The organism is Sphingobacterium sp. (genome assembly GCF_039596235.1).
Taxonomy (GTDB): domain Bacteria; phylum Bacteroidota; class Bacteroidia; order Sphingobacteriales; family Sphingobacteriaceae; genus Sphingobacterium.
This window is the reverse complement of sequence record NZ_JBCNKE010000001.1, coordinates 173,014-634,386: the sequence shown is the minus strand read 5'-3', so window position 1 is coordinate 634,386 and position 461,373 is coordinate 173,014. Positions and strand designations below refer to the sequence as shown.

General features: G+C 40.6%; 377 protein-coding genes, 2 tRNA genes and 1 riboswitch (2 of these 380 cut by a window edge). Of the genes, 150 read left to right on the top strand and 229 right to left on the bottom strand.

Annotated elements, in window-relative coordinates:
* Nucleotides 1-1,720 carry the 3' portion of a long-chain fatty acid--CoA ligase gene (locus ABDW32_RS02650; RefSeq protein WP_343559075.1) on the top strand. It extends 59 nt beyond the left edge of the window, so only the last 1,720 of its 1,779 coding nucleotides appear in the window; its start codon lies off the left edge, out of view; the stop codon is at nt 1,718-1,720.
* Nucleotides 1,721-1,772: 52 nt separating this feature from the next.
* On the top strand, nt 1,773-2,348 hold the full coding sequence (xpt, locus tag ABDW32_RS02645; RefSeq protein ID WP_343559073.1) for a xanthine phosphoribosyltransferase: 576 nt from the start codon (nt 1,773-1,775) through the stop codon (nt 2,346-2,348).
* Nucleotides 2,349-2,420: 72 nt separating this feature from the next.
* On the opposite strand, the gene ABDW32_RS02640 is transcribed toward xpt, so the two are convergent.
* Nucleotides 2,421-2,906, bottom strand: a complete 486-nt coding sequence (locus ABDW32_RS02640) for a hypothetical protein (protein WP_343559071.1) — start codon at nt 2,904-2,906, stop codon at nt 2,421-2,423.
* Nucleotides 2,907-3,072: 166 nt separating this feature from the next.
* Here ABDW32_RS02640 and mnmE point away from each other — a divergent pair, with 166 nt between their 5' ends.
* Nucleotides 3,073-4,452, top strand: a complete 1,380-nt coding sequence (gene mnmE / locus ABDW32_RS02635) for a tRNA uridine-5-carboxymethylaminomethyl(34) synthesis GTPase MnmE (protein WP_343559070.1) — start codon at nt 3,073-3,075, stop codon at nt 4,450-4,452.
* Between the two features lie 370 nt (nt 4,453-4,822).
* Here mnmE and ABDW32_RS02630 read toward each other — a convergent pair whose 3' ends face one another.
* Both ABDW32_RS02630 and ABDW32_RS02625 read right to left on the bottom strand, forming a co-directional pair.
* Entirely contained in the window at nt 4,823-5,227 is a 405-nt protein-coding gene (locus ABDW32_RS02630) for a hypothetical protein (RefSeq protein WP_343559069.1), read from the bottom strand.
* A gap of 113 nt (nt 5,228-5,340) precedes the next feature.
* Nucleotides 5,341-5,772 (bottom strand): hypothetical protein, encoded by a 432-nt coding sequence (locus ABDW32_RS02625; RefSeq protein ID WP_343559067.1) that lies wholly within the window; start codon nt 5,770-5,772, stop codon nt 5,341-5,343.
* Nucleotides 5,773-6,164: 392 nt separating this feature from the next.
* On the opposite strand from ABDW32_RS02625, the gene ABDW32_RS02620 reads away from it, so the two are divergent.
* Entirely contained in the window at nt 6,165-8,576 is a 2,412-nt protein-coding gene (locus ABDW32_RS02620) for a TonB-dependent receptor (protein ID WP_343559065.1), read from the top strand.
* Between the two features lie 36 nt (nt 8,577-8,612).
* On the opposite strand, the gene ABDW32_RS02615 is transcribed toward ABDW32_RS02620, so the two are convergent.
* Nucleotides 8,613-8,948 carry a nuclear transport factor 2 family protein gene (locus ABDW32_RS02615; protein WP_343559063.1) on the bottom strand — a complete coding sequence of 112 codons (336 nt, stop codon included), beginning with the start codon at nt 8,946-8,948 and terminating at the stop codon, nt 8,613-8,615.
* A gap of 320 nt (nt 8,949-9,268) precedes the next feature.
* On the opposite strand from ABDW32_RS02615, the gene ABDW32_RS02610 reads away from it, so the two are divergent.
* The 3 genes from ABDW32_RS02610 to ABDW32_RS02600 all read left to right on the top strand — a co-directional run bounded on the left by ABDW32_RS02610 (nt 9,269) and on the right by ABDW32_RS02600 (nt 11,266).
* A complete protein-coding gene (locus ABDW32_RS02610) occupies nt 9,269-9,526 on the top strand; it encodes a hypothetical protein (RefSeq protein ID WP_343559061.1) in 258 nt (85 codons plus the stop codon).
* A gap of 111 nt (nt 9,527-9,637) precedes the next feature.
* The gene (locus ABDW32_RS02605) at nt 9,638-9,781 is read left to right on the top strand and encodes a hypothetical protein (protein ID WP_343559059.1); all 144 of its coding nucleotides are present in this window, start codon (nt 9,638-9,640) and stop codon (nt 9,779-9,781) included.
* A 171-nt stretch (nt 9,782-9,952) separates the two neighbouring features.
* Entirely contained in the window at nt 9,953-11,266 is a 1,314-nt protein-coding gene (locus tag ABDW32_RS02600; protein WP_343559058.1) for a HAMP domain-containing sensor histidine kinase, read from the top strand.
* An 89-nt stretch (nt 11,267-11,355) separates the two neighbouring features.
* Here the strand turns inward: ABDW32_RS02600 and ABDW32_RS02595 are convergent, their stop codons facing one another.
* The 4 genes from ABDW32_RS02595 to ABDW32_RS02580 all read right to left on the bottom strand — a co-directional run bounded on the left by ABDW32_RS02595 (nt 11,356) and on the right by ABDW32_RS02580 (nt 18,415).
* Nucleotides 11,356-12,396, bottom strand: a complete 1,041-nt coding sequence (locus ABDW32_RS02595) for an endonuclease/exonuclease/phosphatase family protein (RefSeq protein ID WP_343559057.1) — start codon at nt 12,394-12,396, stop codon at nt 11,356-11,358.
* A 101-nt stretch (nt 12,397-12,497) separates the two neighbouring features.
* Nucleotides 12,498-14,027: a SusD/RagB family nutrient-binding outer membrane lipoprotein gene (locus ABDW32_RS02590; protein ID WP_343559055.1), complete on the bottom strand. Its 1,530-nt coding sequence runs from the start codon at nt 14,025-14,027 to the stop codon at nt 12,498-12,500.
* 11 nt (nt 14,028-14,038) lie between these two features.
* On the bottom strand, nt 14,039-17,341 hold the full coding sequence (locus tag ABDW32_RS02585) for a SusC/RagA family TonB-linked outer membrane protein (RefSeq protein WP_343559053.1): 3,303 nt from the start codon (nt 17,339-17,341) through the stop codon (nt 14,039-14,041).
* A 57-nt stretch (nt 17,342-17,398) separates the two neighbouring features.
* Nucleotides 17,399-18,415, bottom strand: a complete 1,017-nt coding sequence (locus ABDW32_RS02580; protein WP_343559051.1) for a FecR domain-containing protein — start codon at nt 18,413-18,415, stop codon at nt 17,399-17,401.
* A 67-nt stretch (nt 18,416-18,482) separates the two neighbouring features.
* On the opposite strand from ABDW32_RS02580, the gene ABDW32_RS02575 reads away from it, so the two are divergent.
* On the top strand, nt 18,483-19,061 hold the full coding sequence (locus ABDW32_RS02575; protein WP_343559050.1) for an RNA polymerase sigma-70 factor: 579 nt from the start codon (nt 18,483-18,485) through the stop codon (nt 19,059-19,061).
* Between the two features lie 128 nt (nt 19,062-19,189).
* On the opposite strand, the gene ABDW32_RS02570 is transcribed toward ABDW32_RS02575, so the two are convergent.
* The 6 genes from ABDW32_RS02570 to ABDW32_RS02545 form a co-directional block, all read right to left on the bottom strand.
* Nucleotides 19,190-20,059 carry a pirin family protein gene (locus tag ABDW32_RS02570; protein ID WP_343559049.1) on the bottom strand — a complete coding sequence of 290 codons (870 nt, stop codon included), beginning with the start codon at nt 20,057-20,059 and terminating at the stop codon, nt 19,190-19,192.
* Nucleotides 20,060-20,799: 740 nt separating this feature from the next.
* A complete protein-coding gene (locus ABDW32_RS02565) occupies nt 20,800-22,242 on the bottom strand; it encodes a DUF4832 domain-containing protein (protein WP_343559048.1) in 1,443 nt (480 codons plus the stop codon).
* An 86-nt stretch (nt 22,243-22,328) separates the two neighbouring features.
* Nucleotides 22,329-23,819, bottom strand: coding sequence for a RagB/SusD family nutrient uptake outer membrane protein (locus ABDW32_RS02560; protein ID WP_343559046.1), 1,491 nt, complete (start codon nt 23,817-23,819; stop codon nt 22,329-22,331).
* Nucleotides 23,820-23,833: 14 nt separating this feature from the next.
* Nucleotides 23,834-27,298, bottom strand: a complete 3,465-nt coding sequence (locus ABDW32_RS02555) for a TonB-dependent receptor (protein ID WP_343559045.1) — start codon at nt 27,296-27,298, stop codon at nt 23,834-23,836.
* A gap of 183 nt (nt 27,299-27,481) precedes the next feature.
* Nucleotides 27,482-28,618, bottom strand: a complete 1,137-nt coding sequence (locus ABDW32_RS02550) for a FecR domain-containing protein (RefSeq protein ID WP_343559043.1) — start codon at nt 28,616-28,618, stop codon at nt 27,482-27,484.
* A 63-nt stretch (nt 28,619-28,681) separates the two neighbouring features.
* Complete coding sequence (locus ABDW32_RS02545) at nt 28,682-29,254, bottom strand: RNA polymerase sigma-70 factor (protein ID WP_343559041.1); 573 nt, start codon at nt 29,252-29,254, stop codon at nt 28,682-28,684.
* 90 nt (nt 29,255-29,344) lie between these two features.
* Here ABDW32_RS02545 and ABDW32_RS02540 point away from each other — a divergent pair, with 90 nt between their 5' ends.
* Nucleotides 29,345-30,091, top strand: coding sequence for a DinB family protein (locus tag ABDW32_RS02540; protein ID WP_343559040.1), 747 nt, complete (start codon nt 29,345-29,347; stop codon nt 30,089-30,091).
* Nucleotides 30,092-30,152: 61 nt separating this feature from the next.
* Here the strand turns inward: ABDW32_RS02540 and ABDW32_RS02535 are convergent, their stop codons facing one another.
* The 4 genes from ABDW32_RS02535 to ABDW32_RS02520 form a co-directional block, all read right to left on the bottom strand.
* Nucleotides 30,153-30,746, bottom strand: a complete 594-nt coding sequence (locus ABDW32_RS02535; protein WP_343559038.1) for a YdeI/OmpD-associated family protein — start codon at nt 30,744-30,746, stop codon at nt 30,153-30,155.
* Between the two features lie 430 nt (nt 30,747-31,176).
* Nucleotides 31,177-31,386, bottom strand: coding sequence for a DUF4476 domain-containing protein (locus ABDW32_RS02530; protein WP_343559663.1), 210 nt, complete (start codon nt 31,384-31,386; stop codon nt 31,177-31,179).
* Between the two features lie 65 nt (nt 31,387-31,451).
* Nucleotides 31,452-31,784 (bottom strand): hypothetical protein, encoded by a 333-nt coding sequence (locus ABDW32_RS02525; protein ID WP_343559036.1) that lies wholly within the window; start codon nt 31,782-31,784, stop codon nt 31,452-31,454.
* A gap of 27 nt (nt 31,785-31,811) precedes the next feature.
* The gene (locus ABDW32_RS02520; protein ID WP_343559034.1) at nt 31,812-33,812 is read right to left on the bottom strand and encodes a BCCT family transporter; all 2,001 of its coding nucleotides are present in this window, start codon (nt 33,810-33,812) and stop codon (nt 31,812-31,814) included.
* Between the two features lie 392 nt (nt 33,813-34,204).
* Between ABDW32_RS02520 and ABDW32_RS02515 the strand changes: the two genes are divergently transcribed.
* A complete protein-coding gene (locus ABDW32_RS02515; protein WP_343559033.1) occupies nt 34,205-35,641 on the top strand; it encodes an alanine/glycine:cation symporter family protein in 1,437 nt (478 codons plus the stop codon).
* 83 nt (nt 35,642-35,724) lie between these two features.
* Here the strand turns inward: ABDW32_RS02515 and ABDW32_RS02510 are convergent, their stop codons facing one another.
* The 3 genes from ABDW32_RS02510 to ABDW32_RS02500 form a co-directional block, all read right to left on the bottom strand.
* Nucleotides 35,725-37,896, bottom strand: coding sequence for an alpha-galactosidase (locus tag ABDW32_RS02510; RefSeq protein WP_343559032.1), 2,172 nt, complete (start codon nt 37,894-37,896; stop codon nt 35,725-35,727).
* Between the two features lie 262 nt (nt 37,897-38,158).
* Entirely contained in the window at nt 38,159-39,007 is an 849-nt protein-coding gene (gene estT, locus ABDW32_RS02505) for a macrolide hydrolase EstT (protein ID WP_343559031.1), read from the bottom strand.
* A gap of 100 nt (nt 39,008-39,107) precedes the next feature.
* Entirely contained in the window at nt 39,108-39,908 is an 801-nt protein-coding gene (locus ABDW32_RS02500; protein WP_343559029.1) for an AraC family transcriptional regulator, read from the bottom strand.
* A gap of 351 nt (nt 39,909-40,259) precedes the next feature.
* On the opposite strand from ABDW32_RS02500, the gene ABDW32_RS02495 reads away from it, so the two are divergent.
* A complete protein-coding gene (locus ABDW32_RS02495; protein ID WP_343559028.1) occupies nt 40,260-40,550 on the top strand; it encodes a hypothetical protein in 291 nt (96 codons plus the stop codon).
* Nucleotides 40,551-40,767: 217 nt separating this feature from the next.
* On the opposite strand, the gene ABDW32_RS02490 is transcribed toward ABDW32_RS02495, so the two are convergent.
* On the bottom strand, nt 40,768-41,004 hold the full coding sequence (locus ABDW32_RS02490) for a hypothetical protein (RefSeq protein ID WP_077432901.1): 237 nt from the start codon (nt 41,002-41,004) through the stop codon (nt 40,768-40,770).
* A 326-nt stretch (nt 41,005-41,330) separates the two neighbouring features.
* On the opposite strand from ABDW32_RS02490, the gene ABDW32_RS02485 reads away from it, so the two are divergent.
* From ABDW32_RS02485 to ABDW32_RS02475, 3 genes are read left to right on the top strand one after another with little or no spacing between them, the layout of a single operon-like run.
* The gene (locus ABDW32_RS02485) at nt 41,331-42,482 is read left to right on the top strand and encodes a zinc-dependent alcohol dehydrogenase (RefSeq protein ID WP_343559025.1); all 1,152 of its coding nucleotides are present in this window, start codon (nt 41,331-41,333) and stop codon (nt 42,480-42,482) included.
* A 15-nt stretch (nt 42,483-42,497) separates the two neighbouring features.
* Nucleotides 42,498-43,022, top strand: a complete 525-nt coding sequence (locus tag ABDW32_RS02480; protein WP_343559023.1) for a hypothetical protein — start codon at nt 42,498-42,500, stop codon at nt 43,020-43,022.
* A 23-nt stretch (nt 43,023-43,045) separates the two neighbouring features.
* Nucleotides 43,046-43,402, top strand: a complete 357-nt coding sequence (locus ABDW32_RS02475) for an SPW repeat protein (protein WP_343559021.1) — start codon at nt 43,046-43,048, stop codon at nt 43,400-43,402.
* A gap of 108 nt (nt 43,403-43,510) precedes the next feature.
* On the opposite strand, the gene ABDW32_RS02470 is transcribed toward ABDW32_RS02475, so the two are convergent.
* The 6 genes from ABDW32_RS02470 to ABDW32_RS02445 form a co-directional block, all read right to left on the bottom strand.
* A complete protein-coding gene (locus tag ABDW32_RS02470; protein WP_343559020.1) occupies nt 43,511-43,684 on the bottom strand; it encodes a hypothetical protein in 174 nt (57 codons plus the stop codon).
* Nucleotides 43,671-43,913 (bottom strand): hypothetical protein, encoded by a 243-nt coding sequence (locus tag ABDW32_RS02465; RefSeq protein WP_343559018.1) that lies wholly within the window; start codon nt 43,911-43,913, stop codon nt 43,671-43,673. The genes ABDW32_RS02470 and ABDW32_RS02465 overlap by 14 nt, the downstream gene beginning before the upstream one ends.
* A gap of 266 nt (nt 43,914-44,179) precedes the next feature.
* Complete coding sequence (locus ABDW32_RS02460) at nt 44,180-44,584, bottom strand: DUF5675 family protein (protein ID WP_343559016.1); 405 nt, start codon at nt 44,582-44,584, stop codon at nt 44,180-44,182.
* A gap of 2 nt (nt 44,585-44,586) precedes the next feature.
* Nucleotides 44,587-45,228 (bottom strand): DUF6266 family protein, encoded by a 642-nt coding sequence (locus ABDW32_RS02455; protein ID WP_343559015.1) that lies wholly within the window; start codon nt 45,226-45,228, stop codon nt 44,587-44,589.
* Nucleotides 45,229-45,742: 514 nt separating this feature from the next.
* Nucleotides 45,743-46,075 (bottom strand): helix-turn-helix domain-containing protein, encoded by a 333-nt coding sequence (locus tag ABDW32_RS02450; RefSeq protein WP_343559014.1) that lies wholly within the window; start codon nt 46,073-46,075, stop codon nt 45,743-45,745.
* Between the two features lie 87 nt (nt 46,076-46,162).
* The gene (locus tag ABDW32_RS02445) at nt 46,163-47,482 is read right to left on the bottom strand and encodes a hypothetical protein (protein ID WP_343559013.1); all 1,320 of its coding nucleotides are present in this window, start codon (nt 47,480-47,482) and stop codon (nt 46,163-46,165) included.
* Between the two features lie 248 nt (nt 47,483-47,730).
* Between ABDW32_RS02445 and ABDW32_RS02440 the strand changes: the two genes are divergently transcribed.
* From ABDW32_RS02440 to ABDW32_RS02425, 4 genes are all read left to right on the top strand, one after another.
* Entirely contained in the window at nt 47,731-48,105 is a 375-nt protein-coding gene (locus tag ABDW32_RS02440; RefSeq protein ID WP_343559012.1) for a hypothetical protein, read from the top strand.
* A 258-nt stretch (nt 48,106-48,363) separates the two neighbouring features.
* Nucleotides 48,364-49,356 carry a helix-turn-helix transcriptional regulator gene (locus ABDW32_RS02435; RefSeq protein WP_343559011.1) on the top strand — a complete coding sequence of 331 codons (993 nt, stop codon included), beginning with the start codon at nt 48,364-48,366 and terminating at the stop codon, nt 49,354-49,356.
* 309 nt (nt 49,357-49,665) lie between these two features.
* Nucleotides 49,666-50,175, top strand: a complete 510-nt coding sequence (locus tag ABDW32_RS02430) for a MauE/DoxX family redox-associated membrane protein (RefSeq protein ID WP_343559009.1) — start codon at nt 49,666-49,668, stop codon at nt 50,173-50,175.
* 1 nt (nt 50,176) lies between these two features.
* A complete protein-coding gene (locus ABDW32_RS02425; protein WP_343559008.1) occupies nt 50,177-50,506 on the top strand; it encodes a hypothetical protein in 330 nt (109 codons plus the stop codon).
* A gap of 38 nt (nt 50,507-50,544) precedes the next feature.
* On the opposite strand, the gene ABDW32_RS02420 is transcribed toward ABDW32_RS02425, so the two are convergent.
* The 4 genes from ABDW32_RS02420 to ABDW32_RS02405 are packed head-to-tail and all read right to left on the bottom strand — an operon-like array spanning nt 50,545 to nt 57,045.
* Nucleotides 50,545-52,017: a redoxin domain-containing protein gene (locus tag ABDW32_RS02420; protein ID WP_343559006.1), complete on the bottom strand. Its 1,473-nt coding sequence runs from the start codon at nt 52,015-52,017 to the stop codon at nt 50,545-50,547.
* A 1-nt stretch (nt 52,018) separates the two neighbouring features.
* Nucleotides 52,019-53,374: a RagB/SusD family nutrient uptake outer membrane protein gene (locus ABDW32_RS02415; RefSeq protein WP_343559005.1), complete on the bottom strand. Its 1,356-nt coding sequence runs from the start codon at nt 53,372-53,374 to the stop codon at nt 52,019-52,021.
* A 12-nt stretch (nt 53,375-53,386) separates the two neighbouring features.
* Nucleotides 53,387-56,653: a SusC/RagA family TonB-linked outer membrane protein gene (locus ABDW32_RS02410; protein ID WP_343559004.1), complete on the bottom strand. Its 3,267-nt coding sequence runs from the start codon at nt 56,651-56,653 to the stop codon at nt 53,387-53,389.
* Between the two features lie 17 nt (nt 56,654-56,670).
* Nucleotides 56,671-57,045 carry a hypothetical protein gene (locus tag ABDW32_RS02405; protein WP_343559003.1) on the bottom strand — a complete coding sequence of 125 codons (375 nt, stop codon included), beginning with the start codon at nt 57,043-57,045 and terminating at the stop codon, nt 56,671-56,673.
* 957 nt (nt 57,046-58,002) lie between these two features.
* Here ABDW32_RS02405 and ABDW32_RS02400 point away from each other — a divergent pair.
* The 6 genes from ABDW32_RS02400 (at nt 58,003) to ABDW32_RS02375 (ending at nt 61,358) form a co-directional block, all read left to right on the top strand.
* Nucleotides 58,003-58,275: a helix-turn-helix transcriptional regulator gene (locus tag ABDW32_RS02400; protein WP_343559002.1), complete on the top strand. Its 273-nt coding sequence runs from the start codon at nt 58,003-58,005 to the stop codon at nt 58,273-58,275.
* A gap of 100 nt (nt 58,276-58,375) precedes the next feature.
* Complete coding sequence (locus ABDW32_RS02395; RefSeq protein ID WP_343559001.1) at nt 58,376-59,167, top strand: HNH endonuclease; 792 nt, start codon at nt 58,376-58,378, stop codon at nt 59,165-59,167.
* 6 nt (nt 59,168-59,173) lie between these two features.
* On the top strand, nt 59,174-59,599 hold the full coding sequence (locus tag ABDW32_RS02390; protein WP_343559000.1) for a (deoxy)nucleoside triphosphate pyrophosphohydrolase: 426 nt from the start codon (nt 59,174-59,176) through the stop codon (nt 59,597-59,599).
* A 397-nt stretch (nt 59,600-59,996) separates the two neighbouring features.
* Complete coding sequence (locus tag ABDW32_RS02385) at nt 59,997-60,350, top strand: hypothetical protein (RefSeq protein ID WP_343558999.1); 354 nt, start codon at nt 59,997-59,999, stop codon at nt 60,348-60,350.
* 261 nt (nt 60,351-60,611) lie between these two features.
* Nucleotides 60,612-61,031, top strand: a complete 420-nt coding sequence (locus ABDW32_RS02380) for a nuclear transport factor 2 family protein (protein ID WP_343558998.1) — start codon at nt 60,612-60,614, stop codon at nt 61,029-61,031.
* Nucleotides 61,032-61,064: 33 nt separating this feature from the next.
* Nucleotides 61,065-61,358 (top strand): hypothetical protein, encoded by a 294-nt coding sequence (locus ABDW32_RS02375; protein ID WP_343558997.1) that lies wholly within the window; start codon nt 61,065-61,067, stop codon nt 61,356-61,358.
* Between the two features lie 14 nt (nt 61,359-61,372).
* Here the strand turns inward: ABDW32_RS02375 and ABDW32_RS02370 are convergent, their stop codons facing one another.
* From ABDW32_RS02370 to ABDW32_RS02360, 3 genes are all read right to left on the bottom strand, one after another.
* Nucleotides 61,373-62,428 (bottom strand): XRE family transcriptional regulator, encoded by a 1,056-nt coding sequence (locus ABDW32_RS02370; protein WP_343558996.1) that lies wholly within the window; start codon nt 62,426-62,428, stop codon nt 61,373-61,375.
* 54 nt (nt 62,429-62,482) lie between these two features.
* Nucleotides 62,483-63,109, bottom strand: coding sequence for a hypothetical protein (locus ABDW32_RS02365; RefSeq protein ID WP_343558995.1), 627 nt, complete (start codon nt 63,107-63,109; stop codon nt 62,483-62,485).
* A 541-nt stretch (nt 63,110-63,650) separates the two neighbouring features.
* On the bottom strand, nt 63,651-64,223 hold the full coding sequence (locus ABDW32_RS02360) for a hypothetical protein (protein ID WP_343558994.1): 573 nt from the start codon (nt 64,221-64,223) through the stop codon (nt 63,651-63,653).
* A 1,016-nt stretch (nt 64,224-65,239) separates the two neighbouring features.
* Between ABDW32_RS02360 and ABDW32_RS02355 the strand changes: the two genes are divergently transcribed.
* From ABDW32_RS02355 to ABDW32_RS02345, 3 genes are read left to right on the top strand one after another with little or no spacing between them, the layout of a single operon-like run.
* The gene (locus ABDW32_RS02355; RefSeq protein WP_343558993.1) at nt 65,240-66,046 is read left to right on the top strand and encodes a pentapeptide repeat-containing protein; all 807 of its coding nucleotides are present in this window, start codon (nt 65,240-65,242) and stop codon (nt 66,044-66,046) included.
* Complete coding sequence (locus ABDW32_RS02350; RefSeq protein ID WP_343558992.1) at nt 66,046-66,675, top strand: nucleotidyltransferase domain-containing protein; 630 nt, start codon at nt 66,046-66,048, stop codon at nt 66,673-66,675. The genes ABDW32_RS02355 and ABDW32_RS02350 overlap by 1 nt, the downstream gene beginning before the upstream one ends.
* A complete protein-coding gene (locus tag ABDW32_RS02345; protein ID WP_343558991.1) occupies nt 66,662-66,991 on the top strand; it encodes a hypothetical protein in 330 nt (109 codons plus the stop codon). Before ABDW32_RS02350 ends, ABDW32_RS02345 begins: the two co-directional genes overlap by 14 nt.
* A gap of 21 nt (nt 66,992-67,012) precedes the next feature.
* On the opposite strand, the gene ABDW32_RS02340 is transcribed toward ABDW32_RS02345, so the two are convergent.
* The 5 genes from ABDW32_RS02340 to dinB all read right to left on the bottom strand — a co-directional run bounded on the left by ABDW32_RS02340 (nt 67,013) and on the right by dinB (nt 72,877).
* On the bottom strand, nt 67,013-67,369 hold the full coding sequence (locus ABDW32_RS02340) for a hypothetical protein (RefSeq protein WP_343558990.1): 357 nt from the start codon (nt 67,367-67,369) through the stop codon (nt 67,013-67,015).
* Nucleotides 67,370-67,380: 11 nt separating this feature from the next.
* Nucleotides 67,381-68,178, bottom strand: a complete 798-nt coding sequence (locus tag ABDW32_RS02335) for an SOS response-associated peptidase family protein (protein ID WP_343558989.1) — start codon at nt 68,176-68,178, stop codon at nt 67,381-67,383.
* Nucleotides 68,179-68,285: 107 nt separating this feature from the next.
* Nucleotides 68,286-68,759, bottom strand: coding sequence for a hypothetical protein (locus tag ABDW32_RS02330; protein WP_343558988.1), 474 nt, complete (start codon nt 68,757-68,759; stop codon nt 68,286-68,288).
* A 19-nt stretch (nt 68,760-68,778) separates the two neighbouring features.
* Nucleotides 68,779-71,715, bottom strand: a complete 2,937-nt coding sequence (gene dnaE / locus ABDW32_RS02325; RefSeq protein WP_343558987.1) for a DNA polymerase III subunit alpha — start codon at nt 71,713-71,715, stop codon at nt 68,779-68,781.
* Nucleotides 71,696-72,877: a DNA polymerase IV gene (gene dinB / locus ABDW32_RS02320; RefSeq protein ID WP_343558985.1), complete on the bottom strand. Its 1,182-nt coding sequence runs from the start codon at nt 72,875-72,877 to the stop codon at nt 71,696-71,698. Before dinB ends, dnaE begins: the two co-directional genes overlap by 20 nt.
* A 240-nt stretch (nt 72,878-73,117) precedes the next feature.
* On the opposite strand from dinB, the gene ABDW32_RS02315 reads away from it, so the two are divergent.
* Complete coding sequence (locus tag ABDW32_RS02315; protein WP_343558984.1) at nt 73,118-73,525, top strand: hypothetical protein; 408 nt, start codon at nt 73,118-73,120, stop codon at nt 73,523-73,525.
* Between the two features lie 614 nt (nt 73,526-74,139).
* Here ABDW32_RS02315 and ABDW32_RS02310 read toward each other — a convergent pair.
* From ABDW32_RS02310 to ABDW32_RS02270, 9 genes are all read right to left on the bottom strand, one after another.
* The gene (locus tag ABDW32_RS02310) at nt 74,140-74,841 is read right to left on the bottom strand and encodes a hypothetical protein (RefSeq protein ID WP_343558982.1); all 702 of its coding nucleotides are present in this window, start codon (nt 74,839-74,841) and stop codon (nt 74,140-74,142) included.
* A gap of 44 nt (nt 74,842-74,885) precedes the next feature.
* Complete coding sequence (locus tag ABDW32_RS02305; protein ID WP_343558981.1) at nt 74,886-75,584, bottom strand: hypothetical protein; 699 nt, start codon at nt 75,582-75,584, stop codon at nt 74,886-74,888.
* Nucleotides 75,585-76,140: 556 nt separating this feature from the next.
* Nucleotides 76,141-77,517 (bottom strand): DUF5077 domain-containing protein, encoded by a 1,377-nt coding sequence (locus ABDW32_RS02300; RefSeq protein ID WP_343558979.1) that lies wholly within the window; start codon nt 77,515-77,517, stop codon nt 76,141-76,143.
* 12 nt (nt 77,518-77,529) lie between these two features.
* Entirely contained in the window at nt 77,530-78,801 is a 1,272-nt protein-coding gene (locus ABDW32_RS02295; RefSeq protein WP_343558978.1) for an RICIN domain-containing protein, read from the bottom strand.
* A 31-nt stretch (nt 78,802-78,832) separates the two neighbouring features.
* Entirely contained in the window at nt 78,833-79,714 is an 882-nt protein-coding gene (locus ABDW32_RS02290) for a metallophosphoesterase (RefSeq protein WP_343558977.1), read from the bottom strand.
* Nucleotides 79,705-81,468, bottom strand: a complete 1,764-nt coding sequence (locus ABDW32_RS02285; protein ID WP_343558975.1) for a RagB/SusD family nutrient uptake outer membrane protein — start codon at nt 81,466-81,468, stop codon at nt 79,705-79,707. The genes ABDW32_RS02290 and ABDW32_RS02285 overlap by 10 nt, the downstream gene beginning before the upstream one ends.
* 72 nt (nt 81,469-81,540) lie before the next feature.
* A complete protein-coding gene (locus tag ABDW32_RS02280; RefSeq protein WP_343558974.1) occupies nt 81,541-85,005 on the bottom strand; it encodes a TonB-dependent receptor in 3,465 nt (1,154 codons plus the stop codon).
* A 115-nt stretch (nt 85,006-85,120) separates the two neighbouring features.
* Nucleotides 85,121-86,104, bottom strand: coding sequence for a FecR domain-containing protein (locus ABDW32_RS02275; RefSeq protein WP_343558973.1), 984 nt, complete (start codon nt 86,102-86,104; stop codon nt 85,121-85,123).
* 75 nt (nt 86,105-86,179) lie between these two features.
* The gene (locus ABDW32_RS02270) at nt 86,180-86,749 is read right to left on the bottom strand and encodes a sigma-70 family RNA polymerase sigma factor (RefSeq protein ID WP_343558971.1); all 570 of its coding nucleotides are present in this window, start codon (nt 86,747-86,749) and stop codon (nt 86,180-86,182) included.
* A gap of 1,171 nt (nt 86,750-87,920) precedes the next feature.
* On the opposite strand from ABDW32_RS02270, the gene ABDW32_RS02265 reads away from it, so the two are divergent.
* From ABDW32_RS02265 to ABDW32_RS02250, 4 genes are all read left to right on the top strand, one after another.
* Entirely contained in the window at nt 87,921-89,423 is a 1,503-nt protein-coding gene (locus tag ABDW32_RS02265) for a chitin binding peritrophin-A domain-containing protein (RefSeq protein WP_343558970.1), read from the top strand.
* A 9-nt stretch (nt 89,424-89,432) separates the two neighbouring features.
* On the top strand, nt 89,433-89,996 hold the full coding sequence (locus tag ABDW32_RS02260) for a hypothetical protein (protein WP_343558969.1): 564 nt from the start codon (nt 89,433-89,435) through the stop codon (nt 89,994-89,996).
* 61 nt (nt 89,997-90,057) lie between these two features.
* Entirely contained in the window at nt 90,058-90,354 is a 297-nt protein-coding gene (locus tag ABDW32_RS02255) for a hypothetical protein (RefSeq protein WP_343558967.1), read from the top strand.
* A gap of 11 nt (nt 90,355-90,365) precedes the next feature.
* The gene (locus ABDW32_RS02250) at nt 90,366-90,860 is read left to right on the top strand and encodes a GNAT family N-acetyltransferase (protein ID WP_343558965.1); all 495 of its coding nucleotides are present in this window, start codon (nt 90,366-90,368) and stop codon (nt 90,858-90,860) included.
* Between the two features lie 394 nt (nt 90,861-91,254).
* On the opposite strand, the gene ABDW32_RS02245 is transcribed toward ABDW32_RS02250, so the two are convergent.
* Both ABDW32_RS02245 and ABDW32_RS02240 read right to left on the bottom strand, forming a co-directional pair.
* The gene (locus ABDW32_RS02245; RefSeq protein ID WP_343558963.1) at nt 91,255-92,970 is read right to left on the bottom strand and encodes a hypothetical protein; all 1,716 of its coding nucleotides are present in this window, start codon (nt 92,968-92,970) and stop codon (nt 91,255-91,257) included.
* A 202-nt stretch (nt 92,971-93,172) separates the two neighbouring features.
* On the bottom strand, nt 93,173-95,086 hold the full coding sequence (locus ABDW32_RS02240; protein ID WP_343558962.1) for a right-handed parallel beta-helix repeat-containing protein: 1,914 nt from the start codon (nt 95,084-95,086) through the stop codon (nt 93,173-93,175).
* 491 nt (nt 95,087-95,577) lie between these two features.
* On the opposite strand from ABDW32_RS02240, the gene ABDW32_RS02235 reads away from it, so the two are divergent.
* From ABDW32_RS02235 to ABDW32_RS02225, 3 genes are all read left to right on the top strand, one after another.
* Nucleotides 95,578-96,882, top strand: a complete 1,305-nt coding sequence (locus ABDW32_RS02235) for a hypothetical protein (RefSeq protein WP_343558961.1) — start codon at nt 95,578-95,580, stop codon at nt 96,880-96,882.
* Between the two features lie 7 nt (nt 96,883-96,889).
* Nucleotides 96,890-97,285: a hypothetical protein gene (locus tag ABDW32_RS02230; RefSeq protein ID WP_343558959.1), complete on the top strand. Its 396-nt coding sequence runs from the start codon at nt 96,890-96,892 to the stop codon at nt 97,283-97,285.
* 193 nt (nt 97,286-97,478) lie between these two features.
* Nucleotides 97,479-97,976, top strand: a complete 498-nt coding sequence (locus ABDW32_RS02225) for a hypothetical protein (protein WP_343558957.1) — start codon at nt 97,479-97,481, stop codon at nt 97,974-97,976.
* Here ABDW32_RS02225 and ABDW32_RS02220 read toward each other — a convergent pair.
* Together ABDW32_RS02220 and ABDW32_RS02215 are read right to left on the bottom strand one after the other, a co-directional pair.
* Nucleotides 97,973-98,107 (bottom strand): hypothetical protein, encoded by a 135-nt coding sequence (locus ABDW32_RS02220; RefSeq protein ID WP_343558956.1) that lies wholly within the window; start codon nt 98,105-98,107, stop codon nt 97,973-97,975. The two genes, ABDW32_RS02225 and ABDW32_RS02220, sit on opposite strands and share 4 nt — an antisense overlap.
* A gap of 43 nt (nt 98,108-98,150) precedes the next feature.
* The gene (locus ABDW32_RS02215; RefSeq protein WP_343558955.1) at nt 98,151-98,996 is read right to left on the bottom strand and encodes a penicillin-binding transpeptidase domain-containing protein; all 846 of its coding nucleotides are present in this window, start codon (nt 98,994-98,996) and stop codon (nt 98,151-98,153) included.
* 120 nt (nt 98,997-99,116) lie between these two features.
* On the opposite strand from ABDW32_RS02215, the gene ABDW32_RS02210 reads away from it, so the two are divergent.
* The gene (locus ABDW32_RS02210) at nt 99,117-99,509 is read left to right on the top strand and encodes a (deoxy)nucleoside triphosphate pyrophosphohydrolase (RefSeq protein ID WP_343558954.1); all 393 of its coding nucleotides are present in this window, start codon (nt 99,117-99,119) and stop codon (nt 99,507-99,509) included.
* A 104-nt stretch (nt 99,510-99,613) separates the two neighbouring features.
* Here the strand turns inward: ABDW32_RS02210 and pgl are convergent, their stop codons facing one another.
* From pgl to gndA, 3 genes are read right to left on the bottom strand one after another with little or no spacing between them, the layout of a single operon-like run.
* Complete coding sequence (gene pgl, locus ABDW32_RS02205) at nt 99,614-100,324, bottom strand: 6-phosphogluconolactonase (protein ID WP_343558952.1); 711 nt, start codon at nt 100,322-100,324, stop codon at nt 99,614-99,616.
* A 17-nt stretch (nt 100,325-100,341) separates the two neighbouring features.
* Nucleotides 100,342-101,823 (bottom strand): glucose-6-phosphate dehydrogenase, encoded by a 1,482-nt coding sequence (gene zwf / locus ABDW32_RS02200; RefSeq protein ID WP_343558951.1) that lies wholly within the window; start codon nt 101,821-101,823, stop codon nt 100,342-100,344.
* An 8-nt stretch (nt 101,824-101,831) separates the two neighbouring features.
* Nucleotides 101,832-103,250 carry an NADP-dependent phosphogluconate dehydrogenase gene (gndA, locus tag ABDW32_RS02195; RefSeq protein WP_343558950.1) on the bottom strand — a complete coding sequence of 473 codons (1,419 nt, stop codon included), beginning with the start codon at nt 103,248-103,250 and terminating at the stop codon, nt 101,832-101,834.
* Between the two features lie 203 nt (nt 103,251-103,453).
* On the opposite strand from gndA, the gene ABDW32_RS02190 reads away from it, so the two are divergent.
* Entirely contained in the window at nt 103,454-104,335 is an 882-nt protein-coding gene (locus ABDW32_RS02190; RefSeq protein WP_343558949.1) for a DJ-1/PfpI family protein, read from the top strand.
* 181 nt (nt 104,336-104,516) lie between these two features.
* Here ABDW32_RS02190 and ABDW32_RS02185 read toward each other — a convergent pair whose 3' ends face one another.
* The 9 genes from ABDW32_RS02185 to ABDW32_RS02145 all read right to left on the bottom strand — a co-directional run bounded on the left by ABDW32_RS02185 (nt 104,517) and on the right by ABDW32_RS02145 (nt 115,451).
* On the bottom strand, nt 104,517-106,550 hold the full coding sequence (locus tag ABDW32_RS02185) for a beta-L-arabinofuranosidase domain-containing protein (RefSeq protein ID WP_343558948.1): 2,034 nt from the start codon (nt 106,548-106,550) through the stop codon (nt 104,517-104,519).
* Between the two features lie 59 nt (nt 106,551-106,609).
* A complete protein-coding gene (locus tag ABDW32_RS02180) occupies nt 106,610-108,238 on the bottom strand; it encodes a RagB/SusD family nutrient uptake outer membrane protein (protein WP_343558946.1) in 1,629 nt (542 codons plus the stop codon).
* An 18-nt stretch (nt 108,239-108,256) separates the two neighbouring features.
* The gene (locus ABDW32_RS02175) at nt 108,257-111,244 is read right to left on the bottom strand and encodes a SusC/RagA family TonB-linked outer membrane protein (protein WP_343558945.1); all 2,988 of its coding nucleotides are present in this window, start codon (nt 111,242-111,244) and stop codon (nt 108,257-108,259) included.
* Between the two features lie 61 nt (nt 111,245-111,305).
* On the bottom strand, nt 111,306-112,319 hold the full coding sequence (locus ABDW32_RS02170; protein WP_343558943.1) for a FecR family protein: 1,014 nt from the start codon (nt 112,317-112,319) through the stop codon (nt 111,306-111,308).
* Nucleotides 112,320-112,446: 127 nt separating this feature from the next.
* Nucleotides 112,447-112,962: a sigma-70 family RNA polymerase sigma factor gene (locus ABDW32_RS02165; RefSeq protein ID WP_343558942.1), complete on the bottom strand. Its 516-nt coding sequence runs from the start codon at nt 112,960-112,962 to the stop codon at nt 112,447-112,449.
* A gap of 816 nt (nt 112,963-113,778) precedes the next feature.
* Entirely contained in the window at nt 113,779-114,228 is a 450-nt protein-coding gene (locus ABDW32_RS02160; RefSeq protein WP_343558941.1) for a hypothetical protein, read from the bottom strand.
* Nucleotides 114,225-115,001: an exodeoxyribonuclease III gene (xth, locus tag ABDW32_RS02155; RefSeq protein ID WP_343558940.1), complete on the bottom strand. Its 777-nt coding sequence runs from the start codon at nt 114,999-115,001 to the stop codon at nt 114,225-114,227. The genes ABDW32_RS02160 and xth overlap by 4 nt, the downstream gene beginning before the upstream one ends.
* Nucleotides 115,002-115,012: 11 nt before the next feature.
* Nucleotides 115,013-115,264 carry a hypothetical protein gene (locus ABDW32_RS02150; RefSeq protein WP_343558939.1) on the bottom strand — a complete coding sequence of 84 codons (252 nt, stop codon included), beginning with the start codon at nt 115,262-115,264 and terminating at the stop codon, nt 115,013-115,015.
* A 1-nt stretch (nt 115,265) separates the two neighbouring features.
* Complete coding sequence (locus tag ABDW32_RS02145; RefSeq protein ID WP_343558938.1) at nt 115,266-115,451, bottom strand: DUF3606 domain-containing protein; 186 nt, start codon at nt 115,449-115,451, stop codon at nt 115,266-115,268.
* Nucleotides 115,452-115,577: 126 nt separating this feature from the next.
* On the opposite strand from ABDW32_RS02145, the gene ligD reads away from it, so the two are divergent.
* Entirely contained in the window at nt 115,578-117,578 is a 2,001-nt protein-coding gene (gene ligD / locus ABDW32_RS02140; RefSeq protein ID WP_343558936.1) for a DNA ligase D, read from the top strand.
* A gap of 111 nt (nt 117,579-117,689) precedes the next feature.
* Here the strand turns inward: ligD and ABDW32_RS02135 are convergent, their stop codons facing one another.
* From ABDW32_RS02135 to ABDW32_RS02105, 7 genes are all read right to left on the bottom strand, one after another.
* A complete protein-coding gene (locus ABDW32_RS02135; protein WP_343558935.1) occupies nt 117,690-119,198 on the bottom strand; it encodes a lipocalin family protein in 1,509 nt (502 codons plus the stop codon).
* A 105-nt stretch (nt 119,199-119,303) separates the two neighbouring features.
* Nucleotides 119,304-119,588, bottom strand: a complete 285-nt coding sequence (locus ABDW32_RS02130) for a hypothetical protein (protein WP_343558933.1) — start codon at nt 119,586-119,588, stop codon at nt 119,304-119,306.
* A 63-nt stretch (nt 119,589-119,651) separates the two neighbouring features.
* Nucleotides 119,652-119,939, bottom strand: a complete 288-nt coding sequence (locus tag ABDW32_RS02125) for a LytTR family DNA-binding domain-containing protein (RefSeq protein ID WP_343558931.1) — start codon at nt 119,937-119,939, stop codon at nt 119,652-119,654.
* A 120-nt stretch (nt 119,940-120,059) separates the two neighbouring features.
* Nucleotides 120,060-120,353: a response regulator gene (locus ABDW32_RS02120; RefSeq protein WP_343558929.1), complete on the bottom strand. Its 294-nt coding sequence runs from the start codon at nt 120,351-120,353 to the stop codon at nt 120,060-120,062.
* Between the two features lie 424 nt (nt 120,354-120,777).
* Nucleotides 120,778-122,427 carry a hypothetical protein gene (locus tag ABDW32_RS02115; protein ID WP_343558928.1) on the bottom strand — a complete coding sequence of 550 codons (1,650 nt, stop codon included), beginning with the start codon at nt 122,425-122,427 and terminating at the stop codon, nt 120,778-120,780.
* A gap of 13 nt (nt 122,428-122,440) precedes the next feature.
* Entirely contained in the window at nt 122,441-123,442 is a 1,002-nt protein-coding gene (locus tag ABDW32_RS02110) for a hypothetical protein (RefSeq protein WP_343558927.1), read from the bottom strand.
* Nucleotides 123,443-123,895: 453 nt separating this feature from the next.
* Entirely contained in the window at nt 123,896-124,195 is a 300-nt protein-coding gene (locus ABDW32_RS02105; RefSeq protein WP_343558926.1) for a hypothetical protein, read from the bottom strand.
* Between the two features lie 616 nt (nt 124,196-124,811).
* On the opposite strand from ABDW32_RS02105, the gene ABDW32_RS02100 reads away from it, so the two are divergent.
* Entirely contained in the window at nt 124,812-125,327 is a 516-nt protein-coding gene (locus ABDW32_RS02100; RefSeq protein WP_343558924.1) for an O-acetyl-ADP-ribose deacetylase, read from the top strand.
* A 378-nt stretch (nt 125,328-125,705) separates the two neighbouring features.
* Here ABDW32_RS02100 and ABDW32_RS02095 read toward each other — a convergent pair whose 3' ends face one another.
* From ABDW32_RS02095 to ABDW32_RS02060, 8 genes are all read right to left on the bottom strand, one after another.
* A complete protein-coding gene (locus tag ABDW32_RS02095; RefSeq protein ID WP_343558923.1) occupies nt 125,706-126,305 on the bottom strand; it encodes a hypothetical protein in 600 nt (199 codons plus the stop codon).
* 571 nt (nt 126,306-126,876) lie between these two features.
* Nucleotides 126,877-127,398 carry a hypothetical protein gene (locus ABDW32_RS02090; protein WP_343558922.1) on the bottom strand — a complete coding sequence of 174 codons (522 nt, stop codon included), beginning with the start codon at nt 127,396-127,398 and terminating at the stop codon, nt 126,877-126,879.
* Nucleotides 127,399-127,663: 265 nt separating this feature from the next.
* The gene (locus tag ABDW32_RS02085) at nt 127,664-128,722 is read right to left on the bottom strand and encodes a serine hydrolase domain-containing protein (RefSeq protein WP_343558921.1); all 1,059 of its coding nucleotides are present in this window, start codon (nt 128,720-128,722) and stop codon (nt 127,664-127,666) included.
* A gap of 132 nt (nt 128,723-128,854) precedes the next feature.
* The gene (locus ABDW32_RS02080) at nt 128,855-129,790 is read right to left on the bottom strand and encodes an alpha/beta hydrolase (RefSeq protein ID WP_343558919.1); all 936 of its coding nucleotides are present in this window, start codon (nt 129,788-129,790) and stop codon (nt 128,855-128,857) included.
* Nucleotides 129,791-129,976: 186 nt separating this feature from the next.
* Nucleotides 129,977-130,366, bottom strand: coding sequence for a RidA family protein (locus ABDW32_RS02075; protein ID WP_343558917.1), 390 nt, complete (start codon nt 130,364-130,366; stop codon nt 129,977-129,979).
* A gap of 78 nt (nt 130,367-130,444) precedes the next feature.
* Nucleotides 130,445-131,017 carry a Crp/Fnr family transcriptional regulator gene (locus ABDW32_RS02070; RefSeq protein WP_343558915.1) on the bottom strand — a complete coding sequence of 191 codons (573 nt, stop codon included), beginning with the start codon at nt 131,015-131,017 and terminating at the stop codon, nt 130,445-130,447.
* 349 nt (nt 131,018-131,366) lie between these two features.
* Complete coding sequence (locus tag ABDW32_RS02065) at nt 131,367-132,284, bottom strand: helix-turn-helix transcriptional regulator (protein WP_343558913.1); 918 nt, start codon at nt 132,282-132,284, stop codon at nt 131,367-131,369.
* Nucleotides 132,285-132,334: 50 nt separating this feature from the next.
* The gene (locus ABDW32_RS02060) at nt 132,335-133,234 is read right to left on the bottom strand and encodes an SDR family oxidoreductase (protein ID WP_343558912.1); all 900 of its coding nucleotides are present in this window, start codon (nt 133,232-133,234) and stop codon (nt 132,335-132,337) included.
* Between the two features lie 520 nt (nt 133,235-133,754).
* On the opposite strand from ABDW32_RS02060, the gene ABDW32_RS02055 reads away from it, so the two are divergent.
* Nucleotides 133,755-134,165, top strand: coding sequence for a DUF6157 family protein (locus ABDW32_RS02055; protein ID WP_343558910.1), 411 nt, complete (start codon nt 133,755-133,757; stop codon nt 134,163-134,165).
* A 143-nt stretch (nt 134,166-134,308) separates the two neighbouring features.
* Here ABDW32_RS02055 and ABDW32_RS02050 read toward each other — a convergent pair whose 3' ends face one another.
* The 3 genes from ABDW32_RS02050 to ABDW32_RS02040 form a co-directional block, all read right to left on the bottom strand.
* On the bottom strand, nt 134,309-134,950 hold the full coding sequence (locus tag ABDW32_RS02050) for a sigma-70 family RNA polymerase sigma factor (RefSeq protein ID WP_343558908.1): 642 nt from the start codon (nt 134,948-134,950) through the stop codon (nt 134,309-134,311).
* Nucleotides 134,951-135,340 carry a hypothetical protein gene (locus tag ABDW32_RS02045; protein WP_343558906.1) on the bottom strand — a complete coding sequence of 130 codons (390 nt, stop codon included), beginning with the start codon at nt 135,338-135,340 and terminating at the stop codon, nt 134,951-134,953.
* Between the two features lie 101 nt (nt 135,341-135,441).
* A complete protein-coding gene (locus ABDW32_RS02040; RefSeq protein WP_343558905.1) occupies nt 135,442-136,053 on the bottom strand; it encodes an alpha-ketoglutarate-dependent dioxygenase AlkB in 612 nt (203 codons plus the stop codon).
* A gap of 360 nt (nt 136,054-136,413) precedes the next feature.
* Between ABDW32_RS02040 and ABDW32_RS02035 the strand changes: the two genes are divergently transcribed.
* Nucleotides 136,414-137,016, top strand: a complete 603-nt coding sequence (locus ABDW32_RS02035; RefSeq protein ID WP_343558903.1) for a hypothetical protein — start codon at nt 136,414-136,416, stop codon at nt 137,014-137,016.
* A gap of 299 nt (nt 137,017-137,315) precedes the next feature.
* Here the strand turns inward: ABDW32_RS02035 and ABDW32_RS02030 are convergent, their stop codons facing one another.
* The 4 genes from ABDW32_RS02030 to ABDW32_RS02015 form a co-directional block, all read right to left on the bottom strand.
* Nucleotides 137,316-138,299: an alpha/beta hydrolase gene (locus tag ABDW32_RS02030; protein WP_343558902.1), complete on the bottom strand. Its 984-nt coding sequence runs from the start codon at nt 138,297-138,299 to the stop codon at nt 137,316-137,318.
* Between the two features lie 59 nt (nt 138,300-138,358).
* Nucleotides 138,359-139,048, bottom strand: coding sequence for a type 1 glutamine amidotransferase domain-containing protein (locus tag ABDW32_RS02025; RefSeq protein ID WP_343558901.1), 690 nt, complete (start codon nt 139,046-139,048; stop codon nt 138,359-138,361).
* Between the two features lie 113 nt (nt 139,049-139,161).
* Nucleotides 139,162-140,073: a helix-turn-helix transcriptional regulator gene (locus tag ABDW32_RS02020; RefSeq protein ID WP_343558899.1), complete on the bottom strand. Its 912-nt coding sequence runs from the start codon at nt 140,071-140,073 to the stop codon at nt 139,162-139,164.
* Nucleotides 140,074-140,104: 31 nt separating this feature from the next.
* Nucleotides 140,105-141,052, bottom strand: coding sequence for an NAD-dependent epimerase/dehydratase family protein (locus tag ABDW32_RS02015; RefSeq protein WP_343558897.1), 948 nt, complete (start codon nt 141,050-141,052; stop codon nt 140,105-140,107).
* A gap of 277 nt (nt 141,053-141,329) precedes the next feature.
* Between ABDW32_RS02015 and ABDW32_RS02010 the strand changes: the two genes are divergently transcribed.
* From ABDW32_RS02010 to ABDW32_RS02000, 3 genes are all read left to right on the top strand, one after another.
* Nucleotides 141,330-141,878 (top strand): DUF4382 domain-containing protein, encoded by a 549-nt coding sequence (locus ABDW32_RS02010; RefSeq protein ID WP_343558895.1) that lies wholly within the window; start codon nt 141,330-141,332, stop codon nt 141,876-141,878.
* 281 nt (nt 141,879-142,159) lie between these two features.
* Entirely contained in the window at nt 142,160-142,792 is a 633-nt protein-coding gene (locus tag ABDW32_RS02005) for a hypothetical protein (protein WP_343558894.1), read from the top strand.
* A 449-nt stretch (nt 142,793-143,241) separates the two neighbouring features.
* Nucleotides 143,242-144,195 carry a hypothetical protein gene (locus tag ABDW32_RS02000; protein ID WP_343558892.1) on the top strand — a complete coding sequence of 318 codons (954 nt, stop codon included), beginning with the start codon at nt 143,242-143,244 and terminating at the stop codon, nt 144,193-144,195.
* A 69-nt stretch (nt 144,196-144,264) separates the two neighbouring features.
* Here the strand turns inward: ABDW32_RS02000 and ABDW32_RS01995 are convergent, their stop codons facing one another.
* Both ABDW32_RS01995 and ABDW32_RS01990 read right to left on the bottom strand, forming a co-directional pair.
* Nucleotides 144,265-144,945: an MBL fold metallo-hydrolase gene (locus ABDW32_RS01995; RefSeq protein WP_343558891.1), complete on the bottom strand. Its 681-nt coding sequence runs from the start codon at nt 144,943-144,945 to the stop codon at nt 144,265-144,267.
* A gap of 53 nt (nt 144,946-144,998) precedes the next feature.
* On the bottom strand, nt 144,999-145,616 hold the full coding sequence (locus ABDW32_RS01990; protein ID WP_343558889.1) for a Crp/Fnr family transcriptional regulator: 618 nt from the start codon (nt 145,614-145,616) through the stop codon (nt 144,999-145,001).
* Nucleotides 145,617-145,778: 162 nt separating this feature from the next.
* Nucleotides 145,779-145,873: riboswitch (TPP riboswitch) on the bottom strand.
* Between the two features lie 579 nt (nt 145,874-146,452).
* Here ABDW32_RS01990 and ABDW32_RS01985 point away from each other — a divergent pair.
* The 3 genes from ABDW32_RS01985 (at nt 146,453) to ABDW32_RS01975 (ending at nt 153,041) form a co-directional block, all read left to right on the top strand.
* A complete protein-coding gene (locus tag ABDW32_RS01985; RefSeq protein WP_343558887.1) occupies nt 146,453-149,503 on the top strand; it encodes a SusC/RagA family TonB-linked outer membrane protein in 3,051 nt (1,016 codons plus the stop codon).
* An 11-nt stretch (nt 149,504-149,514) separates the two neighbouring features.
* Nucleotides 149,515-151,143 carry a SusD/RagB family nutrient-binding outer membrane lipoprotein gene (locus ABDW32_RS01980; RefSeq protein ID WP_343558886.1) on the top strand — a complete coding sequence of 543 codons (1,629 nt, stop codon included), beginning with the start codon at nt 149,515-149,517 and terminating at the stop codon, nt 151,141-151,143.
* 356 nt (nt 151,144-151,499) lie between these two features.
* A complete protein-coding gene (locus ABDW32_RS01975) occupies nt 151,500-153,041 on the top strand; it encodes a YdiU family protein (protein ID WP_343558884.1) in 1,542 nt (513 codons plus the stop codon).
* Between the two features lie 234 nt (nt 153,042-153,275).
* On the opposite strand, the gene ABDW32_RS01970 is transcribed toward ABDW32_RS01975, so the two are convergent.
* From ABDW32_RS01970 to ABDW32_RS01940, 7 genes are all read right to left on the bottom strand, one after another.
* Entirely contained in the window at nt 153,276-154,070 is a 795-nt protein-coding gene (locus ABDW32_RS01970; RefSeq protein ID WP_343558883.1) for a hypothetical protein, read from the bottom strand.
* 3 nt (nt 154,071-154,073) lie between these two features.
* Nucleotides 154,074-154,733: an ElyC/SanA/YdcF family protein gene (locus tag ABDW32_RS01965; RefSeq protein ID WP_343558881.1), complete on the bottom strand. Its 660-nt coding sequence runs from the start codon at nt 154,731-154,733 to the stop codon at nt 154,074-154,076.
* A gap of 66 nt (nt 154,734-154,799) precedes the next feature.
* A complete protein-coding gene (locus ABDW32_RS01960) occupies nt 154,800-155,939 on the bottom strand; it encodes a hypothetical protein (protein WP_343558880.1) in 1,140 nt (379 codons plus the stop codon).
* A gap of 626 nt (nt 155,940-156,565) precedes the next feature.
* Nucleotides 156,566-157,924, bottom strand: a complete 1,359-nt coding sequence (locus ABDW32_RS01955; RefSeq protein ID WP_343558879.1) for a hypothetical protein — start codon at nt 157,922-157,924, stop codon at nt 156,566-156,568.
* 243 nt (nt 157,925-158,167) lie between these two features.
* Nucleotides 158,168-159,574 carry a sialate O-acetylesterase gene (locus tag ABDW32_RS01950; RefSeq protein ID WP_343558878.1) on the bottom strand — a complete coding sequence of 469 codons (1,407 nt, stop codon included), beginning with the start codon at nt 159,572-159,574 and terminating at the stop codon, nt 158,168-158,170.
* Nucleotides 159,575-159,927: 353 nt separating this feature from the next.
* The gene (locus ABDW32_RS01945) at nt 159,928-160,695 is read right to left on the bottom strand and encodes a hypothetical protein (protein ID WP_343558877.1); all 768 of its coding nucleotides are present in this window, start codon (nt 160,693-160,695) and stop codon (nt 159,928-159,930) included.
* A gap of 103 nt (nt 160,696-160,798) precedes the next feature.
* Complete coding sequence (locus tag ABDW32_RS01940) at nt 160,799-161,524, bottom strand: hypothetical protein (protein ID WP_343558875.1); 726 nt, start codon at nt 161,522-161,524, stop codon at nt 160,799-160,801.
* A gap of 407 nt (nt 161,525-161,931) precedes the next feature.
* Between ABDW32_RS01940 and ABDW32_RS01935 the strand changes: the two genes are divergently transcribed.
* A complete protein-coding gene (locus ABDW32_RS01935) occupies nt 161,932-162,567 on the top strand; it encodes a carbonic anhydrase (RefSeq protein WP_343558874.1) in 636 nt (211 codons plus the stop codon).
* Nucleotides 162,568-162,727: 160 nt separating this feature from the next.
* Here ABDW32_RS01935 and ABDW32_RS01930 read toward each other — a convergent pair whose 3' ends face one another.
* Nucleotides 162,728-163,573, bottom strand: coding sequence for a DUF5694 domain-containing protein (locus ABDW32_RS01930; RefSeq protein ID WP_343558872.1), 846 nt, complete (start codon nt 163,571-163,573; stop codon nt 162,728-162,730).
* Between the two features lie 546 nt (nt 163,574-164,119).
* Here ABDW32_RS01930 and ABDW32_RS01925 point away from each other — a divergent pair.
* Entirely contained in the window at nt 164,120-164,518 is a 399-nt protein-coding gene (locus tag ABDW32_RS01925) for a DUF1801 domain-containing protein (RefSeq protein WP_343558871.1), read from the top strand.
* A gap of 99 nt (nt 164,519-164,617) precedes the next feature.
* Here ABDW32_RS01925 and ABDW32_RS01920 read toward each other — a convergent pair whose 3' ends face one another.
* The 4 genes from ABDW32_RS01920 to ABDW32_RS01905 form a co-directional block, all read right to left on the bottom strand.
* Nucleotides 164,618-166,117 carry a sigma 54-interacting transcriptional regulator gene (locus tag ABDW32_RS01920; RefSeq protein WP_343558870.1) on the bottom strand — a complete coding sequence of 500 codons (1,500 nt, stop codon included), beginning with the start codon at nt 166,115-166,117 and terminating at the stop codon, nt 164,618-164,620.
* A 29-nt stretch (nt 166,118-166,146) separates the two neighbouring features.
* Entirely contained in the window at nt 166,147-167,268 is a 1,122-nt protein-coding gene (locus tag ABDW32_RS01915; protein ID WP_343558869.1) for a hypothetical protein, read from the bottom strand.
* 128 nt (nt 167,269-167,396) lie between these two features.
* Nucleotides 167,397-167,996: an NAD(P)H-dependent oxidoreductase gene (locus ABDW32_RS01910; RefSeq protein WP_343558868.1), complete on the bottom strand. Its 600-nt coding sequence runs from the start codon at nt 167,994-167,996 to the stop codon at nt 167,397-167,399.
* A 92-nt stretch (nt 167,997-168,088) separates the two neighbouring features.
* Complete coding sequence (locus ABDW32_RS01905; RefSeq protein WP_343558866.1) at nt 168,089-168,844, bottom strand: LuxR C-terminal-related transcriptional regulator; 756 nt, start codon at nt 168,842-168,844, stop codon at nt 168,089-168,091.
* Nucleotides 168,845-168,998: 154 nt separating this feature from the next.
* Between ABDW32_RS01905 and ABDW32_RS01900 the strand changes: the two genes are divergently transcribed.
* From ABDW32_RS01900 to ABDW32_RS01875, 6 genes are all read left to right on the top strand, one after another.
* The gene (locus ABDW32_RS01900) at nt 168,999-169,715 is read left to right on the top strand and encodes a DUF3667 domain-containing protein (protein WP_343558864.1); all 717 of its coding nucleotides are present in this window, start codon (nt 168,999-169,001) and stop codon (nt 169,713-169,715) included.
* Nucleotides 169,716-169,924: 209 nt separating this feature from the next.
* Nucleotides 169,925-171,511, top strand: a complete 1,587-nt coding sequence (locus tag ABDW32_RS01895; RefSeq protein WP_343558862.1) for a discoidin domain-containing protein — start codon at nt 169,925-169,927, stop codon at nt 171,509-171,511.
* Nucleotides 171,512-172,208: 697 nt separating this feature from the next.
* Complete coding sequence (locus ABDW32_RS01890; protein WP_343558861.1) at nt 172,209-172,721, top strand: sigma-70 family RNA polymerase sigma factor; 513 nt, start codon at nt 172,209-172,211, stop codon at nt 172,719-172,721.
* Nucleotides 172,722-172,794: 73 nt separating this feature from the next.
* A complete protein-coding gene (locus ABDW32_RS01885) occupies nt 172,795-173,988 on the top strand; it encodes a FecR domain-containing protein (protein WP_343558860.1) in 1,194 nt (397 codons plus the stop codon).
* A 147-nt stretch (nt 173,989-174,135) separates the two neighbouring features.
* Nucleotides 174,136-177,393, top strand: a complete 3,258-nt coding sequence (locus ABDW32_RS01880; RefSeq protein ID WP_343558858.1) for a TonB-dependent receptor — start codon at nt 174,136-174,138, stop codon at nt 177,391-177,393.
* 10 nt (nt 177,394-177,403) lie between these two features.
* Entirely contained in the window at nt 177,404-178,999 is a 1,596-nt protein-coding gene (locus tag ABDW32_RS01875; protein ID WP_343558856.1) for a RagB/SusD family nutrient uptake outer membrane protein, read from the top strand.
* A 99-nt stretch (nt 179,000-179,098) separates the two neighbouring features.
* Here ABDW32_RS01875 and ABDW32_RS01870 read toward each other — a convergent pair whose 3' ends face one another.
* Nucleotides 179,099-180,172, bottom strand: coding sequence for a hypothetical protein (locus tag ABDW32_RS01870; RefSeq protein WP_343558855.1), 1,074 nt, complete (start codon nt 180,170-180,172; stop codon nt 179,099-179,101).
* A gap of 469 nt (nt 180,173-180,641) precedes the next feature.
* On the opposite strand from ABDW32_RS01870, the gene ABDW32_RS01865 reads away from it, so the two are divergent.
* Nucleotides 180,642-181,286 (top strand): DNA alkylation repair protein, encoded by a 645-nt coding sequence (locus ABDW32_RS01865; protein WP_343558854.1) that lies wholly within the window; start codon nt 180,642-180,644, stop codon nt 181,284-181,286.
* Between the two features lie 41 nt (nt 181,287-181,327).
* On the opposite strand, the gene ABDW32_RS01860 is transcribed toward ABDW32_RS01865, so the two are convergent.
* Nucleotides 181,328-181,861, bottom strand: a complete 534-nt coding sequence (locus tag ABDW32_RS01860) for an HD domain-containing protein (RefSeq protein WP_343558852.1) — start codon at nt 181,859-181,861, stop codon at nt 181,328-181,330.
* 240 nt (nt 181,862-182,101) lie between these two features.
* Between ABDW32_RS01860 and ABDW32_RS01855 the strand changes: the two genes are divergently transcribed.
* The 3 genes from ABDW32_RS01855 (at nt 182,102) to ABDW32_RS01845 (ending at nt 184,867) form a co-directional block, all read left to right on the top strand.
* Nucleotides 182,102-182,989, top strand: a complete 888-nt coding sequence (locus tag ABDW32_RS01855; protein WP_343558850.1) for an alpha/beta fold hydrolase — start codon at nt 182,102-182,104, stop codon at nt 182,987-182,989.
* 110 nt (nt 182,990-183,099) lie between these two features.
* Complete coding sequence (locus ABDW32_RS01850; protein WP_343558848.1) at nt 183,100-183,336, top strand: hypothetical protein; 237 nt, start codon at nt 183,100-183,102, stop codon at nt 183,334-183,336.
* A 475-nt stretch (nt 183,337-183,811) separates the two neighbouring features.
* Nucleotides 183,812-184,867 (top strand): ketoacyl-ACP synthase III, encoded by a 1,056-nt coding sequence (locus tag ABDW32_RS01845; protein ID WP_343558847.1) that lies wholly within the window; start codon nt 183,812-183,814, stop codon nt 184,865-184,867.
* A 421-nt stretch (nt 184,868-185,288) separates the two neighbouring features.
* Here ABDW32_RS01845 and ABDW32_RS01840 read toward each other — a convergent pair whose 3' ends face one another.
* The gene (locus tag ABDW32_RS01840) at nt 185,289-185,828 is read right to left on the bottom strand and encodes an SDR family oxidoreductase (protein WP_343558846.1); all 540 of its coding nucleotides are present in this window, start codon (nt 185,826-185,828) and stop codon (nt 185,289-185,291) included.
* Nucleotides 185,829-185,895: 67 nt separating this feature from the next.
* Nucleotides 185,896-186,273, bottom strand: coding sequence for a VOC family protein (locus ABDW32_RS01835; RefSeq protein WP_343558845.1), 378 nt, complete (start codon nt 186,271-186,273; stop codon nt 185,896-185,898).
* 250 nt (nt 186,274-186,523) lie between these two features.
* Between ABDW32_RS01835 and ABDW32_RS01830 the strand changes: the two genes are divergently transcribed.
* Complete coding sequence (locus tag ABDW32_RS01830; protein ID WP_343558844.1) at nt 186,524-187,786, top strand: metallophosphoesterase; 1,263 nt, start codon at nt 186,524-186,526, stop codon at nt 187,784-187,786.
* A 124-nt stretch (nt 187,787-187,910) separates the two neighbouring features.
* Here ABDW32_RS01830 and ABDW32_RS01825 read toward each other — a convergent pair whose 3' ends face one another.
* Genes ABDW32_RS01825 through eat form a run of 5 tightly spaced genes read right to left on the bottom strand, consistent with a single transcriptional unit; the run spans nt 187,911 to nt 193,861 of the window.
* A complete protein-coding gene (locus ABDW32_RS01825) occupies nt 187,911-189,287 on the bottom strand; it encodes an aldehyde dehydrogenase family protein (protein ID WP_343558842.1) in 1,377 nt (458 codons plus the stop codon).
* Nucleotides 189,265-190,041 (bottom strand): gamma-glutamyl-gamma-aminobutyrate hydrolase family protein, encoded by a 777-nt coding sequence (locus ABDW32_RS01820; protein ID WP_343558841.1) that lies wholly within the window; start codon nt 190,039-190,041, stop codon nt 189,265-189,267. Before ABDW32_RS01820 ends, ABDW32_RS01825 begins: the two co-directional genes overlap by 23 nt.
* Nucleotides 190,025-191,173 (bottom strand): iron-containing alcohol dehydrogenase, encoded by a 1,149-nt coding sequence (locus ABDW32_RS01815; RefSeq protein ID WP_343558840.1) that lies wholly within the window; start codon nt 191,171-191,173, stop codon nt 190,025-190,027. The genes ABDW32_RS01820 and ABDW32_RS01815 overlap by 17 nt, the downstream gene beginning before the upstream one ends.
* A 7-nt stretch (nt 191,174-191,180) precedes the next feature.
* On the bottom strand, nt 191,181-192,542 hold the full coding sequence (locus ABDW32_RS01810; RefSeq protein ID WP_343558838.1) for a glutamine synthetase family protein: 1,362 nt from the start codon (nt 192,540-192,542) through the stop codon (nt 191,181-191,183).
* On the bottom strand, nt 192,539-193,861 hold the full coding sequence (gene eat / locus ABDW32_RS01805; protein ID WP_343558837.1) for an ethanolamine permease: 1,323 nt from the start codon (nt 193,859-193,861) through the stop codon (nt 192,539-192,541). The genes ABDW32_RS01810 and eat overlap by 4 nt, the downstream gene beginning before the upstream one ends.
* Before the next feature lie 193 nt (nt 193,862-194,054).
* On the opposite strand from eat, the gene ABDW32_RS01800 reads away from it, so the two are divergent.
* Nucleotides 194,055-194,519, top strand: coding sequence for an Lrp/AsnC family transcriptional regulator (locus ABDW32_RS01800; protein WP_343558836.1), 465 nt, complete (start codon nt 194,055-194,057; stop codon nt 194,517-194,519).
* Between the two features lie 62 nt (nt 194,520-194,581).
* Here the strand turns inward: ABDW32_RS01800 and ABDW32_RS01795 are convergent, their stop codons facing one another.
* The 4 genes from ABDW32_RS01795 to arr all read right to left on the bottom strand — a co-directional run bounded on the left by ABDW32_RS01795 (nt 194,582) and on the right by arr (nt 197,999).
* Nucleotides 194,582-194,860 (bottom strand): Ada metal-binding domain-containing protein, encoded by a 279-nt coding sequence (locus tag ABDW32_RS01795; RefSeq protein WP_343558835.1) that lies wholly within the window; start codon nt 194,858-194,860, stop codon nt 194,582-194,584.
* 165 nt (nt 194,861-195,025) lie between these two features.
* Complete coding sequence (locus ABDW32_RS01790) at nt 195,026-195,739, bottom strand: 2OG-Fe(II) oxygenase (protein WP_343558834.1); 714 nt, start codon at nt 195,737-195,739, stop codon at nt 195,026-195,028.
* Nucleotides 195,740-196,170: 431 nt separating this feature from the next.
* On the bottom strand, nt 196,171-197,226 hold the full coding sequence (locus ABDW32_RS01785; RefSeq protein WP_343558832.1) for an NAD(P)-dependent alcohol dehydrogenase: 1,056 nt from the start codon (nt 197,224-197,226) through the stop codon (nt 196,171-196,173).
* A 323-nt stretch (nt 197,227-197,549) separates the two neighbouring features.
* Nucleotides 197,550-197,999, bottom strand: coding sequence for an NAD(+)--rifampin ADP-ribosyltransferase (gene arr, locus ABDW32_RS01780; protein WP_343559661.1), 450 nt, complete (start codon nt 197,997-197,999; stop codon nt 197,550-197,552).
* Nucleotides 198,000-198,559: 560 nt separating this feature from the next.
* Here arr and ABDW32_RS01775 point away from each other — a divergent pair.
* From ABDW32_RS01775 to ABDW32_RS01765, 3 genes are all read left to right on the top strand, one after another.
* A complete protein-coding gene (locus tag ABDW32_RS01775) occupies nt 198,560-199,129 on the top strand; it encodes a dihydrofolate reductase family protein (RefSeq protein WP_343558830.1) in 570 nt (189 codons plus the stop codon).
* An 81-nt stretch (nt 199,130-199,210) separates the two neighbouring features.
* Entirely contained in the window at nt 199,211-199,777 is a 567-nt protein-coding gene (locus ABDW32_RS01770; RefSeq protein WP_343558829.1) for a YceI family protein, read from the top strand.
* Nucleotides 199,778-199,873: 96 nt separating this feature from the next.
* Nucleotides 199,874-200,734 (top strand): AadS family aminoglycoside 6-adenylyltransferase, encoded by an 861-nt coding sequence (locus tag ABDW32_RS01765; RefSeq protein ID WP_343558828.1) that lies wholly within the window; start codon nt 199,874-199,876, stop codon nt 200,732-200,734.
* Nucleotides 200,735-200,836: 102 nt separating this feature from the next.
* Here ABDW32_RS01765 and ABDW32_RS01760 read toward each other — a convergent pair whose 3' ends face one another.
* From ABDW32_RS01760 to ABDW32_RS01750, 3 genes are all read right to left on the bottom strand, one after another.
* Nucleotides 200,837-201,637 carry a class I SAM-dependent methyltransferase gene (locus ABDW32_RS01760; RefSeq protein WP_343558827.1) on the bottom strand — a complete coding sequence of 267 codons (801 nt, stop codon included), beginning with the start codon at nt 201,635-201,637 and terminating at the stop codon, nt 200,837-200,839.
* 159 nt (nt 201,638-201,796) lie between these two features.
* On the bottom strand, nt 201,797-202,333 hold the full coding sequence (locus tag ABDW32_RS01755) for a hypothetical protein (RefSeq protein ID WP_343558825.1): 537 nt from the start codon (nt 202,331-202,333) through the stop codon (nt 201,797-201,799).
* Nucleotides 202,334-202,679: 346 nt separating this feature from the next.
* Nucleotides 202,680-203,036, bottom strand: a complete 357-nt coding sequence (locus ABDW32_RS01750) for a helix-turn-helix domain-containing protein (protein WP_343558824.1) — start codon at nt 203,034-203,036, stop codon at nt 202,680-202,682.
* Between the two features lie 141 nt (nt 203,037-203,177).
* Here ABDW32_RS01750 and ABDW32_RS01745 point away from each other — a divergent pair, with 141 nt between their 5' ends.
* Both ABDW32_RS01745 and ABDW32_RS01740 read left to right on the top strand, forming a co-directional pair.
* On the top strand, nt 203,178-204,074 hold the full coding sequence (locus ABDW32_RS01745) for an NAD(P)-binding domain-containing protein (protein WP_343558822.1): 897 nt from the start codon (nt 203,178-203,180) through the stop codon (nt 204,072-204,074).
* Nucleotides 204,075-204,163: 89 nt separating this feature from the next.
* Nucleotides 204,164-204,754 (top strand): methyltransferase domain-containing protein, encoded by a 591-nt coding sequence (locus ABDW32_RS01740; protein WP_343558820.1) that lies wholly within the window; start codon nt 204,164-204,166, stop codon nt 204,752-204,754.
* Between the two features lies 1 nt (nt 204,755).
* Here the strand turns inward: ABDW32_RS01740 and ABDW32_RS01735 are convergent, their stop codons facing one another.
* Nucleotides 204,756-206,288 (bottom strand): SulP family inorganic anion transporter, encoded by a 1,533-nt coding sequence (locus ABDW32_RS01735; RefSeq protein ID WP_343558818.1) that lies wholly within the window; start codon nt 206,286-206,288, stop codon nt 204,756-204,758.
* A gap of 167 nt (nt 206,289-206,455) precedes the next feature.
* On the opposite strand from ABDW32_RS01735, the gene ABDW32_RS01730 reads away from it, so the two are divergent.
* A complete protein-coding gene (locus ABDW32_RS01730) occupies nt 206,456-208,045 on the top strand; it encodes a DUF3943 domain-containing protein (protein ID WP_343558816.1) in 1,590 nt (529 codons plus the stop codon).
* Between the two features lie 85 nt (nt 208,046-208,130).
* On the opposite strand, the gene ABDW32_RS01725 is transcribed toward ABDW32_RS01730, so the two are convergent.
* Together ABDW32_RS01725 and fbp are read right to left on the bottom strand one after the other, a co-directional pair.
* Nucleotides 208,131-209,579 carry a L,D-transpeptidase family protein gene (locus tag ABDW32_RS01725; RefSeq protein ID WP_343558815.1) on the bottom strand — a complete coding sequence of 483 codons (1,449 nt, stop codon included), beginning with the start codon at nt 209,577-209,579 and terminating at the stop codon, nt 208,131-208,133.
* A 117-nt stretch (nt 209,580-209,696) separates the two neighbouring features.
* Nucleotides 209,697-210,704: a class 1 fructose-bisphosphatase gene (gene fbp, locus ABDW32_RS01720; protein WP_343558813.1), complete on the bottom strand. Its 1,008-nt coding sequence runs from the start codon at nt 210,702-210,704 to the stop codon at nt 209,697-209,699.
* A gap of 268 nt (nt 210,705-210,972) precedes the next feature.
* Here fbp and ABDW32_RS01715 point away from each other — a divergent pair, with 268 nt between their 5' ends.
* The 19 genes from ABDW32_RS01715 (at nt 210,973) to ABDW32_RS01625 (ending at nt 229,325) form a co-directional block, all read left to right on the top strand.
* Nucleotides 210,973-211,206, top strand: coding sequence for a hypothetical protein (locus tag ABDW32_RS01715; RefSeq protein ID WP_343558811.1), 234 nt, complete (start codon nt 210,973-210,975; stop codon nt 211,204-211,206).
* Nucleotides 211,207-211,460: 254 nt separating this feature from the next.
* Nucleotides 211,461-214,349, top strand: coding sequence for a heavy metal translocating P-type ATPase (locus tag ABDW32_RS01710; protein ID WP_343558809.1), 2,889 nt, complete (start codon nt 211,461-211,463; stop codon nt 214,347-214,349).
* An 83-nt stretch (nt 214,350-214,432) separates the two neighbouring features.
* Nucleotides 214,433-214,711, top strand: a complete 279-nt coding sequence (locus ABDW32_RS01705; protein ID WP_343558808.1) for a LapA family protein — start codon at nt 214,433-214,435, stop codon at nt 214,709-214,711.
* Between the two features lie 141 nt (nt 214,712-214,852).
* Nucleotides 214,853-214,925 (top strand) — tRNA-Lys (locus ABDW32_RS01700).
* A gap of 250 nt (nt 214,926-215,175) precedes the next feature.
* Complete coding sequence (locus ABDW32_RS01695; RefSeq protein ID WP_343558807.1) at nt 215,176-216,591, top strand: aldehyde dehydrogenase family protein; 1,416 nt, start codon at nt 215,176-215,178, stop codon at nt 216,589-216,591.
* Nucleotides 216,592-216,596: 5 nt separating this feature from the next.
* Nucleotides 216,597-217,421, top strand: a complete 825-nt coding sequence (locus ABDW32_RS01690) for an AraC family transcriptional regulator (protein ID WP_343558805.1) — start codon at nt 216,597-216,599, stop codon at nt 217,419-217,421.
* 17 nt (nt 217,422-217,438) lie between these two features.
* Nucleotides 217,439-218,236 (top strand): SDR family NAD(P)-dependent oxidoreductase, encoded by a 798-nt coding sequence (locus ABDW32_RS01685; RefSeq protein ID WP_343558803.1) that lies wholly within the window; start codon nt 217,439-217,441, stop codon nt 218,234-218,236.
* Between the two features lie 371 nt (nt 218,237-218,607).
* On the top strand, nt 218,608-219,897 hold the full coding sequence (locus tag ABDW32_RS01680) for an epoxide hydrolase family protein (RefSeq protein ID WP_343558802.1): 1,290 nt from the start codon (nt 218,608-218,610) through the stop codon (nt 219,895-219,897).
* A 365-nt stretch (nt 219,898-220,262) separates the two neighbouring features.
* Nucleotides 220,263-220,724: a protein-disulfide reductase DsbD N-terminal domain-containing protein gene (locus ABDW32_RS01675; protein ID WP_343558801.1), complete on the top strand. Its 462-nt coding sequence runs from the start codon at nt 220,263-220,265 to the stop codon at nt 220,722-220,724.
* A 57-nt stretch (nt 220,725-220,781) separates the two neighbouring features.
* The gene (locus tag ABDW32_RS01670) at nt 220,782-221,555 is read left to right on the top strand and encodes a DUF1223 domain-containing protein (RefSeq protein ID WP_343558800.1); all 774 of its coding nucleotides are present in this window, start codon (nt 220,782-220,784) and stop codon (nt 221,553-221,555) included.
* Between the two features lie 125 nt (nt 221,556-221,680).
* Complete coding sequence (locus ABDW32_RS01665; protein WP_343558799.1) at nt 221,681-222,712, top strand: heme-binding domain-containing protein; 1,032 nt, start codon at nt 221,681-221,683, stop codon at nt 222,710-222,712.
* A complete protein-coding gene (locus ABDW32_RS01660; RefSeq protein ID WP_343558798.1) occupies nt 222,678-223,112 on the top strand; it encodes a hypothetical protein in 435 nt (144 codons plus the stop codon). Before ABDW32_RS01665 ends, ABDW32_RS01660 begins: the two co-directional genes overlap by 35 nt.
* 42 nt (nt 223,113-223,154) lie before the next feature.
* A complete protein-coding gene (locus tag ABDW32_RS01655; protein ID WP_343558797.1) occupies nt 223,155-224,189 on the top strand; it encodes an alpha/beta hydrolase in 1,035 nt (344 codons plus the stop codon).
* 70 nt (nt 224,190-224,259) lie between these two features.
* Nucleotides 224,260-224,658 (top strand): DoxX family protein, encoded by a 399-nt coding sequence (locus ABDW32_RS01650; RefSeq protein WP_343558796.1) that lies wholly within the window; start codon nt 224,260-224,262, stop codon nt 224,656-224,658.
* Nucleotides 224,659-224,735: 77 nt separating this feature from the next.
* Nucleotides 224,736-225,767 carry a histidine kinase gene (locus ABDW32_RS01645; protein ID WP_343558794.1) on the top strand — a complete coding sequence of 344 codons (1,032 nt, stop codon included), beginning with the start codon at nt 224,736-224,738 and terminating at the stop codon, nt 225,765-225,767.
* Nucleotides 225,748-226,512 (top strand): LytTR family DNA-binding domain-containing protein, encoded by a 765-nt coding sequence (locus ABDW32_RS01640; RefSeq protein ID WP_343558792.1) that lies wholly within the window; start codon nt 225,748-225,750, stop codon nt 226,510-226,512. Before ABDW32_RS01645 ends, ABDW32_RS01640 begins: the two co-directional genes overlap by 20 nt.
* 691 nt (nt 226,513-227,203) lie before the next feature.
* A complete protein-coding gene (locus tag ABDW32_RS01635) occupies nt 227,204-227,620 on the top strand; it encodes an organic hydroperoxide resistance protein (protein WP_343558790.1) in 417 nt (138 codons plus the stop codon).
* Between the two features lie 6 nt (nt 227,621-227,626).
* The gene (locus ABDW32_RS01630) at nt 227,627-228,397 is read left to right on the top strand and encodes an alpha/beta hydrolase (protein ID WP_343558788.1); all 771 of its coding nucleotides are present in this window, start codon (nt 227,627-227,629) and stop codon (nt 228,395-228,397) included.
* Nucleotides 228,398-228,950: 553 nt separating this feature from the next.
* A complete protein-coding gene (locus tag ABDW32_RS01625; RefSeq protein ID WP_343558787.1) occupies nt 228,951-229,325 on the top strand; it encodes a hypothetical protein in 375 nt (124 codons plus the stop codon).
* A gap of 342 nt (nt 229,326-229,667) precedes the next feature.
* Here ABDW32_RS01625 and ABDW32_RS01620 read toward each other — a convergent pair whose 3' ends face one another.
* Entirely contained in the window at nt 229,668-230,366 is a 699-nt protein-coding gene (locus tag ABDW32_RS01620; RefSeq protein ID WP_343558786.1) for a hypothetical protein, read from the bottom strand.
* A 195-nt stretch (nt 230,367-230,561) separates the two neighbouring features.
* On the opposite strand from ABDW32_RS01620, the gene ABDW32_RS01615 reads away from it, so the two are divergent.
* The 7 genes from ABDW32_RS01615 to ABDW32_RS01585 all read left to right on the top strand — a co-directional run bounded on the left by ABDW32_RS01615 (nt 230,562) and on the right by ABDW32_RS01585 (nt 242,115).
* Nucleotides 230,562-231,734 (top strand): FecR family protein, encoded by a 1,173-nt coding sequence (locus tag ABDW32_RS01615; protein ID WP_343558785.1) that lies wholly within the window; start codon nt 230,562-230,564, stop codon nt 231,732-231,734.
* Nucleotides 231,735-231,959: 225 nt separating this feature from the next.
* On the top strand, nt 231,960-235,352 hold the full coding sequence (locus ABDW32_RS01610) for a TonB-dependent receptor (RefSeq protein ID WP_343558784.1): 3,393 nt from the start codon (nt 231,960-231,962) through the stop codon (nt 235,350-235,352).
* Nucleotides 235,353-235,371: 19 nt separating this feature from the next.
* Nucleotides 235,372-237,027: a RagB/SusD family nutrient uptake outer membrane protein gene (locus ABDW32_RS01605; RefSeq protein ID WP_343558783.1), complete on the top strand. Its 1,656-nt coding sequence runs from the start codon at nt 235,372-235,374 to the stop codon at nt 237,025-237,027.
* Nucleotides 237,028-237,081: 54 nt separating this feature from the next.
* The gene (locus ABDW32_RS01600) at nt 237,082-238,605 is read left to right on the top strand and encodes a sulfatase-like hydrolase/transferase (RefSeq protein WP_343558782.1); all 1,524 of its coding nucleotides are present in this window, start codon (nt 237,082-237,084) and stop codon (nt 238,603-238,605) included.
* Entirely contained in the window at nt 238,602-240,092 is a 1,491-nt protein-coding gene (locus ABDW32_RS01595; RefSeq protein WP_343558781.1) for an arylsulfatase, read from the top strand. The genes ABDW32_RS01600 and ABDW32_RS01595 overlap by 4 nt, the downstream gene beginning before the upstream one ends.
* A 206-nt stretch (nt 240,093-240,298) precedes the next feature.
* The gene (locus tag ABDW32_RS01590) at nt 240,299-240,892 is read left to right on the top strand and encodes a sigma-70 family RNA polymerase sigma factor (RefSeq protein ID WP_343558780.1); all 594 of its coding nucleotides are present in this window, start codon (nt 240,299-240,301) and stop codon (nt 240,890-240,892) included.
* Between the two features lie 632 nt (nt 240,893-241,524).
* On the top strand, nt 241,525-242,115 hold the full coding sequence (locus ABDW32_RS01585) for a riboflavin synthase (RefSeq protein WP_343558779.1): 591 nt from the start codon (nt 241,525-241,527) through the stop codon (nt 242,113-242,115).
* A gap of 164 nt (nt 242,116-242,279) precedes the next feature.
* On the opposite strand, the gene ABDW32_RS01580 is transcribed toward ABDW32_RS01585, so the two are convergent.
* Entirely contained in the window at nt 242,280-244,079 is a 1,800-nt protein-coding gene (locus ABDW32_RS01580; RefSeq protein ID WP_343558778.1) for a chloride channel protein, read from the bottom strand.
* Nucleotides 244,080-244,085: 6 nt separating this feature from the next.
* Nucleotides 244,086-245,024, bottom strand: coding sequence for a LysR substrate-binding domain-containing protein (locus ABDW32_RS01575; protein WP_343558777.1), 939 nt, complete (start codon nt 245,022-245,024; stop codon nt 244,086-244,088).
* Nucleotides 245,025-245,250: 226 nt separating this feature from the next.
* On the opposite strand from ABDW32_RS01575, the gene ABDW32_RS01570 reads away from it, so the two are divergent.
* Nucleotides 245,251-247,413: a S46 family peptidase gene (locus tag ABDW32_RS01570; RefSeq protein WP_343558776.1), complete on the top strand. Its 2,163-nt coding sequence runs from the start codon at nt 245,251-245,253 to the stop codon at nt 247,411-247,413.
* 91 nt (nt 247,414-247,504) lie between these two features.
* Here ABDW32_RS01570 and ABDW32_RS01565 read toward each other — a convergent pair whose 3' ends face one another.
* Both ABDW32_RS01565 and ABDW32_RS01560 read right to left on the bottom strand, forming a co-directional pair.
* On the bottom strand, nt 247,505-248,677 hold the full coding sequence (locus ABDW32_RS01565) for a MalY/PatB family protein (RefSeq protein WP_343558775.1): 1,173 nt from the start codon (nt 248,675-248,677) through the stop codon (nt 247,505-247,507).
* 8 nt (nt 248,678-248,685) lie between these two features.
* Nucleotides 248,686-248,841, bottom strand: a complete 156-nt coding sequence (locus ABDW32_RS01560) for a hypothetical protein (protein WP_343558774.1) — start codon at nt 248,839-248,841, stop codon at nt 248,686-248,688.
* Nucleotides 248,842-248,917: 76 nt separating this feature from the next.
* On the opposite strand from ABDW32_RS01560, the gene ABDW32_RS01555 reads away from it, so the two are divergent.
* Entirely contained in the window at nt 248,918-249,304 is a 387-nt protein-coding gene (locus ABDW32_RS01555) for a diacylglycerol kinase family protein (protein ID WP_343558773.1), read from the top strand.
* Here the strand turns inward: ABDW32_RS01555 and ABDW32_RS01550 are convergent.
* The 10 genes from ABDW32_RS01550 to ABDW32_RS01505 form a co-directional block, all read right to left on the bottom strand.
* Nucleotides 249,284-249,751: a hypothetical protein gene (locus ABDW32_RS01550; RefSeq protein WP_343558772.1), complete on the bottom strand. Its 468-nt coding sequence runs from the start codon at nt 249,749-249,751 to the stop codon at nt 249,284-249,286. The genes ABDW32_RS01555 and ABDW32_RS01550 overlap by 21 nt on opposite strands.
* A gap of 655 nt (nt 249,752-250,406) precedes the next feature.
* Complete coding sequence (locus tag ABDW32_RS01545; RefSeq protein WP_343558771.1) at nt 250,407-252,140, bottom strand: thiamine pyrophosphate-dependent enzyme; 1,734 nt, start codon at nt 252,138-252,140, stop codon at nt 250,407-250,409.
* Nucleotides 252,141-252,396: 256 nt separating this feature from the next.
* Nucleotides 252,397-254,178, bottom strand: coding sequence for a glycoside hydrolase domain-containing protein (locus ABDW32_RS01540; protein WP_343558770.1), 1,782 nt, complete (start codon nt 254,176-254,178; stop codon nt 252,397-252,399).
* Between the two features lie 75 nt (nt 254,179-254,253).
* Nucleotides 254,254-255,036, bottom strand: coding sequence for a M90 family metallopeptidase (locus tag ABDW32_RS01535; protein WP_343558769.1), 783 nt, complete (start codon nt 255,034-255,036; stop codon nt 254,254-254,256).
* A 1-nt stretch (nt 255,037) separates the two neighbouring features.
* Nucleotides 255,038-255,793 carry a hypothetical protein gene (locus tag ABDW32_RS01530; RefSeq protein WP_343558768.1) on the bottom strand — a complete coding sequence of 252 codons (756 nt, stop codon included), beginning with the start codon at nt 255,791-255,793 and terminating at the stop codon, nt 255,038-255,040.
* 62 nt (nt 255,794-255,855) lie between these two features.
* The gene (locus ABDW32_RS01525; RefSeq protein WP_343558767.1) at nt 255,856-257,139 is read right to left on the bottom strand and encodes a glucose-1-phosphate adenylyltransferase; all 1,284 of its coding nucleotides are present in this window, start codon (nt 257,137-257,139) and stop codon (nt 255,856-255,858) included.
* Nucleotides 257,140-257,145: 6 nt separating this feature from the next.
* On the bottom strand, nt 257,146-258,558 hold the full coding sequence (locus tag ABDW32_RS01520; protein WP_343558766.1) for a glycogen/starch synthase: 1,413 nt from the start codon (nt 258,556-258,558) through the stop codon (nt 257,146-257,148).
* Nucleotides 258,559-258,642: 84 nt separating this feature from the next.
* Nucleotides 258,643-260,601, bottom strand: coding sequence for a 1,4-alpha-glucan branching protein GlgB (gene glgB / locus ABDW32_RS01515; protein ID WP_343558765.1), 1,959 nt, complete (start codon nt 260,599-260,601; stop codon nt 258,643-258,645).
* Nucleotides 260,602-260,603: 2 nt separating this feature from the next.
* Nucleotides 260,604-263,063, bottom strand: coding sequence for a glycoside hydrolase family 31 protein (locus ABDW32_RS01510; protein WP_343558764.1), 2,460 nt, complete (start codon nt 263,061-263,063; stop codon nt 260,604-260,606).
* Between the two features lie 142 nt (nt 263,064-263,205).
* Nucleotides 263,206-263,679, bottom strand: a complete 474-nt coding sequence (locus ABDW32_RS01505) for a DNA starvation/stationary phase protection protein (RefSeq protein WP_343558763.1) — start codon at nt 263,677-263,679, stop codon at nt 263,206-263,208.
* A 149-nt stretch (nt 263,680-263,828) separates the two neighbouring features.
* On the opposite strand from ABDW32_RS01505, the gene ABDW32_RS01500 reads away from it, so the two are divergent.
* Both ABDW32_RS01500 and ABDW32_RS01495 read left to right on the top strand, forming a co-directional pair.
* Nucleotides 263,829-265,517 (top strand): RluA family pseudouridine synthase, encoded by a 1,689-nt coding sequence (locus ABDW32_RS01500; RefSeq protein WP_343558762.1) that lies wholly within the window; start codon nt 263,829-263,831, stop codon nt 265,515-265,517.
* Nucleotides 265,518-265,818: 301 nt separating this feature from the next.
* Nucleotides 265,819-268,416 carry a DUF5686 family protein gene (locus ABDW32_RS01495; protein WP_343558761.1) on the top strand — a complete coding sequence of 866 codons (2,598 nt, stop codon included), beginning with the start codon at nt 265,819-265,821 and terminating at the stop codon, nt 268,414-268,416.
* A gap of 533 nt (nt 268,417-268,949) precedes the next feature.
* Here the strand turns inward: ABDW32_RS01495 and ABDW32_RS01490 are convergent.
* Nucleotides 268,950-270,629: a cytochrome c biogenesis protein CcdA gene (locus ABDW32_RS01490; RefSeq protein WP_343558760.1), complete on the bottom strand. Its 1,680-nt coding sequence runs from the start codon at nt 270,627-270,629 to the stop codon at nt 268,950-268,952.
* A gap of 123 nt (nt 270,630-270,752) precedes the next feature.
* The gene (locus tag ABDW32_RS01485; protein WP_343558759.1) at nt 270,753-271,820 is read right to left on the bottom strand and encodes a PLP-dependent cysteine synthase family protein; all 1,068 of its coding nucleotides are present in this window, start codon (nt 271,818-271,820) and stop codon (nt 270,753-270,755) included.
* Nucleotides 271,821-271,978: 158 nt separating this feature from the next.
* Between ABDW32_RS01485 and ABDW32_RS01480 the strand changes: the two genes are divergently transcribed.
* On the top strand, nt 271,979-272,440 hold the full coding sequence (locus tag ABDW32_RS01480; RefSeq protein ID WP_104381061.1) for an Lrp/AsnC family transcriptional regulator: 462 nt from the start codon (nt 271,979-271,981) through the stop codon (nt 272,438-272,440).
* Between the two features lie 78 nt (nt 272,441-272,518).
* Here the strand turns inward: ABDW32_RS01480 and ABDW32_RS01475 are convergent, their stop codons facing one another.
* From ABDW32_RS01475 to yihA, 3 genes are all read right to left on the bottom strand, one after another.
* Complete coding sequence (locus ABDW32_RS01475) at nt 272,519-274,195, bottom strand: PNGase F N-terminal domain-containing protein (protein ID WP_343558758.1); 1,677 nt, start codon at nt 274,193-274,195, stop codon at nt 272,519-272,521.
* Nucleotides 274,196-274,275: 80 nt separating this feature from the next.
* Entirely contained in the window at nt 274,276-275,130 is an 855-nt protein-coding gene (locus ABDW32_RS01470; protein WP_343558757.1) for a UbiA-like polyprenyltransferase, read from the bottom strand.
* Nucleotides 275,131-275,233: 103 nt separating this feature from the next.
* Entirely contained in the window at nt 275,234-275,863 is a 630-nt protein-coding gene (yihA, locus tag ABDW32_RS01465; RefSeq protein ID WP_343558756.1) for a ribosome biogenesis GTP-binding protein YihA/YsxC, read from the bottom strand.
* Nucleotides 275,864-276,054: 191 nt separating this feature from the next.
* Between yihA and ABDW32_RS01460 the strand changes: the two genes are divergently transcribed.
* Both ABDW32_RS01460 and ABDW32_RS01455 read left to right on the top strand, forming a co-directional pair.
* Entirely contained in the window at nt 276,055-276,990 is a 936-nt protein-coding gene (locus ABDW32_RS01460; RefSeq protein WP_343558755.1) for an ABC transporter ATP-binding protein, read from the top strand.
* Entirely contained in the window at nt 276,983-278,308 is a 1,326-nt protein-coding gene (locus ABDW32_RS01455; protein ID WP_343558754.1) for an ABC transporter permease, read from the top strand. The genes ABDW32_RS01460 and ABDW32_RS01455 overlap by 8 nt, the downstream gene beginning before the upstream one ends.
* Before the next feature lie 165 nt (nt 278,309-278,473).
* On the opposite strand, the gene ABDW32_RS01450 is transcribed toward ABDW32_RS01455, so the two are convergent.
* Nucleotides 278,474-279,001, bottom strand: a complete 528-nt coding sequence (locus tag ABDW32_RS01450) for a hypothetical protein (protein WP_343558753.1) — start codon at nt 278,999-279,001, stop codon at nt 278,474-278,476.
* Between the two features lie 139 nt (nt 279,002-279,140).
* On the opposite strand from ABDW32_RS01450, the gene ABDW32_RS01445 reads away from it, so the two are divergent.
* A complete protein-coding gene (locus ABDW32_RS01445) occupies nt 279,141-279,794 on the top strand; it encodes an HAD-IA family hydrolase (RefSeq protein ID WP_343558752.1) in 654 nt (217 codons plus the stop codon).
* 155 nt (nt 279,795-279,949) lie between these two features.
* Here the strand turns inward: ABDW32_RS01445 and rny are convergent, their stop codons facing one another.
* The 4 genes from rny to pheT all read right to left on the bottom strand — a co-directional run bounded on the left by rny (nt 279,950) and on the right by pheT (nt 285,016).
* Nucleotides 279,950-281,503, bottom strand: a complete 1,554-nt coding sequence (gene rny / locus ABDW32_RS01440; protein WP_343558751.1) for a ribonuclease Y — start codon at nt 281,501-281,503, stop codon at nt 279,950-279,952.
* Nucleotides 281,504-281,925: 422 nt separating this feature from the next.
* Complete coding sequence (locus ABDW32_RS01435; protein ID WP_077432704.1) at nt 281,926-282,216, bottom strand: cell division protein ZapA; 291 nt, start codon at nt 282,214-282,216, stop codon at nt 281,926-281,928.
* Nucleotides 282,217-282,273: 57 nt separating this feature from the next.
* The gene (locus ABDW32_RS01430) at nt 282,274-282,579 is read right to left on the bottom strand and encodes a hypothetical protein (RefSeq protein WP_077432703.1); all 306 of its coding nucleotides are present in this window, start codon (nt 282,577-282,579) and stop codon (nt 282,274-282,276) included.
* A 40-nt stretch (nt 282,580-282,619) separates the two neighbouring features.
* Nucleotides 282,620-285,016, bottom strand: a complete 2,397-nt coding sequence (gene pheT, locus ABDW32_RS01425; RefSeq protein WP_343558750.1) for a phenylalanine--tRNA ligase subunit beta — start codon at nt 285,014-285,016, stop codon at nt 282,620-282,622.
* A gap of 321 nt (nt 285,017-285,337) precedes the next feature.
* Here pheT and purL point away from each other — a divergent pair, with 321 nt between their 5' ends.
* A complete protein-coding gene (purL, locus tag ABDW32_RS01420) occupies nt 285,338-289,012 on the top strand; it encodes a phosphoribosylformylglycinamidine synthase (RefSeq protein WP_343558749.1) in 3,675 nt (1,224 codons plus the stop codon).
* A 45-nt stretch (nt 289,013-289,057) separates the two neighbouring features.
* Here the strand turns inward: purL and ABDW32_RS01415 are convergent, their stop codons facing one another.
* Together ABDW32_RS01415 and ABDW32_RS01410 are read right to left on the bottom strand one after the other, a co-directional pair.
* The gene (locus tag ABDW32_RS01415) at nt 289,058-289,504 is read right to left on the bottom strand and encodes a DoxX family protein (RefSeq protein WP_077432700.1); all 447 of its coding nucleotides are present in this window, start codon (nt 289,502-289,504) and stop codon (nt 289,058-289,060) included.
* A 135-nt stretch (nt 289,505-289,639) separates the two neighbouring features.
* A complete protein-coding gene (locus ABDW32_RS01410; protein ID WP_343558748.1) occupies nt 289,640-290,554 on the bottom strand; it encodes an AEC family transporter in 915 nt (304 codons plus the stop codon).
* A 107-nt stretch (nt 290,555-290,661) separates the two neighbouring features.
* Between ABDW32_RS01410 and ABDW32_RS01405 the strand changes: the two genes are divergently transcribed.
* The gene (locus ABDW32_RS01405) at nt 290,662-291,492 is read left to right on the top strand and encodes an AraC family transcriptional regulator (RefSeq protein ID WP_343558747.1); all 831 of its coding nucleotides are present in this window, start codon (nt 290,662-290,664) and stop codon (nt 291,490-291,492) included.
* Between the two features lie 61 nt (nt 291,493-291,553).
* On the opposite strand, the gene ABDW32_RS01400 is transcribed toward ABDW32_RS01405, so the two are convergent.
* The 12 genes from ABDW32_RS01400 to ABDW32_RS01345 form a co-directional block, all read right to left on the bottom strand.
* Entirely contained in the window at nt 291,554-293,878 is a 2,325-nt protein-coding gene (locus ABDW32_RS01400; RefSeq protein WP_343558746.1) for a mechanosensitive ion channel domain-containing protein, read from the bottom strand.
* A 131-nt stretch (nt 293,879-294,009) separates the two neighbouring features.
* Entirely contained in the window at nt 294,010-295,413 is a 1,404-nt protein-coding gene (locus tag ABDW32_RS01395) for a radical SAM protein (protein ID WP_343558745.1), read from the bottom strand.
* 14 nt (nt 295,414-295,427) lie between these two features.
* Nucleotides 295,428-295,664, bottom strand: coding sequence for a hypothetical protein (locus ABDW32_RS01390; protein ID WP_343558744.1), 237 nt, complete (start codon nt 295,662-295,664; stop codon nt 295,428-295,430).
* Between the two features lie 3 nt (nt 295,665-295,667).
* Entirely contained in the window at nt 295,668-296,429 is a 762-nt protein-coding gene (locus ABDW32_RS01385) for a prolipoprotein diacylglyceryl transferase family protein (protein ID WP_343558743.1), read from the bottom strand.
* Nucleotides 296,430-296,525: 96 nt separating this feature from the next.
* On the bottom strand, nt 296,526-297,686 hold the full coding sequence (lysA, locus tag ABDW32_RS01380) for a diaminopimelate decarboxylase (RefSeq protein WP_343558742.1): 1,161 nt from the start codon (nt 297,684-297,686) through the stop codon (nt 296,526-296,528).
* 15 nt (nt 297,687-297,701) lie between these two features.
* Nucleotides 297,702-299,015 (bottom strand): aspartate kinase, encoded by a 1,314-nt coding sequence (locus ABDW32_RS01375; RefSeq protein WP_343558741.1) that lies wholly within the window; start codon nt 299,013-299,015, stop codon nt 297,702-297,704.
* 124 nt (nt 299,016-299,139) lie between these two features.
* Nucleotides 299,140-300,087 carry a D-2-hydroxyacid dehydrogenase gene (locus ABDW32_RS01370; RefSeq protein WP_343558740.1) on the bottom strand — a complete coding sequence of 316 codons (948 nt, stop codon included), beginning with the start codon at nt 300,085-300,087 and terminating at the stop codon, nt 299,140-299,142.
* A gap of 154 nt (nt 300,088-300,241) precedes the next feature.
* Nucleotides 300,242-301,309, bottom strand: coding sequence for a 3-phosphoserine/phosphohydroxythreonine transaminase (gene serC, locus ABDW32_RS01365; RefSeq protein ID WP_077432690.1), 1,068 nt, complete (start codon nt 301,307-301,309; stop codon nt 300,242-300,244).
* A 187-nt stretch (nt 301,310-301,496) separates the two neighbouring features.
* On the bottom strand, nt 301,497-301,754 hold the full coding sequence (locus ABDW32_RS01360) for a hypothetical protein (RefSeq protein ID WP_343558739.1): 258 nt from the start codon (nt 301,752-301,754) through the stop codon (nt 301,497-301,499).
* 56 nt (nt 301,755-301,810) lie between these two features.
* Nucleotides 301,811-303,073, bottom strand: a complete 1,263-nt coding sequence (gene icd / locus ABDW32_RS01355) for an NADP-dependent isocitrate dehydrogenase (protein WP_343558738.1) — start codon at nt 303,071-303,073, stop codon at nt 301,811-301,813.
* Between the two features lie 26 nt (nt 303,074-303,099).
* Nucleotides 303,100-305,223, bottom strand: coding sequence for a cation:proton antiporter (locus tag ABDW32_RS01350; protein WP_343558737.1), 2,124 nt, complete (start codon nt 305,221-305,223; stop codon nt 303,100-303,102).
* 115 nt (nt 305,224-305,338) lie between these two features.
* A complete protein-coding gene (locus ABDW32_RS01345) occupies nt 305,339-306,556 on the bottom strand; it encodes an FtsX-like permease family protein (protein ID WP_343558736.1) in 1,218 nt (405 codons plus the stop codon).
* A gap of 149 nt (nt 306,557-306,705) precedes the next feature.
* Between ABDW32_RS01345 and fmt the strand changes: the two genes are divergently transcribed.
* Entirely contained in the window at nt 306,706-307,623 is a 918-nt protein-coding gene (gene fmt, locus ABDW32_RS01340; RefSeq protein ID WP_343558735.1) for a methionyl-tRNA formyltransferase, read from the top strand.
* On the opposite strand, the gene ABDW32_RS01335 is transcribed toward fmt, so the two are convergent.
* Entirely contained in the window at nt 307,620-307,841 is a 222-nt protein-coding gene (locus ABDW32_RS01335) for a helix-turn-helix transcriptional regulator (RefSeq protein ID WP_120260837.1), read from the bottom strand. The two genes, fmt and ABDW32_RS01335, sit on opposite strands and share 4 nt — an antisense overlap.
* A gap of 387 nt (nt 307,842-308,228) precedes the next feature.
* Here ABDW32_RS01335 and ABDW32_RS01330 point away from each other — a divergent pair, with 387 nt between their 5' ends.
* On the top strand, nt 308,229-309,089 hold the full coding sequence (locus ABDW32_RS01330; protein ID WP_028068906.1) for an RNA polymerase sigma factor RpoD/SigA: 861 nt from the start codon (nt 308,229-308,231) through the stop codon (nt 309,087-309,089).
* Between the two features lie 126 nt (nt 309,090-309,215).
* Here ABDW32_RS01330 and ABDW32_RS01325 read toward each other — a convergent pair whose 3' ends face one another.
* Complete coding sequence (locus tag ABDW32_RS01325) at nt 309,216-312,071, bottom strand: insulinase family protein (RefSeq protein ID WP_343558734.1); 2,856 nt, start codon at nt 312,069-312,071, stop codon at nt 309,216-309,218.
* 232 nt (nt 312,072-312,303) lie between these two features.
* Between ABDW32_RS01325 and xerD the strand changes: the two genes are divergently transcribed.
* The 3 genes from xerD (at nt 312,304) to ABDW32_RS01310 (ending at nt 314,616) form a co-directional block, all read left to right on the top strand.
* Nucleotides 312,304-313,206: a site-specific tyrosine recombinase XerD gene (gene xerD, locus ABDW32_RS01320; protein WP_343558733.1), complete on the top strand. Its 903-nt coding sequence runs from the start codon at nt 312,304-312,306 to the stop codon at nt 313,204-313,206.
* A 585-nt stretch (nt 313,207-313,791) separates the two neighbouring features.
* Nucleotides 313,792-313,863: transfer RNA gene (locus ABDW32_RS01315), tRNA-Arg, on the top strand.
* Between the two features lie 450 nt (nt 313,864-314,313).
* A complete protein-coding gene (locus ABDW32_RS01310) occupies nt 314,314-314,616 on the top strand; it encodes a hypothetical protein (protein WP_343558732.1) in 303 nt (100 codons plus the stop codon).
* A gap of 218 nt (nt 314,617-314,834) precedes the next feature.
* On the opposite strand, the gene ABDW32_RS01305 is transcribed toward ABDW32_RS01310, so the two are convergent.
* The 3 genes from ABDW32_RS01305 to ABDW32_RS01295 all read right to left on the bottom strand — a co-directional run bounded on the left by ABDW32_RS01305 (nt 314,835) and on the right by ABDW32_RS01295 (nt 318,515).
* Nucleotides 314,835-316,709 (bottom strand): PAS domain S-box protein, encoded by a 1,875-nt coding sequence (locus ABDW32_RS01305; protein ID WP_343559655.1) that lies wholly within the window; start codon nt 316,707-316,709, stop codon nt 314,835-314,837.
* A gap of 449 nt (nt 316,710-317,158) precedes the next feature.
* Entirely contained in the window at nt 317,159-317,695 is a 537-nt protein-coding gene (locus ABDW32_RS01300; protein ID WP_343558731.1) for a dihydrofolate reductase family protein, read from the bottom strand.
* 64 nt (nt 317,696-317,759) lie between these two features.
* Entirely contained in the window at nt 317,760-318,515 is a 756-nt protein-coding gene (locus tag ABDW32_RS01295) for a helix-turn-helix transcriptional regulator (protein WP_343558730.1), read from the bottom strand.
* Between the two features lie 126 nt (nt 318,516-318,641).
* On the opposite strand from ABDW32_RS01295, the gene ABDW32_RS01290 reads away from it, so the two are divergent.
* Nucleotides 318,642-319,355, top strand: coding sequence for a hypothetical protein (locus tag ABDW32_RS01290; protein WP_343558729.1), 714 nt, complete (start codon nt 318,642-318,644; stop codon nt 319,353-319,355).
* 233 nt (nt 319,356-319,588) lie between these two features.
* Here ABDW32_RS01290 and ABDW32_RS01285 read toward each other — a convergent pair whose 3' ends face one another.
* The 3 genes from ABDW32_RS01285 to ABDW32_RS01275 all read right to left on the bottom strand — a co-directional run bounded on the left by ABDW32_RS01285 (nt 319,589) and on the right by ABDW32_RS01275 (nt 322,991).
* Nucleotides 319,589-320,683: an acyl-CoA dehydrogenase gene (locus tag ABDW32_RS01285; RefSeq protein WP_343558728.1), complete on the bottom strand. Its 1,095-nt coding sequence runs from the start codon at nt 320,681-320,683 to the stop codon at nt 319,589-319,591.
* Nucleotides 320,658-321,278 carry a nicotinamide riboside transporter PnuC gene (pnuC, locus tag ABDW32_RS01280; protein WP_343558727.1) on the bottom strand — a complete coding sequence of 207 codons (621 nt, stop codon included), beginning with the start codon at nt 321,276-321,278 and terminating at the stop codon, nt 320,658-320,660. Before pnuC ends, ABDW32_RS01285 begins: the two co-directional genes overlap by 26 nt.
* A 213-nt stretch (nt 321,279-321,491) precedes the next feature.
* Nucleotides 321,492-322,991 (bottom strand): malate:quinone oxidoreductase, encoded by a 1,500-nt coding sequence (locus tag ABDW32_RS01275; protein WP_343558726.1) that lies wholly within the window; start codon nt 322,989-322,991, stop codon nt 321,492-321,494.
* Nucleotides 322,992-323,305: 314 nt separating this feature from the next.
* Between ABDW32_RS01275 and fabG the strand changes: the two genes are divergently transcribed.
* Nucleotides 323,306-324,049, top strand: a complete 744-nt coding sequence (gene fabG, locus ABDW32_RS01270; protein ID WP_077432676.1) for a 3-oxoacyl-[acyl-carrier-protein] reductase — start codon at nt 323,306-323,308, stop codon at nt 324,047-324,049.
* Between the two features lie 171 nt (nt 324,050-324,220).
* Nucleotides 324,221-325,201, top strand: coding sequence for an acyl transferase (locus tag ABDW32_RS01265; protein WP_343558725.1), 981 nt, complete (start codon nt 324,221-324,223; stop codon nt 325,199-325,201).
* Nucleotides 325,202-325,283: 82 nt separating this feature from the next.
* On the opposite strand, the gene ABDW32_RS01260 is transcribed toward ABDW32_RS01265, so the two are convergent.
* Complete coding sequence (locus ABDW32_RS01260; RefSeq protein ID WP_343558724.1) at nt 325,284-326,153, bottom strand: neutral zinc metallopeptidase; 870 nt, start codon at nt 326,151-326,153, stop codon at nt 325,284-325,286.
* A gap of 172 nt (nt 326,154-326,325) precedes the next feature.
* On the opposite strand from ABDW32_RS01260, the gene ABDW32_RS01255 reads away from it, so the two are divergent.
* Entirely contained in the window at nt 326,326-326,907 is a 582-nt protein-coding gene (locus ABDW32_RS01255; RefSeq protein WP_343558723.1) for a PhnA domain-containing protein, read from the top strand.
* A gap of 87 nt (nt 326,908-326,994) precedes the next feature.
* On the opposite strand, the gene ABDW32_RS01250 is transcribed toward ABDW32_RS01255, so the two are convergent.
* Nucleotides 326,995-327,921, bottom strand: coding sequence for a polysaccharide deacetylase family protein (locus ABDW32_RS01250; RefSeq protein WP_343558722.1), 927 nt, complete (start codon nt 327,919-327,921; stop codon nt 326,995-326,997).
* A 195-nt stretch (nt 327,922-328,116) separates the two neighbouring features.
* Nucleotides 328,117-328,644 carry a hypothetical protein gene (locus ABDW32_RS01245; RefSeq protein WP_343558721.1) on the bottom strand — a complete coding sequence of 176 codons (528 nt, stop codon included), beginning with the start codon at nt 328,642-328,644 and terminating at the stop codon, nt 328,117-328,119.
* A gap of 217 nt (nt 328,645-328,861) precedes the next feature.
* Between ABDW32_RS01245 and ABDW32_RS01240 the strand changes: the two genes are divergently transcribed.
* A complete protein-coding gene (locus ABDW32_RS01240) occupies nt 328,862-329,437 on the top strand; it encodes an NAD(P)H-dependent oxidoreductase (protein ID WP_343558720.1) in 576 nt (191 codons plus the stop codon).
* A gap of 37 nt (nt 329,438-329,474) precedes the next feature.
* Here the strand turns inward: ABDW32_RS01240 and ABDW32_RS01235 are convergent, their stop codons facing one another.
* A complete protein-coding gene (locus tag ABDW32_RS01235) occupies nt 329,475-330,341 on the bottom strand; it encodes an aminotransferase class IV (protein ID WP_343558719.1) in 867 nt (288 codons plus the stop codon).
* Nucleotides 330,342-330,360: 19 nt separating this feature from the next.
* Entirely contained in the window at nt 330,361-331,407 is a 1,047-nt protein-coding gene (locus ABDW32_RS01230; protein ID WP_343558718.1) for an RluA family pseudouridine synthase, read from the bottom strand.
* 18 nt (nt 331,408-331,425) lie between these two features.
* Between ABDW32_RS01230 and ABDW32_RS01225 the strand changes: the two genes are divergently transcribed.
* The 7 genes from ABDW32_RS01225 (at nt 331,426) to ABDW32_RS01195 (ending at nt 338,000) form a co-directional block, all read left to right on the top strand.
* Entirely contained in the window at nt 331,426-332,361 is a 936-nt protein-coding gene (locus ABDW32_RS01225; RefSeq protein WP_343558717.1) for a pyridoxal-phosphate dependent enzyme, read from the top strand.
* 108 nt (nt 332,362-332,469) lie between these two features.
* Complete coding sequence (locus tag ABDW32_RS01220; protein WP_343558716.1) at nt 332,470-333,033, top strand: NAD(P)H-dependent oxidoreductase; 564 nt, start codon at nt 332,470-332,472, stop codon at nt 333,031-333,033.
* Nucleotides 333,034-333,112: 79 nt separating this feature from the next.
* Nucleotides 333,113-333,691, top strand: a complete 579-nt coding sequence (locus tag ABDW32_RS01215) for a DJ-1/PfpI family protein (RefSeq protein ID WP_343558715.1) — start codon at nt 333,113-333,115, stop codon at nt 333,689-333,691.
* Between the two features lie 10 nt (nt 333,692-333,701).
* Nucleotides 333,702-334,079, top strand: a complete 378-nt coding sequence (locus tag ABDW32_RS01210) for a hypothetical protein (RefSeq protein WP_343558714.1) — start codon at nt 333,702-333,704, stop codon at nt 334,077-334,079.
* A gap of 164 nt (nt 334,080-334,243) precedes the next feature.
* Entirely contained in the window at nt 334,244-336,313 is a 2,070-nt protein-coding gene (ppk1, locus tag ABDW32_RS01205; RefSeq protein WP_343558713.1) for a polyphosphate kinase 1, read from the top strand.
* Nucleotides 336,314-336,444: 131 nt separating this feature from the next.
* Nucleotides 336,445-337,122 carry a M15 family metallopeptidase gene (locus ABDW32_RS01200; protein WP_343558712.1) on the top strand — a complete coding sequence of 226 codons (678 nt, stop codon included), beginning with the start codon at nt 336,445-336,447 and terminating at the stop codon, nt 337,120-337,122.
* Nucleotides 337,123-337,124: 2 nt separating this feature from the next.
* The gene (locus ABDW32_RS01195) at nt 337,125-338,000 is read left to right on the top strand and encodes a helix-turn-helix domain-containing protein (RefSeq protein ID WP_343558711.1); all 876 of its coding nucleotides are present in this window, start codon (nt 337,125-337,127) and stop codon (nt 337,998-338,000) included.
* On the opposite strand, the gene ABDW32_RS01190 is transcribed toward ABDW32_RS01195, so the two are convergent.
* The 6 genes from ABDW32_RS01190 to ABDW32_RS01165 all read right to left on the bottom strand — a co-directional run bounded on the left by ABDW32_RS01190 (nt 337,997) and on the right by ABDW32_RS01165 (nt 343,780).
* Entirely contained in the window at nt 337,997-338,704 is a 708-nt protein-coding gene (locus ABDW32_RS01190; RefSeq protein WP_343558710.1) for an HAD family hydrolase, read from the bottom strand. The two genes, ABDW32_RS01195 and ABDW32_RS01190, sit on opposite strands and share 4 nt — an antisense overlap.
* 2 nt (nt 338,705-338,706) lie before the next feature.
* The gene (locus ABDW32_RS01185) at nt 338,707-339,696 is read right to left on the bottom strand and encodes a lysylphosphatidylglycerol synthase transmembrane domain-containing protein (protein WP_343558709.1); all 990 of its coding nucleotides are present in this window, start codon (nt 339,694-339,696) and stop codon (nt 338,707-338,709) included.
* Nucleotides 339,686-340,639 (bottom strand): CDP-alcohol phosphatidyltransferase family protein, encoded by a 954-nt coding sequence (locus ABDW32_RS01180; protein WP_343558708.1) that lies wholly within the window; start codon nt 340,637-340,639, stop codon nt 339,686-339,688. Before ABDW32_RS01180 ends, ABDW32_RS01185 begins: the two co-directional genes overlap by 11 nt.
* Entirely contained in the window at nt 340,620-341,504 is an 885-nt protein-coding gene (locus tag ABDW32_RS01175) for a hypothetical protein (RefSeq protein WP_343558707.1), read from the bottom strand. The genes ABDW32_RS01180 and ABDW32_RS01175 overlap by 20 nt, the downstream gene beginning before the upstream one ends.
* 13 nt (nt 341,505-341,517) lie before the next feature.
* The gene (locus tag ABDW32_RS01170) at nt 341,518-342,258 is read right to left on the bottom strand and encodes an NTP transferase domain-containing protein (protein WP_343558706.1); all 741 of its coding nucleotides are present in this window, start codon (nt 342,256-342,258) and stop codon (nt 341,518-341,520) included.
* 193 nt (nt 342,259-342,451) lie between these two features.
* Entirely contained in the window at nt 342,452-343,780 is a 1,329-nt protein-coding gene (locus tag ABDW32_RS01165; RefSeq protein ID WP_343558705.1) for an inositol-3-phosphate synthase, read from the bottom strand.
* 500 nt (nt 343,781-344,280) lie between these two features.
* Here ABDW32_RS01165 and ABDW32_RS01160 point away from each other — a divergent pair, with 500 nt between their 5' ends.
* Nucleotides 344,281-346,140 (top strand): CocE/NonD family hydrolase, encoded by a 1,860-nt coding sequence (locus ABDW32_RS01160; protein ID WP_343558704.1) that lies wholly within the window; start codon nt 344,281-344,283, stop codon nt 346,138-346,140.
* A gap of 125 nt (nt 346,141-346,265) precedes the next feature.
* Here ABDW32_RS01160 and ABDW32_RS01155 read toward each other — a convergent pair whose 3' ends face one another.
* Entirely contained in the window at nt 346,266-347,474 is a 1,209-nt protein-coding gene (locus ABDW32_RS01155; protein WP_343558703.1) for an MFS transporter, read from the bottom strand.
* Between the two features lie 161 nt (nt 347,475-347,635).
* Between ABDW32_RS01155 and ABDW32_RS01150 the strand changes: the two genes are divergently transcribed.
* The gene (locus ABDW32_RS01150; RefSeq protein WP_343558702.1) at nt 347,636-348,415 is read left to right on the top strand and encodes an AraC family transcriptional regulator; all 780 of its coding nucleotides are present in this window, start codon (nt 347,636-347,638) and stop codon (nt 348,413-348,415) included.
* Between the two features lie 420 nt (nt 348,416-348,835).
* Nucleotides 348,836-350,149, top strand: coding sequence for an NYN domain-containing protein (locus ABDW32_RS01145; RefSeq protein WP_343558701.1), 1,314 nt, complete (start codon nt 348,836-348,838; stop codon nt 350,147-350,149).
* A gap of 233 nt (nt 350,150-350,382) precedes the next feature.
* On the opposite strand, the gene ABDW32_RS01140 is transcribed toward ABDW32_RS01145, so the two are convergent.
* The gene (locus ABDW32_RS01140; RefSeq protein ID WP_343558700.1) at nt 350,383-351,108 is read right to left on the bottom strand and encodes a DUF2625 domain-containing protein; all 726 of its coding nucleotides are present in this window, start codon (nt 351,106-351,108) and stop codon (nt 350,383-350,385) included.
* A 163-nt stretch (nt 351,109-351,271) separates the two neighbouring features.
* On the opposite strand from ABDW32_RS01140, the gene ABDW32_RS01135 reads away from it, so the two are divergent.
* Nucleotides 351,272-351,808 carry a YfiT family bacillithiol transferase gene (locus ABDW32_RS01135; protein WP_343558699.1) on the top strand — a complete coding sequence of 179 codons (537 nt, stop codon included), beginning with the start codon at nt 351,272-351,274 and terminating at the stop codon, nt 351,806-351,808.
* Between the two features lie 162 nt (nt 351,809-351,970).
* Here ABDW32_RS01135 and ABDW32_RS01130 read toward each other — a convergent pair whose 3' ends face one another.
* From ABDW32_RS01130 to ABDW32_RS01120, 3 genes are read right to left on the bottom strand one after another with little or no spacing between them, the layout of a single operon-like run.
* Entirely contained in the window at nt 351,971-352,201 is a 231-nt protein-coding gene (locus ABDW32_RS01130) for a hypothetical protein (protein ID WP_343558698.1), read from the bottom strand.
* An 8-nt stretch (nt 352,202-352,209) separates the two neighbouring features.
* Nucleotides 352,210-354,783 (bottom strand): tetratricopeptide repeat protein, encoded by a 2,574-nt coding sequence (locus tag ABDW32_RS01125; protein ID WP_343558697.1) that lies wholly within the window; start codon nt 354,781-354,783, stop codon nt 352,210-352,212.
* 8 nt (nt 354,784-354,791) lie between these two features.
* Nucleotides 354,792-357,269: an SEL1-like repeat protein gene (locus ABDW32_RS01120; protein ID WP_343558696.1), complete on the bottom strand. Its 2,478-nt coding sequence runs from the start codon at nt 357,267-357,269 to the stop codon at nt 354,792-354,794.
* Nucleotides 357,270-357,448: 179 nt separating this feature from the next.
* On the opposite strand from ABDW32_RS01120, the gene ABDW32_RS01115 reads away from it, so the two are divergent.
* Nucleotides 357,449-358,009, top strand: coding sequence for a hypothetical protein (locus ABDW32_RS01115; RefSeq protein ID WP_343558695.1), 561 nt, complete (start codon nt 357,449-357,451; stop codon nt 358,007-358,009).
* Between the two features lie 57 nt (nt 358,010-358,066).
* On the opposite strand, the gene ABDW32_RS01110 is transcribed toward ABDW32_RS01115, so the two are convergent.
* From ABDW32_RS01110 to ABDW32_RS01085, 6 genes are all read right to left on the bottom strand, one after another.
* Nucleotides 358,067-358,882, bottom strand: coding sequence for a hypothetical protein (locus tag ABDW32_RS01110; RefSeq protein ID WP_343558694.1), 816 nt, complete (start codon nt 358,880-358,882; stop codon nt 358,067-358,069).
* Between the two features lie 221 nt (nt 358,883-359,103).
* Nucleotides 359,104-359,808 (bottom strand): NUDIX domain-containing protein, encoded by a 705-nt coding sequence (locus ABDW32_RS01105; protein ID WP_343558693.1) that lies wholly within the window; start codon nt 359,806-359,808, stop codon nt 359,104-359,106.
* A 4-nt stretch (nt 359,809-359,812) separates the two neighbouring features.
* Entirely contained in the window at nt 359,813-360,727 is a 915-nt protein-coding gene (locus tag ABDW32_RS01100) for a hypothetical protein (RefSeq protein ID WP_343558692.1), read from the bottom strand.
* A 155-nt stretch (nt 360,728-360,882) separates the two neighbouring features.
* Complete coding sequence (gene nadE, locus ABDW32_RS01095; protein ID WP_343558691.1) at nt 360,883-361,665, bottom strand: NAD(+) synthase; 783 nt, start codon at nt 361,663-361,665, stop codon at nt 360,883-360,885.
* Nucleotides 361,655-363,151: a nicotinate phosphoribosyltransferase gene (locus ABDW32_RS01090; RefSeq protein WP_343558690.1), complete on the bottom strand. Its 1,497-nt coding sequence runs from the start codon at nt 363,149-363,151 to the stop codon at nt 361,655-361,657. Before ABDW32_RS01090 ends, nadE begins: the two co-directional genes overlap by 11 nt.
* Nucleotides 363,152-363,155: 4 nt before the next feature.
* Nucleotides 363,156-363,965, bottom strand: coding sequence for a phosphoribosyltransferase family protein (locus tag ABDW32_RS01085; protein WP_343558689.1), 810 nt, complete (start codon nt 363,963-363,965; stop codon nt 363,156-363,158).
* A gap of 373 nt (nt 363,966-364,338) precedes the next feature.
* Between ABDW32_RS01085 and ABDW32_RS01080 the strand changes: the two genes are divergently transcribed.
* Nucleotides 364,339-364,833, top strand: a complete 495-nt coding sequence (locus ABDW32_RS01080) for a hypothetical protein (RefSeq protein ID WP_343558688.1) — start codon at nt 364,339-364,341, stop codon at nt 364,831-364,833.
* 320 nt (nt 364,834-365,153) lie between these two features.
* A complete protein-coding gene (locus tag ABDW32_RS01075) occupies nt 365,154-365,831 on the top strand; it encodes a YiiX family permuted papain-like enzyme (RefSeq protein ID WP_343558687.1) in 678 nt (225 codons plus the stop codon).
* 1 nt (nt 365,832) lies between these two features.
* On the opposite strand, the gene ABDW32_RS01070 is transcribed toward ABDW32_RS01075, so the two are convergent.
* Nucleotides 365,833-367,038 (bottom strand): amidohydrolase, encoded by a 1,206-nt coding sequence (locus ABDW32_RS01070; protein ID WP_343558686.1) that lies wholly within the window; start codon nt 367,036-367,038, stop codon nt 365,833-365,835.
* A gap of 248 nt (nt 367,039-367,286) precedes the next feature.
* Between ABDW32_RS01070 and ABDW32_RS01065 the strand changes: the two genes are divergently transcribed.
* Nucleotides 367,287-368,486, top strand: coding sequence for an MFS transporter (locus ABDW32_RS01065; protein WP_343558685.1), 1,200 nt, complete (start codon nt 367,287-367,289; stop codon nt 368,484-368,486).
* A gap of 299 nt (nt 368,487-368,785) precedes the next feature.
* On the opposite strand, the gene ABDW32_RS01060 is transcribed toward ABDW32_RS01065, so the two are convergent.
* The 10 genes from ABDW32_RS01060 to ABDW32_RS01015 all read right to left on the bottom strand — a co-directional run bounded on the left by ABDW32_RS01060 (nt 368,786) and on the right by ABDW32_RS01015 (nt 393,254).
* Nucleotides 368,786-372,961 (bottom strand): two-component regulator propeller domain-containing protein, encoded by a 4,176-nt coding sequence (locus tag ABDW32_RS01060; RefSeq protein WP_343558684.1) that lies wholly within the window; start codon nt 372,959-372,961, stop codon nt 368,786-368,788.
* A gap of 61 nt (nt 372,962-373,022) precedes the next feature.
* Complete coding sequence (locus ABDW32_RS01055; RefSeq protein ID WP_343558683.1) at nt 373,023-375,728, bottom strand: glycoside hydrolase family 88 protein; 2,706 nt, start codon at nt 375,726-375,728, stop codon at nt 373,023-373,025.
* A gap of 74 nt (nt 375,729-375,802) precedes the next feature.
* Nucleotides 375,803-376,990, bottom strand: coding sequence for an alginate lyase family protein (locus ABDW32_RS01050; RefSeq protein WP_343558682.1), 1,188 nt, complete (start codon nt 376,988-376,990; stop codon nt 375,803-375,805).
* 19 nt (nt 376,991-377,009) lie between these two features.
* Nucleotides 377,010-379,580, bottom strand: a complete 2,571-nt coding sequence (locus ABDW32_RS01045; protein ID WP_343558681.1) for a glycoside hydrolase family 95 protein — start codon at nt 379,578-379,580, stop codon at nt 377,010-377,012.
* A 4-nt stretch (nt 379,581-379,584) separates the two neighbouring features.
* Nucleotides 379,585-382,059, bottom strand: a complete 2,475-nt coding sequence (locus tag ABDW32_RS01040) for a glycoside hydrolase family 2 TIM barrel-domain containing protein (protein WP_343558680.1) — start codon at nt 382,057-382,059, stop codon at nt 379,585-379,587.
* Nucleotides 382,060-382,095: 36 nt separating this feature from the next.
* A complete protein-coding gene (locus ABDW32_RS01035; RefSeq protein WP_343558679.1) occupies nt 382,096-383,550 on the bottom strand; it encodes an alpha-L-fucosidase in 1,455 nt (484 codons plus the stop codon).
* An 18-nt stretch (nt 383,551-383,568) separates the two neighbouring features.
* Nucleotides 383,569-385,137: a RagB/SusD family nutrient uptake outer membrane protein gene (locus ABDW32_RS01030; protein WP_343558678.1), complete on the bottom strand. Its 1,569-nt coding sequence runs from the start codon at nt 385,135-385,137 to the stop codon at nt 383,569-383,571.
* Between the two features lie 11 nt (nt 385,138-385,148).
* Nucleotides 385,149-388,238: a TonB-dependent receptor gene (locus ABDW32_RS01025; RefSeq protein WP_343558677.1), complete on the bottom strand. Its 3,090-nt coding sequence runs from the start codon at nt 388,236-388,238 to the stop codon at nt 385,149-385,151.
* Nucleotides 388,239-388,525: 287 nt separating this feature from the next.
* Nucleotides 388,526-390,040, bottom strand: a complete 1,515-nt coding sequence (locus tag ABDW32_RS01020) for a RagB/SusD family nutrient uptake outer membrane protein (protein WP_343558676.1) — start codon at nt 390,038-390,040, stop codon at nt 388,526-388,528.
* A gap of 112 nt (nt 390,041-390,152) precedes the next feature.
* Complete coding sequence (locus ABDW32_RS01015; RefSeq protein WP_343558675.1) at nt 390,153-393,254, bottom strand: TonB-dependent receptor; 3,102 nt, start codon at nt 393,252-393,254, stop codon at nt 390,153-390,155.
* Nucleotides 393,255-393,575: 321 nt separating this feature from the next.
* Between ABDW32_RS01015 and ABDW32_RS01010 the strand changes: the two genes are divergently transcribed.
* The 5 genes from ABDW32_RS01010 (at nt 393,576) to bglX (ending at nt 405,250) form a co-directional block, all read left to right on the top strand.
* A complete protein-coding gene (locus tag ABDW32_RS01010) occupies nt 393,576-396,461 on the top strand; it encodes a triple tyrosine motif-containing protein (protein WP_343558674.1) in 2,886 nt (961 codons plus the stop codon).
* A 265-nt stretch (nt 396,462-396,726) separates the two neighbouring features.
* Nucleotides 396,727-399,825 carry a TonB-dependent receptor gene (locus ABDW32_RS01005; RefSeq protein ID WP_343558673.1) on the top strand — a complete coding sequence of 1,033 codons (3,099 nt, stop codon included), beginning with the start codon at nt 396,727-396,729 and terminating at the stop codon, nt 399,823-399,825.
* Between the two features lie 19 nt (nt 399,826-399,844).
* Complete coding sequence (locus ABDW32_RS01000; RefSeq protein WP_343558672.1) at nt 399,845-401,275, top strand: RagB/SusD family nutrient uptake outer membrane protein; 1,431 nt, start codon at nt 399,845-399,847, stop codon at nt 401,273-401,275.
* Between the two features lie 78 nt (nt 401,276-401,353).
* Complete coding sequence (locus ABDW32_RS00995) at nt 401,354-402,739, top strand: glucoamylase family protein (protein WP_343558671.1); 1,386 nt, start codon at nt 401,354-401,356, stop codon at nt 402,737-402,739.
* Between the two features lie 234 nt (nt 402,740-402,973).
* Entirely contained in the window at nt 402,974-405,250 is a 2,277-nt protein-coding gene (bglX, locus tag ABDW32_RS00990; RefSeq protein ID WP_343558670.1) for a beta-glucosidase BglX, read from the top strand.
* 353 nt (nt 405,251-405,603) lie between these two features.
* Here the strand turns inward: bglX and ABDW32_RS00985 are convergent, their stop codons facing one another.
* The 4 genes from ABDW32_RS00985 to ABDW32_RS00970 all read right to left on the bottom strand — a co-directional run bounded on the left by ABDW32_RS00985 (nt 405,604) and on the right by ABDW32_RS00970 (nt 413,165).
* Entirely contained in the window at nt 405,604-406,968 is a 1,365-nt protein-coding gene (locus ABDW32_RS00985; RefSeq protein WP_343558669.1) for a sulfatase-like hydrolase/transferase, read from the bottom strand.
* Nucleotides 406,969-407,010: 42 nt separating this feature from the next.
* Nucleotides 407,011-408,618 (bottom strand): RagB/SusD family nutrient uptake outer membrane protein, encoded by a 1,608-nt coding sequence (locus tag ABDW32_RS00980; RefSeq protein WP_343558668.1) that lies wholly within the window; start codon nt 408,616-408,618, stop codon nt 407,011-407,013.
* 33 nt (nt 408,619-408,651) lie between these two features.
* Nucleotides 408,652-411,747, bottom strand: coding sequence for a TonB-dependent receptor (locus ABDW32_RS00975; RefSeq protein ID WP_343558667.1), 3,096 nt, complete (start codon nt 411,745-411,747; stop codon nt 408,652-408,654).
* 431 nt (nt 411,748-412,178) lie between these two features.
* On the bottom strand, nt 412,179-413,165 hold the full coding sequence (locus tag ABDW32_RS00970; RefSeq protein ID WP_343558666.1) for a hypothetical protein: 987 nt from the start codon (nt 413,163-413,165) through the stop codon (nt 412,179-412,181).
* Nucleotides 413,166-413,303: 138 nt separating this feature from the next.
* Here ABDW32_RS00970 and ABDW32_RS00965 point away from each other — a divergent pair, with 138 nt between their 5' ends.
* Both ABDW32_RS00965 and cydB read left to right on the top strand, forming a co-directional pair.
* Complete coding sequence (locus ABDW32_RS00965; protein WP_343558665.1) at nt 413,304-414,641, top strand: cytochrome ubiquinol oxidase subunit I; 1,338 nt, start codon at nt 413,304-413,306, stop codon at nt 414,639-414,641.
* 6 nt (nt 414,642-414,647) lie between these two features.
* The gene (gene cydB, locus ABDW32_RS00960; RefSeq protein WP_077432620.1) at nt 414,648-415,724 is read left to right on the top strand and encodes a cytochrome d ubiquinol oxidase subunit II; all 1,077 of its coding nucleotides are present in this window, start codon (nt 414,648-414,650) and stop codon (nt 415,722-415,724) included.
* Nucleotides 415,725-415,741: 17 nt separating this feature from the next.
* On the opposite strand, the gene ABDW32_RS00955 is transcribed toward cydB, so the two are convergent.
* The 5 genes from ABDW32_RS00955 to ABDW32_RS00935 all read right to left on the bottom strand — a co-directional run bounded on the left by ABDW32_RS00955 (nt 415,742) and on the right by ABDW32_RS00935 (nt 420,321).
* Entirely contained in the window at nt 415,742-416,365 is a 624-nt protein-coding gene (locus ABDW32_RS00955) for a response regulator transcription factor (protein ID WP_077432619.1), read from the bottom strand.
* A gap of 14 nt (nt 416,366-416,379) precedes the next feature.
* Nucleotides 416,380-418,302, bottom strand: coding sequence for a sensor histidine kinase (locus tag ABDW32_RS00950; RefSeq protein ID WP_343558664.1), 1,923 nt, complete (start codon nt 418,300-418,302; stop codon nt 416,380-416,382).
* A gap of 277 nt (nt 418,303-418,579) precedes the next feature.
* A complete protein-coding gene (locus ABDW32_RS00945; protein WP_343558663.1) occupies nt 418,580-419,152 on the bottom strand; it encodes an NAD(P)H-dependent oxidoreductase in 573 nt (190 codons plus the stop codon).
* A 6-nt stretch (nt 419,153-419,158) separates the two neighbouring features.
* On the bottom strand, nt 419,159-419,650 hold the full coding sequence (locus tag ABDW32_RS00940; RefSeq protein ID WP_343558662.1) for a DUF2480 family protein: 492 nt from the start codon (nt 419,648-419,650) through the stop codon (nt 419,159-419,161).
* Nucleotides 419,651-419,694: 44 nt separating this feature from the next.
* Nucleotides 419,695-420,321, bottom strand: coding sequence for a superoxide dismutase (locus ABDW32_RS00935; protein ID WP_343558661.1), 627 nt, complete (start codon nt 420,319-420,321; stop codon nt 419,695-419,697).
* A 193-nt stretch (nt 420,322-420,514) separates the two neighbouring features.
* Here ABDW32_RS00935 and ABDW32_RS00930 point away from each other — a divergent pair, with 193 nt between their 5' ends.
* From ABDW32_RS00930 to fabF, 3 genes are all read left to right on the top strand, one after another.
* Nucleotides 420,515-421,141, top strand: a complete 627-nt coding sequence (locus tag ABDW32_RS00930) for a metalloregulator ArsR/SmtB family transcription factor (protein ID WP_343558660.1) — start codon at nt 420,515-420,517, stop codon at nt 421,139-421,141.
* An 81-nt stretch (nt 421,142-421,222) separates the two neighbouring features.
* Nucleotides 421,223-421,819 (top strand): TetR/AcrR family transcriptional regulator, encoded by a 597-nt coding sequence (locus ABDW32_RS00925; protein ID WP_343558659.1) that lies wholly within the window; start codon nt 421,223-421,225, stop codon nt 421,817-421,819.
* 59 nt (nt 421,820-421,878) lie between these two features.
* A complete protein-coding gene (gene fabF, locus ABDW32_RS00920; RefSeq protein ID WP_343558658.1) occupies nt 421,879-423,117 on the top strand; it encodes a beta-ketoacyl-ACP synthase II in 1,239 nt (412 codons plus the stop codon).
* A gap of 323 nt (nt 423,118-423,440) precedes the next feature.
* On the opposite strand, the gene ABDW32_RS00915 is transcribed toward fabF, so the two are convergent.
* Nucleotides 423,441-424,325 (bottom strand): AraC family transcriptional regulator, encoded by an 885-nt coding sequence (locus ABDW32_RS00915; protein ID WP_343558657.1) that lies wholly within the window; start codon nt 424,323-424,325, stop codon nt 423,441-423,443.
* Nucleotides 424,326-424,829: 504 nt separating this feature from the next.
* On the opposite strand from ABDW32_RS00915, the gene ABDW32_RS00910 reads away from it, so the two are divergent.
* The 3 genes from ABDW32_RS00910 to ABDW32_RS00900 are packed head-to-tail and all read left to right on the top strand — an operon-like array spanning nt 424,830 to nt 430,130.
* Nucleotides 424,830-426,218 (top strand): aminopeptidase P family protein, encoded by a 1,389-nt coding sequence (locus ABDW32_RS00910; RefSeq protein WP_343558656.1) that lies wholly within the window; start codon nt 424,830-424,832, stop codon nt 426,216-426,218.
* A 59-nt stretch (nt 426,219-426,277) separates the two neighbouring features.
* Nucleotides 426,278-428,452: a DPP IV N-terminal domain-containing protein gene (locus ABDW32_RS00905; protein ID WP_343558655.1), complete on the top strand. Its 2,175-nt coding sequence runs from the start codon at nt 426,278-426,280 to the stop codon at nt 428,450-428,452.
* Nucleotides 428,453-428,456: 4 nt separating this feature from the next.
* Nucleotides 428,457-430,130: a M1 family metallopeptidase gene (locus tag ABDW32_RS00900; protein ID WP_343558654.1), complete on the top strand. Its 1,674-nt coding sequence runs from the start codon at nt 428,457-428,459 to the stop codon at nt 430,128-430,130.
* Nucleotides 430,131-430,269: 139 nt separating this feature from the next.
* Here ABDW32_RS00900 and ABDW32_RS00895 read toward each other — a convergent pair whose 3' ends face one another.
* From ABDW32_RS00895 to ABDW32_RS00880, 4 genes are all read right to left on the bottom strand, one after another.
* On the bottom strand, nt 430,270-431,535 hold the full coding sequence (locus tag ABDW32_RS00895; protein ID WP_343558653.1) for an FAD-dependent oxidoreductase: 1,266 nt from the start codon (nt 431,533-431,535) through the stop codon (nt 430,270-430,272).
* Nucleotides 431,536-431,555: 20 nt separating this feature from the next.
* A complete protein-coding gene (locus tag ABDW32_RS00890; RefSeq protein ID WP_343558652.1) occupies nt 431,556-432,554 on the bottom strand; it encodes a 4-hydroxyproline epimerase in 999 nt (332 codons plus the stop codon).
* A 19-nt stretch (nt 432,555-432,573) separates the two neighbouring features.
* Nucleotides 432,574-434,031: an aldehyde dehydrogenase (NADP(+)) gene (locus tag ABDW32_RS00885; RefSeq protein WP_343558651.1), complete on the bottom strand. Its 1,458-nt coding sequence runs from the start codon at nt 434,029-434,031 to the stop codon at nt 432,574-432,576.
* Nucleotides 434,032-434,114: 83 nt separating this feature from the next.
* Complete coding sequence (locus ABDW32_RS00880; RefSeq protein WP_343558650.1) at nt 434,115-435,014, bottom strand: dihydrodipicolinate synthase family protein; 900 nt, start codon at nt 435,012-435,014, stop codon at nt 434,115-434,117.
* Between the two features lie 582 nt (nt 435,015-435,596).
* Between ABDW32_RS00880 and ABDW32_RS00875 the strand changes: the two genes are divergently transcribed.
* Both ABDW32_RS00875 and ABDW32_RS00870 read left to right on the top strand, forming a co-directional pair.
* On the top strand, nt 435,597-435,989 hold the full coding sequence (locus ABDW32_RS00875; RefSeq protein WP_343558649.1) for an AraC family transcriptional regulator: 393 nt from the start codon (nt 435,597-435,599) through the stop codon (nt 435,987-435,989).
* Between the two features lie 50 nt (nt 435,990-436,039).
* Entirely contained in the window at nt 436,040-436,795 is a 756-nt protein-coding gene (locus ABDW32_RS00870) for an SDR family oxidoreductase (protein WP_343558648.1), read from the top strand.
* 100 nt (nt 436,796-436,895) lie between these two features.
* Here the strand turns inward: ABDW32_RS00870 and ABDW32_RS00865 are convergent, their stop codons facing one another.
* Complete coding sequence (locus tag ABDW32_RS00865) at nt 436,896-437,426, bottom strand: NAD(P)H-dependent oxidoreductase (RefSeq protein ID WP_343558647.1); 531 nt, start codon at nt 437,424-437,426, stop codon at nt 436,896-436,898.
* Between the two features lie 156 nt (nt 437,427-437,582).
* Between ABDW32_RS00865 and ABDW32_RS00860 the strand changes: the two genes are divergently transcribed.
* Entirely contained in the window at nt 437,583-437,942 is a 360-nt protein-coding gene (locus ABDW32_RS00860) for a helix-turn-helix domain-containing protein (protein ID WP_343558646.1), read from the top strand.
* Between the two features lie 528 nt (nt 437,943-438,470).
* On the opposite strand, the gene ABDW32_RS00855 is transcribed toward ABDW32_RS00860, so the two are convergent.
* The 8 genes from ABDW32_RS00855 to ABDW32_RS00820 form a co-directional block, all read right to left on the bottom strand.
* On the bottom strand, nt 438,471-439,886 hold the full coding sequence (locus ABDW32_RS00855; RefSeq protein WP_343558645.1) for a Gfo/Idh/MocA family oxidoreductase: 1,416 nt from the start codon (nt 439,884-439,886) through the stop codon (nt 438,471-438,473).
* A gap of 6 nt (nt 439,887-439,892) precedes the next feature.
* Nucleotides 439,893-441,284 carry a DUF1080 domain-containing protein gene (locus ABDW32_RS00850; protein WP_343558644.1) on the bottom strand — a complete coding sequence of 464 codons (1,392 nt, stop codon included), beginning with the start codon at nt 441,282-441,284 and terminating at the stop codon, nt 439,893-439,895.
* A gap of 322 nt (nt 441,285-441,606) precedes the next feature.
* Nucleotides 441,607-442,179, bottom strand: a complete 573-nt coding sequence (locus ABDW32_RS00845) for a Crp/Fnr family transcriptional regulator (protein ID WP_343558643.1) — start codon at nt 442,177-442,179, stop codon at nt 441,607-441,609.
* A gap of 135 nt (nt 442,180-442,314) precedes the next feature.
* Entirely contained in the window at nt 442,315-442,998 is a 684-nt protein-coding gene (locus ABDW32_RS00840) for a CPBP family intramembrane glutamic endopeptidase (protein WP_343558642.1), read from the bottom strand.
* A gap of 121 nt (nt 442,999-443,119) precedes the next feature.
* Nucleotides 443,120-443,578, bottom strand: a complete 459-nt coding sequence (folK, locus tag ABDW32_RS00835) for a 2-amino-4-hydroxy-6-hydroxymethyldihydropteridine diphosphokinase (protein WP_343558641.1) — start codon at nt 443,576-443,578, stop codon at nt 443,120-443,122.
* A 409-nt stretch (nt 443,579-443,987) separates the two neighbouring features.
* Entirely contained in the window at nt 443,988-445,139 is a 1,152-nt protein-coding gene (locus tag ABDW32_RS00830; protein ID WP_343558640.1) for an AAA family ATPase, read from the bottom strand.
* A complete protein-coding gene (locus tag ABDW32_RS00825) occupies nt 445,097-445,795 on the bottom strand; it encodes an RNA ligase family protein (RefSeq protein ID WP_343558639.1) in 699 nt (232 codons plus the stop codon). Before ABDW32_RS00825 ends, ABDW32_RS00830 begins: the two co-directional genes overlap by 43 nt.
* Before the next feature lie 265 nt (nt 445,796-446,060).
* Entirely contained in the window at nt 446,061-447,236 is a 1,176-nt protein-coding gene (locus ABDW32_RS00820) for a hypothetical protein (protein WP_343558638.1), read from the bottom strand.
* A gap of 334 nt (nt 447,237-447,570) precedes the next feature.
* On the opposite strand from ABDW32_RS00820, the gene ABDW32_RS00815 reads away from it, so the two are divergent.
* Both ABDW32_RS00815 and ABDW32_RS00810 read left to right on the top strand, forming a co-directional pair.
* Nucleotides 447,571-447,969 (top strand): hypothetical protein, encoded by a 399-nt coding sequence (locus ABDW32_RS00815; protein ID WP_343558637.1) that lies wholly within the window; start codon nt 447,571-447,573, stop codon nt 447,967-447,969.
* 137 nt (nt 447,970-448,106) lie between these two features.
* A complete protein-coding gene (locus ABDW32_RS00810; protein WP_343558636.1) occupies nt 448,107-448,718 on the top strand; it encodes a hypothetical protein in 612 nt (203 codons plus the stop codon).
* A gap of 100 nt (nt 448,719-448,818) precedes the next feature.
* On the opposite strand, the gene ABDW32_RS00805 is transcribed toward ABDW32_RS00810, so the two are convergent.
* Nucleotides 448,819-449,115: a hypothetical protein gene (locus ABDW32_RS00805; protein WP_343558635.1), complete on the bottom strand. Its 297-nt coding sequence runs from the start codon at nt 449,113-449,115 to the stop codon at nt 448,819-448,821.
* A gap of 742 nt (nt 449,116-449,857) precedes the next feature.
* Between ABDW32_RS00805 and ABDW32_RS00800 the strand changes: the two genes are divergently transcribed.
* From ABDW32_RS00800 to ABDW32_RS00785, 4 genes are all read left to right on the top strand, one after another.
* A complete protein-coding gene (locus ABDW32_RS00800) occupies nt 449,858-450,793 on the top strand; it encodes a hypothetical protein (RefSeq protein WP_343558634.1) in 936 nt (311 codons plus the stop codon).
* A gap of 155 nt (nt 450,794-450,948) precedes the next feature.
* Entirely contained in the window at nt 450,949-451,347 is a 399-nt protein-coding gene (locus ABDW32_RS00795) for a hypothetical protein (RefSeq protein WP_343558633.1), read from the top strand.
* 60 nt (nt 451,348-451,407) lie between these two features.
* Nucleotides 451,408-451,944 carry a GNAT family protein gene (locus ABDW32_RS00790; RefSeq protein WP_343558632.1) on the top strand — a complete coding sequence of 179 codons (537 nt, stop codon included), beginning with the start codon at nt 451,408-451,410 and terminating at the stop codon, nt 451,942-451,944.
* A 246-nt stretch (nt 451,945-452,190) separates the two neighbouring features.
* Entirely contained in the window at nt 452,191-452,721 is a 531-nt protein-coding gene (locus ABDW32_RS00785; RefSeq protein ID WP_343558631.1) for an NADPH-dependent FMN reductase, read from the top strand.
* Nucleotides 452,722-452,877: 156 nt separating this feature from the next.
* Here ABDW32_RS00785 and ABDW32_RS00780 read toward each other — a convergent pair whose 3' ends face one another.
* The 5 genes from ABDW32_RS00780 to ABDW32_RS00760 form a co-directional block, all read right to left on the bottom strand.
* Nucleotides 452,878-454,026, bottom strand: a complete 1,149-nt coding sequence (locus ABDW32_RS00780; RefSeq protein WP_343558630.1) for a TlpA disulfide reductase family protein — start codon at nt 454,024-454,026, stop codon at nt 452,878-452,880.
* Nucleotides 454,027-454,034: 8 nt separating this feature from the next.
* A complete protein-coding gene (locus tag ABDW32_RS00775; protein WP_343558629.1) occupies nt 454,035-455,225 on the bottom strand; it encodes a thioredoxin fold domain-containing protein in 1,191 nt (396 codons plus the stop codon).
* Nucleotides 455,226-455,300: 75 nt separating this feature from the next.
* Complete coding sequence (locus ABDW32_RS00770; protein ID WP_343558628.1) at nt 455,301-456,749, bottom strand: RagB/SusD family nutrient uptake outer membrane protein; 1,449 nt, start codon at nt 456,747-456,749, stop codon at nt 455,301-455,303.
* A gap of 12 nt (nt 456,750-456,761) precedes the next feature.
* Nucleotides 456,762-460,370, bottom strand: a complete 3,609-nt coding sequence (locus tag ABDW32_RS00765) for a SusC/RagA family TonB-linked outer membrane protein (protein ID WP_343558627.1) — start codon at nt 460,368-460,370, stop codon at nt 456,762-456,764.
* 144 nt (nt 460,371-460,514) lie between these two features.
* Nucleotides 460,515-461,373, bottom strand: the 3' portion of a protein-coding gene (locus ABDW32_RS00760; RefSeq protein ID WP_343558626.1) for a FecR family protein. Its footprint extends 284 nt past the window's final position; the window shows 859 of its 1,143 coding nt (coding positions 285-1,143); its start codon lies beyond the right edge, outside the window; its stop codon occupies nt 460,515-460,517.

Here is a 461,373-nt window from a genome sequence, read left to right as displayed (position 1 = left end):
TCTCAACATGTTTGCGCATAAACTGGATGGCAAGTGGAACTATATCAAAACGGCTGATTTTCTTGAAAAGGTAGACAGTCTTTCCAAAGGGCTACTAGAGCTCGGTGTAAAGCCCAACGAAAAGGTAGGTCTTATTGCCGGCAGCAGTATGGAATGGCACATGATAGATTTTGCCATTCAACAGATCGGTGCAATTGTTGTCGCGATCTATCCCAATATTACTGACGCCGATTACCAGTATATTTTTAATGATGCTGAAATCAGAGTCTGTATTGTCAGTAATAAAGGACTATATGACCGTCTGATGAATCTGACAGAATCTATCTACAGCTTAAAATATATCTTCTGTATTTCGGAACAGGAAGGCACCAGAAGCTGGGATGAGCTGAACAACCTCGGCGTCAACTGTCCGGATGAAACATTAACCCAATTACGTGAGCAGATCCAGCCGGAAGATCTGGCCACATTAATTTATACCTCCGGCACCACCGGTAAGCCAAAGGGCGTTATGCTCTCCCATAACAATATTTTTTCAAATGTATTAGGCGCTGCAGAGATTACCCCATGTAAAGCTTATGACCGGGGACTCACTTTTCTTCCCCCCTGTCATGCTTATGAGCGAATGGTGCTGTATACCTACATGTACCTAGGCTTTACCATACATATTGCAGAGTCTTTTGATAAAATTGGCGATAACCTAAAAGAGGTAAAACCACATATCATGACCGTTGTTCCCCGTATTCTTGAGAAAGTGTATGAGAAGATCATGAAAACAGGTCATGAACTTTCCGGTGTCAAAAGAAAAGTATTTGATTGGGCCGTAAGCGTAGCTGAGGAATATGATCCCAATCCTGCCAAGCGAAGTTTCGCCTATAATATGAAGCTCAAACTTGCCAAACAGCTTGTACTCAATAAATGGTATGAAGCTTTGGGAGGCGAACTGTTGACCGTAGCCTCGGGTTCGGCCTCACTTCATAATAGACTGACACGCGCTTTTTTAGCGGCTGGAATCCCGTTATATGAAGGCTATGGCATGACTGAGGCCTCACCTTTGATCTCGGTCAACCATTACATCAAGGGAATACGCATAGGTACCGTTGGTCTTCCCGTTCGCTTTGTGGAAATCAAACTCGCCGACGACGGCGAGATATTGGTCAAAGGACCCAACGTCATGATGGGCTATTACAAGAATAAAGCGGAGACCGACAAAACGATTATTGACGGCTGGCTACATACCGGCGACATCGGTAAATGGGAAGATGAAAAATTCCTAAAAATCATCGACCGAAAAAAAGAAATGTTCAAGATTTCAGGCGGCAAGTATGTTATCCCCCAACCTATCGAGACGAAACTTGTGGAATCCAAATTTATTGAGCAGGCTATGGTCATCGGTGACGGAATGAAATTTGCGTCCGCATTTATTGTCCCTAATTATTCCCATCTATTGGATTGGGCTAAAAGCGATGCCCCAGAGCTGGCAGATATGAGCAAAGAGGACTTCTTGACCAGTCCGCCAATTATCAAAAAAGTAAACCAGGAAGTACGTCGTGCCAATCAACATTTTGGTAATTGGGAACAGATTAAGAAGCCTATTATTTTAAAAGATGAATTCACAATTGAAAATGGTGAGCTGACGCCGACACTGAAAATGAAACGTAAAGTCATTCTCGAACACCATCAGGAAGAATTCAATAATTTATATCAGATGGAGACCGATTAATCGCATCATCCTATTTGAGTATATCTCGCAAATTATTTATAACAAGTATCACATGAAATTATTAAAGGATAGAATCCTTAATGACGGTAAAAGTCTCGCTGGAGGCATACTGAAAGTAGACAGCTTTATCAATCATCAGATGGATCCTGTATTAATGAAGTCTATTGCTGTAGAATTTGTACGTCGTTTTGCCGATCTACCCATCAACAAGATCATTACGGTTGAAGCGAGCGGCATTGCGCCAGCTATCATGCTTGGTTACCTTCTAGAGCTGCCTGTTGTTTTTGTTAAAAAAGCCAAACCCAAGACCATGGGCGACATGTATATGAGTGAAGTGCATTCTTTTACCAAAAATCGGACTTATGATATCTGTGTGAGCAAAGAATTTCTCGCTGCAGATGACAAGGTACTCTTTATAGACGATTTTTTGGCGAATGGAAATGCCGCATTCGGTATATTGGACCTCATCCAGCAATCTGGCGCAGCAGTACTGGGTATGGGTTTTATTATTGAAAAATCCTTTCAGGAAGGTGGCAACAGACTGCGCGAATTACCCCATATCAGGATAGAATCTTTAGCACGGATAAAATCGTTGGAAGTTGGCAAAGTCAGTTTCGAAGAAAATTAACAGCATAAATTAAAAGCCTCAATTCCATAAAGAATGAGGCTTTTAAACTTAAACAACAAGATAAATTATATTTTAATCCCAGCGGTAGTCATCATAAAAATCTTCGGGATGTCTACTGATCGGCACATCTTTCACCACACGGATGTTAGCTGCTCCCAGGTTCACGTTTAGCATGAAAGAAGGTACACTAGCCGAAAAACTCCAGCGTCCATTTCTCATATAAACATATCCATTGCGATAAGGGTCATAAAATGTTTTATAGTCTCTGAAATAAACGTGATGTCTATTATCGTATCGGTGCGCTCTCGCCCAGGCTGGCGGGCCATGTCTGTATTGTTTGCGATAACGCTTGGCTACCTTTTCATAATATTTCCGATCTTCCTTATCTCTTTTTTCCCAGTATTTCCGTTCTTCCCGATCCCTTTTTTCCTCGTATTTCCAGTACTCTTTATCATGCTTCCATTCGCGATCATGTCCGCGATGTTGAGCTGAAGACTCTTTTGGGGAGAGTAAGGTAAGTCCCCCAATTGCCAATGCGAAGTATATTATCTTTTTCATAACCCCATCATTTAAATTATAAATCAAATACGTTTATGCTAATTTTTATAAACGTTCTTATCGGTATGACATCCGTGTTTGAACAAAGGTTTAATCCATCATCGTAAATTTAATTTGTTCGGCCATTAGGCACTTCATTCCAGCCAATTTAACGTATCTTTGCAGCATGTCCAATACAGGTTATATTACTGAAGATACAATAGTCGCATTGGCGACATCGGCTGGTACGAATGGTGCAATTGCTGTTATTCGTGTGTCAGGTCAACAGGCCATTACAATCACCAATGACATTTTCAAAGGAAAGGACCTACTCCAGCAGGCCTCACATACCATCCATTTTGGAACCATTCGCGATGGCGAGGAGATTATCGATGAAGTGCTTGTCTCCCTTTTTGTCGCGCCCAATTCGTACACGAAAGAAAATTCCGTAGAAATTTCCACACACAATTCCAAATATATTATTGAGCGTGTCATCAACTTGCTTATCAAACAAGGAGCTCGGGCTGCGCGCCCTGGTGAATTTACACTTCGTGCGTTCCTCAATGGTGGAATGGATCTTTCACAGGCCGAAGCAGTAGCAGACTTAATCGCTTCCAATTCGGCTGCCTCCCATCAAATCGCGATGCAGCAGATGCGCGGCGGATTTTCCAATCAACTTAAATCCCTCCGTGAGGACTTGATCCACTTTGCCTCACTAATTGAACTTGAACTGGATTTCTCGGAGGAAGATGTAGAATTTGCGAATAGAGACCAGCTCAAAAATCTAATCAATAAAATAAAAGTAATCGTACAAAAACTAATTCAATCCTTTGAACAGGGAAATGTATTAAAAAATGGTGTTCCTGTGGTTATTGCCGGAAAACCAAATGTCGGTAAATCAACTTTGTTGAATGCTTTCCTGAACGAGGAACGTGCCATTGTCTCAGATATCGCCGGAACAACGCGTGATACCATTGAAGATGAAATTAATATACATGGGGTAACCTTCAGGTTTATCGATACCGCAGGAATTCGGGAGACCGCAGATATTATTGAGGCCAAAGGCGTTGAACGTACACGCGAAAAAATGAAACAGGCGAGGTTGATTATTTATCTTTTTGATCCAATGCAGGATAAAATAGATGACGTCCAGTCGCAGTTGTCCGAAATTCAGAACCTGCAAATTCCATTTTTGACTATTATCAATAAAAGTGACTTATTATCTGATGAACAAAAGGCAGCATATGCAGCACTTAATCCGCTTTATATCTCAGCAAAAGAGCAGATAGGAGTCGAAGAATTAAAAGAGGAACTGATCAACAGAGTACAGCTTGGCAACCTGAACACAGATGATGTTATGGTCACCAATATCCGACATGTTGAGGCATTACAGAAGACATCCGATTCACTGGAGCGTGTATTATTTGGTATTGACAATCCCGTTACTTCGGATTTCTTGGCAATGGATATCCGTCAGGCCTTATATCATCTTGGTGAGATCACTGGAACAGTGTCCACAGATGATTTATTGGACAATATCTTCTCCAAATTCTGCATTGGTAAGTAAATATCATAATTTTTTGCAGCCCAGACAAGGTGTAGAATGTTTCCTTTTATATACAAAAAGGAAACATTCGTGACTGCTTTGACTATTTGTGCTATCAATAGCTTGTGCAAGCATTTTGTCACGCTGTAACGCTATCTCATAAGGACACCTAATATGCTGTATTCCAGCAAAGCACAATAACCCGCCAAGTTTCTTAAGTTCCTTTTCTTTAATAATATTTGTGTGTATCTGATAGATTCCCATGCGGTATCGGTATAGATTATCCTCACCGCAGCTGTTGGAATAAGGTATCGGCTTCAAATATGAAATAAGGCAAAAAATACAGGCAAATAGGATCAGCAGCGCAAATATAATTTTCAATAATTTCATATTAGGGCGTCTTTTGTAAAGAATAAGGCTTCCAGCGTATCAATACTACGAAAACAATCAATATCAATTGAAATACAATGATCAAAAGCGCGAATAGTTGTGTTTGAAAAGCCTGCTCCGAAATACGCCTTTCATTGATACGTTTCAGATCTATCTGATTTTTGATCATTTGTTTTTCGCAGGAATCAATATCAGTCCGTTGATCCACCTGCCATTTTTGCTCACTTGCCAACTGATCATTCTTATTGGACGGAATGTCCAAAGAGCTCGTCAGACCAAGGATGAGCCATCCACAGATGATAATAGTCATCGTTGCTAAACCAATAACAATGCTTTTCTTTATCATAAAACGGTACCTCCCATGATTTCGATCTATACTACCATTGTTTTCATTGTCCATAATCATTCCCCATTGCTATAAGCCAGGCTACTTGGAGGATATGCACACCAGTTTCGTCCCCTACTGCTTTTACTTGCATAACTCTCCAATATCTTCGGACATTGATATCCGCTTAGAACTCACTGTTTTCTGCTACGGGATCCCTTCTTCCTTGAAAAAGATCGTATTTGTCTGACCCAAAAATAGATCAGCCAACTAGAAAAACCGATATGGGCTATGGTCTGAAAAGCAAACCGAATCGGTCTTTTAGCCCAACTTATCCTTGTATAGCCCCCTCCGGTTCTGCTAAATCTCAACTTATATTCGCCTTTTCTCAGTCCCTCAATAGCCATACAGACCGACGTTCCCGCTAGTCCCAATAGAAATATCAGCATACCTACTTGCAATACATTATATGCTAAATTAAATACCTTTTCAAAAGGGTCTTTCCCTGAACCTTTTGCCGATATAACCTTAAGTCCAAAATATACCAACATCAACAAGACGCCAGCAATTAAACTGACAATGCCAATGCATAGTATGGCCATAAATATTTCCGCTATGATATGCATTTATCTGAGATTATTTAAAACATTCTGTCATATGATCTGTAAATAGCTAACAAACATTTGCCATCTGATTATTTTTCAACGAAAGACTTTTTCCAATATATGCTTGGATAAGCTTAATCTCAGATGAACCAAGCTAAATCAAAGATATCAAGTAATTTTAGCTTGTCGCTAGACGAATCTTAAGTGAATCCCAACGAATCATAATTCTCTGCTACGAAGACGCTATCTCGCTATTTCTACATGTATCAAATTAATGTGCAACATATGGTCAGCTATTGCGACATACACCTAACAGCGCAGACATACGATGTCTGTGGATATAAAATAAAAAAATGCGAACTCAACGGAACCCCTGCACGATCATGCTTAGCCATTCGACAAAAAGATCAATTTTGCTGACATTCATAAGCCTATTACTGAGTTTATCAGCGCCTGCGCTGCTAGCCCAACAGGCTCCGAAAAGTGAATTTACATTAGCAGGAAAGATAGCGAGCAAAGAAATTTCCACGCTGGAAATTCACTTATTCAATACGGAGAGCCGACTCGTCAAGACCGAATTCCCCAATCAGCAGGGTGAATTCCATTTTGACGCAGTTGCCAAAGGAGCCTATTACATCAAAGTTCGTCGCGGGCAAGCAGATCTCTATAATTCCGAAGTAATCCAGGTAACGCAGCAGGATATCTCCTTGCCGGAAATACAGATCAACGAACAACGGCTGGAAACTGTCGTGATCAACAGGTCACGCCCCTATATTGAACGACATGACGGCAAATTGATTTTAAATGTGGAAAGTAGCCTTCAAAATACGGGGGGATCGGCGCTGGAAGTACTTGAAAAAGCTCCCGGTGTTACCGTAGACGGGAATAACAACATTATTCTGCGGGGGAAAAGCAATATTCTTGTCCAGATTGATGGAAAAAACTCACCACTTACCGGTGAGGAGCTCGCCAATTACCTGCGCGGACTCCCTGCATCGGCCATCGATAAAATCGAACTCATCACCAACCCCTCTGCGAAATACGATGCTGCCGGAACAGCCATTATCAATATAAAGCTGAAAAAAGGGACAAATAAAGGCACTAATGGCAGCTTCTCTACCGCAGTAGGTGCTGCGAGATACCTTAAAAATAACAACAGTTTTAATATCAACCATCGTAACGATAAGCTCAACCTCTTTGCCAACTATGATTTTGCTTACCGAAAGGTATATAATGAACTTACGCTCGATCGAAGATTTTACAAGGACGGTCAGTTAGAGAAAACATTCATTCAGGATAATTTCTTTACGTTCAGCTCCCGCAACCACAACGGTAAAATTGGCTTCGATTACAACCTGACGGACAAAAACCTGATAGGTGCAGCAGTCAGCTTCACAAGCAATGTGTTTAAACCACTCGGAGATAGCAAAACAACACTGTTGGCTCCTGATCAGCAAGCGATCAACCATACCGCTACACTAAGCCAGACGGTCAATACCACAAAAAACATCTCCGCAAACCTCAACCATAAATACCTGATGGATACCCTCGGTTCCGAACTGAGCACAGATTTCGACTTCATTCGCTATACCAGCGCCTCAAATCAAAGTTTTGATACCAAAACCAGCGACAATAGCGGTGCCCCCATAGGTATACCCTATATCTTAAAGGGCAAGACTGACGGTGATTTAAACATCTTTGCATTAAAGAGCGACTGGATCAAGATCCTTCCTAAAAGCCTCAAACTGGAGGCCGGCTTTAAAACGAGCTATGTTAAATCAGATAACGATATTAAGTTTTATGACCATAGTACATCACCGGCAGTACCTGACAGCAATAAGTCCAACCATTATATCTACCAGGAGTACATCCATGCCGCCTATGGAAATGTTTCGAAAAAATGGGATAAGCTGAAAACTGTACTGGGCCTGCGCATAGAGCACACCAATGTTACCGGAACACAGCTAACCACCGACCAAATTAATAAGCGGACCTACACGCAGTTATTTCCAAGTATCGTTTTTTCTTATGAGTTGACGGCAGATCATAATCTCGAAGTTAACCTCAGCCGTCGTATCAACCGTCCCAATTACCAGCAGCTCAATCCCTTTAAGTACTATATCAATGCGACGACATACCGCGTTGGCAATCCCGATCTAAATGCGCAGACATCACAAAACTACGAGTTGACCTATAGTTTCAAAGGTAAATACATAGCAACCTTGAGTTATAGCAAAATAAGCGACAACATCACGACTGTCATCAAGCCCATTCTCGAAAATGGAGAAAATATCACTGTCCAGACCGAAGAAAACCTGAAATCAGCCGCCTACTATTCACTCAACCTGATCCTGCCGCTCAAGCCGACCAATTGGTGGGATATAAACAACAACGCCAACTTCTATTATGGCTCCTATACAGGCAATGTTTCAGGAACGCAGATTAACAATATCGGTAATTTTACCGTCGATATAAATAGCATCCATACCCTTAAACTGGGTAAAAATTTCGTCGCCGAACTGGCAGCCAGCTATAAAGCGGCAGAGGTGTATGCCTTTGCCCGTATTTCCCCTTATTGGAATCTCAATATCGGATTGCAAAAGAAATTTAAGGAAAAGAACAGCCTGAAACTCGCCCTTACCGATGCGTTCAACAGCAATAATAGAAAGGGGCTGACTGCCTATAATAATTACGAGGAAAATTTCAAGAGCAGAAGAGAGCCCCGCATCCTGACCTTGTCCTATAGCTATAATTTTGGATCCAGTAAATCAGGTCAGTCACGTAAAACGGGGGCTGCTGAAGATCTCAAACAAAGGGCCCAATAGCTTAAGCAAAGCCCAGAACGACAAACTTCTGGGCTACTATTTATCTTCTAGCAACGGCCGTGGGTCAAAGACTACCTTTATCTTCAGGATCAGCTCGTTTTCTACCTGATACCAGCCTGCACTAAAGATTTCCTTTCCGCCCATATCGATATGATAGAAGATGGCGACGTGATTGCCGTTTGTCATCACCTCTTTAATATTGTATTTAAACTTCATCTTCTTCATATCCGCAATATAATGCTCTGCAGTATGCCTGCTTCCCAGTACCCCTTCAAAGACCATGTCCTTATCCAGTAATTCATATGCAGCCGTAAAATCTTCTTTGTTCAGACTTTCCAGAAAACTGAGCACAATGTATTTTGCTGATTTCATCTTTTTGCGTTTTAATGGTTATTTATACGATTTCCTAATTTGATTGCTGTCCTGCTGAATGCTTAACAGCAATTCAGCACATCCAAATCTACTTTAGTTAAAAGAACAACAAAATGGCCTAAGCGTTTGATCGTTTTTGATTTTTTTCATTTATACTACGTTTAACTTTTCATCAAAACCCGGCCTTTTTCGCAAAGCTGACCTTTCCCATGCCGCACAATCGACTTTTAAAAAGAACTTGCCCAGGTCAGAATTTTATTTAAATTTGTCTTGAACAGAACAATTATATAACCTTTTAATAGATCCTAACCCATTAAGACATGTCTGCAAATAAAGCATTATCCGATTTAACCATCGAGGAGTTAAACAAAAAGAAAAAAAAATCCACAGCAGTCATGCTATCTTTTGGTATTGTAATGTGTGTCGCCATTGTGGTTTTGGTCTATCTGGCATTTAAAACCAAGAAATATGCACTTTCGGGTATTCCTGCCTCCTTATTTTGCCTATTTATCCCGATCTATGTGAATTACGCGCAGATCAATCAGGAGATTAAATCCCGGCAGTCCAGCAAGGGTTAATTTTAGGCAATATCTCCATTATCAAGTAGCGAAAGAGTCCTTTTGAAAACATTGCCGTCGCATAAGGGCATTTAATGATCATTTTATCATAAACGGTCGCACGTCCATAAAATGGCTGTCTTCGAGTGGATCCTGCAACAACACCCAACGACAGCATGCGAACGCCAGAGCGGTCAGCAATATGAGCCCGACCAAAAGGCAGCCGACTTACCTTCGGACATCAAAATGGTCTTCCTGAATACAGGACTGATTTAAGGCCTTTCAACCCGGGTCTTAAATCATTTGCAGACCAATAAATAAGCAGAGACAGCACCCAGCCTACTGCAAATTAAAGTATAGCGAACATTTTTTTATCTGTATCACACGACAACACCTTATTTATGTTAATTTAGCGGATTAATATTCACTAGCAGATTAAATAAAATTATGAAGTATATCCGAAGATATTGGAACATACTTACGAATATCGGTACGCGTCCGGATATTTCCTATGTCAATCTCAAAAGGATACAGATGGTCAATCTGATTGCCATACTTTGTTTATTGCCCACACTTTGCTTTTTTGTGCTTAATATCATGGACAAACGTTACCTGTTATCCACGATCAACTTATCTAACGCAATCTGTTCTATTTCGGTTCTTTTCCTGCAGTATGATGGGAAACATAATTTTGCAAAGGCCATGTTATTGGTCAGCAATTTTATCTTTTTTTTTCTGGGAGCCATATTATTTAAAAATGGAGGCGAGTACTTTCTCTTGTGTGCGCTGATTGCTTCGATGTTGCTTTATGACGATCGTCGCATCCATATTGTTTTCTGTCTTGCCACTGCTTGCTCCATCGCACTGCTCTATTTCCTTCCACCGCTTATTCCCGTGACCCAACGTGTGCCCCGGATGAGGCTGATCTTCAATATCAGCAATGCGCTTGCCTTCATTGTTATTGCTGTCAATTCTTTCCTACAGATTATTTACAACAATATGGAGAAGATCGAGGAACAGCGTCGTAAATTGGAATCGATGAACCGCGATAAGGAAAAAATATTCTCCATCGTTGCCCATGATATCAAAAGCCCCTTGGCCAGTTTAGAAGCGTTGGTCCTGCTGCTGCGTGACCAGATTCTCGACAATACGATATCCAGGGAATATATCCAACAGCTTTATCAGCAGATTGTTCTTCAAAACCAGGCGCTGGACGACTTTTTGCAATGGGGCACAAGCAGTATGCGTGGAGTTACCAGTCCTGCTGTATTGGTCCCGATCAAACCATTGATACAGGAGATCATAACCTTGTTTGCCGATCAGATCCAGGCCAAACAACTCCGGATAGAGATTGACATCCCCGAAGGCACACATATTTTTGCCAACAGGGACCACGCGTCCATTATCTTCCGCAACCTGATCAGCAACGCCATCAAATTTAGCTATGTCGCCGGAAAGATAAGTATCTATTGCAGTGAGAAGGAAAGCCATACCCACATCCATATCCAGGACGAGGGGGTGGGAATTAATCCCTCCAAATCCGCAATGTTATTTAATGTGGCCCAGCATAAATCATTCGGTACGAAAGCCGAACCCGGATCGGGTCTAGGGCTTGTCCTCTGCAAAGATCTGATCGAACGTAACAAAGGTATGGTCGATATCCAGAGTATACCCCATAAAGGCTCAATTTTTAGCGTTGGTTTGCCATCATTTCCCGCAAGAAATCAGCCTGCAAAAAAAGAAGCACAGACCGTAAGTTAAAACCAGTCTGTGCCCCTAGGTCTATGCGATGTTCGCCTTATTTTATGATCGCTTTTCCGTTTAAGCAAGGTATTCCTTGCTTTTATCGGCTAAAAGCCAAAGGTGACCAGCAGCGCCTTGTGATCTGTAGGCCATACTCCCTTTGGAAGCAGAAATTCATCTTTGCTATCTTTGTCCTGCTTTTTGGCATATTTTACTGTTTCTTCAGGGCCTACAATCGTCATCGCCTTCACTTTTAGTGCTGGTTTGCTGCGATAGTAGATATAGTCTATTCTGTCGCGATCATCCGCTGTCGGCGCCCAGGCCAGCTTATCAAGAGGAACATCCTTATTGAATGCCGGGTAAGTAAAACCCGGATGACTTACAGGGTCCGGATACATCAGACGGAAACTATCGATAAATCCTGCCTTTTCCAGCAGCACCGAACAGTCCCAGGGCACAACAGCGCCCCGATGATCGAACAGATCCTTGGTCGCTATCGTCCAGTCCAGGTGCGAAGGCTCGTTAAAATCACCCGCGATAATAAAGGACTGGGATTGCTCCTCCCCATCTACATCGCGTATAATATCGCGTATTGCTTCATCCCTTTTGCTTTTGCGATTGGCTTCCACAATGGCTGATACCGCGGTGATCGGGTTCTCTAATTTCTTCCAGGTCACGCCATCATATCCACGGGGTAAATAGCAGGCATAATTGGTATAATCCAGGTGTAAAGAATAGAAGACAAAATTGCGGTTACCGACTTTGATCTTGCTCTTCAGCACACCTCCCATTCCGCTGTCTCTGTCGTAAAGTGCGCGCTGTTCTCCTACCGGAAATTTGGAGATCAGCCCAACATCCAGTTTTTCATCACTTGACTTACCAAAATAGCTTGCACCTCTGGATTTTAACGCCGCCAATACACGCTGAATATAGTCTGTTCCCTTATAATTTCGCACCTCACTGAAAAGCACAATGTCCGCATTTTTATCAATGATTTCATCCGCGATAGCCGCAAAACCATTGGGCACAACCGTCCCTTCCTGCCAGATATTCATCTGCAGAACTTTAAGTTCAGTTTTCCCTTTCGCAGACAGCATCTGTGCGATGCTGAGCAGCAGCAACAGTAGGATAAATTTTCCTAGTTTCATCTTTATGGTATGTCTTAACTCATCAATTTAGGATACCTGCTCCAGCGGACTAAAACAGGTATCCTTTTCAAATATCCAAAGACTTTGGTATAAGTCCTATTTTATTTTTGTAACAACCATATGAGTTTGTCGACATTGTCCACACCACCCCACTGACGTTGTATAGCCGCATCTACATGCTCCCGATTCGTATCAAATTCTGAGTTTGGATACATCCAGCGCATCGGCATTTTCGTATTCGTGATATTCTGATTTGTATTTGGATTAATCGGAAATTTAGGATATCCTGTGCGTCTGTAGTCATAATAGGACTCCCACTCACGTTGCATAAAAGACAATAGGTATTTCTGATAAATAATTTTTTCCAAATCAGTTTCAAAATTTCCGCTCAAAAGGTTTGACGGATGGTTTTGCACAGCTTGGATATTGGCAGCATCAATCTTCTTATTATGGTGATAGTCGGCCATATCCGGCGTATTATCGGCTACAAAAGCCATGCTCGCACGAATACCCTCATTATAATAGCTATTGGCCGAACCTGAAATCCAGCCACGCAATGCGGCTTCGGCTAAGATAAATTGCTGTTCGGCATAACCAAGCTTAACAACAGGCTCTCCACTGGGCAATTGCGTATAACGCGCATTTATTCCTGAGAATTGACCCGAAGACCACTTTTTGCTGATCACATCAAAGGATACCGATGGGTCTACGCCTAAATAGGCATCCGGACTGTTGGCCGGTATCTGCTTATCTGTTTCGCTTTTAGCAGGTTTGGCAAAATAATACAACCTGTTATCTGCGCTCTCCTTCAATTTATCGACGATTAAGTAACTCAACATTGCATAAGGATTATGGTTAAGCCGGGTGAAATAAATGGGATAATATTCCTTTGCGTTATTGGCATAGGTACGCTGAAAGTTGTCTGAACTCGAAGTCATCAAATCTGATTTCATGTAATTTTGAAAGCGGCTGATTACTTTAAGATCATTGTCGGCCTGCTTAACAGACAAATACATCAATACTTTGAGCTGAAAAGCCCGCACAGTCTTTCGCCATTTGACCGGATCTCCTTTAAAAATAGGGTCCCCATCCAGTTTAACCCCTTTATTAAATGATTCATAAGCCCGATCGAGATCACTTAGAATTGCCAAAAGTACTTCCTTCTGCGTATCGTACTTTGGTTTCAATACCCCAGTCTCTCCCTGAAATGCCTCTGAGTAGGGTATATCTCCCAATTGCATGGTCAAATAAAATAGCTGGTAGGCTTTCGAGAAATAATACAGCCCCTCATACGCTGGTCGGGATGCCTCCGTTGTTAATTCCAACATTTTGTTACCATTGATAACGGTACTATAGCCGCTAAATTCCGATCGGCCGAAATAATTATACTGATCACCATCAGCGCTTTCGCCCCAGGCCAGGCTTTTTGACAGCAGTTGATTGCCATAAAACGGTTTCCCCATTTTACTTGAGGTTAGTTCCAGTATAATATTCGTAGCCAGCAATGGCCGAGATGCCTGAGTTGACCCATTCGGATCCGTATTGATCTCTTCGAAATTGTTGCAAGAAGCAAGTACAGTTGTGCTGACAGCGAATACAAGCACAAATAATTTATTTATTTTTTGTTTCATGATGCTGCGGATTAAAATTGAAGTTTTAGATTCATACCAATGTAGCGTATAGATGCCGAATTAAGGTTATCCAAACCTACGTCGGGATCCGAATATTTAAAGTCTTTGGTCCACATCCATAGGTTCTGGCCTATCAGCCCCACAGAGGTATTTTTTGCTTTAATTTTCTGCGACCAGGTAGCAGGCAAACGGTACTCTAAACTCAGATCCCTTAATTTGACAAAAGTCTGTGAGAACATAAACTGGGACCTTGGACTACCGATATAGGGAGCCATACGCATTTGATAATTTTCATAAGAAACTGGTACATCATTGGCCGCAAATACCCGGTCATCTCTTGTGATGTTACCATACGAATCATAGTCTACCGAGCCAGACACCACTTTTACGCCCTGTCCTACATAATTATTTTTACCATTGACTACCATATCATAGCGATATTCATTATCACTGTCAGGATGACTACCGGAATTCCACATCGCCTGGTCGGTCACACTATGTGTGATCCCGCCCACACGTCCATCAAAAGAGAGATTCAATGTAAACTGTTTGTAGGAAAAAGTATTTGACCAGCCCCAGATAAAATCAGCCTCATTGTACCCGGCAACGGTCTGGTAAGCACTGGCTCTCGGTAATCCGCCATAATGGATAATATTGCCGTTCTGATCTCTTTCCCAATCGTACACGGCCACCCAATTCCATCGTGCTCCATCTTTTACCCAAGGTTTATCTGTTGAATAATCCGGATCCACCCGATCATAAGTATACCGATCCCTCGACCAGTTGATTTTGGAATTCCAGTTGAAATTCTGATTTCTTATTACATCGGCGCCCAACATAATTTCGATCCCTTTTCTACGTAAGTCTTCTTTGATGTTAATCTGAGTCTGCGAAAAACCTGTAGCTGAACTGACTGCAGCATTACGTTGCTGATTAAATGTTAAAGCATTATAATAGGTAACATCTAGCTGTATCCTATTTTTCAAGAAATTAAGTCCCGTCCCGAGCTCCCAGGTATCAATTGTGACCGGCTTAATCGAGGCGTTCCTCAAGACCGTTGGATACGCAGCAGTCCCGAGCCCCTGCCAGACATCACTGGAAATTGCATATTGCTGATTAATGGCATAGATGTCGGGCGGAGTTTTTGTTCTGACCCATGAGCCTCTCACTTTCCAGAAACTCAACAGCGTAGGTAATTTTATTAGATCCGATAATACCGCACTAGACGATATTGAGGGATAGAAAAATGAACGGTTATTTTTATCCAGTGTAGATGTCCAATCATTCCGGCCTGTGACTTCCACAAAGATCGCGTTTCTCCAGGACGTCGTTAACCGCCCATATACTGCATTCTCTTGCCGGCGTGTTAAACTTGAACTCGTAGTAGCAGGATTTACTGAAGCCCGTAAAGAGTAAAATCCCGGAATTGTTAATCCGCCGGAAGTTGCTCCGCTTTGGCTGTCGTTATTTCGATAATTTAACCCAGTTCCTAGGAATGCTTCAAACGCAAATTGATTGATTTGCTTTTTTGCGGTAGCCATTAAATCCCCATTGACACTGTAACCACCCTGGCGGGTATTCGAGAAATACCCCAATTTGTTCCAGCCCCCAACAGCACCAATAGGATTTCGGTATTGATCAAGCTGTGAATACATATCTGACCCTAGGCGTGCATTAATCGTCAACCAGTCATTTGCTTTAAACTCCGTATTTAGATAACCATTTAAAATATTATAATCATTGGAATGTACAATCTCATTGGCAATAAAATAGGGATTATCATACCAGGAAGCATCCATCCAGTTCTGCTTTTCGTAGGGAGCTACCCAATAGTTTTTATAGTCCCTGATGTCATATTCAGTTCCCGACCAGACGGTTAGGTTGTAAAGAATCCCACCACCACCATATCCCGTGGCTCCCATATTTGGATAGTATCGCTTATTATAGTTCAGTCCGCCCTCAAATTTAAATTTACCGGCGGTCATATCACCCGATACGGCATACGTCATCTTGTTCAGCTTGTTATTTTCATACTGGCCTTTGTTATAAACGTGCGTAAATGAAGCCCTGACACCACCATTCTCTCCCCGTTGAGAAATGCTAATATTATTATTGGTGATAAAGCTCTGTTGTTGAAAGTTCTTTAGGTTGTCCTTTCCGATAGACCGCAATTCGGTATCTTCCAGCTGATAGGAATAAGGGTTATAAATCTTTGCTGTTCTTCCGATATCCAGTTTATCCCCCCAGACATAACTTCCCGGTTGATATTTCCCTCCCTGGCCCGTACTGTAAGATGTTTGGACCTCCGGTCTCCGCAGATAGCCCGCATTTAACATTGTACTGCTATTGATCTGCACGTCCATTCCTTTTCCTTTGCTCTTTTTCGTCGTGATCATGATGGCTCCACCGCCGCCTCTGCTACCATATAAAGCTGCGGCTGTTGCCCCTTTCAATACACTGATATCTTCAATATCATCCGCCGGGACATCACGTAGACTGACAAATTGCGAAGCTACCCCATCAATAACGATCAGTGGAGCACGTCCGCGCAGTTCAATTGTTGGTGTAGTATTAAATTCGGTGCTGTTTTTGATATTCAGACCCGCCACACGTCCGGTCAAAGAAGTTGCCACATCCACACCTTTCGCTGAAGAAAGTGCTGCTCCCCCAACCTTTTGAACGGCATAGCCCAATGCCTTCTGATCGCGTTTCACTCCCAAAGCGGTAACCACTACCTCATCCAACGCTTTATTTCCTGCTTTCAACTGGACACGAAGCGTATGCGAATTCGAAGGACTTAGTTCCACGCTTTCAAAACCGACTGCATTGACGAACAGATTTTCATCCGCTTGTACGCGGATTGTAAATTTCCCCTGTTGATCTGTACTTGTCTTGCGCTCCCCCTGACTGACCGTCGCACCGGAAAAAGGCTTTTGTGATTCGTCCAGTACAACGCCGCTGACTGTGATCAATTGTTGCTGCCCGTCCGATTTTGCCAGCGTTGATTTTTCTCTTACCGAAAGGATGATATTCCCTTCCATAATACGGTAGTTAATTTCTGTGCCTTTGAAAAGCCGCTCAAGCACAGCATTGATATCCTCCCCTTTGGCATTGACCGAAAAACTGCGTTTTGTGTCGATCTGATTGTTGTTGTAAAAAAACCGAAAGCCAGATTTCTTTTCAATTTCATCCAGAATAGTCTGCATGCTTTTGTTGTTAACAGACAAAGTCAGGGACTTCTGCTGTGCTTGGACCAATTGGAATGCAGAGATTCCAACCCCCAATAAGATCAGTTTTAATCTTAACTTGTTCATGATAATGGTTAATAAATTGTATAAGTAGAATTTTATTTTTCACATGATAAGAAGGACTTATTTATAGAGTTCTACGGTAATCGAACCATCGGTTTTACTACCGTCATTAACAATATTATATTGGATCTGAGAAGATATCTTGATGTGCTCCAGCACGGTGATCAGCTGTTGTGAATCAAACACACCGGTAAGCCGTTCGTCATTTAGTTTTTGTGATTTTAGATTAAACTTGACGTTGAAGCGCTTGGATATAATGGTCAGTAACTCCGTCAGGCTTGTGTTGTTGAGCACAATCCGGTTGTCTTTCCAGGAGGTCAGGGTCTTTTCGTTCAGCTCATTGGGTACAATCGACCTGTTTTTTTTGTTATAGACTACGGTTTGGCTTGGCTCTAGCAGCAAGGATTTGGGGCCAGTATCAGATTGGTAATTAAATTGTACACGCCCCTCTTCGAGCGTTGTACGCACAGTTGAGTCTGTATGGTAGGCATCCACGTTAAAGCGGGTGCCCAATACCTCAACGACTGCATTAGCGGCAGTCTGTACACTAAATTTCTTTTTCGGATTTTTTGTCACGTCAAAAAATGCTTCACCATCCAATTTGACAAGACGCTCCTTAGTGAATCGTTGTGGGTAGCTGATCACGGTATTTGCATTCAACCATACCGTTGTACTGTCCGGCAGCCGTATCGAAGCCACCATTCCCGGATTGGTGCGCATAGTGACCCAGGCTACAGACTCAGACCTGCTATACCACTGGTAAAGCTGAACCAGCAATAGCGGCAGGAACAATATCGCAGCAGCGCGCTGCAGTATATGCAGATAATTTAAGCGTCGAGCAGGTCTGAATTCGCTGATCTCTGAAGTCATTTTTTCAAAGGCCCAATCAGTATCAGTGCTTTCCAATGTGGTATAGGCATCAATTTGGTGGTAAAACTCACAAAAAGAACGCGCTTTTTCCCGGTTACTTTCCGATTCTAGCAACCAGTTTCTCAAAATTTCCTCTTCTTCCGCCGATAAATTATTATTAATAAAATTCAAAAGCAGAGTTTCTATATATTCATCATTTTTATGCATTTTTACAACGATTTTAAAGGATGACTATTTAAGGGGAGTATGTCCTAAAAATTTTTTTATTTTTTTTATGAATACGAGTTTAGGCGACGAGATCCTCGTCGAAAATCTGGTTAAAGGAGATAAATACGCGTTCGAGTCTATTTTCAAAAAGTACTATGCCCCACTATTGGCTTACGGCAAGCAATATGTAGAATTGGCTGATGCTCAAGAAAATGTACAGGACTTGATGTTATGGCTCTGGAACAACCGTGAGAATCTCTATTTTAGCACTTCCCTAAAAAACTATCTGTTTTCAGCGGTACGCAACCGTTGTCTTACAGCGATCAAAAAGGAAAAAACCAAAGCAAGTTCTTTTTATGAATTAAGTCAACTGACTGGATTCGAACAATCGGGCCAGGATCTTTATTTTGAAAAAGAACTGAAAGAGAAGATCGATAGAGCGATCAACAATCTCCCGGATTCGTTCCGAGAGGCTTTTGAATTGAATAGGTTTGAGCATCTGACCTATAAAGAAATTGCATTGAAGTTAGGTGTATCCCCCAAGACCGTTGATTACCGCATCCAGCAGGCATTAAAAATCCTGAGGAAAGACCTCAGGAATTACCTGCCGCTGTTGGCCTATTTCTATCCCATGTTACGCCTCTGATTTTCCCGATCAAAAAAATCCCCCAAGCTTTTTGAGCCCAGGGGAAGTTCCTGATAAGATTTCTAAACCGACAGTCCTCGGGAACGGTGTCCGTCGATAGCCCAAAATATCACTATGACCATGAATGATTAGTCAAGCGTACCGAATTTACCAGCCTGAAAATCTTCAAAAGCCTGATAGATCTCCTCTTGTGTATTCATCACGAAAGGACCATAACTCACGATAGGTTCGTCAATAGGTTCTCCGCTCATAAACAGCAAGACGGCTTGCTCATTGGCTTTGATCACGATCTCATCACCATCGTTTTCAAATAACACAAAACTATGTTCATTGGCCAACTGACCATTTACTTCAGCTTCTCCATTGACCACCAGCAGGCCAGCATTGTGATGTTGCGGAACATGAAATGTCGTCTGATGTCCCTTTTCCAATTTGATATCAAAGAGATTCACGGCGGTATAGGTCTCGGCCGGCCCTTTTGTATCCTGGAACACACCGGCAATGACATTGACTAGCCCAGCTCCGTCGGGCAGCTGTACTTTGCCCATTTGCTCTGCTGTGATCCCCTGATAATGCGGGGCTGTAGACTTATCTTTGGCAGGCAAATTGACCCAGAGCTGTACCATTTCAAAGGGACCACCGGCCCTGGAGAAATTCTCCTCATGATACTCTTTATGCAATATACCCGATCCAGCGGTCATCCATTGGACATCTCCGGGATTGATCACCCCGCTATTGCCCGAACTGTCGTGATGCGCCACACTACCCTTATAGGCAATTGTCACCGTTTCAAAACCTTTGTGCGGATGAACATCTACCCCACGGATATGATCCGATGGACCAAAATCAAATTCCGCATTGAAATCCAACAAGAGGAAAGGACTCATCCTTCTTTTGCTGATCCCGTTACCGGGAACCATATTGTATACACGGAATCCATCACCTACCATACCTGGTTGTGCAGGACGAGGGAAGATTTTTTCAATTGATTTTTTCATTTTAGTACTCCTATCTTTTAGATCAATACATTATCGAATATATTCTGCTTGCTTGCTTGCTTGCTTGCTTGCTTGCTTGCTTGCTTTACCGTTATCCGATTTTGCATAGTCAAATTTACATCAGAAAGGAGGCACAATCCAATAAGCTAGTTTAAGGTAAAAAGTTAATGTAGATTAAGTATTGATCACCGGCTCCCGCTAAGGTCTTTTATACCCTGCCATCACCACATCAAAAACCGGGACAAGGCCATACGAACCTTTGTTAGATCAATCAAAAAACAAGCATAACCATTGGTTATAACCACCTGTTTTTTATACTATATTTTTAATTGAAATAAAGACCACAACTAATTAACCAACAAAGTGTAACAATAAAAAAATAGACAGCAGCAAGCACCCAATTTTTACACGCTCATCCGCTATGCATAGCTGACTGCATAGGAATCTTTATTACCGATCTCAACCTGCTCGAATCCCCCCTAATTTCCTGACCATCCACGCGTTCAGTCTGATCCAGAGGCTTCAGCTATAAATAAGGACATCTGAATTCCTGCTTGTAGAATGTGTTTTGATCGTTCCATAATCCCCAATCCTTTCCATGGGAACCATCCATCAGATGTTCGTATCACATTACAACACCTCAATCCTTCCCATGGGATACCATCCATCAGATCTTCGTATCACATTATAACACCTCAATCTTTCCCATTGGATACCATCCATCAGGGCTTCGTATCACATTATAACACCTCAATCTTTCCCATTGGATACCATCCATCAGGGCTTCGTCCGGTAATAGCCAGCTTTACCCCGGCCTGTCCGGTATTACGGTCAATGACAGCCACCTCAAGCGAATAGGCACCGGGCTTGAGATCATAGGGAATAAAGATTGCATTATCATATAGGATATCACCCGGCAGCCAGGACCTTAGATCAGCATCCGTGATTTTCGTCACTGTCCCCTGTTCGTTCTTTAATCGAATGGCCAGTGCAAATTGCTTTTTATAGATCGGTGCCACACCTTTATTTTCCCACCAGGAGGTAAAATTCATTTTCTGCCCCCGTCCAATCTCTTTTGGATAGGTCATTTTTTTTAGGACATAGCGGTAGCCCATTTTATTGAGCCAGCTGTTGACATGTGGCCACCATTCCTTGGGAACAGCAGAGGATTTGGCATTGAAGCTGGAAATATGCCATTTCAATGACTGATCGATGATATAGTCAATATCCCAGCCCTCATCTTTCCATTTTTGCATTACCCAACAGACTTCGAGGCTGACGGGTGCCTTCTGCCAGGCATCCTGCATCCCAAAACCGACAATCCCCTGTGGGTAATAATCGTACATGTGAGACCAGTTATCATCAAATCCACCCAGATCCCCCAGACAGTCTATACGCCATCCCACAGGGCGCCTGGACAGCATATACTGTTGGGTTTTCCGGTCTGTCAATAGCGCGATGAGCGGAGTCTGCACAAAATTGTCGGTATAGGCATCCACGAGACTCTCCCGGGTCAGTTTCGAAAGCTCTACCGTCCCCCGGCCTTCCCCCCAGAATCCCACAATGGATAAATCGACAGCCTCCAAATCCGGGTGACCGTCGTAGCGCTGGGCAAGCTGACTGATCATCCGGCCAAAATATTTAGCATATCGGGCATCTTCGGGATCCACCCGCCAGCCTGCAGAATCAACAAACCATTCATTTTTCTTGCCGACCATGACCCGGTACCAATCGGGCACATCATTGCCTTTGCTGTCCCCTTCTCCATAGGGTGCAATACGCAACAATAAAGTCTGCCCCCGCTGATGTGCCGTCCTAAGTGCCTCGTCGATCAGCGACCAGTTAAATTGCCCTTGCCCGGGTTCTAGAAAACGCCAGTACAACCGAAAATAGGCGATGGTTGTATTGGGGTAATCTTTATTTTTGAGGCTCTTTACAGCGCCCTGATATTCGATCGGCTTGCCTTCCGTCCAGGTATTCCCGCGATTCAGGCTGTCGCCGTTAAATCGCTGAAAGGTCATAAAACCAATACCCGGATTGTCCAGTACACTATCAATTTCTTTGGGCAATACCCGGACGATCCCCTCCTTTTTGTAATCGACGATCTGCCCATAGGCTCCCAGCTGCGAAAACAACAAAGCGATCCCCAGAAAAAGTACCCGATTAAGTATTATTTTTTTCATCTTCTATTCGTTTAAAGACAACGTGCCAATATTCAGGAACTGAAATTGGCACGTTGCAAGGATAAATCCCCTAATTTCTGTGCTGATTAATTATAGCCCGGATTCTGTTTGATGACACCTTTACTTTCATTGATTGCCTGGCGTGGTATAGGCCAGAGCACAAACTCAGGTTTGGCGAATTGTGAGCCATCTGCTTTGGCGCGTTCAATATAGGTTCCCCAACGGATCAGATCTTCGCGACGAATACCACCTTCACACCAAAACTCGAACAGTCTTTCGTCCATCAGTTTTTTGCGGAACTGCTCCTTCGTGAGGTTTTGTTCCCAGCCCTTAAGACCTGCCCGTTCACGTACCGTTTTAACCAGGTCATAGGCTTCCTGGGTCGGTCCCGACACTTCATTGATGGCTTCGGCAAGGGACAGTAATACATCCGCATAGCGCCATACCACTGTGTTGACACCATGTTTCTCGCCCGTTGCATTTGGATCGATACCATATTTCATCGGAATCGCCCCAATTTCCCCTTTGGCCCTTGCGTCATAACTCTCTCCGCTGCTCGTGGTCCACTTGGTCAATAGACGCTGCTTGCGTTTATCATCCTTTTCAAATTTATCATAGGTTTTCCAAGGCATTTTATAGCCGCCCCATTGTGTGAGCGCCTTTCCACTCGGATCAGCATAATTCCCCGGCAGGGCGTGTGCCAGCCACATATTGGAACTGTTTGCATCCATACGCGTAGGTATTGCAAAGATCACTTCTTTGTTGTCCCCGTTATTTTCCATGGTAAAGATATCGGCGTAATTGGATTTGAGTGAATGCCCCAGCTTTTGCAGCTCCCGCGCATATTTGATTACATCATCCCATCTTTTTTCCTGCATATACAATTTGATTAGCCCCATCATACAGGCATCTTTGGTGAAGCGTCCATAGTCCGAAGCTGGCAATGCACTAGCCAGGGGCAAAACCTCCAGCGCTTCTTTGTAGTCCTTTTCGATCTGTGCGACCATTTCAGCTTTTGAAGGCCGCGGGATCGATGCTGTATTTGGATCACCTATTGCCGCAGCATCTACCCGGATAGGCACCGGACCATAGTAACTGTACAAAATCCAGGAATAATGGGCCCGAAGGGCTTTCACCTCGCCGATATAAGTCTGTTTTGCCTTGTCATCAAAACTCATACCCGAAAGCCGGTCTATCACGACCGTCCCATTTGAGATTGCTGGCATCAGGTTCTTATAAAATACAAATAGTGCATCCCCGGGAAATGTTTCCGATAGGTTCAGGTTGTTGAACATCGGCCAGCCCGGCCAGCCCCAGGAGCAGATCAGTTCATCCGTTGTGGCACTTGACTGCGGTACAAGCCCCCCCAAACCGACGCCCCAGATACTATAACCATCCGGATTCAATGGCGCATATACTGCCGTAACGGCCAATTTAGCGTCTTCTTTCGTTTTATAAAAATTTGACTCACTAAATTTATCATAGGTGACTTCCTCCAACGACTTTTCGCAGGATAAAAGTGTTCCGGCTACCATAAAGGCAGCCATTAGTTTTATATAATTTCTTCTCTTTATCATGATATTGGTCTACATTAAAATCCAACACTTGCACCTACCGTAAACGACTTGGTCATTGGATAAGCATATAAGTTCTGTAATTCTGGATCTACGCCTTTGTAATTTGTGATAATAAATGGATTCTGAACATTCAGGTATACCCGGACGTTTTTAACCGTCTTCTGCCGCTGCAACAGGGACATCGGCAGGCGATAGCCCAATGTGATATCGCGAACACGCAGGAAATTACCGTTTTCCAACCAAAAGTCCGAACTGCCCGCGTAGTTGCTATAGCTTCCATTTAAGCCCGTTGGCATGGTTCCGTTCATATTATCATAGGCCCAACGATCCTTTGCAATGGAAAGTACATTCCAGCCATAGGCACCTAATTTGGCATATACATCCGAATTATTGGAATAGTCGCGGTTAGTCTTTTTCTGGATTAACCCGTACATATAGACCGAGAGATCAAAGTTTTTGTAGGTAAACTGATTGTTCATCCCGAAGCTATAGTTTGGCACAGGCTGACCATTCCCAGTTGGATCGTTATTGGTATGTAATAACACCATATCAGCTGTCGAGAGCTTCCCATCCGGTTTTCCGGTCAGATTGCCATTGTCATCATAGCCATTGACATCCTTAATGATAATTTCCCCTGGCAGGATACCCGGCATCCAGCTTGGCGCCGACATATTTGCGGGATTATAGATTCCATCAGACAGGTAACCATACTGTGCATTAAAGTTTCCTTTCTCCGGCTCGTAGCGCGGTAGCGTCTGCAATGCCGCCGGTGCACGGTTGACCCAATAATTTTTATAGTGCGAGAAGTTAATTGTGGTATTCCAGTTAAAACCATCTTGCCGGACAATATTTTTGGTCTGTAGGTTTACTTCCCAACCCTGGCTTCTGGTTTTGCCCGCATTAATATAAGCTGGTCTAGTCACAGGGTTGTCCATGGGTAAGGTGATTTTACTCAACAGATCCGTAAACTGGCGGTTGAAATAATCGAAACTACCGCTTACCCGTCCATTCACAAAACCAAAGTCCAAGCCGAGGTTAAATTCAGTTTGCGTTTCCCATGTCAAGTCTGGATTCGCCAGCTGAACTGGGCCAACACCCGGTAGATTAACATTTCCAATTACATAAGGGAATTGATTTTCATAATATGCGAATGCACTGCCCCCGATTGCCGAGTTCCCCACAGCACCGTAGCCGGCACGTAGTTTTAAAAAGCTGATCGCAGGAACGGCTTTAATAAACTCTTCTTCTGACGCCACCCAAGCTGCTGATACGCCAGGGAATGTACCCCATTTTTTATTCGCCGCAAAATGGGATGCTCCATCTTTACGCACCGTTCCCGAGAGGATATACTTGCCGTCATATTCATAGACTACCCGCGCAAAATAGGATTTCCAAATCCGATTCGGTGCTTTAGAGCTGCCGACGAAAGGACGCTGTGCAGTGCCCAAACCAATGTTATAATAAAGGAAATTATCGGTCGGGAAATGATCATTACCGACATCCAGTCCATCTCTTTCCGAAATCTGATACGAATGCCCCAATAAAGCGGTCAGATGTCCCTTACCGATGTCCTTCGCATAGTTCAGGGTATATTCACGTAATTTGGATGAAGCATTCGTTTCAAACACACCGGCCTGCCCTTCGGCACGTGCACCATACAGGAATGTACGTGGATAATATAAACTCCGCTTGGCTGTACTCTTATCGTAACTGAAACTTGCCTTGGCTGTCAGCCCATCAAACACTTTCCATTCGGCATAGGCTGAAGTCAGCCAGCGATTGGTATTGGTCAGATCGGTGATCGTCAGGAAAGATAGCGGATTGGGGGTATTCTGATAGTCCGGATTGATCGGGTAATTGCCTTTTTCATCCTGAAAAGGCATTGTCGGTGGATAATAGAAAGCGGCACCGATCATGCCCGAGTTTTCATATACGCCATCACCCATGCTACCGTTATTGGCCTTTGAACCGGTACCGATCACATTGATACCAACTTTAATATTCTCGCCGATCCCCTGATCCAGGTTAAATTTGCCGGAATAACGGCTGTAGTCCGAATTGCGGAGCACCCCTTCCTGGTTTAGGTAGTTGCCAGAAATGTAGTAACTGGTCTTGTTGCTTGTTCCCGACATCGAGAGGTTATGCTGTTGCGTTTTTCCTGTGCGCATGATCGCATCAATGGCACTCGGATTGACCTGCTGCTTATCGATTTGCTCCTGAGTATATTTGGGAACAAAGGGAGAAACCGATCCGGGATCCACATTACCGTAGGGGCCGATCTTATTGTCCAGCATCCATTTTTCCCGTAGGATCTTGTTACGTTCTAACATATAATCCTTTGTTCCCAGAATATCATAGTATTTTAAGGATTTCTGAATGGCATGGCTAAAATCATACTGAATCGTCGGCAGGCCCTGTTTTCCCTTTTTTGTGGTGATCAGGACCACACCTCCTGCCGCGCGGGCGCCATAAATCGCTGTCGCACTGGCATCTTTGAGGATATCAATGTTTTCGATATCATTTGGATTGATAAAATTCAGTGGCGAACGGTTTACCCCACCCGAGCCATATCGGGTATTGGTCGTTGGCTCGCCGGCATCGTCGTTGACGATTACACCATCAACGATATACAGCGGCCCCATTGAAGCAAAGGAAGCGTTGCTCCGGATCTGCACCGAAACTCCAGCCCCGGGTTGTCCCGAAGTCTGCACCACATTTACCCCGGCTGCCCGGCCAGCCAGCCCCTGTGCAAAGTTGGTGTTCGTTGCATTGTTCACATCGCTCATTTTGACCGAAGCCACCGAACCCGTCAGGCTTTTTCGCTTTTGGGTACCATAGCCCACCACAACGACCTCATTTAAGGCATTATCTTCTTTCTTCAGGCTGATGTTCAGTGCTGATTGCGTATTGCCCGCAACTTCAACGGTAGCAAATCCAATTGAGCTGATGACCAACATTGCACCATTTTTGGCCTCAATACTGAAATTACCGCTATTATCTGTTTGCGTCACCTTATTTGTGCCTTTTACTTTGACCGTAACACCATTGAGCGGAGCTCCACTGGGATCGGTAATTTTACCTTTGATGGTTTCCAGCTGCTGATTCTGTTCAGCCTTGGCTGCGGTCTGCTTCTTACGGTTCAATACGATGGTATTGCCTTTGATTTCATAACCCACAGGCTGATCTTTTGTCAGTGCTTCCAGGCTTTCCCGTAGGCTTTTATTTTGAAGATTAATGGAAACAGGATGGGTATCCCCCAGATGGCTCTGCACCAGGACAAGTTCATAGCCGCTCTGTTTCTTGATCGCTTCAACAGCTTCCCTAAAGCTGGATTTATTTAAACTAAGTGATATCCGTTGTGCACTGGCCGTCACATCGAGCTGACTGCTGAAGAGCAGTAAAAAGGCTGGAACTACTTTTTTCACGCTCGAAGGCATAGTCCAGCGGCACAGGTTTTGTGCTTGTTGATTAAAATTCATAAATTTAAGCATGTTTGTGGTTCCGGATAATCCACGATTATCGGCGCCCAGTTATTTAATAGTACAGCGTGGAGGTGGTTGCAACACTTTCACGCCTTTTCCCCTCTTTTATGGCCTTTTCAGGAGGTATTGCCGAATGGTAATTGTTGTATCATAATTTTTATTTTAGGATTGTGTTACTTACTATTTTGTCTGTGTGACGGTTATTGTGCGTCCATTTCTGCTAAATGTCGCCAGTCCCGTCAGCTCAAGCAGTTCGAAGACTTCATCGACGGATTTGCGTCTGGAAATTGTTGCATCGACCTTATCTTTTGGTATACTGCCTTTATAGCGGATATCAAGATCATACCAACGGGAAAGCTCGTCCATGATCTCGGTGATCTGTCTGCCATCAAAGTTGAAATAGCCATTCTTCCAGGCGATTGCATCTTCGACATTTACTTTTCGTTTGCTGACGCCTGTACTTGAGGCAAGCAGCTGTTCACCTGGCAGCAATTTTATTGCATTATTGACCAGCACCGACCCTTCGAGCAGCGTAGTAGCACTGCTCGCAGCCCCTTTATCACTTTTGACATTGAAATGGGTCCCCAGCACTTTGATTTCCTGCTTGTCCGTGACCACGATAAATGGAAGCGCGGGATTTTTGGCCACTTCAAAATAACCTTCCCCTTCCAACAGGACCCGTCGCTCCTTTTGTCCCGAAAAACTAACCGGAAAGCGCAGTGAAGACGAAGCATTGAGCCACACTTTCGTACCGTCGGCCAAGGTCAATTGGTACTGATGCCCCCGTGCAGTCATTAAGGTATTGAACAGCGGACTGCTGCTATTGGCATTGCCATTGGCATTATAGACCAAAGAGCTATCACTATTTTTGGAAACCTTACTGTTTGCATTGAGGTCAATCTGACCATTCCCCTGTTTTTCCAGATTGATTTGCTCACCATTGTCCAGGATCAGAACGGCACCATCCGATATTGCCGGCGGATTGACCTGACCGACAAGCTCCGTTGTTTTCGGGTTCAGGTTATCCTTTTGATAAAACCATAGGGCGGTGGCGACCACACAGAACAAAGAAGCCGCGACTGAGGCCAGCACAGGGATCCGACGTAAAACAGCTCTTTTTCTAGGGAATGTTTTTTGGGTAATATCTTCGAGCATGCGGTCTTTAAGGACTGGATCCATATGGACTGGGTGCTCCATAGCCTGCTCTGCCTGCATGGAATCACACCAGCGATTGTATTGCTGCAGATCCTCCGCAGATGCGGTACCCTCTTCAATACGTTTCAATATAAGCAACCATGCTTTTGTTTTTTCTTCCATTGCGTTCCAGTTTTCCCTTGTGCTATATAGCTAAGAGACATAAGCTGGGGCCATGTACTAGTCTCAATGAAAAAAAAATAAAAAAAATAGCCAATAAAAGTTTTTAGAAAGGTAAACCCTTAATTTTTTGAGCGATACGGCCAGATGGTTGCGGACGGTATGTTCGGAAATTCCGAGCTGCCGGGCAATATCCTGATGGGGCAGGTAATCTTCGCGGCTCATGATAAACACCTCCTTGGCTTTCGGGGGCAATGTCCGTATAAAATCGTGGATAACGGCCTGCAATTCCTTTAAGGCCAGAAGTTCATCCGCTACAGCCTCGTCCTTCGCTGTATGCTGACTGAGGATTTCTTCGCGTCTACGACTGCTGGATATTTTACGGGTCAATTTATATTTTACAGCTGCATAGAGGTAACTTCTGAGGTGCGAAATAGTCAGTTCTTCCCGATTCTCCCACAGCCAGACAAAAGTATCCTGGATGACATCGGTACATTCCGCCTCTTCTTTAATGATGTTAAGGCCATATATAAATAGCCTATCCACATACTTGGCGTATATGGCCCTAAATGCTGAAGTATCTCCAGATTTCAGTTTTTCAACCAAGTCAAGATCTGCCCTGTCATTTTGGTTCATCATCTATCATTCATTTAGGAAGGAGCGGCGGTTAAATGCTAAAAAGCAAGCTATTTGCTGTAAAAAGCTCCTATAAAAAAAATTCGTATTACGATGTTAAGCAGAAATATCAGTAAATACAACAAGTTTTTAAACGCAATCGTTTGCTCTATTTATTCCCTGCACGCCATCCGAGGCGACAAGACTAGGCTTCGTGAAGCGGCTAAGGAACTGTCCCTCCCGCTATTTATTCTCAGAAGTTCCTTCGCAGATAATCAAAAATTCCGCTACGCAAAAACAAACAATTGCTATCCAGCAACTGTTCCTTTAGCACAAGAAGAACCAAAACTGGTAATTATGGATGATATTTTGATCAAAGACCGTATTCAGCAGTTAAAGGATGTCGAAAGCGCCGACCTGTGGATCGACGAAAATTTTGAAAAGAAACTATCGCAGGTCGATGGAACAACAGCTTTTGAACGGCCGATTGCCGAAATGCACAGTATAGCAGAGCTAACCTCACATTTGATCGAGTGGCGCAGAGAAGTGCTGAGCCGCCTAAAAGGAAACCGAAGGGGGCTTGAAATGAGCGATGCGGCAAACTGGCGAACGAATGATGACTTAAGACAACGGGGCTGGGAAAATCTATTACAGGATTTTCACGCAACACAACAAGATATAATTTCTTTTCTGGAGGGAAAAGATGATTCCTTCCTGCACACCCCCTATCCTCATGCAGACAGCTCCTTTCCACATGATTATAACTACCTGGTGACCGGTTTAATTCACCATGACATGTACCACCTCGGACAGATGGGTATCACAATTAAATTCCTCAAAATGCAGCATTTGGACATCTAGCGATCCATTATACCTATTACGCTCCTCCGCACATTGCGTGAATTTCATCGATCCTCTGCTATTAACGGAATTGCTTTGGTTTCATCTTTAGAGCAGCCTGTTCGGCAATTTCCGTTATGCGTTTATTTCGGGTTTCGGGGCGCTTGGCCATCACGATCCATTGCAATAGCATCTTTTTCACCGACCTGCTCAGCCCATCAAAATAAGCCGCAGCGCCAGGATGGCTCTTCAATGCACTGTCCAGATCTTCAGGAATAAGTAGTTCTTCCACGCTGTCGAGAATGGACCAGGAGCCGTTTTCCTGTGCGATCCGAATGACCTCCAGTCCCGCGGTCGTCATTTTTCCGCTGGCAATAAGCTTTTCTATTTTATCCTTATTGACCTTGGACCAGGTTCCGCGCGGTTTGCGCCTGCTGAATAGCTGTTTAAATGAACCCTGCTGAATTGTTTTTCTCGTACTGTCGATCCAGCCGAAACACAATGCCTCATCCACCAGTTCACTCCAGGCTACAGCTGGCTGCCCCGAACCCTTTGTGTTACAGATGATCCATACCGACTGCTCGATCAGATGATGGTCCAGCAGCCACTGCCGCCACTCCTCCGCTGTATGGATACGGATGGATCGCACTTCTTTTACCTGTTGTATGTTGCTCATTTTTGGTTCATTTGTTATTTCCAGACCTTGACGGGTTATCCTTATAATTCCATTTACGAAGCATTTTACCGCATCGTCAGCGCCGAACTTTCCAACTACTGACATATAAAATTAATAAAACATAAGACAACAGGCTGTCAGCACGAAATATTTCTACCGAATTGCGCTGTCACGACACTGATCGCTATGATTTTATTTGTACAAAAAAATGATCTACTGGATAGACAAGCAAATGCTAACGATTATTTATTTCAATATTTTTAGCTTTGAACAACTGAGCAATAAAAAACATGTGCTTCGCTGGGTGCTGTTTGGAGCCCATCCCAAAATCATCTAAAATTCGTCCGGATTCCCTGGGAGGGATTCATGCGCTTATACAATAAGAGCCCGACCATTTAAGCCGGGCTCCTGTATGCCTTTGGGACGAATTTTACTTCATTCTTTGCTGCTTTTCTATAAAATCAAGCAGCTCATTTTTGTTACTGAGAAAAGTGAAGTTTCCGCTCAATGTTGAATAATTTCTTTTGTCCGAACAATTTCCGTATGCTGCCTTGGCGACTTTCAGTTTTCCCTCATCCCATTGAAAACGTTTCATGATTTCACTGATCTGTTCGACACGGAGCGTTGTCTCAGAAAAGATGAGGTTATTTTTTAATAAATTTATTTAATCAGTCATATGCTGCATAGCGTATCCCACCAGCAGCACTATTTAAAGCTGTTATCAGTCTCCTCCAAAGGTGTATATATATTTATATTGTCCCCGTTTCTTCTTTTTAGATAATATTGAATTTTGGTCGTATCAATACTGTCGACATCTGAAGCTGTCCAGATCTTCTGCCGACCGCTCTCATCTATTGTTACGATCGTATCAATGCCATGTGCAATGATTTTCTGTAAGCCCATTGCTGTGCGCTCACCCTCACGCGTCAATAGATGAATATGACCATCTTTGTCAACAAAATGGATCTTTGGCTTTTCGCTACAGCTAGCAAATAGAAAAGAAGCCAATATCAAAAGGGCGAAATTCTTCCAATTCATAATTCCTGTATCAGTAAATAATATAAATCAACTCATTTTCTTATTCGCATTGCTGCTGATGAACATTTCATTTTTCTCTTCCGAAATAATTTCCAGAAAGCGTTCATAGTGTTTGAGCACATCACTGATCAGCTCATTTTTCGTAAAGTACTGCACGTCATATCCCTCCCGGGCATCACCAAAATACGATTTCGGGAAATAGGTCTTCTTATCCTGCAGATCCGGCAGGTTTTCCTCCTCCAGCAGGTAATCCGATACGACTTTGACCTGGTTTTTGACCCCGTATATAAAATTGTTGACTACGTCGTGGCGGATTTCTATTTCTATCCTTTTGGGGTTATCCAACCGTTTTATTTTGGCTTCAATGTCGTTCTGTTTAAATTCAGCCTGCAATTCTCCGAAGGCGCTCCCAACCGTAGTCTCGATAAACTGATCGACAGACTCCCGGCTTTTGAACGAAACAATCTGTTTTAACCTGTCTTTCCAAAACTCGCCCGACCAGGGTACCGTGCTGACTGAAAAGTCGCGTTCGTAATAACTCCGGTCGATCACCAGGGCTTTGAACAAGCTGACGCAAAAGAGCAGCATGATAACAGAGAACGGTAAAGCCGTAATAAGTGTCATGGTCTGCAAGGCCTGCAATCCACCTGTATTCAACAACATCAGCGCGAGAATGGCCAGCAGCGCACCCCAAAAGATCATCTGCCATTTTGGTGACTTTTCGGCGTTCTTGGTTGCAATACTGTTCATCACAAATATTCCTGAATCTGCTGAGGTCACAAAAAAGATGATGATGATCAAGATCACCAGGTAGCTGACCAGCTCTGACCCGGGCAGATAATCCAAAAATTTAAACATCAGTGCATCGGGATTGTCCGCCAGGAGACTCAGTGCCCCTTTGGCGATGTTAATGTCAAACCAGATGGCACTATTCCCAAACACAGACATCCATATAAAATTGAACAATGTCGGAATGATCAGTACTGCCGCGACAAACTCGCGTATGGTCCGGCCTTTGGAAATTTTTGCGATAAATAGTCCCACGTAGGGAGACCAGGAGATCCACCAGGCCCAATACAGGATTGTCCAGCTATAGAACCAGGGTAAGGTAGCTTCGTCATAGACGTGGGTGTCAAATGTCAGGCTGAAAAAATTATTGATATAGTTTCCGATCCCTTCCGTGAAACTACCGATCAGGTAAAATGTAGGGCCCAGCAGCAGCACGAACAATAACAGCACAATTACTGTAATGATGTTGATTTTGCTCAATAACTTCACCCCCTTGTCTACCCCTGAGGTTGCCGACAGGATGGAAAGCGAAGTCAGGACACCCACAATAATGATCTGGTAAGTGAAGCTACTTTCGGGAACGACACCCAAGGTCTGTAAGCCCGCATTGACCTGAACAACACCAAAGCCCAGCGTTGTCGTAATACCAAAAAACGTACTGCACAGTGCAAACACGTCAATGGCGTTCCCCCATTTTCCATTGATCCTGTTTTTCAGCAGCGGATAAAAACAGCTGCGCAGGGAAAGGGGCAGCCTGTAGCGGTAGGCAAAATACGAAAGTGCCAATCCCACCACCCCGTAGATGGCCCAGGCATGTATGCCCCAGTGGAAGAAGGTATAGAGCTGCGCATTCTTTGCCCGGTTGATATAATGATTTGAAGCGAATACTTCGGTCGAATAATGCTGCATGGGTTCGGCCACGCTGAAATACATCAATCCGATCCCCATCCCGGCAGCAAACAACATCGAGATCCAGGAAAAGAACGAATATTCGGGCTTACTATCGTTGCTCCCCAGTTTGGTATTGCCAAACTTGCTGAACATCAGATAGACCAGAAAAATAACAAACAATGTCACCCCCCATACGTAGACCCAATTGAAATTAACGAAAATAAATTCCTTAACGGTATCTAAAATATGTACGGTCAATGTCGGTAGAAATACCGATAGCAGGCAGATCCCGATGATAAAGATCAGACTGGGTATAACAATGCCTTTTTTAAAAGTCGATTTAAACAAGATAACTAAATTTTATATATATAAATAAAATAAACGGTGATTAAAAGTATAAACCTCCGTTTGTGATTTTTAACGATTTATATTGCCTCCTACGTCATTCTAAATTGTTCGTAGCACTAATATTTTATTAAAAATGTAAAGTAAGGGGCATAATATAGTCAAATATTAACCATTCTTCAAACAACAACCCTTTTCTTTACATTTTCAACAACCAAATCCCCATAATTGTTCTTGAAAACATGAAATTAAACATACGCCATTCCGGTTAAACCAACACTATAGAGACAATAGATACATACAAACGATCCTATCAATATAATCTATGTATTATTTGGGGAGGCCTGAATAGTTTTAACTATTTTTAGCTGGCCTATGGGTTTCAATTATAACTAATGGAAAATCTGATCGACAAAATTTATAACATCATCTGGAGTGATGCACTCATCTACCTCTGTCTATTGACCGGAATCTATTTTACGATTCGACTTCGGTTCCCCCAACTGACACAGCTGCGTGAAATGCTGCGTCTGCTTTTCAATGGGAGTAGTTCTGACAAAGGGATATCCTCATTTCAGGCTTTTTCGCTGGCCATCTCGGGGCGTGTAGGCACGGGCAATATTGCTGGTGTCGCCACAGCGATCGCCATGGGCGGTCCGGGAGCCATATTCTGGATGTGGATGATTGCATTTTTGGGCAGTGCCTCCGCCATTGTCGAGGCTACACTCGGACAGATGTACAAGGAAGTAAATGATGGCGAATATCGGGGCGGGCCAGCTTTCTATATCCTCAAAGGTCTGCGGTCGCCGGCTTTTGCCTGGACCTTCGCGATCGCGACCATTATCAGTACCGGATTTTTGCTGCCCGGCGTCCAGAGCAATAGCATCAGTTCGGCGATGACATCAGCCTTTGAGCTCTCGCCAAGTGTTACCGGTATGGCTATTGCCGCTTTGCTGGCCATTATTATTATCGGCGGGGTGAAGCGTATCAGCACCGTTGCCGAATATGTAGTACCGTTTATGGCAGGCGCTTACATCCTGATGGCTTTGGTAATTATTGGACTCAACTTCACACAGATCCCCGCTGTTTTTGCCCTCATTTTTAAGGCAGCATTCAATATGGAGGCTACCTTCGGCGCTGTTGCCGGGATGGCCATTTCCTGGGGAGTCAAACGGGGTATCTATAGCAATGAGGCCGGACAAGGGACGGCACCCCACGCTGCGGCCGCAGCTGAAGTGACCCACCCGCTTAAACAGGGCCTGGTACAGGGCTTTTCAGTCTACGTCGATACGATGTTTGTCTGTACTGCCACCGCACTCATGATCCTATTCACCGGACAGTATAACGTAGAAAACCCCGCAGGCGGATTTCTCGTCCAGCATCTACCAGCGACAGAAATGGGCCCAGGATTTACCCAACAGGCCGTCTCCCATCACTTCCCTTCCATTGGCAAGGCTTTTGTCGCTTTGGCCCTGGCCTTCTTTGCTTTTACAACGATTATGGCTTATTACTACATCGCCGAGACCAATATTAGCTTTGTCAGCCGCAAGAAAGTACACAAGACCGCCTTGATCTGGTTGTTGCGCATCCTTATTTTAGTTTCCGTCTATATCGGTTGTATCAGTACCGCCAAAACCGCCTGGACCCTGGGCGATATCGGTGTGGGCCTGATGGCTTGGCTCAACTTAATAGCGATTATACTCTTGCACAAAAAGGTATTAGTCTTATATGCAGATTACCGCGACCAACAGAAAGCCAAGCAGGACCCCGTATTTGACAACTCAATATATAAATTTCCCGATATGGAGCTCTGGTCCAAGAAACAAGATTGAAGCATATCAGGGAACGACAATAAGGTCGTCACTCCCTGATACAACCAACATCAAAGCAGGAATTTTTATCCCGTAGGCTTAATCTATTCCACGGTAAACCAGCGGTAACTCTCGGCCGGGATGGTCAGGGTGATCGTTGTTTTAGCGCGATGATCCAAAGACGCTGTTTTTACGGTCTTGTCGTCCCAGGTGATTTTGGCATGAGCACTTAGGCCCGTGTAGTAAAGCGGTAGTTCAATGGTCCGTGTGATGGCCGTTTTCAACGGGTTAAACAGCATACCCAATCCCTTGATCCCCTTCTCCGAGGCATTCACATGCAAGAAGCCATCCCAGTCGCGGCCATCCGCACGACGTAGGTGGATCAGGTCAGCGTTGAGGATGCTACGGTACTTTTTATACCATTGAATTACCTCAATCACCGTCTGCTTGGTCTGCTCCGTATCATAGAGGCGCGGCCCGCGGTAACAGGCCTGCACACCAGCGCCATAATATTGCATCATCAGTTGTTTGTAGTCCTCCCGATGCTCATGCAAGGGTTCCAGTACCGCTTCTTTTCCCCCACCCTGATAGGCTGTTAAGGGTACAAATCCCCAACCCATGGACGGGTTCTGTTCCCAGAGCGCATCATAGATATTCTGCCTGTTGAGGATACGCTGGTTCTCACGGGGCAATGAAAAGTTGACCTCCCGGTAGCCGATTCCGGTCTTGTTGGAACCATCCAGAAAATACCAGTCCGGGGAGTTGATATATACGCCGCGGGCATTCAGCCAATGGTAAAGTTGTTTTTGCATGTTAAACTGTACCCATTGGCTATCTTCCAGGCCATGGTGGCCAGGATGGTTTGTTGAGGCACATTGATCCCCCGGAAAGGGGCCGTCATTTTCCCAGATATCAAATCCCGTTTTTTCAAAGAAGGTCTTGATCCGTTGCGCATAACCTATCCCCCAGTTGGAACCGAAACAAGGTGCATTTTCAAAAAATGTGCCCCCCGTCTTTCCAGTTTTGGGATTGATGATATCGTCTTGTTCGCTGATCTTGCGGGAGCTGAACAGGGAATAAGCCCCTATTTTAATATTTTTGCTGTGCGCATAATCCGCCAGCTTTTTCAGCGCGGCGAGGTTCGTCGCTGTTGTATCTTCCATATTGACATGGCTGCCGAAGCTAAGGATCAGGGCTTCATAGCCTGTGGCCGCACACTGGTCTATGGCGCTGTACACCTGTTCGTCTTTTTTGCTGACCAGGTGCATAAAGATCGGATTGGCGGTAGTCCAAGGCGCAATAGTCCGATACATCTTTCGGATGGCCAGGCCACGGCGCTCCCGGTCGTAACTATCCATCAGCAGTTCCCAGGAGCGGATGGAACTGAAGTTTTCCGCAGCGGCCAGTTTGATGCCTACCCCCACTGTCGGATACACCTCCAGAATTGCCGGCGTTTTTAAGTCGTAATTCACTTGTGAGGTATAGCTAGAATCAGCTTTCCAGTGTAAGGATTGATCACTCAAATGATACCGCATCGCATTGTTGAAAGCAAAATTGCTTTCGACGTACAGGCCATGCTGTTTCTTCATCTCTTCGACCGAGCCCACTACGGCACTTTCCTCTTCGACCAAGGCCAGTTTTTCGTTGATCACCTGGTTGATCTGCAGGGTCTGCTTGCTGTTGTTCTGCACCGTTACCCATTTGCTGATCAAGGGAATACCGTCGTAAATGGCATAATGCACCTTGACCTCGACCCCATTCAATGCCACGTTGGCCGGAGCAGCATAGGTAAAGGTCAGCACCTTCCCTTTGCCCGCAGCCTTGTGTGTAGACCACCATTTATCCCCTTTCCAGGGCAATAAGGGATCCAGTTCAGCGATCTCATGTCTGACATAACTAAAATCGTTGGCATTGGCCGTAAAGCTCGGCATCCATTCCGGCCGTAGGTAAGCCCGCTCCTTCTGTCCGTCTACACCGCCGACATTATACCACTTGCCGTTGAGCTGCAACTGCGCTTCGGGCTGTACGGCACGAATCAGTTGCTGACCCGTGGTCAGGTTGGTATAATCATAGCAGAAGGCATTGGGGCTGATCCGAAAGGAACGGCGCACGAGGCCATTGTCCAGGACAATATCCTGCCCCGCAAGGGCGATACGGGATTGATACGGTGCAGCATTACTGATCAGCCAGTCCTGCGTTTTATGCTCTTTTTTCTGTGCGAATCCATGTTCCGTGGCCATCATTGCCAGTGCAAGTATAATTAGCTTGAATCTCATGTTCTGTATTTAGGTGATTGGTGCTTCCCTTTGTTTATAAACAGTTCAGTCCCTGAAATATAGGAGATTTAATCAAACTTGCGAAAATTTTAGGCAATGCAATCGATTGCTTAAAATGTTAGCAGACATGATATTCTGGCTTTCAGCTCCGCTTCCGTCCCGCGAGCAGTGTAAATTTAGTCCCGTTTACCCGTAATATAGAATACATCGCACCGGTATCCGGATTATATTTTACATCCACATTTTTCATAATTTCCTTGGACTACTTTATAAACTCACTCAATCTCTCTATGATCATATCCCAATCGTTCTCATTCAGTTCATGCCCGGTACCATCTAATTTCAAAAGTTCCGAATTTTTAATCTCCGATAATAGTTTGGCCGTATGTCCAAAATGCCATATTTTATCATCGGAACCATGGATGATCAATGTTGGTGATTTAATCTCATTTAAGCGATCATAATAGGCCTCCCCGCCTTGCAGCAGGGCATGGTTAAACATGCTCCTGTAATTTATGGATCGATGAAGATCCGCCCGGATCCTTTTTTCTTCTTTCGCATAGTTTACTGGTTTTTGGCCAGCCATCAGATGCGAACTTTCCAGCATATATTTTACTGTAGCGTTTTCATCGTCCCAATTGACAGCTGTTGCTTTGAGCTGAAAGTCAATAATCTGCTGATCCATTTCAGGAATATTGGGATCAGGTGTCCCCCATGGTCCAGTAGACATTAAAACGAGTGAACTAATCCGTTCAGGATACTTGATCGCTATAATCTGGCCGATCAAACCACCTAATGAGATTCCCATCATAGTTGCTTGTCTGATATGATATCCATCTAAAATATGAATGGCATCATCAGCAAGATCCTCTATACTGTAGGCGATGGAGCCCGGTGTTCCTGTCGTTGATTTACCGACATCTCTGTTGTCGTAGCGAATGACAAAAAATCCCTGTTGTGCTAATCTTTCACAAAACTCCTTATCCCAGTATAATAGCGACACCGTTGCCCCGGCTATTAATAAAATCGCAGGATTTTCCGGTTGTCCAAAAAACTCTGTGTAAATGGAAATTCCATTCTTGATAATTATTTTTTCAGGATGTGATTTCATACAACTATTTATTAAAATGATATTGAGTAAAAAAAGTCAGATTCTTTTTATTCCCAAAATTACCATCGGCTTAAAAACTAAAATTGTATAAATTCGACATTTATTCTTTTAAGAACAATGACAGGTCCTCTGAAAAGTATGCTATTGGCTTTTTACCCGTAAAAGCTCGAAATTCTCTGATCATATGTGATTGGTCGAAATACCCTGCCTGCAAGGCCACTTCGGTCAATGACAGATCTTTATTCATGGCGGTCTCGATACTTTTCTCAAAACGGACAATTCTTGAAAAATTTTTAGGGGAAAAACCTGTCAAAAACTTAAAGTTTCGTTCAAACTGCCGCTGAGATAGAAATTGTTGCTGGAGAACTGCTGTCATTTTCATGCTCCCCTTATGAAAAATAATATGCTGTATTGCAGCAATGGTATCATCGAGCCTTGGTGAAAATTTATTTATTCTTTGTTCTAGAAATTCCGTCATCACAGCGACCCGTTCTTGTGTATTGACACAGTTCAAAATCTTTTCTTCCAAAAAAACACCATCCTTACCCAATAATGCAGTTATTTCAATATGTTGATTCGTCATTTCGGATGTTGGAAGACCAAAGAGAAATGGTATCGCGTAAGGCTGAAAATAAATTCCAAAGATCCCTACTTTTTGTTCGGCAGACAGTTGGCAAAAGGTATCAGTTTGCGACTGAAAACCACTATTGAACAAATTGCTTATTTCATGATTGTTGGAAATTTTCATTCCCGGAACATATTGAAAGGCCAATTTCGGATATATGGACGCTACAGCTGAATGTAAGTACGAAGATGTTGCTCCAAAATCGGCCTCAAAATTCCAGAAAAAGCAGACGAGCTGCTTGATACTTTCCTTCGGGTATACTTTTTCGTACTTCATCTTGTTGTATTTAGAAAGCGAGAATTTACAAAAATCTTAAGACTTTCCGCAATATCCTTACCAACGATGACCGCTCCAGTACTTTTTTATTCCACCCGCTGCTTGGCTTTGCTCCGGTTTTTCTTAAATCCTCGATTTATCGAACAACTCCCCTGCTTTTATTATTTATCGGTCTTTTCTTAAGTCTTCCGGATTATCGCCTTCCAGGACTTCGACATCCGGATATGCTCCCTGACTACCCAAAGATCGGGTCCAGAAATTTAATTAGGATTCTAATACGGGTCAATAGACTTTTAAATTTTTCTCTAAACTATCCACGCGCTAAACTTGTTCCCTTAAAAAAGTTCAGGTATGAATACGAAAATTACATTAGTTATTGCAGCAATCGCCGGTACCGCCCTGATGGTACTCAAACATTGGAAAAAAAAGGCTACAACAGCAAAGAAAGACGGTCAGCAGCGTCGCAACAAACAAGCGCGCCCCCCGGGTTATCGCCCGCTTCCTGACCTGTCCCAGGCAGATGCGCCCAATATTGTTGCCCTGCAATATGTAGATCCCGCTTTGTCACCGAGCAGCAGTAATCACGCCGCAGATTTCAACAGAAATATTCCTTACCACCAACGGGGAACGCGACATCATTAACCTTGCGGGTCAATTTTTAGAAACTTATATTTTTAATCATTGCGCATGATACGTTAGCCTTATAGCAACCGAACTGTATCATCCGGTTCAAAAACAGGCAGCGCAGCATATTGTCAATTATTATCAGTAAGAAAATAATCAAACTGCAATCGACGGTTATACACATTAGATAGTTATATGCGTTCCACAGTTATACACATTCGACGGTGATAGGCGTCTACGTACTTTCTACCGCCGATAAAAACGCGGCCTTAAATCCCCGGATGGCAATCAGGTTCAAGATAGCGGCTTCGTCGCGTTTTAGGGTCCGTACCGTTATCGTACATAACCTGTCCTGCAAGTCAGCGGAAATATATTTCAGGTCAGCAATATGACGACTAAGATAGCTGATGAGATCGGCACGTTTGGCCAGCACCTGGGCCGAAACCGAAAAGGTCAATAAGTAATATTTCATTGTTGCACATTATTTTTGGTCCATAACCAAATTCATAACAGGGGCTGATCATCCCCATGAGCCCCTTGTTAGCTTCTGTTATTTCGTATAACAAATATAAAAACTTTTGACCATCAAACAACAATAGTCAAAAATAAAGTATAAAAAAAATGCAGCCCTCCGACAACGATGATAAATTCACTTCCTGCTACTGTTCTAAATACGCAATTTACCGTATAAGTCCCCTATCCGCAAAATAGGCAAACCAATGCTGCGGCACATTCCTTCCCTAGGTAAGTGTCCTTGAACGGGCGCTAGCTTTTTGATCGTTTAAAACTTTAGGAATTATGCTTGCAATGAATTACCGGGGGCCCTATCGCGTACGTGCCGATAAAAATGCCCCATTGCCAGAGATCCTCCATCCACAGGACGCCATTGTCCGGGTCTTGCGTTCCTGTATCTGCGGATCAGATTTGCATCTCTACCATGGGCTGGTACCCGACACCCGGGTAGGCACTACTTTTGGACACGAATTTATAGGTGAAGTGGTCGAGGTCGGCAGCGGAATAGAAAATCTACAAGTGGGCAACCGGGTGATGGTGCCTTTTAATATTGCCTGCGGCAAATGTGCCTTTTGCCGGCAGGAACTGTATGGCAACTGCCATGAGTCCAATCCGGAGGCTACAGCGGTGGGCGGTATCTTTGGCTACTCCCATACAGCGGGCGGCTATGCTGGCGGGCAGGCCGAATATGTCCGTGTCCCCTATGCGGATGTTGGTCCCGTGGTTATTCCCGATTGGATGGATCCTGACGATGCTGTCCTGTTGACAGATGTGGTACCGACGGGTTATCAGGCGGCCGAAATGGCGGGCATCCAACCCGGAGATACCGTGGTTGTTTTTGGCGCTGGCCCAATCGGTATTATGGCCGCCAAGTGCTCCTGGCTTTTTGGTGCTGGACGCGTCATTATAATCGACCAGGTTGACTATCGGCTTGAATTTGCCGAACGCTATGCGCAGTGTGAAGCGGTTAATTTCCGTTCCATTGGCGATCCCGTAGTTTTTGTAAAGACAATTACCGATTCACTGGGGGCCGATGTATGCATCGATGCCGTCGGCTGTGAAGCTGCCGGAAATACAATGAATACGCTGCTGGGAAGATATATGATGCTCCAAGGAGGATCTACTACAGCACTACATTGGGCGATTAACAGTGTAAAAAAGGGCGGCATCGTGTCGATAGTCGGTGTTTACGGCCCTATCAACAGTCTGGTGCCCATTGGCAATGTACTCAACAAAGGAATTACCATACGGGCTAACCAAGCCTCGGTGAAGCGGCTTTTGCCCAAACTGATCCAACATGTACAAGATGGGATCATCAATCCCAAGGAATTGATCACACACCGGGTTCCATTGGAAGAAGTTGGTGATGCTTATCATCTTTTCTCTTCCAAGCTCGACAATTGTATCAAAACTGTGCTTATTCCTCCTTTCGCTTAAATCCTAAAATTTTATATGATGATGACAGATCAAACTACACCCGAAGATTTTATCAACGACAGACAAGGGCGATACAGCCATATTAAGGGCTGGGGCATCGATTTTGATCCCAAGAATGATCCGACCTATCCCCTTAAAAAACGCAATAATGCCGAACATCAGGGCTATTCCTGGCAACGTCCGCCGCTACAGGAGGAGACGGTAGAGATCCTCAAGTCTGTGGAAAGGCCCAATCTGACAGCAGTCTATGGCGCCAGCAATCCACCTATTGGCCTCAGTGGAGTGTTCAGGCGAGTTGCCTTTCAGTATAGCGAATCCAGCTACGGACGCTGGCTACCCCTGGTGCTTGCCGACCGCGTCAATATGATAGAAGGCATCCTTTGCGATATTAAAAAGGGACACCTTCCGAATTTATTCAAGGAACTGGGTTTAAGGGCCGAATGGAAGCATAATAAAAAATCCTTTATCAGCAAATCGATTGTGGCCAGTGTAGTCATTGGATTGGTCGCCTACCAGTTTTGTTCCAAAAAGAAAAAATAAATGATAAACGAAAATAATAGCCTATGAGATTTCTCAGCACCAAGATGCATGGCATACTTGATTATCTAACAGCGGTCTTGCTGATTCTCTGTCCACAGCTGTTTGATCTCAGCAGCAGTAGCCCCGAAGGAGCAGTATTTGTGCTACTCGGCATATTGACCTTGGTCTACAGTGCCATTACGCAATACGAACTTGGTCTATTTCGGGTTGTGCCGATGGATGTGCATCTGGTTTTTGATATCTTTTCGGGTCTATTTCTGGCGGCATCCCCATGGCTTTTGGATTTTAGTAGATACACTTACTTACCGCATGTCATTATAGGCTTCGCGGAGGTCGCTATTGCAGCTATGTCACGGTCAAGGCCTAAGGGGCCGATTTGAGCGCGCGAGTCTGGCAAGCTGCTGCTTTGATCAATAGTCCAGCACGCTGTTGACCGCGTGCTGGACAGATTTTGGCATCCGCCGATGACATGGCAGAAACCGTCAGGATTATTTTCGGCCCCTGTTATTCCATCGTCCAATGAGCCGGCTCGTCAGGAAGCTGACAACTGTACCCAGCGCAGCCATCAGCATGGTCTGCAGCACATCGCCCAGCGATATACTTGCCCAGATGGAACAGATCGTACCACCTATGGTGGAGATGCGGATATCATTGAGTTTCATCGGCTTCGCTCCTTTCTCCGGTGTGATCCTTATCGGTCTTTCGGCCCTGATCCGGATCGTTCTGCTCTTCCGTTGGCAGATCTGCCCCTTCTTTGTCGAGGACGGTTTCCAATACGCCCAGTCCCACAGCAATATACTTTAAGATATTTACCGCCTTACCCGGCAGCTTAATAGGCGCCAGCAGGACCACCTGCAGCACCTGTCCGATCTTATTTAGGATTTTTTTCATGATGATTAATTTTTAAAGAGATAGGATGGCAAAAAGCAACTCGAAATAACGACTATGATTCGAGGACATAAATTTTCCGCTGCATTCCTTTGTGCCATCTTCTTAGCAAGCTGACGGCATAAATCAAACTCGCTGCGCTCAGACAGTGATTTATGCTTACGCCAGCTTGCGTCAGCGATCGGCAGTCGGAATGCTATGCTTTCAATTCTATGTCCTCAAATCAATGACAACAATGAAAGCGAGGATCTATTCCAGCCCTCCAATTGTTATCGAATAGTCAAATACACTTCATCTCCCATGTCCCAAAGGCTATAGACTAGCGCTTTGAGTTTCGCCAGTGCTTTGCCGCTCCCCAGACCACGGCCTTCACCCGACAGCGTCGTCACCGGTGCAATGCAGCCCTGCAGTTCGTCGAGGGCATTATTTGCGGCGTGGATCAGGATGGCTTCACGGCCCAGCACATTCGGGATGCCGATCTGTTCGCCATGCCTGGGATACTTCCGTTTGACGAGCTTATAGGTGCCGACCGGGATGCAGCTGAGGCGCGGGAGATTGTTGCGTTCCGGCAACTCGATGGTATGGCATATTTGCCTACCCTGATAATAGATTGTCCCATTGGTGCCCTCTGCTCCATATTTCCGTTGGAGCAGCAAGCTATGCCTGGCTTTCATGGTTATGAGATGACTATCGTACCCAGATGAACACTCGGCGAAGTTTTCACGCCTTCACGGTGCCCGGTGAAGATCCAGCCTTCCAATCGGTTGCCTGCATAACTCTCGGGCAGTGTAAAGGTCAGCGTTTCATCCGCTCGGCTTGCCGATTCGAGGATGGAGAAGAAATTCTTCTCGCGGTTGTACATCAGCAATACCACCGAGTCATCGAAAAATGCGTTGAAGCGATTTAATCTAGCTTCCCAGGACACCGTCACCGACCGTGGTGCTGTTTCCGTCCATGTTACCCCCATCAGCTGGCTCAAAGAACCTTTGGAGATCAGTACATCCGCATAGGAAATATCCAATGTCGGATATGTTCCCGTGATGCCGTTGTTAAGCAGAAACTGTAGCGCCTTGTTGTAACCTGTTGCCTTGCCCTGCAGCTTGTCTGAATAACCCAGATTGAGCAGGTCCTTGATCGGCGACAGGAACGCTACCCCCATTGCAAATTTCGCACGTTGGGCGATCTGCTCCGGCGAAGCCTTTTTGTTTGTGATCTTGGAAAGCGAACGGACGTAATCCACGTTTCTCCAGTGGCTGCCTATCACAGAGCCCACTTTACCTGAATAAGCTCCGTTTATACCTTTTAAAAATCTTGCCATGTCTTTACATGTTTTTGTTTAACCATTGGACCTGCATGCCGGTCCGTTTCTGTTGCTAGCGAAGGCTAAACTAGGGCAATTTTCGCCTCTGGAAGATGAATGACAGCAGATGAGCGTACATGATCGGACGAACAGTCACTGCCTGTCATTTATCGACAAAGCTTTACCAGGTCATGTAGGCGGCAAGCCGGAGCGGTCGATACCGCGACCGAATAGCGTATGGACAGGGACTGGACTGCCGTGGGATATAGCTGACTGCTTTACAGCAGGACTTTGGCGATTGTCCCTACTTTGTTCCGGACAAAGCCGAAGCTTTGCCGAAGCGCAGTCGAAGAACAGCCGACGCTTAGTCGAACAACAGTCGAAGAACTGTCGAACAAGAGCCGAAGCCGTCCCGAAGCTGTCCCGAAGCTGTCTGCCCGCTGTTCGGAAGCACAGCCGAGAAATTGCCGAACCGGCCCCGATCAGCTGCCGCAAGCATGCCGAGCAGCTACCGGAGCCAGGTCGAAGAAGCTTATATCCGACCACGGCGGAAACTCTCGCTTAACTGCTCATGCAGGTCAGATAGGTAGTAATAATGGCGGCGCCCTTTTTTGCGCGGTTTGAGTTGGCCATTACGGACAAAACGATAGTAGGTGGATTCGGAGATACCGAGTTTTTTCATGACATCCTGAATATCGAGCAGTTCGGATGCGCCCAGTCCCGAAAGGGCGAGCATATCGCCGCCCTGACCAGCACATAACTCCATATTTTTAAATTGGTTAGACTGACACATCTCAACATGCTGTTTCAGTAAATAGACAATGGTTTCAAGGTGTAAACATATTTTTTTGATTAGATTTAACATGGTTTTACGATTATGGGCCTGTCCCCTGAGTGGCAGTGCAGAGCGATCCGGATCAGAATATCCCCTTGCTGCCAACAGGCCAGGTTCCTAACTTTTGTGCCTCTCCAGATCCGTACGGAATTCCAGAAATAATCCGCTTTCGTTCAGTTCCCGGAGATTGTTGCTATCCCAAAAACAATAGAAATTCTTGCGGCACCGACGTGAGGATTCCAGTATTTCGTCAAGCTCATCCTGCGGCAGCAGCTGCTCCAGCAGCAGGCGCGTGGCGCTGTCCAGTACGATCTTTTTCCGATTTTTTTCGGCACCATATTTTTCGAGCTGCCCCATACAGTACAGCATATTGAAGTAAATCTGACCATTGATCTGCACAAACCAGGGAGAATCTTTCAGCATATCCCCTACATGGTCGGTGACGATCTGTTTTCGCCCTAATTTGTCGATTACAAAATCACAGCGGTTCTTGCGGTAGCAGAACAAAAGATCATGTAACAGCATTTCCTTTGAAGCATCCCTACTGGAACGCTGATCCAGCGCACGGATGTAGGTCAGCAGCGAGGACATACGCCGTTCTTCCCGCCAAGCGATCAGCGAGTCCCGCGCCCCCGCTTCAACGGCTTCCATATTGCGCCGCAGCGTTTCCAGGTCAGCTTTAAATTTATGCTGTTTGTCCAATAAATCATGTTGCTCCAACAGGATCCGCCGTTTTTGTTCCTCTAAATCCGACAGGGCATTTAGCAGCCCCTGCCGCTGTCCCATCAATTCCTCCATGCGCAGGTGAGATTCCTGTTCCTTCTGCATCAACAGCAAATTATCCGCATGGATATTGGCCATCTGTTGCTCCAGGGATGATTTTTTATTGTCCAGATCCCGCAGTTCCCACTGCAACAACGCATTCTTTTTGCGGAGGTAAAGTTTTCGTTGGCGCAATGCATCATTGCCCTGCTGCAACTGCGCTACTTTGGAAAAGCCAAAGAGGGCGATCTGCGGGAAGCGGTACAGCAGTGCGCAGTAGAGCACAAGCGGCAGGCAGAACACCCAAAAGTCGATCCTGAAATAGCGCACAAATAGTGCTGCCCCACCCACGCGCTGGCTCAGCATAGCATACATTAGTGCGATGTGGACGAGACAGAGCACGCCCGCCGTTAGTGTGAGGTAAGCCGAAAAGCGCAGGTAGACCGGCCAGCTTTGAAAGCCCAGCCAGGCATAGCGCACATACTGATTGATAAAAGCCAGGTAACAGAGGTAAAATAGCAGCAATACCGCAGTCAGGACCATGATCACTGGCGTATAGGGCGCCTTTAAGCGCAGCATGGGATCAGGTAGGGCACTGCCCAAATTGATCCATATGGCGTACAGCACGATACCCAAGGTATACCATAACGAGCTTTGTAATGTTTTTTCCTTCATATGACTCGGTTAAAAATAAATACTACGCGATCAATAATAAAACAGATGATTGAATTGGCTAAGCATTGTCACGAATTTTAAAACAGATAATTTACAGCAAGTTAGGCGGGCATCGGCCATCTTTTTTAGACGGATTTACATAATGTGCAGCGGATTGCACATTATGGAATTTTCCAGCCAAAATATATCCCAAATAGAGCAAGCAATATTTTTCTTTGTACCTCAATAAATTAAACGTAGCATAAATTATGAAAAGAGCCTTTAATAACCTTGGGGTTGCCGCCTTGCAATCTGAAGTTTTGAGCTGTACCGATGCTGAACGCGCACAGCATATCGCTGAGCTCCTGTCCGATTTTGGCCAATTTATGAGCAGCCGGTTTGAACTGCGTGCCGAGCAAATCGCGCTTATCGACAACATGTCGTCTGAGACCAGGAGCCTATTGACCGAGGGCATTGCCAACACCTGGAATTCCGGACAGCAGGTCAACTTTCAGAAAGACAGCCCCCAGTCCGGTGATGAGCCCAAGGATGTCATTGTGACCGATCCCAATCGCTTTTTTTATGGAGAGGCATCCGGGGAATGGCTGCCCATTTCGATCTGGATCAGATACCGTTCGGTGTAGGTATGGACAAATGGCTTCGGCCCCTGACCGAGGCTATATCCCAAAAATCATATACCATATCGCATGAACGGCTATTTTGATCCTACAGCAAAGTTGTCCGGAAAAGGTTCAGCGCCATCCTTGATTGGTTTCAAGCAACTTTTCCGGCGCAAATTTGCGCCCTTTCCGCGCAAGCGGTAGGCATCAGCAGCTTAGGGAAGTGCCATGTAGCCGTGGTGCTTCCCTTCCATTAACCAATGCTAACTAAAATGAATACGAATGGAGAACAGGTTTTGTATAACCCAATTTCTTGAATCCCGAAATGTCCAGATCCAGGTGTCCAAACATAGACCCGACTTTGTGATCTTTCCCCTTCTTGCCCGCCCCTGGGAAACGCTGGTATTGCCCGAGGCCTATCTCGCGCGGCAGACTGTCAACCTGATCGGATTCCATCTACAGGTTGTGGAAATAAATGCCAGCGAGGAAATAACAGTCCCCTATCAGATTATTGCACCGACAGGTTCCTTGTTGATTCTGCTGCGCGGGCAACTCAGCATCCACAATTTTCAGATCCAGCAGCTCACGGCGGTAGAGCAGCCCGTCCTCTGTCTTTCTTACGACCCGCCTGGCGATTACCAGCTCAACGTCAAGCCAGGGCTACTCAGTTTTCTCGTTGTATCCTTTGAGAAAGAATGGATACTGGATTCACAGCAGGTCTTTCCGGCTTTCATCGCCCTGGGAGCAGCCTGGCATATCGATTCACCCCATTGCATGCTGTTGCCAGCCATCCCTTTGACCCAAGCCATTCTTGAGATCCTTGAACAGATCAGGCTTACCAATGTACAATCGCTCAGCGATGCTGCTTTTGTGCTTGGTCAGTTTGAAAGCTGTCTGCTGATCTATCACCGCAAACTGCAGGAGAAAAAAGACCACATCCAATCCAATATATCAGCGCTGAGCAAGCTGCTGGAAGATTATCTGATCAATCATTACCTGGACCATGCCGCCTGTACCCTTGAGGTGATCAGCCAGCGTCTTGACAAAAGCATATGGACCTTAAAAGAAGTATCGCGGCTGCACTTTGGCTGCAGCATAGCGGCCCAGGTCAATAAGATGCGGATGGAACAGGCCTGTCAAATGCTACAGGATCCCGGGTTCACCGTGGGACGAATTGCCGTTGAGCTCGGTTATGCGGACACCGCGCAGTTTAGCAAAAGTTTCAAAAAGTATACCGGTATGCGTCCGGCCGATTACCGCCGATTTTTCAGCTAAGCAAAAAGCGGCACTCCTTCAGATCTTACCCTACTGCAACTGTTGTCAAAAAAGAAGTTTGTTACCGAAAATTCCTTACCCCGACAACCGATTTGACAATTATTCCTTTTTGATCTGCACTAACTTTGGAACAAAGGAATTAGAAAAATGAACTGGAAAACTAAAAAAACAGTAGGACGGGAATTTCGTTTTCCGCGCAAGTTTGCCCTCTTCCCGCGTATGCGGAGGAGATCGATGAAAACGGAAAGTGACCAGCGATAGCAGGCACTCCCACAGTAATGATTGGAGACAAATTACAATACGAAAGTGATGGACAAAAAGAGTAAAGGCGGTCAGGCACCGTCGGTAACAGACAGTAGCAAAGGTAGTTTCATCTACCGGAGTGCACAAAGGCTTGAGGTTGTGCTGCCACAGCTTATCTCCTACGGTTTTGCCTTCCTGTATATGTATACGGGATGGGACAAGCTGAACACGATGACGACTTTTGTACGCAGTATCCGGAAGATCCCCTACTTGGGAGGGGTTGCAGAGGGAATCGGCTGGGGAATTCCGCTGCTGGAACTGTTGCTGGCGCTGCTGCTGATCGTTCCGATACGAAAGGTTCAGCGGGCTGCACTGCAGGCATCGACCTTGCTGATGGGTATCTTTACACTGTACCTGATCGCTATGGTCATTTTTGTACCGGACAGACTTTGTCATTGTGGTGGCATCATCCAATCGATGGGCTGGAAAACGCATATTGCCTTTAATATCTTTTGGCTGATTGCGGGGATCTATGCCTTCAAAAAAACAAAAGTTATAAATTCAAAAATCCATTAACATGGAAAATTTAAAAAACTATGCAAAGCTGCTACTTGGAGTGGCGGTTTTGGGAACTGCGGTTTTAACGCAGTCATTTAAAAATGAAGTAACGAAAGTGGACAATATCCACCGTTACTATAGTATAACTGGGACTTCATCGCCTAATCTTAGCGATTATGTGTATTACGATGAAGTCGATGATTTGTGTAGTACGAACGGGGAAAAAGTCTGTTCCAAACAGTTCAACCTCGGTACAAATAGTCCAACAGCTGGTCAAGCGCCTCCGACTGGTTCTATTGCCGTACCTAGTTCGGAACAACCTGGTCAATTTAACGAACCAGCAAATTAGCGGAAATGGCCGGAGCATTGTCTCCGGCTTTCCGTTGATTATTTACCTAAAGTCTTTTCAATAGTTTTAATAAGGGCATCAGTATTCGAATATCCAGATCCTAGCTTTTTGCTATCCGACGTTTCGATCAGGCCTGTTCTTCCCATTAAAATCGGAAAGGGATATGCGGTTACCCTGAGACCTGTGATCAAAGGATGCCTTGTCCCTAAACCATTCGTATACAATTTGAGGCTATGTGCCGAATTATACTCTCCTGATTCAACAGATTTCCTCCATACATCCAAATCTTTGTCGATACTTATACTAATAAATACAACATCCGTATTACCCTCAAAATATTCCTCTGCTTTGGAGGCCTTATTTTTAAAATACCGCACGCAGTTATTACATCCAGTATAATAAAAGTCAAAGAAAACGACTTTTCCCAATAAATCTGTTTTACTCCATCGCTTTCCATCTAGATCAGTCAATTCAAAATCCGGGAATGGCATTCCTGCAGCAATTGCCTGCATATCTGCTAATTTAACCATTCGATCGGATGATCTTGTAATGGACAATAACCATTGCAGTACTTTGAGCCTATCCTCCTCATTTATTTTATAAAATGATTCAGCAAGATAGGCATACCCCATATGTTCGAGTGCCTGCCCCTGAAAATCGCTGTTCAACCGTCGCAGTTGAAAATCGACCTTATCTGTATTCGCAAAGATCGCTTCAAGCTTTAAGTATTTTAGATAAAAATCTATATATTCAGTTGTTAAGCAAAGTTGTTTCGGTCTGATCGCCGCTCTATAGAGTGATTTAAAATGATCAAAAACATCCTCAATTTCCTTGGTTCGCTGGTTATTATTCCTGATAAAAGTAACGGCTAGCGGGTTTAATAAAAATTGAGCATAGATTTTATAATACATTTTGGCTAATATCCATTGTTTTGCCTTCAGGTCGATCTTGCTCTTGTCAACAAGTTTTCCGACTTGAATATTTTTGTCAACCACATTGTCCAGCTGAAACCCCTGCGCATAATGACTTGTAAAATAATTGACTGCATTAGGGTAACGTTTAGCGACAATATGATTTCGGACAATTTCATCAAGTTCATATTGCAAGCTGTACAATTCGCCATTACAGCCGGAGATGGCAAGATTGTCAAATACCTGTTTTGAACCATTGTCTTTGATTAGGATACTATCTCCTCTAATGGCATACCAATTGGGGAGTAGCTCATATTTAGACCCCCGTAAATATAAATTGACGGTCAAAATGAAATGCTCCGGTACCTCAGTCAGGTCAATCTTGGCATTTCCTGCCTCTAACTGTATTATATGTCCATCGGCGAGCTCATTTTCATTCGTTAGCATATCAGCATGTTGATCCACTGGCCGCACCGTAGCTACTGCCAAGTCGAATTTGTCGAATCCATCCAACTGAACTATAAAGTTTCGCTCGCTCAGCGCAAATACACGGTATATACTGCAAAGCCAAATAATTAAATATAATAATACGGTTTTCATGTTATCTTGGGTTTTGGGATATTGGATTTACTAGCAATTCTTTTTGTGGAATTGGGAACACATATCTTGGGTCATTGGGCGGAATAATACTTTCCTGTCCATTGATAATACGCTTTATCCATACTTGTTGCTGCGTTGTTTTATTGAGCCGTTTAATATCAGGAATACGCAAACATCGAAATAAAAGGGATTTTCGTCTTTCTTGTAAGATCAGTAAGAGTGCTTTTTCCTGGTCTGCAAAATTTACAGCAGTATATTTACCTGTTTTGTAACGATTTATCAATAGTTTATTAAATAGAGGCTCTGCATCTTCCAAGTGCCCCAACCGCACCAGACATTCCATTGCGGTCAGGTAAATTTCATCCATTGCCACACCGACAAAGCAGTTGAGAGATCCGAAATACCCACCTCTAAAACGTGGTAAGCCGGAATTTACCCGAAAGAATAGCACCTTTCGCAAGTCGTCTTCAACATATGACTGATACAACGTACTATCGATCACATGACCGTTTGGCCAGAGGATCAATGGGTTGGAAATAGAAACTGAAAAAATTACTTCCTCGTTGTTCCATGAAAATGGATAAGGGTTAGTCGAATTTACCGTGTTATAATCGAGCAGCGTCTCCCTATTCGAAAGACAATACTGCGCAAACTGAAGTGCATTGCCATAATCTGACATAGCGAGGTAAACCCGTGAGAGCATACCCCATGCTGCAATACGCGATGGCCTCATTTTATTTTCGGGGACAAGCGGTAATAGCGCCGCCGCTTCTTTTAAATCCGTTATTATATGCTCATAACTTTCCTTTAAACTACTGCGTTGGAGAATTACGTTGGGATTTGATGATATTCTAAGTGGAATACCTAATGGATCGTCCGCAGTATATACTTGACAAAATTCAGAAGCCAATGCATAATGATAAAATGCACGGTAAAACAAAGCGCTCCCCTTCACATTTTTCCATCCTTCAGCAGCGGTTAATCTGTCAACTTTTTCGATTCCCTCCAACGCCACATTAATCTCAAGAAGTTTTGCATAAGCATCACGCCAACTTCCTCCACCCGAACTTCCATAAAAATCTTCTGACCCCTTTGCCCAGGAATAAATGTTACGCTCCGCCGAACTACTTATTCCATTATAAATTTCATCGGTCAGATATAGGTTGTCCGAAGCGACTTCCAAATCACCAAAGGAACTGGAGCGATTAAACTTATTTACATTATCCAACCAGCCCTGAAAGTCCTTGACGCTATTGGGGACTACAAGTGCCTGATCTGGTTTTATATCAAGCCAGTTGCTCGAACAGCCTACCAATATAAATAGCAGGACAATCGCTAAAATAAACTGTATTTTCATAGTCATTATCGTTTAATAAGTCAGGGTTGCACCTATAGTCATCTGAAAAGGCGCTGGATATGTTGAAAGGGAAGCACCATTTTCCGAAATATAATCAGAATCATAACCCCATCGATTTGCCTTCCATAACAATCCGAGGTTTTCAATCTGGCAGGATAATTTGAGTAAGGCCTTCTTACCTCCCAAGCGCGGTCGGCATCTGTAGGAAACAAATATATCCTGAAAACGGACATGCGAAGCTTTCCCCACATTGACTGTGCTGTATTGGTAGATATTGTCCCGATTATTGTTCTCGTTATAAGTAAAGCTGGGCACATCGGTTTTCAGTTCATCGCCAGGGGCTTGCCAGCGCTCTGCAAATTCAGCATGCCCGATCAATCGACCGCCAGCTAACTGTGTATAAGATATGCTAGGTTTGCGAAACACATACCCTAACTTATAGAGGATACTGGCTCCTATTTCAAAATCCCTTAGCGAGAAGCGGGAAATCCAACTTCCAAAATACTGAGCGCGGGTCATTCCTCCATAGATAAGGTTAGCCTCTTTTAAACTCGCAGGTAATGCTCCGTAGTCATTGCTGGGATTGCCATCAGCATCGAGAATACGAGGTCCGCCATCCAATGGATTTAAGCCCGCCCATTGATAACTGTATAGGCTATGTACCGGAAATCCCACACGAGGTATGTCGGTAGTAACTGTATAATTTATTATGGGTACAACTCCTTTATCATAAGCTTTCACTTTATCAGTTGTATAACTGAAATAAACATCCGAATGAATGCCATAATAACCTGAATTTAAAACTGTAGCACTTAACTTCATATCGATCCCCTTACCTGTGATCATGCTGTAATTGCCACGCATGTAGGTCAGTCCACTACTCTGAGGGAAAGGTTTATCCCCTATCATATCTTTGCCTTTTTTTAAATAATATTCTATTGTTCCTTCGAGCAATTTGCTTTTCAGACGAAAATCCAATGCAAAATTGGCCTGTGCTATACGCTCCCACCGGAGGTCAGGGTTGCCCAGATTCACCATATTGGCGTAGGATAATCCCGTGTATGGCGCATTGCTAAGATATCTCAATGTAGTCACCCCAGTTAGGTTAGCGGCAAGATTGCCACTATAACCATACGTTGCTCTCAGATCAAGCTGATCCAAGACCCCTTTTCCAAAAAAAGATTCTTTCGCAACTCTCCACTTCACTCCTGTTGACCAAAGCGGTACTAGTTTTTGGTTTGCGTTGACCCCAAAATAATTAGAACCATCTAACCGTGCGCTGAGTGATAGCACATAACGTTCAAGAAAAGCTAAAGAGCCATTGAAATAAGAGGAAATAAAACGTGATATATTACTACTCAAACCATTATAATTGGGAATAACCGCTGTCGATCCATAGGGCGAAAGCGTAAAATTTTTGGTATAGTCTACTGTCCTTGAAGTCAAGATGTCCGCATCATATCCATATAACCTAAAATAATCCGATGATGTCCGAGCCTGCGAAACTTCGGCTCCAAGTAATGTATTTAGACTAAAACTCCTTATTTGTTTATTAAAATTGAGCTGTGTCCGCACATTTGCTGATTGGAGGCGTCTTTTCGTAAAACTTCCCATACCTCCCATAGGAATATTAAAATCGACGACGTTCCCATTTTCTACCCTTGCGTATTGGTTTATCAGATGACGAATGGAGAAAGCTTCCTGTGGAGCAACCAGGCTATTATCGTTGAAACTTTGCTGCAACTGCCCACTTATTTCCGCATGAAGTCCCGCCGCTAACTGGAGGTTGAAAGTAGTATAAGCACGAGCATCATGTACCCCTGTCAAATTCTTGGTACGCCCCAGTTCCTGCAAAGGCCAATAGCTCCAGTCGAGAAAGCCTCTTTGTGGCGCCAGTTCATCCACCCATTTTGTATTGAATATGGGATAAAATGGCAGCTGTCTTCCTTCCTCATCCCATAGTTTTGCATATGGATAAGAACTTTGTGAAGCAAGTATCTCCTCGAGTGTCTTGTCAGCAGAATTTCCGGTCTTACTATAATTCAATCCTAATATCCATTTGACACGGTCTGTCAACGATATTGTATTCGATAGGTTGAGCGAGAGTCGATCAGAATGATTGTGTCTCAAACTTTGAAGATCTTTGTTATATCCAATAGACGCATAATACATTCCCTTTCCATAACCACCACTGACGCTAAAGTCATAGGTCTGAAGTAATTTATTGCGGTAGAACGCTGACGAAATATCATTCCGGATATCATTGGTACTCAGTCTCGCAGCCAACTTATCCGCTTCCAACATCTTCCCTTGATGAAGTAGCTGAACATACGGCGAAATTACCGGATAGTTCTGTGTATCTCCAAACCGTGTATTGTACCTGCCATTGTCAAACAATAACCTTTCAGCGGCTAAATACGTCTTGGCATCCATGTAATTTGGCGCATATTTGAGGTCCGGTTTCGCTGCAATGGAAAAGCGTGAACTAAAAGAGATAGTTGCAGGCTGATCAGCATTTCCCTTTTTTGTTGATATCACAATCACCCCATTACCTGAGCGCGCCCCCCAAATGCTGGCAGCAGCAGCATCTTTAAGAACATCCACGGAAAGAATGTCTTCGGGATTGAGCATATCTATATTACCGCTATAGGGAAACCCATCCACCACGACCAACGGTTGATCATTGGCAAAGATGGTGCTCTGGCCTCGTACTGAAATATCTTTATCCGAGTTAAACCGAAGCCCACTAACCACGCCTTTAAGTCTCGCTGTTACAGTTGTTGCCGTACGATTTTTAAAGTACTCCATATCTGTTTGCGAAAAACTTCCTGTCGCCCTTTCTTTGGGAATCTTCTGGTATCCTGTGGATACCACTTCGACCTCATTCAATTGATTCTCCAGTGGTATCAATTTAATCGTTAACGATACCTCTGCGGAAAACTGAACTTCCAAGGGTTCGTATCCAAGATGCGAGCATCTGAGAGTTCCCTTTTTCCTCTGGACAGGTAGTCTAAAAGAGCCATCCTCTTTGGATAAGGTTTTATTTTTACTGTCCAGAGACTGAATGGATACCCCCTGTATGGTCTTACCATCCAGCGCTGATACGACCGTACCCGGCACAGATAGCCCATCCGCCCCGCTGTCCCTGCGGGGCGTCTGAGCCGATAAACTAAACATAGAAACAAGAAGGAGTATCAGTATAAATAGTATAATCTGTATTGTAGGAATATTAACCACCTTATCCAATAAGGCAGCCAACGATTTTGAATGCCTCGTCATCTGCTTATTGATAATGATTAATCTTTTATAAGACTAAAAAAATTATGTATTCTTTTACTTACAATAAGTTCCTCCCGGCTGATCTGCGTACTCTCAGCATCGAAAATATCGATATCACTAATATTACTATGATCTGTGTGAATAATAAAATAGGCAATTAATAAGCGGTACAAATCAGCCGAAAAAACCTTCTTATGGCGGAGTACATACAGTTCGTCCATGTAATTGGAGTCAGTATGGTTTCTCAGTAGTAATTGTAAAGTATTTTGGATGTCAATCAAATTATACTTTTCCCAAAAGTCAGTAATCTTTTTAATTGGATCATATTCCGGATTATGGATTTCATAGAGTGCAAGTTCTAGAGCCAGCACATTTGAATATTTTTGGTTCATTTTTGAGGTTCATTTCTTATGACGCGAGCTTCTGCCCTGCACTTTGATTGGACATAGCTCTCCCATTTCGCGATAAATCGCAATTAAAAAGGATGTCATTGCAGTAGCATTCGAAAAAGCTCTGCTTGGCTAATATTAAAAAAATTAAACGAACCGAAAAGCGCCCAGTAATTGGTTACACGTTATCTATCAGGGGTTATTATGGCGCTTCCTATCGGAAAGAATAAAAACCCGATCCATTTAGTATAGAATACCAATACATAATTATAGTTTTTAATTTTGCTATTCAAAAATAAAACGTTACTTTTAAGGTGTATAATGTCTCGAAAGAGAAATTTTATTAATTACACAAAATTAAAGGGTGTAGTGTTATCGAATACAGATCGGGAAAACCTAGTTAAAGGGCCTTTCTAGCGTATACCTGTTCGGCACCGCATTAGCTGCAATAGCCGCTACCCCTATTTTGGTTTTATATTTTTAACCGATTATTCTGGAGGCCGGATAATCCTACTTATTGGAACTGAATTAAAAAGGCAAACGCTAACCTCCTTGAGGTAAGCCTGGTGTTTTTGGCGGTCTTTGAATCGTTTTGTCATAATCCATTTTTGGCTATAAAACGATGAAACTCAGCTATAGGAAGGTCGAATTGGTTGAATAGCCAATAGAGCGAACTTCTTTGCTTTGAACGTGGCGCCGCCAAGCAACCTACTTAAGTCGAAACTTAAGCTCCACAAAGTCTTACAAGAAGTTCGCTCTACTGAATTATGTACGAATATACAAAAACTCAATAGAATACGAACTCCGTGTCAACTCATGTGGAATTTTGGCGGCTTTCGTTCACGAGTGACAATCGTTTTTTGAAATGCTCGCATTTCAAAATTGTCGTAATTATTTAACTGATTCAAATATACAAAGTTTGACGTTAAACGCCAAACTTTTTTAAAAAATATTGACAATATGGGATTAAATAGATTAAAAGAAATTTTCAAAAAACATAAAATCCAGAACAGAATCATCGCCAAATATTTCGGCAAATCAGAAGAAACTATTTCAAAGTGGGTAAATAATAAAAGACAACCGTCTGTTGAGGAATTGAACGCTATAGCGAGGTTATTAAGAATTAATGTCAGGCTATTATTAAGTGAAACAACTTGGGAAAATGAAACCTCAGAGACTTATGATGAGGTCAAGAAAAGATTTAAAGAAGACGCTGATAAGACAAATACATAGTCTTCTTCCAAATGAACAAATTAGATTTCATGAGGAACGGTGATGGCACAATGGTGATCAATCGAGTGGTAAGTCTATTATTGAAGAAATAGTATAAACGATGAAACACGTTATCATAACTGAAAACGATATTTCCCAATGGAAAGACAATACAGGAAGAGAATATCACTTCCCAAAACGCTATTTAAAGTATTTGACAAAAGAGACTATTATCGTATATTATAAAGGTCGAATGAAAGATGCCTCATTTATTTCAAAGCGATTGACTCGTGATCCTCATTATTTTGGAATTGCAGAAATTGGGGAAGTCAAGCAAGATAAAGATTCTGAGAAAAATGATTACTATGCTGAAATTATAAATTTTAGGCCTTTCTCCTATCCTGTACTTGCTAAGCAAAATGGTCAATTTATCGAGAAGATTCCTAGTTCAAGACTAAAAAATTATTGGCGCGATGGCGTTCGACCAGTCGATGAAGAAACATTCAATAGCATAATGGCTCTTTCGGATATTAACAATTTTAACGCAACCAATGATAGTGAGCAAGAAATCTCTGAATCCTATACAAGCTTTGAAGGTAAACTCAAATTGGTTTATTCGACAACGTACGAAAGAGATGTTAAACTACGAGAAAAAGCCATTGAAACACACGGTGTAACTTGCATGGGCTGCGGCTTTAATTTCGAAAAAACCTACGGCGAATGGGGAGCCGGATTTATACATGTACATCACACCAAACCATTATCTAATGGCGAAGGACAACGTGAAGTAAATCCCCGAACAGACATGATCGTACTATGCCCCAACTGCCACTCTATGATTCACAGACGACGGAACAAGACATTGAATTTAGAAGAATTACTTCAATTATTAAAGACTAAAACTATCAATTAATTGGTCATGGCTATAACTAAAGTTGTTTGTGGTCTTATCTTTTATAATGACCAGGTATTGATTTGTAGGCGAAAACCAGAGAAATCTTTAGGTGGGTATTGGGAGTTTCCGGGTGGAAAAGTTGAGGACGGCGAAGATTATTTCGACGCGCTAGAACGTGAAATAAAAGAAGAATTGGATTTCAAGATAATTGTTGATAGCCATTTTTTTTCTATTATTCACGAGTATGAGAATACTACAATTGAATTGATTTCCTTTTTATGTAGAGGTACAAAAGGAGAGCTCAAATCTACAGATCACGACAAGATTGAATGGGTTAAATACAATGACTTGTTGGACTGGAACCTCGCTCCTGCTGATATTCCCATTGCAAAAAAATTGATTGAAGATTTTGCACGTGTTCGTGAGGAAAGGGAAAAAGAGGAAAACTAGTTAAATGCCCTATTTGACAAAGAAAAGTAAACTATTAATTATGGATAAGTGACTTGGACTCAAAATAAAAGTCAATGGCAAGGTAGTCACAAATGCCGGGTTTGACAAGGATGACTATGTATTAGTCGGGAATATAACCTTTGCGAAACGAAAGGACGGAAGTAAGGGGTTTACATTTAATGTAAGCGGCATAGACAGTGAGCAGAACGACCATGTTGATTGGTATGGAACAGATGTAAAAGAGGGAGACACAATTACATTTGAGGTGATTGAGCCCCCTTTTGACAACCCCAAAACTAGAACCAAAAGTGCGATTGATAAGAAAGCCATATTAAAAGATAAACTGGACACTTACTATCATTTGAAAGAAAAACTTAAAGACCACATAATATAAATTATGGACAATATAGGCATCAATATTAAGATAAACGGGGAACAGACTATCAGGACGGGATTTAACAAAGCCCACTACGTATTGCATGCAATGGCGGCATTTGCTCGTAGACAAGGCAGCAATGAGGAATTTGGTTTCCATGTAGGTGGTTTAGATTCCGATGCAGTCGAGGACGTTGATTGGCTAAATACGAGTCTTAATCTCGGAGACTTAGTCACTTTAGAAATTGTAAAAGGCCCATTCGATCCTTCTAAACCATATAAATTTCAAATTCCTTCGGAAGAAGAACAGCTAAAGTATGAATTAGAATTATTCTATCGATTGAAAGAAGAACTGAAAGATCATATTGAAGAGTAAGTCTTTTAAATTGATCAAAGCTGCTAATGAATAGCTATTGACTGAATGATATAACGGGTTAATATGGCACTTTGGAAAAAGTGAGAAAAGTATCAATTCCTAAGTGATTAAAAGAATTTGAAGAAAAACTAAAGAATGCTAATAAAAAAACATAATCCAAAATGGCAATCTGATGCGTTTATTCTCACATCGCAACGATATTTTCAGGTTCTAAAAAAGAAAACTCCCATAGAAATAATATATACACCAATTAGCGAATAAATGGAAAACCAAGAACCAAAACTTACAAGCGCATCGTTGTTAAATGAAAGAACGGAAAAGATTTTTCGGTATCTGAATGCCTATAATAAGATGGATGTAGAAAAAATGATAGCGGATTTTGATGATGAAATCAATTTTCAAAACATAATGAATGGAGAAAAAACGATGGAATTGCGAAACGTCGAAGAATTTAAACAACAGGCGATCGAGGCTCTCTCCTATTTCAGCGAGAGAGAACAGTCAATCGAATCTATAACCCACAGCCATATTTCGACAGAAATCTCGATCAACTACAGGGCTATCGCGGCAATGGACTTTCCTAATGGTCTAAAAAAGGGTGATGAGGTGAACTTAAGTGGGAAGTCGATTTTTGAGTTTTCGGCCGATGGGAAGATAGTTAGGTTGACGGATATAGCGTAGTGATTAAAAAGAATAAAAATACATTGTTAAGAAATGGAATTTGGTTTATCTGTTACGAATCTTAGGTTATACAGACAATTTTGTATTGCATACCCTCATCTAATATCTGCTATAAAAGATGCTCTGATTAACAGCAACTTAAAAGGAATTCAAATTGGTCAGTCAGGGACTGACCAATTACAAAGTACTGACTACAAGATAAATTCAATTCATCAGTCGACGACTGATGAATTGAAACAAGCATTAGTAAATGAAAAATGCGAAGTTAGAAAAGAACTTCGCATTTTTATAACTTATACACTTTATGGAATAGTATATTACCTTTAAAAAAGCGATATCTTTCAACCAAAGCTAATGATCTTTATCTTCTCTTCAAACCGAGGTAATAACTCATCAACAACATCATTAGGCAACGCTAAAAAGTTAATAAATTCACGTTCATTATAATTAAGCTCATTATTCATTAACTGCCTAGCTTTTTCTAGAAGTTCCGGTTTATCAATAGGCACTCTAATAGGTTCATTTCTAGTATATCCCATACGACTCAATTCTATTAAAAAATATTTGTACCTGCTCTCATCAATGCATTTCAAATCTTTTGCTCGTCTAATAATAGACGACATCGAAGTAAGCCAATAGCTCTTAAGCTCCCCTAATTCGTTAATTTTTAGATTTCTTAATGAGTTTTTTATTGATTCTTCAGGCATCAAAAATTCACTTGCAAAATTATTAGCTTCTTTTTCTTTATCTCTATATTCAGAAACAGGGAAATTATTTTCATTATGCATTACTAAATGTCCAAGTTCATGAGCTATGGTAAATCTTTTCCGATCATTAGAGAAATTCTTATTAATGATAATCACAGGAAAACCTAGATCCGATATAAATGACACACCATCAAATTTTTCTACTGCATTTAATTCGTAAATAATAATTCCATGCTTCTCTAACACAGTAAATATATCCTTAATAGGCAAGTCAGGAGAAATCCTTAAAAACCTTCTTGTATATTGAGCACATTTTACAGGAGAAAAACCGTCTTCAACGTTGAGAGGCGAAATATCAAATTCTGGCCATTCAAGGTCCTGTGACAGTTGATCTATTATATACCCAATCAATTTACATCTACTTTCAAATTCTGTAATCAATGATTTTTTTGTAGTTGATCTTTTTCGGTAATTCGCATTATCGATTTTATTACTTATTTTCTTATCAAAGAATTCTGTCGGAAAATTCAAGAACTCTACAATTTTCTTTTGAATCCCTTCAGACAATACACCAAAACCTTTTTCAAATTTCGAAAGGTTTGATTGCGACAGCCCATCAATCGAATCAGCCAAATCGGATTGATTGTAGCCTCTAAACTCGCGTGCGAATGTCAATTGTTTATAATTCATGTTTAATATGTATGTATGTTCAGCAAAATCAAAGGGATCGAGGATTAGTTTACACTATTTCGCTATCCTTCCGTTTTTTATTTTAACTTTAACTTCACCTTTTTCAATATTGGATTCAGAAAATAGATTTGGCAAATAACCAATTGTACTCGCTTCAATCGAAAAAGATATTTTATCTTCATCAATATAAACTATCTGTGGGTGTACATATTGCCCTATCTTATTTTTTTGATAACCAAAATATAAAATTGGTGCCTCATTGTAATCAGTATCAAAAAACAGATTAACATCAATGATCTGATTGTTAATTCTATTTACACTTTCAGTCATTACATTCATTGGAAGACCTTTGTTATTAAGCTTTTTGAAAAAGAAAACATAACCTTTTATTCTTAGGGTCAAACGTTTATTCCTTCCAAAAAATGCGTTTCCTGGAAAATAAAGGAACAATAATTCTGCGAAGTTTGTTTGCAATAAACTTGCTTCAAATCCCCTACATCTTGAAACTACCGGGTGTTTTCGTAATTCCGTGTTCGTCATCTCAACAGACTGTTCAAATATTTTGAACAAATCATTTAGCTCATTCTTAAGCTCTAATTTGCAGGCTTCTAAATTAGCTAATTTTCTTTTCCCTTTCATTTTACGGCTAATTTCCGTAATTTTGTCGATGTTTAAATCCATATAATAAAAATTTAAATCCTCAATCCCTAAGTCTCTGCGCCAACAGAGATTTTTTTTTGCTTCACAAATATATAAAAATACATTTATTTTGTATATAATTTTACATAAAAATTGTAGTTATATTTTTTATAGCTTGGAGATTGCTGCACACCACTATCGTACCTATTGGAAAAATAGATTTCTTAAAAAATAGCCTTCCCGCTTTCTGAAAGTCTACCAAAGCATTAAAGACAAAAATGCTCCTTCTGATTTTCTCAGGAAGGAGCAAAAAAAATTCATTTTGATTTACCTTGTCAAAGGTAATACAGAACTTTCATTTTTGTTTTTTTGGAGGAGGAGGCGGTGGATTTCTGGAAGGTTTTAATTGCCCCTTTTCTACATATGTTAGTTTACCGTTATCACTATTTTTTCCCTTGTCTGGTTTAATCGATTTATTCATATCTATTTGTTTTTAGGTGATTTAATTGGTGGAGGAGGTGGATTTCTTGATGTTGGCATTTGCCCTCCTAATGGAACCGCTCCGGTAGGGTCCTTAATGATCTTAACTGTTTTCGATATTTGTTTCTTGCTCATTATTACATTGATAAAAGTGTTTGTCCATGTGTATTTGTGCTCTTTCCTCAGCAATCTTATTAAGTCTTTTGTTCTCCTTGATCAACACTGAATTATCGAGTTCTTGTAAGGCTATATTTGATTTCCGAAAAGAAAAATATCTCTCAAAAGCTTCATCATAATTTATTCTTTGATCTTCAAACTCGCACCATAATAAATCTAAATTTTCGTAAAGAGTTACATACTTAATTCTGTATTCACTTAACTTATTTATCACATCATCTTTAATTAACAAATTTGGCAAAGCTTTATCTGCTAATTGTATTATTATGATTATTAAACACGCTATAAATGCACTATTCTTAAGTATCTCAAACTGATTTTGAACTGTAGTCAGAACAGCACCTAAAATCGAAATCGCCGCTATAGTAACATCATATATAGTTTTATTAATTTTTTTTGAAGCCAAATATAATGATAGGAACTCTTCAGATTTCTTACTGTCATACAGATCTTCCCAAATTCTATTTCTTAAGCCGATTTTATTAGATATATTTTCCATACTATTAATTTCACATTTTATATTTATGCGAATGAGGTTACGTTTAGCTAGTCTTCTCGAAAATCCTATTGAACAACTCAATATACGGATTATTTGTAGTTTTCAATAGGTCGATATAAGATTGACGTGTTAATAATCGAAATTGCAAAATAATATAACTATCCCTCCAAAAACCTTTCCTAGTAGCATCATTGTCCTTGAATGCTGTATTTTTATAACTATTACTGTTCAAAACTATCTTACTCCAATTTACTTATTATTCTCTCAGCTGCATTTTTTAACGCTTGCGAGGCACGAGATTTTTCACGAATTAGAGCAGCGAATTTATACGTTGTGATCATTAATCTCAGAAACATCATCTGTATCAGGATTATCAATAGACGCTGGATATTGGGATCAGATAACGCCAATTGCATTAGCTCTGCTTCCAAGATTCCTTCATTTTGTACTTACTCTTGATCTTAGTTCTAAAAACAAACGGATAAAAGGTAAAAGACAGTATCTTTTTTCTCCTTTTTAATTCCTTAGAAATCCAACATATGGAACAGAAGCTTTTAAGGCTTCGGCTGCCTGAAGCATATCTTTCCCCAAGTAATATTCCTAGGATCCCTCAAATTTATCCATCTTTTTTAGAGCTGTTGAAACAACGCATTTCGAATAACCTCCACGATCCTATAGCGATCTGGAAGACTTTCCAACGCTTCATAATGTTTACAATAGTAAAGTGCTGTAGCGGATACAATCTGCTGGGGTGCCGAAGAAGTACCGTTACCTCGGATACCGAAGAGATCTTTTTTCTTCCATATTGCCCAAGGAACTTTTGTGTAAATGCTGCAATCGCTTCGCGAAACAAAAATTCACGAAATATTTATAAACGAGCAGTACTTTAGAGAATTGTTAATAATTTTATGTTAAATACCTAACAACTATCTAGAATTGTTAGGTGGAAAAAACTTTAAAAAAAATTGGAATAAGGAAAAAAAATATTAAATTCAACATTTATAACCTAAATTTTCATGAAAAGTAACGGTAGGGAGCGTTTTGAAGACCAAATAATAGATAGCAACCTTGAAAATGAAAATTTTCACAATAAATTATTTATTAGAGTTGGTGCAAAAGGCCGTATTTTTAAGAATGTAGATTTTTCTCATACATATTTTGATAATTGTTATTTCAGGAATATACAATTTGACTCATGCGTTTTCCAAGGATGTAAATTCAATAACTGTAATTTTCAAAGCAGCTCTTTCTCAGGATCCAATTTTGAATATTCAACATTTGAAAAAACATTTATAGATTCTGATATTTTAAATAATAACTGTCCAAGTCATAATAATTTAAAACTAAAATTTGTAAGATCTCTTAGATTGAATTTTCAAAGTTTAGGGGATTCAGTAGCAGTCAATAAAGCCATAAAGATTGAATTGTCCGCGACAAAAGAGTATTATTACGAAGCTTGGCACTCCAATACTTCATACTACCGAAAAAAGTACACTAATTGGAAAAGAATTGATTTTTTCTTCAAATGGCTTAATTTTAGAATCCAAGATTATGTATGGGGCAACGGGGAGAGTATTTATAAACTTATTAGGACAGGTTTATTTTTATGGATCATTTTTTCTGTACTTGAAACATTAATGTATAAAAATTCAAATAGCCTATTCGAGTACTGGAAGTCTTTTCTAGAAGCACCCAGTGTATTCATGGGCATCTATAAACCAATATATTACGAAATTTGGTATTATACATTAATTACCGTTTTAAGGTTTATAGGTTTTGCATTGTTCACCTCAATATTAATTAAAAGATATAATCGTCGTTAATGGAAATATATATTTTTGGATCATTGGTTAGAGGTGATATCGATAACTATTCTGATGTTGATATACTTATTCTGAAAAGAAAAAATGAACGATTAAAAGATCTAAATATTCAGAACTATTCAATCTATAATGAAGAAAGGATTCTACAGATTTGGGAAGAGGGGAATCCATTTGCTTGGCATTTATTTTTGGAATCAAAATGTATTTTCAAAACTTCTGAATTATCATTTTTTGAAAAAATTGGAGAGCCAAAATCTTATATTGGTTATCTCCATGACTTAGAAAAATTCTATAACCTATATCTCGAATCAGTATCTTCATTAACACATAATAATCTCTGTACTGATTTTGATGCTTCAATGATTTTTTTAGCTGTAAGAAATTTTGCATCATGCTTTTCTTTAGGGAAATTGAAGGTACCAATCTTTTCAAGAGATTCTGCATTACAGATCGAAAAATTTTCATTAAATATTGATATTAATATTTATAATAATTTGAGAAAATCTCGTATTCTTGCGACCAGAGGGATTGGGCAACCTTTAGATGTTAAAGAAACTAAAGAAATAGCGAAAGTTCTCCCTCAAATTGACCAATGGTTTTTAAATTTAATTAATTATGCAAAAGGGTAAAGACGAGTTTTTAAATAGAGTTACTGTGCAAAGATCAGTACTACAATTGGTAAATAAAGAAAAGGATTTAAAATTCCCATTGGTAGGGCTTTCTAGTAAGGCCATTGAGAGATGGCAAATCGAAAATAAAATCCCAACCACATCAACACTTTTAGAGTTCATTTATTTAATATCTTCAAAACTATTTTTTTTAGCAAACAAAAGTCAAGAACAAATAAACCCTGAATATATTGAATTAAGTAAAAGTGTAGCGCACCTAGTAGCACAATTGAGAACCAAACTACAAAACCAACAGACTACTATAGTATCTAAATAAATTCTTCAACAAATATATATACTACTTCAGTGGGGACCAACCAAGGCAGGATCCCTCTGTAAGCTTAGCGATCAATCTGGAGCCTTGAAATATATTGGCCACTATTTCTTCACTAAAATCCCAAATCACTTCAACTGGCGACCATGCATTAAATGGTTCAAGATTCTCGTTAACAAATTCCGCAGCATTTAAAAAGGGTAGATTTTCCTTTTGATGCCATTCAGGTTCGCTTGGAGTTGGAGCGCTATTATATAACCATATATCTCCAACGATTTTTTTTTCTTTCCATAAGTACGCATAACATACCTTGTCGTCATCTTCGATATACACCGCGAATTCTGGTCGATCTTTTGATACATATTTTGTTAAAATTGCCATTCGCTGCGAGGTTAAAACAACGAAGTCTGCACGGTATCGCTTCCCAATGGTGGCAATCCCTCCCAGTCGAAAGCTTCATAGCGATGTTTACCATCAGGACGAGTTGGATAACCTCGCAAGGTATAAACCGGATAATGCTTTAACTTTTCATTGGGCATTTCAAACAGGAAAATCGGCGGCATATCGTCTTCTTGAATATCCTCGATCCATTGGCGCTCGAGATCCTCAGGTAAAAATAAAGGCATACGGTGCTTATTCGGCCCATCGTTATGAATATTGGCCATCACTTCATTGGCTGCCCGCGTAAGCATGCCAAAAGATCCTACGCGTTCGACTACGCCATCTTCATCCACCGTCTCATGCCACTGATACAAGCCTGGTAGATAGAACAGCTCCCTACCCTCTGCACCGATAAAATAAGGGACTTTCTTTTTCCAGCCCTTTACCGCACGATGCTCAAAGGTACCACTCACAGGGATAAGACAGCGCTGCTTGCGCAAGCGGTACCAATAGGATTTTTTATCCTCTAGGATACGCTCGCTACGTACATTGATCATATTGCGCCTGCGATCGGCCTGCAACTTGGGATCGTCAATATAGGTCGGCAATACGCCCCACTCCATCTCGGTCAAGGCCAGCTGGCTTGAATCCTTGTCCTTATACAGTATCGGATATTTGGGAAAGGTAATGGCCTGGACATTCTCCAGATAGTCATAATTGTAATCCAATTGACGACGCTCGTCCCGCAATTGCGGAAAGGTCTTTTTGATAATCTCAATATCGGTATGGAGGCTAATATCCCAGCACATAATGTTGTCCTTTGTTTGGCTTTGATACGAATATACACAATTTACACTGTAAATTGTGATCGATCTAAAGCAAGAAAATAGGGCTCTTCGGTTCGTACTGGATCGGGCTACCGAAGGATATCTATAGCAAATACTTTCTTTTGAGTCTGCCCATCGCTAATGGTAGCCACTACCCGGCCATATTCTAGCGAGAACAAGATGTCGATTGGATTCTTGCGCTGGAACCTGGTCTTGGTACGCAGGTAGTTGACAATATTTTTCTCATAGAGCTTGAGCATGCGCTTGTCCCAGTTCTCCTCCTTGATACGGTTGAGAAAGATACGGTAGCCTGATCCGGTCGTCAGCATATTTTCAATCTTATCGGCATCCTGCGGCAGCTGTAGGACTCTTCCCTCCTTCGCCCCCAGTTGATGGGCATGCTGATCGGCGCTTTCCTTATCATCGTAAGGTGTGAGCAAGAAACCTGTCTTGTCCTTGACATCAGGCCACTCAAAGCGCTGCAGCACAAAGTCGGAATAACCGGACTCGAAGAGCTCGCGAAAGGAACTTTTGGTGACTTGTTCAAAGGGATTGTACAACATAAGACTAAGATAGGATTTATTATTCACTCCGCGGATCGGGCTTTAGCGGCATCTTGGCACAGCGGATCACCTCGATCGATGGACAAGCATATTCGACGACAACTTTACCCTCGATCAGATAGATTCCCGCACCACGAAGTGGATATTTCAGCAGTGTCTGTGGAAAGTGCACCGTATCAAAGAAACGCCCCTCGGCATCGAGGAAAGTACCGAATTTCATCAGGTCGCCACGCCTGGTCTTGACAAATTTCTCGCAGACAAAATCGCCTACTAAACGTACTATTTTCCCTTCATGCAAATGGAGTTCCCGAGCTGGCATATCACCCCGGTAATCACTCTTAGCCAGATCAAACAAGGTACCGGTCACGCAAAAGCCGATCAGCTCGATCTCATCGTAGTAGTCTTCCAGGATATCCTCCTCCAAAGGTGGAAGAATAGGTCGGCGGCTCTCGGTCTCAAAGAGGGCCATACCGACAGTCGCTGGCTTATGCCTGCTCATCAGCAGATGAGCCTCCCAGAGCAAGGCCTTCTTCCCTATCCCTGTAAACCGCAGGGCGCCGACACGGATCAGGATAATGACCTGCTCGAGCCCTGCCTGCGTCCGCTTGACAAAGTCCTGCAAACTTTGATAATGACCATTCGCCTCGCGTTCTGCGATGATACGATGGGCCAGTTTCCCTTCGAAATTGAGCAGGCAGTCAAAACCCAGATAAATATCCTTTCCGCGGATGGAGGTATTAAAGACTGACTGATTCACGCAGGGCAAGCAGATATGGCCCCCCGATATCCGCGCTTCATTGACATAGACCTTACGGTTGTAAAACCCACCATAATTGTTGAGCACCGCAACCATAAACTCCAAGGGATAATAGGTCTTGAGAAAAAGGCTCTGATAACTCTCTACGGCAAAGGAAGCGGAGTGCGCCTTGTTAAAGGAATAGCCGGCAAAGCTTTCCATCTGCCGCCAGATCTCGCGGCTGACTTGCTCGTCATAGCCCTTGGCCTTGCAGTTGGCGAAAAACTTATCTTCGATCTCGATCAAATGGTCTTTGCTGCGATATTTGCCCGACATCATGCGCCTGAGCACATCGGCATCGGCCATATCGAGTCCACCATAGGCGTTGGCAATTTTCATCACATCTTCCTGATAGACCATCACACCGTAGGTCTCTTCGAGCTGCTCCTTAAACACCGGATGGGGATAAACGACCGTGCTGGGATCGTGATGCCGACGGATGTATTCGCCCATCATGCCCGAACTGGCTACGCCCGGACGGATAATGGAGGAGGCTGCCACTAGGGTCAGGTAGTCATCACAGCGCAGCTTGGTCAGCAGCTGCCGCATCGCCGGACTCTCGATATAGAAACAGCCGATGGTATTGGCCGATTTGAGCTGTGCAGCAATCTGGGGATCCTCAAAAAATCGCTTCGGATTGTCGGTATCAATGACTACACCGAGATTTTCCCGTACAATGGTACGGCAATCTTTGATATGGCCGATCCCGCGCTGCGAAAGGATATCAAATTTTTCAAAGCCGATATCTTCAGCCACATACATATCAAACTGCATGGTGGGCAATCCCTTTGGCGGATTGTCCATGGCGGAATAACAGGTCAGCGGTTCCTCGGAAATCAGTACGCCACTGGCGTGTATGGTACGCTGATTGGGAAAATCGGCCATGCGGTTGTACACGCTTAAAATGGTGTTAGTCACCTCATTCTTGTTGAGCATATGCTCGGGCTCATGCACCAGGCGGTCGATCTCGGCCTTGGGCAATCCGTATACTTTCCCCAGCTCACGCAGGATACTCCTGGAGCGAAAGGTGCTCATGGCGCCCATCAAAGCGGTATGCCCGGTCTGATAGCGGTTGAAGATAAAATCATAGATCTCGTCTCGCTCGTTCCAGCTAAAATCAATATCAAAGTCGGGTGGGCTCTTGCGCTTGGGGTTGAGGAAACGCTCAAAGGGCAGGTTGAGGGCTATGGGGTCAACATCGGTGATACCCAGGCAATAAGCAACGGCGGAATTGGCTCCAGATCCGCGGCCTACATAGTGAAAATTGCGCCCCCGGGCGTAGCGGCAGATCTCGTCCGTAATCAGGAAATAACTCGAGAAACGCAGGTTTTCGATAATCTCGAGCTCACGCTGGATGCGTTCGGTCGCAATCCGGTCATTGCGGCCATAGCGCCTGGAAAAACCGTCCATACAGTACTTATGCAGCAGCTGCTTATCATTGTAGCGATTGCCGGTAAAGGTTGCCTTGTTTTTGACGCTCGTAAAATCAAAACCAAAGGAACACTGCCCCAGGATACGGTTTGTATTGGCGAGCAGCTGCGGCAGTTCGGAAAACAGGCGCATCAATTTGACCCGGGGGATAAATACCTCATCCTCGGCAGCGACTTGATCTGGACCCAGCTGCGAGATCAGCAGGTTGTTGTCAATCGCCCGGAGCTGCCGATGCAAGGTATAGTCGGCCCTACGGAAACTCACGGTAGCCAGGATTACACAGCGATCGAGCAGCCTTCGATCCATGAGCTGGGCACGGGTACGCTCACTAGGCCGGACGCCGATGTACTCGAAATCACGCAGTGGAAAGCTATTGAGTTTACTAAAGGGGTAGATCACAAACACCTGCTCAAAGTCTGGCGATCGCTCCGGCGTGGGACGATTTTCCATATTGAGCTTGGTGCGGTATTCGTTGATCTCACGGAAGCCCTGTTCGTTTTTGGCAATGGCCACGAAACAGAGCTGATCGCCCGCCCGAAACTCCATTCCGGCGAGCAAGTTGAGCCCTGCTGCGCGGCCCAATTTAATAAAGTCCAGTGATCCGGAACTGTTATTGATATCGGTAAGCACGGCGGTGTCGTAGCCCCCAGCGAGCATGCCCGAAATAAGATCCTGCAGGCTGAGGGTACCAAAGCGCAGGCTATAGTAGCTATGTAGATTTAAGAGCATGCTCCCCTCCTTTCTCTGGCGGCGGTGCGCAGATGGCTTTCATCAGAAATTCGGCGCCATAGCGTTTCCTGATCTTGTCCATGGCCTGCATCAGGTTGACCTCCTCGGCGCTATCGTCAAAGAGATCGGTCTGATAGGAACCGTAGATCAGCCCGGAGAACTTGATTCCGATAAGGCGGATCAGCATCCTGCGGCTATAGAGTTTTTTGAACAGGGAAAGCACCACATCCGTAAGCTTTCTGTCCGAATTGGTATAAGGGATCTGCAGCTGTTGGGTATGGGTATCGAAATTGCTGTAGCGGATTTTGAGGGTAACGCAGCTCGTTAGTTTTTGATCTTTGCGCAGGTCAAAGGCCAGCGTGTCGACCATGCCGATGAGGGTACGGCGGAGCACATCCATATCAATGGTATCCTGCTGGAAGGTGTTTTCCTTGGACATGGATTTTTGTTCACGAAAAGGTACCACCAGCGAATCATCCAGCCCATTGGCTTTGCGCCAGATATTGATTCCGTTCTCCCCGAGGACTTTCTGCATGGTGAACACCTCCATCTGCTGTAAGGTACCGATTTTGGAGATTCCCATATTGCGGAGCAAGGTAAAAGACTTCTCGCCGACCATGGGGATCTTGCGGATGGATAGCGGCGCCAGGAAGCCTTTTTCGGTGCCATTTTGCACCTGCTTCTCGCCACAGGGTTTGGCTGTACCGGTGGCAATCTTGGACACGGTTTTATTGACTGATAGGCCAAAACTAATGGGGAGGCCTGTCTCTTTGATAATGCGCTGGCGGAGTTCCTGCGTCCACTTCCAACAACCAAAGAAGCGATCCATGCCCGATACATCGAGATAATGTTCGTCTATACTTGCTTTTTCGACAATGGGGGTTTCCTCTTCGATGATCTGGGTGACCATACTGGAAAACTGACTATAGCGATCGTGATCGCCCCGTACCACAACGGCCTCGGGACACATACGCAATGCCAGCCGCATCGGCATAGCGGAATGCACGCCAAACTTACGTGCTTCATACGAACAGGACGCCACTACCCCACGGTCGCTGCTGCCGCCGATGAGCACGGGTACGCCCTGGAGCTTGCTGTTCTGCAAGCGCTCCACCGATACAAAGAAGGTATCGAGATCACAATGTACTATACTCCTTTCCATGTCTTTCAATTGCCTAAAAAGCCCTGCATTGCGGCTTTTGATTTTTGGTGGTTGCTGCGTTCAAAAATACTAATATTATTAGCAAACAAACAAGAAGATATTTTGGTTTAGTTTTTATCACATTCACAGTCAGCGCTATAATTTGTGGTGGACGTCGCATTAACTTTAGCTACATTACAGAAGATTACACATTTTTAAACATAAATTATTACTTTCGTTTAAAACATAGTTGACCAAACGATGAAAAGCCTAACGAAAAATGGTCTAAAATGGTCTTATATTTTTAAGCACTGGATAGGTACTCTGCTGTTGGGTAATATACTTATGTCTATATTCCCGGTATTTAATCGGTTAAATTCTGCAGATATCGGTCTGACAATACTAATTTCAATACTTTGGCTTTGCTACAGCGCAATTTATTCTATTCCTACGTTGGTATGCTGTATATTGGCATTCAGCTGGTTTGAAGACAATACGCTCAATGTAAATTGGATCAAAATGACTTTAATACTGATTACATTGGCTGGAATTACAATGACAGTAGCGTTAACAGTTGACTCAATGGACGTGGCTATAAACTATTCGATCGCGGCAATAATTACCGGGATATTATTTAAGATTGAGAAGGTGGACAGCAAAGTAATTTAGGGCGTTGTGTGAGCTGTAAGAGATACAGCGCAATGGGGATTATTCGTTTTTTAAATGAACAGGTCATATATTTTCAAGCATTGGCTATCAACTCTATTGATAGCTGCCGTCTTTTTACCTATCTATGGAGGATATGAAAATCATGCTATCCTTGGCGAGCTTTGGTTAGTCCCATATTTTTTGATCGGCGGGACACTTTTTTCTTTACCCACATTATTCGCCAATGTGTTCGCATTGTTTTTATTGGCACGTTATAAAGTCAATATAAGATGGGTAAAACCAATTCTTATATCGCTTACAGTTATTGGTATCTGTTCAACATGCTATATATTATCTAAAACTATGGCTCTGGAATTGGTACTGCCTTACTGCGTTATCGCGGTAATTTGTGGATTGGTGTTTAAGGTTGAAAAGAAATAATATGAGTATCATCTGTCTGCCCAAGTAGGTCTTTCATATCTATTTTGAATCCAGGAATATGACAGTATAAACATTGAATATCTTTAGCTTAATTTCAAATCTGGACTCCAAAGACAAAATAACCTCCCTCAATCGACAAAGGGAGGCCATTTGGCTATTCTATTGATAATAACTATAATTTTTGAAGGAGCAATCTACTTCTTTTGCCATTGCTTAAAATAGCTAATTATATTTTGATCATTTGAAGATAAATCATGGCTAACTTTACAAAATATTTCGACCTTGCTCTGTTCATTTTTATATTTTGATAGAATTTCCAACGACATACATGTCCCTTTGAATTTAAGATCTAAATCTTCGCTTATTGGATGAATATTTATCTTATTAAACATCAGCTGATCCAACGTAATACGGTACTCGGTTTCTACACCATCCTTATTCTTTAGAAGTCTAAGTAATTTTCTAGTTTGTCCTTCCACTACTGTGTCACCAGAAACCTTAAAATCTGCTATCAAAGATGCAATAGGACTTATGTTTCTTTCAAATAGAAAGCCGTTCTTTTTGTCTGATCTAGGAATTTCTTTAATAAAATTATGCTTTGCGTCAAAAGTGTAGGCTTTATTGGTATTCACCGAAGATACAAAGTAGCCGGCAAGTGAATCTGATGAAAACGAATTTTCTGTATCGACCTCTTTTTTCTGATCATGATAAACATTCATCTTTATATGATTTTGCTTGATCAAATATGGTTCTATAATAACAGTATCAAATCCCCAAAGAAATGTATGAAATGGGGATAGATTATTTATCCGCATAGTTACGGTCAATTTATAGTCAACAACTTGTTCCGGAGCCGCTTTGATCTGAGAACTTTGGCATGCAAGAGTAAAATTCATTGTCAATATTAGGCAAATGAAAAAGTTATTAATAAAATACATGTTTAATACTCTTTAGCCGTTATCACACAATAATTTCCAGTAGTCCATGACCACCCCATTGAGACACTTCCTAATACTCTAACAATACAATTGCGAGTTTCGTAAGTTAAATTATCGGCAGTTGGATAAATATCGACCAGATTTTCACTCCAAGAAACAGGCAGAGGAATAAACCCTGTTCCTTTGATATATGATCCCAAATGTGCAATTGCGTGAATATATGTTTTGCTCCATGTACCATATTTTTTTAGAGTTATCGTTTCTTCTGAAAAAACATTCCAGAGACCTGCCCTATTGGTTAGGACTGTCCATTTCACGTTAGCATCATAGCTGGGTGTTGTAGAGGAAAGGCCATCCAACATCGCGGAAGCGTCATAGGTATAGAAATCTTTCCAATCTTCAGCACTAGGTTCTGCTTTTTTGCTTGAGAATGCCTTTTTTGGGATACTGTTATTAGGAAGATAAGCATTTATAGTGTCCTGCTTTTTATCTAATCCAAAAGAATAATACAATATTTTGGAACCTGTTTCTTTATTTTTCTGCTCAAAAAATTTTTGTATAGCCAAATTATCATCATTTATTCCAGCTGCTCTTTTGAACGTTTCGTACTCATTTAGCGGCTTCTCTTTTATAGAGGTTACATCGCTCTTGTTACAACCCAAAACAAGAGTTGTTAACACCAGAATCATTAGTTTTTTCATATAATTTATTGTTTTTGGAATTAATTTGACATTTAATTATTTATTTATCTGCTGATAAAATTAGACTGCCCAAATACGGCCATATTTGTACCCGTTCGGACTCCTTTTATCCTTTTAAGTAGGATAAGTACGTGAATACCACCAACAAATGGTAAGAATATGATAGCCAAGACATACAATAGAAAATTGAATGGTCGTAGTTTATGCCTATTCAAAATCAATAGAAACAGAAAAATTAATTTCAGTAAAAACTCTAAAAAAAATAGAAGTTGCCATAACGTTAGTCCTAATAACATAAATTTAGTTTAAATATGTAATTGATAATTGTTTTATAATAAGGTAAACGGCTATAGCACCAAGTTGTCCCTTAAATCATTAAGTTATTTTTTCTGTATTGTAAAATAGGCTTTCTTTCAAAAACAATCACAAATTCAACAAGAATGACCTCTACTGAAAATACATTCTATCTTTAGTAAAAAGTGTGGAATAAAAAAGCGCAACGTCATGAAATAATCCATGCGTTGCGCCAAATTGAACACCACTACCTACAAAATTTTTAATTCATGGGCAAATTAATAAGATCTATATTGGGAGCAGTACCAGTAGCAGGTCTTGTAAAAACAGTATTTTCCGCCACGAAATCATTAAAAAATCCACCGTTTTGCAAAAAGAACTTACCGTTCTCAACTCCACCTCTATAATCGCCGCGTTGATTATTATCACCTGCGCCGTCCACACTAAATTTACAAGAAGTTGATTCGATCCATGTACCCGTTGTTGTCCTAACCCAAAAATTTGAATAATATGCCTTTCGGCCCAGGTAGCCCATCGTATTATTGAAATTTTCAAGAAAAGAGTAAGCACCTTTTATATAGGTTGAAATAGCCGGTCTTTTAAAGGTCGCAATATATTTCCATGTTCCTAACTCTGGAACATAAAACCAAGATGAATACAGTGTACTTCCTAACCCGTCCGGTCTTATTCTTGTCAGGAACTTATACGTCGTGCCGGTTGACCAGTCGTATGTCCAATTACTTTTTCCGCCGGTCCCCTCGCCACCGAAACCACTGACAACCACATCTGTACCGCTACTCACTGCAGTGGTTTTACCGTCAGCCTCATTGCTTGGATCCCATACGGAAAATATAATTTTTCGTTGTGTAGCTGAATTGACCTGAAAGCCAAAATATCCTTGTCCAAATCCATTTGCCATGTAATAACTACCTACAGGATCCTGTCCTGCGGGAACAGTCACTTCATTATACATCCATTCATAGGAATTTCCAGTAGGAAGACTTGGCGTTAAATGTACCGAAGGGCCACGACGTGAAAAATAATAGCTTGCAGGTATGTTCGCATAGGTAAGACCGGAGGAAGCTACCGCACCACCGATAAGAATATCGGTCATATTACCGATGTAAGTAGAAGTTTTGCTTATTCCCTGTAGATCTACTTTTACATAACCAGGTGCAGGAATCTGCACTGCACCTGCATAATAGTCTTTTGCAGGCGCTCCACCTGTCATGGTCACATCGAAACTCTGTCCATTGACGGTCAAACGGACCACACTCGTGCCTGTGGTGACGTAGCCTCGTATTCCCAAATGTAAAGTACCTGATTGTGTTACCTTGAAATAGGTACTTACCACAGCCGAAAGGCTGGTCCAGTTACGCAGCCCATAATTTGAATTATCAAAAATCTCTGCCCCACCGGATCCATTGGTCACAAACGCATTCCCACCCATAGGAATCGCAAGCGTCAGATCATTGATATCTCCCTGGATCAGACCTACCCCCTTTTTGCTAATTTTTTCGGACGGATTATGCTCTACGGCAGGATCTCTTTCACATGAGAGAAGAAAAAAAACTGCAAAACTCAGAACCGTGAAAAATAGATATAAATATTTGATCTTTACCATTTCAGTTGTTGTCATGATCGCAATTTCTTATTGTTTAACCAGCCTGAATTTCTGTGCATTGCCTGTATGCGCTGAATAGATTTGTATCTGCGTATCGTTGGCGGTACTTGATCCATTTACATCAAGGTTTTTACCTATGGCAGATGCTGGCTCAAGGTTATAATTGCCGCTTCCCACATAAGTAATCTTCCACCGTTGTGCAGAAGTATTTGCAAATGTGGCCACCTGAACAGGCGTGCTGTTTGCCGATCCACCGCCCCGTACTTCCAATACTTTAGTCGTATCGGCCACATTCTTCAAGGCATAATATCCACTTCCAACACTTCTCAATTTCCAGACCTGATTGGGCGTTGTCGGATAATTATAAGTCCATAAGGTGACATCCTCACCATTAACTGGAGGGTTACCGTTGGCATCAACCAGCTTGCTCGGCTCTTTCGTTAATGCAGATACGATTTTGTAATTGGCTCCATCTGTCAAAATACCTTGTGGTGAGTAAAATGTAATCAATAATATATCAAGATGTGAATATCCTGCTAGTTTGCCTGCGAGGTCTGCTTCTCCGTAATAACGTGATAGCGCCCATGCATACATCTTCACACGTTCTGTGCCAACGGTTTTGGTCGGGAAGTAAGATTTCATCGCATTATCGACAGATGCATCGTAACTAATTCCATCCACACCATAGCTAGTCAACTTGCTGTACATAGAGTCCATGACAACCTGTTGCTGCGCAGCTGTCTTGCCACTCAAATCTGACCAGTTGCAATAGTAACTTACCTTCCAACCAAGCTGCTTAAAACCTGTCAAATGCTGCGGATACATACTTTCTATCAATACTCTGTTTTTAATGGAATACAGGCTATCCATTTTCTTCAAAGTCTTTAAAAATAATTGTTCATTTGTAGCGCTGTTCAAATCTTTACAATCCAACCAAAGCGAAGTATAGCCCGGAAGCTTTTGATTTAGGTTGGCGAAATACTCTTCCAATGTCTGTCCCGTTGCTGTTCCGGCTTCATGACCGATCAAGCAGGTTGGTTGGCCGCCTTTATTGGCAACATATATATCTACTTCAAGGCTATTAATCCCTTCGTTGATAATCTCATCAACCTTAATCAGATCATTGGCGCGATGCGCACTTACAAATGTCGGACCAGCCAATGTCGTATTGACTTTGCCTGTTTTTTTTGGCGCGTTTTCCTGAATTTGGGTAATATCTTTCTGACATCCCACAAATAGATAAGTCATACAGGCAAACATACAGACTGCTTTGCCAAACATTAATGTTGTTTTTCTCATAATTTTAGTTGTTTAAATAGTAAGTATATCGTTAAAAGTTAATTTTTCTGGCTGTCATCCGCCCTGCTCCATGAATATTCAGCTGATGGTCATTGAGCTCCAAAACACCAAAAGCATTCTGATCGGCGGTTTCGATCATGCCCTCGAGTGTAATCATCGGAATGCCTTTATAGTTTGCAAAATTACCGGGATGATGATGGCCTGAGATCACCGCCTTTACAACCGGATATTTTTCGATGAGGGCCAATATCTCCCGGTTATTCAGTGCTTCAAGCCCATTCTCGGGGCACAAGGGATGATGTGTGAAAACAATCACTTTTTTGGATGCCGACTGGGCTTTGTGAAGTTGTCTTTCCATCCATTTCAGCTGTTTCTCGCTTACGCCTCCATTCCAGGGCTGATCATTGTTTCTTTTTGCTGTCTTCAGTATATCATTGAGTTTCTTCCAAGCCTCACGTTGGCCTGATCCCGCCTTAGTGGCATATTCGGCAAGTTCATTGGTATTGAGCATGATAAACAGCCATTCACCTTTTTCTACAGTATAGTAAGGATTTGGCATGTTATATAACTCATATAAATGAGCCCCGTCATCAACATCCACATAATCATGGTTTCCCAAGATATTGTAGACCGGTCTTTTAAGCTTGTTGAGTCGTTGAAGCGCCGGCTGCAGATCTTTGGGTCCTACATCGACCAAATCGCCAAGCATGACAGTAAAATCCACCTCTTCTCTGTTGATCGCTGTGACGGCCGAATCCAATTTGTCAAGTGAATTTCGGTAAAAACGGCTCCCACGGGTATCCTTATCTGCGTACTGTGGATCGGCGATAAGACCGATCTTAATAACAGATTGAGCCTGGATCATGCTGTAAAATAGGATGAACAGCAATGGCAAAAATACTTTTATTCCCATCCTGGATTTTGTTTTAAGTTATTGTTCAATGTGATTTCATTTAGCGGTATACATTCGAGATAATCGCGGTTTTCCTTAAATCCATAGCCATTCGGCAGCTGAGTCGCAAAAGGATCCAGCAAACCGTCCGCATCAACTTTATAGTTGATTTTTGTACCCGTCCAATCCGAGGCCAAAAATGGATAACCTTTGGGGCGTTTGCCTTTCAGCAGTTTATGGGCGGCCCATCTCCGGATATCGTCATAGCGAAATCCTTCGGCTCCAAGTTCTACGGTGCGCTCGCGTCGGATTTCTCTCAACTGGTCTGATATATTATAACCATAGTCAGCATACTTGTCCTTATTTGGATCGTCGCTAATAGCAAAATCCGGCATACCTGATCTTTTGCGGAGCAGATTGATTGATTTGGTATAATCGACTGTTTCTCCGAGTTCAGCCTTCGCTTCAGCATAATTCAATAAGGCTTCGGCGTAACGAAAGATGACTGCACCGGTTTCATCACTTGAGCTCCAGGAAACACCACCACCTGCTAGAGCCGATTTTGGATCATTTCCCTTCCGGATCTGGAAACCGGTATTATTCAAGGCTTCGCCGGATTTGTCCAGAAATGGCTTTTTAAAGGTGGCTTTACCAAATCCATTATCCCACATCACAGCTCCTGGTGTCCAAATCGTCTGAGATAGGCGCGGATCACAATCGGCCCGTATTTTTTCTAAAAAAGCATTGCCTTTCACAGTCTTACCAAGGGTAAAATAATCGTATGGCTGACCATTCCGGCCAAGGTAATGCTGGACCTGCTCAAAAGTCATGGATATCCCCGCAGTGCGATCGGACACGTAGATCTGAAAAGAGTGTGACAAATCACGGTTGACCGAATATGCCTTCCAAAGGATCACCTCTTTATTGGCAAGCTGATCTTTCAGGGAAAATAGTTTGCAGTAATCGTTTTCGGGATCGTTGTTGCTATACAGCGACATGCCATATTTTGCATCCATCAGCGTTTCGGCGGCGGCAGCAGCTTGTCGGAAGTACTTATTGGGATCAGCGCCAGCTGTACCGAATGCTGTACCTTTGTGGTATTTCTGCCAGCTGCCTTCAAATAGGGCGACCCTGGATTTGAAGAGCAGGGCAGCCTGTTTAGAAAGCCGATTGTTTTTACCTTTTACTGTAGCCACAGGTTCCAAATATTCAATCGCTTTATCCAGGTGTGCCAAAATCGAGTCTACTACCGTTGTACGTGGGTCTCGTGCTTTGAATAATTCTTCAGAGTCCATCTCCAATGGATCCGTATACCAGGGAACGTCACCGTAGAGCCTGACTTTTTCGAAATAAAACCAAGCTTTAAAGAAATGGGCCTCTCCTAAAAACTGTTTATATTTTTCAAAAGGATCTTTGCATTTCGTATAATTCTTGAAAAAGATATTGACACTGCGGATATTACCCCAGGTCCAGTTTCCGCCTGATGAAACCGGCGATTCGGTACCATTCCAGACTGTACTTGGTGAACTGGAAATCTGCAGGTCGGATCCTCGCGTACCATCCCAACCGATTGATCCCAAATAACTACCTACTGTGTTAAAAGCTGGGAATACCGTATAAAATTGTATGGTATAATTTTCCAGGTCATTTGCCGTTTTCCAGTAGATTTCATTATCGATCTCTGTCAATGGTGGTTTATCCAAAAATTCTTTGGAGCAGGAACTGATAAACAGTAAAAAGACTGCTGTATATATTAAGATTATAATTTTTTTCATTGGTTATTGATTTCTTACTATAAATTTTCTGGCACTTACTAATAGCCGTTTATTATTTAATAGCAAATGTGGCTACAGTGAGATATTCATTCCGAATGCCCAAATCGCCTGTGAAAACATGCTTTTTCCATTTCCTAATTCTCCTAAAGTCGCCGTCTCAGGATCGAAACCGACAGGAAGCTTAGATAAAGTATAGATATTCTCACCGGAAAAATAGATACGTGCGCGCTTCAATCCGATTTTTTGGAGCATTAGCGGCGGAATGCTGTATCCGATCTGAAGATTTTTAAGACGTGCATAGGCACCATTCTGCAGATAGCGCGTTTGAACCTCTTTATTTTTGCTGTCCTGACCGGTGTTACTATAAGGACGGGGAAAATAAGCTTCAGTATTTATACCAAGCCCCGAATAGCGGTCACCTTCGGTATCCCTATAGTAATCCATGTGGTGCGGGAACAGGGAAGATTGATTCCAGGCTCTAAAACCCCAGAATACATTGCCATCCAACCATAGATCACGCTTTCCAGTACCTTGGATAAATACCGCTATATCGATATTTTTATAGTTGGCTGTTAAATTAAGTCCAAACTGATAGCGACGGGTTGTATTACCAATGATTTTAAGGTCTCCATGGTCATTTATGGTGTTTTTGCCCTTATTGATTACCCCATCTCCATTGAGATCACGATATTCAACATCTCCCTTTTGCCAAGTCTGGCCATTGATAAATTTCTGATAGCCAGAAGCGTTGATCTCATCAGCGCGTTCCTTTGTATTGATCAAGCCAACGGTTTCATAGCCCCAGATTTCTCCAGCATCTTTGCCCACATAGTCCGTTGTCAGGATACCCGTAGGATTGGTATACTTTGTAATTATATTTTTATAGTCAAACACATTGGCCGCTATGGAATAATTAAAATCCGAGCCGACTTTTCCATTCCAGCGTAAGCTAAAATCCCAGCCTTTGGTCTTGAGTTCAGAATTATTCTCTTTAGGAATATTTGCTCCCAATACCGCTGGAAGTGCCTGAGCTGGGCCAAGACGGTCATAGGTCAAGCGTTGGTAATATTCGAATTCGGCCTGCAGACGGTTTTGTAGAAAACCCGCTTCGACGGCCATGTTCGTTGAACGGGATGATTCCCATGTGAGAAAGCGATTGACCAAGTTGGGTGCGGTGGTGTATGCAGGGCGCATGCCATCAATAAGCCAACCTAAATTACTTTTGACGCCCAATAATGCGAGATCCTGATAGGCTTCAACGTTCTGATTTCCTAGTCGTCCCCAGGATCCTTTAAGCTTAAAGAAAGGAACATAAGCTTGAAGACCAGTCCAAAATTTCTCTTTTGAAACCACCCATCCTGCTGATAGCGAAGGGAACGAGCCCCACCTTTTACCAGGAGCAAATTTCGATGTACCATCATATCGTATATTACCCTCAAAGAGATATTTGTCCGCATAATTATAATTTAAACGAGCAAAATAGCCTAATGTAGACCAATGACTAAGGGCATCGGATATCTGCATTTCACCGGTTGCAGTTGTTAAGGAAGGCACATCTGGTGTGATAAGTTCCCTTTTTAAACCACCGAGAAGGTCATAGGAATTAATTTCATTCTGAAATCCAGCAAGTGCAATAAAATGGTGATCCGTTCCAAAATCTAAATTATAGCTTGTATAAATATTAAGGGCTTTGTAGGTGGTATTGGATTTGTCTTTACTGATATAGGAAGGAACCGTAAGCGATATTGGCACGAGCGTACCATCTACTTCATCCTCATAAGCCACCTGATTGACGCCCTCATAATTGTAGATTTTATAATCTATGGAATAATCGGCATTGATTTTCCAGTTTTTAAGGGGGCTGATCTCTGTGGCCAAACGCTGAACCAGATTATTGTCCGTCAATTTTTGATACCCCGCTTTCATCTGCGGCACCCGAGAAAGTTGCGAGTAAAAACCATTTGGCGATTTAAGAAAAACCTCGGGATGCGTCCTGAAAATTTGGTGAATTATCATTCCGTATCCCCCTTCACCATTATAGATCGGTCGGTTGCGCTGTTCATTTGTCAAGCGAGTATTCGAACTGATCTTCCACCAATCCGTAATATTGGCATCAAGCTTAGCCTGAAAATTGTAGCGTTTATACTTATCATCGACGATTCTGAAAACCCCTTTTTCGGATGCATGTCCAAGAGACAAAAAATAGGCCATGTCTTTTGATCCTCCTTTGACAGATAAATTTTCCTGCATCCGGCGTCCATTGCCATAATGGATATCTATCCAGTCATTATTGCCGTTTGAGAATTGATAGGTGGACCACTTCTTCGGATTGTTGGCATCAGGCACGGTCTCAGGTAATGAGGGATCATCGATATACGCTATGATCCTGTCGATCGTAGATTCTGAAAACAATCTGGCAACCCCCTGGTTGTCATGCATTTCATTCATGGCGCGGGCAAACGTGTAGGAATCAACCATTTTCGGTTTATTGATAATGGTTGTAGGTCCGCCATTCATCGAAAAATCAATCTGAGGTTTCTGATTAGCTTTCCCTGATTTAGTTGTTATCAGCAACACTCCATAAGGTGCACGGGCGCCATAAATTGCCGAAGCAGCTGCATCTTTTAAGATAGAAACACTTTCAACAGTGTTCGGATCGATGGTATTAATATCTCCGGCGGTGCCATCGATCAGGACATACGGACTACCTTGCCCCCGGATCTGTACCGACGGTGCAGCGCCGGGTTCAAAACCATTGTTACCATATGCGATGGTCAGACCACTGACTGTTCCATAAAGTGATTGGGAAACGTTGTTTACAGGTCGGTCCTGTAAACGTTTTCCATCGACAACTGCAACAGATCCCGTGAGATTAACTTTCTTTTGAACACCATATCCCACAACGACCACCTCATCAAGCTCGCGCGCCCGGTCAGCAGCCAGCCGAATCACAAAATCTCCGGTGAGGTCACTATTAATTAAAGTATCTATCGGTTTAAATCCCATAAAATGCACGGATAGCGTATCCGAAGGAAAAATCGAATTCAGCAGAAACATTCCTTTGTTATCAGTTTTGGATTTTGTGTTGGAGCGCTTTAAATTTAGGGTAGCTCCCGAAACCGGTGTACCGGAGGGATCGACGACTTTTCCAGAAATAGGTTTTACTTGGCGTTGTGCCTGTCGCGCTAAAACAAAACCACTATCCGTCTTTTTTACCTGAATACCATAGGGAGATAATAGTCTTCGTAAGACCTGGTCTAAAGACTCATTTTTGGTATCGAATCTCGCTATATTTATATTTTTTAGACCCAAGCTCTCTGTAAAAGAAATATCTGAGCCAGATCTCTTTTGTAGATCCAGGATAACATCCCGCAGATTTGTTTTTTGGTAGTTCTGGTTATAGATCTTGGCATTCTCCTGTGCATATATACTGTTCAATGGAAAAGTGCCGGATAATAGCAGTAGCGCCCCACCAAGACTTAAAGAAAGGTATTTGTTGCTTCTTTTTTCTTTTACTATTAGTTTTTTGTTAATCATTTGTTAATTTTGTATTGATTAAGGTTTTACGTCAATGAAACCGGGTATGGAATCGGGTGAGATAGATTCCATATAATTCTGTAAAGGGTCTTACACTATGTGAGCCCTTTTATATTTAATATAAAATGATCTCTTTTCCCTCCTGCTTATTATTAAAACTAATTTTCTTACCGGTCAATAACTGAATCTCTTCCAGCGCGGCTGTCATTGTTTTGGATTGTCGGAAATTAATATTATAACGATCCTTTAATAATTTCTCATCGGCTGTATGGAGTGAGAATCCATAGAAATTCTTAAAATTTTGGTTTAATTCTTCAAAACTTGCCTGATCCAGCTTAACATGGTCCGATAGCCATGAGTTCTCTAAAGAATATTCAGCATTGGTCAATTTAAAATTGCTAGATTTGCGATCGTAAGATATATTTTCATCAGCCAGCAATGTGCGCAGATTTTTCTCGTTGTTGTCAACCTGCACTTTACCTGTACACACCGATACCGATGTATTACTAATATCGCGATAAGCCTTAACATTAAAACTGGTACCTAACACCTTGATATGTAATCCACCGCCATGTACCGTAAAGGGTCTAGACGGGTCTCTCTTGACATCAAAGAAGGCTTCACCATAGAGTTTCACATCACGCCGACGGTCGTAATTGCCGACTGTTATGCCTGAGTTGGCATTGAGGATCACTTTCGTACCATCGTTCAGGATGACTGTCGTTCGTTCGGCAGTACCAGTGGATATCGTTCCTCTATCGAGATATACTATTTTGATTGGCTTTATCAGGCGGTCAATATGCGACGTTGAAAAATACTGATTATATAAAACGGTTGATAGCAAAAACAGCATGATGCTCGCGACAGCGATATATATAAAACGTCGTCGGTTAGCGGATCGCTTACTTGCATATTCAGAAGCAGCCCCAATAATCCGCTGCTTAAGATTTTCGCGGTCTGGAATTAATTTTATTTCTGGATCTTCGTCTTTTTGCTGCCCCAAGGATTCATACCAATATTCCACAACAAATTTCTCCGCAGCACTCGCTGTACCTTCCCGGTACTTCTTGATTAGTTTTTTTAACTGGTTTTGATCCACTGGTAATCCTTTCTAGATGTGTTCTTTCTAGTAAGACAGTTGGTGATAATCAAAAGTATGTAAGAAATTAAAAAATTATTTGACCAGCAAAAAGGAAAGCATTACTGTCAGAGAACGAGCAAATTCGGGATGACGTTCTATTAACATGGCTTTAATACGGCGATGCATTTCTGCACTGTATCCTTTGACGGTCTGTTCGGCCAATCCTAAAGCGACAGCAATCTCTTTGAGGGTAAAATCTTCGTTGCGTAGCTTAAAAATCTTTTGCATGTGATCAGGTAACTCGCTCAAAATTTCCGAAAACAAGATGTTTAGATCTTTCTCGATCAAAAGATTGACCAAGGAAAGATCTACGACTTCAAGGTTTAGTGCAAGCTTATTTTTCACGTCCTGGCTAAGCTTAGCCTTAGCAAAATAATTCATAATTTTATTCCGCAGGGAAACATAGAGGTAATTGTAGACCGGACCATGTATAACAATGGACTCTCTTTTGACCCAGAGATTAATAAAGAGATCCTGTACAAGATCTTCCGCATCCTGCAGGTTTCCAATTTTTAAGAAAGCAGTCTGTGTCAGCTTGTCGGTATGCGTATTCACCAACATTTCAAAATCTGAAATATCTTTGATCAACAATTTTGATTTCATAATTTAATAGCTGGTTTAATTGCGTATAATATTGCTGTTCTTAATCAAACATACTGGATTTTTTTTGCATTAAAAGTCAAGCTTTTAAAACAAACGTTTGCGTAAATTTTCATTTTATCACTTTCTGGATACAATACTTATCCAAGGTTGTTTTATTTGAAATTTTATTAAGTGGCGGGAAGTAATAAAATACCAATTCTTAGCTTACCGATTGGCATCTTTTATAAATAATCGCATTCAATCACTTCAAGCTGCTAACTTCCACGAAGCTGGGCACATTGGAATAATATTTAGGTAAAACTTCGTATTAAGGAATAAGAATATTAAGCCCATGATGCAGCCAAAGGAGGAAGTAGCTTCTAATATAGAATCGTTGATGATTGACGATGCAGTGAAAAAAGCAAAATCAGTGGCAGCAAAATAATATGGAATTGTTGTCGATCCAGCATAATGGAATTTATTCGTTTTTTAAAATGGACAGGTCATATATTTTTAAGCACTGGCTATCAACTATATTGGGGTACTGTCTTACTGAGTTATCGCGGTAATTTGTGGATTGGTATTTAAGGTTGAGAAGAAATAATATGAGTATCATCTGTTTGCCCAAGTAGGTCTTTCATATCTATTTTGAATCCAGGAATATGACAGTATAAACATTGCATATCTCTAGCTTAATTTCAAATCTGGACTTCAAAGACAAAATAGCCTCCCTCAATCGACAAAGGGAAGCCATTTGACTATTCTATTGATTGTTACTTTCAATAGTTATAAATCAACAATTAGTCCTTGTTAAGTAAAGATAGCCATGTCAGATGGGATATTTATTGATCATTATCGAGAAAATGTTGATCAAATCCGAACTTATAAAAAACAAGCTGTGGCATACAAGTTACGCTCGATCCATATAACCAGTTATTTTTAGTTGATTCAGAATATCGTTGACCTTAGCTTTAGTTGCATTTATGAGTATTTGTTTTTAAGTCTATCGGATCAAGTTTATTGTCCATATCGCTATTCTAGAGCGCGTAACAAAATTCTCACATCCGGGAATTTGCAGCGATTTTGATTTTTTTTCTGATTTTGATAATCGAAATTCAATAAATAATAATGATATTAGTCACGGCTTATGTATTATGAATAAAGGCCATAAACTAACCCGCATTATAATTATATGAAGAGAAAACAAAAGGTATATTGCCTGCTTCTTGCCTGTATTCTGGCTTTAGCAGCAAGTTGCCAAAAGGAGCTATCGCTCCGGAGTGAAATGCCCGAAAATGAGCTCGTAAAAAAGGCACAGGCATTTATTACACTTCAAAAAAACGCTAATTCAAACATGGATTTTAAAAGCCTTGATTTTGATTGGAAACGCAGATCAATAGCTAAAAACAAACAAGGTAATGATGTCCTGTTCATCCCCATCGCGAATCGGATGAAGAGCGGAAAGGAGTATTTGGAGTTTACCTACCTTATTGACTACAAAGGCCAAGAGATTACTTCTTTCAAGCAGTTCCTGGGTAGCTTTAATAATGAGACCCTTCAGCTAACTGTTCTTGCACTGGACGGATCACAGATCACATCAGGAACATATGACAATGATAAGGGTATGTTCAGGCCAGAGATCAAACCGGATATAATTAAAAAACGGTCAAGCACAAAGGCTAATTTCACAGAGCGGGAGCTGGTTACAACCCAGCGGCTCGCCTGCCCCGCAAACCTATATTTTAATCCCGCACTGAAAAGCTGTGACCAGAGAGCAAACATTGAGGACGACTGGGCATCACAGTATTACATGCTGTATACTTACAGTGATGGATCGTACGAACTTGGACCTGATAGCCGGGAACTGGAGGAAGTGGAAGTTCCTCCCCCAACGAACCCGAATAATCCGGGCGGCGATGGTAATACTACCCCTCCAGGTGGTAGTGGCGGCGGCGGTGGCACGCCGGTAACGCCTGGTGGTGGAAGCTCCGGCACCAATCCTACGCCGGACCCTATGGCAATCAAAAAAACACCCTGCGATGCCATGGCACTTGCTAACAGGATCAACAGTGATCTCCGTGTAAAAAGAATCGTTGATTCGATCAAGAATAAGGGTAAGGAATTTGGTGCATATATTTCATTTGCTGATCCAGAAAATGCGAATAGTATAAAGTTTGGAACCATCTATGAAGGACAACATTCAAAGATCACGATTAATCCTCGCTGGAATGCGAATGAAGGATACCATCTTGGTTTTATCCACAATCATCCGGAAGGGAATGCACCAAGCCCTTCCGATATATTTGCCATTCTTCATAACCTGGAACAGATGAAGCAGGATGTGAGTGCATCACAACTAACAAACTATATCAATAACTTCAATTCTATTGTGGTCAGTGGCGGTAATATCTATACCATATCAATAAAAAATGCGCGGTATGCTGGCTATGCTAAAACCGGATATAATAAAGAAAAGATCGCAGCCAGGCATAAGAAATTAGCAGAAAGATATGCTACCAAACAAGCTGGTCAGTCCCTAACTGCAGAACAAATACAAGAGGCGGGAGAATATGCGCTCCTCAAACTTTTTGGTGAAGAGATTAGTATAACCAAGCAACAGATCGGTGTTGATAATAGTAACAGGAATTTATCAACTTCTGGCTTTAGTATTGTAAAATCAAATCCATGTAATTAAATTTAAAAGATGATCAATAAACTATTTTTTTCGACAATACTTTTCATGTGCAGTATAGCATTGAAAGGTCAGGAGGCGACTGCTGTGGTAACGAGCAGTTATATAAAGGTAACTAACCGGATGTATGATGTAGATTCGGTAAATATGGCACGAAATAAGATCTACAAACTTTTCCGCGGTGAAGACCATCCTTATCAGTATGATGAGATAGATGATAACATAGCATTTTACAAGGTTTATGACAAAAAGACCCCTCCTGTCGAAATCGGTGTTTTGAAGGTCCGGACGGATCATTCTGATTTACGGAACAAGGTTTTTGCCACTGAGTTTAATAATTACGTAAAACTCATTACATCAGACGATCCAAGGGAGCAATTTCAGATTGAGCTTGTAACATCTGATAGTACCAATGCCGGCTATATAATTGACAATGCCGATAATTCCATCTACTTCCTAGTTATAGGTAAAACTACACCGGGTTTTTTCTGGGCCACATTAGAGGCACATTTACCAAGCGGCACTGCAAGGCAGACATTTGCCGCAGATTTTATTAAACAGATAAAGTTTAAATAAAGCTTATTGCCTCAATTCCTTATAGCGTCAGGCCAGCAAGAAAAACTTGCCGGCCTTCTTTATGCAGTTTATTGAAGACTGGTTAAGGCTGCCGCCGCACACAGCAGCTGTTGTCTTATTGAAAGCTGAAAAGGATCTTTTGTTTAAATTTGTAACGCTTCGGGAAGATGGAATCCTGCTACAGGGATCCATGCCCCTTTTGTTTGATCCCTATACTGTTCAAATCAATGAAATTGCAGAAATCTGCAAGTTTTGCTACCTTACCTGCAAGGAGATACCCGAACCTCGAACTGATCTGAATATCGTGTTGAGGGAACTGAAAGATCTGCCATCAACAGTTATCGATAAAAAACATTAAATTCATAATTTATGGAGGTTATTAAATCGGACGGAGACCATATAAAGATCATATTGAAAGAAATTTCTGTGAAAGATGCTAAGTCATTTAACCGATTGTATTTTGGAGATGAATCAGCCAATCAGGATCGGAAAACGGATGAGGAGCATATGAATCCGGTACAGTTTACAGAACATATTCTATCTCTTTGTGAGGAACTCTACAGTATACGAACTGTGGAAAATGAGAATATAGTTATTGGTGACTGCGCCTTACACCACTGGAACCAGGAAGAAAAGAAAATTGAGATTGGTGGTTCTCTGCTGCCCGAATATTGGGGAAAAGGAATAATGTCTGCAGCTTTTGAGTTGTTGATAGCATTGGCAAAAGAAAAGTACCAGGTAAATGTATTGGTAGCAAAGACGGAAATAACGAATCTTAAAGCACTGAAATTTGCTGAAAAATTGGGTTTTCAGAAGATGAGTAGTGAAGGAAATATCATTGTTCTTGAAAAACGGGTTTTATAGTATATTTATATCCAGAATAATCCTAAAAAAAGCTTTTCTAGGGTATCCCCTTTTTGATAATAACCTAATAACTGGACTGCTGCATAAGTTCCGTTTTGTAAAGCTGTAATTTCAGCCGCGGCTATGCCTCGTATAGCTGCCATTGTCTCCCTAACTAGAAATTGATTTGCTGTATTCTTTTGTTTTTATGTGTATAGCAAAGTATGGCTGGGGTCGTGGCGATCCGAGGAAATCAAGGTGTATGTAAGCGGTATCGGGGAGATACCGAAAAATGTACATTCAATAATAGATGCGGTATCTTTGTGGATACCGCATCTGCTAAAGTTGTCCTTGTCTGTTCATTTTAACACAAAAATATTGCGACAGAAATTAGCAATCCTATACGCGAGCATTTCTATGTTGCTCGATAGGAAATTCGAATTCTAAAAGTTCCGGTTGCTGTTGGTTGCGTTGACGGTTCAACTAGAAGGGTATTCAGCAAATTAGGATTAATAGTACCACCATTTTGATAAGTCTCCTTGACTGTTGCGGAACCATTAACATAGGTCAGTGTCCCTAAATCTATATTATTCACATAGGCATTGTTATTCAATGAGTTACCTATTTTTAACCTCGCTCCAGACAGATCTCCTTGTTTTTCGATGATCTGTACCGCATAGATTAAACCACCAAACTCCAACAAACTTTCTTGAATCCATGATCCAATTGAAAGGCCTTCATTCGCTCTGACAATAGGTGAGATATATTCCCTTTCTTCAAGGCTACCATAAACGCCCTTTCCTGCCATTGGCGATTTAATCGACCGGAATAGATTCCGGCCGCCCAATGCAGCGATCAATCCCTGATTGGCCATATGGTCGCCGCTAAACTTGTAGAGTGCATTTGAGGGTCCCCTAACAATTTTATTTCCATATTCCGATATATTATCCTTTGTTTCGCTTGTAGGATCATTAAACATAAAGTTTATCACTGGAACAAAGCTCTGGTTAAAATAATTATTTCTGATCTCAGTAGTCTGTACACGACCGATTAATAGAACGCTATCCTGTGCAGTGCTAGGGATTACACCCTCGGATACGGTTGTCATAAAATTATTAGACACTGTACCTGCTGCCAAACCAAATCTTGCTCCTAAAGAGAGGTGCAAGCTGGCTGTCTCGGAATAATTGTTGGATACAACATAACCATTGATACTGCCATCGTTGGGTTTGTCCGTACCGCCCAAAACAATAGCTTTGCCGTTGATTTCAAGTATATTGTTTTGAACAGATATATTTTGAGCTAGCCCAATAGCTATACCCGTGCCATATTGTCCAGCGGAAACTGTGTTTCCATGAACCTGAAATCCATTCATATTGTCCAATGCGAGCAACGCATACGAATTGTTACCAGCTGCCCCTAGCCAACAGCCCCTGACCTCTGCCCGATATGAGTAGGTCATATAGATCCCGGTAGCATCAGGTGAAGTAGAACGAATACGACAGTCTATAGCTTGAAAGTTAGTACTACCTAAAATATGTACACCATCTCCCGGGCCATTGTTAACAATAACCATCCGATCAAGAGTGACATAACTAATGCGAGGTGCAGCAAATTCAACCTTACCATTAACCAGGGTAATACCACTACCCGAGATAAAAACAGGCTCCGACATTGTGGCCACTAGTCCCTGTTGGACAGCGGAGCTATTTCTATTATGCTGATAGTCACCTCTATGGATTTGATTAGTTTTGCTTCGCAACGATCGTGTAATTTTATATTCTACAGGCGGCGTAGGATAATATACATTTAATCCGGTATCAATAGCATTTTGTATAAATTGGGTATCATCTTGCTGCCCATCTCCCTTTGCACCAAAGTAACGTATATCAACCTCAGCTCTATAGACTGATTCGAATTTCAATCCTGATGTTTCAATAATATCACCGCCATTGTCCGTTCGGGAAGAACTACTTTTATAATAAAATACTGAACTTGGTAAATCGCCTACCCGATAATACCCCAATAGCTGGATTCCCTCATAAGTTCCGTTTTGTAAAGCCGTAACCTCAGCAGCAGATAAGCCTTGCATATCCGCCATTGTTTCTTTAACTAAAAATTGATTTGCCATATTCTTGTATTTTTATGTGTATAGCAAAAGTATGGCTGTTACGGAGGCTATCCGAGGAAAACAAGGGGTATGTAAGCGGTATACGGGAGATACCGAAAAGTATTTATTGGATTGTCTGCTTTTCAAAATTATAGAACGCCCATGTCAAACAAAACATGGAATATCCTTGCGAATATTCCATTTCTCTAACGGCTCAATATCGTTAACTTGATTGTTGACCACTCGCTCGATCGGACTCTAATTTGGCATTAAGTTGGGTTTTATTGGCATTGACCAACGGAATTAAATCTGAATTAATCCAAGAGACCAAACCCGCGACATCTGTAGCTGTTGTATTCGAAAGATTCGCATTTGAGACATTTGCAACAGCGGATGACTGACTGAAAAAATAGTTATTGACTTCCTCTCTCCAAACACCCCGTAGATATTTGAATTTCAAAAAAATGTACTTACTAAACGGAAGATGAGCTAAAGCCCGTTTCGTATTTTCAGACAGATCGTATTCGGCAGAGAAAGTAACATTCATCTGCCCAGTAGGTGTAGAATTTAACAGAATCAACTCGAGTTCCGCACCGTTTTTACTATTTGTTGGCGCGGTAATATTTAATACTCCTACAGTATCTACCCTAATAAAAAAGGGATTTCGCTCGTTGGAAATATTATTAGGTGTAAATGAACTACTATTCACAATCTCATAGTCAAAATAGTTGCGATTGTTTAAATTCGGCCTAAAGTTATCTTCAACTAATACATTCCCGACAATAAATCTATTGGAAAAGGATGCATCAAATAACGGTACCTTACTTTTAGGATTTTTGATTGTACATGCCGGAAGTCCACCATAGCCGGCGACAGTATTGAATGCAAAGCCAGTAGAACTGGTGAAAACCGTAGAATCAAAGACAATAGCATCTCTAGCCACAGTTTGATTACCGGACAGGGAATTTTGGTTGACCTGTTGTGTTTCATCATTGAACGAATAAAGGGAAAAAGGTTTACTCGTACCTATCCTGACATTGTAATTGACAATACCTTTGTTATTTTGTGTTCTTGCATTGAAGACATCATCGATCCATAGATCAGTCGTACCAGTAAAATCATTAGATTCAAGAATCACATTGACTGGAGTAACGCGCTGTGTTGCCACCACTCCAGGATCGCCTGCGATACCTACACCGTTGTTTTGAAAGCGGTTGTGTACTATTGAAATATTCTCCACCTTGTCGAAACCTGTCCGTAGTTCATCTACCCCATATCTTACAGTTAAAGCTCTGGTAAGCGGATCCGTTGAATTTCCAATTGTATTATTGAATATCTCAAGATTACTGCTGTTGATCAGATAGACATCTCGCGTCTGCTGTGATTGGTTAGTATTTCCATTTCTTTGGATAAAGCTATTTTTTAACTTCATATTATTAGAAAATCCTGAAATCCCCGCAGTGTGATTATCAACGATAGTATTACCATCTATTTCTACATCATCACAATAGTATGGACGTATTCCCACAGAGAATTTCTCTACGCTTACATTTGTTATCACCAAATGGGAAGATTCGGAAAACCATAATCCCGCATACTCATTGTTGTTGGGTTTTGCAGGATCGAATCCACCATGCAATCGAATATTATCTACTACCACATCATTAACTGCTATACCGACAAAAAGAGCAATGGACTGATTGCCAGTCTTGGTTATCAATGAAGCATTACCTTGTATTTTTAACCCTGATTTTAGATTAATCGACCCAAGTACCTTATAAGTATTATTATCAATAGAAATGCATTTGATTTGAACGGTGTCAATACATTTCTGAATAAAAATCGTATTGTCCAAATTTTGCGGTGCTGCTCCAAAATATCTGATATCGACACTGCCTACGAAATTGTGCATGAGCTTAATTCCACCTACTTCAATGAGGCTTCCACCGTTATCCGAACCCGGGTCAGGAGTGGTTGGAGCAAGATAATAATTAATCGGTGCTGGTGTATCCCCTTTCTCGTAATAACCTAACAGCTGAATTCCCTCATAAGTTCCGTTTTGTAAAGCTGTAATTTCGGTAGCAGATAAGCCTCGCATAGCTGCCATCGTCTCTTTGATTAAAAATTGATTTGCCATATTCTTTTATTTAAATGATATGGGTAAAAGTATGGGGATTAAGGGGGCTATTTGAGGAAAACAAGGTGTATGTAATCGGTACACGGGAGATACCGAAAAGTATACTACTCGCTTCATCGTTCAGAGCTAGTGTGGCGGATTTTAAAAACAAGAGTTAATTAAAACAAAGAGCTTCCCGGCAAAGGGAAGAAACATAAAAAGGTTATTTTTAATAACTATCTTGCCTTACTTTATACCATCAGATGGGGTAAGATCCTCTCAGTTGTGTGCCAAAAGTTGTAACTGACATGAGGAAATGTTTGATATGTGCTCCGTCTTGACCGCCAAAAGTGAGGAAGCATCAAATATAAGCGAAACCACTGCCCATGCAGCAATTAATTTTTCTTTAGAAAAATATTTTCACATTTTTTAGAACAACTTTTAAATTCAACCGTCATTACATTATATAACAAATATTTTGTAACTTTATTAAAAACTGATTAAGTAACTTTATGAGAAGATTCCTTTTATTAATCACCACTATTATGGTGATAATTGGTTGTAAGGACCAAAACGACTCATTTATTGAAAACAATAAGGTAGACGATATTAGCTTATTACGAGCTGATTTTGAAAAGCAGACGGGTTACGACAAGTCAAAGGTGTACCTGCTAACCCCAGCATTCAGAACTAGAATTAATTGGGATAAAACAGTCGAAAAACACAAAGATACTATTTTAATTGCTGTGACAGTGTTAGATACCGTTCGCTTTCCCATCAATGGAATGCAAGTCGATTTGAAAAATCGTGTTATATTAAAAGCAGTTCGCAATAAAGACTCTAAATGGAACTATTCAGCAGTTACCTTTGTTCCAACAAATCTTTCAAAAGGTTATTCTGGACTAATTATTTCACGATCAATATCGAAGGGCATTGAAAAAATCGATTATTATAGCGAAGGTGCAATTTTAAATAATGATACCGGTATACGTAGGAAATTTGCCGTTAGGACTTCTAAAAGTAATTCAGGGTTGCGAGCCAAATGTATTTATGGATATGTCAACGGTATGTTGAATTTTGTAAGCTGTGATAACCCTCCAGATATCACTGGTGGTGGATCATCTAATAACGACACTTATGGCGATCCAGATGATTTTGAACAAATGCCAGTTTTTGATGAAGGATCTAATGAGCCTGTGGAGCAGTATATTATAACCAACAACTGTCAGAACCCGTGTTTAAAAAACACCGTTGATGCAATAATTATGAGTAATGTACAATCTGCCACCCAAGAGGCCTTATTAAGTGCATTCAAATTGAATCAAGATTTCAATTTGAGCTTTTACGAAGCTACTAATTTACCTCATTTGCGAGGCGGGACTGCGACATTAACAAGGTACTCTACTAGGCCAGATGGGACATTTTCTAATATGGATGTTAGGATAGATTTAAATGTGAATGAACTGCCAAGTGCTTCGAGAGAATATGTAGCTATGGTAGCACTACATGAAACAATCCACGCTTATCTTTATACTAAAGGTTTTTTTGATCAATACGGAAAACAGAGCGTAGAACAACACGATATGATGTGGTCAAGTTATATAAACGTTATAGCTGGTTACCTAAATAATACATATGGTATGGATATTAACGAAGCTAAAGTATTGGCTACAGATGGTTTGCAAAATACTTTTCAAAGTAAGATAGAAGATTCTATTTATAAAACCTTAAATAACACTACTGGTATTCCTTCAGATAGAAGAGCAATACTCGCGACCGCTTACAGGTCTGGAACAAAAGGTACCACTTGCAAATAAAGGCATTATGAAAAAGAATATCATAGTTTTCATGAATATAGTATTATTCAATTTTTTAGTGAGTTGCGCTACTACCGTAAATATAGGAGATGTAGGAAAATACTCATACAAGTCTAAAAATGATAAATCCCTAGAAAAAGACAAAGTTGGGATTTCAATCCAGCTTTTCGATTTCCAATCAAAAAAAGAGATTGATATTTCTGATGTAAAACCCCTTCCTGGTATACTTCGAGATAGTACATTCAATTCTAAGTTATTTCTTTTTGATAAAAATGATGTTCCTTTGCGAATTGATGTAAAGAAACGTGGCAAAGCCGCTATTCCAATCATTCCAAAGTTCGGTAGCAAAAACTTACTGATTTTCAAATTATACCTGGTCTCCTCTGAGCCGGGAATTTTATAACCCTTCTAAACACGCTCAATATGCCGAAGAAAATAAATTATCTTTGGCATTGTTGTATACACAGTTATAGCTGCATTTCCAGATCGTTAATAAGAAGTAGGAAATAAATTACCGTCTTTGAATGATAGATCTATAATCCTAGCCGACTACGAGCTTGTTACATAGGGAAAAAATGGCAATAAAAACTATAAATATGAAGAAATTTTTCTTAATTACGGGACTGTTTTTATTTATCTCTTTAACTGTTTGTGGCCAAAAGAATGATGATTTTCCGTCATTTGAAAAGCTGTATTCTAGTCTAGCTGTACATTTCAAATATCCTGAAGAACTTAAAGACCATTGCATTCCAACGATTACGTTAATGAAGCTTCAATTTGACAATGACGGCGAAATACTGGATATTGTGTTCTCTGATAGTGCGCATCCTTTATTTGTTGACTATATGCAAAAAATAAGGGATGATCTTGATTTCAAGAGTATTTATACAGATCTCAAAAATAAAGGATATACTTCCAAAACAGTGTTAATACCTTTTCAAATTGATTCGGAGAAGATAGGAGAATGTATATCGACAATTTCATCCGCTGATCTTAAAAAAGTTTACCTTTTTTCGGGAAAACCATCTTCTGGTGAGTATTTTCTTTATCCATCTATTTATTTCAGGATTGTAGTAGGAAGAACTAATATTTAGATATAATCGCCTTCAAATATGGGGGTATGACTATTCGGCCCATCATTGTGGATATTGGCCATAGCGGTATAATCGTACTCCACGACCTCATAGACGAATTTTGGCAACTTGTTCAAAGAATTGTACAACATGGTATTAGGATGCCTAAAATATTCCTTTCCATCACAATGTAATTTATTGCATTATTTTAAGATCCCGAAATACCTTTTTGGTAATTTCCTTCCTACAGCTAGAAAAATCTGATCTATTGAATTTACGGTCCTGTATAAGTCGTGTCGCGAAGAAATAGACATTTTGATCAGATTCAAGGTATCCTACCCACCATCCTGTGTTCGTATTGTGCTCCCTTGTCCATCCAGTTTTTGACCGTATTATAAAGTTTTTATCTTTCTCTGTTATCATTACCTTTTTGACAATGTCCATGTTTCGATCGGAAAAAGGTAAATTCCCATCATATAGTCGTTTCAAAAATTCAACCTGATTGATAGGAGAAATACCCATCGCTCCAAAATTCCAAAAATCTTGTCCTTTTTCAGTTAGATCGACATTTCCATAGCCGGATTCTCCTAAAAACTTTTGGTAGGTAGATCTGTCTATTTTCTTTGCAAGCTCAATAAAAGCCCAGCCTGCGGACACCTGAAAAGCTTCTTTTACTGAAATATCTCTGTAGATATCGGGACGATAGCCATATTTAATGGTATCTATTGATCCCGGCCATTTCACCACAGCATTTTCGTCTTTGATCGTATTTGTCTCTAATGCAATGAGCATATTTATGATCTTAAACGTAGATGCAGGCACCCTTTCAATCTTGCAATCCGATGTATCGGATACAAACCAGATGTCATTTCCATTATCATAAATAGCTATAGTCCCGCTTACCCCACACTCCTTAAAATACCCCTGAATATTGGGCATTACAATTTTCGTACCTTTCGAAAATATCTCTTTTATCTGTCCATTTACCCCAGAAATATAAAAGGCAGCCACAAACATCAACAGTGTAATCCTTAATATCATCTTTATAAAATAGTTATCGGAACCGAAAAATTCTTACTGTATTTAATCATTCAGTCTTCTTTTCAAGCCCATACAGGATAAGTTAATAATATTTTTCTAAATCATTACCTTTGAACCACTATGCTGCAAGTAACCTGTGCGATTATAGAACACGCCAATAAAATACTGATCTGCCAACGGTCGGCTTCAATGAAACTTCCATTGAAATGGGAGTTCCCGGGTGGCAAGATCGAAACCGGAGAATCTAAAGAAGAATGCCTACGCAGAGAAATCAAAGAGGAACTCCATATTGATATTAATATACATAGCGCACTAACGATGGTAGAGCACCACTACGCCGACTTTTCGCTGCGGCTCTACCCTTTTGTATGCAGCCTAAAATCAGGAGAAGTAAAAGCGCTGGAACATGCCCAGGCGATATGGGTAGATGCTGCTCAATTAAGAAACTACGACTGGGCAGAAGCTGACCTGCCTATTGTGGAAGAATATTTAAACAAAAAAGCTTCCCTCTAACCGGCATAGGGAAGCAATTTGATAATTTTTTTTCAAATAAAAGGCTCCCTTATTGGTTAATAAGAGAGCCTTTTTGGCTAGTCGCCCACTATCGTTAAATGGCATTAAGTTCCAGCTTCTTTATCGGTAAAAATCTGGACTCCTGCTTTCTTTTCAATTAGCTGTAGCGGATATAGTTCAGGATTATATACACCATTAAGAACTTCATTCAAAGCATTTTTCTTGGATTTACCAAATGTAACAATCAGAATATTTTCAGCTTTATTGATAATAGGTTCAGTCAAAGTAATTCTGAACATTGCCTGTGGCTTTAGGTAGTAGGCATCAACCCATTTTTCTTTTTCATGTAAAATCTTTTCACCTGGAAACAGAGAAGCTGTGTGGCCATCATCTCCCATTCCTAAAAGGATGAAATCAAAAATACCTTCATCTCCCAAAACATTTCTGATTTGAGTTTCGTATTCTTTAGCGTAATTTTCAGGCTCAATCCCCTCCTTATACATGGGGAAAATCTGATTTTTATTGACTGGAACCTTATTCAAAAGTACGTCCCAAGTCATCTTAAAATTACTTTTCTCATCTTCAAGAGGAACCCATCTTTCATCTACCCAAAAAAAATGGATTTTGTTCCAAATTATTTTATCTGCGTACGCGGGAGTAGCTAATAAGCTAAAAATGGCTTTCGGTGAAGAGCCACCACTCAACGCGACCACAAATTTATCATGCTTCTGGATTGCTTTTTTCGAAAGCTCAACAAATGTGTCTGCTGCTTTTTTATATAACGCATCCAGATTATCAAATATCGTAATATTCATTTTCTTTTCATTAGATTTTAAACCCACTGATGTCCCTGCCGCTCTACCAGTGCATCACTGTCATCAGGTCCCCAGTCTCCTGAAGCATAATTTGGGAAAGAGGGGTCTTTGGTTTTTTCCCAGGTTTCCTGAATCGTTTTTATCACATCCCAAGCTTCTTCTACCTGATCAGAGCGCATAAACAGTGTAAGGTCTCCCACAAGTGCTTCCAATAAAAGAGTTTCATAAGCCTCCGGAGTATCGGTCTGACAGGCAAAATTATCGAAAATCATCTCCACAGGTTTAAGCGCCAAAGACAAGCCTGGTTTTTTAGACATAAACTGCAACCTGATGTCCATTTGTGGCTGGATATTAATAACCAATCGGTTAGCCGACAGAAGCGAGGTGCTTTCTGAAAACATAGAACTTGGAAGGGGCTTAAACTGTATCGTTATATAAGAATGCTTTTCTTTCATCTTCTTCCCGGTACGAACATAAAAAGGAACATCCTCCCATCTTTCATTATCCAGATAAAACTTAATCGCGACAAATGTTTCGGTATTGGAATCAGGAGCAATTCCCTCTTCCTGGCGATAGCCATTTACTTTTAGCCCATTTACTTTGCCTCGTCCGTACTGTCCTCTTACCGCATAATGATCTACTTTTTCGGGAGAAATCCTACGGATGGATTTTAAAACATCAACTTTACGATCCCTGATCTCTCCCGATTCAAGTGAAGCCGGAGGTTCCATAGCGACCATACAAAGAATTTGCAAAAGATGGTTCTGAATCATATCGCGCAAAGCGCCTGTCTGCTCATAAAAACTGGCTCTTGTTTCCACTCCTACTTCTTCGGCAACTGTAATCTGCACCGATTCTATATGTCTGTGATTCCAAAGAGGTTCAAAAATTGAATTTCCGAACCTGAACGCCAAAATATTCTGAACGGTTTCTTTTCCTAAATAATGATCGATACGATAAATCTGTTCTTCTTGAAAAGTTTGTGAAAGAAGATTATTTAGCGCAATGGCAGATTCTTTATTGTGACCAAAAGGTTTTTCGATAATAATTCGGTCTGTTGCAGGATCAGATGCTATTGACGTATTTTTAAGATGATTTGAAATGACCGATACAAAGTTTGGTGCAATCGACAAATAGAAAAGTCTGTTTCCCCGCATTCCGTACACTTTATCAAAATTTTCCAGTTTCTGATATAAATTCTGATAAGAGCTTTCTTCATCAAGCTGATGCTGAAAATAGCTGATGTGAGCCTGAAAACCAGCCCAGTCTTCCTTGGTTACCGTCTTCCTGGAAAAACTCTCCAGACTTTCTTTAATATAGGCTCTGAATTTTTCATCCGTATTTTCGGCTCTTCCTAAAGCTAAAATATTAAAGCCTTTTGGCATTCTGCCATCGATATATAAATTGTAAAAGGCAGGAAAAAGCTTTCTTTTTGCCAAATCCCCTGTTGCACCAAAAATAACGATCGTTGTTGGATGCAGGACTGTATTGTCACTCATTGTTAGACTTAGTTATTTAGGTTTTGCCATGACGTATGAAAGACTCCTTCTCTGTCCGTTCTTTGGTAAGTGTGTGCACCAAAATAATCACGCTGCGCCTGAAGCAGGTTCACAGGTAAAGATGCTGTGGTATAAGCTTCGAAATACCCTAGAGCCGACTGAATTCCCAAGCTTGGAATTCCGTTTGATACAGCAAAAGCAGCTGTTTTTCTTAATGAAGAAATTTTATCTTTTACAATTTCTGAAATTTCCTGATCCAATAAAATATTAGATAAGTTCTCGTCTTTTGAATAAGCCAGATAGAATTTTTCCAATAAAACCGAACGGATGATACATCCACCCCTCCAGATTTTAACAACATCTTTTAACGGAATTTCAAACTGATATTCTTCAGAAGCTTTTACCAATAATGCCAAACCTTGAGCATAACTGATTAAAGTAGATAAATACAAAGCATCTCCCACTTCTTTGATGAACAATTCTGTATTTTCAGGAATATTTACGTCTTCTTTAGCATATAATTGAGAAGCTTTCACGCGCTCATCTTTGTAAGCAGATAAAATTCTTGATGTTACCGCAATATCGATGGTTGGAATAGATACCCCAACTTCCATAGCCTCTTGGGAGGTCCATTTTCCGGTTCCTTTTGCTCCTGCTTTATCTAAAATCCTGTCGACAAGAAAACCGTCTGTTACATCATCTTTTTGCTGGAAAATATCTCTTGTTATTTCAATAAGGAAAGAATTCATCTCGCCTTCATTCCATCTTTTGAAAACTTCATACAATTGTTTATTGTCAAGATTAGCTCCTTTTCTCAGTAAATCGTATGCTTCACTGATTAATTGCATGATGGCATATTCAATACCGTTGTGAACCATTTTAACATAATTCCCTGCAGCTCCTTTCCCCATATAAGCGGTGCAGGGCTCCCCTTTTACTTTTGCTGAAATCACTTCCAGCATAGGCTTCACCAAATTGAAAACTTCCAAATCTCCACCCGGCATAATACTCGGTCCTCTTCTTGCGCCCTGCTCGCCTCCGGAAACTCCCATTCCCATAAAATGAAGGTCTTTAGAAGCTAAATCAGCTATACGTCTCTCGGTATCTTTGAAATAAGAATTTCCCGCATCAACGACAACATCTTTTGGACTCAGAAGCGGTGTTATGCTCTCAAGAACAGCATCAACCGGTTTGCCTGCAGGAACCATCAAAATAACTTTTCGCGGACTGTCTAAACGCAACACAAATTCCTCCAGAGAAACAGTTCCAACAACCTTTGTACCTGAAGCCACTCCTTTACGAAGTTCTATTACCTTTTCTTCATCTAAATCGAATCCTACGACAGAGAAACCATTATCGGCAATATTGTAAAGCAGATTTCTTCCCATTACCCCCAGACCAATGACCCCGTAATTATACTTTTCCATTCTTACTTAAAGTTTATTTATAAATCAAAATTACTGAAATGCACGCCAGTAAAAAAATTATTGAGTGCTGCTTTCACAAATATTTTTTAGGCGAAACAGCATGGGCTTTGATATTGTTATCTCTTAAAGATTAATAAAATGTGGGAAGTTTGACATTCAAAGCTTATCAATAGCATGAATTACAAACAATAAAGAATATTACTATGTCATTATTTTCAAACGATTTGAGCAAAGAACCCGTATTTGACGGCATTGGTTACGAACCTTCTTTTTTTTCAAGAAAGGCGATGGTTACGACCAAGACAAACTACAGCAAAAAAAAGTACAGTGATGTCAACAAGGACACCCGAAAAAAGATTCTTGTGCTTTGTACAGAAGAGCGCTATATGACCATGAAAAATGGGAAGAAATTTTCAACGGGTAATCATCCGGTCGAAACACTGGTTCCCATTCTTCATTTCGAACAGGCTGGATTTGAGGTTGACTTCTACACCCCGACCGGTAATCCTGTAAAATTTGAAATGTGGGCTATGCCCTATGAAGATGAAAACATCGGTAAAATCCTCGATAAGTATAATACGCAATTTTCAAACCCGCACAACCTGCGGGATTTTATAGCTGATACGAACAAAGGATATGTTGACTACGTGGCCGTTTTTATCCCAGGCGGACATGGCGCAATGCTCGGACTACCTGAAAATAATGATGTAAAAGAACTGATCAAATGGGCAGTAGTAGAAGATAAATATCTATTGGCAATCTGCCATGGCCCGGCAGCACTCTTAAGCGCAGCAGATTGTGGCGATGCTGAGTTTCCCTTCAAGGGGTATAAGATCAATTCGTTTCCTGATGAAATGGACAAGACTTTACCAGAAAGTGGATACCAGCCGGGTGAGATGCCCTGGTTTTATGGCGAAAAACTCAAACAACTTGGGGTTGAAATTTTGAATAAAAAAATTGCCGGCGATTGTCACGTAGACAGAAAATTGATCACTGGGGATAGCCCATTAGCGGCTGATAAATTCGGAAAACTCTGCGCGGATGAACTTCTCGCCCATGAAAAATCAAAAGTGGAAAATGGATAGGCAGCGGAGGCCAAAATTGGACCAGTACAAATTATTCTATTTTGTGTCTTTTTTAGGATAGATGTTTAGCTTGATAAACCAATGCTTCAAATGAAGGAATGGCCTATACAAAAAACCATCAGATACATGAAGTATCTGATGGTATGCATATTGAACGTAAAATACCTATTCATAAGTCACTTCAACGAACTAAAGGAAATTCTGATATTCTTAAAGTCGTACAACCATATGGAATTAAACTGATTTCTTCCACATTGCCTGTACCCCTACTTATAGAAAATGGTAATGGGCCTGCCATCTCATTATACAAATTCCAGCTTACGATTTCTTTGGCTTTTGTCTTGATTTTGATGGGGGCATATTCTTTATTCCAGAAAAATTTAGACTTCTGTTTATTGTGGTCAATGATTACTTCAAAATGATCATTGATATTTTCTTTCTTAAAGTCTAAGATGCCGTAATTCCATTTTGTCGGCGAAGTAACCTCATGATAATGACTACCAAACTGTACTTTATCATTTTCAGTAAATTCCTTTTTCACCCAATTCTCCTCCATTTCCAGACCGTATACAAGTGGCCCTCGCTCCACAGCAATCGAATTTTCGAACCATCGGCTAGTTTCAATTTCCATCGGAAGCTTCAATTCCACGAGATCTCCGCTCTGCCACTTTCTATTTATTACAGCAATAGCTCCAGATTTGTGTACTTCGATTTGTTTACCGTTGACACTGAGCATAGGCTGTTTCGACCAAGATGGTATACGGATGTGAAATGGGAATTCAACCTCTCCCAATGTTTTATCCGGAAAATTCACCGAAAATTTAATAACATCATCCACAGGATAGTAAGTTTCTTGCGTAATATGTACAACATGTTGTCCTGTACCAACACTGGCGACCACTTCTGAAGGAGAGAATAGCAATGCAGCGATACCTTTATCGGCCGTTGCGTACCAAAGGTTTTGCGTAAACTTTGGCCATCCTTGGTGCATATTGGAAAAACAACATGGATATCCTGAGAGTGTACCATAGCAGATGTCGGTTCCTTCGTGATGGGCATCTTCGTAAAAATTGCGTGTATGACGGGTAATGGCAACCTGATTGGCCTGCTGAAAATACTGCTTATCCATAAAATCATCACTTATCTGTGAAGGAAGCGCATTGAATGCAATCCGTTCTATATGATCAGCAAAGCCTACATCACCTGTAATTTCCAACATCTTTTCTAACGAATACATAAGCTCAACGGCCGAGCAAAGTTCAGAACCCTGCGTAGGATTGTTACCATGTAACCCCTCATCGCCTCCAAACATTCCTTGCGGTTGTCCATTGTACTTCCTTATGTCAGCTAGCCCTCTTTTGACAGCTTGATAATACATACTGTCCGGCTTTTGCTGATAATAGATAAGTGGTTCCTTTAAACCTTGCGCCAGGTTAACACAATGAATTGAATTGAACTGACTTAGTTTATTACTGTTCAGAAACATATCAACAAAATCATAACTTTGTTGATGGAGCAGATTACCTAAATCCAGTAAAAATTGTTCACCTGTAATATTATAAAGCCAATAGACAGCTTGCAAATTATCTGCAGCCCGGTATTTTGCCCAGAAGGTCCAGTTATCAAGCGGTTTGACAGGCAGCTCTTTCAATTGGTATTTGAAGTAATTGGAAAAAAAACTAACTACCCGGCGATCTTTTGTGGCGGAATAATATTGTTGCAGAATCTTTAGTACCACCATTCTTGGCCACCAATCTGCGGCATTATCACGTTGGATTCCAGATTCATTGGGATAATCTTTGGCGGGTCCAAAGTTTCCGTCCTTTCGCTGACTTCCTAAAATTGACTCTATCCATGGCCGGACCTTATCCTTAAGCTGCTGATCATTTAAGATATAAGCTAGAGGCAGCAAGCCATCTATCCAATACGGACCTCTTTCCCACTGATCACCATCTCCACCTAACCAACCGTTTCGCTTTCCCATAACCTGTGGATATAATTCATCCATTTTTCCTGTGGCACCTGTTTTTTGCCGTTCTAGCATCTCCAATAACCAACCCTTAGGCTTGATGCTGCCAATAGGCAGTTCGATATAAGGCTTCTCTATTAAGGGAAGCCTATTGTTAAGATAGGAATTACTGCTACCTGCCTGCTGTGAAAAAACAATGGACGGAACTGCAATCAATAGTGAAAATAAAAAATATCGCGTCTTCATGATCATGTTGTTTTATCTGCAAAATGCAGATTGTTGTGTAATTAAGGAGTATGTTGTTCTTATTTATAATTTGGATTCTGCTGCAAATTTGGATTGGAATTAACCACATCCTGCGGAATAGGATAAACAGCGCGAAAATCCTCACTAGCTTGATGCGACAGCCACTCAGCCTTGGTATAATGGCCAAATCGAATCATGTCACGTCTCCTAAAAGTTTCCCCGGCCAGTTCCCAGCCAAGTTCATCGTATAATCTCCCGAATTGTAACGGATAAGCCTTAACCTGCGGAGTTAAAATATAGTTTTTCACCAAACCGTATTTATATTGCGATGGAGCAAGAAGCTGTTGGCCTGTAACAACCGCTTTGGCAGGTGTATTTTTAAAGGCCCGTTGACGTACCTGAGTGACTAATTTAGCAGCTTCATCATTGCGGCCCATACGCAATAGACACTCGGCCTTCATAAGCAATACTTGCGCGTAACGAAAGATCACATAATCATTGCTTAAGGATGAACGGGCACCATTTTTAACTTCGTATTTTAAATAACGGAGCCCTTCGGCTTCACTGGTGAAAATCCCGTCCGGCATCCGGTTGACAAATACCAAAGGTTGCCCCATTTTGTCGTATGAACCTAATAATGGCGTACCATCAGCAGCGTATTGTGGTCCGGAAAGCCAGGTGGCCGCTAATCGCTCATCATCTTTATCGTAGGTATCAATAAATTGAGGAGTTCCTTTATAGGCCCCAGCGCCCCAAGGGCTACTTTGGAGATTGTAGGTACGCTGGTTAGCACCATGTAAAGCTGCCAAATGATAATTAAAGCCTTGGGCAAAGATCTCGTCAAAAGGAATGACAAAAATATTCTCCCCAGAACGTTCATTATTAGTTTTAAACGGATCACGATAATCGGGATCCAATACGTATTTTCCAGAAGCAATAATATCATCGGCTTCTTTCGAACAGGCTTCCCACTCAGGCTTCCCGGTATAAACCTCCGCGTTGAGATATACGTTTGCCAATAAGGCCTTGGCTGCCCAACGATTAAATCTTCCATAATTCGATCCGCTTTTTTCTGTTGGTAGTGTATTAATCACTTCATTTAGTTCTTTCACAACGAAATTGAATATTTCTTTCCTAGGAGTAGTGCCCGGCATATCGCTAGAGGGTGTTATTACCAACGGAGCATCACCGAAATTATCAAGTATATACCAATAATAAAAAGCCCTCAAAGCCCTCGCTTCTGCAATCAGTTGATCTTTATTTTCGTTAGTAGCAAAAGGAAACCCATCTTTTTCAATCACAGCAATAACATTTGTGCAGAGGATAGCACCCGAATAAAATAATGTCCACATGCGCTTAACATGTGCCTGCGTTGCGTCCCATTTATGTTGGTGCATACGACGAAAATTTCCGCCATCATCCCATCCGGAACCATTGGCAGGAAAAATAGCTTCGTCAGTGGAAATTGCCTGCGCGATACTAATTCCTAACCCTGCTCCAGCGTCAGTCCATCCCTTGAGATTGGCATAGGCGGCGCCAAGTTGACGTGTGGCATCCCCGGGCGAATATTGATAACTCTCTTCGGAGATTTCGGAATAAATATTTTCCTTTAGATCGGTACAAGCCGAAAATGTTGTCAGAATGAATGTCATTGATAAGACAATACCTGAAATATATCTCAAATTCATAATAGTGGTTCTAGTTGGTTAAAAATTGAACATTGTGCCGAGTGTGAAGCTTCGTGTAGAAGGATAGCGCCCTAAAACGTCAACCCCAGGATCCAGACCATATCTATTGACTTCCGGATCGATTCCTTTATATCCAGTAATCGTCCAAAGGTTATTGGTAGAAAAATAAAAACGCATGGACTTGAAAAATTTATCTTTCACTTTGTGATTGAAGCCCAATGTCAAGTTATCTATTTTCCAGAAGTCTCCCTTCTCAACAAAATAATCCACGTATTGTAGTTCCTGTTGATCACTGAGTACTTTTCCGTATTTGGGCTGGTACGCATCAGCTAATAAATTGCCTCTGGTGAGACTGACAGGAACCTCATAAAACATCCGCGGCATATTTAGGATATCATAGGAAAATGCGCCTCTCATGGTGATATTCAGATCAAAATTTTTATATACCAATTGATTGTCCCAGCTCAATAGATGCTTAGGCAGGCCATTACCAATTTTTTGTCTGTCATCATCCGTTTGATTTAGGATCGACTTGGAATTTCCCTGTCTATCTGAGATTAGCCAGCGGCCATCATCATCGACGCCAACGGTTTTAAATCCCCAAAAATTGCCCATTTCACCACCCTCGTAGATACGGTGCGTATTCTTTTGAATAGGTTCGCCTGTCCATCCTGCATCGATGAAACCTGTATGAACCTGAAATTGGGCATTTGATAGCGAAACCAGTTTATTTTTATTCGTTGAATAGTTGATGGTCGAATTCCATGTAAAGCTTTCCTTGCGAATTGGGTTTGCAGAAATCTGAACTTCAAGCCCTTTATTTTCCATGGTACCTGCATTTGCCACCATTTTATCATATAAATACGGTGGCATAGGAACGTTATACTGCCATAACATATCTTTAGTGGTACGTTTGTAATAGTCGATACTTCCTTTAATCCTATTGTTCAATACACCATAATCCAGACCGATATTCCATTCTTCTTTCTTCTCCCAGCGGAGGTCAGGGTTGGCGTTGGATGACGGTTTGATCGTTGGAATCCAACCGCCGACTGTATAAAAGTTATCTCCAGTAGTCAATTTTCTCAATGACATATATGGATCATTGGGGACAGTCCCCGTAACCCCAAAGCCAGCACGAACTTTCAAATTGGTAAATGTATCATTGCCTTTCATGAAATATTCATTCAAAGGATTCCAGCTGACCGATACACCGGGAAAACTACCCCATTTGTGATTTTTGCCAAACTTACTGGATCCTTCATGACGAAGGCTGGCAGATATGAAATATCTATTGTCAAAATTATAATTTAGGCGGCCGAAAAATCCAATAAGAAGATTTTCATTTTTAAGCGAGTTTTCGCCAGCCTCTCCCCTGCGTAAAGCGGCACCCGCGCCCATGTTATTATAAGAATATTGGTCAGATGGAAAATCCCAGTTATTCATATAATAATCCTCATATTGGTCCTTTTGATAAGAATATCCGGCTAGAGCCGTAATATGATGGGCTCCGAAATTTTGCTGATATTGCGTTGTTAATTCCAAAAGATCCTCTGTCCTTCTTGAAGTTCCGCGAGAAGCATATCCATTTCTTTTGTTACGTATATTCGAAATATGTTTTTTCGACTCCGAATATCCTCGGGTTTCGTTGAAGACGGTACGCGAAAGCAACCCGCGAATAAAAAAAGGTTTTATTGGAGTCAATGTGACTGAACCAAAAGTACGGACCTGGCTACTCTTATTTTTTCCATCGCTTTCATATATCGCGGCCAAAGGATTCATGTAGCCATTCATAACGGGATGTTCTACCCAATTTCCATTATCGTCTTTCACACGGTCTGTTGGATTACCTATTAAAGCGTTTCTGTAGATATCGCCATTGAAACTATTCCCATCTCCCAGGGCCTGAAAATCCTGCTGCCTTCCCATAATGTTGAAGTTGAATTTCAGCAGGTTGTCAAACATCGCATGGTTTGCCTCCAACCTTGTTGTTATCAGATGGTTGTCAGAACGTTTTATAATTCCTTCAGCTGAGCGGTAATTAAAATTTGCGATATAATTTGAGGTTGATGTACCACCATATAAGTTCGCATTTGTAACTGACGTAAATGGTTTGCGCAAAACCTCATCCAACCAGTCAACTGAGTGCCCATAATCGATCGCGCCAGGTTTTTTCTGCTCGACCAATTCACGGTATTGTTCAGCGTTCATCATATTTAAGCGTCTCTGGATCGTCTGGGTACTGATGTACGACTGGATTTCAGCACCTGACTGTACCCCTCTCACTTTGTTGGTTGTCACCAAAATAACGCCATTGTTCCCACGGGTACCATAGATCGCAGCAGCAGAACCGTCCTTAAGCACGTCAATACTTTCAATATCCTCCGGGGCAACAGTATTCAGATCACCAGGAACTCCATCAATAATAACTAGTGGAGTCGAACCGGACAACAATGTTCCTACACCCCGCAGACTTACCTGTGAATTGCTCGTAGGATTTCCATTAGGAACAGTAACTCCTAGTCCAGCAACTTTACCCTGAAGGAGCTGCGCAGCATCCTGCACTGCACCTTTTATGAACGATTCCTTTTTTACACTCGAAATCGCCGAGGTTATTTCGCTACGGCGCTGAGCTCCATAACCAACAACGACAACCTCGTCCAAGGTAGCTTGCTTTGCCGAGAGCCGTATCAAAAGACTGTTGGAACGATTTGCTTTAACGATAAAACCGATAATTGAATCTGGTTGAAAGCCGACATGACGGATAAATAGATTGTATTTATCATTAGTGGATAAATTTTTGAACTCAAAAATACCCTTGTCATTTGAGGAAACAACAGTTTTGGTCTTTAGCTTGACGCTAATTGCCTCAATTGTTGCGTTACTGATCGCTTCCCCGGATGAGGAAAGCACTTTTCCCGTAGCTGCGGCATTAGTCTGCGCTACTGATCGAGAAGTCGTAAGTAGAAGAACGACAAAAAATAGATAATAGGTTTTTTTTTGCATGGAAATTCCATTAAGATTGTTTATAATCAGTTAATTAAGGTTATTTATTTAAGAAGTATTGCTATTCCAGATATATAATATCAGCGTGTCTTCGGTATGTGCATCCGTTAGTTTCGCAGAAACTTTCGAGTAAAATTTTTAAATCTTCATTGTACAGTACCGATCCCGTAAAATTTCCGTTTAGGATAGATGAACGCTTGAGGATAATCTGTACGTTATATACACGCTCAATAAGATCAACAAAATCCGCATTGTCGATCCCGTTTAATTTAATATGGTCGTTTGTCCATTCGCTGATACCTTGGGGAACACTTTTTTTAGCTAGTCTACTTTCTTCCACCCAATTTTTTTTTAATAATTCAGTTTTCTTGGCGATTAGCTCATAGGTCAATGTATGCCTATCTATTACAACTCCACCTTTTTTATCTAGAATGATTGGTTTGATATGACGTCCAACATCCTGTATCCAAACTTTTCCCTGGCTAAGATCTATTGACAAATGCCTCTTCCCCTCTTCTTGGATAGTAAATACAGTCCCTAGTACCATTGTTTCTATATTCTCATATTGTGTTTTAAAGGGATTCTCTTTATTAGGAGTTACTGAATATTTCACTTTCCCATGGAGCTGTTTAACCACTCGGTTTTTTAAAAAACTTTTTTTATAAGAAATTCTTGCCTCCGGCCAGAGTAACAATGTGGAACTATCTGGTAAGGTTATCATTTTATATGTATTGTTTAGATTACTGACAACATACTCAGTATCATCTTCAATGGGGGATGTCGGACCTTTTAAAGAGAAGTTCCAAATAAGGTATGAAAGAATTCCAATCAACAGAACTGCAGCAATAGCTTTCAAATAGGTAAAACTGATCCCGCTTTTTATAAATGGAAGACTTCGGTAAATACGTCTTTTAGTAAAACTGGATTTAGAAAGTAGCTCATATTCTTGTAAATCCTCAAAAATTTTTATACGATCTAGCTCTTGTTCATTTTTTTCAAAATAAGCCGCTACTTCCTCAGATTGCTTGAGATTGCATTTATTTGAAAGAAATTGATTTATCAGATTCTGGTCCATTTTCACGGTTTATGATCAGTAGTTTTATTATAAATACGTTTACAAATTAAATACTACGTACTCTAATTATTTTTTTTGAGAAACTTTCACTTATAAGATTCCATGACATTCAGTCCTCGTAGGAAATTTACTGAAGATGAATTAAAATAAATATGAAAGCCAATATTTTACGCAACTGTTTCAATGCTTTATATATATGCGTATCGACGGTTCTGACAGATATACCGAGCTGTGAAGCTATTTCCTTGTGACTGCAACCGTCAATATAGGCTAGATGAAATACCTTTTGTCTCACTTCTGGAAGTTTATTAATCGCATGTATCAAGGAATCTTTCAGGTCTATTGATAATTCTTCCATAGGTATAGTCTGATGATATCGTAAATTATCTATCATTTCGCGATTTCTTGCTTCTTTACGCAACCAGTCTATATAACATTGTTTTCCTTTTCTAAAAAGCTGCACTTCAATAGAAATCTCCGGATTAAAACTCTCACGATATTTCCAAAATCTTATAAATGTAAGCTGCACTAAGTCCTGAGACACTATATCCGATTGTGTTTTCTTATAGAATCCGGAATACAAAGTGTCGTAATATTCATAGAAGATAATTTTGAAATCTGTTTCGTCAATCTGTGTTATCATTTGGACTATAATAATAAACTTTGTTCCTATTGTTCCTATCCATATTAAAAATTATTAAAATTTCCAGCGGATAAAATTTTCCCTAATGTCTTTTTTTTATGAGATAGATCATCCAGATCTGTTTGTTTTCTTTAAGTCGACGCACATCAGTTTCTGATGCTTTTTTTTTTCAATAATTGGAAATATAACGGCAGATACTTTTTCTATATTCACTGGATATAATCAGTCATTCTTATTATCAATACGTTTACAATTTGAAAATTACGTACTCGCTCTAAAATTATTATTAAAATTTATTCGATAGCCCAAATCAGTACTACAAGCTAACAGCAAATAAACAAAATCAGCTGTACTAGCTTACATACAATCGATGATTTAAATTAAATTTGTTAGCGTCCAATCGAAACATATCGGTTCTTGGCGTGCAAAGCCCAGATCAGCATTCGATCATATCGTCACAATATTTTATGCTATTTATTTCAAATAAAAGGCTCCCTTATTAACCGATAAGGGAGCCTTTTGCGCTAGATGTCCGCTTGAGCCAAGTTAAACCGGCTTTGGGCTTTGCTCAAATTTAAAATTAGGTATATTTTTGCATTTCAACCTATTTTTTCGGCGGGGCACTTTTTTTCTTTACCCACATTATTCACCACTCTGTTCGCAGCGTTTTTATTGGCACGTTATAAAGTCGATATAAAATGGGCAACACCAATTCTCATATCACTTACAGTTATTGGTATCTGTTCAACATGTTATATATTATCTAAAACTGTGGCCCCGGAATTGGTACTGTCTAATCGGGTAGAAATCCTGGTTTCACTTTCTTCGCGCTACAGCTTTCTTTTTTTGCGGTTTTGGCGGGGTTTTAATTTTTTTCTGAACCGTTTCCTGCCGTTTCCGCCATGTTAGGATCTGCGGATCTTCATAAACTGGGAGACCCTTGTCGTTGAGAAGGCCCATTGATTTAGCCAGGCTGAGACTGAGCCGGGCGGATTTACGGTTCGCCTTCTTCCAGGTTTGTTGATCGTCCTTAATATCTTTTTCATATGCGCCGATGGCCTGCATAATAACAGCCAGTTCTTTTTTATAATCTTTTAGCTTTCGATAAAGGATCATTAAGCGATTGTATGCCCCGAACTGTAATGGGTCTTTGCTTATAACTTGGCTGTAGCTTTTTATGGCATCTTGCATTTTACCCTCAAGTTCCTGCAATCGTGCTTCCTTTAGCAGCTCATTTTTGGATTTCTTGCTAGCAACAATCTTCATTTTTTATCTTTCAATTTAATCCAGACCGGCGCATGATCGCTGGCTTTTTCCCAGCCCCGTACCTGTCGGTCGATCCCGCCTTCCAATAGCAACGGAGCAACGAGTGGGCTTAAAAGAATATGATCCAGTCGGAGGCCGGCATTTCGACCATAAGCATTCCTAAAGTAATCCCAAAAGGTATAGACCTGTTGATCTTTAAAAAGCGTCCGTATCGAATCGAGCCACCCTTGGCCGATAAGCTGTTTAAATGCTTTTCGGACTTCAATTCTAAAAAGGGCATCTTCTCTATATTTTTCTGGCTTGTAGGCATCCTGTTCCGTAGGGATAATATTGAAATCACCAATAAGGATAACAGGCACTTCCATTTTAATAAGCGCTTTTGACCGTTTCATTAATCGCTTTATCCAAGCCATTTTGTACTCGAATTTTGGCCCTGGATAAGGATTACCATTGGGCAAATAAAGACAGCATATTAAAAGTTGGTTGATGATAACCTCCAGGTAGCGGCTATGGCTATCCTCTTTATCGCCAGGCAACTCCCTTGTCACTTCGGCAATTTCAAATTTAGAAAGGACAGCTACACCGTTCCAGCTTTTCTGCCCATGCCACACCGCATTATAACCTGCCTCATTAATGGCTTTTAAAGGAAAGCGTTCCTGCGGGGCTTTTAGTTCCTGTAAACAGACGATATCCGGCGACTCCTCCTTTAACCAGCGAAGCAATACGTTTAGTCGCCCATTAATGCCATTGACGTTGTAGGTTGCTATTTTCATTTATCGTTATTTCAGTTGTCATCCATGTTACGGTCAACCTCTAATAAAAAAAGCAATTTGCTGATGGCAGGTTTATGCCACTGCTCCGGCAGATCACCTTTGATATAAGCCAGGTCTTCATCTAAAATCAGCTGGCAGCCGTCCATTGTAATGCGAGCATACTGGCCGCTCTCCCCCTCTTTGCCAACTTCGAAATCAAAATATTTTTCAACTCCTTCGCTATTGGTCACCGGGATTCCTGTAAATGTGGTTCTATCTGTCATATCATTTCTTATTATTTTTTAGATATTTAGAAATCTCTTCCCTGCTATTACCGACCTTCTCAATTGCCGCTTCGACTTCCTGCCGCGATACGCCAAGTTCTTTTGCGATATAATCTACTTCATACGATTCGCTAATGGCGACCTGATTGCGGTCTCTTGCATCCTTTTGATTTTTATTGTCTGACATACTAAACTGTTTTTTGAATAGAACAAGCGCCAACACATACAGTTTGCTCGTTTTGACATATTAATAAAACAGTTAATATTCGACAACGAAAGGCATGTGGTTTATGTTTACCTAAAAAGTCCTGTGATGAAAAAGATGCCTGCTCATATAAGCCCGATGCTTTGTACCCTGGTAAAAGACCCCTTGGATAGTGAGGATTATCTCTATGAAGTGAAATGGGATGGTTACCGGATCATTTCATTTGTAGAGAAAGGAAAAGTACACATGGACTCGCGCAGCGGGCTTAATTACACGGCGAAGTACCCGCCGGTAGAAAAGGCGCTAAAGAGCCTAAAACATGATGTTATTATCGATGGCGAGGTCGTTGTATTCAATCAGGAAGAGAAGCCGGATTTTGATGCCTTACAGCTTTACAACGGGCAAGACAATCCAATCCGTTATTGTGTATTTGATCTATTGTGGCTAGACGGTCAGGATTTAAGGGACTTTCCACTGACTGAACGAAAGGAATTATTAAAGATGTTGGTGAAGGATAATGACACGTTCCGGTTCAGCGAAAGTTATGACGATGGCCCAGCCCTGTACCAACAAATGCTGGATTTAAACCTGGAAGGCATTGTGGCCAAAAAGAGAGATAGCAAATATCTCGAAGGTGACCGTGGAAATGACTGGCTTAAGACACCGACACGAAAACGGCAGGAATTTGTCATCGGTGGCTGGGCGGAATCTGATAAGGCAAGGTCATTTAAAAACCTTTTGTTTGGCGCTTATGAAAACGGGAAGTTTACCTGGATCGGACGTAGTGGCGGCGGATTTAAAGATAAGGAAATGCCCGGGATCCTTAAAAAGCTGCAGGCCATAGAAATTGAGGAGTCACCCTTTGTCAATAAAGTACTCGATACAAAAGGTGCGAAGACGCACTGGGTAAAGCCTCGGCTCGTAGCTAATTTTGAATTTGCAACCTGGACTAAGACGGGAAGGATTCGGAAGCCGGCGACTTTCCTCGGATTCCGCCTGGACAAAAAGCCTGAACAAGTTATAAGAGAAGTACCAAAATCAGCGGCTCCTATCGAGGCCGAGGTAGCAAAAGAAAAATCGACTTCTGCTAAGAATTCGGATAAAAAACCAGCGCCTAAAAAATTATTGAATAAGGACAGCAATTGGCAGCGTGTCGATGAATCCTTCGAAGGATCGGAAGTAACAGACTTTCATATGGAGCATTGCACCGTTCAGCTGCATGATATTGGACGGGAATTATGGAGGGGTGTAGCCAAAGGGGATTTGATTCTATACTATAATAAAATCGCGCCCTATATTTTACCATACCTGAAAGACAGACCTCAATCCTTGAATTTAAAATTAACGGCGGCTGGCGGCCCGACAACGTTCATCAAAGACGTGGAAAACCGCCAACCTGACTGCGCAGCAGTTTTCACCGACCAGCGCCGGGTTAAGAAGCCAGGCAAAAGAGATCAGATTGATTACCTGGTATGCAATAACGTTGAAACCTTACTTACAATGATCGATTGGGGATGTGTTGACATCAACCCTTGGGCGTCCCGCATTCAGCAGCCTGAACAGCCAGATTACATTTGGCTCGACCTTGATCCGACAGTGACCAAGAAAACCGAAGATCAGGGCTTCGAGCAAGCGATACAGGTAGCTATTGCAGCAAAGAAAATTCTGGATAAACACAAGATAAAAGGCTTTGTCAAAACATCCGGTAAAACAGGTCTGCACATTTACATTCCCTGCAGTGGTTTCACTTTTCAGCAGACCCGTATCATTGCGAATTCTTTGGCAGATGAGATCCATCAGCTGGTACCCGATATCAGTACAAGAAACGAAACCATTAACCATCGAAAAGGAAAAGTTTATATTGACGCTAATCAAAACGATTATGCTGATACATTGGCTGCTCCTTATTCCGTCAGACCTTATCATAAGCCAATTGTAAGCACGCCACTGGAGTGGAAAGAAGTAAAGCCTGGGCTTGATAGGTATAGGTTTACGATGGAAGAAATACTTAGCAGACTGGAAAAGTTGGGAGATCATTTTAAACACCTACTAAATCAAAAAATTGCTCTTTCAAATTCAAAAAAAATAAAAACAATATTTAGAAATTAGGGGCTTTATATTTTATAGTAAAACCTATTTTGAGATCTCTTGGCTCGTTAGAATTGTCCGACATTTTTCAGCAGCTTCAAAATCAAGGCTTCCGATTATTTACTCGTTACATTATTTTTTTTGTTTTGTATATATCGAAAGTAGCGAAGCAATTTTAGTGTCATCCTTATCAGGATAATCATACTGCAAAGTAAGATTTGAAGCATCAAGTTTAATAATGGTTGAGTCCCATTTTGTCTGATCACTGAATCTCATTAATAATTTATTGTCCTTTATTGAATATTTAAAATCATCCGTCTCTCCATTTCCTAAATAAGTTCCAACTCCGTTAGATTTAAATATATATGACCGAAATAATTCATTTCGCTCCATTTTCTTACCATCGGTATATACATATGTTTCCCTAGTAATTTCCCATTTTCCAAGTATTAATTTTGGGTCGAATTTATTTTTAGCTGTTACCCCCTTTGTGGTTGATTCTGAATCATATGCACTATGGTTTTCTGAGCTAACTTTATTTTGCTTTGATACCCTATTATCACTTTGGTCGCTGGATATTACGAAGTTTGTTTCAGACCATGAACTGCCTTCAATTTTAGGTAATCTTATGATATGACCATTCTTCATTAATTTGGGGGGCGCTACATTATTGACTACCCAGGAATATCCTACAATATATACATCATTACCCGAAACGGCCATGGAAAGAGGTTTGTAGATCAAAGTATCTGCCTCTTTGAGATTCGCGAGTAATTGTCCGTTTTTCCAACATTTACCCACATCAGTCTCATCTGTAAATCGGTTTGCATTATTGTCGTCAACACCAGCTACGTACACATCATTGCCTGATATTGCAACGCAAGTCGCCTTGCCAAGTATAGCGGAAAGACTTTCGGTCCGTCCGTTTTTCCAGTATCCAGCCTGTCCACTTTGCGTTGTGCCTACCGCATAAGCGGTGCCCTGAAGTTGGGCAATGGCAGACACATCTTTTAAATCACTAATTGTCTCTACTATTTGGAAGTTTTTCCAATACAACACTTCATGGGCTGTATTACTCCCGATAATATATATATCATTATCAACAGCGGCTATAAAAGTTGCAAAGCTATAATCCTTTTTACTTATGGGCAGTTCCACGGCCTGTCCGTTTTTCCAGTACATCGCTAAATCATAAGGTGTTCTACGATAGTCCCTATAGTACCCAACCACATATACATCGCCATTTTTGACAATAATAGAATAAGCCTTATTGAAATCTTTTTCACCTTTTGGTAACCTCACCTCCTGCCCGTTTTTCCAATATACAGCTTGTCCGCCGATATTGCCTGCTACATAAATATCATTCCCTGAAATAGCCATGGAAACCGCTTCAGCATCAGTCTGCCCATCAGTAAGTGCTACTGGTTGGCCATTTTTCCAGTATACAGCAGTGTGCTTTTGTGTATTTTCATTGTAACATGATCCTGCTACGTAGATATCTACCTGTTTTGGGCTGCTCTTTCCATTCCCTGAATGTTGTTTTGGCGCAGAAAGCCTAGAATTTTGAGCATAGGAAATAAAACTAAATAGAAAACTAAGGAGCGCACAGCATCGTAATGCGTGTAAAATAAGGTTTTTCATGGCGTAGTTTTTATACTACTAAATTTACGGAAATTTTAAATCAATATTCCAAAAAAAATCCCGATTTAATTATATACAAATTCCGCCTCCTACATTTACAATTGACTAAGCTTCTTGCCTAATATTTTCCCACCTATTTCTTGTCATTTCAAACTTAACCTCTTTATTGCCATACATTCCATTTTTTCCAACCTGATTTCGTATAGGATTCTTCTGTTTCATCGAATAGGACAATGCTTCTCTTACTGTTACTTCGGAATTTTCAGGATTAAAGCTTAACTCATTTCGGGATTCGAAAATATCAAAATTCTGTTGTAAATCTGAAAAAATTGCACTATCCTTTATGGTTAATACAGGGGCTTTGCCACTAATTTTAGCTGAAAATTCCATTAATCCAGCAATAGCATACAGTACAAATTTAGGGACAGAACCGGATACTTTGATTTACTGCGGTCAACGTAAATTTAGTTCTTTAAAGACTGCTTCTTTATACGTCTTTCCCAAAGGAAGATCTTTTATGTTATTCCTCATGACAACTTTGTCATGGGACACCGCTTTTATGTAGTTCAGATTTACAATATAAGATTTGTGAATACGCATAAACATCTTTGCTGGAAGCACATCGATCATTTTCTTTAACGAATTTATTGTTAAATACTCCTTATCGATTGTTTGAATCTTTATATACTCCTGGTCACCTTCTACATATTGAATTTGATCGTATGGTATTAAATAATTCATATTTTTATCTTTTAACGTATAAAACGTATTTCTACCTTTGTCAATATCAAGCCTTTGTTTTGAAAAGGTTACTTTATATCGAAGTAGAGATCTCATTAAACGTTCAAACCGATAGGGTTTTCAGATAAAATCAAAGACCTCCAGATCATACATGTCTGCTGCATGTGCAGCTTTATCAGTGATAAATATAAAATGTGGTTTCTTTGATAAACCTTTCAAAAAATCTATACCATTTAACCCCGGCATATTAATATCTGATATCACTAGATCGACTTCGTTTTCTAACACATAAGCCAACGCAGACATCGCATGATTAAAACTCGCTTTCAGATTACAAAAAGGAATTTGTCCGATATGTTTCTCAATCCCTTGTTTCGCTATTGGCTCATCTTCGATTAAAATACAATCAATCATAAAATTTACGATAAATTAAAATTTCAGATCTTGCGCATTATCGAGGAAGTTGCTAAAGTGAGTAGACACAATATAAGCCCACGCGACCATGAAATAATAATTATTAAAACAATTAGTGTGAGCTCGAATATATAGAATTTAATTTTATCTCGCAATGTAAAGACTGCTCGCTTACAAATTATCGCTATATATAATATAATTATTACAATAGCCAAATTTACTTTACTTATTGGCGCAATAAGTATGAAGGAATTTGATGCTAAAAATCCAATAGTACTTAAAAAGTAGTCTTCAAAGTATCTAAGAGAACGAAGAAAAAAACTAGCAACCTAAAATAAAAATGACCGAGTAAAATTTAATTAACTCGGCCATTTCACTATAGTTATTCTTTTAATGTAATGTATAAATAAATGTGTTTAATCCATTATTTAAAAGTCACTTTTATAAGTGAATTATCATTTTTACCAAATGTAGATTGTACACTGCGGGCAAAAAAAGGATTAGTGGAATTATCGACTAGCTTCATGCTCGGAATCATCGTTCGCGTTAATGTGATTTGATTTCCGTCTTTTGTTTCCATATGTAAGCTAATTTTGACAACATAATTTTCAGATATTCCCTGATTTAACAGAACAAATGGGCCATTCGGTTTAGTTCTTGTCTTAAATACCTCGTAAGAACCCTCTCCTTCACCTCCATCTTTTATTACATTGGTATCACTCTCATACAGAGTCTCCTGGCCAGGAATTTCCCCTTGTTCAGAAGTATTTTGGATGGGAACCAAATCTTTGTAATCATTTCTCCAACCTGTCTTCCCATTTAATTTTTCATAGTAATAAAGGTCAGAAGTGACATAATAAGAAGTCAACTTATCCTTAAGTTCTTGGCTTAAAACTACATTTATACTACTTTTATCTAGATAATATCTCTTTTCCAATTCGTAATATCCATCAACCGCTGGCATGCCTCTATTAAGGCCATATTGCCCTACCACAATTTGAGGAGTTTTTTCTATAGACCATACACCTATTGGCATAATAGATATCCTTGCCCAATCTGAAGCGTTATTCCCGCCAACATTAACTAGATCTCCGTTTAATTTTATACTTCCAGTAGTAGAAAATGATAGTTCCTGAATAGAAGGACTTTGCTTGTTAAATAAACCGATGAAACTGCCAAAAAGACTATTTATACCTCCTCCTATAATTGCTTTTACTCCTTCCTGTGCAATATTACCAATAATACTGGAGCCAATTTTAATTGGCTTAAACGCGCTTGATTTTTCCCCTATATTTTCCGTAATCCATTTTTTTGCCTCTCCGCCATAGCTATCTACTGTGGAATTAAGTGCACTTCTCACCGGATTAGTGGTATTATTTTTTATAATAGTTCCGGTAGACTGCGACGAATAATCTCCTTTTACAGTTAGAGCCGAAGTTGCTGTATTAAATGAACCGATTGAAAAAACTACTCCCTGATTTACGGCGTCTGCATCGTAATTTATTTCTGTCTCAAAACAATTCCAACCGCGTTTGATGGAGTTTACAGATTCGTGTAAGACTAGGTTGGAGACTTCAATGGAAGAACGGGACTTTTTAACGCTCGTTGGAATATAAAATAACCCTGCTGAGTTAGATAGAGAGTTAAGTCCTTCAAAATTCAGTCTCCAAAAAGTACGTAAATCACTATTTGTAATATCATTTTCCATATAATAGAAAACCCGAATCACTCCAGTGTACTGGTTTCTAAAGAGCAAATAATTTAGGCCATTATCTCCTAAGCCTAAGGTAGATTTTATTAACTGCCAGTCATTTTGGGGATCTAAAAACTGAACGCAGTCCCTCGGAAAATTGCCTATCACATCTTGGGCCCAAGGTAGTTTAACCGTTAGCCCTGATGACAGCTTTGTCTCAGTCTGATTTTTCCAATCTGTAAGTAGTGGATCATTTGTTAATAATGTCGAAGTCTTTGCCTTAGATATTACTGATCGGGAATCACCTTCTAAGATTTCCGCTTTTTTCTGGCAAGAGCTAAGCAAACTTACGGCTAGTAAAGTATACGTAATACGATTCATAAAGATTTAATGATTATTTTGAAATATTTAACTGACAATTGGAAAATCCATAGCCTACATTTTGTGGACATATGGAACTTAAATCATTTCTATTAATATATTTATTCAAGAGAGATTGGGGGATGACACCCTTTAGATTATTCTTTGACAACACGAAATAGCTGCTACTAGAACCAAGTTCTTCGGGAATATCCCCGTTCAATTGGTTGGAAGCCAGATTAACATCACAATTATTTAACGCAGCTAATTCTTTTGGAATTACTCCAGATATTTTATTTACAACGAAACTTAATTCTTTTAATTTTTGCAACTTCCCCAGTTCTTTCGGCAAATTTCCCGTTAAGCCAATGTTTCTCAAATAAAATTTCTCAAGGTTTTTTAAATTACCAAACTCGGGGTGCAATGTTCCTGCTATATTTTCACTGTTGCCAACGTATAAGTAATTCAGTTTTTCGAGATTTCCCAATTCTTTTGGCAGACCACCAGTAAGACCCGGATTCTCATCAATTTCTAAACTATTCAGTTGTTTTAGATTACCAATCTCGTTTGGTAAAGGACCTGAAAGTCCGGTTGTATAAATCCTTAGTAGTTGGAGATCTTTTAACTGCCCGATTTCGGAAGGAATTACTCCCGTTAATCTTCTTCCTGTAAGTCCTAACACCTTTAATGATGCTAAATCTCCAATTTTTGGCGAGATCTTACCCTCTATTTCTGACAAATTAGAAAACCAGAGTTCGACGACACGATACTCGTTGCCTTCCTTTGCTACCTTTACTCCTCTCCATTTGCTTACTGGAGTATCTGTGTTCCACTGATATTGTTTGCTCCAATACCGCCCCCCCATTCTTTCGTAGACATCCAATAGAGCAAGACTGTCATTCTGATTGAGTTTTGGTAAACCCGGCACAGGAGTAGTTGAGTCATTTTTTGAACAAGATAAAATGGAAGTTCCTAAGAAAATTAGCGCTGCTCCGAGTTTTGAAATATTAGCAAATATACTTCGATATATTTTCATAAAAGATTAGACCTCTTTAGGTTCGTTTTTAATTAAATTGACTATAACAGTTATTACTTACCCACCAAGATAAGGACATAAGCAGAAATATAAAAAGTTATTCTATTAACGTCACATTTTTCCCTATGAAAGCAGACTATCTCCATACAAAAAAACATTTTCCCTTTAGTTTCAAGCTGTTTTATTTAAAGCATTTTCATTTATAGAAATAAGCATTCGTTATAAGAGGCTATTTGAGAAAAAGATGGTTATAAGCGAGATGAGGAAGATACCGAAAAGTATGTGTTTTCTCCATTAAAGTGGTAGGATATTAAATAGCAAAAGCAGTATTTAGAATACTGCTTTTGTTAGTATATGTGTATCATCGTAAATTTACCTGTAAAGTGTTCTGATGACGAGTTAGCCGTTTTCCTTAAGAGCTTTTTGTTTACCGGTTTTATCGACAATCTTTCCCTAATTGAAAACTAGATAATCGTCCAATGCTTCATCTTCTTCATTTAGGATCAATGTATAATAGCCGACATTTGATTCTTTCGACAACAGATTCAGCCGGACTTCGATGACATAGTTTGCACTACGCATATCGTTATATAAAAATTTTATAGAATTCAGTTCAAGCTGGGTATCAGTAGCGAAGATAGCTATTTCATTAAATAAGCAAGAATTCTCTTCTTGTTTGATACAGCTGTGATAGGAATCGATCGCCCTTTTAAAATAATTCTCCAATATTTGATTGTGTACACTTTTTATCATAGCAACTTCTAAGGCTTTACATCTTCAATGCTAATGGCTCAACTGTCGTTGCAAGACTCGATCAGCCTAAACATCCTCTAGATAATCATAATGGTAGGCCAATTGACTCGTTTTACTTTAGTACAATTCAACTTCCCGATCTTCAGTTCTGGTTGAACTTTATAGAAACGGAAAAAGTACTGGCGAAATGTAGGCTTTCGAAGAACAAGATGTTTAATAATGACAAAAACTAGCAAATGATTTTTCTATTATACTAACTTACTAAAATTTGCAGGTTTGAAAAGCAATTTTATTAAAGAAAAAGACGAAGAACTATTACACATTTTTATCCCGGAACGACATTTGTTGCAGCTTGTCGCAAATTACCGTTTATGAACAATTTTAACATAAAATTCACCCATTTTAGGTATAGAGAACACCCTGGGGATCTATTTCGCAATACCGTCATCGTTCCGCTACCTCATCCTTACAATCAACAAGAGGAATTTTGGATTTGGTTCCATTAGCTTGTGTTAAGCTGATAAGGGAAGCTTTATTGGGTAACTTTTATTAAATTTAAAATATTATTTGTCATAGGCTATGTCAATGCAAATGGCTTAACATTATTCTATACCCAATGAACAAATTAATAAACGTTATTAAAGGAGATATCACTAAGATCGAAGTCGATGCAATCGTAAACGCGGCAAACAGCTCCTTACTTGGTGGTGGCGGTGTAGATGGTGCCATTCATTGGGCAGGTGGTCCAGCCATTCTGGAAGAATGTCGAATGATAGTAGCTAGACAAGGGGGCTGCAAAACGGGTGAAGCAGTTATTACCACAGCGGGCAATCTACACGCTAAATATGTCGTCCACACCGTCGGTCCTGTTTGGAATGGCGGTCAAAAGAATGAAGAGAAGCTCCTGGCAAATTGTTACTTCAATTCCCTTCGACTGGCTGTGGATAATAACTGTACAACAATTGCTTTTCCGAATATCAGCACAGGTATATACAGGTTTCCGAAGAAATTGGCTGCCCAAATATCGATTAACGCCATAAATCAGTTTCTTGAATCAAATACAACACTCAAATTAGTTACAATAGTTTGTTTTGATGATGAAAATTTACAGCTATTAAAAAAATTAACTTAGCGATAAGCCTAGGCTTTTGATGCAGAATGAAATCCTTTATCACAAATCAAACACACAAGCCAGACCGACATCACAAAATACCCACTTATCAGTGAATTACCCCAAAAAAGAATTTTTCGCTAACATCATGACAACAAGAAAAACAGCGTAAAATAATTATCTAACATTGATATTTCATCTAACGCATCATAGTAGACATAGATATTTTTAACATGTTCTATCCGGGATACAAATCACTGACTATTTTCGTTGATGCAGTAGAACCGAGAGAATATGTTTATTTTATGAGATTGAAAAATCATCCTCCTTTCCCTTGAGTGACAACTGCTTCAACACCTACTATTTTGACATTATATCCTCGTCTCCATTTTAATCAACCTAGTCCAAATTATAAAAACATTGCCCTCCTATCGCGCCACCACCATACTCTAAAACAAGCCTTTCATTTACCATAATGTGAGTGCAACCATCATTGTAACGTGCTTTTAAACTATCGGGAATTGGTTTGTCAAAAACGTTGAACGAATACATTCCCATTCCGCTTCGCTGAAAATTTATAAAGCAAGGTTCTCCATTTGAGACGCCAATACAATTTGCTTTATCTAATTTCTCCTTAAGAGTTTTTAAAGTTTCTGTTGTCCAACCAAGTTTTTGTATTAATGTGTCGGCTTTTTCCGAATTAATTTTCACATCCCAGTTACTTTCAAAATTATCCCCTTCCCCCACGTGAAAAACATGTAAAATATTGCTGTCGTTAAATTCTATTTGAACTGATTTGTCTGGCGGAGTTATTTTATTTATATAATTTTTGACTTCATAAATCTCGGTCCTTTTTTTCTCAAAGTTTTCTTTAAGCTCTGTTACAGAATAATCTTTGTCAAAGCCTCCAAAAGCAGCCATTATCATAACGATAACACCGACAAAGATTGCAAATCCAATCCCGCATATAATTAAAAATATTTTTAGAAAAACTTTCATTTGTCTATTGTGGAGTATCTACATAAGGCCATACCTCAAATGTACGCAATTGTAGAAATATGATGCTTAATTCATAAGTTAATTTTACCCGTATTTATTTCGCCGATATCTTGTAGCTCAAACCCCGCAAAACGACGACTTTGGAACACATGCGTAGCGCCAGTCAAATGGGCATAGCCGAATGAACGTCAAACTTACGGGCTTTATAGGAACATGAAGCCGAGTATTACAAGGTTAACATAAAATGGATCTTGATTTTAAAAACTATACACCTAGGATTTTCATTGACTCATTCCTGTATAGCAATTATTTTAGGCTGGTATTTAAAGTTGAAAAGAAATGATATGAATATCATCTGTCTACTCAAGGAGGTAATAAGGAACAGGTCAAATCACAAGGAACTGAGGATAAACTTAGAGAAGAATTTGCAATCTTCAATTCATGCAATTGAGTAATTATAAAAAGCTTCTCTCTTTAAATTAGAATGAAGCTTTTTTAAATTAGCGATCTACATCCTTAACCGCAATACATTTTAAAAAACAGTCTGTCATATGTTTAGGGGCAATCATACTTAACGAATACGTATTGCGTTAAAACTTTTAAGGTTTTTATCACTTCGGGGAAATATAGTAATCATGAATAAATCATTTAGATCACCAGTAAACTTAATAGGTGAAACCGAAACTAGCATTATATTACTTTCATCAACTAAAACTTCATCGGGATTCTGTTGAACAAATCTGTCATCAATCTTAAATATTACTCGTTCAGATTTTACGTTGGTATATTTATTTTTTAATGAAGACAAACTTATTAAAATTGGTTTATATCCGGGTTTTAGTTCAACCACCAACGATTTTCTTTTAGTACTGTGCCCTATCGAATTAATACCTTCGGCTTTTAATGTTCCTATAATATCATCCAAATAATCTTTACCTTGGATTTCAATCGTAGTATGCGCTCGATCATCAAGTACTTTGTAAACTACTTTCGGAACGGTATCCGTCTTTTTATAGATCTCAAGAGATTCTTGTCCATAGGCCATACCTAAGGAAAATGTTGACATAAGAGTTAAATAGAGTATTTTTTTCATTTATTATTGGGATTGTACAGCATAGGACTAAGATAGGATTTATATCCTAATAGACCTTATCACTTTCTATAAATACACTTCCTGACAAATAGCGCTACTCAACAGTAGCCAGTGCATAATCAATACCAAGAATATTAGGACGAACTGGCAAATAATTCATGTAGATCTGTTCCTGAATTAAATTGTTCATACGGAAGGTATCCGAGGAAAATAAGATCTATGTAAGCAAAATCAGAGAGATACCGAAAAGTCTATTTACAAGAAATTAATTGTCCAGTGTAAGTTTAGCTATTTCTCTTGTGATGTCCGTAGGCGAATGACAATCACAATTGCTCAATCCTATCACATAAATATCCTTGTCAGGAATATAAACTGCCATTGATTTAAATCCAAAAACACTTCCACCGTGTTCCATAGTTGGCATTCCATTGATATTTTTTAGATGCCAACCAAAACCATAGTCTACCTCCTCCCCACTATTTAGCTTATTTTTCTGGAATGCGCTAGCCAAATCAGATGCCCCCAAAAGTACATGATTTTTAAGCGCATTTTGCCATTTTAACATATCATCCACAGTAGACATAAGCGCTCCCGAAGAATAGGGTACACTAAAATTTATTACCGTTTTATTTACATAACCTGTTTTTTTCAAATGATAGCCATAGGCCCTATTTTTTATAACGCTTCTGTCTGATGCATAATAGGAATTGGACATTCCTATTTTTTTAAAGATATTTTGCTCAATATATTCCTGGTAGGTCAAACCTGAAGTTAATTCAATGATGTATCCCAGTAAAACATAACCTGAGTTATTGTACTCAAACTTTTCTCCTGGTTTAAAATCCACAGGCTCATTTTTGAAAAAATCCACCATCATCTGTGGCGTCATCTCTTTTTGAGCGATAGTTGAGATGGTCTTCATCTTGGTAAAATCTTTTATACCGGACGTGTGGTTGAGCAAATGTCTAATGGTAATATTCTTGCCATTAGGATAATCGGGAATATATTTAGCGATTGGATCTTCGACACTCAATTTTCCCTGTTTTGATAGGAGCAATATGGCAATTGCTGTAAATTGCTTTGTCATTGAACCAATCTGAAATACATTAGCAGTAGTCATTTCTACGCCCAATTCAAGATTGGCTTTACCAAAAGCCTTTTTATAAATGGGAACTCCTTGTTTTGATACGAGAAATACTGCCCCAGGATTATCCTCCATGGAAAACGTGCTTAAAATAATACTATCAACCTTGCTCTCAAATGATTGAGCGACCGAGAATGTAGAAAATAAGATAAAAAAAAAGAAGACCAAAAGTTTCCTCATAAAATACTTTAAATTGGACAATCAATTATACAATTTATTTTGTTCACATCAAAAAACGATGGCAAGAAGAGCCTAACATGGTTCTTACTATGGCGTTGGATCCATCCCCGCATCAAGGGGCACGTTTGATGATTATTCCTTTTTATAGCTATTAAAATTGTCCTGTATAAGTTTTGCGACTAATTGCGGGTTTTGGTAGTAAATACCATGTGAATATTTTGGGAGCAGTACAAGCATGCTATTGTCACTGTCTTTTAGCAATGCCGAATAATGCTGGATCCGCAATTGATCGTATTCTTTCCACCACGCCTTAAAATTGATGCCCAGATTTAGTTTACGGTCAAGCTCCTCATCGGGCAGTTCAATATTTTTGTTGTAGGATATGATCACTGTAGCAGCAATTTCTTTTTTTAGTGGCGGCAGTGTTCTATATTCATGAAAGTATCCTTTCGCATTGGACGCAAGGGCCCTGGCTGCATAAATGTGTGCTCCCGCACTAGAATTTTCATTTTTGGACATCTGTTCCATAATAATTTTTGAGATCTGCTGATAACTCGTTTTACTCTGCGAGACTACCTTGGCATCTTCATCCTCCTGCGCTGTTAACATAAAATCCGTTGGGTCCGAAAATACGAGTCCGCATACTTCATTAGGGTACTGGGCTGCAAAGAGACGAATATAAGGACCTCCAATGGAATGCCCCACTAACAAATAAGGGGGCTGAATGGACAAGGTATGTAAAAGGCTATGTAGGCGCGCCACCACCTGACGATCCGTCACAATACGGGAGTCAGGTTCGGAACTACCAATACCGCTGCGTTCGTATTGAATACTCGCGATGTGGCTGGGCAAAAGGGGCAAAATCGGATCAAATGTACCGCCGCCCAATCCCGCTTCGAACACTAAAATAGGTTCGCCTGCTTTCCGATTGGCAAGATTGCTGGTTTTATAGGCCATTTTTTTTCCTTCAACCATGACCGTTAGGCTAGTATTAGGCTGCGCAGATACAGCTTTCGTAAAAGCTGTACCTAGGAGCAGCAACAGCATTGCTTTGAATAGATCTTTCATACAGGATTAGTATGTCAACCTAAACATCTGTTACACTGGAGTTAAGTTTTTTTTACTCGTACCCAAATGAATCGCATAACGTGATGTCCGGATATTGATCGATCGGACATTATCGAAGAGACGGTAAATGGTACTCCATGGGAAAATAAGGAAGAAATAAAAAAAGCAAATGCCCTAAATGGTTCGTTATTTAACCAGAGTTGCTTCGAGCTCTACCTTTAAAGTTTCAAAAAGAGACTTGACTTCTAAAACTGTACTAGTCTGCTGTATTTTATTTTTGCAAAGCCAGTCTTGAATCACATCAAAGTTTTCAAAAAATGCTGTAGAATCGGTCGTGTAAATATTCAAACGAACGATATGTTGAGCTTCATATCCACTTAATTGAATAACTTTTTCAAGATTTTCAATAGTTTGAAAAATCTGCGTTCTCATATCAGCATTACTGGATATTCCATCTTCACTGATGGCACACTGTCCAGATATGTATAGAGTAGCATTCGCGTTTTTAATTTCAACTGCCTGCACATAATTTCTGGCATCTTGCCAGCTCCAAGGATTGATTATTTTCTTGTCCATTTCTGTAAAATTATTATGGAGCAAAGCTCAAAATATTTTTACATTCACCCGTGTGATAAACCTCACAATTTAATAAAATTAAGAAAACAGTCGACTTAATGTCTCTCTGGACACGCCAAGGTAAGAAGCAAGCAACAATTTTGGGATCCGTTGTACCAAGGCTGGATTTCTGTCTATCAATTGCTCATATCTTTCTTTTGCTCCAGAGGTTAAAAATGATAAGATCCGCTGCTGCGAACCGATATGGCCGGCAATTGATTTGCGTAGAAAAAATCGCTCCATACTTTGCAGATGATTGCACAACCTTTCGAAATTTTCCAGGGATAAACAAAGTAATTCTGTATCTTCCAAACATTGCAAAGTAAATGAAGCTTTTCCTCTTGTGTAAAAGGCCGAAACATCTGTTTCCCACCAATCTTCCATGGCAAATGATACAATATGCTCTTTTATATTCCTATCTGTATAATACAACTTCAACAGCCCGGACAATACCAAGTAGATAAAGTCCACGTTTTCTCCTTCCTTAAAAATACATTCGGACTTTTTATACCTCTTTTGAATAAAACAATCTTTTACAAATGCAAATTCATCTTCAGTAAGAGGAACCACTTTCTCGATATGTTCCCTTAACAAATTATAAATATCTTCCATTAGGTTCTAAGTGCCAATCCTGCTGATTTTGCTTTGTTTTATTTATGTTAGTACTTATTAAATATACAGCTTTATAATAAAGCCTCCATTACATTCCTATTAAAACTGCATTTAAGGAGATTATAAATCATATCGCTTAAACTTAAATAGGCTATAATCTATAAACAATTTCTAAACCCTGAAATTGAAAGTCGGGCGGGCTGCTTTACCCTGTAAAATTAATAAGCTTGTAAAGGATAAGATTAACCCTTTCAATGAAATCAAAGAAACAATATCAAATTCACAGAGCAAACTTCTTGATTTAGTCAAGAACCTGATCAAAATATGAAATAAAAACAATGATAAGAACTCAATTGAAAGAATTCCTGAACTCTAACGGTGAAATATTAGTTTTCGCTTTAAACAGTTTATTGAATGACTGGGGGTGCTCAAAACCCAATTCATAGGCGATCTCGCTTATGGTAAGTTCAGTTGTAGAAAGTCTCTCTTTGGCTTTTTCGATTAACTTTTCGTGGATGATCTGCTGCGTGGTTTGTCCTGTCAGTGATTTGAGCAGTCCCCGCATGTATTGTGGAGACATATTCAACTTTTCGGAAAGAAGCTGCACTGTAGGTAAACCATGCGCCATGATATCTCTTCCTTCAAAATAATCAGAAAGAAAATTTTCCAGCTTCTCCAAAAACTGATGATTGACTTTCTTACGTGTTATAAACTGACGCTGATAAAAACGCTCGGAATAATTAAACAGGGTCTCCAATTGAGAAATGATAATGTTTTGGCTGAACTGGTCTATATTGCTCTGATATTCCTGCTGGATATTTTCGACAATCTGCTGCATTTTTCGTTCCTCGTCTTCTGATAGGAACAGCGCTTCATTCACCGAATAATCAAAAAATTCATATCTTTTGATCGAAGTGGAAAGCGCCGTATTCCAGAGAAAGTCCGGATGGATCATCAGCATCCATCCGGAAGGATTCTTTCCTTGTTCTTCACGTATTACGCTTAAAACCTGATGCGGGGCCATGCAGAACATCACTCCTTCATCAAAATCATAATCATTCTGTCCATACCTGTACTTGTGGTCCATGTCACGTTTTACCGAAATGGTATAAAAATCAAACAGCAGGCTCTGTTTTCCGACCTGTGTAGGCTCGGTCATATCTTCATAATTGATCACACTGATCAGCGGATGCTTCGGTCCCGGCAGTCCGCGCAGTTTGTGAAAATCGGAAATGGTCTTAATTCGGATGGGCTTATTATCGGACATGGAATGATGTACTTTTATATTTAAATTGAAAAGAACAAAAATACAGATTATCAGATTTCTGGAAAATAATACGAACCTTTTAAATCTTCCAGCAAAGTTGGATGTACCGGGTTCCAGTCCAGCGTTTTCCTTGTCCATTCACTTGAACTCGGGTTATCAAGCTTTGCAAAATGCGTAAACCAAGAAAAATGCTCCTCAGCTTGCTGGGAATTCAATGAAATCAATGGAATATTTAAACGCTCCGCAATTTCAGCGGCTACTGTCTTAAGCTCGATTCCCTCTTCAGATACTGCATGATACCTGGTTCCACTAGCAAATGGTTTTTCCAGTGCCAAACGATAAAGCCTTGCCGCATCCAGTCGGTGCACAGCTGGCCAGCGGTTATTTCCTTCGCCAATGATCGCTGAGACATCTTTTTCCCTTGCAATTTTAATAAATAGCGGAACAAAGCCGATTTTATCTCCTTCACCATGCACAGATGGGGATAATCTAATGACGGCGACGCGCACACCTTTTGCAACCTGACCGTCAGCGGCATTTTCAGTTGCAATCCTCGGATGTGGATGGTTGACGTTACGGTCCTGCTCAGTTGTGATGCCATCTTTTGAAAAAAGTGCAGTGCCAGAAGTGATCAGAAAGGGCTTGTCCGTACCGACCAAAGCATCTCCTATGGCGCCGATCACGTCCCTATCCAATTCACACATTTCCTGAAAACGGCCAAAGTCATGAACAAATCCTAAGTGTATAACGCCATCAGCGGCATTAGCCCCCGATTTCAGACGTTCAAAATCAGTAAGATCACCACGGTGGACCTTTGCTCCTGCTTCAATTAACTTCTTTGCAGATTCTTCCGACCGTGCAAGTCCGACAACTTCGTGACCAGCTCCTAATAATTCCTGTACTACAGCTGTTCCTACGAAACCTGTAGCACCTGTAACAAATACTTTCATGTCTAATATTATTTATGAAGCAAAGTTCAGAGTTCTTATACCGCTAAATGTATCCAAAAATAGCCTTGTTGTAGCCAAAACTTCAAATGTGGCTAAAAGTGATTTAGATGTTCGACCTTAAAGATCATACTGTCTATTTGATTTGGATTCCTGGCCGTAAAGCGAATTGATGTACTAAAAATATCTGTGCTTTCCCCAAACCTCTTTAATAGAAGGATATTATCCCTTAACGGGACGCCCCCCTATTATCGATCCCGACAATCCCACTATGACATAACCTCGTTTATTCCTTTATCAACAGGTCCAACCAAGAAAAAGTTCGAAGATAACGAAATGTCTCTTGCAGACTGGTAATCAACATTTAAGTATTTTTATGCTATTAAATTTTAAATCCACATTCCAAAAAAAATAATTCGGGAGAGTGGAAGGAAGTATTTGATTTCCTAATAGTAAACAATTAAAATATCTTCGTTACTAAATCGTTACTTAATTTAACAACATTAGCATAAACCATTACAAGATGAAAGTACATACAACTAACCTTTTCGACACTTTTATTGAAGTTGCTGAAGATACGAAAGCAAGCCATGGGACTCAACCTCCAGCAAAGGAAAAGAAGACGGTTGCAGAGATGCAATATGAAATGATCAGCAAAAATCCATATAAATATACTTCCGACGATGTCCTTTTTCAAGTATTTGCTGAAAGAAATGATCTCACAAAAGCTGAATATAAAGTGGCTAGGGAACAATTTTTCTCAAAAGGACAAGCTTGTTTCAGGGCTTCCCCCCTGACCAAAACCTATGGATTTGGTATTCATAATGACCATGAAGGTAAAATTGCACTTTATGGAATGGAAACTGACGAATACCAAAAATTCTTGGCGGATCCAAAAATCAAAAAAGTAAAAGCGATGAAATCTAGTAGATAAAGCCTCACCTTTGAAATTTTGCTTATAAAAACAACTGGATATTTCTCCGATCAACAAAGCCAGTAAGTCGGGGATCACATTGCAAGTAAACAAAAAGATCCCACGAACTGTGGGATCTTTATATATTGTTTTTATACTAAATTTTATATTTCCTTAATTTTATTCATCACACGTGAAACCATAGCATCACAGTAGATCAAATTAAACTCAAAAATATCCTCCTTGACATAAAACTTTTCAATTTCCTTTCGTAAATAGGCTTTAGCCCTGTTTACACGGACTTTTACATTATTTTCGCTGATTTCCAAAACCGCTGCGGTTTCCTGTACACTTAAGCCAGTAACCTCCCTAAGCGTAAAAGCTGTTCTATACTCCTCAGGAATGTTGAGCAGACTTTTTTCAATGACTGAATTTAATTCCCTATTCATCACAAGCTTGGATGTTTCCGTATTATGAAGATTTTCTATTACTTGATTGTTTTGTTCAATAGATTCCATATGCTTTGAGTACCATTTTTGTGTTTTACGATAGCATCGGTTTAACATTATTTTGGAAATCCATGTACGGAAAGAGGATCTACCTTCAAATTGTTCGAGATGTGTAAATACTTCAATATAAACTTCCTGCATTAAATCTTGCGTATCTTCATGATTGAAATTATACATCCTCCCAATCCTATACAAGTATGGATTATAACGTCTAATAATAAGCTCAAAAATAGCCGTCTCTTTATGCAGAACCTTATCTATTAATTCTTTGTCAGTATATGTCTCTTCTGTTTTCATTTACTTATTATCAACAATTGAAGCTAGTCTTGTCATTGAAAAAGCTGTAATAGCCATTACTAAGTCCCTTACCGCAACATCAACAAAATTCCAGCCAGCCAATAATGTCAACGCTATTAATGTGAGCCATGCTGAAACAATTAAACCTCCAACTTTCGGATTAACAAATACTAAAATACCAGCAATGATTTCTATAACTCCAATAATCATCATGAATGTGGTACCGGAAAAAGGTAAAATCCCGGTAATTGAAGGATTGATGTACTGTGCCCAATCACAAAGAATATTGGTGAACTTGTCGAGTCCCGCTACCACAGGAACTATGGTAAAAGTAAATTTTAAAGTATTAAAAATAGGTTGAACATTTTGTTTTAGTTGTGCAGTTTCCATTTTGTTTATTTTTAGGGTTAAACTCTTGCTTATATAATGAATAGAGTACAGCTAAACCCAAAAGGTTACAACATCATAAAGCTAAATTTACATAAAAACTACTACCTACTTTCGCCGATCAGACGAAAGGTCAGGTTGATACGTGCTTTCATCTTTTGAGCGGATTTTGCAATACGGTGTTCCCAAGTTTCCTGCAGATTGCCTTTCATCAGCAACAATGAACCGTGCTTGAGCAGCAATGAATATTTCTTGCTGTGATCATCCACTTTTCGGAAATCAAAATAACGTGCCTGCCCCAGACTTACAGATGCGATCACAGGCCTGTTGCCCAGTTCGCTCTCGCGATCGCGGTGCCAGGCGACAGAATCGTTGTTGTCGCGGTATAGATTTAACAAGACCGAATTGAATGTACATTGATACTGCTGTTCAATCCTGTGCTTCAATGTTTTTAAAGGCTCAAGCCATTGGTTTGCGGATATGGTCTTTCCGGCCAGCTGATAGCTGGTATCCTCATCGCCATACCAGGCCGTCAACCGGGGTGTCAACACCGATCTGTCGTACATTTTTCTAAATGTCTGCTGCCAGGGCACTTGGGTAAGCAGGATATCAAACAGCTGGTCGGCTTGCTGTTGCGTAAGAAAATCCGGCTCAAAATCGAGGAGCTCTTCGGGGAAATGATACCCTTCATTTTCAAATAAGCTAAGCTGATCCATATCGCGATTATTTAAATTTATATCAATGCGCCATTTCTCTCAAATGACCATCCTTGCAAAGGAAGAACAATTCTTGCCGCAGAGCGTTTACCATTTTATTGAAAAGGCGCGTACTACTCCTAATAATCCTCCATTTTTCGTGCAAACCAACGCTACGAGCTCGCGAAAGAACTTTTGGTGGCTGTTCAAATGGGTTATACAATCTAGAATTACGATACCAACTTATCCTATAAAAAGAAAATGGCCGCTTGAACAGCAATCTGTCGTGACATCGATATATTTCGGTCGGTTCTACTAGCTACACTATGGAATCTGCCGAAAAATAGTTAAATTGGATGTGATCATTTTTTATTTAAAACAATGAAAACGGCAGCATTTATTTACGTTTTATCGGATGACGAACAGCAGAACCTTCCCAATGAAGAATTCAGCAACGAGGATACGCTAAACTATTTACTGGACCATCAATTCTTATTACAAATTGACTGGAAGGGTGAATCCTATTTAAATGAAATAGGCAACTTCTTACAGCACCGGGCAATTGCTTTTAACCCAGAAGCTACATTCGATTTTACAGCAGCTTATAATATGGCCAATGATCAGGCTGTGACGCCTGGAGATTTCGTTCCCTCTCTGCTGAAAGCATTAAATGATGAGCTTAAAAAAAAGGGTTTGGAAATCGTGCAACTTGATTTAGCTAACGATAGTTATTATATCGCTGTCATTGAAAAGAGCAACAACAAGCAGATCAAAAAAGCAAGCGATGAGTTTTGGCAATTCAAACCCTGGGGAAGCCAAACCGGGGAAGTTCTTTATACTGTATACTGTAGCTGCGGAAGTATGAATGTGTGGCAGTTGAAAATGGGCGAGTTACTTACAGATGATACCTGTCAGGAATGCGGTACGGTAATTTTCGATAGCGAAGGCAATTCAATTTTCAAGGTTAGCAAAGATTATATTTAACACTTACAAAAAAAATCGAACCTCTTAAAACTCGGCCTTCGAATTAAAACTAATCCTTCCCTGGAGATCTCGAGCAGGTGCTGTATTAAAAATTGATTTGCCCTATTCTTTTTTTTATTTGTATAACAAAAGTGTGGCTGCTACGGAGCCTATCCGAGGAAAACAAGACGTATGTAGGCGGTACTCAGAAGTTACCGAAAATCGTGCTTTAGATTGCTGAAATTATTTCAAATAAGAAATGCGACATCCTATAGGAAAGTCGCATTTACAATTATTTTATTTCGATGCTGGGCAACTAACTATTTTTCAAACAACGCTTTTTTAAGTGCTAGTGCTCCCTGTTCTGATGAGAACTTTACCGCTTCAATATGATCTAGCGGATTTAAGAGTCCATAATCATGGATAAATCCGTTATAAGTCTCGATAGTTGTCGGAACGCCCGCTTCATCTAACTTTCTTGCATAGGCCAAACCCTCATCAAATAAGATATCGTTTTCGGCTAGCTGAACCAATGCTGGTGGAAGCCCTTTAAGCTTTTCTAAAGGCGCATTGAATGGAGTAGCATAATACTCTTTACGTTTTTCAGCGTCAGGGAGATAGTTATCCCACATCCATTTCATTAACGGTGCGGTAAGGAATCTTTCTTCGGCATATTTTTGCCAGGATTCACGCGAAAAATCTGCATCCGTTACGGGCCATAATAACAATTGAAATTTTATTTCAGGACCGCCTTTATCTTTTGCCATTAAACAAAGCACCGCAGTCATATTTCCGCCGACACTGTTCCCGGCAGCGGCCATATTTTTACCATCAACACCAATTTCAGCACCATTTTCCGACACCCACTTTGTAGCGGCATATATCTGATTGATTGCTACTGGATATTGTGCTTCGGGTGAAGGTGTATAATCCGTAAAAACTGCCGCAGCTCCGCTATGGACAACTAAATCCCTGACCAACCTTCTATGTGTTGGATAATCACCCAACACCCATCCGCCACCATGCGTAAACATGAAAACGGGAAGGTTTTCAGAAGTAGCATTGGCTGGTTTTACGATATGGATATTGACTGTAATACCGTCTTGCGTAATTTCTCTTTCGGATTCGATAATACCCGAATAATCTACTTCAACAGAATTTTGTGCATCAACCAGCACTTGTCTGGCTTCCTGCGGAGTCAGTGTCTCGAGTGGCTTACCGCCGCTATTATTCAGCCCTCTCAAAAATTCCCTGATACCTGAAAGGATCTGCGGATCGTTTTCAGCTTTAATGTTGTTTGCCATAATTAAAATTTAAATGATTAATGATGTATGAGTAATAACCTTATTTCGGTCATCAAAGTTTATATTTTTTCAAGTTGCTCCATAACTACTTTTGCCATTTCCTTTGAACTGAACGGATTTTGGCCTGTTATCAAATTATCATCCACAACAACATTGGAGGTCATAGGAATAAAAGCTTTTTTAAGATCTGCCCCGCGCTCTTTGATGGCCGCTTCCAGATTGAATGGTACCTCCCGTTTTCTTCTGGCAATAGTTTCCTCAAACCAGTCAAATCCGGTCATTGCTTTTCCTTTAATCAGGTATTCACCGCTACTAAGCTTAACATTTAACAATCCACCAACGCCATGACAGATTGCAGCGACTTTCTTTCCTTTTTCATACTGATTCCTAACCATTGATTGTATAGTAGAGTCATCTGGAAAATCGTACATCGTACCGTGCCCCCCAGCTAAATAGATCAGGTCATATTCTTGTTGAGTAAGCGTAGCGAGTTGCTCACTATTTGCAAGCAATAACCGAAAATCATCCGCATTCCAATAGTGTTCAGAAATTTTATCCAGCGTAAAGTGTTTTAGGCTCTCGGGGTCTACCGGAACGTTACCACCTTGAGGACTTGCAATAGTAATATCATAACCTTTCTCTTTAGCAGCGTGGTAGATATGTGTGAGCTCGCTAAGCCACAAACCGGTTTTCAGATGACCACTTGCATACATCCCAATATTGGTCACTATAATTAAGATTTTCATCATGCCCATATTTTTTTATTATGACAAAGTTGATAAGAAACCGCTGCCCAGGAGTAGCCGAATTACGGGTTGTTGTAGCCGAATCTCTGTATTTAAAATTTCTTAAATAGAACAGCCTAATTTAATGATGATCTGAATTCCAGTGGTGACAGTGATGTCCGGCTTTTAAAAAGACGGTGAAAGGATTGTGGATGTTCAAATCCAAGCCGATACGCAATCTCAGATACCGACATTGAGGTCGTAGAAAGTAATTCTTTTGCTTTTTCAATCAATCGGTTCTGGATATGCTGCTGTGTGGTTTGCCCTGTTTGCACTCGCAACATATCGCTCAGATAATTCGCACTTAGGTGCAGTTGATCAGCAATGGAATGAACGGAGGGTATCCCATTAATGGTTAATTTATCATTTTTGAAATAATCATCCAACAATAGCTCCAGCTTGGAAAGAAGGTCGCTATTCACTTTCTTTCTGGTCAAAAACTGGCGATTATAATAACGGTCACAATATTTTAATAACAGATCAAGATTTGAGACCAGCAGGTCTTGTGAAAATGTGTCCATGTTTCCTTCAATTTCACCTCCTAGGTTATCTATTATATCAAAAATTGTTTTCTCCTCCTTTTCAGAAAGATGTAAAGCTTCATTCGCGGTATAGGAAAAATAACCGTATTCTTTAATATCGGATGCCAAGCCATATCCATGCAGAAAATCCGGATGTACCACCAAAACAAAGCCCCGTACTCCATTAAGCAGTATATCATCAAACTGAAGCACCTGATGTGGGGCAATAAAATACATAATGCCCTCATTAAAATCATAATATTGCTGGCCATACCTGCATTTTCCGCCGGCACAATCTTTCTTTAAAGCAATAACATAAAAATCAGTAGTGACAGCACTCAGAATGGTCTCCGGTTCCAGTTTAACATCATCAAAATTAAAGACACTGATCAACGGGTTGGTAGGTCTTTTTAACCCCAAAAACTGATGAAGCGTACTTATCGATGATACTTTCTCTGGGGTTTTCATATGCTTATTTTCAGATTTGTACATGCCTAATTTACTTATTTATTTTGTCCCCTGAAAGCTGTTCTTCTTTAATGATATCGATTCCCTTCTCATACGAGGTGACCTGAAAATCCGGAAATTTCTTTCTGAACTTTGAATCATCAAATATATTGTCGTGCTCATACCTGGGAAGAAGCTCCAGTAATTCCTTTACACTTTTGTTGAAAAATGAGCCTATTTTAAACATGAATTTTAGCACAACGGAGTATTTCAGATCCCTGTTGTAAATTCCTGAAGCTATGCGGATAAACTCTTTATAGGTAGGATGGCTTTTATCCACCGGGAGATGCCAGGTCTGGCCAAATGCATCAGGCGTATTCCCAATCAAAGCTGTGGCGCGGCTCGCATCAGGAGTCCATATCAGGCTTCTTTTTTTGTTTACACTCAATGGGACCTTCAGCTTTTTGCCTGCTTTGATATTATTAAAAATTAAGGTATTGGTAATACTCTGTGTTTTGCCGGGGCCATAAAATTCGGGGGCACGACAGATCACGGCTTCAAGTTCACCTGCCGCCATTTCCTGCAACAGCATTTCGGCCATCTCTCTTCTGACTCTTCCCTTTCTCCCTACAGGCGCAAAAACCATTTCCTCTGTCAATACGCGATCATCCTGGGGATACATATAGGTATTGTCAAAGAACACCAGTTTTGTATGGTTAATCTTACAGGCGTCAATCACATTACGGAGGATCAGCGGAAACTGTTTCTCCCAGAGATCTGAACTGATCGGAAGACCTAATGTAAAATAAGCAATGTCACTTCCTTTGACGGCCTCGATTGCTTTTTCACGGATCGACAGATCCGCAGAAAAGACTTCGTCCGTATCATTTACTTTTTTTGCATCCCTGCTGACAATCCGTATGGATGAAGTAAAATTTCTTTTGAGTTCCCTTGCGAGCTCTTCGCCGATCTGGCCATTAGCCCCTAATATCGTTTGCATATCTTTTGCTGTTTTAAATTACTATACAAATTTCAGAAGATCTATAGCGATCTGAGTAGCTCAATTCAGGTAAGTTGTAACAGAATCTCTGTTTTTCTTTAACAGGTACGAACCCAACCCAGAATGGCTCAGCCTCCTAAGAGCGCTGTGGGGTTTGATAGTAATAGACTGGCGCAAAAAGACCCGGCAATCTTGCTCCTACATGCGACCTGTTCAAAAAAAGCAAACGATGGACGCACCTCTTGTGTTCAATTAAAAAAAAACAGTTATGACCTTTATGTGCGATACAAAAAATACACAGCTAATTGCCTGCAGGCTGCCTGCGGCGCTGTATCTGATGACCCTGGCCTTACTATTACTTTTGGGCAGCTGCCATAAGGACGATAGCCCTGCCCCCGAGCAGGCGCACCTAAACGTGAAAGTAAAAAGTGACGGTGACGAGTATGATGCAGTCTATCTCGATATCCAACAGCTCTGGACCCGCACGTCTACAGGTGGAGGAAAAATCGAGGCAAATAAAAGATTAAATATCCTAGGAGTACAAAAGGATAGCATCATCGCAGGTGGCCATGTGCCCCACGGCACCATACAGGAAGTTATGTTAAAAATATCCCCTACGGGAAATCAGATAGTCAGGAATGGTTCATCCTATCCTTTAGAGATGCCACAGGGACAATATATTGCTATCAATATCACCGGGGACAAGATGCTCAAGCCGAATGAAACGCATGCTTTGATGTTGGATATCGATCTATCAGATTTTATCGAAGAGAGGGCTAATGGAAAATTTGCAATTAACCCCAGCATAACTGCGGCACTGGATTAGCGGCGCTATTCACTCCTGGGATCGAGCTTTAAAGGCATCTTGACACAACATATAATCTCAATAGAAGAACGTCCGTATTTACAGTGACTTGCCTTCGACCAGGTAGATGCCAGCTCCTCTTATGGGATATTTTTTGAGTGCCTGTGGAAAGTGCACGGTATCAAAGAAATGTCCTACAGCATCGAGGAACTATAGCGAAACAAGGTGTATGTAAGCGGTAAGTGGAAATTTGATTTGTAAATAAAAACCTGTAATTTCATTGGAATTAACTTCTTTCTATTATGCAAACCAATAAATGGTTCGTCAAGTTTAAAAACATCCAACGAAAAAGAACATTTTTGTTAATCATACTTTTAACTATCTTTTATAACACAAGCTATGCACAAGAAGATCCGCAGCTCAGGGAAGCACTGTCGACCATGACAAAAGCATCTATATCTGGTGACGTTGAAGGTATTCTAAGCCAAACTTCACCCCGAATAATTGAAAGCATGGGCGGAATAGACCAAGCAACAAAACTGACCAAGGAACTTTATTCTTCCCTTATAAAATACGGAGTTAAGATTGATTCCACGATTAATTACGTTGATATAGATGTCTCTAAAATTGATAGCATAGCCTATTGCTTTATCCCCCAGGTATTGGTAATGTCTACGCCGGAAAAAGACAAAATGGTAATCACTTCAGCTAACTTATTAGCACTAAAAGAAGGCGAACCAAAAAAATGGACTTTTTTTAATTTCAATAAAATGGATCAGGAAAAAATTAATTTGTTTTTTCCTGAGTTTAATGGCAGGATTTCGCTTCCTCCTGGTCTAGAAAAAAAGACATTGGTGGTGCCTAAAGAAGAAGTAGCTAAAACTGTTGATCATCTATTGAAACTTATAGATGAATCTGTCAAAAAACGTAACTAGTTTTAAATCATTCGATCTTTAAAGTACTGTCTGTAATTGAGCCGCCCCTATCATTGGAGCCAATCATCGCAACCAAATATAGATCTTTTATTTATCTTTTAAAATAAAAATTATCACTGGTGTAACCATTTTGTATAGGTCTTGCCGACTGTATAAATTGAATACGATGCCTCGGCCTTTACATTGAATTAAAAATGATGACTGGTGAATTCGGGCACTGACACCGTACATCATCGCCTGGCAAGTGGGCAAATATAAAACCATCAAAAGCGAATAATAAATGGTACCAAAATATCCCGGAATTATCGTATATATTTAATTGAGATCCTATCCTTTCGATCAGATCTATATGATGTATCATTGCAATATCATTTTAACTGGATAATAAAAGAAGTGAAATGGAACATCTAACACGATAAATCGAAATATATACAAACAATGTGACCAAGATGAAAAAGATTGAAAAGAATTTTATTAATGCGATCTATCAAAATTTTGATGGGATACAGCAATCGTTAAAAGAATCATTAAATCGGGTTCGGACTGCATCAGGGAATGGTTATCGAAATTTGTTTAATTCTAATGCCTGGGGAAGACAGTATCATAAACTGTCCATCGAAGAATTGTTTTTTATGAACCTTAACAATGATGCAATACTGGCGATATTAAATGTGTCAATTTATCATGCTATCGTTCAAAACGATTATCGTCATTTGTTAAATGGCGTATTCACCTATTCGCGGTTGAGATCTCTTCAAAGGGCATATATTCCCGGACCTGGTGACTGGATCGTGGTCGAGAGTCTAATCAATAATGATATTGCACTGCGGGAAATAGAATACCCCAAGTCTTTAGACTTTAATACGAATGTATTTTATGATACAACGCTTTTATTGAGCGGGAACTTACTCAGAACAATTTTGATTAATCCCGATTTAAAAACGCTGACCCTCGAACAATATTCAAAATTTATTGGTGAAGTTTCATCAAAATTTGACAAGGCCTTTTTACACTATTTATTCGGACTGATCACAGAGGATTACACGCTATGCCAAACTAACTTCGCAGAAATGGAACAGTTGTATAGTAGATGCCAATGGCTATCCTCTGGTTGGTACCGAGATGCTAATTTGAATAAATCCGTTCCGATATTTCTTTTGGGCCTTTATCAACTTAAAAATACTGTCAATATCGCTGTTGAAATTGAATTAGAAAATGAATTTTTAAACAATACGAATCGCTTTATCCTTGACAATCCCAATTATACACCTCAAATCTTTAACTATTTTGACGGCGAACTTGGGTTCCTAAATGAGACGTTAACAAATAATTTTGTTCCGTTTTATCAGGACTACAAAATCAAATTAGATGAAATCAAAATAGTCACTCAGGGAAAGAGATGAGAAAAGCCATTCAAGGTATGGTCATCTAGCGTAAAGTTTGTCTGAAAGGCGGATGTACCTCTATTGGCATTAAAGTTTGCTGCATTTAGCCACAAATTGCTCAAACTTCCGGTTTTTATTGATCATGACCGGTCCATGGCCGAAACAGATGATAGCAGGATTCAGTTTGGCCAGCTTCTGCAGCGATTGGATATTGCGCTGCTGATCCGTGGTGAATAAACCTGGCGGAAGCCGTAGTCCGACCGCTGTTGTGAGCAGGTTCATATTGACTGCCGCATCTCCAATAATAAGTACACCATCCCGCTCTCGGAATAAAGAGATATGACCTACCGAATGTCCAGGTGTCTCAATGACCCGAAAGTTTCCGATCATGTCGTTTTCAACAATTGTCCGTTGGACTTTATGTCCCTGGCCTGCCCAATATTTTTGTTGAAACTTTGCTATCCAATGTTGCGGTCTTGGATAATCCTTAGTTACCAAACCCGTTTCGGTTCTAAAAACTTCGTACGGATGACAGAGCAAGGGTATTGCGAAATCTTCGCACAGCTGATCGCTACAGCCCTGATGATCTGGGTGCGCATGGGTAAGAATATGTTGATAAACGGGTAGTTCCTGAAGCGCTTTCTTGACTGTGGTATACGAACTCCGTATTCCGGAGTCTATTAATACACCTTCAATAATATAGCAGTTGATACTGTTTCGAGGCATCAGTGAAATCTGAACCACCTCAGGAGCGATGTGACGTAGCATATTTTTTTGTACAAATCTACATCGCTGATCCGTGCTGCATAAGGACATTTGTCCTATAATTCCTTGGATCGATGCAAGTGTCCCTTGGCCCGGGTAAGCGAACGTTGTGTGATACCCAGGTACGATGCCAGATCTTGTGTCGCGACACGCCTGATAAGCATCGGTTCGTTCATCAAGACATGGCGGTATTTATCCACAGCCGTCCGATTGTTGTAATGCAGTAGGTAAAGCTCCTTTTGGGTATACTCTCGCTCAATCACCGATCTTATAATATTGTTCCAAGCGGTAACCTGATCAAGCAGATACAGATAGTCGGGATAGCTTATCCGATAGATGATACTATCTTCGATCACCTTAATACTCCTTCTGGATTTTTCCTGCGCCACAAATTCCGGAAATGAGGTAGCAAATTCATTTTCAAACTTGAAGCAGGTTATATTTTCTTTTCCTTCTTCGTCAATCGCATATGCCTTTACAGCACCACGGACAATAAATCCAATATAACGGCAAGTATCACCCTCACGAATAAAAAACTCGCCCCTCTTCAAGCTGATAGGTTTGAAGAAATCCGCAGAAAAGTTGATCTCCTCGTCTGAAAGTGTCCCGGTCAAGGCTAGGTAATTTTCGAGTATATCAGTCATTGGACTATTTTTCCGTTCTTTTAATTTCATTTTGACCGTCTAGTCTTATTTTCACGTTTAAATGTACATATATTTCTTAATTTGGGAATAGACAGGCAATGAAATTCACATCGCACCGATTACAGAAAATTTGTTGATAGCGCGGACAGGAAAATTAAAAATTGGCATACAAAAAGGGCTTTGGTTAGCCAAAGCCCCAGGAAACATTTATTCCTTCGCCAGCATTACCTGGATCAGGTGCTATGGGTATATTCTCAGATTTTTTCAAACCACCCCTAAATGCTTCCAATAATAGGACAACAGCAAGCGGTATTTAGTTTTAGCTATATTAAATAATTTAAACTTTTTTCAACCTAGCCTTGGTGACGGCTATATTATTCTTTAAAATGGAAACGATGTAATTCCCTTTTTTTGGAATGGAAGCTCTCTCAAAGGTTTTTGGAGCTTTTTCCGAAAGTTTTCTAGTTGTATGACACAGGGTATCAATAAAGCCTCTACCCAAATCTATAGATAAAAATTGAATGAGACGACTCACAAAAGAGGCTTTAGCATATCGACTGATATACCTAAGTGCGCTCCTTGTCCTGAGACTACAGCGGTATGAAGCTGATTTCACGCAAATGTACGCTCCCCTTAAATCTATAGAAGGTCATAAGATAGTAGCTAATCATGTCAATAAATCACATATACACCTATTTATCAATAAATTATACACCATAAAAATTTTGAAAAAAAGTCTTTTTATTTCGTAACTTTTCCTTTACATTTATATCAAACAATGCCAAAGTTGATTCGGCTTGTCGGCGTTTGAATCTTCATCTACTTAGGTCAAACATTATTTTTAACCAATTTTTAATTACATGATTATGAGTAAAATTCTGTCTTTTTTACTTCTATGGCTAGTGATCATTCCACTGGCCCATGGTCAACAACGCACGCTAAAAGGAAGCCTTGTTGACCTCGCCACCAATGCACCTTTGGGAGGTGCGACGATCCGGCTAGAATCTACCTCCATCGGGACCTCGACCAATGATCAAGGGATGTTTACATTAAATGTACCGCAGGGCGCAGTCAAACTATTGGTTACACTGGTGGGTTATGAAGATGCAAGACGTACAGTAACGGTACAAGAAAACGACATCACCATCAAAATGACAAGCAAATCGTCTGCCCTGGAGACTGTCGTGGTCACTGCGCTGGGTATTCAGCGTAAAGCCAAGAGCCTCACCTACTCGACGCAGGTGGTAAAAGGTGACGAACTGACCAAAGTGAAGGATGTCAATCCCATGAATAACCTTACCGGTAAGGTCTCGGGTGTGCAGATCAACCGCAGTTCATCGGGTATGGGTGGATCTGTGAACATTGTGCTGCGCGGATTTAAATCAAACCGCAACAACCAGCCTTTGTATGTTATTGACGGTCTTCCGATCACAAATACAGACGGTAGTGGCAACTCAGGGCCCTTTGGCGGAGGTACCGATCGTGGGGATATCCTGAGCACCTTAAATGCGGATGACATCGCCGCCATCAACGTCCTGAAAGGTGCGTCGGCATCGGCACTGTACGGTAGCCAAGGTGCCAATGGTGCCATTATGATCACCACAAAAAAGGGCGCAGAAGGAAATCTGAAAATTGACCTCTCCAGCGGTTTCACGGCGGATAAAGCGTTTTACCTTCCCAAATTGCAGTACCGCTACGGACAGACCACCCCTTCGAGCGAGGAAAGCTGGGGTGAAAAAGGTAATTTTGCTGACCCTGTAAAAGATTTCTACAATACAGGAACAACCTTTATCAATACCGTGGCGCTGAGCGGCGGAACCAATCGCATACAGAATTATTTTTCCTATGCCAACACCAGTAACAAAGGTATTCTTCCAACCAATACCTTTAAACAGCATAGCGCAACTTTTCGAAATTCGATGAATTTCTTTGACAATAAACTCTTCTTTGACGGAAGTCTGATGTATTCACGTCAGAATATTCATAATCGCCCTTCCTCAGGGCTATACTTCAGTCCAATAGCGGGCTTGTACCTGTTTCCTCGGGGGCAGGATTTTGAGAAGTACAAAAATTTCGAATATTTCTCCGAAAGTCGCAACTTCTACTTACAGGATTGGTGGAATATCAATGCCGACGCCAAACTCACCGGAACGCATCATCAGCAAAATCCGTACTGGGTACTCAACCGTATTCCTACGGATCAAAAAAGAGATAATATTATCGGACAGGCTCAATTCCGTTATACCTTGACGGACTGGCTGGCTGTAAGCGCCCGCGGAACCTTGAACAAACGCTGGGATCACTGGGAACGTCGTATCTATGCCGGAACACAAGGTGTATTGTCGGGCCTACCGATCGACGGTAAATTGGGCGACAATGGCCGTTATAATGTCGACCGCAGCGAAAGCACGGCCTTATATGGTGATCTATTGTTAACGGGTAATAAACAATGGGCCGAACAGCTTGATTTAAATTTTACAGCTGGTACCTCAATCAATGATTTACGCTCAAATGGAACTGTTCTGGATCTGGCTAGACTAGCCGTAGCCAATAAGTTTCTGATGAGCAATATCTATCGTGACGCTCCTATGCAGTCTGCGACTGAAACCATTTCAAGGCGACAGATCCAGTCTCTATTTGCTTCGGCCAATCTGGGCTACCGCGAAAAAGTTTACCTGGATTTAACGGCTAGAAACGACTGGGCTTCTACGCTGGCTAATACTCCAAAAGAACATAAGGGTTATTTTTATTGGTCGGCGGGTATATCAACTGTGCTAAGTGAATTATTCAAATTGCCGAGCGCCATTACCTACAGTAAGCTCCGTTTATCCTTTGCCCAGGTGGGGAACGATGTCGCCGCTTATAGTACAATCCCTGTCAACACCTTAAATACGGGCATTCTGACCCCAAATGTATCGGGACCTTATATGGGTATACCACTGAAACCGGAGATCAGCAAAAGTATCGAGTTAGGCTATGAAGGCCGCTTTTGGAAAGACCGCATCAATCTAGATATCGCGCTTTATAGAACCAATACCAAAGATCAATATTTTGAGTATCAGGGACCTGTGGGCGTGGTTAATACAACCGTATTTTTGAATGCAGGAAATGTTGAAAATAAAGGTATTGAAGCTGCTTTGGGTGTTACTGCAATCAAAAAAGAGCAGTTCAGCTGGAACACGGGATTTAATTTTACCGCCAACCGCAACAAGATACTAAAATTAGCTCCCAATCTCGGAAATACGTACCCGTTGGGCGGAAATTTCAATGTACTTCGCCTTGGTGGTTCCTTTGGTGATTTCTGGGCGCCTATGTTTAAGCGTGATCCGAACGGGACGATTATCGTCGATGATAATGGCCGTCCACAGATCGCTCCTGCAGGTTACATCGGCAATAATACGCCCAAAGCCATCGTCGGATGGACCAATAATGTGAATTACAAAGATTTTGGCCTGAGCTTTACCATAGACGGCAGGTTCGGCGGAAAAGTAATCAGTATCACAGACGGTTACCTCAATTCCTTTGGTGTAAGCGAAGAAAGTGCGGCTGCAAGGGACCGCGGTGGTGTTGACATTGCAGCTGTTAAAATGGACGGCACACCTTGGCAGGGTCTTCTTCCGGCGCAGGCTTACTACAGTGCTGTAGGGAACCGGGACGGTATCATCGAAGGTCAGCTATACAGTGCCACCAATATCCGGATGCGTGAGATTGCGTTAAGTTACAAACTCCCCATCAAATGGCAGGGCATCAAACAGGCCTCGATTTCACTGACAGGAAGAAACTTATTTTTCTTTCGCAACGACGCTCCTTATGATCCTGAACTCAATACAACTACCGGTGTCGGCGGCCAGGGTTACGATAGCTTTGCCCTTCCAACGACCCGCAGTTATGGTTTAAATCTCAAGGTATCCTTTTAACAACGTAGATCATGGACAATACAATCAAATTTTTCGCTTATAGCAGATTGATCTGCATTTTGCTCGTTACAGTCTTGTTAACGGGCTGTACCAAAAATTTCACGGAATTAAATACGAATCCGGCAGGTGTAACGGACGAAGAAGCAAATGCTGACTATGCACTGGTCGCTTCTTTCCTCGCGCAGGCGCAACGTGATATTATCCCCGAAAACGTCGGTGAATATCAGTTGGCCAATAACCTCTGCAGTGATACGTATGCGGGCTACCTTACACCGCCTACTCCCTTCGTTGGAAACGCGAATAACGTTACCTATAGCCTTGTTCCTGGCTGGTACCAGGCCATTTTCGTTGATCGCTACATCAAAGCGATGAATCCGCTTTTTCGTGTAGAACAAGCAACACGTAAAGAAGAAAGACTTCAGGATATTTTCGCATTTGCCAAACTTCTGAAAGTATCGGCTATGCATCGCACAAGTGACAAAGTTGGTCCTATTATCTACAGTAAATATAACATGCTGAACGAAAATGGACAGATCGATTATGATTCACAGGAAAATGCATATAAAAATTTCTTTTTGGACTTAGATACCGCCGCAACTATTTTAAAAGGTATTCAGAACAATTCATTATCGGCAGCAATGGCTAAATCTGATATGGCGTATACCGCAGACAATTACAAACGTTGGCTACGCTATACAAATACGTTGCGTCTGCGTCTGGCTTTACGTATCGTCGCCATAGCACCCAATATAGCTAAAATGGAGGGCGAAAAAGCACTCAATCCGGCTAATGGCGGGCTACTGGAGATAAACGCTGACAACTGTATTATCGGACTCAGTACAGATCATCCCTTAAATACCATCACGGGTGCCTGGGGCGATACCCGCATGAGCGCGCCCATAGAGTCTATACTCGGCGGTTATGGTGATCCGCGCTTGGCAAAGTGGTTTGATCCCGCAACGGACGCCACAGTAGCCGGACAGTATAAGGGTATACGTTCAGGTATCAATATCGATGGTAAAAGCCGTTATGAAAATTACTCGAAGCTAAAAGCATTCCCGAACCGGATCCAATTAATGGTTGCTGCTGAAAGCTGGTTTTTGAAAGCGGAAGCTGCGCTACGTGGCTGGGCCAATGCAGGTACAGCAAAGACAAACTACGAAACGGGTATAGAACGTTCTTTTGAAATGTATGACCTAAGTAAAGAACTTGCAGCTTATAAAAATAACAGCACGAGCAAGCCTAAAGCTTATGTTGATCCAAAAGCGATTAAAGCCGGTGAAAATAATGTAGCTATTGGCTCTCCTTATTTGAGCACAATGACCATCCGCTGGGACGACGGAGATTCGAACGACAGAAAACTTGAACGTATCATAACACAAAAATGGATTGCCATGTTTCCAGATGGTGATGAAGCCTGGGCAGATTACCGCCGTACAGGATACCCCATCCTGTTCCCCAACGTTGTCAATTTCAGTGGAAATGCCATACCTACAATTCCGGGCATCCGACGCATGCCCTATCCACAACGGGAATATGACAGTAATAACCAGGCGGTTACTGCAGCTGTAAAATTATTGGGAGGTCCTGATAACGGTGGTACACGCTTGTGGTGGGATGTAGCGAACAAGAAGTTTTAATAAACTATTTTATTCATTTTTTTAACTGTAATAGCCGGGTAATAGCCGGCTATTATAATTTAAATTCAAGATTATTCCGAGCTCTTGAAAAAGGGGGCTATCCCTGAGAATTTCAAATTCCTTCAAGCAACGGTTTATCTCCAGAATAACCCGCATGATCACTTGTGTTATTAGTTTGGCCCTACGGTAAAATACATCAGCTTTCATCAAGACAACTTGTCAACAGCGGAATGTGGCTGACACATCCTTACACAACCTATAGCATTTATCGATGTCAATAGATTCTGTTATTAGAATATGTAAGGTCTTTCGATAATTTGGAAGGTCTTCTCTTTTATAATTAATATCTTTGAGCTATGAATATCGAACAAATCGGACAACCTTTTCTCAAAAAATTTCCCGGAGATTTTTCCGGTAATCCTGCGCAGAGAAACACGCCAAAAGTTTTATTTGCGACGGTTAAACCTACCGGATTTAAGCAGCCTCAATTAATTGCTTTTAACGCGGCGCTTTCTGAGGAAATAGGGCTTGGAAAATTTAAAGAAAAAGATCTCTATTTTCTGGTGGGATCTCAACTTCCTGATACCATGCAGACCTATGCGACAGCTTACGCCGGACATCAATTTGGTAACTGGGCAGGACAGCTGGGGGACGGAAGAGCGATTCTCGCAGGGGAAATTATCAATGCAAATGGTAAGAAAACAGAGATCCAATGGAAAGGGGCCGGTGCAACGCCTTATTCGAGACGTGCAGACGGAAGAGCTGTATTGCGGTCGTCGGTACGCGAATACTTGATGAGTGAAGCTATGTATCACCTCGGCGTCCCCACGACCAGAGCATTGAGCCTGGCCTTTACCGGTGAAAACGTTATTCGAGATATCATGTATAACGGCAATCCTCAATACGAAAAAGGGGCCGTAGTCATCAGAACGGCCGAAAGCTTCCTTCGTTTCGGGCATTTTGAATTGATGGCTGCTCAGGGAGAATATAAGTTATTGCAGGATCTGCTTGATTTTACGATCGAAAATTACTTCCCTGAAATTGCTTCATCCGATCATCAGAAATACAAAGATTTTTTTGAGCATGTATGTACTCGGACGGCAGACTTAATGGTAGAATGGTTCAGGGTAGGTTTTGTACATGGCGTAATGAACACAGACAATATGTCCATCTTAGGCTTAACGATTGACTACGGTCCCTACTCTATGATGGATGAATATAATTTAAATTTTACCCCCAACACAACGGATCTTCCGGGGAGAAGATATGCATTTGGAAAGCAAGGACAGATTGCACAATGGAATCTATGGAAACTTGCTAACGCCCTCCAGCCGATAATCAACGATGACAAATTCCTGGAAAGCAAGTTAAATAATTTCGCAGTCTATTTTTGGGAGAGCCATGACAACATGCTTTGCAAAAAATTCGGATTTGATGGGCTCAGAACAACGGATGAAGAGTTTTTCAGCAACTGGCAGGGTTTAATGCAGGAGTTGGAACTGGATCACACCTTATTCTTCAATCAATTAGAGAAAATAGCTCCTGATACGGATTTAAAAGAACATTTCAGTCCGGTAGCATATAGCGTTTTAAATGAAGAAAAACTCATAAAACTTGAAAGCTTCATTGAACAGTATCAATCCCGTCTGCATTCAAATTCGATTTCAAAGGAAGAATCCCTGGAATTAATGAAAAAGGCGAATCCTAAATTTATACTGCGTAACTATCTGCTTTACGAGTGTATCGAAGAAATTGGTAAGGGGAAAAAAGAAATGTTGACTAAATTAACTCGGGCCTTAGAAAACCCATATCAGGAGCTATTTCCGGAATTTTCTGTAAAGCGCCCATCAAACTATAACGACACCGCAGGATGCTCTACACTCTCCTGTAGCTCATAACAGCAGATATTGTTTTGCTCGATGCACGAAATAAAGCAGCCATACGACATGTATCTAGATCAAGGATATCTGTACGTATCGCTGCATCATAATTGCCTGCTATAAAAGTCCGCTAAAAGCGCTAACACAAAGTCCATGTAGCCGCCGGCTACGAGCTTAGGGAAGCAGCTTTTAGGATTTTTCAAAGGGGTGCCCAGCGCATCAGGCTTGGTTAGGAATATTCAACATATCCTTTTAAAATAAGATCTGATATAATCCCAAACCAGAAGCAAAAAGGTACAGCTTGCCCTTTAATGTGAGGGTTTTCGGTAATATTATGTCATCGCACTTAAAACGTTGTTTTTTCAGTTCGTAATAAGACAAATAATCCGGACTGGGCAGTTTGCCATTGCGCCAACCAACCAGAACATCCTCGTCGAATTTAGGAATTTCAGTTTTGGGTATATCAAGCTCGCTTTTAAAAAGATCTGTTTGTCTAACGACTAAAGTTTGGTTGATCACCATAAATACATCGCATCGCTCTGTATTCACGATTGTGTAGGGACAGGGGTTCAGCCCATAAGGTTTCAGCAGCTCAAATTCGTACTCAGCTAACGCTTTCATCTGCAGGCTATCGTTCAGACCTTTCAATTCTTCTGATTTTTTTTGCAAGCTATCTGCAATAACCACCGTTTTAAATTCTTCCTGCTTTTTATAATCCGGATAGAAAAACTTCTTTCCGTTAAAATATAAATTTCCTTGTTTATCGATATAAAATGGTCGTTTCCAGTCGTAGTTCTTTTCAAATAGAATGTTTTTATCTACATCCATAATTTTTATGGGCGAGTTACTGTTGTCGGGCTTTAAAAGTATTCTATCGTCATTTAAAAACACAAGACTACTTAAGCCAGTCATATCGGTAACTTTGTTGAACTTGCTTTCGTCTTTTAGCAATTCGACCAGTTGAGGAATGTCTGGATGTTTATCTTTTTTAGGGATAGGATTGCAGCCTAAAAATGTAAGCATTACAAAGAAAAGAAGGTATCTCATGAGTTATTCTTTCGTATAGTTTGATTGTCCATTGATATCAACCGATTCACCTAGATACTTTGGCTTTCTGCCTCTAATAACATCCAAAGCAGCTTTGGTAACGGAAAATTTTTCCCGAAATGCATAATATTTATACCCAGGATAGATTCCCCTATCTGCGCTATAGCCAAATGATGTTATACCCAATTTATCTCCGAGATAAATACATCTGTTCAAGTGGTATTTTTGAGAGACCAGAATTGCTGTGTCAACATGAAAGATATGTTTTGCACGGAACATCGTCGAGTAACTATCGAAGCCGGCATAGTCGATGTAGATCTTTGTGGTGTCAACGCCATTTTTCTGACAATATAACTTCATTACAGTAAGCTCATCATATTCATCCCTTCCGTTATCTCCGGAAAGCAATATTTTATCCACTTTGTTGTTTTTGTACAGCGAAATACCAGCATCAAGCCTATCTTTTAAATATCTACTTGGCTGATTGCCGTTTATACCAGCGCCAAAAATAATGGCTACTTTGGTTTTGGGAACGTCTTTAAGTTCAGTGAAAATCAGATTCTCCGTTTTGGCTGTTATGTTGCTGTTGGTTGCGAAAACAACAACTAGGACTACGAAGCATAGAATAATATCTGCTATAAGGAACTTTTTAATCTTTTTCATGCGTTGATTTTACAACAGTTTTATAAAAATCGTTTTGTTATGTCTTCGGCAAAACTACTGACAAAGCTATTTAACAAACATGCCAGACAGCAACATATTATCATTAAAATTCAAGGTCACCTTATATGGTGAGGTTTTAATTTCAATATAGTTGGCAAAATCAACCGGATTATACGCTATTTTCAGTTTTTCTAACAACTCTAATACCTCTTCAAATTTTAACCCTGGTTTTAAGCCATTTTCAAATGAGATATCCACCTTTCTAAAGTCGTTGATAGCATAACCATTGATCAAGTTTTCTCTTTGATTATCGGGATTGCCTTTACTTACAGCAAAGTAAAAGTAGATATCGTGATAATTATTCTGATAATAGATTTCGTTCGTTTTTCCAGTCATACCATCAATTTCTGTCATTCGTTCAAAACGTTTGTTTATGGCTGACTTTACAAAGTCTTCTTCAGTTGCTCTACTGACAACCAAACCATTCATATTCCAGTTCTTGTCAATTTTTATCGTAGGTTTCTCTTTAACATCTTCTGGCTTGGTTGAATTTTTCATCAACCCGGCCATGTATTTTTCATTGTTGCATCCGCCAAAGTCAATTAAACCATTCATGATATCCCAATAGCAGGATTTAGATAGATCGGTATTGTTCAAGATGATTAATCTCCTGTAATCTGGAGCGAAAAATATAAACTTGTTTTCAGCCTTTACATTCCAGTACAAACCGTGGTCCGTATTTGGATTTTTAGTCCCCTTACCGTATTTCGCCTCTAATTTCTTTAAGATATCGGTCTGCAGTTTTGGCGTTTTCAGCTCAATTCTTACACCGTAGATTTTACTTTCGGCATCGTAATTTTTTAAAGCCGCATTTAATTCATCGATATTTTTAGCGGGTTTAAGATCGATATGCCCGCCCCCAAAACGAGTTATACTGTCGGTTTTGAGCTTCTCTGCATCGATTTGAAAAATAATCCGCTGGTCTTCCAAATCTATTCCGTCAAAACTATATTTCTTCGATTTTTCAACCTCCAGCAATAAACTAAAAGGATACTCTACAGTTTCTACACCAATCAATAATGCGTCATCAAAACTGCTGACCTTTTCAATTGGTTCGTTTAAGTTCAGGGTCGCTATATCTATCTTTTCTTGACTTCTGCAAGAAAAAAATAGCGTTAAAATGGCTAGTGATAATATTTTCTTCATGTATGATTAATCTAAAATGCCAATGTATTGGCTGACGATGCCTACTTTATTTTATATTTAAATTTAGCTGTAAAACCTATAGGAAACTGAACAAATTATAATTCGCTGGGGATAAATTATCATTCGTAGGTATTTGCGTTTTTTTTGCCGCAATCGGGCTTAAGTGTATACTACCGTCCTTTTTCAATTATCTAGAGCCTTTCGCGGCCACGGAACCGGTTGAAATAAGATTAGCAAGATTGTTGTTATAAGCTAACCAACCTTATAAATCACACCTAAATTACTGATTTACTTAGCATTGAGCAGCACCATTACAATAATCGGAGTAGTTTATATTATAAACTGTCTATGGCAATTATCTAGCCCCTACTCAAAACGTGGACATATCAAAATAATCAGATGCTATCATACAGCAATTATTTTTTAATCTTTTCTATTGTATGTGCTGTAATTTTTAATCTTACCTATTTCATGTTGACAAGCTATACAAGTTAATTTTAATTTTCTTCTACAGCATTATTTACTACGTTCGCATAGCTACACATCAATAATCTAAATGGCATTCTTTCGAGAAGAAATCAGAATTCCTAATAATAAAATTGATTTTTACAGATTGGCTTACAGTCCTAATTGGAAAGCGCCTCAATTGTAGTGTACGTCGTCCAGGCACTGCACACCAAAGAAAACAGGAGGCAGTATAAAAAAATATCTATAGGCCTTCTAAGCTTGATCAAAAAAACAATGACAAACATCAATGGGCAAACTGTAATAAAAATAAAAATACCTGCGGCAATAGTCTCAAAAATATCCTGATTATAATTCATCAGCAAGAGTAATATCCCGATGTAAAACAGCCAGACGAAAAACGGAGCGACAAAGCATAACAGCAAACCCCACAATAGCCGAAGTTTAAGGTACTCTGGCCGAGCTTTGCGATAATTTATATATAAAAAATAACCTAGACCTGCCATGCATAGGATCAGAACAGCCAACTGAACATAGGTATTAAAAATGCTGTCTGCCCGGGTGTTGATCGTTGAAGTAGACTTGAGTTTACCCCCACTGTAGCGTTTGATCTGGGTGGTTTCTCCATTGACAAATGCCTGAATGATCTGATCTCCACCGATAGTATCCCTAATCGTCCAAATTGAGTCTTCAAGCCCCATCTTATAAAACCCTTCAATGATGGTTTTACCGCCTTTAGTTCGTGTAAAACGTCCGTCAAGCCGTCCACCATTAAACCGCAAAGAATCAGTACCCTGGTCGGTATTAAGGGTTAACATGCTTATTTTTCCGGGAGGAATCAGGCTGGCACTATCTGCAAGAAGACGCAAAACTGTAAGGTCAAGATGTTCAACCGATCGGTTTTTACTGTAATCGTCCTCTCTCTTAGGCCTACGGATATATAGGTAATTTATTTTGACCGCGAGCAAGGAATCTCTCTTGTAAAACTTGAGTTCATCATGGGCATTAAAATACCGGATGGTCGGATTTTTTAACAATACATACTGTGGCTGCTCGAAAAATTGAATATATCGTGGCTGACTGGTCGCACAAAAAGAGAAAATTGCAATAGCACCAATAAAATAGGCCGTCAATCGGGTCTTTAACGTTGAACCGATAGTCGGCCGTGAAACTCTTTTTATGTGTAACCATGCAAATAAAAGCATGAACAATGCAATCAGATCGGTAGGATCCACTGTTCTTGCAATACTAAAATAGGGTTTCAGAAACTGAATAATCCCAGAAGAATAGTTACTTTTCCAAAATACAAATAAGACTGCAGTAGTGATAAAAACCGATAATTTATGCCTAGGAAAAATTGCTGACCAGAAAATAGGAAAAATAAAAAGTCCGCTGAAATCGGAAAGTTTTCCGGTAACCGCATTATGAAAGGCAGCTTTAAGAAAAAAATCATTGACAATCAATAGAACAAGAAAAAAAATAAAAAGCGGTGAAACAAGATGCTTTAGGCGTCCATACATATTTTAGCGTTTACATTTTCTATTGATACCTATTACGCGATTTGGTAACCTGCAAACACACATCGATTGAAGTTATGATTCGAAAATTCAAAAACCTTTAATTGCACTATAAAAATAGAATAGATTAGAATTAGATGATTGTTACTTATGTTGATGGCAAATTTAGGTATCCGGGATACGAATACCCAATTTGGCTATATTCGATACAGGACCGTCCTTGCCAGTAGAGAAGGTCACCTCTCATTATTTAATCTTACTGGTATCAACTGGCCAGGTATCGGTCCTAAAAGGAGCCAACGGTAGACCTTCCTTACTAAAAATATTACCTATTCCCGTGTTACTAAACTGGTATCGAACAGCAACAGGATTGTTTACCCGTTTATTTGAAACAATCATCTGTTTGCCTTTTATTTCTACAGTAGCAGGATAGAATTTCTGATCTGCACCCGAAATAAAAATTTCCTTTCCTTCATTTCCTTTTATTTTCAACCCAGAACCCAAGTTATCGAAATCAATTACGATTTGATTTTTCCGCACTGTAAAAGACCTAAAGATTGGGCTTTTATAACTTCCTTTATTTAGACCATAAGTTTCGGATAGCGCATAATTCGCTAAGCGCAAGCCCACATCTTTCTTGTTTGCAGGATGGATATTTAGTGTATCGTTAACCAGATCCGAAATGACCACCATTCCTGTATTTTCTGTCTTTAAATTCTTCGTCTGCGCTTCCCGAAGTAAAGCGCCTACATGGTGGTTTAAATATCTATTTGGTGCAATCTGTACGTAATAAAACGGAAAGTTTTTACGCCAGGAAGCACGCCAAGAGGCGATCATGGTATCCATTAATTGGGTATAACTAGCGGCGGTTTCAACGTTACTCTCCCCTTGATACCATATTGCTCCGGCAATGTTGAAATTGGTAAATGGCGCAATCATAGCATTATAAGTATATCCTGGTGTAATAGGCCACCAAGAAGAGGGTTTCTTTTGAGCTGCCGCATCTTTCAACGTACTATTACTTTCGACCAGTTCGGCCGGCGTCCATACTTCGGCAGGAGTACCGCCCCAGTTACTGCTGATCAATCCTATTGGAACATTCAATTCCTTATTGAGTACTTTTCCAAAATAATAAGCTACTGCACTAAAATTTTTCAAGGTATTGCTATCGCAGACCATCCAGTTTCCCTCATTGTTATCCTGTGGTGTTTCCGAGGTCGCCTTAGTGACCTGGAACAGCTTGATATTTAACTTGTCGAGATCCGAAAACTCATCTTTAATGCTGGAAATACCGTTGTAATAATTCCATTCCATATTGGACTGACCACTGCAAATCCAAACCTCACCAATCCACACATTTTCAAGAATAATTTTATTTTCACCTTCAAATACGATCGTATAAGGCCCGCCTGCCTTTGGCGTCTGAACCGAACTGTACCATTTGGCATTTCCATCGGCTGTTACCTCAGCAATGTTGTTATCCCAAGAGGTGATAATTTTGACTTTTTCTCCAGGTTTAGACCATCCCCATAATTGAACCCTTGATTGCTGCTGCAAAACCATATTATTCGCCAAAATACTTGGTAAACGAATTGCTGCCTGCAACGAAAACATAAAAAAATAAAAAATCAGAAAGGAAAGAGATTTATACATATCATTTGAATTTATAATTAAATTACCCTTAAATGCCACGCCAAATGAAATCAAAATTTAGAATGGTTAGGTGCTATTATCGAACTCTAAGTTAGTTCATTAACAATAAAGTATGTTGATGTTTATTGATATTTTTGCTAATAATGTCTAAATAAAGGAAGTATTTGAACTCATCGGTATTGGTTATCCGCCCTATTCGCTAAAAAGCGTATGCTAACCGGCTCTGTCACCGGAACAGTAAATTCAAAATCCTTAAACTACAATTCATTATTGTCCAATGCATTAGAATATTCCTAAATGATATTTATTGGCCATAGGCAAATTTATTGGCTATAACTTAGCCGAGGTATCCATTAACATCCCATAGGAGTTTTTATAATAATTAATTTGGTGACCTTCTGGCCATTATTTATCCGTTTGCCAGTTATCCGTAAGAAATAACGGCTTATATTTACTGCACATGGGTACTCATACGGAGAATTTGTTTTTGCCAGAAGTTTAAACCACTCCTCGCCACATTGTTCCTTTACTGTTTGCTTCAACTCGTCCATCGATACCGCGGGAAAGTGATTGTAATCCTGTTCGCTATATTCATCAGCGATGAATTGTCTATTTGAATTTTCTTTTAGCCACTTCCAGTCGGAATTAAAATGTTCCCAATCAATGAGATCGCAGTGGGGTCCTTCATTCATTATAGTAATGCTGGTTTCATAGCGTTGTTCAACAGTCAAACTTGTAAGCTCCTCACTAAAAATGGAGATGAGACGTCCTTCAAGGCTTTCTCCAACTTCGGCTTCGATCTCAGCAGTATCCTGTTGAATATCATTCATTTTTTCGGCATCAAAAATAGCCATGCCGTTAATAGTAACTAAAAGGTCATTAAATTTTATTGTTGTAATTGTGCTAGCTGCATTCGGAGTATATGCATCGGATATACGCCTACTGTCACTTTCGCCTAAAGGCGTGCTTTTATTGTGAGCCAGCAGGAGGTCCGTAGTATCTTTTTTTGCAACTTCGCTCACAGCAGACTGTTGAGCATCAGCTTGGTTTTTAATTTTTTTATCGTTGCCACAGCTTAAAACCACTAGGGCCAGTATAGTAAAAGTAATATTTCTCCACATGATAAACTTATTTTAAATGGAAGCTATAGCCGTTGTCAACTGTCTTATTTTTATGTAATCCTCTGTTAACAAATTCGCTATCTACTGAACAATTAATGATAATTTACTTAATAGTACTTTTAGTGTTTAGCTGGGCAATATAATAGGTAAACTGTTTATTTTTTCCATTATCCCCCTTTTTAAATGTATAAGCTTTAACGATAATGCTGTGCTGGTCCACCCATCTGATATTTTCCACTGCCCAGTTCCAGCTCTCGAAACTACGGTATTCGGAAAGACTAATTCGTTGTGAGGAACCTTTTTGAACTTCAAGCACTCCGATAAAGCAACTGTTGGGAGCATAAACCTGATTGTAGTGGTATACAAGAAACCGTCCATCGGGAGATGGAACAGGTATTTCTACTGCACCATCACCGATCGAAGCAATTGTATGCTGGCGACCATCGATGCTATCCAGCAAAATCAGATCACTAAAACCCAAACCTTCGGCAACATGATTGCTTGTCAGAATATGCATTTTCAGTTGTGGAAAATAGCCTTTATACTCCCAGCCCCGGAATCCGTCGGCCTGTCCTGGTGAGGAGTCGTACTTTTTAAACTTTAACCTTCCTTTTCCTGTTGGAATCACAAAATTCTCCTTTTCAATTGCTGGAGTTTTATCGACAATAATATCGATGCTGGATGCTTTTTTATAACTCTCCCGTCCTACCCTTTCGAAATTTAATTTGGATAGGCTGTCGTACCTGTCTCCATAACCGACAGTCAGGTCTTCATTCGACTGCCCGTAAACAAAGCTGCAGGAAAAAAGGAAAATAAAAATCAGTTTCATATCTATTTTTTGATTATGATATAACAAGATAGGCTAAAAAAGCTTTCTTGATGGCAAGTGTATTTATAACTTTTTTTAAAAGATAGTACCATTTCGATATAAAAGTAGCTTAGATCAGCGCCAAAGTGAAAGGTTATTTAATATTTGTTTATAGCTATTTATGATTCGCTGGCTCACAAGCATTCGTCCTAGATAATTCAAATTGTCTAACCCAATTTTATGGTAGCTTGTAGAGAAAATATATTCCGTTTCTCCGGCTCTTAGCAGCTACTGAAAAGATAGTTAACCCCCTGGCGTAACGGTTCACGGGATATAATCATCCGACTAAGAAGAACGAAAGCGTTATATTCGTATTTAAACTTTAATGAATTACTCTTATCTTTAATACTGCAAATATTTAATTTTTTATGAAGGCACATACATACGAAACACAATCAACAATTACTCCTGAAAAAGCATTAAACTTCTTAAAAGAAGGTAATCAACGCTTTGTCAATAATCTAAAAGCAAACCGGGATCTTCTCGAACAGGTAAATGCTACCCGTGAGGGGCAGTGGCCATTTGCTGTAGTGCTTAGCTGTATTGATAGCCGTACTTCTGCTGAACTTATATTTGATCAAGGTCTAGGTGATATTTTCAGTATCAGGATTGCCGGAAATTTCATCAATCAAGACATATTGGGTTCCATGGAGTTTGGCTGCAATGTCGCTGGATCTAAACTTGTTGTCGTATTAGGCCATACCAAATGTGGCGCTCTAAAAGGAGGACTGGATGCTGAACAGATCGAAGGATTGGGAATGGACAACTTGAACCATCTGGTCAGTCATTTTGATCCTATTATTAATGAGGTGATTGATGAAAACGAGGAACGTTCTTCAAAAAATAGCGTATTGCTAGAGAAACTAAACCAACAGAATATTAAACATGCAATTAAAGATATCCGCAGACAAAGTTCAACTCTCCGTAAGCTCGAAGAAGAAGGCAAGATTAAGATCGTAGGTGCAAACTATGATGTTGAAACAGGAAGCGTAACCTGGTTATAAAGTATATTTTCAGAAACTGTTGTCAACCCTTTTGTGGGTCAAAATTTGGCTTATTCAAGAACTGTACAGCATAATACTAAGATATACCTATGCTATAAATGCGAAAAAGGCTGTTTGGAAGTATCCAAGCGGCCTTAATTTCATATTATATTCCTGCTATTTATTTGAGGTAATTTTCAACATCAACAAGCTGATATTTGGGACTTCTTTGCATGAATTCATCCAAAAAAGCGCTATGGGTAGCTCCCATAATTATAAAAATTCGATCATCGTTATTGACTGGTATCTGGTTCAAATTGGAGAATATCCGCAGATTTCGTCTATAGAATTTACTCGCTTCATCTGCCCCTTCGAAATTGCCTTTTGTGCTGATGTGAGTTAATATATCAGCATTCAAATTTATGAATTTTTGTAAAGTCTCTTTGCGATTAAATAGCATCAATTTTTCTAGCACAGAAAGGTTTTCTGCTACCATAAATTCTTTGAAAATACTGGCGCTATATTTTTTTGAGGTTACGCTATCTACCTGATTTTCCAATTCTTTACCGATGTTATAGTTATAAGCTGCGGTTTGCTGTTCGTCGATACCATATATTTTGTTTACGCCAGCCATTTTCCCGATTTCGTAAGCAATTAAGGCTATTTCCCCTCCATATTTTGGTGTATAATCTTTATTTTCTCTAAAATTCCCATAATCGGCATTCAATTCTTCATTTTTTGTTGGAAGTACTTCCACACAAATTATTGTCGGTTTGAATTCCGCCAGCATCTTTGCAATTTTATAAGCCTCTTTTTTATTTTTGTCATCCTTTTCATTAAATTTTACCTTATGTGCATCAGGTGTATATGTCATGTGAAAAGTTGCAAAATTTAAGACTTTTGTTTTTTGCGCGTAGACTTTTCCAAAAAGGATTCCACAAAGCAATATAAAGATGGTTTTTAAATCGATCCCTCTTGCTTTGGTACATAGTTGAATCAACTGTGCTGTGTTTTTCAGGCTCTTCATGTGTTAGTTTGTTCTTATTGATCCAAAAATATCACAGTTCGCTCGAATATAAGCTACACTTGGGTGTAGTTTTTATAGATTGATCTCTCCCTTTAATTCCTATCAAGTTTTGGCCAAGTTTAGTATGGTCATGACTGCTATCCTTTTTTCCCTCTGGATTGGCACAATGTACTAAGAATATGAGGACCACCTGACCGAACATTTTTCGCTTTACCATATAAAATCTGGACATAATTTAAGAATGCCGTTTTTCATGCTAAATTGGCAGTGGATAACAGTTTACTACCTTCATTCTAATTAATTTTTCCTAATTAAAATCGAACTCATTGATATAACCGACTTTTGGTTTCACATTTAGCTTTTTAGCCCATATTTTATTAAGCTCATTTGTCGTCGTTAGCGTTTGATACACTGTAGAAATTGTGTTTTTCGATCAGCTGATCTTTAAACCTAGGAGTTTGTTTTATTATTCTGGAACTATAGCTGTATCAAAGAAAATTGAATAAATTTAACTTAAATACAAACGATCTAAAAAGGGTAAAAAGAATGGAAATAGAACAATATATCAGTACGCTTTCCGAAGGCGCACAAAATGCCATCCGACAGTTCCGGAAGGTAATTTCCGAAAATGACAAAGCGGTTTCAGAAAGTTTTGGGAAATTCATGTCTAATCCGAATGCAATCAGCTATAATGAGCAAGGTGTCTTTAAATACGGACTTACCGTGGCCAAAAACTATATTTCATTCCATTCACTGGTAATGTATTCAAATCCCGAATTGATGGATGAACTAAAATCAAAATTGCCAAAAGCTAAATTCCAAAAGGGTTGTATTAATTTCAAATCATTGGATGAATTTCCAGAATCGGTTCTGTCAGCGCACATGCAGAGATCCTCTAAAATAGATTTTAGTCCTGTGATAAATCGTTATCTGAAAAAGAAGTAAAACCTTTTAAATATTCTATTTCTTGCTGCCATTGCGCTAAGAAGCGGATACCTCAAAAAAAAGCTTCCCTTGAACTGGCAGGGAAGCTTTTGGTAATTGCTAAAGATTATTTCGCAGATAACCCTGAAAATTATCTTGAAACTGCAGGTTGTTTCCTGTTCTATATTTACTTAATTTGTTATTAAGCGCCAGCCCCCATAGTATAAATTCAGCCAGGAAATAGCGATCTTCGGCTTTCGTTGCTGGCTGGTATTTTTGTATCAGTGTTTGTATAGGTATCATTTGATCCAAGAGGCTTTTGTAATCTTCATCCGCAAGCTCATCAGATAGTTCAATCCCCTCCGACTCGGAAAACCAACGGACAATCTCATCATAGGGATAGCGTTCGTTATCCTTCTGCAGCTTCTCAATTTTGGGGAATAAGACCGGAAATAGGCTCTTTACAGCATTTTCAATCAACTGCAATGCAACGGAAGCTGCGCCTTCCTGTTCACCTTCATAAACGAGTTCCACCTTACCGGTTATCGCCGGTACAATACCCATAAAGTCACTCAATCGCACTACAGTCGATTTTGAACCGTTTTTAAGCATGCGCAGTTCTGCCGTGCTCAATAGATTCTGAAATGCGGTAATACTCATCCGTGCACTAACACCACTTTTTTCGTCAACATATTCGCTATTTCGAGCTTCAAAACTGATCTGTTCGATTAATTCACTTGCCAACTCAGGAACAAATATATGCTCCTTCTGTGCTACTTCCAAGTTTGCCTCCTGTGCTGTAATAGTCTTCGCTACCTCGATAGATGCAGGATAGTGCGTTAATATCTGTGACCCGATCCGATCCTTCAGCGGTGTCACTATACTTCCTCTGTTGGTATAGTCTTCCGGATTTGCAGTAAACACAAACTGTACGTCTAATGGTAGGCGCAACTTAAATCCGCGGATCTGGATATCCCCTTCCTGCAAAATATTGAAAAGAGCCACCTGAATCCGAGCTTGAAGATCCGGAAGTTCATTAATGACAAATATCGAACGGTTTGCACGCGGAATCATCCCAAAATGAATCACACGATCATCTGCATAACTCAATTTCAAATTAGCCGCTTTAATCGGGTCTACATCACCAATCAAATCTGCGACAGTCACATCAGGCGTGGCAAGCTTCTCCGCAAAACGGTCACTCCGATGCAACCAGGTTATTGCGGTATCATCTCCATTTTCCTTTAAAAGCTCCTGCGCATAGCGGGAGATGGGATTAAAAGGATCATCATTAATCTCGGATCCCTGTACCACCGGTACGTATTCATCCAATAAATTAACCATAAGCCTGGCCAAGCGTGTCTTTGCCTGACCTCGGAGCCCCAGAAAATTAATGTTGTGTTTGGAAAGAATAGCTCTTTCAAGTTCTGGAATAACGGTATCCTCGTAACCATGTACACCAGTAAAAACAGTTTCACCTTTGCTTATTTTTTCAATCAGATTTTGACGCAATTCTTCCTTTATCGTCTTAGGTGTATAGCCCGCGCTTTTTAATGCGCCAAATGTAGTAATCGTCGTATAATTCATATGTTGTGCTAATGAGGCGCAAATAATGCGCATATGTATCCTCCTATCGTTAAACGATCTATTTATCGTATCCGTTTTTTGCGATTTTCTTCGTAATCTTCGAAAATCATTCCCCCAAGATCTCCGAGTCCTGTATAGTAGGCCTTGCCCTGATTTGACGCGGTAAATTCGTTGACGAATTGCTGTAAATAAGGATCAGAGGTGATCATAAAGGTCGTAATGGGTATCCCCAGCTTTCGAGCCTGCGCAGCCATACTATAACATTTACTGGTAATGAATGGATCCAAGCCCATTGGGTTCTTATAGTAAGTGCCGTCCGGCATGTTTAGGCAGCTCGGTTTTCCGTCTGTGATCATAAAGACCTGTTTATTCGCATGCCGCTTTCGCCGGAGGATGTCCATTGCTAACTTTAAGCCGGCGACAGTATTGGTATGATACGGCCCGACTTGCAGGTAAGGCAAGTCTTTAATCGCGATGGGCCAAGAATCATTGCCGAAAACAATGACATCAAGGGAATCCTTGGGATAACGTGTAAGGATAAGCTCCGATAAAGCCATGGCCACTTTCTTTGCAGGTGTGATCCGATCCTCTCCGTATAGAATCATACTATGGCTGATGTCAATCATCAACACTGTACTCATCTGGGATTTAAATTGTGTATCTTCAACGACCAGATCATTTTCTGATAGATTGAACTCCCCTATCCCATGATTAATCTGAGCGTTTTTCAGGCTCTCGGTCAATGCTATTTTCTCAAGGCTGTCTCCAAACTGATAACTCCTAAAATCACCGGTATTTTCGTCACTCCGACCTTGATGATTGGTTTTATGATTGCCTGAAGCTCCTTTTCGCATCTTTCCAAAAATCTGATCTAATGCATTCTGCCGCAGTGCTTTTTCCATCTTTGAGGTTATATCTGCACTGCCCTCAGCACCAAAACCCAATTTCTCGCGAATGTATCCCTTGTTCTTTAGATCTGCAATGAAATCATCGATCGTGTATTCCGGAGTAGTCAACTTAAACTCGCTATCCAATTGACGCAACCAGTCAATGGCTTCATCAAAATCGCCAGCTGTATGGATAATCAGTTCTTTAAAAATTTCAAATAATTTATCAAAAGGAGTCTGAAAAGGCTCGGCATATTGTGTGAAGAGAAAACCCCTATTTCGTCTCGTACTGCTCATGCATTCCTTGTTTTAAGAATAAAGAAGTTATCCGTCGATTGAATTAGGAATCACTTCGTGATATAAATTTACGAAATATTAATTCTTATAAAGAGCCCTTCACCGAAATTTCGCGCTCATAGTACCAATCAGAAAATCGGATTAATACTTATCTTTTTTACTAATTCATTGACTTGCTCCCTATGATTTTCCCTTACATTTTCAATTGACAATGTCCCCCCCAGTATGAGCATTTCCTTGTACTGGAAGCGTTTTCCTAACCTATCCTCAAGCATAACCTTTTCCATACTTTGGGCAATGCCGATTTCCTTTAAAAAATGATTGGGATGGCCCGCGGTACAGATGACTATTCCATGTTTGATTATTTTCATTTTTGGCTGATCTGGTTTTTGGCCATAAGCATAACCGACGGAATAAACTCTGTCAAACCAACCTTTCATCATTGCTGGACAGTCACTCCACCAAACTGGATATAGGAAGATAATACAGTCTGCATTTTCTATCTTTTGCTGCTCTCCAATCACATCCGCTGGGACGGGCAATGTCGTATCTGCATTGCCTTCTCTTTGATATTCCGTTAAGGTCATAATACCCTGAAAATTATCCGCATATAAATCAGAAACTTCAACATTCCATCTTTGGGCTACCAACATATTCTTTAGGTGGCTCAATATCTCGAAAGTATAGGATTTCTCGCTCGGATGACTGTAAACAATTAAAATATTCATAATGACACAATTAGGATTACATTTTCTTTTGTGAATCTTGTGGGAACTTCGAATCGAATTGTTTAATCAAAACGGGATTGGCAATGGAATATTCATAACAATCTATTATTCAGTGCAAAGGTCAAGGCTTCGTTCATATTGCCCACACCTAATTTTTCAAACAATTTCCGTCGATGGAATTTCACCGTATCTATTGAAATAAAGATCTTCTCGGAAGTTTCGTGGATGGTAAGTCCGCGATGATAATAGCGTAAAATTTCGATTTCACGTTCTGTGAGATTAACTTTTGTACGAGCAATCCATTTACCACTCAATAGGTCAAGCTCCCATAGCAAATCAGAATGAAGTTTTTCTATGGTTACATTTCCTGAAGAAATATTTGAAGATAAAGATACGATACACATCGCCTTCCATATCTTCCCCTCCTCAGTTAGAAAAAACGGTGTTAACTTATGATTGATCAAAATATATTTCTTATTTGCATCTTGTATTTGAAAATCATAGGATATAACATGTTGTTTCCGCTCTTCCAATGGAATATTTTCATAGAAATTAAAACCTGCATTGTTAATCTGAATGAGCATCTGAAAATCCGCGGCAGGGACATATTTCTGGTAAAATCCGTATCCCATCTCAACAACCTGTCTTGGAGTTAAACCTGCAAGAAACAACGGATTATCTGAAACAAATTCAAATGCTTTCAATTGATAATCGATCACGTAAATACTTTGGTAAGTAATACGCGCGAAAGCTTTAACAATTTCTATATAATCTTTGGTCTGTTCTAAATCTTTTGCTGATAGGCTATCAACAGCATTCTTGGGTGAAAATAAATCGTTAACATCCATGTTCAATCTATATACTTCAAAAGTAAATAAAACTACACTCAGGTGTAGCTATTATTATGATAATGTGTAATATTTTTGAACAAAATTGAAATCGATCGGCAGCGTTTTAGCAGGCAAACCGAATCATATCATTACAGCCTTAATTACCTTAAAAATGACAAATTGCAAAAACTGTGGAACTGATATCATATCCAATTTCTGCCCAAATTGTGGTCAACCCGCGATCCTCAAAAGGATAGATGCGCACTATATCGCCCACGAGATTGAACATGTCCTTCATTTCGAACGGGGGATTTTGTATACTATCCGCGAACTTGCCAGTACTCCGGGAAAAAATGTACGGAATTACCTTTCTGAAAATCGAAGTCGCTTGGTCAAACCCGTAATTTTTATTATTATCACCTCATTGATCTATTCGATTGTAAGCCATTATTTTCATGTCGAAGATAAATATATTAGTTATTATGAATCCCTACACTCTACAACGGGTGCTATGTATCTCTGGATCCAAAACCATTATGGTTATGCTAATATTATGATGGGGATATTTATTGCATTTTGGGCAAAAATACTTTTCAAAAAATATGGGTTCAATCTTTTTGAAATCATTATCCTATTGTGTTTTATTTTAGGAATGAGCATGTTAATATATACACTTTTCGCAATAATCGAAGGTGCTACAGATAAAAATGTCATGATACTCTCGAGTATAGTAGGTATGTTATATTGCGTTTGGTCTATAGGACAGTTTTTCGATCCACATAAAACAGTTGGTTATCTAAAAGCCCTATCTGCATACATTTTAGGATATGTCACGTTTACAATAGCAATTTTTACTATTGGTTCTACGATAGATCTTATCTTTCATTGACAATGATAGTTTTCGGTCCATTCATGAATAGATAAACCGCCACCATCTTAAACATAATTTTTATCAAAAAAATTAATAAATGTTACAAAACAATTCTCAACATTGATTTATCAATCGATTGATTAAACAATAATGGATAAAATTGTAATTCTTTTTTTTGGTCAATCAGTTCAATGGGCTATATTCATTGTTATACAATATAAACCATTATGAGAAAACTTTTAAATTTATTGATTGCCACCTTGGCTCTAGGTGCTGCGTCTTGTAATAAGACGCTCGTTCCAACGGATGAAAACAGTGAAAATTTAAAACTTAAAGCATCCAACGCAACAATTACCAATGAGTGGCGCACAAATCCGTACAAACTCAATGTCATTTACTTTGTGCCCAATGATGTCGATTCAATTCCTGATTTTAGAAAACGAATCAGCCGGATCCTTTTGGACGCACAGGAAATGTTTGCCACGAATATGAACCGTGAAGGTTTTGGTCGTAAATCCTTCGGATTGGATCTGACAAATGATACCTTGATCAATATTCACTATATTGCCGGAAAATTTGGAAAGTCAACTTATCCTTATTCAGGGGGTAGCGGTGCCGTCAAATCCGAAGTGGATGCTTATTTTGCCCAGAACCCTACAGCAAAGAAAAGTGAGCACAACCTGATTATTATTCCTACCTATAATACTGACCCAGCTAATCCGGGAGGTCCTCCCTTCTATGGTACCGGAACAACGTGTTATGCCTTGGATTACCTGAATTTAGATGCCAAAAATCTAGGAATAGGTGGGGATATTGGCTGGAAGGCAACAGTTTGGATAGGCGGAATGATTCATGAACTCGGTCATGGTTTAAATGCCAGTCACAATCGGATGAATAAGACATTAGCTCCGACGCTGGGTACCGCATTGATGGGTTCTGGTAATTCGACTTATGGCATCTCTACCACTTCATTGACAGCCACCACTGCCGCCACTTTTAATAACAGTCAGGTGTTTAGCACCGTAACAAGAAATGACTGGTATACTTCAGCGACCGCGGAGATCACTTCACTATCCTCAAGTTTTAGCAACAACAAGATCATTATTTCCGGCAAATTTACCACGACCAAGCCCGTAAATGATATTGTGGTTTGGCATGACAGAGAGCCATTTGGCAGTAACAACGACTATGATGCAGTACAATGGGCCACCAAAATCATTGGTCAGGATAGTTTCAGATTCGAATGTCCATTGGCAGATTTTTATGATTTAACAGGAAACTATGAAATGCGTATCGGCTTTATGCATGTCAATGGAAGTCGCTCAACATTAGGATATGCTTATAACTTCGTCAATAATATTCCTGATCTCAGTAAGGTTGTTACGCATAAACTATTACCGACGACAGGTTGGTCGATCATAGGTAGTGACAGTAACGAGTCCGGCGCCCCAGCAAGCAATGTGCTTGACATGAACAGAAGTACAATCTGGCACACACCATGGTCTTCGGCACAAACACCGCAACCTCACTTCTTCTCCGTAAACATGGGCGCGCTACGTTCGGTAAAAGGACTCGCATTTCGAAACCGTGATAATCTGAACGGAGCAATGAAAGATATCAATATTTATACGAGTACAAACGGGACAAGTTGGACCTTAGTTAAATCTACCCAGCTGAGCAAAGTTTCTGGCTCTTGGATTAATGTTAATCTTGATTCGACAATAAGCACGCGCTATGTTAAAATAGAGTCTGTAAATTCCTGGGGTGATTTCTTCTATTCACATCTGGCAGACTTTGGAGTCTTTTCTGATTAGTCTTTATCGCTTAAAACAATAAAGGAGTGTCCACAAAGGTCGGACACTCCTATTTTACTTCCTACATCCCACAATTTCTTTTCTCGAGTATTTAATTTCCAGGTGCATTTTACACCCCTTCCTTTGTTTATTCCAATACTACGGGCCTCAGCTGCTAATGTGGCGCTGACGACAATAAAACTAGCCCCTGAAATCTGGAGTATGAATTTCTATAGATAAATCTCTACTTTAGCTATCGTATATCATCATCAAATCATAAAAGGCTAATGATAGACCAGGGACAATAGATAGCCTGCAGAGAGCAAAAACATTGAGAGACTTTCAACGAGCCGAACTTTAGCTTGTAATGATAAGAGTCATTTGTAGTACACATATGATCAGCGAGAATAAATTTCCTAAGATCTAACCGGACTGGAAAGAGAAAAACCCACCCAGGTTTTACGATTGGCGAAACAATCGAAGCGTATGGTGGAAGTTTGTTATTTTAAATACAAAACTTTTTTCGTTACAAATTTAAGGCAAACATGATAAAAACCACAGCCGAATCCTCCCTATAAAGCAGGAAAAACAATACGTAAAAACAAACCTTTCAATTACTTACACGCAATACCAGCTCAGGCACCACTTAATATTAATTAAGCACATTGTTTCTAATATTTTTGTATAATAGCTATATTTTTAAAAAAATAGCTAGGTAATGTTATCCATCGAACACTATTTCAAAACATATTTTCTACAGCTCTGCACGTTTGCCTTTCCATGGGTCAACTCGGAGGAGATAGCTAAGGATATTGTACAAGATGCTTTTATTGTCCTGATGGATAGACCTGAATTGTTGGAGAAGGGAGAACGTGTTATCAAAAGTTTTCTCTACACCTCTGTAAAAAATATGGCGATGAACACCAAACGACGGGATATGGTATTTGATAAGATACGTGATTCCATAGCCCTAGAAGAATCCGACAATCATAATATTCTTGACGAGCTTATCAATGCTGAACTGATTGGCGCATTACACCGCGAACTTAACCAATTGCCTGAAGGCTGTCAGCGTATTTGCCGTTTAATCTATTTGGACGGTATGAAATATGAGGAGGTCGCACGGGAATTGGATGTATCTGTCAACACCGTAAAAACTCAACGGATTCGTGCAATAAACCTTTTAAAAACCAAATTCCTAAACCTACTATTAAACTTCCTTTTGTTTTAAAGATTATCCTTTTTTATTTTTTTTCATCCGGAGTCACCCTTTTTGATTCCTCAAGTTATTTAGTTATTAAATTATGATAGAAACCGATAAAATAGTGTTGGCTGAATTGGCTTCATTACTTCTGAAAGATGGGCAATTATCTACTGTACAGGAAAATGAGCTAAAGCGTTTGTTGGAAAAATATCCCGAAGCAAAGGATAGTTTACACTACCGTCTTGCGAATACGGATATCCAAGTCCCATTTGATTTACGTAACACCGATTTAGATCAGGAGTGGGAAGTTTTAAAAACCAAATATAATGAAAGAAAAATACCCCCAAATTATCGCCGGTGGAATGGAAAATGGAAAGCTAAGATCGGAGTAGCTGCCGCGCTATTATTAGTCTTTACGTTTGTTTGGATCTGGAAATCTTATCTTAAACCTATCAATTATCTTATCCCAGATAAGACCTATGGGCAAAAAAACGATGTTCTTCCGGGGGAAAACGGTGCTATCTTGAAGATTAAAGGAAAGGGAGATATCAACTTAATGAATAGACAAGTCCACCAAAGCCTTTCTCAGGGTATTGAATTTAAAAATGGGAAATTATTTTACACACAGCTCAAAACTGAAGAGTCCAATGTGATGCATACGTTAATTGTACCCAAGAGATCTACTATAGCACTAACACTAAGTGATGGTACACGTGTATGGGTAAATTCGGAATCGGAATTGACCTATAATGCCAATTTCGAGAAAAATCAACGGAAAGTAACATTAACAGGGGAAGCTTATTTTGAAGTAGCCAAGGACACCAAACGACCTTTCATCGTAGAAGCCAATGACCTTAGCATCCAAGCGATAGGAACAGCTTTTGACATCAATTCCTATACCTCCAATGCCAAAGTACTGCTAACTGAAGGACGCTTAAAAGTCAATGGACAAGAAAAAGAGATTTTTATAGATGCTGGAAATGGCGCGAAAATAATTAAAAATCAACTGGTTGCATTCCCCATACCGGACATGGAAGAAGCAACAGCATGGAAAGATGGCTATTTCTATTTCGAAAATAAAACTATGCAGCAGATTCTCGATGAATTAAGCCGCTGGTATGGTATCAAAATTGATTCTAACGTTTCATTCGATAAAATACGTTACAGAGGAGGCATAAAAAGAGATGTGACCCTTGCAGAAGTCTGTAATCTGCTGAAAGACCTTACCGGCTATCAGCTAACAATAGACAAAGAAAAATTAATCGTAACAAACCAACCGAAAAAAAATAAATGAACTATCTAAACAAGAAAAGGAGGGCTTATAATATGTAAGAAGATTAATACCTAAATATTGTATGAAAAAGAATGCAGAAGTACTGCAATACTCCTGCATCTAACTGAATTAACAACTGATCGTAAACTATTAATTCTCTACCAAATTATGAATAATTTATTTTATTCAAAAGGAATTCTTTGTCCTATAGACAAGGGGAAAATTTTGAACAATCTAATCAAAATGAAACTGACCGGAATATTATTAGCAACATCCATGATGGGTGCCTACGCTTCAAGCTCTGCTCAGATTACACTGCATGCCAAAAACGCCAAGATTGAAACAGTCCTCAAAAACATCACCAAACAGACAGGAGTACGTTTTATCTTTATGGAGGGCTTACTGAATAATGAAAAAGCAAATCTTGAAATAACAGATGCAACCCTGAATAAAGCACTTGATCAGCTCTTTAAGAATAGCGCATTTTATTACATGGTACATCGGGGTACCGTCGTCATAAAACGGAAACAGGACGATACCCTTGGTGATCAGCCAGGCAGCGAAATGCTGTATCAGCAACGAACCCTTCGAGGGAAAATACATGACACAAAAGGGAATCTATTAAGTGCAGTCAGCATTTTGCTCAAAGGGACAAACATTGGAACCACAACAAATGCTAGAGGTGAATTTCAGCTTTCTCTACCAAACGGGAATAAAGGTACATTGATCTTCAGCGCGGTTGGCTTTAAACAACTTGAATTACCCATCAACAATAAAACCGAACTTAATATCGTCATGGACAGTGATGAGATTGGGCTTGAAGAGGTTGTGGTGGTCGGATTTTCAGAGGTCGATAAAAAGCACCTGGCTTCTTCTGTATCCCAAATGGATATGGAAAAAGTAAAAAACCGGCCTATCTATAAAATGCAGGATGCCTTTTCGGGAACAATTCCCGGTGTTACGATGATGCGGGGAAATAGCCTTCCTGGAAGTGTACCTGGCACCATTTCTATTCGTGGTATCAGCACCTTACAAAACGCCGATCCTCTGGTCATCGTGGATGGAATGGAACAGAGTATCCACGATATTGATCCTAATCAGGTGAAAAGTATTACCGTACTTAAAGATGCGGCTTCAGCGTCTATGTATGGCTCACGTGGCGCCAATGGCGTTATTATCATCGAAACAGAACGTGGACAAACGGGCCAATTTAAAGTTTTTACAAATAACTGGTATGCCATAAACAAACCGATAGATCTTCCAGAATTTGTGGGGGCAGTTGATTTTATGAAATTGCGAAACGAAACACTGATCCAACAAGGACAACCAGCAATCTATTCGGATGAAACAATTGAACAATATGCCAGCGGAAAAATAAAAGGGGTCAATTGGCTGGACGCAATCATGGAACGCACGTCTACGGCAATTAACAACAACGCAAGTATTTCAGGTGGCGGTGGTGTAGGTACCTTTAACCTTATGTTGGGTCATATTAAGGAAAATGGCCTCAACAATATTGAAGGTACACAAAAATTCTCAGCCAGGTTCAATACGAATATCAATATTGCAGATAAGTTTGTCTTGATGGCCGATTTTTACGCACATCGTCTGCAAGTCAACCGGCTGATGGCAAATGATGATGGTCACGGACTCTATCAACAAGCCTGGCGCCTGAACCCAACGCAACAGATCTACTATGATGTGGACAGGCCTGAACCATTCATACTGCATAACAACATAAATCCGATTGCTTCGATTAAACATGGTGGCACAAAAAATTATATGCATGACCGTAGTACGATCAATCTCCGGCCTAAATACAATATCAACAGTAACCTAAATATCGAAGGAAATGTATCCTACATGATCAATAAATCTGCCGACAAGCAAAAGCGATTAACCTACAAATTCTTTGATGAAAAAGGGGCGCCGATCAGCATATGGGGTAATGATGTGAATGCTTCACAAGGAGTCAGTGAGAGCCAGCTGACTGCGCGGGCATTGGTAAATTACAACAAAGAACTGCGTCAGGATAAAGACAAAATCTATCTCACCGCAGGCTCTGAGATCATGAGCTATACATTTACCGATTTTAGGGAAATTAGCAAGGCTTCCTTTTTTGGTAAATTAAACTATTCATTTGACAACCGTTATATATTTGAGTTAACAGGTCGTTCGGATGGGAGCAGTAAATTTGCACCGGGTCATCGCTGGGGTTTCTTTCCATCAGGGGCATTTGCGTGGAATCTGCATAATGAGCGCTTTTTCAAGCCAATTCTCGAATCTGAGACGATCAACAATATTAAAATCCGTGCCTCATACGGGTTGATTGGTAATGAAAATGTTGCTCCCTATCTGTGGCAGGAATCTGTCAATACCTGGGGATGGACAATGCGAGTTCCCAATTCTAATTTTTCATGGGAGAAACAAAAACAATGGAATCTCGGTCTAGATATGAATGCGCTCAAAAACCGACTTTCTTTAACAGCGGAGGTATACCATAAAAATTCATATGATTTAATCTACGACCAATTTGCCGTTCCGCCCCTAACAGGATCATACAACTTAGTCTCCGCAGTAAATATTGGTGCGGTAGAAAATAATGGCTGGGAAGTTTCAGTAAACTGGTCTGACAAGAAAGATGATTTCTCTTATAAAGTCGGCGCGATGCTATTCAATAACCGCAACCGCATACTCAAGGCTGGTTATAATGAAAATGACCGCTTGATTTTCAAAGGCAATAATGATCAGATATGGTATAGAGGGATCCCGATCAATAATTATTATGGCTTTCAATCAAATGGTTACTTCCAGAATCAACAAGAAATTGATGAAACCGCAGCGAAAATGCCCAATTCCAGACCTGGCGATATCCGCTATGTAGACCAAAATCAAGATGGTTTGATCAACGACAATGACCGAGTTTATCTAGCGGATCCACTTCCCTATTACAATTACGCCATCAATATGGACCTGCATTATAAACGCTGGGATTTTTCAGCACTGGGCCAAGGTGTGGGCAAAAGAACGGGTAGGCTAGCTGGTCAGGAAGCTTATCCAGTGTATGTCGATGGAAATAGCAATGACCTAGGGGCACCACGTGTTGAATATGTTGCCGACCATTGGAGTCCGGAAAATCCAAATAGCCGTTTCCCGCGTCTCTGGACCGGCTCTACGCCAAACACACTTTTAAGTAACGTATGGCTTAGCAATGCCGCCTTTTTCCGTGTCAAATCACTTCAACTTGGGTACACTTTTCCCTCCGTTGGTAAAAGCGTCAAAAACCTAAGGATTTATGTAAACGCCCAGGATGTATTCACCATTACAAAATGGGAAGGATTAGACCCTGAACGGATCGGTAGTGGTAATGGAAATTACCCGCGGATGGCAACATACAGTTTTGGATTAAGTGCGAGCATTTTTTAATATCAACACAATGAAAAAGAAAATTATTACCCTGATAATAGCTTTGGCAACACTTAGTAGCTGTGAAAAATTTCTTGATAAGCGAGATCCAACAGCAACTTCTTTTGATGAATTTTTTAACACGGAGGAGGATTTACGCCGTGTAGTCTACAGCAGTTATTTGGATGCTTTTATGGGACCTAGTGAACGTCGTCTCCTTTTTTACATGACCGAAGGTCGTTCGGACAATGCTTATGCCCGCATTGAGACAGATCACCATATGATTATTGCCAACGGCAATATGACCAGCAACTCTCCTTTAGCGGTTTACTACTGGAATTTACACAATCAGCACATAGGACGTATTAACACCTATTTGGCAAATGTTAATGTACCCTATGTCGAAAATGAATCTACCCGTCAAAGGTATAAAGCTATTCTTGAAGGTTTGCGCATCTGGCATTACTTTAGGATTACAGAGTTTTGGGGGAATGTTCCTTTTGTGCTTACTCCTGTTAAACTGGAAGAGGCGACACCACCAGTCACACCTAAAGCTGAAATTCTCGATAAACTCTTTGAAATGAGTGAAGATGTTGCAAATAGACTTCCAGAAAATGAAGGTACGACAAATGCATATATGTTCAATAAGTATTCTTTTAAAACATTGGTCATGCGTTATGCGCTCTATAATGGAAGGTACGAACTCGCGGCAAGGCTTGCTAAAGAAATCATGGATAGTGGAAAATATCAACTGCATCCCCAATATGCTAATCTGTTCAACTATCAAGCTGATAAAACTAATAAAGAGTTTATCATTAAGTTCGATATGGAGAGTCATAACAATTCCGCAACGGCCTCTTTTCAACATCTGGCTCCACAATATCGAACCGGAAATGGACAATCCTATGTTGTTCCTCTAAAAGCACTCGTGGATAGCTATTGGACTTTACAGGGTCGGCCAATTGACAACTGTCCATTACACAGCAAGCAAGCTTATGAGCTTAATCCAAAATTGAATCGCGATCCACGGTATGAAGCCAGCATATTTGGTCATGGCGATCTCTTCAATAATGAAAAAATAGACATCTATGATTCCAAAAGCGCTTTTTACTATCAAAACCTACGCAGTAGCAGATCGGGATACTGGTTTAAGAAATTTGTGGACCAAGCCGATGCATTCCGTACTGGTGGAAATATGCATTTTTCTTTAGCCCGCTATGCCGAAGTCCTTTTAACCTATGCCGAAGCCAAGATTATGTTGAATGAAATAGACGAACTGGCCAAAAGTTGTATCAATCAAATTCGCAAAAGAGCTGGACTTGATATGACCGTTGCGGATGTCAATTTAGTTGCAAAATCACAGCAGGAATGGATAGCGCTCATTCGCAACGAAAGAAGAATCGAATTCGCCGGTGAAGGGTTACGCTATAGTGATATCTTACGATGGAAAACGGCAGAAACGGTACTTAATCAAGCTGCTCTCGGTCATATGCGTTTGAATAATGCAGGACAGTCTGAGGTACTCAAAATTGAAGATCGAAAGTTCTTAAAACACCAATACCTATGGCCATTTCACGAAAGTAGTTTTCAGGTAGAGCCTAATTTGGTACAAAATCCGGGCTATTAATCACTAGTAAAAAACGGCTTTCCAGATGGAAAGTCGTTTTTACTTAGCTAGTGCTGCCATGTTACTTGGATCTATTCTCAGGCTCGAATCCTGCTTTCTCTAAAAATCCCTCACTTCGTCAAACCAGTTATTAGCGGTTTCCTGTTGTATTTTTACCGGCGAGGCTTCTATTAATTGCTGAATGGCAATACTGGTGTCTTCCCGCTCTACAGTTTCAATATTAGGCAGTTTATTAATTGTTTCGATCAATTCTACAAGGGCTTGTTTTACCTCGTTTTCTGTTTTGCCTTTAGCGATTTTCTGTAAAGCAGTTTTATAAGCTTTGGTAGCTATTTTAGCATTTTTGCTTTCCCAGTTTGTAAACGGAATTCCATATTCTGTTGTAAACCACACTGAGCTCCGCAGTTTGGAGACTGAACAATATTCTAGTTCTTTACCTGACTTAATGAGCTCTTTTAATTCGGTTTTTAATCTTTTTCCTGTAATCTCCTCAATATTCCAGCCGATAAATGATTTCAGGTTGTCCCAAGCATTTAAAGAAGGGAAATTTTCCAAGTTGGGAGCATAACGAATAGCTAAACTTTCCAACTTTTCAAGTTTCTTTAGACTGGCTACATTACTAAGATTTCCTGTAAGGTTTAACCCTTGCAAATTGGAAAATTGCAATAAGCATTCGCAATCAAGTGGCTGTCCTAACGGTTCAACAACAACATCGACCCAAGTAATTTTTTCTAGGGCTTTAAAAACAGGTAGCCGATAAGGCAATACGGATCTATCCCTCTTTACATTAGGATAAAGACGGATGTATGGATTTGCATTTTCGGATAAAATTTCAAAATTTTCCAGGTCTCCTGATAGACTAAGCGATCTCAAACCAAGGTTATTATTATCTTCGCCTGATGGTAAAGCTATTTTTACAGGAATGTTGTTGGAACGAACTGTCAAATTTCGGATCTGAGCAGCATATAAATTAATATCAGCTGGTTTAGATGGCTGCCAAAAGAAATCTTCAATCGCTCTTTTTTTTGACCACTCCAAGAAGCCTATATCATTACCATAATAATAAAAAAATCTTGGCCAAAGGCTACCCGCGGGCGTCGTATATGCATCAAAGGCATGCCAGTTGAGAGCCGATTCTCTTTCAACAAGAACATCAAATTTTTTCTTATCCATATCAGCTTCACCAATAGAAAAAGTCCCTTGACCAGCCTCAATTTTTACGGTATGACTATTCGTACTCGTCAACGAAAGATGGATCGCATTTTCTCTATTCATATTGTAAGGGTTAACAGCATTTTTTGTTTTAAAATTTCGAGCATCTCTTTCTACAATCTTATTGCGGACATTTTCCTCCTTGCTATGCTAGGAGTCTGTTACAGCACTTGACTAATTTACAAAAAACAATCTTATTCTATTTCACAACCTAGATCACTATTCCTGAATATCCGTTTTGTCCCGCATTAAACTGTATTTTATCATCTTGCTCGTAGTGAACTCAACTAGAATAAATAATTAAAAAATCAGTAAATTCACGATATGATAACACTTGATCAGCGTATAAATATGATTAGATGCACCCTATACAAGAAAGTGACAATAAGTACGCGAGTGGCGTACACCTGTTAACTAATGGAACACGGTTATGAAACTATCATCGACAGCAGAAAATATTATGACGCAAATTAACGGCAAGGATACCAAACTTGGCGATTTGCGAAAAATAGCTAACATCATAAAGAAGAACCAAGAACTAGCCATGGAACTCTGGTCCACAGCGCAGTATCTCCCAAGACAATTGGCTATCCTCCTGATGGACAAGAAATTACTTTCCCAGGAACTTATTGATCGATTGGTCACCGATATTGAACGGCATCAAGAGGGCGAAAAGCTACCGTTGATCGATTGGCTAATGGCGAATCAGCTTGCCAAGGACAAAAGAACAATTGCATTCATGGAAAGTTGGGAAAACAGTAAATCTCCTCTTCAAAGACGTACTTTTTGGTATCATCAGGCGCGGCTGCGCTGGGTAGGACAGACACCACCCTCAAATAGCGAGGAACTACTTGCAAAAATTGAATCCCGAATTGAAAATGAAGTCCCTGAAGTCCAATGGGCAATGAACTTTACCGCAGCCCAAATCGGTATTTTTCAGGAAAATTACCGAACAAGGTGTATAAATATAGGCGAGCAAACCGGACTTTATAAAGACGAAATAGTAGCAAGAAACTGTACTCCAAATTATCTACCGAAATTCATTGCTATACAGGTCGCAAAACTTAATAAATAAAATCACCGAATTATCTTGGAGATATCGGTGATTCATCCTATTCAGCTAAAACTGGCTATCGCACGGTTGCGAATCGCTGAAACATTTAATCCAGCATCTTCAAGCTTTTGTGCAGCCTGTTTCTCAATTAAATCTTTCAATATAACAAAGGTCTCATCAAATTGAACATGTTTGCCAATTACAAAGGATAAATCATATTCGATCTCTTCCCAAGTAGAAATATCAGCATGATTATGTTGTAATTGTACCTCTAATTTATCAATGGCATTCGCAACTTTTGCTTCGAAAGTATTCTTCTGTTCAAATTCATAAAAAAGATCATAGATTTCTTGACCATTCGTCGATGTAAGCATTTCCTTAATATTAGAGATGGCCTTCTCTTCGTTTTGTTGCTTGATCTTTTTGATATCTGGATTACGAATCTGATCCAATGACATCCGCCAGGTATGCTCCGCAACACTCTCCTGACGTCCGTTTGATAACCAGCTATGTCGTAACTCGAATTTTAATTTTTCAGCCAATTTCAGGACATTTAATATCGCTGACAATTGTTCTATCTTTATTTGATTAATCATTTTATTTACAAAGGCTCATCGGGCCTATCTGTTCTATCAATATCAATACTAATCTAACATTTTTCCCGCTCGCGATGGAGTAGTTTTTTTAAAAAAAAGTAAATCCCAGGATAAACGTTCAGCATCAATACATGCGAAGAGCTAATTACTGTGATATAGGACATGAAACAAAATAATAAAGTTATTTGAGATATTACCACTAACTTAGGAATAACACTGAACAATTAAGCGAACAAAGCAATGAAATTGCATACCATTAGATCATCCGAGGAAATATGCACCAAACGATTAGTTGTATGGCTGGCGTATCTATTTCTCACAATCATGACGTTTCCCTCCGTCTGTAAGGGACAGGATAAAAAATTGTGGTCTAAAGAAGAATGGAACGCTTTACTAACCGATCAATTGTTTCCTGGTAAAAAGATCAAAAATTTAGCTTTCAATTTTGATAACCTTTTTGAAGAAAAATACATCACAATGAATGATGGTACTATTCTGAATGGTCTATTATTTAAAGCGAAAAAGCCCAAAGGTTTGATCTTCTATTTGCATGGAAGTAATAATGCTCTAGACACATGGGGTAAAATTGCACCTATATACACAGCGAATTTTTACGACGTCTTTATGCTTGACTATCGTGGATATGGCAAAAGCGAAGGTAAAGTTACGGATGAAAATGTACTGTATAATGATATTCAAATTGTATATGACAAGCTAAAGACATTGTATGCTGAAGGTAGTATTATTGTATTAGGCCAATCTATGGGTAGCGCCCTGGCATCTCATATTGCAGCAAACAATCAACCAAATCTCCTGATCTTGCAGGCCCCTTATTACAATTTGGCAGACTGGGTGAATAATATTGCCCCTGAACTGGACACCACCCAAATCCCTTTCAGGTTTGATAATGCATCGCATTTGAAAAAAGTAAAATGTCCGATTATTATTTTCCACGGCAGCGGTGATAACGCTGTATACTATGGTTCTTCCGAGAAGCTGGCTAAACTGTTAAAAAGCTCAGATCGTTTCATCACATTAAGCCATGAAGGGCATAATGATTTCTCGAAAAACAAAGTTTATTTAAAATGCATTCGCGAGATATTAAGATCAAAGCAATTATCTAAATAAATAATAATACCGCTATTGATCATAAATATTGGCAATAACAAAATGAATATTACAATTAACAGCGAATTGCCAATTACTCTTCCTACCTTTGTTTCAAAAATTAAATATATATGCCAAGAGAAACAAAAGCAGGGCTTTATCAAGGACCTATAGAAAAAGATGCCAATGGAAATTACTTTTGCGGCCCTTACCTATTGGATTATCAAACTGTAGAAGCTTATTTTAAATTGGGTGATCGCGTTAGCTTAAAATCCATTATCAAAAATACTAGCCGTATGAGTATGGATACTTATCCGCAAAAATCAATTAAATTTTCATTGGCCTCGGAAAATCATGACAACGATTAACCTGGATTTATTAATTTCAGACCGATCTCATGCTGATTAAACTTTCTGCTTATCATACGCTCATATTTAGCATAGGGCGTATGAAAAACAGACTACACTCTCCCCTGCGTCCCCTAATACCCTAAAGGTTTATACCCTTCATTAAATCTAACATTTTCCGATTTTTATCACTCTCGGTAGTTTTATAAGTATTATGGTAATTAATTCTCTTCGGATAAGCCCGGAGGCTGCTCCGTCCATTGAGGCTTCTCAGAATCATCATAGTTGATCATATTCCGAAAACAAGGAACAAGTTTGTCTTTTATTTGGCTTATATAGGAATATCTTAAATAATTTTGGTAAATTAAGCAAAGAAGGTCTGTCAAGAAAATGTCTACATTGAAATTTGCAATTCACTGTGCATTATAATCAATTGCTGCTTTCCCACAAAAACTACACGGACATTACTCAATAATAGAGAAACGGAGGGAAATTTATGAATATTAAAATTATTGGGTCAGGCAGCTATCTTCCGGACAATAAAATCAATAACACGAACTTTGAAGATCGTATCTTTTTGGATGAGGCTGGTGAGCCTATAAAATATCCTGAATCCATTATAGGCAAGTTTAAAGATATTACCGGCATTGAGGAACGTCGTTATGCCAATAATGATCAGGTGGCTTCCGATCTTGCGTCTATTGCCGCAGAACGCGCAATCGCTAATGCTGACATTGATCAAGAGACACTTGACTATATCATTGTTGCACATAATTATGGTGATGTGCAATATGGAAAGGTTCAATCTGATACGGTTCCCAGCCTAGCAACACGCGTCAAGAAAAAATTAGGTATACGAACCCCGCATTGTATAGCTTATGACCTTTTATTTGGTTGTCCCGGCTGGAATGAGGGGGTGATACAGGCAAATGCATTTATCAAATCGGGAATGGCCAAACGTTGTATGGTTATCGGTACCGAAACACTCTCTCGTGTAGTAGATCCCTATGATCGCGATTCCATGATCTATGCCGATGGTGCGGGAGCAGTTATACTAGAAGCGACAACCGAGGACACAGGATTACTGTCTTTTGAAAGTGCCACTTATGCATTTGATGAAGCTGATTATCTCTATTTTGGGCCTTCCTTTGATAGCCAACATGAACAAGACACCCGTTACATTAAAATGAAGGGACGAAAGATATATGAATTCGCCCTCAGTAAGGTTCCTTTAGCCATGCAAATCTGTATAGAGAAAGCTAATTTAGATATTCATGCCATAAAAAAAATACTAATTCACCAGGCCAATGAGAAGATGGACGAGGCTATTATTGCGCGATTTTATGGATTATACCATATGCAACCGCCAAAAGATATCATGCCGATGTCTATTCATAAATTTGGAAATAGCAGTGTCGCAACTATTCCAACACTCTATGATCTAATTGTGCAGGGGAAAATTGAAGGGCATTCATTCAATAAAAATGATATCATTTTATTTGCTTCAGTAGGTGCTGGAATGAATATCAATGCCTTTACTTATAAGCTTTAATAGTTTGTTTCCATCAAAACCGTTTTTTAAACTAACTTTTAATTCTATTATTGATACGAATAGTTCTGATATTTCTAAAATGATCCTATTCTTTAAAGTTGGGCTAAGCGTAATTTTAAATATAATAACGATCCTTTGTCTCAACAAAGCTTGATCATATAGCATTAGCTTATAGTAGCGTTCTAAAACAATTTAGATAATGATGAAACTTTCTACTTGTTGTCACTAATAGTTCTGCTTTCAAATGGTGGTTCTTTTTCAGCTGGATGACCTGAGGTCATCTAGCATTTTAAATTTAAGACTAATTGCAAAACGATAGAACACCGAATAAATACTTAGTTATATCGTTTTGCTTATCTTCAAATAGACAGCCCATCATAATAAAGATGCCCTTTCAATTAAATTTCGAAACATTAATTGGTTATTGAATCAGATAGCCTCCATCTACAGGTAGATAGGCCCCTGTACAGAAACTCGCATCTTCCGATGCTAGGAATAAAAAAGCTTTAGCAATCTCTTCAGGCTTTCCGAGTCGCTTCATTGCATGTTTTGATTCCATGTAACTTCTATATTTTTCCCCTGATGCACTATTATCCATTAATAATGGTGTTTCAATATATCCGGGCCCAATGGCATTGACTCGAATATTATTTGTCGCATTTTCCAATGCAGCCACTTTTGTTAAACCAACGAGGCCATGTTTTGAAGATGCATAAGCGGCAATCCCAAATTCACTGACCTGACTCATAATAGATCCCATATTAACGATACTTCCACCGCTCTCTTGTTTGCGCATCTGATTTATTTGGTATTTCAGACCATAAAACAATCCGTTTAGGTTGACATCTAATACTTTTCGCCATTCATCGATTGTCTTTTCGTGAATAGGCGAAGCATCCACGATTCCTGCATTATTCAAAGCTACATCAAGGCGCCCGAAATGGATGACCGTTTCGTTCACAGCTTTTCATCTCCAAACAATTAAAACAAACGCTTCCCTATAAAATAGAGAGACGTCGCTGATAATATTAAACCTTTTGCTTAGTTTGTTGCAAATTAAATACTGTACCTGCCGGATCAGTAATCCAATGCATATTTTCGGGAAGTTCCTCAATCTCATCACAGGTTTCAACTCCACTTGATAGGAGATAATCATTCGCTTCAGCAACGTCGGCCACAGTAAGTTGCAACCAGGTTTCAGAATGGGTGTAGTTATCTACACAATCCAGCCAGATAATATTGTGTCCAAATTTCACTTCATGCGTCCTGGAAACAGTAGGATTATTGATTGGCTTTTCTTCAACATTCAATTTTAATATATCTCTGTAAAAAGCGACAGTCTTTTCATATTTGTTTTTGGGAATTTTGATGGCGATATTAATCCCTGCTTCAAATGTTGTGCTCATATTTGCATTTATTTAATAATACTACAAGATAAATAAATTAGTTAGCTCGGTTTCTTGCCCTATGGCAAGATTTGGTTCAGACACGGCTATAATACCCAGTCCAATATTTTACAGACATATGATAGACAATTCTTATCAATGCACAATAACACCAGAACAGGATTAACAAAAAAATAGTATTTTAGGTATATTATAATCTAGGGATACCCTTCAACTTTCGGTTTAGCCCTATCAATAACATACCTTTATTATGATTCCACAGTTATACGGTTATCTAAAAATTGTCGTCATATTTTTCCTTTTTGATCTTCTAATATACGGAAGGTTACGAAAACTCGCTTTGTGGAGATCGCAACCGTTATTCGCAAGTATTATCTGGTGGTTTCTCAGCATGGGATCCTATGCATGTATATTTTTCAGTTTATTCTTTGAATGGAATAGCTATGAGACGGCCTTCCTGATATTCTTTCCTATTTCATTGCTGCTTGGGAAATCGATCCTGTTTTTCTTTATCGGTGTAGACCTACTTTCGGCATTTTTCAAAAATATAGGCAAACAACGGGCAAGCAATAACATCATGCCAGATGCAGATAAAAAGACTATAGGAAGATCGGATTTCATTATCAAAAGTGGGCTTCTTTTAAGCAGTATCCCATTAGCAGCCTTAACTCGGGGATTCGTATCCAACCTTTATGACTATCAAATCAAACATGTTGAGTTGATTTTACCAAATCTTCCAAAATCATTCGAAGGCAAAACCATTGCCCAGATTTCGGACATACATGCTGGAAGTCTTTATAATTTAAATGCAGTAAAAAGGGGTATAGACCTCTTGCTTTCGCACATACCGGATATGATATTTTTTACGGGGGATTTAGTGAATGATTTTGCGGATGAGATGGATAATTACATCTCCATATTTGACAAATTGAACGCCCCATTGGGCATCTTTTCTATTTTGGGAAATCATGACTATGGAGAGTATCGATTTAATCGGTTTCATTTCAATGGTAAACGTAGGTTGACCAAACAGCAGAATCTGATCGCTATAAAAGATATCCATCGTAAACTTGGCTGGCAGCTCTTGCTCAACGAGTCAAAAGAAATCGTCTTAAATAATGAAAAAATAACACTGGTTGGTGTAGAAAATTGGGGCGTAAACAATCCGCACAATTATGGCGATCTCGATCTGGCAATGTCCAAGGTAGATCCCGTTTCTCCGATCACCTTTTTGCTTTCACATGATCCTTCGCATTGGAGGGCCGAAGTACTACCAAAATACCCAAGAATCGACGTCACCTTTAGTGGTCACACGCATGGCGGCCAATTTGGCTTTAGCAACCCTGATTATCAATGGAGTCCAATTCAATATACTTATCGTGAATGGGCGGGCTTATATCAGGAAAAACATCAATCTCTCTACGTGAATGTTGGTTTCGGTTACCTGGATTATCCCAGTCGATTGGGGATATTGCCTGAGATCACCCTGTTCCGTTTAAAAAGTAAGGTATGACGTTACTTATCCATGCATGGACGATAACATCACACCTTAAATGAACAAACTTTCCGAGCTCAACGCTTTTAAAGTCCTCGAACTAGCGAGTCAAATGCCCTACAAACAACTTTTACCCAAAAACTTATGGCCTCAAGTGGTATGCTTTAGGTTGAACAAAGGCTCGAATTCCCTGTGCGGATAAGGTAGATCCCAATCCTGAATTTTTCCGTCCGGACCAAGGGACATTGGGACTTACTCTATCACAACAATTCCAATATACCGTTCCAGTATCCATTTTTTCTAGAATAGTCAACGCCCGATCACGATTGGAGGAAAATACAGCTGCTGTCAGACCATATGCGGTATCCTGCATTAAGTGTACCGCTTCATCGTCTGAAGATACCTTCTGAATGCCGATCAATGGGCCAAAAGTCTCCTCCTTCATTAATTCCATTTCGTGGCTACAATGCTCAAGAACTGTAGGGGCATAATAATAACCTGCGTTAGGCAGCTTATGCCCTCCCAAGCGCAAAATTGCTCCTTTTTGAAGCGCATCTTTTACTTGAGCATCGAGAACAGTCAATTGGGCAGCTCTGGTCAATGGTCCGATAAACACATCTGGCCTCATCGGATCACCAATCTTATAAGAGGCTACTTCCTCGATAAAGGCTTCAACAAACTGATCGTATATTTTGTCCGATACATAAATACGCTCCACAGCACAACAGCTTTGTCCATTGTTGTAAAATGCACCTTCCGCTGCTGAAATGGCTGCCTTTTTAATATCCACGATGTCATCGGCAATATACAACGGATCTTTCCCGCCTAGTTCCAATTGCACGGGGACTAATTTATGTGCCACTGCGCTAGCAATATGGACTCCCGTCTTATAAGACCCTGTAAAAAAATAACCATCCAAAGGTAGCTCCAATAATTGCTGGCCGACTTGCGCATCACCGACAACGCATTTGAACACGTCTTCAGGAATACCTGCTTGATACAAGTATTTTTCAAACTGTATTCCTGTACCGGTAGCAAACTCTGATGGTTTATAAAGCACAGCATTGCCAGCCGCCAACGCGTACAGGAATACATTAAATCCAACATTATAGGGAAAATTCCAAGCCGATATATTGGCGATCACTCCCAATGGTTCATACACAATCTTTTCGTGGGTAGCCCCCTCGTTGACAATCAGCTCTTCAGAAAGCCATCTGTTGGCATTTTTTTGAAGATGTTCGATACGATTCTGTGCCCCCACAATTTCGTTCATTGCCTGCGTAAAGGGCTTTCCAGTTTCTCTGGTCAAGATTTCAGCAAGCTCTTGTTTATTAGCGAGAATTAACTGTCCAAATTTCGTAATACAGTCTAAGCGTTGTTGTAATGGCACCTTCGACCAAGAACCTTGCCCTTGTTTTAACAGCGCAGCTGCTGCATTCAATTCGTCTACCGTGATAACAGGGATCACAGCATCTATCTCGCCCGTAGCGGGGTTTCTAATTTCTATGTTGTTTTGCATGTTCAAGAAAAACATTAAAAATCAATTCTTCATCCAATAATTCTCCAGCTTGTGTTGCAGAAAACTCAGGATGCCATTGTACTCCCATTATTTTACCCGGCGCAACTTTAGTATATCCAAAAGCTTCAATAAAGCCATCATCTGATCGCGCATATACTTCTAAATCCCGTCCCAGCTCTTTTACAGCCTGATGGTGTACTGTATTCACCTTAGGATTAGGGACATGTCCATACAAATCGTCAAACAAAGTCCCGGATACAAAATTTATAGGATGGTTAATGGTATCGTATAGTTCTGCTGAGCGATGAATCCCAGCCCCAGGTATTTGTGAAGGAATATCCTGATAAAGTGAGCCTCCAAAATAAACATTCATCAGTTGGAATCCCCTACAAATACCCAATACTGGCTTTTCCTGCCTAATTGCATAATCCAATATTTTTAGTTCATACTCGTCCCGGTAAGCGTCTCCTCTCCACTTGCCTATGGGTTCCTCTCCATAATGTTCAGGAGCTATATCACTTCCCCCCTGGAGGATGATGCCATCCATCTGATCTATTAAATCCATCAATAAATCATCATTCAAATCAGGAAGAAGTACCGGAAGTACTCCCTTCTTCCCTATCCAACGAGCCATATCATTTTCCATATAGCTCAATGATTTAGCACCAAAAACAGCACGTTCCTTGTCAGGATAAAAAAAGCAGGCGCTTATCCCTATTTTAATCATACTATTTTTACTAGAATGCTGTTTCATAAATTTTAAGAAAGTCTTCAGTTGTAACAGGTTTAGGATTTGAAGGATGGCAGAAATCTGCAAATGCAAGCTCCGATAATGGCGCAAGATGTTGCTTTTGTACCCCTATAGATGACAAATGTGTAGGCAAGTCTAAGCGAGTGTTCAGCTCAAATAAATAGTCTACGATTTTATCTCCAGCTTTGTTACCTATACCGAGCACTACTGCCATCTTATCAAAACGATCTTCAAACCCAGCATAGTTGAATTGCATACCATAGGGCAGATTAATAGCGTTAGCGAGCCCATGATGTGTATCTAACAAAGAAGAAAGTGGGTGGGCCAGGCTATGCACTACCCCAAGCCCTTTTTGAAAGGCCACAGCCCCCATAAGTGATGCCAAAAGCATCTTCGAACGTGACTGTAGATCAGATTCCTTGGTTGCTTTTTCAATAGCTGTTGCAACCATCGCCATTCCTTCCAGTGCAATACCATCACACATCGGATGATATCCTTTTGCCAGGTAGGCTTCCATGTTATGTGTAAGCGCATCCATCCCCGTAGCTGCGGTGATAAATGCAGGAAGATCCATTGTAAGGAGTGGATCCGCAAACACAATTTTTGCCATCAACCTAGGACTGAATAAAATTCGTTTCTTTTTGGATTCGTCTTCCGAAATAATAGCACTCCGGCCAACTTCACTTCCCGTACCCGCAGTAGTGGGTACAGTGATCAGATGTGGGATCTCATTGGTCACATAAATATCTCCTCCGATGAGATCATCATAATCAAAAAGATCACGGTGATGATGCGCCCGCAATGCTATTGCTCGGGCAACATCGAGTGCGGCTCCACCCCCGACGCCGATAATAGCATCCCTATTGTTGCCCCGATAGACGTCCCCACCTCGCAGCACGTCAGATTTAACCGGATTTTTGTGTAAATCATGAAACACAATCACATCTATTCCCCTGCCTGTCAATTTACGTTGGATTTCCTTAAAAAAAGGAAGTTCTGCAATCGTCGGATCCGTTACCAGTAAAGGACGGTTAAGCCCATTGCTCAATAAGTAATCCGGTAATTCATTGATTGCCCCTGCACCAAAGCGAATTGGTGTGGGAAAATTAAAACCATAAATTTTATCTGTATCCATCTTGCTGTTAAATAATTTCAAAATATCTTTTTGTTTCCCAATCAGTTACCTGTTCTGAAAACTGCCGCCATTCCCATAGTCTGGACTTACAAAAGTGGTCAACGAAATTTTCACCGAATAATTCTGAAGCAATTTCGGACTGTGCCATCCGACAGGTTGCTTCATAGAGATTCCTCGGCAAAACACCATATTGTAAATCTTTGTACCCATTGCCCACGGTATATGGATTGTCCAGCGATAACTTGTGTTTGATACCATAGAGTCCACTTGCCAGACAAGCCGCTATGGCGAGATATGGATTGACATCCGAACCTACAACCCGATGTTCGATACGCGTAGCTTTGGGGCCACCCTCGATGACACGAAGAGCCGTAGTCCTATTGTCTATCCCCCAGGTTAAGGTCGTAGGAGCCCAGGCCCCTTCGGTGAGTCTTTTATAACTATTTACCGTGGGAGCAAATAAAGGTAGAATATCTCTTAGGCAATATAGCTGTCCAGCAAGAAACTGCTTCATTAGCTCACTCATACCGAGTTGGTCGCCGGCATCATAAAATAAATTTTTCTCTTTTTTGAGATCCCAAAGGCTCTGATGCACATGACCACTACAACCTGGTAGCTCTTTTGTCTGTTTAGCCATAAAACTGGCTACAATACCATATTTTTTACCAATTTCCTTTACTGCCGACTTGAAAAGCGTAGCTCTATCTGCGGCTTCCAAAGCGCTACTACATTGAATCGCCGCCTCCATTACACCTGGACCAGTTTCAGTATGCAGACCTTCGAGGGGAATAGCGAACTGCTCAAGCATTGCAAGAAGATCACGAAAGAATCCGTAATTATCTGACATCCGCAAGATGGAATAACCAAACATTCCCGAAGTAATCGGTCTCATTTCTTTAAAACTATTCTGTATCGAATTAATATCCCCTTTAATAAAATTGAACCATTCAAATTCCTGTGCAAAAATGGGGGTATAGCCTGCCTGTTCAGACTCTTCGATGATCTTTTTTAAGAGTGCTCTAGGGCATACATTTTGATCTGACTTATGGGGTGATTCAAAGTCAGCCAAAAAAAATGGGACATCTTCCTGCCAGGGGATCTTGCGAAAGGTATTTCCGTCTATACGAGCCGGAAAATCACCATAACCTGTATGCCAACCGGTAATTTCAACATCATCATAAACCTGGTCGTTGACATCCCACCCAAATACCACTGAACAAAATCCGAATTCTTTGTCCAACGACGAAATAAACTTATCACGATGCATAAATTTGCCTCGCAATACGCCGTCAATATCTGCCACGGCGACTTTTACGTGCGTACTCTTACTTGCCTTTAATTTGGAAATGATTTCATTTTTGTCTATCATGATTTGATGGTTTTATCCTTATCCAGGAAGATTAAGAAATAGAGATATGATAAGATGACGAGCCCAAAAAATATGAAGGCTGTCCATGGGTTATAGTAAATCATAGCGATCAGGCAGACCACGGCGATAATCAGCGCGAGCATCGGAAACAAGGGATATAAAGGAACTTTAAAGGGGCGTTCCAATGCAGGCTCCTTTGTACGTAAGGCAAAAAAAGACCACATGGAGATGATATATAAACTGATCGCTCCGAAACAGGCGATGGTAATGATCCCAGCTGTCTTACCTGTGAGTAACGCGACAATACCGACAGCCATATTGATTAATAGGGCATTGGCTGGAGTTTTAAAACGAGGATGAACTTTCCCCAAGATAGCCGGAGCATATCCTACCCGACCAAACTCAAAGGTAGCCCGTCCACCCGCCAGGATAATCCCGTGGAACGATGCTATGAGACCTAACAAGCCCACCCCGATAAGCAATTTGTAGAGGATATGGGAACTATCAATAACGTTTGCAATAGCAAGAGGTAAAGGCGAGTCCGAAGCCTCAGTACTGCCCGAGGGATAAACAACCGCTTCCCAACCCGCCACTCCAACTGCTGATAAAAATGTAATAATACACAACACGACCAAAGTGACAATCGCAGATCCAAAGCCAATCAATACATTTTTCTGCGGATTGATCGTTTCCTCAGCCACATTGGCAACACCTTCAATCGCAAGAAAAAACCAGATTGCAAATGGAATGGAAGCAAAAATACCCGAATACCCATGGGGAAATGCATTTTGCTTAAGATTCGAAAACTCAAATGCCGGCAGCGTCACCCCCGCAAATATTAACAATTCAATAACCGCTAAAACCGTGACAACCAATTCAAATGAAGCCGCCAACTTTACACCTAAAATATTCATTCCCGTAAAAATCAGATACGCTCCAATAGCAAAAGTAAGATAAGAAATATCGGGATGTAGCAAATGTAGATAAGCACCTATCGCCGCCGCAATCGCTGGAGGAGCAAAAACAAATTCTATATTCTGGGCAATCCCGGCAACAAAGCCCAATTGTTTTCCAAGCCCCCTATTCGCATATTCAAAAGCTCCTCCTGCTTTCGGTATGGCACAAGCCATTTCTGTATAGCTAAATGTAAAGGTCAGGTACATAATAATAACGAATATTGTAGCGATGGCCAGTCCCAAGGTCCCCCCTTCCGCCAAACCAAGATTCCACCCAAAATACATTCCTGAAATTACATACCCTACCCCCAATCCCCACAACATCACGGGGCCAAGGACTTTCTTTAACTGGGGATCACTCATAATTCTTTTTCTAGGTTGGTAATTGTTATAAATTAAGTAAAGTGAATTTACTATTTTATTTTAAATTATAGTACTATATATCTACTATTATATTTATTTTAGTAAAATAATATTGAAATATTACTATTTTTAGATGAGTAAATCTAGCAAGCCCCTTCTACCCGTTTATTTTTGGATTTAAATTACTACAACTATGAAATTAGACGAAAAAGATTTGATGATCTTGGACCTTTTACAACAGGATGCCAACATCAGTAATAAGGAAATTTCTGATCGTGTCAACTTATCCATGACTCCTGTATACGAACGAATGAAGAAGTTGACGACAACAGCTGTGCTCAAACAGAAGGTATATTTACTGGATCGACGGAAGTTAGACCTGAATCTTATGGCCCTCGTATCAATCAGTATGGAAAAACATTCAAACGAAAGCGCTTTACTGTTTATGGAAGAAATACAGAAATTTCCAGAGGTGGTCGAATGCTTTCATGTGACCGGTGCTTTTGATTATCAGCTCAAGGTCATGGTCAGGGATGTCGACCATTATCATGAATTTAACTTCAATAAGCTCGCTACTATAAAAGGAATACGGCATATGGAAAGCTATTTCGTCATGAAAGAAATTGTCAATACGACACGGCTACCACTTTTCCTTTAACGATTTTCCTCTGGTAAACCAAAATGTGGACAACAGCTTCTAAGCAGTGATCTGTGTTTGCATTAAGCATGGCCTCCCTTCTGTTGCTTAGCTTTCCATTGCTTATACTTTTCGCGCATACAACGACCGCAGGGTCTATATCCGTTACTGATCGCATCAAGTTCATCCTTAAAGAAAACCCGATATTCGGCCTTCATTCGTTTACCAGCGGCACAGTTTAGATGGCCATAAATCTTAGCCTTTTTATAACCGCCCAAGGTAATTTCGCCCTTTCTAATCAAGGAGCTTAAGATTTTTTTCCTTTCAGCCTCCGTCACCGCCAAATCAATATGTCTGACCATTTGCCAAGATTTATACATTTCTGAATATAGAGGATACCCACCTAATTGCAGATCCCGTCCAGCCCATTTTTCAAGGATAGGCCCTGTATTCAGCGCCTAATCTTTGCTTTATTCGTGTCCACAGCCATAATTACCATAAACTATTCAACCTGTCTGGGTTGATCTCTAACTCAGTCCATCATGAAATATAATACCTAGACTATGTCTATTACCCTTACCTAATGGACTAACACCATGCTTCATATGGACACGATAATACCCTCTAGCACCTTTCTCTGGGCGAAAATTAGTTGTAAAAATAATCATGTCGCCCCGATTGGGTTTTAAGACATTGACCTTCGACTGCGCTCGTGGTATTTGCTCTGTTAAAACAAACTCACCGCCAGTATATTCCTGATCTGCCTGATCCAGCAACAATACGATTTGCATGGGAAAGTAAATTTCACCATATAGATCCTGATGTAAAGTATTGAATCCACCAGCATGATACTTTAAAATAAGCACGGTGGGTTTCACTTGTCCATGTTCCTGACAAAGATTTCGCATGGCAGCATGAGTGGCTGGAAATCTTTTATCCATATTGAGCTCCTGCATCCATTGATTGGCAACCGGAGCGACCAATGCATATACCTTTTCCCTTATCGTTGTAATCAGTTCTGGCAAAGGATATTGAAAGTATTTATATTCCCCGAGGCCAAAACGATAACGCTCCATAACGACCGTCTTTCGATACCTATTATCAGCATCATAAGCAGCGATCAGGTCGTCACACTCTCCCTTATTCAGCACATCAGACACAATTACAAAACCCTTACTATGCAATTCCTTGGTGATTGTAGACCAGTCCTTGGCCCCCAATCTCGATTCAATATTTTCCATGACGATAATTTTCAACGGTTCAAAATTAACGCTCGTAGACAAGATAAGAAATCCGGATCCTGCTGTTTTCCCTTTTTTGGAAAATATTCCATTTTATCAAAAGCGCGGCTCATTATCCTTTCTACTATTGAGTTTCATCCTTTAGCAAGCAAAAGATCCAGTTTTACAAAGGAGAAAACAGCGCGATGATAGGGTAAAACGGTTTAAAAACCTTAGCAAGAAGATTGGGGATAAATAAAGATCCGCATAAAAACTGATTTTCATCCGGATGCAGTTAAGCAATGCGAAGGAGCTTATCGAGATAAAGTAATCCTAATAGTCAAAGCAAATCGCTTGAGAAATGAGACTATAAATTCATACAGAATTAAATAAAAATAAGGCTGCCTGAACTTTGGGTGATTCAGTTCATTTTTGACAGCCTTAAAATCATATTACTTATTTAATGAAGCCATATCAATAACAAACCGGTATTTGACATCACTATCCAATACACGTTGATAAGCCTCATTCACATAAGAGATATCAATTAATTCGGTTTCCGGGAGGATATTATGTTCGGCACAGAAATCAAGCATATCCTGTGTTTCCTGTATACCGCCAATACTTGAAGCAGTCAAAATTTTATTTCCCCCCATAATGGAACGTCCATTAATTTCCATAGGTGCTGCTGGAATACCAACACAAATATATACCCCTTTGGTCTTTAATAATGCCAAATAGAGATTATAGTCATGTGGTGCTGATACGGTGTCTATAATAAAATCAAAATAGCCTGAAAACTCCTTCAACTCCGAAGATTCATGCGTATTTAAAAACTTATGGGCTCCTAATAGTGCCGCATCTGCCTTTTTACGGGGCGAATGGCTAATCATCGTAACTTCAGCTCCCATAGCCACAGCGATCTTTACCGCCATGTGGCCTAAGCCACCTAACCCCAAAACACCAACTTTATGCCCTTTGCTAATATTCCATCTTTTCAACGGTGAATAAGTGGTGATACCCGCACAGAGCAAAGGAGCTACCTTTTTAATATCAAGCGTTTCCGGCACACGCAAGACAAAGTCCGCATCCGCAACAATATTATTGCTATACCCGCCATACGTACAAGAGTGATCGTGCATCACATCCGTGCTGTTATAAGTCCACACGGTTTTCTTTGCCAAGCAAAACTGTTGTTGATCCGATTTACAATTATCGCATTCACCACAGGAGGCAACCATACACCCCACACCAGCGAGATCCCCTTTTTTAAACTTGGTTACTCCACTACCGACCGCACTTATACGCCCAACGATCTCATGTCCCGGAACAATTGGATATTGCGTTCCACCCCATTCATCATGGACCTGGTGAATATCCGAATGACAAATACCACTATACAAAATATCTATTAACACATCATTTGAGCCTAGTTCTCTTCTTTCAAACTCCCAATACTCAAGCGGGGAATTGCTATTTTTCGCCGCGTAACCTTTAGACTTAATCATTTTTTCTTCTTTAATAAAAACACCAATTGGATACAGGCTACCCATAAATAAGATCCCGTTCCTACTTTATGCGAAGTTAATAGGGATCTCCCTGAAATAAAGAATCCTTCAGGTTTTATTGACATTGAACAAACAATAAAATAAGCAGAATGTTTTTGGTTCAGTTGCGCTAGGTGCCAAATTTCAACGTCTATCAAAATCACCGACTAGTCCCTAAGGATTTTTAGTAGTTGATTTGCTGAACCTAATCCAGTATTTTTTTTACCACAATAAAGAAAAATACCTAGAAATCGTCGGATCAACCTTTTATTGAATATTAATATTTAATTGATTATTTCACCATTACCATCTGCCAAACGTTCACGAAATTGCTGGAGATCTTCTGGGCTCGGCCTTACCCAGTCCCTTACCTCGCCAATGATTTTCAATGGCTTTGTGGAGCGATAAGAACGAGTCGGGTTACCTGGAAATTTTTTATCTGTTAGATTTGGATCATTTTCAAAACTTCCCATCGGTTCAATAATGTAAACACGTTCACGACCATCGCCTTTAGCCAGTGCCGCCGCGAGCCCTGCTCCGTTAACTAATGCAGTGAAATAGATATGATTCATGGTAAGTTCGGTCTGATAGTTGGAACTACCGCCGGCGGTCAATAATGCACCCATCGGTAAATCTGCTTTTGTACCATGATAAAAAGGACCTATATCGGATGGTGTTTCATGCAAAGTTGCAGCTAATTTAGCCGATTCTTTTGATTTATCATTATCTCCCAGCGCTTCATAGCATTTAGCCAGATTCAAATAAAGGTTTGGCAGCGCACTCTTAACCGTATCATCATTTAATTTTAACGCATAGGTCACCGCCTCTTCGAACCATCTTAATCTGTCGGAAACAGCTTTTTGGTTACGGGCGATGTAATAAGCAGCAAGAAATTTTTCGTGATCATCTGTAGCTTCGTTCCAAGCCTGCATAAATAGTTTAAGAGCTTCTTCAGGTCGTTTAGTTTCTTCCATATTCATGCCCTGGAGGCAAAGCTTAACAATATTATTGAAGGGTGAAAATTCCATACACGTATTTTCTTTTTATCGTTGAATTTACCAGGATCACACGAAGACTTCAAATCCACAGGCACGTATGTCTGATGCATTAAAGTTCAACATTTTTTTTTATACTTCCATACCGGATCGTCTCGTCGTTTTTCAGACAATCCTCGAATGTTCCTAAAACCAATGATTGCTGTAAAGGTTTTCACCCCCTTATATTGTCGCGATTGCACCTCATCCATGCTTTTAAACTTCGCTAAATTTGAACTAATAATCAAACACTTGTAATCATGAGAAAGATCAGAATTTTTGAACATATCTCCCTTGATGGCATTATTGAACACGATGGAGATTATGCCTACGGCGCATGGACAACGGCATATAGAAGTCCTGCAGGAGCGGAAATGCTCTTTCAGGCCTATGGTACCGACTTCGACCTCCTGTTGGGCCGTATTACCTATGACATTTTCAGTAGCTTCTGGCCCAATGCTGGAGATTTTCCAATGGCCAATGCCATAAATGCGGCAATAAAATACGTCGCGACTCATCGTCCTGACAGTTTGAACTGGGGACCTGTAAAAGGTCTGGAAGAAGATGTTGTAGCTGCAATTCATGCACTCAAGTCAACGACTGGCCCCGATCTGATTGTTGTAGGTAGTTCCACATTGACCTCCTTATTACTGGAACAAGGCCTCGTCGACGAAGTGGCTCTCATTACCTACCCTGTTTTATTGGGACAGGGCAAGCGTCTGCTATCAGATAGAACGTACGCTCAGGAACTTGCCTTTCTTAACTCCAAGGTAACCCCTACCGGGATATTCATCAATAGCTATAAATATATCGGACCACTTAAGAGATAATATTCCTTTTTATTTATTAAACTCTTGCTGATATGAATATCCTTAGTTTCTTGTATATTTGATTTTAGAAAAATCATCTTTATGAAAAGAACCTTATTATTCATTGCTATTATTTTCAGTACTTCTGTTGCCTTTGCACAGAAAATGACTTATAAAGTCAATACACAGGCATCAACGATCAAATGGGAGGCGAAGAAGGTCATTGGTGGTCATGTCGGTACCATTGCTTTGAAAGATGGAACGATTCAAACAGATAAAGGTAAAATTATCGGCGGCGGATTTACCATTGATATGAATTCTATGGCATGTACTGATGCACCAAAATTAACTGGTCATCTTAAAAACGAAGATTTCTTTGATGTACCGAAGTATCCGACAGCAAAATTTATTATCAGTAAAGTGGATAACAGCAAGACTACTCCAGTAATCACGGGGAATCTGACCATCAAAAACAAAACGAAAGCCATATCTTTTCCAGCAAGGGTAACCAATACCGCTGATGGACTTTCTGCTGAAGCGTTAGGCGTAAAGGTAAATAGACTGGATTTTGATATCCAATATCGTTCGGCAAGCTTTTTCTCTGATCTCGGAAACCGCGCTATTGAGGACGAATTCACATTGGATATCCAGATTAAAGCCGTAAAATAGATTTACATCGGTTGGTCGGCAAGCAATATTTCTGTAGATTTTCAAGATTGGTTGTTTCGGCACTTTCGCTACCCCAAGAAGGATAAATTAAAAAATATGCAAATTCGGGCAGAAAAATTACAACAGATTATTGATTGGGCGCAAAACAATCCGGATATCCGGGCACTTCTTCTTACCAGCTCATTGGTAAATCCATTGGCTCCAGTAGATGAGTTAAGTGATTTAGACATCGAACTTGTTTTTGATGACAATAGCAGGTATATCGCTAATAAAATCTGGTTAAATCACTTCGGTATCCCTATTGCCATGATTGAAGAGGATGAGCACTATTTTGATGGCAAACATGCTATGAAGATGGTTTTATATGCCGATCATACAAAAGTTGATTTTAAGTTATATAGCAAACCTAATTTTCTAAAAGAGGTCAATCAAAACCAATTATGTGAAGATTGGGATATTGGCTATAAAGTACTCCTCGACAAGGAGGGGATAACGGCAGCAATCAAAAAGCCAAGCTATCGGGTGTCAATCATAAAAAAACCTACTGCTCAAAAATTCAATCAGTTACTTAATGACTTTTGGTGGGACTGTACTTACGTAGCCAAATGTTTGGTGAGAAAGGATATTTTTTATGCTAAATTTATGTCCGAGGACAACATACGTACGAATTATCTGGTACCGCTAATTGAGTGGTATATCGCCAGCCAGCATGATTGGAACATCACCACCAATAAACATGGACGCCTATTTAAAAAATATCTGCCAGAGCGAACCTGGGAAAAGATAATACAGACGTTTTCAGCTGCTGATATAAACGAAAATTGGACTGCGCTATTTGCCATGGCCGATCTCGTCGCAAAAATTGGCCGAGAACTCGCAGATAAACTAACGTATCCATATCCGGTAAAACTTGAACAGGATATCAGAACTTATCTCAACGCCTTAAAGACAAAATAAGATTGATTAATTTTGCTATATCTTTAGTTGCTGTATAGAGAGCCTAAAATCTATCCCTATGGCAATCTATCATAACTTCTCTTGACGCTAAAGGTCCAGGTATTATTTCCTTACAGCCACGATTGCATACACCATCGGAATTTTGTCCTCCAATACCTCAATCCGATATTTATTCTTTTCAAATTCAATCGTTCCATTAAAGCAATTATAGGGGGAATAATCAAATTCATCAAGTCGTACGATTTGGAGCCCATTTTTAATCAGACTATTGACTACTTCACTTATGCTATGATTCCATGTCACATACTCTTGGGTTATTGCTGCATTTTTGTCCGCATAAGTTCCTGTCTCCGTTTCTATAATAGCTCCTGAATTAAAGTACCGGTAACCGATTTTTTCAAAATGATCATCAAACATCCAAACGACAGGATGAAATTCGACAAATATTAATTTTCCATTCGGCTTCAAAAACTTCGAAATAACCTGTGCCCATTTATCCAAATCTGGCAACCAGCCTATTGTACCATAACTCGTAAAAACTAAATCAAATTGCTGGTCTAAATGATTGGGCAGATCATATACATCACAACAGATAAAACGAGTATCGATATTTGTCTGTTCAGCTATTTTCCGTGCACTTTCAATGGCCTTATCTGACAGATCCACGCCGGTTACATCGGCACCGAGCCGGCCCAGTGAGATCGTGTCCTGACCAAAATGGCATTGCAGATGCAAGATCGTTTTCCCCTGAATATTATCAAGCAGACCTAGCTCAATCTCATTCAAAGAACTTCTTCCTTGAAGAAAACCCGGAAGATCGTAAAATTCAGACTTGAGATGTGAATCTATTCTATTATTCCAGGACATTCTATTTACATCGAGATAATACTGTTCTTTATTCATATTTAAATCTACTTTTTTAGCTGTACTATTTAGCTTAAAGAAGGATTAACGTTCTTAACAGCTGCAATACTTCATTGTTTTAAGAAGGTTAATCTTAGAATGCTGATAACACCCTAGCCTATTATTTTCGGTCAATTTCATCGTGTTGGGAAAAAACCACTATTTTGCCTTTTCAATTTTAATATCAGATGGCCCGTTCCCATAATATACAGGCTTCTGCTCAACAATTTTAGGATTACCATTTTCGTCCTTTTCCAATTTTTTAATATCCGTTCTTGGTGGCCGTTTAGTATCCAGATCCAGCTCGAAAGAAACGATAATTTTATCATTTATCCCAAGACTGTTTCCTTCATTATCAAAAATCTGCAAATCATCCGCGGTGAATTTCCCTGGGATATAAATTCCATTTTTACTGTCCATATAGCCCAAATCTATACTTCCGATATAATTCCCTTTTCCCTTCGGCTCAGAATATAATGAAACAGCAATTTCCATATCGCTATGCACTGTCACATCGCTGTTGAGATACGGGTATCCTGTTATGCTAAATCGCTTTCCATCGTTATCCTTGTTCTGATTTAGTTTTTCAAACTGATCCGCATTAATTGGAGTTGCCGGCAGATCTTTTCCTCTATCGCAGCTCGATAACATACAAGTTGCCAGTAGAGCTATACCTGTCATTTTCACTGTTTTCATATTATTAACGTTAAAGTAGTCCCTCAATAAACTTGTCTGTTGCTGCAGCAGTATCCTGAGATAAACCCAGCAATCAAATATAAAATAAGTAGGTACCACTTTTGGACCGGTCTAATATTCGTCTGAACCCAATGAATATCCGCCAATAACACCAAAGTTTCTATATCGATTTCCTTTAGTAATTAACGAAAAAAACAAATACAACTCCTTTCCCAAAGAATAGCCCCATAACAGAGACATAAAGACAGGTAAGGGATACAAAGCGGGTCTATCAAAATGGTTTTTCACACCTTGCTTTATCCTCCTCTTACAATATATCTGTTTTCATGATTTTCAAGGTTCTATTTCAGCCTACAATCTGTCCGCTCAAATTTTCAACCAAATGGTTGTTTTCAACACCCCATTTATTAATGATTGCGATGACTGGCAATAAGCTAATTCCCAAGTCAGTCAGGCTATACTCGACTTTTAGCGGGAGTCCTTGGTAAATTTTCTTCACGATGATACCAGCTTGTTCCAATTCATGAAGCTGCATATTGATTACTCTTGGGCTCGCATCTTGAATAGCACGATGCAATTCACTGGGACGTTTTATACCTTTGTTGATACCATCCAATATACAGGCTTTCCATTTTCCACCAAGTATTTTCATGGTGACGACTATACCACAGTCAAGATCTTCGGGAATCTTTCTACTATACATAATTTCATAATTTTTATTAAAACTACTGAATTTTGCAATTCCATAGGGAATAATTTTTCCCTGGGTGAATCATTTTTCCCTTATTGTCAAAGTACCGGTTTGTGCTCACATTTGTAGTATACAAAATAAATAAAGAAACAAATGAACACATTGAAAAATCAAATCAGTATAATTGGCCTAGGCCCAATGGGTATAAAAATAGCCCAGCTCTATTTACAAAAAGGTTTTCAGGTCACTGTATTCAATCGAACCGCAGCTAAAGCCGATGAATTGGTAAAAGAAGGTGCAAGCTTAGCGAAAAACATCAACGAGGCCATTGAAGCCAGTCCAGTGAGTATTGTTATCGTTCATAACTATGCTGTAGCAAATAACCTTTTTTCATCAATCGAAACAAAGAATACGTTAGCAGGCAAGCTCATTGTACAATTAACGACAGGAACATCCCAGGAAGCGCGTTTAAGCGAAACCTGGTTTAATGGTAAAACCGCCGACTACATTGATGGAGCAATACAGGTAGCACCTGAACAGATGGCACAGCCGGATACGACGATACTCTTTTCAGGCAATAACAGAAAATATTTGGAAATCGAAGATACATTGAAAATTTTAGGTGGCAATCTAAAATATCTAGGTGAAAATATTGGTGCTGCAGCAGCCATGGATACAGCGACCCTCTCCTATATTTATGGTGCAGCAGCAGGTTTTCTACATGGCGCTTTAATTGCCGAAGCTGAAAATTTTGACGTCAGGGAATATGGCAATATCATCGCAGAAATTGCTCCAGGAATGGGCGAGTTTCTAAAGCATGAAGGGGCTGTGATCAGTAGCGGAGATTTTAAGCTTTCCCAAAGCCCGCTTGCGATTTCAGTGGAGGCAACAGAAAGAATCCTTACAACAGCTAAATTAAGTGGAATAAATAGTGAATTCCCCCAGTTTGTAGCAAATTGGCTCAAAAGAGCAAAAGATGCGGGCTACGAACAGGAAGAATTTGCTGCCGTCATTAAGACTTTGCGAATACCACGTACAGCAGAAGATTGATCTGCTTTTCAGAAAAAAGCAAAATTAACCTCGCATTACACAAGATTTCCTTAAATTGTATCCGCTTGATTTAAAAGATATATAATACCATGGATATATTGGATTTAGATAAAGAATATTGGGACAATCGTTATAAAAAACGACAAACTGGATGGGATATTGGTTATGCCTCACCGGCGATTCTTACTTATGCAAGAACGGAGATTCCTAAAGAGGCTTCCATTTTGATCCCTGGTTGTGGCAATGCTTATGAAGCCAAAGCACTACTTGAGAGTGGATTTGAAAATATCACGCTACTTGATATCGCGCCAACATTAGTCCGTCAGGTTCAAAAAGAGTTTGGGGAAGCTGCGAAGATCCGCATTATCTGCCAAGATTTTTTTGAACATAAAGGGAAATACGATTATATTCTCGAGCAGACCTTTTTCTGTGCATTAGATCCCAGCCTTCGCAAAAAATACAGCAGCAAAATAGCTGAGTTGCTCCATCCCAATGGTATTCTTGCTGGCTTATTGTTTAACCGAAAATTCGACTCCGAGGGGCCGCCTTTTGGCGGAAAAAAGTCAGCGTATCAACAGTTGTTTCAGAAGGACTTTCATATTTTAAAAATGGAAGACTGTTCCAATAGTATCCCCCAACGTCGGGGTAGCGAGCTTTTCATTGTATTAAAAAGGAAATAAGCTATTTCCCCGGCATCACCGGATAGGTCGGATCCTCCATAATATTGACAATGGCAATTCCCTCGGCATTTTTGAGTAAAGAACGACAATCCTGACTCAGATGCCATAGTTCTATCTTCTTATGCTGTACAGCATAACGTTCAGTGATTTTATTTAATGCATCCACAGCAGACATATCCACCACACGGCTTTCCCTGAAATCCACAATGACTCGATCAGGATCCTCCAGAATATCAAACTTATCCAAAAAATTAGCCGTAGATCCAAAAAAAAGAGGGCCATATATGTCGTAATGTTTCACGCCGTCCTTGTCGAGATACTTTCTTGCCCGTATCCGTTTAGCATTATCCCAGGCAAAAACCAATGCAGATATCACTACACCGACAAGCACAGCTAAGGCCAGATTGTGCAATAACACCGTTATCCCAGCGACAAGAACACCAACAAAAATATCTGATTTCGGAAATTTGTTGATGATACGTAAACTCACCCATTGAAAAGTTCCGATTGCTACCATCATCATTACGCCGACCAGTGCGGCCATTGGTATCTGCTCAATAAACGGTGCTCCAACCAAAATAATCACCAGGATTGTTATGGCCCCAATAAAAGCAGATAGCCTTGTCCGTGCACCGGCATTCAAATTCACCAGCGTCTGAGCAACCATGGCACATCCACCCATTCCACCAAAAAATCCATTAATTGTATTGGCAAGCCCCTGCGCCATGGATTCGCGATTTGCATTCCCTTTACTCGCTGTAATTTCGTCGACCATATTAAGAGTCAACAGAGACTCAACAAGGCCCACGCCGGCCATTACAAGAGAATAAGGAAAGATCAACTGCAATGTTTCCCAGCTCCAGGGAACGTTAGGCAAATGGAAATGGGGTAATGATCCACTGACAGAAGCGATATCCACTACTTTTTTTGTTTCGATACCCAATAGGGAAACCAGACCAAAAACGACCAAAATAGCGACCAGAGATGCCGGAATTGCTTTTGTCAGCCGGGGAAAACCGATTACAATCAACATCGTTAATGCGACAAGTCCCGCCATAATATATAATGTAGTTCCCGACATCCACGCCGTATCCGTTCCATTGCTCACTTTAAATTGGACAACCTGCGCCATGAAAATAATAATGGCCAGCCCATTCAAAAAGCCATACATCACCGGTTGCGGGATCAACCGGACAAATTTCCCCCATTTAAAAAGACCCACCAAAAATTGCAATAAACCCGCCAGGATTACCGCAGCAAACAAATAATCTATCCCATGACTTGCTGCCAGCGCCATCAGAACAACAATCGTCGCACCGGCGCCTCCAGATACCATACCCGGTCTTCCACCTAAAACGGCGGTCACAAGTCCCATTAAGAAAGCTGCATAAAGTCCCGTCAAAGGAGGAAGGCCAGCTAATATTGCAAATGAAAGTGATTCAGGTATCATGGTCATGGCGACCGTCAAACCAGCAAATAGCTCGTTCTTGAAATTCACGGATCGCACATTAAAAAATTCGAAAGTATTGTTCATATCAAAATTAGCCGAACAGGTATTAAGCTCTGCAAAGGTAACAATCCATACCGCAAATCAGCAAGCTACAGCGTCTAAAACACAAAGAAATCACAATCCTAAAAACACTTTTAACAACTATTTGTTATTCATTGCAAGTTTTATTGCAAAACAGTATATTAACCCTTATGAAACAATACTCAAATACATATCGTTATCTATTTTTTTTGATTTCAAGCCTATTTACTATCTTTTCAAGCCATACAGCCCTCGCCAAGACAATGGCTTTGAAGTTCAGCAACGCGGGTAAGCATGCCCTATCGTTTTCAATTCCAGGTACCACGCTGGTCTCAGACAGCAGTGGATTAAAACTGTTTAAAGACAGTATGCCGGCCACGGTCAGGAAAAATAAATTAGTGGATAGCATAGCCGTATCGACACAACAATCAAAATGGATTTCAGATCGGATCAATGCCAAACTACCCGATAGTATCGTAAATTATCAGAAAAAAAACTTTCTACGTGCTGGAATAGAATGGTTCTCTATTCAGGCCATACCTGCCTCTGTCAATTATTTCATCCGGAAAGATCCTGTCTCCCATATTTCCTTCAAAAACTTTTTCAGTCATCTGAAGTTTTCCGCATGGACCTGGGACGACAATCTCTTTGCCACCAATCAGATTGCACATCCCTATCATGGTCAGTTCTATTTTAATTCGTTCCGATCAAACAATTTTAGTTTCCTGCAATCGACGCTGGCAACGGTCGCCGGAAGTTACATCTGGGAGACAGCAGGTGAGACCGAACCTCCCTCGATCAACGATATTGTCAATACCAGTTTTGGCGGAACAATCCTAGGGGAAATGACGCATCGTCTTTCACAGCATGTGCTTGCCAGACCAAGTCTTACGAAAGGACAACGTAATAAAAAGGAAATTTTAGCCATGTTGATCAATCCGATGAATGGTTTAAATCGGCTGCTCGACGGTCGCTGGGGGAACCCTATCAAAGGTGCCATCATTGACAGTTCATTGGTCCATACCGAAGTCGAATTGGGGATCCGTCGATTTGATGCGAAAGAGCATGATATACTCAACCGTGGAAAAAATGACATTTACGCTCGTATTAAAATGATTTACAACAACGATGATGTCGACAAAAAGAAACCATTCGACGATTTCTTTCTAAATCTTGAAATTGGATCCGACGACAGTTCGATCGTAAATGCTGTGAATGTATACGCTTCGCTCTACGGAAATCGTATTCTATCCAATTTAACAGGCCGGCATCGCGGTATAGTCTCTGCCCATTTTGACTTTCTGCGAAATGAAGCTTTCTATTATGGCTCACAGAGTATCAATTACAATATTTTTTCCAACTACAATATCGGTACACGAACAAAATTGAGCACTATACTGGGAGGTGGTCCAGTTGTACTGGCAGCAGTGCCTGATCCCTATCTGCATTTCGGCGAAAGTCGTACCTATGATTATGGCCCTGGAGCAGACATCCGCGCATCCGCCACGCTAACTACACTCAATCGCTTCAAATTTGGCATAGATTACCGTGGCGGATATTTTGTCACACTCAGTGGCAATAAATCTCATCATTATCTTCATACGGCATCTACCAGCGCTTCTGTGCGGATATGGAAAAACTTTGGTGTCAATCTTTACTCCGGATATTTTAGACTTGAAGGCCATTACCGAGATCATCAAAATGTCAACAAAGATTATCCATTTATTCGTTTGGCGCTAGCCTATAACTCAGAATACTAGTAAGCAAGGCCGTCACACAAAAATGCCCCAAAAAAGTATCTAGCTTTTTGGGGCATGTTCAAACCGTTCTCCAGTTAAGTCTTTGCTAATTTGCCCAATATTTTTTCAGCGCCTCTCGCAATCGCGGATCATATCCGTAAATATCTGGATAGGATACTAGTTTACCATCGTCATCAAGCCAGGTTGTATAATAAGTAAGATACACAGGCATCTGACGTTTCAGAGTTACCCAACGTGATTTCGAGATCGAGTCTGTTGTTATTTCATGGGCAATCTTCTCTGCCTGTTTCTCATTATTGACAAGGTAGCTGGCCAAGTCCACAGGTTTCTCAACCCGTACACAACCATGGCTTACAGCACGGTTGCTCTGTCCGAACATTTGTTTGGCCGGTGTATCATGGAGATAGATCGAATACGCATTTTCAAATAAGAATTTCACATTCCCCAAGGAGTTATCTGAACCAGGGTTTTGTTTAAAACGGAACTTCTCCACCGAATCAGCATGCCAATTTACAGTACTGGGATCCACCTGCTTTCCTTTATAATAGGCTACCATATTACGTGAGGCCAGATAGTTCGGATTGCTCCGCACACTTGCCAATAGTTCTTTTTTTACGATGCTACTTGGGATATTCCATACGGGGTTAACCTGCATGGCATCTAAAACGCCCTGCATAACTGGAGTTTCATGGTTTTCGCCTTTACGTGTGTAAGCTGGATTATCTGTTTCGCCAACACATACATTCATCAATTGACGGGTTTTTCCTCCTTCCATGATGTGCAATCGTTGTTCCGGAATATTTACAAATACATATTTGTCTGGAAATGCCGCTCCCATCCAACGCAATTTTTCAAGCACCATCAGCACTTTTATTCTCTGTGTATTATCCAGATTACCATTTGCCAGTAAATCCTGAAATTGGATGTAATACTGGTTTTTTGGTTGAATCCCTGCCATTAGTGATCCGATCTCCACACTATCCAATAGGTGAACAACGCTGGCATAGTTCATACGTTTTTGAGGAACAAAATACCTTCCGTACAAACGTTTTGGATTGATAACACCATATTTCATACTGCTTACATAGGCCACTAGTCCGTCGGTTCCTAGGAGGTCCAATTTCGCCAACAACAGATAAGATTCCGCTACATCTTTAGGTTTCAGTTTGCGGAGAGAAAATAGAGTCTCCTTAATCTCTGTTGTATGGAAATAACTGCTACGGATCCCATGTTCCTCACTGCGCTCGAAATAATGCAAGAGCGTATCAATACTACCATCGAATAAATGTTCAGCGATTAAAGTCATCCCGTCGGTAGAATCAGACAAGTCCTTCATCCAACTGGGATTATGCAGTTTGGATTTCTGTTTTCCATACTCCTCACGAAACACCTTTAAATAAGCTATTGTATCAAATTCCTTATAAGTTTTTTGCTCAAAACCCTTTGCAAGTACATCACCATAAGTTGGCGGATTCTCTTTACAGGAAAAAAATAAAATTGAAACAAAGGAAATAAAAACTAAAAAACGTAACATACTACAAATAATGAAAAAGAAATGGCTTCGCAATAATGAAGCCATTTCTGATGACAAAGATAAATAATTCTTACTGGCAAACGAACCCTACCTGTCATCGAATCACTACAGAATGAATTACTGATGTTTTTGCAGGAAATCTTCAAGCAGTTCGACCATCTCGGAGTTACCCAAAAAAGCCGCCGTTCTTTGGTGCAGGGTCTTGGGTTCAATATCCAAAATCCGTTGATATCCATTTGTAGCTTTCCCTCCGGCTTGTTCAATAATAAAAGCGATAGGATTACATTCATACATCAGCCGTAACTTTCCGTTCGGATGGGCCGAGGTGGTAGGATAAAGAAATATTCCCCCTTTCAATAAATTACGGTGAATGTCCGCAACCATAGATCCAATATAACGGGAAGCATAAGGGCGTTGGGTAGAAGCATCCTCCATTTGGCAATATTTGATATATTGCTTGACACCATTCGGAAATTTAGAATAATTCCCCTCATTGATCGAATAGATATGACCAGCTTCGGGAATCTTCATATCGGGATGTGACAGACAGAATTCACCGATAGAAGGATCTAATGTAAAACCATTCACCCCCTTGCCTGTGGTATACACAAGCATGGTCGAACTTCCGTAAATCACATATCCTGCAGCAACCTGCTTGGTTCCATGCTGCAGAATATCATTGCTATTACAAGATACTCCAGTATCCGAAAGCCGGCGGTAAATCGAAAAAATGGTTCCTACAGAAACATTAACATCAATATTACTCGAACCATCCAGCGGGTCTATACAAACAATATATTTTGCATTTTTAGAAACTCCAGACTGCATATAAACGGGGTTTTCATGTTCCTCTGAGGCAACTACACAGCATTCTCCTCCGCTTTGGAGCGCTTTAATAAACTGCTCATCAGCATATACATCCAGCTTTTTCTGCCCTTCCCCCTGAATATTGGTCTGCCCCGCATCCCCCAGGATGTCGACCAACCCAGCTTTATTGACCTCCCTGTTAACGATTTTTGCTGCAATACCGATATCGCGCAACAGTCTCGACAGCTCACCCTTCGCATAGGGAAAATCGGCTTGTTTTTCTATAATAAATTGACCTAGTGTTGTTATACCACTCATAATAGTGTTTATTGGATATTTGTTGCACAAAGCTAAAAAAGTAAAATATATTTTAGCAAAACCTCCGGCTTGCTTAGCTAAAATTCAGTGGACAGAATACGCAATCGATTGCGTATTTCTTTGAAAACTTTTATATGCTAAAACGATTATCAGCTATTAAAAAGATAAAAATGAAGTAAAAGAAGTAGATATCTATTAAATAGTTGCAAATAAAAAAAAACTAAAAAATGATAAGTATTTGGTAATTTTGGCAAAATATATTGATACAATGCAACAACTTTTACAGCTCATCGAAAAGGAAAAACTAGGCAACCAGCCAGTTACACAACATACCTTGGTTATTGACGACAAACAGGTCATCCACGGAGCACTTTTTTTTGTAAAAACAGCACGTAAGACCTTTAAAATAATGATCCCAACACCTTTTTACGAAGTATTATTAACAAACAATCTAACTGTTCAGAGCTTATTGAAGCACCCCGAAGCTATGCTACTTTCCTAAACGTCTGCTTGCTCCTTATTGGCTTATGCCTCCCCCTCCTCAATATCACTCCTAGTCCATTTGATGTTGTTATTATAAACAAATAAGCTCCTTTCTGTGTTTATTTTACGTAAAACATCAATAATCATCCATTCATATGGATTTTCTTTCGGAAAGAGCGTATATCCGCATTTGAAATATTACAAAAAAAGGGTGTAAAAGTATAACATTCTCCAGGTGATTACCCTTAAATTCAATGTATAACAAAAAATGCTATGCAATACCAATATAAACTTTCAGGCATGTCCTGCGACGGGTGTAGAACAACAATTGAAGATGCGATCAATCAGCTTCCTGAAATTCAGGCTAAAGTTACACTGAACCCGCCATTACTGATAATAGAATCTGCAAAGGAAATTTCGACAGAACAGCTGCAACAAACCCTGGATCAATTAGGTGGCTATAACATTGACAAGCTAGATAGTCCAGTACGAGACATGCCCCATATAGAAGAATCAAAACCATCTAAATCAAGCGAATACCAGTGCCCCATGCATTGCGAAGGTAATAAAACTTACGATCAACCCGGACGTTGTCCTGTCTGCGGAATGCATCTTGTAGCAATAGAAAATAGCAATACGAGCCTGTATGTACGTAAGCCAGACCAACTTCCACCAACTGTAACACACACAGCTATTAATAAACAGCGGCATGAATCTGTAAAGCCGGAACACAATCATCTCGCGCATCAACATGAATCCCCATCACAGCAACATCTCCATCACGAACATCGACACGAGCACAATCATCAGCAAAAAGATGAATCAATGCCACATGAGCATAACCACGGCCAACAAAAGCATGCCCAGCACGATTGTTCTGCTGCTGCAATGCCCGAACAGCACAATGTTGGTTCGACTGGAAAATACTACTGTCCTATGCACTGTGAGGGCGACAAGCTTTATGACCAACCGGGCAACTGCCCAGTTTGCGGGATGAATTTGGAGAGAGTTCCGGAATTAAATAGCAACACACAATATAGCTGTCCGATGCATCCCGAAATTGTACAGGATCATCCCGGAAGCTGCCCGATCTGTGGTATGGATCTCGTCCCTATCGCTGGGGGCAGTGACGTTGAAGATGATAGAACCTATAAAGACCTCCGGATGAAACTATGGCTATCTATCTTGTTCACAGTTCCGATATTTATACTGTCCATGGGAGAAATGCTTCCCGGTAATCCAATCGGAAAAGTAGTTCCTCCGGCCTGGTCGGGCTGGATACAATTATTTCTATCCCTTCCTGTTGTCTTCTACACGTGTTGGTCTTTTTTCCAACGCGGGTGGATCTCTTTTAAAACCTGGCGCCTGAATATGTTCAGCCTGATTGCCCTTGGCGCTGGTGCCGGATTTGTATATAGCCTTGTCGGTCTATTTTTTCCACAGTTGTTCCCCGCGGATCTAAAAAACCACCACGGCTATATCGCGTTATACTTTGAATCCGTTACTGTCATCCTAACCCTAGTTCTCCTGGGGCAGGTGATGGAAGCAAAAGCACATTCCAAAACCAATTCTGCCATCAAAGAACTTATTAAACTCAGCCCCTCGGATGCTACCCGGGTCGAAAATGGGATAGATGTCAAAATTGGTGTGGATCAGATTGAGATTGGTGACACCTTGAAAGTAAAACCCGGAGACAAAATCCCAGTGGACGGTCAGATCATAAATGGGACGACAAGCATAGATGAATCCATGCTCACAGGCGAACCTTTGCCTGTCGAAAAACAGGAAGGCGACAAAGTCAGCTCCGGAACCATTAACGGTGAACGAAGTTTCCTCATGAAAGCTGAACGTATTGGTTCGGACACCCTATTGGCCCAGATCATTCAGATGGTCAATAATGCCAGTAGAAGCAAAGCGCCCATCCAGCGTCTTACAGATAAAGTGTCTGAAATATTTGTTCCAATTGTGATTGTAATTGCATTATTGACATTCCTCGCTTGGTGGATTTGGGGACCTGCGCCCTCGCTGTCTTATGGTTTTGCAAATGCCCTGGCAGTTCTTATTGTTGCTTGTCCCTGTGCCCTTGGTCTGGCCACCCCGATGTCCGTTATGGTTGGTGTCGGCAAGGGAGCCAAAAATGGCATATTGATCAAAGATGCCAGTGCCTTAGAAAAAATGAACAAGGTCGATGTTCTATTAACAGATAAAACAGGAACGATAACAGAAGGTAAACCCACCGTTGATGATATTCAACCCAGCGCGTTCAGCAGTATCAATGAAATATTAGCATTGGCTGCTTCGCTGAACAGTAACAGCACACATCCCCTTGGTCAGGCTATTATTGAACGGGCTAAAAAGGACGGCACTAAAATAGAACAACAGGTTGCAGACTTCGAAAACGTTGCCGGACAAGGTATCAAAGGGAATATTAACGGGCAACTGATTGCCCTAGGCAATCAGTTGTTGATGGAGTCTATGCAGGTGTTCATTCCAGACGAGATACGAAAAGCCGTAGAATCAGCCCAATCCAATGGCAAAACCGTTTCCTATCTATCCAAAGGAAGCAATTTACTTGGCTATTTTAGCATATCTGATCAGATCAAAGCTTCTTCCAAACAGGCTATACACTACCTGCTTCAGCATGACGTGGATGTGATTATGCTTACAGGTGACAATGCCCACACTGCAAAGTCGGTGGCTGGACAGGTCGGAATCAAGCATTTCAGAGCAAATGCATTACCGAAAGATAAATTACAGGAAATACACGACCTCCAGGCACAGGGTCACATTGTCGCCATGGCCGGTGATGGGATTAACGATGCTCCTGCCCTTGCACAAGCCGATATTGGTATCGCCATGGGTACAGGAACAGATGTAGCAATACAAAGTGCATCCCTCACTCTATTACAGGGAGATCTAATAGGCATCGCTAAAGCCAAAATACTGAGTCAGAAACTACTGCGAAATATCAAAGAGAACTTAGGCTTTGCCTTTATCTATAATATTCTAGGTATCCCTTTAGCTGCTGGACTGCTATACCCAAGTTTCGGCATCTTATTATCACCCATGATTGCTGCTGCCGCCATGAGCTTTAGTTCCGTTTCCGTGATTTTAAACTCGCTACGCTTAAATCGGGTAACAATAGGAATAGATAAGAAGTAAACAAAAAGAAAGATGCACGATAGTAACGAAAATAGATAATTAACTATATTCGCTGTTCCTAATGACATATATTTATCATTATTATGCGCAATATACTTTTAATAGTTCTATCGGTTATCGTAACACTAGTTTGTGTCAAAAATACGCAAACGATCGATATTGATCTCATTGCAACAGGCAAAATAGCGTTATGGAAACTCCTGTTGGCATTTTTCGCGATGGGAGTACTCTTCGCCTTTTTGCTAAAAGCTGGTAAAAAGGCAAAACAACAGGAAAATTCAACGAATTTCGATCCATCTGAAGACGATGACCAGGATCCAAAACCCAAATTATCGGACGAAGATCGTGATTTTCTATCCTAGGAATAAAAATAAATCACTAAAAATGAAGGTTTAAACATATTAAAGGCGTTTTTATCACAAAAATTGTTGCATAGAATAGAGATTAAACCTATCTTTGCATCACTTCAAACAAGGAACGGTAGTTCAAAAACAAAGAAGTAAGATTCCGTAGCTCAGCTGGTAGAGCAATACACTTTTAATGTATGGGTCCTGGGTTCGAATCCCAGCGGGATCACAAAAGAAAAAGCCAATCGCAAGATTGGCTTTTTTTGTTTAACGGCATCCGGATTCGAAAGAAGCGTCGGCCGGGTTCGATCCGATGGAGGCTCAGGGATGTGCGCGGCTGAAATACTCTTCGAAATCCTTATACTTGAGCCTTTCAACAAAGTAATCTGGGCTTTCTAACAAACCTTCAAGGATGGCAGCGATGTAATTTTGTGTCAATAATAACGATGCTTTTGAGCGAAGTTTTAAAAGACAACAAAATGAAAATAATTAACCAGCATTATGTCGATGGGCAATTTCGGCCTTCGACAGGTACCGAGAAGATGGATATCATTAATCCTTCGGATGAAAGCCTTATCGGCCGAATCGTATTAGGCAATGCGCAGGATATGGAGGCTGCAATAGTTGCTGCATCAGCAGCTTTACCTTCTTTTTCACAGACAAGCAGAGAACAGCGCATGGATTACCTACAGCAATTACACGATGCGCTAGTGGAGCGGCTCGACGATCTGCAGGAAGCTACCACTACGGAGTATGGTGCAACAATACAACGATCGCGCTGGTCAAACGAGTATGCCGCTGAGACCTTCCTCTACTTCAAGGAAATCCTTAAGGATTTTTCTTTCGAACGTCGCATAGGTCAATCGGTAATTTCTATGGTGCCAGTTGGCGTAACTGGGATCATGACGGCCTGGAATGCCAATTCAGGCTCCATATGTGTAAAACTCGCGGCGGCAATTGCCGCTGGCTGTACCGTAGTGATCAAACCCAGTGAAATGAGTGCGATTCAATCGCAGGTTCTCGCAGAATGCTTCCACCAGGCAGCACTTCCAGCCGGCGTAATCAATATGGTGCATGGACGCGGAGATATTTTGGGAACGGTATTGTCTGCCCACCCTGCCGTGGCTAAAATCCTGTTCACAGGTTCTACAGTGGTTGGCAAGATCATTGCACGTAATGCAGTAGACACCATGAAACGCCTCACGCTGGAACTCAGTGGAAAATCACCGAATATTATTCTTGATGATGCGGATCTCAATACTGCGGTACCGATGGCAATAAATGCGGCCTTTATGAATAGTGGTCAGGCTTGTATTGCTGGCACAAGACTGTTGGTTCCAGAAGCAGTACTGTCAGAGGTTAAAGCTATCTTGCTTAAAACGATGGCTGCACAAAAAGTTGGTGATCCAAGAGATGAGAAGACGGTCATTGGGCCAATGGCAAGTCAGAAACAATTTGACCGGATACAACATTACATCAGGGTGGGTATCGACGAGGGTGCGGAACTTTTAGTTGGCGGTCTGGGCAAACCGGATGGATTACAGAGCGGATTTTACGTCAAACCCACTATATTTACAGGTGTAAGTAATGAAATGACGATTGCGCAGGAAGAAATTTTCGGGCCTGTATTATCCGTTATTACCTACAAAACTGAAGAAGAAGCTATTGCCATTGCCAACGATACCATCTATGGACTGCATGCTTATGTAAGCAGTTCAGACATGGAGCGGGCGCAACGAGTGGCTGCACAGATCAATGCAGGTAGGGTAGCGATCAATACGATCTATCACGATGCACTGGCACCATTCGGCGGATTTAAACAGTCTGGCCTGGGCAGAGAAGGCGGCCTATATGGCCTCGAAGAACAATTAGAACCAAAAGTAATCATAAGCTAATCGCTATGGAATGCAAAAATGATATTTCCGAAAAAGTAAAAGATGCCGCGACGGCCCCCCGAATAGTGCTCAATACGTATTCTGGCAATACGATCGAAGGCGAAGCTTTTGTAGGAGATCATATCTTCAGTTATATTCTCCAGGGGAAACAGGATGTCTGGCTTGCTGATCAAAAGCATTCCTATCGGGAAGGCGACTTCCGCTTTTTCCGACGCAATCAGCTGACTAAATACGTGAAAAGTACCACCGATGGAAGTTTCAGGTCTATAGCAGTGCATATCGATCAGTGCACCTTAAAGGAAATGAGCGAGCAGTACGGCCTGAAAGCCGATCGCATAATTAATCCCGATGCCGCACTGCTGATCCAATCGGATGCATTGCTGAAAGGTTTTGTGGATTCCTTGCGTCCCTATTTGCAACAACAAATGGACGACCGCATTGTCGCGCTAAAGGCCAGAGAACTTGTTTTATTGCTTATTCAGCATAATCCTGCATTTAAAAATGTGCTGTTCGATTTTAATGAACCGGGTAAGATCGACCTGGAAGCTTTTATGAACAGCCATTACCGTTATAATGTACCAATGGAACGTTTTGCTTTTCTTACAGGTCGGAGCCTTTCCGGTTTTAAACGTGATTTTGAAAAGCAGTTTCATACCAGCCCGGGCAGATGGCTGTTGCAGAAGCGTCTGGATACAGCCCGCTTCTTGATCGAACAGCAAAAAGAAAAACCATCCGATGTATACTTGGATCTGGGTTTCGAGGATCTTTCTCACTTTTCCTTTGCTTACAAAAAGGAATTTGGTTATGCGCCAAATAAAAAACATTCATAACATAAAAATCATTTAAAATGGACATACAATTAAAGGGTAAACGTGCCCTGATAACCGGATCTAGTTCCGGATTGGGCGAAGCCATTGCTAAAATGCTCGCAAGTGAAGGCGCCATGGTAATTATACATGGACGCAACCTTAAACGGGCCGAAGATATAGCTGCGGAGATTAACGCTTCCGGTGGATCTGCTACAGTAGCGATTGGAGACCTTGCGACAGATGAAGGTGCCGATGCAGTAGCTACAGCGGCACTCTCATCCGGACCGGTGGATATACTGGTTAATAATGCGGGAGTAACTTCCCACAAATCATGGGGCGAAGCAAGCACTGAGGACTGGTTAGCGCTGTACAATACCAATGTGGTTTCATATGTACGTATGATACAGCGCATCGTTCCACAGATGAAGGAGCTCGGTTGGGGCAGGTTAATACACATCGGTGGAGGATTGGCCATACAGCCTATAAAGGAGCAGCCACATTATAATGCGACCCTTGCCGCGCGTCATAATATGTCTGTATCGCTCGCAAGGCAGCTTAAAGAGACGGGTATCACCTCTAATATCGTATCTCCTGGAGCCATCATCAATCCAATGGTAGAGCAATGGCTCGAGCGGGCAGCACCTAAATTTGGCTGGGGAACGGATATGGAAGAGATTAAGTACAAAGCAGTTCAGGAGCTTATCCCCAATGATACCAGTAGGTTTGGTACACCTGAAGAAATTGCAGGTGCCGTTGTCTACCTCTGTAGTCGTTTTGCTGACTATATCAGCGGTTCTGTACTGCGGGTCGACGGCGGGACGATCCGTTGTTTATAAAATCAGACCGACAAAGTGAAACAGCGGCTTATTTACCGCTGTTTTTCTGTTTTTGAAACTTTTTGCTTTCATATTTACTATAACTGCCTCTGCTCTGTACACCAATCTAAGATCTTCCTCACCTTTTCATTGAAGTTGTGCTTCAAACGCCACAGTTACCTCCGGTTCGAACATTTGTCTAAATTACACGCAATTTATAAATATATTATTCAAAACGATCAACTATAGCATCATCTTGTTCACGGATTAAAATAACCAACTCGACAGCTATTATGTCCGATTCAACCTATTGTTTCTTCCTATAGCCTTTGGCCTGGTCTACATTTGTCTCAACAAAAAGAAATCAGAACAAAACTTTAAAACAAGAAACAATGAAAACAAAACTTACAACTGTACTTTTAGCAACAGCATTCTCTCTAAGTATACCTACCATTGCCAGTGCTCAAAACAACAAAACAATCAGTACTGTTTCAAAAACAGACAGTAGCATTCGGCCATTTAAGATAAACATTCCACAGTCAAAGCTTGACGAGCTCAAACGCCGTATCGCGGAAACTCGCTTTCCCGATAAAGAAACTGTGAATGATGAATCTCAAGGCATTCAATTAGCACAGTTGAAAGAACTGGTAACCTATTGGGGGAAAGGATATGACTGGAGAAAACTTGAAAAAAAATTAAATGCTCTTCCACAATACATAACAAAAATTGATGGTTTGGATATCCAGTTCATCCACGTTCGCTCAAAAGAATCCAATGCACTTCCGGTAATCCTTACCCACGGTTGGCCAGGGTCACCGCTAGAATTCATAGATGCCATTGGCCCCCTGACTGACCCTGTAAAATATGGTGGAAAAGCGGAAGATGCGTTCGATGTGATTATCCCTGCAATTCCAGGATATGGTTTTTCGGAAATCCCCAAAGAAACAGGTTGGAATCCAGATCGCGTTGCCAAAGCTTGGGATGTATTGGTAAAACGCCTTGGCTACACAAAATATGTTTCGGAGGGTGGTGATCATGGTTCTGTGATCTCCGATGCGCTGGCCCGACAGGCTCCAGCCGGACTTCTTGGAATACACCTTACGATGCCCGCAACAATTCCCGCTGAATTGGTAAAACCGATTAACGCTGGTGACCCTACTCCTATCGGACTTTCAGAAGACGAAGCTAAAGCATATAATGCGCTAAGTACATTCTTTGGAAGAAATGCAGCTTATGGTGGAATGATGGTTACAAGACCACAGACAACCGGTTATCTTCTTTCTGATTCTCCAAGTGCACTTGCAGCATTCTTATACGAAAAAATTGCAGAATGGACAGAAAGTGACCTGCAACCCGAAAAAGTAATCCCTAGAGATGCAATATTAGATGATATTACCTTGTATTGGTTGACGAATACCGGTGCTTCCTCTTCACGGTTCTATTGGGAAAACAATAACAATAATTTCAGTTCAGATCATCAAAAAACAAAGACTATAAAAGTTCCTGTGGCTATTTCCGTATTCCCGCATGAAATCTACCAGGCACCTGAAAGCTGGTCAAAAGCCGCTTATCCCAGCCTATATTATTATCATAAAGCGAAAAAAGGAGGACATTTTGCGGCATGGGAGCAACCTCAAATTTTTACAGAAGAGCTTAGAGCTGCATTTAAATCCCTTAGATAATATCGTTTAAGGTTACTACAAATTGGAAAAGGACAGTCATTTCACTGCTTGGGAGCAAACGGAACGCTTTACAAAAGAAATGAGAAATGCTATCAGAGCTTTAAGATCAGATCTATAATGGCCATCATGAAAAACTAAAATAAATTCATTTGATTGGATTGTGCTGTTTCTATCCCATCCACTTTTTCGGTTTTGAAAAAGTGGACTTTTTTTTTCGGTTTTGCCTGGAAATATCTCATGCTCATAAGTGCCGGCTTCAATGGGAAAAACGTCCGTTCTAGCCACTTTTTACTATCCTGTACCTGGTTTTTACCGTCTATTTGCATAACAAAACAACTTTTTAACAATTTAAAAGAATAAGAAAAATGAACAAGCTAGCAATTTTAGTGATCGCCGTCTTAATGATGTTCTGCGGTTATTCCAAAGGTCAGAGTTCCAAAGGTCAGGTAACATGGGAATGTATTCTCAAAAGAAAATCCCCTGATGAAGGTGAAATTTCCATGAAAGCAAAAATACCCCAAGGGTGGCATATGTATGCACTGGGTAATAGCTCCAAAAGCCCCATAAAAATGAACTTTAAATTCCAGCCTGATAAATCTTATGAACTGGTAGGGAAAGTGACCCAACCTACGCCACGCCGAAAGTTCGAAAAAGCATTGGGTATTCCAGTAACCTATTTTGAGAACGATGTTGAGTTTAGTCAAAGAATCAAAATAAAAGGAAAGAATGGCACGATCAGGGGGACAATTCAGTTTATGCAATGCAGCGATGAAATCTGCATCCCGCCCCAAGACTTCGGTTTCGCCCTCAAAATCTTCAGTTTATAATTGTCATATCAAAAATCCTTAATTCATCTTTTCATCAACAAAATAAAAATCAATACTATGAAATCGATAAAAGAAATATTATACGTCTTAAGTCTCCCTTTGATCATCACACTGATTATGGCTTTCAAAGGATTTGCAGATGACCAGAAATTGGAAAACATCAAAGCAAAAAATTCGGATAAAAGCTTCGCCGTCGTTGAACTGTTTACTTCCGAAGGTTGCTGGAGCTGTCCTCCGGCAGACGAACTGATCGCTAAGCTCAAAAAGGATAACGAAAACAAGAAACTTTTTATTCTGGCATACCATGTAGATTATTGGGATCATCAGGGATGGAAAGACCGTTTCAGCAAAGCCAGGTTTACAGAAAGACAGAAACAATATGCAACGTGGATGAACCTAGGAACGTTATACACGCCTCAGATGGTAATTAATGGCAAGACAGAAACAGTTGGCTCCGAATCCACCAAAGTATTACGCAGCATTCAATCGGCAATGCTGGAGACCCATGCGGAAAACCTGATTGTAAAAATAGAAAAATCCGTAGGTAAATCTATTCAGATCAGCTACACTTCAAAATCAGCATCGAAAAACTCCGCAATCTTCATGGCACTTGTTCAAAAGAAAGCCTCTTCGCAGGTGTCGGCAGGCGAAAACGCCGGAAAAGCGCTATCACATGTACAAATTGTAAGGGACTTGCAAAGCCGAACACTTCAGGCCAGCGGCAGCTTCTCATTCAAAGTTCCGGAGACCAAAGAAGATTGGGAAATTATCGCTTTTGAACAGAACCAGAATTCTGGAGAAATCATTGATGCGACGAGCATAAGTTTATAAGGAAACCCTGTCCGGTTCAACACCAAAAATGCTTTATTCAACTTTCAATATGTCCGGTTCAACGCCTTTAATCTTTTCGACTGGCATTGCTTACTATAATTTTATCAAAACAAAAGAGAAATATCATGAAGCACGTAAAACAAATAAGAATATTACCCATTGTCTTACTCTGTATCTTAGCAGGCTTTATAGCCTTACAGTTTTTCAATGCGCCGATCGAACAAAAGCCGGTAACCGGGCCTATGAAAAATGTACGTCAAGAGGTCACTCAGATTTTAGAACGTTCCTGCTATGACTGTCATTCAAATACGCAGCATCTCACCTTCTTAGATAAACTCGCTCCGATTTCCTGGATCGTCAATAAAGACATCAGGAGAGCCCGGGAAGTAATGAATTTTTCGGAATGGGACAAATTATCCGAAGCTGAGCAAAAGGGAAAATTCTACGCAATATTCAATATGGTTCGTGCTGAGAAGATGCCTCTTCCCTCCTATGCCATGACGCACCCAGGAGCTAAACTCTCACAAAATGAGATTGAGACCATTAAGCAGTTTGCTTTGTCTCTTTCAGAAAAAGACAATTTTATTCCCGCGCATACGAGCCCTGCGGAAGCTGGTCGTAAAGTGGAGACTTTGACCACTGCCATACAAGCTTCAGTTCCAGTTTCTCCCAATGGGATCAGCTACAATGCCGACTTCAAAAATTGGAAAGTGATCGGCATGAGCACACTCATTGACAACAGCATACGGGTAATCTACGGAAATGACATCGCTGTAAAAGCGATTCAGGAAGAAAATTTTCATCCATGGCCAGATGGAAGCACAGTAGCAAAGGTAGTTTTCAAACAGACAAAAAAAGCGAATGGTGAAATTGTACCGGGTGACTTTGTGAACATGCAATACATGGTCAAAGACGGAAAAGAATATACGGAAACTGAAGGCTGGGGATTTGCAAAATTCAATGGACAGGAATTGAAACCAACAGGAAAAACAGCATTGTTCGCACAGCAGTCCTGTATCAGTTGCCACAGGCAGCTAGCAGAATCGACAGGCTATCTTTTCAATGTACCACCAAAAGTAAATTCCAAAAAATTAATAGAACACTATTTAAAAACAGCTCAAAATGAAAAAAGCCCTATACATACTGCTATTCAGTAGTTTAATTTTTGGCTCATGCGCCAAAAACCCTGAAAAAGAAACTGGAAAAATCCGCTTTATGTTTGATGCGGGAAATCTGAAGTTTATTTCATCTTCTTTTAATCCAAACTTACAGACCATGTCTGCACTTTATGGCAATCAAAAGGGAATTTCAGCACTGGAAACAAAACAAGGGATCATAGGAGTAGATCTTAAGCTCGTGACCTATAAAATGCAGGATGACCCAAATTATTTTGGAAGTAAGGTCAATGGTGAGTTGTTAAGTGTCGAGACCGTTAAATCCGACCAAATGGGAAATCTCAAATATGGAATCGAATTTGGAAAGCTTTCTTCGGATGAATCCAGCGAGCAACGCATCAGTTCGATCCTTGAATATCAGCCCATAAAATTACCTCAATAATTCTCCGACCTTAAAAATTTAATCAACTTAAATATTGAATCAATGAAAATCCAACTAAATACAATGACAAAGATGCTCACCTTTTCCATCATCATGATGCTGGGAGCAGGAATCTCCAAACTGAATGCTCAAACCTCGGTTAATGAGAAAAAGAGTGAAACAGAAGAGACGATAAATTTTCATCAGACTAAAACTATCCAAGCGGGACTTCTAAACGTAGGATATGCTGAAATCGGACCAAATAACGGTAAGCCGGTTATCCTTCTTCATGGATGGCCTTACGACATCCACAGCTTTGAACAGTCCGCCGCTATCCTTGCCAAAAAGGGATACCGTGTACTGGTACCTTACCTTCGGGGGTATGGAACCACCACATTCCTTTCTCCCCAAACCATGCGAAACGGGCAACAGTCTGCGGTCGCACTTGATATCATCAAATTTATGGATGCGCTGAAAATTGAAAAGGCGATTATCGGTGGGTTCGACTGGGGAGCCAGAACCGCAGATATTATCGCAGCACTGTGGCCAGAACGTTGTTGGGCGTTGGTCGCAGTAAGTGGATATCTCATAGGCAGCCCCAAAGCGAACGAAAATCCGCTTCCACCAAATGCCGAATTTTTATGGTGGTATCAATATTATTTCGCCACTGAACGGGGCTATAAAGGCTATAAAGCAAATACACAGGAATTCAATAAACTGATCTGGAAAACAGCTTCACCAAAATGGAACTTTAATGACCAGACCTATAAACGTTCCTCAAAGTCATTCGATAACCCCGACCATGCGGATATTGTTATCCATAATTACCGCTGGCGGTTGGGACTGGCCAAAGGCGAAAAACAATACGACGAACTTGAAGACAAGCTTGCCAAAGCTCCGGATATTATTGTTCCTACGGTAACCCTTGAAGGTGATGCAAATGGGGCAGCCTTTCCGCCGCCAGCAAGCTATGCATCAAAATATAAAGGTAAGTATAAGCATCATACTTTAAACGGTGGTGTTGGCCATAACCTACCACAGGAAGCACCAGAGGCTTTCACTGAGGCGATCATTGAAGCCGACCTGATGGCACAGTAAACAACGATTATTTATCATAACAGTATACAATAATTTTAATAACACGCTCAAAAGGCAAAAATAATTGATCATGCAACATTCAACTTACACAAAAATTTATCTTGGCGGACGCATCTTTATGTCATTATGGTTCGGCGCAAGCGGTTTCTTTGAACTCACAAGGAATCCGGTGGTCTGGGATATTACACGACAACTTGGATATCCTCCACATTTCATTTATATACTAGGTATATTTAAAATTGTAGGCAGTATCATTTTCCTTATCCCAAATCGTTTCAATAGAATCAAGGAATGGATCTTTGCAGGGATGTTTTTTGACATCACTTTCGCTTTCTTCTCAAAGACTGTGATGCTTGGTTTACCTTCGACAAGCGATGCGATAATCGCCTTTATAGTCCTGACCATTACATACTACGCGTTTAACAAACTCCACTTTATTGATTACACTGAAAATTTGTCTCAAGATTAAAAAATGATTATTTATGCGTTTTGATTTAAATAACTCATAAAAAGCATAACTTCAGACAGAAAATAACCTTCATTAAAATGTTTAAACCCAAAAAGCAAATACCTTTTGAAATTTCAGGTCGCCTGATATGGATTAGTTCAATTTCATTGGGAATATTAACCTCAATCCCTAAAATTGTAGACCATCACTTTGTTATGGCCGAAGGTATAGCCGACTTCGCTGTAACATCCGGTTTCGCTTTATTGATTTGGTATTATAATATCTATTCTATACCTGCATATACAAAGAAAACAGGCAGTAAAAAAGTGCTGTCAGGTCAGCTGTTTAGGGGATTGGGAGTGGGTTTAATACTGATGTTTTTCCTTTCTTCGATACAATATTACATTCTATCTCACCTGAATTTCGGACCCCAAATATTAATGTACGAGGTAAGAGGGATATTGATCAACCTCACGTTTTATATGTTTATCCATATATTATACCAGACCTATCTTAATCAACAATTTGTACGCGAACTTGAACGCTCGATGGCTGCAAATCTGGAAGCTCAATATGAACTTTTAAAACAACAGGTAAATCCCCATTTTCTTTTTAATAGTCTCAACACCCTAAAATACATGGTAGAGAGCCACGATGACCAATCTTCAGAATTTATACTAAAACTTGCTGACTTCTACAGATTTACTCTTGGAAGTCTAAAGCTCAAAGTCGTAACATTAAAAGAAGAACTGGCCATTATGGAATCGTACGTATATCTATTGAAAGCCCGTTTTGAAGAAGGCCTTTTTGTAACACAAAATCTTGGAACTGATAGCTATGACACGTACATTCCTCCTTTTACACTGCAGCTCTTAGTAGAAAACTGCATCAAACATAATATTGTTTCGTTGGAGAAACCGCTTTATATTGCGATCTATCAGCAGGAAGATTATTTGGTTATCGAGAATAACCTGCAGGAAAGGAAAATTCCAGAACCTTCTACCGGACTAGGGCTCAAAAATATCAATCAACGGTACCTCCATCTTAGCCAGAAAAATATTATTATTACGGCGACTGACGAAAAATTCACCATAAAACTTCCCATATTATATGAACATCCTAATAATTGAAGACGAAATTAAAGCTGCGCGTTCACTGGAAAATCTGATATTGCATTTGCAGCCAGGTTCCCGGATTCTGGCAAAGATCCAAAGTGTCGAGGGCGCTATAGACTATTTGTCCAATAACCCATCGCCAGAGCTGATCTTTATGGATATCCAGCTGTCCGATGGTATTAGCTTCGACATCTTTAAAGCTGTCAAAATCGTATGTCCAGTAATTTTTTGCACAGCTTTTGGTGAATACGCCATGGAAGCTATTAAAGAAAACGGGATTGATTATCTGCTCAAACCGTTTTCGGAAGATGATCTAAAAAATGCTTTTGAGAAAGTCCATAATTTTAAAAATATTTTCCAGAAAGCCTCTGCAAATGATCTCGTAGATATAATCAGTCGGATCGGTGATCAAGAAAGTAAGAAAACGAGTTTCCTGGTTTTTAAAAACAATAAATACCTTACAGTCAAAACGGATGATATCGCCTATATTTATATCAATTATACCTCCCCTTCCCTTGTAACCTTTAAAGGCGAACAATATGATATGAACCAATCTTTGGATCATTTGGGAAGCATCCTTTCCGATAAACAGTTTTTTAGGCTCAACAGACAGTACCTCATCAATTTTTCTGCCGTGAAGGAAGTTGAGCATTATTTTGGAAGAAAGCTCTTTGTAAAACTGACCGTTCCAACAGAAGAAAAGCTTTTGATCGGCAAAGATAAAACTTCCATGTTCCTGAATTGGTTGGAAGACCGCTAAACCAGGTCGGGGTTAGTGGGATAAGAAATGACATATTTTATGCGGCAATGAACGGATACGGATTCTCATTTGCATACTTTTTATCTGCTATAAAGTTCCGATATAAATATTCTTGACAAGCGAACAAACGACTTTGGCAGCAGGAAAATTAAAGTTTTGACCAAATCGATAAAGGATGACAAAGGCTCCTTACTGGAGACATCCTATGCTAAAGTCTTTCATCAAAAAAGGTATTCTATTAAAGTAATACGATCTTTAAACCTAACAGGCGATGATGTCCTGTTAGGTTTTGATCATTTATACGTTGCCCGAAATTACCTGGGCAATACACACGATCTTTACCAATCGATTTTCGAGCAGCCTGTTAACCTAAAAAGTGCAGCTTAACGCCAACAAAATTTCCGCTAAGAATTTATTGACACTATCCAATTACTACAATACGCTCTTTAAAATATAGTAATCAAGACATAAAGAAATCTTGATTTTTTTGCTATAAGATATATGGTATTGCCGAACATTTTCATTGTCCATTTCATTATTTTATTTGTCCACTTTAACTACTATTATGTCCATCTGGGGCACTTTGCGCTATTTTGATAGGATATTTTATGGTCTCTTTGTACTATCAAAAAAGTAGGAAAGACACCAAAAAAAATAAAAAATAAGGTTTAACAATAAAATAAATAAGAAAATGAATAACATGGAAAAAGTACTCTACACAGCAAAAACCCATACGGTTGGAGGTAGAGAAGGAAAAGTTAAAAGCAGCGACGAAAAATTGGATATCATACTTTCCGCACCCGGATCCAATGGGAAAGGAACTAATCCTGAACAGCTATTTGCCGCAGGTTGGTCGGCCTGTTATATTGGAGCACTTGGTTTAGCAGCAAAAAAACTTGGTGCAATACTACCAAAGGATGTATTCGTCGATGCCGAAGTCGACCTGGGAATGATAGGTGATGCATTCCTTCTACAAGCGAGATTATCTGTCGGTCTTCCAGGTATTGACAAAGAAATCGCTAAACAGCTTATTGAACTTGCACACCAAACCTGTCCATATTCCAAAGCAATAAAAGGAAACATCAATATTTCAACAACGTTAATCTAAACAATCATGCTAAAAAAAATCCACTTTGCAATTTTACTTTTAGTAACTATATTTTTGGGCTTAGGAAATGTACAAGCTCAAAAAAAGAACAGCAATACCAAAATTAAAAACATTGTACTTGTACATGGTGCTTTTGTTGATGGATCAGGATGGAGAGGAATTTATGATATCCTTTCAAAAAAAGGCTATAATGTAACAATTGCCCAGATTCCATTGACTTCATTAAAGGATGATAATGCAACTGTACGTCGAATATTGGATAAACTTGATGGACCGGCTGTACTTGTAGGCCACTCATGGGGCGGTACAGTAATTACGGAATCAAGTTCACATGCCAATGTTGCTTCTCTAGTTTACGTAACTGCATTTCAACCTGATAAAGGTGAAACAACAGATAAATGGTATTCGTCCCAACCGGGGCTTCCGGAAGCTGGTATTTTACCGCCGGATAATGAAGGTTTTGCTTATTATGATCTAGAAAAATTCCATGCGGGATTCGCAGCCGACCTCAGCCATGAGCAAGCAACTTTTATGGCACATGCGCAAAAACCGATCCTTGCCTCATCCTTTACCACAGCAGTAACAGCTGCAGAATGGCATACAAAACCGACATTCGGAATTGTTCCAACGGCGGATAAGAGCATCAATCCCATTATATTAAGAAATATGTACAAAAGGTCAGATACGAAGATCACCGAGATCAAAGGAGCGAGCCATGCCGTATTCCTCTCACATCCACAAGAAGTGGCCAATGTCATTATAGCAGCTTCCAAATAAGTTGTGTTTTATCCCTAATACAATAGTTTAATTTTATCCTTTTTGAAATAAGTTTAGGTAAATTATTTTCAGTAATAATGCCCGGAAATGCGATACAACCCGAAGATCCACTGTATTTAGCCTATTATAGCAGCTATAGGTTGGTCTCAATCTTCACGTTACCCAATTTACATAGGATTGAATTCAGCAATTAATGGATTGGTTTTGGTATTTTAAATATAGAGGTATCCCAGTAAATTTGATTTGTTCGTTTCATTGACATTATATAATATATATGTTCATTGAAATTTGCCTGCTATCTAAAGATAGCAGGTTTTATTTTATAATCTGTTATCTGCCTTTTGTATTACTAATTCTATTTCGTAGTATCCGGATTCCATCCTCCGCTTTAGTTAAAAGTATCGTCGGATCATATCTTTTTTCACGAAAAATTTATAATTTGGACAAGCAGATAAATTAAGTGATTAACATCGTTGTTAACACAGTATCAAGCTGAAATCGAAAACTACTTTGCAAATTATTTACGTCAATTAATTCTTCGAAAAATAAAAATATGGCAAAAAATATTGGATTAACGAAAGACTCAGGTTGGCAGTTTGGTGTAAGAAAAACGCTACCATCCAATTTAGAACATCTGTGGCATCTTTTCTTTTCAGAAAAGGGATTAAAATATTGGTCTGAGGAGGTTGATCAAAATTTCTCAACCTTTAAAGAATATTCACATATACGTACAAAGTGGAAACATGTAGGATTCGAGGAAAATGCGAATTTGCAGATCAGGTTTATTCCTTCTAAAGATAAGGATAAAACGACAATTTCTATTCACATTGATCAGCTAAAGAATGAAAATCAGCGGGAAGAAGCAAGAAATTACTGGTCTAAAATAATTGAAATCTTACCAAGTCTACTACAAACAGAAAGCCAATAGATATCGTACGATACGAACTTCAATATGTTCCCACCGCGATATTCGGAATTTCCTATGACTGAGCATAGGTCAACAGCGACTTGTGCTCCTGTCAGCTCATAAATCCTCCCTATGCCATATTCTAAGGCATTTGGCATTGTTTTCTCCATTGGGAAGTTTGAGGTTTGAGTAGGATACGCTACTGTATATGAAAGCGCTGGATTCTTGGAAGAAGATTTTAATTTCCAGGTTTTCCACGTCATAAATCCGACATTGTGAAATATGGATCTGCCGAACATGCTTGGGTTCAAGACGATCAAAGGGGACAGATTGTTTTTCAAGACAATCTGTCGATCACTGACTTTATTTAAATTTTGTCCAATTTCCCTCAGAAAGCTCCATGCCCAGGATCGCATCCATTGCTGCTTTTTTACATATAAATAATGATGTGACCGGGCGCTCATTGACAATTTTTAAATCTTTATCCGGGATTCTAGCATTGACCTGTGCAAGTCCCTCCGCTCGCGCCGGGTTAAAAATTGAAACAACCTGAAACACCTGTCCTTTTCCTTCCCATGTATAGCGATAAATATGGGTATAAGCTGAACGTGCAGCAGAATCTACCTTAATTGGACTCCCCAAACCCGTATTGAGATTCTGATATAATCTATTCAATTCAACAGCATCGAGATTAGCCTCAGCATGGATAAGCTTAAATTTACCGTCCTTTCCCGCAATCGTATTCACCTGATTAAAAACGACATCATCATACTTCGCGACAATATCTTTGCTGGAAAACTTCTTTACTTCAAATGTTGACCATCCATTTCCAAGATCATAGACTTCAACAAATTGCTTTTTGCTATCATTATCGAGATTGGACTTTTGTGTCGCTGCCTGATAGAAACTTACAGCATCCTGATTAAAATCAAGATTTTTCAGATCCAAAATGTCCTTCTGGTAGCTGGGTCCATCTACCGAACATGCCCCAATAAGCATCGTCAGACCAATCACTATGCTTTTTATAGTTGGAAATCTGTATTTTACAAGTCGTTTTGTCATTGGAATTTTCATTTTTTTCTAAAGGTGCGAATAATCCCAAAAATTAAAAAGCAATAACAAACATTCGAGAATACACAACTAATATTTAGCTATTTGCACACAAGATCTGTCCTCTTCGTATAGTTAATACAAATTTTTTATTTTTTTAACTAAGATTTCCGCTCCATGCTACGTATCTATCTAAAATTATAAACCATGAGGCTAACAGAAGATATCAAGCAACTGATTGTAAAATGCATAAAGGGCAATTTATCGCCTGCGGAAAAAAATGCGTTGTCCTCCTGGTTAGACGAATCCCCTGCGCATGGCATTTATCTTGATGATCTGTTGCAAAAAGAAGATCTTGTACGGGATTTGAGACAGCGTATCTCACTGGAAGAATCAGATGCGACAGATTGGTCTGAACGCCTTAAAACAAAAACCCTGGCAACGATCCATGCACAACAAAAACCTATTCGTATCAACTGGATCAGGCGATTTATACCTTATGCCGCGGTATTATGCGGTGTTGTTCTTGCGGGATTAATCTATCAATTTATTTGGAAGCTTTCGGCGCCCAATACCAATAGAATCGTCCTGCATGATGTCGTATTACCGAATAATCATGCTGAAATACGGCTCTCGAACGGAAAAGTAATCCAACTGGACAATAGAAAAGGCGCATTGGTCACATCTGGTGGCTTGAAATATGCCGATGGTAGTCTTATCCAATCGACGGTTCCCAATACAGATTTGATTGCGACTGTCCATACAGCAGCTGGCAGCATGCTTCAAATTACTTTGGCAGATGGATCAGAAGTTACCCTTAATGCAAAGACATCATTTAAATACCCCCTGCAATTTACACAGGACCAACGACTTGTTGAAATAGATGGAGAAGCTTATTTTAAAATCGCCAAAAATAAAAAAGTTCCCTTCCGGGTAAAGTCCAATGGTCAATTGATCGAAGTAACAGGTACCGAATTTAATGTCAACACCTATTCAAAACAAAAAAGCAGTACAACACTTGTCGAAGGTTCGATCAATTTATCAGCCAATGGACAGCATATGCAGCTCAAACCCAATCAACAGGCCACCCTGTCATCAGGACGCCTTTCACAAAAAAGCGTAGACCCACACAATTACATTGCTTGGATTGACAATAAATTCTATTTCAACGAGACAGACCTCCATACCGCCCTACAGGCGATTGGTCAATGGTATGATCTCCAGATTATTTATAAAAATAAAATCAAAGAGACCTATTTATACGGCGAAATTCAGCGAACAAAAAGTTTATCCGCGGTATTGGAAATCTTAAAAAGAAGTAATATCCAGTTTGAATTGGTCCAGGAAGATGGTGTTCGCAAGCTCATCGTATCCAACTAACCCATGATATAACAAAAAACTAAATTATACAGATGAAAAAGCCAACTTGACAAAGCTAATCAGAGTCGCTAAAAAAAAGCCGAATAATGCTTCCAACATTAATCGGCCAATACATTAGCGATCTCCATTTTTGACCGATTCACTCAATCAGTTTACAAACAGATTATATCCTAATTCGACAAATTTATGAATTTTAAATTTCTTGTTCATAGAAAACCTATAGCTATGGACATACCCAAACAATGGAAGACCAAAATGAAGCTTAGCGCATTTTTTACACTTGCATGTGTTGTCAAGCTCTCTGCAGCTGGATACGCACAATCTATTACCATAGATGCAAGCAAAACATCGCTTATACAGGTTCTGCGAACCATCCAAAAACAGAGCGGTGTTCCCTTTCTGTTAAATGGCAAAGAGCTTGCCGAAATAAAAATTGAAGGGCATGTAAAGAATATGCCCTTAGAAAAAGCGATGTCAGTACTGTTGAAAAACAAACCCGTTAGCTGGAGTTTCAAAGACAATATGCTTGTCGTCACCGCGGCGAAAACAAACAGTTCCGCTGTCATTAGTCCAACAAATTATACGTTTATGTTGCAGACAAAGACCGTAAAGGGCAATGTCCATGACAGCCAGGGGCAACCAATCTCTGGGGCTACAATCACAGTCAAAGGAACAAGCAAAGCGACCACAACAGATGCCAGTGGAAATTTTCAGCTGGATGTCAATGACCGTAATGCCATACTTGTTGTTAAGATGATCGGGTTTCAACAAAGAGAAATTTCTTTAAATACACAAATCTATCTTGATATTGCGCTTAATCAACAGATTGACGCCTTGGAAGAGGTGGTAATCGTGGGCTATGGCGCTACGAAAAAGAAGGAATTGATCGGTTCGGTATCGCAGATTGATGGTAAGCAGCTTTCCAAACGAACGGTTCCCCAACTTGCGCAGGCACTAACGGGGCAGATGCCGGGCGTGACTGTGATCCAACGTTCGGGGCAGCCCGGTGCGGCCAACAATAGTATACAGATCAGAGGTGTAGGCTCCTTTGGTGCCACCACAGATGCCTTTATACTGGTCGATGGTATTCCAACCAGTTCATTTAATGATATCGACCCCAATGATGTAGCCTCCATCTCTGTTTTGAAAGATGCCTCATCAGCCGCAATATATGGTGCCAGAGCCGCCAATGGTGTTATTCTGGTCACCACAAAAACAGGGTCAACAGCTGGAAAATTAGCCGTTAATTATAGCGGATATTTTGGTATTCAAAAACCAACAGCCTTTCCTGAGTTTGTCAACTCATGGGAATATGCTAGTCTGCTCAATGAAACCACAAATGGTGGCGGTGGTTATACCGAAGAAGAAATTCAAAAATTTAAGGACGGATCTGATCCTGACAATTACCCCAATAGCGACTATATCGGTAGCACATTTAAATCGCAGGCCGCCCAAACTGGACATAACCTGAATATTTCCAATACAACCGAAAAGATACAGTATACAATATCTGCCGGATTCCTCAATCAGAAAGGTATTGTCATTAAAAACAACTTTAATAAATACAATGTTCGACTCAATCTGATTTCCAAACTGAGTGATAAACTTAAATTAACGACAAGAGTATCGGCTATACAGACCGAGACCGATGAACCCGCTGCACCAGCAACGCTTGATTTTTCGCGAATGACCGATATTATCTCCCAGGTTATCCGCTATCCCGCAACATTTCCGATCCGGATGAGCAATGGTGATTGGGGAGCTGGAAATAATCTAAAAGGAACACCTGTCTCTTTTCTTGAAAGCGAATCATTTTACAAAGAGAAAGTATCCGATATCTCTGGGAATGCACGTTTCGACTGGAGTCCAATTTCTGATCTGACACTCTCGGCAATTGGTGGTTATACGCAGACCAATGGTCGTTCCAAGTTGTTTCGTGCATCACAGCGCATTAATAGCTCCATTACACTTGCTCCTTCTACACTAGAACAGAGCGCCCCATATACGACATATAAAACTTTTCAGGCATTAGCCGATTATACCAAATCATTCAACGATCATTCCGTTAAAATCCTTGCTGGTTATTCCTTTGAAAAAGGTTACAGTGAAGGACTGTCGGCTTCACGTCAAAACTTCCCGAGCAATGAGCTTACAGAATTAAATATTGGTTCACCAGATGGACAACTTAACTCGGGCTCAGCATCCGAATGGGCGTTGGAATCACTCTTTGGTCGGGTTCAGTACAATTACGCAAAAAAATACCTGTTAGAAGGTGTGATTCGATACGATGGCTCATCCCGCTTTCCTACAAGTAAACGGTATGCTATTTTCCCTTCACTTGCTGCGGGTTGGCTAATCAGTGAAGAAACTTTTATAAAAGATAAATTTGAATGGATTACTGAGTTGAAATTAAAAGGCTCCTATGGTGTTTTAGGTAATCAGAATATTGTGGAAAACCTTACCTCAAGAGTAGTATCAAATTATCCCTACCAAAATATCTTAAATACGGGTTACAATTATCCCTTCGGAAATAGTATATCGCCTGGGGTCGCCCGTGTGACGATTGTAGATCCAAATTTACGCTGGGAATCAACCCGAACTGCTGATGCCGGACTCGAAATCGCATTATTTAAAAATCTACTGACCTTTAGCAGCACCTATTACAATCGTTTTACTTATGATATTTTAGTCAGCCCCAGCTCAAGCATTTCAAAGGTATTAGGCTTTGATGTTGGTATACAAAACTCCGGAAAACTTAGAAATACTGGCTGGGAATTTACCTTAGGCCATCAACATAAGATCAATGAGTTCTCCTATAATGTCAATCTAAACTTCTCCACGGTCAAGAATAAAGTCGTCGATTTGGGTATTGGCAATATCAACCAGTCCAATGGCATGATTGGTAACGGATCCGATTTGTTTATTGGCTATCCGATACAGGCTTATTATGGCTATCAGACTGACGGTTTATTTGTTGATGCTGCTGACGTGGCATCCTGGGCAGATCAAAAAAGTATTAATCCACAATCACAACCTGGCGATATCCGGTACAAGGATATCAGTGGACCGGACGGTATCCCTGATGGTAAGGTGGATGCAACTTACGACCGCACGGTTATTGGATCCCGTATTCCCAAATATACCTATGGAATGAATCTTGGATTTAATTACAAGGGCTTTGACCTTGGTCTCCTACTCCAGGGTGTAAGTGGTGTGCAGGGTTTATTAAATAACTACGCAGGATTTGCATTAACTCAGAATGGCAATATTCAACGTTGGCAAGCCGATGGTCGATGGACTACTGCAAACCCAGATCGAAATGCCATATACCCTAGATTCGAACAACTACCAAGTACCGGAACACCAAATACACTCTTATCAGACTATTGGATGCTTGATGCGAGCTACTTGCGTTTAAAAAATATACAGTTGGGATATGCTATCCCAAAGCAACTGGTTTCCAAATGGAAATTGTCAGGCTTACGTATCTATGCAAATGCCGAGAATCTATTTACAAGCAGCAATTATCGAAAAGGTTGGGATCCGGAGATCAATTCAAGTGGAGCATACTACCCCATTATGCGCAATTTCACGTTCGGCGTAAATCTTAGTTTTTAAATCAATTCATAACCATAACATGAAACGTATAACTTATAAAAATATAAAACTGTTCCTTTGTATATTTTTTGCATCCAGTCTAACCATAAGCTGCAAAAAACAATTGGATACAAACCCGCTGGATAAGTTTGCCAATGATACATTCTGGAGCAGCGAGACCAATGCACGGCTTGCAATAACGGGCCTTTACAAAGGCGAAATTCAAATGAATAGTTTGGCTGAGTTTAGCCCCTCAGACTGGTGGTCCTACCACGGTTTGCTTTACCTTGAGTTTGCCTCCGACAATGCCTATGACCGACGCGGAGATAATTCAGCATTCAATAAATTGTCCGATGGTACGCTCACCAGTAACATCGGGATATTGTCCAACTATTGGACACTCTCCTACAAACGGATTGCCCGTGCAAATTTCTTTTTAGAGCATGTGGACAAAACGCCGATTTCACCTGAGCTTTTGGCCCGCTTTAAGGCTGAAGCTCGTTTTATTCGCGCCTGCCAATACTTCTACCTGTCACAGTATTGGGGAGATGCTCCCTTGGTAACCCGAACCTTGACAGCTGACGAAGCTAATCATGTCTCGAAAAATAAAAAGCAAGAACTAGTGGACTTTGTCGAACGCGAGTTACAGGAAGCCGCAAATGACCTTCCAAGCTATGGTAAATTACCCGCAGCTGAACGGGGCCGCGCGACGAAACAAGCTGCTTATGCATTTTTGGGACGTCTACAATTAGCTGAAAAATCTTACGCCGCAGCAATTAAGACCTATGAAAATATCATCAATGCCAATGAAAATAGTATTGACCCCAACTATGCAAGCCTTTTTGATGGCAATAATGAATCCAGTAAAGAGATCATTTTTGCTACACAATACCTTGTAGACCTTGCCGGAAATGGTATGTTTCAACATAACTTTCCAGCAATAGCTGGGGGTTGGCATCTGCATTGTCCATTGGGGAGCTTAGTGGAAAGCTATACCTTTACGGATGGAACTCCTTTTTCCTATACTGATCCAAGATATAACGCACAGAATATCACCCAAAATCGGGATCCGAGATTAGGATTCACAGTCATCAGCAACGGGGACCGTTTCAAAAATCTCCTGTATACCTCGCATCCAGACTCAACCCTGTCTATTGACCAACTGACAACCACCAAGCAAGCAACACGCACGGGTTATGGTCTTCGTAAATTTAACGCTGAAAATTTTAACGGCAATTTACAGAACTCCGGAACAGATCTTCCTATTATTCGCTATGCAGAGGTACTGTTGAGCTATCTGGAAGCCAAACTCGAAAATGGTGATCCCCTGACAGCTGAGCTGTTGGATAAAACCATCAATGCAGTTCGCCGACGCAGCAGCGTCAATATGCCTCCTATCGCTGTCACAAACGCGACTTTACTTCGGGCAGCATTACGCAATGAAAGACGTGTGGAACTAGCCTTAGAAGGTATCCGCTATTGGGATCTTTTGCGTTGGGATACAGCAAAAGATGTTTTAAACGGTGACTTCTATGGAGCCGCTTTTCCCGGTGCCAAAAATATCCGCGTGAAAGCAGGTAGTGGCAGAGACAGTTATAGTCGCTGGTATGTAACCAAAAAGTCCTTCAGAGCAGGTCAGGATAACCACTGGCCAATTCCTCAAAGTGAAATTGATATCAATCCAAATTTAAAATAGTATATTGGGTGTCGTCAACAAAAAGACGACATCCAATCAACGTATTTGCACAATATGAAAAAGAACCTATCTCTTACGATCCTACTTTCTTCGAGTCTAGCGGTGACACTTCCCCTGACTACATTCGCACAAAAACTGAATAAACCCAACGTCATCTATATCTATGCAGATGATCTTGGTTTTGGCGATTTGAGCAGCTATGGAGCCAAACAGATTGAAACCCCAAACTTGGATAAATTGGCGCATAGCGGTACGCGCTTTACCAATGCACATAGTACCTCCGCAACCTGTACTCCCTCTCGCTTTGCTTTGATGACAGGTACCTATCCATGGCGCCAGACGGGTACAGGCATCCTGCCCGGAGATGCCAAGCTGATTGTACCAACAGACAAAATCACATTGCCAAAAGTTTTCAAAAATGCAGGTTACGCTACAGCAATTGTTGGAAAATGGCATATGGGGCTGGGCAACGAAGTCAAAAAAGACTGGAATGCAGTCATCAAACCGGGTCCGAACGATGTTGGCTTTGACTATTCCTTTATCTTTCCCGCAACAGCTGACCGCGTCCCTACCGTGTTCTTAGAAAATGATCGTGTTGTCGCTGCTGAAGCAAATGATCCCATTCTTGTCGATTATGAGAAAAAAATAGGCAATGATCCCACGGGGAAAGAACATCCCGAATTACTCAAAATGCAATCCTCTCCCGGCCAAGGGCACAACCAGACGATTGTCAATGGTATCGGTCGGATTGGCTACATGAGCGGCGGTACACGTGCACGCTGGGTAGACGAAGAAGTTTCCACTACCTTTCTACATAAAGCACAAGATTTCATTTCACAACACCAGGATAAACCCTTCTTCCTTTACTTCTGTTTAACGGAACCCCATGTACCACGTATGCCGGCCACACAATTCAGGGGCAAAAGTAAGCTCGGTTACCGCGGAGATGCCATTCTACAATTGGATTGGACAGTAGGACAGATTCAACAGCAGCTGCAGCTACTGGGCATGGACAAAAACACCATTATCATTTTTAGTAGTGACAACGGTCCAGTATTGGATGATGGCTACGTGGACGGTGCAGTGGCTCAACTAAACGGACATCAACCCGCAGGACCGCTCAGAGGTGGCAAATATAGTATCTTCGAAGGCGGAACACGTGTACCTTTTATTGTCAGTGGGCAAGGGGTTGCCAAAGATAAGGTATCGAATGCATTGATCAGTCAAATGGATCTATTGGCAACAAGCGCACAGCTCGTAGGCGTAAAATTAAAAGCTGATGAAGCAAAAGATAGCAAGGCCTTATTGAAAACCTTAACCGGCGAAGATCCCAAAGGGCGTAGCAGCATGATCCAACATGCCCAAACCTTGGCTATTGTTAAAGACGACTGGAAATATATTGCACCAAGCAACGGTACGGCCTATATGAAATTGACGGATACTGAAACCGGAAATCTTCCCGAAGACCAATTGTACGACCTTAAAAATGATATCGGAGAAAAAAACAACGTGGCTGCTAAGTTTCCCGAAAAAGTGAAGGAGTTAAAACAGTTGTTGGAAGGAGAACGGAAAAAATGAAAAAAGGAATAAGTTTTACCCTCATCCTATTGGGATGGGGAATGCTTTTTGCACAACAAAAGCAAGCGCATAAAAAACAGCCCAATATCATCTTTTTCTATGCGGATGACTTGGGCTATGCCGAGACAGAACCTTACGGACAACAGCTGATCAAAACCCCCAACCTACAAAAGTTGGCACAAGAGGGCCTTCGTTTCATCAACCATTACAGCAGCGCACCGGTCTGTGCACCAGCACGCTGCATGTTATTAACAGGTAAACATGCTGGTCAGTCCTATATCCGCGGCAATTATGAATTGGGTGGATTTGCCGATAGCTTGGAAGGTGGACAAATGCCCTTACCCGAGGGAACCTACACGATGGCCCACCTATTTAAAAAAGCAGGTTATTATACTGGCGCCATCGGAAAATGGGGTCTAGGTATGCACAATACAACCGGGAGCCCAAACAAACAGGGATTTGACTACTTCTTTGGTTACCTCGACCAAAAGCAAGCCCACAATTACTATCCAAGCCATCTCTGGGAAAACGAGCAAAAATATCCGCTCCAAAACAAAGAAAAGTTTGTACATATTCCACTCGACTCCACCAAAGCAACTGCCAAAGATTTCGAGCAATTCAGTGGCAAACAATATGCTCCGGACATAATGACGGAAAAGGCATTGGCTTTTATTGATAAGAACCAAAACAGTCCTTTCTTCCTCTATCTTCCGTATACCCTACCCCATCTTTCGTTACAGGTGCCCCAGGAATATGTGGATCGGTATAAAGATCTTTTCCATGACCATCCTTACTATGGGCAGGATGGCTACACGGCAACGCCATATCCAAGGGCTACCTATGCAGGCATGATCACTTATCTAGATGATCAAGTGGGCCTGATCATGAAACATATTAAATCCCTGGGGTTGGATGACAATACCATCATTCTGTTCTCTAGCGACAATGGCACCGGTTTTAATGGGGGTATAGACTATCGCTTTTTTAGGAGCGTCGATTCACTCAGAGGATTAAAAATGGATGTGTTTGAAGGGGGAATAAAAGTTCCCTTGATCGTCCGTTGGCCCAAAACAATCAAAGCAAACACCGAGTCAGATCTAATCTCAGCACAATATGACCTCATGGCGACCTTTGGACAGCTGGTCCAACAGGATCCCGGTAAGACCAATGGGCTATCCTTACTGCCAACTTGGTTGGGACAAAAGAATCAGAAAAAACACCAGTACCTTTACTTTGAATACCCCGAAAAAGGAGGGCAGGTAGCCATACGTGAGGGACGTTGGAAAGCAATTAAACTGGATTTAAAAAATAATCCAAAAGCAAAATGGCAATTGTACGATCTGGAAACGGATCCCTGGGAGCAAAAAGATATTGCTAACAAATACCCCGAATTGCTCCGTCATTTTGATGAAATAATCCGTATTGAACACCGCCCTGCACACATAAAAGAATGGGAAATCATAGATAGTAAGCTAGTAAAAAAATAAATTTTCCCGGAGCTCATTTATTATCCGTTAAAAAACTTGGGTTGTTATGTTTGAAAACATAACAACCCAAGTTTTTTATGTAACTTCGTTGTTAACATTTGCGTTGGAAAGCGGACCTGTAAATATCCTATTGAACAACAACAAAGGCCATGATATCGGTCAATATGTCCATCTTAGGGCAGTAAAAAAAATATTGATAACCAAACATGCTTCAACTAGAGTCGCAGATTAACGCATTAAAAGAGGGGAATGAAAGCGCATTGTGCTTTTTCATGGACCATTTTGGCCATGCGTTACGTCATTTTGCCTTTTCCTATCTACGCTGTAAAACCGATGCTGAAGAAATTGTATCGGATATTTTTGTCAAACTCTGGAACCACAGACAGAAAGTGGACAATTACGAAAGCCTCAAAGCATTTTTGTATATCGCCACAAAGAATGCCTGTATCGATATGAAAAGATCGGCCCGATTTAAAATGCAGACCGAAGAATTGGATATCCTTCAGAATTTATCCCTGCCCGAGGACGATATTCTAAAAAAAATATTTAGAACAGAACTAACCGAATTATTACTGGCTGAAATCAATAAACTACCAAAACAGCAGGCTAAAATATGTAAAATGAGCTTTTTGGAGGATTTAGATACTGAAGAAATCTGTAAGATATTGGACACAACCCCATCAAATGTCTATTATGCGCGTTCCAAGGCGCTCCTCGCTTTAAAAGAACGCTTCAGATCCAAAAATTTCGAATACCTTCTGCTAATTTCTATGTCCGCAATACATCTTTTCAAAAGCTAAAAAATATTCATCCTTTCAGACTGCTCCCTATCCTATAGCTATACATAAAACCTTTTGGGTTTTACAGGCATACCACAGCTATTACAACCACTTACCAGACTCTTCCAAAGCAATAAATCCAGCCTAGCGAGCCTATCAACATTTAGTAAAAAACAACAATCAATAAAAACAGACAATTCAAAAGAAATAATTGGGTGGAATGAAAATATAAACAACTGTAAAACAGCGTAATATTATAAAAAAAAAAAGCTTAGCATCCGGTCGGGCGACCTGCTAAGCTTTTATAAATACCTCTTTGTAAGAGGCAATCAACCTAAACCTATGACAAAGATAATGCTTCAAATGATATAAACAAAAATTTTGTGATATTTTTTTTCAACTCCCATAAATTCGTTTTGGCATAGCTGCAACAAAAGGAATAGTAAGTGTACAATATACACACAATCTTTTTGCTATTTTCAGAAGCCTTTTTTTAGCATACTATATCAAAGCAGATTCTATGACAGTATTTATCTCTTCCATGAATTATATTCACGATAAATTATTCTGTCATTCATGCGTCTATTTTGTTCGCAAAAACCGTGTTTCCTTCGATTATTTAGTAACTTTGATTTCATCAAAAATTTTAATGCATGTTTACCGGAATCATAGAAACTTTAGGAAAAATCGAACGTATCGAACATGAAAAAAGCAACATCCATTTTTATGTGAGCTCTCCGATCTCCAATGAATTTAAAATAGATCAGAGTGTAAGCCATAATGGTGTATGCCTGACTGTCGTTGGACTGGAGGATCAGGTACACAAAGTAACGGCGATTGATGAAACCCTGCAGAAAACGAATCTGGCCGAGTTGAAAGTCGGTGACTTGGTTAATATCGAACGCTGTACCCTAGCTGGCGGAAGATTTGATGGACATATTGTTCAGGGGCATGTCGATCAGACCGCAACCTGTATACAGAAAACAGATGAGAATGGTAGTTTTATTTTTACTTTTCAATACGACCCCACTAAACAGAATATTACTGTAGAAAAAGGTTCTATTACAGTGAATGGCATCAGTCTGACTGTGGTTGATTCCCGCGATGACCGTTTTTCTGTTGCAATCATCCCTTATACCCTCGAACATACCAATCTTCAACAGGTTGAGGTAGGGACAACAGTCAATCTTGAATTTGATATTATTGGAAAATACGTCACAAAAATTATGGCCATGCGTGGCTAATTCAATGCGACCGATACTAACGGCTTACATGGATGGAAAGATCAATCCATGTAAGTCGTTTGATAAGCCCACAGGTTAAGTGCATCCTAAATAGGACCATTCAAACAAATCTGTCCCCAATTAGGTCTTCACTTCAACTGATCTTTATGCCAATTTTGCCCGGTTTACTCGAGATAATGCCCCTGACGGATAAGTAATGCTCGGTATTTATTAAAGACACTGGACTTGGATACAAAACCCATATATTTGTTTTCATCTCCAAGTACGGGTAATATCCAAGTGTCATCTTTGTTCATCTTAGCCATCACAATTTCCATGTTTTCGTTAATCCCCACCGTATCATTTGGCTTCTGTGCCAGTTTTTCAAACGGCGTATCCCCCCCTTCTAACTCTCCTAACAGGACAGAAAATAAAAACTCACTATAGAGAAGCCCCATAAATTTACCTTCATAACTCACCACCGGAAAAATATTGCGCTTGCTATGGATAATATCCGTCTGTCTGCTTTTGGGTGTTTCATCCGGTCGTAGGATCACAAAATTGGTTTCCAGTACGTATTTAATCCGCATCATGCTCAGTACCGAACGATCCTTATCTTCATATGAAATCAGGTCGCCCGATTCGGCCAATACTTTTGTATAAATTGAATGCTTCAATACAGCACGGTTAATCAGATAGGAAATCGAACAGACCAACATCAAGGGCACCATTAACGTATAGCCTCCCGTCACTTCGGCAATTAAGAAGATACCCGTTAATGGCGCGTGCATAATTCCGCTTAGTGCACCAGCCATACCTGCAACTACAAAATTGGGGACGTTAAGCTCCGCCACTCCGGTTAAATTTACCCCATAGGAAAAAGCAAAGCCTAAAAGCCCCCCCATTACCAGGCTGGGCCCAAACACCCCACCGTTTCCACCTCCATTCAACGTGAATAAAGCTGCAAAAGACTTACCGAATAAGGTCAGAATAGTATACCCCAACACCACCAGCCCCATATCTTTATAATCAGAGAACAAACTGTTTTTTACAATTGAATTAAATTGTCCATTGAGAATCTGCTGGATGGTGATATACCCTTCGCCATACAATGCCGGAAATACAAAAATCATGATCCCCAAGGATATTCCGCTTATCCACACTTTATTGTAAGGGTTCTTTATTTTAGCAAACAATTTCCCGACCGTATTGGATACACGGGCAAAATAGATCGTATACAGTCCGATCAATACCGCCAATAACAAATAAAATAACAGGGCCGAGATTTGCCAATCCGAATAGAATGTACTAAATAGCGGTTCGCTGTACAAAAGTCGCGATACAACGGACGCCAAGGCCGAAGAGATCAAAAGTGGGATAAAAACCGGAATGGAGAACTCGGGCAGCAATATCTCAATCGCAAAGATCATTCCCGCCAAAGGACTATTAAATGCACCCGAAATACCTGCCGCCGCCCCGCACGCCAACAGCATGGTGACTTCTTTGTATTGCAGACCAAAAAAACGGGCGATATTCGAACCGATCGAGGAGCCACCCAATGCAACGGGAGCCTCCAATCCACAGGAACCTCCAAATCCAACCGTAATCGCCGAAGTGACAACCTGCGAATAAATGTTACTCGGATCCAATCGGCTCCCCTTGCGACTGATCGCATAGATAATTGGGGTGATACCGTGCTCCATCTTCTTTCCCTTCAGAAATTTTCGCACAAAAAACACGCTCAACAATATCCCGATCAACGGGAAAATCAGGTAAACTGAATACTTCACCTTCCAATCAATATCATCCTGAATTGTCGCCGCGATAAAATGCGTTAGTCTTTTTAAGACAGATGCCATCAGACCACCAACAATCCCAACTAAAAAGGCCAGGAGGATAATAAAGTTCCTGTTGGAAACTTTTTTCATCCGCCATTGATTGATCTGGTCTATTTTCTTAAAAAAACGTACACTGAGATTTGCCATGTCTTCTTATTGAAAGCTCAACACTTCCTTTTTCTTTTTTGTTTTGAATTTTTCGGGTACAACCGCTAATATCTCCCTTTCCAAAGCCTGGATCGCATGTCGTTTCACATAATTCTGCGTAGTGACTAAAGATATTTCCCGAACAGGTTCCGGCGATTTGAAATATCGGATTTTATCCAGTTGTTCATCCACATAGTCTGAAATCGAAAGCTCCGGCAGGATGGTTATCCCATCATTGATATCTACCATTCTTTTAAGTGTTTCCACGCTGCCGGTATTATATTCAAAACGCCCAGAAAGATCCTGATTATGTTTATGATGACAAATATTAAGTACCTGCCCTCGCATGCAATGCCCTTCGTTCAGCAGCCAGAGTTTATCATCGGCAATATCATCGCCACTCAGCACTTTCTTGGAAAACAACGGACTATTTTCGGAGATATAAGCGACAAAATTTTCATAGAACAAAGGCGACTCCAATATTCCCGGGTCATTTAGCGGCGTCGATAGGACACCGCAGTCCAGAAGTCCTACCTTCAACTCGTGAACAATGCGTTCGGTGGTATATTCCCAGATCTGCAATTGCAATTTCGGATACTTCTCCATAAATGTTGTCAGTACCTTCGGCAAAAGATAAGGCGCGATAGTCGGAATAACACCAATCTTTAACGTGCCCTCGATCTCCCCCTTCTTATCCTGTACGATTTCAGCGATCTTTCGGCTCTCCATCAGGACCGTCCTCGCCTGCAGAATGATCTTCTCACCGATTTCAGTAGGTACAACCGGCTGCCGGCTGCGGTCAAAGATTTTTGCACCCAGGGATTCTTCCAGTTTCTGGATCTGCATACTTAAAGTCGGCTGTGTCACAAAACACTTTTCGGCTGCGGCAACAAAACTACGATAAGTATCTACAGCAATGATATATTCCAATTGGATTAAGGTCATGTTAAAATCTTTAAAGCGCAAAATTACGAATACTCCTGTAAAACGATGGCAAATACACAATATTTTAAGGCTTGACCATTGCTTTCGGCTACATATTACACAATAAATACCTTGCCAAAAAACGAGAATGAACAGGCTATTATGGCAATAGTTGACCGAAAAGTCGTATTCATCAAAAAGCTTTTCTTAAATTTGGAGATTACAACAGTTGATATAAAAAAATCCCATGAAGTTTATACATCATACCACAATTGCTCTAGCACTATTATTATCGGCAACAAACATTCCATACACAAATGCGAACCCAGATGAAGGAATGTACCCATTGAGCGATTTAAATAGAGCGGGTTTAAAGAAAGCCGGATTAAAGATCAGTGAGAAGGATATCTACAATCCCGGCCAAGTTGGATTAGTGGACGCCCTGGTTCAAGTCAGCGGATGTACAGGATCATTTGTTTCCAACCGTGGCCTAATTATTACCAACCATCATTGTGCGTTTTCAGCAGTACAGCTGGCCAGCACAGCCATCAACAATTACCTTAAAAATGGTTTTGTCGCACAAAATCAGGAACAGGAGATTGAAGCAAAAGGATTAAAAATCAGGATTACTGATTCATACGAGGATGTGTCTGCTAAAATATTAAATGCTGTTGCCAATATCAGTGATCCCGTTGAGCGCATTAATACCATTAAAAGAAAACAAGAGGAACTCGTCAAACAGGCTGAAAAAGAAGATCCTACAATCAAAGCTGAAGTGTCCGAAATGTTTATTGGTAAAAGCTATGTCCTATTTCGCTACAAAACAATAGAAGATGTACGTCTGGTGTATATACCACGTCAAAATATTGGTGAATTTGGTGGTGAAACCGACAACTGGGTATGGCCACGCCACACCGGCGATTATTCTTTCCTTCGTGCCTATGTGAGTAAAGATGGAAAATCTGCACCCTATTCGAAAGATAATGTGCCCTACCAACCCAAAAAACACCTGAAAGTCAATCCAAATGGCGTAAAAGAAAATGACTTTACCTTTATCTTGGGCTATCCGGGGAAAACATTCCGCCACCGTCCGGCGCAATATATTAAATACCAACAGGAATATCTCCTGCCGTATGTTTCGGATCTCTATGACTTCCAGAATAGACAGATGGAAGAAGCGGGTAAAGATAATACAGATATCGCACTCTCTTTGGCAACGCGCATCAAACGCAACGCCAATGTACTCAAAAATTACCGCGGGAAGCTTAAAGGATTGCGCGGCATTGATCTTCTTTCAACAAAAAAACAAGAAGATGAGGCACTTGCCGCTTTTATCTTGAGCAAACCTGAACTTAAAGATAAGTATGGTAACCTGTTAAACGATATTGCTGCCTACTATCAGGTCAGTGATCAAGACGCATTGAAAGAACTTTGGATTAATAATATCTATAACAGCACAAGCTTGCTGAAAGTTGCCCGCGACCTGAATATGCTGAAAACCGCAATGGGCAAAGAACGATCGTCCCAATCAGCCAAACAATTATTCGATCACAATATTGAACAGCTGAAAAAGAGCATCAAAGAAAGTTATGAGAGCTACAACAAACAGGCGGACCAACGTATTTTTGGAAAAATGCTTGCCGACGCTGCTGCTTTCCAGGGTAAAAATCAGATTAATGCTATCCAAAAGCTCCAATTGAATAACGAATCGGCCAATCAATTTGCCACACAGATCATCGATGCTAGTAAGCTCACTGATCAAAACTATATTTTAAATACCGTTTTGGCCGATGCAAATGCCCTACAGCAATTTGATGATAAACTGTTAATTCTCCAAAATGAATTGAACAAGGATATTGTTATTTTTGCTGCCGAACAGAAAAGACGCGAGGGTGTCTTAAATAAACTAATGGGTGACTATGTCGCTGTCAAGGAAATTTTTCAGGCCAAAAACTTTATTCCGGATGCCAATTCCACTTTGCGCTTGACCTATGGACATATCAAAGGTTATGCACCAGCAGATGCCACCTATATGAAACCATTCACCAGCATTGAAGGCATTATCCAGAAAGGAAACCTCGGCCTGCCCGAATTTGACTATCCACAGGAGATCAAGACAGCATATCTCAACAAGAACTTCGGCCCTTACCTCAAAAAGGACCTGGGATCGGTTCCTGTCAATATACTCTATGACATGGACACGACCGGTGGCAACTCGGGTTCGCCGATCATGAATGCAAATGGTGAGTTAATCGGCGTAAACTTTGACCGTGCTTATGATGCAACAATCAACGATTTCGCATGGAATGAAAGCTATAGCCGCTCTATTGGTGTGGATATCCGTTATGTGTTATGGGTAGCCGATAAAATTGATAATGCGCATTTTATTTTAAAAGAAATGGGCATATAAAGCCTAATTAACTACAGCAATAAAAAAGCACCTGAATCATTTGTTTAGGTGCTTTTTTATTACCACTATAGCTTATAAAATTATACAGGCATTATTTTTCCTTCACATTCAGTAGCACCTGTTTCAACCGAGTTAATCCTTCCTCTAAAATTGGTCTCGCACAGGCAATATTCAAGCGGATAAAAGAATCACTTCCCTTCCCATACATCGCTCCAACATTCACCTGTAAGTGGGCCTCCTGCAGGAGCAGCTGTCCCAGCTTCCGGCTGGAAAGATTTAAAGCCGAACAATCTATCCAAACCAAATAAGTACCTTCCAAAGGAACAATTTTCAGTAAAGGCAAATGTTCAGCCACATAATTTTTCACATAAACATAATTATGGTGAACATAACTCAAAACTTGCTGCAGCCATTCCTCACCATCTTGATAGGCCGCTATTAAACCAGTGATCGCAAAAGGACTTATACTGGCGATCTCATTGACAAGAAAAGCCTGCTGCACCTTCTTGTTCAACAACGGATCCGCAACAATAACCGTGGCGACTTGCAGGCCCGCCAGATTAAAGGTTTTGCTCGGCGCAATGCAAGTGATGGTATTCGCCAGAAAGGCTGGATGAATCGTTCCAAAAGGAATATGTTGATACCCCTCATAAACCAGATCGCAATGGATCTCATCTGCAACAACCAGTACATTGTTTTTCAGGCATATTTCACCCAATTGTTCAAGCTCTGCTTTTGTCCAGACCCTCCCCGCAGGATTATGTGGGCTGCAGAGAATAAAGAGCTTTACCTTTGGATCACTTGCTTTCCTTTCAAAATCCACAAAATCAATGGTATACTTTCCGTCTTTATACAGTAGATCGTTGGAAACCACTTCACAGCCATTACGTTCGATCGACGAAAAAAAGCAATGATAAACAGGTTCCTGTATCAGCACTTTATCCCCCGTTTCGGTCAATGCAGCGACGATTGCCGACAGCGCTGGTACTACACCTAAAACCGGAAGTATCCACTCGCGCTGCAGTTGGAAACCGTGTTTACGGCTAGACCAGTCCGCTACTGCTTGATAAAAAGCATCTGGAACTTTTGCATAACCATAAACAGCATGTTGCACACGTTTGGTCAGCGCATCAATAATTTCGTTGGACGCAGGGAAGTCCATATCGGCAACCCAAAGTGGAATTAAATCTGCATAATCCTGCTGATTCCATTTGACCGAATCAGTGCCCCGACGGTCAATTATTTTATCAAAATTGTAGATCATAAAGCAATTTACTCAAAAATACCCCGCAGTTCAAACAATACTTTTGAGAAATAGGGAGCAAAAAACTGTGCAGACAAGCATCCACGGCACTGACAACTGGAGGAGAGCCCTCGATCAGGATAACGGTTATCCGCAAAAGATTCCTGATAAATGTTAAGTATCATAAGTCAGCAGCTAGTCTGAAATTAGGGCCGTTCAAAAACAAAGGGAAAGATTATATTTACATAAAATATAATGACTATGGCCCGAAGCAACTTTTCATGGAAAGCAAGAATCCGAAGTTTTAGTTACGCCTTCAACGGTTTAAAAATCATCTGGCGCGAAGAACACAATTTCAGGGTACATCTCCTAGCCGCAGTATTGGCAATCGCACTCTCGTGGGGACTCCGGATAAGTCCTTATGAATGGCTGGCCATTGTCTTTTCGATCGGTTTTGTTCTTGTCTGCGAACTACTGAATACAGCGCTGGAAAATCTCGCTGATTTTGTCTGCCCCGAAAAAAATCCCAACATCAAAAGGATCAAGGACATCGCTGCAGCAGCCGTTATGCTGAGTAGCTTAACGGCCTTATTAATCGGGCTGCTTATATTTGTTCCTAAACTGCTCTCATTGGCGCACATGTTCTAAGACAAATTTTTCGTCATAGCTCAATTTATCCGGGGCAACAAAAGACATCTTTCCTCCTTTTTCCTCCATGTTTCCAAAACCTTCGACTGCCTTGTTTTTGGAAAATTTAAAAGCAACCTGCCGAACAGATTGTTGCCCTTCAGACGCAAAGGTATAGTCCGCCAACAAAACACTGTCTTTCAGGACACCATCAATATGCCCAACATTTCGGTCTTTCTCTTTCCAGTTATAACTGAGGTCACCATGTACTTTATCACCGTCAACGGCGATTGTTAACAAAATGGTATCACCATTTTTGAGGTATTGATAAGTTCCATTATCGGCAACTGCGGCCATAGTTGTTACTGTATCCTGTTTCAATTGTACCTGGTCGCCTTGCTTTTTACCACTTTGCTGACAAGCGACGGTAAAAAGCAGTAAGGATAATCCAATATTGATTACTTTCATGCGAATAATTATTTTTCTTAAATATACACTGACAAGCTGCAAAATCAGCGCCAATGGGAATTTATTGATGAACTAATGCGTACCTATGAACGCGCTATTTCCCTTGCACTGCTCATTCTTATCAATAGCAATCAAAACAATATATTGTTTTAAATAACTAACATTTAATCTTTTGAAATTCAGAAAACAAAAATTGCCGCAATATTGTTTATAAGTTAGCGACTGATAAAATATTAAAAATAAACAATTTAGTAACAATAAAATTATTCACAGCATATTGTAAAGCTAATTTTTATTAGTAAATTGTACATTATAAAATTCAGAAATTCTTAACCAATATTAGTATGAAAGATGTAAGCTTTAAGAAATTTGACAGTGGGTGTACAGCCCTCACTAAATTATCCATTGAAACAGATTTGGCTATTATTGTAAAAGAGAATGTTTCTATTTCTTCGGAATCGAAAATAGAAAAACTTCGACGCTGTAAAGAGGAGTTATTGAAGAGTCTTTGGTTTGTTCAACGCCAATGTTGATCGGTAATTCACAAAATTCAATCAATAGTCCGAATACCTTATTTTTTCCTAAACAGAAAGCCTCCCCAATTATTTATATTGGAGAGGCTTTTTTAATAGATTGCTGCTGATATGTACGCGAATCAGAGTGATTTCAGGTGTTTATAATTCGACTTAATGGTATCCCAGACCTCCTCTACATGGCCAGATAGCATTAATTTAGCCATACTTTCCGTCATTCCTTTCATTTGGCTGAATGATATTTTGGGTGGCATAGCCAAGGCATTGGGACTGGTATAAATATCGACGAGTACAGGTTCGTCCGTTATGCCGAAGGCCTCGCTCAGTATTCCGTCTACCTCCTCAGGTCGGGTCACTGTAAATGCACGGATTCCCATCGCCTGCGCTACCATTGCAAAATCTGGGTTGACCATATTGGTTTCCTGATCTTTTAAACCGGCAACCTGCATCTCCAATTTAACCATCCCGAGTGAACGGTTATTGAACACAATCAGTTTGATCGGCAAATTATATTGTTTTATCGTTGCGAGATCCCCCAGCAACATCGAAAGACCACCATCCCCGCAGAAGGCTATGATCTGTCTTTCGGGATGTGCCAATGCCGCTCCGATAGCCATTGGCATGGCATTCGCCATGGAGCCGTGATTAAATGAGCCGAGCATTTTGCGGTCCCGGCGTTGATTGATATAGCGTGCCCCCCAAACACAGGACATCCCTGTGTCTACTAGAAAAATAGCATCATCGCTTGCTTTTTGATCGATTGTATGCGCCACAAATTCCGGCTGAATAGCACATTCACTACCCGAGTCTTCGACATAGATCATCAGATCTTCTTTTACTTTCTCGTAGGCCGCCAATTGTTTTTCAAGAAAATCAGAATCAGTTCGTGCTTCCACAAAGGGTAGGACAGCTTTCAATGTATGTTCGATATCCCCCACCAAACCATAGTCTACGATCGATCGTCGACCAAGTTTCTCACCCTCGATATCAATCTGAACAATTGTTTTATTGGTAGGTATAAAATCCTTGTAAGGAAAATCTGTCCCCAGCAGCAGGATCAGATCCGAATGGTGCATACTCTGAAAGGCAGAGGCTGTCCCCAAGAGCCCTGTCATTCCAATTTCATTTGGATTATCCCGTTGAATATCCAGTTTGGCCTTAAACGAATAACCTACAGGAGCCTGAATTTTTTCAGAAAGCTCCACAACTTGTTTTTGGGCTTTTCTAGCGCCTACACCACAGAATAAAGTCACTTTATCCGCTTGGTTGATATATTGAGCCAAACGACCGATTTCAAGTTCCGATGGCCTGATCTGTGGTTCGGTGAAAAATACCTTTGCCGAAGTGTTCATATGCACAGCCTCCATTTCGGAAACATCTCCCGGCAGACCGATAACGGCAACATCCCGTTTCGAAATTGCTTGTTGTAATGCGTTCTGCACCATCCGTTGCACTTGTTCAGGTCGGGTGATCATCTGATTATAACAAGAGCAGTCGTCAAATAATTTAATTGGATTTGTCTCCTGAAAATAATCTGTACCAAACTCATAAGTCGCACAGGTCGAAGCAATCACCAACATCGGCACACGCGTTTTATGAGCTTCATACACCCCATTGATCAGATGTACATGGCCTGGTCCACTACTTCCCGCACAGCAGGCAATGCCCTGCAGATCCGCTTCGGCAGTCGCTGCAAATGCGCCGACCTCCTCATGCCGGACGTGTATCCATTGCATGCTCCCATCCGCATGCACGGCCTCATTGAAAAAGTTCAAACTATCTCCCGTTACGGCATAAATACGCTTAATTCCCGCATCCTTTAAAATACCAACAATCTGCTGTGCTACATTTTTCATACCCATATGATGATTTAGAATTTTGATCAGGCGATGATACGCTGATTACGTTATCGCTTCTTTATAACAACAATATTGGACAACAATGGTTTTGAATATTCCAGCATTAGACAAAAAGTTCAGGCGGATGGATCGGCAATTTTTATACCCGAACACAGGATGATAGGCTACGGCTTTTAGGAAACCATGCTTCAAAAAAATAGGCTGCTCTCCCGATACCGGAGAGCAGCCCATCATTCGGCTATAGATAATCTAATTAGTTGATCTTATTGGATAATTCATTTACAAATGCTTTGGCATCATTGAGATCCTCATTCCAGGCCGCATAACGTCTCGATTTTTTTAATTTAGCAATTTTTGCATTCAGCTTGGCCAAATTCGTCTGATCATTGGATTTTTCCAACTTTTCTTTCAGAATATTCACTTTCGTGTAATCCTGGATTCCCTCCAGCATACGCTCATAACGGATAGAGCTACGACCTTGCGGATAAACAATATACGTATCTCCGGCAGGCCATGTACGGAATCGTGAATCCTGCATTGGATTGGCTACCCAGGAATTAAAGGCCCAACGCAGTGCACCGTCAAATCCCGCAGCCAGTGCGTACCAACCCATATAGGTCGATTCTGCCGGATCAGAAAATGTAAATTGGTTCGGAAACTCATCTGAACAGCAAACATAAAATGTAGTAATATACCCCTTTTTACGTCTTTCAATTAAATCATTTTGATCGAAAGGATCGCCTACAGCAACACTGATATCGGTACTTTTTTGATAACGCTTGTAACTTTTATGGTTGTCCGCAAAAGCAATTCCAAATTCAGGTACCACACGTTCCAAAAGTTCTACTGCTGGATCCATCTGCTCCTGTGCTCGTTCATCCATCGCAATATTGGTAATTTTCAACCAGCCTTTGGCGCTAACATGTTTACTAAAATCCTTTAAGAAAGGTGTCCATAGTTCCTCAAATATGGGCGTTCCGGGTTTTGCAACCACATTGACCTGTTCATTTTTCGCTTCATCGAAATAATGTACTTCATTGTTCCAGGGCAGTAAAGAGTAACAATTGATCTGTTTGTTAATTCCCAGATCCATCATAAATTGAACCCACCGGTCAAATACCGCATAGTTATAGCTCCAGGATCCATCTTTCGCTTTCTTCCAGGTGATCATATCCGCATAGGGATCGTAGGTCTGTACATTCCAGGCATCCTTATTTAGGGTTGCTGTGATGACTTTCTGACCGGCAGCAGCCAGCTGCTTCATTGTTGGCTTTAAGGCTTCAAAATGCTCATCACTCCACATCTTAACCTTATTGACACGCGCTACAGCCGATGGATGTTGCCACTGATCCAAATGAAATGACCACTGTGAAGCGGGCGGTAATACATGCTTCTGAACATTTACAATCAGATCCAAATGCTGTACGACCTTACCTTTTTGTTTAACAGAAATAATGGTCTTATATTGACCAGCAGCTGCTTCAGCAGGTACTTTAACCGTAATCCAAACCGGACGTACGCGCTTTGCCTCAAGATGATAGCTTTTGACATCATCCAGCATATCGGCAGAAAGAGCCGCTTTAAAATCTTCGGGTTTACGATAACCGCATCCCTCCGCAAATTCATCTGTCATGACATAACGAACAAATCGTGCCTGCACCGCCTCGGCGGGAATGGTTTTACCCGTCGCTGACCTCAGCTCTCCTGCAGAAACAACGACATCCGGCACTGCTGCGCTTGTCCACAGGAGCACTTGTGCTGATACCTGCTCACCTTTCCAGGCATCCACGGTATTGGTAGGCTGGACAGCGATATTCGGGTTTAAAGATTTTGGAAAACGTTTATCGATAGACACAAACGACGCGTGCAAACCTGGTTTAACATTTGACCAATCGGAAAGCGTATCTCTTGTCGGATCTGCCATCTCAGTAAAAGTCGTTCCCACAGCATAACGCCCCTGAGAAAAACCTTGATTATTGCCGCAAAATAATAGACATGCGCATGCAATAGTAGAATAAATAGTAGTTTTAGGCATAACAGTTGTAATTAACAAAAAAAGCAAACATTTTCTTGTCTGCTTTAAAAATACTAAAATTTTATTTATCCCCACTTAACTTTGCTCAAAAATTTTAGAAAGTGCAGTATAAAGCTCAGGATGGTTTTTCTGAAATTTTGTCGGATTTTCAAAAAAGTATTCCGATGCGACAGCAAAAAATTCCCCGGGGTTGGTCATTCCATAGGTATCAATATCCGATTGGTGCTGCTTTATCTTATCAATTTCCGTACGTATTAAATTCATAAAAGGAATAACAGCTGCCTTATCCAATAAATAACTTGGCACGCCATCTACCGTCCCATCACTTTTATCAATCAGGTGTACAAATTCATGGATCGCTGTATTCTGACCATCATTTGGATTTTGAAAACCATATTCTAACGCTGCTTTAGATAAAATCATCTGTCCGTTCATGGCGCCTTCCCCCACCATTCCCATAATATTCCGGTCTGCATGACCTTCAAATTGATAATCAGCATTGAAATGGGCGGGATAAACCATAATATTGGTCAGGTTTGGATAAGTCCATTTCTTGAAAGCAAAGATCGGAATTATTGCACTGGCTGCAATCAGCATATAATCTTTCAACTCCAAAGTGACACCTACCCCTTCGATCTTGACCCTATCCAAAAATGCCAGACAGCGCAACTCGAATTCCTGCTTATCTGTCATAGAGAGCTGCCGGTAATAGGCGACCTCCTTCTCTAGGATACCCTTCCCCTCATCGCTCAGGACGCGTTTAATAGCCTTATTATTTTTTGCGGTACGATTTAACAGGTAATAGACAATATAGATGGTGACGGGTACGAGCAGTATAATAAAAATCTTTCCTAACATATTATTTTATTTTTATCCAACGGGGATCTCTGGCCTGCAAATTACGCAAAAAGCCTTTAAAATGAGAGGTGCCAAATAAGATTAAAATTTTCTGCTGCGGAGCATCAGCCACAAGAGAAGCTAAATTTTCTTCCCGTTGTTGCATGATAAATTCTTTATCAAACTTATTCTTGAGTGCTGTTTTTATGGGTTTACAACCATAGGGTGCATTTAGCGGAGTATCGTAGTCGCAGGCATCGAGCTGTATGGTGCCATAACGGTATTCAAAATCATCCAACAATTTATTCTTTGGAATATCTGCATTTACAGCAGTTTCATAATTGACCAGAAAAAAAGAGTAATCGGGCTGACTGATGATACGTTGTCCCAATTTACGGTACAGCGGCGCCCTGAGTACTTTTGATGTATCTCCTGGAGTTTCAATGCATTGTTGCAAGCCCAGGCGGTTACCGGTCAATTTTCTGAACTTGCGATCATATAGATCACGTTGTTCGGCGCTATCCACCCTATAGGCGATACTTTCATAAAAAACAACATAACCCAATTTTTGGAGGGAGTCTACCGCGGCCTGGATCTGATCATAATATACACGCGTCCCCAAATGCCGCATCGGGATATAAATAATGCGACGGTCACCGTTATGAAGTTCAAATCTTCGCGAAGCATCTCGTAACACGCCGGTGCTCTGTACCATTAACGAAGTATCACAACCGACAAATGTGATCAATAAAAAAAGAAGGGAGATAATCTGTTTCAAAGCATTTTTTATTACAATAACATGCAATTATAACAATATATTATCTCCCTTGTTTAATAAATTTATACGGTGGCCAGCCCGATTGTCGTGCCACTTGGGATAACGGCATTTTTTTTGATCACCACAATACCATCGCAGACTGTATAAGTCTGATGATTGGCATTCAACAAATGTGGACCGCCATTAATGCGCACGTCATTTCCGATACGACAGTTTTTATCCAGGATCGCATTTTCGATATAACAGCGTTCACCTACCCCAACGATAGGCATATTTTTTCTTTTCGCTTCATCCATATCCGAAAAATCCTCGTAATAATCAGACCCCATCATATACGTTCCCCGTACGACTGAACCAATACCAATACGCGAACGTACACCGATCACCGAACGGTCTACCTTATCGGCATGGATAATACATCCATCCGAGATAACCGAATTAATCAATGTTGTACCCGAAATCTTAGAAGGAGGCAACATACGTGGCCGCGTAAAAACTGTATTTTTATCAAATAAGTTAAAGGCTGGAATATTATCCGTTAGCCCAATATTTGCTTCATAGAACGAGCCTATTGTTCCTATATCGGTCCAATAGCCTTCATATTGATAGCTGAGTACTTTGATATTTTCAATCGCATCCGGAATAATCTCTTTTCCAAAGTCCATTCCGCTATTTTCTTCCAACAGGCGCTTGAGTACACCTTTACTGAACACATAGATCCCCATGGAAGCCAGATATTCCCGTCCCTCCGCCTTCAAGTGATCATTCACTTCTGAACTCCAGTCCAGCAGCTGCTCACTATTGGGTTTCTCTATAAACGATGTGATGTGGTTGTGTTCATCCGATTTAAGAATGCCAAAACCTGTTGCATCTTTGCCATTGACAGGAATGGTCGCAATTGTCAGATCACCTTCATTCTGTACATGAAAATCCACCAGCGCATCAAAATCCATCTGATAAAGCTGATCCCCCGACAAGATCAAAACATAATCGTAATCTATGCTTTCCAGCTTCTTGAACGATCTACGCACGGCATCTGCGGTACCTTCAAACCATTTGTCACCATCATTCGTCTGTTCGGCCGCTAAAATATCGACAAAACCCTTACTAAAAATACTGAAGTTGTATGTATTTTTTATATGGGAATTCAGCGAGGACGAATTGAACTGTGTCAACACAAAAATCTTATTGAATCCCGAATTGAGACAATTCGAAATGGGAATATCAACCAAGCGATATTTTCCTGCAATAGGAACAGCTGGTTTAGACCGTTGGTCGGTCAACGGATACAGACGTGAACCCCTTCCTCCGCCCAAGACGATAGCTACTACATTGTGATGTGACATATCAAATTAAATTAATTGGTTATATAGACTTATATATTTCGCTGCGGATTTATCCCACGAAAAATCCAAACGCATTATTTTGTGCTGGTTGTCCTCAAATTTGGACCTATTTTCATAATACTCGACAGCGCGGATAATAGCTTTTCTGATATCAGCCACCTCAAGCGTGTCAAAACCAACACCATACCCATCGTTTTCCAGATCGATGACCGTATCTTTTAGGCCACCTACACGGTGTACAATTGGCAAGGTCCCATATTTCATGGCATAAAGCTGATTGAGCCCGCAAGGTTCAACCCGCGAAGGCATCAAAAGAAAGTCAGCACTTGCATAGAGCCAGTGTGCAAGATTTTCATCATAACCAAAGAACACATCAAAATTTTCTACCTTTTCCTCCACGAGCATTTTTACCCGTGCCTGAATCGCCGGATCCCCAGCACCCAGTATAAATATACTCAATCTGTCTGAGAAATTTTTGGTAAGATCCAAAATTATATCCGGTAATAGATCAGCTCCTTTCTCAGCTGCAAAACGTCCAATAAAAACCAATAAAGGAAGGTCTGGATTAATTTTATATTGCTGGGCCAGGGCCTGCTTATTTTTGAGTTTACCGGCAAAGGCCGAGTCAAGATTATAATTTTCAATCAGGGTATAATCTTTGCCGGGATCCCAGATATCCCAATCAATGCCATTGACAATCCCAACCGATTTGTTTCGTTCATCGTAAAACAAATGTTGTAGCCCATTAGCTTCCACATACAATTCTTCAAGATAGCCCTCTGACACAGTCGTATAGGCATCACAGCACTTTATCAGTGCAGCAAGTGGATTGATCAAGCCATCCCAGTCCAACAGTCCCCACTTCCAGCTGTCAAATCCCGGTAATAAAATCGCTTTGCTCCAATGTGTCCAGCCCTGATACTGACCGTTGTGAACGGTCGCCACCGTCTTTACATCGGCAAGAAAATTATATGCATTGCTATATTTCATCAGAAAAGGCATTAAACCCACATGATGATCATGGCAATGCACGATATCAGGTACAATTGCTTTTTGCTTAAACCAGTTCAACACAGCATGCTGAAAGGCAATAAACTGCTCGCCTTCATCTGGATAACAATAAACCTCCCTGCGATCCAGTTTGCCTGGAATTTTGATCAGATAGAGTTCAAACCCAAGTATATTATCTTTTTCTTTGAAAACACTATAATGCAATAATTCAGATCCTTGGAAAAAAGTTCCTTCATGAATCACATCGAAGGAGTGTTCATGAACAAATGGACGGTCGTACCAAGGCATGATAACAGCCGCATCCACCCCGAGTTTAGTTTGATATTTGGGCAATGCGCCGACCACATCCGCTAGACCACCGACCTTCGCTATTGGATAACATTCGACACTTAAATGAAATACTTTCATTGGCACATATTTTTTCCCATCGTTCAGATGGAGCTTATGTTATTTAAATTTATTTTCACCTACTTCTACTATATACGCAGCATCTTAGACGGGAATACGTTCCGCAGGCTTTACAGGAACGGCTTCCTTTGGCTCCTTCTTCCGCTTAAGGATATACCCCCCAAGTGGCGGTAGGTCGACCTGGGCCGACTGTGCACGATTCATCCAATGCAGGTGTTCAGTTTCCACATGTTGACTGCTGACTCCCGAGCCAAAATATGCAAGATCATCCGAACTCAAAACCACCTCCCATACGCCGGCATAAGGCAGTCCGATACGAAAATGTTCACGGACAACAGGCGTTAGGTTAATCACGACTACTGTATCATCCCAGAAGTCAAACGCCTTACGCCAATAAACCAAGATTGAATGCTCACGGTCACCGGCATCGATCCATTCGAAGCCCGAAGCATCAAAAGCTTTTTGATAGAGACTGGGTTGCTGCTGATAAGTTGCATTTAAGTCAGCCACAAACCGTTTCATCCCTTGATGTGGCATAAATTCCAGCAGATGCCAGTCGAGTGACTGGTTCACATTCCATTCAGACGTTTGCCCAAACTCTCCGCCCATAAACAACAATTTGGTCCCTAAGAACGTGTACATAAATAAGTATAAGGCCCTTAGATTGGCGAATTTCTGCCACTCATCTCCAGGCATCTTATAAATCAGAGGCTGTTTTCCATAGACGACTTCGTCATGCGAGAGCGGGAGCATAAAATTCTCATGAAAAGCATATACTGTAGCGAAAGTGATGCGATCGTGATGGTACTTTCTGTTGATCGGATCTTCCTTAAAATAATCCAGGGTATCATGCATCCATCCCATCATCCATTTCATCCCAAAGCCCAAACCACCTGCATAGGTGGGCTTACTCACACCGGGCCAGGAGGTAGATTCTTCGGCAATGGTCTGTACGTCGGGAAAATGCGCATAAACAGCTTCATTAAATTCCTTCAGAAATTGTACCGCCTCTAGATTTTCATTACCGCCGAATTCATTTGGAATCCACTCACCGGCATTGCGGCTATAGTCCAGATACAACATCGAAGCAACTGCATCCACACGGAGCCCATCGATATGAAAACGGTCCAACCAATAAAAAGCATTGCTGATCAGGAACGAACGCACCTCATTACGGCCATAATTGAAAATATACGATTGCCAGTCCGGATGGAAGCCCTTTCGAGGATCTTCGTGTTCATAAAGACATGTTCCGTCAAAGCGATGAAGTCCATGCGCATCACCGGGGAAGTGAGAGGGTACCCAATCCAATAATACCCCAATTCCAGCAGCATGTAAGGCTTCGATCAGGAACATTAAATCCTGTGCAGAACCGTAGCGTGAACTCGCTGCAAAATAGCCCGTGATCTGATATCCCCATGAAGGATAATAGGGATGCTCCATCAGGGGCATAAATTCTACGTGCGTAAAATTCATTTCCTTGACATAAGCCACGAGCTGCACAGCAATCTCCCGATAGTTCAGCAGTGTATCCGGGCTCTCCGGATCTCTCGCCCATGAGCCCAGATGCAGTTCATAGACTGACCAAGGTTGATCCAATCTATTTTTTACAACACGCTCCTTCATCCAGTTTCCATCATTCCATTCATACCAATTAGAATGAACAATGGATGCCGTTTTGGGTGCTACCTCCCATCTGAATGCGAAAGGATCACCTTTCTCAAGCTCTTCTCCGGAAGAGGTTTGAATACAATATTTATAAGTTTCACCATTGGCGATGCCGGGAATAAATCCTTCCCAGATGCCACTTGTATCCCAGCGGACATTTAAAGGATGACTCCCTTTGTCCCAAAAATTGAAGTTTCCCGTTACGGAAACGGATTTTGCATTTGGGGCCCAAACCGCAAAATAAACGCCTCTTTCACCCTCCACTTCCAGTTCATGCGAACCAAATTTTTCATACAATTTGAAATGCCTGCCCGACTGGAACAGTGCAACATCAAATTCCGAAAAAAGACTATGCGGTATTACTTGATTGGCCATGTTTAACCCTCTATCAATATGTTTTCAAATTCACGTGCGACATTAATCCAATACCGCCCCTGTTCATCCTGTTGTATTTTTGTATCGATTCCATCTGTTTTCACCTTTTTAACTGCAAATGGCAAACCTATTAACTGAAGTTTATACTCTTCGTATCGTTCGGTAAATAATCCATCGCGGGTCTGTTTGATTGACAGGGAATCTTTTAAGCCGGACAATGTAAAGCATTTTTCCAAATAGATATCCTGCTCATATGCGAATGTGTCTCCATGATCGGAATATACATATGAACGGTGTACACCTTCCGAAAAATAGATATTCAACTGTAATTCCTCCACCTTCTTTTCACCCGTATATTGCATGACGGGATATTCCGGGATGACAGAGCCGCCACGGATGAACATAGGCATTTCATCCAGCGGAGTTGCAATCGTATGTTCTTTTCCGCCGACATAAATTTCATTATTGAAGTAGTAGAACCAGTCTCCGGCAGGCAGATAAACTACCTTGCTCGTCTGACCGGGCTGCAACACAGGTGATACCAATATCTTATCGCCAAAACAGAATTCTTCCTCGCGCTGCCAATTCGTAGGAATATGCTGCTCCACCATTGAAATCGGACGCAAAATCGGATACCCATATTTCGTTTGCTCCCAAAAACAGGTGTAGATATAAGGCAATAGTTTATACCGCAGTTCAATAAACTTTTTATTGATTTTCTCCCAGTCCTCACCGAAACTCCAAGGTTCGCGGTCACGGGTATCCCCGGCAGAATGCACACGCATAAACGGTGAAAAAACACCGAATTGCATCCATCGTGTGAACAGTTCCCCATCCGGCTCCCCCGTAAAACCACCAATGTCCGTTCCACAGAAAGACATTCCTGAGGTAGACAAACGTTGTAGCTGCAAGGTCCCGAGTTTGAGGTGTTCCCAACTCGCTAAATTATCCCCGGTCCAAACCGAAGAATACCGCTGCGTTCCCGCATAAGCCGCTCGTGTAATGGTAAATGGACGTTTGTTTTTATACAATTTCTTTAAGCCGTCATAGGTAGCACGAACCATTTGCATGCCATACACATTATGCGCTTTTCGGTGCGATCCACGATGCCCATCGTATTGATGTCTGACATCATCCGGAAAAGTCCCACGGCCAAAAACTGCCGGCTCATTCATGTCATTCCAAAACCCTGCGACACCATCTTCTACGAGTCCCTGATATAAGGTTCCCCACCACTGCCTCACTTCAGGGTTGGTAAAATCAGGAAACTGACAACGCCCGGGCCAGACAAAGCCTTCCATAAAATAGTCATCCCCGCGACGACAGAAATATTTATTCTCTTTCCCTTCCCGAAATACCCAATAGTTTTCATCCACCTTAATACCCGGATCAATCATGACCACTGTCTTGAAGCCCTCATTGGCAAGATCAGCGATCATTTTCTTGGGATTTGGAAAATATTGTTTATTCCATGTAAAACAACGATAGCCATCCATGTAGTCAATATCCAGATAAATGGCGTCACAGGGAATCTGTCTTTTTCTGAATTCTTCGGCTACCTTACGTACATTCGCTTCCGGATAATAACTCCATCGGCACTGATGGTATCCGATCGCCCAAAGTGGTGGCAAATAATGCGTTCCTGTCAGCGTATGATACCTGCGGATCACATCAATGATATGCGGTCCATGGATATAATAGTATTGTAATTCTCCACCCTCTGACCAAAAACTGGTCTTTCCAGGGTCCTCAGCAGCAAAATCGAAATAGGTTTTAAACGTATTGTCAAAGAAAATACCATAGGCTTCCCCATCTTTCAATCCGATATAAAAAGGGATGGTTTTGTACAAGGGATCCTGATCATAGGCATAAGCATAGGTATCCGAATTCCAGTTCTTTAAGCGCTTACCGCGTAGGTTAAGCTTGGTAGCCTTGTCACCCAGCCCATAAAATGCTTCATTTTCAAAAGCAACTTTAGTGCTATAGACATAATAACCACCAAAATCCGGGCTCTCCTCCCAATGCATTGGCGCCAAATCCGCGTTAAACAGTTTACCCGCTCGATCAGAAAAGGAAATCAAAAAATCACTTTTATTGATGCGACAGGAAATAGTGTTGGTATGCACGCTATAATGGTCTACCTCTTCTTTACATTGATGTATACTGACCCGGTGGTCTTTCTTTGCCAGTGCATAAGAGAAATCTTCGAGAAAAGTCCCCTGTGGAGCAAGTCGAACACGTACAATCTCATCCGTTACGATCTTCACCTCTACTTTTGCCTTACCATCAGAAAAATAGTATGATTTGTCATTTTGATGATGGGATACAACTGACTCAAGGTATTTCTTTTCAATTTTAGGCAAATCCAGTACCGGATTATTCACATGATGCATACTTTCCAAGGTATCATCATGTTCTTCCTCGTTTAGTGTGGTTTGATTTAGGTTGTCGTCTTCAAGCATAGCTGTAATATATTAAAAGTTTCTGTAGGCTTAATTCCTCTTTAAGATAGAAAAATTATCCCGCGCCGGCAACAAAACGTAAAAAAAAATCCCGCACCTAAAAAGGAGCGGGATTGTTTATACCAAGTGGATCTCAACGCTGCTATTTTAAAAAATGAGCACGAAGCATCCAAGCCATTTTCTCGTGTTTTTCTAGTAAGCCCACCAAAAAATCTTCCGTACCATTATCCGCGGTATCGCCAACGACAGCAATATCTGCCCGAATGGACATCGCAATAGACTCATGATCCGACAATAATTCCTTATAATAAGATTGACTATCTGTTTTCTCCGAGGTAGATTCTGTCAAGCGGGTTAATTTCAGATATTTATCGAATGTACCTACCGCATAGTGTCCGAGGGTACGTACACGCTCCGCAACTTCATCAATAACTTCTGCCAACTCATCGTATTGGGATTCTAAAAATAAATGAGCAGCATGAAAATCAGCTCCTTCGACATTCCAATGCGCATTGCGTGTTTTCATATAGATAATATGCTCATCAGCCAATAAGACATTGAGCAATTTCGCAACTTTTTTTAAGTCTGCATCTTTAATTCCAATTGAAGTTTTCATATTGTTTTTATTTGTTAACTATATCTTTTCATTGCTTAGTTAAATTTACCCAAAAAAGCAGGGAAAACAAAAAAAACTAAGATTAAAATGTCATTTCAATAGCATAATAACCGTATTTTTGCCGGTAGAATATTATCAGAGGGAAGACTTTGGCTACTTTAGACAACAACGCTTATTTTCATGCATTCAAGGCGGACATTTCGGGCATCGAACTTCCCCTGCGATTTACCTTTCCATTTTGCTATGAGCCACATCCACTAGCCATTGTTGCTGCGAAGGAACTACAGACCTACCTTGAGGTACAAAACGAATGGAAGCATAACTTTGGCCTTGAAGAAAATAATGAGGGGCTTGCCATAGGCAAGATGTTTGGTATACTCGTTGTTCGCGATCAGCAGCAGCGGCTCGGGTATCTTGCCGCAGTATCCGGGAAACTTGCAGGCAGCAACAAACACCGCTACTTTGTCCCGCCCATATTTGATATGCTGGAAGAGGACGGCTTCTTTTTGAATGAAGAAGTACATTTAAATGCCCTCAATAGAAAAATTGAACTTCTTGAAAACAGCGAAGAGCTGGAGCGAACAACAAGCAATCTCAATGTTTTAAAAGATCAATGGAACGTACAGCTTGACCTGCTCAAAACAAAACTCCGAAATCAGAAAAAAGAACGCAAGGAAACCCGGACAAAATTACGGCCGCTCCTATCGGATGAAGATTATGAAATATTGATGGAAGATATGCGCAGTCAGAGTCTCAAAGACAAACAGGAGCTTCAGCGCTATCAATATGACATGCATCGGGCACTGGAATCAGAAGACCTGAAACTCCAACAGTTGCTTTCCAACATCGCAGCATTAAAAGAAGAGCGTAAGATGCGATCCGGAAATTTGCAAAAACAGCTTTTTGAACAATATAATTTTTTGAACGCAACCGGACAGCGCAAGAATGTAGTTGCTATTTTTCAGGACTTTGACCAAAGCACGCCACCTGCTGGCTCTGGAGAATGTGCCGCACCTAAATTATTGCAATATGCTTACGGCAACAACCTTACGCCCATAGCCTTGGCCGAGTTCTGGTGGGGCTGCTCCCCTTCGTCCGAAATCCGCAGACATAAAAATTATTATCCGGCCTGCCGTAAAAAATGTGAACCAATCTTAGGTCATATGCTTCAGGGGCTCGAAGTTGACCCAAATCCCATGCAACAGGAGACGACATTGCACACGGAACTTCCGCAAATCTACGAGGACGAAGATATTATTGTTTTCAATAAACCAGCCGAGTTTTTATCCGTTCCCGGAATCTATGTCAAAGATTCCGTTTACAATCGGGTACGCGAACGCTATCCCGCTGCAGGCCCGATTATTATCCATCGTCTGGATATGTCCACTTCAGGATTGCTGGTTGTTGCCAAAAATAAAGAAGCACATCAATTTATACAGGATCAATTTATACGTCATACCATAAAGAAGGAATACATCGCTTTGTTGGATGGTATCGTTGAACAGGAGTCCGGGTTAATCGATCTCCCCCTCCGCGTGGACCTCGACGATAGGCCAAGACAAATGGTCTGTTACAGCTACGGCAAACCTGCCCAGACCAAATGGGAGCGGATCTCAATCGAAGGTGACAAAACAAGAGTCCGTTTCTATCCATTAACGGGCCGGACACATCAACTTCGTATGCATGCCGTCCATCCAGACGGGCTCAACACACCTATTGTCGGCGACGATCTTTATGGCAAAAAAGCGGATAGATTACACCTCCACGCAGCTTTTATCAAGTTTATACATCCAGGTTCCAAACAGGAAATCAGCTTTGAAATCCCACCTGAATTTTAACAGAACTGACTATAACGTTACAAAAGTCAGTAAATAGAGAAGCGGAAAATCATCGCGAAGTCAAAATGTGGGTAATAAATTATTGATCTAAATCAATTATTTATTACAAAAAACTGAAAAACAACCAGTTAAGCATCAAACAAAGTAGAACCGTTCTCCTTATTACATGACAATAAAATTTTAAATATTCTTAATTTTTTGTTTCCTTTGTTCACTGATTTTTTGATTTTAATACTTATAAAGTCAAAAATAAAGTAGAAACAAGAAAACAATTTTGAATTTTCAAGATTATAGCAATATAATGGAAGCTAAATTAAACGCAAAAACCTTCATAACTAAACTCTTTCTCTCGATAACAATACTGCTATCAGCATCCATAGCCCTCGCGCAAACCAAAACGGTTACCGGCACGGTCAGAGATGCAAAGACAAAGACACCCATTGCTTACGCTACCGTGGCTGTAGTAGGCGCACCAGCTGCTGCCGGTACATCTACCTCGACCAATGCCAACGGAGAATTTAGATTGGTATTTCCAACATCTTACGTTAAAATCAGAGCGAGTTATGTCGGTTATGACAATAAGGATGCTTTCGTGACAAATGACGCTGTACAGTCAAAAGAAATTCTAATGGATCCACAGGACAATATGCTGGAAGAAGTAGTAGTTAAAGCTAAAAAGAAAAAATACAGCAACAAAGACAATCCTGCAGTTGCCCTGATCCGTAAGGTCATCGAAAATAAAGAGAAAAATCGTTTGTCGGGACAACAATACGCCGAATTTGATCAATACGAGAAAATGTCCCTGGGGTTAAGCAATCTTTCGGAGAAATTTGTCAACAAAAAAATCTTTAAAAATTATCAATTTCTTTTTGAAACGGACGATTCTGCCAAAACGGCAAATAAATATGTATTACCGGCTTTTATCCAAGAGAAATTGTCCAAAGTGTACTACCGTAAAGATCCAAGCAAAACCAAACAATTTATACTCGGTGATCAACGGGCACAATTTGACCCCAAATTTATTGATAATGATGGCCTGTCGTCTTATTTCAACAAACTTTACGAGCAAGTCGATATCTATGACAATAATATCTCATTGGTCACCAATCAGTTTTTGAGTCCGATTGCAAACTCCGCTCCTACGTTTTATAAATTCTTTATTACCGATACCATCAAAACTTCTCAACCCTGGTTGGTTGAACTGAGTTTTGTTCCCCGCAATAAAGCCGACATGTTATTTAAAGGGCAGCTTTATGTCACTTTGGATGGCAATTATGCGGTTCAGGGTGCTAATATGACCGTTGCCGATGACATCAACCTAAATTTTGTGCGCGATCTTCAGATTCAGCTTAAATTTGAGAAAGACAGCAAGAGCAGATTTTATCTAAAAACGAGCACGTTAGGCATTGACTTTTCACTAACTGAAAAAGGAATGGGAATCCGTGGTAGCCGGACGGTCGATTATAATAACTATAAGGTCGGCATTCAGCAACCTGATAGTATATATGACGGTCCTTCTACAGTTATTGCTTACAATATCGACAATAAGAAAGCGACAAAATCCTTATTTGAAACACAACGCCCATTGGCCCTGGCACAGAATGAATTGAACATTTATCACAATATTGATACCCTTCAAAAAATTCCTTCGTTCAGGACCTTTATGGATATCGCGGCCTTACTTCTCTCGGGTTATAAACAAGCTGGACCGGTCGAAATCGGCCCGGTCAACACCTTCTATAGTTTCAACCCTGTTGAAGGATTTCGTCTGCGTGTGGGCGGTCGCACGACAGAATCCCTGAGCAAACGTTTCTATGCCGAAACCTATGCGGCCTACGGATTCAAGGACCAAAAATGGAAGTACTTTTTCAGTGGTACTTATGCCTTTAACAATAAGTCTGTATACTCTTTCCCGATGCATTATATCCGGGCTTCGTATAAAAAAGACACCAAGATACCAGGGCAGAAACTCGAATTCATTCAAGAGGACAACTTTTTGCTATCATTCAAACGTGGTGACAACGACCGCTACATCTACGAAACCAATTATGGTTTGGAGTATAAAAAAGAATTCTTAAACCATTTAACGATCGGTGCCGGATTTAATATCAACAAACAGTCCCCTGCAGGTAGTCTGACTTATCAGATGCTGGATGAAAATGGACAAAACAAATTGTTCAATGAACTAAATTCAACCGAATTGTCTGTCAACTTTAGATATGCGCCACATGAGGAATTTTATCAGGGCAAAATCTATCGCACACCGATATTCAATCAATACCCGATATTCACGTTCAATTATACAGCAGGAATAAAAGGTTTGGCAAAAGGAGAATATAACTACCATAGTTTTAACGTAGGTGCATTCAAACGTTTTTACTTAAGTCAATTTGGTTTTGCTGATGTCACCGCAGAAGGAAATTACATCGCCGGAAAAGAGATACCATTCCCCTTCCTGACGATCCACCGCGCAAACCAGACCTATGCGTACCAGTTAAACTCGTACAACTTGATGAATTTCCTGGAATTTGTCAGTGACCATAATGCTTCTATCAATGTACAATATTACATGAACGGATTTCTGTTGAATAAGATCCCCTTGATCAAAAAGCTCAAGTTACGGGAAGTATTTAGTTTCAAAGGTGTTTATGGTGGTCTCCGCAAAGAAAACAATCCAGACGATCCTAATTATGGTTCAAAAGTCTTTGCTTGGCAACGCAATGCTGAAAATGTTCAAAGTTCATATACCTTCGGTTCCGAACCTTACATGGAGGCCAGTATTGGTTTATCCAATATCTTTAAAATTTTACGTGTAGACTACGTCAAAAGACTGAACTATCTTGACCATGTTGATGCTCCAGCTTGGGGGATCCGTGCACGGGTCAGATTTGATTTCTAAGAGTTTCCATAAATTTATATTATAGTTTTTGAGCCCCTGTCATTGAGCACATGACAGGGGCTCTTTTTTCTATCGAACATTTATATTCTTGCGGCAGCGTTCGACGGTCCTTCGATCAGCCCTGCTCATTCCTTCGGGAGGCCTTCGCCTACGATTCGGCTGCCCATCGGAACATCTTCGTAACAACAGGCAGACATCTTCGGGACTTCTTCGACAATTGTTCGACTGCGCTTCGACAATCCTTCGACAATCCTTCGACAATCCTTCGACTGGGCTTCGACTGGGCTTCGGGAAAAAGTCAACGAGCAGTCGAACAATTGTCGGACAGCAGCCAAAGAAATCCTGCACCAGTCCCGTCCCTGTCTTGAAGCTGTCCAGTCCCTGTTCAGAAGCCGTCCCGAATAATAGCCGATAAACATCCGAAGCCGGGTCAATCCAGAGTCGACGCGCTAGCGAAACACAGCCGAACGGAAGAACAAAAAAAATCCCCCCCTGCAAACAGCAAGGAGGATAAAATTAGAATATGACGATGGTTAGTTTCTCTTTTTGAAAGCATCTACGCCGCTCTGTAGAAATGCCTTGTATTGTTCAACATCGTAATTAGCGCCGCTTTGAGGAACCAGCACCTGACCATTTGGATCAACGATGACATACAAAGGCTGGGAATTGCTGTTAAATACAGAGGCTTGGAAGTCGCTGTTTTTATTTCCTATAGTCCTTATTTTTTTATTACTGTACTTGGAAACAAACTGCTCATTGGCTGGTAATTCGGTTTTATCATCCACAAATAATTCAGCCATCACAAATTCCTCTTTCAACAATTTAGCTACTCCGGGATCTGTCCATACGTTTGCCTCCATCTTACGGCAGTTGACACAATTCCATCCCGTGAAGTCAATCAAAACAGGTTTGTTGAGTTCTTTCGCTGTTGCTAAAGCCTGATCATAGTCGTAGTAAGGATCAAAGCCTTTTGGTGTACCACGCTCATGGAATATCTCGGCATATTTTTTCACCTTACCGTCCGTATGGGCTGCCGTACCGCTGCCAACTCCCGAAGACAAGTCAAAGTCCTGCGTTGCAGATGGCGGCAAAAAGGCTGAAATAGACTTCAAAGGCGCACCCCATAAACCCGGAATCATATACACAACAAAAGAAAAAACAACAATGGCCAATATCGTTCTTGGAACAGATAGAAATTTAAGATCACTATCATGGGAAAACTTGATCTTACCAATTAGATAAAGCCCCATCAAGCCAAATACGGCGATCCATAAAGACAGGAATACTTCCCTGTCCAACCAGTTCCAATGATAAGCCAAGTCCACATTCGATAAAAATTTCAGGGCCAAAGCCAATTCCAAAAAGCCAAGCACCACTTTAACACTGTTCAACCAACCGCCCGATTTCGGCAGTGATTTAAGCATCGATGGGAACATGGCAAATAAACCAAATGGAATAGCCAATGCAATAGAGAAGCCCAACATACCGATGGCCGGACCTAATCGCTCGCCTTTTGACGCCGCTTCCACCAACAGTGTCCCTATAATCGGACCGGTACAGGAAAAAGATACCAGCGATAAACTAAAGGCCATAAAAAACAGGCCGATAAGTCCACCTTTGTCTGACTTAGCATCCATTTTATTAACGAAAGAACTGGGCAAGGTAATTTCAAATGCACCAAAGAAAGAGGCCGCAAATACGACCAGTAGCAAGAAGAAGATAAAATTAAAAATTCCGTTGGTTGAAAGTGCATTGAGTGCATCAGAACCAAAGGCAATGGTAATAATCATCCCTAAAGCAACATAGATCACGATAATAAAGAGGCCATATAACATGGCCTTGCTGATACCACTCGCGCGACTACCAGACTGCTTGGTGAAGAAACTCACCGTCAAAGGCAGCATTGGAAATATACAGGGCATCAATAAGGCCGCAAAGCCCCCAACCAAGCCCGCGATAAAAATACTCCAAAGCGATTTTTTACCGTTTTCAGTAGAATCTACCACCTTATTGGTCGCAGCGACCGTTTTGCTGGAATCAACACTTGCTGTCACGGTATCAGGTGACTCTTCGAATGCTAAAGAATCCGGACTGATAGTTCCGTCCGTAAATTCCAGACCTTCCGTACTAACCGTACTATCCTGTTGCGCAAACATAGCAATAGGAAAGATAAGCAGGAATAAAAGGGTTAATAATTTAAAATTAGTTTTCATCAGCGTATAATGTGTTTTTCATAATTTATTTGTTTGGAGACTGATTATTTGTTCTGGTGTAAATAAAACCCGAGGAGCAATATACTCCCCGAGTTAACTATAAACATATGAAACTAAATCTTATTAGGCTCCAAATACTGGATTCGGTAGTCTACATATTGGTTGAAAGCCCAGAAAATCAACATCGCTGGATAGATATCCCGGTTTAACAGGCTCTTCTTTTACCAGATCTGTGCTTAAATATTTCTTATTGTCATCACATAATAGCGTCACCACGACTGCATCATCCCCTAGTTCCTGCTGCAACTTAATCGCGCCAATCACATTTGCGCCGGAGGAAATCCCAACGGCTAATCCCAATTGCCTTGATAATTTCTGCGCCATAATAATCGAATCGCCGTCATTGGCACAGACCACAGCATCCAGTTCATCCAGATTAACAATAGCGGGGATAAACTCGTCAGATATGCCTTGAATACGGTGTGAACCTACTTTATGTCCGGTTGTTAAAGTTGGACTTTCTGCTGGCTCCAAGGGATGTACACGAACATTTGGATTTGCTTTCCGTAAACTGCGGCCTACCCCCATTACAGTTCCACCAGTGCCCACTCCCGCGACAAAAGCATCCGCCACCAATCCTTGCTCCTCCAATTGTTTCACAATTTCGTAGCCGGTTGTTTTCTCATGCGCTTCCGCATTATATTGATTTTCAAACTGACGTGGCAGAAATACACCGCCCGCTGCAGCGAGTTCTTCACTTAAACGTATACTTCCTAAAAAACCACCTTCCTCCTTACTGATCAACTGAATATCCGCCCCCATACTTCTGATAATATCGGTACGTTCCTTACTGAGCCAGTTCGGCATAATGATTTTTACCTGATGCCCCAAAGCTTTACCGATTGCTGAAAAAGCAATTCCAGTATTTCCACTCGTCGCTTCGATAACAACATCCGTTGGGCGGATCTGGCAATTCATATAAGCTTTATACAAGATGTATAGCGCCATTCTATCTTTGATACTACCGGTTAAATTGTAATTCTCACATTTTACAAATACCCGACCTGGCTTACCTTTGTAGGTATATTGTAGCTCCAACATAGGGGTATTTCCAACCAATCGCCACAAATGCTTAAATCTTTTGTCCAACGCAGGGGATAAACATGCACTTAGTAATTCTTGTTCCGCCATTTTAATATAAATGATTATTCTGTAGCAAAATTGGGCAATAACAAGATATTATTCAATACATAGCCATGATTTCAAGAAAAATTCAATAAAAACACATACACAACAATAAATTATCCACACAAACATTGTAATTTTGCAACAACACCGAAAATATTCAGATTATGGAATTGGACGATATTGATCTAAAATTATTACGCCTATTGCAGCATGATGCTTCGTTAAGCAACAAGGAACTCTCGTTCGAATTGAATAAATCAATTGCAGCAGTACACGAAAGGGTAAAAAAATTAAAAAGACTGGGTTATATCAAAAAAACAGTGGCAATCCTGGACCGGCATAAAATCGGAATCGGACTGATTTCGTTTTCGCAGGTATTCCTCAAAGCACATACGTTCGAAGTGCTGAATGAATTCGAAAAAGAAGTGGCGAAATTTCCCGAAGTGATGGAATGTTATCAGATGGCAGGATCTTATGATTTCATGTTACGTATTGCGACCAAAGATATGGATGCCTATCATATCTTCTTACGGCATCGGCTTGCCGTATTACCTCAGGTCAATACAGTACAGACTTATTTTGTGTTATCGGAGACAAAGAGCGAAACAGCTTATCCCCTGTAATTGAGGATGTCTAATCGGGAAATAAAACGATGAGGTATTGATTTTAGACAAATCAATACCTCATTCATATTAGTTAATTTAATCGAACAACAGGGTTCCGGTTACATTCCAGCTGCTGAAACTTGTACCTTCGGGTGCACCCTGCGGGATCTGAACCTGTAATTTATAATCCCCAGCTTTTAAGTCGCCCAGGTCGATATAAATTGGTGGAGTCACTGTTCCCGGACACCAGTTAGAGCGGCTCAGATCGGATGAAGACAATCCAGTAGCAAAATTACCCGAAGCAGGATTGGACAGACGGTAGGAACCGCAGTCGTTGCGCCAAGGTGTATATTTAAACAACAAGGCATCATTTAAAAAGATACGGTTTTCTTTGGGAACGAATTCATCGCCATTGCCCCAGCCGCCATGACCGGTCGTGATATAGCGTAACTGTACATTTTTAGCGTCCTGATCCAAGTGAAACGACAAGGTCAATCCTTTCTCCTTATCGAACATCGATCCGTACTCCTGTCCCCCCATTTCCATCACATTGGTTGTGGTAAATAGCGACATCGCTTTTTTCAGATTTCCTTCCGGTCCCTCTTCAAACCCTGGATGAATGGTCAGCTCTACACTCACCTCGTGACCGTTCTTATCATAGTTACCAATGAAAGCGCCCACATACACTTCCTGTTCACTTAACATCCCCGCAAGCTCCGACACATCCTGCCTATAAAGCACAGAATCCTGCCAAACCTTATCCTTTAACTGAAGATAGTTAAACTGCTTAACACCAAAGGGTGTAAAAAAACGCATCAGCTCAACAATAGGCTCAAAAGTTGCCGTTCTTACCACGCCTTGATAACTCTTTCCATTTCCATTCTCATACTTCGGTAAGGTCGACATACCGTTTTTCATACCATCCAGAAAACTCTGTGCTTTATTCGCCGGGATAATAAAAACCGATCCGGTACGATCATATGCATCCCCTTTAGACTGCTCCACAAGCTGAACGAACACATTATCACTAGCTTTGATTTTCGGTATTTTGACTTTCTTGACAATGACTGTCCCATTGGCAAAACGTAGGATTGAATCTGATTTGGTATCATCTGAAAAACGAATACGTTCCTTTTGAAAAATCGGAAGTTGAATAAAACGGTTTTTCCAGATAAGATCTTTATAGGAAAGTTCGTCATAACGTTTCTCGCTTCCTTTTAGTTTCAATTGCTCCGGGATGGTCTTGACTTTCTCGACCTTCGTCGCGAAAGTCCGCGTATTGCCATTTCTGACGACCTCCAAAACCAGCCCTAGATCTTGCCCTAGTTCGCTAGGTGCAGCTTTTATGCCGAGTTTGTCTGTATACCATAACTCCAGTTTATTGGAATTGATACTCGTTTCCACTTTTTTGCAAGGGTACCCTAAGATGGTCTTGGTTTCGTTCGTCGGGGTGAACTTCTGCTTAGAGAGCGCCAAAGAATCTCTTGTCAGGATAAGGGAACCATCTTTCAGTTTCGCAATTTTAAGCAGGGTATTTCCGACAGACCGCTCCACCAGCACACGTTCGTATGGCGGTAATAATTGTCCCTTTATATCTTTTTCCGAGCTCACGTAAGTCTCATTCGCATTCGCATAGACCAGTACCCCATTTTGATTGGCGGGTGTATTCCCATTAAAACTCTGATTATACTGAATCCTATAGCTCGTAAGCTTCTGGGCATAAGAGGATAATGACAGACATAAAATGGAAACAAAAAGGATATTTTTCTTCATCGTGTACATATTGGATTAAACACAAAAATAAGAAAGGCTTTAGGAATTCCTAAAGCCTTTCTTATTTTATGCTAAAACGTTTATTTTATCAACCAGATATCCAAGAGGTAAAAGACCGCAAAGATCACCGACGCATAACCATTGGTCGTCATAAAATCGCGGTTTACCCGACTTAAATCTGTCGGGGAAAATAGCGTATGCTGATAGATCAACAGCCCGCCATAGAAAACCACACCTAAATAATAAATCCAACCAACAGGCATTAAAAACGCTGGTATTAAAACAAATATAAAAGACAGTACATGCAAAATTTCCGATACCCGCATCGCTCCTTTGGTTCCCAGCCACACTGGAATGGAGTTTAATTTATTGGCGCGGTCAAAGGCTTCATCCTGCAAAGCATAAATAATATCAAAGCCACTCACCCAGGTTAATACAGCAAACCCATAAAGAACGGGCACAGTAGCGAACTGCCCTGTAATCACAAGATATGCCCCGATCGGCGCCAGGCCCAATCCCGCACCTAATACCAGATGGCATAAGGGGGTGATGCGTTTTGTATAGGAGTAAAAAAGCACCACAAAAAGCGCAATCGGCGATAACATAAAACACAGGGAATTTATAAAATAAGTCGCTGTGACAAAAAGTAAGCAATTGACAATGGTAAAGATCAACGCATTGCGGGCCGAAATCTTCCCGGCGGGAATATCCCGCATGGCTGTTCTGGGATTAATGGCATCAATATCACGGTCCAGATACCTATTGAAGGCCATCGCTGCATTTCGCGCCGTTACCATGCACAATAACATCAATAGCAACAGTTTCCAGGAGAAGGTATATTCAGTGGTGTGCAGCGCCAAAAAGAAGCCAATTAGGGCAAATGGCAATGCGAACACGCTGTGGGCAAATAATACTAAGGAAAGATACTTCTTCATGAGACGATCGTAATTACACTTTCAAACGCTCAGCAACTTATCCCCGACAATGATCCAATTGACGAAGCCCGTATGTTGAACGAATATCTACTTTTTTAAATGTTTAAAACGGCATTCTTTCTTCCGGCGCTGGGGCCACAAATCGACGATTGACCTCATCAATGGTTTCCAAAATTGGTTCATGCCCGACTTTCTTCTCTGCGGATGTCAAAAATACCGGCGGCACCTCCTCAAACCATTGCAATAGGGATTTTTTAAATTTCGCGATGTTCGCATCAGACTTCACAGCGGATTGCTTATCAGCCTTGGTGAAGACTAACATAAAAGGCAAACCGCATTCACCAAGCCAATAACAGAAATCAAGATCGATCTTCTGTGGTTCGAGGCGACTGTCAACCAAAACAAATACACATTGTAAATTATCTCTATGTGTAAGGTATCTGCGAATGAATTTCTCCCATTCATTTCGACTCGTTTTGGACGCTTTCGCGAATCCATAACCGGGTAAATCGACCAGATACCAGGTATCATCTATGATAAAATGATTGATCAACTGAGTCTTACCGGGCTTCTGAGAAGTCTTGGCAAGCCCCTTCTTATTTGTCATGGCATTGATCAAAGAAGATTTACCTACATTAGAACGGCCTATAAAGGCGTACTCAGGCAAATTTGGCGCAGGTAATTTGTCAACTCTCGTGTTGCTACTCACGAATTCGGCTTTTTTTACTTCCATGGAACAAAGGTACATTAAATGAAACCGTTTGACAAGGTTTCCCCCGCTTCTATTGCGATAAAAAACTTAAACCGGCATCTGTAACACTTTACAGCAAACAGATACTAATAGTCAAAATAAACAAGTGTATATTTGATAACAAGCGATATACACTATTTCTCCGTAGAGAATTTAATTAAACCTTAAAAAAGATGTTACTCGAAATCAATCATGTCAGCAAGGATTACGCCAATCACCGGGCATTAGACGACGTGTCCATCCAGATTCCAAAAGGAAAGATTTTTGGCTTACTGGGACCAAATGGCGCAGGAAAAACATCCCTGATCCGCATCATTAATCAGATCACTGCACCTGATTCCGGCGAAATCCGGTTCAACGGAGACTTATTGGGCGCACAGCATATCGCCCAGATAGGCTATCTTCCCGAGGAACGTGGTCTCTACAAAAAAATGAAAATAGGTGATCAGATGCTCTACTTGGCGCAACTAAAAGGATTACCTAAAAAAGACGCCTTACATCGCATAAAAGATTGGTGCGAACGTCTTGATATATCTTCATGGTGGGACAAAAAGATCGAAGATCTCAGCAAAGGAATGCAGCAAAAGGTCCAATTTGTCGCTACCGTCATTCACCAACCGCAATTGATTATCCTCGATGAACCCTTCTCCGGCTTTGATCCGGTAAATGCCAATATTATCAAAGAACAGATCCTGCGGCTGAATGCTGAAGGTGCTACAATTATCTTCTCCACCCATCGGATGGAAACTGTAGAAGAACTGTGTGACCATATCGCCTTAATTCACCGCTCAAGAAAAATCCTAGATGGCCCAGTACAAGACATCAAAAAAGACTATAGAAATCAAACCTATACCTTGGAATTTACCCCCAATAATGAACAGGTTGATATCCGCAACGAAAACCTCTTTCAAATCATCGCCTCGACACAAAGAGAAAACACTTACAACACTACAATTCAACTCAATAAAGGCATTAACATAAACCATGTGTTAACTGAACTTTTACCTAAAATCCAACTGAATCAAATCATTGAGATTGTCCCTTCCATGGCGGATATCTTTATCCAAAAAGTTACCGGGGCCTCAGCTTTATCTCCAGATCATGCATAAGATATTACTCATTATTCAACGGGAATATTTATCCCGTGTCAAGAAAAGATCATTTATAGTCATGACCTTTGCCGTGCCCTTATTCTTTTTTGCGCTGTATGCGGGCATGTTCTACCTGACAAAGAAAAGCTTTAAGGATGCCCACACCGAGGTGTTTATCATTGATCAACAGGGCGATTTTGCCAATAAACTGCAAAGCAATAAAAATGTTAGTTACAAGAAAAGTCAGTTAACGCTTCAGCAACAAAAGCAGCGCTTGGCTCAGGAGCAGGGCAAACGGGCCATCTTATATATTCCTCAGGATATCCTGACAACGCAGCAGGCGGAATTGATTAGCAGTGGCAAAACAAGTTTTGTGACCCAGGAAGTAATCAGCAGTCAGCTCGAGGGCATCATCCGGGAAAAGGAATATAAGGCCAAGGGAATAGATCTTAAACTCATCCAGTCCATTAAACCCAAAGTAGCACTTGATGCCAAGGAAATTACTGTCGACGGTGAAGAAAAAAACAGTAATACAGCAATAGCAATGGGAATTGGCGTCGCACTGGCCATTTTGGTCTACCTCTCGCTTTTTCTCTATGGCGCACAGGTCATGCGAGGTATTATTGAAGAGAAGAGCAACCGCATTATTGAGGTTATTATTTCTTCGGTCAAGCCTTTTCAGCTGATGATGGGTAAGATCGTGGGAATTGGTATGGTTGGACTCACCCAGTTTGTCATGTGGCTTGTGCTTACGCTCGGACTCTTTATTGTAGCTACAGCATTATTTGTCAATCCACAGGATATGCAGGAAGTCGCCGCCAGCCAGCCCGGAGCAGCTAACATGGGCACGATGTCCAAAGCCATCGGGCAAGGTGACTCCGCCGCCATTCTTGCTTCGCTCCAAAGTTTCAACTTCACAGAGGTTATTGTATTCTTTTTTCTGTTCTTTATTGCAGGGTATCTGCTCTATAGCGCAATATTCGCTGCCGCAGGCTCTGCCGTAGACAACGAAACCGAAGCCAATCAATTTTCGATGCCGATCACCATGCCGCTCCTATTGACGTATATCCTCTCCTTTGGCGTTATTATTAACGATCCCAATGGACCAATTGCCACCTGGCTGAGCTTCATTCCATTTACATCACCCATCGCCATGCTGGTCCGCATTCCATTTGGAGTTCCCCTCTGGCAGATCTTAACTTCATTGGCTTTCCTTATTTTAACCTTCTTGCTGATCACCTGGGTCGCTGCACGCATCTATCGTGTCGGGATTTTGATTTACGGAAAGAAAGCCAATCTCAAAGAAATCATCAAATGGTTTAATTATAAAAATTGATCGCATTGATTATCAAGATGAATCCAGACATCCATGCAGAAGGCCAGCTTAAGTTACATAAGCTGGCCTTCTGCATGGATAGTTTTAACTCCCACGCCCGGGCAAACCGGCCCTATTTTGCTGCAATAATATAGTTTATAGCGGGATAGCGCTCCTATTGTTTGTTTAGTAGCGAATATTGAGCTTCCGGAAGGCAAAATGCCATAACCAGATCGGACCTATCAGTAGAAATTGCATAAACTGTTTTCCTGTAATTGCCTTCTTCTCCATCCCCTTACCCAGAAATAATGCGACTAAAGCAAGCAGGGCTATTGCAAGACATACCCATATGACTGCAGGACCGCCGTTTTTTTGTACGTATTCCAACTGAACAATAAAAAAACTCATTGCACCGATCGAGAATAAAATGGCATAAGACAGGGTTGCCGATAATTTCAGATAAAAATAGATGACAATTGCAATAAAGAAGGAACCCCAGTTCAGGAAGGTATGCCAATTCAGCTTCACCAAAAATTCAAACTGTGGAAAAGGAATCATCCAGATACAGCCCATTACGCCAAAAAATAGCAGCGGCAAAAAGATGATCTGTATCATGCGATTGGTGGGGTTTTGAAAATTAGCATCCAATTCTTCAAAATAGGTATCTACCGGACGCTTGGGTTCTACTTCCTGAACTTTCTTCTTTTGTTTCATTCGGCAAATTTAATAAATATTGATCTGCATAAACCGTTGAACAGGATAATATTCTATTTTTTTGGTCTGTTACTTGTCATTATATGCTTTCTCCGCGCTGTAATGGGCAATCTCCGGTGCAATTCCGTAATATTGCAACATGAAGTCTTACAAACATATCTTATTTGATCTCGATGGCACCCTGACCGACCCTGCGGAGGGCATCACCAAATGCATCGCGTATGCACTCGAAGCAAAAGGGATACATACTCCTGATTTAAATAGCCTGAAGCCCTTAATTGGCCCTCCATTGAAAGATACGTTCATGCATACCTATGGATTTGATGAAAAGGAAGCGCTGGCCTGTGTGGACAAATACCGTGAGCGCTTTGCAACCCAGGGCTTATATGAAAACCTGCTCTTTGATGGTATCCCCGAATTGCTGGAAGGGCTTAAAACTAAAGATTATAAGGTGTACTTAGCGACCTCCAAACCCGAAATTTTTGCACATCAGATTCTACAGCATTTTGCGATCGACAGTTACTTCGATTTTGCCGGCGGAAGCGCATTGGACGACTCCAGACCGACCAAGACAAGTGTCATTCAGTATGTATTGAACCAGGCTGATCTAACGGATCCCCAGCATTGTATTATGATCGGTGACCGCAAGCATGATCTAATCGGCGCCCGAGAAACGGGTATGGACGCCATTGCTGTGCTGTATGGCTATGGCAGCGAGGAAGAACTTATGAAAGAAAGGCCAACTTATCTGCTGCATCATGTGCATGATTTAATTGATTTTTTTGATGTATAAATAAGCTTTCGGCAGGAACAACTATTCCGCGCTACTGCGCTGGGTACCTGTCGATATTAAAAAATACAGCAACAAAAAGCCCCAATCAATGATTGGGGCTTTTGCTATACTGATTATCGAAGTTCCTGGATTATTTTTCAGGACTTTTCAATACACTATTTCGCGTAAGATACAGATCTTGTTTCGCGGATAACCGTTACTTTAATCTGACCCGGATAAGTCATTTCAGTTTGTATACGATTTGAAATATCCGCTGCCAGTATTTCTGATTGCGCATCTGATACTTTTTCACTTTCAACGATGACACGTAATTCACGACCGGCCTGTATCGCAAAAGTTTTCTCGACACCAGGGTAAGATAGCGCTAAGTCTTCAAGTTCTTTCAAACGTTTGATGTAGCTTTCAACAACTTCACGACGTGCTCCAGGGCGTGCTCCTGAGATCGCATCACAGGCTTGTACAACCGGAGAAATTAAGGCTGTCATCTCAATTTCATCGTGGTGGGCACCAATAGCATTACACACGTCCGGATGTTCCTTATATTTTTCTGCCAGTTGCATACCCAAAATCGCATGTGGCAATTCCGGATTGTCATCAGGCACTTTACCAATATCATGCAAGAGTCCGGCACGTTTGGCATGTTTCACATTCAAGCCCAATTCAGCAGCCATTGTCGCCGCAAAATTCGCAACTTCACGGGAGTGCTGCAAAAGGTTCTGTCCATAGGAAGAACGGTAACGCATACGTCCTACCATACGGATCAGTTCAGGGTGTAAACCATGAATACCCAGATCAATAGCGGTACGTTCACCGATCTCCACAATCTCGTCTTCAATCTGCGTACGTGTTTTTGCGACAACCTCCTCAATACGAGCCGGGTGAATACGACCGTCTGTTACAAGGCGGTGTAAAGCCAGGCGGGCAATCTCACGACGTACTGGATCGAAACCAGAAAGGATAATTGCCTCTGGTGTATCATCCACGATGATTTCTACACCTGTCGCAGCTTCCAATGCACGGATATTACGCCCCTCACGGCCAATAATACGACCTTTGATCTCATCATTTTCGATATTGAAAATGGAAACTGTGTTTTCGATCGCAGATTCGGTAGCTGTACGTTGGATCGTTTGGATAACAACTTTTTTCGCTTCTTTCGTTGCGGTCAATTTCGCTTCGTCCACAATATCCTTGATCTGAATCATTGCCTGGGAGCGAGCCTCCTCGCGCAATGAATCCACCAATTGGTTTTTGGCTTCGTCAGCTGTAACACCAGCGATACTCTCCAATTGTTTGATCTGTTGTAATTTTAATGCCTCAACTTCTTCGGATTTCTTTTCATTAAGTTCAACCAACTTATCCAATTGCTTCTTCTTGGCATCCACCTCCTGCTTATCACGGTTGATGCTCTCCAGCTTTTGGTTGATCGATTGTTCTTTTTGTCTCAACGTATTTTCTTTTTGGTTGATGGTATTGTTACGTTGATTGACCTCCTTTTCGTGTTCGGATTTTAATTGAAGGAATTTCTCTTTAGCCTCCAAAAGGCGTTTCTTCTTAATGTGCTCTCCTTCTTGCTCTGCATCTTTTAGTATGCTATTTACCTTATCTTTGGCTTCCTGTTCTTGTTTTTTGAATAACAGAACCAACAGATAACGACCTATAACTATACCAACAATCAGAGAAATTATAATATAAATTGCGACGTCCATGTATGTATAATTGTATAATATATGTTTGTTTTTATTAATTTTTAAATTTCAATAGAATAAATCTCTCCACCATTTTTGAACCGGGTAGAAGCTGGTTTAATAGCTTTGTTATCCCGATACACTCCTTTCGCTTAGGCCACCGATCGTATCCGACCGGATTTACTGGCTGCATGCAATCAGATCTTGGCCGGTGGTGACTCCAGCACAAAAAAAAAACCGCAATTAAATTTAAACAGGTCTCATGTATTATTAAACTTCGTGATTACATAATTAGGCTTAGATTATGACCCAGATGGCTTTCGCAAAATGGCCTATATCTTTTTGCGCCTGTAATATTGAAGCGTTAAGTTTAAAATAGTGACAACCCGAATTTAATTGCGGCAAATTCGTCGTTTTAAGCTCTAAATATAAAGAACGTAAATTTATTTGTTAAAGAAATCCGTCAACAACTGGTCGAGCTCCTGTACTGAGTTTTCCAGCCCCACTTCGTGGTTCTGGGACTGCCGCTCCGCATTTAACATTCGCGTAGCGAACTGCAATACACACATGGACAACAAATCCTGTTTATCTCTAACAGTATAGTTTTCCTGCAATTCCTTTACCTTTTCATTTATCAATTTCGCAGCATGTCGAATCACTTCTTCCTCCGCGCTTTCCACCCGTAGGGGATAAACACGATCTGCGATATTTATTTTTATGGAAATCTCTCCCATTTCTTTGAGCTTTTTAACGTTGTATTAGTCTTAATTCCGATGATCTCCAAATTCCAACTACTTCAACAAACTAATACATTTGTCTATTTCTCGCACAAAATCGTTAATTTTTTGTTTTGTGTCAAGTATTTTTTCATTAATTGCCTCCTTATCCGTTTCTGAATCCAAGGTCCGGGCGACGGCCAGTGCCTTGACTTTCTCTTCCAGCTGCTTGCTTTTATCGTTGCTCGCATCGAAAGCCACTTTTAAGGATTGTACCTCTAATTTAAGCAAATCATTCTCTTCTTGCAAGACTTCGCACATTTGAATTAAGTTTTTCGTTTTCTCAACGATCAGATTCATTTGTGAAGACAATGTTGCCATAGCGTAAATTGAATATTAGCAATTAATGTTGTATCTCTAGTTAACCACGCACCTCTGCGCTTAGTTCCTTCTCAAAATTAACAATTAATTTTTGAACTATCGCATCAATTTGTTTATCGGTCAATGTTTTTTCTTCATCTTGCAAGATAAAGCTCAGAGCATAAGACTTTTTCCCTTCCGGAATTTTATCACCTTTATACACGTCAAACACATTTACTTCCTTCAGAAGCTTGCGTTCGGTCTTTTGCGCGACAAATTGCAGCTTATCGAAGCTCACATTTTCATCGATTAACAGGGATAAATCACGTCGTACAGCTGGGAACTTGGACACTTCCTTGTATTGAATGCTATTCTTGCGAATAATTTTCATCAGGACGTCCCAGTCAAAATCAGCAAAGAAAACCTGCCCTTCCACATCTGCTTTTTTCAGATTCGCATTAGCTACCGCTCCAAATGAAACCAGCCGTTTCTGCCCTTTCATATAACTCAGTCCGTAGGCAAAATGATTGCCCGGTGCATCTTGGATCTGAATGCCCTCAATCTTGAGCCGTTTGATAATGGCATCAACTGCAGCTTTCAGATGATAGAAATTGACATTCCCCTTTTTACTATTCCACTGTTCGGCTTCTTCTCGGCCTGTGATTGCAAAAGTCAAATGCTGCGTTTCTTTATATCCCTCTCCATCCAATGCATAGGTTTTACCAAATTCGAAGAATTTTAAATCAAAATTTCTTCGCTTCTGGTTATATTCAATGGCATTCAAGACCGAGAACAGCATGTTTTGACGCATGGTATCCAAATCCGAACTTAAAGGATTGAACAATTTTACTGCCGTCTCGCTATCATCTGCATAATCAAGCTTTGTCAGCGAATTTGCCAATATTTCGCGGAATCCATTACCGATCAACAGATCCGCCAATTGATTCAAGACAACTTCTTTATCTGGTTTTTCGACCGTATTTAAAGAAGCTTTGATCTGGGATTTTAGCTCAATGTTATTGTAGCCATAAATCCGTAGGACCTCTTCTACAACGTCTACTTCACGGGTCACATCGACACGATAAGCCGGTACTAAAACGTCAAGTCCCGTTGCTGTTTCCGAAGCAACCTCTATACCAAGGGCAACAATAATTGACTTAATTTCCTCATTTGGAATGGCCTGCCCGATCAATCGTACCACATTCGCATAACTGACATGGAATGAAAAGGGCTTGATTTCTACCGGATATTCATCTTTCAGCGTAGAAGAGATCGTGCCGCCTGCAATCTCCTGAATCAACAATGCCGCGCGTTTTAACGCCTCTATCGTAATATTAGGATCTGTACCGCGCTCGAAACGGAATGAAGCATCGGTTTTTAAACCATGTCTTTTGGACGTCTTACGTACCGAAACAGCATTAAAGTAAGCCGATTCCAAAAATACATTTGTTGTTTCTGTTGAAACACCCGAGTAAGCGCCACCAAAAACACCCGCAATACACATCGGTTTTTCAGCATCTGCAATGACAAGATCTTCCGCAGAAAGCGTCCGCTCCACAGCATCCAAGGTTACAAATTTCTCACCTTCTTTTGCCGTACGGACAATTACTTTATTACCGGCAATCCTATCTGCATCAAATGCATGCAATGGCTGCCCAAGATCATGCAAGATATAATTGGTAATATCAACAATATTATTGATCGGACGTACACCGATCACATTTAGCTTTTCTTTCAACCAGTCTGGTGATTCAGCAACCTGCACACCGGAAATATTGATTCCACTATAACGTGGGCAGGCTACAGCATCTTCAACAACTACTGTTGTTCCCGCCGCTTCCGCAGCCTGAAACGCCGAAACATCCGCCTTTAGGATATCCGTGCGGAAATAAGCAGCAATATCACGTGCTACACCCAAATGGGATGCTGCATCCGCACGATTCGGTGTAAGACCGATTTCATAACGGTAATCATCCTGAATATTGAAATGATCTTTTACCAATGTTCCTACCGCAACATCAGCAGGCAATTCAACGATACCGGCGTGGGATGTTCCCAAACCGATCTCATCTTCACCGCATAACATACCTTCGGATACTTCACCACGAATTTTAGATTTGGTAATCTTAAACGGCTCTCCGCTCAGTGGATGACATGTTGTGCCTACTGTTGCCACAATTACCTTCAATCCGGTGCGGCAATTCGGTGCACCACATACGATATTCAATAATTCTGAAGCGCCTACATCAACTGTAGTCACGCGTAATTTATCGGCATTTGGGTGTTGCTCACAGGATTTCACCTCACCAACGACCAAACCATCCAATCCACCGGGGATATTCTGTACGACATCCAAAGCTTCTACTTCCAATCCTGTATTTGTCAAGATCAAAGATAATTCCTCTGGTGTCGAATCTATATTAACGTGTTGTTTTAACCAATTATATGAAATGTTCATCTCGAATTTGATTTGATGCACAAACTTAGATAAATTTGACTTTGTATGCAATTATAATTGCGCAGTATATCAATTTATCCTTATTGGCACACACCTAAAAAAATAAATCTACGCTATCATGAAAAGTTCAGCCCTCCTATTGATTGTTCACTTTGATCCGCTATCATGAGCCAAAAAGATAGGGCTATATCGGTGCCGTTATTCCAATCTTTTTTAAACGAATGATGCCCCTGATTTTTTAATCAAAATTCAATCATTTCCATCAAAATAATATGTAACTTTGTGCTTTAATTTGAAGAACGTTCAAAACAAACATTTATAATGATTCATTTCTTTGAGAACCCATCGAGCACCGTATATGGTGTTCAAAGCGTAAACTCTTTATCACAAGAAGACATTACTAAACTCAACTGGCTATTCGGCAACGCCAAAAAACTCGACGACCAAACCCTTAACCATTACTTTGTAGGCCCCCGCGCAGCGATGGTCACTCCCTGGAGTACCAATGCCGTAGAAATCACACAGAACATGGGTATCCAAGGAATTGTTCGTATCGAAGAATTTCAACCGGTACCAGCAGATTTCAATGATTTCGATCCAATGATTTCGCAAAAGTTCAGTATGTTGACGCAAGACATGTACACGGTCAACATTACACCGGAACCTATTTTGGAAATTGAAGACATTGATGCCTATAACAAATCCGAAGGATTGGCATTAAACCCGGAGGAAGTAACCTATCTAAACAACCTTGCCACCAAATTGGGCCGTCTTTTGACAGACTCCGAAGTTTTTGCTTTTTCACAAGCCAACTCCGAGCACTGTAGACATAAGATTTTCAATGGTACTTTTATCATTGATGGTGAAGAACAGCCTACTTCCCTATTTAAATTAATAAAGAAGACATCTGAAACAAATCCTAACGAGATTGTTTCCGCTTATAAAGATAACGTAGCCTTTATTAAAGGCCCACGGGTCACGCAGTTTGCTCCTAAATCGGCAGACAAACCTGATTTTTACGAGGAGAAACCTTTTGACTCGGTTTTATCCGTAAAAGCCGAAACTCACAATTTCCCAACGACTGTAGAACCTTTCTCAGGTGCTGCCACAGGATCTGGTGGTGAAATCCGCGACCGTATGGCTGGTGGCCAAGGTGCGATTCCTTTGGCGGGTACGGCAGTTTATATGACGGCGTATTCCCGTTTATTACAAGACCGTCCTTGGGAGAAAGCCATGCCGGAACGTCAGTGGCTCTACCAAACACCTGTAGATATCTTGATCAAAGCTTCCAATGGAGCGTCGGATTTCGGAAATAAATTCGGGCAACCCCTGATTACAGGATCTGTACTGACCTTCGAACACGAAGAAGAGGGCCGCAAACTTGGATATGACAAGGTCATTATGCAAGCAGGTGGTGTCGGGTATGGAAAATTGGATCAAGCGAAAAAACATACGCCTAAAACAGGGGATAAAATCGTGATCTTAGGTGGTGAAAATTACCGTATCGGTATGGGTGGTGCAGCTGTCTCCTCAGCAGATACCGGTGCTTTCGGGTCGGGTATCGAACTGAATGCAATCCAACGTTCAAATCCTGAAATGCAAAAACGTGCGGCCAATGCTGTAAGAGGTCTGGTTGAGTCTGATCATAACCCTATTGTTTCTATCCATGACCATGGCGCTGGTGGACACTTAAACTGTCTGTCTGAATTGGTGGAAGAAACAGGTGGCCTAATCGATCTTGATGCGCTTCCTGTAGGCGATCCCACCCTTTCGGCAAAAGAAATCATCGGTAATGAGTCTCAGGAAAGAATGGGTCTAGTGATTGCTGAAGATGATATTGCAACCCTCAAACGCATTGCTGACCGTGAACGTGCACCGATGTATACGGTAGGTGATGTCACTGGTGACCATCGTTTTACCTTTGCCTCCAAAAGCAATGGCGCAAAACCAATGGATTATGCTTTAGAGGACTTCTTCGGTTCGTCACCAAAAACCTTTATGCGTGATAAAACCATAAAACGCAATTATGCGGATCTTAGCTATGACGCAACAAATATTCCAAATTATTTAAATCAGGTTTTACAGCTGGAAGCTGTAGCTTCCAAAGACTGGTTGACCAATAAAGTGGACCGTTGTGTGGGCGGTCGCGTTGCCAAACAACAATGTGCTGGTCCTTTGCAATTGCCTTTGAACAACGTCGGTGTCATGGCACTGGACTACAAAGGAAAAGAGGGTATCGCCACAACAATAGGTCATTCTCCTGTAGCGGCATTGATTGATCCTGCTGCGGCAAGTAAAACGGCTATTGCTGAATCATTATCGAATATTGTATTTGCACCTATCAAAAACGGCCTTGCAGGTATTTCGTTATCAGCCAACTGGATGTGGGCAGCAAATAACGAAGGCGAAGATGCGCGACTTTATCAAGCTGTCAAAGCCTGTTCGGATTTTGCCATTGCTTTAGGAATCAATATTCCTACCGGAAAAGACTCCTTGTCGATGAAGCAAAAATATCCAAATGGTGAAAATGTCATTGCACCAGGTACGTTGATTATATCAGCAGCTGGAAATTGCACCGATATTACCAAAGTAGTTGAACCCGTATTAAACAAAAATGCAGGCTCTATCTACTATATCAATCTATCAAAAGACAGCTTCAAATTAGGCGGTTCATCTTTCGCACAGATTGTCAACAAATTGGGTACGGAAGTTCCCACCATCCAGGATGCAGGCTATTTCAAAACGGCATTCAATACCGTTCAGCAATTAATCAACGAGAATCAGATCGAGGCTGGCCACGATATCGGATCCGGTGGTCTGATCACGACTCTTTTGGAAATGACATTTGCCGATGTGAATTTGGCAGCAAATTATGACCTTTCAGGATTAAATGAGTCCGATGCTGTAAAAGTGCTGTTCAGTGAAAATATCGGGCTTGTGCTACAGGCAAAAGATGATGCTATTTTCGAGCATGCAGTTCAGAAAGCTGGTGTAGATGCCGTGAAAATTGGTCAGGCAGTTGCAGGAAGCACAGTGACCATCAAAAACGGAACGGAAACCTTCAGCTTTGATGTCGCAGCAACTCGTGATATCTGGTCGACCACTTCCTTCCTACTGGATTCGAAACAATCGAAAAACGGAACTGCGCAACAACGTTTCGATAACTATAAAAATCAGCCTTTAACATTTAACTTCCCAAATCAGTTCAATGGCAAAAAACCAGTGATTGACGGAAGTAAAGCCCGTCCGAAAGCAGCAATTCTTCGGGAAAAAGGATCCAACTCAGAGCGCGAAATGGCTAACGCGATGTTCTTAGCCGGTTTTGATGTGAAGGATGTTCATATGACAGACTTGATTTCCGGCCGTGAGACATTGGAAGATATCCAATTTATCGGAGCTGTTGGTGGGTTCTCCAACTCGGACGTACTGGGATCGGCAAAAGGTTGGGCCGGAGCATTCCTCTATAATGAGAAAGCGAAAAAGGCATTGACTGATTTCTTTGCCCGTCCGGACACACTTTCTGTTGGTATCTGTAACGGCTGCCAATTGTTTATGGAATTGGAAATGATCAATCCGGAACATGAAATTCATGGTAAAATGCTGCATAATACCTCAGGAAAACATGAGTCAAACTTCGTTTCCGTAAAAATTCAGGAAAATAACTCCGTGATGCTTTCTACATTGGCAGGCAGCACATTGGGTGTTTGGATTTCTCATGGCGAAGGAAAATTCAGTTTACCGTATGCAGAAGAACAATACAATATTGTCGCAAAATACGGTTATGAACAATATCCGCACAATCCAAATGGTTCGGACTACAATACTGCAATGATCTGTGATAAGTCAGGTCGCCATTTGGCAACAATGCCACATATCGAGCGTTCGATTTTCCAATGGCATTGGGCAAACTATCCAAAAGGACGCCAGGATGAAGTTTCCCCTTGGTTGGAAGCTTTCGTCAACGCCCGCAATTGGATTGACAATCAAAGCAAGTAAAAGCAACAAAATAAAAGCTCCTTCATCTATGAAGGAGCTTCTTTTTTAGATATCCCTTTTATATCCCGGTTTGTTCATCATATTGTCCAGGGAGTATTTTCCAGATCCCATGACCATAAAAAAGATCAACAAAAAGAATACGACTATAGAAAGCCACAATTCGGAATTCACATAACTAAAACCATTGGTGATGTTGACAAAGAAGACAGCCCCCACCAAGACAGGCAGCAACAATAGGGAAGCCAACCGGGTTTGAAAACCCAAAATAAGGAATAAGCCACCGACCAGATGCGTGAATACCACGTAATGAACAGCGCCCCAAACCGATAAGTGAAAACTGCTTTGTTCGATCATATGCGCAACCACTTGCCTGTCGTTTACAAACGTTATACCCTTGGCAAAAATCATAATGCCCAGAGCAATTCTTAGGTAATCAATCCATTGTGGGTGATGGACATTTCCCCAATGCTCAATGCGATGTATCAGGTTCATAATATACCTCCTTTTATAGATGGTTATACTGCTATAACAAACGAACCGCAAAAAAGTTGTTGCATATTATTATTTTAATACCCAAGCTATTGCACATCATATCGCCCAATGGTAGCCAAAAAGCCGGAAGATGAATCAGGCCATTGCAAACCGGATTACAAGATCCCATAAAGCGGTTGTGATCAATCCTATTACGATGCTAAAACCGATAACAAGATTAACCAACTTGGCATTGAGATGATATTGTTCGGCGACAATCCCAGAGGTGACCAAGGTAGGCATGGCGGCTTCGAAAATACTGATCCGCGCTATCGGTCCTTTTACACCGAGTAAAAGTGCAAATAACAAGACTAATAAGGGTGCTAAAATTAATTTATAGGTCATGGCTGTACTGATCTGCGCAAATTGTTGGCGCCAGCCTTCAAATTTCAACTGTAAACCGATAGAAAACAAGGCCAATGGTCCCACTGTGGCCACAAGCTTGTCAAAAAAAGGTTCGGCAGCACTGAAATCGACAAACTGAGCTAAGGTCAATGCCAAAAGACAACCGATCAATGGTGGAAAGGTAAATAGTTTCTGGACCATAAATTTGGTATCGATGGATTGTCCGTCCTGAAGATTCGCTTTAAGCGCATTGATGATACCGGCAGTGGATAATAAAATAAATGTCGTTTGGTCACAAATAATGGCAATCGGCAATTGCGCTTCGCCAAAATAAGCCATAACCAAAGGAAAGCCGATGAATGAGGTGTTGCTATACCCGGCAGCCAGTTCCAGACTGCTTCTCGAGCGCTGCTTATAGGACTTCCGCTTACAATACCATTCCATAAATAACCAACTGCCGGCCCAAACCAAAACCGCCGAAAAAATTGGAAACAAGAGTTGTGACGACCATACAATCTTTGGAATATATTTAAAGGAAACTGCCGGAAGTGCAAAATAAAGTATCCAGGTATTGATGCCTTTATGTGCCTCACTGTGGATTAGCTTTGCCCTTCTTAACAGCATACCGGCAGCAATACAAAATACAATCATTATGAAGTTTACCATATTTTCCTTACAATTTTATACGACACAAAAATGCAATAGTGTCCTTGGGAAAAACATGTATAAATACATTATTTTTATGTACATTTAATACTATACAATTAAAGATCATGCGAAAGAGACAATTCGAGCCATTATTGATCAGCGAATTTGTGGAAGACACATTTCACCTACCCATGCACGAGCAAAATTATTATGAACTTGTTTATATACGCAGCGGACAGGGAAAACATGTCATCAATAAATTTGAATTGCATTATGAACGCGGTGATATTTTCCTAGTTAGCCCAGCAGACAAACATTATTTCAATATTCACGAAAAAACGCACTTTCTATTTATTCTTTTTACTGACAGCTATTTTTCACAACATCGACGGCAGCAAAAAAACTATACCTGGATTATGGATTTAATGAATGACAGAGGATTAAGAGAAAGTAAATTGCACATGACTGATCACGATCGTTTGATTTATTCTCATTTATTGGAAGCTGTACGGTTATACTGCATTACCGCAGCCAACCAAACCTCGCCTTGGCTTTTCGATCAACTGGTTGCGATCTTCGGCCGTTATAAAGAAATATCAGAAACACAGCGTATGCCAGAGTCACATACATTCCACATAGACAGCGCTATCACCACTTATATCCACCAGCATATCTTTACACCGGAGTATCTTCAGATAAAAACGATTGCCCAAAAATTTAATATATCCCCAACTTATTTTGGCATTTATTTCAAGAAAAACTTTGGCAGTAGCCTAAGGGACTATATCAATATGTACCGCATCGAATTAATTGAACATCGGCTTAAGTCCACGGCATATACACTTAAGCAGGTTGCCGAAGAGCTGGGCTTTGTTGATGAGAGCCACTTATCGCATTTTTACAAGCGTACCAAAGGTTACAGTCCCAAGGCCTATCGACAGCGACAGGCAAAATGACAGCTTGCTACCGCTGGCAGTCATACAACAAACAAAAGACAGTCGCTATTATGCAACATGATCAATTTTTAGGAGGTAACACACTATAGAACTTCAGTCCCCTTTCTTCAAACTGTTTATAGAGAATAACTAATACATCATTTTTAAAAGAAGAGGCATTAGCCGCGAAATTCACCCAACAGGAAACACTTAAATAAATCATTTCTTCACTGATGTCCTGTACACTGATACCGCTATCTCTTTCCTTAACGAAATGTGGACTCGCCGCCATTGCATCTTTGATCCACTGTTTCGCCTGATCGAGGTTTGCTTTCCGGTCAATATGCAGGACAAAACTTGTCTTACTATACTCCTGCGATAATGTCCAGTTGACGACCCTACCCGACAATAGGTCCCCGTTAGGAATAATCACATCCGCTCCGTCGGCGGTCTTCAGTACGCTCGCACGGATGCCGATCTCTTTCACCCGCCCTTTTTTATCAGCCAGTTCAATCTGGTCTCCTACACGAAAAGGTTTATCAAAAACCAAGATAATTCCGGACACGAAGTTATTGATGATATTTTGCATACCCAAACCTATTCCCACACTCAATGCCCCAATGACTACGGTAAGTTTATCCAGGCTCATCCCTAAGGCTGAGATAGCCATAAAAAAGCCGATCAGGATAATTGCCAGACGGAACAACGGAAACAGCGTCATCTTTTGATTATAAGCCTGGCTTATTTGACCATCTTCGCCCCCCAGTACAATGAGACTGATATTTTTTTGAAACCAATTCGCAACAAGCAATAGCAGTACCGCAACAACGAGATTACCTAAAGTAAAGGAGATACTACCGATGCTACGTACCTTTCCAAAAAATGTCTCGCTCAGTCTCAGTAAAGTCTCAATAAACTGTAGGTTATTTGCCAGCACAATAACAGCCAACAGGATACATACAATCCGAAGGACCTGGGTGATGATTGCCAGAGTTCGTTGTTCATTGAAACGCATCCAAAACCCAGCAACCAAGCGATCTTTTTTGAACTGGTTGCGGACGTCTAATTTGATCATGTCGGCAAAATATTGCAATGTAAACGACTGCACCAAACCTACAGCACAGGCTATGCTAAAACTCCGCGAGTGTTCCACATGTCCAATAACGTTCAAGGTAATGGCAGTAATATTTAAAATGGCAAATACCACATAGATAAAATTGCTGATATATCCCGGACTTTCTGGGTTATTAATCCGCCGCTTGGTATAACTGACCAACCCCAATGCGATTAGATTAAAGCCAATACAGATAACACGCAAAAACAGGTCATCACTCACAATCATATTGACAAAGACATCCAATAAATAAAAGATGATCAGAATAAGCGCGATCTTACGTTGCTGTCCAGTCATTTTATGTCTTAGCAAATACATAAAGATCAACATGATCAGCAGCTGGGAGGCCTGTAAGATGAAAGTCGGTGTAAAGAAATTAACAAAAGGCAGTAGGGTGAATAAGAAAATAACAGTTTTCCCAACAATGACATCAATGGCGAGCTTATTGGACGGATCATTTTGCTTCAGTACATAGGCTACCCGTACAATCCAATACGAATAAGCCAGTCCCAGCACAATCAACAAAATCCGGCTCGCCCAATCCGTGCGATTGACATATTTGTCGATGGATTTATTATTGCTATAGTTACTGCGTATATTATCTAATATAACATCTTTGGAAATACTTGTTGTATTTGCCTTCCAAATCGAACTTTTGCTTGCAGCAGCCTCAGGCTTCTTAGACGCAGCTTTTGTCTCAGTAACGAGATCCAATCGATTGAGATGACGCTGATTCTTCACGATCAGTTCATCGATGGTGCGATTGATCATTTCCAGCGAATCCATTTTGGAGGACAACTTTAGCCCGGCACTGCTCAGGTATTGATATGCCCTTGCGTGATTACTGGCACTGATATCATAACGATTGACAATATTACGGATCTGATCTTGCGTACTGCTTAAACTGTTGGAATAATTTGCAATACTGCCTTTAATGGACTTAAGCTGCCTAATCTCTTCAGAAATCGCATTTTTTAGCAGCGCAACAGAATCTTTTGCCGAACTGGCGCTGGTCGCAGCATAAGAGTTGGATTTTTCATTTAACTGCGCGACAAACTCCGCCATAGAGGCGGTACGGATATTGGACAAAAATGTCAAATTCACCTTCCGTATGTCGTTACGCAACGAATCGTTCCCGGCTCTGGTCGAGTCTATACCAGCTCTTCTATTTAAACCAGTATGCGACATTGACCTGTCGGTATTTGCCCCTCTTCTTATCTGAACCGAGTCTTGCCCAATAGCATACAACTGCAATGTCAATAGGCCCATTACAAAAACAATGAAATACTTCATGCTGCTTAATTTCATACCCCAATGTGTTAATCTCTTTCAATAATAAGCTACGTTCACTGCTTTAGCACTGCAAAATGTGGTGCCGGGGAACTGAGCGAATTATTATTCCGACAAAAATAACTTATCTCAGCCTAAAATCGTATAGCATCCGATAATTTAAGTTCCTCCAGACGCTTGACTTTATCATCACGGTAAAACAGATTCATGGTCTCAAAGGGGATCAACTTTAAATCTTTGTTGACAATATGTACGCAGGATTTTTTGACCGAACGCACATCGAAATCATAGGCATCCATAAAATTCATAATTATGATGCGGAAAAGATTATCATAATCTAATTCGGGAGCACATACATCAGGTAGGCAGCAAAGCAATTGATTGACTTTTGGTTTTACTTTATCCACCGAAATACCGGTACTGAAAATATCGAGCAGCTGCATCTGGACCCCTGTATCCTGCTCATAAACAATGGTGTTGCGCGACTGATTGTTCAAGAGTATCGCTGGATCAATATGCCTTGTTAGCGGAATCCTTTCATCACCGATCTTAAGTACATAGCCCATGGCCAGCGCATCTGGATTACAGGGAACCGGAATGATATCATGTGGATTCAACAATGGGTATTGGTCCAGGATTTCCTGTCTGACTTCGGTCAGTGTCATTTTGTGCTGCTGGGCATCCGCCGCATTTCTACCCGCAATTTCCACGGGCTGGAACGTCACCCCACGTACGCAGCGCTGGCTTAAAGCAAAGTCCAGTATTGCTCCGATCTCGTCATCGTTGGTTCCTTTTTCCAGCACCACCACCAGCGTAGTACTTAGGTTTAGCGCATTGAGTTTTTCAATCGCTTTTTTTCGTACATCCGCTAGATCCTTCCCCCTAAATTTCTCCAGCACGGACGGCCGGAAAGAATCAAATTGGAGATAAATTTCAAATTCCGGCGCATAGGTGGCCAGCTCTTCAGCAAATCCGGGGTCATTCGCAATGCGGATACCATTGGTATTCAGCATGAGATGCTTAATCGGCTTTGTTTTGGCAATATCCAGGATCTTAAAAAACTCAGGGTGAATGGTCGGTTCTCCCCCGCTGATCTGAACCACATCGGGCTCTCCCTCGCTTTCGACAATCTTATCAAACATACGTTCGATCTCTTCCAGTGAACGATGCCTTCCATAATGCGGTGAAGACATCGCGTAGCAGGTGGGGCAGGTCAGATTACAGCGGTCAGTCACTTCCACAATAGAAAGACAGCTATGCTGTTCGTGATCAACACATAAGCCACAGTCATAGGGACAGCCAAAATGAACTTCCTTATCAAATTTCAAGGGCGTCTCAGAAGCTTTGTTGTAATTCCGGATATTTTTATAATATTCAACATCCGTCGCGATCAGCGTCTTGAAAAAACCATGATCAGGGCAATTCTTGGTCATAAAAACCTGCTCATCTTCGATGATAATTTTCGCCCCAACACGGGAAAGACAGGTCGGGCACAGACTAATGGTATAATCGTAATAGGTATAATTTCTGACTGGCATATATTCTATCCTTGTTAACTTAATGCTATTCCGCAGGCGATCCCACCCGCTATCATTGCTCCAATTCCGCCCAATAGCACTTTAAGCCAAGGATTAACATTGAATGTAGAGGCTTTATTATTGGATTTCATAATCGAACCAATGATAATGACCAGAAGTGCTATTCCGATGACTACAGCTCCTCCAAACAGTAAAAACAAGCCCAAAAAAGCCGTGTTTTCCGAACCAAATGACCCTTCGAGTAAATACATAATTTAGACCTTCCTTTCTATATGCGTATTGTTCAATAAATAAATATAATAAATTATCACGACAAGACAGGTAATTTGTATGGTACTCAGCCCCAAAAGGATTATTGCTCTTGGCTTGATAAAATCCAATAAAAAGCGGAAACTGAAATAGCTGAACATGAAAAATTGAAACAGTAAGCCATTTTGAAATATAAATTTTCGTTTAAACCACTGCAGGGAAATAAACAATAATGCCAAAAATGCAATTTCGTACAAAGCAACCGGATGCCTGCGATAGGCATCACCGAGGTACATCCCCAAGGGGCAATCTGTGGGTAAGCCGTAGGTCTGCTCAAATACCCCGGTATAAAAACATCCGATCCGCCCGATCATAATGGCTAAAATTAACGGAAAGACCATACGATCGCCGGTGCTCTCTTTCTTGCCCATCATTTTTTTCATCAGTTCTACTCCAATCAACCCGCCAGCCAAGCCGCCTACAATCGTATTGTTCAGCCAGATATAACGCCATTTACTGACAGCATGCATCAGTTCCTCCGGACGCTCAAGTGATCCGATGAAATGGGATCCGATTAGTGCACCTATAGCTGCAGCAATGACGATTAAAAGTGAATTTGTATGCCCTAAGCTCTCCTGATCTTTCCATTTTAGCAACTGATAATAGCGCATGCCCATAAACATCCCCAAACCTTCCATAAAGGGATGCAGGAGAAACGTCTTACCAAACAAATCAATAGTGACCGGAAATTCGATTGCAATTAGCATAAGCAAGTATACAAAAGACAATTCAGATATCTATAGCCGAAAAAACAAAAGCCGGTTCAATTGAACCGGCTTTATATCCACATTTTGTACAGCAGCCTATAATTGGTCGCTGTAAACAAATCTGATTTCTTCCCTCAAATTATAACGGGAGGCCATTACCTCGCCGTAGGCGCCTGCGGAACGGATAGCAATCAAATCACCACGTTTTGAAACAGGCAAAGGCACTTCCTTTCCAAAACAATCCGAAGATTCACAGATTGGCCCTACTACATCATAGTTTAAGGCTTCTGTCGCTGTACCTTCACTGATATTCTCCATTTTATGGTAAGCCTGATACAAGGCCGGGCGCATCAATTCAGTCATACCCGCATCCAGGACCAAAAAGTTTTTCTTTACGCCATTCTTAACATATAATACACGGCTCACCAAGCTTCCGCATTGAGCAACTAAGGCCCGCCCCAATTCAAAATGGACTTCCTGATGTGGCTTACGTTCAAGGAAACGGTCAAAAATATCAAAATAGGCCTCAAAATCCGGAATCGGATTGCCATCTGGATTTTTATAATCTATCCCAAGTCCACCACCAACGTTCAACACACGAATCTGTGTACCGCGTTCCTCAAACCAGTTTTTCCACTCATTAACTTTTACACACAGGCTTTTGAATACCGTCATGTCTGTAATCTGGGATCCTACGTGGAAATGTAAACCTACCAATGCTATAAAGTCACATTTCTTAAGCACAGCCGCACATTTCTCCAGATCTGCATTTGGAATACCAAATTTGTTCTCGTCGAGTCCTGTTGTAATATAATGGTGGGTATGTGCATCCACATTGGGGTTAATACGTAATGCCACATTGGCCTTCACCCCCTGCTTTGACGCCAATTCGTTAATGACTTCAAGTTCCTGAATAGATTCTACGTTGAAAGCAAAAATATTTTGCGCCAGTGCGTAGTTGATCTCCTTATCCGATTTTCCAACACCAGCGAAGGTGATATGCTGTGGTTCAAAACCACATTCAATCGCCTTTTTCACTTCATTTCCACTCACACAGTCCGCGCCAAAACCGATCTGGCGGATCGCTTTTAACAACACATCGTTAAAATTGGCTTTCAATGCATAATGAACATGGAATCCTCTTTTATGAGAAGCCGCATAAGCTGCTTCCAAGGTTTTGTTTAACACGGCCAGGTCGTAGTAATAAAACGGCGTTTCTTTTTCTGCAAATTTTGCCGCTATAGCTGTATTTATCATATAAAACCTTCTTTCTTAAAATAAACGATTATGCAATGAACGTAAAGCCTCTGTTTTATGATCCGAATTCAAAAGAATAGATACATTAAAATCTGAACCACCGTAAGAAATCATGCGAACCGGCAAATGTTTCACAGCATCAAGTACACGAGCAGCATAACCATGGCTGTTCAAACCAAAGTCACCCACCACACAGACAATTGTCTGATCGCCGTCTACGGTAACAGATCCAAAGTCTTCTACTTCCTTAATGATATCGGCTAAGTTTGTTGTATCATCGATCGTTAATGAAACGGCGACTTCCGAAGTCGTAATCATATCAATCGGTGTTTTATAACGTTCAAAAATCTCAAAAACACGACGGAGGAAACCGTAGGCAAGTAACATCCGTGATGAATGAATATGAATGGCGGTGATACCATCTTTTGCAGCGATTGCCCGAATACAGCCTTTTTGCGCACCATCTTTGCTAATTAATGTTCCTTTAGCATTTGGTTCCATCGTGTTCAACAGACGTACGGGCACATTATATTTCTGTGCAGGAAATACCGATTGCGGGTGTAATATCTTCGCGCCAAAATAAGCTAACTCAGCTGCCTCATCAAAGCTAAGATGCGCGATCGGTGTTGTCCCTTTGACAACACGTGGATCATTGTTATGCATTCCGTCAATGTCTGTCCAGATCTGCACTTCATCGGCACGGATCGCTGCACCTATCAATGAGGCGGTGTAGTCCGATCCGCCACGGCGCAGGTTATCAATTTCACCAAATGAATTTCTACAGATAAATCCTTGTGTAATAAACAGTGTATTCTCCGGATACTGGGTCAAAATGGAACTCAATTTTTCCCCAATATATTCGACCATTGGCTCATTGTCCTCATCGATTTTCATAAAATCCAATGCTGGCAATAAGACAGATTTTACCCCAATTTCATTAAGGTAAAAATGCCATAATGCAGTAGACATCAATTCACCTTGCGCCAAAATAATTTTTTCTTCAATCGGCGTAAACAGTTCGTTCGCTAGACTCGAAATCAGGTTAAAATGATAGTCGATCAATTCCTTCCCGTTTTTATAACCGGCTTCAGTATTAAAAAGTTCCTTAATAAGGTCTTCGTACTTGTCCTTGTGCTTCTTGATCAAATCCTTAGCCTCGTCCTTCTTACCTGCTGCGTAAGCCTGACCAATTTCCACTAAAGCATTTGTCGTTCCAGCTACCGCGGACAACACAACGATCTGACGTTCCGAAGGGTTTACAATATCCAACAACCCTTTGATACGTACTGCACTTCCTACTGAAGTACCACCAAATTTTAAAACTTTCATACTAAAGTTACAATTATTAAATTTCTGTGTGCCAATATAGGCAATTCATGAATGTATATTAAAAAAAATGCGGCACAAAATCATGAAAGTTTTGTGCCGCATATATTTATTCTATGCGGAAGAACTACTTCTTCAAGTTTTCGATCAGTAAACCGGCCAATTCTTCGCCGATTCTTTCCTGTGCTTCATTTGTCGCCGCACCGATATGTGGTGTCAACGAAATCTTTGGATGTTTTAAAATTTCCTCACGCGGAGTCGGTTCGTTGTCGAAAACATCTAAACCAGCAAATGCAACTTTACCGGCATCCAATGCCTTCACCAACTCCAATTCATCGATAACACCACCTCTGGAAGCATTCACCAAGCCAACACCATCTTTCAGTAGTGGGAATTCCGCAGCACCGATTGCCGGTTTATCCAAGAATGGCACATGTAATGAGATAAAATCTGAAACTTTCAACAAGTCATTCATTTCTACCTGTTTGATCGGAACCTCTACCTGGATACCTCCGGAAAGATCAATCGTTAAACCTTTCGGGCCTTCAAATAGATCCGTATAAATGACATCCATTCCCAGGCCGATGGCGATTTTGGCAACTTCACGGCCGATACGGCCAAAACCTACAATACCGATTGTTTTACCGCGAAGCTCAGTTCCAGCACCATAAGCTTTTTTCAACGCGCCGAACTTCGTATTTCCTTCAACAGGCATCTTCCGATTAGCATCATATAAAAAGCGTACACCATTCAAAAGGTGAGCAAAAACCAATTCAGCTACCGATAAAGAAGATGCAGCTGGTGTATTCACAACGGCAATACCTTTTGAACGCGCGTATTCCACGTCAATATTATCCATTCCTACACCACCACGACCGATTACTTTTAAATTCGGACAGCCATCGATCAATGCCTGACGAACTTTAGTTGCACTACGTACAGTAATCGCGTCATAGGCTGGCAGCTTTTCAGCCAACTCATCCTGAGGGATATGGTTTGTATCTACAGTATGACCGGCATCTTCCAACATTTTCTTTCCTAGTGGATCAATACCGTCATTTGCTAATATTTTCATCCTTTGTAATTATTTATGGCTACAGGTTGCTCACTGTATAATGCATTCCTGACAGCCGGTTTAAATGTTAAGTGATAAAACGACCTTTGTTACAGATCAACGATTGGATCTCCACGAAACCGGTCTATTTCATCAGCATATTTAATCGATTAGACTATTTGTGTGTATCTTCAAATTCCTTCATGGCGTCAATCAAAGCATTGACGCTGCTCAATGGCAAAGCATTGTAAATCGACGCTCTAAAACCACCTACCGAACGGTGTCCTTTAATACCAATCAGATTACGTTCTTTCGCTAAAGCCAGGAACTCCGCTTCCAGTTCAGGTGTATCCATCACAAAAGTCACATTCATACGCGAGCGGTCCTCCACAGCGGCAGTACCTTTAAATAAAGGATTACGATCAATCTCATCGTATAGTGCACGTGCTTTAATAATATTTTCCTGTTCCAAAACAGCGACACCACCTTTTGCTTTTAACCAACGTAGGTTTAACATCGAAACAAAGATGGAGTATACCGGTGGCGTATTGTACATGGATCCACCATTGATGTGCAACTGATAATCCAACATCGACGGCAGTACACGACCTGATTTACCCAAGATATCATCCTTTACAATAGCCAGTGTCACACCAGCAGGACCCATATTTTTTTGCGCTCCGGCATAAATCAAATCATAATCTGCGACATTGATCTCACGGGAAAAAATATCGGAAGACATATCCACGACCACTGGTAAATCTGTAGCTGGCTTTTCAAAAACTTCAGTACCATAAATCGTATTATTCGACGTATAGTGAAAATAAGCAGCATCGGAAGGGATTGAATATCCTTTTGGTATATAAGAATAGTTTTTGTCTATCGACGAAGCTACAACATCTACTGAACCGAATTTCTTTGCTTCTTTTAACGCCTTTGTTGCCCAAACACCTGTATCCAAATACGCAGCTTTACCGCCTTCAGGTAAAAGGTTGAGTGGAGCCATTGCAAATTGCAGACTTGCCCCGCCTTGCAAGAAAAGAATCGAATATCCTTGTGGTACGGCTAATAATTCTCGTACTAACTGAGTCGCCTCATCGATCACTGCTTCAAACTCTTTGGAACGGTGAGAGATCTCTAAAATTGATAAACCTGTGTTGTTAAAATCAATTACAGCTTCTGAGGCTTGTTGAAATACTTCCTTTGGCAGAATACATGGACCTGCTCCAAAATTATGTTTCATTGATGTTATAGTTTGTTGGATTGCTCGTTCTGAACCCTAGTGGAGCAATCTGTTGTTTTAAAAACCAAAGGTAAAATAAAATTATATATTTTTCAACTATTCTGTTTTTTTATTGAAAATTTACAAAATTCTGAATCATTTCAATAAAAATATTACACAAATCAATCCCCATTGGTTATTAAAATAATCAAAGAAGAAGCACTTTCCAGGCCATATCTAATTGATTATCTTGCAAATACTGCTTTGCCTTTAACTGTAGGTGGACATTACGGGAAGAATGGTCCCCGATAAAGGCGTTTAACAATTCGTAAATTTCCGGCATCGTTGTAATCTCGTCCACCTCCATTGCTGTTGGTAATCGGTCTATCAGAGCCAGTTTAATTTTATCGTCTGTACTCAAGACGGTGGATTCTTTTACAAAAGGCGGAAGTTGATCGTAGTCCATAAAAAAAGCAGAAATTTTAGTCAAATTTCTGCTTAATATCTTAAAAAAGAAAATTCTTATAATTTTTCGATGATCCGATCAGCAAATTCGCTGGTTTTCACCAAGATAGCATCGTCCATCAGGTTATAAAAGTCGACAGTGACCGTTTTTGCGATGATGGTGTCTCCAAGCGCCCGCACAATTGCCGCTGCGGCTTCTGTCCAGCCCAAGTATTCAAACATCATGACACCACTCAGGATAACGGATGAAGGATTCATGGTATCTGTATTCGCAAATCGGGGTGCCGTACCATGGGTTGCTTCAAAAACGGCATGTCCGGTTTTAAAATTGATATTGGCTCCTGGAGCAATACCTATCCCACCGACCATAGCTGCCAGTGCATCAGAGATATAATCTCCATTTAGATTTAAGGTTGCCACCACCGAAAAGTCACGCGGGTTAAGGAGGATCTGTTGCAGGAAATTATCTGCAATAATATCCTTAATCAAAATTTTACCAGCAGCGAGCGCATCTTTTTGTTCCTGATTGGCAACAGCTTCACCTTTCTCGGCTTTGGTTCGCTCCCATTGCCCCCAAGTATAGGTTTTGTCCGCAAACTCCGTTTCGGCAACCTCGAAGCCCCAGATTTTGAAGGCCCCTTCCGTGTATTTCATAATATTCCCCTTATGCACAATCGTGACCGAGGGTAGTGCATAATGGATAGCATGTTCTATAGCCGCACGAACCAAGCGTTTGGACCCTTCTTCAGAAACCAGCTTGACCCCCACGCCCGTAGTACTCGAAAAATTGTAGTCTATATCAAGCTCATCGTGCAGAAAATCCTGTAGTTTATTGGATTCGGCACTTCCCGCCTGAAACTCGATACCGGCATAGATATCTTCGGTATTTTCGCGAAAGATAACCATATCCACATATTCAGGATGTTTGACCGGAGAGGGTACCCCCTCGAACCATCTTGTCGGCCGCTGGCAGACATACAGATCCAGATCCTTGCGTAAGGCCACATTCAATGAGCGTATGCCGCCCCCAACAGGTGTGGTCAAAGGGCCTTTTATTCCAACCAAATATTCGCGCAATATATCCAGTGTAGCTCGGGGCAACCACTCACCGGTTTCATTAAATGCTTTCTCCCCCGCCAAAACTTCCTTCCAGTTAATTTTTCGCTGCCCATGATAAGTCTTTTCCACAGCTTTATCAAAAACACGCACGGCTGCATGCCATAGATCGGGACCTATACCATCACCTATGATAAAAGGAATTGTTGGGGAATCCGGAACCTGTAAGGTTCCATTGTTGGACATTGTAATCTTATTTGACATAAATCTGTGTTTTGTGCGGATAGCAACTATCCTTTATTAAACATATTTCCAATCTCTTTGCTAATCTTGCGGAATATCGGAGCTGCTTCAACATCTTCATATTCGTCGATGTGGGCATTCTCTATCCTACTAGGAAACACCAAAACAAGGTTTTCGTTTGCATAGATCCCCTCTAATTTTTTCGCCACACCGTCCAGTGAATCACGGTACGAAACTTCGCCATTTCGTGCAGATACAAAAATGAACATGGAATCCTCTTCTTTAAACGCTTTTAGCCCCTGTAGATTATCCCAGTCGTCATAATGTTTAAAAGCAACTGGCACAGAGTTTTTAATTTCAATAAGATGCGCTTCAATAGCAGCTGCAGAACGCGTATCTACCACAAAAGAGATCGGAACGGACAATTCCTGCGCCAGTTTAATCACCTTCTCCAGCCAGTACTCAAAACCAAACTCCGCTTCACACATCGGTGGTGCAAATACCACAATGGACTTATTGGAAATAAAAGGCTTTTTAAAGTGGCAGAGCATCACATTGGCGGAGGTTCTATTGAGTATACTTTCCGTTTTTTCGCCGACAAATTTATCCATAAAGTTCGCCGCACTTGGCCAACCAAGCACGATACAATTTGCAGAAACCTCCTTTGCTGATCGGGCCACGCCACTGGCAATGTTTAAATCGATGGTTGCACTGATATTCACATTGGTCTCTGATCCAGAAGCATACCGTACCATACTATCCAGATTTTTGCGTGCTTTGCTCATATTCAGCTGTGCCTGCTCATTATCTTTTACCACGGAAACGATATTCACAGGATAGGTACACTTTTTACTCTTGATATAGGTAGAGAAGTCAAGAATAGGTTCCATATTGTCCATATTCGCAATAGAAATCAATATATTTTCATCTTTCTCCTTGACCACATCAATATGTTCTTCATCCTGTTCCCCATCCATAACCACTTTTCTGGAAGCATTCCCCGTCACAATGGTTGCGACAATGCAGGTTACCAGGATCAATAAAATCGTACCGTTCAGGACATTTTCGTCAATGATTCCATTTTTATACCCGACCATAATCACAGCCAGGGTCGCGGCAGCATGGGCGCTGCTCAAACCAAAAATCAGGTTACGTTGCCCGCGGCTGTACTTAAATATTTTCTGTGTTAACCAGGCTGCCACATATTTTCCTACTATTGCGACGATGGTCAAGGTACCTGCAATAATTAATGCCTGAGGTCCTTTTAAAATAACGCTTACATCCACAATCATACCTACTGAGATAAGGAAAAATGGAATAAAAATAGCATTCCCGATAAACTCGATACGATTCATCAATGCAGATGAATGTGGAATCAATTTATTTAGTGCCAGACCAGCCACAAAGGCTCCGATAATAGGTTCCAATCCCGCAATTTCCGCAAGAAAGGCTGCGAAAAATACCACGGAAAGTACAAAAATATAATTCGATGTCTTTTCGCTTCCGAGCCGCTCAAAAAACCACTTTGCTATCCGCGGAATAATACCGAACATAATGAAGAGGAATATGGCAAAGGAAATCCCTAAGGTGACCCAAAATTCATTTCCGATATTACCTTGTGAAACTCCTGTAATAACAGCCAATATAATCAGCACCGCCGTATCGGTCAGGATCGTCCCCCCGATCGTAATTGCCACAGCCTCCATCTTGGAAATACCATAACTGTTCACAATGGGATAAGACACCAACGTATGCGTAGCAAACATACTCGATATCAAAAGACTCGCCAGGACATCATAACCCAACAAGAAATGACAAACGGGATAACCTATACTTATGGGTACAATAAAAGTAAAAAAACCAAACAGCAAACTTTTGTTCTTGGTCTTTTTAAATTCATTCATATCCAATTCCAGACCAGCAATAAACATGATATACAAAAGTCCGATGGTAGAAAACAGATTAATTGCAGAGTTTTTCTCCAACCAATTTAATCCATGTGGCCCAATAATAACACCAGATATAATCAAACCGATAATGCCTGGCACCTTAATCGGCCGGAGGACAATAGGGGAAAGTAGGATAATAAAGAGTACCAGTGAAAAAATAAGTACGGGATTCTGTAAAGGCGCTTCGAAAGCGTGGGAAATATGCTCAAAAGTTTTATTCATATGTGCTCGTATGCTATCGGTAAAATATGTCCGCTTATTTTTCGTCACTCAGCGAAAAACAGCTAACAGCTCTAAAAATACGATTTTTCCAGTAAAACGCGGCTTAAAAAAGGGCCTACTTAAAAGAAATTGCTTTTATCGGACTAATCTTAGTGATCAACATCGAAGGAATAAACAAGGAAACCATCCCTATAAATACCACAGCGAGATTCACTAAAATAACGTCAGACCAATAGAGTTTAACAGCAACATAGGAGATATAGTAGGTCTGCTCATCCAGTTTGAAAAAATGGGTATAATCCTGTAGAAAATAAAAGCTCAGGCCGATCAGGTTTCCAATCAGCAGACCAAGGCCGATCAGGTACAGTGCGCTATACATAAATACCCGTCGTATACCTGCATTATGGTAACCTAAGGCTTTCAAAATACCAATCATGGATGTCCTTTCAAGGATGGTAATCAGCAAAGCCGAAATCATATTGATAATGGCCACCACAGTCATCAATATAAAAATAATTTTGGTATTCATATCCAACAGGTCCAACCACTGGAAAATGTCAGGCACCTGATCTTTGATATTGATTGCCTGCATATCAATGGGCAACATGTCTTCAATTTTACGGGTTGTCTGCTGCAGCTGGCTGAAATCCTTGATCCGAATCTCATAGCCACCAACCTCATTATCATCCAGATTGCTTAATTTCCGAATGACATTCAAAGATCCGATGACATATACCTTATCAAGTTCCTCGGAGCCTGTATTAAAAATCCCCTTAATGACAAACTTGCGCTTACGGATAGGCTCCTGCACGAAATACATGATAAAGTCGTCACCCACTTTCAATAATAGGCGATCTGCCAGATATTTTGAAATTAGAATCTGATTATCTTTATTTTCAGATTTAAAGTCTATGGTATTGCCTTCAAGCAGCATATTTTTTATAGGCTGCTGATCGTACAGCGAATCAATTCCCTTTAAAACGACACCTTCCACTTCGTCATTCACATTGATAATCCCTGCTTTTGTTGCAAATGGATTAATGGAATACACTTCCGGGTCTGCCAATATAGCTTTATGGAGCTGGGGTGTCAGGGCAATTGGGGAATTCTCATATGACTTATTGAGATCATAACGCAGAACCAATACATCGGCAAAAAAGCCACGTTGTTTGCTAATGATCTCTCCCTTAAATCCCCGCAAAACCGCAATAGATATGATAATGGCAGCAATGGCTAACGCAATTGCACCTATTGTAACACGGACGATCAACTTGGAGAAAGTCCGTTTACCTGAAAATGCTATTCGATTTGCTAAAAAATAAGGAAAATTCAAGCTTTCAATATATTTATGTAACTTCGCAAAGTTATAAAAATTTGTTATTCACAAAACTTTAATAGCAAATTATTAGCGCTTTCGCAGATGATTTTTATCATCCCAATGATTTATTTGATTTTAAGGAATTTACAAAAAACAGACCTCTTATGCGTATTATTTTCATGGGCACCCCTGACTTTGCTGTTGCTTCCCTTGAAGCGCTCATCCAATCTGGCGAACAAGTCGTTGCTGTAGTCACCGTACCCGATAAGCCAGCGGGTCGTGGGCAAAAAATACATGAATCAGCCGTTAAAATATACGCAGGGCAACATCATATCCCGGTACTTCAGCCGGTCAAACTCCGCGACGAGGCCTTTCTCGCCGAGCTCAAAAGTTATCAAGCGGATCTTCAGGTCGTAGTAGCGTTCCGTATGCTACCCGAAGTTGTCTGGAACATGCCAAGATACGGCACTATCAATGTCCATGCCTCCTTACTCCCTCAATACCGCGGGGCGGCTCCGATCAATCATGCCATTATGAACGGTGAACAGGAATCTGGGGTAACTACCTTTTTGTTGCAGCATGAAATTGATACGGGAAATATATTGCTCGCCGAAAAAGTTGCTATCAGTGATACGGATACAGCCGGAGACCTTCACGACAATTTGATGCATGCCGGAGCTAAAACATTACTTCGCACCCTACAGGAGCTGAAAGCGGGAAATCTGCAACCTAAAAGTCAAGACGACATCGTGGCAAACGAACCGTTAAAACATGCACCGAAAATTTTTAAAGAAGATTGCAAAATCAATTGGGACCAGCCCACAAACGTTGTTTATAACTTTATACGCGGACTTAGCCCCTATCCAACGGCGTTCACGCTATTAAATGATAAAGTATTAAAAATATACAAAACAGAAAAAGAGCAAAGAGCTACCGATGCTGCTCCGGGAACAATAGAGACAGACCAAAAAAACTATTTAAAGTTTGCAACACAGGATGGCTATATCAGTGTAACGGAACTTCAATTGGAAGGTAAGAAAAAGATGAATATAGTAGACTTTTTAAAAGGCTATAGATTCTAATTTTTCTCATCATCACCATCGTAATATTGCAACAGGTCACCAGGCTGGCAGTCTAGCGCTTTACATATTGCTTCAAGTGTATCTAATCGCAATGCCTTAGCCTTTTGATTTTTTATGATTGAAAGATTAGAAAGGGTGATCCCTACGCTGTCACTCAATTGGTTAAGCGACATTTTTTTTTCTTTCATTATTTTATCCAAATGAATTAAGATTGGCATATTATAATTTTTATTCCTTTAAATTTATTTACTGTCTCTTGTAAAACAAAACATATATCTTTTTGTTTTATCATAAAATTATCATTTTAAAATAAATTCGAAGAATACGTTTTACGTAACATATCTGATATCATTAGATAAATTACTTGAGAATATAAAAAAATAAAATTTGTTAGCGCTTTAAATATCAATCAGTTGAATATTACGGCCGCAATTGAGGAAGAAAAACAATTTTAAATGGAATAGTTTTTGATGGTGTAAAATGAAGGTTTGCAAAATCATAACTCATTATAGATGAGAGGTTAGATAATCTATTTTCCATTAATAATTCAAAAATTTTTCGTATTTTCGCAAACATTTCTTAGAGAGGAGAATTAATAAAAATTAATGAGACAGCTCAAAATTACACAATCTATCACCAATCGTGAGTCCCAGTCTTTGGACAAATACTTACACGAAATTGGTAAAGTAGACTTAATTACAGCAGAAGAAGAAGTAGAATTAGCACAGCGCATCCGCGAAGGCGACCAAGTTGCCTTGGAAAAATTGACTAAGACCAACCTTCGTTTCGTAGTATCAGTAGCAAAACAATATCAAAATCAAGGATTGACCTTAGGTGATTTAATCAATGAAGGCAACCTGGGCTTAATTAAAGCGGCTAAACGTTTTGACGAAACAAAGGGTTTTAAATTTATTTCTTATGCCGTTTGGTGGATTCGCCAATCTATTCTTCAAGCAATTGCTGAACAATCACGTATCGTGCGTCTGCCATTGAACCAAGTAGGTTCTTTAAGCAAAATCAGTAAAGCTTTCTCAAAACTAGAACAAGAATACGAGCGGGAACCATCTCCAGAAGAATTGGCAGATATCCTTGAAACTACAGTGGACAAAGTTTCGGATACGTTAAGTAATTCTGGACGTCATGTATCTATGGATGCACCTTTTGTTCAAGGTGAAGAAAACACACTCTTGGACGTTTTGGAAAACCATGATCCAGACACCGATAGTTCCCTAATTGATGAATCTCTGTCAGAAGAAATCAAGCGATCATTGGCAACGTTAACAGAAAGAGAACGCGAAATTATTGTTCTTTTCTTTGGATTAGGATCCAACCACCAACTGTCGCTCGAAGAAATCGGTGAGAAATTCAATTTGACACGTGAGCGCGTGCGTCAAATTAAAGACAAAGCTCTTCAACGTTTGAGACACACTTCTAGAAGCAAAATCTTAAAATCTTATTTAGGTTAAAAAGATATTTATTGAAATTTTTGGTAATCCCAATCAGAGATGATTGGGATTTTTTGTTTGCAATAAGGGCTGCTTGCCTTTAGCAAACAGCCCTAGCCTACATTGATACCTGATCAATATGCTTTGCTATTTTGTGTCCGGCATTAAAATAAATTCGAAAAGCCGATCTTTCTTCAGATACTTCGCAGCGACATCCTGCACCGATTTAGGCGTAACTTTATTCAAGTTTTCCATTCGACGGGTGTATCTATTGATATCCAAGTCGTTTTGATAAGAACTGGAGATATAATTCAACCAATAGCCATTTTCACGTAAGCTTAATTCATTCTGTCTTTTTTGTTCTGCCACAAATTTTTTAATATCCACTTTGTCGGCACCCTGATCCTGAATCTTCTTTACCTCATCCAGCGCAGAACTAATCAATGGATCTGCTTTATCCACTGCTGAGCCAAAACCGATTGAAAATGAATAGCGTGCCTTAGGTAATTTACTGAAGCTAGCGCGGGCACCGACACCATAAACACCACCTTCTTTTTCACGCAGGCGTTCGAGCAACTTGATCGTCAATATACTTTCCAAAGCTTCCATATTGACATTTTCGCTTTCGCTGTAACTGTAATCGCCATAGTATGCCAATTGGGTGCTTGCTTTTTCCTCCTTGCCTTTGTGAACAATCACACGCTCGCCTTTAGTAGGTTCCAAAATATTCAAATCTTTGTAATTTTCTCCGCGTTTGATCGCAGGCAAGGAAGCAAGATAAGTTTCAATAAAGGGTTTAATCTGCGCTTCATCAAATGATCCTACAATAGTAAATACAAAATCAGAAGCATCTGCAAATCGCTCTTTATAAATTGCAAGCGCACGCTCACGGTCAATTTTTGAAAGTGTTTCCACAGTAGTGTTTTGTCTGCGGATATTATTCCCATAGAGCACTTCCTTCACTTTATCCGAAAAAACATTATTTGGGTTGCTCAATCTATTTTCCAACGACCCTTTTGCTCTGGTCATCGTACTTTGGAACACGTCAATATCCAAACGGGGTTCGGTAAAATAGCCATAAATTAATTCAAAAGCATTTTTCAAGCCCTCTTTGTCTGTGCTTCCCGAAATGCCCTCATAGCGTTCGGAAATATAGGGTGAAATTGAGACCTCTTTTCCAGCAAGGTATTTTGTCAGCTCCACATTGTTCATTTGCCCCACACCGCTTGCATCGACCAATGAGGAGGCATTCGAAGCAGAGAAATAGTCGGCGTCAGCATACAGCGAAGTTCCTCCAGGGCTGTAAGCCATAATCTGGATTTCGTCGTTTTTAAAGTCTGTAGGTTTTAAAATCACCTTCACGCCATTGCTCAATACCAATTCTTTTGCCTGTACAGCACCAATATCCTTGGAAGACAGGATCGATCCTTTAGTAGGTTCTTTGGAAAGCAAAGGAAGATTAGAGACCTTGTCCTCGTAAGCAGAAACCGGACTATCTTCGACCGCTTTTACCCATCCCAAAACGGCTTGTTCTGTAGGTAGGTTTGCCTTTTCCTTTTCTGGTCCCATAATCAAGATATCACGATTTAAATCGGTATAATATTTCTTGATCAGACCATTCACCTCTTCTAATTTCAAGGTGGGTAGCAACTGTTTCGTTAGGCGATAAGATGCTTCATTGCTCAAAGCCGGTTCATTGTCGATAAAATAGTTCAGATATCGGTTGACATAGTTATCCGATTTTTTCTTATCCCGTTCGATATAAGCCGTTTCATTCCCCTTCTTCATATCAGCAAGCGCACGATCCAGTTCTGTCTGCGTAAAACCGTATTTTTGGATACGTTCAAATTCCGTCAACATGGCCTTAAATCCAGATTCCAGCTCACCGGGCTTAGGCACGACCAATAAAGAGAAGGTGTTTAAATTAGAGACAAAATCACCAATGCTACCACCAGCTTGCATAAAAGGAGGATTCGGCTGCTGCATAAGTTCAGAGAAACGTCCGGCAATCATCTGGTTGAAAATATTTTTAAGCAGTTCATTACGGTAGTCTCCGATAGTCACGACCTTTTCTTTTTCATTTTTGATCAAGATCTGTGCGACGGTATAAGGTAACTCTGGATCTGAAATCGTCAAAAATTGATTTTTATTCAATAAATCAACCCGATACTCCTTGCGTGGCAACACCTTTTTCGGCATTTTCATGTCTGAAAATAACACTTTCACTTTTTCCTCAATTGCTTTGGGGTCAATATCACCTACAACAATAAGCGCCTGCAAATCCGGACGGTACCAATCCTGATGAAATTTACGTATCTCGGTGTAGGGAAAGGTTTTTAATATTTCCTCAGTACCAATAGGCAGACGTTTTGAATAAAGGGAGCCGTTAAGCAGCATTGGGAAATACTGATCTTGCAGGCGTTGTTGCACCCCTCTTCCACCGCGCTTCTCTTCCAAGATAACACCACGTTCCTTGTCAATTTCCTCGCCATCCAATAGCGCATCCTGTGCCCAATCACGCATGACCTGTAATCCATTTTTCAGTAATTCCGGATCATCGGATGGGATAGGTAATTGATAGACAGTCTGATCAAAGCTCGTGTAGGCATTCAGATCCGAACCAAATCGTACACCGGCTTTCTGAAGGTAATTAACAAGTTCATTTTTGGGAAAATGCTTCAAGCCATTAAAATTCATGTGCTCCAAAAAGTGCGCCAGTCCCAGCTGTTTTTCATTTTCCAGGATTGACCCCGCCTTCATACCTAAATACATGGTAACTCGTCCCTTAGGCTCTGTATTTTTGCGGATAAAATATGTAAATCCATTTTTCAGTTTACCGGTGACAACCTCATTGTCGAAAGGTAACTTTTGATTTAAGGCTAGACTATCCTGCGATAGAATAGCCCTGGCATGTGCCGTTAACGTGGTTGGCATTTTTGCTTCAACTCCATAAAATGTAGCGGGGAGTAAAAAGGCTAATGCAAGGGGTTTAATGAATTTCATACAAAAATTCTCTTTTTTTAGTCAGTTATTTTGTGCTAGTTGTTTATTAGGGTAAACGGGGCTCGAGACCAATTGTCCCGAGAAAATGGCTAAATACGGATAAATAATATCTTTAACATCCTGTATCGGATGGAACATTTCATCACTATTTGCTCATGGTTTGTAAAAAACAAGCTTAAAAATACAGAATATCTTTCGAAAAGAACAATAGTTAATTGTAATTTTGTTGCAAATGGATTTCAGCAACTGGCAGGTCATTAAAAAAGAATTCGAACATTTTTTAAAGTTCGAACGGGGTTTGAGCATCAATTCGATCGAGGCTTACCTCAATGATGTTTCTAAATTCCAGATCTATTGCGAGGACAATGGGCTTGTATTAAATAAAATCGTACGGAAAGATATTCAGGATTTTCTACAATGGTTACAGGAATTCAATATCTCACCATTCACACAATCCCGTTTAATATCAGGACTAAAAACCTTTTTTAGCTTTCTGGTCATTGAACATGACCTGGATAATAATCCAACTGAATTGCTACAAGCGCCACGCTTAGCGCGGAAACTCCCCAGTGTACTGAGTATCCATGAGATTGATCAACTGATAGCAGCTATCGATCTTTCATCCACCGAGGGACAGCGCAATAAAACAATTATTGAAGTTTTATATGGCTGTGGATTGCGTGTGTCTGAGCTCGTCAATCTCAAGATCTCCAATTTGTTTCTCGACGTAGAATTTATCAAAGTAGAAGGTAAAGGTAGCAAAGAACGATTGATTCCGATCGGACAGCAGGCGATCAAACATCTCAGGCTATATTTGGATTCCGTTAGACCACATATTAAGATCAAGAATGGAAATGAAGATATTGTGTTTCTGAACAGACGAGGTTCGGCTTTGTCCAGAGTGATGATCTTTCTTATCATTAAGGAACTTGCTCAAAAAGTTGGACTACAGAAGATCATCAGTCCGCATACCTTTAGGCATAGTTTCGCCTCCCACCTCGTTGAAGGTGGGGCAGATTTAAGGGCTGTACAGGATATGCTGGGACATGAAAGTATTACAACCACCGAAATATATACACATATCGATCGGGATTATCTTCATTCCATCATCACACAATACCATCCCAGATCCTAGCGTGAGGACAGCGAATCGTATGGGGCACCTTTTCCACTTTATTTCCCCCAGCGATGTTTGATATATTGGCCAGTTACAAAGAGATTGAACACGCTCAGATCGAGATCTGCAGTACGTCGATTGGTACCGATGATATTCGAATTTTAATCGCTAACAGACAGGAAAATGCCACTTTGTTAAAAGAAACAAAAGATAGCTTTTAAGCAAAACTAGGTGTAATTCCTACCTTCGAATTTGAACAAGAAGATCAACTAATCCATAGAATTTATAATCCACTGAACATAAAACCGACTTTTTTACTTGATAAAAGAGATTAAAAAAATATTTTTTTTTGATTTCCAAATTCTGTTCCCATCCGATGAGATCGCACAGAAACTCTCCATCGATCAAGATGAAGTGGGCAAACTTTCACGCATACTATTAATAAACAAAAAGTTAGATCAAAAAAGCAGAATGACACAAATTATAAAAGCTGAGATATCGAAAATGCAGACAGATATGCTCCTGAAATTTGCCATTCAAAAGATTAAATTTTATACCAAAGATTATTTGTAAGATCTAGAAAATAGTATATCTTTGCGACACGTCCCCGTAGTTCAATGGATAGAATTACAGATTCCGGTTCTGTCGATATGAGTTCGAATCTCGTCGGGGACACAAAAGGAGACACTTCATTGAAGTTGTCTCCTTTTTTATGCATTTATCCAAAAACGAGCGTTGGATCAGCGTGGACTGCTTTGAAAAAATAGCGGAAGAAATTGATCAAAATATTGACAAGTACAGCAAAACATTGATTATTTCTAATATTACTCAAACCCATCGGACAAGCATGTCTTTATTCTAAGTAAATTTGCCTACCGAACCTCACTTGTATTCAATTGTAAGGATTTGGTGAAGGAATATTGGTGATAGATTCAAAGATATTGATATTTATAATACCAAGACTTTCCGTTTGTTTATGAAACCAATATGATGATGAATTCATTAACAAGATTGAGCTAACTTTATAACCTCATTAAAATGAAGCTATTAAATAGACTTTTTCTTTCATTCTGTATTACCATAATACTTTTTTCATTTACAGTTTTGAGATACAATATCAACTGTATGGGTGAGATTCAGCAGGGATATGGTCATTTCTTTGTCTGGTCGGTGAGGGGAGCTACGTCCTTAAGCTATGAAGTAGATCTTTTAAGGTTGGTATTCGATTTCTTGTTGTTCTTTATCCTCGTACTCGGCGCTGTTTCTTTTATCGGAATGGATGTCAGTAAGCGGTTCAAAACAATAATCTATGTCGTCTCGTTTGTAACAGTCCTCTTGCTTATCCCCTATTTTCTCATTATGCAACCCTATCTTGGTAAAGTCGACTGCCAGGTAATCTATTCCAGTTTTTCATCCGTATTACTCTGATAAGTCTTTAAGGACAGTTCGTTTCTCGTACTAATCTCAAAGAAGGTTATAAAGGAACAACTTGATGACCTGAAAAATGGCCTCGAGCATCAGGAAATTGAAGCCCTTCCATATTCCGCAAGTATAGACGAGATGCAATTATTTTCTAATGCTTTATTGAAGAATGAAAACCCTCTATTTATCATTTAATGATAAATATGGGTATTATTTTGCATCTTTTATTGCCCGTTTTCTTTCAGAACGAAAGAGAATATTGTTCCAGCCCCCTTTTCACTTTCAACTTCAATTGTGGCATCGTGATAGCGCAGAAATTCGGAAACAATATAAAGACCTATTCCAAAACCTGAAATATTTGAAACTTCATCGTTTTCTACACGATAAAAACGCTCAAACAGCTTTTCCTGATCTTTTTTGCTTATGCCGATTCCATGGTCCTTTACAAATACATAAATCTGTCCATTTTCATTTCTACAGCCAAAAATAATTTCACCACCATTTGGAGAATATTTTATTGCGTTACTTATAAGATTTGTCAAAACCTGTCCAATTTTGTTACGGTCTGCATATACAATAGCCCGTTCAGCTTGTACCATTGTAATTTTATGATCAGAACACAATAGTTTTGATTCGAGCTTTATTTCCTCAAGTAGATTATTTAGATCGAAGACCTCCTTTCGGATCTGTAATTTCCGTTCTTCAATTCTTGCCATACTAAGAAAATCGCCTACCATATCATTCATTTTTTTTGCCTGGTTTTCAATTACCCGACCAAGCTGAATAGCATTGTGGTCATTTTGTTGCCGGTATTTTACCTGAAGCACCTGGGAATAAAGTAGAACAGATGCCAAGGGAGTTTTCAATTCATGACTTAACATGGAAACAAAATCATTTTTACGACGTTCTTCCTCCTTCCTATCACTTATATCCCGCGCTATTTTTGAAATCCCTACAATCTGCCCCTCTCCATTTTTTATAGGGGATATTGTAAGCGAAACATCAAATAATTTTCCGTTTTTACGGCGACGAACTGTTTCATAATGCTTGATAGACATTCCTGATCTCAACCGTTCTAAAATATAGTCTTCCTCACTATGCCTTTCCTCAGGAATCAATTTTAATATATTCTGCCCGATCATTTCATCTGCTCCATAGCCAAATATCTGTTCCGCTGCATCATTCCAGCTTGTGACAACGCCATCCAAGTTCTTTCCGATTATTGCATCATAGGAAGAATTTACAATAGCGACCAATTGCGCGTCTTTACGCTCCGATAATTTAGAATTAGTTATATCAAAAAGGGTTCCTATTACCCTTTTGGTCCTTTTCGAATTACTAAAGAACACAGCTGCCTGTACACTTATCCAGATGATATCCCCGCTGTTTAATTTTTGAATTCTACATGCAAAATTAAAATGCTCATCACTATTACTTTGACTAACCCTGTCTAGGATTGAACGTACCTTCTCCCGGTCAGAAATGTGTATTAAATTAATAAGACTGTCTATACTTTGAAGATCAGTATCTACATTTAAAATTTTTTGTACTTCCTTTGAAAGTAAAATTTTACCCGTAGTAAAATCCCAATCCCATGTTCCCAAATCTGCCGCCTCCATGGCAAGACGTAGTCGCTCCTCACGTTCCTGCAAAAGCATGGGTAAATTGTTTCTTTTCTTCTCCTCTTCGACACTCTTGGTTATATCCAAAATAGCCCATCTAGAATAAGCGAATTTGTCCTCTTGAAAAAAAGCATTTGAATTTATTAGAACGTGTTTTATTGTTCCGTTCGCACATTTCAGTTTTTGATAAGAATCATGAATTGATTTATTCTGGAGCAAGGCCTTAGTAATTTCGCCTATTGTTTGATCATCAATATAAAATTGTTGCACCGGAAGTCCGATAAAATCCGCCCGCTTATCTTCTAGCAATTCTCGGCTCGCCTGATTCCCCCAAATTATTATCCCTGCTTGATTGACTTTTAATAAAGGAACCGTAACCATCTCAATAAAATCAGAAAGTTCATCAACTTGCCGTGTCAAACTGGTTAGCTTTTTCGCTGTTGCAAATAAATTATAATCTTCACCCACTTCTTCCATAATCAATTTTATAAGAAATTAAAGATAACTTATAAATTCCACCTATTATATTTTATTAATTTAAATCTTTTCAAAAAATCTTATCACAACAGCGAATTTTAATTTAAAAAGCTTGAACCTCCGTTGTTTAATGAATACAAACCGACAGAATCTATATTTTTGTTTGATGAGAAACTATTCTTTTTTATTGCATTGTATGTAACAATAGTTTAGCAAGGCTAAATTTGTTGGTTGAAAGTACAGCAGATATCATTTTATAAGGTAGAGACAACAAGGTTTATAATAGAAAGACATGCCATAGGCTGCGTCTCCCTTTCCGAGTGACTTATTCTGGTGTATTACCAAAAATGTATAATTAAAAAAATACGTTGCCCTTTTCAATCTTTCAGAATCTATCGCCTTATCAGAAAAGCATGCGCAATAATTCCAATGAAATATTGGTTTTCTGATTACCTTTTCCTTACGAAATGATTTTGAACAATTGTATTTAAGAAGATTTTTGTATCTACAGCTTCAAACTCCAATGTTTTTGTAAGATCTCCGAACAAAGAAATTCCGCCTCCCAAAAGATAAGGAATCAAGGTAATGATCATTTCATCAATACGATCTTCTTTTAAAAAACTCTGGATTGTTTTTCCCCCATCGATATACAAATTATGATATCCCTTTTCATGAATTTCATCCAAAATATCATTTAAATTACCTTTGACAAGAGTTGCTTTATCCCTAAAATTTGCAGGGATCTCCGTCATGCTGTTACTCAATACAAAAACATGTTTTTCGTAATACCATGTATCAAAACCACAGACCACTTCAAAGGTATTTCGCCCCATGATCAAAGCGTCAATCTGTGCAATAAATTCTTTATAGCCCATGTCATCATTTTCTGGGTTCGGTAAGGAAAGTAACCAATCGATTTCTCCGTTCCTATCAGCGATATAGCCATCCAGGCTTGTAGCGATGAAAACTTTGTTTTTTTGATTCATTTTTATGCATTTAAATTTATACAACAAAATTAAATCTCTTGACAAATTCAAAATTGTACAGAATTTACCTTATCCCAAATTTTGAAAATTCTTTTGGGGTATAACCACTATATTTTTTAAATACTCTGATAAAATGAGACTGGTCATAGAATCCAGCGTTCAGGCCAATATCCGTTAATCGTTCTGTCCCATAATGCTGTAGCTGCATGATTGCTTTATTCATTTTGTAAAGATTCAGATACTCTCCAGGTCTCAAAAAATAATGTTTCTTAAATTTTTGAATGAAGCTTTTTTGGGAGATTGGCAACAATCGGCTGAAATCTTTAAACATTCCTTTTCCTACCATTTCCTCAGCCAAATATGCTTCAAACTGCATCAGGTGAGGGTCAATACTGACCGTTTCGAACAGCTTTATCAAACATTTTTCTGCTTTGTCAAAATCCGGCTTTAGAGTGACAAAAAGACAATCATATAAAATATCCGCTATCTCTCCTAAATAAGTCGTTCCTAATTTTTGGAGCAACATTCCATAGCAAAATGGCTTTAATATTAACCCTATACATCTATAAGTGCCATTTGTCCTGGTCAAAAACGGTTGATTTTTTAGACCAGACAGTAACTGCAGTCCGGTACGGCTGTCTATCTTCTCAGTATTGATTCCTATTATTTCGTACTCATCTCCATAACTGAAAATAAGTTCGGTAAATAATGCAGCATGATGAACAAAATCCATGGTAAGATCAGGTGACTTTCCCACCCAAATATAATCCACAAAAATGTTGAGCGGGTAATTGGGCTGGTAGGATATTTCTTCGATCATTTTTATCGCTGATTTAGTATGATAACTGCACTGACACTTATTAGGAATAGAAAAATACCATTATAAATTAACTATCCTCCTTATAAAAGTATTTTTATTTTTGCTATAATACAAGTAACAAAAAAAATGAAGAGATTAGCACAATTTATCATATCCATCAGCATCACAGTTTCAAGTTGCAGCATCTTTCAAAAAAACAGTAAAAAAGAGTTTAACGACGGTTTCTATACACAAAATATAGATGGTGTAAAGCAAAAAGTCTATATTGATGTTGCCGATGAAACTATTCGGATCCATCCATCAAAGCGCAAGGAAAATGGCCAATTTAGCATTGATACAACCAACGTGTATCAATTTCAAAAGAATGTATTGAAAACGAACGCCAAACAGTCTGTTTCATTCAGTAAACCTTCTTTCGATATTGATTTTTTGACCATCCCTCTAAAATTTCGCCCTGCACAAACCGGAGTTCCTATGCAGTTAAACACAAACTTGAACGGAGCTGGTTATTTTGGATACAGACGGGACAAATACATAATCAATTACGCTACAAATCCACTCGGAGTCTCCGATAGAAATATTAATCATTTAGGTTTTTCATTTGGTGCTTTCACCGGGCTTGGAAATTCTTCTCTATCTCCTACAACGACCAAGAACGCCATTCAACAAGAATATGAGGGTGTTGTTTGGAGCAAAGGTTTTGCAGGAATTTTTGCCGTCAATAATTTTACTGTTGGAATGGCATTGGGTTTCGATCATCTTTTGGATAGCAATCGTTCCACCTGGATTTATCAAAATAAACTCTGGTATGGACTCGCTTTTGGCCTGAACTTAAATTAACATTGATACATTATAAAATAGTCAGCACTAATAGTCAAGCTTAGCAAGCTAACAAGAAAATTGAAAGTTATTTAGGTTACTTAGACCATAAATTTCAATTGCATGCTTCTAATCTACACTTTCAATTAGCCATAAAAAAGATGATCGATTGATCGTCTTTTTTATAGCCAATATCCTTGGTAAATGTGTACAATGGTCTTAAGATTGTTGCTGTAATAAAACTCGCATCAAGCTTACAAAAAGCCTTTTTGCAACAATTTATGCTGCGACGCCGTAAATAAGTTTCGAAACAAAATATTGATTTCATTGTCAGCCGCCGCACCCGAAATTCCGGTATGGGGATAGAGTTTAATTACATTGGACAAAATGATCTCTACAAAATCCCGACTTTCTATCGCTATGCGCTCATATAATGCGGTGTTATCAGCCCCATTCTTGATATTATCCCAAGAATAAGCTGCCAGATCCAAGATTGCACCCGTTCTATCTATATAATCCTGCTGCATTTCATCCAACTTCCGAAAAGCAGCTTTACTTTCAGGATTCTCCCATTTCCCCTGATTGGATTTCAACACAAATAATTTCTCAATCAGGTCCAAAAATCGCTGATACATCCCCATAAAATTGACCACTAAAGTCAACTCCGCAAATGGCGTAAAAGGGTATTGATAGAGCAGATCAGTATATGTACTTTTCTTTGCATCAATAGAAAAAGACCGGTTCTCATCCACACATATATTGTCCAGCGAAAAAGAATGCGATGCCGTCGCTTCCAGACCAAATGTATCCCAATCGTAATGAATTAGTACTTGTTCGCGATCGACAAAAAAAGACCTGACCAAGGGATTTCCATCCTCGTCCAGCATAGGCTGACCTTTCTCTTGAATATAAGCATTCAACGTAAAATGTGTCAGGTGAGGTGCTCCAGTAGCATATTTCCAAAGTCCCTTCAGGCGATAAGATGTACGCTCACGTTCAGCGATACCAGCAATCTGCCCACTTCCCCCAAAACACACTTGCTTTGAGGCGAAAATATCCTTTCCAACCAGCGGATCAATAAAGCCAACAAAAAGATTTGCGCCCGCACATAAAGTTACTGTCCACGCCAATCCTCCATCCCAATAGGCCAGCTCCTTCAAAAGGGAAAGCCCATTGACCAAATCCAGTCCCAAGCCATTCAATGATTGTGGTACCCAAATTTTAAACCAATTGTTATCATAAATCAATGCTAACTGCTCCCGAGACAAACTTTTCTGTTGGATGCCCTTCAATTGCTGATCCCTTAGCACAGCGATAGTTGCATCACTCAGTTGCATATTTCTTTTCATTACTTAATATTCTCCGCCAATTAAAATAGCCACTAAAAGCCATCACAAATAAAAATAAGGTTAAACCGGCATACAGGAATAAACCTTTGTGCATTAGTAAGGGAATTGCCATCAGGTTACTGATGTTCAATAAAATCCAATTTTCAATTTTACGCTTGGCCAACAACCACATCCCCGCCCAAGCCGTACAGGAAACAAAAGAGTCCCAAACAGGAACATCCGAATCGGTTAAGTGAACCAAACCAAAATAGAATGATAGAAAGCCCGCTATACAGATAAAACCAACAATCCACCAATCTCCAGCTGTATTGCGGCTGATTGGGACAACGCGATCGCTACTATATTTCCAATACATCCAACCATAGATACTCATCACCAAATAATACACATGCAGCAGAATCTCCGCATATAGTTTTGCATGGAATAAGACATATACCGAAATGATAATGCCTATTATCCCAAAGAGATAATTGATCGATTTATTTTGTCTTGAATACCAAACCTGCAAAATGCCAAAACATACCCCCAGCCACTCAGCTAAGCTAGCTTGTTGTATCTGCTGGATTAAGGCATCAAAAATTGTATCAGAAGTCATTCAATTGTTTATTATTTCTTGTATTATATAATAAACTTAGGAGGGGAAAAACAGCTGTTTTTATTGAAATTAAATTCCCTACGCCAGCATTACCTGGATCAGGTATATAAAAGCGATTGTACAACCTTGTACAATCGCTTTTATTGGGTATAATCTCAGCCCGCGATGACAATGCACCTAAAGCACCCCATAAGTATATTTTGTTAACCGAAATTAATCGATATCAATTAATTTCAACGCTTTGTGCGTGCGAATACGCGTCTCTCTACAAAGCTCAGCATCATCGTTTAATGATTTGCCATGTGAAGGAATCATCTCCCGTAGTTTCTTGCGGTATTCATCAGATTTAGCACGTTCAGGGAAGCATTTCTTCAATAAGCTAATCATGATCGCCACTGAGGTAGATGCCCCTGGAGAAGCGCCCAATAGCGCAGCGATAGAACCGTCTGCACTTGAAACCACTTCGGTACCAAATTCCAAAATTCCGCCTTTCTTCTCATCCTTTTTAATCACCTGAACACGTTGACCGGCTTTCTCAATAACCCAATCTTCCAATTTAGCTGTAGGCATAAATTGTTTCAGAGACTCCAATTTATCTTTAGGAGATTTCATGACTTCAGTAATCAGATACTTAGTCAATGGCAAGTTATCAAGGCCTGCCGATAACATCGGACGGATATTGGATAATTTGATCGATGCAGGTAAATCAAAGTAAGAACCTTGTTTCAAGAATTTAGTTGAGAAGCCAGCATAGGGCCCAAAAAGTAGGGCTTGCTTGCCATCAATATATCGGGTATCGAGATGCGGTACCGACATCGGTGGCGCGCCGACAGATGCCTTACCATAGACTTTAGCATGATGCGTATTGATAATCTCTTCGTTTACACATCTCAACCATTGGCCACCTACAGGGAATCCACCGTAACCTTTTGCTTCTGGGATACCAGATTTCTCTAGTAATAACAAGGAATGGCCTCCAGCACCGATAAAAACAAATTTCGCTTTTAGCTCTCTCTTCACCCCTGTTTTCAAATCCTTTACTTCGATTTCCCAACGGCCATCGTCTTCACGCTCAATATCGACAACTTCATGGTTTAGGGATATTGAAATATTTTCTTTTTTTGCCAGGTTATTGATCAAATCACGTGTCAATGAACCGAAATTCACATCAGTACCAAGATCCATCTTGGTCGCAGCAATTTTCTCACCTGGATCCCTTCCTTCCATCATCAACGGAATCCAGGATTTCAACAGCTCAGGATCTTCGGTATATTCCATTCCCTTGAACAAGGTCTGGGTATTCATTGTCTCCCATCTTGTCTTTAGAAATTTCACATCTTTTTCACCAAAAACAGCACTCATATGTGGAATGCTGCGGATAAAATTCTCCGGTTGGGCGATAATACCTTTATCGACCAAATATGACCAAAACTGCTTCGATACTTCAAATTGTTCGGCAATTTTAACCGCTTTATCAACTTTTACCGAACCATCTTTTTGCTCCGGTGTATAGTTTAATTCGCACAAGGCCGAGTGACCTGTACCAGCATTATTCCAAGCGTCAGAACTCTCAGCCGCCACAACATCCAAACGTTCAAGAATTTCAATATTAACGTCTGGGCTTAATTCATTGATTAGAGTACCCAAAGTAGCACTCATAATACCGGCGCCGATCAGAACAACGTCAACTTCTTTATTTGATTTTTTGCTCATGTTTTTGTGATTGATGCAAATTTAATATAGTTTTTGGTAAACCCCCAAGCCTTTTGTCAAAAAACTGTACTTTTTAAAAGCACTTATTCAAAAATACCATTGATTTATTAAAATAATCTTAAGTATAATGGAAATACAATTTTTCAGGTTTCCAAAGTCCCTACACAGGATATTGTTGATCGATATGGCTGTAAATAGCCCGAAATAAGACAAATATCCGAGCTTTTTAAATCGTTATTTATCGAAAGATTTTGTGTTATAATATAGTTTTAACATTTTTGCAAAAACATCAACGAATAACTTTACACTCTTATATGAAATTACTTGAAGGAAAAATTGCTTTGGTAACTGGAGCATCAAAAGGAATTGGAAGAAAAATTGCTGAAGTGTTTGCACAGCACGGCGCCAATGTCGCTTTCACTTACCTTTCGTCTGTAGAAAAGGGACAAGCGCTGGAAAAAGAGCTTCAAGCCTACGGAACAAAAGTAATTGGCTACCGTTCTGACGCTTCAAAATTTGAAGAAGCAGAACAGTTAATCAATGCAATCGTTGCGGATTTTGGAAGTCTGGATATCGTCGTCAACAATGCTGGCATCACAAAAGATGGCCTGTTAATGCGCATGACAGAAGAAAGCTGGGACGATGTCTTAAATGTCAACTTGAAATCCGTATTCAATGTTACAAAAGCTGCTTCAAAAATAATGATGAAAAACCGTAACGGCTCATTTATTAATATGTCTTCTGTTGTTGGCGTGCAAGGTAATGCTGGTCAATCAAATTATGCAGCTTCCAAAGCAGGTATTATAGGCTTTACCAAGTCCATTGCAAAAGAACTAGGTTCGCGTAACATCCGTGCGAATGTGGTCGCACCTGGATTTATCCGTACCGAAATGACAGATATATTAGATCCTAAAGTAATCGCTTCCTGGGAAGCCGGAATTCCGTTAAAACGCGCTGGATCTCCCGAAGATGTAGCCAATGCATGTCTCTACCTAGCATCTGATTTATCCGCTTATGTGACTGGACAGGTTCTTCCTGTTGATGGTGGTATGTTGTAAAATATATCAAACACTGGTGTTCCAAAATCGACGCCAGTGTTTTTCTGCTATTATTCCGAATATCAAAATTCACCAGCAGGCTCTTTTACATTATTCCGACGCTCGAGCTTGCGCTTTGCTACCCAATATTTCCAAATTTTAGCTAATTTTGTCCATCAAAATTTAAATGCTATGACGAATTGGACGGATTTTTTTGAGATTCAGACAGAGGACGATTTTAATCAACAATGTTTAGAAACTTATCGCTTCCAGCTGCTGCATTGTCAGGTCTACCGCGACTATGTTTCGCTAATAGGCAAAGAAAAAAATCAGGTCCAACATTATAGTGAGATTCCTTTCATGCCGATAGAATTCTTCAAAACACAAAAAGTACTGGCAGCCGGAATGGACACCCAGATTATATTTTCTAGCTCAGGTACAACAGGTATGGTTACATCCAAACATCTTGTTGCTGATCTGTCCATCTATGAACAAACTTTTCGACGTATATTCGAAGACTTCTATGGACCAATTACAGATATCGCTGTTTTGGCCCTACTCCCATCGTATCTCGAAAGAAGCGGTTCGTCGCTGATCTATATGATCGATGACCTAATGAAAAAGAGTAAACAAGCAGAGAGTAATTATTTTCTATACAATCATCAGGAACTATACGATACGCTTGTCCACTTAAAAGAAAAGGGAACGAAAACCATCCTCTTTGGTGTCACTTATGCCTTGCTTGATTTTATTGAGCAATATGCTCTTGAATTTCCGGAGCTGATTATCATGGAAACAGGCGGAATGAAAGGTAGACGTAAAGAAATGGTCAAAGAGGAAATTCACCAGCTGCTTAAGGATGCTTTTAAGGTCAATGGAATTCACTCTGAATATGGTATGACTGAATTGCTGTCTCAGGGATACTCCTCGGGTCAGGGAATTTTCCATCTTCCGAAATGGATGAAAATATTAATCCGTGATACCAATGATCCTTTGAGTTTAATTTCTTCTGACAGAACCGGAGGAATCAATGTCATCGACTTAGCCAACCGCTATTCATGCGCATTTATAGCCACACAAGATTTAGGAAAAGTATATGCCGATGGTTCATTTGAGATCTTGGGCCGTTTTGATCAAAGCGATATTAGAGGCTGTAATTTATTGGTCCAATAAAATAAAAAGCCCCATAATAAATTTATAGGGCATATCTTTTTGATTGCGCTACCTTTAGTATAGCGGCCATGGAACCTGTCTGCTATCTCAGGCTTGGATCTTCAAATGTATTTCCAGCGCGCATATCCCCCGAATCATACCCTTTTTTGAACCAGGCCATACGCTGAGCTGAAGTACCATGTGTAAAGGATTCTGGCACGGCATATCCCTGCGCTGCCGTCTGCAACTTATCATCGCCGACAGCTTCTGCGGCTTTCATGCCATCCATGATATCGTTATAATCTATTTTTATATCGGTATATTCATTGAGGTAATGCGCCCATACACCGGCATAGAAGTCAGCCTGAAGTTCGGTCATCACTGAAATCTTGTTGTTTTCACGTTCGCTTAATTTTCCGCGGGCTTGATTGGTTTTGGGTAATAATCCCACCAATTGTTGAATATGGTGCCCGACCTCATGGGCAATCACATAAGCCATGGCAAATTCACCCTTAGCTCCGAACTTATCAGAAAGTTCTCGGTTAAAAGTCAGGTCCAAATAGATTTTCTGATCTCCGGGACAATAAAATGGTCCATATGAAGCCTGTCCCATCCCACAACCATCTGTTTGCGTACCTCCGTCGTAAAAAACCAGTGTGGTTGGCGTATAGTTTTGCTGCATTTGCTCCTTAAATAATTTAGCCCAGACGTCTTCTGTACTCTGCAGCACGGTCAAAGAAAACTCCGTCAGCCGTTTTTCCTCAGGATTTAGTTCGCGAGGTTGTCCAGATTGTTCGGTTTGGGTCCCCATATTCTGTGCCTGTTGCAACAACTGCATTGGATCTCCACCCATCAAAAAACCAATAACCAACACAATGATCCCGCCTATACCACCCAACGCTAGCTTCCCTCCGCCTGACATTCCCCGACGATCCTCAAAATTGCCACTTTGTTTACCTCCTTGCCATTTCATATGATTTATCTATTTATTCTAGTTAATAATTTTTTCCAATATCGTTAGCGTACAAATTCAGTACCAATATAACTTACTTACCTGATTTTTTTAGTGAAAAACCAGCTTTATTTTATCAGCTACAGCTTTCTACGATTTATATTCTTATTTTTGGGCTTTTATAGAAACAGATATGAAATTAGAAGAACAATTACTAGCGCGAGCTGGAGGAAAATGTGAACTAACAGGCATTGCAGCGGATTTAATCACTTATACATTACCACCTGAAACCAGTTCGACTTTGGATAACAGCCTACTGATTTCAACAACATTGGCCAACCAGCTTAATAAAACCGAGCAACTAAACCCTGAGGACTGGAAATTTCTACCAAATGCCATGTGGTCTGAAAATCCTTCCGTACAGATTGTTTGTTGGCGAATGCTAAATCGTCTGAAAAATGAAGGTTGGGCCTCCGAGGCGCTAGATATTCTTTACCTGGACGATGAAACATTGGCCGAAGCAAAGAAAACAGGTGATCACGAAAATGATGGCTACGTTTCGTTTCATGAAGACAGTATCGGTCAACGATTACTGGAAGGTGATACTGTCGTATTGACTAAAACATTAGATGTAAAAGGCTCTTCACTCAAGGCAACTTTGGGGACTGTGGTTAAAAATATCCGCTTAGTAGCAGACAATATTGAACAGATAGAAGGAAAAATTGAAGGTCAAACAATAGTTATATTGACTAAATACTTACGTAAACAAAATTAATAAGCTTTTCCTTATTGCAATAAGAATTTTAGCCCTAAATCAGTATGCTACGACTGATTTAGGGCTAAATAATATAGATTGCGTCCCCTATTGTGGATAATTGCGCACAAACTCAAAACGATAGTTCGGATGCTGTTTAAGACTGTCAATCAAATCTGACAATAGTTTTTGCCCTTTTTTCGTCTGGAACATATTATCGTGGGTCAAAAGTACCACATTATTTTTTGTGTATGACGTACCTTTACGAAGTAAGTTCTTCATCTGGGTATACAGCTGGTTAACCGATAAATCTGGCTTACCAGTTACGCCATTAATCTTCCATTCGCAATCCCAGCCAATAATTTTATATCCGTTTTGATGCAACAGCTCCGCAGTAGAAGCGCCGCTTTTTAGATCCACCTTTTTACGGTCACCTACATACCAGATATTTCTTCCCGGTAGCCTAACGATTTTATGCTGCAGGCCCATAGACTGTTCTGCCAATTCAAAATCTTCAAATGCAGTCTGTGGATTCGAATAAAAGGTGCTATACTTATTATGGGCATGCCAATAGCTATGGTTGTAGCATTCGACTAATGGATTATTTTTGTATCGCTCCGTATAGCTATGTAACTTTTTGCTCATTTTATCATGCTCGCCGATCAAAAATGCATTGATTTTAATGCCTTTTGCCGTTGCGATGGAATCCAAGTACTGGCTTCCATTAAGTGGACCATCATCAAAAGTGAGATAGATGTAACGCGGCGAAACAGAGTCCGTCAATAAAACTGTGGTATCTTTTCCTCCATCATAGGAAATATTACCTTCCATTTTGGTAATGGAATCCTTGCGCAGCGAATCCGCTTTTGTAATTGAATCCTGTACAACAATTAAGCTATCTTTTTTGCGTTGCACAGAATCGACAGTAACAACCTTATCTCCTTTTTTACCGCTACTTTGATTACAAGACTGTAATCCCAAGCCAGCAATCCCCAAGCCCATCAATAGAAAGCTTGATTTAAATACTTTTCTCATTACAAAAATTAACTTATACGCCACATGCGATCTTTTCCGTGCAAAAGATCTTCTTTTTAAAGTCATGTAACATGCTTATATCGCAAAATTAAGATAATTTTTGATCAATTAGCACTGCAACGAAAAAAGGCACCTATCTTTTGGACAGGTACCTTTCAATTAAACGATTAAGATACTTAAAACAGACAGATCCGATTAATCTCTATGTCTCCCTCCATGTCTGTGTTCATGTCTATCTTCATATCCGCGTCCATGCCCTCTTCCCCTATCGCCATGTCTTCTGCTTTCTCTCCAGGAATGTTCACGCCTTACACTACGCTCACTTGCAAAGGAATATCCACCATGCCCATGATGGCTATCCCGGATAGTAACCTGTCTGCCACGTGAGTGGCCATATCTGCTTCTATAACGGTCATGATGATGCCAAGGGGTGCGATCGTTGATCACCACCTTATGTGTCCGATAAAAATCATAATGCCGATATCTTCTTGGTAAACTCGATCTTCTTATCCAGCCACCATTATCGTAGTAGACATAACATCGTGCTGGCACATCATAATACATGTTGTATTCAGGCATGTAATAATAACGGGCGTAATCATAACCAACTGGTCCCCAACTGGGCTGACTCCCAATATTTACGCTGATACTGACCTGTGCTTCAGCCGTTCCCGCTACAAAAAGTCCTGCAACGATAGCAGCGGCGTAAAACATTTTTTTCATAAGTAGCTCCTCCCTTAGTTTTGTAATTTCTTCTTTACAATACGACAACAAACTGTATGCAAAAGATTAACGGATAAATGTTAATTTTTGTTAACAAAAACTTAACCTATTCAGCAAGAATAGCTTAGTTTTAATTTTACCATACATGATAGGGAAACTTTTTAGGATACAAATTGTTCAACCATTAATACTTTTCATACTTTAATTGAACTTTAGCATGAATACTTACACTATTGGAATCATCGTCGGTAGCTTAAGGAAACAATCCTATAACAAAAAAATTGCGACATTTATCTGCGAACAACCGGCCAATAAGTTTAACTATCGCGTGATCGAAATTGGGGATCTCCCACTTTATAATCAGGACTTTGATGATGAAGGCAACCCGCCCGAAAGTTATGTCCGGTTTCGGCAGGAAATCGCTTCACTGGACGCAGTTCTTTTCATCAGCCCTGAGTACAACCGCTCCATACCGGCTGTCCTGAAAAATGCCATAGACGTAGGATCCCGACCCTATGGCAAAAATAAATGGGATGGCAAGCCGGCTGCTATCATCAGTTCTTCAACGGGAGTCTATGGTGGCTTCGGCGCAAACCATCATATCCGACAGGCTTTGGTATTCGTCAATATGTATCCCATGCAGCAACCCGAAGCATATCTCGGAAGTATCAAAGATTCCATCGGAGAAAACGGCAAGGTCGAATCGCAAAAAACAGTAGATTTTCTGATTAGCTTCAAAAAAGCATTTGAGCACTGGATCATCAGAATTGTGCATACAAAAGGCCAAGATTGATCTCCTGGCCTTTTGTCTCTTATCTGTTCTTGCGAACTTAATTTTGCTCCTCACTGGAATCGTAATTCCAACTTAACAGCTTATCCTGTAAGATACGTGAGATCTTATTAAAATAGCGTTTCTGTTTATATCCCATAACCCATTGCACTCCCTGTACCGCATTTGTACAGAAAATTTCATCCGCTCTTTTCATAATTTCAGGACTAATTTGCGCCTCAACAACTTCAATCCCTTCAGACCTGGCCATATCCATGACAACACGGCGCATAACCCCTTCAATACAGCCTTCTGAAAGTGCGGGTGTGTACAATATTTTTTCGTAATACACGAAGATATTTGATGTTAGTGACTCACAAAGGTAGCCTTCCTGATTTAAGATCAATACATCATCAAAGGCCATTTTTTTCTTATAAATACCCGCCAATACATAAATCTGAGCGTTGAGGGATTTGATTTTAGATAAATCACTATAAGGCTTTTTAACCTCACTATATAAGCCCACAATCAGGCCGACTTTCTTATCCCTCAGGTTGGGTTCTATGCGTTGTACCTGCAAAACAAATCCAGGCTTATTTGTGCTTGGACTATATAATCCACCACCGGTCCGAAAGACAATCAGACGAATACGCACCTGTTGCCCCAGCATATTATTCTTACGGATCAACTCCTCCGATCTAGAACGAATAAAAAATTCGTCGAAAAGATTCGCATCATCCAGGTGAATCAATTCCATTCCCTGCTGTAAACGCGCCACATGGAAATTCAGAAAACGGATGTCACCGTCTTTATACAACATAGTTTCAAACAATCCATCACCATAGCGAAAGCCTCTATTTTCTATGCTAAATATTTCCTGTTCTTCCGGCACTACATTGCCATTATAATTGATATAGTTTGTCGGCATCTTTATTTGTTTCTAAATTTTAATCACTTTCCACAGCCATGGAATTTGCAGCATAACCACGCCACTTTTCTAAAGCTAAACGAAAATCTTCAGGATATGGTACTTCAAAATACATATTTTCTTTTGAGGTCGGATGAACAAATCCCAATACCCGTGCATGAAGCGCCTGGCGCGGAAGTAGGTTAAAGCAATTGTCTACAAATTGCTTATATTTTGAAAAGACAGTTCCTTTTAATATTTTATCCCCTCCGTACATCGCATCATTAAACAATGGATGACCAATGGATTGCATGTGCGTACGAATCTGGTGTGTACGTCCAGTCTCTAATTGGCATTCAATTAATGTCACATAACCTAATCGTTCCAGTACTTTGTAATGTGTCACGGACCATCGTCCTTTATCCTCACTATCGTACATGGCCATTATACGTCTATCTTTCAAATGACGGCCAATGTATCCTGTAATCGTGCCATCTTCTTTCAAATCACCCCATACCAAAGCAGTATATTTACGCGTAATGCTATGATCAAAAAACTGCTTTGCCAAAAAGGCCATCGATTTCTCATTTTTAGCAATCACCAGTAAACCGGAAGTATCTTTGTCTATTCGATGTACCAGACCGGGACGGTCTGAATTTCCCGGCAACTGTGGCAACTGCTGTATATGGTAAGTCAATGCATTGACTAATGTACCTGTGTAATTATTATAACCCGGATGGACAACCATTCCCGCTTCTTTATTTACGATAAGCACATCGTCGTCTTCATATTTTATGTCTAATGGAATATTTTCAGGATAAACCTCGTTATCACGCGGCGGATCTGGTAATACCAAGGTAATAACATCATCCGGTCTGACTTTATAACTCGCCTTGATTTCTTTGCCGTTAACCATGACAGAACCTGCTTCAATGGCATGCTGAATTTTGCTTCTTGTGGCATTCTCAACCCTATTCATCAGATATTTATCAATACGGAGTAATGCCTGCCCCTTATCCACTTCAATACGTAGATGTTCAAATAACTCTTGTTCTTCTTGATCTTGCGATCCCATTTGTTCTGTCATGCTACAAAAATAAACCAAATGAAACAATTTTCGTTAAATTTGTTTTCATTTAATATTATGTTGCCATTTAAAATTCATAGTCCCGAAACAGAAGTCAGGCTACCTTTATGGGAAAAAAAGCACATCAAAGTGACGCTGAAAAGAGATGACCTGATTCATCCTTTTATTTCAGGCAATAAATGGCGAAAATTAAAGTATAATCTTCAGGAGGGCTTACAGCTCCAAAAAAATCATCTCGTTACTTTTGGCGGAGCCTGGAGCAATCATTTGTTGGCGACGGCTTGTGCTGGTGCTACTTTTCAGTTCAAAACTACGGCTTTCGTAAGAGGTGATGAGCAGGTTAATAATCCGGTTCTAACCATGTGTCAATTGTTTGGGATGCAGCTTATTTATGTAGACCGGGACTCTTATCGAAACAAAGAAAAACTGTATGATGATCATTTCGGTCAGGATTCCAACACTTTTTATATCCACGAAGGCGGCTATGGTCTCTTGGGGGCCAGAGGCTGCGCCGAACTTGTAGACGAACTTCAACAGGACTATCAACATATCTTTACTGCTTGTGGTACTGGCACCACGCTTGCAGGAATTGCTAATGCAATCGACAAAAAAGATCTTTTTACCAAAATACATGGTGTCCCTGTTCTAAAGAACGGCAGCTTTATCGCTGATGAAGTCAATCAACTTTATCCCCATCTTCCCCCTCCTATTTTACACCTAGACTATCATTTTGGTGGCTACGCGAAGACTACTCCTGAACTACTTGCTTTCACACAGCATTTTATCAGCAATACGGGAATTATGATCGAACCAACCTATACCGGGAAATTGCTCTACGCAGTTGATGATCTTATAAAAAAAGATTATTTCACACCAGCAGATCAGCTATTGGTCGTTCACACTGGCGGCATTACGGGACTGCTTGGGATGTATGATCGTTTTGCATTTAATTGACCTAGATCAATAAATGGCCCTTTATACCGCTAGCAGACATTTGACTGACATTTTTCTTTCGATTATGTTGTAAGTTTGACCAGTTTAAAATTTAAAACTTATACAGCGATGAAAATATTAGCATTTGCAGGAACTAGTAATAAGAATTCGATCAACAAAATCTTTGTGACAAGTACGTCCAAATATTACAAAGAAGCCGATGATAGCGTAGAGCTTCTAGACCTCAATCACTTCGAAATGCCTATTTATTCCTATGATAAGGAGCTAGAACTGGGTATCCCTCAATTAGCGTATGATTTCGCAGCAAAGATGGATGCTGCAGATTTCCTGCTCATTTCTTTGGCCGAACATAATGGTTCTTACACATCGGCCTACAAAAACATTGTAGACTGGGTTTCCCGTATCCCAAACCGCAAAACATTTAATGGCAAACCCGTTTTCTTATTGGCAACTGCTCCTGGTCCAATGGGCGGATCAACAGTGCTAAATACAGCAGTCAATAGAATTACCTGGGACGGCGCCGATATACTGGATTCGTTTTCCTTACCCGAATTTCATAAAAATTTCGAAGAAGGAAAAGGCATTACCAACCCAACACTGAGAAGCCAGCTTGAGGCAAAAGTACGTAAGACGAAACGTGCTCTTGCAGAAAAGTTGACGGTTCAAGGTTAACAAAAGATTGACAAATAAACATTGTAAAAACCTCTTTTAATACGTAAATTCAAGCCTTATTAAAAAGAGGTTTTTTGATATGGCAAAAAAAATATTATTACTTGTTGGAGACTTTGTGGAAGACTACGAAGCGATGGTTCCATTTCAAGCCATGGGATCAATAGGAATAACAGTTGATGCCGTTGCCCCAGACCGAAAAAAGGGTGATGTGGTACCTACCGCCGTACATGATTTTACAGGTGACCAGACCTATAAAGAACTGCGGGGGCATAATTTTGCGATCAATAAGGATTTTGATCAGGTTAAGCCAGAAGAATATGATGGTCTCTATATTGCCGGTGGTCGTTCGGCGGAATACATTCGACTTAATCAACGTGTATTGGAGATTACCAGACATTTCTTTGAAAAGAATAAACCTGTTGCGGCAATATGCCATGGAATCCAGGTATTAACAGCAGCAAAGGTCCTTTCAGGGCGAACATTGACAGCCTATGTAGCCGTAGGACCGGATATTGAGTTAGCAGGTGGCACCTGGAAAAATATTCCAGCAGACCAGGCTGTTGTGGATGGCAACCTAGTGACATCTCCTGCTTGGCCAGGGCATCAGGCTATTTTAAAAGAATTTTATAAATTATTGGATATAAACATTACAATTTAAGCGTATTTTAATGAAGAAGAATAAAAAGGTATGGCTTTTAGTCATTCCGGTTTTAGTGTTGTTGGGTTTTATTTTAAAGGATACTTTCAATCAGAAAAGTATTGAAGATCTACCGGGCGGATTTAAGGAAGTTGCATTTGTCAGAAATGAACAAAATAAGGGGGGAATTATCCGGATCTATGCCGTGACGGTTGGTGATATATTAAATGCTGACTATACAGCTTGTCTAGAGCTCCTACCGGTCAATGATTATGGAAGTACGACTACTGTATATTTTTTCGACCGTACAGCTCCTTACCCTACGACCTTGGCGATTGATGCCCCCCATTTTGATGGCAGCAAGTATAAGCCGATCCAGATTTCAAAAAAATACGGAAAAAAGAAATAGTATCGCACAACGATGTTGTTATACCCCAAAAAGTTGTTCATTTTTTGGGGTATTTTTTTCACATAGATGAAGAAAAAATAAATTAATAATTCTTTAACACTAAAAAGTTCGTTTATCACAGCAAGAGCTATAGTTTTGCTTTTTAAATTTATGTATATTTAGCTATGGCGAAAAAATTTATTCCTAGAGATGTTAGCTGGTTGAGCTTTAATGGCAGAGTATTACAAGAGGCTGCAGATGAGACTGTACCTTTGCCGCTAAGAATCAAATTTTTAGGTATATTTTCCAATAACCTGGATGAGTTTTTTCGTGTCCGTGTGGCCGGTCTCAAACGCGCGATCGACCTAAAGGATAAAAGTGCCAATCAATCTTTCTATGAAGATCCACAATTGATTTTAGAAGAACTCAATATCCGGGTGATCAAACAGCAAAAGAAATTTGATAATACCTGGAATCGGATCCAAAAAGATATGGCCAAGCAAAATGTCTTTATCAAAGCAAGTGAGGAGCTTAGCCCGGAGCAACAGCAGTTTGTCAGTGAATATTATCAGGACGATGTGGAATCGAATGTCATCCCGCTGATTCTAGATGATGTCCGTCCAATGCCCTATATCCGCGACAAAAGTCTCTATTTGGGTATCTCGATGGGAAAAAGCGAATGGCAATACGAAACTAAGTTTGCGCTAATTGAAATCCCAACGAGCCAAAATGGACGATTTGTCCAATTGCCTTCACCGAAGGATGAAAAACATATTATTCTGCTAGAAGATGTCATTAAGTTCAATCTTCCATTGATATTTTCTTATTTCGGCTTCGATGTATTCCATGCGCATGTATTTAAAGTCACCAAAGACGCAGAATTTGATATCGATAACGACATCAATACAACATTGGTGGAAAAAATCAGTAAAGGAGTCAAAAATAGACGAAAAGGTAAACCCACCCGCTTTGTTTTTGACCAGGAGATGGATCAAAAACTCGTGGAATTTCTGATCAAAAAACTGAACCTTTCAAAAAAAGACAGTATCATACCCGGACAGAAGATCCATAATTTTAAACATTTTATGGACTTCCCAAATGTGTTCAAATCATACCACCAACCGCAGGAAAGAACCTCATTTCCACACCCTTATTTTCAAAATTACGAACGGGTTACCGATACTGTTTTGAAAAAGGATGTTCTTCTCTCCTTCCCTTATCATGAGTTTCGTCCCATCATTGACCTTTTACGTGAAGCTGCGATGGATCCAGATGTAAAAACAATACAGATTACTGCATACCGCTTAGCTTCGAATTCCAAAATTGCCAATGCATTAATAAACGCGGCCCGAAATGGCAAGGAAGTAACCGTCATGCTTGAACTACGGGCACGATTTGACGAGGAAAATAACCTGGATTGGAAAGAAAAACTGGAATTGGAAGGCATCAAGGTACTTACTGGGATTCCAAATAAAAAAGTACATGCCAAATTATGTGTCATCAAAAAAAGGACTGGCACAAAAACAGTTCAATACGGCTTCGTCAGCACCGGTAATATCAACGAAAAAACGGCGAAATTATATGGGGATTATTGTTTACTAACGAGCAATAGAGATGTCATTGCAGATATTAATAAAGTTTTCAATTACCTTAGACGACCGAAATCAGACCCTGCAGAAATGATCAAACACTGCAAAAGCTTATTGATCTGTCCAATTGATATGCGTAGGGAATTACTACATTTCATCGATCTGGAAATAGCAGAGGCAAAAGCTGGTCGCAAAGCATCCATCATTGTCAAAGTAAACTCCTTGAGTGATAAAGATATGATTAAAAAACTCTATGATGCGGCAACAGCAGGGGTCAAAATAGATCTTATTATCCGTGGTATTTATTGTGCAACGAACCAGAAAACATTTAAATCCCCAATGAATGCGATTTCCATTGTAGATGAATATCTGGAACATGCTCGGGTCATGTATTTTTACAATGCTGGAAAGGAATTAATGTATATTTCTTCAGCGGATTGGATGACCCGAAATCTAGATCATCGCATTGAAGCTGCAGTAAAAATTACGAGTAAAAAGATCAAGGAAGATCTAAAGGAGATGCTTTATATCCAGCTAACAGACAATGTAAAAGCGCGTATCCTGAATAACTCCCTGAGCAACCACTATGTTGAAAATAAAAAGGCTCCTTGTCGCTCACAGATCGAAATCTACAACTATTTAAAAAGAAAAATAACAGACCATTAACATCATTTCTGCCGAGCCTCAGGACTTCAATACCTGAGACTTGGTCTATTGATTCCAATATATATTTACAATCTGCTTTTAATGCATCGCTACATGTTAAAATTGAGAATCTAAAGTTGTATCTTCATCCCATGAAACTCAACTTCTGTCTATCAATTGGTCTTGTTTCTTTTGCTTTCCAAGTAAAAGCCCAGCAAAAAATGCCATCCAACTTTGTCTATGTAAAAGAAGTCATCCCTACAATTACGCTTGATATGCGTTATTTTGGAAGTCATAATTTTACTGGAAGGGCTATCCGTGGGTACGAAAAACCTGTTGCAATCCTGACCAAGCGTGCCGCATTAGCCTTACAGCAAGTTGAACAATATCTCAACAATCAGGGGCTAGCATTAAAGATCTTTGATGCTTATAGACCGCAACGTGCAGTTGATGATTTTAAAGCATGGTCACTGGCCACTCAGGACACAATAGCCAAGCGTGAATTTTATCCGGATCTGGATAAAAAAAACTTGTTCAAACTTGGCTTCATTGCCAGCAAATCAGGACATAGTCGCGGGAGTACCGTCGATTTAACCTTGATCGATCTTAAAAATCATAAAGAAATGGATATGGGGGGGGCCTTTGATTTCTTTGGAGCAGTCTCACATCATGACTATACCAAATTAACAGCAAAACAAAAGGAAAATCGTAGGATATTACGTGAGGCTATGGCTAAATTTGGATTTAAGGCTTACGATAAGGAATGGTGGCACTATACCCTAAAGGATGAACCCTATCGTAAAACCTATTTTGATTTTATTGTAAAATAAACATGTCCTCCATCGATAAACACATTGACAATAAAGATTTTTTCGTTTTTCATATCAAGGGAAACAAGTCCAAACCGGTCTTCAGCCCTCAGCAGCAACAGGTATTGGCAAACAACAGCCTCTATTCCCTCTGTCTCATAAAAAAGGGGGAAACTTCCTTTATAATAAATGACGAACGGGTACAGGTCGGACAACATCATCTGCTATTGACTCATCCTTCCTCGAAAGTTAATGCTGGCTCTGTCGCCAAATCGTGGGACTGTGAGGTCTATCTTATTTTCTTTAGTATAGATTTTACGTTCAAATTGGAACTTCAAAAGGACTTTTTTGACATTACTAAAAAGTCACTCGCGTTGAATAACAGTCACATCTTTTCCCTTTCAAAACAAGATGCCACAAATCTTTCCAACCTGTTTAAACAATTTATCCATTATGACCGACAAGGTGGAGATTATCTATTCAAACCACAGATTATAAAATCCCTGACTGAAGTATTGTTTTGTGAGATTGCACGCCTGGCAAGTCAACATATCAAAAATATTCCTGTGATACCTTCGCGAAAAAGAGAACTATTGGCCAATTTCTATCTCTTACTAAAACAATCCTTCCGTCGGGAACATAGGGTACAGTTTTATGCTTCATCGCTAGGAATTACACCAAAACACCTCTCGGTAATCACAAAAGAACTGACCGGAAGATCAGCGATAGCATTGATACAAAATGTTTTGATGGAAGAGGCTAAATCATTGCTCCGTCAGGGCTTTCCGATTCAAGAAATTGCAAAGCAGTTACATTTCTCCGACCAGTCTTTTTTTGGAAAATTCTTTAAGCGAAATATAGGTATCTCGCCTAAAGAATTTCGTCAAAACCCTGATTAAACAAAATCGCGGAGATCAAAGATGGTATTAAATTGTTTGTCTGCAGCAGAGGTATCCTGTAGCTTATCTTCACCCCAGGTTTGTCCTTTCAGCCAAAGTGTCTGACAGCCAACAGCCTTTGCTGGAGCCATATCCTTACTATAGGAATCTCCCACAACTAAAATTTCAGCAGCAGGTAAGCCCATGGCCTCCACGCCTAATGCATAAATCGCCGGATCCGGCTTACGTACGCCCACTAATGCTGACTCGACAACCGTTTTAAAATAGGATAAAATTCCGAAATCAGCCAACACAGCTTTTAGATTTCCATAAAAGTTGGAAACCATCACTATAGGATATTGATTAGCAAGAATCTTCAATAATGGCTTCACTTGTCCAACAGTATCTTTGGCAAGTGAATAACCGTCAAATGCGATTTTATCAGCCAATTGCATATCCAGATCATAACCCGCAGCAATGAGATATTCAAATTGCACCTTAAGTTTAGCTTCAAGTACCTGTAGGAAATTAAACTCCGGTTTAATAATTGGCTGAATGGCCATTTGACGTTCGGCGTAGGCATATGCTTCTTGAAAAGAAGTTAGATTGACAGGGACTTGATATTTTTCATAACCGGACCATATCACGGCTCCCCAATGTCCTCCGTTCGTATCTAATGTGCCGCCATAATCAAAAATAATCCCTTTAACTATAAACTTATCCATTATTATTTCTTTTTAACTAAACTCATCCAACCTAAACCAATCATAATCCAGACGATCTCACGGATCCGTGTCACGATCCCCATAAAGATACCAACAGAAGCCGGCAAGCCTATGCTCATCACAGCCATCGCTAAACCGCCCTCCCGTGTTCCCAGCTGCATAGGAAAGAAAAAGACCAGATTTGCAAATAATGAAGACCCCGAACTAATAATCATGGCATCAATAAAATCGATGTTGATATCCAATGCCAGGCCAATAAAATAGATCTCCAAACATCCCACCACCCGAGCTACAAATTCCCAAAAAAGAGACTTATAAAATCGGTCTCTACGGTTTTGAAATAAATTCTTTACTTGTTGGTCGACATCATTTAGGGTTTCAAATTTTGATTCCAGCAGATTATTGATTTTCTTTCCAACCAAGGGCAATCGCGAAAGGGCGCTTAATAGGGAAACTGTAATTCCCTTTTTATAGAATTTCGTAAACAACCAGGTACATACAATGGCCATAACAAAAATTACAGCACAGGCAACATTGACCAACGTACTTGCGGGCACAAACCATAAGATCAGAAAAACGGATACCACCCAGAATAAAATATGGGATAGAATATGCATCACACCATAGAGCAGCACAGATGAACCGGCCTTTGAACCGCCAACATAGTTCTTCAGTTCCATAATGCGGTAAGGCTCCCCTCCCAAGGCTACAAATGGTGTAATGTAATTAATAGCATAACCTGACACGGTCAATTGCAATACTTTCCAGAAAGGAACATCGGTCTGCGGTAATTGCGGTTCTTGAATAATCGCTTTAAAAGCCATGGCATTCATCCAATAAAGAACAGCCCAACTACCCAATACCGGCAAAAACCACCAACCAATTTTCGCTAGATTCGTCCAAATCTCCTGAACTCCCATCGCATGAATCATATAGGCCAAAGTACCTATACCAATCAGCATAAAGAGCACTTTATAGATTTTACTCCCCATAGGTTGGATCCTTTGTTAATTTATCAACAAAATAACCACTTACCTTTTCCTGTCTATTACACATATAGATTAATATCGGATTTAAGACAAACATATCAAAGAAGAAGTAAATCCAGGGTTGACCTATAAATAACCAAACAAAGAGAAAAATTACCCGCGTATTGAACTGCACAATATTGGTGTATTTCATTAATGGTTTATTTTTTAATCTGAAATCTACCATTAATTGTTTCGGTAAATCATCCTTGTAACGGGATTTGACAATATGCAGTAACTGCTGCAATTTTGGCGATAACTTTTCCTGATTTCGAGTATACCCCATATAACCATTCAGTACAAATTTGCTGAAAAAGTTTTTACGCCAAGATAAGGCGTCATAGTCAACTTTCAAATCACGTGTATTATCCAATTCACTGCCAGCCTTACCTTTGATAAAATAGAGGTGGACATTCCGGTAATAGTCCGCCATGGCAGACTGTAACATATGAGATACCCCTGCAAGAATACAAAATACCCATAACCAATTCGACCAGCCTTCATTGATACTGCGCAAACAAATGGCGATATGGATGGAGGCAAACCAAAAATCACCTGCAAAGCCATCCAAAATACGGCCGAAACGGCTCTTATTATCCGTCATGCGCGCCAATTGTCCGTCTGCGCTATCCAACGAATTAGCGAAGACCAACAACAGCATTCCGATCACATTAATCCATAGCTCTTCGTAATAAAATAAAATTCCTGCCGCAACACCAAAGAAAATACTTATAATCGTCACAGCATTGGGTGTAATCCCGATTTTAGCACATACCTGTGCAATACGATAACCAATCGGCCTATAAAACCAGATATCTATTTTTTCTTCGGTATCGTTGGATTTTAAAGATTGTTCGAATGCACTCAAATTCTCTTCTTCGATTACATTAACTTGTTCTCTCTGCATTGTGGTTCTTTTCAGTAAATTTATGGTAAACCATTTGTGCAATAGCATCGGCTGCTTCTGCGCGACAAGGTGCAAAACTTGGCCAATCATTTAGATCGATAATATGAAAACCGCCATTTGCATCAATAATCACATCACCCCCATAGATATGAACATCAAGTACTTCCGCAGCACGATTGGCCATTTGCTTTAATTTAGCTAAATCAAATGGAAAATGCACAACTTCATCGTTAATTTGCTCATACAACTCATACTTGTGGTGATTATGTTCATAGGGATAAAAGTAGAAAAAGAAATCGGTATCCCTAACCGCGTAAAACTTTAATAGGTCTCCACCCAAATGCTCGGAGATAACGGCCTCCTTAATTCCCCGAAGCGCATATTCATTGAGAATATGCTGTGCTTCTTTGAGACTCGCAGCAAAAGTAACGTCCTCCTTATGGATGGCATGGAAATCGCCACGTTTGATCCAGACACCCTTTCCTTTGAGTTTTTCAAAAATAGACTGTATATCTGCGACTGTTGAAATCACGATACTCTTCGGGTAAGGAACTCCTCCTTCTAACAACTTGAGTGTCATATTTTTTCGAAAACAGTTTTCAATACCGAAACCTGAATTCAATACGTTAACACCATTATTTTGAAGATATTGCAACTTCTTAACCAAGGTCTTTGTTCTACCCATTGTTAGCACGTTTTCCTGTTTGATAGAATCAAGTACTAAGAACTCATCCTCATTACAAACCTCGACAGACGCACCTCGCTCGGTCAATTTTAGCACAACTTCGTTAAATATTGCAGCATCGTTCCCCACATGATTGGGAGAAAAGCGGTTTTTACGCGTCACGCCTAAAATAGAAATCATTTCGCTCATTTTACTAACTAACTTCCCCACTCAAAAACTGTTCCGCTACGGCTCGGTCTTTCAAGTGGTCGATATCTACTACTTTTTCAAATACAAATGCTTCAACATGCAAATCATTTTCCAAAAGCGCACGCTGAAAGTTACGCATTCTGGAATTTCCAGCCGCAACGGAATGTAATGCACTGCCCATTGCTGCTTTGCGAAAGCAGTAAATACCTCCAGAAACAAATTTCGTTTCCGCCGTAGCCTGATCTAAAAAAGCCTCGACATGGAGATCCTGATCTGTATTGACATAAAGGGGGCTCTCGTCATCTACAAACGGTGTAACAGCCATAAAAGCGTCCACATCTTCTTTTTGCTGGAAAGCTGTTAGGTATTCGTGAAATTCATGGGGTTTAAAAACAGTATCTGTGGTTGTCAGACAACAGGAAGTCCAGTCAGGATTATTTTCGACCAGTAAGGCAAAACTATGCAGGGAACTCGCCGTATCCTCCTCCATCAAAACAATAGGAACTTCGAACGTTGTATCCGTCAAAAATCTTTTCAATTCAGGTGATTGCCTATTGATAATAACATGTACTCGCTGCGCTCCCTCTTTCGCAAACACTCGAATCAATCGTTCAATTAATGGAACACCATGTAAAGGTAGCAGGGGTTTAGGCAAATTAAAACCTTCTTTTCGCAATCGAGATCCTTCTCCCGCCGCAATGATAGCAAATTCCATTCCTTCTAATTGCAAAATAAAATCATTCATTAAAAAAATAAAACCCCATTACAAGCTTAGCGTTTGCAAACGCAAAAATTTACAAAGGGGTATTTTTGGACAATTCTCACATTCCCTCTCCCTAATCCAATCAAAGGGGCAAGGAAAGTTCACGCACGAATTGTCCTGAAGAAAAAGGGGAAGAACTACCTAAAGCAATTTTTCCCCTTTTTGTAAAGGTAATTTATTGAATACTGTCGACTAACTCCTGGTAATAATCCAATCCCAGATGCGTAATCAAATCTTCACCCATAATATGGCGCAAAGTATTTTGCAACTTCATTAATTGTTTGAAAATATCATGCTCAGGAGGTAAACCTGGTGCCGTTTGCGGAGATTTCAGGTAGAATGATAACCATTCCTGGATGCCTGACATACCAGCGCGTTGAGCCAAGTCAATAAATAACGCCAAATCCAACGCTACCGGAGCAGCTAAAATTGAATCACGGCATAAGAAATTGATCTTGATCTGCATTTTGTAACCTAACCAACCAAATATATCGATGTTATCCCAAGATTCTTTGTTGTCACCATGAGGCGGGTAGTAATTGATACGTACCTTATGGTATAAATCACCATACAGTTCAGGATTCTTTTTCGCATCTAGGATTTCTTCCAATACCGATAATTTAGAAACTTCTTTTGTTTTGAAGTTTTCCGGATCATCCAATACCAATCCATCGCGGTTACCCAAAATGTTTGTTGAGAACCAGCCTTCTACACCAAGTGCTCTCGCCTGAAGACCAGGTGCAACAATTGTTTTCATTAACGTCTGACCTGTTTTGAAATCCTTTCCAGCGATTGCAACGCCATATTCATGTGCCAATTCAACGATCGCAGGAACATCACAGGTTAAGTTCGGAGCACCATTCACATAAGGAGCACCTTCTTTTATCGCCGCATAACAATAGATCATGCTTGGTGGAATGCGTTGATCGTCATTATCCAATGCCTCCTCTAATTTTGCAATTGTTGAGAAAGCTTCGTTTGTCTCGATATAGCGTTCGGTAGAACCACACCATACCAATACCACACGGTCTAATCCGTTTTTTTCTTTAAATTCACGGATATCGCGTTGTACTGCATCGGCCAGCTCACGACGTGTTTTTTCTGTTTTGATGTGTGTACCGTCCAAATTTTTAACAAAATTCCGATCAAATACTGCCTTCATCGGTTGAATTGCTTCCAATTCAGCTTTTACAGCATCTAATTGACCTTGTTCCAATACCTGGGCTTTTGAAGCAGCTTCATATACGTTATCTTCATATACATCCCACCCACCAAAAACGACATCTTCTAATTTTGCCAAAGGGACGAAATCCTTAATTAACGGATTTCTATTCTCTGTGCGCTTACCTAGACGGATTCTGCTCAATTGAGAAACAGATCCGATCGGTTTCGAAAAACCTTTGTTTATAGATGCCACACCAGCGATCAATGTTGTAGCCACAGCACCCAATCCCGGAATAAGAATACCCAATTTACCATTGGCATCTTTCACTTGTTGTCCCATATTAATTCTATATACTTAATTTGTTATTTAATTGATGTTTTATGATAAAATAATTCTTAAAATTAGCTTAAAAAAACATATTTCATATCCCACTATACTTTATTTATAAAATCGTGACAATTGATTTTTTTTAGCTTATTCGAAGATAAAAGAAATAAAATGAAACGCATTTATACTCCAATAAAATATCACCCATCTCATTGAAATTTAAGCCTTTTGACCACACCTTAAAAAATAAAATATAATCATAACTAATTTTACTCAATATATTAACATTAAAAAACTAATCCAAATACAATTCAAAAAAAGTTATTCTTACTAAAAAATTGGTCAATTTTTCTTTTTCTATTCGTTATAAAAATGACAATAAAATTGGAAAATGATTTCGGGAGCGTTACCTTTAGGCTGATAATTGATGAAACCATCATGAGTTAAGGTTAAACGAGTGCAATAAGTTTATGTAAACCATGAAAAATCAACATTCCTAAATATTTATTTTGATGAAAACTACAATTTCGTTTCTGGCTTTCGCTTTGTTGACTGGAAGCCAGCTCCATGCCCAGACTGCTGTAGATTCCGCTTATGTTCGGGATCATTATGAGAAAACCGAAGTAACGATTCCGATGCGAGACGGCAAGAAATTGTTTACTGTGATCTACAGCCCCAAAGATAAATCAAAGAAATATCCAATTTTGTTGAACCGAACTCCTTATACGGTAGGTCCCTATGGCCAAAACATGTATAAAAAGAGCCTGGGCAATTTCCCTGCAATGATGCGGGACGGCTATATCTTTGTCTATCAGGATGTCCGGGGGAAATGGATGAGTGAAGGCGATTTTGAAGATGTCCGGCCCACAACACTCAGTAAGGATAAAAAAGCAATTGACGAAAGCACGGATACTTATGACGCCTTAGAATGGCTACAGAAAAATGTAAAAAATTACAATGGAAAAGCAGGCCTATACGGGATTTCCTATCCAGGTTTCTACTCCACGGTAGGATTGATAAAAACCCATCCCAGCCTTAAGGCTGTTTCACCACAAGCTCCAGTAACCGATTGGTTTATAGGAGATGATTTTCACCACAATGGTGTATTATTCCTGCAAGATGCTTTCACTTTTATGTCTACATTTGGTGTACCACGCCCCAAGCCGATCACACCCGATCAATTCAAAAGTAACATCCAGGTCAATGAGGTCGATAAGTATAATTTTTTCCTCGAGGCAGGAACCGCCAAAGAGCTTAAAGAAAAATACTTTGGCGATTCGGTCCAATTCTGGAATAACCTCTTTAAGCATCCGAACTACGATGATTTTTGGAAAACCCGTGTCATCACCAATTATCTACAGGATGTCAAACCTGCGGTCATGGTTGTTGGGGGTTTTTTCGATGCCGAAGATGCCTACGGAACGTTTAAGACGTATCAGTCTATCGAGGAAAAGAGTAAGACAAACAATTCAATTTTGGTTGCAGGCCCTTGGTACCATGGCGGATGGGTACGTGCAGCAGGAGATTACCTAGGCGATATTCAATTTGAGAAAAAAACAAGTATCACCTATCAGGAAAAATTTGAGCAGCCGTTTTTCAGTCATTATTTAAAAGAAGAAGGTAACTTCACTGCTGCCGAGGCCAATGTTTTTATTTCCGGAAGCAATGAATGGAAACAATTTGAACAATGGCCTCCAAAAAATGTGGAGACAAAAAAACTCTATTTTCAGCCACAGGGCAAGCTCGGCTTTGAGAAAGTTCAACGTACCGACTCTTGGGATGAATATGTAACAGATCCCAACAAACCCGTTCCACACCAAGGCGGAGTCATCCAGACCCGTACACGCGAATACATGGTCGATGATCAACGCTTTGCGGCCAATCGTCCCGATGTCATGGTCTATCAAACAGCTCCCCTGACAGCGGATATCACCATTGTGGGACCGATCAAAAACTTCCTCAGGGTCTCTTCAACAGGTACGGATGCGGACTATGTGGTTAAACTTATTGATGTCTATCCAAATGATGCCCCCAGTTTTGAAGGGAAAACAATGGCGGGGTATCAGATGATGGTCCGAGGGGAAATCATGGCTGGAAAATACAGAAATGGTTTTGACAAACCTCAGCCCTTGACGCCTGGACTCGTGGAAAAAATTGATTTTGTTATGCCTGATGTCGCACACACCTTTAAAAAAGGACACCGTATCATGATCCAGGTGCAGAATTCCTGGTTCCCTTTGGCGGAACGAAATCCCCAAGTGTTTATGGAGCCCTATACAGCAACAAAAAACGATTTTCGTAAAGCAACACAACGCATTTTTCACGACGTTAATAATGCGACTTATATCGAATTTGATATCTTAAAAAATTAAGCATAGGTGAAGCTGGTTGACAGGGTTCATACCAAAATTCACTGTTAAGCCACTCTTATAGAAAGCAGGCCCGTTATTTCAGCATAACGGGCCTGTTATTATTTAGTGAATACCATTTTATACAATTACGATTCCGCCACGAATTTATCTTCCGCCGCTTTTATCCCAGTTAATAATAGTACAATAATACTGGCTGCAAGAAAATAGAAGGAGTAGTTCCATGATGGATCTACTTCGTGCAGCCTTCCAAAAATTGGCGGACCAAATGCAGCAATCAAATACCCGACAGATTGGGCCATCCCCGAAATTTTAATTGCATTCGCGGTTGATCTTGCTCTCAAACTAAAAAAGAGAATGGAAAGACTAAAAGACAGGCCGTTGGAAAGCCCCAATAGTATTGCTGCAATATAGACTCCCTGCAGTTTGTATAAGAAGAAGATCAGAATGCTTCCCAACATACCCAGGGCAACAGCTACAGCCATCAGCCGCTGATCTTTCATCCGATTTGCGATAATGGGCCCGACAAAAAGAATGGGAATCATTGCAATCTGGATTAAAAACAACAACCAACCGGTATCTCTAGCTGCCATTCCATAATCGATCAAGACCTTCGGCAACCAGGATATTAAACTATAATAAACCAAGGACTGAATCCCCATAAATATACTGATATACCAGGCCAACCTTGACTTAAATATATGCCCAATGCCGGTCTGCGCCTGCTCTTTCTGCTCAGGAAGCATAGTATCCCCTCCACGTGGCCGATCAAAGAAGACAGCAATGATTGATAAAACGGCCAATATCACCCATACACCTAAAGAACCTCGCCATCCGAAGCCAGTCCACTCCCCGAGACGTAGACTAAAGCCTGAAGCAAAGGCCGCCGTCAAATTCATGGCGACAGCAAAAACACCAGTCATTAGCCCAATATGGTTGGGAAAGCTGGTCTTAATATAACCTGGAGCCACTACATTTCCGACGCAAATCCCCAAGCCAATCATAACGGAACCGGCAAATAAAGAGGCTGCGCTCCCCCATACCCTGATCAATATTCCCATAGCAAGAACAATCAATCCAAACAGCAAAAAACGATGCATCCCTTGAACATGGGAATACTTACTTACGCCGACCGAGCAACTTGCAAACATAAAAAGAGGAATCGCAGTCAATAGACTGCTCTGAAAGCTATCCAACCTAAGATAGTCACTGATCTGACCCAAAACTGGACCTACAGCCGTAATCGGTGATCTTAGATTCGTAGAAACCAAAATCACGACTAATACGGGCAAGATCCTCCACGAAACGGTATTTGATTTTTGCATATTATTATTCATAGAAATTATTTACCTTTTGCTAAAGTCCCATATCCAACAAATGAAATCCATTCTCCTAGATAGGACCCATTCCCTCATCATGTCATACCAATAAGGGATTCTGTTGCAAAGATATATTCAGATATTTAATTAAATTTGCCATTGATTTAACTTACAACGACATGAGCTGTTCCAATCATATTGAAACAATTGAGAATATAAAAAAATCTAATTTTGTCTGGTTTGAAGAAAATTGGGTTCACGACGATGCGCTGCATGCCCATCGTAAAGGACAGCTGATTTATGTAGAACAAGGTTTCCAGTATCTCACTGTAGAAGGAAAAATGTACCTGCTACCCCAGAATCATGTGGCCTGGGTCCCCTCAAATGCTTTACATAAGACTAATTCGCATTCCGAATGCATCAAGTTGATGATCCTCTTTTTTGATATCGAACAAGAAGATCCATTTTTCGATAAGGTACAAATCTTCGCCGCCCCCAAGGTTTTGCGCGAAATGATCCTTTATGCCGAAAAATGGTCAAAATTGATGGAAGAAGATGAACATGAAAAAATTTTCCTCCGGGCGCTCCTTAACGAACTTCCCGCTTTCGGTTCCCGGCTAGTACACCTCGAAATTACGCTGCCCAGTGAAAATAGATTACAAACCGTCTTAAATCATCTGCACGACCGCTATACCCACCCCATCAAGATGGAAGAAATTGCATCGCTATCCAATCTTTCCTTGCGCACGATCGAGCGGTTATTTAAGAAGGAAACAGGAATGACACTGGTAAAATACCAACAATTGCTTCGGATCATCAAAAGTCTTGAGTTATTAAGTATAGGTCAACTAACAATATCCCAAATAGCCTATAAAGTAGGATACCAAAGTATACAGGCTTTTACAAACAGCTTTTATACAGTCATGGGATATCGACCTTCTGCTTTTATTGAGCATTAGCAACATCGTAAAAAGAGACTTGTAGTTCTTTAGCCACAAAAAACACAGGGCAACTCAAAAAAAAACAGACAATATTTGCATATGTGTAAAATACACACTATCTTTGTTACATCATAATTTAGGTTTATAATTGGTTATTTAAGGTTTTCATTCTCCCCGTTTGAAAACCTTTTTTTATTCCTCCATTTTTTAATCTATATTCTGATTTTCTAGATCAGGACCTTCTATCAATATTATCCCTAGAACTAATGGCAAATCCCTCAATATCGTGACTTTCAGAAATCATCATTTAAATTAAATTCTTAAAAAATTCATTAGTTCTTCAACAATAGTGTATTTTTAACCGGATGTTTAACAATGGGAGAATCCTATTTGCAACATAATTCGTAAAAATATATCCGAAATATAACTTAGACACATATGGCAGAACATGGGGATTTACAAATCGCAATATTAATCGATGCTGATAATGTTTCCTATCGAAAGATCGAAGAGATTCTGAACGAAGTCAAACGATACGGTATACCTACGATCAAAAGGATCTACGGTGACTGGACCAATCCTTATGTTGAAAAATGGAAGGATAAGCTCCTCACCCATGCCATAACTCCCATTCAGCAATATAGCTATACACAAGGCAAAAACTCCACCGATTCAGCGCTTATTATTGACGCGATGGACATTCTGCACTCTGACAGAGTAGATGGCTTCTGTATTGTCTCGAGTGACAGTGATTTTACCAGACTGGCGACTCGTTTAAGAGAATCGGGGAAATTAGTGATTGGTATTGGAGAGAAAAAAACACCGAAACCTTTTATTGCTTCCTGTGACAAATTTATTTATGTAGAGATCTTTGAGAAGAATCCAAAGAAGGAACCTAATGCAAAGAAAAAACAGCAGAATCAACCCAAGCCTGTACCTGTAGACAATCCGACAAGTATAGCAGTGCTTGATGAAGAGACGCTGGAGTTATTAAAAGACACTGTTGATGACACAGCTGATGAAAATGGATGGGCATTTTTAGGGGAGATCGGAAGTCTTTTCAATAAAAGGAAACCGGATTTCGATGCGCGAAATTATGGTTACGACAAGATGTCCCATCTTTTTAAAGCTTATACAGAAGATTTTGAAATCGAAGAGCGTAATACGGACAAATCGAGGATAAAACATTATTACATTCGAAATATCATCAAACGGCCGCTATCTGCCATCGCGCCTGCCCCGGCATCTGAGGTTCAAAAAACCACATCAAACACAGCTGCAGAAACAGCGGAAATTGCGGCAAAACCTCAAAATCAGAATACACGAAAAAAAGGTCGTCAAGATAAAAAGCGTCAGGATACCGCGACAGTGGAAAATTCAGGAAAAGAAACCACGGCATTTCAGCAGAAAGAGGAACAGCAAACAATAGAAAGCGTAGCGCAAAACGATCCTCCCAATCGGATGTCGTTTCCGGCAGCTGGAAATAAGATTACAGCAGATGATGTTAAAAAATCGCAAATCAGAATTACGAAAGATTTTAAGCCTCTATTTCCAGCAAAATCACAAAAACTACGGATCATTATTGGTTCCAACGAATATGAAGGTAACTTCACCTACCGTGGACGCGGATTCCATGTCCTTAAATTGGGCAAGGACGCAGCAACTCAACTTGGGTTAGCAGAAGATATACAGCTGGAAATAACAAAGCTCAACGAACATAGCTATACACTCCAAAATCAATCTAAAAGTTAATTTTTGATAAACTGGAAATTATCTGAAGTACTGGTTGAATCCCAGCGAATTGTTCAGTCAGTACTTCAAATCATATGTAGGATTCTTTATCTTGAATATGTCCCAACAGGTATTCGATCAGCACTTCAGCATTAAATACGCTCAACTAAATTTATTGTTCAAAATTAAAGCGAAGGCTGAAAAGTCACCATATACGGTACTGCAAACTTCTTGATCACCAACTGATAACAGGTTTATCTTCCTCCAGCAAACTCCATCGTGAAATGGTAGTTTTCGTCAATCGGCACTACTTTTCTATCAACCTTACGAAGGTCGCGGGCCTGTTCTGTCCACAGGAAAGGGTAAAATGAAAAGACCTGATTTCCATCCAATTTTTGAACGTCTTCAATCCATTCCTTCCATTTAAATGTTTCGTAAAATTGACGAATATCACCCTTCAAAGTCCAATAAATAAAATCAGCATAGCCACACTCCAGACTTTCCCATTGCAAGGTATCCTGCGCAAAATAATAGACCTGTCCTATGCCCTCGCCCAAAGCTCCAGCATTAATCGCAAAATAGCCTCCTAAAACATCATCGGCAATTAACAAAAAACCACCTTTCTCCCCTTCTTTGTCAAAGCTTTTCCCTTTGTTCCACTCCATAATACCTCGATTCAATTTAGGCGAACCTGAGCCTAGGATCCGCAGCCATCCACCATCGATGAGTATTCCACCGGTTTGATAAATAATAGCACCCATAGGTGATTTTGTGGTAATCTGAGCTCTTAGCAACTCTTCATCTGCTCGTTTTGGGTTTCGGGGCAGTACCTCATAAGAATTGCTTGCTCCCTTCATCCATTCTTCGACCAGACCCCATCCTGAATCCGTCGGATTAATCAACTCATTTAGACTCTTCATTCCTTGTGCTTTATTTTCAAAACAAACCGTATTTACCGCCTTTACTACCTCATCTGCCATAACAAGAAGAATAAAGCGGCGCATCTTGAATTGCCGAAATTACCACAATTCTTCCTGTCATCCAAATCACATAAGTTCATTAACTAAAGTCCAAAATAGGATTTAACGTTACTTTACGCACAAAACATAGCAACCTTGAAGCAATTTTCGTTAAATTTAAACCATGCAACATGAATTAGAAAAACTTCGGTATCCCATAGGCCGCTTTGCCGTGCCAGATTATATTGATAAGCAACTACTAAATGATTGGATAAAAACAATTGCAGATTTCCCCGCACGACTTAAATCCGAAGTCAGCGACCTGCCTGACATCGCTTTGGAGAAACGATATCGCCCAGACGGTTGGACCATAAGACAGGTGGTACACCATTGCGCTGATAGCCATATGAATAGCTTTATCCGTTTTAAGCTAGCGCTGACAGAAGATGATCCAACGATAAAACTCTATGAAGAAAACCTTTGGGCAGAACTTCCAGATGCCAAACATAACCCCATTGAAAGTTCCCTAAGATTATTGGAAGGCTTACACCAACGTTGGGAAATCCTGCTAAAGAGTCTGAGTGACGAACAACTGGAACGGGCATTTATTCATCCGGCTACCAAACGGTATATTTCCCTTAAAGTAAATATAGGCCTTTATGCCTGGCACTGTAATCACCATTTGATGCATATCGTCAACGCGAAAAATAGCGCATTATAACAGTTGATATTGGTTTCAGCGATATACCTATCTATAGGTAAATACACACTTTACGATGGAATATCCAAAAAAAGATCGAGGGCTAAGCAAATAAAATACAGGAAAAATAGGAGTGTCTAACCGTTTAGGACACTCCCCCTTAATCAAATTGTAGTGATCCAACTAGGCCATCAAACACAACACAACGATAAAGGCGCCAAAGGCTCCCAAAGCAAGGCCTACAATACCGGCGATCAAAAACGTCCGCAGATAATAGCCGAACGTTTTGGTCTTTTTCTGGATGATATGGATAATCCCCACAATCAGGGAATAACCTACGCCTATGCCGAAAAACAGCATAAAGGCTAGGTCGATCAGCATACCTGTGAAATCTAAATTCGCAGAAGATAACATCGTGTAGGTTATTTTTTCTTTTTAAACAGTTTACTAAAAAAGGATGAACTACTATTTCCTGTAGGTTCGTCCTGTACTTCTACTCCCCCACTTTTCTCATCCGCCCAAATTAACAATTCGGGTTCAATATCCAATTCGTGTTGTCGGGCAAAGTCCGACCAGTAGGCATGTTTTTCCTGATCCATAAAGTCGGGATCATTTTTATAATAATCCAATAAGCTTTCTGTAGCAGACTCATAGACACTATAACGATTTGCCCGCTCAAAATAATGAATGGCTTTTTTTCTGTCCTTTTTAAATTTTAAACCCGCATCATACATCAAACCGTAATAAATATTGGAATAACTATCCGCTTTATCTTTCTTCAGATAAACAAGTAGACGTTCATAGTCATCTAAACTGTAATAAATCGAAGCAATATTGCGATTATTTTCAACCAGTTTCAACTCCGCTTTTTTGTAGTAATCCAATGCTTTTTCAAGATCTTCCTCTACATAGGTTCCACTAAAATAGAAATAAGCCAAGTTGGATAATGCATAGCCATTCCCAAGATCAGCCCCTTTGCTGTAGGCCTCAAAAGCTTTTTTTAGATCCGATGTATAGCCTATTCCATGCTGGTATAGATAACCGATGCTATTCCAAGAAGCTGCATACCCCTTTCCGGCAGACCGCTCATAGTATGCAATTCCTTTTTTCAGGTCCAGAAAATGTTTATCTTGATTATCGGTATCCGTATAGATATTACCGAGTTCATACATACTGCTTTCATTGCCCTGATCAGCTGAAAATGTAAAGTAACGGATAGCACTTTCGACATCTCCATTTCTGCGGCAATCCATGGCCATGTGATACAATGTATAACTATCAAAAGCAGATTCAAAATCTATGCCCCGATCCGATTTCCACTGGGCGAAAAAATGGTCAAAAACCTCAAGTTCCTTTCCTTCCAGCTTGTCCAGTGCCTTGATATAATATCCATACTGATCTTGGGGCACCTCTTCCAATCCCTCATATCCTTTATTGAACAGTTTGCCGTCGCGCAACATCATTAGATCTTGATAATGCCGTACACTACCACAGATGAAATCGAAGGATTCACTCAGTTCTTTGCTATCAGTATCGTAGTAATAATACCCGCCCACCTGATCTTGCAGGATAAAATAGTCCATCAGCGCATAGCTGATTGCGGCATAATGTGCTGACAATGGAATCAGCCAGCTCTTAGTCTCTGTGTGATAGATTCCTCTTTCCGATTCGGTTTGGATGATATAACAATTATAGGCACCATTACCAAAATCTGCACCTCCCTGTATAGATTTAATCGTCAGATCTTGCAGCAAAAAAACCTTGCTAGCGAGGTCATACAGAAAATATTTGCCTTCCGAAAGGTAATATAATGCACTCAGCCCATTCATGGCATTTAGCACAGCCACATCTTTTACCAAAAGGGAGCCGTCGGCCGCATGGACTGATTTCTTTTTTTTATTGTTTAAATTGACCGCGTAAAAATCAAACAACAATTCGTTCAAAACCCCTGCTGGATACTCGCCCAATAGAACACCCTGATTGGAATAATATTTACGTAGTTTGCTATCCGCTATCGGTTGATAAATAAAGCCCTCGTAGTCTATTTCAAAAGGCTCATCAGAACCTGCCGTATGCAAGCCCTTACCTTCCGCATCGATAATGTCATATTTTCCGTCCCGCTGTCCCTGGTAAAATCCATAAGCAAAATCGTCCAAAACCGCATAGTTCAAGGGAATAATTGTAGCGCCAGTCTCCACGTCCACCAAGCCATATTTGCCCGCTAAACTCACTTTTCCTACAATCCTGCCACGGCCGCTCTGTACAGGCGCTGCAGAGGCGTACATACAAGGAATGGTCTCTTCGCCCTTTCTATTTAAATAACCAAACAAACCTTCTTTCGCAACAACTGCAAAGCCATTGTAATCAAAGTCTCCGATCTCGTCATAGCAGGGTTCAACTTTCACCTCACCCCTCGCATTCCGGATTCCCCAGCGTCCATTTTCTTCAAAAAACTGGTTATCAAGACTATCAATCGCTTCCGTATTCCACCAGCCCAACCCATAGTTGCTCCACTCAGCTTCTAACATCGCTAAAAAAGAATCATAGCCTGAGCGACTCAAAATAGGATAAAGCACTGATAACGACTGCTTCTCTATTGCTTTTTCGTAATACAGGTTCTTCTCATAAATTTCAAAAGCAAAATCCTTTGCTTGTTGGCTATGTTTAACCTCAGCCATATTAAAAACATCACGCGCATTGATCTGGAAGCATTCAAAAGGAAGTCCATGCAGAAAATCGAACATTTTTTCGATGGTCAACAGAACTGCAGCGTTGGATATCAAGTTGTATTCCTGAATAAGCAGATCGTAGAATTTCCGCAATTTTAAAACACCCGCTTCTTTTTCAGCATATACTAAGGTACCTTTCGCTTTTGGATTTGCGGCAAACAAGGGCAGCAACAGATCTGGAATGCCATAGTTCCATTCACCCAAATAAGCATGGAAATACGCCTGATCTTTTTTATCTGTGTTATAAATATAAATTCGATGTGCCATATTCTTTTTTATTCTTCAATATCAACGTCATTGTTTTTAGCAAAATCCAACCAAAAGTTGTATTTAGCGGCATCTGCAAACGTTCCATTTTTATAGTAATACAAGAGACGATTGACGGCATAAGCATAGGTAGCGTTTTCGTTTGCCTGTTCGTAGTAACGCAGCGCCTTTACCATACTCGGTTTGACACCCCAGCCTTCTTCATACAAGATCCCATAATAAATTGCAGCATACTGTCCCGCATTATCCTTTTTCAGATAACGTAAAAGATTAGCGTAATCTTTCTGTTGATAATAAATTTCAGCTATCTGTACATCGTTGTCGATGCCTTTTTTTTCAGCCTGCTTAAAATAATGCAAGGCTTGCCCATAATCCTGTTCAAGATGCTCTCCTTCATAATACCAGTTACCAAGGTTACTCATTGCCTGCCCTTCCCCAAGTGCCGCGGCTTTTTGGTAAGCCGCTAAGGCTTTGGGAATATCAGGCGGCAGACCAAGCCCTGTAGCGTAGATAAAGCCTAGATTAGTCCAAGCTTGGGCATGATCCTGCTTCACAGCTTGTTCATAGAAACCAATTGCCTTGGGAATATCCAGATAGTCCGGCAGATCTGTATCACTATGTATATTTCCGAGTAGGTACTGACAGTCGGCACTACCTCGAGAAGCGCCTACGGTCAACAAGGGTATAGCCTCGGCTATCTTACCGGCCCAGTTTAGTTTACGTGCTTTTTCGTATAGTGTCTCGTTATCAAGATAAGATTCGAAGCCTGCTCCCTTCCGTTTTGTCCAAGCCTGATAGAACTGTACAAAATAACTCTGGTCAGTTCCCTGCAAATTATATTTTTCGGAATACAAACGACCAAATGCTGTTTCGGGAAATTCAGCAATATTTCGTTTTTGATCTACATAAAACAGCCTTTCTCCTTTAAATAAGAGTAAGAATTCACCTTCGCTTCGTTCCGGATGTGGATCATGAATCGGCGCACTGACATAATCGTAAAGTTCGCTATAGAAATTCACTTTTGTATCAAAATAGCGCATTCCTTCGGACTCATGGATACGCATAAAGTCCATATAGCAATATTCTATTTTTAGATAAGACGCATCAGGTTCGAGCAGCCATTGATCCAGATAAGCTTCATATATCCCCTGCCCTTCGGCACAGGCGACAACAAAGACATCTTTCCGAAAGTTTTTAATGCTATCGACCAAAATCTTATCAATCGACCGATCGACCAAACGGAATAAGTCATGAGCAAGTGAGTAAATCTGCCATTTTTTATCTTTAAGGTATGCAAGACTACGATAGTCATCCAAACCGATGATACGGTCAATTTCTTCGTCAAGTACGGTTCCATCCGGTTTGATAATCGAAATCTTCCGCTGTAGCTTGTTCGGTTTGATCCAGAAGTAGCCATAAGTAAGAGCCTGTAGGCTGTCTTCCAAAAAACTGCCGAAATAGCGGCCATCCATATGAAAATATTTTCGCTTCATCGTGCCCTTTTGCCGATTGTAAAAAAGTTTCCTGTAATCATAAGCAAAAGGGTCAGCAGCGGGTTCAGTAACAATCAAAGTCCCATCAGCAGCAAAAAGAAAATAACTATCTCCCCGCTTCGCATTCAAAAAACCATGGGCAAACCAATCCAATTCGTCATAGACAGCCGGTAAAGAAAGTTGTTTGCTTGCAATATGCAATACCCCACGCTTACCTTCTATTTCAACTTCAGCATAATTAACACCATCTATGACCTGAGCATCGAATGCATCCACATACTGACAGGGTACGATTTCTTCTCCCCGCTCGTTGATATAACCAAATCGGTTATCCAGTTCAACCACAGCAATTCCTGCTTCATTAAACTCAAATATTTCATCATATTTTGCAGCAACGAGGATATTTCCAAAGCTATCTTTTAACCCCTGTTTTCCATTTTCTTCAAAGGCTTCGGTTTGCTCCTTCTTAAAAGCATGTTCTTCCCATAGGCCTAAGCCATAATTAATCCAGTCTGTTTCGAGTATCTCCAGGAAAGTATTGTAGCCAGACAGTCGCAAGATTTCCTGTAGCGGATCCAAATTTTGTTGCTCAAAGGCCTGTGTATATAATGCTCCTGTGCTCCTGATTTCATCAACCCAATCACTCGCCTGTTCCGCATGTTTTTCTTCATTCATATTGAAGACATCCCGGCCATCGATTTGAAAAGTATCAAACGGTAAACTTTCCAAAAATTCGAACATCTTATTAACGGGTTCGGTATATTTATTTTTGTAATGTAATTGATAAACATCAGCGAGCAGCGTATAAAAATAGCGTAATCTTGCAATACCTTCCTCCTTATTGGCATAGAGCTGTGTACCCCGGGCACGGATACCTGAAGAAAATAATGGGAGCATCAAGGCAGGAATCTCATAATTCCATTCGGCTAGATGGCCCTCAAATGTTTCTTTTGTTTTGGGATTTACGTTATATATATAAATGCGATGTGCCATAATCTGATTCGCGATAGTCTTAGAACATATTTAATACGTAAATGCGATAAAAACCACAAATACCGTTGCTGAAGCAGTAAAAATACAGCTATTATTAAATATTCCACTTAACGGAAAACAGGGATTTTTCTTTTTACAGATTTTCCGCAACTTTGAACTGGATTTTGTTTAATAATGAAATGATAACTCTAATTCATCTTATGCGCTATCGTGTTATGCCTTTGCTGATCTTGTTTGCAAGCTCCGCCTGCCAGGAAAAACAGCAAAAAAAACAGGAGTCAGCCCTACCGGCTAGCAAAGTCAGCCATAGCAAGGATACGCTAGTTCAGCAACCTAAAGCACCGACGCTATCCCGTTTGGACAGCATTGATCAGGCGAATACAGAAAGTATTCTTGAATCGGATGAATTAACAAAGGCACAAGTCAATCTCAGTACCGCAGATAGTACCATACATTTACGGGCGAATATCCGAGTAGACCATCGTTTTTTTGGTTACGAAAAGCCAAATATTCAGTCAAAAAAACTGCTATTGTTCTCTATTTTTACGAATGATGTGCAAAATAACCCTTTCCAGCTCAAATTTGGCGCATATTATGAGACATCAGGATTGGATAACAAAGGCCTCAAGCTAAAATACCTGCGGACAAAAGATGATTTTATTGAAGCTGAGCTGATCGATTCCAGTGGCTATTCGGTTGCAACAATTTACTTTGAGAAAAAATGGGTTGATATTGAATAATAGCTGACAATCCGATATGTAATTTTTTATTCCACAGCTTTATGTCGGTTGTTGCTATCAATTTTCGGCAATAATATCTACCCTATAAAAACCTGCCCGCTCATCATCTGGTGCTCCATAAAAAAAATTGCGAAAGTATACTTGCCGGTCCTCTTTCCAAAAGATCTCTTTTAAAGTACATAATTCAAAGTTATCAGTCCAGTCTAACGGAATCTGCGCATAGGTCAGATAGACCTCATTTTCCTTTTTTTGCAAAAAATAACTGGAACATTCCTGTCCGTTAAACATGCCATTCAATCTATATTTCTTATGCTTAGAGAAATAGACATAGTCTAAATTGCCGATTTCTTCCACGTCCCATTTTCCCTGACGCAAATCAATTGCCTGATCTGTGGTATGCCCGCCTTCCAACAACAAAATCTCCTCGGACGGGAAATATTTTACAAACACATTCTCCAACAGATCAATGGCACCTTCTGTTTTTCCGGCCGTTAGTAAGCGACCATCATTAAGCCGTACCTGAGCAATTAGATTCCCTTCCAAGAGTGTATCAATTTCCATGTCCTTACCTGGAATATAGTCTCCAAATATGACACGCCCTTGCAATAATTTTCTAGCGACTTTTACATCACTGATTGAAGCGATAGTATCTCTTCTATAATCGGCCTGTTGCCGTTCCTTAAAAAAGCTGATGGAATCTATCTTATAAATTCGGATCATTTTATCTTGAAACACGAGTGAATCAACACTTGCGTTTTCGCTTCCGATAAGCTGCTCTGTCATGGGAAGGGCAGCATTTTTTACTCGGCTTTGTTCACATGCAGAACATATCAACAAAACAATACCTACGCAATAAAGTACTTTATTCATCATAGTCCATCATTAAGATATCTCGAATATCGTATTTTAGTCACCTAATACAGCGGCTCAGTTAATTTAAGCGTCATAACAATCCATATTCGACTTGTAGTCGCTAATATTTAAATATACCTGGCGGATCATTTCGATTAAATCGATCATCAGCACACGGCCCGAGTTTATCCTTTCCATCGGATGTTTTATTATTTCAAGAGCCTGATGCATCCACGCTATAATCAGATTTCGAAGTAAAATCCCGTTTCTTTTAGTTTTTCGTATTTTTCTTTATCAAAACTATAGATTTTTGCTGCACGGGCATGTCTGTCCTTTTGCATGTTGCTATGGTCGATCAACAGATCCATGCTCAGTATTTTTTTGCGAAAATTACCTCGATCTATCGAACGCTGCAGAATCGTTTCATACAATTTGTGCAGGTCTGGTAAGGTAAACTGCGCTGGCAGCAGTTCGAATCCGATGGGCTGGTAACGGATTTTACCTTTTAGGCGTTCGACGGCGACAGACAAAATCTGCTGATGATCAAAAGCCAAATCAGCAACCTCTTCCAAACTAAACCATTGCACCGCATCAATGTCAAGACCTGCTTCCAATGTATATTCTGTGGGTTTAACTAAGGCATAATAGGCTATACTGATAACGCGTCCCCGCGGGTCACGGTTCAGCCCCGAAAAAGTATAGAGTTGCTCAAGAAAGATATCACAGAGCCCAGCTTCTTCGGACAATTTACGCAGTGCACATTCATCCGCGGTCTCATCCTCCTGAATAAAGCCACCTGGAAACGCCCATTTCCCTAAATAAGGTTCTATCGCCCGTTTGGTTAATAACAGTTTAAGCTGATTTTTTTCAAAACCAAAGATCACACAATCGACTGTAACTGCGGGCCTGGGATATTCGTAGTTATATGTTTTTGGAGTACTGACCATCTTTTTATAAAATTACTTCTGTGGACTTTTTGATCTGTATGCCGTATTTTTCACGCAGTGACTCAAAAGCCTGCAGTGTAGATTCTTCGAAACCAGCAATAGGTGACATACAGTCGATCAGTAGTGTAATGCGGGACGTAATCGCTTTATCCTCCGCAAAATATTCCAATATCTGCACCGCAGATGCCAATACACAGTGGCTTGATGCCTGTCCAGCGATATAAATGGCATCGTAAGCCGCGATAGCCTCGAGCACCGCACGATTGACAAATTTATTGCCGTCGTATTCGGCCTTGATGATGCCATACATTTCAGTATAGGGATCCTGTCCCTTATAGACCAAGATGGGTTTGACCTGACGTACAGCGCTGTGAAAATAGAGCATATTGGTAAATTGACTTTCCAGCTGTGCTCCGGTACTGCCCTCCAGACAGTGATAAGGCCAGATACACAGTTCCTTTTTCCCTTCGATTTCTAAATTTTTAAGATAAGCCAGGGATTGCTCTGCTGTATCTGCATTGGCGACAGCCCAGGTTCCATTGATGAGATCCCGGTAGCGGATGACCGTAAAAGGTTTAGGCTGATTTCCTTGTTTATCCACCCACCAGTCTGCATGGAAAATCTGCAGCAGTGAATGGCAGTCAAGACTACACATGACCTGAGTCAAAGATCCCATATTGTTGTATATCCATTGAGTCAATCGCTGTAAGTCAGCACGCGAGCCCGCTACTGGCAAACTACCAATAGATTCCATAAAATCATTTTGTAAGTCAATAGCCAGAAGCAATGTACGTTGCTTATCCGAAGAAGCAGGCAGCTTTTGCTCCTGTCCCGCTAATGACACCATTGATGGAATATCATCTCCTTTTTCGGATGCGATCTTCCTTACATCAACGATCTGTTCATATCTTGTTTTCATCTGTCAGTAATTATGTATTTTATGTATCCTATCGATGTATAAATAAACTGTAATGATCCTATACCATTTGTCAAATGGAAATTACTCCATTTTAAATATACATTCCTTTAACTATCATGTTAAACCCAAAGATTCCTATCCATATAGTTTTTCTACTAGCCCTTGAATGTTGGAATTGGAGCAAATTTATGCGCAGACTGTTGCTGGCGTCGCTGGATCAATGCATCTATTGCTGGGTCACCAGAGGTTCCGGTCAGAATAAACGCGTCAATCTGTGCATAGCGCATACCCAATTCTTCTTCATCCGTCTGTCCTTCCCATAACCCTGCAGAGGGGCTCTTATATTGAATGGATTCGGGAACACCTAGGTATTTTGCCAGTGTATAGACTTCTTGCTTGGTGACCATCGCCAAAGGATTAAGATCATAAGCGCCATCGCCCCATTTGGTAAAGTAACCTACTGTCGCTTCGGCCATATTACCGGTACCGATCACAAAACGGCTTCCGAGTTGTGCAAACTGATAGAGGTAGGTCATACGAACCCGTGGCCGGATATTGGCCAAACTCAAGATCCGGTTGGATTCGCTTGAAGCTGCAATATAGGCATCGTTATTGATCGTTAGCGCATCGACCGCTGGCTTAATATCAAAGATATGGTAGGAGAATCCAAATTTTTCAATAAGCTCCATCGCATGTGCATGGCTTTTGCTATTATTCATATCACCGCCATAGGGCATCATGACCAAATGTACATCCACTTTCGCTAGATGGCATAGACAAGCCACCACACTACAATCAATCCCGCCGCTCATGCCAAGCACCAAACCTTGACGATTTGCCGCATTTACCTGACCCGCAATCCATGCCCCCATTTGTTGGGCATACTGTGCAACGTTTTCATCATTGATGAAAAACGGTTTCCTTAGGTTATTTTCCATATACTCTTACTGATTCTGTTTCCAATCTGTTTCTTATTTCCCCAAAATTACTTGGGCTGACAAATGTTCCATTCACAAAACATTCTTTGAGCAGGTTACGTTCATCCAATTGTTCAATAGTTACTGGATTGAGGTCGTCTATCATACGAAAATCGTTATCTTCGAATATAACAGCCACCATACCCTTCTGCGACTTTTTAAAGTTACCTGTATCTGTAGCCGGCCTTTTCTGAATAGCTTTAAACTGACCATTCACGATTTCAGCCGTACCTTTTAGCGCAAAACCAAAGGTGTCTCTTGTGACATACTGATACGTGTAGGAACCTATTCCGAGTATCGTATTGGTCGAAGCAAAACCTTTCGCCATCAAGCCTTCGCAGATTTTTGTCGCACGCTCCACGGTAATGGAATCGCCATACACAACAGCAATATGCGGATCAAGTTCTTTGAAGCCTTTTGCATTGATCGTCCCACCAAAGAGCTCAAACAACCGTTCGACAATTCCCTTTTGAACTGTTTCATGATCAGCCGCCGGATCACCGCAGATAATCTTAACAGGGTCGCCACTATCTGGCCGAATGATAACTTTACCTTCCCGGTTCATAATCAGCTCTTTCAATTGCGGTAATACATGGTCAACGACATGCCACAAGTCATAGGTATCGGACACAATTGAAATATTTCCGCTTGGATATACCTCCGTAATCAAATGGCGGAAGGCTTCAACCTCCTGTTCACCATAAGAACACATCACACTATGTTCTGTTGAAGGGGTATACATCATCACATCACTTGTAGCACCGTAATATGTTTTAAGGTATTCCCGAACGGAGAGTGTTGCAGAAATACCGAAGCTAAGTAAATGTCCGCCAGCAGTGCGATAAGCCGTTTCAGGTGACCCCATACCCCGCATGGAAAAATCTCCGGCTTGGGTGAATACTTTATTGATATCGCCTGTCTTTTCAGCAAAACCTGTCAACAACCGCTTGTATTGATCGGCGATAGTCGCAGCGGTCATTGGTGACCAGATATAAGCGGAAAGTTGCGTTTCCAGATAACCGGGCAACCAGAAGAAATCTGGATGGGTATTCTCGATCGTAAACATCGGCACGCCTATCGGCACGAGGCTGCCCTCTTTCAAGGCTTTCACTTTGATCGGAAGATAACCCAAACGATGTAGATCGCGTATGTGTTGTGACTGATGTGTGTTGGCAAAATTAGGATTGGTCATCGCGAACACTTCACGAATGGCTTCCTCATACTGCGCAACAACTGTATCCTCAGGTTGGCCGAAAAAATACTCGTCGAAAGAATTGCTGATCTCTGCCAAAGCACCCTGCAATCCAAAGAATACAACATGGCTTATTCCTGCGATCCTTGACATCCGGGGAGTCCAGGTTTCATATACCCATTCGGTATGCGCCGGATACTGATCCTTGTGACACAATTTGTAACCGTCCGTCCAGAGAATCGGATTTTTGCTCATTGCTCTAAACATAGCTTTCAGTTGTTAGTTTGATATAATTTATTCTGGGATGCGCTGTATCCATCATCGAATCGGTTGTGAATACAAGGTCTATTGGCGAGTCTTCATTCAATAATGCCCCCTTAAAAATCCTTGGTTCACAATGCGTCACCAACAGGTAGATTTCACTTGCACCCATTTCTTTTAAAATTTTTCCCGCCCAGAGAAATGTTCCACCTGCAGAACACAAATCATCAACAATAATGCATTTAGCACCTTTCGTGATGCTGCCCGTTTTTAATTCCATCGTTTCGATACGTCCCGTTTGCGGGTTGCGCTGCTTTTCAAAGATACAGGCGTCTTGGTAACCACTGTTTAAGTAGCGCGCAGCCGCACCCTTATCTGGAAATACAATTCGATCATTATCCGAAAATTTCAATTTTTCCATTAGTTTCGGTAGCAAGTCCAAAGCTGGATAAATAGCTACGCAATTTTCCAACAAAGTGACTGTTGTCTCGGAATGAGGTTCAACAACATATACTTTGTCAAATTGCAGGTTATTGATAAATGCAGCTACATATTTTAATGTAAATAAGTCGCCCTCAATTTTGCGGTCCATACGACTATAGGGCATATAACGAATCCATAACTTACAACTCGCCCCTTCCTCCTCAAGTCGTTTCTTGACAAAAAACAAACGGATTAAATCGCCGTCTTCCTGATAGGTAAATTCAACTAAATTATCTTTTTTGATCAACTGATCAAAATCCTTTACTTTCGTTTCTCCATTTGGAAACTGTTCGGTGATAAGCTGATGTTTATTTAGTATAATCATTTTTTACTTTTTACAAATACGCTAATTGAGTACTTTTTACTCAACAAAGATGCGCATTATTTTCAGTCCAACAAAATTTATTGAGTATTTTTTACTCAGCAAACCAAAAACAACATATATAACACTATGTATCAGTAAAATATATTTAAAAACAATACTTTATCCATTAAGATCAGGAAGATTATTTGTCTCCAACAGAACTTTCATTGGTACAAATCATCCCGAAAATCCTAAAAAAATAGGACGTCTTACCGATCGGGTTTCGTATAAAACTAGCTGAATACAGGGATGGTATCTTTCACTGAAAAACTGATCTTTGTCCTAAAGAAAAACAGTCAAGCGAATTGATCATAATAATAAATAAACTATTCGTATGAATACATCCGATTTAATCCACAAGGATATTGAAGCTATTTTACAAACTGAATATCAGGACATCACACAATTGGTCCAAGATTATCAGGATACTCCGATCACTGCGGAAAATCAGGAAGCTTTATATGCCTATAACCTGCTTTACATGAATATACATTCCTTATCAGAACAGGAATACCTCGACGCTTTCCATCAATTGGGTGAAAAATATCCTAATTATGGTTTCGCGGGAGAAAGTGACCATAGCAGAGCAATTGCCGAACTGGAGCGCTTAAGACTGGCATTTAATCAATTATGTTTAGAAACCAAACAAGGGCGACACTTACTTCAGCTCAAACTCAGAAATATTGACCTGGATATACAAATATATCAGAAATTGATGCAGGTACCGATCACTCCTGCCACTCAGACTGAGATAGATCGATTGGAAGCTGACTCCTATAAACTTACAGAAGAGATCGAGGCAATTTTAGCGCAATTTGATGATGAATAACTTGTCGTACTGTATGCAATGCAATTTACTAAACAGCTGAATGCAAAAAATTATTTGATCTTTTTGAATAACGTTTTACTAGCTATTAATCCGATTGATAACAATGCTTGCATATTCAGCCAAGAGGAATAACGACCGAATCTTCTTATTGATGGTAAAAGTATTGAATAACTGCCTTGCTATTTAAAGTAAAAAATAGGCACCAACAACACTCCACAATAAATGCATACGAACAATAACAAAAATACGTTAACCCAATAATACGGTGCCACTAAATCCATTATTTAAAACTCACGCAACCCGTTCAAAAATTAGAGGATATGAAAAAAATCGCTGTATTTGTCCTGATAATCATTTGCACGCTAATGATCGGGCGATCTTATCTGCAAATGAACACAACGAAAGCACAAAGTGGAGCTTTAGACAAAAAAGTTAAAAGTAGCGCAATGCTGCCTCAGTTAAAAGATGGCGACATGATCTTTCAGTCATCCATCTCGCCGCAGTGTAAAGCTATACAACTAGCCACGGGTTCTCCTTACTCGCACTGCGGTCTTATTTTTCATAAGGATGGAAAACCTTATGTACTGGAGGCTATTCAACCCGTTACGGTAACAGGCCTGACGGATTGGATCGCCAGAGGAAAAAACAAACATTATGTCATTAAAAGACTTAGAGAAGCAAACAAAGTGCTATCGGCAGACGTTTTAACCAAAATGAAGGGGATCGGAGCGGAATTCTTAGGCAGGAACTACGATGCAACATTCGAATGGTCAGACAACAGAATCTATTGTTCGGAACTGATCTGGAAAATCTATCAGCGCGGTGCCGGAATCGAAGTAGGCAAACTGGAAAAACTCAAAGATTTTGATCTCAGTAGCGCCGAGGTCAAAAGCAAACTCAAAGAACGTTACGGTAATCGGATCCCATTAGAGGAAACAGTAATTTCCCCTGTATCTATTTTCAATAGCGAGCTTTTAATTACGGTTGCCAATAACTGATTTAAGACTCGTTCAAAAGGGACAGTGCAGAATTCACAAAAACTGAAATTCCTGTTTTAAATGCTTGTTCATCCAGGTTAAACTGTGGATTGTGAAGCCCATATTGGGTAGCATTCTTGTTATTATTCGTCCCTACCAGCATAAATAAGGCCGGATATTGGTAAGAATAATAAGCAAAATCTTCGGCTGCCATCCAAATTTCCAAATCCTGTACAATTTCATTTCCCATACCTGTTTGTAGAATATTTTTCACTTGCTGGGTTAATTCGGGATCATTGTTCAGCGCGGGATAACCATGTCTAACCTCCACCTCCACTGTTGCTCCCAGAGCGACCGGTAGTGTCCGCGAAATTTCTGCAACTGTTTCCAATGCTTCTTTGCGCCAGGCTTCATCCATTGTACGGAAAGTTCCGGACAGTTTTACCTCCTCAGGAATAACATTAGCGGCTCCATCACCGATAAAACGACCAAAGGTCAGTACGGATGGGATATCTGGATTAGCCTTGCGGTTGACCACCTGCTGTAAGGTACTGAGCAGCTGTACGGCAATCATAATCGGATCAATGGCCCGATGTGGTTCAGCAGCATGGCCACCACGCCCTTTGATCGTTATATAAAACTCATCGCTCGAAGCCATAAACCTTCCAGGGCGTAAACCGATTTTCCCTAGCGGTACACGTGGACTTACGTGCAGTCCCAGAATCGCTTTAATTTTTCCACCTAAAGATTCCAATACGCCGGATTCTAAAATCTGGATTGCCCCACCCGGAATTTTTTCCTCTGCAGGTTGAAACAATAGCACAATTTTACCCGAAAATTCCGCCTTATAGTCATTTAAAATGGAAGCCGCCCCCAATAGATTTGCCGTATGAAAATCGTGCCCACAAGCATGCATAACACCTTCATTTGTGGACTTATAGGCTACCTTATTTTGCTCGTGAATCGGTAATGCATCAATGTCGGCCCTTAACACCACGATATTTTCACTCGCAGACTTTTCGCCTTCAAGTATAGCAAGCACACCGGTATTGGCCACAATCTCAAAGGGAATATCAAGTGCAGTCAGTTGCTCCCGGATATAGGCACTCGTTTTATACTCCTGAAAAGATAATTCAGGGTGCTGATGTATATGCCGACGGATGGCAACAATCTTTGGGAAAATAGCTTCGATTTCGGCATTCAATTCTGGCAATAAGTCATTCATCATCTTGATGTTGGTTAAAAAGATATCTTTACGAAGATAATCTCCTCTAAATCATCAGACAAGTTAAGTTAAAAAAAGCGTACATAAAAATAATAGACGATCTACCTGTTCCCCGTATCGCGTCACAAAAGGGTCAATATTTTTGCTATAAAGGCATTATAATAGGGCTGTTTGATTTTCACAATAATTTATTTGAATTCTATATATTTTGTATCCATCAATGGAATTATTTTTGTCGACAAATTATCACGATGGAAAAAAACACTAAACCCAGACAATCTTTTGTTCCAACGATACTGGCTTTTGCGCTTGTTCCGATTACAGGTCTTGCTACTGATATCTATCTCCCTTCGATGCCCCAAATGGCGGCAGAGCTTGGTCTCAGTGAAAGCCGTATCCAGTTAACACTGTCCTTATTTCTCATCAGCTACGGTGTAGCTCAATTCTTCACGGGCGCGCTCGTGGATGCATGGGGAAGATATAAAATCAACCTGATTTCACTGTTTCTCTTTATCCTTAGTTTTTGGATAACTGCAACCACCCATGATATCTGGGTTATTTACGGCATGCGTATTCTTCAGGGAATTCTATCTGCATTCGTCGTTATTTCCAAACGGGCCTATTTTGTGGATGTGTATGAAGGTGATCAGCGCAAACATTACCTCAGTATCATGACCATCGTCTGGTCTATTGGACCTATTATTGCTCCCTTTATCGGCGGATATCTTCAAACACAGTTTGGATGGCGTTCAAATTTCATGGTCCTTGCAGTCTATAGCGCCATACTTTTTGTGCTGGAATTGATCTTCTCGGGAGAGACCATCAAACAAAGAAAACCGTTGCATATCAGTTACCTTATCGGCGAATTTAAAATGATGTTAAAGACCAACGACTTCACATTCGGCGTATTGATGTGCGGAATATCTTATGGACTTGTTATGTTCTATAACCTCAGTGGCCCATTTTTTATCGAGCACCAATTGGGTTATGGGGCAATCACCACGGGCTATACATCACTTATCATGGGATTAGCCTGGATGTGTGGGGGCTTTATTGGAAAAGCATTGATCAAAAGGGCACTCATCCCCAAATTGCGGATCGCGAATTTTATTCAGATCATCTTGGTCGTATGCATGATGGTGATCTCCCCTTATTTAGCTAATTTATACACGTTGACATTTTTCGCATTTGCCATACATTGTACAGCCGGATTTATATTTAACAACTATTTCAGTTATTGCCTGGGTAGATTTCCTTTGTCCGCGGGTATTGCCGGGGGCTTGGTGGGTGGAATTACCTACCTGGTCACATCTTCCTTAAGTTATGGTACCGTCAGCTTGGTCAACCCTTCGTCGCAGCTTGAAATCGGACTGGGTTACGCCTTATTTGCGGTGCTGGGCTTGCTCACTCTTCTTTTCATTAGCAAGCTAGCTAAAACGAATAGGCTGTAAAATAAACAGATAATTATCCTTGTAGATTTTAAGCTACACATTTCAATATCGGAGTTATTTTATTTTTGGAATAAAGTTAAAAACAGTTAGTTTTGTATCATCATAATTTAGGTTTATAATTGGTTATTGAAGGTTTTCATTCTCCCCGTTTGAAAACCTTTTTTTATGCCTTTTTTTATTGATTTGGCTTTGCTTGAGGAAGCAGTCGGCGCCCTTGACTCAGCTTATCGACCGAACCTGAAATCAATTTTCATAATCATTGTCCTTTTGATAACATGAAGATTTATGATATAATTATCTTAATTATTTTTAACACTAAATTTCTCTATATAGGTACGTGGGCTTTCTTTATAGAATTTCTTAAACGTTTTGCTAAAATATTTTGGATCATTGAAACCGACCTGATAGGCAACTTCACTAATACTCAATTCGCTATCACTCAACAGTATTTGCGCCGCTTTTTTCAGACGTACCATATTGATAAATTCGACCAGGTTCAAGCCCGTTTGCTGTTTTATTTTACGGTATAAGACCGACCTGCTTACCCCGATTGCCTGCGTGAGCTCCTGCACACCAAAGTCCTCTCGACCTAGATTTTCTTCTACAATACGTAATACCTGATCCAAAAAGCGTGTTCTTTCAGTTGTCTCTGTTACATGTCCCCCCAAAAGATAATTTTGAACAAACTTTTCTTCCAAACGTTTTCTTGTCTGTATGATGTTTGATATCTTTTGAATCAAATGTGGCATACTGAATGGTTTGGTAATATAATCGTCAGTTCCCACTTCGAAAGCTTCGGTAATATAGGGATCCGCCGTTCGCGCAGTCAATAAAATAACCGGAATGTGATTTGTACTATTATCATTTTTCACTTGCTGCAACAGCGTAATACCATCACAATTCGGCATCGTCACATCCGAAATAATAATATCGGGCTGCCGTTCATGGATCAGGGCCAGCGCCTCATTTCCATCATTGGCTTCCAAAACCACATATTTCTTGCGTAAATTTTCACAAAGGAAACATCTCAGCTCCACATTATCTTCGGCAACAAGTATAATCGGTTTATCATCCGTCGTCCGATCAATTTCTACCGGGCTATGTTCATGCTCTTCTATCAATTGTTCAGATTGTTCGGGAATAGCTTTGACAGCAGACTCACTAAAAATATCAGCCGTCGATGTTGGATCCGTAGACAAATTTTGCTGTGGTAGACTGATCCGAAAGACCGTATTATAGCTTAACGGTTCCGTAGCCATATTACTTTCAACAGTTAATAAACCGCCATGTAATTGGATAATGGATCGTGACAATGCAAGTCCAATACCACTACTTGTGGCAACAAATCCTTCGGTATTTGCCTGATAGAATTGTTCAAATACAAATGGAATATCTTTTGCAGGAATCCCCCTACCCGAGTCCCATACTGAAATAAGTAACTTCGTTTCATCAGCTCTGCCCTCCAATTCAGCTTGCACTTTTATCCTCCCCCCGCTATCGGTAAATTTAAAGGCATTGTAGATTAGATTGACAAGCACTTTCTCAAACTGTTCAGGGTCAAAGTAGGCTTGATAATCTGTTGGAATATTATGATCAAGGAAAAACTGGATATTATTTTTCTCCGCTATAAAATGGAAGTTTAATAAAACATTTTTAAGATATTCAACTACCAGAACTTTCTGGCTATGTAGTTTCATTTTTCCGCCCTCATGTTTTCGGAAATCAAGTAATTGATTAACGAGATTCATTAAGCGATCGGCATTGCGTGTAGCGTAACCTAAATGTTCCTGTGCGTATGCGGACAAAGAACGATCTGTTTTCAATTGGTTCAATGGCCCTATAATCAGGGACAGGGGTGTGCGGAATTCATGCGAAATGTTTGTAAAGAAATTGAGCTTGGCCTCATGTAGCTCCTCCTGTTTTTCAGATGCAATTTTTCGGATCAAAAGATCACGTTTTAGCATATTTCTCCCATGGAAAAAACGAATAATCAAGAACACAATAACACCAAAAATCAGAAAATAACCAGTATAGGCCCACCATGTCTTCCAAGGGGCGGGAAGAATTTTTATTTTTAAAACCCGCGCCTTTTCATTCCAGATTCCATCATTATTTGATCCTTTTATCCAGAGTTCATAATTCCCCGGATCCAGATTTGTATATGTAGCGACCGGATTGCTTACAAAATTCCACTCTTGATCAAAGCCTTTTAAGTAGTAAGCATAGCTGTTTTTTTCAGGATGAACATAGTTTAGCACACTGAATTCAAGACTAAATACGTTCTGATTATGGTCTAAGACCAATTCATCCATCATCGAAATGTCTTTGGCAATTACCCCATCTACTCCAGGTCTAACGGTACGATTAAACAACTTAAGATCAGTAAATTGTATCGGCGGAACATAGCTATTGACACTCAGACTATCCGGATTGAACAGCGTAAAACCAGAAAAGCTACCAAAGGCAAATTTTCCATCCCGCAGCACTGTAGCTGCATTTTGAATATACTCGTTACCCGGTAAGCCATCCACTTTTGTATAACTTCTAACAGTTCCACCTTTCGGGTCGAAACAAGTAATTCCGGTATTCGTGCTCAGCCACAATTTGTTCTTTTGATCACTCAGGATTCCAAAAACATTGTTGACAGGTAATCCATTTTGTTCATTGAAACGTTTAAAGGCTTTCTTTTCGGGCAGATAGCGATTTAAACCGCCCATATAGGTTCCGATCCAGATCTGCCCTTTTCGGTCCTCGTGAATACTAATGATATCGTTACCACTGATTGAAAGTGAGTCGTTTTTACGGTTCAAAAAAGAAATGAATTTATCGGTACCTGCTATTTTAAGATTGAGCCCATTCGAAGTACCGATCCATAAGTTACCTTTGGAATCCTCCATTAATGCTCGCACCATATTAGAGCTCAATTGTTTACCTGCAACGTTGAAGGTCTGAAAATAACCCGTTTTTTGATTTTTCCGCTGTACCTGCAAACCGCCGCCGAATGTGCCGATCCAAATATCGCCCTGACGATCTTCCAGCAATGCATACACGTTATTATTTGCCAGTCCATTGATGTTATTGGGATCAAAACGAAAATGTTCATAAATCTGCTGGCCTTTACGTCTTACATTTAATCCACCGTCATAAGTACCAACCCATAAATTTCCCTCGCGATCGCGACAGATGGATTTTACATTATTATGGCTCAGGCTTCCAGCACTACTTTTGTCATGCCGTTCATTAACAAAAGAATTGCCGTATCGGTTAAAATAGTTCAAACCACCCCCCTCTGTTCCGATGACCAAATCGCCATTTGGATTCTCCAAAAAAGCGCTGACTACATTGTAGCTCAGGCTATTCCTTCGAGACTGATGTGTGAAATTTTGGAAATTAGGAATATCCTTATCATAGATATTGACCCCACCAAAATAAGTTCCGATCCAGATAGATCCTCTTTTATCCTGATAAATTGGTCTAATCGAGTTGTTACTTAAGCTATTGGGATTGTTATCGTCAGCCTGTATAAATAGTAATTTCCCATTTTGATATAAATAGAGGCCATTGAATGTTCCGATCCAGATGCTCCCATCATCAGCCTTCATCAGCGAGCGTACATCCTGATTGGCTAAATTTGCGGCAGGACTGTCATCCGTACTCAACGAAGAAATTTCGCCTGTATGTTCATTGATTATTTTTATGCCATTATATTTTGTTCCCACCCAAAAGACACCCGGAGTAACTTCCAGTACAGCCTGAAAACGCTGATTTACTTTATTAACCAATCCTTTCTGGCTAAAATAAGTGCGCAACACTTTCAATCTATTGCCATCCCTGGAAGCAGATTGCATCAGGACAATAGCATCGTCCGTGCAAAACCACAGCCTTTTCTTCCGATCCTCGTAAATCGTTCTAAAATTTCTAAAATAGGAACGACCATTGCTCCCTTCCACTGTGATCTCATTGAAAACTAACTCAGCCTGCAAATGTGCGCCTTCTTTTATCCGATATAGTCCAACATTTGTAGCAATCCAGATTACGCCATTTGAATCTTGGAAAATCTGGTGCACATTTACCTCTATTTTCCCACTTGTACTCTCAACCACAGGTAAAGGAATACGTGTAAAATTATCGGCATTGCGATTGTATAGATTAAGTCCCCCTGTTGTTCCTACCCAAAGACGTTGTTTCTTGTCCTGGGTAATCGCCTGTATAAAATTATGTTCCAAGGAAAGGCTATCCTGGGGATTGCTTCTATAAATTGTAAACTTACGTGCATCATATTTATTCAGGCCATCCCGCGTACCAATCCACATAAAGCCCAGGTGATCTTGCTCAATGGCAAAAACGCTACCTTGGGATAAACCTTCGTTTACATCAAGATGCAAAAAGCGATAATTCTTTTCCTGTGCGATAGAAATGGAAAGGACAAACAGTGCACTAAAAACCCAAAGGATACAAATACGTAATGGCATCATAAGGAATATAATTGAAATGGATACGATAAAAGTAATCATTCCATTCTATAAACACCAATAGTTATTTATTTAATCTATCGTTCAATTGTTGCTCATAAAGTGACTCTAAGAGCAATTTTTTATTTTTATTTTCCCAAAAACCAGCAGTTCTGTCTTTAAAACGACCTTGATTTTTTTCACCCACTACCCCTATGGCAAAATTTTGTCCGGAAGCCCAAGGTTGCTGTATGGCTGCGCTCTTAACTTTGCAATTCCACAATACCTGTGTGACTCCGGCCCAGCCATGTCCGCTCCCCCAGTTACCCCGATCCTGGACATTAATCTCGCCATCGGTCGTCATCTGATCATACAGGGTGCCTACCGCCCAGCGGTGATGTGGTCCAATATCCGCATGTGTATTATCGGCAATAGAGGAACTAAAGACATTTGGTCCCAAAGTTCTTGCACCGGTGACATAATCATGTCTCCCCGCTCTGGTATATAATTGTCTAAATAAATTGAGTTGTCCATTGTTATTGAATGAATATCTGCGTCCCCCTGTTACCTGAGATTTCGGATCCAAACATTTCGAGTTGATCACTGTTATTTGTTTCGCTAAGGATTCCAAGCTCACCGCCGCGTAACCAAAATAGCATGTGGTGATGTTTCGCACCCATGCATTTTCGACTTTATCAAGTTCAACCGCTATCCATCCATGATTTTCGTCTGTTTCGTTGGCATATTCGGATTCAAAACGTAGGTTTTCAACCCCAACTTCCCGAATACGCCCTGTAAAACTATATGGTACGACAGACACTTTACCAAACTGTGGATCTATGGCCATAACAACAGGATTGTCTAAAAACAATGTATCTCCGCTGATGGCGGAGATAACACGTTCAAATTTTAGTTTGTATTCTTTGGTTGTCCATTGTTTTGTTCCTTCCCGTGCTATAATCTGATTCATTTTAATGGCACTAATCCAAGCCTCATTGAGTTCATAAGAAAGGAGAACTGGTTCATCTTTCTGAAAGACACGACTATCGTCCACAATGACATACTGAGTTCCAACCGGTATATATATTGCTTTAACGATCTGTTCTTTAGCCTTATCTTCGACATAATTCCCTTCGCCAGAAATTTTCAGCAAGCTACGCTGCTGCCTTCCGGTCGCACGCAATAAGGTCTTACCTTTCCGATCACCTTCTCCTCTTAGAACGATACCACTCGATCTGATCAGTAAACTTCCCGGGATATTATACGTGCCTTTTTTTAGCATTATTGCCCCCCTATACCCATTCTTATCCAGCGGTTTTTCGGAAATTTCATCGATGGCGCGCTGGATCATCTGTTGATCAGTTCCATCTTGTGTAGGACGCAACGAAATAGTGTTAGCAATAGTAGGAAGTGGCCGATTTCCCTGATGATAGCCAACCCGGCTAAAATCAGGGATGATATTCCCCTTATTGTCGGGAAAATAGATTAGTTTTCCTTCAGGGTCTTTCCGTACCAAGCTCGATTGTACCTTACCGGAGCGCAGGTTCTCCTCCCGGAGCAAGGCTTCTAAAAAATAGTAATCGGCATAACTTAAGGGCTTATCGACCTCTGAATTGGAGGGTTTTGATCCCGTACTGTGCAGTAATATAAATCCCTTGTTTTTATTTGGAGGGGACATATATCCATCAATTAGATTTGATAATATCGTGCGTGCCCTGCTCCAATGCTCCTTTCCCTGTTTACTGAATGTACTCAATTCCAATAGTCCGGATGCGATCACTGTTGCGGCTGAAACGTCCCGCGGTTCGTTGGGAATATGAGGTGCATCAAAATCCCAATAAGGGATTAAATCCTTGGGCATTCGCGGATGGGCAAAAAGCCAATGTGCGATTTGTTCTGCTTGCTGCAGATATTTCGGATCACCTGTTTCGCGATAGCACATGGTATAACCATACAGAGCCCATGCTTCCCCCCGGGCCCAGGTAGACTCGTCACTAAAGCCCTGATGTGTATTTCTGTGCTGTATTTCGCCGCTGACGGGATTATAGTCAATAACATGATAGGTACTGTAATCCGGCCTAAAATGGTTTTTCATGGTTGTGTTTGCATGGCTAACAGCAATATGGTAATACGTAGAATCCCCGGTCAGTTTTGTTGCTTCAAAAAGCAATTCCAAATTGAGCATATTATCAATAATGACCGGAAAATCCCAACGATGGCTATTGTGATCCCAGGAGCGGATACATCCGACCTTTGGATTAAACCGTGTTGCCAAGGTCTTAGCGGATTGGATAATCACATCCCGATAATGGGTATTGGCAGTAAGGCGATATCCGTTACCAACGCTACAAAAAATCTTAAAGCCCATATCGTGGGTCTTTCCATTATATTGTTCGGCTTCTATTGATTTGGTCAATTCGCCCGCCAGCTCTTTCCATGTATGTTTGCCGGATTTTTCATATAAATACCATAAAACCCCGGGGTAAAATCCACTTGTCCAATCGCCACGCTTTACCGCTACCAACTCGTTGTTTTCGGAAAGTGTACGTGGAGAAGCCAGTGTAGAATCCGCTTTTTTTAGCAACTGTAGTTCCTTATAGAGCAATTGCGATTGCCGCTCAGCAAGAGCCCAAGCTTTTTTCAATTGACTGTTGCTCTGCGCTTTCATTTCCTCAGCCCCACAAAGGATATATGTTATGCACAATATCCAAATGATAAACCGTTTTCCGCGGCTAAAACGATTCGAAACATCTACGTATTTTGATCGCAGCTTATTTATATTGAAAATCATATTACATTCAGGTTTATTTAAGTAAAAGGTTAATTGGTCAGATCTATCGTTGGAATAGCATTGTTACGCGGTGATTATAACCAGATTAAAGGATTTCGGATAGGCAAGTTACGAATGACCTCTTCCGTCTTGGGATTGTGATCGAGCTCAGCCCAAAGGCGCAAATAGCTACTGTCTTTATAAGCATTTGCAGCAAAGACAAGAGCTGGTTGAGCAATAGGCCACTGATCCCAGTACATTACATCTTTTTGGTAAGGCCATTTGGCTTTATCTTCGATATAAGGGACCATGAAATCGATTCCTTTTTTTATTGTACGCCCATCGGACAGCGTATATTGCCATAGCGATTCATCTGCTGTTGATAGGATATGACAAATCATGACCATTGCATCTAGGTTAAAAAGGGAATATCCAAACGGCTTCGTGCGTTGAAGTTCCCGTGGAAAACTACCGTCTTTTTCCATCTGATTAGGCAATAAAATTTGTTGATAGCGTTGGCTGCACATCTTGAGCAAAGCCGTATCCTTTACTAAGCTGGCAAAGGAGGCCACCTGCATCACCCAACAGGTGCCATGATTATTTGCCGCATTCATTTCATCTTTACCGTATTGGTGCTGCGTCAACCAGCGTAAGTAAGTAGCAAACCAACGATGTATGGCTTCCCGGGCCGACGGTGGAAAGTTGGGATCATTTTCGAGCACTTTGATCCCCTGCGCTACTTCCATTAAATGAATAGTATCAATAATTCCGATACCACGCCCTGTAAATCGTCCTTGTACAGCTTGAGCATACAGCAAATTTGGACTCATCATGGTCGCCGAATCAACAAACCAGGCATTTAAATGCAGCAGCGCCTGTTGCACGTATTTTTTATCCGGCTGCAAACGATAAGCAGAGGCTAAAGCGCCTATGATTCTGCTAAAGCGGATCATGGCTTTTCGATGGGCAACAAAATTGGCAGGATTACTCATGCCGTCCCGTTGAATATAAGGTGCATGGGCATCCTTTGGATCGGGCCACCAATAGTCACCCTCCGAATAAAAATCATGAATCCCCCCGCTGCTTCGAACAGCAGGATAAGCCGTGACGGTTATAGGCTTCTGCTTCATGGCCCATTTTGACTGCCTCTTTATAATAGGACGCAAAACGGCCGTAATCTCTCTGCTAAAATATGCATTGGGTTGATTCGCCCCTACTAATAAGGGGAGTAGCACGATCCCAATAAATGTGCCAGCGCGTCTGAAGATTGATTTCAAATTCATTTCCTTAGATTTTTATAAGCTATTTTGGGATAATGCGGTACTCCTTGCCGCGAACGGTCTGAAATTCAACTTCAAAGATCTCTTTGGATGGCAAGGGAAGTAGTTTTTCGCGATCAAGAACGTGATAATCCAAAGCGCTTGGCTTGTATAACAATTCATTTTCTGTTCTTACAGCTTTATTTCCATCCAATCCAATGACTGTCACGGGAATAGCGGTTCGCAGCTTGCATACACCACCTATATTGGAAACGATACGCGCCTCTTGCAATTTATTACCCTTCCAATCTATATCTACCGTAAAGTTTCCTCTTGCTTTAATTCCCTTGATATGTCCCGCGGACCATTCATCGGGTAATGCGGGCAATAAATGAACTGCGCCATCATGACTTTGCAAAAGCATTTCGGTCATTCCCGCTGTAGCACCGAAATTTCCATCGATCTGAAACGGAGGATGTGCATCAAATAAGTTTGGATAAGCGCCACCACCACTCATTTGAGCGCGGTCCAGTTTAGGATCAATAAAATTCAATGCGTCCTTAAGAATTTTATAAGCGTGATTTCCATCCTGCAATCTTGCCCACCAATTTGTTTTCCATGCCATTGACCAACCTGTACTCACGTCCCCACGCAATAGCAAGGACTTTTTTGCTGCTGCCGCCAGCTCACTATTTTCCGTAATGCTGATCTGGTTACCTGGGTAAAGTCCAAAAAGGTGTGAAATATGCCGATGTTGATCTTTGGGATCATCCCAATCTTTATACCATTCCTGCAGTTGACCATACTGCCCCACCTGATAAGGATATAGCTTTGCTCTGGCCTGTTCCAATGTCGATTTAAATTCAGGATCAACCTGTAGCACATCGCAAGAACGAATTACCGCCGTAAATAGCTCCCGGATAATGGCCATATCCATCGTGGAGGCCATGGTCAATTGATATTCCTTTCCTGCTATTTTTATCGTATTCTCAGGTGATGTAGAAGGATTTGTGATTAGGTATTTATTTTCAGGATCAGCAATTAACCAGTGTAACATAAACTGTGCTGCCCCTTTCATCAGTGGATAGGCTTTGTTTTGGAGAAAAGATTTATCTCCGGTAAAGCGATAATGCTCCCATAGATGTGTGCTGAACCAAGCTGCAGCCATTGGCCATGCAGACCATCTCGGCATTCCCTTCGGATCCCATTCATATCCTCCAGGGGGAGAAGTTTTGGCCCATAGATCTGAATTATGGTGAACCACCCAGCCCTCCTTTATGTTGTAATTTACGGCAGCAGTTTTAGCTCCATTAACGGCCAATTCCTCCATAAAATCAAATAATGGCTGATGACATTCGGACAGGTTGGTATTTTCCGCCAACCAATAATTCATCTCAGTATTGATATTGGTGGTGTAATTACTTCCCCAAGGTGGCTGTACATGATCATTCCAGATCCCCTGTAAATTGGCGGGTCTTCCACCTTGTCTCGAACTTGCAATCAGCAGGTAACGTCCAAAATGATAATACAAAGTCAGTAAATCCAGATCTGTAGGACCTTTGGAAAATTGCATAATGCGCTGGTCTGTCGGTAAACTTGCATGTGTTGAAATTCCTGCCAGTTCAAAGTCCACCCTGTTAAATAGCGATCTATAATCCTTCTGATGATCAGCAAGCAGTGTTGCGAAACTTTTAGCAGCAACCTGTTGCATTAAACCATTAACCACTGTTTTTACATCTTTTCCAGCTTGGCTCGGCGATTTGTCGAAACCATTAAAGCTGGTTGCTTCTGTCAGCAATAATAATACCTCGTCGGCTCCCGTAATACGAAGCTTATCTTTTTCCTGTTGTACTTTTCCTCCTTTTGCCTGTACCTTAACACGCATTTCGAAAGTCATCCCCTTTCCCTCAATACTATCGTAAACCACCTGTTTAGGCTCATAATCCCTATTTGCAACAAAACTCGGTGCTTTCCCCACGAGACTTAACATATCACTACCGATTGCAGAAACAGTACTTTTAAGCTTACTCGACATGGATAGATCGAATGTTATCGATTTTGCCCGATCTGCTTTCAGGCGAATAACCAAAGCTTTGTCCGGATAACTGACGAAACTTTCCCGTTGATATTGCACACCTTGATAAGTATAACTTACCGTACTTACTGCCCGTTCCAAATCCAAATCTCTTCGGTAAGCTTTCACCGCTTTCTGGTCTTGGTGAAAATCTAACCATAGATCGCCCATAGGTAAATAACGTGCCGAATAAGGACCTTGCATTTTCTTCCAGAGGGCAGCAGCTTCTTCATATTTGCCCGCTAAAACGGCTTCGCGTACTGATGGTAAAATCTGTGGACCATTTGGGTTGTTTCCGGCCTCGGGCTCACCCGACCATAAGGTATTATCATTCAATTGAAAACGATCTTTCGTCACCCCGCCAAAGACCATCGCTCCAGTCGTACCATTGCCCAATGGTAATGCTTCTTCCCAATAAGCAGCAGGTTTATCGTACCAAAGTTCCAGCTTCTTCTGTTTATGCTGTGCAAAACCGTAATTCACAGTTCCCATTATTCCGAGCAATAGTAAAATGCTCAAATTACTGTTCAATTTTATCATCGCACTATTTTTCAATTGTCAACAATGTACTTTTTGATTCGTCCAAGCGTCCTGAGACAACGGCCTTCCCTTCGGATAGACGCAATCGTATGAAGGCGCTTCCATTGTATGCCTGCACTTTTTTGGAGCCGATTGATGTGCCTTGATCAACAATCAGTTCACCATCTCCCGTTGCATCAAAATAAATCCAGTTTTTAGCATCCAGACAAAGGATGCCGTTTTTATCGAGCACTTTGGCCTGCACCGTTATGATATCGCCTTCCCGTGCAATTTCTTCAACCTGTAATTTTGTAGGTTGTCCCCAGGGTTGAGTCTGATACACTTGTTCGATTTCATCTGTCAATAGTTCCTTGCCATTTTTCGCAACTGCTTTGAGCTGATTTTTCCCTTCACGAAACTTCACCATCCATCGTAGCCCGGCGGCAGGGAAATCCTGGCTATTTCTTTTCTTGACCCCTTGGCTTTCACCATTGACAAATAGCTCGACTTCCTTCGCGTTAGAATATACTTTAACCATCTTTGCTTCATCTGCCTGTCCCCATCGAACAGGCCAGGTATGTCCATAGATATGCAACATAGGTTTTGAAGTCCAGTACGATTGAAATACGTAATAGGATTCTTTCTTCGTAAAATCGCGTTCGACGACACCTTTCTGGTTGACGTAGGGAACCGGATTATCAGGCCGAACAGGTGTAGAAAAATCTTTAAAGGGCCAATAAGCGGTACCGGTAAGCCATGGCATGGTTTCCTGTTCCTTGAGGTGCCAATCGATCAAGTTACAGATATAGCTCTCACTCCAGTCACCATCCTTGGAAACTCTTGCTGCACCGCCAACGAGCGATGCATCACCAGCCCGTTCATCGGTGGTACCATCACCTTCTATTTTGGCTAATGCCCGATCCGGATCCTCGGCATGTCGACGAGCATGACTATCTCCACCCCACTCCACATGGAGAAAATGTTTGACCTTTTTCATTTCTTCTGTCGAGGCCGTTTTATAATCTGTATATACGCCACGGTACCAACCGGCCCAGATAGAAGGTGAATACACATCGACAATATCTTTACAAAAATCACAACGCCGTATGGCTGTTTTCCGACTGGGATCCAATTGGTGGGAAAGTTCATGCAGTTCACGCATAAATGTCCTAATTTTCTCTTTGTCGAATTCGGGAAAATCGCCAGGCCAGTCATTTTCATTACCCAGCCCCCAGATAATGATAGAAGGGTGATTATAGTGTTGCTCGATCATATTTGTCAGCATACGTTTTCCCTGTTGCTGATAGATTTCACCGCCCAAACCACCTCGGCACCAAGGGATTTCCTCCCAGACTAAAATACCGAGGCTGTCACATGCTTCGAGCAGCCTGCGGCTTTGCTGGTAATGTCCCAATCGAATAAAGTTGACCCCCATCTCTTTCATCATCGTCATTTCCTGTAGAATCTGTGCATCCGTCATCGCTGCTCCTACGGCAGCATGATCTTCATGACGGTGAGTCCCACGGAGCAGCAATCTTTTTCCATTTAGCAAAAAGGGACCATTTTCTTTAAATTCTACATGACGGAAACCAAACCGTGTCTCTTCTTTAAACGTCTGCCCATTGCTTTTGACGATGGTTACCAAACGGTACAAAGCGGGATGATCCGGACTCCACAATGCTGGTTTTTTAACTGTTAATTTCCCAAGGTCGAGTAAGCCTTCTGCAGAACGAAGAACTGGAGTCTGACGCTCAAGCAATTTACCCGAAGGGTCGTAAAGCTGCGTTTCGACGTTAAAATTTGAGCTGTTGGATTGTGTCAATAGGCGACCACGGATTTGCAATAGACCTTGCCTTCCGTCCACATCCACCGTAGGACTAACAAAGACCTTTTCTAAGGCCGTCTGTGGTACATATTTCAAATTCAGGTGACGATAGATACCTCCGTAAAGATTAAAATCGGAAAGATCCGAGGGAATCATTTCGAGGTCACGTGAGTTATCTACCCGAATTGAAACAGGTATCGTCCCTTTAAACTGTGTTTTATAGGCTTCTGTTTTTTTAAACTGTTCGACCGCCTCAGTAATATCTACTGTCCACTCATCATATCCGCCAACATGTTCCCCTACTTTTTGCGTATGGATATAAACCGCAGACTTTTGTCCTGCACCTTCAAAATGGAGCAATGTACGACCATTTGGATACGGATTTTCAATGGTTAATCTCTTCCGATACCAACTGGGTCCCTGATAATAATTGACATCGGGATCAACGGCATCCAACGCGTTATAGCAATGGGGTAAACTTACGGTTTGCCATAGTGGAACGGATTCTGGATTGCCTGCTCCTACGGGCCGGACAGCCTCCCAAATCCCCCCAAGATCACTCCTTAGAAAGTCCCATTCCTGATCAATGCGTCTTGATTCCTGAGCCTGGAGCTGTAAAGCGCCAAATCCCAATAGCAGTGTAAGTATTTTATAAAATTTATTTTCTGTTATCATTAATGTGCTTCTCTTTTCTTAATCATTGGCTTCAGCTTATTCATCCAAGGCTCCGGTTTTCATTTTCTTTGCTGCGGCTGTCTTATCTTTTTCTAGTTTTCCAGCCAACTCAATTTTGATCACCGTTGCCACCGGATCAATTGCCTGTTTGGAAACTTCAATCTTGATCGCATCAGGCTGCGATTTCACTTGAAGTGTTTTACCATTCGCCAAAAAACTGGCTTTTAAAACCTTATTCTTTATTGGCAGAACCACCGTTCCATCTTGAGGCCAGTCAAATAGGGTCAGGTAAAGCAGGGTCTTATCGCCCTGTTCCTTCATTGTGCATCTGCCCCACTCAAAGGGCTGCAAAGGACTGCTTTTGGTCGCATAGATAGCCTCGCCGTTTGTTTTCATCCATTTCCCTATCGTCGCCAATCTCTCTATGCTTTCCTGTGGGAAGGTACCATCGGGTTTCGGGCCAACATTCAGCAAATAATTCCCGCCTTTGGAAGCGATATCAACCAAATTACGGATCAGTGTTTCTGCCGACTTCCATTTATGGTCGGAGGTACGATATCCCCAGGTTCCATTCATCGTCATACAAGTTTCCCAGTGCTTTCCTTCCAATTCGCTCCAATCTGGAATCTTCTGCTCTGGCGTCTTGGTATCTCCAGGAAAATTTGGTCTTTTCAAACGATCATTGGTAATAATATTGGGTTGCAGGCGCAGTTGTTCCTGGAGCATACTTGCAGCTTCATCAGTCATATTTGTTGGTGTATCCCACCACAGGACAGCAATATCACCATAATTACTCAAAAGTTCTTTCACCTGTGGTACAGACACATTTTTGATATATTCATCAAAGCTTGCCGTTTCTTGCTTAGGGTCCCAATGGCCTTTATGCGCTAAGGTATAGGCATCGATCTTGGCTGAATCCGGATTTGGCCAACCTTCCCGCATGAGTTTTCGAGCGGCTGAACCCCCTGGATTATTCCAGTCTTGTGCCTGCGAGTAATAGAATCCTAATTTAATTCCATACTTTTTACAAGCTGCAGCTAAGGGTTTTAATAGATCTTTACCATAGGGAGTCGCATCAACCATATTCCATTTGCTGGTTTTTGTTTCGAATAACGCAAAACCATCATGATGTTTAGCTGTGATAATGAGGTATTTCATACCGGCATCCTTCGCCATACGCACCCATTCATCTGGATTATATTGTTTCGGATTAAATTGAGCTGCCATTGCCTGGTATTCGTCAACAGGGATTTTTGAACGGTTCATAATCCACTCTGCTCCCCCTCGAGCTTGCTCATGACCACGATAGACTCCTCCGAATTGTGCATATACCCCCCAATGGATAAACATGCCAAATCGGGCTTCCTCCCACCATTTCATCCGTAGACTATCCGGCAGTTTATTTTCTTGCGCCATCGATGTGCTACTTGCCATTCCTGAGACCAAGAGTATCAGCAATACTATTTTATACATGTTGAGTTTAGTCTTCATACCTATCTTGGTTATATTTTAGAATCCTATTGTTTGCTTAAATTTATCATTTCCCAAACTTTTAGCAATATCTACCTCAGATTGCGGAACTGGCCAAAGGGTATCTCTAGCGGCAAATAAGCGCATCGCACCATCGGGATCTTTGGTGTTATCCATGACTTGTTTGATGACTCCCCATCGCTTCAGATCAAAATATCGTTGCCCCTCGAGCGCAAGTTCAACACGTCGCTCGTGGCGGATAATATTTCGAAATTCTTCCTTAGTCAATGAAGAACTAAATTCCAACAAAGGCATTTTAACATCTGCGCGCGAACGCACTTGATTCAACGCGTCTACTGCTGTTTGCTCAGGTCCAACGCTTTCATTTTTTGCCTCAGCATACATCAACAGCACATCGGCATAACGAAGAAATACCCAATCCTGGTCACTTTGCGTAGCGTAGCTGGTGGGCCATTTGGCTTCATTGATATATTTTCTAGGTAAGAAGCCACCCTTAACATCCGCTGCTACAGGATCAAATGCGGAGGAAGCTGTCGTACCACGCCATACGCCACTGTAGATAATAGATGCCTTCAATCGCGGATCACGATTTTCATACGGATTTTTTGCATCATATTTGGCAGAAGTACTGATATCTTTACCATCAATACAGTGGTATGAATCTACGAGATAACCCAAAGGCTGTACCGTCATTAAATAAGAATACATCATATCCGCAGGACTGTACATATTAGGTGGTAAAAAGCGCGCTGAAAACATGATTTCGGGATTACCATTTTGACCGGGTTTTCTAAATAAATCCCGGTATCCACCTTGATAGATCGAGAATTTGTTTTCATCGATCACCATCTTAGCCGCTGTGGCGGCTTCAGCCCATTTCTTATTTGTCAATAATACCTTTGCTTTATAACCGAGGGCAGCCCCCCTAACAGCGTGGCCTTTATAGGCCGTATTTGGCAATTTTTCAATGGCATAATCAAGGTCTGCCAAAATAGCTTCTACAACTTTGCCTTTTTCGGTCCTTCCCAGTCTAGCACTGGCATCATCCATCCCCAAGGGCTCAAGTATCAAGGGTACATCACCATAGAGATTAGTCAGCAAGAAATAATAATGTGCACGAATGAAACGCGTCTCAGCTTTATACCGATCCCTATCCTGTTGGCTCATGCTGGTAATTCGGTCAATATTCGCAATCAGTTTATTACAAGCCGCGATTGCTTGATAGGAGATTTCGTAGCCTTCAGCTTGCATACCGCCTGTTGTTGAGGTCAATCCGCCTCTAGAAATTGTATTAAAATTATTGGACGTACTTGATATAAATGCGTCATCGGAAAGCCCGTCCCAAAACATGCTGGCTCCGCCCCATCCCCCTCTCGCGTTGGAAGAAGATGTAGAGTTATACCCGCGACATAGGAATTCATACACACCCGATAGCGCGAGGTCTGCATCAGCCTGAGTTTTCCAAAAGGTAGACTCCGGTATTTTATCGGTTGGGTTTTTATCTAAGAAATCTTTTGTACAACTGCCCAGCGCTGTGGTAGCCGCTAAACAAAAATATAGGTATGTTTTTTTAAGTTTAATTTTCATGATCTCATCAGTTAGAAGGTGATATTTGCACCAAATGCAAAAACTTTATTTTGAGGATGGGTTACATAACGCCCTGAGGTAGCACCACCACTGCTGGATACACCTCTCTCAGGGTCTAAACCTGGGAACTTTGAAAAAGTAAGCAGATTATCTGCTGCAAAATAAACCCGAAGACCTGAGATTCCTGTCTTTGACAATGTACTTTGCGGTAGACTATATCCAATTTGAATATTTTTCAATCTCAAGAAAGATCCATCTTTCAGGAAAAATGTCGAGGCTGTCCTGACATTATTTGCTGCAGGAGAATTATCTAAGCCCACAATCGGCAACGATGCATTTGGATTTTCCGGTGTCCAGGCATCCATCCATTCTCGGGTGAAAGTTCCCCCTTGTCTAAAAGGAACGATTCCCCATTCGCTAACAAATATTTTCTGCCCTTGAGATCCAAAGAAAAATGCTGTAAAATCAAAATTTTTCCATACTGCAGTTGCATTAAAGGAATAATCAAAATCTGGGAATGCTCCTGGCACAACAACGCGATCATTATTATCCACCATATTATCTCCATCAACATCTGCAAATTTCAAATAACCAGGCTGTGCTGGCACCTGTTGTTTTGGCGAATTTGCGATCTCTTCCTTAGAGCGAAATATGCCTATACTTTCCAATAAATAAAAACTGCCATAAGGTAGACCTTCCCGGGTAATTGTATTACCTGAAATACGTTCAGCTCCATATTTTATGACCTTATTGCGATTGGCCTGAATATTTCCGTTCAATGTCAGCGAAACCTCACCTATTTTTTCACGGTATTGCAGTCCGAGTTCGATCCCTCGATTACGGAGCGTTCCATAATTTACCGTCGGTGCCGTCAGACCAATATAGGAAGGGAATGCTGTCGACGACGAAAGAATATCAGAGGTGACTTTATTGTACCAGTCAAAGGAGGCTGTCAGTTTATTATTCCAGAATCCAAGATCAAAACCAAAATCGAGTACCCGGGTGCTTTCCCATTTTATCTGTTCATTTGCCATGGCAACCTGACGTGCGCCCTGTTGTAGGTTTTCTTCAAATGGATAGGCAAAAGCAGAGCTGTAAACCGTCTGATAGGGGTAATTGCCAATATTCTGATTACCCAAGGTTCCGATGGAAGCCCTAAGTTTGACTTCATTCACTGTTTCTTTAAGCTGCTCGCCAAAAAAAGCCTCGTCTGAGATCTTCCATCCTGCCGATACAGATGGGAAAAAGGCCCATTTACGATTCTCAGGAAAACGTGAAGAAGCATCATAACGAGCATTTCCCTCCAAGAGATACTTACCCTTGTAATCATAATTCAAACGACCATAATAGGATCTTAGCGACCATTCATTCGTGATACCACTATTAGACTGCTGTCCTGCGCCACCGCCATCTAATTCCAGCAGATCCTTATTTGGGAACTGCAATCTGCTGCCAAATAATTTTTGCGCCTTATTATATTCGGCCTGTGTACCAGCCAATACCTTCAGATTATGGTCTCCGAATGACTTATCATACGTTAGTTGGGTATAACCTACAGGATAGACATTATTATCATCCGTCACTTCCAATCCTTGGCCGCCCACGTCCAATTGTCGCGCCGGAAGTGCATCCGGTTTTGCCTGCCACATGTACTGGTTGATCACAGGCTTGTTGGTATAGTTTTTCGTAAACCCATAAGTCAGACCACCACTGGTTTTCCATTCCAAGCCATCCAGTAATTTTATGTTCACAAAAATATTACCCTGCATAAAGTAATTGTTTAGCCTTGTGAATGCATTTTCAGCAACGGCTACAGGGTTTTTATTCGGAGACTGAAAAGGATATGCTCTGGAAGTATATCGACCACTACCATCCGGGAGTACAGGACCATATAATGGCGATTGGCTTATTGTTGACAGAAACTGATCTTCGGCTCCATTTCTTGGATATTTTCGGTCACCATAATTCAGCGTAATGCTCGAACCAAAGCTTATTCTATCATTGATTTTCGAATTGAGGTTCAGCTGCAAATTATACTTTTTAAAGGACGTACCGATCATAATATCGGGCTGATCGACATAACCAAGGATGACGTTGTAATTGGTTCCATTAGCACCACCGCTTAAACTTAAATTATGCGTTTGCACAGGTACCGTTTTAAATACGGCATCCAACCAGTTGAAATCCGGATAAAGTGTTTTGTCCGTCGCATTTTTATAGGCGTCGATCATTTCCTGGCTGAAAAACGAATTCGCATTGGTAATACCTGAATTTTTAGCAGCTTGATTGTATAGGGTCATATAATCTACCGAATTATAGACCAAATCAGGCAATGCTGAGGCCTTTGTGATGCCGACATTGTAATCGTAACTCAGCTGTGCCTTTCCAGATTTACCCTGTTTGGTTGTCACGAGGATGACACCATTTGCGGCTCTCGCGCCATAGATTGCTGCGGAGGCAGCGTCTTTTAATACCGTAATATTTTCAATTGCCTGTGGATTCAGGTTTTCCAAACTGCCAGGAATCCCATCTACGATAACCAATGGCGCAGAAGATGCACCGTAAGAGCCCAGCCCCCGAACCTGTAAATTCACATTTTCATTTCCGGCCTCTCCGGAGCCCTGTGTCACACGAAGTCCCGGCATACGCCCCTGAAGTAATTGGGTAGGGTTTGTTGCGATCCGCTTGTTCAAGGTTTTTCCATCCACAGCCGCAACAGCCCCTGTTAAGTTACTCTTCTTCTGGGTTCCATAGCCTACTACGACAACTTCATCCATAAGGCTACTTGATTCTTGTAGGACAAGATTGATATGATCTTTATTATCAACAGCTATTTCTGCTTTTTCTCTACCTACTAAAGTGAAGATCAATACATCAATATCTTTAGCTATAATTTGGTAATTGCCGGATACATCTGTAACAGTCCCATTCTTTGCGCCTTTAATCTGTACTGTCACCCCTGCGAGTGGTTCGCCCGCGGGTGAGGTTACTTTTCCGGATATTTTTAGCTGAGACTGTGCAAAAACATTTGGTGCAGCCATACTCATCAGCGAAAATAAAAGCAAACCCTTCCCTACCGTTTTGGTTATCGGTGTTATCATAGTTCTCTTGGTTTATGTGGTTATTTGAACTCAATAAATGAAACCAAATATCAAAAATCGCGGGTTTCCCAAGGGAGAATTTTCGTTCAAATAAGTGGAAAAAATGTCTTTTCCCTCGATTTTCAGCGGAATTAAACGGATTTTTAAAAAAATCCAATTTTCAATTGCTCATTCACTCTTGAATAGGGTCCGAAAAATGCTTTTTCCATACTTATTAAAAGAAAATATCAACTTACGAATAGGTTGATATTTTCTTTTTTTTACTTCGAAGAGAATGCTATTGGGGTTTAATACCCTGGATTTTGTGGTAGTAAATTGTTATTACGTGCGATTTCATCCTGAGGAATAGGCATCAGTGCGTGAAAATCTTTCACTTTCGGCTGGCTTTCATAAGCACCCTGCCTTGTAAACGCCTCCACGACCTGTCCCCAACGTTTGATATCGTACCATCTTTTCCATTCAAAAGCCAATTCAACACGGCGTTCTTCTTGCACTGCTTTTCGAAAGTCAGCCTGTGTCATACCTACCGTCAGGTCTGCCGGAAAATTCCTTATCCCCTCTGCTGTGTATCTTGCTCTGGCCCGAACAGCATTTATATAACTATAGGCTTTCTCTGTTGGGCCGCCTTTGCTCTCATTTATTGCTTCAGCAGCCATTAAAAGAACTTCGGCGTAGCGAAAGATAACATGCTTAATATCAGAATCAGAACCATCCGCTCCGGCATTAGCTCCCGGATGTAGGCACCATTTTGCGGTATGTATACGGGGCCATTTCCATTTTTGATAAGGGGTCATCACTCCTTTTACAGGCGTTTCGGTCAGGAAGCTGATTTTCTTTCTATAATCTTGGTCGGAAAAGCTTGCATATACGCCATTAGATGGTACGATGACACTCCATCCCAACATATCAGCGTCCCGTACCCCCGTCATTGGGGCAGTATAATCCTGATTGGATGCATTTTCACCAGTAATTCCGCCCAAAAAGTCAACCACCCAAACATGCTCGGTCTGAAAACCAAGATCGGCATCCCATAGGCTATTAAAATCTTTGACCAAGGCATACTGGTATTTGTTTGCATCATTGATTACGGCTTCCGCCATCCTTGCAGCGTCATCCCATTTTTTTAAGACCATATAGACCGAAGCAAGCAATGTTTGCGCGGATCCTTTGGAGGGCCTTGCTTTATTATTGTTTGCATATGTATTCGGCAAATTCGCAATGGCATATTCGCAATCTGCGATGATATTGTCATAAACCTTTGCTGCCGGAGTTTTGCTGATAGCAATTACCTTACTTGGATCGCTGACGAATTCACCAATATAGGGGATATCCCCAAATAGTTGAACCAAGTGATAGTAATACAAAGCCCGTAGCAATCTCGCTTCGGCAATAAGTGCAGATTTTTTAGCCTCATTCATTGCAACAGCCGGAATACCATCTATCGCGGCATTTGCAGCGCCGATACCCAAATAGGCAGTTTTCCATACGGCTAGCAAATCCTGGTTGCTTGCATCGTGTGTAAAACTGTTGAGCTGAATCCGACTAGACTGCGTCCCAATATCCGCAATATCAATGTCATCTCCCAGCAATTGCAGTACCATGGTCAATCGCCGACCATAAAAATCTGCATTGGCCAAAAGTCCATAAATCCCCATCACGGAAGCTTCAGCATCCGCTTCGGTCTTAAAATATTGCTTAGGATCCAAAATACTTACCGGTTCCTCGTTTAGTTTTGTACAGGAAAACAAGCTGGTAAAACACAGCGTCGTAAGTATAATACGATATAGAGTTATCTTTTTCATTAGCACAAATTTTAATGGGCATTATTTCCAGCATCTTGCTGAGAATTATTACACCCAATTATTTATTTTTATTTATTTACCATCAATAGTACTACGTAGGTTCCTCCTGATGTTAAAACCTTAGATTTAGACCAAGGGTATACGATTTAATATTGGGGTAGCCCATGTAATCCAACCCCAGATTTCGGTTAGAATCCTGATAGCTTACCTCAGGGTCAAAACCCGAATAATTGGTCCAGGTCCATATATTTTGTGCGCTGAGGTATATTCTTAAATATTTTAGATGAATTTTTTCGAGCGACTTTTCTGAAAAATTATAGCCCAGAGCAAGATTTTTTAATCGGAGGTAAGAGCCGTCTTCTACCCAGCGTGAGGAGACTTCGGGATTGTTTGTTGAACTTGCCCTTGGTACATTTGTATTGGTATTTTCGGGTGTCCAGCGTCGCAATGCATCCTTGGTAGCATTACCCTTCCCGGCCATCCAATCGAGCTCCATCCGCGTAATATTCAACATATCATTACCATAACTTCCTTGCATAAAAATATTCAGATCGAAATTCTTATACTTAAAATCATTGTTAAAACCGAAGGTGAAATCAGGATTAGGATTACCTATAATCGTACGGTCATCGGCATTCACCACGCCATTTGCACCGGCGATCAATTGATTATTTTTATCGCGACCAAATAAATCTTTATAGCGAATATCTCCAGGTTTCTTATTTGGTTGCGCGCTAAAATCATCACCCTGCTGATAAATTCCATCGGTCACCCAACCAAAAAATGCGCCGAGTACCTCACCTTCACGTAGCAACTGCGAATCCGTTGAAAGCATGTGACCAGGGATCGTATTATATCGAATCTCGCCTCCAGGGAGCTGCAAAATCTTGTTGCGATTGAAACTGATGTTAAAATCTGTTTTCCATCCAAAGGCGCCGTTGAGATTGGTTGTCTGCAAACCAAATTCCCAGCCTTTGTTTTGCACACTTCCCACATTCTGAAGTGCAGTGGTGAAGCCCGAATAGAGTGGCAATGGTACCTGATACAACAAGTTGATTGTTTTCTTGTAATAATAGTCTATAGAAAGGTTGATTCTGCTTTTTAGAATACCGATATCCATCCCGGCATCTGTCTGCTTGGTTGTTTCCCAGGTTAAATTAGGGTTGGCAACATTCGTAGGCCGAACAGCATTAACAGGACTTCCCCCCATTGTTGTTAAAGTAGGTGAGAATCTAGCCAAAGATTGGTAGGAACCAATTTCCGAGTTTCCGGTTTCACCATAACTTGTTCGCAATTTTAAATTGCTCAGCCAATCGATTGATTTCATAAACGGCTCCTGGCTCAGGTTCCAGGCAAGTGCTCCAGAAGGAAAGAAGGCCCATTTATTATTATCACCAAACTTCGAAGATCCATCATACCGCCCAGTAGCTGTAATAAAATACCGATTTTTATAGTTGTAGTTTAAGCGCCCATAAAATGAAGACATTACCCAATCTTCGAGATTCGATGCTGCATTTTGATAATTGGAACCAGCACCTAGATTCCAATAGCTAAAGCTGTCTGAAATGAAATTTCGATTATTGGCCTGCCAGGTTTCATTTCTGGAACTTTGATAAGAATAACCAGCCATGGCGTTCAGATTATGATCTTCGTGAAATGTTTGTGTATATGTCAGGAAGTTCTCGTTGATCAAGTTGGTATTTTTATGCGCCGCAATGGATCCAACCCCACCAAAATTTCTCCCTTCCACGAGTTCTTTTGACACATAGTTACCTGTACGTTGATTACTGACCTGCACCCCGAAAGTACTGCGAAAGGTCAGATTTTCTAAAATCCCCAACTCCACAAATCCATTTCCCTGAAACAGATCTGTAATGACCTCATTTTTCCTTTCCATGGCAGCCGCTACCGGATTGTCATGTGGATCGCCGAACTGCTTCAGCGTGTATTTTCCTTCTGCATTGTACACGCCTTGTGTGGGTTCAAAACGCAACGCCGCAGAGATCACTCCAGCACCCGTCGTTCCGCTACTTCCCTCCTGTGTCCTTACTCCATTTAATTTATTGCGGTTAAACAGCAACCTTGTTCCAATTTTGATTCGATCAGAAACCTTCATTTCTAAATTTGAGGTTCCAGATAATCTTCTAAAATCGGAATTGATCACAGTTCCTTTCTGTCCAAAATGGCTCACGGAAGTATAATACCTGATGTTGTCGCTGCCACCGGACACGGAGACTTGATTATTCAACTGATTTCCATTTCTAAAGATAAGATCCTGCCAGTCTGTTCCTTCGCCCAGAGATTGTGGATCTTTAAAAGGCAAATTGCTGTTCCCGGCATTTGTATAAGTATCGTTAATATAAGAAGCAAATTCCGAAGCATTTAATAGCGAAAGGCGCTTGCCTACTTTTTGAGAGGCAAAGGAATTATTTAATTCAATAACGGGTTTACCTGAACGCCCTTTTTTTGTTGTAATCATGATCACCCCATTGGCCCCTCTCGAACCATAGATCGCTGTTGCAGAAGCATCTTTTAACACTTCGATAGATTCAACATCTTCGGGTGCGGGAGCAGAACTACCAGGAAATCCGTCTACAACATACAAGGGATCACTACTTGCATTGATAGAGCTACCACCCCTGATCCGTACGCGCGGAGCTTTACCGGGTTCGCCATTCGTGCTGGTTACTGAAACCCCAGCAGCCCGTCCCTGTAAAGCTTGTGCCGTACCGGCTAAGGGGAAGGCGTTGATTTGATTTGCATTAATGGAAGACACAGAACCTGTTAAATCGCTTTTTCGCTGTGTTCCATAGCCCACCACGACAACCTCATCCATAAGTGACTCGTTCGATTGTAAGGTGAGCTGTACTGTCTTTTGATTTGCCGCAAGCTTAATTTCCTGCTTGGCGTAACCTATGGACGAAAAAATCAATGTTGCTTGCGCAGGTACCTTTAGCGTAAATTCGCCTTTATCGTTGGTCTGTGTACTGCGGCCGGGAACGCCCTTTACGCTGATAGAAACTCCTTGTAGAGGCAAATTGTCTCTATTGACAACCTTACCTCTGATTTCTGATTCCTCCTGATTAATTTGATGATAAATGCCGCTAACTTCGCCCCTAGTTGCTCCCAGTGAGAAGCCGGGAGACAAAAATATGGCCATGGAAGCATAAGGAATAAGTGCACAAGGCCCTCTTCTGAAAAGCTTTGATTTCATAATTTTACTGTTTAGTGTTTTTGGTTTACGTTTTAAATTGATGGATTCACTCCTTGAGCAATTCGTTTGAATCCAAATCTAATTTTTAAAGATTTGTTCAAGTCATAGTCGTGTTTTATTTGGTTATTTGTTTCCAAGGTAATTAAAAAACGAGTAGACTTCACGGAATTGAGCGATTAAAAATGCGAAAACGATTTCGACTATTTTATCAAAAAGAACGCTAGGAAAACCTATAATAACATTCATATACGGCTTGGATTCTCCCTTTTGCGATAAAATCTATATATTGCTTTTCAAAATCAATTTAAAGTGAGGGATTCGATGATATCAAAAAAATATAGCGTTGCCTATATCTTTTGGTTTTGCGCTTTTTTTATGCTGAATATGAATACTGGCTATGGCCAGACAATCATACCCACGGGCACACCATTTGTTAAGCAATACAAAAAAGATCAATACAAGGCGGGAAACCAGAATTGGTCTTTAGCAATTGATCAGGAAGGGCGAATCTATAGCGCCAACACAGAGGGCTTATTACGGTTCGACGGACAATACTGGCGCATATACCCACTCCCCAACCATTCGACAGTCCGCAGTGTAGCTATTGATAAAGCGGGAAGGGTATTCACCGGTGGACGCGGGGAATTCGGCTATTGGACATCAAAGGCTTTTGGAGATATGAGCTACCATAGTCTTTCCAGACTGGTCAAAGACAAAACTTATTTTCCAAATGAAGAAATTTGGAAGATCATTGTTGAGGATCATCGTGTATTCTTTCATACGTTTTCCAAAGCCTATATCTGGGAGAATAACACAATAAGGCCCCTTACAGCGAAAGGTGAACCATTTTTATTTCCACATCAACTTAACGGCCAGCTGTTTTTTGAACAACTCCCCAGTGGCTTACACGAATTCAAAGCGGATAAATTAGTCCCTGTACCAGGCAGGGCGGTACTTAAAGACAAAAACGTATTGGCCATATTGCCCTATGATAAAAATAGATCAATTATAGCGACTGCGCGTCATGGGCTCTATCTTATGGATTCCAACGGAACTATTAAACCCTGGTCCATTACCGCCAATCCACTTCTAATCCAATCCCAAATAAACAACGGTATCTATTTATTTGGTGGACAGTACGCCTTTGGAACCATCCAAAATGGGGTAATTATTATCAATAAAAACGGAGAAGTCGTCCAGCATATCAATAAAAATAACGGTCTACAGAACAATACAGTACTCAGTATTGCAAAAGACAGACAACAAAATATCTGGGTCGGTCTGGACAACGGAATTGACCGAATTGAAATCAACTCCCCCTTATCTTTTTACACCGATTTTGCAGGAAAAATAGGTACCGTATATACTTCCATTATCTATCAGGGGAAAATTTATCTGGGAACAAATAAAGGCTTATTTGTCAGCGACTGGAAAGGATTAAATAATTACAATTCCCTGGATTTTGCTCAGGTGCCCAATTCAAATGGTCAGGTCTGGACTTTGGCTATATTTGGTACTCAACTGATCTGCGGCCACAACGATGGAACCTTTAAATTGGCTAACGGAAAACTGGAAAAGATTTCTGAAATTACAGGTGGCTGGATATTCAAACCCATATTCGGAACAAAAAATATTCTTCAAGGGAATTATACAGGATTATCAAAATTCATTTTTGATGATATGCAACTCCGATTTGCACAGCAATTTTCGACCATTAAAGAACCTGTCCGATTCCTCGCCCAAAAAGACAACCATTCTTTCTGGATTGGTGATTGGGGACAGGTGCAGCTGATTGCTCTTGACGCCGACTTTCAACAAGTCCAAATTCAATTTACATCAAAGCAAGACAGTCTTGCTTCCAAAAGAAGATTTACGGGTATTTACAGCCTGGAAAACAATCTTGTTTTTGCAACGGATAGTGGATTCATGCAGTTTGACAATATCGTCAAACGCTTTAGTTATGCGAGCGAATTAAACAAGGCTTTAGGAAGTTATAAAAATTCAAATAAAATCATTCCGATTAATACCAACAGCTATTGGTTTATTCAAAAAACTAGAATTGCCAAGGTAGATTTTGATAGTAAAGGAAAACTTAAAATCGATTCTAACCTACTGAGCCCCTTGCAGGATCGGATGATGAGCAATTACGAAAACATCCTGCCGATCGAGAATCATTATTATCTTATCGGATTGGACGACGGTTTTGCCATCTATCGGAATTCAGGTCAAAATTATAAATCGGTATTGCCTCCACCTCAGGTTGCTCAATTGACCAACCTTACAACTGGCGAAACAATCATACCCAATGCTGAGCTCAGATTGGCTTCATCCGAGAATAACCTCAGAGTAAGTTTCTCCAGCCCCTATTACTCTTCTTCTCCCTTACAATATCAGTATTACCTGGAAGGTTATTCAGATAAATGGTCGGATTGGAGCGAAACAGCTTATCAAGATTTCACAAATCTACCGTACGGACTTTTTGAAATTAAGATAAGGGCTAGAACCAATACCGGCCTGACTTCGGAAATACGGACAATATCTTTTACGATTAAATACCCCTGGTATCTGTCATGGTGGGCAAAAATTGGCTATACCCTGATTATTACAGGACTGATCTACCTTCTTTATAAACTCAATCTTCAACGAGAAAGGAAACGACAGTTTCAGGCAAAGCGAAAATGGCTGGAAGAAAAGAAAATTGCTTTGGAAAGAGATGCCGAACAAAAGGAGAAGGAATGGATTAAATTAAAAAACCAGCAGCTGGAGGATCAACTCAGTCTAAAAAATAAAGAATTGGCCAATGCTGCACTCAATATTGTTTATAAAAATGAAATGCTGAACAATTTACACGATGAACTCAAACAACTCAAAGACGCTGAAGGAAACAAACTCAGTTCGGACGAACTGAAAAAAATAAATAAGCTAATCGAAGACGCCCATAACGACGATCGTGACTGGCATATTTTCGAAAAAAGTTTCAATGAATCACATGAGAATTTCTTTAAGAAACTAAAACAGGAGTTTCCAGATCTCGTTCCCAATGATTTAAAATTATGTGCTTATTTACGGCTCAATATGTCCAGTAAAGAGATTGCTTCGCTACTTAACATCAGTACACGAGGAGTTGAAATCAGACGTTACCGATTACGCAAAAAATTGGGTATCCCAACGGACAAAAACCTATCCGAATTTCTGTTGGAACGTTAAAACTCCGCTACATACACTACATCATTACCACACAAGCGCTTTAGTGTAAAAAATACACTATAGCGCTCTTTTTTTTACATAAAAAACAAACATAAACACCTCATTAAAAATATTTTACCAAACAACATAAGCTGTACTGAGAAAGAACAAATTCCCTGTAGTAGTGATGTGAAAATGTTAAATTTTGGCAAACTTGTACTACATCAACATATTTGCTGAGGGAATAACCAATTGAATTTTTAAACAAACACCAAAATTTTACGATATGAGGAATCTATCCGCATTATTTTTGACATCCATGGTCGTCTCGGTTGCCTATGGACAAACTTCTATACAAGGAGTGGTCAAAGATGGATCCAGCATGATATCCATGCCCGGGGTCACCATTAGTATCAAGGGGAAAGCAGTATCTACCAAAACCGACGCAACGGGTAAATTTCAGATCAACGCCGCTCCTACCGACTCCTTAGTTTTCAATTTTCTAGGTTACCGCACGCAAACGGTATATATCGGAAACCAAACTCAACTGAATGTTTTTCTGGAAAACGAAAATAAAGCCTTGGAAGAGGTTGTCGTAATCGGTTATGGTACCCAGAAAAAGGCCGACCTGACAGGATCAATCAGTTCATTAAAATCAGCTGATATCACTAAACAGCCTGCAATGTCAGCGATGCAATCCATTCAGGGTAAGGCTGCAGGTTTAAATATTGTTGCCAATGAAGCTCCGGGCTCATCCCCCAATGTCATTATCAGGGGCTTAGGAACAGCGCTTTCCGGACGTAATCCATTATATGTTGTTGATGGTATCGCCCAAGATGATATTAATAACATCAATCCTTCGGATATCGAATCTATGGATGTACTAAAAGATGCTTCCTCGGCTTCTATCTACGGCCTAAGGGCTGCAAATGGGGTCATTATCGTGACCACAAAAAAGGGTAAGGCAGGCACTGTCAACATCAATTATGAAAGTTATGCTGGGATGAAAAAAATTCTCAATCGTGTCAAAATGGCCAATGGGGATCAATTCAGAACGTATTTTAATGAAAACTTACTCTCTCTTGGGATAACTAATTGGGAATTAAAAGAAAATCAGCCAAATAATACGGATTGGTATGATGAGTTGATCAAAACTGGAACTGTATTTAATAATGCCATCAACATTGCCGGTGGTACGGAAAAGGTTGATTATTTTGTTTCGGCGAATAACTTTACCGAGAATGGAATCCTCGATGGCTCCAAATATGTCCGAAACACAATCCGGAACAACAACGTCTATAAATTTTTAAACAATAGGCTCAAATTTTCGCAAAACCTCAATTTAACTTTAACAAACGCAACGCCAAAACCCAATAGCGCTTTTACAAGCGCATATAAGCAATCTCCGCTCGTGCCATTAATGTATTCGAATGGACGGTATGGGATCGGACGTGTCAACCAAAAAACAGGGATAGTGGGAATTGACGGAACTGCCGGACAGACCATTGGAAATTTAAATACGATCGGTAATCCAGTCTATGAGGTACTTCGACAAAATGAACGCACAAATACTTTAAGGTTACAGGGGAGCTTCGAAGCTGAATTTAAAATCACGGATTATTTAAAAATAAATTCTCGTATCGGTGCCAACAAATTCTATTCTAAACAGCGAGTTTTCACTGATATCAAAAACAATTGGCTACAGGCTAACCCATTGCGGACGGAAGCCGATTTCTATACCGAGAAAGCAAAAGGGGGCGCTGGCAATGTTGCTTTTGCCAACAATAGCCTCAAATATGAAAATCTTGAACAGTTCAGATGGTCATGGGAAAATTTCCTAACATTCAACAAATCATTTGATAAGCACAACATCGAAGCTGTCCTGGGAATGTCTCGAGAAAAATATGATATAAACAATATGAATAGCCAAATGGGCTATAATGTACCGGGACAGGAACAGTACTGGAATATTGATCTGGCATCAGATGAATACAAATTGATCACTCGTCAGACTTACTATACACCGAGAGCTTTAGCCTCTTACTTTGGGCGGGCGCAGTATAACTATGACAGTCGCTACTATTTAACAGCAACAGTTCGAAGAGATGCCTCAAGTGTATTTCGTAATACAGGTAAATATTGGGGAACATTTCCATCCTTCGGCATAGGCTGGACCGCATCCAATGAAGAATTTGTTAAAGACATCAGCTGGATAAACTTCTTAAAAGTGAGGGCTAACTATGGTCATTTAGGGAATCAGAATATTCCTTTAAACGTCTTTAATATTTTTTCCAGTCCAGAGAGTTCCAACTACAACTATGTTTTTGGTCCCGAACAGAATATGGTATACGGTAGTGCCAAAGGTACACCTCCGGTCGACTTAAGCTGGGAGGTTACCAAGGAAACCGGTGCCGGAATCGACTTCACGCTATTTAATAATCTGTCAGGTTCAGTCGATTATTATCATAAAAAGAATACCAATACCATTCTCGACGTCACTCCGATCTATTCGTCACCAGATGAAAAAAACTATTATGCACATGGCGCCAAGGTATTAAATCAAGGAGTTGAAGTCGCCTTAAATTGGAACAAGAATATCTCGCCAGATTTTAGCTATTCGGTCGGAGTCAACTATTCATATAACAGCAACAAAGTAACAGAGGTAGTCCATACCTATGATGGCGCTACCGGAGGAAGTCTGAACAATGGCGAAATCACAAAGCAGCTGCGGGTCGGCCAACCTATTTATGCCTGGTGGATGTTTGAATCAATCGGTGTATTTCAGGATGCGAATGATATCGCTAATAATCCTTCTTTCGGACCAGCTAAACCAGGTTACTTAAAATATAAAGATCAAAATGGGGATGGCGTAATTGATACCAGAGATAAGAAATTTTTCGGTTCCTTTATACCAAGTTCAACCTATGGGATTAATTTGGGGATCAACTATAAGGCCATTGATTTTAATATCTCAGGTTATGGTGTTGCTGGCAACAAGATTTATAATGGCATGAAAAGTACACGTACCGATGGTGGAGAAAATATTGCCCTGTCGACCTTTGAGAACCGTTGGACAGGACCAGGTTCAACCAATGTGCATCCAGGAGCCGAACGGGCAATCTGGGCCTCAAGTTACTTCCTTGAGTCAGGCAGTTATTTCCGTATCAACAACATCACTGTTGGTTACACATTTGATAAACTATATAGCTCAAAATCAAAATTACGATTATATGTAACCGCTCAGAATCCGTTTATGTTTACAAAATATAGCGGTTTCTCGCCTGAATTAGCTGGTGACGGTAGTCCCAACTTAACCTCCGGTATCGAGCTTTCGGCTTATCCGACCACCCGTAATTTCCTTTTTGGACTTAACATGCAATTTTAATCTTTAAAATTACTACACGATGAAAATTAATAAGCTCTATATAGCAATCGTACTCAGTGCAGGTTTGACATTACATTCCTGCAAAGACAGCAAATTTTTAGATGTTCCTTCAAAAGAAAATGTCGAAGCAGAAGATAGTGGTACGGTATATACCCCCGAACAATTTGTGAATGGTGTCTATGGCATGTTTACGGATTGGGATTATGCTTTTTCCTTTTTGGGTATAACTGAAATGATTTCAGATAACGCGGATAAAGGCAGCTCCGCAACCGATTCAGGCGGCGACAAATTATTATTGGATAATCTCACATATACTTCTACTGCAGGTTCATTTCAATCGATGTGGGCCCGATGGTATAAATCCATCGGTCGCGCTACGCGCGCAATTGAGTATACTGAAGAGTATGGTTTAACCGATGAGGCCTATAAAAACAGATTAATTGGAGAAGCCAGATTCCTTCGGGCACTCAACTATTTCTATTTGGTGCGCGGCTGGGGGGACGTTCCAATCCAAGAGCGCGATTACATTAAAAGGGAACCAGCTGCCGAAGTCTATGCATATATTGAAGCAGATCTTCAGTTTGCAATTGACAACCTTCCTGTAAAATCTGCATATGCGGCAAAAGATCTCGGGCGCGCAACCAAAGGAGCTGCACAAGGATTATTATCAAAAGTGTATCTGTATCAAAATAAGTGGCAACAAGCAGCCGATATGGCCAAAACTGTCATCAACTCCGGGGGGTATAGCCTTGAAAAAGATTACGCAACAATTTGGCGATTGGCGGGAGAAAATGGTCCCGAATCACTATTTGAATGGCAAGCACGCGGCACCTCCATTGCCCATGGTATACAACAATACAGTCAGGTACAGGCTCCCCGTGGTGGTGCAGTCGCTTTAGGTTGGGGTTTCAACATCCCTAGCCAAAATCTACTGAATGCTTTTAATGCAGAAAATGACAGTATCCGTCGCGATGCGACCATTATTTTCAGGGGTGAAACGCTTTACGATGGACGGTTGATCGACAATGGTGTTGAAAATCCGATGTATAACGAAAAAGCCTATTCTTCCGCAAACGGTGGTGCCGGGGATACGGACAAAAACATTCGTTATCTTCGCTTGGGCGAGATTTATCTTATCCTTGCCGAAGCAGCCAACGAACTTGGTAACAGCAATGAAGCCCTAGATGCACTCAATATGATCCGTACACGTGTAAAATTACCGAAAATAACGACGACGGATCAAGCGCAGCTCCGTCAATTGATCTGGAAAGAAAGACGTCTTGAACTGGCTTTTGAGCACGACCGGTGGTTTGATCTGATACGGACGAAACAAGCCAAAGCTGCAATGGCTGCCGAAGGAAAGACATTTCAAGATAAAATGATGCTCTTTCCAATTCCAGAAAATCAGCGTATACAAACACCAGAAATGCCCCAAAATCCAGGTTGGTAATATAGCACAAAATAACACCGTCCAAACGACCATCGTGTCGTTTGGACATTTTTCAAGACTCTTAAAATTTTTTTATCCATGAGAACACGAACAGCATATCCAAGCATCGCTGGTATTGCTTTGGCCCTTCTTCTCAGTAGTTCATGCCAAAACACCGCCACCAAAAACGTTGGAAAACCAACTACAAATGATTCTATAGATCAATCTCAAATGAATGAAGACTCCCTGTTAACGAATATTCAACAACAGACCTTTCAATATTTTTGGGAAGGTGCCGAACCAACATCGGGGCTTGCACGCGAACGTATCCACATGGATGGTGTCTATCCGGAGAATGATCGTAATGTGGTGACTATAGGTGGAAGCGGTTTCGGCCTGATGGGGATGATCGTTGCCATGGAACGAGGCTTTATCACAGCGGACCAAGGTATTCAAAAGCTCAACCACATAATGGACTATCTTGCCAAGATCGAAAGATTTCGTGGTGCCTGGGCACATTGGTATAACGGCGAATTAGGTACAGCCAAACCTTTTAGCGAGAAAGACAACGGTGGGGATATTGTTGAAACGGCCTTCTTAGCACAGGGACTCATCACTATTCGTGAATATCTAAAAGACAAGAGTGATGCTGCTAAAGTAGTTTCACAAAAAGCGGATAAACTTTGGAAAGAAATCGACTGGAACCATTATACAAATGGACAAAATGTGCTCTACTGGCATTGGAGTCCAAAATTTAATTTTCAACAGAACCATCCCATCAAAGGCTATGATGAATGTCTGATTACTTATGTTTTAGCAGCCTCCTCGCCCACTCACCCGATTTCACCTCGTGTGTACCACGAAGGATGGGCAAGATCCGGCGGGATTAAAAGCAATGCCAAAAAATATGATATTCCATTAGTGCTTAAACACAATGCCAAAGAAGGCGAAGTAGGCCCTTTGTTTTGGGAACACTATTCTTATTTGGGATTAAGTCCGAAAGGGTTAAAAGATCAGTATGCTGATTATTGGGAGGCCACCAGTAACCATGTTAAAATAAATCTGGCTTATGCGGGACAAAACCCAAAAGGTTACAAGGGTTATGGCCCTGACAAAGGCTGGGGCTGGACGGCCAGCTATTCCATCAAAGGATATGATGCGCATCATCCCGACAATGACCCCGGGATCATCTCACCGACCGCAGCATTATCTTCCATGCCCTACACCCCACATGAAAGTATCCGGTTTGCGCAATATCTCAACGGAAAACTAGGTGATAAAGTTTGGGGTAAATATGGTTATTATGATGCTTACAGTGAAACATCCAATTGGTTTCCACAACGTTATCTAGCGATCGATCAAGGACCTATTATCGTCATGATCGAGAATTATCGAACAGGAAAAATCTGGGACTTATTTATGCAGGCGCCAGAGATCCAGCAAGGACTGAAAAAACTTGGTTTTGCAAGTCCTTATTTAAAGTAGTGGAAGATTTAGGAATCATTTTTAATCCATCACACGTTAAAAATGGTTCCATCCACGAAAATATAAAACTGTCAATAACAAACATGAACAGATTATAAAGATCATATTGAGCTGTAAATTAAAATAGGTTATAGCATGTAATCGTGATCTAACAAAACTTCAATCATCCACCAAACCGGATATGGTAAGCCCGTTTATAACAATCGTTCATAGCAATATAAAAGAAATTAATACATGAAAAAAGTAGTAGGAACATTCCTCCTTGCGTTTTTGGCTTGGCATGCCAGCCCAGCACAGTCGAATCAAAAAATGGACCAGTTTATAGACCAACTCATGGCTAAAATGACTGTAGAAGAAAAGATCGGGCAGCTAAATCTGGTCACAGGCGGTGAAGCGACAACAGGAACTACGGTTTCCACGGATGTGGAAACTAAAATCCGAAATGGTCAGATTGGTGGCATATTCAGTATGAGTACGCCATCCAAGATTCGGAAAACCCAAGAAATTGCAATAAAACAGTCCAGGCTTAAGATTCCGATTATCTTTGGTATGGATGTTATCCATGGCTATCGCACGGTTTTCCCTATTCCTTTGGGCCTTGCAGCGACATGGGACATGGGATTAATTCAGCAGTCTTCCCGTATTGCTGCCGAGGAAGCCACAGCTGATGGGATAAACTGGGCTTTCTCGCCGATGGTAGATATTTCGAGGGATCCAAGATGGGGTCGTATCTCTGAAGGCGCCGGTGAAGATACTTACCTGAGTTCGAAGGTTGCCGAAGCTGTTGTTCATGGTTTTCAAGGCGATAATCTAGCTGCACACAATACCATGATGGCCTGTGTGAAACATTTTGCGTTATACGGTGCCGCAGAAGCTGGCCGGGACTACAATAGTACCGATATGAGCCTTCATCGTATGTACAATGAATATCTACCGCCCTACAAAGCGGCTATAGATGCTGGCGCAGGGAGCATCATGACTTCTTTCAACGACATCAATGGCGTACCTGCTTCGGCCAATAAATGGTTGATGACCGACGTATTACGCAAACAATGGGGCTTTAAAGGCTTGGTCGTAACCGACTATACCGCTGTTAATGAACTCTCAGCACATGGCCTTGGAGATCTGCAACAGGTATCGGCGCTCAGCTTAAATGCCGGAGTAGACATGGATATGGTCGGCGAAGGTTTTCTAACCACGTTGAAAAAATCACTTGATCAAGGTAAAGTCCAACTCGCCGATATTGATCGAGCCTGTCGTTTTGTACTGGAAGCAAAGTATAAACTGGGATTATTCGAAGATCCTTATCGTTATTGCGATGATCAGCGCGCAAAAACCGTCATCGGTTCTGCAGCCAACCAGGCCAAAGCAAGAGAAATTGCGGCTAAATCATTCGTTTTATTGAAAAATGAAAATCAGATTCTCCCATTAAAAAAGTCGGGCACAGTCGCTGTAATCGGCCCTCTAGCCAATTCAGGTGCCAATATGCCAGGAACCTGGAGTGTGAGTGCAGAATTGGAGAAAACAGCTTCATTGGTGGAAGGAATGAAAGCGGTCTTGGGTAACAAAGTAAATCTCCTTACGCACTTGGGCAGTAACCTTCTGGAAGATCCTACTTATCAAAAACATGCAACAATGTTTGGCCGTACAATAGCCAGAGACCCCCGAAAAGAAGATGAAATTATTGCGGAGGCGTTGAAGGTTGCCAAACAAGCTGATGTCATTGTTGCAGCACTTGGGGAATCTTCAGAAATGTCCGGAGAAAGCTCAAGCCGTTCCGAACTGGATATTCCGAAAAATCAGCAAAATCTTTTAAAAGCATTGTTATCAACCGGAAAACCAGTTGTGCTTGTTTTATTTACAGGTAGGCCGCTTACCTTGACCTGGGAAGATGCACATGTTCCCGCCATATTAAATGTTTGGTTTGGGGGCACAGAGACCGGAAAGGCGGTTGCAGATGTATTGTTTGGAGATGTCGTTCCCTCTGGAAAGATTACAGCAACTTTTCCGCGCAATGTCGGGCAAATCCCCATCTACTACGCGCACAAAAATACAGGAAGACCTTACGGAAATTCTGGGGATTTTGAAAAATTTAAATCGAATTATTTAGATGTAAGCAACTCACCGCTCTACCCCTTTGGCTATGGATTGAGTTACACAAGCTTTGCTTATGGTGATATTCATCTAGATAAAAACACATTAGACAACAACAGTAGTATTCACGCGAATATCACGATTAGCAATACAGGGAAGTATGACGCCGAAGAAACAGTTCAGCTCTATATCCAGGACTTGGTTGGCTCTGTTACCCGCCCGGTAAAAGAATTGAAAGGGTTTCAGAAAATATATCTGAAGAAAGGTGAAACAAAGACGGTTAAATTTGAGATTAACGTAAAGGATCTCAAATTCTTCGATAATAATCTGAACTATGTAGCCGAGCCGGGAGATTTTAAAGTCTATATCGGTCCCAATAGCCGTGATGTTAAAGAGGGGAATTTTAAACTACTTTAAAGTCGATCTGCCCCATTCGCAGCTGGCTTAACTTTTAGATAGTTTTCACTCGACACTTACTGAGTGCAAATTAACTACTGATTAATACCAACTTCGCCTTTAATAGGGGTTTAACAGGGATATAGCAGGGGGTTAACAGGGGTATAACAGAGGTATCCCCCTATTAACCCCCTGTTTATACCTTATAAAACAACTGTTAATCCGGTTTTAATGACGAAGATAGTACGAACTTGGTCATACGATAATTCCCGCATTTGTCAACACCCATTAAAACAAATACGACGATATCAACAATAGACTTAATAATCCCCACAGAAAAATTAGCACTAGGAGCGTAAACTCCCAATTTCTTATTATTTCATATTTCCATCGAAGGTTTCAAATAGTGCACGTAATTCCGCAGCTTTCTCCGGATAATCTGCAATTACATTCGTTCTTTCGCTTGGGTCCCAAGCAATATTATGTAGTTCTTCAACCGCCTCGTAGGGTTTTCCCGATATTTGGTTAACCCCCGCCGGTACTCGTCTATATTTCCAGTCACCAGCTCGAACAGCTTCAACATGCCCATAGTTTACCAGAAATATCGGTCGGTGTACCGCCTTTAGATCTTCTGTTTTACCACTCAATAAATCATCTATTTCCTGGCCATCGATGGATTTTTTTGGAAGAGGAGCCCCTGTCCATTTTGCAATTGTCGGTAATACATCCAAATTACTGATTGCCTGTCTAATCACTTTTCCTTCCTGGGCATATCCTTTTCCGTACACGATAAACGGTACACGTACACCACCTTCCGTAGTTTCGGCTTTCGACCCCTTAAAAACTCCAGCGGTACCCACATGCCAATTTTTTGTTGCATGGTCATCTGACATCCGCGAAGGGTAGGCGATCCATGGGCCATTGTCGCTCGAGAAAATCAGAATTGTATTATCTGCCAATCCCTTTTTCTCAACAGTCTTCCAAAGTTCAGCAAAATTATGATCCAGTTCCCGCATGACGGCTCCCAATGGACCTGCATTCTGTTGATCCGCAAATTTATTCTTTTTGTTCGCAAAGGCTAATGGAAGGTGGGGGAAATTGTGCGCGTAATACAAAAAGAATGGATGATCTTTATCCTGGTTTTCAATAAAATTCACCGTTTCCTTATGGTATAATGCACTTAAATCCGAATCGTCGGGAGCAATGACCTCGGGTTTTCTATTCCTAAAGATTTTAATTACAGAATCTGTTTTTACATAAGGATCGCGATAGTCATGACTATATAACATTCCATAGAAAAAATCGAAGCCTTGTTTATTGGGATGATGATAAACCTGTTTATCACCAAGGTGCCACTTGCCGATCAGACCAGTACGATAGCCTACTTTTTTAAGTAGTTCGGCAATGGTTTCCTCCTCATCAGGTAGCCCGACATCTGATCCGGGACCGATTGGCACCGGAAGATTATAACGAGAAGCATATCGTCCGGTCAGCAAAGATGCCCGCGAAGGAGTACAAGAGGGAGTCGACACCATAAAATTTGTTGCCCGCACACCTTTGCTGGCGATGGAATCCAAAAAAGGAGTCGAAATATTCGGACTACCATAACAGCCGAGGTCACTATAGCCTAAATCATCTGTAAGAATCAGGATTATATTAGGCTTCTTGTTTTGTGCATTAACAAATGTAACGAAGAGAAACATGGTCATTGCCATGAAAAGTTTAGTATATCGCATCATGATTGTATGATTTAATTGGAAACAATGTCGCAATATAAGAAATTACCAATTTGGATTTTGCCGTAAGTTAGAATTTAGATTTATTTCACGCTGGGGGATTGGCCAAAGGTAATGTTTTAGCGGATCGAAAACACGCCGTTCGGAAGCTGCTTCAACCACAACCGTTTCGCCCTTGTTATTTTGATAGGTAATACCATACACTTTACCGGGGACGACCTTTTCAGCCGTTTTCCATCTTCGAATGTCCGCGAGGTGTAAGCCTTCGAAAGCAAGTTCGACAGTGCGCTCACGACGTACAAGCTGACGAAGCTGCTCGCTGTCTCCTATTGCATTTATATTTGGTAGCTTTACGTCATTCCGGGAGTTTCTTACTTGATTAATTGCAGTATAGACGCTTTCATCGATTTCTCCAATTTCAATTTTAGCCTCTGCAAAAGTCAGCAATACTTCTGCATAACGTAACAGCATAATATTTAGTCCACTTTTGGAAGGGTTGGACAAGTCTTTTTTATCAATATATTTTTTGATGTTAAATCCTGTTGTTGACGCAATATAGGTACTACCTACTGCATCGGCGGTCCCACTGTTCGGCGCGGGATGAAAAATCGCACCACTAGGTAGTTGATCGCCATCTAAAAAAACCGAATGATAAAGTCTAGGATCTCGGTTTTTATAAGGATTTTTGACGTCATAATCAGCAGCATCTGTGATCACTTGTCCGTTAATGGTCACGTAACTATCGACTAAAGCTTTTGTCGGTACATAAGTGCTTTGTCCATTCTGCTGACTGTAAGGTGCCAACTGACTGAAAACATTTTGAGTATATATATTTTCTAAAAATTGCTTATCTAAAAGGACTTCTTTATTATTTTCTGCTGCATAGGAGAAAAGCGTCGCATAGGAAGGATACAGTTCAAACTGATGACTATCAATAATTAACTTGGCTGCTTTGACTGCAGCTGCAAAACGTCCTGCATAGAGGTCTGCTCGCGCCTTTAGGCCTAAGGCTGCCCAGCGCGTGATCCTCCCGATATCATTCCCGCTATAAAAATTAGGTAAGCCCGCTGCTGCTTCCTCCAGTTCCTTGTCAATAAAATCATATATTTCAACAAGCTCTGCCTGCTGCACTTCCCTTCCTTCCTGCAATGTCAACGGTGTTTTTACCAAAGGCACCTTACCGAATAAATAGGCCAACTTGATATACTGATAAGCCCTTAATACCCGAGCTTCGCTGATATATCGCGTAATTAATGCTTCATTTTTACTTCCTTCAATTTTATTGACATTTGCCAAGAAATAATTGACGGCACCGATTCCCTTATACGCATTACTCCAGGTGTTATATAGACGCGAACTTGATGCATCATAAGTTCCTTGTTCGATATACGCGTCTACTGCAAAAGGTTGATTGACATGCGCAATATCTGTTAACGCATCCAGATAGAAAATTTCCGCTCCATCCAGGTCATTATACAATGCATTAACAGCTAATTCTACATCTGCTTGACTTTTCCAAAATATATTTTCCGAAAGTCGATCTGTAGGTACTGTATTTAGGAGATCTTTATCGCATCCGGCCGTCAGCAAGGATAGGATCATGAAAGCGTAAAAAAGATTTCTTTTATGATATAAATAGTTATAAAAATTCATTGCTCTTCAATTTAAAAAAACACAAAAAATGCTCTAAAGGGTCAAATTCACGCCGAAGGTATACAGTGCTGTCTGAGGATAATAAACTGCCCTTCCCGATTCCGCCTCTGGATCCAAATTCCATTCATTCAGTTTGGAGAAGGTCAGCAAATTGGTAGCAGACAGATAGACACGCAGCTTGCTGATACTCACTTTCCCGATCCTTCTTAGTGGAACAGTATATCCTAATTGTATATTTTTCAAACGGAGATATGAGCCATTGATAACCAATCGGTCAGCGGTCGCAACATTACGTAGGTCATATTTCACCACGCGTGGGAAAGATGCATCGGGATGTGTAGGTGTCCAATAATTAGCGGTATAAATTTCATGGGTAAATCCCTCCTGATTTCCCATCTCTGACAGTGCACCCGAAAGTCGGGCATCAACTTTTGCTGTCCCCTGAAGTAGGATATCAAGATCAAAATTTTTGAAGGCAAAGCCACCATTCAGTCCGAAAGTATATTTTGGAAAAGAATTTCCAATAGCTGTCATATCACTCGCATTGATTACACCGTCTCCATTCAGGTCTACATATTTCACATCACCGGGTTGTGTGTTTGTTGCATAGGTTGCGCCATAGGCTTTTATCTCTTCAGCGGACTGAAATAAGCCATCAGTCTTATATCCCCACAGGGTATTGATTGGCAGTCCTGTTGCAATAATATATCGGGGATCGATATCAGAGCCGACGATATAGGGTCCGGTGCCTTTCAAATCCGTCACCTCATTATGGTTGATGCTCAAGTTAGCGTTTATTTGATAAGTGAAAGCACCCGGACGCGATGCCCTTTTATGATAATTTACTGCAAATTCCCAGCCGCGGTTAAGTACGGTTCCTGCATTCTGAGGCGAAGGTTTTAGCCCCAACACAGCTGGAATATCCAAATTTAATAAAATATCATTAGTCACTTTATGATAGTAATCCAATGTGAAAGCCAATCGATTGTTTAAAAATGAAGCATCCAATCCTAAGTCATACTGTTGCGTAGATTCCCAACCAAGTTGTTGATTCGCGTAACTATCCAGCCGATAACCTTGCACGGATTTGCCACTAAAATTATAACCGGCCGCCACCAATGCAGAATAATAACTATATAGATCGACAGATTGGTTACCGGTTTTACCCCAAGAAGCACGTAGTTTAAACTCATTCAGCCAGTTTTTTATTGGTGTCCAAAACTGTTCATTCGACAGAAGCCACCCAGCTGAGGCAGAAGGGAAAAAACCGTATTGTTTATCACCCGTAAAACGGGATGAACCATCATATCGACCATTAAATTCAACTAAATATCGGCCATTCCAATCATAGTTCAGCCTACCGAAAAAGGAGCGCAATCCATATTGTGCGTCGTACCCATTGTTATTTTTGGTTGCATCATCCGCCCCTTGCCCAATGGATGTGATGTCATTACTATAAAATCTTTCCCGATATGCTGTGAGATTGTTTTGGTAATTGTGGATCTGTGAATATCCTGCAAGCGCTTTGATATGATGTGAACCACTCGTCAGTTGGTAGGTAAGCAAATTATTCCAGGTATATTCACTGTTATTGTCCCTAAACTCAGTCAACGAATTTATAGGAAAGCTTTTTACTATTCCTGTATTCCTATCCCTATTTTCAAAGGCATTTAGAAAAGTCTTTGTATTGTTAAAATTCAGCCGGACTCCAAACTGGGACGTAAAAGTTAGGTTTTCCCCCAGCTGTATATCTGCTTTTACAATGGAACTTAAATAATTTTCGTTTACTTTTTTATAACCGCTTTTTTCAATCAACATCAATGGATTATTTCCTTGTGTACTCAGGCCATAAGTCCCATCGTCGTATTTGGGAACCACCCACATCGAGCCGTGAAGGAAGTTGTTAATCGGATCACGCCCTGGCTCATAGGCTTTACTATAACGGTAATTAATACTTCCAGTAAAATTGAGCCAAGATGTTGCCTTATAATCATTATTCAATCGAAGGTCAGCCAGTTCTGCACCATAATTATCGATGATACCATTTTGTTTGTTATAGCGCATTGCCAATCTAGACTTCAACACTTCGTTTCCGCCCGAAAATGATAGCGAGTGATCGTGCTGTGGTGCTGTTTTCAATAAGGTTTCAAACCATGTGTTTGGCAAGGGGTATTTTTCACGGTCTGTGGCATTGCGATAACTTTCGATCGATTCATCTGTAAATCGTGCGGGTACAGCCAACCCTGCGTTACGATAAGCATCCTGCTGCAATTGAAGATAAGATATTACATCCATTTGCTGTGGCCGATTGATTGATTTCTGAACCGCATAGTAGCCATTGTAATCAATAACAACATGACCGGGTTTTGCACTCTTTGTCGTTACGAGAATAACACCATTGGTAGCACGGGAGCCATATATCGCTGTGGAAGAGGCATCTTTTAAAACAGAAATTGAAGCGATATCATTTGGATTGAGTTTGGACCAAGGCTGCTCGATACCATCTACAATAACCAACGCATTGTTTTTACTCAAATCATACCCACTGGTGTTGCTTGAATTGGTGTTAAAAGTAGTCAATCCGCGAATTCGAATATTTGCAGCCGATTGCCCCGGCTTCCCCCCTAAATCTTGTACAGTTACACCGGGTAACATCCCCTGTAAAGCTTGTTGTGTATTAGAAACAGGGCGTTTGTTTAATTTCTCCCCATCGATACTAGCAATCGAATTCGTCAAAGAAATCTTCTTTTGTGTTCCATACCCCACGACAATTACTTCATCCAGATCCTTGGTAACAGGTTCCAACTCTATTATAACGGAGGATTGTGACACAGAGATCGTCTTCCTTTTGTAACCGACGCGTGAAACAGTGATAGACAGCGGCAATTTTTGTCCGGTGACGAATTGAAAAAATCCTTTCTGATCCGTTTTAACGCTATGCGTAACTGCTTCAAGTTGAACGGTTACATCTCCAAGTGCCAATTTGCTCTGGCTGTCGTAAATATATCCGGATAGTGATGCATTAATAATGGGTTTAGGCTCAATTTGTGCATAAGTATATTGCCCAATACAAGACAAGCCTAAACATAAAAACAGTGTAGAATACCGTAGTACCCTAAAATTTTTCATAGGTAAAGATTTAATCGTGAATACTAACAAGTGCCAACGCCAATCGAAAACTTGTTTCTATTTTGAAGACATTCGGGGAAGCGAGCGCCTCCCCAACTGTCAATTTGAGAAAAGATAAGGGAAATTTATCCTATGATACACATTCGCATTTTTCTTACAGAGGGGGTTCCAGCCATGAAAGACTTTGATGTAAAATTTGTAAGGAATGTGATTTTACTAATGTTGATATAGTTCATAGTGTATTAAATTTGTTTTGTTAAAAAGACGCCAATTTTTCATCCTCGTACACTTTCGGTGTCTTTCACAAATATAAAAGAAATTTCAATATAATCTACTAATTCTATAGATTTTATTAAATACACAATAAAATACACGTTGTGGAATGCATAAATCCGTGAATACTAAATACAAATACAGTACAAATTGAATATTTATTTCAAGGAGTTGAGATAGTCCTTTATTAGTGTGATGCCTTCCTCATGAAGTATCGTAGTACCTTTTTGGGGCATATGCATCTCACCCAATACAGACATTCGGCCAATAATTTTTGCCTGTTTGAGCAAAATTCCCGTTTCGTTTAGTGGGCTTTCAAATCTAAGATCGAGCATCGTCATATAGGCAGTTCCCATCGGATTATGGCAATGGGCGCAATTCACCTCCAGATAAGCTCTTGCACGCCGCTCGACAGATTGATTATGGTCTTCGTAACTTGGTAACAGACTTCGTTTTCTCAAAGGGGAAATAGCCAGTATGCCTAGATGTTTCAGATAATCCAACTGTTGAATGCTGTCGTTTCCCCGATACAAGACCCGATTTAAATTTCTGATTTTGGGACCGATCGGGAGGATACGGTTCCCCTGGCGATGACATGCGATACAGTCCGCACGGGAAGGAATGATATAATGCGTCTGCCGCTTTATACCTTTAGCATCTAAAAATGAAACAGGGACACTTGCATGATCAGCTAATAACACAGCTTCATCCTGGGCCGAATTCCATTGGTAGGTCGCTGCATTCCATTGCCCCCCTTTGTTGATGAGGAGGCGCGTTTCTAACAGCAAGAATTTAGGTCCTCGTATACTGTCTTTATTTGGGTAAAAAAAAGATTTGGCAATAATAGTCCCCTCCGGAAAATCCGGCAGACCATCATCCGAAGCAACGATTTTTTTCCCTTTTGGCAAGAAAATAACACGTTTTTTGCCGGCATAATCTGTAAAAAGAGTCGAAGCCAGCTCATAAGAAACTCCTTGATCATTGGGTACAAGATCTGCCATTTTACCTTTGAACAAACCATAATCGGATAATTTATTCCGGAATATTACATTATCCGCGGCCACTTTGCCCCTGTTCTTATTATTGAGTACAATAAAGAGTATAGGTATAAGCAAAACACCTATTAAAATTATCGCTTTTTTCATATCTCCTGTGCTCCGCTTCCCTTGCTGCCATTTTCTGTTATCAGGGCGAAGATAAGACAAAAAAAATAATACCGCCCGGCAGTTAGGTACGACAAAAAAATTTTATATTTAAATGTCATTAACCAAAACTCCAGATCCATGGAAGACATGATTCTTTACAATCGGCTTCAATTTGCCTTTACAATTACATTCCACTACCTATTTCCCCAGTTGACTATGGGATTATCATTGATGATTGTTTATTTCAAATGGAAATTTCTAAAGAGCCACAACGAAGATTACAACCATGCCTCAAAATTTTGGATGAAAATCTTTGCATTGAATTTTACCATGGGTGTTGTCACGGGTATCCCCATGGAATTTCAGTTTGGCACGAATTGGGCAAAGTTCTCCGAGCTTACAGGTGGAATCATTGGGCAAACTTTGGCCATGGAAGGTATGTTCTCTTTTTTTCTGGAGTCTTCTTTTTTGGGAATGTTTCTCTTTGGAGAAAAATTACTTGGTCACAAGTTACACTTTCTATCCGGTTTGATGGTATTCATTGGATCCTGGGCCAGTGGATTTCTGATTATTGCCACGCATTCCTGGATGCAGCATCCGGTTGGATATGAAATTCTGGCAAATGGCAAATTTGTGTTGAACAATTTTAGTTCTTTATTCAGCAATCCATGGTTATGGCCCTCTTATCTACACAATCAGGCCGCATCCTTAGTCACAAGTTCTTTTTTTGTGGCCTCAATTGGCGCATTCTATCTTCTCAGTGACAGACATAGCAAATTTGGAAAGATATTCCTCAAAAGCGGTGTTATTTTTGGAGCGATTTCCGCTATCGTGGTCGCATTTCCTACAGGAGATCTAGCGGCCAAAAATGTGGTAAAATATCAACCTGCAGCATTCGCGGCCATGGAGGGGATCTTCAAGACAGAGAAAGGAGGATCCGAGATTATCCTGATCGGTCAGCCCGACATGGAAAACAAAAAACTGGACAATAAAATTGCAGTCCCTAATGTTTTAAGCTTCCTCACCTATCAACGTTGGGATGCAGAAATAAAAGGATTGAATGAATTTCAGGACGCTTTACATCCCACCAATGTACCCGGCCTTTATTATAGTTATCACATTATGGCCGGCCTAGGCACAATATTTATCGGAATCATGGTCCTGGGCACTGTTTTACTTTGGCGGGATAAATTATATCAGACCAAATGGCTCTTATGGATCATTATGTTTATGATTCCTTTTCCTTATATCGCCAATACCGCAGGATGGTATACTGCCGAACTCGGACGGCAGCCCTGGTTGGTCTACAACCTAATGCGTATGGTAGATGGCGTATCCCCGACGGTATCTTCTGGCAACACTTTATTTACCCTACTTGGATTTGTCGGATTATATATCCTTTTGGGACTGTTATTCCTGATGTTGGTATTGAAAATTATTAGAAGAGGCCCCGAGCCCCATATTGTTTTAAATTAATTTGTCATGGAAATATTCTGGTTTATAGTATTGACTTTCATGTTGGGTATCTACATTGTCCTTGATGGCTATGATTTTGGAGCAGGAATTGTACATTTATTTTTTGCAAAGACCGAACAGGAGAAAAAGGCTGTAACAAATGCAATCGGACCTTTTTGGGATGCCAATGAAGTCTGGCTTATCGCAGCCGGTGGTGTTTTATTCTTCGCTTTTCCAACATTATATGCTTCATCTTTCAGCGGATTCTACCTCCCGCTGATGTTAGTATTATGGCTGCTGATCTTTAGAGCAATAAGTCTTGAACTCAGGGGACAGATCCATCATAGACTTTGGGAGGCATTATGGGATAAAGGGTTTGGTTTAGCCAGCTTACTCCTGGCGTTATTTTTTGGTGCCGCTTTAGGCAATGTCGTGCGCGGAGTCAATCTGGGAATGGTGGAAAATGGGATTTCAACACAAGAGCCACATTATTTCTTCCTGGCGCTCTGGAACCCGACATTCGACCCTTTGGCCGAACATCAGGGTATCATAGACTGGTTCACCTTAATCCTGGGCTTGGTCGCGGTAGTGACGCTCACCATCCACGGCGCAGGATGGGTCATATTAAAAACATCCAGTTCACTCAATCAGCGGCTCAAAACCATCATATTCAAGTTGAATTTTGTTTTGCTATTATTAGTGATCTTATCGGCTTATGTCTGGCATTATGTGAAACCAATCTCCTTAAATAATTTCCAACAATATTACTGGCTCTGGATATTCCCCTTAATTGCGGCAATCGGCCTGCTGGGGCAATTCTGGGTTAGAACCTTCAGAAAAGACGGTACAGGTTTTTTCTTTTCTTCCCTATTTATTCTTGGGAGCTTTGCGACCACAGTAGCGTCTATGTTTCCGACCTTATTACCATCAACGAATGAAGTAAACCCTTCACTTACCATACAGAATGCTGCAGCACATGAATATGGCCTTTCTGTAGGATTGGGATGGTTTATTTTTGCTGCGATTTTGGTCGTCGCCTATTTTGTTATCCAGTTTAGGGTTTTTAAAGGGAAGCTCGATGAGGTAGGCTATGGCGAACATTAACCGGTCACACGGCTAAGCTAGTGCTCCAATAATCTATGTTTTAGTGCAAGTTGCACCAACTCAATCATGTTTTTCACTTTAAATTTGGTCAATAGATTACGTCGGTGCGTTTCTATCGTAACAGGGCTTAAAAATAGTTTCTCCGCAATCTGATTGCTGGTATGGCCATTTGCAATCATTGTCAAAATTTCCTTTTCCCTTTGTGTTAACCGTGGAAGATCTTGCAGGGAAGAAACAGCTCCCGTGTAAAGCTCCTTTGCTTTATCGCAAAGGGCTATCTTTCTGTCCAGTCCAAGATGCACACAATGAAGAAACTCATCATTGGACACATCCTTTAATATATAACCATTTCCGCCATTTTGCATAAACTGAAAAATAAGATTGCGGTCTGCGATATTGCTCAATGCGACAACAGGAAGGCCAGGAAATAATTTTTTCAATTGTACACAAACCTCAAGTCCGCTGATATTCAAGAGCTGCATATCCATAAGTACCAAATCCACTTCCGTGGTATTCAGAAATTCTATCAACGATACTTCCTTCAGAAATGAATATACCTTATACCCTTTTTGGTTGTTAAGAAAAGAGGTCACCCCCTCCAACAACAGGGGATGATCGTCTAGTACGGCAATAATTTTCATATACTGGTTTTTAACTAAACACTTACACCTATTTCAATTTGGGTACCAGATCCAGGTTTACTCCGTATTTCAATAGATCCATTGATCCAGTTAATTCTCTTGACAATATTATTTAATCCCATTCCATAATTGGCCACAGAAGCGTCAAATCCTTTTCCGTTGTCTTCTATCAAAACCTGCAATATTTCCTGTGATTTACTTACCTGAACAATAATAAGGTCTGCATCTGCATATTTCAATGCGTTTGAGATTGCCTCCTGGACAATCCGATAGATTGCCAGTCCTTTTTGGAAGTCCAGACGTACTTCGTCCTCATAGTTTTCAAATTGGATCTGCACCTTATTATTTTTCATGGAAAGACATAATTGTTCCAATGCGGCTATCAGACCAAATTGCCGCAAAGACTCGGGCATCAGATTATGCGATATCCGGCGTACTTCGCCCAAGATATCGTTCAGTTTGTGCGCTAATTCGTCCTTCAAATTGAATTCAGCAGTCTGCTCTCCAGCGATCTTAAATTTCAATCCTGTCAGCATGCCGCCAATACTATCGTGTAAATCCTGTGCAATCCGCTGCCGTTCCTGCTCTTCCGCTTTGAGCATGGACTCGGAGATCTGCAGCTGTTTTTCCTTTACCAGTTTCTCCAAAGCAATTTCATGATTCATCTGAATCTGTCTATTCAATTTCCGTTGCTTTCTGTAGGAAAATGTGGCAAATAAAACGGCGATGAAAAGCAAAACGGCAATGCCTAAGACAAGAAAAACCTTTAGTTGATTACGTTCTTTATCTGCGCGTAGATTTAAAATCACTTTTTCTTTTTCGAGGGTTTTATATTTAGCCTCCATTTCGTTCATTTTTTCCAAAAGCTGAACCTTCTGTATGCTATCAGAGAGCTTACCCGCCACATTGGACATCTTAAGCGCTTCTTTGTAATCCCCCATCAACTCGTTCACCGCAGCCAATTGGCTATAAACAATTTTACTATTGTAAAGATCACGTGTCAACAATCCATTTTTTATAATCTCCTCCAATGGCAATTTCGCTTCAGCATATTTTTTCTGCATCAGATAGACATTAAACTTTCTAAAAAGCATCATCTGGTAAGATCTCCAATTGTTCATTTTCTTCGACCATTCCAAACCAATATCCAGCATACGTAAGGCTTCGTCTGTCTGTTGCTTTGTTGTAAAATAAAGTGCTTCGTTATAATAGTAATTGGGTAACTGGGAGGAATTGAGCCTGTCTCCTAACATTACTTTGGCCTTATCTAACAATTGTCGGGCCTCTTTTGATTTAACCTGGTAGCAATAGGTGCTAACGGCATTTAAATAAGCTACCAATAGCTCGGTACTCTTTGGTAGCTGCTCCAGCTGTTTGATCGCCAGTTGATGATATTCATCTGCTTTCGTCAATTGATTGGATGACATAAAGGCCATACCAATCATGGTATTTATTGCACCTTCCATGAGCGGATCGTGTGCTTTGGCATAGGGCATACATTTACCATTGAGTATATCCAGTAAATCAGCAAAGCCTTTTTTCGGAAATCGAATTAATCCCAGATTATACCATGCTCTGGCCAAAAGCCCTTGTTGAAAGGGCTGTCTAGTATCACCAAGGATATCTATGCATTTTTGGGCTTCCAGGCCGGCATGTTTACTGTCCAAAAATTGTCCATAGTAAATGCTTTTGTAAAGTGCAGCCATGGCCTGAAGGCTTCGAAAGGGGCGAGCTAGTCGCTCTCCCTGCCGCATATTTTCCCAAAATTTCAGCGTATCCCGAAAACGGTAGTAATCCGATAGATAAAAGTATTGTATTGCCCGGACACTATCATTTGAGGTTGACTTCAACAGCATTTCGGCATCAGCCCGATATTGATCCTCATTTAAGGGCAGAAAACTTTGGCCCTTTGTAAACTGTACAGTAAAATACAGCATACAACATGCAATTAACTTTAACCAAACTATACCTTGTAACTTCATTAGTCGACTACCTTAAATCATATAATAATAAATACAGTTTATTGCATTTTTTTGAGATGCAGCTCCATAGCTGTGTTGTTCCGGAAAATTCGTTGCATACGATGAACACTCCATACACGGTTTCTCAAAACTAAACAATTTTGAAAACATATAAAGCACCTCAATGTACATCGAGGTGCTTTATTATAAGAGCAGCAATAATTTATAAAACAGCCTTATGGAAACAGGCCTTTCAGGAACGCCCCAACATTGTGTCAAACGTTGCTGTTCGGGTAGTTGCGATATTGATCAACAGATCCAATTTACTGCTATAATTGGACGATAGTTTTCTTGAATCGCTGTTTTCAAATAGTTCCCGCTTTACAATGGGAACGCTAAATGGTAAAGTCCATGCCCGTAACGATTTCGCAATTGCATCCATCGCATTGATCCCCTGCAAGGCCTGTACACCATCTGCCCAGCAAACAAACCCTATAGTTTTATCGGTGAGGTAGGCCGGACTATTCTTTGCACTTATCTCTAGCCAATCCAAACAGTTTTTCATGACACCAGGCACACCTCCGTGATATAAAGGCGATAACCAAAAATGCAGGTCTGCCTCCAGAAAAAGATTGTTCATGATCTTTACACTATTGGGTATCCTACTGAGACTTGTATCAAAAAGTGGTATGCCACTATCCGCGAGATTAAAAACACTATTCTCAATACCAAGCTGATTCAATTGCTCGGCAAAATAGTTAGCCAATACTCCTGAAGTCGATTCTTTCCTACGCTCCAGGGCGCCATTAAATATTAATGCTTTCATTCTTTTCTATGCTCTTTTAAAAATAACTTTTGGCATTCCGATCTCCCCATACATCAATGTTTTAACAATCGGAATTAAGCGTGCGGCAGCTAACATGTAAAGTGATTCAGGCATATGTGGTCTCGCCCTCACCACCACCTTTTGCCCCAGATAGGATGACAAATCTGCCCGCTTCACATTCTGTGTCCATAATTCCAATTCCAGCGTTTCCACAGTTTTAAAATCATAATATGCTACCTCAGAATGAAATCTCTCCGCTAAAGCCATATAAACCCAAGGAGGAATAATGGCATCAGCAGAACAGGTAAAAGCGACAGCCTTGCCTTTATAAGGGGTCAATTCCAAAGCAGCAAGGGCCGCTTTAAACTCCTTTTCTTTGACGATCATTTCCTGGAAAAAAAGTGTTTTAATGTCAAAGCCTATAATGTCAACTGTGGGTTTGAAATCAATGAGATCAAGCGCCAATATACCCGAATTTTCAACCTTATTTACAAACATGCTTTTTATAATTATTATCTCCGCTACCCAAAACATCTAACATGTTATATCAATTTACCGATCATATCTTCGTATCGCTTTTCGACAGCAGACCAGTCCAGGACAGACCAAAATGCATCCAAATAATCGGCTCTTTTATTCTGATATTTCAAATAGTAGGCATGTTCCCATACATCAACACCCAAAATCGGAACTCCTCTGCTCGTTAATTGGGTATCCATTAATGGATTGTCCTGATTGGCCGTAGCCACTACATCCAAAGTACCATTGTATTTGAGGTAAAGCCAGGACCATCCAGAACCAAATTGTCCAAGTCCAGCATTTTTTATCTTCGTCTTCACCTCATCCAAAGAACCGAAAGTTGCGTCTATTTGATTTGCCAACTTTCCGGTTGGTGTTGTTTTCGGTGCGGCAGATAAAATTTGCCAAAACAAGGAATGATTATAATGGCCGCCGGCATTATTACGTACAGCAGGACTATACTGACTTACCTGTGCCAATATATCTTCTAATTCAAGGTCTTCAGCACTTGTACCGATTAGGGCTTTATTTAAATTATCGACATAGGCCTGATGATGCTTTTGATGATGAATCGTCATTGTCTCCCGATCAAAATAAGGTTCAAGAGCCTCATAGGTATAGGGTAAATCCGGTAACTGAAATTTGCTCATATTATTCTAATTTATTGTTTCAATAATGATCAAAACTAAATAATAGACATTAATAAAACAACCAATAAGTTGTTTTATTAATGTCATAAAATTATTCTGTCATTAAAAAAAACTTTAATATTATGCATAATAGCGATCATAAGAAAAACAGTATCTTTGTTGACAAGTATTAAAACAACTTTTTAATTGCCAAATGCAAAAGACTCCAGCAGATCGAATATTAATGTTATTAAAAATGCGAGGCGAGGTTACCGCGGCTCTTATTGCGATAGAATTGGGCATTACAAAGGAGGGCGCCCGCAAACAGCTACTCAATCTTGCCAACCAGGGTTTGATCGAATCCTATGCAAGAAGTGAAGGCAGAGGCCGGCCATCGACCTACTATTGTCTTTCGGCACTAGGACTCGCAAAATTCCCAGATAGTCATGCCGACATTACGGTACAACTGCTGCAATCCATTAAGCAGTTGCTCGGTGAAAATGCTTTGGATCTATTGATCAGCGATCGGGAATCCAAGGTATATGAGAAATATAGAAATGCATTGTCAGCTAGCAAGTCTATCGAGAGCAAACTTGATATCATCGCCAGCAAAAGAACGGAAGAAGGTTATATGGCTGAATGGAGAAAAGAAGAAGGATCTTATTTGCTCATTGAGAATCACTGCCCGATATGTGCCGCAGCTACTGAGTGCCAAGGCTTTTGCCGTTCGGAGCTTCACAATTTCCAACAGCTTATCGGTTCTTCTTATTCGATCGTTAGGATAGAATATCTTATCGAAAACGGTCCCCGCTGTACCTATCGCATAACGGAACGAAAATAATGTAACTTTTTCAGTTACATCCATGGAAATAAATAATATACCGAAAAGTATTTTTTATATTTGAATCCAAAGAATAGTATCATGATGTCAAAAGCAGAACAGACCCGACAATTTATCGTTGAGAAGACAGCTCCTATCTTTAATAAAAAAGGATATTTTGCTACTTCACTTTCGGACATCACAACAGCTACGGGTCTAACAAAAGGAAGTATTTATGGTAATTTTAAAGACAAAGATGATTTGGCCCTCCAGGTCTATACTTATCAAAGCAAAAAAATTGCCGACGCTGTGGAACAGCGGATCAGCCCCCACCGGACGGCCTTAAAAAAACTCTTTGCTTTTTTTGATTTTTACAAAGAGAATTTCAAAAATATCGCTGCGTCAGGGGGATGCCCACTGATGAATGCTGCAGTTGAGGTGGATGATTCCCTCCCTTTTTTAACTCCAAAGGTCAAACGGTCGTTTACGCTTTGGAAAGAACGATTGATTTCGATATTGGACGAAGGAATTAAAAATGGTGAATTTAAACAGCATATTTCTGCTGAGCATTTTGCAATTATCTTCATGGCGATGATTGAGGGTGGGATTTTACTTGCAAAGATTTCCGGCCGGGCTAAAGATCTAAGTATTGTATTGGACAATATGAAGGACATGGTCGACCGCGAGATCAAAATCTAATTTTTTTAGCAAAATATATACCAATCGGTATATTACATATTAATACAAAAAAATAAAAAATGAAAAGAGTAGTCATTACCGGCATGGGGACAATTAACCCCTTGGGCGAGAATGTTGATACATTCTGGGAGAATATTTTACGAGGCGAAAATCATACGGCGATCATCAGTCGTTTTGATGCATCTCTATTTCGGACGCAAATTGCAAGTGAGGTCAGGAACTTTCAACCGGAAAAATACCTGGACAGAAATGAGATCAAGAGAAGCGACTTATTTACACAATATGCCTTATATAGCGCATCCCAGGCGCTGGAAGATTCTGGTCTGGATCCCAACATTATGGATCCGTTTGATATTGGTGTCATTTGGGGTGTAGGTCAGGGTGGAATGGAAACATTCGAAAACGAAGTTGAAAGTTATGTAAAAGGCAATTACGTACCACGGTTCAGTCCTTTTTTCGTTCCGAGGCTTATTGTTAATATGGCCTCAGGGATGATATCGATGAAATTTGGTTTGAAGGGAATAAATTATACAACAGTGTCTGCCTGTGCGACTTCCAATACGGCTTTCATGGATGCATTCAACTACATTCGATTAGGGAAGGCCAAAGTTTTTATCAGTGGCGGTTCAGAAGCCCCTATCACTCCCGCTTCAGTCGGTGGTTTTTCTGCGATGAAGGCAATGTCCAGCAGACACGATGATCCTACAACGGCAAGTAGACCTTTTGACCGGGACCGTGACGGCTTTGTTATGGGCGAAGGTGCGGGGGCTCTGGTACTGGAAGAATATGAACATGCTAAAAGAAGGGGCGCAAGGATATACGCCGAGCTAGTAGGCGCATCGATGACAGCTGATGCCTATCATATGACGTCACCTCACCCCGAAGGTATAGGTGCAGCAAAGGCAATGTCCTTGGCGATGGAAGAAGCGCAAATGAACAGTACCGAATTGGATTATCTGAATCTTCATGCCACATCGACCCCTGTGGGCGATATTGCAGAACTGAAGGCCATGCAACTTGCATTCGGTCCATCCAGCAACCTTTGGGTCAGCTCAACCAAGTCAATGACCGGACATTTGCTTGGCGCGGCAGGGGCAATTGAAGCAATTATCGCCATAAAGTCAATAAACAATAATGTTATTCCAGCAAGCATCAACATTGAAAATATTGACCCTGCAATTCCTGAAGGCATCAATATTGTTATCAATCAACCCTTGGAAAAGACTGTTCAAACCGCTATGAGTAATGCCTTCGGCTTTGGTGGTCACAATTCAAGTATTCTCTTTAAAAAGATTTAATATTTTTTAAAAAAAAAATTGACAAAGTGTAATAAACACACTATCTTTGTGTCATCATAATTTAGGTTTATAATTGGTTATTTAAGGTTTTCATTCTCCCCGTTTGAAAACCTTTTTTTTTGCTTATTCAAATTCCCATATGGATAAATGAATATCTAACCTTCTTTATTTTTACCATAAACTGAATGAAAACTTTATTTATCCGCAGCCACTTTTAGCAATTACTATACCGGGCCGCCGCTATACGAAGGCAATTGGCCCTGAATGGAATTTACGAAAACGATGAGGTAGATATTTTCAATTTTTCAGTACATAATTCTGCTTTAAATTACAGAGTACAATGTTTGCTTATACTGTTGGATATATTCTTTTGGATTGCAACCAATGATCTGCTTAAACACCCTATTGAAATTTGTAATACTGTTAAAACCGCAGCTATAAGCGATAAACGAAACGCTATCTAAGTGATCTTCGGTCAGTTGATTACAGACTTCTTTTACCCGAATTCTATTTAAATACGTTACGAAGGTAACACCGCAATGTTTTTTAAAATATCGACAAAATGCCTGCGGTGTAAGGTTTGCATAGTCGGCAACCTCCTCCAGGCTAAGATCATGTTTGTGATTCTCTTTAATATAATTACAGATTAAATTGATTCGGTTTGTGCTATGGATGGTATCCAAGATCCTTTCAACCCGCTCTGCACAAAGTGGCTCCGTCTCTCTTGATATATTTGCCAAGGATCTCAATAGGTAGAAAAAATGCATCAATTTGTCGATTTGATCCGAGGACTTCAATTGTAAAACGCGTTCTGAAATCTGCTTAAAATATTCATCTGGAATTTTAAAACCACAGGAATTATTATAGATAAACTGATTTAATGATTCAAATTCTTCTAAAGAGAATAAGAACTTGAGCTTCCCATTCGGGTCAAAAAAAATCGAGATCGAACGGGACTCATTTGAAAATCCATCCTGGGACGAGGACTTAAATACATGCGGCTGATTTGCTCCCAAAAAGAATATATCGTTTTCCTTAAAAGAATGTAAAGTATCTTCAACAATCAATACCCCTCTTCCTTTTACGATCCACATAAGTTGTGCTTCCTGATGCCTATGAAGGTGTGGGTAAAAAGTCTCTAAAATATCTTCTTGTATCGTTAAGCTTTGGCCTTGCATTGTCGGCACGTTAAATTGGAGCGCTTTCATAGGAATTCTTAAGTTTATATTGTATGTACTACCGTTTAGTTAACATAAATATAATAACTACGCAACAAGTAAGCATATTGATCCTGATACTAGAAAAAACAAAAACAAAATATGTATATCATGTGATAATATTTAGTAATCTGTAAATTTTCTATTCAATCTTTCATAAAATAAGAAGTAAAAACTCCATATCTTATAAAAACAAGGTTAAAATACAATTAGACTTTGATAAATTGTGATAATTAATATTCAATAGAAACCTGGAACTTTATTAAATACCGATATTATTCCATTTTCATGAATTAATCAGTAAAAATAAGCAATTGTAACAACGTTAAAATAGAAACGATAAAACCATTTCTTGAATGGGAGCCTTCAAGAATTAAAAGATTAAATTTACGATATTGGCTCTTATATTATATATGTTAATAATACCTTTTTAAATCTTAATAAGGCGCCTTTTTAAATCTTAATTAGAAATCGGCGCTCTTAATTTTCGTAAATATGTTTAAAAAAGAAATCTATACTAACCGCAGGCACGAGCTTATCTCAAAATTTTCTTCCGGTAAACTCCTATTTTTAGGAAATATTGAAAACCCGATCAATTTTGAACACAATACCTACCCTTTTCGCCAAGACAGTAGTTTTTTATATTATATCGGCATAAAAAGCCCCCGATTAGCTGCTGTGCTTGATATTGATAATGGAGAAACTTTACTATTTGGGGATGAAATGACCATCGACGATATTGTCTGGATGGGACAGCAACAAACGCTATCAGAAAAAGCGGCTCTTTCGGGGATCAATAAATTACTTCCTTTTGAACAGCTCGTTGACTATATAGAAAAACATGGCCAACATACGTTTCATTACCTCCCCCCCTATCAATCGCACAATAAGCTATTGCTCGGGAAATTATTTAACTGTCCTGTTGAACAGCTTCAACCATCTATACCTTTAATTCAAGCGGTAGCTGCACAGCGCAGTATTAAATCAACAGCAGAAATTATCGAATTGGAAAAAGCTGTAGACGTAGCAGTTGACATGCATCGTCTTGCTATCCAGATGACAAAACCCGGATGTTATGAATATCAGATCAGCAATGCCATGCAGCATTTCGCACAGGATCAAGGCATGACCTTTTCCTATCCACCCATCGTTACGAAAAGGGGGGAGATCCTGCACAACCATATGCAATTCCACCAAGTTCATGAGGGGGATCTTCTGTTGAATGATTCGGGAGTTGAATCCTCATTGGGATATGCTTCTGACCTAACACGCACTTTTCCGGTTGGTAAACGTTTTACCTCCCTACAGGAGGAAATTTATCAGGTCGTTTTACATGCATTTAAATCGGCCGAAAACTTATTGACCGCTGGAATCCGTTTTAAAGACATCCATTTAAAAGCCTGTGAAGCTCTTGTGGAAGGACTAATACAGGTGGGTTTCATGAAAGGTAATCCACAGGATGCTGTTGCCAACCATGCCCATTCCTTATTTTTTCAATGCGGTCTAGGTCATCTGCTCGGATTGGACGTACATGATATGGAAGACCTGGGCGAACAATATGTGGGCTATAGCAAATCCGAGCCTAAAGATACCAAAACCTTTGGTCTTAAATCGCTGCGATTGGGTAAAGAATTGGAAGCTGGTAATGTACTTACTGTTGAACCAGGCATCTACCTGATTCCCGAACTGACACAGTTGTGGGAACAGCAAAATCTCCACAGGGATTTTGTCAATTATGACTTTCTAAAGAAACATCTTGATTTTGGGGGAATTCGTATTGAAGACAATTATCTTATTGAAGAAAATGGTTACCGTCGCCTTGGAAAATATCTCGAACGTGAAGTAGAAGAAATTTATCGTTTAAAAGACAATGCAATCGACTAGATACATGAATGAGCAGGGACAATTAATGCATCTTCTATAGATTAAACAATTATATACAAATGAATCGAATTAGATATTTTATTATTGCAAAGTTATTATTGGTGCTTTACCTATCCAATCCACTCTTTGCGCAAAGACTCTGGACAGATATTGGAGACCAATACTATGAGTTTTCGGATAAAGGGATTGAGATTGTGAATCCAAAAAATGGAACCCGGGGAATCTTTTTATCCCAACAAGCTCTTATTCCAAAAGGCAGCAATGCCGCATTGAAAGTTGAAAATTTTTCAATCTCCGGGAATAAGGAACTTATTTTAATCTACACCAACAGCAAAAGAGTATGGCGTGAAAATACGCGGGGCGATTATTGGGTGTACAATAAGAAATCCAACCAATTGATTCAATTAGGCCGCCAATTTCCATCATCCCAGCTGATGTTTGCAAAATTTAATCCTCAGGCGAATAAAGTAGCTTATGTGAACAAAGCAGATCATAATATCTATGTGGAAGATCTGACGACTGGAACTATTCATGCAGTTACGAAGGATGGCACAGACCGCATGATCAATGGAACTTTCGATTGGGTTTATGAGGAGGAATTTGGTTGCAAAGATGGTTTCAGATGGTCCCCCGATGGTCTCTCCATCGCCTATTGGAAACTTGACGCAAATAGTATCCGTAATTTTCTAATGATTAACAATACGGATAGTCTTTACTCGTTTACCATCCCCGTAGAATATCCTAAAGTAGGACAGTCTCCGAGTGCCTGCTCCATATGGACTTACGAACTCTCTACTGGTAAGAATAGCCGGATCAATATTCCGGGTGATCCTGAACAACATTATATTCCACGCATGGAATGGTGCATGGATAGCAAACAGCTTATTTTGCAACAGCTCAACAGGAAACAAAACGAGAGCAAGATCTATACAGCGTCTATCGTGACGAACGAGGTTCAATCGATACATCAGGAAACGAGTGATTCTTGGATTGATATCAAAGCCAGATGGAATAATAATGATCCATCGGGCTGGGACTGGATACAAAACGGAAAAGCATTTATATGGGTATCCGAAAAAGACGGCTGGCGGAAAATCTATCAAATCGATCTGAAAGGCAATGAAAAGCTGATTACCAACGCAGATTACGATATTATTAATCTTGATTTTCTTGACCCAAAAGGAGAAACAATTTATTTTACTGCTTCTCCTACGAATGCGACCCAAAAATATCTCTATAGCGTCCCTACGAAAGGCGGCTCGCCCAAAAGGCTCACACCAGCATCTTTTGAAGGCACCTGCGATTATGATATTTCGAAAGATGGCAAGACCGCTATCTTCAGCTTTAGCAACCGTGCCGAGTTCAAACAGGACGCTGTTATCGACCTTCCCACACATCGAATGGTAGTAGATTTTGAGGTCAAGCGTCAAAAGAAAGCGCAAGATGGTATCGCTGAGTTTTTCAAAGTTAAAACCTCCGAGGGGATAGAACTAGATGGCTGGATGGTTAAACCATTAAATTTCGATCCCAACAAAAAGTATCCTGTAGTCTTTATGGTATATGGCGAGCCAGCTTCACAAACTGTTTTGGACAACTTTAGTGCGGGCTACAACAGCCTATATAAAGGAAGTATGGCTCAGGATGGATACATCTATATTTCTTTGGACAATCGAGGTACACCTGCTCCTAAAGGTAGTCTCTGGCGCAAAAGTATCTACCGCAATATTGGTCAACTCAATATTCGCGACCAGGCTTTAGCTACTCAGGAGATCTTGAAATGGCCTTTTGTTGATAACTCGCGTGTAGCAGTCTGGGGATGGAGCGGCGGTGGTTCGAGCACGCTCAATCTGCTGGGACAGTATCCACAAATCTATCAAACCGGCATCGCAATAGCCGCTGTTGCGAACCAACTGCTTTATGACAATGTCTACCAGGAACGTTACATGGGACTTCCACAAGAAAATTTAGCAGACTTCGAGAATGGTTCGCCATTGAAATATGCTAAAAATATAAAAGGAAATCTACTGTATATACACGGAACGGGAGATGATAATGTTCATTATCAGAATGCAGAAGTTCTGATAGATGAATTCATAAAAAATAATGTACAATTTCAGCTGATGTCCTACCCCAACCGCAGCCATTCGATCAGTGAAGGACAAGGGACTTATGAGCATCTCAGAACATTGTATACAAACTATTTAAAACAACATTGCCCTCCAGGTGGAAGATAAACTAATGAAAAAAATATTATTATATGCCCTAGGTACCTATGGTATTTTAGTTGCAGGTGTCCAGCAATCCACTGCACAATTGATGAAAGAAAAAAATGAATTCACACGGGCGGATTCATTGCGGGGTCACCTCACGCCATTGCGGACCTGTTACGATATCCAATACTATCATTTGGACGTGAAAGTAGATGTAGATAATAAGTTCATTTCCGGTTCAAACCTCTTCCGCTTTAAGGCAACGGAAGATTTCGACCGTTTACAATTTGATTTATTTGCCAATCTTAAAATTAACAAGGTTGTTTATCAAGGGAAAGAGCTTTCATTTACCAGAGCGTATAATGCTGTATTTTTGGACTTTCCCGCCAAGATCGCCAAAAATACGCAAGGTGAATTCACGGTATATTATGAAGGACATCCCACCGAAGCTGCCCGCGCTCCTTGGGATGGGGGTTTCGACTGGAAAAAAGACAGCAATGGCAAACCTTGGGTGGCTACCGCCTGTCAGGGTATGGGAGCTAGTGTCTGGTGGCCCAATAAAGATCATCAATACGATGAAGTCGACAGTATGATGATTTCCGTTGCTGTTCCCAAAGAAGTGATGAACGTGTCTAATGGGCGGTTGGTAAAAATAGAGGAAATGAAAGATGGTTACACAAAATACCATTGGAAAGTCGCTAATCCGATCAACAACTACAATGTCGCCATCAATATCGGGGACTACGTTCATTTTAAAGAAAAATATAAAGGTGAAAAAGGTCCATTAGATATCGACTACTATATCCTGCGCGAGAATGATAAAACCGACAAAAAGGCTCACCTTCAAAAAAATGCCAGACAGACCCTGGAAGCATTTGAGCATTGGTTTGGCCCATACCCTTTTTATGAGGATGGTTACAAATTGGTTGAAACACATCATTTGGGTATGGAACATCAAAGTGCGATCGCCTATGGCAATCGATATCAAAATGGCTATCTCGGAGCTGATGCTTCGGGTACAGGCTGGGGCCAAAAATGGGATTTCATTGTCGTTCACGAATCTGGTCATGAATGGTTTGGCAATAATATTACGTCTGCCGATCTCGCAGATATGTGGATCCACGAAAGTTTTACAAATTATTCCGAAGGCCTATTTATTGACTATTTCTACGGCAAAGAAGCCAGCCAGGCATATGCACATGGCATCCGAAGTGGTATTCGTAATGATAGCCCGATGCAGGGCCCTTATCATGTCAACAAAGAAGGATCTGGTGATATGTATCCAAAGGGCGGTGTCATGCTCAATATGATTCGTACAATGATAGATAACGATGAAAAATGGCGTTCAATATTACGAGGTCTAAATTCGAGATTTTATCATCAACAGGTAGATTACAATGACATTGTCAATTATGTCACCCAACAATCTGGTCTGGACCTATCAAAAGTCTTTGAACAATATGTCCGGCACAGCTCCATTCCAACATTAGAAATCCAACAAGATGCTGCTGGAAGAATAATGGCCCGGTGGATTAGCGAGGTCAAAGGATTTCAGATGCCAATCCATATTGGGGTAAAAGGCAAAAACAGACAACTTATTCAACTGGATCAACAGTTCCGAACAATTAAAATCCCAGGATTAAACAAGGAAAACATCGATGTGGATACGTTCAATTATTACATAGGAATTTTGTCAGAATAGCATTTATTACCAAGTATGCTATAAACTCAGGTATCATACAAGAAGAAGGTCCGAATCTAATCAACCCGGAAGCAAAATTTTAACGGTTGCCCCAAAGATAGGTCAGACTATTTTTAGGGCAGCCTTTTCGAAACAAGTATTAACGTTCGAAACGATCGGGTTTAAATCCCGCAATAACGGGCTCAATTTTCCTTGCAGCCAATAAGTCGCATACAATCTTACCGTAGGCAGGCCCTAAACTCAATCCCATCATTCCACCCCCACCAGCGACAATAGCATTATTGTATTTTTTTAATCTCCCCAAATAGGGTAATCCATCCGGTGAACAAGGTCTATAACCATACCATATTTTATCTTTTGGATAGTCTATCTGCAGTTCCGGATAATATTTAGGAATAGATTCTACAATTCCCCTTACCCTATTTTCATAAATCTTATCATTTGCAGCTCCCAATTCCATTGTGCCACTAAATCTGATCTGCCCATTCATTGGGGTAACAGCCACCCTAGCCTCCAGCAGCAATGCGGCGTGATTCAATTTCCTTTCCCCTTGTGTGTCGTACATAAAGGAATAGCCTTTCCCTGGCATAAGCGGCGTATGGACATGCAATTTGGACATCAATTGCGGTAAATTCGCTCCACCTGTTATGACGAATGCATCTGCGTCGAAACTTCCTTTATTACTTAAAACAGTTTTAATGGTATTTCCAACCGTAATAAATTTTTGAGCTTCAGTTTTCTCAAAAAACACCACACCGGCTGTTTTCAAATACTGAATCAACTGTTGCATTAGTTTGGAGGGAGATAATTTTCCATCACAGCGATAAAGTACAGCACCCAAGACATCTAGTTTGAGATTCGGTTCCAAGGCTTTTACAGCCTCTGCTTCCAATACTTCAACATCCAGTCCAAGGTCTTGGGCACGATGTGCCAATTCCGTCTCCTCATGCTTCACCTCGCCGGATTTATACATCATCAGAATACCATTTTGTTCCAGTTCAAAATCGAAACCATCGGCTAAATTCAATTCGTCATATAACCGACTGCTGTAAAGGTTTAAGTCACGGATCGCCGTCGCGTGCCGGTCAACATGTGCCTTATTTGCATGTTTTAAAAACTTTAGCCCCCAATCTATCAATCGTGGATTTAACGAGGGGCGTACATAGAAAGGGCTTTTACTGTTAAACATCCATTTTATTCCCTGTGCTACGATTCCCGGAGCCGCCAAAGGCGTGAAATGACTCGGCACAATCATCCCTGCGTTGCCGTAGGAACAATTATTGTCCACCTCATTTCGCTCCAGAATTTTCACTTCCCATCCGTCTTTAACAAGATAATAGGCTGAAGCAAGTCCAGCAATTCCGGCACCGATTACAACTACTGTACCTCTTATATGTTCTTTCACTTTTTATATCAATTAAACTATCAAATCACTTGAAAACCGTCAAAATATGGATCTTCGTCATCCAAAAAAATGGTATTATAGCCTGTCACTCTCGCCCATCCTTCTACGGATGGTATGATTGCCGGTTTTCCGTCGACAGTAGTCTCCCCTTCTATTTTACCAATAAATTGAGAACCAATGTAACTTTCGTGAACAAATTCATCTCCTTTTTTCAATCTACCTTTTGCATACCACTGTGCCATTCGAGCTGAAGTACCCGTACCGCAGGGAGAACGATCCAATGCATTTTCGCCGACCAATACTGCATTTCGCCCAGAGGAACCAACATGTACAGGCTCTCCTGTCCATTGTATATGACTCAATCCCTCGATATTGGGATCTTCAGGATGGATGAATGTATATTTTTCATTGAGCAATTTGCGAATTATTTTACCGTAGCGAATCAGCTGACTCGCGGAATAAAATTTAATATCTTTAAAATTAGCCTGAGGGTCAATTATACCATAGAAATTTCCGCCATACGCCACATCAACAGAAATATGCCCTAAATCCGGACAGTCGACAGTTAGGTTTTCAGCGTATAAAAAAGATTTTACGTTTGTCAACTTGACACTTTTTATTTTTGCCCCTTCCTGAACGTAGTCGATATGAACCAGTCCTGCTGGGGTTTCCAATCTTAATTTCCCGGGTATCTTTGGTTGAATCAGCCCCTCTTCTATAGCGATGGTCACAGTACCGATCGTACCATGCCCACACATGGGCAAGCAACCACTGGTTTCAATATAAAGGACAGCAATGTCATTCTGTGGATCTAAAGGCGGATAAAGCATGCTTCCACTCATCATATCATGCCCACGGGGCTCAAACATCAGTCCTTTGCGAATCCAGTCATATTCCTGCATAAAATGCAGTCTACGCTCCATCATTGAATCCCCTTTTAAGAACGGTGCTCCAGCAGCGACTAATCGTACAGGGCATCCGCAGGTATGCGAGTCAATACAGAAAAATGTTTTTTTCATAATCGGTTTTTTGTCGTTGTTAATCTTTTGTCCACTGCTGATTTACCAATCGTTCTATTTGCAATGGATTACCATTTTGCAACTCTTTCGGCAGGAACTCATCGGGCCAGTTTTGAAAACTGATTGGACGTATAAAACGTTTAATAGCGTCAGGACCCACCGAAGTAAAACGCGGATCAGTTGTCGCAGGGAATGGGCCTCCATGTTGCATTGCATATTTTACTTCAACGCCGGTTGGCATACCTTGAAACAATAGTCTTCCACACTTATTCTGCGCAAGGGTAAACAGCTCCTGATATTCCCTCATATCGCCCTCAGTTGCCGCAAAAGTCAAGCTGATCTGGCCAGCCAAACGGCTCATTAAAACCTCCATTTCATGGCGATCCGCGCAGGAGATAACCAGTCCAAAAGGTCCGAAAACTTCTTCCAGTAATTCTGGATTGGTCAATACGCACGCTGCATCTGCTTCAACCAAGATGGCTTGAGCAAATCCTTCTTCCACATTAGCTTTTCCTTGTGCCAATATACGAACTCCATCGCATTCAACGCGCTCATTTTTCAAGCGGATATAATGATCAGCTATACCCTGATGCAACATCTTACCAGCTGAAATAGTTTGTATTTCGGCTCCCAGATAAGCCTTGAGTGTATCGAATCTTTCTCCTGAGAGCCCGATCAGTACTCCTGGATTAGTACAAAACTGACCTTGTCCCAATGTTAGTGATCCAATATATTGTTTTGCAAATGTTTCAGCATTGTTCTTTAAGTAATCGGGCAAAACAAATACAGGATTTATACTCCCCATCTCAGCAAAGACCGGAATAGGATCAGGTCTTGATTGTCCCAAATCAAATAAGGCCTTTCCTCCGGCAAACGACCCTGTAAAAGCCACCGCTTTTACCAATGGGTGTTTGACCAATTGCTGGCCTATTTCGAACGAATCTGACACGACATGACTGAATATTTCCGCAGGAGCACCGTAGCTCGAAATCCCCCGATGAATGGCATCGGCCATCAATTGAGATGTCCTGACATGGGCAGGATGAGCTTTCACAATCACAGCACATCCAGCTCCCAAAGCACTTGCCGTATCCCCGCCAGCGGTGGAAAAAGCAAATGGGAAATTACTTGCTCCGAAGACCAGCACAGGTCCTATTCCGCTATTGTATTTTCGTAAATCGATCTGTCCCCCTAGGTTCTGATCAATTCGAGCCTCAGTGTACAGACCAGTTCGAACCGCATCCCCATACATACGCCATTGATTCACCGTTCTTACTTTTTCACCCTCAAGCCTACCAACGGGCAGAGCGGTCTCCAGATGAGCTGTTTCGATCAAAACTGTACCCATTGCTTCAATTTCATCAGCAATCGTGTGCATCAATTTTGCCCGCTCGATCACATTACACTGTTGTAGGAACTGAAACCCGGCTTCAGCACGCTTTACTACAACATCAATTTCATTTTCGGATGGAATCATTCTTTTTCTATTTTCGTATTCTAAAATATTCAGAAGAGACCTCGCTGGATCTCTTCCAAGGGTTGTAGTCCAGTAAAATCTGGTTATAATTCAGGTCTTGTTGCTATTGCGTCAGCAATGATTTTTTTAACCCGCTGCTCCTCCTCCCCAATCAATGGTAATCTCGGAGCTCTTGTATACGGTGTGGAAATTCCCTCCGCCGTAGCAGCCAATTTAATATACTGAACGAGCTTGGGATGAATATCCAATTCCAATAAAGGCATAAACCACCGATATATAGCTAAAGCCTGCTTATATTCTCCTTTACGGGCAAGACGATACATTGCAATGGTCTCCTTTGGAAAGGCATCCACCAAGCCCGCAACCAGTCCGTCAGCGCCCAACATCAAAGATTCCAAACAGAGGGTATCTACCCCTCCTAATATCTTTAGGCGATCGGCAAAACGGTTTTTCAGACGAGTAATATTTGTTACATCTCGTGTTGACTCTTTCACCGCCTGTATATTGGGTTCCAGTAATAATTCTTCAAACATATCCAAGGACACATAAGTACCGTAATCAACAGGATTATTATAGATTAAAATTGGCAGTGTTGTGCTTTGTGCAACCGCGCGAAAGTAAGCAACAGTCTCCCTATTGTCAGCCCTGTAACGCATAGGAGGCAACAGCATCAATCCATCCGCACCTAAATTTTCACTGCTTGTTGCAACTTTGATTGCATCGGCGGTCGTATTCTCCGCAATATTGAGCAAAACCGGAATACGTCCATTCACCACCTTCAATGCCTGTTTGAGTAAGGCATACTTTTCCTCCGTGCTCAATACACTCGCCTCGCCCAATGACCCCGCAATAATCAATCCGTGGACACCAGCCTCCACTTGTGCTTCAATATTTTTTGCAAACATGTCAAAATCCAAATTTCCGCTCTCATCAAATGGAGATAACATTGCGGGATAAATTCCTTCCCAATTCAATTGTGTCATAGCTTAATAATTTTTAATTCGTTCACACAAATCTATAAGCAATAAGTTCTACTGTCTTCTTATGAATTAATCAACTCTGACCTGATATTGACTTTTTACTGTAGATCAGCAGGGAAAAGAATTGGAAGCCAAAAATAAATTTGAAATAAACATTCCAAAACAGAAGCAGGTAATAGCTATTGGGGCATAGTAAAAAGTGAAAGCAAACGACCACTTTATTCAAAAAACTCTTGCAAGTGTGTAAAAAAGACACTATCTTTGTCACATCATAATTTAGGTTTATAATTGGTTATTGAAGGTTTTCATTCTCCCCGTTTGAAAACCTTTTTTTTTGGGGATTGTTTCAATTGGCCACAAAGGACCTTCACTTAATTTTTATGCTGTTGCAGCTTAGTAACGCACGAAGGTTTGTTTTACAATACACTAAAATTTGTAAAGTAATCATCGGCCAAATTTTCTTAAATAAATTTCCATTAGAATAATTCCATAGCTCGATTATAGCCGGAGAAAGCATTATTATCGTTGATAATTTGTTTATATTTAAAATATCAATCAGGTAAAATATCAATCAGGAATACCAGCATGACGGAAGTATTATCTACGAACAATAAGAGCCGAAGCGAAGAAATTACAGTCCAATATTTTGAATTGTTGGATCGTCACTTATCCGAGTTAATCAGCGGCAGGGTCATGGAAATGTTGGAACTAAAGGATATCGCCAGTGCACTCTGTATCTCCCAAAAACACCTTATCAGGATAATACAGGAAACCAGCGGAAATCACCCCTGTTACTTTTATGTGCAAAAGATATTGGACTGCATTAAGGATCTCCTTGCCAACAGTACATTAACCATATCAGCTATTGCTCAGACACTCACCTATGATCCATCCAATTTCACCAAATTTTTCAAAAAATATGAGGGTATCACTCCGTCTGAATTTCGCCAATTGAAAAAAGCGAAAAGTTCACCATAATATCATCATTTACTTTCATGAAATTTGTTATAATCAAAATATAAATTATTATGGCAAGGAATGATGTAAAAGGAAAAGTAGTGTTGATCGCCGGTGGCGCGAAAAACCTTGGTGGTTTGTTGAGTCGGGATTTTGCAGCCCAAGGGGCAAAATTGGTGATCCATTATAATAGTGAAAGCACTAAAGCTGATGCAGAAGAAACATTGGCTGTAGTACGGGCTGCCGGAGCAGAAGCCATCCTGTTTCAGGCTGATCTCACGAAAACAGCGAATATTAGTAAGCTTTTTGATGCGGCAATCAAGCAGTATGGCGGAATTGATATTGCAATTAATACTGTTGGTAAAGTATTGAAAAAAACGATTGTAGATACGACAGTGGAGGAATATGATAGCATGAGTGATATCAATTCTAAAGTTGCTTATTTCTTTATTCAGGAGGCAGGAAAAAAATTGAATAACAATGGTAAAATATGCACGATTGTTACATCCTTACTCGCGGCTTACACAGGATTTTATTCTACTTATGAGGGGCTAAAAGCACCTGTTGAACATTTTACGCGTGCTGCATCCAAGGAATTTGGCGATCGTGGAATTTCGGTCACGGCAGTTGCTCCCGGCCCCATGGATACACCATTTTTCTACGGACAGGAGAGCGAAGATGCAGTAGCTTACCATAAATCTGCTTCTGCACTTGGGGGACTGACCGACATTAAGGACATCGCCCCATTAGTCGAATTCCTGGTTACAGACGGTTGGTGGATAACCGGTCAGACAATTTTTGCCAATGGCGGGTATACAACGCGCTAATCTGACATGATCAAAGGCATCTTATTACATAAAAGATGCCTTTGATGTTTAGTAAGGTTGATCAACAAAATTCATAAGCAATTCATTTCATGGGCCTTTTCTACAGCTGTTGCAAAAAATTAAGATAAAGGGGCACACTCTGCTCAATCCATTCTTTGGAGGTATGTTTTTCGATACCGTAATAGGCAAAAAGTGGACGATAATCCGCGTGAACATAGTTGAATGTAATTTCAAAAGGACTTGTCAATTGATCCAGGCTATATTTATACTTTCCATTCGCGCTATATTCTATCTCGTCAATGCCTACGGAGATGGCCAAAGCAATCTTCTTTCCCGCCAATCTATAGCCACTCGATTTTCCATATGCCCAGCCGTAGGTTAATACTTCGTCCAGCCATTTTTTAAAAAATGGGGGACAATTAAACCAATAAAATGGAAATTGAAACACTATTTTATTGTACTTTTCAATCAATTGCTGCTCTAGGAGGACATTAATTTTTTCATCTGGGTATTTTTCATGCAACTGATGAATTTCAAAGCTCTCTGGTTGCTTTTCCAATTCCTCAATCCACCTTTTATTAATAAGTGATTCTTTTATATTTGGATGTATTACGATGACCAATGTTTTCATTATTGTTCTTTATTCAAAAGTTTGGATTCTCTTTATTACAGCACTTTAGAGCCAAGATCGTTTTATTTAACTCAGATATTTGAATTAAAAATAGCAAGATATTCCTTATTTTGGTCTTATGTAGCCCAATGTTCGGTACTATAAAAAATGTGCGTAATGACTAAAATCAAAGAGAGTTCAACCAATTTTGCCAATAAACAAATTCTTACAAATGATTGCCCTGAGGTATTTGCGATCAGTATTATTGGCGGTCAATGGTCGTTGGCTATCTGTTGTTATCTCATCAATGGGAGTCTAAGATACAGTGAAATCAAGAAATACCTGCCAAATATCACCGAACGTATGTTGACTTTACAATTACGAAAATTAGAGGAAAACGGAGTAGTGCAACGAAGGGTCTACGCGGAAGTCCCGCCACGTGTGACCTATGAGTTAACGACTATTGGTTATGAGTTATCCCCTATTATTCGTGAACTTGGAAAATGGGGTAATAAATTAAAAGGTGATCCCGCATAAAAACCATACCTAAATAAAGAATGTAAAATAAATTTGCATAGTGTAAAAAATACACTTACATTTGTAGTATCATAATTTAGGTTTATAATTGGTTATTGAAGGTTTTCATTCTCCCCGTTTGAAAACCTTTTTTTATTTTATCTAAATTTGTTTTTTGCCCTTCATTTTACAGGTACTCAGACCAGTTCTTTTTCCATTTATTAATTCACTTAGTTCAAACCACCTGATCAAATGTTTCTTTTAGACAGCAGTTCGTGACGACAAGGTTCCGAAACTCCATACGAAAAGGGTTATTTCTTTGCGCAGTCAACGCATATTAATTGCACTATGCCGATCGATAAAAATCCAGCTGACCCATCTATAAAAAATAAAGCTTTCATAAATACCAATAGTCATGAAAATAAACTGATGCTTCTTGCTGACCGATAAATCAGCCTTAGGGTGTCGCAATAAAAAACAGATTTCCTGAAAAAAGGCGAGGGATAAATACCATATCACTCGCCTTTTATACAGATTAACTATTTCCAATTACATTTTATAATACTGTTCCCAACCTCTGGCAGGCGGAGGTCCTGCCAACAGTGCATTCGCAAATTTATCATTACTGATTTCTTTTTTCTGGGGATCAAAAATCAGTTGAGCATTCAAACGCTGTGCAATTACTCCTAGACAGAATACCTGACTTAACGGCCCTGCAACTTCAAAAGCTGACCTTGTTTTTTCCTCCCCTTTACACCCTTTCAGGAAGTTGGCATAATGGTTAGAAGGTGATTTCGGGATCTCTGGAAGACGGGACGCTATTTCCTGTGCCTTCGTTTCTGGTATAATCTGCAAAATACTTGCATGGGAGCCTCCTTTGAAAGTCAGTTCTTTTCCATAGATGATCTTCCCGGGATTTAATTTTGCTGGTTCCAACTTACCTGTACTGGGGGCCGGAATATTCGGATCCAATCCCGAAACCCCATAGCCTTCTGGTATTGGCGGTAAATTATTTAAGCCATCGTACCAGTTAATATCAAGCGCAGGCATCTTTTTCCGTTTCGGAAAATGGAACTTCAGGGTCGAAGACATCGGGAAGAAAAACGAATTATGTCCATCGAGCTTTACCGCACTGACTTCAGTAGGCAATCCCAGATCCAAAAATTCATGTGCAGTATCTAAAATATGCGCTCCCCAGTCACCTAGAGCCCCCATTCCAAAATCATACCAACAGCGCCATTGCCCATTCACAAAATCTTTATTGTAATTATGTCCCAAGGTCTGCATTTGCCACAGTTCCCAATCCAGTGTATCTGGTGTTATTTCGGCGGCCGGAAATCCCTTTATATTCACATCCCAGCCATGCCATCTACGGGGCATATTCATATGAGCGTCTATGCGTGTGATGTCTTTGATGATCCCAGCGTCCTTCCAGGCCTTAAATTGAAAGTAATTTGCTTCGGAATGCCCCTGATTTCCCATTTGTGTTACAAGCTTCGGATTTTTCCTCGCTTTATTTGTCATTAGTTCAACTTCGAGAAATGTCCTTGCCATTGGTTTTTCTACATAAACATGCTTCCCGAGATCCAAGGCTAACATCGTAATGGCAAAATGAGAAAAATCCGGTGTACCGATACTAACGGCATCGATCTGATTCGCCATCTTGTCAAACATAACCCGGAAGTCCTTAAATTTTGGGGCATCAGGAAACATGGCCAATATTTCCTGCGTATGTTTAGCGCCCAGATCAACGTCACAGAGCGCGACAATATTACAGAGTCCGGTTTTATAAAGTTCTTTTATGATTTCCGCAGCTCTATTTCCGAGACCTACACAGGCCAGATTGACCCGTTCATTCGGCTTTGCCAAATTGACTTTACCGAGAACAGTGTTGGATAACATGACAGCACCTGCCGCAATAACAGATTGTCTGACAAAACTTCGACGCGATAAATAATGATTCATAGGAGCTTAATTTGGTGTATTAATCTTTATACTACGAAATGAGACCCGATCACCATGATCCTGCAATAAGATAAACCCTTCTTTTGCTTCACCAAAGCTGTCCCAGTCTTTATATTTACTGATCGCAACAAGATCCTTGAACTCTTTAGATCCCCTTTCATAGCTCAGCATCTTTATTCCATTCAGATAATGCTCAACCTTGTTGTCCGCTGTAACCACTACACGTCCTCTATTCCACTCGCCTATCGCTCTTCGGGCACGTCCATCTTTATTCGAAGTAATAAGATCATATAGTGAAGCCAAAGTACGGTTACCGTCCCGTCCTAGCTTTGCGTCAGGATGTAAGGCATCATCGAGCACCTGATATTCCAGACCGATAGCTGATCCTTTGGATTTTTCCTTTAGGGTTACAAAATATTTTACACCACTATTTGCTCCAGGGCTAAGTTTAAATTCAAAAGAGAGATCAAATATGGCATATTTATCTTTCGTGACAATATCACCGCCATTAGTGGACTCCCCACCATCAGATTTCAAGACGGTCAATTGACCATCCTTAATTTCCCAGCCATGATCAGGGAATTTATCGCTATGGATACTGCGCCACCCATTATTAGTTTTGCCATCAAATAATAGTTTTATTCCTTTTTTCTTTTCGGCAGCCACGATTTCATTTGGCTTTAGATTGACGATATAAACATCTTTTGGAAAATCTTTCGTTTGGAGATCAGTGGTCTTTATTTTAACATTTTTAAAATATACTTTCTTTCCATCCAATTCTGCAGGAATACTATGTACCTGTAACCCGATGAATCCGGTACGATCAATTGTATCCACGACATAAGAAACGGGAACATCATTGATCCAGGTACGCAATTCATCACCTATTGCTTCAATTCTAATGTGATTGTACTCTTCGGCCTTATATGCTTTCTTCGCGTTTTCATTGAGATCTAATGGATAAAGCCAACCACGGCGTGCTTCATCATAAATCCCTCCTGTCCAGGCCCGGGATGAAGGATCTATCTCCACTTGCCTTCCGTAAACTCTGCCGCGCCCATCATTCGCTTGCGGATCAAGATGACTCCGGGTCTGTATCCCCGAATTCGTTTGACTGCCCTCGAGCTTAACATCCAGTTCCAATATAAAATCACCGTATTCTTTTTCTGTAATTAAAAATGAATTGGGTGTTCCTTTAGTCATCCGTCCCACGATCGCATCTCCCTCAATGGAATAAGGAGCTTTCCCACCAACAGCCTTCCAGCCATTCAGTGTTTTCCCGTCAAAAAGATTTGTCCAACCTTTTTCCGAGGCCTTATTCACCTGGGCATGCGATAATATTGTATTTCCAACCATCGCCGCCACTAAGACAGATTTAAATAATGTATTTCTTTTCATTGTGATATTACTTCTTGAGCTCGAATGCCCGGTTTATGTATTGAATATTGGTCTATTAATCTTATTCTTGTGCACAGTGTTTTTTACTATCGGGATATTTAAGTTATAGTGCAGTTTAATCCCTCTCGGTTTAGGAAATCTGTACAGCCTCCACAGCAATTGCTTCTTTTTCCAATTGGTTCTATGGAACAATATATCAATTAATATAGGGGAAATGAATCGAATTGCATGATTTTTTTACGAAAACGTTTGAGAAAACAGAAAGCCTTGTACGTAAAATAATATATACCGCAGCCCTTGCGCTTTGACGGTTATGGGGATTCTAAAAGCTTATTTTTTTTCGAATTTCACTCAGATATTCAGGTGTAAACCCTAAAAAAGATGCAATAAGATATTGCGGTACACGCTGTACAAACTCAGGATATTTACGTACCATGTCACGATAAAACTCCTCTTTAGGTAGGGAAAAAAGATATTTAACACGCATTTGCGCTGCTGCATATGCTCTCTGGTATACAAAGCGAAAATAGCGTTCCATCAACGGAAATTCCGTCATTAATTTTTCCTGATTTTCCTGACTAATATATAAGACTTCGGATTTTTCAACAGCTTGGATATAAAAGGAGCTTACAAGCTTATGTTCATAAGCCATATTATCCGTTAGCCACCAGTTTTCAATAGCAAATTCAGTGGTTTGTTCCACCCCCTTTTCATTTATAAAAAATTTACGCAATATCCCTTTTAGCACAAAGTAATGGTACCTACAGATCTGGCCTTCTTCCTGCAGGTTTTCTTTTTTTGCAACTGAAATTAGGTTAAAGTATGCCGATATCTGCTCAAAGGTGTCGTCATCGATCTGGATAAATTTCTCCAAATGTGTTCTAAATCTTTCCAATAACTTGCTTTTTATTTTAACACCGTACAACTCGGCATCTACTGCAAGGTACCATAAAAATTAGTTTGGGCAAAATGTTAATTATCTTAGAAAGCTCAGCCCGCTTATTATACAAAGGTTTATGTATCCACTAAATTAAAGTGGTTTACGGCGATATTTCCATATATATAGATATCCAAATATAGGTAGCGCAAGCAGTTGGAAGAGAAAGATAAACAGGGATGTAAGGCCTTGAGCTTGAAGATCATTGGCTTTAATCAATAACTGTGCACCTAAGGGCCCACTGGAAAAAACCAAAATATTGACAATATTCCAACCCAAATGAAAAGCTATGGGCAGATAAAGAGACTTTGTTACGTTGTAAGCCTTAGCTAACAACCATCCAAAAAGACCGGTCATCAGTAATATCATTAGCATCTGTACCGGATTTCCAAAAGCACCATAGGAAAACCAATGGTAGATACCAAAAGCCGCAGCCGAGAACAGGCATCCCCATTTAGACCCCAACTTTTTCACCGCGATATAAAGTAGAGCGCCTCTAAATAACAGCTCTTCAAAAAGGACAGATTTTAGGATCCACCATGTACTATTAATTAAATTAGGAGCAGATAGCTTTGGATTAACTACCCAATAATTGTCTACTGGTACAACCTTTAGAAAATGATACATCGCACATAAGAGCGCAGCCATAAAGAAACCTACAGAAAAGTCCTTAAGCCTACTTTTTGATGGTGCAAACCCGAGCATACTAAGATTCTTCCGTTCGAATATCCATAACAAGATCCAGGACACAATCAACATGATTATTATACCTAACATACTGGTAACTCTTGTTGTAGTAATATGCCCTTAATAGAATAAAAAAAACTCAATACATGCGTTTATGGCTATGGCTCAAATAAAGTAATCGTTTATCAAATATACAAAGATTAAGAATACTTTATCGCCATTTGAAGATTTCAGGTTGTAGCTGTTTTACAAAATCATATAAGAAAGGAAGCTGTACAATATCTTTTTCATCGGCAATACTTCCATTAAAAATAATTACATCAAGATCGATAATACGGGGAGCATTCTTATTTTTACTTCTAAGGCGTCCCATGTCCAATTCGATCTGTTTTAATTCACTGTGTAGTTCATCAAAGGATAAACAGGTCTGTATTAATAGCGCTCCATTCAAAAAATCAGGCTGATCTTCGTATTGAAGAGGTTTTGTATAGATAAAATCCGTTTGGTTTCCTATCTTTCCCAATTCCTGGATATAGCCTAGGGCTTTGGTAATATTTTTTTCAGAATCGATGTTTGAACCCAACAATACCAAAGCGGTATTGGTTTGTTTATCGTTAGATTTCTTTGCATTATCCGTAGCGCACAGTGCGTATGCTTTCGTTCCTTCCATTTTCTTCTTATGTTCACTTTGAACCAATTGGCGAGCTGAACTTCCAACGCCGTCAAATATACAGGAGCCGACCTATAACAAAGAGCTACATCTCCAAAATTCGAGTTATTCGGGAGTGGGGCTAAACTTTCATTATAAAGTTCCCATTTGCCCGTATGGTCTAAGTAAGTTCTACTTATCATAATCGGGTAAATTCTGTAAGCAATTTTTTTGCCAATAAATCATCCAAATGAATGAAATGATTTCAGACCTCCCAATGTACAGTAGATCAGCCTATCAGCGGGCAAGATCCCGCTTCGGGGATTTTCATGCGGTAAATAAGCGTTCACTTGCCGATGATTTCTATTAAAACTGTCGATTTATAAAATAGATTTTTAGCGCATTGGCCAAAAGCAACCTGGGTTATGGATTAGTCAACGATGTAGCGTAGCCTGTGTGCCTCTGTCTGTTGTGGCACTTCCAAATTATGGAGCATTTTATCCAATACTGCATCTGGTAACGGATAGGCTCTATCGCGATTTTGAACACGCCATTGCCGGTGTGGCTTTTCGATATAGACTAACTCAACATAAGCCTGATAGCTGACAAAGAGGTCGATCAACTGTTTACGCATCAAGGCCGTAATATTTGTGGCATTCCAGATGAAATCCTGGCCTTTACGCAGGTAAATCTTGGCCTGTTCTTTCGCCTGTTGCACCACCCAACCATTCCGTTTTCTATCAGTGGGATCGATACGATGTTGACGACGAATATCGTCAAGGCTAATGACGGGTACATCCTTGTTGTGACTAGCGATATAATAGTCTTTTCCCATTCCCGGTAAGCCGGATAGCATAATGACCTTAGATCTAAAATTATCAAAAGGAATGTAATCCACATAAGCATCCTCACTATTAAAATAAGTAAATTGAGCATTTGGAGTCGAAAATGGTCGTGGAGACTCCCAACAACCAATTTCTTTTGCATACAGTTCAAACAACTCCAATGCGTCAAGCAAGCTACTTTGATCTTGACAAATTCGCCCATTAGCGTCAGCCTCAGCTAGAAGTTTCAATTCCGCCATATTTACCCTTAAAGACGCCTCTAACGCGCTACGCATGGGATTAACTTTGTCCATCAGCCAGAGCGGCAAACCATGAAAGCGAACCAAACCTACTATTTCTTCCCGTAGGGCAAAGGGCGTTTCCACATCGCGAAACAATATTTCACGTGCCGTCTGCGCACCTTTTCTTGCATGATTTGGAGAACTGATCCGTCCTTGTCCATCAATCAGGGTCGTAGACCGCTTTTCAACATCATGCATTAATGCGGCAGTCCAAAGCAACTCCTGCCTTTGGCTATTCAAGCCCATATACTGATTGGATTGCTCCAGCTGCTCAAGCACAAGCTGGGTGTGGATAGCAACATTTCCCTCCGCATGATGAAGGGGATCCTGCGGCACATTCCGCATATCTGCTATCCAAGAAAATTGTTTTTCCAGTTGCAACCAATCTTTATCTGCTGTTAATTTCCATTCCATTAGGTTGTCCTCCTTTCCCAAACGAGTTTTGTTCTTTTCCAAGATTTTGTCCAGTGTTCATCCGTCTGCACATGTCCTTTTCGTACATATTTAAACACATTATGTTGAAATTCGGAGACAGGATATGCGTCAGCGTTGCGGCAGACCAGACCTTCTGAAGTACAGTTAGTTTCTGTCCGCGGATCCATAGACCCCAAGATCGAGGGTTGAAACGCCAGGTGTTTTACAGTTTCTTCTAACACAGTCGTCGTCAGATCTTGCACCCTATCCGATCGCAGTACGGGAACCATTGGCAAGTCAAATAAGCTGGCATAAAAGGTAACTTCCTCCCAAGAAAGCCAAACCTCCTTAATACGGGCTGCGAATACAAAATAGTAGTGCTCCAATTCGGTATATTCTATAGAATGCACTGCATACAGGTTTTCTCCAAAAAATTCCAGGTCACCCAAATCATTTTTCATTCGGCCCCAATGTTCCCGTAATTGTGCTGTCCATGGAGATGTTGTTGGAGCAGCATGAGATCGGGCAAACACGCCCCTTTTGGACAGACAATTGTTTTCGCCATCCAATTTTTCGGTATAAAGTAGCTGTGAAAAGGATTGTATATCCGTCCAGTACTCATAATTAAAACGATCGTTACTGCTGGTCCCCGGTGAAAAAGGGAAATGGTAGGTACGACCATATTTTGTTGATTCCATTTTTTTAAATTAAAGTGAATAATACTGATTCAAAGACACAGGTATAGCAGCAATCGAGTTGGGCATCTATCCCAGCTGATTACGTTATCCCCGCATTTGGCACAGCATTACATGGCTTTATGTTTAAAAAAAATGTATAACAATTATGATCTAATGGGGCAAAAATAGATAATTTTTGCAAAAAATAAAAAACCGCTATACTGATAAGTATAACGGAAATACCAAAACCTATAAAAATTCTTTTGTCCCAGGGTCGATATTAGCTCTATATTCGGATATGTGCATCCCAGCCAGTACGTATGTAATCCTGCTGGTTGTTTAAGAAAATTTTCACGTTATGTCCCCTAAGTCCCTTTCCGGTCTTCAATATTTCGTTAAGCTGCTCCTCTTGAATATTTTGCAACAGCATTTTCGTGATAAAGGGCTGTAACTTCAAGTCGTCTGCCACACGTTTGATCGGATATTGGACAAAGAACATATTGACTGCATAATTTTTAGATATTTTGACAATCCAGTCGTCCATACCGATTTTCTTTAACTGATCAAAGATTGTCGAGCAATCCAATGTTGTTCCGTTACGCAGGATAACACATTTCGTCTCTGCAGTTGTATACACTGCAATAATGTCTATAAATCGGAGCTGCTGCAGGTTGATCTGTTCGACGAACTCCCCTTTTTTATTTAGTAGATCGCCCAGTAAATACACATCGATGCTGTCAATATCCATTCCATAGTACTGCTCTTTCTTCTTCATCCCTTCATCTTTTATCATCCGCTTTTCCTTCAGGGAGATGATTGCAGCGTTTTGTTCGAACTGTTCAAATGCCGGCCTTGTTTTTATAAAAAGTCTCCTTTTTGTCACCAGAGGCTGTGGAGTTGGCAATTCTTTTCCTGTCTCCACATTGTGTACGATCTGCATCAGAGGCCGGTTGTAGATCACAGCAAGATTTTGCCGCTGTCCGACAGAGTGATAAAGCAGCGACCAGTTTTCGCGCATATAAACCAATAGACTATAGGATACAAAAATAGTTGCATAACGTATTCCATAGACCTGCATATGTAGTTCAAAAAGCAATGATCGTTCTATTGAAGACTGACTGTAAATAAAGGTAACGGCAACATACAAGAGTATAAATGGAAAAACAGAAACCAATATAAGTGAGAAGAAGGCGATAAAATGCAGGATAATATCGAGCCCGGGTATATTTTTGACCTGCTCCCCTAGTCGCTCGCGCATATAGGGTACGCTCCAGTAGGTGGGCAAGTTAAGCACTAACGATACTATTGTCGCTCCAATCCAGAAGACACAGAGCATAATGACAACCAAAATCCAATATTTCAACTGATCTGACCGTTCAAAAAAACCTTGCAACGATATTGTCTTTAGATTAAAAACAATAGACAACAGCAGCGAACTCAAAAAATAAATAAAAGATTTCATGACTTTTCTCCGAAATAATATCTGGTTAGGATAATAAGTTAGCAACATTCACTTACAAAACTATACTAATATAATAAACAACATCAAAACAACAAAACAAAACATCACATACACGATAATATTTATAAAAAAATAACAAAAGCATAACGCTATTCAGGTCTGAAGTATGTTAATAAGCGCATGATATTTATTATTTTAGAGAATCAATGCATGTATGAGAAAGATGTAATTAGCCAATAACCTACATTTCACTGTCGTGTTATCTTATTTTTAAACAAAAATTAAACAATTTATAAACAAAGATTGAGATATTGTAATATAATAAATTTAAATAATGAAACAACAATTCAACAACAATGGGGTAGCCAAAGTGCAATTCAGAATCTTATCATTACCCGAAAGTTTACTGGCGGTCGAAGTCAGTGCTATCCGTGAAAATTTTCTTTCCTGGATGGCTGCAAACTTCGCCTTGACCACCAGTCAAAAATTTCAACTGATGACTATGCCAGAGGATCTACAAGAAACTTTGAGCCAAGCGATTGCAAATAGTTACGAGCTCGGGCAGCCAGTTCAGTTTTTCAAAGAAACCGCTTCACAAGATGATCAGCCCGACCTGAAAGATATCGTAATCAATGGTGCTGAAACAATGGCTGAATTAAACAGCCAAAGCAATAGAAAAACAGCCTTTGTAGGGCAGCTCGCAATTAATATTCGCTATAAGGTAAGTATGTAATTTATTGAACGATTATATGTCCAACGATGGACGAACCAGATAAATACCTTTAACACCAATTTCCGGTTTATTTTCTTAAGAAAGAAAATAAATCGGAAATCAACTTTAGGAACTTCCTGACGCCAACTTATAATCTAATGAAAAGACTGTACGACAAAATCAGAACACGATTTAATACACTATTTATTTGGCCGCGGAAATTATATGCCCATAATGCAATTGACCAACATTTCAATATGATTCCCCAATATAATACACATCGCGCTAATATCGCCAGGAGTCTTACACGGTTGTCAGACCGACCTTTAACAGTTAGTCAAGCCCTCTACCCGCCAGTACAGGACAGGCAAAGTACCAGTTCAACTGAAAGGGTTCCGCTTAACTACAAAACATGTTATAGCGTTTGCCTTTGGCAGCCTTATTTTTGGTTAACCGATACTTATTCAGCCTTGATTCAAGGAAACGATCAGCTTATTTTGCTCAACGATACCAATCTATTCAAAGCTGCTGCCCAAGCAGACATACTGTTCCTTGGTAGTGGTAAAAACTTTTCGGTGAACAATATGCTGGAGCGGATTGACCTTCATAATAAATATGTCATTGTTATCTCGACGCATAGTGAGCAAGATATCCGTATGAATATCAAATACCGCATAGACCATTATCAGCATGCATACCTTATCGATTCGCAGGCTGAGTTTGACCGGCTTATTACCCACATTTTAGCAAAGGCGACCCAACAGGATTAACGACGATCAAAGTACTGCGTATCTCAATTGCCTGCGTAGACAATTCCTATATTAATGAATAGGTATCATCGTTTTTAGCATGACATGCAATCAATAGCATTTAAGACTGTAACTGCAGACGGATCCAGTTCAACACAAAAAGCAAAATAAGGATACTGAAGATATACTGTTCTGCTTTATTGACTTTGGCTACACCAAATTTCCATACACAGATCCTATCGATACCGAGTAGCAACAGGATCGGAATCAAGCCAAACATCGCGATGTACATAGCCATTAATTTATCAGGGGCAGAATGTCCCGTAGCCAACACGATAACAGTGGCCACTATGCCAATAAAGCCTAATATCCCAAGGATAAAAAAGAGAGTACCCTTAGCTTTAAAGAATTTTATCATTGTTTGTTTTTTGCCTCTATTACCGTAAAGACCACACTAACTTGCTACTGTTTGTCTATGCAAATTTACACGTTTCAATACTTCTAAAAAACAAGCCCCCGAAAATCGGGGGCAAGTGGTTCAAAATCGGTTCATTTTTCTAGTTCGCTAGGGAATGTTCCGAACCTTGCAACCAAGATTGATAACTAAGTTAGGTAATTTAAATTATACTAAGCTATAGGTGCTTTTATTTAAAATCGGGCACAGATCATTCAATACCTTACAACTTATATCATGAAACCATTCAGTATTCAATGTTTAACTAGTGAATTAAGTTCTCTAACAATTCGAAGAATAATCCATAGCATGGACGCATCCAAATAGCCTTGTTTATCGCATTTTTGTTATATTCGATCTTTAAGTAACACAGATGAGCAATAAGATCATTGATAAAGTCGCATTAATTCATATTTCTGATAAGAAAAAATTTAAGTACCCGTTTAAAGTCCAAGGAGAAACTGTACTTCCCCGGCGGAAAAAGAGAACAGGGTGAAACTGATTTAGTCTGCCTGAAGAGAGAGATACGTGAGGAATTAAATGTGGATATTGTAGACAATTCCATTCAGTTTTTTGGTATTTTTAAAGCAGTGGCTGACGGACGTGAATAGGGTGTTATTGCAAAAGCTATATGATTTAAAACTCATTGATTGATAACGAATAAAGGCATGATATGGGAGAATGTTAATTTTAGTTCGTATTTATAATGGATAGAATCAAACCTTTATTGGTATTTATAGCTCTAGTATTGTCTCTTAAGTCATTTTCGCAGGAGCAGCTCTATTACTTTACCAATGCGGATAGCAGTTTGGTGGGTGTGCGTGCACTATCGGGAAAGATCATTATCCCATTGCAGTTCCCAATGATCGGCTACTACGATTTAGAAGAACCCATAACGAGCGCTTTTATCGAATTCTTCTATACCTATCCGGATACGACAACCGACCGGATGAATCCTAATCAACCTGTAGGTCGTGTATACGATAGAACGGGTAATTTTATATATACTCCATTTCTTTATGATAACGGTCCCGATTATTGGCAAGAGGGCATCCGTCGTTATGTATCTAATGGCAAGGTGGGCTACGTTGACCTAAACAATACCATTCTCATGGAAGCTAAAACAGGCTTTGCAAACACGTTTAATTACGGTTATGCCGCATTCTATGAAGGTGAAGTAACCAAGGTTTATGAACCTGGAGGTGAGCACTGGACAGTATCTCCTACCAATGATAGGGGCAAACAGTATCTAGTCAACCGAAAAGGGGAAAAGGTGCATGGCCGCAAAAAACCAACTTCAACAAAAGATTACTACTATGGAGAGCTTTACTATCCATATCCTTTTCAATACACTACTGCCGAAGAAAAAATACTGAACGGTTTAAATCAGTTTACAGCGATTTCTAAAGTTGATAAACTGCTATCGGGGGACCAGAGCCAATGGAGCCCTATTCAATTTGAAATCATTGGTAGACCATCTGCATACACTCCATACTATACGATACAAGGTTATAAAGACCAACAGGCCGATGACAATTGGGTAATTGAGGCTACGGCAAATGGTGAATACTTTTATACACGTTATGGAGAACGGATGGCACTGAGTCAATGGATTGATGAACAGCTCACAAGAAAAGAGTAAGATTGAGGATTAGCCAAACCAAGGTAAGACGCTGAAAAAAAGAGCAGAACGCATATAAACAATTATAAATTTTTATTATTAACTAAATTTAACGATATTTAATTTTATACGCTTTATTCTCGAATATATTTTGGATATTCACTCAAATTAACCGTATGAATAGTATAAAGGCCACTGTAACCCATTTTCGTTATAAAAAGCATCCCGGAGATTTATTTAGGGACACCTCCGTTCAATTATTGCCGCACCCCTATAAAAATCAATCGGAATTTTGGGTATGGTTCCATCCTTCATACCATCGTAGTGAAGATATTGCGGATCTGAACGAGCTTTATAAACAGCTGCAAAGTTTTTCCTGTCAAGAAGAAATCATGGGAGCAAATCCCGAATTATGTTACGCCGGTATAACTAGGGAACATATTACTGAAGAGATAAAACTTCTCGAACACAAAATATATCAGGACTGTTTTGAAAACTTCTATTTATTGCTTATTGAAGGGCATATTGAATTGATAGAAAACCAACAGCAAGGGAAAAATGAATCAGCATCTTAATCATTTTTAGCTGAGGGGCCTCAGTTCAATTGTTCACAATCACTTTATAACAACCAAAAGATGAATGACTTTCCAAAATTAGAAACAGAAAGACTTATTCTCGACAAAATAACAATGGATGATATACCACAGATAGTGGCATATCTCCAGGATAAGGTCTTTTCTGATCATACGTCAAATATCCCATACCCTTATCGAAAGGAAGATGCCGAGTTTTGGCTTAAACTGTCGGCCGAAGCTTTTAAAAAGCGGAAAGGATTTACCTTTGCCATACGAGATAAAAAAGGGAAATTACTTGGGGCAATTGGTCTTCACGATGAAGGCTCGGATAAAGCAGAATTAGGCTATTGGATGGGAATTCCAAACTGGAATAAGGGCTATGTCACTGAGGCCGCAAAGGCTATTATTGATTATGGATTCCGGGAATTGAATTTCAATAAGATCTTTGCTACCTATTTCCAATACAATCCAGCTTCAGGAAAAGTCCTGGAAAAGATAGGTATGAAAAAAGAGGCGTTGCTGAAGCAGCATCTCAAGAAAAATGGAAAATATTATGATATCCCAATGTATTCGATTTTTAAAGAAGATATTGACTAATATTTCCTATCGCCCACTATAGCCGGCGGGTTTCTTATACAATTTCACCTTAACCAGACTTTATTCTTTTCAGCTAAGACCAATTCATGTGGGCAGGATATTGGTAATAACACTATGCCCTTTGTTCTAGACGGATATTTACTGTTATCCCCTAGCGGATCAGACGCTTGCTAAACAATGAAACTGAGTTTATTTTTATCGAAAAATTCGGTAAATTTAAATATAGACAATCACAGAAAGTACAACATGAAAGTATTTGCATTTGCCGGAAGCAATTCTTCCACATCGATCAATAAACAATTAGTCAAGTTTGTTCTAAAAAGCTTTAGTGACCATGAGGTCAATCTGATCGATTTAAACGATTATAACATGCCTATTTTTTCTGTCGACCTAGAAAAAAATGGTTTTCCTGAGGAGGCGCATCGGTTTCTGGATAATATTGCCGAAAGCGATTTTATTATCTGTTCCTTAGCAGAGAATAATCGCTCGTATAGTGCTGCCTTTAAAAATGTTTTCGACTGGGCTTCCCGAATTAATGTAAAAGTATTTCAGGACAAACCAATGTTATTAATGACCACCTCACCGGGGGGCTATGGTGGCGGGAATGTAATGGCCGAAGCTCAAAAATTTTTCCCACAATTCGGTGCTATCATCAAAGAAAGTTTTTCCCTACCAAAATTCTATGAGAATTTTGATCTCAACAACGGTGTCATCAACCCCGAGCTTCTTAGCACACTTAACGAAAAAATAGACAACTTTAAGAAACAACTATCCTGATCATTCCTATAATAGGTTAAGATGCCTTACTCGAGTAATTCACTTTTCCTATTTACAGCAAACGATATATAAAAAGAAAATTTCCGTGAGCGGATCAGATGTATATGATAAAGACAAAAAAGGTAATTACGAATTGTAATTACCTTCTTGAAAATTTTATCTGATTAATTCAGCCAGTTTTTCAGTTAGCTGTTTGCCTTTTAAATTAACACCTACAATCTTCCCTTCTGGTGATATCAGATAATTTTGCGGAATTGCCTGGATACCATATAACTGAGCTGCGCTATTTTGCCAGCCCATTAAATCGGACACCTGTGGCCATTTTAATCCATCTTGTTCGATGGCTTTTATCCAATTATCTTTCTTTCCTGGCTTATCAAGTGAGATACCCAATATCTCAAAAGCTGGTCCTTGAAATTGTTTGTAAATTTCAACCAGATGTGGATTTTCGGCGCGACAGGGACCGCACCAAGAAGCCCAAAAGTCCAATAAAACATATTTACCCCTGAAATCCGATAACTTGAGCGATCTACCATCTGCTGTTAACTGTTCAAATTCGGGTGCGGGCTGTCCAACACTTAATTTTTTGGCTAGTAAGATTTCTCTTTCCAGTTTCTCCCCTATTGCCGTTGTTCTCAAGTTAGTAGCTAATTTGAAAAAGAGTGGTTCAATAAGACTGACATCATTGTTATGCCGAGCAACTTCCTGAAGCGACAATAGGCTAAAATAATTGTCCGGATTTTCTGCGATGAACTTGCGCTGTGCTTGGATACGCAATTCCTCTATTTTTTCAATTTCTGCTGCTACCTGCTTCATCGCCACCTCATTTTTATTTTTATCCTGATATAAATCAGCACGTATGGATTGCTGTTTAATCAATTGCTTTTCGTAGGGATATAAATAATCCTGATATTTCCGGTAAGCAACCTGCAATTGTCCCCCTTTTACAACAGATGATTCAAAGGGATCTTGGATAGTAATCTCTGTATTGGGATCAAGAGGATCTGCGTAGAAGGTAAGACGTTGCATAGGCCCTCCTTTTCTATTGAAAAAGGAAGTGCCATCTTTAGAATAAAACAATATAATCTGTGTAGGTTCTTCAATCTTCCCACTATAAGTGACACTTGAAGATGTTAAACTAACAGAATCTATTTTTAATTTTTGACCAACAAAGTAGCGGACAAATACTTTGGCCTCTGAAGGGGCTGTACGCCTGTTGATAGACAATTGAAAATCTTGTGTTTGTCCCACCGAAATCCCAATCATAGAAAAGCTCAAAAGAGCCGAAATTAATATTTTTTTCATGTTGTTCGTTAAAGTGATTTGGCTCGCTCCAATAGCGCATCAGCCAGTTTAATTATTTTCGAGGTCTCCAGTTCCGCTAAGCCTCTTGCTGCTTCCGCCGCTTTGATCGCTTCCTTCTTTTTCTTCAATGCAATACAGATATCTGCTAGGGTACCTTGATTGGAGTAGCTCGAAGGGTTCATCTCCACCGCCTGCTTTGCAAGAATGTAACATTGCTTTAAGATACTGGGCTTAGCAGCATCTCCCTTTACATTGGCATTCCGTCGGGCGATAAAACTCAGCTTCTCATCCTCTTCTTTTAATAGCCCTTTCCGTAGGTGGTCGGTCAACGAAACAAATTCTTTTTCCGTGCCATGCGCTGCGGTCCATTCAACCTGATACATCGCCGCATCAATCTTGTGCTCCAATTTATTTGACTGTTCAAAATAGGCGAGCCCCTCTTTGAATTCCTCAGCTTTGTTATCACGGATATAACCATACATTGCATATCTCAGGAGTTGTGTTTCTTTATTTTCAAATTCAGCTGCTAAAGCAACATTTTTAAAATAAGACTTATTGGATTCAAAAAATTTACCATAGCGATCCTCATAGCTCTGTGCCATCATTTTAATCGTTTCCCAGCCATTTGGGCTACGTAAAAATTCATCCGTAGCGACACTATCTAGCGTTTTTTTAGCATTATTTGCGGCGTTACTGTCCGTCTGTTCCATCACTTTGATGTAACGCAAAAGAAAGTTGGATTCACGAAGTCCCTGATCATACTGTTTACGCAGATTAGGAATCTGATAGTCGGGATCATTCGCCTGTTGGGCCTGCTTTAGGAAAAGATCAGCTTCCATACGAGACTGGGTCCTATAAATCAATGTCCCCTTTCCGTCTAGAAACAAATAGGTGGGAAAGCTTTTTATCTGGTAATTTTTTGCAATCTCCACTCCCTCTCCTACTTCACAATCAAATTTGGTATTAATAAATCTTGCATTAAAATAGGCGGCGACTTCAGGCTGCGAAAATACATTACCTTCCATCCACTTACAGGGAGCGCACCAGGAAGTAAAACCGTCTAAAAAGATCAGTTTATTTTCTTTTTTTGCCAATTCTTTTGCCTCACTGAATGTTAACTTTTGGAACTGTATATGCTCCTGTGCCAGCAATATCATAGCTTGGACAAAGGCGAGTGATGTTAATAATAATCTCTTCATGAAAGTATTTTTTAAAAACGTCTACCCGACCTTTGCCATCCTAAGCAAAGATTGGGTAGAAAAAAGAATTATGTTTTATCGTTCGTACTGTGGAATCCCTGGATTTAGGGAAAGTACCTTTGGCGGAACAGGAAGTATCATTCTAGGATCTGTCGATTCCATTTCAAAAATCTGACCTGCCAGCGGATGCTTGATTGATTTCTTATAATTGTCGACAATAAACAAACGTTTTAGATCAATCAATCTATCAGAAGCCATAAGTGGCATTTCGCGTCGTCTTTCATCAAGCGCCAACTGTAGGGCGACTTTCGGATCACTTGTTGTCAATGCCTTGTTATTTTCAATTCGGCTATTTCTTAATGTATTCAAGAAATCTAAAGCTTCCACCGTATTTCCAGTACGTGCCGCTGCTTCTGCTGCGATCAAAAATAATTCGGGTGTATTAAATCCCGTGCTAAAATCAACATAAGGCGCATAAAGTACACGTCCCGGAAACTTCACTAAATTAGGACCAAAGGAAGCTTGATCGCGACAGAAAAATAGTTCGTAACGCTTGTCATTTGCTCCCGCCGGAAGGTCTTTTGCATAATTATCTATCAGTTCCTTGGAGGCATAAAACTCCGCATTTTGTCGCCCCAATGAGCTTGTACCCGAACGGACCCAAACAGACTCTATGTTTGTTCTAGCATCAGGAAATTGTACCGAATTATCGCTCTTTAGACAGACGCGCCCCCAAGTTGTTTTATCTTTATTCGTATAGAGATTGTAGTTGATCAGGTTTTTATTCAGAGCCAGGGCCTGTTTCGCATTTTCCAAAGCCTCTTTGAATTTACCCTGATAAAGATACATACGGCTTAGGAAAGAAAATCCCACAGAACGTACTGCCTGAGATTTATTTGACTGTGCAGTACTCAAATGCGGTAATGCATCCTGGAGATCACTAAGCACAAGATCATAAATGGCTTGTACAGATACCCGTTCATATTTTTGATTGATATCTTCCTTTACAACCAAAGGTACACCCAAATCCTTGGCTGCAGTAGCCGGATTATAATGAGCAGCATATATATTGACTAAAGTCAGATACTCAAATGCACGGCCAATCTTTGCTTCAGCCCAGACCCTTCTTTTCTCAGCTTCCGAACCGTCTGTTGCTACCAATACATTATTGATGATCACATTGTATGTAAAGATATGGCCATAAGCTGTCTCCCAATAATGATCTGTTTGGCCATCTTCAAATATCGCACCATGAGCAAACCTATAAAGCTGCTTCTTGACATAGTCATAATAATCAAAACTAGCAGCAGACTGCACATCTTGTGGATCACCAGACTGTAGATTATCGGTTAGGTAATTGGGATAAACCGGGGACGCATTAATTAGTCCTTGATCGTTTAATAATAATTTATAATCATTGAGATTTTCTGGAATAGTAAATCCCTTAGGTTTTATATCTAAGTATTTATTACAGCTACTCAATGTCATTAAGCCCAATAGCAATCCTATGTATATTTTTTTCATGATATCTTCTTTTTAAAATCCTACAGAAACACCCAAGTTATAAACCACCGGAGCTGTCACTCCACGGCTAGGTCCTGACATATTTGTACTCGTCGCGATTGTATAACCTACCCAAGCCTCTGGATCCAGATTCTCCTTGTTAGCGGCCCAACGCCAGGCGTTCAATACCTGTCCGGTCAATCGGATATAACTTAATTTGGTCGTTGCAATCCATTTGCTTGGGAAATTATAAGACAGGGAAATATCCCTCAATTTGATGTAGTCTGCCTTTTGTACAAATTTATGGGCAGCATTATAGATATCCGATATATTACCGGAGGCCGCAGAAATAAAAGCTGGGGCGATATCAGGATTATTTTCATCGCCAGGTTGTTTCCAATAATTCAACCAAAGCTTATCGAAATTACTGTTATAATTCAGTTCTGCGTATTTACTCAGGAACTCTGGATGAACACCTCGCATTACATGTCCACCGTTGTAAATAAACATGAAAGAAAGTGTAAAGTCTTTGTATTTAAATCCATTTCTGAAAGAAACACTATACGGAGGTATTGTCGTTCCCTCGTAAATCAGATCGTCGACTGTCAATTGCTGCGTACTTTCGACCAGGCTCCCGTCCGCCTTTCTTGCCAAAGGTCTTCCTTTATCGTTCAAACCCGCGTAATCAATACTATACAAGCTTCCCATCGGCACTCCAACGCGGTTTTGAGGCATATAGTAATAATAGTAAGGTGTATTTTGCTGTACAAAGAGATTCGTGATCTCATTTTTATTATAACTGAAATTCAGGGTACTATTCCAACTAAATTGCTCATGTTGAATAATTTTGCCATTAAGTCCCAATTCAATGCCCTTATTCTGCATATTGCCATAATTGAGTAGTACAAGGTCCCAGCCTAATGTCGGATCTAATGAGGTATTACCCAATAAGTCTTTCGTTTTTTTGTTGTAAAAATCGATACTTCCTGAAAGTCTATTTTTAAATAAGGAAAAATCCAGACCAGCATTCCATACCGATGTGCGTTCCCAGCGCAATAATGGGTTTGGAGGTGAATCAATTGTAGCCTGTAATTCGCCATTATACGGATTGACAGATTTACTTACTCTCGAAATCAAATATGGTCCATTATCTTTTGGCACATTTCCGTTCACCCCATAGGTCATTCGTATTGCCCAACGGTCCAATGGTTCCCAATTTAATTTTGGTAATTGATACAATGCGCCAATCGACCACAAAGGTTTGTATTGATTTTTGATATCCGTACCGAAAAGATTGGATTGATCCACCCGTATGCTTCCACTTAAGGTCAGTTTTTTGCTATACGTATACGATCCGTTCGCATAAAAAGAGACGAATCTATCAATGGCATCACGGAAGCCTTCATCCTTATTTCTGGAAATAGTATAACTATTGAACAGTGCTTGGGTATTTGGAATCATTATACCAAATAATTCTTCGTTAATTCCTTTAAAGGCCAGGCTACTCTCATCATAACCATATTTATAAATATTGGTATAACGATTGTGAACCTGTCTCCGTTCTGCACCCGCGATTGCGGCAATCTCATGTTTATCCCTAATATTATGCTGATAGTTGAATTGACCACGGATGGTATAGCTATTGACATCATTACGTTGTTCCAAGAATTGCCCGCCTTGCGGAATATTGCGCTTGATTACACCGTCTGTTCCAATCTGTGTGGCATCATTTACCATGCCAGCAACCGATTGGGCATTCTTTCTATTAATTGTACCCTTATACCCTTCGGTTCGTTCATTTTGATAAGATAGATCAAAATCCAATCCTTTAATGATTTTAAAGTTAGCCGCAAAATTGAAGTTGATATACTTATTATAGAACTTTTCATGCACAGCTGAAACATGGTTCAACGGAATATAAGTTTCATCCTCCAAACCTAACTTGTTTAATCGGTCTATCTCAAATTGAGATTTGGATCCATACCACTGGGCAGGGGACCCGTCTTCGTTACGCAATAAGAAATAGGAAGCTTTTGTCCCCACATACTTTTCGTTAAAACCGATGTAGTTGTCATAGAAATTAAAGCCGATATCGCCTTCCCTATTTTGGTTTTTGCCCAAGATGTTGGCTCTAAAATTGAACCAATCAGTCACCTTAAAATTATTTTTCAGGCTGAATCCCAGCTCCTTATTCGTTGCCCTTCCTTTGTTATAGTCTCCTGGTTGTGTATAATTAAGCGAGTAGTGATAAGTGTAACGATCTGATCCACCAGAAATCGCCAAATTATGCTGTTGATCAAATCGGGTTGTGTTCAGAAATTCCTTCATTTGGGTGAATCGGTCTCGATTACGATAGACGTCCAACTGCTTCTCCATTTCCTCTTCAGAGATCACTCCACCTTTGTGGTTATAAAGAATTCGGTAAACGTCGTTCATTGCTTTTCGGGGATCAATCGCTGCATAGTCACCTGATCTATAATTGAACATCTGTTTCTGAAAATCGACCAGTTCCGAACTGCTCATCTGGTTGAGATACTTCCGGCTCGGGAGGCCACGGAAGGACAAGGTATTGCTATAATCAACCTTGGTTTTACCTGCAGTACCGATCTTTGTTGTGATCACGATAACACCGTTGGATGAACGTACACCATAGATTGAAGCTGCCGAAGCATCTTTTAAAACAGTGATAGACGCAATATCATTGGGATTGATCGCAGTGAGGTCACCTTCATAAGGCATACCATCCACAACAATTAATGGGGCGGCCTGAGCATTGATAGTTGAACGTCCACGGACTTCGATACCGAGATTATTTCTTTCATTTTGCGGGCTGGAGGTATTACGAACCAAATTTAGACCAGGAAGCAATCCATCAATCCGATCCAAAAGATTGGGTTGCAATCGTCCCTCCATATCTTTCGCCGTCACTTGTGCGAAGGAACCTGCAGCCCGCTCTTTATTGATTTTTTGATACCCGGTATTTACAGTGACATTAACTTCCTGCAATTGCGCATCTATTACATGTAGCCGAATTTTTCCAAGATCAGGTTTTACAGGTAGTGAAAGCGGTGAAAATCCGATCATTGTAACCTCTAACAAATTCTTTGTACTTACGCTACCGATTTCAAAATACCCATTTTGATCTGTAGTCGTACCCTGCGGCATACCTTTGATACGAATGGTTGCACCTTGTAATGGACGATCATGATCATCAACAACAAATCCCCTGATCAGTATTTTTTGATCTGATAAACCCGTGTATCTAGAAATACCTGTCTCTTTTTCGGCTTTTTCATGTACAACGATGATTTTTCCCTTGATTTCAAAACTAAGATTCAGATCATTCAATAATTTTTCCAGTGTTCCGTTCAATGTGCCTTTTTCGATATTCAGATTAACTTTCGTGTCTGGATCAATCGTCTTCGCTGCCCATACATAGGAATAGCCGGTCTGTTTATTGATCGTCGAAAAAACCTTTCTCAACGAAACAGATTTTTCATGAATAGATACACTTTGTCCATAAGTTTTAGCTCCAACATGAAGCAGGCAACAGGACATCATAATGGTTGTAAGCGATATACGCATAATGTTTCCCCTCCAATGCGACCTTCCCCAAAAGTCCGTCCGATCGCTGTTTTTCATAATTTCTGTTTGTCCGTGTAGGGCACGACAAACTTCTGCATAATTTTTATACATTTGTTTTAGGTTAAGAAATAAAATTCAGTTACAGTTAGAATTGCTTGACCAGAAGCCCTATTTGTTGCAAGCGTCTAGGGCTTCGTCTTTTCATTTAGATCGTTCTTTATCTACATAAATCGTATTTTCTTTAAATTTAAAATTGACTTTTCCTGTACTCTCTAATACATTGATAATATCTTTTAAACGGCTATTGCGTGACAGCATCCCCTCAAATTTTTCCGACTTTATCTCATGATCAAGGTAAATCACGTTGACATTATACCAAGCAGAAATATCCGCCATAATGACTGACAGCCGTTCTGAGTTGAATATAAAATAACCATCTTTTAGTGGATTGCCTATTTCAGTATCTATAACTCTGCGTTCAATGCGTCCCGTATTCATATATGCCTCTTCTCCCGGAGATAAAATAAGCTGTCTTTCTCCCTGCTGAACCCTTACTTTTCCTTCGTATAATGTCGTCTTAAAATCAGTTAAATTTCGATTTGCCTTAACATTAAAATGGGTGCCTAATACCGTCACGTGAATATCGCCGGTCTGAACAATAAATGGTTTCAATTTTGGCTGTTCTCCCGAAGGAGAATATTTCTTTGCTACTTCAAAGTAAGCTTCACCGATTAATCGAACCTGTCTGAGACTATCTATTTCGTAGTAATCCAATTGCGTTTCGGCATTCATCCAAACTTTGGTTCCATCCGGCAAGAGCACGGCCATTTTACCACCTTTAGGTGTTGAAATAAGCAAGCTATCATGTTCTTTAGCCTCATGAGCAGGTGAGGAAGTGAAAGATAAGACCGTATCTTTAGGCGAAATCGCTATCGAATCACCATTTTTCAGATAGATCGTTCCAGCAGTCCTGGCTGGAAGAATTTTTACGTCTGGGCTGTCTTGATAGCCAGAATCGGTCAGATAATGGGTGAAAAACAATGTGAATGCACCAATTAGC

What these genes read in the sequence shown, in the direction of transcription:
- xpt (WP_343559073.1), top strand. Translation starts at nt 1,773, where the DNA reads ATGAAATTATTAAAGGATAGAATCCTTAATGACGGTAAAAGTCTCGCT.
- ABDW32_RS02640 (WP_343559071.1), bottom strand. Translation starts at nt 2,906, where the DNA reads ATGAAAAAGATAATATACTTCGCATTGGCAATTGGGGGACTTACCTTA.
- mnmE (WP_343559070.1), top strand. Translation starts at nt 3,073, where the DNA reads ATGTCCAATACAGGTTATATTACTGAAGATACAATAGTCGCATTGGCG.
- ABDW32_RS02630 (WP_343559069.1), bottom strand. Translation starts at nt 5,227, where the DNA reads ATGATTATGGACAATGAAAACAATGGTAGTATAGATCGAAATCATGGG.
- ABDW32_RS02625 (WP_343559067.1), bottom strand. Translation starts at nt 5,772, where the DNA reads ATGCATATCATAGCGGAAATATTTATGGCCATACTATGCATTGGCATT.
- ABDW32_RS02615 (WP_343559063.1), bottom strand. Translation starts at nt 8,948, where the DNA reads ATGAAATCAGCAAAATACATTGTGCTCAGTTTTCTGGAAAGTCTGAAC.
- ABDW32_RS02610 (WP_343559061.1), top strand. Translation starts at nt 9,269, where the DNA reads ATGTCTGCAAATAAAGCATTATCCGATTTAACCATCGAGGAGTTAAAC.
- ABDW32_RS02605 (WP_343559059.1), top strand. Translation starts at nt 9,638, where the DNA reads ATGGCTGTCTTCGAGTGGATCCTGCAACAACACCCAACGACAGCATGC.
- ABDW32_RS02600 (WP_343559058.1), top strand. Translation starts at nt 9,953, where the DNA reads ATGAAGTATATCCGAAGATATTGGAACATACTTACGAATATCGGTACG.
- ABDW32_RS02595 (WP_343559057.1), bottom strand. Translation starts at nt 12,396, where the DNA reads ATGAAACTAGGAAAATTTATCCTACTGTTGCTGCTGCTCAGCATCGCA.
- ABDW32_RS02590 (WP_343559055.1), bottom strand. Translation starts at nt 14,027, where the DNA reads ATGAAACAAAAAATAAATAAATTATTTGTGCTTGTATTCGCTGTCAGC.
- ABDW32_RS02585 (WP_343559053.1), bottom strand. Translation starts at nt 17,341, where the DNA reads ATGAACAAGTTAAGATTAAAACTGATCTTATTGGGGGTTGGAATCTCT.
- ABDW32_RS02580 (WP_343559051.1), bottom strand. Translation starts at nt 18,415, where the DNA reads ATGCATAAAAATGATGAATATATAGAAACTCTGCTTTTGAATTTTATT.
- ABDW32_RS02575 (WP_343559050.1), top strand. Translation starts at nt 18,483, where the DNA reads ATGAATACGAGTTTAGGCGACGAGATCCTCGTCGAAAATCTGGTTAAA.
- ABDW32_RS02570 (WP_343559049.1), bottom strand. Translation starts at nt 20,059, where the DNA reads ATGAAAAAATCAATTGAAAAAATCTTCCCTCGTCCTGCACAACCAGGT.
- ABDW32_RS02565 (WP_343559048.1), bottom strand. Translation starts at nt 22,242, where the DNA reads ATGAAAAAAATAATACTTAATCGGGTACTTTTTCTGGGGATCGCTTTG.
- ABDW32_RS02560 (WP_343559046.1), bottom strand. Translation starts at nt 23,819, where the DNA reads ATGATAAAGAGAAGAAATTATATAAAACTAATGGCTGCCTTTATGGTA.
- ABDW32_RS02555 (WP_343559045.1), bottom strand. Translation starts at nt 27,298, where the DNA reads ATGAATTTTAATCAACAAGCACAAAACCTGTGCCGCTGGACTATGCCT.
- ABDW32_RS02550 (WP_343559043.1), bottom strand. Translation starts at nt 28,618, where the DNA reads ATGGAAGAAAAAACAAAAGCATGGTTGCTTATATTGAAACGTATTGAA.
- ABDW32_RS02545 (WP_343559041.1), bottom strand. Translation starts at nt 29,254, where the DNA reads ATGATGAACCAAAATGACAGGGCAGATCTTGACTTGGTTGAAAAACTG.
- ABDW32_RS02540 (WP_343559040.1), top strand. Translation starts at nt 29,345, where the DNA reads ATGTTAAGCAGAAATATCAGTAAATACAACAAGTTTTTAAACGCAATC.
- ABDW32_RS02535 (WP_343559038.1), bottom strand. Translation starts at nt 30,746, where the DNA reads ATGAGCAACATACAACAGGTAAAAGAAGTGCGATCCATCCGTATCCAT.
- ABDW32_RS02525 (WP_343559036.1), bottom strand. Translation starts at nt 31,784, where the DNA reads ATGAATTGGAAGAATTTCGCCCTTTTGATATTGGCTTCTTTTCTATTT.
- ABDW32_RS02515 (WP_343559033.1), top strand. Translation starts at nt 34,205, where the DNA reads ATGGAAAATCTGATCGACAAAATTTATAACATCATCTGGAGTGATGCA.
- ABDW32_RS02510 (WP_343559032.1), bottom strand. Translation starts at nt 37,896, where the DNA reads ATGAGATTCAAGCTAATTATACTTGCACTGGCAATGATGGCCACGGAA.
- estT (WP_343559031.1), bottom strand. Translation starts at nt 39,007, where the DNA reads ATGAAATCACATCCTGAAAAAATAATTATCAAGAATGGAATTTCCATT.
- ABDW32_RS02500 (WP_343559029.1), bottom strand. Translation starts at nt 39,908, where the DNA reads ATGAAGTACGAAAAAGTATACCCGAAGGAAAGTATCAAGCAGCTCGTC.
- ABDW32_RS02495 (WP_343559028.1), top strand. Translation starts at nt 40,260, where the DNA reads ATGAATACGAAAATTACATTAGTTATTGCAGCAATCGCCGGTACCGCC.
- ABDW32_RS02490 (WP_077432901.1), bottom strand. Translation starts at nt 41,004, where the DNA reads ATGAAATATTACTTATTGACCTTTTCGGTTTCGGCCCAGGTGCTGGCC.
- ABDW32_RS02485 (WP_343559025.1), top strand. Translation starts at nt 41,331, where the DNA reads ATGCTTGCAATGAATTACCGGGGGCCCTATCGCGTACGTGCCGATAAA.
- ABDW32_RS02480 (WP_343559023.1), top strand. Translation starts at nt 42,498, where the DNA reads ATGATGATGACAGATCAAACTACACCCGAAGATTTTATCAACGACAGA.
- ABDW32_RS02475 (WP_343559021.1), top strand. Translation starts at nt 43,046, where the DNA reads ATGAGATTTCTCAGCACCAAGATGCATGGCATACTTGATTATCTAACA.
- ABDW32_RS02470 (WP_343559020.1), bottom strand. Translation starts at nt 43,684, where the DNA reads ATGAAACTCAATGATATCCGCATCTCCACCATAGGTGGTACGATCTGT.
- ABDW32_RS02465 (WP_343559018.1), bottom strand. Translation starts at nt 43,913, where the DNA reads ATGAAAAAAATCCTAAATAAGATCGGACAGGTGCTGCAGGTGGTCCTG.
- ABDW32_RS02460 (WP_343559016.1), bottom strand. Translation starts at nt 44,584, where the DNA reads ATGAAAGCCAGGCATAGCTTGCTGCTCCAACGGAAATATGGAGCAGAG.
- ABDW32_RS02455 (WP_343559015.1), bottom strand. Translation starts at nt 45,228, where the DNA reads ATGGCAAGATTTTTAAAAGGTATAAACGGAGCTTATTCAGGTAAAGTG.
- ABDW32_RS02450 (WP_343559014.1), bottom strand. Translation starts at nt 46,075, where the DNA reads ATGTTAAATCTAATCAAAAAAATATGTTTACACCTTGAAACCATTGTC.
- ABDW32_RS02445 (WP_343559013.1), bottom strand. Translation starts at nt 47,482, where the DNA reads ATGAAGGAAAAAACATTACAAAGCTCGTTATGGTATACCTTGGGTATC.
- ABDW32_RS02440 (WP_343559012.1), top strand. Translation starts at nt 47,731, where the DNA reads ATGAAAAGAGCCTTTAATAACCTTGGGGTTGCCGCCTTGCAATCTGAA.
- ABDW32_RS02435 (WP_343559011.1), top strand. Translation starts at nt 48,364, where the DNA reads ATGGAGAACAGGTTTTGTATAACCCAATTTCTTGAATCCCGAAATGTC.
- ABDW32_RS02430 (WP_343559009.1), top strand. Translation starts at nt 49,666, where the DNA reads ATGGACAAAAAGAGTAAAGGCGGTCAGGCACCGTCGGTAACAGACAGT.
- ABDW32_RS02425 (WP_343559008.1), top strand. Translation starts at nt 50,177, where the DNA reads ATGGAAAATTTAAAAAACTATGCAAAGCTGCTACTTGGAGTGGCGGTT.
- ABDW32_RS02420 (WP_343559006.1), bottom strand. Translation starts at nt 52,017, where the DNA reads ATGAAAACCGTATTATTATATTTAATTATTTGGCTTTGCAGTATATAC.
- ABDW32_RS02415 (WP_343559005.1), bottom strand. Translation starts at nt 53,374, where the DNA reads ATGAAAATACAGTTTATTTTAGCGATTGTCCTGCTATTTATATTGGTA.
- ABDW32_RS02410 (WP_343559004.1), bottom strand. Translation starts at nt 56,653, where the DNA reads ATGACGAGGCATTCAAAATCGTTGGCTGCCTTATTGGATAAGGTGGTT.
- ABDW32_RS02405 (WP_343559003.1), bottom strand. Translation starts at nt 57,045, where the DNA reads ATGAACCAAAAATATTCAAATGTGCTGGCTCTAGAACTTGCACTCTAT.
- ABDW32_RS02400 (WP_343559002.1), top strand. Translation starts at nt 58,003, where the DNA reads ATGGGATTAAATAGATTAAAAGAAATTTTCAAAAAACATAAAATCCAG.
- ABDW32_RS02395 (WP_343559001.1), top strand. Translation starts at nt 58,376, where the DNA reads ATGAAACACGTTATCATAACTGAAAACGATATTTCCCAATGGAAAGAC.
- ABDW32_RS02390 (WP_343559000.1), top strand. Translation starts at nt 59,174, where the DNA reads ATGGCTATAACTAAAGTTGTTTGTGGTCTTATCTTTTATAATGACCAG.
- ABDW32_RS02385 (WP_343558999.1), top strand. Translation starts at nt 59,997, where the DNA reads ATGGACAATATAGGCATCAATATTAAGATAAACGGGGAACAGACTATC.
- ABDW32_RS02380 (WP_343558998.1), top strand. Translation starts at nt 60,612, where the DNA reads ATGGAAAACCAAGAACCAAAACTTACAAGCGCATCGTTGTTAAATGAA.
- ABDW32_RS02375 (WP_343558997.1), top strand. Translation starts at nt 61,065, where the DNA reads ATGGAATTTGGTTTATCTGTTACGAATCTTAGGTTATACAGACAATTT.
- ABDW32_RS02370 (WP_343558996.1), bottom strand. Translation starts at nt 62,428, where the DNA reads ATGAATTATAAACAATTGACATTCGCACGCGAGTTTAGAGGCTACAAT.
- ABDW32_RS02365 (WP_343558995.1), bottom strand. Translation starts at nt 63,109, where the DNA reads ATGGATTTAAACATCGACAAAATTACGGAAATTAGCCGTAAAATGAAA.
- ABDW32_RS02360 (WP_343558994.1), bottom strand. Translation starts at nt 64,223, where the DNA reads ATGGAAAATATATCTAATAAAATCGGCTTAAGAAATAGAATTTGGGAA.
- ABDW32_RS02355 (WP_343558993.1), top strand. Translation starts at nt 65,240, where the DNA reads ATGAAAAGTAACGGTAGGGAGCGTTTTGAAGACCAAATAATAGATAGC.
- ABDW32_RS02350 (WP_343558992.1), top strand. Translation starts at nt 66,046, where the DNA reads ATGGAAATATATATTTTTGGATCATTGGTTAGAGGTGATATCGATAAC.
- ABDW32_RS02345 (WP_343558991.1), top strand. Translation starts at nt 66,662, where the DNA reads ATGCAAAAGGGTAAAGACGAGTTTTTAAATAGAGTTACTGTGCAAAGA.
- ABDW32_RS02340 (WP_343558990.1), bottom strand. Translation starts at nt 67,369, where the DNA reads ATGGCAATTTTAACAAAATATGTATCAAAAGATCGACCAGAATTCGCG.
- ABDW32_RS02335 (WP_343558989.1), bottom strand. Translation starts at nt 68,178, where the DNA reads ATGTGCTGGGATATTAGCCTCCATACCGATATTGAGATTATCAAAAAG.
- ABDW32_RS02330 (WP_343558988.1), bottom strand. Translation starts at nt 68,759, where the DNA reads ATGTTGTACAATCCCTTTGAACAAGTCACCAAAAGTTCCTTTCGCGAG.
- dnaE (WP_343558987.1), bottom strand. Translation starts at nt 71,715, where the DNA reads ATGCTCTTAAATCTACATAGCTACTATAGCCTGCGCTTTGGTACCCTC.
- dinB (WP_343558985.1), bottom strand. Translation starts at nt 72,877, where the DNA reads ATGGAAAGGAGTATAGTACATTGTGATCTCGATACCTTCTTTGTATCG.
- ABDW32_RS02315 (WP_343558984.1), top strand. Translation starts at nt 73,118, where the DNA reads ATGAAAAGCCTAACGAAAAATGGTCTAAAATGGTCTTATATTTTTAAG.
- ABDW32_RS02310 (WP_343558982.1), bottom strand. Translation starts at nt 74,841, where the DNA reads ATGAATTTTACTCTTGCATGCCAAAGTTCTCAGATCAAAGCGGCTCCG.
- ABDW32_RS02305 (WP_343558981.1), bottom strand. Translation starts at nt 75,584, where the DNA reads ATGAAAAAACTAATGATTCTGGTGTTAACAACTCTTGTTTTGGGTTGT.
- ABDW32_RS02300 (WP_343558979.1), bottom strand. Translation starts at nt 77,517, where the DNA reads ATGACAACAACTGAAATGGTAAAGATCAAATATTTATATCTATTTTTC.
- ABDW32_RS02295 (WP_343558978.1), bottom strand. Translation starts at nt 78,801, where the DNA reads ATGAGAAAAACAACATTAATGTTTGGCAAAGCAGTCTGTATGTTTGCC.
- ABDW32_RS02290 (WP_343558977.1), bottom strand. Translation starts at nt 79,714, where the DNA reads ATGGGAATAAAAGTATTTTTGCCATTGCTGTTCATCCTATTTTACAGC.
- ABDW32_RS02285 (WP_343558975.1), bottom strand. Translation starts at nt 81,468, where the DNA reads ATGAAAAAAATTATAATCTTAATATATACAGCAGTCTTTTTACTGTTT.
- ABDW32_RS02280 (WP_343558974.1), bottom strand. Translation starts at nt 85,005, where the DNA reads ATGATTAACAAAAAACTAATAGTAAAAGAAAAAAGAAGCAACAAATAC.
- ABDW32_RS02270 (WP_343558971.1), bottom strand. Translation starts at nt 86,749, where the DNA reads ATGAAATCAAAATTGTTGATCAAAGATATTTCAGATTTTGAAATGTTG.
- ABDW32_RS02265 (WP_343558970.1), top strand. Translation starts at nt 87,921, where the DNA reads ATGAAGAGAAAACAAAAGGTATATTGCCTGCTTCTTGCCTGTATTCTG.
- ABDW32_RS02260 (WP_343558969.1), top strand. Translation starts at nt 89,433, where the DNA reads ATGATCAATAAACTATTTTTTTCGACAATACTTTTCATGTGCAGTATA.
- ABDW32_RS02255 (WP_343558967.1), top strand. Translation starts at nt 90,058, where the DNA reads ATGCAGTTTATTGAAGACTGGTTAAGGCTGCCGCCGCACACAGCAGCT.
- ABDW32_RS02250 (WP_343558965.1), top strand. Translation starts at nt 90,366, where the DNA reads ATGGAGGTTATTAAATCGGACGGAGACCATATAAAGATCATATTGAAA.
- ABDW32_RS02245 (WP_343558963.1), bottom strand. Translation starts at nt 92,970, where the DNA reads ATGGCAAATCAATTTTTAGTTAAAGAAACAATGGCGGATATGCAAGGC.
- ABDW32_RS02240 (WP_343558962.1), bottom strand. Translation starts at nt 95,086, where the DNA reads ATGGCAAATCAATTTTTAATCAAAGAGACGATGGCAGCTATGCGAGGC.
- ABDW32_RS02235 (WP_343558961.1), top strand. Translation starts at nt 95,578, where the DNA reads ATGAGAAGATTCCTTTTATTAATCACCACTATTATGGTGATAATTGGT.
- ABDW32_RS02230 (WP_343558959.1), top strand. Translation starts at nt 96,890, where the DNA reads ATGAAAAAGAATATCATAGTTTTCATGAATATAGTATTATTCAATTTT.
- ABDW32_RS02225 (WP_343558957.1), top strand. Translation starts at nt 97,479, where the DNA reads ATGAAGAAATTTTTCTTAATTACGGGACTGTTTTTATTTATCTCTTTA.
- ABDW32_RS02220 (WP_343558956.1), bottom strand. Translation starts at nt 98,107, where the DNA reads ATGTTGTACAATTCTTTGAACAAGTTGCCAAAATTCGTCTATGAGGTC.
- ABDW32_RS02215 (WP_343558955.1), bottom strand. Translation starts at nt 98,996, where the DNA reads ATGATATTAAGGATTACACTGTTGATGTTTGTGGCTGCCTTTTATATT.
- ABDW32_RS02210 (WP_343558954.1), top strand. Translation starts at nt 99,117, where the DNA reads ATGCTGCAAGTAACCTGTGCGATTATAGAACACGCCAATAAAATACTG.
- pgl (WP_343558952.1), bottom strand. Translation starts at nt 100,324, where the DNA reads ATGAATATTACGATATTTGATAATCTGGATGCGTTATATAAAAAAGCA.
- zwf (WP_343558951.1), bottom strand. Translation starts at nt 101,823, where the DNA reads ATGAGTGACAATACAGTCCTGCATCCAACAACGATCGTTATTTTTGGT.
- gndA (WP_343558950.1), bottom strand. Translation starts at nt 103,250, where the DNA reads ATGGAAAAGTATAATTACGGGGTCATTGGTCTGGGGGTAATGGGAAGA.
- ABDW32_RS02190 (WP_343558949.1), top strand. Translation starts at nt 103,454, where the DNA reads ATGTCATTATTTTCAAACGATTTGAGCAAAGAACCCGTATTTGACGGC.
- ABDW32_RS02185 (WP_343558948.1), bottom strand. Translation starts at nt 106,550, where the DNA reads ATGAAGACGCGATATTTTTTATTTTCACTATTGATTGCAGTTCCGTCC.
- ABDW32_RS02180 (WP_343558946.1), bottom strand. Translation starts at nt 108,238, where the DNA reads ATGAATTTGAGATATATTTCAGGTATTGTCTTATCAATGACATTCATT.
- ABDW32_RS02175 (WP_343558945.1), bottom strand. Translation starts at nt 111,244, where the DNA reads ATGCAAAAAAAAACCTATTATCTATTTTTTGTCGTTCTTCTACTTACG.
- ABDW32_RS02170 (WP_343558943.1), bottom strand. Translation starts at nt 112,319, where the DNA reads ATGGACCAGAATCTGATAAATCAATTTCTTTCAAATAAATGCAATCTC.
- ABDW32_RS02165 (WP_343558942.1), bottom strand. Translation starts at nt 112,962, where the DNA reads ATGATAACACAGATTGACGAAACAGATTTCAAAATTATCTTCTATGAA.
- ABDW32_RS02160 (WP_343558941.1), bottom strand. Translation starts at nt 114,228, where the DNA reads ATGAAGATTGTTGCTAGCAAGAAATCCAAAAATGAGCTGCTAAAGGAA.
- xth (WP_343558940.1), bottom strand. Translation starts at nt 115,001, where the DNA reads ATGAAAATAGCAACCTACAACGTCAATGGCATTAATGGGCGACTAAAC.
- ABDW32_RS02150 (WP_343558939.1), bottom strand. Translation starts at nt 115,264, where the DNA reads ATGACAGATAGAACCACATTTACAGGAATCCCGGTGACCAATAGCGAA.
- ABDW32_RS02145 (WP_343558938.1), bottom strand. Translation starts at nt 115,451, where the DNA reads ATGTCAGACAATAAAAATCAAAAGGATGCAAGAGACCGCAATCAGGTC.
- ligD (WP_343558936.1), top strand. Translation starts at nt 115,578, where the DNA reads ATGAAAAAGATGCCTGCTCATATAAGCCCGATGCTTTGTACCCTGGTA.
- ABDW32_RS02135 (WP_343558935.1), bottom strand. Translation starts at nt 119,198, where the DNA reads ATGAAAAACCTTATTTTACACGCATTACGATGCTGTGCGCTCCTTAGT.
- ABDW32_RS02130 (WP_343558933.1), bottom strand. Translation starts at nt 119,588, where the DNA reads ATGGAATTTTCAGCTAAAATTAGTGGCAAAGCCCCTGTATTAACCATA.
- ABDW32_RS02125 (WP_343558931.1), bottom strand. Translation starts at nt 119,939, where the DNA reads ATGAATTATTTAATACCATACGATCAAATTCAATATGTAGAAGGTGAC.
- ABDW32_RS02120 (WP_343558929.1), bottom strand. Translation starts at nt 120,353, where the DNA reads ATGATTGATTGTATTTTAATCGAAGATGAGCCAATAGCGAAACAAGGG.
- ABDW32_RS02115 (WP_343558928.1), bottom strand. Translation starts at nt 122,427, where the DNA reads ATGAATCGTATTACGTATACTTTACTAGCCGTAAGTTTGCTTAGCTCT.
- ABDW32_RS02110 (WP_343558927.1), bottom strand. Translation starts at nt 123,442, where the DNA reads ATGAAAATATATCGAAGTATATTTGCTAATATTTCAAAACTCGGAGCA.
- ABDW32_RS02105 (WP_343558926.1), bottom strand. Translation starts at nt 124,195, where the DNA reads ATGATAAAAAGTGTACACAATCAAATATTGGAGAATTATTTTAAAAGG.
- ABDW32_RS02100 (WP_343558924.1), top strand. Translation starts at nt 124,812, where the DNA reads ATGAACAAATTAATAAACGTTATTAAAGGAGATATCACTAAGATCGAA.
- ABDW32_RS02095 (WP_343558923.1), bottom strand. Translation starts at nt 126,305, where the DNA reads ATGAAAGTTTTTCTAAAAATATTTTTAATTATATGCGGGATTGGATTT.
- ABDW32_RS02090 (WP_343558922.1), bottom strand. Translation starts at nt 127,398, where the DNA reads ATGAAAAAAATACTCTATTTAACTCTTATGTCAACATTTTCCTTAGGT.
- ABDW32_RS02085 (WP_343558921.1), bottom strand. Translation starts at nt 128,722, where the DNA reads ATGAGGAAACTTTTGGTCTTCTTTTTTTTTATCTTATTTTCTACATTC.
- ABDW32_RS02080 (WP_343558919.1), bottom strand. Translation starts at nt 129,790, where the DNA reads ATGAAAGATCTATTCAAAGCAATGCTGTTGCTGCTCCTAGGTACAGCT.
- ABDW32_RS02075 (WP_343558917.1), bottom strand. Translation starts at nt 130,366, where the DNA reads ATGGACAAGAAAATAATCAATCCTTGGAGCTGGCAAGATGCCAGAAAT.
- ABDW32_RS02070 (WP_343558915.1), bottom strand. Translation starts at nt 131,017, where the DNA reads ATGGAAGATATTTATAATTTGTTAAGGGAACATATCGAGAAAGTGGTT.
- ABDW32_RS02065 (WP_343558913.1), bottom strand. Translation starts at nt 132,284, where the DNA reads ATGTCCGATAATAAGCCCATCCGAATTAAGACCATTTCCGATTTTCAC.
- ABDW32_RS02060 (WP_343558912.1), bottom strand. Translation starts at nt 133,234, where the DNA reads ATGAAAGTATTTGTTACAGGTGCTACAGGTTTCGTAGGAACAGCTGTA.
- ABDW32_RS02055 (WP_343558910.1), top strand. Translation starts at nt 133,755, where the DNA reads ATGAAAGTACATACAACTAACCTTTTCGACACTTTTATTGAAGTTGCT.
- ABDW32_RS02050 (WP_343558908.1), bottom strand. Translation starts at nt 134,950, where the DNA reads ATGAAAACAGAAGAGACATATACTGACAAAGAATTAATAGATAAGGTT.
- ABDW32_RS02045 (WP_343558906.1), bottom strand. Translation starts at nt 135,340, where the DNA reads ATGGAAACTGCACAACTAAAACAAAATGTTCAACCTATTTTTAATACT.
- ABDW32_RS02040 (WP_343558905.1), bottom strand. Translation starts at nt 136,053, where the DNA reads ATGGATCAGCTTAGCTTATTTGAAAATGAAGGGTATCATTTCCCCGAA.
- ABDW32_RS02035 (WP_343558903.1), top strand. Translation starts at nt 136,414, where the DNA reads ATGAAAACGGCAGCATTTATTTACGTTTTATCGGATGACGAACAGCAG.
- ABDW32_RS02030 (WP_343558902.1), bottom strand. Translation starts at nt 138,299, where the DNA reads ATGGCAAACAACATTAAAGCTGAAAACGATCCGCAGATCCTTTCAGGT.
- ABDW32_RS02025 (WP_343558901.1), bottom strand. Translation starts at nt 139,048, where the DNA reads ATGATGAAAATCTTAATTATAGTGACCAATATTGGGATGTATGCAAGT.
- ABDW32_RS02020 (WP_343558899.1), bottom strand. Translation starts at nt 140,073, where the DNA reads ATGAAAACCCCAGAGAAAGTATCATCGATAAGTACGCTTCATCAGTTT.
- ABDW32_RS02015 (WP_343558897.1), bottom strand. Translation starts at nt 141,052, where the DNA reads ATGCAAACGATATTAGGGGCTAATGGCCAGATCGGCGAAGAGCTCGCA.
- ABDW32_RS02010 (WP_343558895.1), top strand. Translation starts at nt 141,330, where the DNA reads ATGTGCGATACAAAAAATACACAGCTAATTGCCTGCAGGCTGCCTGCG.
- ABDW32_RS02005 (WP_343558894.1), top strand. Translation starts at nt 142,160, where the DNA reads ATGCAAACCAATAAATGGTTCGTCAAGTTTAAAAACATCCAACGAAAA.
- ABDW32_RS02000 (WP_343558892.1), top strand. Translation starts at nt 143,242, where the DNA reads ATGAAAAAGATTGAAAAGAATTTTATTAATGCGATCTATCAAAATTTT.
- ABDW32_RS01995 (WP_343558891.1), bottom strand. Translation starts at nt 144,945, where the DNA reads ATGCTACGTCACATCGCTCCTGAGGTGGTTCAGATTTCACTGATGCCT.
- ABDW32_RS01990 (WP_343558889.1), bottom strand. Translation starts at nt 145,616, where the DNA reads ATGAAATTAAAAGAACGGAAAAATAGTCCAATGACTGATATACTCGAA.
- ABDW32_RS01985 (WP_343558887.1), top strand. Translation starts at nt 146,453, where the DNA reads ATGAGTAAAATTCTGTCTTTTTTACTTCTATGGCTAGTGATCATTCCA.
- ABDW32_RS01980 (WP_343558886.1), top strand. Translation starts at nt 149,515, where the DNA reads ATGGACAATACAATCAAATTTTTCGCTTATAGCAGATTGATCTGCATT.
- ABDW32_RS01975 (WP_343558884.1), top strand. Translation starts at nt 151,500, where the DNA reads ATGAATATCGAACAAATCGGACAACCTTTTCTCAAAAAATTTCCCGGA.
- ABDW32_RS01970 (WP_343558883.1), bottom strand. Translation starts at nt 154,070, where the DNA reads ATGAGATACCTTCTTTTCTTTGTAATGCTTACATTTTTAGGCTGCAAT.
- ABDW32_RS01965 (WP_343558881.1), bottom strand. Translation starts at nt 154,733, where the DNA reads ATGAAAAAGATTAAAAAGTTCCTTATAGCAGATATTATTCTATGCTTC.
- ABDW32_RS01960 (WP_343558880.1), bottom strand. Translation starts at nt 155,939, where the DNA reads ATGAAGAAAATATTATCACTAGCCATTTTAACGCTATTTTTTTCTTGC.
- ABDW32_RS01955 (WP_343558879.1), bottom strand. Translation starts at nt 157,924, where the DNA reads ATGTATGGACGCCTAAAGCATCTTGTTTCACCGCTTTTTATTTTTTTT.
- ABDW32_RS01950 (WP_343558878.1), bottom strand. Translation starts at nt 159,574, where the DNA reads ATGTATAAATCTCTTTCCTTTCTGATTTTTTATTTTTTTATGTTTTCG.
- ABDW32_RS01945 (WP_343558877.1), bottom strand. Translation starts at nt 160,695, where the DNA reads ATGTGGAGAAATATTACTTTTACTATACTGGCCCTAGTGGTTTTAAGC.
- ABDW32_RS01940 (WP_343558875.1), bottom strand. Translation starts at nt 161,524, where the DNA reads ATGAAACTGATTTTTATTTTCCTTTTTTCCTGCAGCTTTGTTTACGGG.
- ABDW32_RS01935 (WP_343558874.1), top strand. Translation starts at nt 161,932, where the DNA reads ATGAAGGCACATACATACGAAACACAATCAACAATTACTCCTGAAAAA.
- ABDW32_RS01930 (WP_343558872.1), bottom strand. Translation starts at nt 163,573, where the DNA reads ATGAAGAGCCTGAAAAACACAGCACAGTTGATTCAACTATGTACCAAA.
- ABDW32_RS01925 (WP_343558871.1), top strand. Translation starts at nt 164,120, where the DNA reads ATGGAAATAGAACAATATATCAGTACGCTTTCCGAAGGCGCACAAAAT.
- ABDW32_RS01920 (WP_343558870.1), bottom strand. Translation starts at nt 166,117, where the DNA reads ATGCGCATTATTTGCGCCTCATTAGCACAACATATGAATTATACGACG.
- ABDW32_RS01915 (WP_343558869.1), bottom strand. Translation starts at nt 167,268, where the DNA reads ATGAGCAGTACGAGACGAAATAGGGGTTTTCTCTTCACACAATATGCC.
- ABDW32_RS01910 (WP_343558868.1), bottom strand. Translation starts at nt 167,996, where the DNA reads ATGAATATTTTAATTGTTTACAGTCATCCGAGCGAGAAATCCTATACT.
- ABDW32_RS01905 (WP_343558866.1), bottom strand. Translation starts at nt 168,844, where the DNA reads ATGGATGTTAACGATTTATTTTCACCCAAGAATGCTGTTGATAGCCTA.
- ABDW32_RS01900 (WP_343558864.1), top strand. Translation starts at nt 168,999, where the DNA reads ATGACAAATTGCAAAAACTGTGGAACTGATATCATATCCAATTTCTGC.
- ABDW32_RS01895 (WP_343558862.1), top strand. Translation starts at nt 169,925, where the DNA reads ATGAGAAAACTTTTAAATTTATTGATTGCCACCTTGGCTCTAGGTGCT.
- ABDW32_RS01890 (WP_343558861.1), top strand. Translation starts at nt 172,209, where the DNA reads ATGTTATCCATCGAACACTATTTCAAAACATATTTTCTACAGCTCTGC.
- ABDW32_RS01885 (WP_343558860.1), top strand. Translation starts at nt 172,795, where the DNA reads ATGATAGAAACCGATAAAATAGTGTTGGCTGAATTGGCTTCATTACTT.
- ABDW32_RS01880 (WP_343558858.1), top strand. Translation starts at nt 174,136, where the DNA reads ATGAATAATTTATTTTATTCAAAAGGAATTCTTTGTCCTATAGACAAG.
- ABDW32_RS01875 (WP_343558856.1), top strand. Translation starts at nt 177,404, where the DNA reads ATGAAAAAGAAAATTATTACCCTGATAATAGCTTTGGCAACACTTAGT.
- ABDW32_RS01870 (WP_343558855.1), bottom strand. Translation starts at nt 180,172, where the DNA reads ATGGATAAGAAAAAATTTGATGTTCTTGTTGAAAGAGAATCGGCTCTC.
- ABDW32_RS01865 (WP_343558854.1), top strand. Translation starts at nt 180,642, where the DNA reads ATGAAACTATCATCGACAGCAGAAAATATTATGACGCAAATTAACGGC.
- ABDW32_RS01860 (WP_343558852.1), bottom strand. Translation starts at nt 181,861, where the DNA reads ATGATTAATCAAATAAAGATAGAACAATTGTCAGCGATATTAAATGTC.
- ABDW32_RS01855 (WP_343558850.1), top strand. Translation starts at nt 182,102, where the DNA reads ATGAAATTGCATACCATTAGATCATCCGAGGAAATATGCACCAAACGA.
- ABDW32_RS01850 (WP_343558848.1), top strand. Translation starts at nt 183,100, where the DNA reads ATGCCAAGAGAAACAAAAGCAGGGCTTTATCAAGGACCTATAGAAAAA.
- ABDW32_RS01845 (WP_343558847.1), top strand. Translation starts at nt 183,812, where the DNA reads ATGAATATTAAAATTATTGGGTCAGGCAGCTATCTTCCGGACAATAAA.
- ABDW32_RS01835 (WP_343558845.1), bottom strand. Translation starts at nt 186,273, where the DNA reads ATGAGCACAACATTTGAAGCAGGGATTAATATCGCCATCAAAATTCCC.
- ABDW32_RS01830 (WP_343558844.1), top strand. Translation starts at nt 186,524, where the DNA reads ATGATTCCACAGTTATACGGTTATCTAAAAATTGTCGTCATATTTTTC.
- ABDW32_RS01825 (WP_343558842.1), bottom strand. Translation starts at nt 189,287, where the DNA reads ATGCAAAACAACATAGAAATTAGAAACCCCGCTACGGGCGAGATAGAT.
- ABDW32_RS01820 (WP_343558841.1), bottom strand. Translation starts at nt 190,041, where the DNA reads ATGAAACAGCATTCTAGTAAAAATAGTATGATTAAAATAGGGATAAGC.
- ABDW32_RS01815 (WP_343558840.1), bottom strand. Translation starts at nt 191,173, where the DNA reads ATGGATACAGATAAAATTTATGGTTTTAATTTTCCCACACCAATTCGC.
- ABDW32_RS01810 (WP_343558838.1), bottom strand. Translation starts at nt 192,542, where the DNA reads ATGATAGACAAAAATGAAATCATTTCCAAATTAAAGGCAAGTAAGAGT.
- eat (WP_343558837.1), bottom strand. Translation starts at nt 193,861, where the DNA reads ATGAGTGATCCCCAGTTAAAGAAAGTCCTTGGCCCCGTGATGTTGTGG.
- ABDW32_RS01800 (WP_343558836.1), top strand. Translation starts at nt 194,055, where the DNA reads ATGAAATTAGACGAAAAAGATTTGATGATCTTGGACCTTTTACAACAG.
- ABDW32_RS01795 (WP_343558835.1), bottom strand. Translation starts at nt 194,860, where the DNA reads ATGGTCAGACATATTGATTTGGCGGTGACGGAGGCTGAAAGGAAAAAA.
- ABDW32_RS01790 (WP_343558834.1), bottom strand. Translation starts at nt 195,739, where the DNA reads ATGGAAAATATTGAATCGAGATTGGGGGCCAAGGACTGGTCTACAATC.
- ABDW32_RS01785 (WP_343558832.1), bottom strand. Translation starts at nt 197,226, where the DNA reads ATGATTAAGTCTAAAGGTTACGCGGCGAAAAATAGCAATTCCCCGCTT.
- ABDW32_RS01775 (WP_343558830.1), top strand. Translation starts at nt 198,560, where the DNA reads ATGAGAAAGATCAGAATTTTTGAACATATCTCCCTTGATGGCATTATT.
- ABDW32_RS01770 (WP_343558829.1), top strand. Translation starts at nt 199,211, where the DNA reads ATGAAAAGAACCTTATTATTCATTGCTATTATTTTCAGTACTTCTGTT.
- ABDW32_RS01765 (WP_343558828.1), top strand. Translation starts at nt 199,874, where the DNA reads ATGCAAATTCGGGCAGAAAAATTACAACAGATTATTGATTGGGCGCAA.
- ABDW32_RS01760 (WP_343558827.1), bottom strand. Translation starts at nt 201,637, where the DNA reads ATGAATAAAGAACAGTATTATCTCGATGTAAATAGAATGTCCTGGAAT.
- ABDW32_RS01755 (WP_343558825.1), bottom strand. Translation starts at nt 202,333, where the DNA reads ATGAAAACAGTGAAAATGACAGGTATAGCTCTACTGGCAACTTGTATG.
- ABDW32_RS01750 (WP_343558824.1), bottom strand. Translation starts at nt 203,036, where the DNA reads ATGTATAGTAGAAAGATTCCCGAAGATCTTGACTGTGGTATAGTCGTC.
- ABDW32_RS01745 (WP_343558822.1), top strand. Translation starts at nt 203,178, where the DNA reads ATGAACACATTGAAAAATCAAATCAGTATAATTGGCCTAGGCCCAATG.
- ABDW32_RS01740 (WP_343558820.1), top strand. Translation starts at nt 204,164, where the DNA reads ATGGATATATTGGATTTAGATAAAGAATATTGGGACAATCGTTATAAA.
- ABDW32_RS01735 (WP_343558818.1), bottom strand. Translation starts at nt 206,288, where the DNA reads ATGAACAATACTTTCGAATTTTTTAATGTGCGATCCGTGAATTTCAAG.
- ABDW32_RS01730 (WP_343558816.1), top strand. Translation starts at nt 206,456, where the DNA reads ATGAAACAATACTCAAATACATATCGTTATCTATTTTTTTTGATTTCA.
- ABDW32_RS01725 (WP_343558815.1), bottom strand. Translation starts at nt 209,579, where the DNA reads ATGTTACGTTTTTTAGTTTTTATTTCCTTTGTTTCAATTTTATTTTTT.
- fbp (WP_343558813.1), bottom strand. Translation starts at nt 210,704, where the DNA reads ATGAGTGGTATAACAACACTAGGTCAATTTATTATAGAAAAACAAGCC.
- ABDW32_RS01715 (WP_343558811.1), top strand. Translation starts at nt 210,973, where the DNA reads ATGCAACAACTTTTACAGCTCATCGAAAAGGAAAAACTAGGCAACCAG.
- ABDW32_RS01710 (WP_343558809.1), top strand. Translation starts at nt 211,461, where the DNA reads ATGCAATACCAATATAAACTTTCAGGCATGTCCTGCGACGGGTGTAGA.
- ABDW32_RS01705 (WP_343558808.1), top strand. Translation starts at nt 214,433, where the DNA reads ATGCGCAATATACTTTTAATAGTTCTATCGGTTATCGTAACACTAGTT.
- ABDW32_RS01695 (WP_343558807.1), top strand. Translation starts at nt 215,176, where the DNA reads ATGAAAATAATTAACCAGCATTATGTCGATGGGCAATTTCGGCCTTCG.
- ABDW32_RS01690 (WP_343558805.1), top strand. Translation starts at nt 216,597, where the DNA reads ATGGAATGCAAAAATGATATTTCCGAAAAAGTAAAAGATGCCGCGACG.
- ABDW32_RS01685 (WP_343558803.1), top strand. Translation starts at nt 217,439, where the DNA reads ATGGACATACAATTAAAGGGTAAACGTGCCCTGATAACCGGATCTAGT.
- ABDW32_RS01680 (WP_343558802.1), top strand. Translation starts at nt 218,608, where the DNA reads ATGAAAACAAAACTTACAACTGTACTTTTAGCAACAGCATTCTCTCTA.
- ABDW32_RS01675 (WP_343558801.1), top strand. Translation starts at nt 220,263, where the DNA reads ATGAACAAGCTAGCAATTTTAGTGATCGCCGTCTTAATGATGTTCTGC.
- ABDW32_RS01670 (WP_343558800.1), top strand. Translation starts at nt 220,782, where the DNA reads ATGAAATCGATAAAAGAAATATTATACGTCTTAAGTCTCCCTTTGATC.
- ABDW32_RS01665 (WP_343558799.1), top strand. Translation starts at nt 221,681, where the DNA reads ATGAAGCACGTAAAACAAATAAGAATATTACCCATTGTCTTACTCTGT.
- ABDW32_RS01660 (WP_343558798.1), top strand. Translation starts at nt 222,678, where the DNA reads ATGAAAAAAGCCCTATACATACTGCTATTCAGTAGTTTAATTTTTGGC.
- ABDW32_RS01655 (WP_343558797.1), top strand. Translation starts at nt 223,155, where the DNA reads ATGAAAATCCAACTAAATACAATGACAAAGATGCTCACCTTTTCCATC.
- ABDW32_RS01650 (WP_343558796.1), top strand. Translation starts at nt 224,260, where the DNA reads ATGCAACATTCAACTTACACAAAAATTTATCTTGGCGGACGCATCTTT.
- ABDW32_RS01645 (WP_343558794.1), top strand. Translation starts at nt 224,736, where the DNA reads ATGTTTAAACCCAAAAAGCAAATACCTTTTGAAATTTCAGGTCGCCTG.
- ABDW32_RS01640 (WP_343558792.1), top strand. Translation starts at nt 225,748, where the DNA reads ATGAACATCCTAATAATTGAAGACGAAATTAAAGCTGCGCGTTCACTG.
- ABDW32_RS01635 (WP_343558790.1), top strand. Translation starts at nt 227,204, where the DNA reads ATGAATAACATGGAAAAAGTACTCTACACAGCAAAAACCCATACGGTT.
- ABDW32_RS01630 (WP_343558788.1), top strand. Translation starts at nt 227,627, where the DNA reads ATGCTAAAAAAAATCCACTTTGCAATTTTACTTTTAGTAACTATATTT.
- ABDW32_RS01625 (WP_343558787.1), top strand. Translation starts at nt 228,951, where the DNA reads ATGGCAAAAAATATTGGATTAACGAAAGACTCAGGTTGGCAGTTTGGT.
- ABDW32_RS01620 (WP_343558786.1), bottom strand. Translation starts at nt 230,366, where the DNA reads ATGACAAAACGACTTGTAAAATACAGATTTCCAACTATAAAAAGCATA.
- ABDW32_RS01615 (WP_343558785.1), top strand. Translation starts at nt 230,562, where the DNA reads ATGAGGCTAACAGAAGATATCAAGCAACTGATTGTAAAATGCATAAAG.
- ABDW32_RS01610 (WP_343558784.1), top strand. Translation starts at nt 231,960, where the DNA reads ATGGACATACCCAAACAATGGAAGACCAAAATGAAGCTTAGCGCATTT.
- ABDW32_RS01605 (WP_343558783.1), top strand. Translation starts at nt 235,372, where the DNA reads ATGAAACGTATAACTTATAAAAATATAAAACTGTTCCTTTGTATATTT.
- ABDW32_RS01600 (WP_343558782.1), top strand. Translation starts at nt 237,082, where the DNA reads ATGAAAAAGAACCTATCTCTTACGATCCTACTTTCTTCGAGTCTAGCG.
- ABDW32_RS01595 (WP_343558781.1), top strand. Translation starts at nt 238,602, where the DNA reads ATGAAAAAAGGAATAAGTTTTACCCTCATCCTATTGGGATGGGGAATG.
- ABDW32_RS01590 (WP_343558780.1), top strand. Translation starts at nt 240,299, where the DNA reads ATGCTTCAACTAGAGTCGCAGATTAACGCATTAAAAGAGGGGAATGAA.
- ABDW32_RS01585 (WP_343558779.1), top strand. Translation starts at nt 241,525, where the DNA reads ATGTTTACCGGAATCATAGAAACTTTAGGAAAAATCGAACGTATCGAA.
- ABDW32_RS01580 (WP_343558778.1), bottom strand. Translation starts at nt 244,079, where the DNA reads ATGGCAAATCTCAGTGTACGTTTTTTTAAGAAAATAGACCAGATCAAT.
- ABDW32_RS01575 (WP_343558777.1), bottom strand. Translation starts at nt 245,024, where the DNA reads ATGACCTTAATCCAATTGGAATATATCATTGCTGTAGATACTTATCGT.
- ABDW32_RS01570 (WP_343558776.1), top strand. Translation starts at nt 245,251, where the DNA reads ATGAAGTTTATACATCATACCACAATTGCTCTAGCACTATTATTATCG.
- ABDW32_RS01565 (WP_343558775.1), bottom strand. Translation starts at nt 248,677, where the DNA reads ATGATCTACAATTTTGATAAAATAATTGACCGTCGGGGCACTGATTCG.
- ABDW32_RS01560 (WP_343558774.1), bottom strand. Translation starts at nt 248,841, where the DNA reads ATGATACTTAACATTTATCAGGAATCTTTTGCGGATAACCGTTATCCT.
- ABDW32_RS01555 (WP_343558773.1), top strand. Translation starts at nt 248,918, where the DNA reads ATGGCCCGAAGCAACTTTTCATGGAAAGCAAGAATCCGAAGTTTTAGT.
- ABDW32_RS01550 (WP_343558772.1), bottom strand. Translation starts at nt 249,751, where the DNA reads ATGAAAGTAATCAATATTGGATTATCCTTACTGCTTTTTACCGTCGCT.
- ABDW32_RS01545 (WP_343558771.1), bottom strand. Translation starts at nt 252,140, where the DNA reads ATGAAAAATGTAGCACAGCAGATTGTTGGTATTTTAAAGGATGCGGGA.
- ABDW32_RS01540 (WP_343558770.1), bottom strand. Translation starts at nt 254,178, where the DNA reads ATGCCTAAAACTACTATTTATTCTACTATTGCATGCGCATGTCTATTA.
- ABDW32_RS01535 (WP_343558769.1), bottom strand. Translation starts at nt 255,036, where the DNA reads ATGTTAGGAAAGATTTTTATTATACTGCTCGTACCCGTCACCATCTAT.
- ABDW32_RS01525 (WP_343558767.1), bottom strand. Translation starts at nt 257,139, where the DNA reads ATGTCACATCACAATGTAGTAGCTATCGTCTTGGGCGGAGGAAGGGGT.
- ABDW32_RS01520 (WP_343558766.1), bottom strand. Translation starts at nt 258,558, where the DNA reads ATGAAAGTATTTCATTTAAGTGTCGAATGTTATCCAATAGCGAAGGTC.
- glgB (WP_343558765.1), bottom strand. Translation starts at nt 260,601, where the DNA reads ATGGCCAATCAAGTAATACCGCATAGTCTTTTTTCGGAATTTGATGTT.
- ABDW32_RS01510 (WP_343558764.1), bottom strand. Translation starts at nt 263,063, where the DNA reads ATGCTTGAAGACGACAACCTAAATCAAACCACACTAAACGAGGAAGAA.
- ABDW32_RS01505 (WP_343558763.1), bottom strand. Translation starts at nt 263,679, where the DNA reads ATGAAAACTTCAATTGGAATTAAAGATGCAGACTTAAAAAAAGTTGCG.
- ABDW32_RS01495 (WP_343558761.1), top strand. Translation starts at nt 265,819, where the DNA reads ATGGAAGCTAAATTAAACGCAAAAACCTTCATAACTAAACTCTTTCTC.
- ABDW32_RS01490 (WP_343558760.1), bottom strand. Translation starts at nt 270,629, where the DNA reads ATGAAAACTAATTTTAAATTATTAACCCTTTTATTCCTGCTTATCTTT.
- ABDW32_RS01485 (WP_343558759.1), bottom strand. Translation starts at nt 271,820, where the DNA reads ATGGCGGAACAAGAATTACTAAGTGCATGTTTATCCCCTGCGTTGGAC.
- ABDW32_RS01475 (WP_343558758.1), bottom strand. Translation starts at nt 274,195, where the DNA reads ATGAAGAAAAATATCCTTTTTGTTTCCATTTTATGTCTGTCATTATCC.
- ABDW32_RS01470 (WP_343558757.1), bottom strand. Translation starts at nt 275,130, where the DNA reads ATGAAGAAGTATCTTTCCTTAGTATTATTTGCCCACAGCGTGTTCGCA.
- yihA (WP_343558756.1), bottom strand. Translation starts at nt 275,863, where the DNA reads ATGGAAGTAAAAAAAGCCGAATTCGTGAGTAGCAACACGAGAGTTGAC.
- ABDW32_RS01460 (WP_343558755.1), top strand. Translation starts at nt 276,055, where the DNA reads ATGTTACTCGAAATCAATCATGTCAGCAAGGATTACGCCAATCACCGG.
- ABDW32_RS01455 (WP_343558754.1), top strand. Translation starts at nt 276,983, where the DNA reads ATGCATAAGATATTACTCATTATTCAACGGGAATATTTATCCCGTGTC.
- ABDW32_RS01450 (WP_343558753.1), bottom strand. Translation starts at nt 279,001, where the DNA reads ATGAAACAAAAGAAGAAAGTTCAGGAAGTAGAACCCAAGCGTCCGGTA.
- ABDW32_RS01445 (WP_343558752.1), top strand. Translation starts at nt 279,141, where the DNA reads ATGAAGTCTTACAAACATATCTTATTTGATCTCGATGGCACCCTGACC.
- rny (WP_343558751.1), bottom strand. Translation starts at nt 281,503, where the DNA reads ATGGACGTCGCAATTTATATTATAATTTCTCTGATTGTTGGTATAGTT.
- ABDW32_RS01435 (WP_077432704.1), bottom strand. Translation starts at nt 282,216, where the DNA reads ATGGGAGAGATTTCCATAAAAATAAATATCGCAGATCGTGTTTATCCC.
- ABDW32_RS01430 (WP_077432703.1), bottom strand. Translation starts at nt 282,579, where the DNA reads ATGGCAACATTGTCTTCACAAATGAATCTGATCGTTGAGAAAACGAAA.
- pheT (WP_343558750.1), bottom strand. Translation starts at nt 285,016, where the DNA reads ATGAACATTTCATATAATTGGTTAAAACAACACGTTAATATAGATTCG.
- purL (WP_343558749.1), top strand. Translation starts at nt 285,338, where the DNA reads ATGATTCATTTCTTTGAGAACCCATCGAGCACCGTATATGGTGTTCAA.
- ABDW32_RS01415 (WP_077432700.1), bottom strand. Translation starts at nt 289,504, where the DNA reads ATGAACCTGATACATCGCATTGAGCATTGGGGAAATGTCCATCACCCA.
- ABDW32_RS01410 (WP_343558748.1), bottom strand. Translation starts at nt 290,554, where the DNA reads ATGGTAAACTTCATAATGATTGTATTTTGTATTGCTGCCGGTATGCTG.
- ABDW32_RS01405 (WP_343558747.1), top strand. Translation starts at nt 290,662, where the DNA reads ATGCGAAAGAGACAATTCGAGCCATTATTGATCAGCGAATTTGTGGAA.
- ABDW32_RS01400 (WP_343558746.1), bottom strand. Translation starts at nt 293,878, where the DNA reads ATGAAGTATTTCATTGTTTTTGTAATGGGCCTATTGACATTGCAGTTG.
- ABDW32_RS01395 (WP_343558745.1), bottom strand. Translation starts at nt 295,413, where the DNA reads ATGCCAGTCAGAAATTATACCTATTACGATTATACCATTAGTCTGTGC.
- ABDW32_RS01390 (WP_343558744.1), bottom strand. Translation starts at nt 295,664, where the DNA reads ATGTATTTACTCGAAGGGTCATTTGGTTCGGAAAACACGGCTTTTTTG.
- ABDW32_RS01385 (WP_343558743.1), bottom strand. Translation starts at nt 296,429, where the DNA reads ATGCTAATTGCAATCGAATTTCCGGTCACTATTGATTTGTTTGGTAAG.
- lysA (WP_343558742.1), bottom strand. Translation starts at nt 297,686, where the DNA reads ATGATAAATACAGCTATAGCGGCAAAATTTGCAGAAAAAGAAACGCCG.
- ABDW32_RS01375 (WP_343558741.1), bottom strand. Translation starts at nt 299,015, where the DNA reads ATGAAAGTTTTAAAATTTGGTGGTACTTCAGTAGGAAGTGCAGTACGT.
- ABDW32_RS01370 (WP_343558740.1), bottom strand. Translation starts at nt 300,087, where the DNA reads ATGAAAATATTAGCAAATGACGGTATTGATCCACTAGGAAAGAAAATG.
- serC (WP_077432690.1), bottom strand. Translation starts at nt 301,309, where the DNA reads ATGAAACATAATTTTGGAGCAGGTCCATGTATTCTGCCAAAGGAAGTA.
- ABDW32_RS01360 (WP_343558739.1), bottom strand. Translation starts at nt 301,754, where the DNA reads ATGGACTACGATCAACTTCCGCCTTTTGTAAAAGAATCCACCGTCTTG.
- icd (WP_343558738.1), bottom strand. Translation starts at nt 303,073, where the DNA reads ATGTCAAATAAGATTACAATGTCCAACAATGGAACCTTACAGGTTCCG.
- ABDW32_RS01350 (WP_343558737.1), bottom strand. Translation starts at nt 305,223, where the DNA reads ATGAATAAAACTTTTGAGCATATTTCCCACGCTTTCGAAGCGCCTTTA.
- fmt (WP_343558735.1), top strand. Translation starts at nt 306,706, where the DNA reads ATGCGTATTATTTTCATGGGCACCCCTGACTTTGCTGTTGCTTCCCTT.
- ABDW32_RS01335 (WP_120260837.1), bottom strand. Translation starts at nt 307,841, where the DNA reads ATGCCAATCTTAATTCATTTGGATAAAATAATGAAAGAAAAAAAAATG.
- ABDW32_RS01330 (WP_028068906.1), top strand. Translation starts at nt 308,229, where the DNA reads ATGAGACAGCTCAAAATTACACAATCTATCACCAATCGTGAGTCCCAG.
- ABDW32_RS01325 (WP_343558734.1), bottom strand. Translation starts at nt 312,071, where the DNA reads ATGAAATTCATTAAACCCCTTGCATTAGCCTTTTTACTCCCCGCTACA.
- xerD (WP_343558733.1), top strand. Translation starts at nt 312,304, where the DNA reads ATGGATTTCAGCAACTGGCAGGTCATTAAAAAAGAATTCGAACATTTT.
- ABDW32_RS01310 (WP_343558732.1), top strand. Translation starts at nt 314,314, where the DNA reads ATGGGTGAGATTCAGCAGGGATATGGTCATTTCTTTGTCTGGTCGGTG.
- ABDW32_RS01305 (WP_343559655.1), bottom strand. Translation starts at nt 316,709, where the DNA reads ATGGAAGAAGTGGGTGAAGATTATAATTTATTTGCAACAGCGAAAAAG.
- ABDW32_RS01300 (WP_343558731.1), bottom strand. Translation starts at nt 317,695, where the DNA reads ATGAATCAAAAAAACAAAGTTTTCATCGCTACAAGCCTGGATGGCTAT.
- ABDW32_RS01295 (WP_343558730.1), bottom strand. Translation starts at nt 318,515, where the DNA reads ATGATCGAAGAAATATCCTACCAGCCCAATTACCCGCTCAACATTTTT.
- ABDW32_RS01290 (WP_343558729.1), top strand. Translation starts at nt 318,642, where the DNA reads ATGAAGAGATTAGCACAATTTATCATATCCATCAGCATCACAGTTTCA.
- ABDW32_RS01285 (WP_343558728.1), bottom strand. Translation starts at nt 320,683, where the DNA reads ATGAAAAGAAATATGCAACTGAGTGATGCAACTATCGCTGTGCTAAGG.
- pnuC (WP_343558727.1), bottom strand. Translation starts at nt 321,278, where the DNA reads ATGACTTCTGATACAATTTTTGATGCCTTAATCCAGCAGATACAACAA.
- ABDW32_RS01275 (WP_343558726.1), bottom strand. Translation starts at nt 322,991, where the DNA reads ATGAGCAAAAAATCAAATAAAGAAGTTGACGTTGTTCTGATCGGCGCC.
- fabG (WP_077432676.1), top strand. Translation starts at nt 323,306, where the DNA reads ATGAAATTACTTGAAGGAAAAATTGCTTTGGTAACTGGAGCATCAAAA.
- ABDW32_RS01265 (WP_343558725.1), top strand. Translation starts at nt 324,221, where the DNA reads ATGACGAATTGGACGGATTTTTTTGAGATTCAGACAGAGGACGATTTT.
- ABDW32_RS01260 (WP_343558724.1), bottom strand. Translation starts at nt 326,153, where the DNA reads ATGAAATGGCAAGGAGGTAAACAAAGTGGCAATTTTGAGGATCGTCGG.
- ABDW32_RS01255 (WP_343558723.1), top strand. Translation starts at nt 326,326, where the DNA reads ATGAAATTAGAAGAACAATTACTAGCGCGAGCTGGAGGAAAATGTGAA.
- ABDW32_RS01250 (WP_343558722.1), bottom strand. Translation starts at nt 327,921, where the DNA reads ATGAGAAAAGTATTTAAATCAAGCTTTCTATTGATGGGCTTGGGGATT.
- ABDW32_RS01245 (WP_343558721.1), bottom strand. Translation starts at nt 328,644, where the DNA reads ATGAAAAAAATGTTTTACGCCGCTGCTATCGTTGCAGGACTTTTTGTA.
- ABDW32_RS01240 (WP_343558720.1), top strand. Translation starts at nt 328,862, where the DNA reads ATGAATACTTACACTATTGGAATCATCGTCGGTAGCTTAAGGAAACAA.
- ABDW32_RS01235 (WP_343558719.1), bottom strand. Translation starts at nt 330,341, where the DNA reads ATGCCGACAAACTATATCAATTATAATGGCAATGTAGTGCCGGAAGAA.
- ABDW32_RS01230 (WP_343558718.1), bottom strand. Translation starts at nt 331,407, where the DNA reads ATGACAGAACAAATGGGATCGCAAGATCAAGAAGAACAAGAGTTATTT.
- ABDW32_RS01225 (WP_343558717.1), top strand. Translation starts at nt 331,426, where the DNA reads ATGAAACAATTTTCGTTAAATTTGTTTTCATTTAATATTATGTTGCCA.
- ABDW32_RS01220 (WP_343558716.1), top strand. Translation starts at nt 332,470, where the DNA reads ATGAAAATATTAGCATTTGCAGGAACTAGTAATAAGAATTCGATCAAC.
- ABDW32_RS01215 (WP_343558715.1), top strand. Translation starts at nt 333,113, where the DNA reads ATGGCAAAAAAAATATTATTACTTGTTGGAGACTTTGTGGAAGACTAC.
- ABDW32_RS01210 (WP_343558714.1), top strand. Translation starts at nt 333,702, where the DNA reads ATGAAGAAGAATAAAAAGGTATGGCTTTTAGTCATTCCGGTTTTAGTG.
- ppk1 (WP_343558713.1), top strand. Translation starts at nt 334,244, where the DNA reads ATGGCGAAAAAATTTATTCCTAGAGATGTTAGCTGGTTGAGCTTTAAT.
- ABDW32_RS01200 (WP_343558712.1), top strand. Translation starts at nt 336,445, where the DNA reads ATGAAACTCAACTTCTGTCTATCAATTGGTCTTGTTTCTTTTGCTTTC.
- ABDW32_RS01195 (WP_343558711.1), top strand. Translation starts at nt 337,125, where the DNA reads ATGTCCTCCATCGATAAACACATTGACAATAAAGATTTTTTCGTTTTT.
- ABDW32_RS01190 (WP_343558710.1), bottom strand. Translation starts at nt 338,704, where the DNA reads ATGGATAAGTTTATAGTTAAAGGGATTATTTTTGATTATGGCGGCACA.
- ABDW32_RS01185 (WP_343558709.1), bottom strand. Translation starts at nt 339,696, where the DNA reads ATGGGGAGTAAAATCTATAAAGTGCTCTTTATGCTGATTGGTATAGGT.
- ABDW32_RS01180 (WP_343558708.1), bottom strand. Translation starts at nt 340,639, where the DNA reads ATGCAGAGAGAACAAGTTAATGTAATCGAAGAAGAGAATTTGAGTGCA.
- ABDW32_RS01175 (WP_343558707.1), bottom strand. Translation starts at nt 341,504, where the DNA reads ATGATTTCTATTTTAGGCGTGACGCGTAAAAACCGCTTTTCTCCCAAT.
- ABDW32_RS01170 (WP_343558706.1), bottom strand. Translation starts at nt 342,258, where the DNA reads ATGAATGATTTTATTTTGCAATTAGAAGGAATGGAATTTGCTATCATT.
- ABDW32_RS01165 (WP_343558705.1), bottom strand. Translation starts at nt 343,780, where the DNA reads ATGGGACAACAAGTGAAAGATGCCAATGGTAAATTGGGTATTCTTATT.
- ABDW32_RS01160 (WP_343558704.1), top strand. Translation starts at nt 344,281, where the DNA reads ATGAAAACTACAATTTCGTTTCTGGCTTTCGCTTTGTTGACTGGAAGC.
- ABDW32_RS01155 (WP_343558703.1), bottom strand. Translation starts at nt 347,474, where the DNA reads ATGAATAATAATATGCAAAAATCAAATACCGTTTCGTGGAGGATCTTG.
- ABDW32_RS01150 (WP_343558702.1), top strand. Translation starts at nt 347,636, where the DNA reads ATGAGCTGTTCCAATCATATTGAAACAATTGAGAATATAAAAAAATCT.
- ABDW32_RS01145 (WP_343558701.1), top strand. Translation starts at nt 348,836, where the DNA reads ATGGCAGAACATGGGGATTTACAAATCGCAATATTAATCGATGCTGAT.
- ABDW32_RS01140 (WP_343558700.1), bottom strand. Translation starts at nt 351,108, where the DNA reads ATGGCAGATGAGGTAGTAAAGGCGGTAAATACGGTTTGTTTTGAAAAT.
- ABDW32_RS01135 (WP_343558699.1), top strand. Translation starts at nt 351,272, where the DNA reads ATGCAACATGAATTAGAAAAACTTCGGTATCCCATAGGCCGCTTTGCC.
- ABDW32_RS01130 (WP_343558698.1), bottom strand. Translation starts at nt 352,201, where the DNA reads ATGTTATCTTCTGCGAATTTAGATTTCACAGGTATGCTGATCGACCTA.
- ABDW32_RS01125 (WP_343558697.1), bottom strand. Translation starts at nt 354,783, where the DNA reads ATGGCACATCGAATTTATATTTATAACACAGATAAAAAAGATCAGGCG.
- ABDW32_RS01120 (WP_343558696.1), bottom strand. Translation starts at nt 357,269, where the DNA reads ATGGCACATCGCATTTATATATATAACGTAAATCCCAAAACAAAAGAA.
- ABDW32_RS01115 (WP_343558695.1), top strand. Translation starts at nt 357,449, where the DNA reads ATGATAACTCTAATTCATCTTATGCGCTATCGTGTTATGCCTTTGCTG.
- ABDW32_RS01110 (WP_343558694.1), bottom strand. Translation starts at nt 358,882, where the DNA reads ATGATGAATAAAGTACTTTATTGCGTAGGTATTGTTTTGTTGATATGT.
- ABDW32_RS01105 (WP_343558693.1), bottom strand. Translation starts at nt 359,808, where the DNA reads ATGGTCAGTACTCCAAAAACATATAACTACGAATATCCCAGGCCCGCA.
- ABDW32_RS01100 (WP_343558692.1), bottom strand. Translation starts at nt 360,727, where the DNA reads ATGAAAACAAGATATGAACAGATCGTTGATGTAAGGAAGATCGCATCC.
- nadE (WP_343558691.1), bottom strand. Translation starts at nt 361,665, where the DNA reads ATGGAAAATAACCTAAGGAAACCGTTTTTCATCAATGATGAAAACGTT.
- ABDW32_RS01090 (WP_343558690.1), bottom strand. Translation starts at nt 363,151, where the DNA reads ATGAGCAAAAATCCGATTCTCTGGACGGACGGTTACAAATTGTGTCAC.
- ABDW32_RS01085 (WP_343558689.1), bottom strand. Translation starts at nt 363,965, where the DNA reads ATGATTATACTAAATAAACATCAGCTTATCACCGAACAGTTTCCAAAT.
- ABDW32_RS01080 (WP_343558688.1), top strand. Translation starts at nt 364,339, where the DNA reads ATGAATACATCCGATTTAATCCACAAGGATATTGAAGCTATTTTACAA.
- ABDW32_RS01075 (WP_343558687.1), top strand. Translation starts at nt 365,154, where the DNA reads ATGAAAAAAATCGCTGTATTTGTCCTGATAATCATTTGCACGCTAATG.
- ABDW32_RS01070 (WP_343558686.1), bottom strand. Translation starts at nt 367,038, where the DNA reads ATGATGAATGACTTATTGCCAGAATTGAATGCCGAAATCGAAGCTATT.
- ABDW32_RS01065 (WP_343558685.1), top strand. Translation starts at nt 367,287, where the DNA reads ATGGAAAAAAACACTAAACCCAGACAATCTTTTGTTCCAACGATACTG.
- ABDW32_RS01060 (WP_343558684.1), bottom strand. Translation starts at nt 372,961, where the DNA reads ATGATGCCATTACGTATTTGTATCCTTTGGGTTTTTAGTGCACTGTTT.
- ABDW32_RS01055 (WP_343558683.1), bottom strand. Translation starts at nt 375,728, where the DNA reads ATGATTTTCAATATAAATAAGCTGCGATCAAAATACGTAGATGTTTCG.
- ABDW32_RS01050 (WP_343558682.1), bottom strand. Translation starts at nt 376,990, where the DNA reads ATGAATTTGAAATCAATCTTCAGACGCGCTGGCACATTTATTGGGATC.
- ABDW32_RS01045 (WP_343558681.1), bottom strand. Translation starts at nt 379,580, where the DNA reads ATGATAAAATTGAACAGTAATTTGAGCATTTTACTATTGCTCGGAATA.
- ABDW32_RS01040 (WP_343558680.1), bottom strand. Translation starts at nt 382,059, where the DNA reads ATGATAACAGAAAATAAATTTTATAAAATACTTACACTGCTATTGGGA.
- ABDW32_RS01035 (WP_343558679.1), bottom strand. Translation starts at nt 383,550, where the DNA reads ATGAAGACTAAACTCAACATGTATAAAATAGTATTGCTGATACTCTTG.
- ABDW32_RS01030 (WP_343558678.1), bottom strand. Translation starts at nt 385,137, where the DNA reads ATGAAAATTAAACTTAAAAAAACATACCTATATTTTTGTTTAGCGGCT.
- ABDW32_RS01025 (WP_343558677.1), bottom strand. Translation starts at nt 388,238, where the DNA reads ATGATAACACCGATAACCAAAACGGTAGGGAAGGGTTTGCTTTTATTT.
- ABDW32_RS01020 (WP_343558676.1), bottom strand. Translation starts at nt 390,040, where the DNA reads ATGAAAAAGATAACTCTATATCGTATTATACTTACGACGCTGTGTTTT.
- ABDW32_RS01015 (WP_343558675.1), bottom strand. Translation starts at nt 393,254, where the DNA reads ATGAAATCAAAGCTTTTCAGAAGAGGGCCTTGTGCACTTATTCCTTAT.
- ABDW32_RS01010 (WP_343558674.1), top strand. Translation starts at nt 393,576, where the DNA reads ATGATATCAAAAAAATATAGCGTTGCCTATATCTTTTGGTTTTGCGCT.
- ABDW32_RS01005 (WP_343558673.1), top strand. Translation starts at nt 396,727, where the DNA reads ATGAGGAATCTATCCGCATTATTTTTGACATCCATGGTCGTCTCGGTT.
- ABDW32_RS01000 (WP_343558672.1), top strand. Translation starts at nt 399,845, where the DNA reads ATGAAAATTAATAAGCTCTATATAGCAATCGTACTCAGTGCAGGTTTG.
- ABDW32_RS00995 (WP_343558671.1), top strand. Translation starts at nt 401,354, where the DNA reads ATGAGAACACGAACAGCATATCCAAGCATCGCTGGTATTGCTTTGGCC.
- bglX (WP_343558670.1), top strand. Translation starts at nt 402,974, where the DNA reads ATGAAAAAAGTAGTAGGAACATTCCTCCTTGCGTTTTTGGCTTGGCAT.
- ABDW32_RS00985 (WP_343558669.1), bottom strand. Translation starts at nt 406,968, where the DNA reads ATGATGCGATATACTAAACTTTTCATGGCAATGACCATGTTTCTCTTC.
- ABDW32_RS00980 (WP_343558668.1), bottom strand. Translation starts at nt 408,618, where the DNA reads ATGAATTTTTATAACTATTTATATCATAAAAGAAATCTTTTTTACGCT.
- ABDW32_RS00975 (WP_343558667.1), bottom strand. Translation starts at nt 411,747, where the DNA reads ATGAAAAATTTTAGGGTACTACGGTATTCTACACTGTTTTTATGTTTA.
- ABDW32_RS00970 (WP_343558666.1), bottom strand. Translation starts at nt 413,165, where the DNA reads ATGAAAAAAGCGATAATTTTAATAGGTGTTTTGCTTATACCTATACTC.
- ABDW32_RS00965 (WP_343558665.1), top strand. Translation starts at nt 413,304, where the DNA reads ATGGAAGACATGATTCTTTACAATCGGCTTCAATTTGCCTTTACAATT.
- cydB (WP_077432620.1), top strand. Translation starts at nt 414,648, where the DNA reads ATGGAAATATTCTGGTTTATAGTATTGACTTTCATGTTGGGTATCTAC.
- ABDW32_RS00955 (WP_077432619.1), bottom strand. Translation starts at nt 416,365, where the DNA reads ATGAAAATTATTGCCGTACTAGACGATCATCCCCTGTTGTTGGAGGGG.
- ABDW32_RS00950 (WP_343558664.1), bottom strand. Translation starts at nt 418,302, where the DNA reads ATGCTGTATTTTACTGTACAGTTTACAAAGGGCCAAAGTTTTCTGCCC.
- ABDW32_RS00945 (WP_343558663.1), bottom strand. Translation starts at nt 419,152, where the DNA reads ATGAAAGCATTAATATTTAATGGCGCCCTGGAGCGTAGGAAAGAATCG.
- ABDW32_RS00940 (WP_343558662.1), bottom strand. Translation starts at nt 419,650, where the DNA reads ATGTTTGTAAATAAGGTTGAAAATTCGGGTATATTGGCGCTTGATCTC.
- ABDW32_RS00935 (WP_343558661.1), bottom strand. Translation starts at nt 420,321, where the DNA reads ATGAGCAAATTTCAGTTACCGGATTTACCCTATACCTATGAGGCTCTT.
- ABDW32_RS00930 (WP_343558660.1), top strand. Translation starts at nt 420,515, where the DNA reads ATGCAAAAGACTCCAGCAGATCGAATATTAATGTTATTAAAAATGCGA.
- ABDW32_RS00925 (WP_343558659.1), top strand. Translation starts at nt 421,223, where the DNA reads ATGATGTCAAAAGCAGAACAGACCCGACAATTTATCGTTGAGAAGACA.
- fabF (WP_343558658.1), top strand. Translation starts at nt 421,879, where the DNA reads ATGAAAAGAGTAGTCATTACCGGCATGGGGACAATTAACCCCTTGGGC.
- ABDW32_RS00915 (WP_343558657.1), bottom strand. Translation starts at nt 424,325, where the DNA reads ATGAAAGCGCTCCAATTTAACGTGCCGACAATGCAAGGCCAAAGCTTA.
- ABDW32_RS00910 (WP_343558656.1), top strand. Translation starts at nt 424,830, where the DNA reads ATGTTTAAAAAAGAAATCTATACTAACCGCAGGCACGAGCTTATCTCA.
- ABDW32_RS00905 (WP_343558655.1), top strand. Translation starts at nt 426,278, where the DNA reads ATGAATCGAATTAGATATTTTATTATTGCAAAGTTATTATTGGTGCTT.
- ABDW32_RS00900 (WP_343558654.1), top strand. Translation starts at nt 428,457, where the DNA reads ATGAAAAAAATATTATTATATGCCCTAGGTACCTATGGTATTTTAGTT.
- ABDW32_RS00890 (WP_343558652.1), bottom strand. Translation starts at nt 432,554, where the DNA reads ATGAAAAAAACATTTTTCTGTATTGACTCGCATACCTGCGGATGCCCT.
- ABDW32_RS00885 (WP_343558651.1), bottom strand. Translation starts at nt 434,031, where the DNA reads ATGATTCCATCCGAAAATGAAATTGATGTTGTAGTAAAGCGTGCTGAA.
- ABDW32_RS00880 (WP_343558650.1), bottom strand. Translation starts at nt 435,014, where the DNA reads ATGACACAATTGAATTGGGAAGGAATTTATCCCGCAATGTTATCTCCA.
- ABDW32_RS00875 (WP_343558649.1), top strand. Translation starts at nt 435,597, where the DNA reads ATGACGGAAGTATTATCTACGAACAATAAGAGCCGAAGCGAAGAAATT.
- ABDW32_RS00870 (WP_343558648.1), top strand. Translation starts at nt 436,040, where the DNA reads ATGGCAAGGAATGATGTAAAAGGAAAAGTAGTGTTGATCGCCGGTGGC.
- ABDW32_RS00865 (WP_343558647.1), bottom strand. Translation starts at nt 437,426, where the DNA reads ATGAAAACATTGGTCATCGTAATACATCCAAATATAAAAGAATCACTT.
- ABDW32_RS00860 (WP_343558646.1), top strand. Translation starts at nt 437,583, where the DNA reads ATGACTAAAATCAAAGAGAGTTCAACCAATTTTGCCAATAAACAAATT.
- ABDW32_RS00855 (WP_343558645.1), bottom strand. Translation starts at nt 439,886, where the DNA reads ATGAATCATTATTTATCGCGTCGAAGTTTTGTCAGACAATCTGTTATT.
- ABDW32_RS00850 (WP_343558644.1), bottom strand. Translation starts at nt 441,284, where the DNA reads ATGAAAAGAAATACATTATTTAAATCTGTCTTAGTGGCGGCGATGGTT.
- ABDW32_RS00840 (WP_343558642.1), bottom strand. Translation starts at nt 442,998, where the DNA reads ATGTTAGGTATAATAATCATGTTGATTGTGTCCTGGATCTTGTTATGG.
- folK (WP_343558641.1), bottom strand. Translation starts at nt 443,578, where the DNA reads ATGGAAGGAACGAAAGCATACGCACTGTGCGCTACGGATAATGCAAAG.
- ABDW32_RS00825 (WP_343558639.1), bottom strand. Translation starts at nt 445,795, where the DNA reads ATGGAATCAACAAAATATGGTCGTACCTACCATTTCCCTTTTTCACCG.
- ABDW32_RS00820 (WP_343558638.1), bottom strand. Translation starts at nt 447,236, where the DNA reads ATGAAATCTTTTATTTATTTTTTGAGTTCGCTGCTGTTGTCTATTGTT.
- ABDW32_RS00815 (WP_343558637.1), top strand. Translation starts at nt 447,571, where the DNA reads ATGAAACAACAATTCAACAACAATGGGGTAGCCAAAGTGCAATTCAGA.
- ABDW32_RS00810 (WP_343558636.1), top strand. Translation starts at nt 448,107, where the DNA reads ATGAAAAGACTGTACGACAAAATCAGAACACGATTTAATACACTATTT.
- ABDW32_RS00805 (WP_343558635.1), bottom strand. Translation starts at nt 449,115, where the DNA reads ATGATAAAATTCTTTAAAGCTAAGGGTACTCTCTTTTTTATCCTTGGG.
- ABDW32_RS00800 (WP_343558634.1), top strand. Translation starts at nt 449,858, where the DNA reads ATGGATAGAATCAAACCTTTATTGGTATTTATAGCTCTAGTATTGTCT.
- ABDW32_RS00795 (WP_343558633.1), top strand. Translation starts at nt 450,949, where the DNA reads ATGAATAGTATAAAGGCCACTGTAACCCATTTTCGTTATAAAAAGCAT.
- ABDW32_RS00790 (WP_343558632.1), top strand. Translation starts at nt 451,408, where the DNA reads ATGAATGACTTTCCAAAATTAGAAACAGAAAGACTTATTCTCGACAAA.
- ABDW32_RS00785 (WP_343558631.1), top strand. Translation starts at nt 452,191, where the DNA reads ATGAAAGTATTTGCATTTGCCGGAAGCAATTCTTCCACATCGATCAAT.
- ABDW32_RS00780 (WP_343558630.1), bottom strand. Translation starts at nt 454,026, where the DNA reads ATGAAAAAAATATTAATTTCGGCTCTTTTGAGCTTTTCTATGATTGGG.
- ABDW32_RS00775 (WP_343558629.1), bottom strand. Translation starts at nt 455,225, where the DNA reads ATGAAGAGATTATTATTAACATCACTCGCCTTTGTCCAAGCTATGATA.
- ABDW32_RS00770 (WP_343558628.1), bottom strand. Translation starts at nt 456,749, where the DNA reads ATGAAAAAAATATACATAGGATTGCTATTGGGCTTAATGACATTGAGT.
- ABDW32_RS00765 (WP_343558627.1), bottom strand. Translation starts at nt 460,370, where the DNA reads ATGAAAAACAGCGATCGGACGGACTTTTGGGGAAGGTCGCATTGGAGG.